Genomic DNA, 461,373 nt, shown 5'->3' on the forward strand with positions numbered 1-461,373 from the left:
CCAGGAGTCGGTCGTCGCCCGCGAGTACGCCACCGTCGACCGCGCCGGACGGCTGCAGCTGCCCCGCGACTACACCGCGGCGCTCTCCATCGAGAACCGGGTCCTGCTGGAACTGGAATCCGACCACATCGGCGTCTGGCCGGACCGGCCGACGCCGCCGGAGGAGGACTGATCCGGCGGCGTTGTGGCGTCGTTGGGTGCGGCGTTGTGGTGCGGCGTTGTGGTGCGGCGTTGTGGTGCGTCGTTGTCTGCTTTGGCACGCGTCCGAGGCGGGCCTGGCCTTGACCGTCAGGCGGGCGTGACCGTCAGGCCGGAGCCGAGGGCGGTGCGCCGTACGGCGATCGATCCGTAGGGCGTACGCAGCCGCAGCCAGGCCCCTGCCGTCAGCAGCGTGAACGGCTCGTCGCGGCCACCCCGCAGGAAACCCAGCGCCTGCGCCGCGTGCACGGCGCGCATCGGCAGCGCCGTGTCCCCGACCGGCCGGGACCAGACCTCCTCGGCGAGCGCGTCGAGCTCGGCCCGCGTCCGCCGTTCCGGCACCAGCACTTCGGTACGCGAGCGGAACTCCCCCACCAGCCGCTCCGCGGCGGCCCGTACGTCCTCGGGCGCGAACTCCGCGACCCGCTGCCAGCCACCGCGCGGCGGCAGCAGCCCGGCCCATGCGGGGCCGGTGACGGACGGCGGGACCACGACGGCGTCGCCGCTCCCGTCGGGGGCTTCCCCGGCGCCTGCCTCGATCCGTTCCTCGATGCCTTCCAGCAGCTGCCCCGCCGAGACCGTGGCATCGAGGTCGAGAACGTCGCGGAGCGAGGCCGTGCGAATGGCGAGCACGCCGCCGAAGGGCGGCTGGCCGAAGACCGCCAGCACCCCCTCCGCGGAGCGCAGCCGCACCACGGCGGCCTTGTCCCAGCGGACCAGCCGGCCCAGGAAGGCGGCGAGGCCCGCCGCCTCCCCGGCACCGGCGAGAAGCAGCCGCGTCATGCGGCGACGGCCTCTTCCGCCACGGCCTCCGCCGTCGACGGCGGTTCGTCGCGGTACGCCTCGAGGAACGACCGTTCCTCCGGGCTGATCCGCCGCGGCCGCGCTTCCGCGAGGTCGTACGGGACCACGATCGTGGAGGCCCGTACGTACACGGCCTCCTCGTCCTTGATCTCGTACGCGACGGTCATCGAGGCCGCACCGATCTTCGTCACCCACGACTCGATGGTCACCGGCGCGTGCCGGTGCACCAGCGGTCGCAGATAGTCGATCTCGTGCCGGGCCACGACGGACCCGCCCGTGAACGACGTGCTGCCCTCACCGGGCGCCAGCCGGAACATGAAGTCGATCCGCGCCTCTTCCAGGTACCGCAGGAAGACCACGTTGTTGACGTGCCCGAAGGCATCCATGTCCGACCAGCGCAGCGGGCAGCTGTAGATATGCCGGGCCATCAGCCGCGGGTCAGCTTCTTGTAGGTGGCGCGGTGCGGGCGGGCCGCGTCGGCGCCGAGCCGCTCGACCTTGTTCTTCTCGTACGACTCGAAGTTGCCCTCGAACCAGTACCACTTGGACTCACCCTCGTACGCGAGGATATGGGTCGCGACCCGGTCCAGGAACCAGCGGTCGTGGGAGATGACCACGGCCGCGCCCGGGAACTCGAGCAGGGCGTTCTCCAGCGAGGACAGGGTCTCGACGTCGAGGTCGTTGGTGGGCTCGTCGAGGAGCAGCAGGTTGCCGCCCTCCTTGAGCGTCAGCGCCAGGTTGAGGCGGTTGCGCTCACCACCGGAGAGGACGCCGGCGGGCTTCTGCTGGTCCGGCCCCTTGAAGCCGAAGGCGGAGACGTAGGCCCGCGACGGCATCTCGACCTGGCCGACGTTGATGTAGTCCAGCTCGTCCGACACGACCGCCCAGAGGGTCTTCTTGGGGTCGATGTTGGCGCGGCTCTGGTCGACGTAGCTGATCTTGACCGTGTCGCCGATCTTGACCGAGCCCGAGTCCGCGGGCTCGAGGCCCTGGATCATCTTGAACAGCGTGGTCTTGCCCGCACCGTTGGGGCCGATGATGCCGACGATGCCGTTGCGCGGCAGGGTGAAGGAGAGGTCGTCGACCAGGACCTTGTCGCCGAACGCCTTCGAGAGGTTGTTGACCTCGACGACGATGGAGCCCAGACGCGGGCCCGGCGGGATCTGGATCTCCTCGAAGTCCAGCTTCCGCACCTTGTCGGCCTCGGCCGCCATCTCCTCGTAACGGGCCAGGCGCGCCTTGGACTTGACCTGACGGCCCTTGGCGTTGGAGCGGACCCACTCCAGCTCTTCCTTGAGGCGCTTGGCGCGCTTCTCGTCCTTGCGGCCCTCGACCTTGAGGCGGGTGGCCTTCTTCTCCAGGTACGTGGAGTAGTTGCCCTCGTAGGGGATCGCGCGGCCGCGGTCGAGTTCGAGGATCCACTCGGCGACGTTGTTCAGGAAGTACCGGTCGTGAGTGACGGCGACGACGGCGCCCGCGTACTTCGAGAGGTGCTGCTCCAGCCAGTTCACCGACTCGGCGTCGAGGTGGTTGGTGGGCTCGTCGAGGAGGAGCAGGTCCGGGGCCTCGATCAGCAGCTTGCAGAGCGCGACACGGCGCTTCTCGCCACCGGAGAGGGTGGTGACCGGCCAATCGCCGGGCGGGCAGCCCAGCGCGTCCATGGCCTGCTCCAGCTGCGCGTCGAGGTCCCACGCGTTGGCGTGGTCCAGGTCCTCCTGGAGCTTGCCCATCTCGTCCAGCAGCGCGTCCGAGTAGTCGGTCGCCATGAGCTCGGCGACCTCGTTGAAGCGCTTGAGCTTCCCCATGATCTCGGCGGCGCCGTCCTGGACGTTCTCCAGGACCGTCTTGGACTCGTCGAGCTTCGGCTCCTGCATGAGGATGCCGACGGTGAAGCCGGGCGACAGGAACGCGTCACCGTTGGAGGGCTGCTCGAGACCCGCCATGATCTTCAGCACCGTGGACTTACCGGCACCGTTGGGACCCACCACACCGATCTTCGCGCCGGGCAGGAAGCTCAGCGTCACGTCGTCAAGGATCACCTTGTCGCCGTGTGCCTTGCGCGTCTTGCGCATCGTGTAGATGTACTCAGCCAAGAGAAACCGTCCGGCAATCGATGTGTGGGCAGATACACCCCATCTTGCCGCACGTCCACCCCGACGGGCGAACGGGTAGGTCAGAAACCCCGGCCTGCGCACTCTCAGCCGATCCCTGCGGAGGGCGCCACGGCCCAGGGACGGCCCGGGACCGGCCCGGGCAAGGCCTGGGACGGCCGCCGCCCGGTCGCCGCTTGGTTGCGGTGGCCGGGCGGGGACGGAGCGGGGACGGGACTCCAAGAGTCCCGCCCCCGTTGTTTCCGTTACTTCTGCCTGCGGCTACTGCCCGCTGCTACTGGCCAGCGGGAGTTGCGGCCGACTTCTTCCGGCGGAGGAAGAAGACAGCGCCGCCACCGACCGCGACGAGCGCGACGGCGATGCCCGCGATCATCGGGGTGGCGCTGCTGCCACCCGTCTGAGCGAGGTCACCGCCGGTGGTGCCGGTAGTGGAGCCGGCCGAGGCCGGGCTGGGCTGGGTGGTGGGGGTGCTCGGCGCCGGGGTGGGCGTACCGGTCGTCTTGCAGTCCAGAACACCCTTGAACGTCTTGGTGAAGCCGTTCGGGCCGGAGATCGTGATCTCGTACTTCTGGTCTTCCTTCACCGGGACGGTGATGGTCTTCGACTTGCCGGCCTCGATGGAGAACTTCTTGCCGGCGAGCTCGAAGGTGAACGCCTCGTCGCCCTTGTTGCTGGCGGTGACGTCGACGCCGTTCTTGGCGCAGTTGACCGTGGCGGAGACCGCCGGGATCGGGCCCTTCTTGGCCCAGGTGCCCGTGGCCGTGGCCGTGGCGGTGGTCGCGCTGGAGCCAGCCAGGATCTGGACCTGGCTCTTGCTGTCGACGCCAGTGAACGCGCGGCCGACCGGAACCTGGGTGACGGCCGTGGCCGTCACCGACGTGGTGCCGTCGGCGGCACCCGCCGGGATGGCGAAGAAGAGCTGGTCACCGTTGCTCGCGGAGGTGACGGCCTTGCCCGACTTGTTGACGATCTTCACGCCGGCCGGGATGTCCGAGGCGGGCACGATCTGCACGGGCGTGGTGGAGGTGGTGTGCACCGTGACCGGGCCGAGCTTGTCGCCGGACTTGCCGGAGACGGCCGGCGGGTCGAGCGTCAGGGTCGCCTTGGGCTCGGGGGTGTCCGTCGCCGTCTTGCCCAGGTACTCGGCGAGCTTCTCGGCGGCCGGGTCGTTCGCGTCGACGTTCGCCTTGTCCGAGAAGCGCCAGATAGCGACCTGGGTACCGGCCGCGGCGGTCTTCTCGGTCAGCGGACCGGAGCCGGCGGCCTTGGCCAGCGCGCTGAGGTCGGCCACCTGCGGGTAGGAGTGCTGCAGGATCCAGTTGATCTTGCCCGCGTCAGGGTTGTTGTGCAGCGAAGAGGAGTCCCACGGGACCTCCTGGTACTTCGCGTGCTTCTGCGTCGGGTTGTGGATGTCGATGCAGTACGTCTGGATGGTGCCGCCGCCGACGTCCATGGTGAACAGACCGGCGTTGACGGGCTTGTTCTTGCCACCCTCGTGGATGACGACGCCGTCCGACTTGTCGGCCTGCAGACCGCCCAGTACCGCGGTGGCACCGCCGTCCGCGAAAGCGGCTCCCGCGCCGGATATCGCGCCGGCTGCGAGCAGACCCGTGGCCAGGCCCGCGGCGGCGAGGCGGGCAACGCCGCGCCTCTGAATCTTGAACATGGAACTCCCCTTCGGGCGAAGCCGGGTCGTGAGGGTGGCCTCGCCTGCGGCTCCGAGAGCATCCGGGCCCCCGCAGTACCGAAGGAATCCTAGGAACCACAGGTATCGCGGCCACCAACAATCCCCTCCCATAACCGTTTCGAATCGCAATCGTTATGCGATTAAGGGATGGTCATGAGAATGTCGATAAGTCACCGATGTCACTCGCCCGTATAAAGCTGCACAAACGGGCCTCTCAGGACATCTCGACCGGCCCGGGCGAAATGAGTTCCGGCCGGACCACCGACACCCGCCGGAACGCCGCCGTCCCCCGGGACAAATCGTGTCCGATCGCCACCGCGTCGATGTCCGCGGCGACATACCACCGTCCGTCGTACTCCTCCTCGCGGACCCTCAACCGGCCCCGCACGACCAACGGTTCGCCGACCTGGACGGACGTCCGCACATTGGCCGCCAACGTCCGCCACGCGCGCACCATGAAGAAGCTCGTACTGCCCTCGCTCCAGGCCCGCCGCTCCGCGACCCAGCGGCGCGCCGTCGTCTCCAGCCGGAACCGGATGACCGGCACTCCTGTCTCGGTCTCCCGGAATTCGGGCTGCGTCACGACATTCCCCACCACCGTCACCGACGTCTCATTCATGCGCCCGCTCTCCCCCCGCCGCCGAATTCCCGCTCCCGAATGCCCTGAGAACATCGTGCACGAGCCGGACGGAGCGTGGAAAAAACGGACCGAATCTGTGGATTACCGGCCGGTTGTGGATATCTCCGTCACTCCTGAGGGTGAAATCCCGGCCCGGGTGCCGGGCTCGGGTACCGGCCCGCAGGGCCGAGCAGGGGCGCAGGGCGGGAGGCGGGGTGCTGGCTCGCGAGGCCGAGCAGAGGCGCCGGGCAGGGCGCAGGGTGGGGGTGCCGGCTCGCGAGGCCGAGCAGGGGCGCCGGACAGCTCAGCCCCCGGCCACCACCGCGTACTGCTCCCGCACCTCGCGATAGCGCAGCAGTTCCGCCGCGACCGGCTCCAGCACCCGCGCCCGGCCGCAGTCCGCCGCGGCGGCCCGCAGCCGGCGCTCGGCCGCCTGCCCGTACCGGTGGGCCGGACCGCGCGCGGCGATACGGCAGGCCCAGGCGAGCGCCCGGCCGCCGAGGGCGCCGACCGCGAGCAGGACCACCGGCAGCCACCACGAAGCGTCCAGCGAACCCACCGCGATCGCGACCAGGCACACCACCCCGGCCACCGCGAGGCTCATCAGCAGCCACTGGGCGGCGCCCACCGCCGACCACCAGGTGGGCCGTTCCGGCTGCCCCGGCTCCGCGCGGGCCGCCGCCGTGTCGAGCGCCGCCGGCAGTCCCTCGCCGCCGCGCCGCGCCGCGTCCCGCACCGCCTGCGCCCACGGGACGGGCAGCCCCTGGGCCGCGTCGTCCGCGAGCGCCCGCACCGCCTCGTCCACCGCGGGGCGGGACGCGGCGAGCCCGGCCGGCCCACGGGCCACCCGGTCCGCCCCGCCCTGGCGTTCGCCGGTCAGCCGCCCCCACGGAGTGCCGCAGGCAGCCTCCGCGGCACGCGCCCAGTCCCGTTCCGCCGCCTCGCCGGCGCCCGCGACACCCACCGCGTCGGCCAACCGGTCGACGAAGTCCTCACGCGCGGGATCCGTCAGGCCCACCGCGCCCTCGCCCACGTACAGCGACTGCAAGCGGCCGGCGGTACGGTCCACATCGGCCGCGAGCCGCCGGTTCGCCGACCCCCGTTCGGCCACGATCTGCCCGAGACAGGCCCGCAGATCGGGCACCCCGACCCCGTTGAGCGCCGAGACCGCGAGCACCACCGCGCCGGCGTCGCCGTGCTCGCCGACGGCGAGGCCGTCCTCGTCGAGCAGCCGCCGCAGATCGTCGAGCACCTGGTCGGCGGCGTCGCCGGGCAGCCGGTCCACCTGGTTCAACACCAGCAGCGTGACGTCCGCGTGGCCGGCCAGCGGCCGCAGATAGCGTTCGTGCAGCGCGGCGTCCGCGTACTTCTCCGGGTCCAGCACCCACACCACCACGTCCACCAGCTGCAGCAGCCGGTCCACCTGGTCGCGGTGGCCGGGCGCGGCCGAGTCGTGGTCCGGCATGTCCAGCAGCACGAGCCCGGCCAGCCGCTCGTCCGTCCCCGGAACGCGGTCGGCGCCGTCCAGCACGCTCCTTCTGGCGTAACGATCCTGCGGGGCGATGCCGAGCCGGTCCAGCAGTCCGGCCGCGCCCTCGGGGTCCCAGGAGCAGGAGACCGGCGCGGCGGTCGTCGGCCGGCGGACGCCCGTCGCCGACAGTTCCAGTCCCGCGAGCGCGTTGAACAGCGTCGACTTGCCGCTCCCGGTGGCACCGGCCAGCGCTACGACCGTGTGATCGAGCGACAGCCGCCGACGCTCTCCGAGCCGTTCCAACAGCGCTCCGGCCTCGGCGAGTTCGTCCGGGCTGACGCGCGTCCGGGACAGCCCCAGCAACTCCCCGAGCGCGTCGACCCGGGCCGCGAGCGGGTCAGGGGAACGCGAGGCCCCGTACGAGCCCCCGGAAGAACGCGCTCCGCTACCCCGAGCCGCGCGCGTTCCTCCGCCGAAACCAGATCCTCTGGCGGAGTCCGATCCTCCGCCGGCACCCGCGCCTGTGGCGGCGCGTGATCCTCCGCCCGCACCCGGTCCTCCGCCGGCACCCGTTCCTCTGGTGGCGCCCGTGCCGGTTCCTGCTGTGGAAGCCACCGCGATCACCTTTCCTTCTGCAGTAGGGACAGTGCGGAGATCAGCGAGGACTGCTGCTGCGCGGTCACATCGAGGCCGTCCACGGGCGCCAGCCGACGCTCGCACTCACCTCGCAGCAGCCCAGCGACGCCGTCCTCCAGCTGCTCCCGCGCCCGGTCGCGCATCCGCAGCGCGGCCTGCGCGCCGACGGTCTCCGCGAGCCGTTCGCCGGCGGCGCTCCCGCGCCGGCCGCCGAGCAGGACGGTGGCCAGCAGCGCCGCCGCGTCCTCCGGGTCGGCGGGGGCGCGATCCGCGGCGCGGGCGGCCCGCACCTCGGCGTACGCGAGGTCGGTGAGACCCTCGCGCCACCGCGCCACCCCGGCGTCGATCCGGTCCGCGGCGGCCGCCCGGTCCGGGCGCCCGTCCGGCTCCGCGAGCAGCGCGGCCCCCGCGCGGTCCCGCTGCCATCCGGCGGCAATACGTTCGTCGGCCGCGTCGACCTCGGAGCGCAGCAGCGTCGCGAGCCCTTCGGCGAGCGCGGACTGCAGCGCCTCCCGCCCGCAGTGCGGGTACTCCAGCCAGCGCGCCAGGGCTTCGCCGGCCAACGGCACCCCGGCCGTCACCGCGCCGTCGATCCGTTCGGCGGCCTCCGCGTACGCGTCCTCCGCGCCACGGGCCAGCCGTACCGCCGCCGCGTGCTGGACGGCCGAGGCCGAGGCCAGCGCCGGCATCCTGGCGCGCATCGAGTCCAGGACGCCGACCACGGTGCGCTGCGCCGCCTGCTGGCGGGCGGCCGGGTCCTCGGCGTTGTGCGCCAGCCACTGGCGGAGGGCGGCGACCGCGGTCTGCGGCAGCAGCCCGCCGCCGCCCGCGGATTCGGGCAGCTCCGGAACGGTGAAGCGCGGTACGTCCCCGAGCCCGGCCTTCGTCAGCAGCGCCGCGTAGTGCCGGGCGACGTCCTCGGCGATCTGGTGCGGCACCCGGTCCAGCACGGTGGCCAGCGTGACGTTGTACTCCTTGGCGGTGCGCAGCAGATGCCAGGGCAGCGCGTCGGCGTACCGCGACGCGGTGGTGACCAGGATCCAGATGTCCGCCGCGCAGATCAGCTCCGCGGCCAGCTCACGGTTGCGCGCGACCAGCGAGTCGATGTCCGGGGCGTCGAGCAGCGCGAGCCCCCTGGGCAGCGCGTCATCGATCTCCAGCCGCAGCAGTTCGCCCTCCGCGGCCCCGTCCTCGTCCTGCGTCCCGGGCCGCGCGGACCAGGCCCGTGCCAGACCCGGCAGGATCCGCGGATCGGAGAACCAGGCCCGGTCCGCGGGGTGGCACACCAGCACCGGCGTCCGCGTCGTGGGACGCAGCACCCCCGCCTCGCTGACCCGCCGCCCCACCAGCGAGTTGACCAGCGTGGACTTACCGGCCCCCGTCGATCCACCGACCACCGCCAGCAGCGGCGCTTCAGGGGTCCGCAGCCGGGGCACCAGATAGTCGTCGAGCTGCGCGATCAGCTCCTGGCGGGTACGGCGGGCCCGCGCGGCTCCAGGAAGTGGGAACGGAAAGCGCGCGACGTCGACGCGGTCGCGCAGCGCGGACAGCGCGTCTAGCAGATCGGGCCGTACGTCCAAGATCGCCACAGTGGCAGAATGCCCCATTTTGGCGCATTTTTGAAGCGTATACCGCCCAGTTCACGCCTTTTTGGCCCGCACGCACCCGATACGGCGGTAAGCGAGCCGGATGAGACCCGGGCATAACGAGTGCACAACGGCCACCGACTGAGGCGGAAAAAGCGGTGCAGCATTCGTACCCGCCTGCGATTATCGGACCGCTTCACTGAACCTCCACAACGTGTCACGGAGGTGAAGCAACCGGTAGAAGGTCCACCGCGCCCTATCCTTGACCCCGGCCAGGTCACGGAACCACCCAGGGGCGGAGACAGCCGCGGCCACTGTCCGGCCCCCATAGCTCAGTGGATAGAGCAGGTGCCTTCTAAGCACTTGGCCGCAGGTTCGAGTCCTGCTGGGGGCACCACCGCTTCACCCGTTCCGGGGAAACCTTTCCGCAGGTCGTGCCGGTACGGCGCCCTGCTCATGCACTCGGGGGCAGCGACTCACGTGAGTCGCTGCCCCCGAGTGCGTACGGCGTCGCCGGCTCGTTCCCGGCGGGCGTACCTCATCCGTGTCGACATTTCTGGCAGGAACACGGCCGGTGTCCGTTCGGCACCCGTTCGGCCCAGTGATTGGCGAGCGGCGGGCCGAAGAGACTTTCGGGGTGGGTGACCGGTTCGCCAGCCTGGTGGGCGAGCAGGGGGCGGCTCCGGATGCAGGGCGGGGCGGGCTCGCCTAGCGTCGATGCGGGGGCTTACCTGCGATGGACGGAGTTTCCGTGGCGACTGCACGCGACATCATGCACAAGGGTGTGGAGAGCATCTCCGAACACGAGACGCTGGACGTGGCGGCCAAGCGGATGCGGGATGCGGGCATCGGCGCGCTGGCCATCACCGATTCGGACGGCGGACTGCGGGGCGTGCTCACCGACCGGGACATCGTTCTGCGGTGTGTGGCCATCGGGCACGACCCGTCGGCCATACGGGCCGCAGAGCTGATGAACGGGAAGCCCCTGACGGCCAAGGCCGACGACGACACGGACAGCGTCGTCGCCGCGATGGCCGCCAAGCGCGTCCGCCGGATCCCCGTGCTGGACGGCGACTCGCTCGTCGGCATGATCAGCGAGGCCGATGTCGCCCGCAAGCTGGGTGCGGCCAAGGCCGGAGCGCTGGCGGCGGCGATCCGCGCCGACTAGGAGCCTTCCGGGGGCCGCAGGGCTCTAGCGGGCCGTGACCGTCAGCGTCACGTGCCTGCCCGGCGGGGTCGCCGGAAGCAGGATCCGCGCCTCTCCCGCGACCTGGTGGACGAGGGCACCGCGGGCGCCGGTGACGGACACCCTGGCGCCGTGCGGGAACGCCGTGGCGGGCAGCCGCAGTTCCGTCCAGGCGCGCCGCGAGACCGCGGTGGTGGTCAGGGCGAGGGTGTACGTGTGGGTCGCGGGGTCGTAGAACTCCGCACCGGGTGTCCCGGCGATCGCCGGCGCGTAGGCGGCGAACACCGGCTCCTTGCCGGGCGCGGGTCGGCCGTCGGCGTCGTAGGCGCAGTAGCCACCGCCTTCGGCGGCGTGGCAGTCGTACCACAGGGCCCAGCCGGTGGCGAAGCCGCGCATGGACGCTGTCTGGCGGCGTATCAGCTCGGCGTTGCCGCTGCCGGTGGCCTTCGCGGGCCCCCATTCGCCCACCAGGACCGGCATCCTGTGAGCGGCCGGATAGGCGCGGATGACGGCTTCGTAAGCTTCGATGAACCCGTCGGCGGGATCCCAGTCGGCGCCGTTCTCCACGGCGGTGTCGTAGTAGTGCGGGGCGTAGCCGATGCGGTCGGAGCCGTGCCGGGGGTCGTTGAAGCCGGGCAGTTGAGTGGGGACGCCCTGGCCGATGAGGACGGTGGGCTCGACGAACAGCCAGGCGTCCTGATCGGCCGTGCGGACGGCGGCGATCAGCCGCCGGTAGAGGCCGGCGAGCCGGCCCCGTTCCATCGCGGCGGAGTTCTCGATCTGGGTGGCCGGGTCGGTGGGGTCACCGGTGAACGGGCCGAACGGCTCGTTGAACAGGTCGTAGCCCAGGAGGGACCGGTGGCCGCGCAGCGTCGCGGCGACCTTGGTGTACGCGGCGGCCTGGGCGGCCCGCAGATCCGCGTCGTCGTAGAGGTGCCGGAAGGCCGCACCGACCGCGGGCTGGAAGTAGTTGGCGAACCAGTCGTCGCCGGGCAGCGGTTCGTAAGGGATGCCGTCGGTGCGGGTGGCCCAGGCGGGGATGCCGTTGAAGCCGAAGGCCGGCCCGAAGACGTCCTGGTGCCAGTCGACGAGGACCAGGACGCCGTACCGGTCCGCCCAGTCCATGACCCGGCCGAGGTAGCGCAGATAGGCGGTGTCGTAGTGGCCGCGCCGCGGTTCGACCTTCTGCCACTGGATGTTGAGCCGGACAAGGTTGAAGCCGCTCGTGGCGAGCTCGGCGATCCCCGCCTCGGTGACCGTGTCGGTCTTGCCGAGGTTGAGGCCGTGCAACTGGAGGGCGCGGCCATGGCGGTCGGCGAGATAGGTCCGGCCGTCGGGGGTGGTGACGGTGCCGGCCGCCACCGGTGCCGCCGCCCGGTGGGGGGCGGCGGCAACCGGGGCTGCCTGGTGGCTCCGGGCGGCCTGGGCCCGAGCGTTCTGGCCGGCCTGAGCGGCGGCGGGGAGGCTTCCGGCGCCCAGGAGGGCAGCGCTGACGGCGAGTGCGGTAGCGGTACGGCGCAGGCGCATGGCCCACCTCTCAGGCTCGGGCTCCGTACGGATGGCTGCCGATACTGTCCGGTAGCAATCACAGGGGCAAGTGTTCGAACCGGACTTCTTCCCGGACTTCTTCGCGGTCAGCCGATCGCCTCGGCGGGCCGGACCCGCAGCGCGAGCCGGGCCGGGAGGGCGGTGGCGAGCAGGGCGAGACCCGCCGCCAGGGCCACGATCAGCAGGTATCCGGCGGGGTCGAGCCGCGGGGCCGCCGCACCCGTCATCCCGAGGCTGAACGCGGTCAGGGTGGCCAGGGCTATCGCGGTGCCGAGCACCGCCCCGACGAGCACGACCGTCAGCGCCTCCAGCCGCAGCATCCGCAGCACCTGCCGGCGGGTGGTGCCCACGAGCCGCAGCAGCGCGAACTCCCGGGACCGGTCGGCGGTGGACATCGCGAGGGTGTTGACGACCGCGATCGCGGTGAAGGCGAGCACCAGGCCCATCGCGAGGTAGTTGACCTCGGCGTTGGACTGCTGGACCTCGGCCTGGACCGCTCCCGCCTGATCGTGGTCGAGAACGGCGACACCTGGGAAGTCCTTGACCGCCGCGCCGAGCGCCGCACGGTCCGCGCGGCCGTCGGTGGCGACGAGGACGGCCGATGCCAGCGGATTGTCGACATGTCGTGCGACCAGATCGTGGGACATCGTCAGGTCGCCGAATCCGAGACCGCGAGCGTAGACGGCCGTCACCTTGAGAGCGGCGGGAGTTCCGTCGCCGAGGGTGAGCCGTACGGTGCTGCCCGGCCGGACTCCCAGCCCGTCGGCGGCGACCTCGCTGAGCGCGATGTCACCGTCGCCGAACCCCCGGAGCGTGCCCTGGGTGACGTCGGGATCCCAGGTCGTCGTCAGTCCTGCGGGGGTCACGCCCTGCGCCGTGTACTTCGAGAGGCCGACCCGGACGCTGGTCCGTACGACCTCGGTGACCGCGGTGACGCCGGGTACCTGGCGCACCGCCGCGGCGGCTTCGCCGGGCACACCGGGCGCGGCGGCGCCGAGTACCCACTGGGCGCGGTTGCCCGCCGAGGCCTGCTGTTGAGCGGCGTGACCCATCGTCGTCTGCACGAAGATCACGGTGCAGGTCATCCCGACGAGCAGCGCGAGCGGAGTGACCGCCGCCGAGAGGCGCTTGGAGTTGGTACGGACGTTGGCGGCGGCGAGGTGGCCGCCGATGCGGGAGGCGCGGAGCGGAACGGCCAGTACCGCGGCGGCGATCCGGGCCAGCAGCGGCCCGAGCAGGGACACCGCGACGGCGAGGACCACCACGGTCAGGAAGGTGACCGGCGTGGACGCGGGTTCGGTCCGCAGACCGCTGAGCACGACGAGCAGGACGATGCCACCCGCGAGGAACAGCCCGCCGGCGAGCAGCCGCCCCCAGGGGGACGTACGGGTCTCCATGGCGGCTTCCGAGAGCGCCTCGGCAGGCCGGATCCTGGACGCCCTGCGGGCGGATATCCGGGCCGCGGACCAGCCGCCGAGCAGCGCGGCACCCACGGCCGCGAACATCGGGAAGGGGCTCCACGCGATCCGCAGCGTGTCCGGCACGGCGCCGAAACCGACGAACTCGGCGTGCAGCCAGTACGCGACCGGCAGGCCCGCGACGGAACCGAGAGCGCCCGCCGCCAGGCCTACCAGCAGCGCCTCCCTGCCGATCAGCCGGCGGATCTGCTTCGGGGTGGCGGCGATGGCGCGCAGCAGGGCTATCTCCCGGTAGCGCTGCTGGATGGTCAGAGCGAAGGTGCCGACGACCACGAGGACCGCGACGAGGAGTGAGGTGCCGCCGATCGCGCCACCCATGCTGACGAGTTTGATCCGGGCCTTGGCCGCGTCGGGGAACTCCACCGGTCCGCGGTCGGCTCCGGTGTGCACCTGGACCTTCGTGCCCTGCAGCGCGGTGGCGAGGTTCGTGGCGAGGGCGCCGGTGTCCGCGCCGGGCTCCGGCAGGACTCCTATCGCGGTGATCTGCCCGGGGTGGCCGGCCAGCCGTCCGGCCTCGGCGGTGGTGAAGAACAGCGAGGTCTGCTGCCGCAGATCACCGTCCTGGGCGGCGGCGATGCCGGTGACGCGATAGCTGCGCGGGGCCCGGGTGGACTGGACGGTGACGCTGCTGCCGGGCTTCAGGCCCATCCGCCCGGCGAGTTCGCGATCGATGACGAGATCGCCGTCCGTCTGCGGGGCGCGGCCCTCGGTGAGGGTGAAGGGCGTGAGTACGGCGGAGGCCCAGTCGTGGCCGAAGGACGGCTTTCCGCTCAGCGGGCCGCTCCGGTCCGCACCCCGGCCCACCGCATAGGCGGGGAAGGTGACTTCGGGGACGGCGGCCCGTACTCCTGGCACCTGGCGGACGGTCCGCACGGTGGTGTCCGGCAGCCAGACCCGCTCCGCGAGCGGTTTGGCCTTGTTCTTGACCTTGGTCTTGCCCTTCTTCTCCTTGACGGTGGTCTGGTGCACGTTCTGGTCGGCTCCGACGACGATCGGTGCGGCCGCGTACCGCTCGGTCGCGATCTCGCCCCGGAGACCGGTCTCCAGCAGCACCCCGCACGCGGTGACGAGCGCCGCGGCACAGAACAGGGCGAGAAAGGCTCCCGCGAAGCCGCCCTTGCGGGCCCGCAGGGTCTGCAGTGCGTAGCGCAGCATCAGGACCACGCCCCCAGGTGCGTCATGCGCTCGGCCACCCGGTCGGCGGTGGGCTCGTCGTCACGGCCCGCGATGCGGCCGTCGGCGAGGTAGAGCACGGTGTCGGCGTACGAAGCGGCGACGGGATCGTGGGTGACCATGACGACGGTCTGGCCGGTGTCGTCCACGCAGCCGCGCAGGAGGCCGAGGATCTCCTTGGCGGTGACCGTGTCCAGGGCGCCGGTCGGTTCATCGCCGAAGACCACGTCAGGGCGGGTGATCAGCGCACGGGCGATGGCCACCCTCTGCTGCTGTCCCCCGGACAGTTCCGCGGGGCGGTGGTCCGCACGGCCGGCCAGTCCGACGCGCCGCAGGATCTCCGCCAGCCTGGCCGGGTCGAGCCGTTGTTTCGCGAGTCTGAGCGGAAGCGCGATGTTCTGACGGGCGGTCAGTGCGGGGACGAGGTTGAACGCCTGGAAGACGAAGCCGACCCGGCTGCGCCGCAGTTGGGTGAGCCGGGTCTCGTTCATCCCGGTCAGCTCGGTGTCCCCGAGGTGGGACGTTCCGCTGGTGGGCGTGTCCAGCCCGGCCGCGCAGTGCAGGAAGGTCGATTTGCCGGAGCCGGACGGCCCCATCACCGCGGTGAAGGAGCCGCGCGGAATACTGGCGCTGACCTCGTCCAGGGCGCGTACCGCGCGGGGACCCCGGCCGTAGATCTTGGTGACGGCCGCCAGTCGTACGGCCGGCGCGAGCGCGATGCGGTCGGTGTCCATGGCGAACGTGTTCATGAAGGGGCCCCGTTCGTGGTGTCGTCGTACTTCGCTTCGGCCAGGTCCTCGGTCTGCTCATCGGGCAGGTTCTGGGTCTTCGCTTCGGCGGGCAGGGGATCGGTCGGCTCATCGGCGGCCGAACCTGCTGCCGACTGGACCTCCGGGGCGTCGGCCGGTGCCGGGAAGGCGAGGAATCGCGTGAGCACGTTTCGTGCGCCCTCCGGCAGTTCGTCGTCGGCGCGCTTGTACCGGTTGACCAGGGCGATGTACTCCTCGAAGAAATCGCGCAGTTCGGGGAGGGTCACCTGGATGGAGCCCCGGGAGTAGGGCTGGCTGTCCGCCCATACGCCCTCGATCTCGCGCTGGGACCGCTCGAAGAGCGCGAGGTCGGCGGCGAACGCGAGACGGTTCATCTCGTCGACGACCGGCCGCATCTCGTCGCTCTGCTCGGAGCGCTGCGGGAAGCGCAGGTCCGCCGGGGCGGCTCGCCACCAGCGCTCGCGCCCCCGTCCCGTCCCTTCGGCCTCCTCGACGAAGCCGTGCCGGTCCAGCTCCCGCAGGTGGTAGCTGGTGGCTCCGGTGTTCAGGTCCAGGGCACGGGCGAGGGTCGCCGAGGTGGCCGGCCCGTGCAGCGCCAGATGGTCGAGGATCTGCTGACGGCGTGGGTGCGCGAGCGCCTTGAGCGCCCCGAGATCGCCGATCTCCTTGATGCGTCGTTGCTTCGGCATGTGTACACAATGGTTTGTGCACACTCACTTGTGCACTGGCGGCGCCCCGCTAGTCACTACGGGGGTTAGCCCCACCCTGGTGCTGATCGTCACCTATCTGCCACGTTTGTCACTGTTACGCGGGTTCCGTGTCACAAACGATCTACAGGCCCATGCGGCTGTCAGTACATGTCGTTCACAGGACAAGGGTTACTGATCAACAGCCACCCCACTGTAGGGAGGTGCGTGACATGACCGACCGAACCCTGTGGTCGTACGCAGAGATCGCCGCACATATCCGGGTCCAGGTCGATACCGTGCGCTCGTATCGCAAGCACGGGCACCTGCCCGCTCCGGACGTCGTGGAGAGCGGCAAACCCTTCTGGTATGCCGACACCATTCGAGCTTGGAGTGCCCGGCGGCCCGGTAATCGGGGCCGCCGGGATCCCGACTGACACCCATGCCCGGGCCGCCGGGACTCTGACCGACACCCCACAACGACCGGCTCCTGACCGGCGAACAGCTACCGGACCGGCTCGGGGTCCCGCTCCTGATCACGCTGCGGGGCACGAGCCGCCTCCGGCGCCACTCCCCCGCCGCCGCCCTCGCTTATGCCGAACCGGTCATGGAACCGGCGCAGCGCGGGCGGCGCCCACCACGTGGCCTTACCGGTCAGTCGCATGACGGCCGGGACAAGCAGGGTACGGACCACCATGGCGTCCATCAGGACGGCCAGGGCGATGCCGAGGCCGAGCATCTTGGTGTTGGCCACCCGTGAGGTACCGATGGCCACCATGACGACGGCGAGGATCACTGCGGCCGCGGTGATGAGTCCGCCGGTACGCCGCACACCGAAGACGATCGCTCCCTGATGGTCACCGCTGCGGTCGTACTCCTCCTTGATACGTGACAGCAGGAAGACCCCGTAGTCCATGGACAGGCCGAAGGCCAGGCAGAACATCAGCACCGGGAGGGTGGTCTCGATGCTGCCGGTCGCCGTGAATCCCAGGAGCCCGGACAGATGTCCGTCCTGGAACACCCAGACCACCGCCCCGAACATCGCGGTCAGGCTCAGCGCGTTGAGCAGCACCGCCTGGAGCGGTATCACCACGCTGCCGGTCAACAGGAACACCAGAAGGAGAGTGACGACGGCGATCATTCCGATCGCCCAGGGCAAGCGGTCGGCGATGGCCTTCTGCGCATCGACCAGCACGGCGGCCTGGCCGGTGGCCGCGGTCCCGAACGGGGCGTCCACCGCTCGGATCTCCCCCACCAGGTCCTGGGTGGCCGCGTCCACGGCCTCGGTCCGGGGCAGCACGGTGAGGTACGCCGGGCCGCCGGAAGGAGCGGCGAACGGGCCTTCGACCGTGACGACTCCGGGCAGCGCGGCCAGCTTTCCCTTGTATCCAGCGAGCGCGTCCCGACCGGGGTTCCCCTCGGCGAGCACCGTGATTCCGCCGCCCGGATTGCCGGGGAACGCCTCGCGTATGTGCTGTTGGACGGCGTGCGACTCGGCGCCTGCCGGGAGCTGGCGATCGTCGGCCGTGCCGAACTGGATCTGCAGGAAGGGCAGTCCGAGCAGGAGCAGGCCCGCGGTGGCACCTATGGCGAAGAGCGGAGCACGCCGCATCACCAGCCGGGCGAGCGCCGCGTAGCCGGCTCCGGGCTCGCGCGGCTCCGCGGCGGGAACCCGTCGCCGCCACAGCCTGCGCAGGTCCAGGGCGTTGACCCGGTGCCCGAGCAGCACCAGGGCGGCGGGCAGCACGATCAGTGCGGCACCGGCCGCCAGCAGCACGACCGCGATACCGGCGTAGGCGAAGGAGCGCAGGAAGTACTGCGGGAAGACCAGCATCGCCGCGAGCGCGGCGGCGACCGTGAGCGCCGAGAACAGCACCGTACGGCCGGCGGTGCGCAGCGTCGCGCCCACCGCCTTCAAGGGGTCGTCCCGGTCCGCCAGTTCCTCACGGAAGCGGCGCACGATGAACAGCGCGTAGTCGATCCCCAGCCCCAACCCGAGCACGGTGGTCAGGCTCTGGGCGAAGAGGGAGACATCGGTGAAGGACGTGATGAGGCGTAGCACCGCGTTGGTCCCCAGGATCGCGATGATGCCCACGCCGAGGGGAAGCAGGGCGGCCACCGCGCTGCCGAAGACCATCACGAGCAGCACGAGCGTGACCGGCAGCGCGATCATCTCGGCGCGCAGCAGGTCCTCCTCGATGGTGCTCTGCAGCTCGTGCCGGACCGCGGCCAATCCGCCGATCCGCACGTCCACCACCCCCTGAGCGCCCCGGCAGGCGGGCGCTATGCGCTCGACGGCGGCGCCCACCGCATCGTCGCCGCCCACGATCCGGGCCGCGATCATGGCTTCGCCGCGGTCCTTCGCCCGCAACTCGGGTGCTCCGGTGGCCCAGTACGACGTGACGCCGGCGATCGACGGGTCGGCGGCGAGCCTGCGGGCCAGGTCACGTCCGGCGGCGGCCACCTGCGGGCTGTCGACGCCCGCTCCGCGACTGTCCACCAGCAGGACGAGATTGGGCTGCGAGGCGGGGAAGTGCTCCTCCAGGGCCTTGGTGGCATAGGACGACTCCGAGTCCGGGGCCTCCCACCCGCCGCCGCTCAGCCGGTCCGCCACACCGCTGCCGGCGACCACGGCGAGGGCGGTGAAGAGCAGCGCGAGCAGCAGCGTGAGCCTGGGCCGGGCGGTGACCGCCCGGGTCCAGCCCCCGACGGCGTGCTCGCGGTTGACATCGGGCATCACTGAGGTGTCCCCTCCCCGTAGAACGAGCATAGAATGAAAAACACGAGTAGCCACTCGCGTTTTCAAGAATGCGAGCGACCACTCGTATTTGTCAATCATGATTGGGGCCTACACGTGTCCGAGGTGGAGGAGAAGCCGCGCCGTCGCCAGGCGCGCGGAGAGCGCAGGGTGACGCAGCTGCTGGAAGCGGCCGCGAGCGTGTTCTGCACGTCCGGCTACCGGGCGGCGAGCACGAACGCCATCGCCCGCGAAGCCGGCGTCTCCCCGGGCACGCTCTACCAGTTCTTCCCCAACAAGGAAGCCATCGCGGTCGAACTCGGCGGCCGGCTCATCCAGCAGATGCAGCAGGCCCACGGCCTGGTCTTCACTCCGGAGAACGCCGCACTCCCGCTCTCCGAGATGATCGACCGGATCGTCGATCCGTTCATCGACTTCAACTGCGCCAATCCGGCCTTCCTCGCCCTGATCAAGGGCCCCGACACGCCGGGCAAGGTCACCGACGAGCACGATCAGCTGCACGCCTCGCTACTGGAACGCGTCGACCGGCTGATCGAGCTGCGCGCCCCGTTGCTCTCGGCCGCGGACCGCGCCCGCATCGCCGAGATCGCGTTCGCCATGTTCAAGACGGGCCTGGAGCTCGTCCTCGCCCAGGAGGGCGCGGAACAGGCCGCGTACATCAAGGAGTTGAAGGGCCTGCTGTACCGCTATCTGGCCCCGTACGTCGGCACCGAGTCCCGCCCCCCGCTCGGCCACCACTGAGCCGCAACGGGTACGGCCGCCCGCACGGTTAGAGGCCCCGCCCGGCGGACTCGCAGAAGTCCTTGTCCAGGACGCTCTCGGGCCTGACAGCCGAAGCCGGAACGAGCGCCGGGGCCGGGGCCGGGAAACCGGCCGGAAGTGCCGTGGGAACTGCCATCGGAACCTGGCGGCGTTCCCGGGTCCTGGACGCCCATTGGGCCAGTACTCCCACGGCCGCCACCAGCAGGGAGACGCCGAGGCCGAGGCCGACGGCGTACAGGGAGTTGGAGGCCGCGCGGCCGCTGAAGTAGCCGACGCCGACGGAGTACGTGGCCCACACCGCCTCGGCCACCCCCGCTCCGGCCAGGTAACGGCGTGCCGGATAGCGGACCACGCCCGCGGCGAGACCGCCGATCAGGCGTCCGCTCGGCAGGAAACGCACCGCGATGACGAAGGGCACCCCATGCCGCCGTATGCGCAGCGCGGCCCATCGCAACAGGGCTGCTTGCCGCGGCCTGCGGTGGATACGGGATACGACGCGGCCGCTCACGGCCCGTCCGGTGCGGTGGATCAGCATGTCCCCGGCCAGCGCGCTCAGCGCGACGACCACGAGCACGAGGGTGAGGTCCAGCCGGCCCTGGGCGGCCAGTACTCCGCCGGTGACGAGCAGCACCGCATTGGGCACGAGCGGCGGCAGCGTGGTCGCGGCCAGCAGCGCGTACGCCCACACAACGTTTCCACCCCGCAGGTGCTCGACGAGACCCGCGGTGAAGTCGAGTGACGACACGAAGTGTCCAACGTCCATGTGGCTGCCCCTCTTCCCTCCCGTATCCCCAAGCTGGCAGGGGCGACCGGAGCGCTGCAAGAGAGTTTCGTCCTGATAGGGGGATTCCCAGGGGATTGCCAGGAACAGGTCATCCTCAGGGACCGGTCCGGCTCCACCTGTGGTCGCAGACCCGGGGAGCAGGGGGCCCGGGGTACCGCAGGGCACCGTGCGGGCCTTGCCCACCGGCCATGCGCCCGCTACCGGCCGAGCAGCTCGCCACCGTTGCACTGCAGGATCTCGCCCGTGATGAAGCCCGCTTCGGGCGAGGCCAGGAACACCACGGCGGCCGCCACATCGGCGGCCCTGCCCACCCGGCCGACGAGGGTACGGCCGGCCCGGCGCGTCAGCTCCGCGTCATCGAGCCGGGCGCCGAAGAACTCGGTGCCGGCGACGGTGCCCGGGGCGACGATGTTGCAGGTGACGCCCTGCGGGCCCAGCTGGGCCGCCAGCGAGTGGTTCCAGGCGTGCAGGGCGGCCTTGGACGCGCCGTACGAGCCGCCGCCGCGCAACGCCGCGACCGAGGTCACGGTGATCACCCGGCCGCCGTCCGTGGTGAGCCGGTCGCGCAGCGATTCGGTCAGCAGCACCGCGGTGAGCACATTGCGCTCGAAGTCTCCGCGCCATCGGGCCCGCACCCCGTGCGGCCCCGGCCCGGTCGCCGGCTCCCGGCTGCCGGCGTTGTTCACCAGCACGTCGACCCGGTCCGGCAGCCGGGTGAGCGCCGTCTCGACCTCGTCGGGGTCGGCGAGGTCGCAGTCCACAGGGGTGACGTCGAGACCGTGTTCGCCGCGCAGCTCCTCGGCGGTGGCCCTGAGCACGTCCCGGCGGCGGCCGACGATCGTGACCCGGTCCCCCGACCCGGCGAGCCGGGTCGCGATGGCCCGGCCGATGCCCGTACCGCCACCGGTCACGACGATGTTCCGGCCCACTGCCTCGTTCTGTGCCATGCGCTCCGCCCCTCGAGAAGTGACAGCACGCTACGGGATGGACCGTTTCGGTCTGCGAGTGGGGCGGGCGTCCGTAAAGAGACGTAGATCACACCGAATGGAACGTAACCATTACCGCCACTCGTGGGTCTATGGAGGGGAACACCACGCTCCCGGGGAGCGTTGGTGGGATGAAAGAGCGGGTCGTCTTGGGGGACGGCCCAATCGCGTCGCCGGGGCGAAAGTGCCCGGAGAGCTTGAGCGGCCCTCTCGGACTTTCTCGTCCCGGCATAGCGCGTCACCCAGCACCCGGTACGGACCCGTGGGGGGATCCGATCCGGGGGACGGGAGCGCCCCGCGCCGGACCCGTGGGGGGATCTAGCGCGGGGCGCTTCTTCATGCTCCGCGGGTTGTGCGCCGCGGCGTCGGCGGCGGCGTGCACCGCCGCATGCCGCGCGGTCGGCGGCCTTCGGTCAGCGGGACTCGACCGGAAGGTAGTCCCGCAGCTCGATGCCCGTGTAGATCTGGCGCGGGCGGCCGATACGGGATCCGGGCTCCTTGATCATCTCGTGCCACTGCGCGATCCAGCCGGGAAGCCGGCCGAGCGCGAAGAGCACCGTGAACATGGTGGTCGGGAAGCCCATGGCCCGGTAGATCAGGCCCGTGTAGAAGTCCACGTTCGGGTAGAGCTTGCGCGAGACGAAGTAGTCGTCGCTGAGCGCGTGCTCCTCGAGCTTGAGCGCGATGTCCAGCAGCTCGTCGGACTTGCCGAGAGCGGAGAGGACGTCGTGCGCCGCGGCCTTGATGATCTTCGCCCGGGGGTCGAAGTTCTTGTAGACGCGGTGCCCGAAGCCCATGAGCTTCACGCCGTCTTCCTTGTTCTTCACCTTGCGGATGAAGGCGTCGACGTCGCCGCCGTCGTTCTTGATGCCCTCGAGCATCTCCAGCACCGACTGGTTGGCGCCGCCGTGCAGCGGGCCCCACAGGGCGCTGATGCCGGCCGAGATCGAGGCGAACTGGTTCGCCTGCGAGGAGCCGACCAGCCGGACCGTCGAGGTCGAACAGTTCTGCTCGTGGTCCGCGTGCAGGATCAGGAGCTTGTCGAGCGCACCCACCACGACCGGGTTGAGCTCGTACTCCTCGGCCGGAACCGAGAAGGTCATGCGCAGGAAGTTCTCGACGTAGCCGAGATCGTTGCGCGGGTAGACGACCGGCTGGCCGACCGACTTCTTGAACGCGTAGGCCGCGATGGTCGGCAGCTTGGCGAGCAGCCGGATCGTGGACAGGTGGCGCTGCTCCGGGTCGAACGGGTTGTGGCTGTCCTGGTAGAACGTCGACAGCGCGCTGACCACGGACGACAGCATCGCCATCGGGTGGGCGTCGCGCGGGAAGCCGTCGTAGAACCGTTTGACGTCCTCGTGCAGCAGCGTGTGCTGAGTAATTTCACCCTTGAAGGTGGAAAGTTCATCGACGGTCGGGAGCTCACCGTTGATCAACAGATACGCGGTCTCGATAAAGCTGCCACGTTCGGCGAGCTGTTCGATGGGGTAACCGCGGTAGCGAAGGATGCCCTCTTCACCGTCAAGGAAAGTGATCGCGGACTTGTAGGCCGCGGTGTTGCCGTATCCGCTGTCCAGGGTGACCAGACCGGTGTCGGCGCGCAGCTTGCCGATGTCGAAGCCCTTGTCGCCGACAGTGCTGTCGACCACCGGGTAGCTGTGCTCGCTGTCCCCGTACCGCAGTACTACAGAGTTGTCGCTCACGTCATTCCCTCACCGACGGTTTTGCCTCTTCTTCGAGGTGCCCTGACTAGGTCCACTGTCCCCCATTTGGCACTGGCGCGTGCACTCGGGGTCGGCCATAGGGCCGAAACATGGCACGGAGTGCCTATTTCGCGCCCTGAGCGAGCCGGTGATCGAGGGCGGTGAAGCGCCGACCGGCCGAGACGGTGCGTACCGCCTGGGCTATCGCCCTGCGCGACCCGACCAGAACCACCAGGCGTTTCGCCCTGGTAACAGCCGTATACAACAGATTCCGCTGCAACATCATCCATGCCCCCGTGGTGACCGGGATCACCACGGCCGGGTACTCGCTGCCCTGGGAGCGGTGGATCGTCACGGCGTACGCGTGGGCCAGCTCGTCCAGCTCGTCGAAGTCGTACGGAATCTCTTCGTCCTCATCCGTGAGCACGGTGAGCTTCTGTTCGACGGTGTCGAGCGCGGTGACCACCCCGACCGTGCCGTTGAAGACGCCGCTCTCCCCCTTCTCGTAGTTGTTGCGGATCTGGGTGACCTTGTCGCCGACACGGAACGTGCGGCCGCCGAACCTGCGCTCCGGGAGATCCGGCCGGGCCGGGGTGATGGCCTGCTGAAGGAGGCCGTTCAGCGCGCCGGCGCCTGCCGGGCCCCGGTGCATGGGCGCGAGCACCTGGATGTCGCGGCGCGGGTCGAGGCCGAACTTGGCAGGGATCCGCCGGGCCGCCACCTCCACCGTCAGCCGACCCGCCTCCTCGGTGTCCTCCTCGGGGAAGAGGAAGAAGTCGGGGAGCCCCTGGGTGATCGGCGGGACTCCCGAATTGATCCGGTGGGCGTTGGTCACCACGCCCGACTGCTGGGCCTGGCGGAAGATCCGGGTGAGCCGCACCGCCGGGACCGGGCTGCCCGGGGCCAGCAGATCCCGCAGCACCTCGCCCGCGCCGACGCTCGGCAGCTGGTCCACATCCCCGACGAACAACAGGTGCGCGCCCGGCGGCACCGCCTTGGCCAGCTTGTTCGCGAGCAGCAAGTCCAGCATCGAGGCCTCGTCCACGACCACCAGGTCCGCGTCCAGCGGCCGGTCCTTGTCGTAGGCCGCGTCCCCGCCCGGCTTGAGCTCCAGCAGCCGGTGCACGGTCGACGCCTCCATGCCGGTCAGCTCGGCCAGCCGTTTGGCGGCGCGGCCGGTCGGCGCGGCCAGCACCACCTTGGCCTTCTTCGCCTGCGCCAGAGTCACCACCGAACGCACCGTGAACGACTTGCCGCAGCCGGGGCCGCCGGTGAGCACCGCGACCCTTTCGGTCAGCGCCAACCGCACCGCCTGCTGCTGCTCGGGCGCCAGATCCGCTCCCGTGCGGCCGGCCAGCCAGGACAGGGCTTTGTCCCACTGGACGTCCTGGAACAGCGGCAGCCGGTCCTCCGGCCCGCGCAGCAGTCTGAGCAGTTGGCCGGCCAGCGAGATCTCCGCCCGGTGGAACGGCACCAGGTACACGGCCCGCACCGGATCGCCGCCCTCCGGATCCGGTACCGACTCCCGGACCACGCCCTCCTCGCCCACCAGCTCCGCGAGGCAGTCGATCACCAGTCCGGCGTCCACCTGCAGCAGCTTGACGGAGTCGGAGAGCAGCTGTTCCTCGGGCAGGAAGCAGTTCCCGCTGTCGGTGGCCTGCGACAGCGCGTACTGGAGCCCCGCCTTGACCCGCTCCGGGCTGTCGTGGGGTATCCCCACCGCCTGGGCGATCCGGTCGGCGGTCAGGAATCCGATGCCCCACACATCGGCGGCCAGCCGGTAAGGCTGGTTCTTCACCACGGAGATCGACGCGTCGCCGTAGTTCTTGTAGATGCGCACCGCGATGGACGTGGACACCCCCACTCCCTGGAGGAAGACCATCACCTCCTTGATCGCTTTCTGCTCCTCCCAGGCGACGGCGATCATCCTGGTCCGCTTCGGCCCGAGCCCCGGCACTTCGATCAGCCGTTTCGGCGCCCCTTCGATGACATCCAGGGTGTCGGTGCCGAAGTGCTCCACGATCCGGTCGGCGATCTTGGGCCCGATCCCCTTGATCAGCCCCGAACCGAGGTATCGGCGGATGCCCTGGATCGTCGCGGGCAGGACGGTGGTGTAGTTCTCCACGGTGAACTGCTTGCCGTACTGCGGATGGGAGCCCCAACGGCCCTCCATGCGCAGCGATTCGCCCGGCTGCGCGCCCAACAGGGCGCCGACCACGGTCAGCAGATCGCCGGCGCCGCGGCCCGTGTCGACCCGCGCGACCGTGTAGCCGTTGTCCTCGTTGGCGTAGGTGATCCGCTCCAGGACGGCTTCGAGCACGGCGAGTCGCGCGTCCCCCATGGCCCTGCCTCCCGTCCCCCAGCGGCCTCCGCGACGGTCCAGCGGCTGCCCGACTGCTGCTCGTCGGCGATCTGGTCCGAAGGTACCGCCTGCCCCCGACACTCCGGGTACGCCTGTGGACAACCGCGGCGCACCGCCGCGTACGCCGCTGGGCTGACCCCGCCACGGCACTTCTCGTCTTTTCGGCCGATGGGCTCATGGCCGTTCTCCCGAGGCCCCGAACAAAGGTGAAGAAGGGCGCGGACATCGCCGTCCGCGACCCCGCCGGGAAGAACGTGCACTACACGGTGACCGGCACCCAGACGGTGAACAAGAACACCGTCCCGACCGAAAAGGTCTACGGCCCGGACCCCGACCCCGTACTGCGGCCGGTGACCTGTGACGGCGCCCTGGACGCCGCAGTGCACCCCGTGGACAACCTCATCGTCTACGCGTCCCTGCGATAGGCCCGCGCAGCGCCCGGACCTGGCCTGACGCGTTCGGCCGACCACCACGGGCCCCGGACCGCCTTCGCGCGTAGCGTCCGGAGTATGAGCGACCAACCGCTGCAGAACGAAGTGCTGTCCGAGCTCGGCGACGACCAGATCCAGGAGATCGCCGGAGTGCTGGGCACCGATCCGGAATCGGCCCGGAAGCTCGTGGGGACCTCGGTCACCTCGCTGACCGGCGTCCTCACCGACGACGCGGTCACCCCGGGCGGCACCGCGGAACTCAGCCAGGCGCTGGAGCAGGCCGCCACGGAACCCGAGCCGCCGGCCGGGGCCGTCGGCTTCGCCGGACTCGGCGGACCGGCTTCGGTGGCGGGCGGCGGCATGCTGGTCGCCGTACTCCGCAAGGTGACGGCGCCGACCGCCCGAGCGGTAGCGAAGAAGACGGGTCTGCCGGTCACAGCCGTCGCCGGAGCGCTCGAACTCGTCATCCCCGTGGTGGCGACCGTGCTCGCCAAGCGGGCCCGCTCCAAGAGATGAGCCCTGGGGGCACCTGGGGGCGGCGACCCGTCCCGGGACAGACGAAAGGGGTCCGGCGTGAGCCGGACCCCTTTGCGTTTCCCCCCAGTACCCCCGAAGCCCCCCTCGGGCGCATATCACTACCTCAGTTCCCCGAACCCCTCCCGGGAACCTTGATGCCTATAAGACCGACCACCCCCCAGAAGGGTTGTACGCCGGACAGAAATAATTTGAAGATTCTTCAGAGGACGTGTTCGCGGTACCGGCGGGCGATCTCCGCGACCACTTCGGCGCCGTCCCGCGCCCACAGGGCGGGGTTGAAGATCTCCACCTCCACGGCGCCGGAATACCCGGCCGCATCGACCTGCTCACGGAATCCGCGCAGGTCAACGCAGCCGTCACCGAGCTGGCCCCGCCCCAGCAGCACGCCCTCGGGCAGCGGGGTGACCCAGTCCGCGAGCTGGAAGGCCGCGATCCGGCCGCCCGCGCCGGCGCGGGCGATCTGCGCCGGCACCCGGTCGTCCCACCACAGGTGGTAGGTGTCCACGACGACCCCGACCCGCTCGGCGGGAAAGCGCTCGGCGATGTCCAGTGCCTGGCCGAGCGTGGAGACGACGCAGCGGTCCGACGCGTACATCGGGTGCAGCGGCTCGATCGCCAGGCGCACCGACCGTTCGGCGGCGTACGGAGCCAGCTCGGCCAGCGCGTCGGCGACCCGCTCCCGTGCGGCCCCGATATCGCGCTCTCCTGATGGCAGTCCGCCCGAAACCAGCACCAAGGTGCCGGTTTCCAGGACGGCCGCCTCGTCGATCGCGGCCCGGTTGTCGTCCATCGCCGCGCGCCGGGCGGCCGGATCGCTCGCGGTGAAGAAGCCGCCGCGGCACAAGGACGTCACCTGGAGGCCGGTTTCCCGCATCAGACGGGCGGCCCGCTCGACGCCGTACTCCTGCACCGGCGCACGCCAGAGGCCCACACCAGGCACTCCGAGCCCGGCGCAACCCGCCGCCAGCTCGGGCAGCGACCACTGCTTGACGGTCTCCTGGTTGATACTCAGCCGCGCCAGATCGCCGGCCGTCGCGCGGACAGAGCTCATGGGGCCGGCAGCGGGCACGGGGCCGGCGGTCGTACGGTCGGGGCGTCCGCTGTCGGCGGTCTTACGGTCCGCGCTCATGCGGTCACCCCGTGGATGACGAGCAGCTGCCGCATCCGCGCCTCGGCCAGCGCCGGGTCGGGGAACAGGCCGAGACCGTCGGCCAGCTCGTAGGCACGGGCGAGATGCGGGAGGGAGCGTGCCGACTGCAGACCGCCCACCATCGTGAAGTGCGACTGGTGGCCCGCCAGCCAGGCCAGGAACACCACACCGGTCTTGTAGTAGCGCGTCGGAGCGCCGAACAGGTGCCGGGACAACTCGACGGTCGGGTCGAGAAGTGCCCGGAAGCCGGCCGCGTCCCCGGTGTCCAGGGTGCGGACGGCGGCGGCGGCGAGCGGCGCCAGCGGGTCGAAGATGCCGAGCAGCGCATGGCTGAAGCCCTGCTCGTCACCCTCGATCAGCTCGGGATAGTTGAAGTCATCGCCGGTGTAGCAGCGCACGCCCTTGGGCAGCCTGCGGCGCAGTTCCACCTCGCGCCGGGCGTCGAGCAGCGACACCTTGATCCCGTCGACCTTGTCCGGGTGGGCGGCAATGACGTCCAGGAACGTCTCCGTGGCCGCGTCGAGATCCTCGCTGCCCCAGTAGCCGGCCAGCGCGGGGTCGAACATCGGACCGAGCCAGTGCAGAACGACCGGTTCCGCGGACTGGCGCAGCAGGTGGCTGTAGACCTCGACGTAGTCGTCAGGGCTGCTGGCCAGGGCCGCCAGCGCGCGGGACGCCATGAGGACGGCCTGCGATCCGGACTCCTCCACGACCGCGAGCTGCTCCTCGTAGGCAGCGGTCACCTCGGTGAGTGTCCGGGCCGGCGCGACGAGTTGGTCCGTGCCGACGCCGCAGGCGATGCGGCCTCCGGTGGCCCGTGCCTCGGCGGAGGAGCGGCGGATCAGCTCGGCCGCGGCCGCCCAGTCCAGACCCATGCCGCGCTGGGCAGTGTCCATCGCCTCGGCGACACCCAGACCCTGTGACCACAGGTGGCGGCGGAAGGCGAGAGTGGCGTCCCAGTCGATGGCCGCCGGTTCGTCAGCGGCGCTGCGCCAGGGGTCGGCGACGACGTGCGCGGCCGAGTAGACGACCCGGCTGCGCAGTTCACCGCCCAGGGCATGGACAACGGGCTCGGTACGCGGCACATAGGAACGTAGTTCACCGGTGGCACTGGGGAGCTCGATGGCCGCCCGGCCGCTCACAGGGACAGCTCCGGGACGTCGAGGCGCCGGCCCTCGGCGGACGACTTCAGGCCCAGTTCGGCGAGCTGGACGCCGCGCGCGCCGGCCAGCAGGTCCCACTGCCAGGGCTCGTCGAGGACGACATGCCGGAGGAACAGCTCCCACTGACTCTTGAATCCGTTGGTGAACTCACCGTTGTCGGGGACCGACTGCCACTGGTCACGGAAGGGCTCGGTGACCGGGAGGTCCGGGTTCCAGACCGGCTTGGGGGTGGCGGAGCGGTGCTGCACCCGGCAGTCCCGCAGGCCCGCGACGGCCGAGCCGTGCGTGCCGTCGACCTGGAACTCCACCAGTTCGTCGCGGTTGACGCGCACCGTCCAGGAGGAGTTGATCTGGGCGATGGCGCCGCCGTCGAGCTGGAAGATGCCGTACGCGGCGTCGTCGGCGGTCGCGTCGTACGGCTTGCCGTGCTCGTCCCAGCGCCGCGGGATGTGGGTGGCGGTCAGCGCCTGGACGGTGCGGACCTGCCCGAACAGCTCGTGGAGCACGTACTCCCAGTGCGGGAACATGTCGACGACGATGCCGCCGCCGTCCTGTGAACGGTAGTTCCAGGAGGGCCGCTGGGCGCTCTGCCAGTCGCCCTCGAAGACCCAGTAGCCGAACTCGCCGCGGATGGAGAGGATCTGCCCGAAGAAGCCGCCGTCGATGAGCCGCTTGAGCTTCAGCAGGCCGGGGAGGAAGAGCTTGTCCTGGACCACGCCGTGCTTGACGCCGGCGGCGGTGGCGAGCCTGGCCAGCTCCAGGGCGCTGTCCAGGGACGTGGCGGTGGGCTTCTCGCAGTAGATGTGCTTTCCGGCGGCGATGGCCTTGCGCACCGACTCCTCGCGGGCCGAGGTGACCTGCGCGTCGAAGTAGATCTCGACCGTCGGGTCGGCCAGGACGGCGTCGAGGTCGGTGGAGATGTGCTCCAGCCCGTGCCGGTCCGCCATCGCGCGCAGCGCGTGCTCCCGACGGCCGACGAGGACCGGCTCGGGCCACAGCGTCGTGCCGTCCCCGAGGTCGAGTCCGCCCTGCTCGCGCAGGCTCAGGATCGAGCGGACGAGGTGCTGGCGGTAGCCCATGCGGCCCGTGACGCCGTTCATGGCGATCCGCACTGTCCTGCGTGTCACGTTGGGTCCTCCCCTTCGGCCGCTACCGCCGGTCAAGCGATAGCAAGCGCTTTCTTCTCTGGCACGCTAGCCGGAAGCGGGCCGATCCGACAAGGTGAGAACATGTCCGGCAACGGGCGGTGCGGTCCCGGGACGGCCAGCAGGAGGTACGGACGCAGATGGCAGTGACCCTCGCCGATGTCGCGGCGCGCGCCGGGGTGTCGTCCGCGACCGTCTCGCGCGTCCTCAATGGCAACTACCCGGTCGCGGGCAGCACGCGCGACCGCGTCCAGCGGGCCGTCGAAGACCTGGACTATGTGGTCAACGGGCAGGCCAGAGGCCTCGCGGCCGCCACCTCCGACCTGGTCGGAGTACTCGTCAACGACGTCGCGGACCCGTTCTTCGGACTGATCGCGAGCGCCGTCCAGGCCGAGATCAGCGACGCATCCGCACCCGGCGGCGGCAAGCTCGCGGTGGTCTGCAACACCGGCGGCTCCCCCGAGGCCGAACTCACCTATCTCACCTTGCTGGAACGCCAGCGTGCGGCCGGAGTGGTGATCACCGGCGGCGCGGTCGAGGGCGCGGAGCACAGTGCGGCGGTCGCCGCCCGGCTCGCCCGGCTCGCGGAGTCCGGCACGCGGATCGTGCTGTGCGGACGGCCTCCGCTGGAACAGCCGGCCACGCAGATCCCCGTCGCGACCGTCGCGTTCGACAACCGGGGCGGCGCGCGGCGGCTCACCGAGCACCTGCTCTCCCTCGGCCACCGCCGGATCGGGTACGTCGCGGGTCCCGCCGACCGCACCACCACCCGGCACCGGCTGGAGGGCCACCGGGCGGCACTGGCGGACCACGGCCTGCCGGCCACCGGTCCCGCCGTCGACCGACTCACGGTGCACGGCTCGTACGACCGCTCCTCCGGCTACGACGCGGCGCTGGAACTCCTGCGCAGGGAACCCACGCTGACCGCCGTCATCGCCGCCAACGACACCGTCGCGCTCGGCGTCTGCGCGGCCCTGCGCGACCAGGGGTTGAGCATTCCGGACGACGTCTCGGTGGCGGGCTTCGACGATCTCCCGTTCAGCGTGGACACCGCGCCGGCCCTGACAACGGTCCGCATCCCGCTGCAGGAGGCGGGCGCCCGGGCCGGCCGCCTCGTCATGGGGCGGCAGACCGCGCCGCCCGGCGGCCTCGCGACGATCCGCACCGAGCTGATGGTGCGGGCGTCCACGGCACCGCCGCGGGCCGGGTCCGCCTGAAACGAGGCCGAGGGGTTCACGGGACGCCCGGGAGGCCGTCCGGGAGGCCGTCCACCAGGGCGTCACGGGGTGTCCGCAGGGGCGCCCGGAAGTTATCCACAGGCCTTTTCACGGTGCCGTCGCGGGCTTACCTTTGACTCAGGCAAAGGAATTTCGACGGTGAATGCCGAGGTGCCCCCATGGCCGTGCAAGAGATCCGCGCGTTCAACCGCTTCTACACCAACCTCATCGGCGCGCTGGACTACAGCCGCCATCTGCATACTCCCTACACGCTGACCGAAGCGCGGGTGCTGTACGAGCTGGCGCACTCCCGGCGGACAGACGCCGCCGACCTCCGGGTGGAACTCTCGCTCGACGCCGGGCACTTGAGCCGCATGCTGTCGAAGTTCGAACAGGACCAGCTGGTCACCCGTGCGCCGTCCGAACAGGACGCCCGGCGGCAGCGCATAGAGCTGACCCCGCGGGGCCGGGAGGCGGCCACGCTGCTGGAGAAACGGGCGGAGGAGGCCGTCGGGTCGCTGCTCAGCGATGTGCCCGAGGAGGACCGCCCGCGGCTGGCCGAGGCCATGCGCACCGTCCGGGAGATACTGCGCGACGACCGCCCGCCTGCCCCGGCCCGGATCGAACTGCGCGGACCACGGCCCGGCGACCTGGGCTGGGTGATCCAGCGGAACGCGGCGGTGTACGCGGCCGAGTTCGGTTGGAACAGCGAGTACGAAGCACTGGTGGCACGGATCGTGGCGGACTTCGCCGCCGATCCGGATCCCGGGCGCGAGGCGCTGTGGATGGCGGAGCTGGACGGTGTGCCGGCCGGCTGTGTGTTCTGCGTCCGCGACGAGGTACCCGGCGTCGCGCGGCTGCGGCTGCTGCTGGTCGAGCCGGGTGCGCGCGGTCATCGCATAGGCGACCGGCTGGTGGAGCGGTGCATATCCTTCGCCCGCGGGGCCGGCTACCGCGAGCTGGTGCTGTGGACGAACGATGTGCTGGGGGCGGCCCGGAAGATCTACCAGCGGGCCGGCTTCGAGCTCGTCGCGGAGAAGCCGCATCACAGCTTCGGCAAGGACCTCGTGGGACAGGACTGGCGCCTGGTGCTTTAGGCCGGATCGCGGCGGCGCGCGCCGAGAGCGCCGTGGGAGGTTGACCATGCCCTGCGTGGTGCCTAGTGTCCGCCGGATGAAGCTCGCGTTCTCCACACTCGGCGTCCCCGCACTCCCCATCGAGCAGGTCGTCCGCCTCGCCGCTGAGCATGGTTTCCACGGTGTGGAGATCCGGGCCAACGCCGAGGAACCCGTCCACACCGGCCTGTCCGCGGCGGAACGGAGCGCGGTCGTGGCCGAGTTCGAGAAGTCGGGGGTGGAGATCCTGACGGTGGCGGCTTACGCCAAGGTCGCCGCGCCGGGTGACGACGAGCCGGTACTGACGGACCTGCGGGCAAACCTGGCCCTCGCAGCCGATCTGGGGGCTCCGTTCGTGCGGGTCTTCCCCGGCGGTGGGGAACTGCCGGCGGCGGAGGCGGACCTGTACGCCGCACGGCGCCTTGCGGCGGTCGCGCCGGACGCCGCCCGCCTCGGGGTGAAGGTGCTGCTCGAGACGCACGACTCGCACCCGACCGGAGCGGACGCGGCCCGGATCATGGGGCTGGTCGGGCACGGCAGCGTGGGTGTGATCTGGGATGTGATGCACACCTGGCGCGGTGGTGAGCAGCCGTCCGAGACCTACCCCGTACTCGCCCCGCACCTGGGGTACGTGCAGGTCAAGGACATCGCCTCGGCCGAGGACACCACCCCGCTGCCGCTCGGGGAGGGTGTGCTGCCGCTGGCCGAGACCGTGGAGGTGCTGAGCCGGGGGGACTGGGACGGCTGGCTCTGCTGGGAGTACGAGAAGCGCTGGTACCCGCAGGTCGCGGACCTGCCGGAGCTGCTGTCACCGGCCCGGCAGCATCTGTCCCGGCTGCTCGCCAACTCGGCATGACACCGGGGCCGGCCGTGCGCCGGTCGCGGGGTGGTCGTTGGGGGTCCTTGGGAAGGTCGGTCCATGCCGCGCAGAGCCCGTGCGGGACCGGTCGATGCCAGGGGCGGTCCGTGCGCTTTCGGCCAAACGGCGCATCACACACTGCCCGGTGACCTCGGCCGGCCCGACGATGGAGCCATGTTCAGCCACCGCACGGAACCGGTCGTGGAATCCGCCCGTCCAAGCCACATGCTGCTGATAAAGCTCCGTAGAGCCGTGTCGGTCGCGGTGCTGGCCGCGTCACTGACAGCCCTGTCCACCGGCTGCGGTCAGGACCGGTCCGCCACCGGTGCGCCGCCTTCCGACAGTGCCGGGGGCGACCACAGCCCCAGCACCTCGGGGACGGGGGTTCCACCGTCGACCGGTGGTTCTCCGTCGGGCAGTCCGTCGTCCGCCGGCACCGCGACCACCCCCGTCCAGTCCGGAGCCCACGGGATCGAGTCCCGGGTCGTGTACCTCTCCGCCGGGGTGCGCAGGCCGCCCGCGGTCCACTCGGTGATCAACAGCGAACTCGAGCTGTCCCGCTTCCCGAGCTGGTTCGCGGGGTCCGATCCGGCGGCGGCCCGCGAGATCGCCCAGCGCACCCAGAAGACGGACTTCTCGCGCAATGTGCTGGTGGGCTGGGTGGAGACCACCGGCTGCAGCCAGGCCACCGGGGCCGCGCTGCTCGCCAGTGGCGACCGGCTGACGCTCGGGGTCAGCCAGCCGAAGCCCAAGCCGGAGTGCCTGGTCGCCTATCAGGTCACGGTGGTCTTCGAGGTGCCGCGCGACCGTATGCCGAAGCATCCGGTGTTCGGGACCGGAGGTGCGGCGGCCACCGCGCCCAGCCCCGGTACGACGGTGGCGTTCACGTACCTCAATGGCGCGACCGCCCAGGGCCAGGGGCTCAAGGGCTCGGAAGTGACCCAGCCCGCCCAGCTGAACGCCTATCTGGCGGGTCTGCCCGCCGCCGGCGCCTCGGCCGTACGCACACAGCTGGCCGCGCATTCGCCGAAAAGCGGTGAACGGCGCTTCGGATTCAAGCTGTCCGGCTGCCGGTCCACCGGCGCCGCACTGCTCATCACTCCCGAGGGGCGGGTATCGGCGTCGCCGACCGGAGGCGAGAACATCCGCTGTATCCGGCCCGAGATCTACGCGGCGGTGCTGGCCGTCCCGGTGAATGTGCTGCCGACTCGCGTCACAGCCATTGACTGACGAAAACTTTCCGGCTATCCGTTTCAACTGAAGAAAACTTTCAGCGTGCTCATCTCCTCCAGCCGGAAGGAGTTCGACATGCACCACCAACCATCCCGCCGCACCGTTCTCGCCACCGCGGCCGCCACCGCCGTCACAGCGGGCGCCTTCGCCGCCGGCGTCCCGTCCGCCCAGGCCGCCGCCCCGGACCGCAGGCTCATCCGCGCGATCATCGCGCGGATGAGCCGTGCGGAGAAGGTCGGCCAGCTCTTCGTGATGCGGGTCTACGGCCATTCCGCCACCGCCCCCGACCCTGCGGACGTCGCCTCCAACCAGAGCGAGATGGGCGTCTCCGACGCCGCCGAACTGATCGCCAAGTACCACCTCGGCGGCATCATCTACTTCAGCTGGGCGCACAACACCCGGGACCCGCACCAGATCGCCGACCTCTCCAACGGCATCCAGCGCGCCGCGCTGGCCCATGGGACTCCGATCCCACTGCTGATCTCCACCGATCAGGAGCAGGGCGCGGTCGCCCGGATCGGCTCACCCGCCACGCTCTTCCCCGGCGGGATGGCGCTCGGCGCCGACGGTGATCCGCACGACGCCCGCGCCGCGGCCCATGTCGTGGGCACCGAGCTCGGCGCCATGGGCGTCAACCAGAACTTCTCCCCGGTCTCCGACGTGAACATCAATCCGGCCAACCCCGTGATCGGCGTACGGTCCTTCGGCGCCGATCCGCAGGCCGTCGCCGCTCTGGCGGCAGCCCAGGTCAAGGGGTACCAGGGGGCCGGGATCGCCTCCACCGCCAAGCATTTCCCCGGCCATGGCGACACCGGCACCGACAGCCATTTCGAACTGCCGGTCATCACCCACTCGCTGGACGAGTGGCGGCGGATCGACGCCCCGCCGTTCCGCGCCGCGATCGCCGCCGGGATCGACTCGATCATGACGGCCCACATCCTGGTTCCCGCGCTCGACGACTCGGGGGACCCCGCCACCCTCTCCCGCCCCATCCTCACCGGGATCCTCCGGGAGGAACTCGGCTACGACGGCGTCGTGATCACCGATTCGCTCGGCATGGCCGGTGTGCGGCAGAAGTACGGCGACGACCGGGTGCCGGTGCTCGCCCTCAAGGCCGGCGCCGACCAGCTGCTGAACCCGCCGCTCCTCGACGTCGCCTGGAAGGCGGTGCTCGACGCGCTGACGTCCGGGGAGATCACCGAGCAGCGGATCGACGAGTCCCTGGTCCGGATCCTGGAACTCAAGACCCGCAAAGGCCTGTTCCGCAATCCCTATGTCACGCATCAGGGCGTCGACCGGGCGGTCGGCATCCGTTCGCACCTCGCGACCGCCGACCGGATCACCGACCGTACCGTCACCCTGCTCTCCAACCCCTCCCGGGTCCTGCCGCTGCCGCGCCGCGCCCACCGGAATCTGCTCGTGGTCGGCGCGGATCCGGCCGCGCCGTCCGGCACGGGTGGCCCGCCGACCTCGGTTCTCGCCAAGGCGCTCACGGACCTCGGCCACCGAGCGCAGGCGCTGCCCACCGGTACCGCGCCCGGCCAGGCCGTCATCGACGAGGCCGTCGCGGCCGCCCGCGGCAAGGACGGCGTCGTCATCGGCACGTACAACGTCACGGCGGCCGCGGCCGGCCAGATCGCCCTGGTGAAGGCACTGGTGGCGACCGGCATCCCGGTCGTTCAGATCGCCCTCCGCAATCCGTACGACATCGCGTGGCTCGGCGGCGTCGCGGCCGGGCTCGCCGTGTACGGCTGGACCGATGTGTCGATGCGCGCGGTGGCCCGGGTCATCGCCGGCAGAGCGGCTCCGACGGGCCGGCTGCCGGTCGCGGTGCCCCGCGCGGACGATCCTGAAAAGGCGCTCTATCCGATCGGACACGGCCTGAAATACCGGTAGTCGGGGCTCCCGGGAAACACATCGGGTCGGGTGTCGGACCGTCCGGGAAGGTGCCGGGCCAACCCGGAGCCGGCGGGCCCTCCCCTCCGCCGGTTCCACCCCCTACCCTGACGTATGGGTGCATGTTGCCCGGGGGAAGCCTAGGGGGGCCTTCATGCGCGGGTACGGCCATTTGGGATCGTTTCTGCACGCCGCGGTGGTATCGGCCGCCGTCCTGTTCGCACTCGCCCTCCTCGCCGCGCTCGCGGCCTGCACACCGTTCCGGGGGACGGCGGGCGGCGGTTCGGGGGCGGGAACGGCCGCCCCCTCACCCACCCTGAAGCCCGCGGGCACGGATACGGCGTTCCTCGCGGAAGGCGCGTGTGCGCAGAGCGATCCGCTGGGCTCGTACCGGGAGGTGGCGTGCTCGGACCCGAACGCCATCGCCGAGGTCACGGTCCGGTTCTACGGTCTGCTGCCGGATGCGTCAGCACCGGCGTCATCGCCGGCCGCCGGACAGGCCGCCTCGACAGCCCCCACGGTGCGGGCGGGAGACCGCTGTCCGGAGACGACGGACTTCGTCCTGTCGGTGTCGTCCGGCCGGTCGCCGGGGTACGCCTGCATGCGCAAACGCGACGGCCCGCACCCCGGTGACCCGGGGGCGGGCGGTGGTCCGCGCACCATCGTCGGCGACTGCGTCTACACAGCGGGTGCCGGCCAGGTGAAGGAGACGGCCTGTGACCGTTCCAGCCGGAACAAGCCCGGGTACCGGGTGGACGCGATCGCAGCTGAGCGCGCCCAATGCCCGCCGGGAACGGCGCTGTTCGTGAACGTCGGGCCGGCGGGCGTCGGATGCGCCCGCCGGCTGTGAACCACGTCCTTGCTCGGATCACGCCCTGATCTCCGAACCCGGGACCAGGGCCGGGTCCGGCGCTACAGCGGGTGGCGGTCCATGACGTCGTTCGGTACGTCGAGCTTCGCGTCGAACGAGGGGGCGAGCGTCGTGGCCGGGGTGACGCCCGCCCACTTCAGCACCTCCGCGGTCGCCTTGGCGTTGTCCGCGGGCTTGAGCGCGGCGATGTTCGCGCCGTGGTTCGCGCCCGGCGCCCACATCACGAAGGAGTCCTTCGCGCCCTTCCCGAGACGGAACGGTTCTGCACCCCATGGGTCGTTCGTTCCGTAAACGAACAGCATCCGCTGGGCGTGGTGCTGCACCCAGTTGTCCACATCCGGCATCGCCGACGGCTTGAAGGTCATCGGGATGGACCGCGGCACGTACGAGCGCGGCTGGTAGATGCCCGGGTAGCGCAGCAGCCCCTTGAGGTGCGGGGTCGCGAAGGTGGGCGCGCCGAGCTGGGTGCCGGCCTGGTAGTAGTACGGCGTGTAGTACTCCAGGCCCTGGTCGGTGTAGAAGTCGAAGCCGGAGATGGTGTCGATGAAGGTGTACAGCTCATCGGTGGTCGCGGTCGGCTTGGGGACGGTCGGGCACTCCGACTCCAGGTGGTACTGCCAGAACGCCCACACCAGGTCCAGCACGACGTTCTCGTACGCCTTGTCGGCACTGCCCACGGTGGTGAAGGTCAGCGCGTTGTCGTCGGCGTACTTCTGGTAGCGGGCGACGATCTCGTCCCGGCGTACCAGCGCCTCGCGCTGCACGGCGTTGAGCGCGGCACGGCAGTCGGCGTTGCCGACGGTCTTGAAGAACTCCGTGTAGGCCGAGTCCTCCTTGTTGACCACGTCATTGGGCGCGACATAGGCGACCGTGCCGTCCATGTCGTTCGGGTAGAAGCGGCGGAAGTAGGTGGCGGTCATGCCGCCCTTGCTGCCGCCGGTGTCGATCCAGTTCCGGTGGTAGATCCGGTCCAGCGCCTGGAAGATCCGGTGCTGGTCGCTGGCCGCCTGCCAGATGTCGAGCTTGGACCAGTCGGCCGGCTCGGCGGGGCGGGACGGCGTGAAGAACCGGTACTCCATGGAGACCTGGTTGCCGTCGATGAGCCTGGTCGGCTCCGAGCGGCTCGCGTTGGTGGAGAGCCCGTAGCCGGAGGTGAAGAAGACCGTCGGGCGGTCGGTCGCCTTGTGGAGCACCGTCAGCCGCTGCTGGAAGGTGCCCTTCCAGGGGCGGAGGTGGTCGATCGGCTGGGTGTAATGGAGAACGAAGTAGCGGTAGCCGGTGACCGGCTTCTCCTCGATGAGGGTCATCCCGGGTATCGCCAGAATGCGGTCCTTGATATCCGCACTCGCCGAATCGACACTCGCTGAATCCGCGGCGGTGGCCGTCCCCGTCGCACCGGCCCCGACCGCACCGGTCGCGCCGACGAGCAGCATCAGTGACAGCAGCCATCTGAGCGCCTTACGCATGCACCCTCCCCTGGGTTCACGGACGTTGCCGCGAACCTAGGGGAGCAACGGTCTTACCACCAGAGGGCCTTGGGACAGTGAAATATCAGGCGGCGGCCCGTACTTCACCGACGAATGTGCGCCACAACCGGGCGTATCGCCCGTCCGCGGCAAGCAGTTCGTCATGGGTGCCGTCCTCGATGACACGGCCGTGGTCGAGCAGGACGACACGGTCGGCGCGCGAGGCCGTGGTCAGCCGGTGCGCGACGACGAGCGTGGTGCGCCGCACCGCCAGCCGGTCGGCGGCCTGGTTGACCAGCCCTTCCGTGGCCAGGTCGAGCGCGGCCGTCGCCTCGTCCAGCAGCAGGATGTCGGGATCGACGAGCTCGGCCCGGGCCAGCGCTATCAGCTGCCGCTGCCCTGCGGACAGGTTGCGGCCGCGTTCGCTGACCAGGTGCAGATAGCCGCCGTCGAGCGTCGCGATCATCTCGTGCGCGCCGACCGACCGGGCCGCGGCCTCGACCTCCGCGTCCGTCGCGTCCATCCGTCCGTACGCGATGGAGTCGCGCACCGTTCCGGCGAACAGGTAGGGCTCCTGCGGTACGACGCCCAGCCGCTGCCGGTAGGCCGTCATGTCCAGTTCGCGGATGTCGGTGCCGTCGACAAGGACACCGCCGCCGGTCGGGTCGTAGAACCGGGCGACCAGCTTGACCAGCGTGGACTTGCCCGCGCCCGTCTCGCCGACGAAGGCGACCGTCTGCCCGGCCGGGATGTGCAGGTCCACGCCGCTCAGCGCCTCGGCGCCGTCCCCGTACCGGAAGTGCACGTCCTTGAAGGTGATCTCACCGCGCAGCGACGGGACGGCCAGCGGCCGGGCCGCGGCCGGGGTGGTGCTCGGCACCCGCAGCAGTTCACGGATCCGGCCGAGCGACACCGACGCCTGCTGGTAGCCGTCGAAGACCTGCGACAGCTGCTGCACCGGCGCGAAGAACAGATCGATGTAGAGCAGGTACGCGACGAGCGCGCCCGCGGTCAGGGTGCCCGCGCCGACCCGCTGGGCGCCGACGATCAGCACCAGCGCGGCCGCGCCGCTGGACAGCAGCTGGACGAACGGGAAGTACACCGAGATCAGGAACTGTCCGCGCACCCGGGCTTCGCGGTACGCGCTGCTGCGCTCCGCGAACCGGACGGCGCCGACGCGCTCACGGCGGAACGCCTGCACGATACGCAGCCCGGCGACGTTCTCCTGCAGGTCCGCGTTGACGACGCCGACGCGTTCACGGGCCAGTTCGTACGCCCGGACGGACTTGCGCCGGAACACCCAGGTGGCCAGGACGAGCGGCGGGAGCGTCGCGAACACCAGCAGCGCCAGCTGGACGTCCAGGGCGAGCAGCGCGACCAGGATGCCGAAGAAGGTGAGCACGCTGACCAGGGCGGTGACCAGTCCGGTCTGCAGGAATGTCGACAGGGCGTCGACATCCGTGGTCATCCGCGTCATGATCCGGCCGGTCAGCTCACGCTCGTAGTAGTCGAGCCCGAGCCGGTGCAGATGCGAGAAGATCTTCACCCGCAGCGTGTAGAGGACGCGCTCGCCGGTCCTGCCGGTCAGCCGCGCCGATCCCCACTGCGCCGCCCACTGCACGACGACGATCACCAGGCCGGCGGCCGAGGCCGCCCAGACCGCGCCGAGCGCGGCCTCCCGGACACCGGAGTCGATGCCGTGCCTGATCAGCACCGGCAGCATCAGTCCGGCGATGGCGTCCGCCGCCACCAGCAGCAGGCTGAACAGCAGCGGGGTGCGGAAGCCGCGCAGCAGGCTGCGCAGCCCGAACTCCTCGTCGACGATGCGGGCCTGCGCCTCGTCCACGTCGGGTGTGTCGGTGGCGGGTGGCAGCGCTGCCACCTTCGCGAGCAGATCGGGCGAGGCCGGCATCCCGGCCATCGCGGCGGCCATGCCGGCGGGTCCACCCGCCGCCGGAACGATGGGAGCCGGGGCGGCTCCGTTCTCCCGTGCCTTCCCCGTAGCGGGCCCGTCAGCGGGGTGCGGTTCCCTGGGCCACAGCTCTGCCGTCACGCTGTCGGACACTGTGGATCCGTTGATCCTGCCCGTTCCGTTGAACCGGTCGGACCCGTTGAGCCTCTCGGACCCGTGAGCCTCTTCGGATCCGGGTGCGGTGGCGGTGCGCTCCGCAAGTCCGGTCGCGGCGCCCTCGCCCGACCAGGCGGCGGCGAGCACACCGGCCGGGTCGGCGGTGACGACGTCCGCGCCGAGCGCGTCCGGGTCGGTCAACAGCTTGCGGAAGAGCGCGGAGCGCTCCTCCAGCTCGTCATGGGTGCCGATGTCCGCCAGCCGGCCGTCCTCCAGGACGGCGATCCGGTCGGCGAGCGCCAGCGTCGAGCGGCGGTGGGCGATCAGCAGCGTCGTCCGGCCGGTCACGACCTCGCGCAGCGCGTCGAAGATCTCCGCCTCGACCTGGGCGTCGACCGCCGAGGTCGCGTCGTCCAGGAGCAGCAACCGCGGGTCGGTCAGGATCGCGCGGGCGAGGGCGACGCGCTGCCGCTGGCCGCCGGACAGGGTCAGGCCCTGTTCGCCGACCACGGTGTCGTAGCCCTCGGGGAGCGCCTCGATGAACTCGTGGGCCTGCGCCGCGCGGGTCGCGGCGAGCACCTGCTCATCGGTGGCGTCCGGGTGTCCGTAGGCGATGTTGGAGCGCACGGTGTCGGAGAACAGGAAGCTGTCCTCGGGCACCATGCCGATGGCGCCGCGCAGCGAGTCGAAGGTGAGGTCGCGGACGTCCTCGCCGCCGATCCGCACCGCGCCGCCGGTGGCGTCGTAGAAGCGCGGCAGCAGCAGCGAGACGGTGGACTTCCCGGAGCCCGAGGCACCGACGACGGCGACGGTCTCACCGGGCTCGACGCGCAGCGAGAAGTCGGCCAGCACCGGCCGCTCGGGGTCGTAGCCGAAGGTGACGTGGTCGAACTCGACGGTGGCCGCGCCCTCGGGCAGCGTCCGGGTGCCCTCCTCCAGCGTCGGCTCGGTGTCGATCAGCTCCAGGACGCGCTCGACGCCGGCCCGTGCCTGCTGTCCGACGGTCAGCATCATGGTCAGCATCCGCACCGGGCCGGTGAGCTGCGCGAGGTACGTGGAGAACGCGACGAACGTGCCGAGCGTGATCTGCCCGCGGGTCGCCATCCATCCGCCGAGCGCCAGCATGCCCACCTGGCCGATCGAGGGCACGGCCTGGAGGGCCGGGCTGTAGCGCGCGTTCAGCCGGATCGTGCGGAGCCGGCCGGCGAACAGCTTCTTGCTGACGCCCTCCAGCTTGTCCATCTCCTGCTGCTCCTGGCCGAAGCCCTTCACCACGCGGACGCCGGTGACGGACCCGTCGACGATGCCCGCGACGGCGGCGGCCTGCCCCTGGGCGTACCAGGTGGCGGGGAAGAGCCGCTTACGGCTGCGGTCGGCGATGAACCACAGGGCGGGGGCGACGGCCAGCGCGACGAGGGTGAGGAGCGGGGAGAGCGTGAGCATCACGATCAGGGACAGCACGAACAGCAGCACGTTGCCGATCATCATCGGCAGCATGAAGAGCAGGCCCTGGATGAGCTGCAGGTCGCTGGTGGCCCTGCCGACCACCTGGCCGGTGTCCAGCTCGTCCTGCCGCCGGCCGTCCAGCCGGGTCAGCGAGCGGAACATGTCGCTGCGCAGGTCGTGCTGCACATCGAGGGCGAGCCGGCCGCCGTAGAAGCGCCGCACATACGTCAGGACGTAGACGGCGACGGCCGCGACCACCAGCACGATCGCCCAGGGCAGCAGCGGACGGTCGTGCGCGAGCACCACGTCGTCGATGATCAGCTTCGGCACCAGTGGGACGAGCGCGGTGACGGCCATCCCGCCCAGTGACGCGCCCAACGCCAGCAGTACGTTGCGGCGGTACCGCCAGCAATAGCCGACCAACCGCCGCAACCAGCCCTGCTCCGGCTCAACCTTCGCCGATGTCACCCGGGTCCTCCCACTGATCCACGACTACCCGACGCTGCAACGCGCTGGCGTGCGAATTTCATCCTGCTGCAACAAACCGCAGCCAAAGAGGGGCCAAGGTCTCACTCCTCTCGGGCGATGGACCTAAGCCTTGCCGGAGCCGGGCGGCCCGCTCCCGGCGGAGCGGGCGGCCGGTCAGCTCCCTATGAGATGGGTGGGGGCGAACATCCGCAGGTGCGCCGGGAGGACGACGAGGGAGGGGCCCGGGGTAGCCAGCGCCGCCGCGAGGTCGTCGCGGAGGGTGTCGGGCGTGGTGGCGGTGGCCGGGACCCCGAAGGACTCGGCGAGGGCGACGAAGTCCGGGCGGGCCAGCTCGGTGGCGGTGGCCTGGCCGAAGGCGTCGGTCATGTACTCGCGCAGGATGCCGTAACCGCCGTCGTCCACGATGAGCCAGGTGACGGGCAGGCCGTACTGCCGCGCGGTGGCCAGCTCGGCGATGGAGTACATGGCTCCGCCGTCCCCCGAGACGGCCAGGACCGGCCGCGTGGGATCGGCGGCGGCCGCGCCGAGGGCGGCGGGAAAGCCGTAGCCGAGGCCGCCGGCACCCTGCGCCGAGTGCATGGTGTTCGGGTGCCGGGCGTCGAAGGCGGACCAGGCCCAGTAACCGAGGATCGTCATGTCCCAGCAGCTGGGCGAGGTGTCGGGCAGGGCGTCGCGGACCGCGGCCAGCAACTGCTGCTCCAGGCCCAGGTCCTGGCCGGCGATCCGGTCACCGACGAGCGCCAGGACTTCGGCGACGGCCTTGGCGGCCCCCTCGTCCGGGCGCGGCACCGTCAGGTCGCACAGGGCGGCCAGCGAGAGCCGGGCGTCGCCGTGAATGCCGAGGGCCGGGTGGTTGGACTCCAGCTTCCCGAGGTCCGCCTCGATCTGGATCACCCGGCCGCGGGGGCGGAACGTGTGGTAGTTCGAGGAGAGTTCGCCGAGGCCGGAGCCGACGACGAGCAGCACGTCGGCAGCTTCGAGGAAGTCGGTGGTGTGCCGGTCCTCGATCCAGGACTGCAGCGACAGCGGGTGCTCCCAGGGGAACGCGCCCTTGCCGCCGAACGTCGAGGCGACCGGGGCGTCGAGCTGCTCGGCCAGCGCGAGAAGCTCCCCGGCCGCGCCGGACCGTACGACGCCGCCGCCGGCCAGGATGGCCGGCCGCTGTGCCCCGGACAGCAGCCGGGCCGCCTCGGTGATCAGCTCGGCGCGCGGCTCCAGCGGGCGGGGCACCGCACGCAGCGCGGTGACGGGCGGGACGCCGGTGTCGGCGAGCAGCACGTCCTGCGGGATCTCCACCCACACCGGTCCGTACGGCGCCGTGAGCGCGGACTCCCAGGCCTCGGCGAGCGCCGAGGGGATCTGCGAGGCGGTGCGGACCGTGTGCACGGACTTGACCACGTCGCGGAACGACGCCTTCTGGTCGCGCAGTTCATGCAGGTACCCGTGGCGTCCGCCGCCGAGTCCGGCGGTCGGGACCTGGCTGCTGATGGCCAGCACGGGCGCGGAGGCGGCGGCGGACTCCTGGAGCGCGGCGAGCGTCATCAGCGCGCCGGGGCCGGTGGAGACCAGCAGCGGGGCGACGCCGCCGGTGACCCGGGCGTACGCGTCGGCGGCGAAGCCCGCGTTGTTCTCGACGCGCAGCCCCACGTAGCTGAGCGTCGAGCGGCGCAGCGCGTCGAAGGTGCCGAGGGCGTGCTGCCCGGGCAGCCCGAAGACCGTGGTCGCGCCGAGCGCGGCCAGGGATTCGACGACGAGGTCGCCGCCGTTGCGGGCCGTCACTTGGCGCTCTGGCGCGCCGCGGAGATCTGCCGGGACATGATCGTGGTCAGCTCGTACGCCGTGTGGGAGGCCGCGACGGAGGTGATCTCCGCGTGGTCGTACGCGGGGGCGACCTCGACCACGTCGGCGGAGACCAGGTGGCAGGAGGAGAGCCCGCGGATGATCTCCAGCAGCTCACGGGAGGTGAGGCCGCCGGCCTCCGGGGTGCCGGTGCCCGGGGCGTGCGCCGGGTCCAGGACGTCGATGTCGATGGAGATGTAGAGCGGCCGGTCGCCGATGCGCTCGCGCAGCTGCTGCGCGACCTCGTCGACACCGCGGCGCATGACGTCCGCCGAGGTGACGATGCCGAAGCCCATCTTCTCGTCGTCGTCCAGGTCCTTCTTGCCGTACAGCGGGCCGCGGGTGCCGACGTGGGAGAGCGCCTCGGTGTCGAGGATGCCCTCCTCGACGGCGCGGCGGAACGGGGTGCCGTGGGTGTACTCGGCGCCGAAGTACGTGTCCCACGTGTCCAGGTGCGCGTCGAAGTGGAGCAGGGCGACAGGCCCATGCTTGCGGGCGACCGAGCGCAGCAGCGGCAGCGCGATGGTGTGGTCGCCACCGAGGGTCATCAGGCGGGCGCCGGTGTCGAGCAGATCGTCGGCGGCGGCCTGGATGGTTTCGACGGCCTCGTTGATGTTGAACGGGTTGGCGGCGATGTCGCCCGCGTCCGCGACCTGGGCGAGCGCGAACGGCGAGGCGTCCTGCGCCGGGTTGTACGGGCGCAGCAGCCGGGAGGCCTCACGGATGGCGTTGCCGCCGAAGCGGGCGCCGGGACGGTACGAGACCCCGCTGTCGAACGGCACACCGACCACGGCGACGTCCGCGGTGCCGACCTCGTCCAGCCGGGGCAGCCGGGCGAACGTGGCGGGGCCGGCGTACCGCGGGATGCGGGACGAGTCGATCGGTCCACGCGGTTCGTTGCTGCTCATCGGGGTGCCTTCTTTCGCGTTACTCGTGGTGCTTCGGTGTGATTCGAGTGTCCCCCGGCTCGCTGACAAGCGGGCCGGGGCTGTGGATAACTTCGGTTCGGCCCGGTCCGGGGACCGGGACGACCCTGTGCCGGGACCGGTTCAGCCCTGTGCGGGCACCGGTTCCGCGACGGCCGGGACGGTGGCGCCGCGGCCCGCGAGCCGCTCGCGCCAGGCCGCCAGGACGGCCGCGTCGGTCGGCTTCGCGGCCAGGCTCACCACGGCGTACGTGGCGAGCGAGGCCAGCAGGCCGTAGTCGACAGCCATGGGCTCCCCTCCGTCCGAAGCGCTTCACTGAATGCGGGTGATTCCGGGGATGACCCTAGGTGGCTGAAAGATGTCGCTGAAGTGTACGTTTCCTCCATTCGACGTCACTCCAGTGGATGGACCGCACATGCCGAGTCTGGCGCCGCCCACTCCCCCAGTACCGCTCGCCGATCTGCTGGCCCGCGCGGACCTGGGACTTCGGCAGGTCGCGGGTCCGCGCGAGGACATCCCCGTCCACTGGGTGCACACCAGTGAGATGGAAGACCCGGTTCCGTATCTGCTGGGCGGCGAGCTGCTGCTGACCGCCGGGGTGCACTTCCCATCGGCGGGCGACACCACGAGGCGACGGGAAACGCGCCCGGCCGACGCCGACGGCGGCCCCACCGATGACCTCGGCGTCGACCAGGCCGGTGGCGGTGTCGACGACGCCTATCTCGACCACTACGTGGCACGCGCCGTGGAGGCAGGTGCCGCGGCGCTCGGCTTCGGGCTCGCACCCGTCTACGAGGAGACGCCCCGCGCCCTCGTGGAGGCGTGCGACCGGTACGGCCTGCCTTTGGTGGAGGTTCCGCCGCAAACCCCGTTCACCGCGGTCGCCCGGGCTGTCTGGCAGGCGATGGCCGAGGCCCGCCATCGCGAGCTGCGCCGGGTCACCGAGGCCCAGCAGTCCCTGGCCTCCGCCGCCGCCCGCCCCGAGCCGGTGCCCGCCGTGCTGCGTCAGCTCGCCCACCATCTGGGCGGCTGGGCGGCCCTCCTCGGCCCCGGCGGCGGGGAGCTGTACGGGGCGGGCACCCGCCCCGGGCCGCCGGTCCGCACGGCGCTCGGCCGGCTGGCGCAGGTGGTCAGGCCGCTGCCGGGCGACCGGGCGCAGACCGTCCAGGCTCCGTCCTCGGCCACCGACACCGTCGCCGGCGCGCATCTGGCGGCCTACGCGCTGGCCGGGAGCGCTCCCGGCGAGGGCCTGGTGCTGGCGGTCGCGGCGGGGCGGCGCGATCCGGCCGACAACGCGCTCACCGGGGTCGCCACCGTGCTGCTCTCGTTGCTCACCGGCCCTTACCAGGGCACGGCCGACACCGACCGCTCCGCCGCCCTGGTGCGGCTGCTGCTCGGCGCGCGCCCCGAGGACGTCGCGCCCCTGCTGACCGCTCCCACCCGGCCTGCCGCCGAGACCGGCGGCGAGGCGGAAGCCGTCGCGGCGACCGGGCCGCGCTGGATCGTGGTGCACGGGCACCACCGCGGCTCCGGCCCCACCCGCGGCGAGGCGGCACCGCTGGCCGCCGCCGCTCTGGCGGCCGCGCTCGGCACCGCGCTGGTCGACGCGGACGGGGTCGCCGCCGTCCGGGCCCTGCTGCCCGCCGACCGCCGGATCTCCGCGCAGCCGGGCTGGACGCTCGGGGTCAGCGCCCCGGCGTCCACGGCGGAACTCGCCGCCGCCGACGCCCAGGCGGCGGGTGCGCTGCGCCGGGCCGTCGCGAACCGCTCCGAGCTGGCCCGGCACCGCGGCGGCGGCGCGGGCATGACGGCGCTCGTGGCGCCCGAGGAGGCGCGCGCCCAGGCCCGCGCCCTGCTGGAACCGCTACTGGACTCCCCCGCCCTCGTGGAGACCCTGCGCGCCTGGCTGGCGCTGCACGGCAGCTGGGACCGCAGCGCCGTGGCACTGGAAGTGCATCGCAACACGGTCCGGCAGCGCATCGCGCGGACCGCCGCGCTGCTCGACGCGGACCTGGACGACCCCGATACCCGCATGGACCTCTGGTTCGCCCTGCGCTGGCTCTGAGCAGCGACGACGTCGGCGGCGACGCTGTCAGCGGCATCGGGCCCACGCCGGGACCGACACACGGCCGGGCCCGTGCCGAGGCTGGAACCGGTGCCCGGAGGAGCGTCGTCGACAGCCGGCGGAAAGCCGGTCCAGGATCCCTCCGAGGGTCACACATCGGTGTCGATCACCCTCGCCCCCTACGCCCGTGCGGCCAGGCGCGACAATGAGACACATGCCCCATGACACGACGCCGTCCCGCCAGTCCCTCGCCGAGCACCTCATACGCACCCGCATCGCGGGTGACGTGGCCACGAGCCGCGAGAACAACCTGGATCACTACCGTGAGCTCGCCGAGGGGAACCGCTACTACTGGTTGGGCCTGGAACTCGGCGAGCGCTGGACGGATCCGCGGGCCGTGCTGGAGCTGATGGTGGAACGCTGCGGGGTCGTCGCCAACCCGAAGCACCGCAGGGGCCAGGACACCATCGACGCGGAACTGACGATCGACGCGCTGGACCGGATGGCCGTCGAGCTGCGCAAGGCGGCGGAATCCCGGGCCCGCGTGCTGTTCGCCACCGGTCACCCGGCCGGCATGTTCGCCGTCCACCAGGCGCTCGCCGCCGCGCTGCGCGACGCGGGCTGCGAGATCCTGCTGCCCGCGGACCGGCTGTACGCCGACAACGGCGAGATCCGGCACATCGGTGGCGTGTCCGTCCTGCACCGCGGCGGAAACCTCATGCACACCCACTCCCCCGACCCCATGCGGGAGGTGCTGGACGCCATGGAGCACGAGGGCCAGGAGCCCGATCTCGTCGTCGCCGACCACGGGTGGGCGGGCTTCGCAGGCAGCCAGGGCATCGACACGGTCGGGTTCGCGGACTGCAACGATCCCGCGCTGTTCGTCGGTGAGGCCGAGGGCGACCTGACGGTGACGGTCCCCCTGGACGACAACGTGCCGCCCCACCTGTACGACCCGCTCACCGCCTACCTGCTGGCCGCCGCAGGCCTCGAAGCACGGATCTGAGCCCGGCGCGGGCACGCGGCCTACCTCCGCGCAGCGGATCCGGACTCTGCGGATCCGGAGTCTCTGGTTACGATCGCAGAGGGGCTTCAGAAGGCAGGCGCAAGTTGATCCATGTAGCGATCGTCGACGACGAGGCGCTGGTCAGGGTCGCCCTGCGGCGGATTCTGGAGACCGCGGGAGACATCGCGGTGGTCGTCGACTGCGACGGCCGGGACGCGGTGGCCACCATCGAGGCGGCCGGACCCGACCTCGTGCTGCTGGACGCCGTGATGCCGGCACCGGACGGGCTCACGGTCCTGCGGGAGCTGCGCGCCCTGCCGCGGCCGCCCGCCGTCGCGATGCTCACGGCGTTCGACACCAGCGCGTACATCAGTGCCGCGATGCGGGAGGGCGCCACCGGCTTCCTCCTCAAGGACACGGCCGTGGGCACGCTGATCGACGCCGTGCGGGTGCTCGCCTCCGGCGGGACGGTCTTCACGCCGACCGTCAGCCGTACGGTCGTGCACGGCTACCTCGGGGCAGGGGCCGGGACGGGCCTCGACAACCCCGGCGGTGCGGACGCCGTCGCCCTGGGCCTGCTCACCACCCGCGAGCGCGAAGTCCTCGTCCTCGTGGCGGCGGGTCTGCCGAACTCCGACATCGCCGCACGGCTGGGGATCACGGTCGCCACCGTCAAGGACCATGTGCGCGCGGTGCTGCGGAAGCTGGACGCGCCCAACCGGGTCGCCGCGGCCGTGCTCGCCCACCGCGCGGGACTCGCCCCGGCCGTGGAGCGGACGTGAGACTGCGGCCGGCCGTCCTCGATGCCGCCCTGATCGCCCTCTCCGCGACCGAGGTGTGGGCGACGCGGTCGATGGGCGGCTCCCTCTCGCTCGCCGTCGCGTGCACCGCGACGGCCGCTCTCCTGGTGCGCCGGCGGTTTCCGCTGCTCGCCTTCGCGGCGACACTGCCCGCGCTCTCGCTCGGGTACGTGTGGCTGGCGCCGATGGCCGCGCTCTACCAGGTCGCCTCCGGCGGGACGGGCCGCACGGCGCCGGACGCAAACGGCAGCACCAGGTCCCGCCCCCGTGTCACGCCCCGCATGTGGGTCATCGGCGGCTGCGCCGCGGCCGTGGCCGTGGTCTCCTTCGTCCCCTGGCCGTGGCTCGGCACGATCGACTGGGAGCCGGCGCCCACGATCCTGGCGCTGCTGCTCTCCGCCCTGCTGGCCACCGCCCCCACGGCCCTCGGGCTGCTCAGCTCCTCCCGGCGGGAGCTGGCGGCCCGGCTCGCCGAGCTGGCCGCGAGCCGGGAACGCGAAGCGCGGCTCGCCGCCGAGCAGGCCGTCGTCCAGGAGCGCGCCCGGCTCGCCCGCGAGATGCACGACACGGTCGCGCACCACATCAGCCTCATCGCGGTGCAGTCCGGCGCGCTGGAGGTCACCGCGCGGAGCCAGGAGGCCCGCGACGCGGCCGGAGCGGTGCGCGAGCTGAGCCGGGACGCGCTGGACGAACTGCGTCGCATGGTCGGCCTGCTGCGGCTTCCCGTGACGAACGCGTCCGGCTCGTCGGACCCGGCGGACACGGCGGGCCGGGCGGCGCCGGCCGGACCCGGACTGGCCGAGTTGCCGGCGCTGCTGGCGACGGCGGGCCCCACGGTGCGGGGCCGGGTCGACGCGGGAGGCTGCCCGGCGCCCGTCGGGCACGCCGCCTACCGGATCGTGCAGGAGTCGCTGACCAACGTGCGCAAGCACGCGACGGGCGCGGAGACGGAAGTCGACGTACGGCTGACCGGGGGGCGGCTCCTGGTCAGCGTCCGCAACGGCCCGCCGGGTGAGCGGCCCGGTCCGCTGCTGCCCTCCGGCGGCCACGGCCTCGCCGGCCTGCGCGAACGTGCCGCCCAGCTGGGCGGCACCCTCGACGCGGGCGCGCAACCCGACGGCGGCTTCCTGGTGCGGGCCGTCCTCCCCGCCGCGTAAGGCTGCAGCTAGGGCGTGTTTCGAAAGCCCCGCCTGGCACGCGCCCTCGCCGCGTTGTCGGGCTCGTCCACGTACGACCAGTACGAGGACGACCCTCCGCCTTGCGAGCGCACGCACCAGACGCCGTGGGCCACGCCCTCCGGGCGAACGCCGCTACTTTCGACACACGCCTTAGCGCGGGACGCGGACCACGCCCTCCTGGATCACGGACACCACGAGGCGCCCGTCCTGGGTGTAGATCCGGGCGGTGCCCAGTCCCCGGCCGCCGGACGCCGACGGGCTCTGCTGGTCGTACAGCAGCCATTCGTCGGCGCGGAAGGGCCGGTGGAACCACATGGCGTGGTCCAGGCTGGCGCCGACCACGTCGCCGACGGCCCAGCCGCCGCGCCCGTGGGCGAGGAGCACCGAGTCCAGCAGCGTCATGTCCGAGACGTACGTGGCCAGGCAGACGTGCAGCAGCGGGTCGTCCGCGAGCTTGCCCCGGGTGCGGAACCACACCTGGGAGCGCGGTTCGCGCGGGCCCTGCCCGGCGACCAGGAACGGCGGGTCCTCCGCGTACCGCAGGTCGACGGCGGCCCGCGCTTCCAGGAGACGGTCGATGACCTTGGGGTCGGGGAACTTGTCCGCGTGGGCGGGCAGCAGTTCCTCGGCGGTGGGCAGCGACTCGGGGTCCGGCGCCGGCGGCATGGGCTCCTGGTGCTCGAGCCCTTCCTCGTGCTCCTGGAAGGACGCCGACAGATGGAAGATCGGCTGCCCGTGCTGAACGGCCACCACCCTTCGGGTGGTGAAGGAGCGGCCGTCCCGGATCCGGTCCACCTGGTAGACGATCGGCGCGCCGGGGTCGCCCGGCCGCAGGAAGTACGCGTGCAGGGAGTGCGCGGCCCGGTCCTCGGGGACGGTGCGGCCCGCCGCGACCAGCGCCTGGGCGGCGACCTGGCCGCCGAACACCCGTGGCACGACCGCCGACCTGCTGATGCCGCGGAAGATGTCCTGCTCGATCCGCTCCAGATCGAGCAGATCGAGCAGGGACGTCAGCGCTGTGTTCACAGGGTCGCGCTCACAGGCCCATCGACTTGGCGATGATGGAGCGCATGACCTCGCTGGTGCCGCCGTAGATGCGGTTGACGCGGTTGTCCGCGTACAGGCGGGCGATGGGGTACTCCAGCATGTAGCCGTAGCCGCCGTGCAGCTGCAGGCACTTGTCGATGACGCGGGCCGCGACGTCGGTGCAGAACAGCTTGGCGGAGGCGGCGTCGGCGGCGGTCAGCTCACCGGCGTCGTGCGCGTCCAGGGCGCGGTCGACGACGGCCTGGGCCGCGTCCACCTCGGCCTTGCAGTCGGCGAGCACGAACTTGGTGTTCTGGAACGAGGCGACGGACTGGCCGAAGACGGTGCGGTCCTGGACGTACGCCTTGGCGAAGCCGATGGCCGCGGAGGCCTGCGCGTACGCGCCCACGGCGATGGCGATCCGCTCCTGCGGCAGGTTCTGGCCGAGGTAGGAGAAGCCCTTGCCCTCCTCGCCGAGCAGGTCCTCGACGGGCACCTTCACGTCGGTGAAGGACAGCTCGGCGGTGTCGGAGGTCTTGAGGCCGAGCTTCTCCAGCTTGCGGCCGACGGCGTAGCCCTCGGACTTCGTGTCGACGACCAGCAGCGATATGCCCGCGCGGCGGTCCTCGGGGGTGGCCGGGGCGGTCCTGGCGCAGACGATGACACGGTCGGCGTGCACGCCGCCGGTGATGAAGGTCTTGGCGCCGTTGAGGACGTAGTGCGTGCCGTCCTCGGAGAGCTTGGCGGTGGTCTTCATGCCGGCCAGGTCGGAACCGGTGCCCGGCTCGGTCATCGCGATGGCGGTCATCATGTCGCCGGAGACGAAGTCCGGGAGCCAGCGCTTCTTCTGCTCGTCGTTGCAGTAGGCCAGCAGGTACGGGAGGCAGAGGCCGGTGTGCACGCCACTGCCGCCGAAGCTGACGCCCGCGCGGGCGCACTCCTCGGTGATGACGGCCTGGAACTTGAAGCTGGTCTCGCCGGCGCCGCCGAATTCCTCGGGCACTTCGATACCGAAGACGCCCAGCTCACCGAGCTTGCGGTAGAAGTCGCGGGGGGCCTGGCCGGCCGCCAGCCACTCGTCGAAGACGGGAACGACCTCGGCGGCGATGAAGTCCCGGATCGTCTCGCGGAACGCTTCGTGGTCCTCGTTGAACACCGTACGACGCACTTCGCGCCTCCTCTGGGCCTGAGACATGGGATCCGGGACGGGGTCCGGAAAAATAAGCAAGCGCTCAGTAAGTTACTCGCCGGTCGTCCATGCTGTCCAGAGCCGTCAGTGCGCCCAGTGCCAGCCGGCGCAGCAGCGCCGCCGTGTCGTTCCGGTCCGGGAGCCCGCTGTGCGCGCCCAGGTGCGGGGTGGAGTTGAGCAGTCCGAAGACCGCGTGCACGGCGGCCCGCACCTGCGGCTCGGGCGCGGCAGGACGCACCTGCCGGACGACCTCCACCCACTGCTCGACGTACTGCCGCTGGAGCTGGCGCACCAGCTTGCGGTCGGAGTCGCGCAGCCGGTCCAGTTCGCGGTCGTGCAGGGTGATCAGCGGGCGGTCGTCGAGCGCGAAGTCGATATGGCCGCGGACCAGCGCGTCCAGTGCTCCGGCCGGGTCGTTGGCCTCGGCGACCCGGGCCTTCCCGGCCGTGAGCAGCCGGCCGCTGATACCGACGAGCAGCTCGGCGAGCATCGCGTCCTTGCCCGCGAAGTGCCGGTAGAGGCCGGGTCCGCTGATGCCGACCGCGGCCCCTATCTCGTCCACACCGACGCCATGGAATCCGCGTTCGGCGAAGAGCCGGGCGGCCTCCCGGAGGATCTGGTCGCGGCGGTTCTCGGTCGCCTTCGTGGGGTGCATGGAACGAGTCTAGACAATCCCGTTAGCGAGCGTTAACGTGAAGGTCACCACGTTAACGCTCGCTAACTTCCGGGGGCCCGACACATGGCAGCACCCGTCCTCTCCAGCGCCGCCGATCCGGCGTCGGAGACCTACCGCGCCAATGCGGCGGCGCACGCCGAACTGAGTGCGCGGCTGCGCGACAAGCTCGCCGCCGCCCGGCTCGGCGGCGGCGAGAAGGCCCGCGCCCGGCACACCGCGCGCGGCAAGCTCCTGCCCCGCGACCGGGTGGACGGGCTGCTCGACCCCGGCTCGCCCTTCCTGGAGCTCGCCCCGCTGGCCGCCGACGGGATGTACGAGGGCCAGGCCCCGGCCGCCGGCGTCGTCGCCGGTATCGGCAGGGTCTCCGGCCGTGAGGTCGTGGTCGTCGCCAACGACGCCACGGTCAAGGGCGGCACGTACTACCCCATGACGGTGAAGAAGCACCTGCGGGCGCAGGAGATCGCGCTCGACAACCGGCTGCCGTGCGTCTATCTGGTCGACTCCGGCGGCGCCTTCCTGCCCCGGCAGGACGAGGTCTTCCCGGACCGCGACCACTTCGGTCGGATCTTCTACAACCAGGCGACGATGTCGGCCCGCGGCATCCCGCAGATCGCCGCGGTGATGGGCTCGTGCACGGCCGGCGGCGCGTACGTCCCCGCCATGAGCGACGAAGCGGTGATCGTCCGCAACCAGGGCACGATCTTCCTGGGCGGGCCGCCGCTGGTGAAGGCCGCGACCGGCGAGGTCGTCACCGCCGAGGAGCTCGGCGGCGGCGAGGTGCACTCCAGGATCTCCGGCGTCACCGACCACCTGGCCGAGGACGACGCCCACGCGCTGCGCATCGTGCGGAACATCGTGTCCACCCTCGGCCCGCGGGTCCCCCGCCCCTGGGACCTCGACCCGGTCGAGGAACCCGCCGTCGACCCCGCAGGGCTCACCGGCGCGGTGCCCGTCGACTCCCGCACCCCGTACGACGTGCGCGAGGTCATCGCCAGGATCGTCGACGGCAGCCGTTTCGCCGAGTTCAAGGCGGAGTACGGCACGACGCTCGTCACCGGCTTCGCCCATGTGCACGGCCACCCGGTGGGCATCATCGCGAACAACGGCATCCTCTTCGCCGAATCCGCCATGAAGGGCGCGCACTTCATCGAGCTGTGCGACCAGCGCGGCATCCCGCTGCTCTTCCTGCAGAACATCTCCGGGTTCATGGTGGGCCGCCAGTACGAGGCGGGCGGCATCGCCAAGCACGGCGCCAAGATGGTCACCGCGGTGGCCTGCGCCCGGGTGCCCAAGCTGACGGTCGTCATCGGCGGCTCGTACGGCGCCGGCAACTACTCGATGTGCGGACGGGCCTATTCACCGCGCTTCCTGTGGATGTGGCCCAACGCCAAGATCTCCGTGATGGGCGGCGAACAGGCCGCGTCCGTGCTCGCCACCGTCAAGCGCGACCAGATCGAGGCGGCGGGCGGTGAGTGGGCTCCCGATGAGGAGACCGCGTTCAAGGACCCGATCAGGGCCCAGTACGACACCCAGGGCAACGCCTACTACGCGACCGCCCGGCTCTGGGACGACGGCGTGATCGACCCGCTGGAGACCCGCACGGTCCTGGGCCTCGCGCTCACCGCCTGCGCCAACGCGCCGCTGGGTGAGCCCGGCTACGGCGTCTTCCGGATGTGAGGACAGAGATGACCATGTTCGACACCGTCCTCATCGCCAACCGCGGCGAGATCGCCGTCCGGGTGATCCGCACGCTGCGGCGCCTCGGCGTGCGCTCGGCCGCCGTGTTCAGCGACGCCGACGCCGACGCCCGGCACGTCCGCGAGGCCGACACCGCGGTCCGCATCGAGAACTACCTCTCCATCGACGAGCAGTTGCGCGCGGCCGCCCGAACCGGGGCGCAGGCCGTCCACCCCGGCTACGGCTTCCTCGCGGAGAACGCCGCCTTCGCTCAGGCCTGCACCGACGCGGGGCTCGTCTTCATCGGACCGCCGGCCTCGGCGATCCAGCTGATGGGTGACAAGATCCGCGCCAAGGCGACCGTCCTGGAGGCCGGTGTCCCGGTCGTCCCGGGCTCGTCCGGCAGCGGTCTCACCGACACCCAACTCATCGGCGAGGCACAGAAGATCGGCATGCCGGTCCTGCTCAAGCCGTCCGCGGGCGGCGGCGGCAAGGGCATGCGGCTGGTGCGGGACGAGACGCTGCTCGGCGACGAGATCGCCGCCGCCCGGCGCGAGGCCCGTGGTTCCTTCGGCGACGACACCCTCCTCGTCGAGCGCTGGATCGACCGGCCGCGGCACATCGAGATCCAGGTGCTGGCCGACGCCCACGGCAATGTCGTCCACCTGGGCGAGCGGGAGTGCTCGCTGCAGCGCCGGCACCAGAAGGTGATCGAGGAGGCGCCCAGCGTGCTCCTGGACGAGGCCACCCGTGCGGCGATGGGCGAGGCCGCCGTGCAGGCCGCCCGCTCCTGCGGCTATGTCGGCGCGGGCACCGTCGAGTTCATCGTCCCGGGCGCGGACCCCTCCGCGTACTGCTTCATGGAGATGAACACCCGCCTCCAGGTCGAGCATCCCGTCACCGAACTGATCACCGGCCTGGACCTCGTCGAGTGGCAGCTGCGCGTCGCCGCCGGCGAGCACCTGCCGTTCGGGCAGGAGGGCGTCACCCTCACCGGCCACGCCGTCGAGGCCCGGATCTGTGCCGAGGACCCGGCCCGCGGCTTCCTGCCCTCCGGCGGGACCGTGCTGTCGCTCCACGAACCGCAGGGCGACGGGGTCCGCACCGACTCCGGGCTCGCCGAGGGCACCGAGATCGGCAGCCTGTACGACCCGATGCTGTCCAAGGTCATCGCGTACGGGCCCGACCGCGCCACCGCGCTGCGCAAGCTGCGCGCGGCGCTGGCCGGCACCGTCACCCTGGGTGTCTCCACCAACGCGGGCTTCCTGCGGCGGCTGCTGGCCCACCCGGAGGTGGTCTCCGGAGTCCTCGACACCGGACTGGTCGAGCGCGAGGTCGGCTCGCTGATCTCACCGGACGTCCCGCCCGAGGTCTACGCGGCCGCGGCGCTGCTGCGCCAGGCCGCCCTGCTCCCCACGTCGGACGCCACCACCTGGACCGATCCGTTCTCGGCTGCCGACGGCTGGCGGCTGGGCGGCGAGCCGGCCTGGACCACCCACCATCTGCGGGTGCCCGGACACGAACCGCTGGCCGTCCGGGTCCGCGGGAACGAGGTCCGGGTGGGCGACGCCCCGGCGGTCCCCGCGCGCCTGGTCACCGACGGCGGACGCGGCGTCCTGCACTGGGACGGCGCCACCCATTCCTTCCACCACGCGGGCGCCTGGCTGGGCCGTGACGGGGACAGCTGGCACGTCGCGGACCACGACCCCGTCGCGGCCGCCCTGAGCGGCAGCGCGGGCGCCGGTGGCACCGGCGCGCTCACCGCGCCGATGCCCGGCACCGTGACCGTCGTCAAGGTCGCGACCGGGGACGAGGTGACCGCGGGCCAGAGCCTGCTGGTCGTCGAGGCGATGAAGATGGAGCACGTCATCACCGCTCCCCACGACGGCACGGTCACCGAGATCGACGTCACCCCCGGCAGCACCGTCGCCATGGACCAGGTGCTCGCCGTCGTCGCTCCCCGGGAGGAGTCATGACCAACGGTCTGCCCATGTCCGTACCGGCGTCCGGACTGCCCGCGCGGGTCAGGATCCACGAGGTCGGCGCGCGCGACGGGCTGCAGAACGAGAAGACGACCGTCCCGACGGCGGTGAAGGCCGAGTTCATCCACCGGCTGGCCGCCGCGGGCCTCGGCACGATCGAGGCGACCAGCTTCGTGCACCCCAAGTGGGTGCCCCAACTGGCCGACGCCGCCGAGCTGATGCCGCTGCTTGCCGATGTGGACGCGCATCTGCCGGTGCTGGTCCCCAACGAACGCGGTCTGGAACGCGCCCTGGCGCTCGGCGTCTCGGAGATCGCGGTTTTCGGCAGCGCGACCGAGTCGTTCGCCAAGGCCAATCTCAACCGGACCGTCGACGAGTCCCTCGCCATGTTCGAGCCGGTCGTCGCCAAGGCCCGGGAGGCCGGGGCCACCGTGCGCGGCTATCTCTCCATGTGCTTCGGCGACCCGTGGGAGGGCCCGGTCCCGGTGGAGCAGGTGGCCGCCGTCGCCCGCCGGCTGTACGACCTGGGATGCACCGAGCTGAGCCTGGGCGACACGATCGGGGTCGCCACCCCCGGCCATGTCACCGCGCTGCTCGCCGCGCTGGTGGAGCAGGGGGTCCCGACGGACCGGCTCGCCGTGCACTTCCACGACACCTACGGCCAGGCGCTGTCCAACACCCTGGCCGCCCTCCAGCGGGGGGTGACCGTCGTCGACGCCTCCGCGGGCGGCCTCGGCGGCTGCCCGTACGCGAAGAGCGCCACCGGAAACCTCGCCACAGAAGACCTCGTCTGGATGCTGAACGGCCTCGGTATCGACACCGGGGTCGACCTCGACCGCCTCACCGCCACAAGCGTGTGGATGGCGGAGCAGCTCGGGAGGCCAAGCCCCTCCCGCACCGTCCGCGCCCTCTCCCACCAGGAGCCGTAGTCATGTCGATCGATCACCGCCTCGCCCCCGAGCACGAGGAACTGCGCCGCACCGTCGAGGCGTTCGCGCACGACGTGATCGCGCCGAAGATCGGGGAGTTCTACGAGAACCATGAGTTCCCGTACGAGATCATCCGTGAGATGGGCCGGATGGGCCTGTTCGGCCTGCCCTTCCCCGAGGAGTACGGCGGCATGGGCGGCGACTATCTCGCCCTCGGCATCGTCCTCGAGGAACTCGCGCGGGTGGACTCGTCCGTCGCCATCACCCTCGAAGCGGGCGTCTCGCTGGGCGCGATGCCGATCTTCCGCTTCGGCACCGAGGAGCAGAAGCGCGAGTGGCTGCCGCGGATGTGTTCCGGGGAGATCCTGGGCGCGTTCGGGCTGACCGAGCCCGAGTGCGGTTCCGACGCCGGCGGCACGCGCACCACCGCCCGGCTGGACGAGGCGACGAACGAATGGGTGATCAACGGCACCAAGTGCTTCATCACCAACTCCGGTACCGACATCACGGGTCTGGTCACGGTCACCGCCGTCACCGGCCGCAAGGACGACGGACGACCGCTGATCTCGTCGATCATCGTGCCCTCGGGCACGCCGGGCTTCGGTGTCGCGGCTCCGTACTCCAAGGTCGGCTGGAACGCCTCGGACACCCGTGAGCTGTCGTTCTCCGACTGCCGGGTCCCGGCCGCTAACCTGCTCGGCGAGGAGGGCCGCGGCTACGCGCAGTTCCTGCGGATCCTCGACGAGGGCCGGATCGCGATCTCGGCGCTGGCCACCGGGCTGGCCCAGGGCTGCGTCGACGAGTCCCTGGCGTACGCGAAGACCCGGGAGGCGTTCGGCCGGCCGATCGGTGCGAACCAGGCGATCCAGTTCAAGCTCGCCGACATGGAGATGCGCGCCCACATGGCCCGTGTCGGCTGGCGCGACGCGGCCTCCCGGCTGGTGCGCGGCGAGCCGTTCAAGAACGAGGCGGCGATCGCCAAGCTCTACTCCTCGACGGTCGCCGTGGACAACGCCCGTGAGGCCACCCAGATCCACGGCGGATACGGCTTCATGAACGAGTACCCGGTGGCCCGTATGTGGCGGGACTCCAAGATCCTGGAGATCGGCGAGGGCACCAGCGAGGTCCAGCGGATGCTCATCGCCCGCGAGCTGGGGCTCACGGGCTGAGGGGCTGACGAGCCGGCGGCGGGCGGTCGTGGGTGACCGTCCGCCGCCGGCCGGCCGTCAGCTGCTCGGCCAGGGCACCTGGGGCGACCGGTAGTAGCCGATGCCCAGCGCCGTCCAGCGCGGGCCCTGGGCGGCGAGCCGCACCTTGTAGGCATCCCACTGGTGGGTGGCTGCCGGGGACCAGCCGATCTCGGCGATTCCCGGCAGTCTCGGGAAGGTCATGTAGTCGGAGTCCGCGCTGGTCACGATGGTCTCCGTCCACAGCGGCGCCTCCACGCCGAGGACGGCGGAGGCGGGTGCGCCCTTGATGAAGGTGGCGGGGTCCCAGTTGTAGGAGTCCTTCACCTCGACCAGGCCGGCCCAGGCCTGGCCCAGCGGGGTGGAGGCGTTGTACTTCATGTCCAGGTAGGCGCGGTTGGCGGGCGAGAGGATCAGCCGCATTCCGGCCTTGGCCGCGTCCGCGACCTCCTTCTCACTGCCCTTCGTGCCCCAGTACTGGCCGACGGCCCCGGCGACCGGGTGCGCGCCCGCCAGCTGGTGCCAGCCGATCACGGTCTTGCCGTACTTGGTGACGATCGGCTGGACCTTGTCCATGAACGTCACGTAGTCGGCGTGGCTGGTGGAGTGCGCCTCGTCGCCGCCGATGTGCAGATACGGGCCCGGGGTGAGGGCGGCCAGCTCCCCCAGCACCTGGTCCGCGAACCGGTAGGTGACGTCCTTGGCGGCGCACAGCGAGCTGAAGCCGACGTTGGTGCCCGTGTAGAGCGGCGGGGCGATGCCGTTGCAGTTCAGCTCCGCGTAGGAGGCGAGGGCCGCGTTGGTGTGGCCGGGCATGTCGATCTCCGGCACCACCGTCAGATAGCGGCTCGCGGCGTAGCGCACGATCTCGCGGTAGTCGGCCTTCGAGTACGAGCCGCCGGGTCCCCCGCCGACCTGGGTGCTGCCACCGTAGGCGGCCAGCCGCGGCCAGGAGTCGATGGCGATCCGCCACCCCTGGTCGTCCGACAGATGCAGATGCAGCTGGTTGATCTTGTAGAGGGCGAGCTGGTCGATGTACCGCTCGACCTGCGCGACGGAGAAGAAGTGCCGCGAGACGTCGAGCATGCCACCGCGGTAGGCGTAGCGCGGCGCGTCCGTGATGGTGCCGCCCGGCACGTTCCAGGGGCCGCTCTGCACGGTGCGCTTCTCGACCGTGGCGGGGAGCAGCTGGCGCAGCGTCTGCACACCGTGGAACAGCCCGGCGGCCTGCTCGGCGCCGATGGTCACCGACTGCCCGGAGACGACGAGCCGGTACCCCTCCGCTCCGAGTGCCACGACCGTGTCGTGGGGCGCCTCGGCGCCGTCCGCCTTGGCCCCGTCCGACCTGGCGCCGGCAGCGTTGTAGCTGCCCGCACCACTGATCGTCGCTCCCAGCCTGAGCACGATGCCGTCGCTGCCTCCGTCGTCCGCGACGACGGGCAGCGGGTATCCGGTGGACGGCCGCAGCACGCCCGCGAGGTAGTCGCCGACCTTCCGCACCTCGTCGGAGTTCCCGGGCACGTGGATGCGGGTGCCGGCGCCGATGGCATAGGAGGCGCCGCCGGACTGTACGGAGGCCGGGGCGGGGACGACCCGCTCCAGGACGGCCGACGAGGCGTCGGCTCCGGAGGCGGAGGCGGCCGGCGCGGCCGGGGCGGTGGCCCAGGCAGTGGCGCTGATCAGCAGCAACGAGCACAGGATCTGGGGCAGATTGTTCCGAACGCTGGGTCGTCTCACAGGGGGATTCCCTTCAGCGGGCGGCGGAGAGTACCGATGCCACTTGGGTACCGTGCGCCCCCGGAGTGGTCAAGGTGTAGACCAATTCCCCACGCTTTTGGCTCACCCGGATCCACCTCCTGCCCGAAATCGGGCAGGATTCTTGCAAACGGGCGATGATCACACCAGTATCGACGGATGCCCGACCGCCAGACGTCCCATGAGGACCTTGTCGACCACCTGGTCCGCACCACACCGCTGCACCGCGGTGAGGCGGTCCGGGTGATCCAGGACGTGCTGGCGTACTTCGACGAGACGACAGAGCTGTTCGTCCGCCGCCGGCACCGCGAGCTCCAGGCCAAGGGCCTGGTCAACGCGGTGATCTTCGAGCGGATCACCGAGGAGCTGCCGTACCGCGCGGTGGCTCCGCCGGAGCTCTCCCTGCGGCAACTGCGCCGCATCGTCTACGGCTGACACAGGCTGACACACCGGAAACACCTGGTGCCCGCGTGCGGGTGCGGCACCACCTGCTGACGTACGACTGACTCACGACGGAGAGGGACGACCATATGTGCGGGATCGTCGGATACATCGGTAAGCGCGACGTGGCTCCACTGCTGCTGGAAGGCCTGCAGCGGCTGGAGTACCGGGGCTACGACTCGGCGGGCGTCGTCATCACCGGAAAGTCCGGGGTCCTCAAGACGGTCAAGGCCAAGGGCCGGGTCCGCGAGCTGGAGGCCCGTATCCCCAAGCGCTTCGCCGGCACCACCGGTATCGCGCACACCCGCTGGGCCACGCACGGCGCTCCGAACGACGAGAACGCGCACCCCCACCTTGACGCGGAGGGCAAAGTCGCCCTCGTCCACAACGGCATCATCGACAACGCCGACGATCTGCGCGCCAAACTGATCGCCGACGGCGTCGAGTTCACCTCCGAGACCGACTCCGAGGTCGTCGTGCACCTCATCGGCCGCTCGCAGGCCGACACCCTGGAGGCCAAGGTCCAGGAAGCGCTGCGCCGCGTCGAGGGCACCTACGGCATCGCCGTCATGCACCAGGACTTCCCCGACCGCATCGTCGTCGCCCGCAACGGCTCGCCCGTCGTGCTCGGCATCGGCGACAAGGAGATGTTCGTCGCCTCGGACGTCGCCGCGCTGGTCAGCCACACCCGCCAGGTCGTCACCCTCGACGACGGCGAGATGGCCACCCTCAAGGCCGACGACTTCCGCACGTACACCACCGAGGGTTCCAGCACCTCGGCCACGCCGACCACCGTGGAGTGGGAGGCCGAGTCGTACGACATGGGCGGCCACGACACGTACATGCACAAGGAGATCTCCGAGCAGCCCGACGCGGTCGACCGCGTGCTGCGCGGCCGTATCGACGACCGGTTCTCCACCGTGCACCTGGGCGGGCTGAACCTCGACCCGCGCGAGGCGCGGAGCGTCCGCCGGATCAAGATCCTCGGCTGCGGCACGTCGTACCACGCGGGCCAGATCGGCGCGCAGATGATCGAGGAGCTGGCCCGCATCCCCTCGGACGCCGAGCCCGCCTCCGAGTTCCGCTACCGCAACCCGGTCGTCGACCCCGACACCCTCTACATCGCGGTCTCCCAGTCCGGCGAGACCTACGACGTGCTCGCCGCCGTCCAGGAGCTCAAGCGCAAGGGCGCGCGGGTGCTGGGTGTGGTGAACGTCGTCGGCTCGGCGATCGCCCGCGAGACGGACGGCGGCGTGTACGTGCACGCCGGCCCCGAGGTCTGCGTCGTCTCCACCAAGTGCTTCACCAACACCGTCGTCGCGTTCGCGCTGCTCGCGCTGCACCTGGGCCGGATCCGCGACCTGTCGGTCGCGGACGGCAAGCGGATCATCGCGGGGCTGCGGAAGCTGCCCGCTCAGATCGCCGAGATGCTGGAGGGCGAGGCGGAGATCGAGAAGCTGGCCGCCGAGTACGCGGGCGCCAAGTCGATGATGTTCATCGGGCGCGTGCGGGGCTATCCGGTGGCGCGTGAGGCCTCGTTGAAGCTCAAGGAGATCAGCTACATCCACGCGGAGGCGTACCCGGCCTCCGAGTTGAAGCACGGTCCGCTGGCGCTGATCGAGCCGGCGCTGCCGACGGTGGCGATCGTGCCGGACGACGATCTGCTGGAGAAGAACCGGGCGGCACTGGAGGAGATCAAGGCGCGGAGCGGGCGGATTCTGGCGGTGGCGCACCAGGTGCAGGAGAAGGCGGACCACACGATCGTGGTGCCGAAGAACGAGGTCGAGCTGGATCCGATTCTGATGGGGATTCCGCTGCAGTTGTTCGCTTACCACACGGCGAAGGCGATGGGGCGTGACATCGACAAGCCGCGGAACCTGGCGAAGTCCGTGACGGTGGAGTAGGCCTGCGGGTTGGTGGTGGGTGCGGGGGCCGGGTCCTCCGGGGTGGGTTTCGAAATCGACTATTTACGGGCCTGGCGGCCCACAAATAGCTCGGCAGCATTTCGAAACCCACCCCTGCGGCCCCGGCTCCCTCGCGTCCCCTCCGACCTGCGGGAACGTGGGCCGTAAGGGATCACAGCGCACAGGGTCCGGGGCGTCGGCCTGATGCCCCGACGGTTTGCGGGATGGGTCTGCGAGCCAGGTGACGGCCGGTGGTGGGTGTGGCTGTGGTGGCGCTCCCCTGGGTGCTCTCCCGTGGGCGTTCTACGGGATGACGATGACCGGGCGTTGCGCCCGGCGCGCCAGGCGGCCTGCTACCGAGCCGAAGATGCGGCCGATGATGCCCTGGGTGCCGCCCACGACGATGGCGTCGGCCTCGTACTCGCGGCCGACCTCCTCCAGTTCGTGGCAGATGTCGCCGCCGCGTTCGACGAGGATCCAGGGGACCTCGGCGAGGTGGTCGGCGCAGGCGAGTTCCAGCCCCAGGACCTCGGTTCTGTGGTCGGGGACGTCGACGAAGACCGGTGGTTCGCAGCCCGCCCAGACCGTGGCCGGGAGGCGGTTGGCCACATGGACGATGATCAGAGCCGAGCCCAGTCGCCGGGCCATGCCGATCGAGTAGGCGAGCGCCCGCTCGCTGGAGACCGAACCGTCGAATCCCACCACGACACCGTGCCGGAAGGCCGGGTCGCAGGACGAGCGCAGCTCGGGGGCCGCTTCGGGGAGCGCCGCCGATTCGGCGAGCGGCTTGCCTTCAGCGGGCTCAGGGAGCTCATAACCGGCCATGATGCGGTTTCTCGACAAGGGCGGCGTGGGGACGCCGACCGGCGGACAACGGCGGTGCTGCAGTCGTCACAGCGAGCTTCGCTGCGTCTTCGGTAATACCCTGACGGGGGCCGCGAGGCTGACTGGTTTCGGCCAGTTCGAGGCTTCCGACCCTGGTCACTCCAGAGTACGGCGGAGACGCATCCCTGCACAGACTCGTCGAGCCTTCGCAGGCATTACGTACCCGGAGTTTCCAGGAGAATGCCGGAGCCCGGCCGTGAGCGCAACGTCGTGCCGTCATCCGGCCGGACGAATCCGCGCGGCGGGAGCGGCCGTCGCGGGCGGGCCGGCTCCAGAACGGGTCCAGGGCGGCTCCAGAACGGCTCAAGGGGTCTTCCGGAGCGGCCCGAGGGCTCCCCTGGAGACACCCCGGAGCGATGTGCGGAGCACCCCAGACCTGCGCGGGACGCCTTGCCGGGGGGGCACCGCACGAACATCGCCCCCCGCGCAAACCAAATTCTCCGCGGCACCGGCGTGAACAAGACACCGGTCCGGCGAGGGACCGGCAAATGGCCCGATAACGCCCCGATGACGCCGGCGGCCGTGAGGGGCGCACCGGGGCGGTTGGCTGGCCAGGGGGCGCACACCGGGGTGCCGTCCAGGGGCGTGCACATCGGTGCGTATGTTTTTCAGCCAACTTCTGGCCGCAGTACCCCTGTTGGTCAAAGCGCTTGCTGACACGTCTGCCACCTGCAATGAAACGGCTCCAGGGGGCGCGAGGAGCGTCGTAGGCCACCGCGGGAGCCAGAGGCGTACTTCCCAGCAGGCCCGGTGAGTGGAACGCTTCGTGATCGAATGCTTCACGCCACGTGGTCAAGTCGACTTAGCGCCAGGTGGTGAAGTATTCACAACTGCCTCATCTGACACACCAAACACAGTAGATTCGATCTTGGGAAATACGGCGGGGGAAACGTGCAGGACCGAGGGGCCGCGTCGATCGAGGGGGGCTTGAGCTCCATGATGAGCCAGGAGTCCAGGACCGGTACGGCGATGGAGAACCTGTCGCCATCAGCCGGATCCTCAGCACCGTCAGCGTCGTCCCGCGCCACTCGCAAACTGTCCGCGCGGCGGCGTGCCGAAGTTGTCGCCGTGCTGCTGTTCAGCGGCGGGCCGATCTTCGAAAGTTCCATCCCGCTCTCCGTGTTCGGCATCGACCGGCAGGACGCGGGCGTGCCCCGCTACCGGCTGCTGGTCTGCGCCGGCGAGGACGGGCCACTTCGCACCACAGGGGGCCTGGAACTCAGCGCCCCGTACGGACTCGAAGCGCTGTCACGGGCCGGCACCGTAGTGGTGCCCGCCTGGCGCTCGATCTCCCAACCACCACCTCCCGAGGCCCTCGACGCGCTGCGCCGGGCCCATGAGGAGGGCGCCCGGATCATCGGCCTGTGCACAGGGGCGTTCGTACTGGCCGCCGCGGGGCTTCTGGACGGCCGCCCCGCGACCACCCACTGGATGTACGCGCCCACCTTGGCCAAGCGCTATCCCTCCGTGCATGTGGACCCCCGGGAGCTTTTCGTGGACGACGGAGACGTACTGACCTCGGCCGGCACCGCGGCCGGAATCGACCTCTGCCTGCATGTCGTACGCACCGACCACGGCGCCGAGGCGGCGAACGCGCTCGCCCGGCGGCTCGTCGTGCCGCCGCGCCGCAGTGACTGGCCCTCCAGCCAGCGCCACCTCGACAGGTCATTACCAGAAGAGATCGGCGGTGACCCGCTGGCCGAGGTCGTCGCCTGGGCGCTGGAGCATCTGCACGAGCAGTTCGACGTGGAGGCCCTCGCGGCTCGCGCCTATATGAGCCGCAGGACCTTCGACCGGCGGTTCCGGTCGCTCACCGGCAGTGCCCCGCTGCAGTGGCTGATCACTCAGCGGGTGCTGCAGGCGCAGCGGCTGCTGGAGACGTCCGACTTCTCGGTGGACGAGGTGGCGGGCCGCTGCGGCTTCCGCTCCCCCGTCGCGCTGCGCGGGCACTTCCGCCGCCAGCTCGGGTCGTCGCCCGCCTCCTACCGGGCCGCGTACCGGGCCCGGCGCCCGCAGGACGACCCGGAGCGGCCACCCGCGCCGGCCGAGCACCTGCCGCCCCGCCGGGGCACGCCACAGCTCCTGACGGTGCCGGGCAAGCCCGACTCCGACGTGTACGCCCCTCGGGTGCCCGAGCAGAGCCGCATGGACGGCTCCGACGGCATCATCAGGGGGCGGCTGCGCGCGGACCGCATCGCACGCGGCCGCAACCCGGCTATGCCTGGTCCACGCGATCGCCCCTTAGGGTGAGACCCATGAACGACCGCATGGTGTGGATCGACTGCGAGATGACCGGGCTGTCCCTGGCCCACGACGCGCTCGTCGAGGTGGCCGCACTGGTCACCGACTCCGAGCTGAACATTCTCGGCGAGGGGGTGGAGATCGTCATCCGCCCGCCCGCCGAGTCCTTGACGACCATGCCCGACGTCGTACGCGAGATGCACACCGCCTCCGGGCTCCTGGAGGAGCTCGAGGGCGGTGTGACGCTCGAGGAGGCCGAGAAGCTGGTGCTCGACTACGTGCGCGAGCACGTGTCGGAACCGCGCAAGGCCCCGCTGTGCGGAAACTCGGTCAGCACTGACCGCGGCTTCCTCGCCCGGGACATGCCGGCCCTCGAACAGCACCTCCACTACCGGATCGTGGACGTCTCCTCCATCAAGGAGCTGTCCCGCCGGTGGTACCCCCGGGCGTACTTCAACAGCCCGGAGAAGAACGGCAACCACCGCGCCCTGGCCGACATCCGCGAGTCCATCGCGGAGCTGCGCTACTACCGCGAGGCCGTCTTCGTGCCGCAGCCCGGCCCGGACACCGACACCGCCCGGGCCATCGCGGCCAAGCACGTCCTGGCTGCCGAATAGCCTGAGGCGAGCACCCTCCCGGACCCTGTATGCTTCTTCAGGTCGGCGCCGAGAAGCGCCGGACATGGTGGGTGTAGCTCAGTTGGTAGAGCACCTGGTTGTGGTCCAGGTGGCCGCGGGTTCAAGTCCCGTCACTCACCCTGAATGACGAAGGCCCGGTCTGTGAGAACAGACCGGGCCTTCGTCATGTCCTGGGTCCCGGGGGCCCGGTGGGGGTCGGGGCGGCGCCGTTCGCCCCTGTGTCCGACGTCACACTTTCCGGTGAACGCGGACCCCGCTACGCCGAGTCCCGCCGTACCAGCTCCGTGGCGAGCACCACATGCCGCCGCACCGAGGTGCGTTCCGCGATCTCCTCCAGGAGGACGCGGGCCATGGTGCGGCCCATCTCCTCGATGGGCTGCCGGACACTCGTGAGGGCGGGGTCCGTATGGCGGGCGATGACGGAGTCGTCGAAGCCGATGAGCGCCACGTCGTCGGGGACCCGCCGGCCGGCCTCCCGCAGGACCTGGAGCGCGCCGGAGGCCATGACGTCGGAGGCCGCGAAGACGGCGTCCACGTCGGGCCGCCGGGCGAGCAGCTCGCGCATCGCGCGCCGGCCGCCCTCCTCGGTGAAGTCTCCGCGGGCGACGAGCGAGGCGTCGTCGCCCAGGCCCGCCGCGCCGACGGCCTGGCGGTAGCCGTCGAGACGGCAGCGGGCGACGTACATGTCGACGGGGCCGGTGATGGTGGCGACGGCACGGCGGCCGCGGCCGAGCAGATAGCCGACGGCGGACCGGGCGCCGCCGACGTTGTCGGAGTCCACGTAGGACACGGACTCCAGGTCGGAGCGCCGGCCGTTCAGGACGGCGGGCATGTCCAGCTGTTCCAGCAGGTCCGGCAGCGGGTCGTCCTCGTGCACGGAGACGAGCAGAACGCCGTCGACCCGGTGGGCGCTGAGGTACTGGGCGAAGCGGGAGCGTTCCTTGGGGGTGCGGATCAGCGTCAGCAGCAGCTGCATGTCGGTGTCGGCGAGCTCGGCGCCGACACCGCGGATGATGTCGGAGAAGTACGGCTCGGCGAAGAGCCGGGTCTCGGGTTCGGGGATGACGAGCGCGATGGCGTCCGTCCGGTTGCCCGCGAGGGCGCGGGCGGCGCGGTTGGGGACGTACCCCAGCTCGGCGACGGCGACCTCGACGGCGGCCTTGGCCCGGTCGCTCACCCGGGGGGAGCCGTTGATGACCCGGGAGACCGTGCCGCGGCCCACCCCGGCGCGTGCGGCGACCTCTTCGAGCGTGGGCCGTCCGCTGTGCCGACCGTTCACGGTCACTTCCGCCTCCCGACATGGCTGACGCGCCATCCTAGGCGCTCGGACGCACCGTGCGTGAGAGCGCTCCCACGATCTCTCACGATAGCGGCCGTGCGGTGCCGGTTTCGTTCAAGAAGTGATCGAAGGTCCGGTCCGGACACGTTCCGGCAACGAAAACGACTTCATGCCTTGACACTTCCCCCTCCGAGGCAGGACTGTTCCGGCAAGCCTTCGTGGGAGCGCTCCCACACCTCGTCGCACGCCCGGACGTCAGAACGAACGCCAGACCCACCCTGGACAAGGAGAGTGGAATGCGCACTTCCAGCGGCACTCGCGCCCGTCGGACCGCACTGATAGCGGTCGCGGGGCTCGCGACCTGCGCGACCCTGATCACCGGCTGCAGCAGCGACAGCAGCTCGGACTCGGGGAAGAAGGGCAGCACCGGAACCGAGAACATCACGCTGCACGTCGGCGACTTCGGCTCGTTCGGCTACGACGACAAGACGGGCGCGGCCCTGTTCGCGGAGTACCACCAGCTGCACCCGAACATCACGATCGTCGAGGACAACGTCGCCGACGGCCAGAAGTACTGGGACGCGCTGAAGCTGCACCTGTCGCAGGGCAGCGGGCTGGCCGACGTCCAGGCGATCGAGGTCGGCTTCATCGCCGAGGCGACCGCCACGCTCGGCGACCGGTTCGTCGACCTGGGCAAGGCCACCGGGGTCGACACCACCAAGTGGCTGGACTGGAAGGAGAAGCAGGCCACCACGAAGAGCGGCCAGGTGATCGGACTCGGCACCGACGTCGGCCCGATGGCGGTCTGCTACCGCAAGGACCTGTTCCAGAAGGCCGGTCTGCCGACCGACCGTGAGGCGGTCGCCGCGCTGTGGGCGGGCGACTGGGCCAAGTACATCGCTGTTGGTCAGCAGTTCAAGGCCAAGGCGCCGGCCGGGGTGTCCTTCACCGACTCCGCCAGCGGTGTCTTCAACGCGGTGGTCTCCAGTCAGGCGCAGCAGTACTCCGACGACCAGGGCAAACTGATCTACGACACCAGCCCGGGTGTGAAGAAGGCGTGGGACCTGGCGGTGGAGTCGGCGCAGCAGGGTCTGAGCGCCAAGCTGCGGCAGTTCGACGACAAGGGCACCTGGAACGCGGCGTTCAAGAACTCGACGTTCGCCACGATCGCCTGCCCCAGCTGGATGACCGGCATCATCAAGGAGCAGGCGGGTCCGGCCAATACGGCGAAGTGGGACATCGCCGCGGCGCCGGAGTCCGGCAACTGGGGCGGTGCGTTCCTGTCCGTGCCCAAGGCGGGCAAGCACACCGCTGAGGCGACCGCGCTGGCCGCCTGGCTGACCGCGCCCGAGCAGCAGGCGAAGGTGTTCGCCAAGAACGGCAACATCCCGTCCACCAAGGCCGGTCTCGACTCGCCGACCGTGACGGACGCGACGAACCCGTACTTCGGCACCGCGCCGATCGGGAAGGTCTACACGGCCATTGCCAAGGGCGTCACCCCGGCGCCGATCGGCCGCTACGACGGCCAGGTGAAGACGTACATCACCGACAACGGGCTGCTCGACATCGAGCAGCACGGCACGTCCAAGGACAAGGCGTGGTCCACCGTGCAGGCGCTGGTCAAGGACAAGATCGACCAGTAGCCGGCGGGGCCGCCCCGCAGTGCCCACTCCTGCCGGGCGGCCCGCCCCACGACGCTGATCCGGCCGTGACCGACCGTCCCGACCGAGACCGACCGACTGACCCGACCGGGAAGGACGCCACTCGTGGCCACCTCCGTCAGGGCGTCGGCCGACGGCAGTCCGCCGTAGGCCCGGCCCGTCCCCGCCCCCGCCCCCCGCACCACCGGGCACCCCGGCACGCCCGCCGGCCACTCCTGGCGCTCGCGGCTGTACCGCCTGGATCTGAAGGCGACGCCGTACGCGTACATCGCCCCGTTCTTCGTCTGCTTCGCCGCGTTCGGGCTCTTCCCGCTGATCTACACGGGTTGGCTCTCGTTCCATCAGGTGGAGTTGGGCGGTACCGCGCAGTGGCGCGGGTTCGACAACTACACCCGGTTGTGGGACAGCGAGTTCTTCTGGAACGCGCTGCGCAACACGTTCTCGCTGGGGGTGATCTCCACCGTCCCGCAGCTGCTGATGGCGCTGGGGCTGGCCCATCTCCTGAACTACAAGCTCCGGGCGCGCGGGTTCTTCCGGGTCGCGGTGCTGGCCCCGTACGCGACGTCGATCGCGGCGGCCTCGCTGGTCTTCGTCCAGCTCTTCAACCCCGACTACGGGATGGTCAACCAGCTGCTCGGCCACTTCGGGGTGCACCACATCCAGTGGGAGGCCGACAAGTGGCCGTCCCAGATCGCCATCTCCACGATCGTGACCTGGCGGTGGACGGGGTACAACGCGCTGATCTACCTGGCCGCGATGCAGGCCGTGCCGGGTGATCTGTACGAGGCGGCAGCGCTGGACGGGGCGTCGCGCTGGCGGCAGTTCCTCAGCGTGACCATCCCCTCGATCCGTCCCACGATCCTGTTCACGATCATCGTCTCGACGATCGGGGCGACCCAGCTGTTCGGCGAACCGATGTTGTTCGGCGGCGGGTTGGGCGTCAGCGGCGGATCGGCGCACCAGTACCAGACGCTCAGCCTCTACATGTACGAGAAGGGCTGGCAGAACGGGGCGCTGGGACAGGCGTCGGCCGTCGCGTGGGTGATGCTCCTGATCCTGCTGCTCGTGGGCGCCGTCCAACTGATCATCACGCGGGTCAACCGCAGGAAGCTGGGGGGCTGACCTCATGGCACACGCAGTCGCGGAACGGGCCGCGCACCGGTCAGGGCCCACTCCCGCCCCGCCCAAACGGCGGCGCTTCTCGGCCCGCGCCGGACGGCAGGACCACGCCGGGCCCGTCACGTACGTGGTCCTGGTGGTCGCGGCGCTGGTCTCGCTCTTCCCGCTGTACTGGACCGTGGTCGCGGCCTCCAGCACCGACACCCAGATCGTGCAGCCGCCGACCGAGCTGCTGCCCGGCTCCCATCTGATCGACAACCTGAAGATCGCCTGGGACCAGGTCCACATGGGCCAGGCGCTGATCAACTCCACCATCGTGGCCGGGTTCGTCTCGCTCAGCACGGTGCTGTTCGCCACGCTGGCCGGCTTCGCCTTCGCGAAGCTGCGCTTCCGGGGCCGCAACGGGCTGCTGACCCTGGTGGTGGCGACGATGACGATCCCGCCGCAGCTCAGCGTGATCCCGCTCTACCAGATCATCACCGATCTGGGCTGGGTGGGCCGGCTGCAGTCGGTGATCCTGCCGTCGCTGGTGGCGGCGTTCGGGGTGTTCTTCATGCGGCAGTTCCTGGCCGAGGCGCTGCCCATCGAGCTGATCGAGGCGGCCCGGGTGGACGGGGCGCACAGCCTGCGGATCGTGTGGCACGTGGTCTTCCCGATCGCGCGGCCGGCCATGGCGGTGCTGGGGATGCTGGTCTTCGTCCAGTCCTGGAACGACTTCTTCTGGCCGTTCATCGCACTGAACCAACAGAACCCCACCGTGCAGGTGGCGCTGGCCGGGCTCGGTTCCGGTGACCACACCATCGACCACGCGGTGGTGCTGACCGGCGCGCTGATCGCGACCGTGCCGCTGCTGCTGGTCTTCGCGCTGCTCGGCAAACACATCGTGGGCGGCATCACCGCCGGCGCCGTCAAGAGCTGACCTCCCGAAGCCCTACGCCCGCACCTGTCCCGCTCACCTTTTGGGAGTGCCCCCGTATGACCGCTGTCCGATCCGAGACCGAGACCGAGGCCGCACCGGCCGGTCTGCTCCGTTTCCCGCCCGGCTTCGTCTGGGGCGCGGCCACCGCCGCGTACCAGATCGAGGGCGCCGTGGCCGAAGACGGCCGCACCCCCTCCATCTGGGACACCTTCAGCCACACTCCGGGCCGGGTCCACAACGGCGACACCGGCGACATCGCGGCCGACCACTACCACCGGTTCCGCGACGATGTCGCCCTGATGTCCGGCCTCCACCTGGGCGCCTACCGCTTCTCCATCTCCTGGTCGCGGGTCCAGCCCACCGGCCGCGGCCCCGCCGTCCAACGCGGCCTGGACTTCTACCGCGCGCTGGCCGACGAGCTCCTCGACAAGGGCATCACCCCGGTCGCGACCCTCTACCACTGGGATCTGCCGCAGGATCTGGAGGACGTCGGCGGCTGGACGGTGCGCGACACCGCCGAACGCTTCGCCGACTACGCCGCGATCATGGCCGGCGCACTCGGCGACCGCATCCCGTACTGGACCACCCTCAACGAACCCTGGTGCTCCGCCTTCCTCGGCTACGGATCCGGCGTCCACGCCCCCGGCCGCACCGAACCGGACGCCGCGCTGAAGGCGGCCCACCATCTCAATCTCGCCCACGGCCGGGCGATCGGGGTCCTGCGCTCCACACTCCCCGCCACCGCGCGGACCTCGATCACCCTCAACCTCCACCAGGTGCGCCCGCTCGACGGCTCGACGGCGGCACTGGACGCGGCACGCCGGATCGACGCCGTCGGCAACCGGATCTTCACCGGCCCGATCCTGCACGGCGGGTACCCGGAGGACCTGCTGGACGACACCGCGCACCTCGTCGACTGGCAGACCCTGGTACGGGACGGCGACCTCGCCGAGATCTCCCGCCCCATCGACCTGCTGGGCATCAACTACTACACGCCCACCGTCGTTTCGGGCCCGCAGCCCGCCCCCGACGGGACCGAGGCCGCCCGCTTCGACGGCCACGGCGCCAGCGCGCACTCCCCCTGGCCCGGCTCCGAACAGGTCGCCTTCCACCTCCCACCCGGCGAAACCACCGCGATGAGCTGGGCCGTCGACGCCAGCGGACTGTACGACCTGCTGCGCCGCACCGCCCAGGAGAACCCCGGCCTGCCACTGATGGTCACCGAGAACGGCGCCGCCTTCGACGACTACGTCTCCCCCGAAGGCACCGTCAACGACCCACGGCGCATCGACTACCTGCGCGGACACCTCGCGGCCGTACACCGCGCGATGGCCGACGGCGCCGACGTCCGCGGCTACTTCCTGTGGTCACTCATGGACAACTTCGAATGGTCCTACGGCTACAGCAAACGATTCGGCGCCGTCTACGTCGACTACGCCACCCAAAACCGCATCCCGAAATCCAGCGCCCACTGGTACGCCCAGGTCGCGCGCACGGGTGAGATCACGGAGCCTGACGCTCCGTAAGAGACGCGGGGTGGTGCGGGGGTTCGAGGGTGCCGTCGACACCACTTCACGCGGCAGCGGCCCACCGGCGGGAACCCCCGCCGGTGGGCCGCTGCGTCCTGCGGTCGGCCGTGCGATCAGCCGAAGGAGGCGAACGCCTTGGTGAAGGCCAGATCGCCCTGGACGATCGAGCTGCAGCTCGCATCGGCGAAGTTCTTCGCACCGCCGGGGCACTGCTTGTCACGCGTCGAGGACCACATCGACAGCCAGCCCAGGCCCTTCGACTTGGCGAAGTCCACCAGCTGCGTTGCGTCGTCCACCGTGAAGATCTCGGTGTTGACGTCGTTCACACCGATCATCGGGGTGACCGCCACCGCCTTCCAGGCGGCCGCGTCCGACAGGCCGAGCACGCTCTTCACCTGAGCCTGCGTCGCCGTGGCGCCATCGATCGCGTACTGGCCCATGTCGCCGTTGAACGCGGGCCCGTAGTCCATCGCCATGATGTTGACGGCCGAGATCTTCACGCCGTTCTTCTTGGCGTCGGCCAGCAGGTTGATGCCGTCCTGCGTCAGACCGGTCGGCATCGCCGGGAGGGTGTACGAGACGTCCAGTCCGCTGTGGCTCTTCTGGAGCGCGGCGATGGCCTGCGCGCGGCGGCTGTTGGACGCGGTGTCCGGGAGCGCGCCACCCTCGATGTCGAAGTCGACCTTGGTCAGCTTGAACTGGTCGACGGCCTTGCCGTACGCGGCCGTCAGATCGCCGACCGAGGTGCAGGCCGTGCCCAGTTCGGAGCCCGAGGCCCCGCCGAACGAGACGCGGACATCGCCGCCCGCCGCCCGCAGCGCGCCTATCCGGCCGGCCACCGCGTCGGAGCCGAGGTCCGTCACACCGCCCCACTTGGGGGTGCAGCCGCCGCCGGAGGTGATGAAGGCGAGGTTGTACTGCTTGACGCCGGTGCTCTTCGCGGAGCCGACCATGTCGAAGGCCGGGTACAGCGAGGTGTCGATGTACGGCGAGAAGCCCGCGCCGGCGACCGGGGTGGTGCCGCCGGTCTTGGTGGGGGTGGGGGTCGGCGTGCTGGTCTTCGTGGGGGTCGGCGACGCGGTCTTCGTCGGGGTGGGCGAGGCGGTCGGGCTCGCGGTCACGGTCGGACGGCCGCTGGGGGTGGCGGTCGGGCCGGAGTCCACCGAACACTTGGCGTCGTTGATCAGGCAGTTGACCGGGTCCGCGGCGGTGCCGCCGGACGCCGCCACGAAGCCGACGTCGACCTTCGCGCCGGGCGCCACGGTGGCGTTCCAGCCCTCCGGCTTCACGGTGATGTGCTGGCCGTTCGCGGTGAACCTGCCGTTCCACAGCGAGCTCAGCGTGGTGCCGGCCGGCAGGTCGAACGACAGGGTCCAGCCGGACAACGCCTTGTCCGAGGAGTTCGTGATCTCGTACTGCCCGGTGTAGCCACCGGTCCAGCCGCTCGTCTTGGTGTAGGCGGCGCCGACCGGGGCGGCACTCGCTGACCCGGCCAGCGCGAAGGCGCCTCCCGCCACGACACCCGCGGCGACGAGGCCACCGATCGCTTTGGTCGTGAACCCGGGTCGACGGCGATGCGTGCTGGCCATACCGGCCTGCCTTTCGTGGGGGGCGGGGTGCGGCACGACGCTAGCGCGGGCGGAACGGACAAAAGCCCTGACCACAGCGGGGGTTGGGGTTCTTATGGCGCCCTTAAGGACGGCATCGGAGCGGGTTAAAGGTTCAGACCACTGGCGGTGGACTTCTGTCCCGGTCTGCGACGGCGGCGTGGCACACGGTGACCCCGGCCGGATGCGCCGGAGCCGGGGCGCAGCGCCAGCCAGACCCGGACCTCGGTGCCGCCGAGCACGGAGTGGCCGATGGCGATGTCGCCGCCGGTGGACTCGGCGACCCGGCGCACGATGTCCAGGCCAAGGCCCGTCGAGCCCGGCCCGCCGTCGCCCTGACCGCGGCGCAGCGCGGCCGCGGGGTCCCGGATGCCGGTACCGGCGTCGGAGACCAGCACGATCACGGCGTCCTCGCCGTTGTGCACGTCCACGGCGAAGGCGGTGCCCTCCGGGGTGTGCCGGAAGACGTTGCCGAGCATCGCGTCGAGCGCGGCGGCCAGCTCACCGCGCGCCACCGGCACCCGGACCGGCCGGTCCACGCCCGCCGTGCGCGCCTCACGCCCCTGGTCCTCCGCGAGGGCGGACCAGAACGCCATCCGTTCACGGATCACCTCGGCGGCGTCGCAGCCGGCCATGACCGGTGCGGTGATCTGCTGTTCGCGCGCGGTACGGATGATCGTGTCGACCTCGCGCTCCAGCTGCGCGACGGCCTCGCGGGTCTGCTCGGCGACGGGCCCGTTCCCGAGCGAGGCGGCGTTGAGCCGGAGCACGGTGAGCGGGGTGCGCAGCCGGTGCGAGAGGTCGGCGGCCAGTTCGCGCTCGTTGGCGAGCAGTTGGACGACCTGGTCGGCCATGGCGTTGAACGCGACCGCGACCGAGCGCAGTTCCGACGGCCCGGCCTCCGAGACCCGTACGCCGAGGTCGCCGCGGCCGAGCGCGTTCGCCGCGTTCGCCAGCCGGCCGGCGGGCCGCACCATCCGGGTGCCGAGCCGGTCGGCGATGGCCACCGAGCCGACGATCAGGCCGATGCCGACCGCCGCCAGCACGATCCACGCGGTGGCGACGCCCCGGGTGATGTCGCTGTCCGGGACGAAGACCTCGACGACCGCGACCGTGCCCGAGCTGACCGCGTTCGGCTGCAGCAGCGCGTACCCGCCGCCGACCGCGACGGTGGAGGCCCGGCCGCGGCTGGACGCGGCGTCCATCGCGGCGGCGGAGGAGCGGTGCCTGCCGATCTCCACCGGGGCGGTGCCGGCGGTGGCCGGCACATGCAGCGCCATCCGGCCGTCCGCGCCCGCCTGGGTGGAGGCGAGCGCCCGTTCCAGCTGGACGCGGTCGGTGGTGATGGCCAGCGCGGGACCGATCGCGGCGGCCTGCCGTTCGGCGTTGGAGAAGGCCCGGTCGCGGGCCAGTTCCTTGACCACCAGGCCCAGCGGTACGGCGAACGCGACGACGACCATCGCGGTCACCGCCAGGCACACCTTGACGAGCAGCCATCTCATGCCGGTGGCTCCAGCTTCACCCCGACGCCGCGCAGCGTGTGCAGATACCGCGGCCGGGCGGCCGTTTCGCCCAGTTTGCGACGGAGCCAGGACAGATGGACGTCGATGGTCTGGTCGTCGCCGTAGGACTGCTGCCACACCTCGGCGAGCAGTTCCTTGCGGGCCACGACGACACCGGGGCGCGACGCGAGAAAGGCCAGCAGGTCGAACTCGCGGCGGGTCAGGTCCAGCGTCATCCCGTCGAGCTCCGCCTGCCGCCTGCGCACATCGATCCGCAGCCCGCCGACCGCGAGCCGCGCGGTCTCGTCAGGCGCGGCCTCCCGGCCGCGCGCCCGGCGCAGCACGGCGGCCATCCGGGCGGACAGATGCTCGACCGAGAACGGCTTGACGAGATAGTCGTCGGCGCCCGCGTTGAGCAGCCTGACCACCTCCGCCTCGTCGTCACGGGCGGTGGCGATGATCACCGGGACATCGGTGATCCCGCGCAGCATCTTCAGCGCCTCCGACCCGTCCAGATCCGGGAGGCCGAGATCGAGGATCACGACGTCGAAACCGACCTGCGCCACCTCGCGCAGCGCCTCAAGAGCCGTGCCCACACTGCGTACGGTGTGGGCCGCCTCGGTGAGGTGCCGGATGAGGGCGGAGCGCACGAACTGGTCGTCCTCGACCACGAGCACACTTGCCATGGCCCGCACGGTAGCCCATCCGGGGGACCCGGTACCCCTCCGTCCGTTTACCGCCCTCCGCGCCCGGACCTGCCGCGCGTACGGCAGGATGTGCCGATGCAACGAGGATTGCTTCACGCCGGGGCCTGGACGCTCGCGACCACAGCCGCGGTGACGATGTCGTGGTTCGGAGTGCACTCCGTGCTCGCCGGTACCGCCTACGATCCACCGCGCGCGCTCCCGGTCTCCGATGCCGTCGCCGGCTCCTCGGCGCGGCCGGTGGCCTCCTCCACGCACCGGCCGAAGCCGGTGCCGTCCACGACGTCCCCCGCACCGACCGTGCCGCCCACCACCAAGCCCGCGACGAAGGCGCCGTCCCCGCCGCCGGAGAAGCCCCCGGGCACCTCGCACGACGCCTCCACCAGCAACACCACCGGCAATGTGCACGCCTACAAGGTCACCGGCGGCCGCGTCGTGCTCGACCTCGGGCCGGCCTCGGCCACCCTCGTCTCGGCCACCCCCGACGAGGGCTGGGAGATGAAGGTCTGGAAGCTGGACGAATGGATCCGGGTGGACTTCACCAGCGGAACCACCACCTCGTCGGTCTTCTGCACCTGGAACGGCCACCCGCCCGTGGTGGAGATGTACAAGAATTAGGGCCTGTCGTCCGGATCTCCGGTTCAGCGGAAGACCGACTCCGGCGGGGCCGGGGACGGGGCGGCCGTCGCGTCGGTGACCGGGGCCGCGCCGCCGGCGAAGTCGGCCAGCGGGCGGCCGTGTTCGACGCGGCCGGGGTGCGGGTCGGAGGCGACCCGCCGGGTCAGCTCGGCGAGCGGCAGCTCGACGTCGGCGGCGAGCAGGATGGCGTTGCCGAAACGGCGGCCGCGCAGCACCGCCGGGTCGGCGGACACACAGACCTCGGCGAACGCCGACCGCGCGGTGGCGATCTGGGCGCGCAGGAAGCCGAGGGCGCCGCCGTCGGCGAGGTTGGCCGCGTAGAAACCGCCGGGCAGCAGCGCGCGCCTGACCTCGTGCAGGAATTCGGCGCTGGTCAGATGCGCGGGAGTGCGGGCGCCGCCGAAGACATCGGCGATGACCAGGTCGGCCCAGCCGTCCGGGACCTTCCCCAGCCCCGCCCGGGCGTCCCCGCCCCGCACCTTGATCCGCCAGGTCCGGTCCCACGGCAGTTCACGGCGGACCAGCTCGACGAGCGGACCGTCGATCTCGACGGCCTGCTGGGTGGAGCGCGGCCGGGTCGCGGCGGTGTACCGGGCCAGGGTGAGCGCGCCGCCGCCCAGGTGCAGCACCTGCAGCGGGCGCCCCGGGGGCGCGACCAGGTCGATGATGTGGCCCAGCCTGCGCTGGTACGAGAAGTCCAGGTACGACGGGTCGTCGAGGTCGACGTGCGACTGCGGTGCGCCGTCGATGAGCAGCGTCCAGCCGTGCGGCCTTTCCCGGTCCGGGACCAGCTCGGCCTGCCCGCCGTCGACCACGGCGCCGACCGCTTCGCGGGCCTGCGCCCTTCCGCCCTGCTTCTTACCTGCCACCCGACCAGTATCGGCCAGCAAGCAGCCGGCGTCAGACGCCGCCGGCCAGCCTGATCGTGCGGGCCGCCTCACCGAGCGCCGCCCGCAGGACGGCCGGGTCGGTGGCGGTGATCCGGCCGGGCCCGCTGTCCGGCGGCACCAGCCAGCCGGAACCGGCCTCCGACGGCTCCGCGCCGATCGAGAAGCCGCGGCCGTTGCTCCGCGTACAGGAACTGCCGGGCAGGTCCCAGCCGTCCGCGGTGCCCTGCGGCACCAGGAACCCGATGCCGTCCCCCGCGTCGTCGTGCAGCACCGGCCCGACGCCGGTCCGCAGCCGCAGGATGTCGACGGCCTCCAGGCCCTGCTGGGTCGGGACGGTGACGAGATCGCACGGCGGCGTCGCCGGCGGCATCTCGCTCCGCTCCGGGCTCGGTTCGTGCCGATCGGTGTCCAACAAGGGGAACCCTCCTCGCGGGCGGACGCAGCACCGCCCTTACGAGGAGTACAACGCGCCTCCCTGTCAACAGCTACGCCCCGCTAACGCCGCAAGGGGTGGCATTTCATGGCGGATCACGGGTGAGATATCCGTTTTGTAGGCAAACCCTCGGTATCTGCCCCGTCACAGCGGGTACCGTCGTCGCGCCGTCCGCACCAGGAGTCCGCCATGGCTTCACCGTCCTCAAGCCCCGATCCAGCCCGAACCGCCACCATGGCCAACGCGGCCTTCCGGCAGTTGCGCGGAGACCGTTCCCCCAACGAGTTCGCTGCGGCGGTACGCCGTTCCGCCCGCGAGATCGGCGAGCAGGTCAGCTGCGACGCCCGGTACATCGGGCGGGTGGAGGCCGGGGAGATCCGGTGCCCCAACTACGCCTACGAGCGGGTGTTCCGCCATATGTTCCCCGGCCGCTCGCTGGGCGACCTGGGCTTCGCCCCGCGCGAAGCGGTACGGGGCAGACGCGGCGGCGCGCCACCGCTGGATACGTACGAATTCGAGTTCGAGGAGAGCGACGTGCTGCGTCGCGTGTTCATGACCGGCGGCCCCGCCGTCATCGCGACCGCCCTGGTGTCCGGCTCCGCCGTGCACCCACCCGCCGGCCGGGTCGGCGTCGGCGAGGTCCACGCCGTCGAGGAAGCCGTGCGGCACATCCGGCTGCACGACGACCGGCACGGCGCGGACGGCCTGTACGAACAGGCGGGCCAGGCCCTGCGCACCGCCTACCGGCTGCTCGACGAGGGCGCCTACAGCCAGTCCGTGGCCGACGGGTTGTACGCCGGAGCGGGTGAACTCGCCGTCTCCGTCGGATGGCTGGCCCACGACTCCGGCCGGTTCACCGACGCCCGCTCCTACTACGCCGAGGCGCTCGCCACGGCCCGCGTGTCGGGCGACGCTGCCCTGGAGGCCCACGCGTTCTGCAACACCGCCTTCCTCGCCCGCGACGCGGGCCGGCCGCACGAGGCCGTCCGGGCCGCGCAGGCCGCCCAGGCCGCCGCCCGGCGCCTCGCCTCACCGCGGCTGCTCTCCCTGCTCGCGCTGCGCGAAGCGGGCGGCCGCGCGGGACTCGGCGACCGCTCCGGATGCGAACGCGCGCTGTCCCGCGCCCAGTCACTCTTCGGGCGCGGCCCGTCCGACGCCGACCCGCAGTGGATGACGTTCTTCGGCGAGGCCGAACTCGCGGGCCTGGAGGCCCAGTCCTGGTCCGCGCTCGGCGACCACCGCCGCGCCGCGGACTCCGCCCGCCGCGCGGTCAGCCTCCAGGACCCGCACTTCACCCGCAACATCGCCCTCTACGGCGCCGAGTTGTCCGCAAACCTGGCCGCCGGCGACCGCCCCGACGAGGCCGCCGCCGCGGGCTCCCGCGTCCTCGACCTCCTCGGCCGCGTCCAGTCCTCCCGCGTACGAGCCCTCCTGGACACCACAGCCACCCGCCTCCGCCCCCACCACCGGACGACGGCGGTAGCCGACTTCCTGAACCGCCAGCGCTGACCGCCTCCGGCGGAGGTTCCAGGACCCACCTGCGGTGGGAGTGCGGGTACGTCAGTGCCTGCGGCGGGGCAGTTCCCACGTCACCCGAGGTGCCCCGTGTCGTTCCAGCGTTCCACCGCCGGGTCCCCGTACGCCCACCCCAGAATCGACAGCGACGCCGGATCCAGCCGGATGGAAGCCCCGAACGACGGGTCCAACCCCAACCACCTCGCTCCCAGCGTCCGCAAGAAGTGCCCGTGGGCGAAGACGAGCACATCCCGCTCCGCCGACCGCGCCCACGCCACCACCTCGTCCGCCCGCTCCGCGACCTCCGCGAGGGACTCGCCGCCCACCACCCCGTCCCGCCAGATGTTCCACTCGGGCCGGCCCGCCGCGCGCTCGCGCTCGGCGATCTCGTCGGGGACGAGCCCTTCGTAGGCGCCGTAGTCCCACTCCATGAGGGCGTCCCACGGCTTGGCGCGGTCGCCGAAGCCGGTGAGTTCGCCGGTCTCGCTCGCGCGGACGAGGGGGCTGGTGCGGACCTCGAGGCCGGGGAGTCCGTCCCAGGGGGCGCCGTGCAGCCGTTCGGCGAGGAGCCGGGCGGTGCGGCGGCCCTCGTCGGTGAGGGGGATGTCGGTGCGGCCGGTGTGGCGGCCGGAGAGGGACCACTCCGTCTGGCCGTGACGGACCAGAAGGATGCGCGGAGCCATGCGGAGGGACCTTTCACTACGTAATGGAGATCACTCCATCATCGCGCACTCCGGGCGCCCGGCCCGATGAGGCCGGTCAGCAGTCCGTCGAGGCCGAGCTCGTACTGGGCCATGCCCGCGTCCTGCGCGATGGCGAGCTCGGGGACGAGCTCGGTGAGCGCGGGGTAGCGGTCGGCGGGGAGGTCGGCGAGCCGGGCGCGTACCCGGTCGCGCAGACCGTCCTCGCACAGGGCGCGGTCCCGGCGGACGTTCCACAGCGCGGAGCCGACCGTGTACTGCATGAGGGCGACGTGGGCGCGCGCGGCGTCGACCCGGTCGAGGCCGGCGGCGCGCAGCAGGCCCAGCATCCGGTCGATGACGGCGATGGCCTCGTCGCCGCGCATGGGCCGGGTGGTCAGCAGCTGCAGGGCCGACGGGTGCTCCGCGAAGAGCCGGAAGACACTGCGGCATACTTCACGCAGTTGCTCGCGGGCGTCCGCGACGCCCGCGGCCTCGCCCACGGCGGGCAGCTCGACCTCGCTGAGCAGCCGCTGGGCGACGGCGTCGCTGATCTCTTCCTTGCTGCGGAAGTGCGAGTAGACGGCCATCGTGCCGACGCCGAGCTGCGCGGCGAGGGCGCGCATGGTGAACGCCTCGGCGCCGTCACGGTCGAGCAGGACGACCGCTGCGTCAAGGATTCTGTCCGGATTGAGCGTGTTGCGCGGAGCGCGGCGCCGGGGGGCGCGGGCCGACTGGGTGACGGTCATGCCATTCTCTAACTTCTCGCGGAGAGCAACCTGGGAGGGCGCCCCGGGCGTCTTCCCGCACGCATACCCGACCAAGAGATGTTGAACACGGAACGAACGCAGTGTGGCCAGGAATTTCCGGGGCGATGTGCGGGCTGTCTAGCGTACGACGTACGGTAGAGCCTACGACATGGTCCGCAACGAGCCACATCCGCAGAACGGGGAGAACGGCCGCATGACGATCACCGCCACAGCGCCTCGCGCCTCGGCCTACCGGGGCCGGCTGCGCTGGTGGACCGAGCTGCCGCTCATCGCCGTCGTGTACGCCCTCTACTCGTGCGGCCGCCTGCTGGTCCGCGGCGACGTGGACAACGCCGTCGAGAGCGGGATCGACATCCTGCATCTCGAAGAGCTGATGCGGATCGATCCGGAGCGCTGGCTCAACGGCATCTGTACGAAGTACGCCGCGATCGGCGTCCCCGCGGACTTCGCGTACGCCTCGCTGCACTATCTCGTGACGCCCGTGATCCTGGTGTGGCTGTGGCGGCGGCGGCCCACCCACTACCGCGCGGCCCGCACATGGCTGATGCTCTCCACCCTGATCGGGCTGATCGGCTTCACCCTCATGCCCACGGCGCCGCCCCGGCTGCTGGACTCCAGCCACGGCTTCATCGACACCATGGCGCAGTACGGCTCCTACGGCTGGTGGGGCCAGGACGCCAGCGCCCCGCGCGGCCTCGGCGGGCTGACCAACCAGTACGCGGCGATGCCGAGCCTGCACGTCGGCTGGTCGCTGTGGTGCGGGATCATGCTGTGGCGCTACGGGCGGACCCCACTGGTGCGCGCGCTGGGCATCCTGTACCCGCTGATCACCACGTTCGTGGTGATGGGCACCGCCAACCACTACCTGCTGGACGCGGTCGCCGGTGCGGCCGTCATGGGCATCGGCTACCTGCTGGCCCCGCGGGTCCTTCTCGCCGTCGACGCGCTGCGCGCCCGGTGGGCCGTCCGGTCCGGTGCCACCACCTCCGCGGAGGGCCACAGCCCGGTCGTGGCGGCCTCCGCGTCCGCTGCCGGCCCCGGGACGACGGCCCCGGCCTCGGCGGCTCCCAGAACGGCGCCGCACGGCGCCGTCCCCAGCGGCGTCGCGACCCCGCGGACGGGATCTCACGACGACCACCGGGACGAGCACAGATCGGATCCCTCGGGCAGGTCTTCCGTGGGTCAGGGCCGAATGTCGTAGCCGGGTGCGAGACTTCCGCGGGTGAGCACTACGCACTATCTGCGGGAGCGGCTGGCCGAGTTGCGCGGACCGGCCACATCACCACGTCCGCTCGACGCGCGGGCCCTCGCGGCCCTGGCCGCGAACCCCGGCTGCCGCCGCCGGGCCCTGCTCGACGCCGCCGGGATCGACAAGGGCGCGGTCGCGCAGGTGCTGGGCGCGCCCGCCCCGTTCGGGCAGTCCCAGTTCGCCTTCGCCCGCGGCCATGCCTTCGAGGCCCGGGTCAAGGCGGAGGAGTGCGCCGAGCTGCTGCGGCTGCTGGGCGCCCCCGAGGACAGCGGCGCGCTGCTGCCGGACCTGTCGGCCGCCGGCCCTGAGGGCCGTACCGCCAGGACCCGGCTGGCCCTGGCGGAGGCGACCTCCGCCGGCCGCTGGACGCTGCTGGACCACCCGCTGCTGGCGCTCGACGTCGCGGGCTCCGCCGCCTACCTGGAGCCGGACGCGGTGGTCGTCGCGCCGGACGGCTCCTGGACGGTCGTCGAGGTCAAGTCCTTCCCGATCCTGGACGGCAGCGCGGACCCGGTGAAGGTGGGCGCCGCCGCCCGCCAGGCCGCGGTGTACGTGCTGGCGCTGGAGCGGCTGGCCGGGCTGCTGGAGGAGACCACGGGCCCCGTGCGGGTGTCGCACGATGTGCTGCTGGTCTGCCCCAAGGACTTCTCGAACCTGCCGACGGCCCAGTTCGTCGATGTGCGCAAACAGCTGTCGGTGACCCGGCGGCAGCTGACCCGGCTGACCCGTATCGAGGAGATCGCCGCCGAACTGCCGGACGGCACCACGTTCGACCTGCGCTGGTCCGAGGACGGCCGCACCCCGACCCGGCCGGCCCCCGAGCTGGCCGCCGCCGTCGAGGCGGTCCCGGCCGCGTACTCCCCCGAGTGCCTGGCCGCCTGCGAGCTGTCCTTCCACTGCCGTGACCGCTCCCGTGCCTGCGGCTCCGTCGAGTCCCTGGGCCGCGGCCTGCGCGGCGAACTGGGCACCCTCACCACGGTCGAGGCCGTGCTGTCCGCCGCCCTCGGCACGGACGCCGCCGGCGCCGAGACGGCGGACCCCGCCGTCGCCGCGCTGCGCCGCGCCGCCGTGCTGCGCGCCGAGGCGCTCACCGCTGGGGGTGCCTCATGTCACTGATCGGGACCCTGGCGCGGGCCGAGGCCGTGGTCGCGGGCCGGGCGCAGCCGGTGGCGACGGTCCGGCACCGGTACCTGTCGCAGCATCCGCTGGTGTTCGTGCCGCTGACGACGGCGGGCGAGGTCGGCGCACCGCTGGGCGCGCTGGTGGGCCGCGACCGGGAGGCACCGAGCCTGCTGGTGGTGACGCAGCCGCGTGACCGGGACCTGCGGTTCGACTTCCTCGCGGCGCTGGCGACCACGGTCATCGCGCACATGGACCGGTACGCGGACGACGTGGAGACCGAACCGGCGACGCGGAACCGCGAGGAGTCCGAGGTCTGCGCGGACGCCCCGCAGATCATCGTGCCGAACGCGGCGGCGGCGGACTACGTCCGGCTGCTCGGCCGCTCCACCCGGTTCCGCCGCACGGCGGAGGAGAATCCTGACGAGCCCTATCCGGTGCCGTCACGGGTGCCGCTCTCCGGCCGCTGGCTGACGCACTACGGGGAGCGCGCCCGCACCCCCGGCGCCTCGCTGCTGCTGTCGATGACGGAGCTGCTGTCGCGGCACTGGGCGACCGGCCAGAGCAATCTGGAGGACCAGCACCTGGGCGCGCTGCTCGGCTGGATCGCCCCTCCGAAGGGCATGACCGGCGCGGACGCGGCCCGTCGCGCGGAGACCGGACGCGGACCGGACGGCCTGTTGCTGAGCCCGCCCGCCGGCCCGGCGACCGACCCCGCCTTCGACAACACGGTGCTGGCCCCCGCGATGTCCCGCTTCGACGCGGCCCGGGCGGCGGCGCGGGCGGCCGGCGAGGAACGGTCCGCCGCGACGTCCGTCGCCGAGGCCGAGGTGCGGGCGCTCGTCGAGAGCCAGTTGCGGCCTACCTGGGACGATGTGTGGCGCGGGCTCGATCTGCTGCGGGCGCTGCCCGAGGGCGGGCATGTCGAGGAGCGCTGGAAGCGGGACCGCTGGTCGTACACCGGCCACCGGGACCGGGTGCGGGCCGGTGAGCCGCCGCAGCCGAAGCGTGACGACGCCATCGCGGCCGCGCAGAAGCTGATGGGCCGCGAGACGGCCCAGGTGCGGCTGGAGGCGCAGGAGGCGCTGGACGATCCGCTGGTGATGGCCGGGCGGCGGCTGTCCGGCGAGGCGTTCGCGGGCGAGGTCACCGACGTGGTGATGGCGTACAGCGAGGCGAAGGTGCCGCGCCCGCGCCCGCTGGTAACCGTCGCGACCGCCGACGTACCGCATTTCGACGCCGACGCGAAGCTCTACCGCGCGCTTCCCGGGGGGAAGACCCAGGAGGCGCGCTTCGTCGAATGGCCGGCGCCCGGTGAGGTCACGGTGCGACTGCTGAACGGCATGGGCCGGGGCAAGGTCCCGGACGAGGGGTCGGTGCCCGCGGCCGGCGACCGCGTGTGCTGGACCCTGTTCGAGCACGCGCCGCGCGGCGGACCGGAGTTGCCCGACCCCGAGGACACCCCGTGGACGCACGGCGGCCCGCCGGAGACCGCCGCCGCGCCGGCCGCACCCGCACCCGATCCCGTCACCGTGGAGGACTTCCTGTGAGCCGCACGACGGAGGACTCTCCGCCCCACGGCCCGGCCCGCCCCGCCCCGCGCGACCCCGCCGCCGAGGCGGCGGCGGTCACCGAGGCGATCCTGCGCGACACGCTGCACGGCTCGTCGCGCGGTGTCGTCGTCGACTCCCCGCCGGGCGCGGGCAAGTCGACGCTCGTGGTGCGCGCCGCCCGGGAACTGGCCGCGGCGGGCGAGTCGTTGATGGTGGTCGCGCAGACGAACGCGCAGGTGGACGATCTCGCGGACCGGCTGGCGACCGCCGATCCGGGGCTCGCGATCGGCCGGCTGCACGGCAGCGAGTCACCGCCCGATCCGCTGCTCGACCGGCATCCGTCGATCGTGAAGTCCGCGAAGGTCGCCGATCTCGCCCAGCAGAAGGTGGTGATCGCGACCTCCGCGAAGTGGGCGTACGTCAAGACCACCGATCTGACGTCGCCCTGGCGGCACGCGATCGTCGACGAGGCGTACCAGATGCGCTCGGACGCGCTGCTGCAGGTCGCCGGGCTCTTCGAGCGGGCGCTCTTCGTCGGTGACCCGGGGCAGCTGGACCCGTTCAGCGTGGTGGGCGCCGACCAGTGGGCGGGGCTGAGCTACGACCCGTCGGCGAGCGCGGTGGTGACGCTGCTGGCGCACAATCCGGGCCTCCCGCAGCACCGGCTGCCGGTGTCGTGGCGGCTGCCCGCGTCGGGCGCGCCGCTGGTGTCGCGGGCGTTCTACCCGTACACGCCGTTCCGCAGCGGCACCGGGCCCGGCGTCCGGCGGCTGTCGTTCGGGGTGCCCTCGCAGGGCACCGGGCCCGACGAGGTGCTGGACGAGGCGGCCGCGTCGGGCTGGGGGCTGTTGGAGCTGCCTGCCCGGCACACTCCCCGGACGGATCCGGAGGCGGTGCACGCGGTGGCCCAGGTGGTGCGGCGGCTGCTGGACCGGGGCGGGGTGACGTTCAGCGAGCGCTCGCAGGAGCCGGCGCCGCTGACCGCGGACCGGATCGCCGTCGGCACGGCGCACCGCGACCAGGCGGCGGCGGTGCGGTCGGCACTCACCGCGCTGGGCGTGACCGGTGTCGCCGTGGACACCGCGAACCGGCTGCAGGGCCGGGAGTTCGACGTGACGGTCTTCCTGCACCCGCTGTCCGGCCGCCCGGACGCGACGGCGTTCCATCTGGAGACGGGCCGGCTCTGCGTGCTCGCCTCCCGGCACCGGCACGCCTGCATCGTGGTGTGCCGGGCGGGCGTGGCCCGGCTGCTGGACGAGCACCCGTCGACGGAACCGGTGCAGCTGGGCGTGACGGTGAAGTTCCCGGACGGTTGGGAGGCCAACCACGCGGTCCTGGCGCACCTGGACGAGCACCGGGTCCCGTACCGGACATAGCCCGGTGCGGAACGGTGCGGAACGGTGCGGAACAGGTGCGGAACGGGTGCGGAACCGCACTTCAGGCGGCACTTCGGACGGCCCGGAGGCCCACTTGCGCGGGCGCGGGACAATGGAACGCGCGAATCCCTTGGAGGTAGGTACATGTCCGAGCCGCAGTCGGCTCACGACCGGCGCGACGCTGTCCCGCCGGCTCCCGCACGGCGCCTGCGCCCGGCGGAGCTGCTCTTCGAGCCCGCCCAGGCCCTCGCCGACGAGGAGCACTTCTTCGACCTGGAGTCGCTCGACGATCCCCGGCAGCTGCTGGCGCGCTCCACGGAGCTGGCGCTGGCCTTCCGCGCCGCCGCCGACCGGGCGACGGAGTACCAGGCGATAGCCGCGGCCCAGCTGGCGGATCCCCGGCGCTTCGACCGGCTGACGTATGCCGCGATCGCGGAGCAGTCCGGCTGGACCGAGGACTACGCGAAGAAGATGGTCGAGTTCGGGACACGCCTGCAGGAGCGGTGACCGAAACCAATGCCCTGCGCGGGTGATTGTGTCAAGCGACCACGGCCCTTTGGCATATGCAGGATGCGCAAGGTACCGGACGACCGGTGTTCCTGTCCCGTATTCGTCCGATTCACATGGACGCAGCGCGAGCGGCCGGTACCTCTAGGTGTATGAGCGAATGGCAGTGGGAGACCTGGAGGCACCCGGACATCACCGTGGCCGGCGACCCGACGGACCCTGAACGGCAGTCGCACACCGCGTACGTCACCCCGGCGGGAGCCGCCTGGCTCGCCTCCGCCAGCGCCTTCCCGCGCAGCGTCCAGGCGCTGTGGAGCGCCCGCCCGACCGCGCCCAGCGTGCTGCCGTGCGGCACCGTCTTCGACGTGGTGAACCTCCCCGCGCTCTTCGGCCGCCGGGTGCTGGAGCAGTTATGGGCCGCCGGTCCCGGAAGCGGGCCGGTCGCCGTGCACCGCGGCCGGGTGCTGCTGCTGGTCGCCCCCGGATCCGCCCAGCGGCTGCCGTCGCTGCTGGGCTGGGAGGAGTGGAGCCGCTCGGTGCCGCCGCTGATGTGCCACGGCCTGGGCGACGCGGTGACCGTGCCGCCGCTGTACGGCGACGAGACCGGCCTGGACACCGAGGGCGGATCGTCGCGCTGGGTGGTGGCCCCCGACACCCGTCATCCCTGGCTCCCCGGCCCCGACGTGCTGCTGTGGGCCTGCATCCGCGCGGCCCGCGCCGCCGCCCGTACGACCGCTCCCGCGGTGGCTCCCTCGGCCTCCCCGGCCTGAACGGGATATCGATTTTCACTCCGCCGGAAGCGGATGCTAATGTCTGTCTCGCAGCACGCGCCGCTAGCTCAGTTGGTTAGAGCAGCTGACTCTTAATCAGCGGGTCCGGGGTTCGAGTCCCTGGCGGCGCACCTACGGGAAACCGTTGACCTGGGCGTTCCTCCTTCGGGAGGGGCGCCTTTCGTCATGTACGGGGCCAGTACGGAGCCAGTACCGAGCCGGCACGGGAGCAGTGCGAGAGCGGTACGGGAGCGGCCCGGCGCGGTAACAAGGCCAGGGAGAGACCGTCTCCAGGAGGCCCCGCATGCCGCTGCCGCACTACCGTCCCCCGGACGCGCCCGACGGCGCGCGCGAGGACGCGTGGCGTCCGCCGCCGCGCCGCGTCGGCCGGATGGCGGCGGGCATCCTCGCGGTCACGGTGGTGACCGGCGCCTGGCTGCTGCGCGACGGCACGCAGGAGCGGGAACCGCCGCTGCCCACCCCGGCCGAGGCGGTCTCCGCGGCCGGGCGGAACCCGGCCGCCGGCGGGCAGACGGAGGTCGCACTGCCGCCGCGCGCGGCCCCGATGACCGCCGCCGCCCCCGAACGGATCCGCGTCCCGGCCATCGGGGTCGACGCGCCCCTCATGCGGCTCGGGCTCGACACCACCGGCCATCTGCAGACCCCGCCGGAGTCCGAGCGCGGGCTGGCCGGCTGGTACGCGGGCGGGGCCGCGCCCGGCGCCGCGGGCGCCGCCGTACTGGCCGGGCATGTGGACACCCGCGAGGGCCCCGCGGTCTTCTACGAGCTGGGCGGGCTGCACAAGGGCGACCGGATCGAGATCGACCGCGCGGACCGCCGTACCGCCGTGTTCACGGTCTACGGCATCGAGGTCTACGAGAAGCAGGACTTCCCCACCGACCGGGTCTACGGCGCGACACCGGACGCCGAACTGCGCGTGATCACCTGCGGCGGAGTGTTCAGCAAGGCGGCGGGATACCTGGGCAACGTCGTGGTCTACGCCCGGCTCACCGGCTCCACCGAACCGTCCTGACGGAGTCCCGGCGGCCCCGCCGACCGGCCCAACCGGCGCACCCTCCTGACGCACCGGCACCCCGTTGCCCCCACCCCTTCCACCGGCGCGCCCACCCCCGGAACGGCCGGTTGGCCGAACCGGGGGCACACCACTGGCAGGTGAATGCAGTATGTCCTAGTTTAGGTATTTCTGATGTCATTTATGAATCTGCGCGTCACCGGGGAGGTCCCTGTGCGACAGCCGCTGGCCATGAGCGGGCCGATGGACTGGCCGCTGACCAACGGCGCCGTGCCCTGGATCGTGCTCGTGATCGGCCTGCTGTCGCTCGGCTGGCTGCTCGTGGTCCGCCAACGCTCCTGGTGGACCCTCACCGTCCCGCTGATCGCCCTCGGCACCGCCGTCGCGGTGTTCGTCGTGCAGTACCTGGAGGACAACTCCTGGCGGCTGATCGCCGACGAACTGCCGATCGGCGTCCTGGTGTGGATCGGGGTCGGGGTGTTCGGCGTCGCCCTGGCCGTGGCCCGCTGCTTCTACACCCCGCACTGGCGGATCAGGCTGGCCGCGCTGCTGGCGGGCCTGCTCGTCCTGCTCGCCGCGTGCTCCCAAGTGAACGTGTTCTACGACCAGTACCCCCGGCTCCGCACCCTGGTGACCGCGCTGACCCGGGAGAGCACCGACCTCAGGACGGCCAGCGGCGGCGGCAAGGAGAACACCACCGTCCGCACCCCGGTGGGCGGCACGCTCGAATCGGTGTGGAAACCGCCGGCGGACATGCCCGGCAAGGGATCGCTGTCGAAGGTGCGGATCCCCGGCACCGTCTCCGGCTTCGACGCGCGCGACGCCTGGGTCTATCTGCCGCCCGCCTACCGGACCAATCCGCGCGCGCTGCTCCCCGTCATCGTCCTGATGCCCGGTCAGCCCGGATCGCCGCAGGACTGGCTCGACTCCGGGCAGCTGGCCGAGACCATGGACGCGTACGCCGCCGAGCACCACGGGCTGGCGCCGGTCGCGGTCTCCGTCGACACCCTGCACTCGCCGCTGAACAACACCATCTGCGTGGACTCCGAACGCGGCAAGGTGCACACCTACCTCACCCAGGACGTACCGGCGTGGATCAGGGCCAACCTCCAGGTCGCGGCCGCACCCGGGTCCTGGGCGGCGGGCGGCTATTCGCTCGGCGGCACCTGCTCGCTGCAGCTGGCCGTCACCGCCCCGGAACTCTTCGGGTCGTTCGTCGACATCTCGGGGCAGCGCGAACCGACCCTGGGCGGCCACCAGCACACCGTCGACGAGCTGTTCGGCGGCAGCTCGGCCGCCTACGACGCCATCAGCCCGCTGAAGATCATGCGGAAGAAGTCCTTCCCCGGCACCAACGGCCTGTTCATCGTCGGCTCCTCCGACGGCACCTACCGGCCGCAGCAGCGGGACGCGTACGCGGCGGCCCGCAAGGCCGGGATGAACGTCACCTACAAGGAGCTGCCCGGCGGCCACAGCTGGGCGGTCTGGCGGCCCGCCCTCGGCGTGGGGCTGGCCTGGCTCGGCGGCGTCACCCATCTGACCTCCCCATCCAGCGGCTGACGGGACTGCACCGATGACCGAAACGCAGGCGCAGGCGCGGGAACTCCCCGACGGCCCGGAGCCGGCCGGGCCCAGTACGCCGAAGCCGCCCGGCCGGTGGCGATCCTGGGCGGCCACCATCCGGCGCGGCGCCGGGCAACTACGGCACGCACCCGTCACCGTGACCCTGATCGCCGCCCTGTGGATCACCGGCGCGGCCACCGGATCGCTGCGCAGGGGCCCGGACGACCAGCTGTTCGACGCCGTCGGCGTCGGCTGGGAGACCCTCGCCGAGGGCCACTGGTGGACCCCGCTCAGCTCCGGCCTGTGGTGCTCCAGCCTCGACATGTATCTGATCAGCACCGTGGCGCTCGCCGTGCTCGGCACCCTGGCGGAGCGCCGGATGGGCTCCGCCCGCACCGTGCTGGCACTGGTTGCCGCCCAGGTGGCCGGCACCCTGCTCGGGGTGGGCCTGGCCAAGCTCGGCGACCTGGCCGGCGACGACTGGCTCGAACTGCTCTCCCTGGAGGCGGCGGTCGGCCCCACGGTCGCCGTGGCGGGGGTGGCCTTCACGGTGAGCGGAACGATGACGGCGCTGTGGCGGCGCCGGGTGCGCCTGCTGCTGGCCGCGGTGGTGCTGGTCCTCGCGCTGTACCTGGGCACCCTGCTGGACGTCCTGCAGGTCACCGGCGGGGTGATCGGCCTGGCCGTCGGAGCGGTGTTCTGGCACCGGCTGCCGCACCGGCCGACCGGTGCTTCGCACTCCGAAACCCGGGTGCTGGTCGGGCTGTTCATCGCCGCCGCCGCGATCGGCCCGGCGCTGACGATGCTCTCGCCCGACGCGCTCGGCCCGCTGGCCACCTTCCGCGATCTGCTCGTCACCTCGCACCCCGACGCCCAGGCCGTCCAGGACGCCTGCGCCGAATCGGTGCGGGCCTGCCATCAGATCCACGCCGAGGAGCACTTCTACGACTCCCCCGCGATCCTGATGACGGTCATGCCCGCACTGCTGCTGCTCGTCCTCGCCGAAGGACTACGGCGCGGCCGGCGGCTGGCCTGGATCCTCGCCATCGTGGTCAACCTGGCGCTGATGGCGATCGTTCTCTACGAGATGGTGGACTTCCTCGGTTCGCTGGACCTCAGCACCCCGGAGGGCAGGGACGACCGGAGCTGGCTGATCCGCGCCTGCATCGAGCAGCTCCTGCTGCCCGCCGCCTCGATCGTCCTGCTGGTCGTCACCAGGAGCCGCTTCCAACTGCGATTGCCGCGCACCTCGGTCCGCAGGATCGCACTGGCCGTCGGCGGCAGCGTGCTGGCCGTCGCGGCCGTCTACGTGGGCACCGCCTACGCGATCCGCGACCAGTTCTACCCCGTCGCCACCGTCTCCTTCCTGTGCCAGGGGCTCGTCTCCGTCTTCCTGCCGCCCATCTACAGCGACCTCGCCGACCAGGGCCCCATCCCGGTCGGCTCGGGCGCCCACTGGCTGTACGAGTACTGCGGTCTGGTGCCCTGGCTGGTCGCGCTCGTCTCCCTGCTGGTGGTCTTCCGCAGCAACCGGCTGCGGGCCTCCGACGAGCAGGCCCGGCGGGCCCGTTCGATCCTCACCGAGCACGGCGGCTCGACGCTCTCGTACCTGTCCACCTGGGAGGGCAACCACTACTGGACGTCCCCCGGCGGCGACGCGGGCGTGGCCTACCGGGTGCTCTCCACCATCGCGCTGACCACCGGTGACCCCTTCGGGGAGCCGTCGGCCCGGCAGCGCGCGGTGGGCGAGTTCGCCGCGTTCTGCGACGCGCGCGGCTGGTCACCGTGCTTCTACAGCGTCAACGAGGAGTCCCGGCAGGCCGCCGAGGCGCTCGGCTGGAAGTCCCTGCAGGTCGCCGAGGACACCGTCGTACCGCTGGCCGGTCTGGAGTTCAAGGGCAAGAAGTGGCAGGACGTCCGCACCGCGCTCAACAAGGCGGGCAAGGCCGGCATCACCGCCGAGTGGTGGCGCTTCCCGGACGCGCCGCTGGCGCTCACCGAGCAGATCCGGGCCATCTCCGAGGAGTGGGTCGCCGACAAGGGCCTGCCCGAGATGGGCTTCACCCTCGGCGGCCTCGACGAACTCGACGACCCCGAGGTGCGCTGTCTGATCGCGCTGGACGCCGACCGGACCATCCACGGCATCACCAGCTGGATGCCGGTCTACCGGGACGGCGAGCCGATCGGCTGGACACTGGACTTCATGCGGCGCCGCTCCACCGGCTTCCGCGGCGTCATGGAGTTCCTGATCGCCTCCTCCGCGCTCGGACTGAAGGAGGAGGGCGCGGAGTTCATCAGCCTGTCCGGGGCGCCGATGGCCCGGGTGGACCGCGGCGAGGCCCCGGCGCCGCTCCAGCGGCTGGTCGATGTGTCGGGGCGACTACTGGAACCGGTGTACGGTTTCCGTTCATTGCTCGCGTTCAAGGCAAAATTCCAGCCCGACTACCACCCTATGTACATGTGCTACCCCGATCCGGCCGCTCTGCCGACCATCACCCGCGCCATCGGCAAGGCGTACCTTCCGCACATGACGGCGGCTCAGGGCGTACGGCTGGTCCGCCAGCTGTCCGGCTCCTGAGCCGGGGTCCGACTCCGGTTTGAGGTGACGCCATGTGGGACTGGTTGGCCGACGCCTACCGGACGCGGATCGTCGACAACGGTCGCGAACCGCTGTTCCTGCTCCTCGTCGGGTTGATCGGCTCGTTCCTCTTCATCCGCTTCAGCGTGCGGATGATCCGCCGCGGCGTGAGCTGGTGGCCGGGGAACGTCAACCCGGGCGGACTGCACATCCACCATGTCGTCTTCGGCCAGGCCATGATGCTCATCGGCGGCATCGGCTCCTTCGCGGTACGCGGCGGCGTCCTCGCGCACAACCTGCTGGCCGTGCTGTTCGGCATCGGCTGCGGGCTGGTGCTCGACGAGTTCGCCCTCGTCCTGCACCTGGAGGACGTCTACTGGAGCGAGCAGGGCCGCAAGTCCGTGGACGCGGTGATCCTCGCTGTCGCGGTGATCGGTCTGCTGCTCATCGGGGAGGCCCCGCTGGGCGGCTTCGTCGGCGGGATCAACGGCGAGCAGATCGGTGTCGCGGCGGTCCTGCTGGGCTTCGTGGTCATCTGCCTGATCAAGGGCAAGGTGTGGACGGGGCTGATCGGCGTGATGATGCCGCCGGTCGCGATCATCGGGGCGCTGCGGCTGGCCCGCCCGGCCAGCCCCTGGTCCCGCTGGCGCTACCACTCCCGGCCCCGGCGGCTGGCCCGCTCCGAGCGCCGCGAGGACCGGGTCCACCGGCGGCTGGTGGCGTTCAAGACCAGGCTGATGGACGCCGTCGCGGGCGCCCCGCACCTGAAGTCGAAGTCCGAGAGCGTCCCCGTGCCCCGCCCGACGGTCGTCGACATCCCGCCGTCCCGGATCGAGGTGTGGCTGCGGCCGCTGCAGCAGCCGGGCGCGGCGGTCGCCGTCTGGTACCTGCGGACCGCCGCCGTGGTCAACGTGCTGACCGGGCTGATCGCGCCGTTCCGCGAGCGGGTGCACCGGGCCACCAACGGGGAGTTCTTCACCGCCTTCCTGCTGAGCCCGGGCTTCACCGGCGCCGTCCTGGCCTTCCTGCTCGCGGTGACGCTGCGCCGCCGCAAGCGCGCGTCCTGGATCGTCGCCGTCACGCTGGTCTGGGGGTACCTGGCGCTGTGCCTGCTGGCGCTGGATCTGCTGCCGGAGGCCCGCGCACACCCCTTCAACTGGATCTCCCTCGGGCTCACCGTGCTGCTGGCCCTCGCGCTGGCGGTGTCCCGCCGGGCGTTCAACGTGCGGGGCGAGCGCGGCAACGTCGCCCTCGGACTGGTGTCGCTGCTGATCGGCAGCGTCGTCACGGTGGGCCTGGGCACCGTCCTGGTGCACGCCACCGACGCCCCGCCGCCCGCGAGCTGGCGCGCCTGCCTGCACTACGCCGTGCTGCGTGTGCTCACCGTCTCCAGCCTGTTCGACCTGCCCGAGATCGCCGTGCCCGCCTGGACCGACCTCGCGATCAACCTGCTGAGCGTCACGCTGATGCTGATGGTGCTGCTCGCCTTCTTCCGCTCCCCGCGCGGCCGCGCCCGGCTCCAGCCGGCGGACGAGCAGCGACTGCGCGAACTGCTCGCCGCGCACGGCGAACACGATCCGGTCGGGTACTTCGCCCTGCGCCGCGACAAGTCGGTGAGCTGGTCACCCGGCGGCCGGGCCGCCGTGCTGTACCGGGTGGTGAACGGGGTCGCGCTGGCCTCCGGCGATCCGATCGGTGACCGCGAGGAGTGGCCGGCGGCGATCGACGGCTGGCTGGCCGACGCCCGTCAGCACGCCTGGATCCCGGGGGTCACCGGGACCGGCGGGGGCGCCGCCGCGGTCTACGAACGGGCCGGGCTGAAGTCGCTGGACTTCGGCGACGAGGCGGTGGTCGACGTCGCCGCGTTCGCCGGAACGTACCTGGGCACGTCCACGACAGGACCGGACGGCCCGGACGGCCCGGACGGCGGCGAGGCGCTGCGTCCGCTGCGCGAGGCCCACGGGCTGATCCGCGACGCCGGCTACACCGCCGTCGTACGCCGCCACCGCGACATCCCCCGCGACGAGATGGCGGATCTCGCCCATCTCGCCGACGCCTGGCGACGGCACGCCAGTGAGCGCGGTTTCTCGGTGGCCCTGGGCCGGCTGGGCGACCCCGCGGACGGCGAGTGCGTGATGGTGGAGTGCCGCGACCCGCAGGGGCGCACGTCGGCGCTGCTGAGCTTCGTGCCGTGGGGCCGGCGCGGCCTCTGCCTCGACCTGATGCGCCGCGACCGCGAGTCCGGCAGCGCGCTGATCGACTACCTGATCACCGAACTGCTGCTGCTGGCCCGGGCGGACGCCGAGCCCGTGCGCGGCGTCGAGCGGGTGTCCCTCAACTTCGCGGTCTTCCGCTCGGTCTTCGAGGAGGACGGCAAGGCCGGTGCGGGCCCGCTGCTGCGGCTGTGGCGCAAGGTCCTCCGGCTGCTCTCCCGCCGCTGGCACCTGGAGGCCCGCTACCGCTCCTACGCCGCCTACCTGCCGGAGTGGCGCCCGCGCCACCTGCTGTACGAGCGGTCCGCCGAGCTGCCCCGTATCGCCGCCGCCACCGCCATGGCCGAGGGCTTCCTGACGGCGCCGCGGCTGCCCCGGCTCGGCGGGGCGCCGTACCCGGCGGCGCCCGCGACGGCACTGGCTTCGGAACCGGACGGTTCCGGGCCGGAGGACTCTCCGCCGGACCCCGCGCCGGACGATCCGGCTCCTGGCCCGCGCTGAGGCGGACCGCATGCGGGGGCGCCGGCCGGACCCGTGTCACCCGACCGGCCGTGGCGCGGTCATCCGATCCTGACGCGTCCCGACCGGCTCCCTGACCTGCGCCTGCCGCGTCGGCCCTGTTCCTCCGTTGGTCCGTTCGGCGTAGTTCTGACCGATCGTCAACAGGCACCGGGAGCGCCGTCCGGGTGTCCTCGGAGGGTGGGCAGATTCCTGTCTGCCCCGCGGAACACCGTCCGTGACCCCGCCCTGGGAGAAACCCGATGCGCTCACAGCACCTACTCACCGGCTCCGCCCTTGCCGCGGTCATCGCGCTGAGCGCGGTGGGAGCCGCGTCAGCCGCCTCGACCGAGCCCATCGCCCCCGTCGAGTCCGCGGCGCCCTCGGCGCCCGCCGAGCTCTCCTCCCCCGACGTGCCGGCGGACCTCACCTCGCCCGCGGTGCCCAGCGAACTCTCCTCGCCCGAGGTGCCCAGCGAGCTCTCCTCGCCCGCTGTGCCCCTCACGCCGGTGGGGCCCGCCAATCCCGTCATCGTCCAGCCGAACCCGGTGGCCCCCGGCGGTCAGTTCTCCGTGTTCGACGGCGGCAACTGCACCGGCACGAGCGGCGTCGCCACGTTCAGGTCCGCCTCGGGCGGCTCGTCCATCCCCGCGGTCAACCTCTCCACCCTCAGCAACCAGCTCGGCGGGGTCGGTACGGTCCCGGCGGGCACCGAGCCGGGCCAGTACGAGGTCTCGGTGTCGTGCCAGAACGGCGGCACCGGCAAACAGGGCCCGTTCACCGGCACCCTGACCGTCTCGTCCCGCACGCCCAAGGGCGGGGTACAGACCGGCCTCGGCGGCGGCATCGGCATGGACCCGGCCGAGACCGCGCTGGGCGCGGCGCTGGTGGCCGCGGCTCTCACCGGCACGATCGTCCTGGGCCGCCGACGGGCCCGCGGCAGCGACAACTGAGCGGAGCCGCCTGAGCGGTGGCATCGGCTGCTCGATGTCGGTGCCCGTCAGTCGCAGACGGTGCCCGCCGCCGGCAGCCTGCCGTCCAGCAGGAAGCCGTCGACGGCGTCCGTCACGCAGGTGCTGTGCGCGAAGTAGGCGCCGTGGCCCTGCCCGTTGAACGTCAGGACCGGGCTCCCGTTGCCCAGCGCGTCGCTCATCCGCCGGGCGTTCGCGTACGGCGTCGCCGGATCGCCCTTGGTGGAGACCAGCAGCGCCTTGGGGGCATCCACGGCCCGGACGTCGCGGGAGGTGTTGTCCCCGGCGGACGGCCAGCCGGCACAGGCCAGCATCGAATTGATGATGGCCCGGCCGAACACCGGAGACGCGGCGGCGAACGCCGCCCCGGCCGCCGCCACCTGACCGGCCGTGTACCGGTCGGAGGTGTCCCGGCAGTCCACGGCCAGCTTCGCCACCGCGTAGTTGGTCCGCCCCGGATCGCTCCCGTCGGACCGGGTCCGCCGCCGGACGTCCGAGCCCCCGTCCTGCGCGAGCAGCAGCATCAGCTCACCGTCGCCGGCCCGCAGCGCGGCCAGCGCCTCGCTCAGCGCCGGCCAGGAGTCCGCGCTGTACATGGCCGTCTGCAGCGCCTCCAGGTACTCGTCCTGGCCGAGGTCCCCGACGGCGGTCCGCACCGGGTCGTCCGCGAGCCGGTCGCCCAGGTCCGCAAGTCCGGCCATCCGGGCTCGCTGGTCCGCGCCGGCGATCGGGCACGCCTTCCCCTGCTTCGCGCAGTCCTTCACGAACGCCTCCAGCGCGCGCTGGAACGCGGCCGCCTGACCCAGCGCCACCCGCTCGCTGTCGGACGCCGGATCCTCCACCCCGTCCAGCACCAGCCGTCCGGCGCGGTCGGGGAACTGGTGCGCGTACACCGCACCCAGCTTGGTCCCGTACGAGAAGCCCAGGTAGTCGAGCTTCTCGTCACCCAGCGCCGCCCGCATGACGTCCAGATCGCGCGACACGTTCGTCGTCCCGATCCACGGCAGGATCCTGCCCGACCGCTGCCCGCACTGCCCGGCGAGCCGCCGGACCTGCTCGATCAGCTCCCCCTCCGCGGGCGGCGGGTCGCCGCAGTCCACCGGCACACTGCGGCCCACCCCGCGCGGATCGAACCCGATCAGGTCGTACCGGGTGTTGAGGACCGCCAGGTCCGTACCGGCCCGGTCGGCGAGCGTGTCGATCCCGGAGACCCCGGGGCCGCCGAAGTTCACCGACAGGGAGCCGATGCGGTCGCCGGGACCGGTGGCGGGGTAGCGCGTCAGCGCGATGTCGGCGGTGCCGCGGGAGGGTGTCGCGTAGTCCAGCGGCACCACGATGCTGCCGCACTGCATGCCGTCGGCCGCGCATTCGGCCCAGGTGATCCGCTGCGCGTAGAACCGCGTCAGATCCGGCTGCGCCGGGCCTCCGACCAGCACCAACGCCGTCGTGGACCCCACCGCCAACCACAACCCGAACCCCATCCCGCCAACCTAAACGCCCCCACGAAGCCCCGCACGCCGGGCGAAGCCAGGCACAAACCCCAACCCCCGGCCGAACCCGCCGCCTGAGACCCACCCAGCCCGGCCGACGCCCGACGCCCGTTCCCCTCCACCAGCCCGCCCGGCGATTGAGGGCACAGGGCGGGCGGGTGGGGGAAGCCCGCTGCCGGGCCGGGCTCCGGCCGGGGCGTCCCGGTTGCGGAAAGCCGGGGGGCGGACAGCATGGTCGTATGGAGGAACCCCGCTGGAAGCGCTCGGTACCGGAGTGGTTCGGGGAGTTCTTCGCCTCACTCGCCATCTTCTGCGCCGTCCTCGCCGTAGTCGGCCCCCTGCACCGTCTCCTCGAACCCGTGCGCCGCTGGGTGGAGATCCTGACGGTGCCGGCGTCCGCGAACCTCGCCTACGCGGCGTTCCTGATGCTGCTGGCCGGCGCGCTGGCGGCGCGCAAGCGGGTGGCGTACTGGATCGTCGTGGTGTTCCTCGGGCTGTCGGTCCTGGCCAACGTGGTGCTGATCGCCTTCGAATCGGAGTGGAGCGCCATCCCGGCGCTGGCCATCACCGGCACGGCGCTCGCCGTCCTGGTGGTGTCGCGCGGCGAGTTCTCCGCCCGGGTGCGCAAGGGCGCGTTCTGGCGGGCGCTGCTGGTGCTGCTGGTGGGCCTGGTGATCGGCGTCCTCGCCGGCTGGGCACTGCTGTCGGTGTTCCCCGGCACACTGGTCGGGAAGGACCGGCTGCGGTGGGCAATCAACCGGGTGGTCGGTGGCGTCAACGACCTGCCGGACGGCATCGGTCATCCGCCCTTCTGGACCAACTTCTGGCTCGGTCTGTTCGGCGCGCTCGCGCTGCTCGCCGCCGCCGCCACGCTGTTCCGCTCGCAGAAGGTCGAGGCGGCGCTGCACGGCGACGACGAGCCGCGGATCCGCGCCCTGCTGGCGAAGTACGGGGAGCAGGACTCGCTCGGCTACTTCGCCACCCGGCGGGACAAGTCGGTGGTCTTCTCGCCCAGCGGGAAGGCCGCCGTGACCTTCCGCGTCGAGGTGGGCGTCTGTCTGGCCAGTGGTGATCCGCTGGGTGACACCGAGGCGTGGGGGCCCGCCATCGAGGCGTGGCTGGAGCACGCGGCGCAGTACGGCTGGGTGCCGGCGGTGATGGGCGCGGGTGAGGAGGGCGCGAAGGCGTACTCCCGGGCCGGGCTCGGCGCGCTGGAACTGGGCGACGAGGCGGTCCTCGAGGTCGGCGGCTTCGATCTGGGGGGCCGCGAGATGCGCGGCACCCGGCAGGCCGTCAACCGGGTGCGGCGCACCGGTGCGACGAGCCGGATCCGCCGGCACCGCGAGCTGTCGCCCGAGGAGTTGAACGAGGTCGTGGCACGGGCCGACGCCTGGCGCGGCACCGATACCGAGCGCGGCTTCTCGATGGCGCTGGGCCGGCTCGGCGACCCGGAGGACGGCGACTGTCTGCTCGTCGAGGCGCTGGACGACGCGGGACAGGTCATCGCGCTGCTGTCGTTCGCGCCCTGGGGCCGGGCCGGGGTCTCGCTGGACGTGATGCGGCGCGATCCCGCCGCCCCCAACGGGATCATGGAGTTCATGGTGACGGAGCTGGCGGCGCAGTCGCCCCGGCTCGGCATCCGGCAGATCTCGTTGAACTTCGCGGTCTTCCGCTCGGTCTTCGAGGAGGGCGCCAGGATCGGCGCCGGCCCGGTGCTGCGGCTGTGGCGGCGGCTGTTGCTCTTCTTCTCCCGGTGGTGGCAGCTGGAGGCCCTGTACCGGTCGAACGTCAAGTACCAGCCCGAGTGGTATCCACGCTTCCTCTGCTACTCCGAGGCGAAGGACCTGGCCCGTATCGGCCTGGCCTCCGGTATCGCCGAGGGCTTCGTGGAGATGCCGCGGCTGCGCTTCTGGCGGGACCGGAACGTGGGGCAGGGACCGGCCGCGCTGCCCGCGTTCGTCGAGCTGGAGGAGGCCTCGGCCGCCGCCGCTGACCTGTCGGCGGCAGCGGCAGGACCGGACCGGACGGCCGGTTCCGGACGCCCGGAGCAGGTACGCGTCAGGATGCGGAAGCTGGAACGGCTGCGGGGGGCGGAGACCGACCCGTACCCGCCCGGCATCGTGCCCACCCACACCCTGGCCGCCGCGGCGGCGGCGCCCGCCGGCACCGATGTCCGGCTGTCCGGGCGGGTGTTGCGGCTGCGCGACCACGGCGGCGTGGTGTTCGTGACGCTGCGGGACTGGTCGGGCGATCTGCAGATCCTGCTGGGCCGCGACCACTTCACCGCCGAGGGGATGCGGGCGTTCGCATCCGACGTCGACCTGGGCGACCTGCTGGACTTCGAAGCGGTGATGGGCGTGAGCCGGGCCGGTGAGGTGACCGCCGACGCGAACACCTGGCGGCTGAGCGCCAAGTGCCTGCACCCGCTGCCCGACAAGCGGCGCGGCCTGACCGACCCGGAGGCACGGGTCCGGCAGCGCTATCTCGACCTGGTGGTCCGGCCCGAGGCCCGCGACGTGCTGCGGGCCCGCAGCGCCGCGGTGCACTCGGTGCGCGAGTCGCTGGTGGCCCGCGGCTTCCTGGAGGTCGAGACGCCGATGCTGCAGCCGGTGCATGGCGGCGCCAACGCCCGCCCGTTCACCACCCACATCAACGCCTACGACCTGGACCTGTATCTGCGCATCGCCCCGGAGCTGTATCTCAAACGGCTCTGTGTCGGTGGTGTCGAGAAGGTCTTCGAACTCGGCCGCACCTTCCGCAACGAGGGCGTGTCGTACAAGCACAACCCCGAGTTCACGATGCTGGAGGCGTACCAGGCCTATGCCGACTACGACTCGATGCTGGATCTGACCCGCGAACTGATCCAGCAGGCCGCGACCGCCGCCAACGGCTCGCAGACCGCCCGCCGGGACGGCGGTGAGGTCGGCCTGTCCGGGCTGTGGCCGGTGCGGACCGTCAACGACGCGATCTCGCAGGCGCTCGGCGAGGAGGTCACCGCCGACACCCCTCCCGAGGTGCTGCGGCGGCTCTGCGACCGCGCGGGCGTCCCGCACACCCCCGCCGACGGTCGCGGTGACATCGTGCTGGAGATGTACGAGCGGCTGGTCGAGGAGCGCACCACCGTCCCGACCTTCTACAAGGACTTCCCGCTGGACGTCTCCCCGCTCACCCGGCAGCACCGCGTCGACCCCCGGCTCGCGGAGCGCTGGGACCTGGTCGCGTACGGCACCGAACTGGGCACCGCCTACACGGAGCTCACCGACCCGGTCGAGCAGCGCCGCCGGCTCACCGAGCAGTCGCTGCTGGCGGCGGGCGGTGACCCCGAGGCGATGGAGCTCGACGAGGACTTCCTGACCGCCCTGGAGTACGCGATGCCGCCGACCGGCGGGCTGGGCATCGGTGTCGACCGCCTGGTGATGTTCCTTACCGGCCGGTCGATCCGCGAGACCCTGCCGTTCCCGCTGGTCCGTCGCCGCTGATCTGCGGATATACCGTCCCTAGGGGGATACCGGACGGCCGGACATTGGCCGAACGGACGAGGGCGCCTGCCGGGGGCTGCCCTTACGGTGGGAGCACGGGACGAACGAAGGGCCGGTCCGGTGTGCGGACCGGCCCCTTCAGGCCTGCGAGTGGGTCGCTCTACCGATGAGCTACGGCCCCGTGCGTGGAGCCGGCTGGACTCGAACCAACTTCTCCCCACTCTTCAAAAATCATAACAATCCCCCTATTTTCTGCAATTCGGACAAAGCGGTACGGGGGCCCGGCATCGATGGAGGTACAACCGTGGCGCTGAGCAGCGCGAAGAAGACGACCGCCACCGCTCTGGGGGTGACGCTCGCCGGAGCCGCCCTGGCGGCCTGCGGCGCCCAGCAGGGCACGCGTACGGCGCCCGTCTCCGCCCCGTCGCCTGCCCGCCCTCCGCCACGGTCCCCCATCAGACCCGGACGGGCACGCCACCCGCCACGTCCTCGCGGCCCGCCTCGCCGCCCGCCTCGTCCTCGGCGACCACCCGGTCCGACGACGCGCCCGGCGGCACCCGCGTCAGCCGGGAGATACAGCACGGGCTGGAGGACGGCGGCAAGGCCGTGGCCCTCACCTTCGACGACGGCCCCGACCCGCGCTGGACGCCGCAGATACTGGCGCTGCTCGCCCGGCACCACGCGAAGGCCACCTTCTGCGAGATCGGCCCGAACGCCCAGGCCCACCCCGCCGTCGTCCGGCAGATCACCGCGGCCGGGCACCGGCTGTGCGACCACTCGGTGCACCACGACGAGCACCAGAGCGCCAAGTCCGCCGACTACAACACGCACGAGATCCTGGACGCGCGCCAGGAGATCGCCGACGCGGCAGGGCCCGGCGCCGAAGTGCCGTACTACCGGGCGCCCGGCGGCGACTTCAAGCCATGGATACGGGAGATAGCCGCCGGCCACGGCATGCGCCCGCTGGGCTGGACCTCCGACTCCGACGACTGGAAGCGCCCCGGCACGGCCGCGATCATGCACCACATCAACGCCAACCTCCGGCCCGGCGCGATCGTGCTGATGCACGACGGCGGCGGCGACCGCACCCAGACGGTGCAGGCGCTGTCCCAACTGCTGGACCAGCTCGACGCGCAGCACTACACGTACAGCTTCCCGGGCCGCTGACCCTCCCGCTGACCTTCCCGCTGCGTTCCCGCCGACGTTCCCCGCCGGGGACCCGGTGGCGCGGTAGCGTTCGAGAGGCGTTTCCCGCTCTCTCTTGGAGGTTTGTGACCATGGCAACCACCCGCACCGCGACCACCCAGTGGAAGGGCGCCCTCCTCGACGGCTCCGGCACCGTCTCCCTCGACACCTCCGGTGTCGGCACCTACGACGTCTCCTGGGCCTCGCGCGCCGAGGTGGCCAACGGCAAGACGAGCCCCGAGGAGCTCATCGCGGCCGCGCACTCGTCCTGCTTCTCGATGGCCTTCTCGCACGCACTCGCCGGCGCCGGTACCCCGGCGGAGCTGCTCCAGACGCAGGCCGACGTCACCTTCCAGCCGGGCGAGGGCATCACCGGCGTCGTCCTGTCCGTCAAGGGCACCGTCCCCGGCATCACCGCCGAGGCGTTCGAAGCCCTTGCCCAGGAAGCGAAGGCCAACTGCCCGGTCAGCCAGGCCCTTGCCGCGGTGAAGAACATCACCCTCAAGGCCGAACTCCTCTCCTGACACCGGCTCTCCGCCCGACCGCCCCGGCGCGGTGCGCCGGCTCTCCCCCTCCCGAGAGCCGGTGCGCCGCGCCGGAGCCGGTCCCGGGGTCAGCGGCGGGTCACCCTGACCTCCCATTCACCGGCGGGGTCACGGCCCAGCACCCGGACCGTCAGGCCCGCCGCCGGGTCGTTGAAGACCTCGCCCACCCGGAAGGGGGCGTCGTTGAGGGAGTTGAACGATCCGCTGCTGAAGTCGCAGGCGCTGGTGGTCGGATGGGCGTCCCGTACGGTCACCGGGCCGGCGCCGGAGTCGATGTCGGTACGGACCTGGTAGACGAGTACGCCCTCGCGGCAGGCCTCGCTGTCGTTGCCCGACGCCTGCCGGGCCTCGATCACATAGGCGCGGGTCCGCCCGTACGGGACGACAACGGCCTTGCGGCCACCGGCCAGTGAGACGGCGCGCAGCGCGTACGTCCATTCGCCGCGCACCGGGGCGCAGGCGATCTGGGTGTCGTCCAGCCAGCCGAGCCGCCACTTGTGCCAGGCGAGCAGGTCGCCGCCCAGGCCCCAGTCCAGGGACATGCTGTCCCACTGGCCCGCGAGGGTGTCGGTGCGCTGGAAGTCGTCGGAGGCGTAGAGGTCGGGCAGGCCGAACGCGTGGCCGTTCTCGTGGCCGAGGACGCGGGATCCCGACTGGTCGTGGCCGTAGATCAGCGAGACCCGGTCGAGCCGGGCGCCGTCGTCGGTGGTGGCGGCCGAGGCGCCGGTCCAGGTGACCGACAGGACGGCCTCGTCGGCGGGCGGGCCCGCGTTCGGGGTGACGAGGATGTTGACCAGGTCGTAGCCGCGGAAGTCGATGTCCCGGTCGGCGACCGAGAGCAGGTCGCGCATCATCTCGGTGTGCGCGTCCCAGCCGTAGCCGCGGCCGATCCCGTACGCGGAGAAGGGCCGCGGCATGCGGATGTAGCGCATCACGGGCGTCGACTCGTAGTGCAGCTTTCCGTAGGAGCCGCGGTCGAACCACTGCTGGACGGCGGGGAAGAACTCCGCGTACCGCTCGGCGGCGCTGTAGGGCGCGGGCGCGTCGGAGAAGTCGATGAACAGCGTCAGGGCCCGGACCCGGCCGGTCGACGGGGCGAACTCACTGCCCACCCCGCGCGCGGCGCGGTCGGGGAAGCCCTCGGACATCGCGGTGCCCGGCGTCGCGCGCAGCGCGCACGGCCTGGAGGCCGTCGGCGGGGAGTAGGCGGCCTGCGGCCCGGTGGCGGCCGTGCTGGCCACCGCGAGCAGCGCGACCGTCCCGATGGCGGCGGCCTTCAGGCCCGCTCCGGGTATCCACGGTATTCGCCCGTCCGTCGCCACGGCGCTATCCCTCGCTGACCTTGACGGCCCAGGAACCGTCCAGGGAGCGGGAGGCGACCGTGACGTGGACCAGGCCCGCGTCGTAGGAGTAGGACTCGCCCACGCCGAGCGGCGCGTCGGCGAGCTGCGGGTAGGCGGAGCCGTCGTGGCAGGCGGAGGTGGCGGGGTGGCCGTCGAGGACGTCGACGGGGCCTTCGCCGGACTCGGTGCCGGAGCGCACCTTGTAGAGCAGCACGCCCTCCCGGCACAGCCCCACGTCGTTGCCGGCCGCGGTGCGCACCTCGATGGCGAGCGCGGTGCGCTGCCCGGTGCGGACCACGACGAGCTTGGTGCCGCCCGCGGTCTCCAGCGGTGTCAGTTCGTGCCAGGTGGTGCCCGTCCGGGACACGCACTGGACCTGGCTGTCCCGCAGCCAGCCGAACTTCCACTTGTGCCAGGCGAACGGCTCGGGGGCGAGGCCGAATTGGCTGCCCATGAGGTCCCAGTCGCCGACATGGGTGTCCCAGTCGGCGTCGCTGCCGATGGCCGGCCGGGAGTACAGGTCGGGCAGGTCGAAGACATGGCCGGTCTCGTGGGCCAGCACGTTGTGGTCCGGGGGGTGCTGCTCGAACACCGTGACCAGCCGCCGCAGATCGGTGCCGTCCGCCCGCATCGGGGTGGCGAGGTTCACGACCTTGGTGGCGTCCGCGTCGACGCCGGGGGCGTCCGGGTCCGCGACCAGGTAGACGAAGTCGAACGCGGAGAAGTCCACCGAGGGGTCGGCCACGGCGATCGCGTCCCGCAGGTACCCGGTGCGCAGGTCCGGGTCCCAGTCGCGCCGGATCCCGTAGTCGGTGGAGTTCCGCGGCATCTTGAACCAGTGGTCGACGGGGTGGGCGCGCAGCTGGAACTGCCCGTACGAGGCACGGTCGTAGAAGCGCGAGGTCTCCGGGAAGTGGTCGGCGGCGACCTCTTGGGGGGTCAGGGCCGGCGCGGCGTCGGGGAACGAGAGGAAGATCATCACGGCGTCCAGGGCCGTGGTCGGCCGGGGGTACGAGGCGTTCCACGTATCCACTCCTTCGGAGTGGTGGGCCGTGGTGCGCGGCAGGGCGCAGTCCCCGCCGGGAGCGGCGGCCGCGGCGGGCCCCGCGACGAGCGTCCAGGCGACGACGGCGGCGAAGACACTCGCCGCCGCCGCCATCGCGCGCAGGGGTCGCCGCCGCGCCCGTATGAGGATGCCTGACCGCCGCACATGGACCTCCGGGGAGGAATCGTGAGCCCGTTCGGGGCACCTTCACCACGTTGCTATGAATTGCGGCGTTATGTCCTGTTGAGTTGCTCCGCACGGGGTGATTCCGGCTTCATTACTGTGCGTAATGGCCTATCCGAATCGGTCAGTTGCTCGTCGCATTCGTGCAGAAACGATCAATCCGTCAGCTTGCGTGCCAAGAATCACCACGACGGCGCTGGATCCGCCGCTCCGCCAGCGCCTATGATCGCCACCGAGACCAGCGCGACACGGGGAGCGGGCAATGGGCGGACCCTCGGGCGGCCCCAGTGCCGAACCCGACATCACACCGGTAATCCTCACGCTGAGTAACGGTTCCCCTCCGGGACCGCTCGGCCCCACGGCCGGTGAACCGCGCGACTACCGCGCCGCCTTCACCGCGGCCCGGCTGCCCATGGCGCTGGTGGACCGCGACGGCTGGGTACTGGAGGCCAACCAGGCGCTCGGCGCGCTCCTCGGCACCAGCGCAGCCGGGCTCGCCGCGCGCGTCGCCACCGGACTGCTGGGCCTGGCCGAGGACGACCCGGTGCGCATCGCCTACCGCGAGGTGCTCGCCGGCCGCCGCGACCAACTGCGCTGCACCCGCCGCATCAAGCGCCGCGGCGGCGGCTCCCTGTGGGCCGAGGTGACGCTCGCCGGCACCGGAAGCGCCTGCGGCACCGCGCTGCTCTCCGTCGAGGACATCGGCGAACGCCACAGCCTGCGCGAGCAGTTGCGCCATCTGCAGATGCACGACTCCGTCACCCGGCTGCCCAACCGGGCGCTGTTCTTCGAGCGGCTCTCCGCCGCCCTCGACGGCGCCGGCAGCAGGACCGGCCGGATCGGGCTGTGCTACCTCGACCTCGACGGCTTCAAGGCCATCAACGACACCCTCGGGCACCGGATCGGCGACCAGCTGCTCGCCGCCGTCGCCCAGCGGCTGCTGACCTGCGCGGAGCCCGGCGGCAACCTGGTCGCCCGGCTCGGCGGCGATGAATTCGCCCTGCTCGTCCGGGACTCCACCGGCACGGGACAGGCCACCGTGCTCGCCGAGTCCGTACTCACCTCACTGCAGCGGCCGTTCGACGTGGACGGTCAGCGGCTCGCCGTGTCGGCGAGCATCGGCGTGGTCGAGCGCGAAGTCGCCGGCAGCTCCGCCACCGGTCTGATGCAGGCCGCCGACACCACGCTCTACTGGGCCAAGGCCGACGGCAAGGCCCGCTGGACGCTCTTCGACCCCGAGCGCAACGCCCACCGCATGACCCGGCAGGCGCTGTCCAGCACGCTGCGACAGGCCGTGGAACGCGGTGAGTTCATCCTGGAGTACCAGCCGCTCGTCGGGCTCGACAGCGGTGTGCTGCGCGGCGTCGAGGCTCTGGTCCGCTGGCAGCACCCGCACTTCGGGCGGCTGGCGCCGGACCGCTTCATCGGGCTCGCCGAGGAGAACGGCTCCATCGTCCAGCTCGGCCGCTGGGTGCTGGCCGAATCGTGCCGTCAGGCGCGGGTCTGGCAGAAGGACCACCCGGACGACCCGATCTTCATCAGCGTCAACGTCGCGGTCCGCCAGGTCTGGGACTCGGACCTCGTCGCCGATGTCGCCGCCATCCTGGAGGAGACCGGGCTGCCGCCGGAGCTGCTGCAGCTGGAGCTCACCGAGTCCGCCGTCATGGGCTCGGCCGGCCGGCCGCTGCAGGCCCTTCACGCGCTGAGCGAGATGGGCGTGCGGATCGCCATCGACGACTTCGGCACCGGCTACTCCAACCTCGCCTACATGAGCCGGCTGCCGGTCTCCGCGCTCAAGCTCGACGGCTCCTTCGTCCAGGGCTTCCGCTCCGCCGAACACCCCAACCCCGCCGACGAGACCATCGTCGAGGCCCTGGTGGAGCTCGCCCACCGGCTGGGTCTCACCGTCACCGCGGAGTGCGTCGAGAACGCCGAACAGGCCGAGCGGCTGCGGCGGATCGGCTGCGACACCGGCCAGGGCTGGCACTACTCCCGCCCCGTCGCCGCCGAGCGGATCTCCGAACTGCTCGCGGGCTGACGCCGGCCGGCTGCTCCCAGGCCGGAGCGGGCCCCGGACCGGCACATGCCGGAGCCCGCGTCCGTGGGGGGAAGGGACGCGGGCTCCGGATGGGGCGGTCAGGTCAGCAGGCGCCGAGGTCCTGCCACACGCCCCATTCGCCGGTGGTGCCGGGCTCCTCGCCCGTCGTCCACCACTTGGCCTTCCAGTTGTGGCCCTTCCAGGAGACCGTTCCGCTGGCGCTGGTGTAGACCGCGGAGGAGCTCCAGGCGGCCGCGGCGCAGGTGCCGGTGGGCGGCGTCGTCGGCGGGGTGGTGGGAGGTGTGGTCGGAGGCGTCGTGGGCGGAGTGGTCGGAGGAGTCGTGGGCGGGGTCGTCGGCGGCGTGGTGGTGGTGCCACAGCCGCTCGCGGAGCCGCCCACCGCGGTGTTGATCTTGTTGAGCAGCGTGGTGCCGGTGTCGAGGTCCAGCAGCGAGTACATCATCGCGCCGCCGAGTCCGCGGCAGTGCGCGTAGTCCGCGCGGGCCTGGATCGACTGGGCGTTGAGACCGGTCCAGAACTCCGTGCCGTTGTAGAAGTACGAGGACTTCGACGCGTCGTCCCAGAAGGTGGTCGCGGGGTTGTCGACGATGCCGCCGAGTTCCTTGTAGTACGCGATACCGGCCGTCGCGCTCAGGCTGCGGGCCGGGGCGGGACCGGTGGCGGGCTGCCCCAGACCGTGGTTGGCACCGGCGGGGACGCCCGTCCAGCCGCGGTAGTACAGCTCGTAGCCCAGCGTCAGCTTGTTGGCGGGAAAGCCGCCGGCGATGCCGTATGCGGCGTTGCCGTCGAGCCAGGCGTTCACCGCGTTGGTGACGTTGTACTTCTCGGTGCCCGGCGCGATCGGGTCGGTCGGGTCGCCGGCCGACGGGACGAGCGGCGACTGGTGGTAGACCGGTCCGTCGGTGTCCCAGGCGCCGTGCATGTCGTAGGTCATGATGTTCGCGTAGTCGAGGTACTGCCCGACCTTGTTGGTCTCGATGTGCGCGATCTTGTCCTGGCCGGCCGGCAGCGCGGCGGTCAGCAGCATCTTCTTGCCGCCGTTGGCGGCGCCGTACGCGTCGAGCTGCTTGCGGAACTCGGCGAGCAGCAGCGTGAAGTTCTGCTTGTCGGCCGCGTCCACGTGGTTGCCGAGGTGGCCGCCCGTCGAGCCCGGGTACTCCCAGTCGAGGTCGATGCCGTCGAACACGCCGGCCGCGGAGCCGGGGCCGCCGAAGCCGCCGTCGACGGGCAGGTTGCCCTTGATGTACTGGTCGATGCAGGACGTCACGAGCTTCTTGCGGCTCGCGTCGGTCTTCGCCGCGTCCGAGAAGTACTTGGAGTACGTCCAGCCGCCGATGGAGATGTCCACCTTCAGCTTCGGGTACTTCGCCTTGAGCTTCCGCAGCTGGTTGAACGCGCCGGTGATCGGCTGGTTCCAGGTGTCGGCCACCCCGTCGACGCTGTCGGCCGCGCCGAAGGACTTCTGGTAGTCCGCGAAGGAGTCGCCCGCGCCGTCACCGGCGCTGGGGTTGTTCTCGTCCTGCGAGGCGGCCTTGTTGGCCTCGAAACAGGTGAGGTCGGTCGGGTGGATGTTCCCGAACGAGTAGTTGATGACGTCGAGCTTGCTCGCGATCCCCCGGGTGTCGAGGTCCTTGGGGTAGAAGGCGTTGCCGTACACGCTCCACTGGTCGTAGTAGGCGATCTTCACCCCGCCGCTGCTCGCGGCCGCGGCGGCCGGCTGAGCGTCGGTACCCGCGGCGCTCGCCGGGGCGAGCCCGCCGACGAGCGCGGTGATCGCGCCGAGAGCGAGGGCCGCACTGGTGGCGGCAGCCACGAGTGATCTTTTCTGGAGCTGCACGAAAGACCTCCGGGGGGAGAGGGAGGAGCAGGGGGCTGCGCCATGAATAGCGCCCTTGAGATGCTCCGGTCAATGGTCTGAACCAGACTTAGGACTAGACCAATTGACGCCACGCCTACCCGCCGGAAACCCCCTCCGGCCAGCGAAAAGCCGCCTGTCGCAGGTGCTGACAAGCGGCTTTAGCCTGAGTTAAGGATCCGGAAGATGTCCTTCCGGGGGACGAACCACGCCCCTTCGGGAAACCCGCTTTTAACCGCCGGAGCGATCAGGAGGGCGGGCTCGGGGTCGCCCCGCCAGGTTCGTTCCGAGGCCCTACGACTCGCCGCCGGGCAGCCCGTACGCGTCCGCGATCAACGCGTAGGACCGCAGACGGGCCGCCGGCGTATGCGCGTTGGCCGTGATGATCAGCTCGTCCGCGCCGGTCCGCTTCACCAGGGCGTCGAGCCCGTCGCGGACCTCCTCCGCGCCGCCGTGCACCACGTTCACGAGCCAGGAGTCGATGAACTCCCGCTCCAGGGCGCTGAATTCGTATGCCTCGGCCTCCTCGGGCGACGGGATGAGCCCCGGCCGCCCGGTGCGCAGCCGCAGCATGCCGAGCGCGCCGGTGAGCACCTGGCGGCGCGCCTCGGCGGGGTCGTCGGCCGCGAGGGCGGAGACACCGATCGCGGCGTACGGGCGGTCCAGGACCGCGGACGGGCGGAACGATTCGCGGTAGAGCTCCAGCGCGGGAACGGTGTTGGCCGCCGAGAAGTGGTGCGCGAAGGAGAACGGCAGGCCCAGTGCGCCGGCCAGCCGGGCGCTGAAGCCGGAGGAGCCGAGCAGCCAGACCGACGGACGCGACGCGGACTGCACCCCGCCGGCGACGGAGCCCTGCACCGGTCCGGGGATCGCGTGGATGCGCGCGTAGCGGTGCCCGTCCGGGAAGTCGTCGTCCAGGAACCGGGTCAGCTCGGCGAGCTGCTGCGGGAAGTCGTCGGCGCCGTCCGGGCGGTCGGTGCGGCGCAGCGCGGCCGCGGTGGCGCCGTCGGTGCCGGGCGCGCGGCCCAGACCGAGGTCGATCCGGCCGGGGGCGAGCGCCTCCAGGGTGCCGAACTGCTCGGCGATCACCAGCGGGGCGTGATTGGGGAGCATCACTCCGCCGGAGCCGAGCCGGAGCGTGCGGGTGAACGCGGCGAGGTGGGCGAGGATCACCGCCGGGGAGGAACTGGCCACACCCGGCATCGAGTGGTGCTCGGCGACCCACATCCGGTGGAATCCGCGGGCCTCGGCGAGCTTGGCCAGTTCGACACTGGCGCGCAGGGCGTGGGTGGCGGTCAGCCCGCTTCCCACGGTCGCCAGGTCGAGCACGGACAGCGGCACGGGCGCGCTGCCACGGGCTGCTCCGCGGATGTCATCGGTGGTCTGCGGTTCGTCTCCCACGGGGGGCGCCTCCTCGGTCATGTATTCGCCTGCGGCAACTGGAACCGGAGACGTACTCCGGTTATTCCCGGCCGACCATCGCCCCGATCTTCGCGCCGCTCTTCACCCCGACCCCCCTCGACAAGGCCCATGGCATATGCCGATGCGGCGCTTTCCTGCATATACGCACGAAGCCCACCAATCGGCCGGTCAACGGCCTCTACCTTCAAGGCCGTTGCGGCTATCGTGGGGAGCGGCTCGGCTGTCGGGTCCGATCGGTACGCCCATCGGCCGTGACCAGCAGCTACAGCCGTGACGTACGGCACGCCGCACCGGACGCGAACGGCACACCTGCAGGGGGATTCCGTGGCGCTTGAGTACCGACAGATCGCGCCGGTGTACGCGGTCCAGTACGCGCTGCGCGTACTGGAGGCCGTCGACCACCACCGGCACGGCGTGACGGCCGAGCAGCTGGCCCGCGAGATCGGCGTGCCCATCGGCTACCTCTCGCAACTGCTGGCCATGCTCAAGCGCGAGCGCTATCTCTCGTTCCTGCCCGGCGGCGGTTACGTGACCGGCGAATCCCTCGTGCTGCTGGCCGCCGCCGACCGCGAGCAGGCGCTCGCCGACAAGCTCAACAGCGTCCTCAACGAGCTGCGCGACGAGGTCGGCGCCGCCGTCTATTTCGGCCGTTACGACGACGGCGAGGTGACGGTGGTCGACGTGGCGGACGGGCCGACCACCCCACGGGTCAACGAATGGGTGGACTTCCGCTCCTCCGCCCACGCCAGCGCGGTCGGCAAGTGCCTGCTCGCGCAGCTCGACCACCGCGGCCGCCGCGAACACCTGTCCCGGCACCGGACCGCGCGCCTCACCTCGCGCACCGTCGTCAACGAGAAGGCCCTGCTGTCGGAACTGGAAAGCCGGCCGGCCAGCCATCCCATGCTCGACCTGCAGGAATACGCGGTCGGCACGGTCTGCGCCGCGGTACCGGTCACCATCGGGAAGACGGTCGCGTGCCTCGCGCTGTCGATGCCCACCTCACAGGCGCACCGCCTCAAACCGGCCGTCGACACCCTGAACGAACGCGCGGCGCCGGTGCTGCTCTCCCTCAGCTTCTGACCCACCGGGACCCACCAGGGCCGGCCACCACGTGGCCGGAGGACACCGGGACCGGGACACGAAGAAGGCCCCCCGCTTCCGCGAGGGGCCTTCGACCGTCGGTGCGCCGTCAGGGACTCGAACCCCGGACCCGCTGATTAAGAGTCAGCTGCTCTAACCAACTGAGCTAACGGCGCGTGCTGACATGGAAGATCGTACCCGATCCTCCGGGGTGCTCAAAAACCGGCGGCGGATCTCCGCCAGGCGGGATCCTGCCAGGCTGTGCCGGTGCCCGGCGCGGCTCCAGGCCGATAGATCATGTGCATGACGCCGATAAGACGCCGTGCCTCCCTGCTCGCCAGCGCCACCGCGCTCGCGCTCAGTACCGGACTCCTCCTCCCCACGACCCCCGCGACCGCCGCCCCCGGCGCCACCCCGCGCAAAGCGGCACCGCAGCAGGCCACCACGTACGACATCACCCTGGTCACCGGGGACGTCGTGCACTTCGCCGACGGGGCCGGCAACCAGGACACCGTCACCGTGGACCGCCCGCACGGCGCCCCCGGCGGCGTGCACGTCCAGCAGGCGGGCGGTGAGACCTACGTCCTGCCGGACGAGGCGCTGCCGCTGCTCGCCGCCGGCAAGCTCGACCGCCGGCTGTTCGACCTCACCGCGCTGGTGAAGATGGGCTACGACGACGCCCGCTCCGGCGGCGTCCCGATGATCGCCACCTACACCGCCGCCGCCCGCGCCGCCCGTTCGCTGCCCGCCGCCCCCCGTAAGCAGCACCACCACCCGGCAGCTGCCGAGCATCGGCGGCGCCGCGCTCAAGGCGCGGAAGAAGGACACCCGCGCCTTCTGGCAGGACGTGGTGGCCGCACCGGCCGCCGCGGCGAAGGCCCGCTCGCTCGACGACGGCATCGACAAGCTGTGGCTGGACGGCCGGGTCGAGGCGAGCCTGAAGGAGTCGGTACCGCAGATCAACGCGCCGCAGGCCTGGGCGCAGGGCTACGACGGCAAGGGCCGGAAGGTCGCCATCCTGGACACCGGGATCGACGACACCCACCCGGACCTGAAGGACCAGGTCTCGGCCGAGCAGAGCTTCGTCCCCGACCAGCCGGTCACCGACCGGAACGGTCACGGCACGCACGTCGCCTCGACGATCGCGGGCACCGGAGCCGCCTCCAACGGCGACTACAAGGGCGTCGCGCCCGGCGCCAAGCTGCTGATCGGCAAGGTGCTCTCCAACGAGGGCTCGGGCGAGGACTCCTGGATCATCGCCGGCATGGAGTGGGCCAGGGCCCAGGGCGCCGACGTGGTCAGCATGAGCCTCGGCTCGCCGCTCCCCGACGACGGCACCGACCCGATGTCGCAGGCGGTCGACAACCTCTCCGCGAACGGCGGACCGCTCTTCGTCATCGCCGCCGGAAACGCATACGAAGCCGGCTCCATCGGCTCTCCCGGCTCGGCGGCCGCGGCGCTGACCGTCGCCGCCGTGGACAAGCAGGACGGCCGCGCCGACTTCTCCAGCATGGGTCCGCTGAGCGGCTCGTACGCGCTGAAGCCGGACATCTCGGCGCCCGGCGTCGACATCACCGCCGCCCGCTCGCAGGCGCTCGCCTCCGGCAGCGGCATGTACCAGACCATGTCCGGCACCTCGATGGCCACGCCGCACGTGGCCGGCGCCGCCGCGATCCTCAAGCAGCGGCACCCCGACTGGAGCGGACAGCAGCTCAAGGACGCGCTGATGAGCTCGTCCCAGCAGCTCACCGCCTTCACGCCGTACGAGATGGGCACCGGACGGCTCGATGTGCTCGCCGCCGTGGACTCCACGGTCCAGGCCACCGGCTCGGTCGACGCCGCCGTCTACAAGTGGCCGCACGCCGGCGCCACGAGCACCACGCGCACCCTCACCTACCGCAACAACGGCGCGGCGGCCGTCACGCTGAACCTCGCGCTGGACCCGGCCGCCCAGGCGGCCGGCGCCTACACGCTGTCCGCGAGGACGGTGGCCGTCCCGGCGGGCGGCACCGCCACGGTCACCCTCACCCTCGACCCCACCACCGTCCCGTCCGCGACCACCTTCTCCGGCCAGGTCACCGCGACCGACGCGGCCGCGGGCAAGGCCGTCGCGCACACCGGCTTCGCGCTCACCAAGGAGCAGGAGCTCTACGACTACACGATCAAGCTGACCGGACGCGACGGGAAGCCGGCCGCCGGCACCGTCGTCCTCGCCGAGAAGGACAACCCGTACCCGTCGCCGCTCGCCGTGGCCGGCGAGCGCACCCTGCGGCTCCCGCCGGGCACGTACATGGCGTACGCGGAGCTGGAGGTCACCGGTGACACCCCGGACTCCCGCGGCCTGGCGGTGCTCACCAGCCCCGAGACGGTGCTCACGAAGAACACCACGGTGGCGCTCGACGCGAGCACGGCGCACAAGGTCAGCGCCCGCGTCCCGCAGGAGACCGAGCAGCGGCAGCTGCACCTGGACATCGCCCGCACCTTCTCCAACGGCAATCTCATCCGCGACGCGTACATCGTGCCGCCGGCGTTCGACACCGTCTACGCCGCGCCCACCCGGAAGGTCACCGACGGCACCTTCTCCTTCGTGACCCGCTGGCGGCTCGGCGAGAAGCAGGTCGACGCCTCGTCGCACGGCCGGGACCTCGAACTGCTGCCGCAGGCCGGCGCGACCGTCCACGACGGCTCGGCCAAGCTGCGCGTCGTCACCGCGGGCAAGGGCGCAGCGGCCGACTACCAGGGCCTGGACGCCAAGGGCAAGGCGGTCGTCGTCACCCGCAGCGATGACGTCCCTCCCGCCGACCGCGCCACGAACGCCGTCAAGGCGGGCGCCGAGCTGCTGATCGTCGTCAACGACGGCACCGGCCGGCTCTCCGACTACTACGCGGACGACGCGGGCACCAAAACCTCCCTGAGTGTCGTCTCGATCATGCGCGACGCGGGCGCCCGGCTCGTCGCCGACGCCAAGGGCGGCAGACTCACCCTCGACGTCACGCAGCGCACCGACCCGCGCTACCTCTACGACCTGCTCTCGCAGCAGGACGGCACGATCCCCGACCGGTCCCTGGCCTACACCCCCGACCCCAAGCGGGACCTCGCCCGGATCGACGCGAAATACGACGGCGACCGGCAGCGCCCCGGCGGCGGCTTCCGCTACGACATCCCCGCCTGGGGGCCGGGCATCGGCTTCACCGAGAAGGAGTCCTACCCCGGCGTGCGCACCGAGTACGTCTCGCCGCAGCACGGCGCCGGCTTCTGGTACGAGGACCACGCGGTCTACCAGCCGGACTACTCGGACGAGCTGTTCGAGATGCGCGGCGGCAACGACCACTTCACCGCGGGCCGGCACTACTCCACCGAGTGGTTCGGCGGGGTCCAGCGGCCGCGTCTGGGCCAGGCGTTCTGGGGCCCGAACCGCAGCGTCTACAACGACATCCAGTTCAACATCACTCCGTGGACGGACGCGGGAGCGGGCCACTCCGGCTCGATGCCGTCGGACGAGTACAACGGCGCCACCATGTACGCCGCCTACCAGGGCGACACCCTGATCACCAAGGGCACCGGCCGGGCCGGCGGACTGTGGAGCGTCTCCCCGCAGACCCTCCCCTACCGCCTGGTGCTGGATTCCGCGCGGGACGCGAAGGAGTGGAAGAGCTCGATCCGCACGCACACCGAGTGGGGCTTCGTCTCCGGCGCGATTCCGCAGGACGGACCCTGGCAGGAGGACGTCAAGCTGCTGCAGCTCGACTACGACGTGGCCACCGACACCGCGGGTGACGTCAAGGCCGGGCAGTGGACGCGGATCGGTCTGTCGTCCGCCACGCAGCAGTGGCTGGCCGGTGTGACGAAGGCCACCAGGGCGACGCTGTCGGTCTCGTACGACGACGGCAGAACCTGGGCTCCGACCCTCCTGATCAGGACGGGAGACGGTTCCTGGACCACGCTCGTCAGGACGCCGAACAAGCCCGGCGGCTCGGTCTCGCTCAAGGCCACCGCGCAGGACGGCAAGGGCGGCACCGTCAGCCAGGAGATCATCCGGGCCTTCGGCCTGCGCTGATCCCGGTGTGGCCCGGCGTGGTCGTCCCACGCCGATCATGACGCGGGGCCGGAGGGGAGGATGGTCATCAGCACCCCCTCCGGCCCCGTATGATTGACCCGTAGGCGCCGTTAGCTCAGTTGGTTAGAGCAGCTGACTCTTAATCAGCGGGTCCGGGGTTCGAGTCCCTGACGGCGCACAGCAGAACACCAAGGGCATTCTTCCTCCAGGAAGAGCGCCCTTGGTCGTTTCCGGCCGGTCGGGACGGGCCGCCGCGCGGGATCGGGCCCGGAAGGATCAGGCCCAGAAGTCGTCCGCCACCGCCATGTCCTCCACGTACTCGTCGAGGTCGGTGATCTTCTCGCCGATGACGCGGAACACGATGCCGCCCGCCATGTCGATCTTCTTGCCGGCCCGCTCGGCGCTGATCTGGTGCACCGCCATCACATGGCCCCGGCCGTCGACGAAGACGCTCCGCAGTTCGACCCGCAGAGTGCCGTTCGTCTGCGCGGCGAGCTGGCCGTAGTAGCCGAGCACCGCCTCCAGTCCCTTGAAGTCACCGGAAAGCTGGTGACTCCCGGGGACGTGGTGCGCGCAGTCGGCCGTCATCATGCCGCCGAGTGTGTCCATGTCGCCCTGTGAGAACGCCTCGTAGCCCTTACGAATCAGCGCGGCGTTCGGATGTTCAGCCATGGCATTTCGCCACCTTCCTGGACAGGCAGGGATAGAGGCTGATGTATTCACCCTCTCACCGGGCGGGCCGCCGGACCACCCGGTGGGCAGGGGCGCGCCGCGCTCCGCCGACTACCCGGTGTTCAACCTGGTGACCCCGTGGTCCCGGCATCCGGATCGAAGGCCCCTCGCGGAAGCGGGGGGCTTCCCGGTTCCACGGAGCCGCGGGGCCGCAGACCTCAGCGCGCCGGCTCGGGCAGGATCTGGCGGGGGACGGTCCTGGGGTGGCCGGGGCGGTTCCATTCGCGGGGGTAGCCGACGGAGACCTCCTCGAAGCGCACCCCGTCGTACCAGGCGGTCCGGGGAATGTGCAGATGGCCGTAGACCACCGCGCTCACCGTGAACCGCCGGTGCCAGTCGGCCGTCCGCTCGGTGCCGCACCACTGGGCGAACTCCGGGTGGTGCAGGATCCGGGTGGGCTGGCGGACCAGCGGGAAGTGGTTGACCAGGACCAGCGGGAGGGCTGGATCGCAGTCCCGCAGCCGCCGCTCGGACTCCTTCAGCCGGGCCCGGCACCAGGCGTCGCGGCTCGGGTACGGATCGGGATGCAGCAGGAACTCGTCACTGCACACGATCCCGGACTTGTACGCCTGGGCGAGCGACTCCTCCTTGTTCGCGGCGGTGTCGGTGCGGAACGTGTAGTCGTAGAGGACGAACAGCGGCGCCACGACGGCCGGGCCGCCCGCGCCCTCCCAGACCGGGTACGGGTCCTCCGGGGTGAGCACGCCCAGCGAGCGGCACATCTCGACCAGATGGCGGTAGCGCGCCTCGCCGCGTAACTGGACCGGATCCTCGGCCGGGGTCCACAGGTCGTGGTTGCCCGGCGCCCACACCACCCGGGCGTATCTGCTGCTGAGCAGGGTCAGCGCCCACTCGATGCCGTCCGTCAGCTCGCCCACGTCACCCGCGACGATCAGCCAGTCGGTGTCCGACCCGGGGCGCAGGCCCTCGACGATCTTCCGGTTCTCCGCGAACGCCACATGCAGGTCGCTGATCCCCCAGAGTTTTCCATCCGGCATATGCAGACGGTAGGCGGATCCGGGCACGGGCGGTACCCCGCCCAATGGGTGATCCTGGCGTACGCCGGGCGCGCCGGTCCCCCGTGCCGCCCGGGCGGCGGAAGTGTTCGCCGCGTGCTCGCCCTGATCGCCGCCCACTTCGTGCTCGCCGCCTGCGCCACCCCTCTGGTGCGGTGGCTCGGCCGGCGAGCCTTCCTCGTCCTCGCGCTGGCACCGGCCGCCACGACGGTGTGGGCGTTCACCCAGTGGGCTGCCGTCGCCGACGGCGCGGTGCGCACCGAGCAGTGGCGGTGGGCGCCCGCCCTCGATCTGAGCATCGCGCTGCGGCTCGACGCCCTCGGGCTGCTGCTGACCGTGCTGGCCGGTGGCGTCGGCGCGCTCGTACTCGTCTACTGCACCGGCTACTTCGGCGACGACGAGCCGGGACTGGCGAACTTCGCGGGCACCCTGACCGCGTTCGCCGGGGCGATGCTGGGGCTCGTCCTCGCCGACGACCTGATCCTGCTGTACGTCTTCTGGGAACTGACCACCGTCTTCTCGTTCCTGCTCATCGGCCATCTGTCGGTGAAGAAGGCCAACCGGCGCTCCGCGCTGCAGGCGCTGCTCGTCACCACGGTCGGCGGCCTGGCCATGCTGGTCGGGCTGTTGATGCTCGGTCAGGCGGCGGATACGTACCGGATCTCCGTCCTCGTCGCGCATCCGCCGCCATCGGGCGGTACGGCGGTGCCGGTCGCGCTGTTGCTGGTGCTCGCGGGGGCGCTGTCGAAGTCCGCGATCTGGCCGTTCAGTCTGTGGCTGCCCGGTGCCATGGCGGCGCCGACGCCGGTCAGCGCCTATCTGCACGCGGCGGCCATGGTGAAGGGCGGCATCTATCTCGTCGCCCGGTTCTCCCCCGCCTTCGCCGCGGTCGCGCCCTGGCGGGGTGTGACGCTGACGCTCGGTGCCGCCACGATGCTGCTCGGCGGGTGGCGGGCGCTGCGCGAGACCGACCTGAAGCGGATCCTCGCCTACGGGACGGTGAGCCAACTCGGCTTCCTCACCGCGCTGGTGGGGGCCGGGTCCCGGTACACCGCGCTGGCCGGCGCCACCATGCTGCTGACGCACGCGCTGTTCAAGGCGCCGCTGTTCCTCGTGGTCGGCATCGTCGACCATGCCACCGGGAGCCGGGACATCCGCCGGCTCGCCGGTCTGGCGCGCGCGATGCCGGTGGTCTGCGGCACCGCCTGTCTCGCCGGTGCCTCCATGGCGGGCCTGCCGCCCTTCCTCGGCTTCGCCGCCAAGGAGGCCTCGTTCGCGGCGCTCTGGGCCGGCGGCACCGCCGACCGCCTCACCCTGTACGCCACCGTCGCCGGATCGGCCCTGACCACGGCGTACACCCTGCGCTTCCTGTACGGCGCGTTCGGCCCGGCCACGTCGCCCGACCTGCCGCGGGCGACCGCGCACGGCGGGCGGACGAAGGCGGCCCTGTGGGCTCCGACGGCGCTGCTGGCGCTGGCGGGCCTGGTGCTGGGCCCGGGGGTGGGCCTGCTGGCGCCGCTGATGGAGCGTTACGCGGCCGCGTTCCCGTCCCGGGGAACCGCGTACCACCTGGCTCTGTGGCACGGCACCGGCCTCCCGCTCATCCTGTCGGAGATCGCGTGGGCGGCCGGTGCGGCGCTGTTCGTCGTACGGAACCACCTGGTGCGCTGGGGCGAGCGGCTGGCGCTGCCGAGCGCCGAGGCGGCGTTCGCCCAGATCCTGTGGCAGACGGAGCGCTTCGCGCTGCAGCTGACCGGCAGCATCCAGCGCGGTTCGCTGCCGGTCTATCTCGGCACGGCGCTGCTGGTCTTCTCCGGCGCCGAGGCGGCGGCGCTGTTCACCGACCGGCCGTGGGCCTGGGGCGGCTCGCCGCACCTGTGGGACGACGCGGGGCAGATCGCGGTGGCGGCGGCCGTGGCGGCGGCGGGCGTGCTGTGCCTGCCGACCCGGCAGCGGATGAAAGCCGTGGTGCTGGCCGGCACGACCGGGTACGGCACCGGCGTGCTGTTCGTGCTGCAGGGGGCGCCGGACCTCGCGCTGACGCAGTTCACGGTGGAGACGACCAGCATCGTCGTGTTCGTCCTGGTGCTGCGCCGCCTCCCGCACCGCTTCCCGCCGACGGCGACGGCCTGGCGCCGTGCCCTGCACGCCGCGCTCGGCGTCACCACCGGGACGCTGGCGGCAGGTCTGACGTATCTGGCGGTGGCGGCCCGCCGGCATCCGGCCGCGGGCGCCGCCATGGTGGCCGAGACCGCGCACGACGGGCTGAAGAACGTGGTCGCGACGATCCTCGTCGACCTGCGGGCCTGGGACACGATGGGCGAGTCGGCGGTGCTGGCGGTCGCGGCCGTCGGCGTGACGAGCCTGGTCTATCTGCGCCGCCGGGCCGGCGCGCTGCCGCGCGCGCAGGAGGACGGCAGCACCGCGGGCGTGTGGGCGTCGGAGGTGCGCGCCGGGCCGCGCGCGGCCCCGGAACGCACCTGGCTGGCGGCGGGCGACACCCTCGACCCCGACCGGCGCTCGGTGGTCTTCGAGGTGGTCGCGCGGCTGGTCTTCCACCCCATCCTCGTGCTCTCGCTGTATCTGCTGTTCTGCGCGGAGAACCTGCCGGGCGGCGGCTTCACGGCCGGGCTGGTCGCGGGGCTGGCGCTGGTCGTGCGGTATCTGGCGGGCGGGCGCTACGAGTTGGCCGAGGCGGCCCCCGTCGACGCCGGATTCCTGCTCGGCACCGGCCTGATGATCTCCGTCGGTACGGGTCTCGGCGGGCTGGTGCTCGGCTCGGACGTCCTGGACAGCGCGGTGTTCCACACCCGGCTGCCGCTCTTCGGCGAGGTGCACGTCCCCAGCTCCGTGCTGTTCGACTTCGGTGTGTACCTCCTGGTCCTCGGGGTCGTCCTCGATGTGCTGCGGAGCCTCGGCGCGAAGATCGACCAGCAGATCGAGCGCGAAGAAGCCCGGAGGAAGGCATGAACGCCACCGTCGCCCTGATCGCCGCCGGCGGGGTGCTGTTCGCCTGCGGGACGGTGCTGCTGCTCGCCCGCCCGCTGACCCGCATCCTGCTCGGCGCCGTCCTGCTCGGCAACGGGGTGAACCTGCTGGTGCTGGCCACCTCGGGCCGTTCCGGGAAGGCGCCGCTGCTGTCCCCCGGCACCGATCCGGCGGCGGTCTCCGACCCGTTCCCGCAGGCGATGGCGCTGACCGCGATCGTGATCACCCTGGCGCTGACCGCGTTCCTGCTCGCGATGGCGTACCGCAGCTGGCAGTTGACCGGCAGCGACGACGTACAGGACGACGTCGAGGACATCCGGGTCGCGCTGCGGGCCGAACACGAGGGGACGCGCGCCGAGTTGAGGACGGTGATCCGCGCGGACCGGGCCCGGCAGGCGCGTGCCGAGGACTCCGAGGACCTCGACGACGAACTGTGGGACAACGTGCTGGGGGCCGACCGATGAACGCGACCGCACTGCTGCCGCTGCCCGTCGTCCTCCCGCTCTTCGCCGCGGGCCTCAAACTCGCCGTCGGACTGCGGCTCCCCCGGATCCAGCGGTTCATCAGCGCTGCCGTCCTCAGCGTCGTGCTGGCCGCCTCCGTCACCCTGTTGGTGGCGGCCGACCGGGACGGCCCGCAGGTGATGCACGCGGGCGGCTGGCCGGTCCCGATCGGCATCGCGCTGGTCGCCGACCGGCTGTCGGCGCTGATGCTGGTCGTCTCGTCCGCGGTGACGCTGTGCGTGCTGGTGTACTCCATCGGCCAGGGCATGGCCGACCGCGACGAGGCGACGCCGCTGTCGGTCTTCCACCCCGCGTATCTGATCCTCGTCGCCGGGGTCTCCGACACGTTCCTGTCCGGCGACCTGTTCAACCTCTACGTCGGCTTCGAGATCATACTGACCGCCAGCTATGTCCTGCTGACGCTCGGCGGCACGGCGGCCAGGATCCGGGCCGGAGCCACGTACATCGTGGTGTCGCTGCTGTCCTCGGTGCTCTTCCTGGTGGCGATCGGCATGGTCTACGCGGCCACCGGCACCATGAACCTCGCGGAGCTCTCCGTGCGGCTGGCCGATCTGCCCGCCGGGATCCGGCTGGTGCTGCAACTCGCCCTGCTCACCGTCTTCGGGATCAAGGCGGCCGTCTTCCCGCTCGCCGCCTGGCTCCCCGACTCCTACCCGACCGCGCCGGCGCCCGTCACCGCCGTCTTCGCCGGGCTGCTCACCAAGGTCGGCGTGTACTCGATACTGCGCACCCAGACGCTGCTCTTCCCCGGCAACCGGCTCGCCGAGCCGCTGATGCTGATCGCCCTGCTGTCGATGGTCGTCGGGATCCTGGGCGCGGTCGCGCAGACCGACCTCAAACGGCTGCTGTCCTTCACCCTCGTCAGCCATATCGGGTACATGGTCTTCGGCATCGCGCTGGCCTCCCGTGGCGGTGTCGCGGGCGCGGTCTTCTACGTCGCCCACCACATCACCGTGCAGACCACGCTCTTCCTGGTCACGGGGCTGGTGGAACGCCGGGGCGGCACCACCGACCTGCAGCGGCTCGGCGGGCTCGCCAGGATCTCCCCGCTGCTCGCCGCCGTCTTCTTCGTGCCCGCGATGAACCTCGCCGGGATCCCGCCGCTGTCGGGGTTCCTCGGCAAGCTCGGGCTGCTGCGCGCGGGCGTCGCCGACGGCGGCGCCTGGGCGTACGTGCTGGTCGGCGGTGGTGTCGTGACCAGCCTGCTGACGCTCTACGCGCTGATCAAGGTCTGGAACCTGGCCTTCTGGCGGGCCGCGCCGCCCGACCTGTGTGCCGACGGCACCGTGCTGGAGACGGACGACGACGCCGATCAGGACGACTCCGACGAGGAGACCCTGATGCCCGCCGGGCGCCCCGAGTCGGCGTCCCTCAGCGGCCGTTCGATCACCACCACCGCCGCACTCCCCCGCACGATGCTCGCCGCCACCATGGCCCTGGTCGCCCTCGGGCTGGCCTACACCGTGCTGGCCGGACCGCTGACGGGGCTCGCCGACCGGGCGGCCGGCGAGCTCCTGTCACGAACGCCCTACGTCCAGGCGGTTCTGGCGCACTGACGCAGGGACCGCTCGTCGGGTCAGCGGTCGTGAACCGTGTGCGTCGCCGCGATCTGCTTCCAGGACTTCGGCTCCGCCTGCGGTGCGGCCGGGGCGGCGCGGAGCGCGCCGGCCTTCGGGGCGGCCGGCGGCGCCGCGGGCTTGGCCGCGGTGAAGAGCCAGGTCTCGAAGAGCGGGCCGAGCTTCTTCCCGGAGATCTTCTCGGCGAGCTTCTGGAACTCGGCGATGGAGCCGTTGCCGTACTGGTGCTGGGCGGGCCAGGCCTTCAGCAGGGCGCAGAACGCCTTGTCGCCGATCTTGTTGCGCAGCACCTGGATGGCGACGGCGCCCCGGTCGTAGACGGCGCCGTCGAACTGGTTCGCCGCGCCGGGGTCGCCGGGCTTGACGGTCCAGAACGGGTCGTCGGCCGGGTGCTGGCTGTAGACCCAGTCGGCGAGTTCCTGCGCGGTGCCCTCGCCCTCGTGCTCGGACCACAGCCACTGGGCGTAGCTGGCGAAGCCCTCGTTGAGCCAGATGTCCGACCAGCGGGAGAGCGAGACGCTGTCGCCCCACCACTGGTGCGCCAGCTCGTGGACGACGACCGAGGGGTTCGCCCCGCCGGCGAACTGCGCGGGGCTGTAGAAGACCCGGCCCTGCGTCTCCACGGCGTAGTGGGTGGGCACGTTGGGGGCGTAGCCGCCGGCGGCGCTGAACGGGTACGGGCCGAAGTAGGTGCTCTCCCAGTCGATGATCTCGCCGGTGCGCTCGATGCTGGCGCGGGCGGCGCCGTCGTTGTCGCCCAGGTCCTTGCTGTAGGCGTTGATGACGGGCAGGCCGTTGGCGGTGGTGTTCCGCGTGATGTCGAACTTCCCGACCGCGAGGGTGGCCAGGTACGTGGCCTGCGGCTTGTTCTGCCGCCAGTTGTAGCGCGTCCAGCCGAGCTTCGAACTCTGCGAGACCAGCACACCGTTGCTGATCGCGGCCGAGCCGTCGGGGACGAGCACCGAGACGTCGTAGGTGGCCTTGTCCAGCGGGTGGTCGTTGCTGGGGAACCACCACCAGGCGGATTCCGGCTCGTTGGCGGCGACGCCGCCGTCGGGGGTGCGCTGCCAGGACGTGAAGCCGTAGCGCTTCACCTTGCCCGGGACCCCGGAGTAGCGGACGACGACGGTGGCCTGCTGGCCCTTGGCGAGCGGGGTGGCCGGGGTGATCTCCAGCTCCTGCTCACCGCTGGTGGCGAACTTCGCGACCCGGCCGTTGACCCGGACCTCGCTGACGTCCAGCGCGAAGTCGAGGTTGAAGCGGGTCAGTCCCTGGGTGGCGGTGGCCAGCAGGGTCGCGGTGCCCTCCAGCTCGTCGGTCGCGGGCTGGTACTTCAGCCGCAGGTCGTAGTGGGAGACGTCATAACCCCCGTTCCCGTACGTCGGGTAGTACGGGTCGCCGATGCCGGGCGCGCCCGGTCCGGCGTCGGCGGCGGATGCCGGGATCGCCAGCAACAGGCCGGCGGCGCTCACGGCGGAAACGATCGCTCTCTTACGCACAGGGGTCCTCCAGCGCGGGGTGAGTTCGGACACCCCGACCCTAGGAACCAGCTGTGTGTCCCAGCTACCCCTTCACCCACTGCTGTCTCAAGACCTTCACCGTGCGCAACACAACGTCTCAAAACACCGTGCGGCGCCCGCCCGCCGTGACCCCGGCTCAACCTGTCTTCAATGCCGCCTTCATCATCGCCCGCGCGATCGGCGCCGCCAGCCCGTTCCCGCTGACCTCCGAGCGGGCCGCGTCCGACTGCTCGACGACCACGGCGACCGCGACCTGGTGGCCCTTGCCGTCGTCGGCGTAGGAGACGAACCAGGCGTACGGCGTCCCGCTGTTGTTCTCGCCGTGCTGGGCGGTGCCGGTCTTGCCGCCGACCTCGACACCGCTGATCTTCGCGTTGCTGCCGGTGCCGTTGTCGACGACGTTGACCATCGCCTTGCGCAGCTTCGCCGCGGTGTCCGCGCTGACCGCGCGGGTGCTCTCGCCGTCCGGGTAGGACTGCAGCACGGTGCCGTTGCCGTCGGTGACCTGCGAGACCATGTGCGGGCTCGCCAGCTCGCCGCCGTTGGCGAGGGCCGCGACGACCATCGCCATCTGCAGCGGGGTCGCGGTGTCGTCGAACTGCCCGATGCCGGACAGGGCGGTCTGCGCCTTGTCCATGCCCTTCGGGTAGACGCTCTTGGCCGCGCGCACCGGGATGTCGAGGCTGTCGGTGTTGAAGCCGAACTTCTCGGCGGCGGCGCGCACCTTGTCCTGGCCGAGGTCGACGGCCATCTTGCCGAAGACGTTGTTGCAGCTGTACTGGAGCGCGGTGTTGATGCTCGCGTTCTCGCAGGGCGCGGACGCCGACTCGTTGACCAGCACCCGCGAGGTGCCGGGCAGCGGGTACGGGTTCGGGCTGGCGGTCTTCTCGTCGATCGACGAGTACAGCCCGTTCTCCAGGGCCGCCGCGGCGACGACGAGCTTGAACGTCGACCCCGGCGGGTACGCGGCGCGCAGCGCCCGGTTGAGCATGGGCTGGTCCTTGTCGGCCTGCAGGGCGCTCCACGCCGCGCCGTCGGCCTTCGAACCGCCCGAGATCTTCGACGGGTCGTAGCTGGGGGTGCTGACCATGCCGAGGATCCGGCCGGTCGCCGGGTCGATGGCGACGGCCGCGCCCTTCTTGTCGCCGAGCCCCTTGAAGGCGGCCTGCTGCACGGCGGGGTCGATGGTGGTGATCACATCGCCCGGCTCGGTGGCCTTGCCGGTGAGCGAGTCGGGCAGGCTCTTCAGCCGCGGGTCGGTGCCGCCCAGGATGCCGCGGTAGATGCCTTCGAGCTGGGTGGCGCCGTAGACCTGCGAGCTGTAGCCGGTGACCGCCGAGTACAGCCCGCCGCCGGTGTACGTGCGCTTGTAGCGCAGGTCGCCGCCGCTGGTGGTGGTGGAACCGGTCACCGGCTTTCCGCCCACGACGATGTCGCCGAGCGGGTTCGCGTACTGCGCGATGATGTTCCGCCGGTTGTGCTTGTCGTCCGCGAGCGCCCGGCCGTCCACCGCCTGCATCCACGTCACCCGCACCATGACCGCGAGGACGAGCAGGAGGCTGAAGACCGACGCACGCCTGATGGTCTTGTTCATCCCTTGCAAGAACGTTCCAGGGGGATTCGTTGGTTCCGGCGGGTGAGCACAGGTTCCTCACAGGTCGCGGCTCCCGCACGGAACGGCCCCGCTCTGTGAGGATCTCGACCGTGCGCACCCTGCGAGGGATCGAGTGGCCGCTGGTCGGCTGGCTCGTCGTCGTCTGGGTGCTGCTGTGGGGCAGCCTCACCGCCGCGAACGTCGTCACCGGCCTGGTCGTGGCGGTCGTGCTGTGCCTGGTCTTCCCGCTGCCGCCGCTCAACCTGGGGCTGCGGATTCACCCGGTCGGCCTAGTGCGGTTCGCCGCGCTCTTCCTCGTCGATCTGACCGTCTCGGGGCTGCGCACGGCCTGGCAGACCCTGACCCCCGCCCCGCTGCCCTGCGCGGTGCTGGCGGTCCGGCTGCGCTGCTCGGGCGACCTGATGCTGGCGGCCACCGCGATCGCCGTCTCGGCGGTGCCGGGCAGCGCCGTGCTGGAGGTCCAGCGGTCCACCGCGACGCTGTTCGTGCACGTCATGGGCTCGGACATCGAGGAGGCCAGGGACGGGGTACGCCGGCTGGAGACGCTGGTGGTGCGCGCCTTCGGCACCCGCGCGGAGATCGCGTCGCTCGATGCGGGGGGCACGTCGTGAGATGGGTCACCGCTGCCGTCCTGGGGCTGCTGATCGCGGCCGGTGTGATGGTCTTCGTCCGGCTGGTGCGCGGTCCGTCGATGCTCGACCGGGCGGTGGCGGTGGACGCGCTGCTGGCCGTGGTCGTCGCCGGCCTCGGCGCGCAGGCGGCGGCCGACCGCACCCCGTACGCGCTCCCGGTCCTGCTGGTGCTGGCCTTCCTCGGCTTCACCGGCTCGGTCGCGATCGCCCGCTTCATCGCTCTCCGGGACAAGGACTCGTCATGACCGTCCTGGACTGGGGTTCCGTGTGCGACTGGACCGCCGCGGTCTTCCTGCTGCTCGGCGCCGCGCTCTGCTTCGTGGCCGGGGTCGGACTGCTGCGGCTGCCCGACACCCTCACCCGGATGCACGCGGCGACCAAGCCGCAGGTCCTGGGTCTGCTGCTGGTGCTGGTGGGGGTGGCCCTGCGGCTGCGGTCCTGGGTGGACGTGGGCACCCTGGTGCTGATCGGGGCGTTTCAGCTGATGACCGTCCCGGTGGCGGCGCACATGGTGGGGCGGGCCGCGTACCGCACCGGTCAGGTGCGCGGCGATCAGCTGGTCCTCGACGAGCTGGACGACCATCTGACCCGACCCGGCCCCGACTGAGTCCAACCGGTAAGTTCGATATGTGACAAATGCTCGGATCGTCGGAGCACTGCGGTCCCTGGAATCCGCCGTCCTCGCCCGCCAGGGCATGGGGCTGCCCCTGCTGGCCATCGCGGTCGTCTCGGCGGCGGACCTGGCGGCCGGCCGGGACCACTACATCGGGCCCGGAATGGTGGTGGCCCCGGCGCTGGCCTCCATCACGACGACCTGGCGGCGCACCCTGCTCATCGCCGTCCTCGGCCTCGCCGCGCAGACGGCGCTCGCGCCGTACAACGGAGTCGTCCAGGGCCGCGACTGGGTGCTGCTCACCGGCCAGCTCGCCACCTATGTGGTGGTCAGCCTGTTCAGCGCCTACATCGCCTGGCGGCGCGAGACCGGCCAGCGGGCCTTCACCGCGATCACCTCGGTCGCCGAGGCCGCCCAGCGCGCCCTGCTGCGGCCCCCCGGGGACCGGGTCGGTGACGTCCGGCTCGCCGTCCGGTACGTCTCGGCGGCGGACGCGGCCCAGATCGGCGGCGACCTGTACTCCGTCCTGGACACCCCGCACGGCGTGCGCGCGCTCATCGGCGACGTCCGCGGCAAGGGTCTGGACGCCGTCCAGACCTCGGCGGTCGTGCTCGGCGCCTTCCGCGAGGCCGCCTACGACGAGGGTGGACTGACCCGCGTCGCGCAGCGCGTCGAGGCGAGCGTGCAGCGCCATGTCGTCTCCGGCGAGTTCGCCACCGCCCTCTTCGCCGAGTTCGACGGCCCCGGCTCCGTCGAGTTCCTGCACTACGGCCATGTGGCACCGCTGCGCATCTCCCCGGACGGAACGGTGACGACGCTGAACCCGCCGGACCCCTGGGTGCCGCTGGGCCTGGGCCGGCTGGTCAAAGGCGCAGCCGTGCCCTGGCGGGCACCGCTCGGCGGCGAGGACGTGCTCGTGCTCTGCACGGACGGGGTGATCGAGGCCCGCAGCCCGGTGGACGGCTCCTTCTACCCCCTCGCCGAACGGGTCGGGTCACTGGTGGCGGGTCTGGCCCAGAACCTGGAGGCGGCCGTCGAGCGCGTCTACGCCGACCTGCTGCGGCACGCGGGCGGCTCCCTCGGCGACGACGTGGTCCTCCTGCTGCTCGCGCCCGCCCGGCCCCCGACGCAGCCGCTCTGAGGCGCTACCGGGGACACCGCCGGCGCCTCCCCCTCGCGTGGCTGGAAGCATCGCACTGAGTACCCACTCCATGACGTGTCGTCAAGTGGCCCTAGCGGCAAGGCGTTCGCCTGTTCTAGGGTTACTACGTGGCCCTGGACCCCGGCCCCGCTCCAGGCGGAGCCCGGCTGGGCTCAAGTGCCTCCAACTCTGCAGGACGTGGACCGGCGTCATGGCGAAGCTTGCGGCGATCTCGCGACTCCCCCTCTCCGACCCGCGGCGATCGACCCTCGATGTCTCCTGGACGTTCTCGCTGCACCGCACCCCGGGGAGCGATGAGCTGGCCGCCAGGATGACGTGCGCCGCGCTCGACACCCTGGGGCCGTACGGGCAGGTCAGCGCGCAACTGGCCGCCGCGATCACCTTGGCGTGCGGTTATGTCGTCGACCACGGGCTCGCGCACCGGTACCGCGTGACCCTGGGCGTGGACGGGGCGCGGTGCACGGTCTCGGTGACCGATTACGGCTACGACAAACCGCTCACGGTCCCGCCCGACCCACCGCATTCGTACGCCGCGACCGCCCTGTGCCAGCAACTCGCCCACCCCACCGAGAACGGGGCGCGGATCGACGGTGTGCAGGTGCACCACGCCACCGACGGAGCGGTCCTGATCCGCTTCCGTGCCCTGCTTCCCGCCGCCGCGGCCGATGCCGCCGACGACTCCGCCCCAGGGCTCCCCCAGCCTCCCCCGGCCGCGCCGGACCACTCCCGCAGTCCAGGCGCCCGAGGGTGAGGTGCGCCCGGCCGGCGGCTCCGGGGGGAGCGGGTCGCCGGCCGGGCGCCAAAAAACGTGCGGCGGCGGTCAGTCCTGATGTGATCCGGTCAGCGCCGCGAAGACGACCACGTTCGCCGAGTACGCGCGCTTCTCCTGGTCGAACGTGCCGCCGCAGGTGATCAGCCGCAGCTCCGGCCGGGTGCCCGCCCCATAGACCCGGTCCGCGGAGAAGTGGTCCTTGTCGACGACCTCGACGCCTTCGACGGTGAACTCCGCGACGGAGCCGTCCGCCCGCTGGATCTCCACCTCCGCGCCCGGCGTCACCGTGCTCAGCCCGTAGAAGACCGCGGGCCTGGTCTCGGTGTCGACATGGCCGACGAGCAGCGCCGCGCCCGCCGCGCCCGGCGCCGGACCGCCGCGGAACCAGCCGGCGACGTCCGGGGTGCTGTACGGCGGCGGGTCCACCGCACCGTTCAGCAGGCCCCGTTCGACGATCCCGGCGTGCAGCCCGATCGACGCGATGTCCACCCGCACCGGTTTGGAGTCCGCCAGCGGGAGGTGCGGGGCGTAGACCTGCGGCGGCCGGTCGGCGGAGCCGGCCGCCGGCTGTCCGCCGGGGCCGGCCGGGTCCACCCCGTCGCCGGGGTGGCCCATCAGCCAGGCGGCGAAGAGCACCAGCCCCATCGCCACCGCGGCCCAGGTGCGGCCGCTGATGGACGTGCGTTCCTCGTCGGGCACCGCGGCCTAACCGTGGCGGCGTCGGCGGTACACCGCCACGGCCGCGAGCGATGCCGCCGCCGCGCCGCCGACCGCCAGCACCGAGTCGGTGCCGGGACCGGCCTCGGCCGGGCCGGCCGCCAGTTGCGCGGTTCCACCGCCGCCCGCCGGAACCGGGGCCGTCGGCCAGAGCGGTTCGGGCTTCACGGGGGTGACGGGCGCGACCTGGTTGATGATGACCACGGTGCCCTGGGCGGCGTGGGTGTTGCCGTCGCACTCGACGGAGACGGAGTAGGTGCCCGCCACCGCGTCGGACCGGATGGACGCGTCACTGACCAGTCCGTCCTGGCCGTCGACCGGCGGTGCCAGCGTCACCGGGCTCACGAAGACCTCGGCGCTGGCCTTGGCCTTCGCCGACCGGCAGGCGCTCTTCACGTGCAGTGTGATGACCGCGCCCGCCCAGGTCTTGCCGGGGGTGACGGTCACCGTCCCCGAGGCCGACGCCGAACTCTCGTTGTCGGCGAATGCCGGGACAGCGCCACTGAGCAGGAACAGTACGGCCGCACCGGCAGCAGCCGGTCGTCGGATATCTAGCATCGGGGGAACCTCCGCTCGGCCGGGTACGGCCAGCGGTACCCGGTGCTTCGAACATCCATCCAGGAGGGTTCCGCCGCACCCCGGACGGCGTTTGGTTACGCCATCAGGGGGTGCCGGTCACACACAGTGCGAGCGCTCAGATCTCGTCGACGAGGTCCGCGATCGAGTTCACGACCCGCGACGGCCGGAACGGGTACTTGTCGATGTCGGCCTTCGACGTCAGACCGGTCAGCACCAGGAAGGTCTCCATGCCGGACTCCAGCCCGGCGAGCACATCGGTGTCCATCCGGTCGCCGATCATCGCGCTGGTCTCGGAGTGCACACCGATCGCGTTCAGCCCGGCGCGCATCATCAGCGGGTTGGGCTTGCCGACGAAGTACGGATCCTTGCCGGTGGCCTTGGTGATCAGCGCGGCCACCGAGCCGGTGGCGGGCAGCGGGCCCTCGGCCGACGGGCCGGTCTCGTCCGGGTTGGTGCAGATGAAGCGCGCACCGCCGTTGATGAGCCGGATCGCCTTGGTGAGCGCCTCGAAGCTGTAGGTGCGGGTCTCGCCCAGCACCACGTAGTCGGGCTCGACGTCGGTGAGGATGTAGCCGACGTCGTGCAGCGCGGTGGTCAGACCGGCCTCGCCGATCGCGTACGCCGTACCGCCGGGGCGCTGGTCGTCGAGGAACTTCGCGGTGGCCAGCGCCGAGGTCCAGATGTTCTCGACCGGTACGTCGAGACCCATCCGCGACAGCCTGGCGTGCAGGTCACGGGCGGTGTAGATGGAGTTGTTCGTCAGCACCAGGAACGGCTTGCCGGACTCCCGCAGCCGCTTGATGAAGGCGTCGGCGCCGGGGATCGGCGTGCCCTCGTGGATCAGCACCCCGTCCATGTCGGTGAGCCAGGATTCGATCGGCTTGCGTGTCGACACGGGCGTGTTCTCCTGTCCTGGTGAGCGGCTCTGCGCTGCCCAGCGTAGCCGGGGCGCACCGTGTACGCCCCGGCCGTCTCATCCGCTGATCAGCTGCCGGTCGCCTTCTTCCAGGCGTCGACGTACGAGGCCAGGTCGGTGTTCACGGTGGCCCAGTCTGGCGTGAAGATCTCGACGCCGGACATGATCGCCTTCAGCTTCGCCGCGTTCGCGTCCGTCGCCGTCACATCGGTGCGGGCCGGGAAGCCGCCGCCGACCGAGGACACCTCCTGCTGCACCTCGGGGGTGAGCAGGAAGTCCAGCAGCTTCTTGCCGTTCTCCGTGTGCGGGGCGTCCTTGACCAGGCCGGCCGCGTACGGGAGCGCGAAGCTGGTGGGCTTGCCGGTGGCGTTCGCGGCGGGGAAGAAGATGCCCTGGTTCGGCATGGACTTCATGTCGGCGTAGTTCATCTGCACATCGCCGTTGGCGACGACCAGTTCACCCTTGTCGACCTTGGGCGCGAGCGCGCCCGTCGACTTCGACGGTCCGACGTTGTTGGTCTGCAGCTTCTTCAGGTACGCCATCGCCGGCTCCAGGCCACCGAAGTCGTGGATCGCCTTGATGACGACGGCCGTGCCGTCGCCGGCGACGCCCGGCGTGGAGTACTGCAGCTTGCCCTTGTACTGGGCGCCGAGCAGGTCGTCCCAGGTCTTGGGGGCCTGCTTCAGTTCCTTGGTGTTGTAGATGAAGCAGAAGTAGTTGTTGACGACCGAGGTCCACTTGCCGCCGGCGTCCTTGTCGGCGGCGGCGACCTGGTCGGAGCCAGCCGGCTTGTAGGTGTCCAGCAGTCCCTTGCTGTCGGCCTGCTGGATGAACGGCGGCAGGGTGACGACGACGTCGGCCTGGGTGTTGGACTTCTCCCGGGCCAGCCGCTGCACCATCTCGCCGGAGCCGCCCTCGACGTACTTCACCTTGATGCCGGTCTTCGCGGTGAAGTCCTTGAAGACCTTGTCGTAGAAGCCGGAGCCGTCGTCGGCCTTGAGGCCGTCGGCGCTGTAGACGGTGATCTCCTTGGCGTCGCTCGCGGCCGAGGAACCGCCGCAGGCGGTGAGCGAACCGGCGAGGACCAGGGCGCCGGCGACGGCGGCGAGCGGCTTGAGACTGTGTGCGGGCATGGCAGATCGATCTCCTTGCTGGGTAACGGAATCGCGGGGGGTGGTGCGGGACGTCAGCGGTAGGCGGCCCTGGTGCGGATCCGGCTCACGCCGAGCAGGACGACGAGCGTCGTCACCATCAGCACCACGGCGAGGGCGGCTCCGGAGAAGAGCGAGCCCCGGTCGGTGGCACCGAAGATCTTGACCGGCAGCGGCAGCCAGTCGGGTGGGTAGAGCATCATCGTGGCGCTCAACTCGCCCATGGACAGGGCGAAGCAGAGGCCGGCCGCCGCGGTCAGGGACGGCAGCAGCAACGGCAGTTTCACCCGCCACAGCACATACGCGGGGCGGGCGCCCAGGCTCGCGGCGCTCTGCTCGTAGGCCGGGTCGAGCCGGGCGACGGCCGCCGCGACGGACTGGTACGCGAAGGCCGTGACCAGCAACGTATGGGCCAGGACGACGATGCCGCGGGTGCCGTTGAGCAGCAGCGGCGGCTTCGAGAACGCCACCAGCAGGGACAGCCCGACCACCACCGACGGCACCGCCACCGGCAGCATGAACAGCGCGTCCAGCAGCCTGCGGCCGCGACCGCGCAGCGCGTCGGCGGCCAGCGCCGCCCAGCCGCCGACCACCAGGGCCAGCACGCTCGCGGCCAGCGCGGTGACCAGGCTGGTGGTGAGCGCGTCCAGCGACTCGCCGCGGGTGATGTCCTGGTAGTGGGTGAGGGTCGCGCCGGAGGGGAAGGCCCCGCTCCAGTGCGTAGCGAAGGACGCCAGCGCGATCACCGCGAACGGCAGCGCGAACAGCGGCAGGAACAGGACGAAGAAGACGGTCCACACGGCCCAGCGGCCACTGCGGCTATGCACCAGCACGACGGCCTCCGGCGGCTGTTCGGGCGACGACGGCGCGGTACAGCCCGTAGAGGGCGACCGACAGGGCGATGTTCACGACCGCGACGACACAGGCGCCGGTGTAGTCCGACTCCAGGATCGCCTTGCTGTAGACGAGCATCGGCAGCGTGGTGACGTCCTTCGCACCGGTGAAGAGCACGATGCCGAACTCGTTCAGGCACATCACCAGCACCAGGCTGCCGCCCGCCGCGAGCGACGGCAGCGCCTCCGGCACGATCACCTGCCGGACGATCCGCGGCGCCTTCGCGCCCAGCGAGGACGCGACCTCGATCTGCGCGGTGTCCACCTGCGAGAAGGCGGCGAGCAGCGGCCGCATCACGAACGGTGTGAAGTACGTGATCTCCGCGAGCAGCACGCCCCAGGGCGTGTGCAGGAAGTCGACGGGTCCGCCCGCCGCGCCCGTCGCATCCGTCCACAGGCCGTTCGCCATGCCGACCGTGCCGTAGACGAAGAGCAGCGCGAGCGTGATCAGGAAGGACGGGAAGGCGAGGAAGATGTCGATGAACCGGCTGAGCGCCTTCCCGCCGGGGAACGGTACGAAGGCGATCACGAGGGCCAGCGCGAAGCCCAGCACCAGGCAGCCCACGGTGGAGCCGACCGCGATCCAGACCGTCGTCCACAGCGCCTCGCGGAAACCCGTCGAGGCGAACACCTCGCGGTACGCGGACAGATCGTGCCCGCCGGTGTCCGGGGTGAACGACTGCTGGACGACCAGCACGAGCGGGTACAGGAACGCCAGCGCCAGCCCGGTCACGGGCGGCAGCGCCCAGACCCAGCGGGGCACCGCGCGCGGTGTCCGTGCCGGACGGGGCACGGGTGCCGCGAGGTCCGGCGTCCGCACGGTCCCGGTACTCATACCCGCTCCAGGAGCGGTCGCTCCGTGCCGACACCGGCCGGCAGGAGCACCGTGTCCTCGGGGTCGAAGGCGAGCGTCACCGTCGCCCCGACCGCCGGCGGCTGCCGCAGGTCGCCGACGTCCGCGCGGATCTCGTGGCCGCCGGCGTCGACGAGCAGCCGGTGGGTCGAACCGCGCCACTGCACGCCCGTCACCGTGCCGCGCAGCGAGTTGGCCGCGCCGCCGGCCGCGCCCGCGGCGGCCAGCCGCAGGGCGTGCGGGCGGACGCACATCGTGGCCTCGGCACCCTCGACCGCGCCCTTCGGGAGCTCGGCGGCGCGCACCACCGCGTCGCCGAAGTGCAGCGCCCCCTCCCCCGCGACCCGGACCGGCAGCAGGTTCGCGCTGCCGACGAAGGAGGCGGTGAACTCGGTGCGCGGGCGGCGGTAGAGGTCCTGCGGGGTGCCGCAGTCCTGCAGCCGCGCCTTGTCCATGACCGCGATCCGGTCGGCGAGGGTGAGCGCCTCGATCTGGTCGTGGGTGACGTACAGGATGGAGACGTCGGGCAGTTCGCGGTGCAGCCGCGCCAGCTCGGCGAGCATGCCCGAGCGCAGCTGCGCGTCGAGCGCCGACAGCGGCTCGTCGAGCAGCAGGACGCCGGGCCGGATGGCCAGTGCGCGGGCGATCGCGACGCGCTGCTGCTGACCGCCGGAGAGTTCGCGCGGATAGCGCCGGGCGTAGCCGGCCATCCCCGTCATCTCCAGCGCTTCCGCGACCCGGCCGGGTATCGCGGCGCGTGGCGTGCGCTGCGCTTTGAGGCCGAACGCGACGTTCTGGTCGACGCGCAGGTGCGGGAAGAGGGCGTACTGCTGGACGACCATCCCGATGCCGCGCCGGTGCGGCGGCAGATCGGTGACGTCCTGCCCGCCGATCAGCACCCGCCCGCCGGACGGCCGCACGAAGCCGGCGACCGCCCGCAGCGCGGTGGTCTTGCCGGAGCCGGACGGGCCGAGGAGGGCGAGGACCTCGCCCGGCTCGACGGTGAGGTCGAGCGCGTCGAGCACCGTCAGGTCCCCGTACGTGACGCTCACGTGGTCGAAACGAATGCCGCTGCGCACCGCGCGCGACGTCGGGACCGCCTCGGGCCCGCCCGGCTCCGTACTCATCGCTGCTGCCCCGCCCCGGCGGCCGCGCCGAACCCGTCGGCCGCGGCGAACCCGGTGAACCCGGTGATCGTCCGCGGGAGTTCCGCGACGGAGGCCAGGACATGGGTCGCCCCGGCGCCGCGCAGCGCAGCCTCGTCGTGCGCGCCGGTCAGCACGCCGGCGACCACCGAGGCGCCGGAGCGGCGGCCGCAGAGCATGTCGTACGAGGTGTCGCCCGCGACGGCGATCTCCCGTACGTCGTCGGCCGCCCCGGTGCGCAGCAGTGCGGCGAGCACCAGGTCGGGGAACGGGCGCCCGCGCCCGGCGTCGGCCGGGCACAGGGTGAGGTCGGCGATGTCCTGCCAGCCGAGCGCGTCCAGGATCGCGTCCTGGGTGACGCGCGAGAAGCCGGTGGTCAGCACGACCGTGCGGCCCTCGTCCCGCAGCTTCCCGATCGTCTCGGCGGCGCCGGGCAGCGGCGCGCAGCGGCCGCCGTCGACGAGTTCCGCGTAGGCGCTCTCGAACGCCGCGTTGCCGCGCTGGGCGATGTCCTCGTCGCCGAAGAGCGCGCGGAAGACGGTGATCTTCGACTCGCCCATCGTCGCGCGGACGTAGTCGAGCTTCTTCGCGTGGTCGTCGCTGCCCGGCTCCACCCCGAGCCGTTCGGCGGCGCGGGAGAAGGCCTGTTCCACAAGGCCGCCGTCGGCGACCGTGGTCCCGGCCATGTCGAGCACGACCAGTTTGATGCTGCCGTCCGTCATGGTGTCCGTCCTGTCGGTCATCGTTTCCCTCACCAGCCCAGCGCGTCGGCGGTCGTCTCACCGATCGCCGGGGAACAGGTCATGCCGCGCCCGCCGGGCCCGGTGACCAGCCACACTCCGTCCAGTACTTCCTGCCGGTGCACCACATGTGCGGTGTCCACGCACTGCGCGTACACCCCGGCCCAGCGGCGCCTGATGCGCGGCAGCGGCCGGCCGAGCAGCTGCCCGGCCCGCTCCAGCAGGTGGTCGTACGGGTCCTCGACGACGTCGAAGTTGAACGTCTCGTCGTACTCGTGGGTGTCGCCGATGGTCAGTCCGCCGTCGAGGCGCTGGACCATCAGCAGCTGCATCTTGTGCGCGGCGGCCACCGGCGGCTGCGGCTGTCCGGCGCGCAGCGCGTCGAGCGCGTCGCCCTCGTAGGCCGGGTAGTAGCGGAAGCTGTCGGCGTCGGCGACCGAGGTGGTCAGCGGCTCGCCGAGCGGATCGGTCTGCGCCATCTGCAACCGCACCCGGCGGACCGGCAGTTCGGGGGCGAGCTCGCGCACCAGCCCGGACAGCCAGGCCCCGGTGGCCAGGACGACGCTGTCGCCCCGGTGCACCTCGCCGTGGTCGTCGCGGACCGTGCCGGGCCCGACCTCGCGGACCTCGCGGCCGGGGAGGAACGTGTAGTGGCCGGTCGCCGCCAGGTACTCGCGCAGCGCGGGCAGCGCGACCCGGGACTCGACGGCGGCGTCCCGCTCGCACAGCAGCGCCCCGGTGATGTCGCCGCGCAGCGCCGGGTTGTGGTCCCGGGCGGCCGCGGCGTCCAGCCACTTGAAGCCGCGCTCGGCGGCGTCGGGGCGGGCGATGACCTCGTCCACGACGGCCTTCTCGGCCGCGGTGCGGACCACGGTGAGCGAGCCGTTGGCGCGGAAGCCGGTGCCCGGCACCCGGGCACCGATGTCCTCCCACAGCTCACGGGCCCGCAGCGCGGTCTCCAGCTCCTCGCCGGCCGACCGGCCACCGACCCACACCAGGCCGAAGTTGCGTACGGAGGCGCCGCGGGCCTCCCGCTCGCGCTCCAGGTGGACGACCTCATGGCCGCGGTGGACGGCTTGCCAGGCGTGCATCGTGCCGAGCGCACCGGCGCCGACGATCAGGACTCTCATGGGGCCCAAAGGTGCTCGGGCCTTCGGAAGCGTACGTATCTCATGCATGAACCGATGGTGAACAGCCCAGCAACGCTTGGACTAGACCCGTTACCGTTTCGTGATGGAAATCCTTCGCACAGCCTCCCGTCGGCCCGGCTACTTCTTGGACATCTGCGTGGTGAAACTGAACCGGTCGCCGCGGTAGAGCGAGCGCACCCGCTCGACCGGCACTCCCCCGCCGTCCCGGCTCGTCCGGTGCAGCAGCAGCATCGGCAGCGCGGGCGGCGTACCGATCAGCAGCGCCTCGCGCGGCGTCGCGAGCACCGTCTCGATCCGCTCGTCGGCCGACATCAGTTCCAGTCCGGCCTTGTCGCGCAGATACACGTAGAAGGACGAGTCGGGGGCGAAGTCCCGTTCCAGGTGCGGCAGTCGGGCCACCGACAGATAGGTGCTCTCCAGACCGACCCGTTCCTCGTCGGCGAGCAGCACCCGCTCCATGTGCCAGACCTCGTCACCGGCCGCGATCTGCAACTCGCGCGCCAGCACCGCGTCCGCCGCCAGCCGCTCCAGAGTGATCAGATGGCGGCTCGGGACCCGGCCCTGCCGCCGGACGCCCTCGGTGTAGCTCGCCAGCGACAGCGGCTGCTCCAGCTTCGGCCCGGCCACCACCGTGCCCCGCCCCTTGCGCCGCACCCGGCCCTGGATCAGCAGCTCGCGCAGCGCCTGCCGCACGGTCTCCCGCGCCACCTCGAACGTGGCCGCCAACTCCCGCTCGGTCGGCAGCAGTCCGCCCTCGCCGAGCTCGTCGAGCACGGCCTCCAGCCGGGTCTTCACGGCGTAGTACTTGGGCACCCGGCCGTGCTCGGGAATGCCGGACCGGATCGGGGCATGTGGATCTGTCACGGGACCGATCCTCGCAGAACAGCGGCGGTCCGCCTGCCCGTCAGCCGAGTGCGGCGCCGCCGAACACCGAGGCCAGCACGAGCAGCGCCGCGCCGTCGGCCACCACCCGCGTCCCGCCGGGGGCCACCGAGACCGGCACCGTGCGCCCCGCGGACCGGGCCGTGCGCTCGGTCAGCACCGCCGCGACCTCCTGCCGGAACAGCGTCTCGTCGGCCAGTACGGTGCGCCCGCCGAGCACCACCCGGTCGATGTCCAGCAGCGAGACGAGGTTGGCCGCACCGACGCCCAGCAGGTACGCGGCGCCCGCCGAGTCACCGCGGTCGACCGCGGCCAGGCACATCGCCTCGATGCAGCCGCGGTTGCCGCAACCGCACACCGGACCGTCCAACTGCACGACCTGGTGCCCGAATTCGCCCGCGCCGGTGCGCTCGCCGCGGAAGACGGCGCCGTCCAGCACCAGCCCGGCGCCCAGCCCGGTCCCCAGATGCAGATACGCGAACGATCCGTCCCCCGCGTCCTGCCCGAGGACCGCGAGCGCCGCCGCGTTGGTGTCCTTGTCGACGACGACCCGCAGCCCGAGCCGCCGCTCCAGCGCGTCGCGCAGCGGGAAGCCGTCCCAGTCCGGGAAGCCGGTGACACGGTGCAGGACGCCCGAGGCGTGGTCGAGCGGCCCGGGAGCCGCGACGCCGACGCCGAGGATGGCGGGGCCGGCGTCCAGCGCCCGCACCTCGCGCGCCACCGCCTCCAGCACCTCCCCGGCGGGGCGGCCGAAGTCGAGCCGGGAGGTGCGGGCCCGCACCCGCTCGCCCGACAGGTCGGCGAGGACGACGGTCAGCTCGTCACGGTCCAGATGCACCCCGGCCGCGTACCGCGCCCGGCGCACCAGCCGCAGCTCGGTCCGCGGCTTGCCGCCGGTCGACGCCTGCCGCCCCGACTCCTCGGCCAGCCCCTCGGCCCGCAGCCGCGCGGTGATCTTGCTGACCGCCTGCGGGGTGAGCCCGGTGCGCTCGGCGAGCTCCAGCCGGCTGATGCCGCCGGTCCCGTGCCGGGTGGCGGCGCGCAGCAGATCGAGCACCAGAGCGGCGTTGTGGTGCCGCAGCGCGGGCAGATTCGCCCCTGAGATTCCCCTGTTCACCCCTCCATTGTCCCCAGTGCTTGCTCTTTGGCAACACTGTTGCGAAAGTGGAGGGCATGAGTAGTCCCGCCACCCCCCTCCGCGTCGGACTGGTCGGCTACGGCCTGGCCGGCTCCGTCTTCCACGCCCCGCTCATCGCCGCCACCGACGGCCTGGTCCTCGACACGGTCGTCACCTCGAACCCCGAGCGCCGCGAGCAGGCCCGCGCCGAGCACCCCGACGTCCGGTTCGCCGCCTCCCCCGACGAACTGTGGACCGGCGACCCCGTCGACCTCGTGGTGCTCGCCTCCCCCAACCGCACCCACGTGCCGCTCGCGACCGCCGCCCTCCAGGCCGGGGTGCCCGTCGTCGTCGACAAGCCGCTCGCCGGCACCGCCGCCGAGGCCTACGAACTGGCCGCCCTCGCCAAGGACCGCGGCCTGCTGCTCTCCGTCTTCCAGAACCGCCGCTGGGACAACGACTTCCGCACCCTGCGCCACCTCGTGGACAGCGGCGAGCTCGGCACCGTGCAGCGCTTCGAGTCCCGCTTCGAGCGGTGGCGGCCGCAGCCCAAGGGCGGCTGGCGCGAGTCGGACGACCCCGCCGAGATCGGCGGGCTCCTCTACGACCTCGGCAGCCACCTCGTCGACCAGGCCCTGACGCTCTTCGGCCCGGCCGTCCGCGTCTACGCCGAGTCCGACGTCCGCCGCCCCGGCGCCGAGGTCGACGACGACACGTTCATCGCGATCACCCACGCCGGCGGCGTCCGCTCCCACCTGTGGGCCAGCGCCACCACCGCCCAGCTCGGCCCCCGCTTCCGGGCACTCGGCAGCACCGCCGGCTACGTCAAGTACGGCCTCGACCCGCAGGAGGCCGCCCTCCGCGACGGCCTGCGGCCCGGCACCGCCGACGGCGACTGGGGCGTCGAGCCGGAGTCCGACTGGGGCACCCTCGGGGCCGGCGACTCCGTTCGCCCCGTCCCGACCCTGCCGGGCGACTACCCCGCCTACTACGCGGCGGTCGCCGCGGCCCTCCGCGACGGTTCGGCCCCGCCGGTCACCGCCCTGGAGGCGGCCGCCGCCCTCGAAGTCCTGGAGGCGGCCCGGCTCTCCGCCCGCGAGGGCCGCACGGTGGAACTGGAGGCGCGCTCATGAGCACTCCCAGTGATCTCGTCGCTGAACTCGAAGCGCAGGAACGCGACCTCGTCCTTCAGGGGTTCAGCAACGACGACGCGTGGCGGCTGGGGTCGCTGCTGGTGGAGCTGGCGCGGGAGCGCAAGGCCCCCGTGACGATCGACATCCGTCGCGGTAGCCAGCAACTCTTCCACTACGCACTGGACGGCACCTCCCCGGACAACGACGCCTGGCTCGCCCGCAAGTCCCGCGTGGCGGAGCGCTACGGCGCGTCGTCGTACCTCGTCGGCGCCCGCTTCCGCGCCAAGGGCACCACCTTCGAGGAATCCTCCCGCCTGGACCCGGACCTGTACGCCGCCCACGGGGGCGCGGTGCCGCTGCGTGTGGCGGGGGTGGGGATCGTCGGGACGGCGGCGGTGTCGGGGTTGCCGCAGTCGGAGGATCATGCGCTGGTGGTGGAGGCGTTGTCGCGCATGGTGCGGGGGTAGCGGGCGGTTCGTTGTGGGTCGGTCGGGGGCCGGGCCCTCCGGGGGAGGGGTCCGAAATCGTATATTTACGATCCCCCAACCTTCGGCCGGGGGTGCCCCCAGCGGCTCACACATACACGGCAGCATTTCGGACCCCTCCCCCTGCGGCCCCGTCCCCCTCACGTCACGGACACCCGTCCACGGAAGCGCGAGTCGTGGGCAACGCCCGGCGCGGGGCGCAGCGGGTGCCAACACGCCTGCATCCGTCCCCCGCCCTCCCCCACGGGTGCCGACGCACGCACATCGGTCTCCCGTCCCCCCATACGCCCGCGGTGCCGACGCCGCGCATCCGTCCCCGACCCTCCGGCCCCGCCCCCTCACGTCCGCGGGTGCCGACGCGCGTGCATCTGTGACGGCATTGGGCGGGTGGGTGGAGAAAGCCCGCCGCGGGCGCAACGGTGGCGCGGGCGCCGACGTACCCGCACCCCCGCCGCAGGCACAAACCGGCCCGCGCGGGCCGCACCCCGTGCCGGAGGGCACAAGGGCGCGTGGGTGGGCGAAAGCCCGCCGCAGGCGCAACGGCGGGGCGGGCGCCGACGTACCCGCACCCCCGCCGGCAGGCGTTACGCGTCCGCCAGGACCTGGCGTTGGCGGCCCAAGCCGTCGATCTCCAGTTCCACCACATCCCCCGCCCTCAAATACGGCTTGGGATCCGGCTGGCCCATCGCCACCCCCGCCGGTGTCCCCGTGTTGATCACGTCGCCCGGGTACAGCGCCATGAACTGGCTCAGGTAGCGGACGACCTCTGCCACCGGGAAGATCTGGTCCGCGGTGGAACCGGCCTGCTTCGGTTCGCCGTTGACCCAGAGGCGCAGGCCCAGGGCCTGGGGGTCGGGGACTTCGTCGGCGGTGACGAACCAGGGGCCGATGGGGTTGAAGGTCTCGCAGTTCTTGCCCTTGTCCCACTGGCCGCCGCGCTCGATCTGGAACTCGCGCTCCGAGACGTCGTGGGAGAGGGCGTAGCCGGCCACCGCGGCCAGCGCTTCCTCGTGGGACGCGGCGTACCGGAGCTCGCGGCCGATGACGATGGCGAGCTCGACCTCCCAGTCGGTCTTCACGCTGCCGCGCGGCACCAGGACGGTGTCGTCGGGACCGACGACCGTGTCCGGGGCCTTCATGAAGACGATCGGCTCGGCCGGGATCGCTGCGCCGGTCTCCGCCGCGTGGTCGTGGTAGTTGAGACCGATGCAGACGATCTTGCCGATGCGGGCGAGCGGCGGGCCGACGCGCAGGGCGGCGTCCAGCCGGGGCAGGGATCCGTCCGCCGCGGCCGCGGCTATCCGCGCGAGCGCGGCATCGTCGGCGAGGAGTGCGCCGTCGATGTCGGGCACGACGCCGGACAGGTCGCGCAGGATTCCGTCGCCGTCCAGCAGGGCCGGAGCTTCCGCTCCGGCGGGTCCGACACGCAGCAGTTTCACAGACGTACTCCTGTTGGGCGAGGGTGGTCATCGGATGTCTTGGCAGATCCTCCAAGTAGTCGCGGCCGTCACGCAACCCCCTTTCACGAAGTGGACTTCGCGGCATTCAGTGCCACATGTGGGGCACGCTGCAGCCAGGCGCGTTCCGCGGCGCTCCAGGCGGTGGTGGTGGCCAGATACAGTCCGGCCGCCAGCGGGACGTAGGCGGCGGTCAGCAGGGTGCCGAAGGAGAGCAGCGGAAGGATCTTCGCCATCGCGGCGGCGCCGGGAGCGGCACCGGGTGCCGCGGGCATGGCAGCGGTCGCGGCGGCCTTCCGGGCCCGCAGATACGTCCAGCCCGCGACGGCCGCGATCACCGCGAAGAGCCCGAGGAAGACGGCGCCGTGCGGCCCGGCCACCCCGCCGTCGGCGAGTGCGTCCTTCCACCGGCCGCCGAGGGGTGCGCCGAAGAGGGTGTGGTCGAGAAGGTCGCCGCCCGAGGAGGAGAAGACTCGGTACATGAGGAAGAAGACCGGCAGCTGCACGAGCATCGGGACGAAGCCGGCGAACGGCGAGGTGCCCTCCTTCGCGTAGAGGTCGGCGAGTGCCTTCCGGAGCCGTTCCGGGTTCTTCTTGTGCTTGCGGTTCAGTTCGGCCACCCGCGGCGCCAGGGCGGCCCGCGCCTTCTCACCGCGGGCGGCGGCCCGCGCCAGCGGATGGAGGGCCAGGCGGACGGCGACGGTGATCGCGACGATGGCGGCCGCGGTCGCCGAAGCGCCCAGGAGCGGGCCGAGCAGCGAGGCGACGGACATGACGAAATGAGCGAATACGGACATGGGGTGAGCCCTCCACGGGGTCTCGTCGGGCCGGAAGAAGTCGGCGTGACGAGCCGCGCGGGGCGCAGCGGGAACCGGTGGGTACCGGTGCGGTAGCGCCTACGCGGCCGTCGGGACGAGACGGCCGGGCGCTCGGGGGCGCGGTCGGCCCGAGGCATCGGGATCGCGCTGTACGAGGAAGGCGGTACGGCGTTCGCGGTCCCGGATCGCGGTCCGGATCCGGCCGGGCACCACGGGCCCGGGCCAGGCGGCGGTGACGACGAAGGCGCGGCACAGCAGTGCGGCGGCGACCGTGGTCGCGGCGGCGGCCGCGCTGGACACCAGGCCGGTCTGGGTCAGCAGCACCCCGGACAGGGCGAGGAAGAGCGCGCCCACGAAGAGGCGGAACGCGGCGGTGTCACGTCGCACGAGCTCGCCTCCTCCAGTCGGTCCGGATTCCGATGGTAGCCCCACGGTCTAGGCGGCGGGCAGTGCCTCCTGCGCGAGGACCTCGTCGTCCGGCCGTGTGTCGGCCGGCGCGGGCAGGGCGTACGTCACGGCGAGGGCGACGGCCACGTTCAGGGCGAGCGCGAGCAGCCCCGCGTTCACGCCCCACAGGGGATCGCGGTCGGTGAAGACGAGCCAGCACACGACCGCACCCCCCGCCAGCAGCCCGCTGAGCGCGCCCGCGAGGGTCAGCCGGCGCCACAGCAGGCCGAGCAGCAGCATCGGGACGAGCTGCGCCATGCCCTCGTAGGAGATCAGCGACAGCCGCACCAGGGTGTTGGGGAGGGTGTACGTCAGCAGCAGCGCGAGCGAGCCGGCGGCCACCACGACCACCTGCGACCACAGCTTCTGCCGGCCGGCCAGCCGCGGGACCGCGCCGAGCACGCTGCGGCCCCACATGGTGCCGATGACGAGCATGAACACCGCCATGGGCACGATGGACGACAGGGCCGCGGCCACTCCGATGATCCCGACGGCCCAGGCCGGCAGCGAGTCGGTGATCAGCTGGAACAGGGCGAGGTTGGAGCCGGCGCCGGTCAGGCCCGGCACGACGAACAGCGCCGCCATGCCCAGCAGGATCGGGACGAGGAGGAGCACCTGGTAGAAGGGCAGCGCGATGGCGTTGCGGCGCAGCGCGTCCGCGTCGCGCGCGCTGAGATAGCCGGCGACCGTCGTCGGGAAGATCACCACGGTGAGCGAGTTGAGCAGGCTCGTGGTGATGAACCAGCTCTCGCCGAGACCGCCGGACGTGTGCCCGGGGAACGTCAGCCACTGCGCCTTCTCCTCGGTCAGCCGCCGGAACAGCTCGCCGTAGCCGCCGAAGTAGTGGAAGGGGACGTAGCAGGCGAGGAAGCCGAGGGTCCCGATGACGAGGACGTCCTTGAGGACCGACACCCAGGCGCTGCCGCGCAGCCCGCTGACCACGACGAATCCGGTGGTGACGGCGAAGCCGAGGAAGTACGCCCAGTAGAGGCTGATCGCCCCGTAGGAGATCGTCGAGACGACGACGCCCATGCCGGTGATCTGCAGCTGGATGTACGGCAGCAGGCAGACGGTGGCGAGGACGGCGACGAGCGCGCCGAGCCGTGGGCTGGCGTAGCGGTGGGCGATCATGTCGGTGATGCCGACCAGGTCGTGGCGGCGCGCGTAGGCCCACAGCATGGGGCCGACGACGTAGCCGACCGCGTAGCCGCACGACAGGTACGCCAGGACGTAGAGCACGGGCGCGCCGAAGTTGTAGCCCCAGCCGGCCGCGCCCAGGTAGCTGAAGCTGGTGTAGCTCTCACCGGCCATCAGCACCCAGATGAAGACCGGGCCGAGGCTGCGGCCGCCCACCGACCACTCGGTGAGGCCGCCCTGCGAGCCGCGCCCGCGGACGGCGAGCAGCCCCAGTGCGACGGTCGCCACCATGAAAACGCCGAAGACCGAGGTGGCGACCGCGGCGTTCACGTACGCCTCCGCCGGTCGCCGCGGTAGGCCAGCCACACCGCGAGCGGGGTGGCCAGCGTGGCGGCCAGCATCCAGAAGAAGAGGAAGGGAATCCCGAACACCACGGGGTGCACCCGATTCACCAGCGGCAGCGCGCCGAGGTACAGCACGTACGGCACGAGCAGCCACAGCAGATGGCGTCGGCCTCGGAACACCCTGGGAACCTTGGACACGCGGCCCGACCCTAGCGCGCCCGCGCCGACTTCAGCCGCCCCCACACCACCAGCCGGTACTTGGAGGTGTATTCGGGTGTGCAGGTGGTGAGCGTGATGTACGCGCCGGCGCCGGTCATCCGGGCGTCCGGGTGCACGGAGCTGAACGGCACCGGGGCGATCACGGACCCGTCGGAGGGATTCGTCTGCGGCACGGTCTTCTCCACGACGTAGACGAAGCGGCCGGTGGCCGTCTCGACGGTGACCGTGTCGCCGGCCCGCAGCCGGTTGATGTAGCGGAACGGCTCTCCGTGGGTGTTGCGGTGCCCGGCGACGGCGAAGTTCCCGGCCTGGCCGGGCTGGGCGGTCTGCGGGTAGTGGCCGACGTAGCCATGGTTGAGGATGGCGGACTTGCTGATGCCCTGGGCGACCGGGGCGGTCACCCCGATCGCGGGGATGCGGATCACGGCGTAGGCCAGATCGTCCCGTTCCGGTGCCGTCACCTCCCGCTGCGAGGGCCCGGCGGACGCCGTTTCATCGGATGTATCCATCGTCGGCGTATCGCCGGGAGCCTGCGCCGGGTCGGATGCGGGAGCCGGTGCGGGGGCCGCGTTCCACTGCTGTTCCAGCGCCGCGACCTCGCGCCGCGCGGACTCGTGCGCCCGCAGGTTCGTCCACCACAACTGGTGCGCCACCAGCAGCAGCACGACGACCCCGAACGTCACGGCGAGTTCGGCGGCGCCCCACAGCGTCCGCCCCAGCGGAGTGCGCCGCGCGCCGCCGCGCCGCAGCAGCCGCCCCTGGCCCTGGACGACGACCCGGACCGGCCTGGATTTCTGACGCACCGTCATGCGGGTGACGATACGGCCGTTCCCGGCCCGCCGGACAGGGGCCTGTCCGGCGGAACGTTCCTAGCCGGCGAAGAGCCGGGACGCCGAGTAGATGGCGAGCCCCGCCAGCGCTCCGACGACCGTGCCGTTGATCCGGATGAACTGCAGGTCACGCCCCACATGCGCCTCGATCTTGCGGGACGTCTGGTCGGCGTCCCAGCCCGCCACCGTCTCGGTGATCAGGGAGGTGATCTCGTCCCGGTAGGTCGTCACCACATACGTGGCGGCGTCCTCCAGCCAGCCGTCCACCTTCGCCTGCAGGGCGGGGTCGGTCGCCATCCGGGCGCCCAGCGACAGCAGCGACGCGCGGGTCCGCAGCCGCAGCTCGCTGCGCTCGTCCTCGGCGGCGGCCACGACCATGCCGCGGACCGCGGTCCAGGCCGACTCGATCAGATCCTGCACCTCGCCGCGCGCCAGCAGGTCCTTCTTCAGCCGCTCGACGCGCTCACGGGTGTCCGGGTCGGACTGCAGCTCGACGGCGAAGTCCCCGAGGAACCGGTCCACCGCCCCGCGCGCCGGGTGGTCCGGCATGTCGCGCATCTCGGCGGTGAAGCGCACCAGTTCCTTGTAGACCCGCTCGCCGACCTTGCGGTCCACGAACCGGGGCGTCCACCCCGGCGCGCCGCCCTGCACCGCGTCCATCACCGAGTCGCCGTGCTCCACCAGCCAGTCGTGCGCCCGCACACAGACCAGGTCGACCACCCGGCGGTGGCCACCGTCCGCGACGACCCGCTCCAGCATCCTGCCGACGCCCGGCGCCACCTCCTGACCCTCCGCGCGCCGGGTGATCGCCTCACCGACCACCGCCTGGACGTCGGAGTCCCGCAGCACCTTCAGCACCCCGCGCAGCGCCGCCGCGGCCTGCTCCGTCACCTTGTCGGCGTGCTCGGGGTCGGCGAGCCAGGTGCCGAGCCGTGAGCCGATGCCGACGGCCCGCAGCCGGGTCCTGACGACGTCGGCCGACAGGAAGTTCTCGCCGACGAAATCGCCCAGGCTGTGGCCGAGGGCGTCCTTCTTCGTCGGGATGATCGCGGTGTGCGGGATCGGCAGTCCCAGCGGGCGGCGGAACAGCGCCGTGACGGCGAACCAGTCCGCCATCGCACCGACCATGCCCGCCTCCGCGGCGGCCGCGACGTACCCCGCCCAGGGACCGGCGCCGGCCGAGTCCGCCCACTTCGCCAAGGCGTAGACGACCGTCGCGGCGAGCAGCAGCCCGGTCGCGATCACCTTCATCCGGCGGACCCCGCGACGCCGCCCCGCGTCGGCGGCCTCCGCCGCGCTCGGCGCCGTACCCGGACCGGCCGGTGGACCGCCGCGTGGACCGTCGTCGGGACCGCCGCCTGGATCGCTCACTACCGCTGCTTCCATCCGCTCCACCCGCGTATTGTCACCGCCACTGCCAACCTGGGAACGAACAACAGGTTCCCCGCGTCCCGGGAAGTCACGCCAGGAACGGCGGACGGCCGCGAACGCCGTCCGGGGACCCCGCACCGAGGGAGCGAGCCGCCATGACAGCGCAGGACAGGACCGGAGGGCTGCCCGGCTACGCCGGACACTTCGAGGAGCCCGAGGGGTACCTGGACTTCGCCCGCTACGGCCCGCCGTCCCGCGACGTCCTGGACGCCACCGCGCAGGCGCTGGCCGACTCCGCCCGTGCCACCCACAGCACGGTGGACGACCTGATGCGCGCCGAGCCCCGGGCCCGGGAGGCCGCCGCCCGGCTGGCCGGGACCGACCCCGGCCACATCGTGCTGCTGCCGAACACGTCCACCGGACTGTTCCACGCCGCCTTCGGCATCACCGGCGGCACCGTGCTCGTCCCGTCCGGGGAATTCCCCTCCAACCGGTACCCGTGGCAGCGTGCCGCGGAGCTCGGCAGGGCCGTACCGCGCCTGCTGGAACCCGACCAGCGGGGCCTGATCACCCCCGACACCGTCCGCGACGCCCTCACCGGACCCGGCGCCGGTGACGTGGTGGCCGTGGCGCTGAGCGCCGTGGACTTCCGCACCGGCCACCGCGCCGACCTGGCCGCGATCCGCGAGGTGATCGGCGACCGGCTGCTCGTCGTGGACGCCATCCAGGGCTTCGGCGTCGCCGACCTGCCCTGGCAGGCCGCGGACGTCGTCGTCACCGGCGGCCAGAAGTGGCTGCGGGCCGGCTGGGGCACCGGTTTCGCCGCGCTGTCCGACCGGGCGCTGGAGCGGCTGGAGCCCGTCCTCACCGGCTGGACCGGCGTCGAGGACGCGGGCCTCTTCGACGACCGCGAGCACCCGCCCGCCGCCGGCGCCCAGCGGTGGAGCATCACCAACCTGAGCCCCGTCACCGCGGCCGCCTTCGCCGCCGCCCTGGAACTCGTCGAACGGTCCGGGGTGCCCGCCATCGAGGAGCACATCACCACCCGGGTGGCCCAACTCATCGACACCGTTCTGGCCTGCGGCGGCGAGGTGCTGTCCCCCGTCGCCCCGGAGCAGCGCGCCGGCATCGTCTCCTTCCGCATCCCCGGAACCGATCCGCGGCTCGTCGCCAAGGCGCTGCACGGGTACGAGGTCACCCCGACGGTCCGCGCGGACTCCCTGCGCCTGTCGGCGCACGCCTCGACCCCGCTGGCCGCCGTCGACCGCGTGCACGCGGCCCTCGCCTCACTGCGCTGAACGTCCTCACCGCGCCGAACGTCCCGCTGCCGGGACCGCTGTCTGGGCCGGCACCGGCGACGACGAGTACATCCGCGCGATGACGTCCTCGATCGCCGGCTCCCGCACCGACAGGTCCACCAGCGGATAACGCGCCGCCAGCTCGGCGACCAGCGGAGCCGCGCTGGCCGCCGCGGGGAACGCCAGCCACTGGCGCGGCCCCTCGACCTTCACACAGCGCGCGCCCGCCACCACCACCGCCGGCAGCTCCCGTTCGAAATCGACGACGAGCGTGCGCTCGCTCTCCCCCACCGCGTGCAGCCCGCTCAGCCCGCCGTCGTACATCAGCCGCCCGTGGTCGATGACCATCACCCGCTCGCAGAGCTGCTCGATGTCCGTCAGATCGTGCGTGGTCAGCAGCACGGTCGTGCCCTGCTCGGCGTTGACCGTCCGCAGGAACTCCCGCACCTTCGCCTTGCTGACCACGTCGAGGCCGATGGTCGGCTCGTCCAGGTACAGCACCTCCGGATCGTGCAGCAGCGCCGCCGCGATGTCACCGCGCATCCGCTGCCCCAGCGACAGCTGGCGCACCGGCACGTCCAGCAGCGGGCCGAGGTCGAGGAGGTCGACGCAGCGCGCGAGGTTCTTCGCGTACCGCCCGTCCTCGATCCGGTACAGGCGCCGCACCAGCTGGTACGAGTCCTTCAGTGGCAGGTCCCACCACAGGGTGGTGCGCTGCCCGAAGACCACACCGATCCGCCGCGCCAGCTTCGTCCGGTCCCGCGACGGGTCGATCCCCGCGACCCGCACCCGCCCGCCGCTGGGCATCAGGATGCCCGTCAGCATCTTGATGGTGGTGGACTTCCCGGCCCCGTTCGGCCCGATGTACCCGACCATCTCGCCGCGCGGCACCGAGAACGAGATCCCGTCGACCGCCCGCACCTGATGCCGCTCCCGCCGCCACCGCCCGGCCTTGCGGCGGACGTCGAAGACCTTCTCCACCGCGTCGAGTTCGATGTGCGCGCCGTTGCCGTCCACTGTCCCCACCATCCGCCCCTCAGCTTCCCGTGCTCCGGTACGACCGCAGACCCGTCCGCCACGCCAGCCCCGCCACCGCGCAGCACGCCACCGCCACCAGCGGTGACGCGAAGTCCAGCCACCCCGGCAGCGCCAGCGGATCGTCGCGGCCCAGGATCCGCAGCGCGGGCAGCCAGTTGACGAAGGCCAGCGGCACGATGAAGGTGACGCCGCGCACCAGGTCCTTGGCGAAGATCGACGGCGGGTACTGCAGCAGCGTGTTCCCGCCGTACGTGAAGGAGTTCTGCACCTCCGAGGCGTCACCCGCCCAGAACTGGAAGGCCGCCCCGGCCACGAACACCGCCCCGAAGATCGCGCCTCCGCTGAGCAGCATCATCGGCATCATCAGCACCTTCAGCACCGTCCAGTCGATGTCGAGGCGGCTCAGCGACCAGCCCAGCACCAGCGAGCCCTGGGTGATCCGCCCCAGCCGCCGCAGCGCGAACCGGTCGGCGGCCACCTGCGCGAGCACCGGCACCGGGCGCAGCAGCAGTGTGTCCAGCGTGCCGTCCCGTACCCGGCGCCCGAGCCGGTCCATGCTGCCCATCGTCAGATCGGCCAGCCCGAACGCGGTGCTGGTCGTCCCGTACAGGAACGCCATCTCGGGAAGCGTGAACCCGCCCAGCGTCGTGACGTGCGAGAACATCAGCAGGATCGTGGCGAAGTCCAGTCCGGTGGTCGCGAAGTTCCCGAACGCGGTCATCAGGAACGACGCCCGGTACGCCATCGTCGACCGCACCCACATCGCGACGATCAGCCCGTACGCCCGCAGCCCGTCGACCACCCGGCGCTCGGGCGCGCTGTTGTCGACCGCTTCGAACCCGGCCGCTTCGAACCCGGCCGCTCCGAACCCGCTGTCCTCGACCGCACCGAGCCCGGCCGCACCGCCGCCGGCCACCACCCGCTCGGCCGCTCCGCCCTCAGCCACCCTGCACCACCACCTTCCTGGTCGCCACGGACTGCAGCGCCCGCCCGGCCGCGAGCAGCGCCAGCGCCCAGCCGGCCTGGAAGGCGAACACCCGCAGCAGACCGGTGCCGGTGTGCCGGCCGAGGAAGACATCGGCGGGGATCTGCTGCAGCGCCGCCCACGGCAGGGCCCGCGCCAGCTCCCCCAGCCAGCCGGGGAACAGCGTCAGCGGCAGCAGCGCGCCGGAGAAGAACATGCTGGCCAGCCCGGCGATCTGGCTCACCCCGGCACCGTCGAGCAGCCAGAACGCGCTCAGCACGACGAGATAGCGCAGCGCGAAACTGACGACGACCCCCAGCGTCACCGACACCAGGAACAACAGCCAGGTCAGCGCGCTCGCGGGCAGCGTCAGCTCGAAGGCGAGCGCGCCGATCAGCATCGGGACGACGCCCCGCCCCAGCAGATGGAAGGCCGCCCGGCCCAGGTCGGTCGCGAGCCACCACACCTGCAGGTCGGCGGGCCGGTACAGATCGATCGCCACGTCCCCGGTACGGATCCGCTCGATCAACTCGTCCTGGAAACCGCCGCCCATCATCGCCGTGGTCATCAGCAGCGCCTGGCCCACCCACACATACGTCAGCGCCTGCGACCGGTCGTAGCCGCCCAGCCCCGGACGCGCGTCCCACAGCGCGATATAGGTGTAGGCGAGGATGAAACCGAAGACCGTGTTGGTGAAGACACCGGCGGCCGTCGCCACCCGGTACGTCGCGAACCGCCGGAACCCGCTCAGCGCGACCGCCGCGTACAGCCGGATGCCCCCCACTCCCCCACGTCCCCTCCGTCAGGGCCTGGTCCCGCACCCGCCGTTCGCGCCAAAGCTGCCGAGCTTAATCGCCCATCGGGAGGACCTGCCAATGGTTTTCCACCCTTTCGAGTGCACCGGATCAGCCATTCGGCCTGTCACAGCCCTGTCACGGGTGCGCGGCGTTGATCGCACAAGCACGGATGATGCGACAGTGTTCAACGGGGCGTACGTAACGATTGACCCAAGATGTTCCGTCGCGGACCAACCCCGGCGGCGGCGGAGGAGTCCTAACAGACATGAGCGACGAGCCGGAGCAGCAGAAAAGCAGTAACGCTTCGCCAGGCTGGGAGCCCCGACCGCCGGTCCTCAACCGGAGGGGACGGCCCAAGCGGACCGGCCTCGGCCGGCTCATCCCGACCTGGCGGATGGTGACCAGCACGGTCATCATCGTCCTGCTCATCCTCGTCGGCGGGTTCTTCATCGGCTACGCCCTGGTGCCGATCCCGAACCCCAACGCCGCCGCCACCGCGCAGAGCAACGTCTATTTCTACGCCGACGGCAAGACCGAACTGGCCCGCGACGGCGAGATCAACCGCGAGAGCGTCAGCCTCGCCCAGATCGCCAGGACCGCCCAGTACGCGGCGCTCTCCGCCGAGGACCGCGGCTTCTACCACGAGTCCGCCGTCAGCCCGAAAGCGATGATCCGCGCCGCCTGGAACACCGTCACCGGCAAGGGCAAACAGTCCGGCTCCACGATCACCCAGCAGTACGTGAAGAACTATTACCTCAACCAGGAGCAGACCGCACTTCGCAAGGTCAAGGAATTCTTCATCGCGATCAAACTCGACCGCAATGAAACCAAGGACGAAATCCTTGAGGGGTATCTGAACACCAGCTACTTCGGCCGCAACTCCTACGGCATCCAGGCCGCCTCCCAGGCCTACTTCAGCAAGGACGCCGACAAACTCACCACCGCCGAAGGCGCCTACCTCGCCACCCTCCTCAACGCCCCCAGCGAGTACGACGTCGTCGCCCACCCGCAGAACCTCCCCAAGGCCCAGGCCCGGTGGAACTACGTCCTCGACGGCATGGTGAAGGAAGGCTGGCTCAACGCCGCCGAACGCGCCGTCATCAAGTTCCCCACCCCCGGCAAGCCCAAGCCCGCCGCCAGCAAGACCGGCCAGCGCGGCTACCTCATCGAGGCCGTCAACGACTACCTCGACGACAACAACATCATCGACGCGGAAACCCTGCGCGCCGGCGGCTACCGGATCGTCACCACGATCCAGAAGGACAAGGAGGACGCCTTCGTCGCCGCCACCAAGAAGAAGGTCTACGACAAGCTCGGCACCACCAAGGCCGACAGCTACGTCCGCGCCGGCGGCGCCTCCATCGACCCCGCCACCGGCAAGGTCGTCGCCATGTACGGCGGCATCGACTACACCAAGCAGTACGTCAACAACGCCACCCGGAGCGACTACCAGGTCGGCTCGACGTTCAAGCCCTACATCTTCGCCTCCGCCGTCCAGAACAACTCCCAGACGCAGGACGGCCGCACGATCACCCCGCGCACCATCTACGACGGCGACAACCGCCGCCCGGTGATCGGCCCCAACGGCCCCGTCGGCTACGCGCCGCCCAACGAGGACCAGCGGGACTACGGCGACATCACCGTCACCAAGGCCATGGACAAATCGGTCAACGCGGTCTACGCGCAGATGGCCCAGGACGTCGGTCCCGACAACGTCGTCAACACCGTGCACGCGCTGGGCCTGCCGGCCACCAAAACGCTCAACGCCTTGCCCTCGATGGCGCTCGGCACCATGGAAGCCAGCCCCCTCGCCATGGCCCAGGGCTACGCGACCCTCGCCAACCACGGCAAGTACATCCCGTACACCCTCGTCGAGAAGATCACCAAGGACGGCGGCGACCTCAGTCTCCCCAAGCGCGACGCCAAGCAGGCCGTCTCCCGTGAGGCCGCCGACACCACCACCTCCATCCTGCAGAGCGTCGTCGACGGCGGCACCGCCTCCGTCGCCCAGGAGTCCGGCCGGACCTCCGCCGCCAAGACCGGCACCATCGACGACGACAAAGCCGCCTGGTTCGCCGGCTACACCCCGAACCTCGTCACCGTCGTCGCCGTGATGGGCCAGAACTCCGACACCGGCAAACTCGAATCGCTCAATGGCGCACTCGGAGTACCCCGCGTCAACGGCGGCGGCGCGCCCGGCGAGGTCTGGGCCGCCTACACCGAGGCCGCCCTCAGCGGCACCGAGGACATCGACTTCGACCTCGAACCGCAGGACGGCGCCACCGCCCCGACCGAGGCCCCCAGCACACCGCCCACGTCAGCGACACCGTCGGAGACCCCGTCGCAGACGCCCTCCCGGACCCCGTCGCAGACACCGTCCCAGACCCCGTCCGAGACGCCGTCGGAAACCCCGACGGAAACCCCCACCGAGACCCCGCCCGAGACCAGCGGACCCCCGACCCTGCTGCCCAGCGGCGGAGCGGTCGGCGGAGGCGGCGGGAACGGCGGGGGCGGCGGCCCGGACGGGGGCTAGGCCCAGGCCGGGGTTAGTGGCCCGAAGTGGCCTTCAGGCCCACGACAGCCACCAGCAGCAGACAGATGAAGAAGATCCGGGCGGCGGTCGCCGGCTCACCCAGCACCACCATGCCCAGGACCGCCGCCCCGGCAGCACCGATGCCCACCCACACGCCGTACGCCGTACCGATCGGCAGCGTCTTCGCCGCCTGCGCCAGCAGCACCATGCTCACCACGATGCCCGCACCCGTGAACACACTCGGCCACAGCCGGGTGAACCCCTCGGTGTACTTCATACCGATCGACCAGGCGACCTCGACCAGACCCGCGACGCACAAAAGGACCCATGCCATGACGGCACCTCCATGGTTACTTGCTTCCAGGGGGTGCGTCGTCTTTGCATGGGTCCCGGTACGGCGCGTCTCGTCGGGCTCTCTCCGACCATAGCAAACTACAGATAAAGGCCCGTGGAGTCCTCCGACCCCTGCAGCCGCTCCGCCGCGACCGCGTGCAGATCCCGCTCGCGCATCAGCACGTACGCGACACCCCGCACCTCGACCTCGGCCCGGTCCTCCGGGTCGTACAGCACCCGGTCCCCGACCTCCACGGTCCGCACGTTCTGGCCCACCGCGACCACCGCGGCCCACGCCAGCCGCCGGCCCACCGCGGCCGTGGCGGGGATGAGGATGCCGCCACCCGAGCGGCGCTCCCCCTCGGAACCTTCGGCCCTGACCAGCACCCGGTCATGCAGCATCCGGATGGGCAGCTTGTCGTGCTCATTCTTGGAACTCACGGCGACGACGTTACCGGCGACGCCGGCGGACCGAGAGCCCGGCCACCACGGCGACCAGCGCCACCGCGGCCACCGCCACCGGCACCACCCGGTCCACCCGCAGCACACCGTCCTCGGACACGAAGTGCCCGCGCGCGTCACTCACCGCGCGATTCACCCCCACGAAGGCCCGGCCCGCCGTGCGGTCCACAGCGGAGAAGGCCTTCGCCTTCATGTCCCGCGCGACCGTACTCGGATGCACCCTTACCGCGATCTCGTCCAGCGTCGCGGCCAGATCCTGCCGCCTACGGGAGATCTCCGCCTCAATCTGAGCGGGAGTCCTGCCTTCCGACACCGCACTGCCTCCAACGCCTAGACCGGTACCGTGACGGACAGTCTGTCAGCCCGACGCGGACCGCGCCCCGTCGGCACCCCGTTTGCGTACCCGGGAGTACCCCGCGTGTACCGCGTAAGGAGCCACCACCCATGACCGAACGCCTCCAGCCCGGCGACACCGCCCCCGCCTTCACCCTCCCGGACGCCGACGGAAAGCCCGTCTCCCTCGCCGACCACGCGGGCCGCAAAGTCATCGTGTACTTCTACCCGGCCGCCCTCACCCCCGGCTGCACCAAGCAGGCCTGCGACTTCACCGACAACCTCGACCTGCTCGCCGCCGCCGGCTACGACGTGATCGGCGTCTCCCCCGACAAGCCCGAGAAGCTCGCCAAGTTCCGCGAAAAGGAAAACCTCAAGGTCACCCTGGTGGGCGATCCCGACAAGAAGGTCCTCGAGGCCTACGCCGCCTTCGGCGAGAAGAAGCTCTACGGCAAGACCGTCACCGGCGTCATCCGCTCCACCGTCATCGTCGGCGCCGACGGCAAGGTCGAACACGCCTTCTACAACGTCAAGGCCACCGGCCACGTCGCCAAGCTCATCAAGGACCTCAAGGTCTGAGCAGACCAGCGGCGGAGTGACCAAAGTCCGGAGAACGGGGGCTTTGGTCTACTCCCGCACCCATCGCGCAGAAGACCCCCTCGGACGAGAACCATCGAACGAGAGGACCCCCTGTGCGGACCCGCCCACCGACGCCGAAGCCGCAGAACTCTGCGCCGCCCGGTCCCCGTCCCCCCGCTTCTGACCCGCCCGGCGTGACCGTCACCCGAATGCCTCGTTAATACGTACGAGGCTGCGACACGCGGCCGCACCCAGGGCTCTGCAGCCACCACCGGTGAGCGAGGGATTCCCCCGGTCGCGGCTGCACGGAATCCCCCTCCCACCGACCCGATCCGGAGGGGGATCCCCATGTCCATCAGATACACCCGCGAACTCCTCACCGAAGCCGCCCGCGAAACGACGAACCTCGACGAGGCCGTCCGGTGGTGCGGAGGTGATCCGACCCCGGGTAGCCGAAGCTATCTCCGCACCAAGATGGCGGAAGCGGGCATCGACATCTCGCACTTCGCCACCGGGCGGGTGCGGCACACCGAACCGATCCTGCGCGAACTCGTCGCCTGCTCGCGCAGCGTCGCCGAGGTCGTCCGCCGCCTCGGGATCAACCCGGTCGGCGGCAACCAGGCCCACATCGGCCGCCGCATCACCGCGTTGGGCCTCGACACGTCGCACTTCTCGGCGCTCGGCAGGAGCCGTCCGAAACGGCCGACCGGCGACCGTCTCGTCCTGGGAACACCGGCGGACGGCAGGATTCCGGGCGAGCGCTTACGCCGCGAGCTGCTGCGCAGCGGGGTGCAGGAGACATGCGCGATGTGCGGCACCGGCACGGAATGGAATGCCAGACCCCTCCGCCTCGAGGTCGACCACATCAACGGCGACTGGTGGGACAACCGCCGGGAGAACCTGCGCCTGCTCTGCCCCAACTGCCATGCCGTGACAGACACTTATCGCGGCCGCAAGCGGAGGGCCACGGCATGAGCGGATCCGTCTCCTACCCCCGCGATCTCCTGGCCCGAACGGCAACCATCTCCACCAGCCTCGTGGACCTTCTGCGCAGGCTGGGCGCGCCGCTGGGAAGCGGTCCGTACAGGTACCTGCGTGACCGTCTGCGGCACTACGGCATCGACACGTCGCACTTCGTCGACGAGCCTCTTCCCGAGCGGGAGCGCCGGGCGTACCCGAGGGCTCTGCTCGAGGAGGCAGCTGCCTGCTCCCACAGCATCCGCGAGATGCTCGAGTTCATGGGCTACCCGCCGGACGACAGCCCGTACGGCCACATCAGAAAGAAGCTCGACCGCTTCGGCATCGACACCTCGCACTTCACCAGCGGGCGCAGATACGGCGGGAGTCCGCTACCTCTCGACCGACTGAGCGCCGCAGTTGCGGAGTCCAGGAGCCTTGCCGGAGTACTCAAGCACCTCGGCCTGGCCGACAACGGGGCAGCTCGCGCACACGTCAAGCGCAGCATCGGCGTGCACGGCCTGTCGTCCGCGCACTTCACAGGGCAGGGGCACCGCCGGGGTAGGCCGTCCCCGAACCGCCAGTCGGCGTCGGACATCCTGCGGCGTCTCGAATCCGGTTCCGCACGCGCCAAGACCGTCATGTTGCGGCGCGCACTCGACGAGATCGGGGTTCCTCACACATGCGGAGCATGCGGCGTCGGGGACACCTGGCGGGGTAAGCGGCTCGTGTTGGAGATCGACCACATCAACGGCGACCGGCTGGACAACCGGTCGGAGAACCTGCGATACCTCTGTCCGTCCTGCCACAGTCAGACGGTGACGTTCGGCAGGCGAGATCCACGCGCGATGATCAGCTTGCCAGGCTGACCACTTAGTGATATACTTAAACCGTAGGGCCTGTACCCCAGTGGCTAGAGGGCGCCGGTTTAGGTCCGGTGTGTCGTGGGTTCGAATCCCACCGGGCCCACATGAATATGGCCATTCCCTTGCACAAGGGAATGGCCATATCGCTGTTCTCAGCCAAGAAGTTCGGCCACGATCGGTGCCAGCGCCCGGAACGCTTCCCCCCGGTGGCTGATCGCGTTCTTCTCCGACGGAGTCAGTTCCGCGCAAGTGCGGGTGTCACCGAGCGGTTGGAGGATCGGGTCGTAGCCGAAGCCGCCGGTTCCCGTAGGCGTGTGGCGGAGGGTGCCGGGGAGGCGGCCTTCCACGACGCGTTCGGTGCCGTCGGGGAGGGCGAGGGCTGCCGCGCAGGCGAAGTGCGCGGCGCGGTGGGTGTCGTCGATGTCGGAGAGCTGGGCGAGCAGGAGGGCGAGGTTGGCGGCGTCGTCGCCGTGGGTGCCGGCCCAGCGGGCGGAGAAGATGCCGGGGGCGCCGCCGAGGACGTCGACGCAGAGGCCGGAGTCGTCGGCGACGGCGGGCAGGCCGGTGGCCTGGGCCAGGGCGTGGGCCTTGAGGAGGGCGTTCTCGGCGAAGGTGACGCCGGTTTCCTTGACGTCGGGGATCTCGGGGTAGGCGTCCGCGCCGACGAGGTCCACGGCGAGACCTGTGTCGGCGAGGATGGCGCGGAGTTCGGTGACTTTGTGGGCGTTTCGGGTCGCGAGGACAAGGCGCTGCATGGCGTCGATTATCTCCTGGCGGGAAGCGCGGCCCGGCCGTCAGCCCGGGGTGCAGACCTTGGTGAGTTCGCCGGCCGCGTCCGCGACCGGCGTCACGTCCGGGGTGGTTCCGTTGTTGGCGGCTGTGCGGGCGTTCTTGACCGCGGTGTTGAGGTCGTTGACGGCCTTGCTGACGTCGGCGTTGCCGGTCTTGTTGCCGACGTCCTTGAGGTCGCGGGAGATCTGGTCGAGGGCGTTGACGGCGTCCTGCGGGCTGTTGCCGGCGTTGCTGACGGCGTTCTGCAGGTTCTGGACGTCGCCCGCGACCACGGCGGCCACGTGGGCGCAGTCGAGTGCCTTGTCGATGGCGCTGCAGCCGGCGGCGGCCGGGAGCGTCAGGGCGGCGGCCGCGGCGAGGGCGGCGACGGTGATGCGGCGGCGCGTGGCCATGGGTGGGTTCCTCCCCCGGGGATCTCCGTGTGAGATCTGTATCGGTAGACACGCGCCGCGTGGCGCCCCAGTTGCCTGGTTGCGCGAAAGTGACAGGTTTCGCGATGGGTATCAGCGGTCGGTATCAGCGGTGAGTACTAGCCCAGTACGGCGAGCTGAGCTGCTGTCAGTTCGGCGCAGCCGCCGACGGCGAGGTCGAGGAGGGCGTTGAGTTCGGTGCGGTCGAAGGGGGCGCCTTCCGCGGTGCCCTGGACCTCGATGAAGCGGCCGTCGCCGGTGCAGACGACGTTCATGTCGGTCTCGGCCTTGACGTCTTCCTCGTAGGCGAGGTCGAGGAGGGGTACGCCGTCGACGATGCCGACGCTGACGGCGGCGACGGTGCCGGTGAGGGGTTTGGCGGTGGCGCGGATGAGCTTCTTCTGCTGCATCCAGGTGACGGCGTCGGCGAGGGCGACGTAGGCGCCGGTGATGGCGGCGGTGCGGGTGCCGCCGTCGGCCTGGAGGACGTCGCAGTCGAGGACGATGGTGTTCTCGCCGAGGGCCTTGTAGTCGATGACGGCGCGCAGTGAGCGGCCGATGAGGCGGGAGATCTCGTGGGTGCGGCCGCCGATCTTGCCGCGGACGGATTCGCGGTCGCCGCGGGTGTTGGTGGCGCGCGGGAGCATGGAGTATTCGGCGGTGACCCAGCCTTCGCCGCTGCCCTTGCGCCAGCGGGGTACGCCTTGGGTGGCGCTGGCGGTGCAGAGGACTTTGGTGTCGCCGAAGGAGACGAGGACCGAGCCCTCGGCGTGCTTGCTCCATCCGCGCTGGATGGTGACGGGGCGGAGCTGTTCGGGGGTGCGGCCATCGAATCGAGACATGGTTCGACCCTATCGACAAACGGCGGGGGCCCGTTCCGGTCGGAACGGGCCCCCGCGGGTGTCGGTGGTGCGCTGAGGGGTGAGCTCAGTTGTGCGCTGGGCTCAGTTGTGCGGTCGGCTCAGTTGTGCGCTGGGCTCAGTTGTCCGGTGAGCTCAGTTGTCCATCATGTCTTCGATGTCGGCGGCGATGGGGTCGGCGTCGGTGCCGATGACGACCTGGATCGCGGTGCCCATCTTGACGACGCCGTGGGCGCCGGCCTTCTTGAGGGCGGCCTCGTCGACGAGGCCGGGGTCCTTCACCTCGGTGCGGAGGCGGGTGATGCAGCCCTCGACCTCTTCGATGTTGTCGAGTCCGCCGAGTCCGGCGACGATCTGCTCAGCCTTGGTGGCCATTGCTCACTCCTGAGTGTCTCGGCCCGGCGGCCCGGCCCGGTTTCAAACGGTAACGCACGTTTGGCCCATCTTCGCGGGCAGGGTTCCGGTTTGTGACGAAAGATAACGATCACTGGTGCCGTGCCCTCGGGGGCGTAGTGCCACCCACGTCGTAAATGGTCTACACCACTTTGGGCCAGGCGACAAAACAGAGGCGACACGACAGCCGCCTGACCGGCAGCCACCAGGAGGCCACCGATGAGTTCGGACAACGCCGCCGTCGGGCAGCAGCCCCGGAAGAAGTGGACCAGTGTCCTCTTCCAGGGGCTGCAGAAGATGGGCCGCAGCCTGCAGTTGCCGATCGCGGTGCTTCCGGCGGCGGGCATCCTGAACCGGCTCGGCCAGCCGGATGTCTTCGGCGCGGACGGGCTGGGCTGGGACAAGGTCGCCAAAGTCTTCAACGGCGCCGGAGGTGCGCTGCTGGACGGCTCGTTGGGCCTGCCGATGCTGTTCGCCGTGGGTGTGGCGATTGGCATGGCCAAGAAGGCGGACGGCTCGACCGCGCTGGCCGCGGTGGTGGGCTTCCTCGTCTACTTCAACGTGCTGCGCCAGTTCCCGGTGGACTGCGGCGGCGCCGCCAAGTTCTCCACCGGGGTCTGCCTGGAGGGTACGACGGTCACCGCGGCCGCCTTCCAGAACCCGGGGGTCTTCGGCGGCATCGTGATCGGCCTGGCGACGTCCTACTTCTGGATGCGCTATCACCGGACGAAGCTGGTGGACTGGCTCGGCTTCTTCAACGGGCGCCGGCTGGTCCCGATCATCATGGCCTTCGTGGCGATCGTCTTCGCGGTGATCTGCCTGTGGGTCTGGCCGCCGATCGGCGACGCGCTCACCAGCTTCAGCAAGTGGCTGGTCGACCTGGGCTCGGTCGGGTCCGGCATCTTCGGTGTGGCCAACCGCGCGCTGCTCGTCATCGGCCTGCACCAGTTCCTGAACGTGTTCGTGTTCTTCCAGTTCGGCGACTTCACCAAGCCGGACGGCGCGGTCGTGCACGGTGACATCCCCCGCTTCCTGGCGGGCGACCCGACGGCCGGCCAGTTCACCTCGGGCTTCTTCCCGATCATGATGTTCGCCCTGCCTGCCGCGGCGCTGGCGATGGCGCACTGCGCCAAGCCGCACCGCCGCAAGGAGATCACCGGCATGATGGTGTCGATCGGTCTGACGTCGCTGGTCACCGGTATCACCGAGCCGATCGAGTACTCGTTCCTCTTCATCGCACCGGTGCTGTACGCGATCCATGCGGTACTGACCGGTGTCTCGCTGGCCGTCACCTGGGGCCTCGGCGTGCATGACGGCTTCAGTTTCTCGGCGGGTCTGATCGACTACGGCCTCAACTGGGGGCTGGCCACCAAGCCCTGGTTGATCATTCCGATCGGGCTCGCCTTCGCGGTGGTGTACTACGCCCTCTTCCGCTTCGTGATCACCAAGTTCAACCTCGCGACGCCCGGCCGGGAGCCGGAGGACGTCGAGGAGGAACTGGTGCAGGAGAACATCAAGTAGCGCGATGGCCACCCGGAGAAATCCGGGCATGAAGTCCCGCCCCGAACGGCCCCCGAGTCCTTGGACCCGGGGGCCGTTCGGCATGTGGTTTAGACCACCGGAACTGGGGATTCCTTTATCCCGCCCCGACGTGTTAAAACTGGTCTACACCACTCAGTGGTATAGACCATAGCGGCGGGCCGTCCCCCTTGAAGTGCCCGCCTCACCAGGAGGAATCTGATGAGTACGGCCACCGCTACGGCGGCCCCCGCGAAGAAGCGGGGCTCCGGTCTCTTTTCCGGTCTGCAGAAGGTCGGTCGCAGCCTCCAGCTGCCGATCGCCGTTCTGCCGGCCGCGGGCATCCTGCTCCGCCTCGGCCAGGACGATGTCTTCGGCGACAAGGGCCTCGGCTGGCACAAGGTCGCGGCGGTCTTCGCGACCGCCGGCGGCGCGGTCTTCGACAACCTGCCGATGCTGTTCTGTATCGGTGTGGCGATCGGCTTCGCCAAGAAGGCCGACGGCTCGACCGCGCTCGCCGCGCTGGTCGGCTTCCTGGTCTACAGCAACGTCCTGAAGGCGTTCCCGGTCACCGACGCCGTCATCAAGGCGGGCAAGGACGACCCGGCGGTCTACAACAACCCCGGCGTCCTCGGCGGCATCATCATGGGTCTGCTCGCCGCGGTCCTGTGGCAGCGCTACCACCGCAAGCAGCTGGTCGACTGGCTCGGCTTCTTCAACGGCCGCCGCCTGGTGCCGATCATCATGGCCTTCGTCGGCACGCTCGTCGGTGTCGTATTCGGCCTCGGCTGGGAGCCGGTCGGCAAGGTCATCAGCAACTTCGGTGAGTGGATGACCGGTCTGGGCGCCGTGGGCGCCGGTCTGTTCGGCCTCATCAACCGCGCGCTGATCCCGGTCGGCATGCACCAGTTCGTGAACTCGGTCTCCTGGTTCCAGCTCGGTGACTTCAAGAACTCCGCGGGCGAGGTCGTGCACGGCGACCTGACCCGGTTCTTCGCCGGTGACCCCACCGCTGGACAGTTCATGTCGGGCTTCTTCCCGATCATGATGTTCGGCCTGCCGGCCGCCGCCATCGCCATCGCGCACTGCGCCCGCCCCGAGCGCCGCAAGGCCGTCATGGGCATGATGATCTCGCTCGCGCTGACCTCGTTCGTCACCGGCATCACCGAGCCGATCGAGTTCTCGTTCATGTTCATCGCCCCGGTGCTCTACGTGATCCACGCGCTGCTGACCGCCGTCTCGATGGCCGTCACCTGGGCGCTGGGCGTGCACGCCGGCTTCACCTTCTCGGCCGGCTTCATCGACTACTTCCTGAACTGGAACCTCGCCACCAAGCCGTGGCTGATCATCCCGATCGGGCTCTGCTTCGCGGTGATCTACTACGTGGTCTTCCGCTTCGCGATCACCAAGTTCAACCTCATCACCCCGGGCCGCGAGCCCGAGGAGGAGATCGAGGACCTCACCAAGGCGTGAGCCGGGTGAACCCCGCTCGTTGAGAACGGCGCGAGGCCCCCGGAACCGTACGGTTCCGGGGGCCTCGCGCATGCAAAGATGCATGCAACCGGTGTAGCCTGGAGTCATGGTCGCTCTCCAGATTCGTGACGTCCCCGACGAACTGCGCAACAAACTCGCCGCCATAGCGCAGGAACGCGGGCAGTCGCTGCAGAACTACCTGCTCGACGTCGTCAATGACGAAGTCAGGCGCCGGGACAACGTGGCCGAGCTGCAGCGTTTCTCCAGGCACTCCTACGGGACCCGGCTCACCCGGGACGACGTCCTCGGCACGCTGGGCGCCGAACGGACTGAGCGTGACACGACCATGGGCCTGCCCGGTGGCACCGGATGATCGTTGTCGATGCCTCGGTCTTCGCCTTCTCCCTGCTCGACGAGGGGCCGACGGGCGACCGCTGCCGAGCGGCACTCGCCGCCGACGACCGGTGGATCGCCCCTGAACACTGGATGGTCGAGGTGCTCTCGGTGGTGAGGGGCAACCTGCTGGGAGGGAAGATCAGCGCGCGACACGCGGCCGACGCTGTTGACGCGCTGGCCCGGATCGATCCGGTCGTGCCACTCACCAGGGTGTTACTGCCCCGGATGTGGGAACTCCGGGGCAACGTCACCGCCTATGACGCGGCGTATGTGGCGGCCGCCGAGGCGTACCGGTGCACCCTGGTGACCACGGATGGCCGCCTGGCGCGCGCTTCCGGCCTGCGCTGCACCGTCGACGTCATCGACTGACGCGGCTCAGATCTCGTACACCGCGCCTGACGTGGCGAGTTCCACCGGGCCGTCGAAGACGGCGCGGGCGTCGGTGAGGTTGCGGGCGGGGTCGGTCCACGGCGGGATGTGGGTGAGGACGAGGCGCCCGGCGCCGGCGCGGTCGGCGTGTTCGCCGGCCTGGCGGCCGTTGAGGTGCAGCTCGGGGATGTCTTCCTTGCCGTGGGTGAAGGAGGCTTCGCACAGGAAGAGGTCGGTGCCGTCGGCGAGGCCGAGCAGCGCGTCGCAGGGGCCGGTGTCACCGGAGTACGTCAGGGTCCGGCCGTCGTGTTCGATGCGGAAGCCGAACGCTTCGACGGGGTGGCTGACCCGGTCGGTGGTGATGGTGAAGGGGCCGAGCGTGAAGCTGCCGGGTTCCAGGGTGCGGAAGTCGAAGACCTCGCTCATGCACTTCTCGTCGGGCATGTCGCCGTAGGCGGTGGAGAGCCGGCGCTCGGTGCCTTCGGGGCCGTAGACGGGGATGGCGTCGGCGGGGCCGCCGTCGTGGCGGTAGTAACGGGCCACGAAGTAGCCGCACATGTCGATGCAGTGATCGGCGTGCAGATGGCTGAGCAGGACCGCGTCCAGGTCGTAGAGGCCGCAGTGGCGCTGCAGTTCGCCCAGGGCTCCGTTGCCCATGTCGAGCAGCAGCCGGAAACCGTCGGCCTCGACGAGGTAGCTCGAGCAGGCCGATTCCGCGGACGGGAACGAACCCGAGCAGCCGACGACGGTGAGCTTCATGCCGTGAAACCTCCGTGGGCGCGCCACAGATCGCCCCCATACCGGTTGGAGTGGGGGGTTAGGCGGGTGCGGTCCGCCATGTGTTGACGAGAGTAAGGCGCGGGGCGGGCCGACGCGCCTCCTCAGTGCCCTGTTGTGGGCGGAATCACCAGTACGAGGGGCGGCCGGTACGGTCGGTTCCGATTGAGGATCTTCTTCGACAGATTTTCGACTGTGGGAGCCCATATGGACATGACCTGGTGGTTGGTGGCGGTCGCGGCCGTGGTCGTACTGGCTGTTTTCTCGGTGTGGACGCGGTCGGCGGCGCGGCGGCGGCCCGGTGGTCCGGTGCGGCCGCAGCGCGCGGCGGATCGTCCGGGGCCCGGGCGTGGCGGGCGGCGGGCGCCGGCCGCGGGGGAGATCTGGTGGGCGGACGTGCCGTTCGAGGACGGGTCGGGGGCGAAGGACCGGCCGTGTCTGGTGCTGTCCGTGAAGGGGGGCACGGTGCGCGTCGCGAAGATCACCAGCAAGTACCACGAGGAGCTGCCGGGGGTGATCGCCCTGCCGCCGGGAACCGTGGGCGACGCGCAGGGCCGTACGAGTTATCTGGAGACCGACGAGTTGCGGGAGGTGCGCTCCGCGGCGTTCCGCCGCCGGGCGGGTGTGCTGGACGCGGCGCTGTGGCAGCAGGTGCGGCGGATGGTGCGCTGACCGCGGCCGGCCGCCCGGGTGGGCCGGCCGGCGCCGCGTGGGTGCGCGGGGGTGGTCAGGCCCAGAGCTGGCCGTGCAGCTGTTCGACCGCGGCTTCGGTGCTGGCGGCGGTGTAGATGCCGGTGGAGAGGTACTTCCAGCCGCCGTCGGCGACGACGAAGACGATGTCGGCGCGCTCCCCCGCCTTGTGGGCCTTGGCGGCGACGCCGAGTGCGGCGTGCAGGGCCGCGCCGGTGGAGACGCCGGCGAAGATGCCCTCCTGCTGGAGGAGCTCGCGGGTGCGGCGGACGGCGTCCTCGGATCCGACGGAGAAGCGGGTGGTGAGGACGGACTCGTCGTAGAGCTCGGGGACGAAGCCCTCGTCGAGGTTGCGCAGCCCGTAGACGATGTCGTCGTAGCGGGGCTCGGCGGCGACGATGGCGACTCCGGGGACCTTCTCGCGCAGGTAGCGGCCGACGCCCATCAGGGTGCCGGTGGTGCCCAGGCCGGCGACGAAGTGGGTGATGGTGGGGAGGTCCGTGAGGATCTCCGGGCCGGTGGTCGCGTAGTGGGCGCCCGCGTTGGCGGGGTTGCCGTACTGGTAGAGCATCACCCAGTCGGGGTGTTCGGCGGAGATCTCCTTGGCCATCCGGACGGCGGTGTTGGAGCCGCCCGCGGCCGGTGAGGAGATGATCTCGGCGCCCCACATCGCGAGCAGTTCGCGCCGCTCCGACGAGGTGTTCTCGGGCATGACGCAGACGATGCGGTAGCCCTTGAGGCGCGCGGCCATGGCCAGCGAGATGCCGGTGTTGCCCGAGGTGGGTTCGAGGATGGTGCAGCCGGGGGTGAGCCGGCCGTCCGCCTCGGCCTGCTCGATCATGTGGAGCGCGGGGCGGTCCTTGATCGAGCCGGTGGGGTTGCGGTCCTCCAGTTTGGCCCAGACGCTGACGGCGTCGGACGGGGACAGGCGCGGGAGGCGGACGAGCGGGGTGTTGCCCACCGCCGCCAGCGGGCTGTCGTAGCGCATCAGACAGCGTTCGTTTCGGTCGCCGCGGAGCCGGAGCCGCCGGCGACGGCCGGCAGGATCGTGACGCTGTCACCGTCGGTGAGCTTGGTGCTGATGCCGTCGAGGAAGCGGACGTCCTCGTCGTTGAGGTAGACGTTGACGAATCGGCGCAGGCCGCCGTCGACGACGATGCGCTCGCGGATTCCGGTGTGCCGGCTCTCGAGGTCCGAGAAGAGTTCGTCGAGCGTGCTGCCCGCACCGTCGACGGCCTTGGCGCCGTCGGTGTAGGTGCGGAGGATGGTCGGAATGCGGACCTCGATGGCCATGGGTGGGCTCCGTTACATGCGGGCGTCAGACGGGGGGACGTGCGGGCGTGCTGTGCGGCGTGCCGGGGGTGGCGGCAGTGCTCAGGCGCGCGGACAGGCGGCGCTGGCGACACGGCAGAGGTCGACGTGCAGCCGCGCGACGAGCAGCATGCCCGGCGGGTTGTTCTTCACGTCGTGGGGAACCATGGGCTCATCGTATCGATTCCCGGGCGCGGTCCGAGACAGGCGTCCCACGATTCGGACCTCAGGCGCCGGAGGCCACTACCCGCACGTCTTCTTCGGTCACGACCCCGTCCACAATGCGGAACGAGCGGAACTGGAACTCCTCCGCGGTCGAGACCAGGACGTAGTGCGCGCCGGGCTCGTTCGCGTAGGTGATGTCGGTACGGGACGGGTACGCCTCGGTGGCGGTGTGCGAGTGGTAGACGATCACCGGCTCCTCGTCGCGGTCGTCCAGGTCGCGGTAGAGCTTGAGCAGGTCGGTGGAGTCGAACTCGTAGAACGTGGGTGAGCGGGCCGCGTTCAGCATGGGGATGAAGCGCTCGGGGCGGCCGCTGCCCTCAGGTCCCGCGACGATGCCGCACGCCTCGTCGGGGTGGTCGGCGCGGGCGTGGGCGACGATCGCGTCGTGGATCTCCTGCGTGATGGTGAGCATTGGGAAAAAGTAACAGCGCGCGAAGCGCCCACTGCAAGGGTGGGGGTGGGCGACGGGCGGGAAAAGTAACAGCGCGCGAAGCGCCCACTGCAAGGGTGGGGGTGGGCGACGGGCGGGAAAAGTAACAGCGCGCGAAGCGTACGAAGGCCCGCCCCAGGGGTGCGGGGGCGGGCCTTCGCGGCAGGTGGTGGCTTCGGCGCGCGGTGGTTCAGCTCGCGGCGTCGGCCAGTGCGGGTTCCGGGGCGACGTGCGGCTTGGGGGCGAACGCCTCCGGGTTCTTCCGCTTGAGCCAGGCGTACCCGATGCCGAGGATCGCGAACCACACGGGAGCGCTGTAGAGCGAAATCCGGGCGTCCTTGTCGATGCCGATCAGGACCATCACGCCGGCCAGGAAGATCAGCGCGATCCAGCTGGTGTACGGGGCGCCCGGCGCCTTGAACCAGGCTTCGGCGGCGCGGCCGGCCTTGACCGCCGCGCGGTAGCGCAGATGGGAGATGAGGATCATCGCCCAGGTCCAGACGCCGGCGACGGTGGCGAAGGCGGTGATGTAGGTGAAGGCGCCGTCCGGGTCGACGTAGTTGATCCAGACGCCGATGCCCATCAGGGCGACGGAGACGAGGATGCCGGTGGCCGGGGTCTGGCGTGAGTTGAGCTTGGCGAAGGCCCTGGGGCCCTGCCCGTTGACGGCCAGGTCGCGCAGCATGCGGCCGGTGGAGTACATGCCGGAGTTGCAGGACGACAGGGCGGCGGTGAGGACCACGAAGTTCACGATGGCCGCGCCGAACGGGATGCCGATCTTGGCGAAGGCGGCCACGAACGGGCTGACGCCCGGCTGGAACTCGGTCCAGGAGACGACGCCGAGGATCACGATGAGCGCGCCGACGTAGAAGACGCCGATCCGCCAGGGCAGCGTGTTGATGGCCTTGGGGAGCGTCTCGCGGGGGTTCTCGGCCTCACCGGCGGTGACGCCGACGAGTTCGACGGCGAGGTAGGCGAACATCACGATCTGCAGCGTCATGAGGGACTTGCCGACGCCGTTGGGGAAGACCCCGCCGTCACCCCACAGATGGCTGAGCGAGGCGGTGTCGCCGGCGGCGGAGAACCCGATGGTCAGAACGCCGATCCCGATGAGGATCATGCCGATGATCGCGGTGACCTTGATCATCGAGAACCAGAACTCGACCTCGCCGAAGACCTTCACCGAGATGAGGTTCACTCCGAAGAGCACCAGCAGGAAGATCAGGGCGGAGATCCACTGGGGGATGTCCTTCCACCAGTAGGTGATGTACACCGAGGCGGCGGTGACCTCGGCCATGCCGGTCACCACCCACATCAGCCAGTACGTCCAGCCGGTGACGAACCCCCAGAACGGGCCCAGGAACTCGCGGGCGTAGTCGGCGAAGGAGCCGGACACGGGGCGGTAGGTGAGCAGTTCGCCCAGGGCCCGCATGATGAAGAAGATGATGACGCCGGCGATGGCGTACATCATGATCAGGCTCGGTCCGGCCTGATGGATGGCCTTGCCGGCGCCCAGGAAGAGGCCGGTGCCGATGGCACCGCCGATGGCGATCATCTGGATCTGCCGGCTGCCGAGCCCTCGCTGGTAGCCCTCTTCGCTGACGGGCGCGGCGGCCGCGTCGTCGTGGTGCCCGGTGTGTTCCGTCGGCATGGTGGTAGTGCGCCTTTCTCCATATCCCCCCGGACAGTGGAGTTGCGAGCCGGCGATCGGCCGGCTCAGCGCCTGGCGGAACAGGGATGGCGTCCCGGCCAGTGGTCGGAATTAGTACCACGGGCTGAGACGCGGTCGGAAAAGGGGAATGTGACGCGGGCCACGGGAAAAACACCCCGAAGGTGAAGTGAAGCCGCATACCGGATGATCACGGTGACATGATCGTTATCCGGATTTGAGCGTCCGCTGAGCGAATGCCGGACGTCACAGCGTCTCGATCAGCGTCTCCTGCAGACCGCCGAGCCACAGGTACGCCATCACCATCGGCTTGAGCGGATCGTCGTCCGGCAGCCGGTAGAGCTCGGTGTCCTCGTCGGTGACCTCCAGCCGGGTGCCGATGGCCAGCCGCAGGTCGTTGAGGGCGCCGAGCCAGCGGCGGGCGTCCTCGGGCGTGAGCAGCAGCTCAGGGGCGCCGGCGTCGAGCGCGCGGACCACGGCCAGCGCGTCCTCGCGCTTGCGGGTGCGCAGGTCGTTCTCGGTGAAGCGGCGGAACTCCGAGGACTGGGCGGTGTCCTCGTAGGCGTCGGGGAAGAGCCGGGCCAGCGCCGGGTCGGCCGGGGGCTTCGTCGGCCCGTCGGGCGGGAACAGCGCAGCCAGCGGGTCGTCGGAGACCGGCTCCTCCCCCGGGCCGATCATCTCCAGGAGCTGCACGGCGAGGCTGCGCAGGATGGAGATCTCGACGGTGTCGAGGGTGATGACGGCGCCGCCGCCCGGGGCGGGTTCGAAGTAGCCGGCCATCAGCGGTCCTGCTGCAGGGTCGCCCACAGGCCGTAGCCGTGCATCGCCTGCACGTCGCGCTCCATCTCTTCGCGGGTGCCGCTGGAGACGGCGGCGCGGCCCTTGTGGTGGACGTCCTTCATGAGTTTGACGGCCTTGTCCTTGGAGTACCCGAAGTAGGCCTGGAAGACGTACGTCACGTAGCTCATGAGATTGACGGGGTCGTTGTGCACCAGGGTCACCCAGGGGACGTCCGGGTCGGGTACTTCGAAGGTGGCCTCGGTCGACTCGGGCCGTGCGATCTCTGCGGGAGCGACAGAACAGCGCGCGGAGCGCGTCCTTGGAAGGGCGGGGGCGGGAGACGGGTGGGCACTCATCACTCCTCCAATGCTGCCGCTATGGCGGCGCTTCGCACAAATGGACGCGGAAGCGCAGAGAAATCGTCACTCTGACGAGTAGTCGGGGTACTATCCCGTTCCATGAGCGCTGCAGATCTGGGGCTGCCGGTGGCCGTACCGTCCACCGCGCTGTTCACCGACCGGTACGAGTTGACGATGTTGCAGGCCGCGCTGCGCAGCGGGGCGGCGCACCGGCACTCGGTGTTCGAGGTCTTCACCCGCCGGCTGCCGGAGGGCCGCCGGTACGGTGTCGTCTGCGGCACCGGCCGGGTGCTGGACGCGGTGGAGAACTTCCGCTTCGACGCCGATGTGCTGGACTTCCTCGCCCGCGAGAACGTGGTGGACGGGCCGACGTTGGAGTGGCTGGCCAAGTACCGCTTCACCGGCGACATCTGGGGTTACCCCGAGGGTGAGGTGTACTTCCCCGGCTCGCCGATCCTGCGGGTGGAGGGCAGTTTCGCCGAGGCGGTGATCCTGGAGACGGTGATCCTGTCGATCCTCAACCACGACTCCGCCATCGCGGCGGCCGCGTCCCGGATGGCGGTCGCGGCCGGCGGTCGTCCGCTGATGGAGATGGGCGCCCGGCGGGCGCACGAACTGGCGGCGGTCGCCGCCTCGCGGGCCGCGTACGTCGGCGGCTTCCTGTCCTCCTCGAACCTGGCGGCCGGCTTCCGCTACGGGCTGCCGACGATCGGCACGGCCGCGCACGCCTTCACGCTGCTGCACGACACCGAGCGGGACGCCTTCGTCGCCCAGGTCGAATCGCTCGGCCGGGGCACGACGCTGCTGGTGGACACCTACGACCTGATGTCGGCGGTCCGTACCGCCGTGGAGGTCGCCGGGCCCGAGCTGGGCGCCGTCCGCATCGACTCCGGCGACCTGCTGCTCCTCGCCCACCGGGTGCGGCAGCAGCTGGACGACCTCGGCGCCAAGGACACCCGGATCGTGGTGACCTCCGACCTCGACGAGTACGCCATCGCCTCGCTGGCGGCGGCGCCGGTGGACGCGTACGGGGTCGGCACCTCGCTGGTGACCGGCAGCGGCCACCCGACCTGCTCCATGGTCTACAAGCTGGTCTCCCGGGCCTCGTCGAACGAGCCGGACGCGCCGATGGTGGCCGTCGCCAAGAAGTCGATGGGCGCCAAGAGCAGCGTCGGCGGCCGTAAGTGGGCGGCCCGGCGGCTGGACGACGACGGGGTCGCGGAGGCGGAGGTGGTCGGCACCGGGCCCGTGCCGCCGGAGCTCGAGGACCGGCAGCTGCTGGTTCCGCTGGTCCGCGGCGGGGAGATCACCGGCCGTGAGCCGCTGGAGGCGGCCCGCACCCGGCACATCGAGGCGCGCGCGGGGCTGCCGCTGTCCGCTTCGCAGCTCTCCCGCGGCGAGCCGGTGCTCCCCACGGAGCAGGTGTGACGCGGCGGCCGCCGGGGTCGGCGGGGCCGGGACTGTCGCGGATCGCGGCGCGAGTCCCTACGCTCGACGCGTGCCGCCTGTCCCCGCACGGCGGTCAGCCGACCGAAGAGGACCGCGAATGCACCGCGCACTGATCGTCGTGGACGTCCAGAACGATTTCTGCGAGGGCGGCAGCCTCGCGGTCGCCGGCGGCTCGGACGTGGCCGCCGCGATCACCGATCTCGTCGGGCAGGCCACTGCCTGCTACCGCCATGTGGTGGCCACCCGTGACCACCACGTCGACCCGGGGGACCACTTCTCGGACCGGCCGGACTTCGTGACGTCCTGGCCCGTGCACTGTGTGGCGGGCACCGAGGGCGTCGGGTTCCATCCGAACTTCGCGCCGGCGGTCGCCTCCGGCGCCGTGGACGCGGTCTTCGACAAGGGCGCGTACTCGGCCGCCTACAGCGGCTTCGAGGGCCTGGACGAGAACGGCATGGGGCTCACCGAGTGGCTGCGGGAGCGGGCCGTCACCGAGGTGGACGTGGTCGGGATCGCCACCGACCACTGCGTGCGCGCCACGGCCCTGGACGCGGCCCGGGAGGGCTTCGTCACGCAGGTGCTGCTGGACCTGACGGCGGGTGTCGCCCCGGCGACCACGGAGAGCGCGCTGGCCGAGCTGCTGGCCGCGGGCGTCCGGCTGACGGGCAAGCCGGCGGTCGGGGCCTGAGGGCGGTGCAGAGGGGCCCGGACGGCTCTGAGCGGCCCTGAGCGGGTCGGGAGGCCGGAGAAGCCGGGACCGCCCGCCCGCTCAGCCCGCGCGGCGGTGGGTGGCCCGGAAGGGCTGCCAGAGCTCTTCCGAGCCGGACGCGGAGTGCCGCCAGACGAGGCCGTCCGGGTGGTGCAGGACGGCGGTGACCTCGTCGGGCGTCGGCGGTTCGGTGTTGCCGCTGAGCCGGGCCGCCCGGAAGCCGAGATTCCGGAGCCGGGTGAGCGCCCGCTGGCGGTTCTGGGCGTGCACGATGACGCGGACGCTGTCCTCCGCGCCGCCCGGGTGGGGCAGCTTGAGAGCGACGACGACGTTGCCGTTGGGAAGCTTGGTGAATCCACCGACTGCCATGCCCACATAATCCGGTGATCGGCCCCCGCCCACCAGAGGGCGTGGGCCGAACACTGGATCAACGCAGGTCAGCGACCCGCAGGGCTGACCGCGACGATCGTGTTCTGTCCGTTCGGGGAGTCGAACAGGATCGAAATGCGGGTATTCGTGTTCGGCACCTGGACACTCGCGTACGGGTTGGTGTCGTACCAGTACGTGCCGTGACGGTCGTCGAAGACCGGGACGCCCGGCTTGGACTTGATCGTCGTGGCGACACCGTTCTTGTGCGCGGTGAGGGCGTCGGTCGGGTACCAGCCGAAGGTGGAGTCCGCGGACTGGATCTTGTTGCGGAACAGCGCGCCGTCGGACCAGGCGTCGGGCTTGGCGTGGGCGTCGATCGGCAGGATCTGGCCGTGGCCGGGGTGCTCGCCGACGTTGTTGTCCAGCTGCGAGGTGTCCCAGAGCCAGATCAGCAGGCCGTTCTGGTACGCGTAGTGCTCGACCTTCTTCGGGGCGGCGGCGCCGAACCCGAAGTTGTAAGGACCGGTCTTCAGGACCTTGTCGTAGCTGACGTACTGGCGGTTCTCCGCGATGTAGTACTGCGGGTACGACTTGGTGAAGGACGCCTCGGAGCGGCTGAAGCCGTTCGCGGTCCAGCCGTTGTCGTCACCCTCGGCACCGTCGGTGAAGACGGCGGCGCCGTCGGCGGTGATCGTCAGGTTGTCGGCCGCGAAGCCCTTCTGCGCGACGCCACCGTCGGTGCGGTAGCGGAAGCGCAGCTCGATCTGCTGGCCGGCGAAGGCGTCGAGCGGGTAGTTCATGTCCTTGTAGCCACCCGTGGTGCCGGTCATGGCCGGACGGCCGCTGCCGTTGCGGGTGATGGGCTGGCCGTCGATGGTGCCGTCGATCGGGGCCCAGTTGACGCCGCCGTTGGTGGACACCTCGGTGTAGAGGTAGTCGTAGCCGTCCTCGGCGTCGTACCAGCCCTTGAAGGACAGGGCCGCGGACGTCTTGCCGGTGAGGTCGACGTGGCGGGTCAGGGTGTTGCGCAGGTCGTTGCCGGCGCCGCTCCACCACTGCTTGGTGCCCGCGAAGGGCGTGGTGATCGCCGTGGTGACGCTCTTCGACGGCAGCGTCACGACCAGACCCTGCGGGTCCTTCGTGTTGTACTCGGCGACGCCGAGCTTGTGCGTCGAGAGCTTGGCGGCCTTGGCGGTGTCGTACTTCAGCCAGCCGAGCTGCATCTTGTCCCAGGCGTCCATGTCACCGGGCAGCGAGCCGATGTCGGTGGTGCCGTTGGAGAGCCAGGAGCCGGACGACATCAGCGACCAGAAGGCGGTGCCGTTCTCGCCGATGTACGTGGTGTCGTACAGGTCGGGCAGGCCGAGGTCGTGGCCGTACTCGTGGGCGTAGACGCCCAGGCCGCCGTTCTCCGGCTGCATCGTGTAGTCGCCGACCCAGATGCCGGTGTCGCCGATCGGGGTGCCGCCGAGCTGGTTGCCGGCCGGGCCGGTGAAGCCCTCGTCACCCTGGTAGGCGTAACCGCGGTGGGCCCACAGCGCGTCGGTGCCCTGGACGCCGCCGCCCGCGGACTCGTCCTCGCCCGCGTGCACGATCTGGAAGTGGTCGATGTAACCGTCGGGCTCGTTGAAGTTGCCGTCGTGGTCGAAGTCGTAACGGTCCCACTGGTCGTACTGGGCGAGGTCCGTCTTGATCTGCGCGGCGGTGCGGCCCTTGGCCTTCTGGTCCGCGGCCCACTGCGCGGTGCCGTCGCGGACCAGGTCCTCGACGGTGGCGCAGTTGGTGGCGCCGCACTTGTTGTTGCCGTAACGGGCCTCGTTGTAGTCGACCTTGACCCAGTCGGAGACCTCGCCGTTGACCGAGTAGCGGCCGGAGGACTGCTTCTCGTAGTACTTCGCCACCGACTCCTTCTTGGGGTCGTGGGAGAAGTAGAGGTCCTGGAAGGACTGCGCGTTGTAGTCCTTCCGCCAGGCGGTGCTGTTGTCCGTGGAACGGTCGGGTTCCGCTATCTGGTTGTGCAGCGGTCCGACGGTGCCGCCGTACTGCGGGTCGACCTTGTCGCCGAACTCGGCGAGGATCACGAAGATCTTGTCGGTCTTCTCGCGGCTCAGCTCGACGTACTTGCCCGCGCTGAGTTTGGCGACCTTGGAGCGGCCACTGTCCTGGACCGTGAGGTCCCCCGCGATCACCTTCTGCAGGGCGTCCTGCCGGCGTACCGCCTGCTCGCGCCCGAGCGGGCCGAGACGGTCGTCGTCGACCTTGGCCTTGGTGCCGGCCGGCGCCTTGCCGGTCGGCGCCTGCATCGGATCGTGGCTCGCCTGCGCCTCGTTGCCCGCCGCGGGAGCGGCTGCGGCCAAGGTCGCGGGCATCGCCATCGCACCGAGTGCGATGAGCGCCACCGCGAGGGTGGCGGGTCTGATGTTGCTGCGAAGATTCTTCAAGATGTCTTGACCTCCCCTTGGGAGATGCCATTGCATCCAAGTGCCGGAAGAAAAGACAGGTCTTGACTTGCTCATGGCAGACCAGTACGTTGACCGGCTTTTTAGGTCCGGATAACGGACATCAACCCAGGTGGACCGTCTGCCAGTTGAGACGGGTGGACCGGGTCGAGATTCCGTGCGCCCCCCTGTGCTCCCCCACCGTGGGTTAGGTCACGCTTACCAACCGTTCCCATGGGGCATGCCGATCCGTAGAGTCAGTTGCCGGCGCCCACGCATGAAGATGTCCACCGCCCCTTCCGACACTGCGACTTAACCGACGTATTCGAGGACGGATCCCGCCATGCCGCGTCCTACCCCCGCGCAACTCGCATACGGTTCCGCGACCGTTGTCCTGTCCACTCTTGCGATGCTGCTGCTGTCCGAGGCTCATTCCGGACCCAGCGTCGTCATCATCGCGGCGGCCGGGCTGCTGCTCGGCGTGCTGGTCGCGGTGACGACCACGATCCCGCTGACCGCCCGCGCCAAGGCCCGCGGCCGTACGACCTTCCGTACCGCGCCCGCGACGGTCCCCCGCCCACGGGTGCACAGTTCCGGCCAGTCCCGCGTCAGCGAGCACTCGCTGCGGCGTTGAGCGGCGGGCGGCGGCCCCGGAGCGGTTGCTCCGGGGCCGCCGTCGTGTGCTGACGGCGGGACCGGTACGACGACGGGGCCGGCCGGGTCCGCCGGGGCGGACCGTCACGCGGTGACGACGACGGTTTTCGCCGCCTTGTCGTGCAGACCCTGGCGGTACGGCTTGTCGAGCAGCAGCAGGATCCCGATGAGCACGATCCACAGGCACGGGCAGCAGAACAGTGTCGGCAGCCAGAACACACAGGCGCGGATCAGCGCGGCCGACGACGTGGGGACGGTGCCGTTGTCCAGCATGGCGATGCGCACGCCCAGCCACTTCTTGCCCAGGGTCTGGCCGGTCGCCCTGGTCATCCACCACTCGTAGCCGATGTAGAGGACCGCGGCCACACAGGACCCCAGCAGCGACCGGCCGTAGTTGATGTCGTCCGTGTCGGTCTGGAAGGTGCCGAAGGCCCAGTCGAGCAGGCCGACCGGGATGGAGATGAGGATGAAGTCGATGATCCTCGCGAGCAGCCGCTTGCCGACGTCGCCGAGCGGCGGCATGCCGGCCAGTGGGTCGGGCGTGCCACCGCCGTAGGGGTCGCCGCCGTAGGGGTCGCCGCCGTAGGGCGGCGGTGCGCCGCCGCCGGGCGGGGGACCACCGGGCGGCGGATTGCCGTACGGGTTGCCGCTGTACGGGTCGTTGCCGCCCCCGTCCTGCGGCGGCGGGTAGGAAGGCGGCTGCTGACCGTAGGGCGAGCCGCCGGGCGTACCGGGGCCACTGTCCTGGGGGGGCTTGGCGAAAGGATCGTCAGGAGATCCGGGCGACGGCTGGTCGGTACTCATGAACCGAGTGAAACCCGTAGGAAGCGGACGCGCCTTCCGGCAAGATCCGTTCGGGGTACCCCGAACGGACCGTCAGCGCCGCCCGCTACTGCCGGGCGACGAACGTACGGGCCGCCTTGTCGTGCCAGCACTGCCGCCAGGGGCGGTCGACCATGCACCACACCAGGCCGACGACGCCGACGACGAGCGCGTCGAGGACGGTGTGCGTCAGCCAGCGGCGCAGCGAGGGTCCGAAGCCGGGGGCGAGCTGCGACTCGATGTCGACCACCCGCAGCCCGAACAGCTTCTTGCCCAGCGTCCGGCCCCACTTGGCGGTGGGCAGCACCTCGTACAGCAGCCCGGCGACGAGGGCGACGCCGAGCACGATGGCCAGCTGGACGCCGGTGGTGCCGTCGATCAGCCAGACCGTGACGGTCTCACCGGTCTGCCGCGCCTCGTCCACCTTGTCCTTGAGGTGGCGGTAGGCGGCCGTGCCGAGCGGTACCGCCGCCACACCGGTGACCGCGAGGACGACGATCGTGTCGAGCAGCCGGGCGGCGAGGCGCCGGCCGAGCCCGGCCGGGCGGCCCTGCTCCTGCACCATCGACGCGAACGGGTCGTTCACCGGCGGCCGCCACGGCACCACACCCGCCGGCTCACCCTGCTGGCCCGGCACGGCGACGACGCCGCCGGCCGTGCCACCGCCCGTCCCGGCACCGGGACCCGCGCCGGGACCCGCCCCGCCGGGGCCCTGCCGGGCGAGTTCGTGCACCTGCTGCGCCCAGGGCGCGGGCGCGGCCTGGGCGAGGGGCGCGGAACCGGCGCGCCGCCCGTCCGTGCCCTCGCCCGCGGCGGGCTGCGACTGCTGCGGGGTCTGCGGCTGTTGCGACTGTCGCGGCATGTGCGGCTGCGGCTGCGGCTGCGGATGCGGATGCGGATGTTCCGGTGTCTGCGGCTGCGGCTGCGGCTGCCGCGGCGGGGTGCCCCACGGGGTCCCGGCGGCGGGGGTACCGGTGGCCGGAGTGCCGGTCGCAGGAGTGCCGGCCGACGCGCCGCGCGTGGCGGGCAGGTTGGCGTCCGGGGCAGCCCGCTCGGGACGCGGTTGCGGCTCCGCGGCGCCCCAGGTGGTGCGGGGCGGCTCGACGGCCGGCGTCGCCGACCAGACGGGGGCGGCGGCCGCGCCACGCCCGTCGGACGCCGCCGGTTCCGCGGTCCGCACCGGGTCCTCGTCGAAGAACATGACGCCCGACTCCTCGACGGCGGGCATGCCCGTACCGCCGCCGGAGGCCGGCGCGGGGGCCGGCGGGCCGGGCGTTCCCCGGCCGCCGGCGTCCTGCCCCGGCGGCGGGGCGAGCTCCTCGCCGGGCCGCGGTGCGGGACGGCTGGTGCCCGGCACCCAGGCGGCTCCGTTCCAGTACCGGATGTAGCCCGGGATCGACGGATCCGGGTAGTACCCCGGAACGGGGGAACCGGAGGAACCGGAGGAGCCAGTGGAGGGTGAGCTCATGGTTCGTGAGGTCCGTATCTATTCGGCCAGGGGAGTGCAATGACCACATCTACCAGACAGGCGGACCCGCCGGGTCCGCGGTACCGCACACCACACACCCTTACCGGGTGGGAGGGACCCGCGCGGGGCCTTCCGTAATTTTCACCGCGATTCGGAGAAGTCGCGTAATGGTTGGGGTTGTATGCGCTCTCTCCTGGTGCGGGCCCCGCGCAGCACCCGCTGCGCAACACCGCAAGGGGCCGCCCGCCAAGGAAAGGACGACGACCTGATGCAGACCGTGGTGGAACGCGAACTGGAACTGAACCTGGTGCTGTCGCCGGAGCGCAGCATTCCGGTACCGGCCCGGCTGGCCTATCGCACAGATGATCCCTTTGCTGTGCACATCACCTTCCATGTGGGCTCGGACGCCCCGGTGAACTGGACGTTCGCCCGCGAACTGCTGGTGGAAGGGGTGTTCCGGCCGTGCGGGCACGGGGACGTGCGCATCTGGCCGACGAAGGTCAACGGGCGCAGCGTGATCTGTATGGCGCTGAGCTCCCCGGACGGCAACGCGCTGCTGGAGGCGCCGTCCTCGCCGGTGGCGTCCTGGCTGGAGCGCACCCTGCGCGCCGTGCCGCCGGGGACCGAGCACGAGCAGCTCGGCATGGACGACGGGCTGAACGAGCTGCTGGCCCCGACGACCCGGGACGAGTTGTGGCTGCGCGATCCATGGACGGTGACGGACGAGTCGCCCGAGGGGTGAGGGCGCGGGGGAACGCGGGGGTTCAGAAGAGCTTGCCCGGGTTGAGCAGGCCGAGCGGGTCGAAGACCTGTCGTACGCCGCGCTGCAACTCCACGCCCACCGGGCCGAGTTCCCGGGCCAGCCAGTCCTTCTTCAGCAGGCCGACACCGTGCTCGCCGGTGATCGTCCCGCCGAGGGCCAGGCCCAGCGCCATGATCTCGTCGAAGGACTCACGGGCGCGCGCCGATTCGTCCTCGTCCGCTCCGTCGAAGCAGACGATGGGGTGGGTGTTGCCGTCGCCCGCGTGCGCGCACAGGCCGATGGTCAGCTCGTACTTCTGTGCGATGGCGGCGACGCCCTCGATCATCGGTGCGAGCTTGGTGCGCGGCACGCACACGTCGTCGATCATCGTCGCCGTGCCGACCCGTTCCAGGGCGACGAGGGCCATCCGGCGGGCCTGCAGCAGCAGCTCGGACTCGGCGGCGTCCTCCGCCGGGACGACCTGCGTGGCGCCGGCGGCCGTGCAGAGCTCACCGACCGCCGCGAGGTCCGCGGCGGGGTCGGGAGTGTCGAACGCGGCCAGCAGCAGCGCTTCGGTGGTCTCCGGCAGCCCCATGTGGGCCAGGTCGTTGACCGCCCGGATGGTGGTGGTGTCCATCAGTTCCAGCAGCGAGGGGGCGTGGCCGCGGGCCATGATCTCGCAGACCGCGGCGCACGCTGCCGCCGCGGACGGGAATTCCGCCGCGAGGACGAGCTGCCGCGGCGGGGCGGGCCGCAGCGCGAGCACCGCCCGCACGACGATGCCCAGCGTGCCCTCGGCGCCGACGAAGAGCCGGGTCAGGTCGTAGCCCGCGACGCCCTTGGCGGTGCGGCGGCCGGTGTTCAGCAGACGGCCGTCGGCGAGCACGACCTCCAGTCCCAGCACGTACTCGGCGGTGACGCCGTACTTCACACAGCACAGCCCGCCGGCTCCGGTGCCGATGTTGCCGCCGATGGTGCACTGCTCCCAGCTCGACGGATCGGGCGGGTAGTACAGGCCCTGCTCGGCGACCGCGCGCGACAGCACGGCGTTGACGACACCGGGTTCCACGACGGCGACCCGGTCGACCGGGTCGATCTCCAGGATCCGGTCCATCTTGACCAGCGACAGCACGATGCAGCCGTCCGACGCGTTCGCCGCACCCGACAGACCGGTGCGCGCGCCCTGCGGGACCACAGGCACCCGCAGCGCGGTCGCGGTGCGCATCACGTGCTGCACCTGCTCGACGGTGCGGGGCAGCACCACCACCGCCGGAGTGCCCGCCTCGGAGAAGCTCGCCATGTCATGGGCGTACGAGGCGGTGACGTCCCGGTCCGTGAGGACCGCCTCCGCCGGCAGTCCCTCGTGCAGTCGTTCGATCAGTTCGCGCATGGTTCCAGACTGGCACCCGGGCCGTGGCCGGGGAAGCTCTGCCGCCCCGGCACGGCCCGTCGGCGTACCCGTATCGCTCAGAGGTTGCCGCGCAGCTCCTGCTCGCGCTCGATCGCCTCGAAGAGGGCCTTGAAGTTGCCCTTGCCGAAGCCCATGGAGCCGTGCCGCTCGATCATCTCGAAGAAGACGGTCGGCCGGTCCTGGACCGGCTTGGTGAAGATCTGCAGCAGGTAGCCGTCCTCGTCGCGGTCGACCAGGATCTTCAGCTCACGGAGGGTCTCGACGGGGACGCGGGTCTCGCCGGCCCACTCGCCGAGGGTGTCGTAGTACGAGTCCGGGGTGTTGAGGAACTCGACGCCGGCGGCGCGCATGGCCCGCACGGTCGCGACGATGTCGTTGGTGGCGAGGGCGATGTGCTGGACGCCGGGGCCGCCGTAGAACTCCAGGTACTCGTCGATCTGGGACTTCTTCTTGGCGATGGCCGGCTCGTTGAGCGGGAACTTCACCTTGCGGGTGCCGTCGGCGACGACCTTGGACATGAGCGCGGAGTACTCGGTGGCGATGTCGTCGCCCACGAACTCCTTCATGTTGGTGAAGCCCATGACGCGGTTGTAGAACGCCACCCACTCGTTCATCTTGCCGAGCTCGACGTTGCCGACGCAGTGGTCGATCGCCTGGAAGCGGCGGGTACCCGGCTCGACGATCGGGTCGGCGGCTGCGTAGCCCGGCAGGTACGGGCCGGTGTAGCCGGAGCGGTCGACGAGGGTGTGGCGGGTCTGGCCGTACGTGGCGATCGCGGCGAGGACGACGGTGCCGTGCTCGTCCGTCAGCTCGTGCGGCTCCTCCAGCCCTGTGGCGCCGTGCTCGACTGCGTAGGCGTAGGCGGCGCGGGCGTCCGGTACCTCGATGGCGAGGTCGATGACGCCGTCGCCGTGCTCGGCGACATGCGCCTCGAGGAACTTGCCGCGCTCGCTGGCGGTCCTGACGACCGAGGTGAAGACGAAGCGGGCGCCGCCGGACTCCAGCACGTACGACGCGGTCTCGCGGCTGCCGTTCTCCGGGCCGGAGTAGGCGACGCGCTTCATCCCGAAGGCGGTCGAGTAGTAGTGCGCGGCCTGCTTGGCGTTGCCCACGGCGAAGACGACGGCGTCCATGCCCTTCACCGGGAACAGGTCCTTCTGCTGGGCTTCGGCGGTCTGCTGCGTCTCAGTCGTCTCAGTCATGTCAAAAGCGTCGCCCTGCGGACCAGAGTGCGCAATAGTTGCCGATTTCACTGGACAATGAGCACAGTGAAGCGCCGGAATCACGGGTCAATCTGTGCAGTCTGACCATCGGAGGCGGTAGTCATGGGGATCGATGTGCTGGACGGGCAGCTGATCAAGCTGCTCGCCGATGAGCCGAGAATCGGGATGCTGGAGGCGTCCAGGCGGCTGGGTGTGGCCCGCGGGACGGCGCAGGCCCGGCTGGACCGGCTGCGGGCCAATGGGGTGATCCGGGGGTTCGGGCCGCAGGTGGATCCGGCCGCGCTCGGCTATCCGGTGACGGCTTTCGCGACGCTGGAGATCAAGCAGGGCCAAGGCGTGGACGTCCGCGCCCACTTGGCGGGCGTGCCCGAGGTGCTGGAGCTGCACACCACGACCGGCCAGGGCGACATGCTCTGCCGGCTGGTGGCCCGTTCGAACGCGGATCTTCAACGGGTGATCGACCGGGTTGTGGGCTTTGATGGCATCATGCGGGCCTCCACGGCGATCGTCATGGAAAATCCGGTGCCACTCCGGATCATCCCGCTGGTCGAACAGGCAGCGGAGGACCGCCCGTGACGTGACCGCCCGTGAGGTGACGGGACGGGCGGAACCCCGCGGTACGAGCAGGAGGGAGCCGGACGGTGAGTTTCTGGAGCTACCTCGGCAACCGGCACCAGCAGTTGCTGACCGACGCGTTCCAGCACGCCAGCGCCGTCTTCCAGTGCATGGTGCTGGCCACCGTCATCGGCGTCGTGCTCGGCGTCCTGACGTACCGCAGCGAGTGGGCGGGCAATCTGGCCGTCACCGCGACCTCGACCATCCTCACCATCCCGTCGCTGGCATTGATCGGTCTGCTGATCCCGGTGCTGGGCCTCGGCGTCCCGCCGACCGTCACCGCGCTGACGCTGTACGGGCTGCTGCCGATCGTGCGCAACGCCATCGTCGGGCTGCGCGGCGTCGACCCCACACTGGTGGACGCGGCCAAGGGCATCGGGATGTCGCGCTTCGCCCGGCTGGCCAAGGTGGAACTGCCGCTGGCCTGGCCGCCGATCCTGACCGGCATCCGCGTCTCCACGCAGATGCTGATGGGCATCGCGGCGATCGCCGCGTACGCGTCCGGCCCCGGGCTCGGCAACGAGATCTTCCGCGGTATCGCGTCACTGGGCAGTGCCAACGCCCTCAACCAGGTGCTCGCCGGCACGCTCGGCATCGTCGTCCTGGCGCTGCTCTTCGACGCCGCGTACATCGTCGTGGGCCGTATGACCATCCCGAGGGGGATCCGTGTCTGAACCGTCCGATCGGTCACCGGCGTCCGGCGCCTCGGTGGCTGGTGCCACCATCCAGCTGGAGAACCTGACCAAGCGCTATCCCGGCAGCGCCGAACCGGCGGTGGACAGCGTCAGCATGGAGATCAAGGCGGGCGAGACCGTCGTGTTCGTCGGCCCGTCCGGCTGCGGCAAGTCGACCACCCTGAAGATGATCAACCGGCTGATCGAGCCGACCTCGGGGCGGATCCGGATCGGCGACGAGGACGTCACCGACATGGACCCGGTCAAACTGCGCCGCAAGATCGGCTACGCGATCCAGTCCTCCGGGCTCTTCCCGCACATGACGGTCGCCGAGAACGTGGCGCTGGTCCCCAAGATGGTGGGCTGGTCGAAGTCCCGGGTGAAGGACCGCGTCGAGGAGATGCTCGACCTGGTGGGGCTGGACCCGCGCGAGTTCCACGGCCGCTACCCGCGCCAGCTGTCCGGCGGGCAGCAGCAGCGGGTCGGGGTCGCGCGCGCCCTGGCGGCCGATCCGCCGGTGCTGCTGATGGACGAGCCGTTCGGCGCCGTCGACCCGATCACCCGCGACCATCTGCAGGACGAACTGATCCGGCTGCAGCACGACCTGCACAAGACGATCGTCTTCGTCACCCATGACTTCGACGAGGCCATCAAGCTCGGCGACCGCATCGCGGTGCTGCGCGAGCACTCGCACATCGCCCAGTTCGACACCCCCGAGGCGATCCTCACCAACCCGACGGACGACTTCGTCTCCGGCTTCGTCGGCGCGGGCGCGGCCCTCAAGCGGCTGAACCTCACCCGGGTGCGGGACGTGGGGATCGCGGAGTTCCCCACCGTGACGGTCGACGACCCGCTGCAGGCCATCTTCGACCGGCTGCGTGACGCCACCACCAACGAACTGCTGCTGCTGGACAAGCGCGGCCGCCCGTACAAGTGGCTGCGGCGCGGCGACCTGATGCGCGCCAAGGGGTCCCTGGCGCGGGCCGGCACCCTCGTGCACGACACGGTGACGCGGGACGCGACGCTGCGCGACGCGCTGGAGGCGGTGCTCACCGACAGCGGCGGCCGGGTCGCGGTGACCGGCCGGCGCGGCGAGTTCATCGGCGTCGTGGACATGGAGACGCTGATGAACTCCGTCCACGAGATGCTGGAGGCCGACCGGCTCACCGCCATCGAGCACCGGCACGAGCTGGAGGAGCTGCGCAGGCAGCAGACGCGGCTGGAGCAGGAGGGTGCGGAGGCCGCTCCCCCGGAGGGACCGAAGAGGGCGGACGCATGAGCGCGCGCCGCCCCGAACGCCCGCCGGGCGAGCACGAGGTGCGCGGGCGGGCCTTCCGTGACGACCCGGAGGCGGCCGAGGACGACGGGGTGGCCGGGGCCGTCGGGACGGGCACCGGTCCGCTGCCGCACGAGGCGCCCGAGCGCCGGCTGCGCTGGCCCAAGCTGGTGATCACCCCGCTGGTGCTGGGCGCCGCGCTGGGCGCCACCTATCTGTGGATCAGCAACGCCGACCTCGACTCGATCGCGCACAACGCGCTGGCCGGCGACACCGTCCAGCTGCGGTTCTGGCAGAGCGTCAAGCTCACCGCGTACTCCACGTTCTGGGTGCTGATCATCGCCATCCCGGTCGGCATCGCGCTGACCCGGCGGCAGTTGCGCAAGGCCACCCCGTTCGTCACCGCGCTGGCCAACATCGGCCAGGCGACCCCGGCGATCGGTCTGCTGGCGCTGCTCGTCATCTGGCTGGGCATCGGTCCGCGCACCGCGATCATCGGCATGGTGGCCTACGCCGTGCTGCCGGTGCTGTCCAACACCATGGCCGGTCTGCGGAGCATCGACCCGACGCTCGTCGAGTCGGCGCGCGGCATCGGGATGTCGGCGGTCGGCGTCCTGTCCAAGGTGGAACTGCCGCTCGCCGTACCGCTGATCCTGGCCGGAGTGCGCACCGCGCTGGTCCTCAACGTCGGCACGTCCACGCTGGCCACCTTCGGCGGTGGTGGCGGCCTCGGCGACCTGATCACCACCGGCATCCAGACCCAGCGGATGCCGGTGCTGGTGCTCGGCTCCATCCTGACGGTGCTGCTGGCGCTGGCCGTGGACTGGATCGCCTCGGTCGCCGAACAGCTGATGCGGCCGCGCGGCCTGGAGGTGGGGTCATGAGGTACGGACGCACCCTGGCGACGGCGGGCTGCGGGCTGCTCGTCGCGACGGCCGCGCTCAGCGGTTGCGGCCTCAAGAGCGGCAGCCCCCTGGTGGACGACGTGGTCCCGGGTTCCATCGGCCAGGGACTGCCCCTCAAGGGCGCCTCGCTCATCGTCACCTCGAAGAACTTCAGCGAGCAGATCATCCTCGGCTCGATGATCGGCCTGGCCTTCAAGGCTGCGGGCGCCGAGGTGCTGGACCGCACCAACATCCAGGGGTCGATCGGTGCCCGCGAGGCCATCAAGTCCGGTGAGGCGGACGCGATGTACGAGTACACCGGCACCGCCTGGATCACCTATCTCGGCCACGACAAGCCGATCACCGACCCGCTGGCGCAGTGGCGGGCGGTGCGCGACGAGGACGTCAGGAACGGCGTCACCTGGCTGCCGCCGTCCTCCCTCGACAACACGTACACGCTCGCCATCAACCAGGCGAACAACGCCAAGTACCACCTCAAGACGCTCTCCGACGTTGCCGCCCTCTCGAACTCCGACCCCTCGGCGGTGACCGTGTGCGTGGAGAACGAGTTCGCCTCGCGGGACGACGGGCTGCTCGGCATGGAGAAGGCGTACGGGATGCACATCCCGGCCTCCAACATCCAGAAGATGGACGCCGGCATCGTCTACACCCAGGTGGCCAAGGGCACCTGCCTGCTCGGTGAGGCCTTCACCACCGACGGGCGGATCAAGGCCATGGACCTGGACACGATGGCGGACAACAAGCACTTCTTCCCGAACTACAACGCGGCGCCCGAGCTCAACAGCAAGACCTTCCACAAGTACCCGGCCATCGCCGGACTGCTGGACCCCATCAGCAAGCGGCTGACGACACAGATCGCCCAGCAGCTGAACGCGCTGGTGGACGTGGACGGCCAGGACCCGCACGACGTCGCCAAGGACTGGATGATCCAGGAGGGCTTCATCAAGAAGGGCTGAGCGGCCCGACCCACGGATCCGTGGGTCAGCAGGAGGTCAGCAGCTGGGGACCCTGCCGCCGGTGTTGATCGCGGCCAGGGCCGCCAGGGCGCCTTCCAGGTCGGTGACCGGCACCAGCCGGAGCCCGGCGGGCAGTTCGGCGGCGGCGTCGGAGCACTCGCCCTTGGGGACCAGGAAGACGGTGGCGCCGTCGCGCTTGGCGGCCCGCTCCTTCAGCGGTACGCCGCCGACCGCGCCGACCTTGCCGTCGGCGGTGATGGTGCCGGTACCGGCGACGGTGCGGCCACCGGTCAGGTCACCACCGCGGCCGTTCCCGTCGATCTTGTCGATGATGCCGAGGCTGAACATCAGCCCGGCGCTCGGTCCGCCGACGTCCGCGAGGTGCAGCTCGACCTTGACCTTCGCGGGGGACAGCCCGAGGTGCCTGAGCGCCGCCCCGGTCGCCGCGTCCTGCGAGTCGGTCATCTCCTGTGCGTTGTGCTGCTCGATCTCCTGGACCGAGCCGCCGCCGGGATAGACCGCGCCGCGCGGCATCGCCGCCTGGTCGGTCGCGAACCAGGCCCTGAGCACATCGGGGAGGTGGACCGACGCGTCCGGCTGGGTCGCGGCGATCGTGGTCATCCGCAGCTGCCCGCTGGTGGTCCGGGTCGGAGTGCCGGTGACGGTGATCACCTGACGGCCCTTGTCCGCGCCGAGCACGTCCGCCGTCATCCCGGGCACCACGATCGACACCGGGAGCGGGGCGAGCGCCGCGACGGCCAGCAGCGCTGCCACCAGCATCGCGCAAAGGGCAAGGACTCGGGCACGGCGGGAGACTGCGGGCATGCAGAGAATGTAGTCCACCGCCGTGACGGGCGGGGCACCCCGGCCGGGTGCCCCGTCCGCCACGCGGCGGACCGTGGCCTAGCGCAGCGCGTCGGCGACCTCCGTGGCCGCCTCCACCACCCTGGGGCCGACCCGCTCGGGCACCGCCTCGGCGAGCATCACCACGCCCACGCTGCCCTCTATACCGGTCACCCCGATGAGCGGGGCGGCGGCGCCGCTGGCGCCGGCCTCCAGTTCGCCGTGGGTGAGGACGTAGCGGACCGGCTCGGTCCGCCCCTCCCCCGGCTCGGCGCCGTTCTGTTCCTGCCCGGGTGCGTGCGGCAGGACGCCGCGGCCGGCCAGGATGGCCCGGCCCGCCGCGCCCCGGTCCAGCGGATGCCGGAAACCGGTGCGGTAGGCGACGTGGTAGTCGGTCCAGGTCGGTTCGACCACCGCCACGGCCAGCGCCTCGCTGCCGTCGACGAGGGTCAGGTGCGCGGTGGCACCGATGTCCTCGGCGAGTGACCTCAGGGCCGGCAGTGCCGCCTCCCGCAGCAGCGGATGCACCTGGTGGGCGAGCCCCAGCACGCCGAGCCCGACGCGGGCCCGCCCGCCGAGGTCACGCCGTACCAGTGCGTGCTGCTCCAGGGTGGCCAGCAGGCGGTAGACGACGGTGCGGTTGACCCCCAGCTTGGTGGCGAGCTCGGTAACGGTGAGCCCGTGGTCGGTGTCGGCCAATAGCTTGAGGACCCGCAGTCCTCTGTCGAGCGTCTGAGATGTCTCCGCGGTCACGACGCCCCCTCCTCATATGAGTGGCGGCTCATCTCACGGCGGGACGCACTGCCGGTCCCGCGGCAGCGCGCGGAGAGGCCGCCGGTCGCGGTGGTACCGGCTGCGCTCCGCGGCTGCTCTGCCACGGCGCGTGCGTGACGGGCACGGTAGCGACCGAGTACCGCTGAGCGGAAGGGGTCGTCCACAATGCGGTCACACCGAGGAAAACTCCTGACCCGCTCTTTAAGCTCACGGGCCTATGACGAAGGCGGCGCGGTCCCGGTTCCGGGGCCGCGCCGCCTGCGGTTCTTCCGTTCCTCCGCACCCCTCCCGTCAGGTCACGGTGAAGGTGCGCTGCACGGTTCTGCCGTCGACGAGCACCTCACAGGCCTTGAGGGCGACGGTCGTCGGGTCGTGCACCGTGAAGTTGAGCGCGTAGCTGCCGTCCAGGCCGATGACGCGGAGGACGGAACCGTCGGACGTCTGCGAGCCGTCCGCCCGGCGTCCGGTCACCGCCACCGTGGCGACCGGCGCGAAGCCCTGGCCTGTGACCTGGACCACGGTGCCGAGCGGGCCGGAGTCCGGGGAGAGCGCGAAGCCGGCGGAGGGCGGCGGGATGCTGTCGTCGACGGTGAAGACGGCCATCGCGATCCGCGGATTGACCAGCACCTCCTTGACCTGGAGGGCGACCGTGGCGGCGTCCTTGACCGTGAAGGTCTGGGAGAACGCGCCGTCGAGGCCGACGACCTTGGTCCTGGGGATGTCGGAGGTCTGCGACCCGTTCGCCTTCAGCCCGGAGATCACCACCGTGCAGACCGGGGCGAAGCCCTGGCCGACGACGGTCACCTGGGTGCCCGTGGGGCCGCTGGAGGGGCTGAGGACGATGAAGTACTTCGCCACCGTCAGGGCCCCGGTCTGCGAGACCCCGCCCGCCTCGACCCTGAGCAGATAGGCGGCCGGGGCGACCGAGGACGCGACGGTGACCGTCCCGTGCAGGGTCCCGTCGGCGGCGATCGTCAGGGACTTCGCGGCGATGCGGCTCGCGGCGCAGCCGGTGCCGTCGGCGTTGCACAGCGAGGCGGTCGCGGCGGTGCCGGCCGGCCAGCCGGTTCCGGAGACGGTGACGGTCCCGCCGGGCTTGACCTTGCCGGTGCCCGTGCCGAGCGTGGCGGCGGCCGCCACGACGGTGAACGGCCGGGTGAGCGTGGTGGCGGGGTCGCCGGCCTCGTCGGTCCGTACGGCGGCCAGCGCCGGGTCACTGACGGTGAAGTCCACCGAGAAGGTGCCGTCGGCGGTGGTCTGCACGTACACCGCGGTGTCGTCCAGGGTCTGCCCGTCGGCGTCGAGGCCGACGGTGTTGATCCACTGGTCCTGCCGGTAGTTGGTGCCGGAGACGGTGATGACGCTGCCGACCGGGCCCTGGCTCCGCGAGAGCGTGAACGCCCGTGGGCCGGTGGGCACGAAGGCCTTGACCGTCAGCGGCGCGGTGGCCTCCTTGGTCCCGTCGTTGACCTTGACGAGGTAATTGCCGTCCGGCACCGAGTTGGCGTCGGAGAGCGTCGCGGAGCCCGTCAGCTGCTTGTTGGCGCCGATCGCCAGGGTGCTGGAGGCGAACTTCGCCGGGTCGCAGCCGCCGCCCGCGGTGTCGCACAGCGACGCGACGGGGGTGCCGCCGGGCGTCCACAGGTCACCGGTGAGCGCCACCGGGGTGCTGGGGCGGACGGGCGTGGCGGGCGCGTGGAGGGTGGCCGGGACGCCGGCGGTGCCCTGGGCTGTCACCGTGCCGACGCTGCCGCCGTTCGCGGTGACGTCGCAGGGGGTCTGGTAGGTACCGCCGAGCACCTTGGTCTGGGTCAGGGTGCGGACCACGCTGAACGTGATCGGTCCGGCGGCGTTGACCGGGATGAGGAAGTCGCCCTCGTAGGGCGGGATCAGAATCGGCGTGTTGGCGGGGATGTCCATGGTGATCTCGGGGCCGCGGACGGTGACGGTGCCCGTGGCACCGCCGGACATGGCGAGGTCGATGCTGGGGGTGGTCGGCACATTGCTCAACGCGATACCGCTGGTCGCCGGGCTCCCGCCGAGGGTGACCTTGGCGTGCACGCTGCCGCCGGGGTCGACGACGGAGGGGGTGAGGTCGACGGTCATGGTCTGCGGGCCGGTCGCCTCACCCTGGCCGGCCGGCAGCGAACAGTGCACCGTGGGAGTGATCGTCCCGGCGTGGGCGGCCGGTGCGAGAGCCAGTCCGGCTCCGGTCAGAGCGAGGGCGAGTGCCGCAGATCCTGACATCAATCGATGTGCCAATGGTCCTGGTCGCAAGAACACGTGACTCCCATTCTTCGAAACAAGATCGGGGGATGTCATTCCGCTAATTCACGGCACATTGAGAGGGTGCGACCTTCATAAGTCAATAGGCGCCGGAGAAGTACCTGATGAGGCGTCAGATCTTGTTTCCTGAATAGGCATCCGGCCGGTACCCGAAGCTGCGGATACCGGCCGGAAGTCCAGCGGAACGATCAATTCGGAGCTCGGTTCACAACAGCGTCAGCGTGAGCGTCGCGCTGTAGTCGCCCGGCCGGGCCGTCCCCGGGACCTGGAGCGTGAGAGCAGCGTCGGCGTCGAAGTTCCCGCCGGTGAACTGGCGGGACCCGTCGGGCGCGAGACCGCACAACGTCGCGGCCGCGCTGCCCAGCTGCGCGGGCGAGCCCGCCACGGGAGTGCCGACACTGCCCGGCTGCGCCGTGCACACCGGCACCCAGCCGACCGCGTCGGCCGGGATGGTGGCTCCGGAGCCGCTGGTGAAGGCGGTCATGGTGCCGGTCAGCGACCAGCCCGTGTTGACGCCGCGGGCGTCGTGCACCGTGACCTTGTTCAGCGCGCTGTTCAACGTGTGCGGGTCACCGTCGAGCTGGACCGACCCGAACTGGACGGTGTCGCCCGCCTGGGTCATCGACAGCAGGCCCGGCACCACCGCGGTCCGCAGTGTCTGACTGCCGGTGGTGGTGCCGCCTCCGCCGCCGGTGGTGACGGTGAACGGCTGCGTTCTGACGGTCGCCGGGTCGCCGCCCTCGTCCGCCTGGACCGCGACCAGGGTGGGGTCGCTGACGGTGAACTCGGTGGAGAACGTGCCGTCCGGAGTGCTCTGCGGATAGACGGCGGTGTCGTCCAGGGTCGCGCCGTCGGCGTTGAGGCCGACGATGTTGATCCACTGGTCCGGCCGGTAGTTCCGGCCGGTGATGGTGATGACGCTGCCGACCGGTCCGCTGCCGCTCGACAGCGTGAACTCCCGCTCGCCCGCCGCCACGGCCTTGACCGTCAGCGGCGCGGTGGCCTCCTTCGTGCCGTCGTTGACCTTGACCAGGTAGTCGCCGTCCGGGACGTCGGTGGCTGGGGCCAGGGTCGCCGTCCCGGCCAGCGCGCCGGTGGAACCGATGGTCAGCGTGTTCGCGGAGAACTTCGCCGGGTCGCAGCCGGTGCCGGCGGCGGAGCACAGCGAGGGGACGGCGGTGCCGCCCGGTGTCCAGTCGGAACCGGTCAGCGCGACCGGGGTGTTGGGCCGGACCGCCCCGGTCGGCGCGACAAGGCTGGCCGGCGTGCCGCCGGAGCCCTGCACGTCGACCGTGCCGATGCTGCCGCTGCCGCTGACCACGTCGCAGGGGGTCTCGTAGGTCCCGCCGAGCACCTTGGTCCTGGTCAGATTGCGCAGCGGGGTGAAGTCGACCGGGCCCGAGGCGTTCTGCGGGACGAAGAAGTCGCCCTCGAACGGCGGGATGACCGTGGGCTTTCCGGCCTCGACGTCCACCGGCACCTCGGGGCCGGTGACGGTGACGGTCCCGGTGGCGCCGCCGGACAGGGCCAGGTCGAGGTTGGGCGTGGTCGGCACCTGGGTGATGGAGATCGGGCTGAGGGCGGGGCCCGGCCCGAGCGTGACCTTGGCGTGCACCTTGCCGCCCGGGAGCACGGTGGACGGGCTGAGTTCGACGGTCATGTCCTGCGGCCCGGTGGCCTCACCCTGACCGAGCGGCAGCACACAGTGCACGACCGGGCCGACCGTTCCCGAGGGCGAAACGATCAGGGCCTGGGCCGCTCCCCCGCCGGTCAGCACCAGGACGAGCCCGGCCGCGCCCGCGGCCAACCGGTGCGGTACGCATCTTCGTTGTCGGGACACCTGACTCCTCGTGACGGTGGCCACCGCCCCGGCCTCACCGGAGGCGGCACGGCATGACGCCGGGAGGAGCCGGAGTGGCAGGAGTGCGATGGCTCGGTCGAATGATTCAGGACATTGAGAGGTCCAGGACCGAAGAAGTCAAGAGAAGCAAAGGAAGGGATCTCCGCCAATCTCAGGAACAAGTCGAGAAGTACTCGAAGCGATCACCGGGAAACACTGCGGAAGCCTCCGCTTTACGCCACGGAAAAATTGTCCCGCATATGTGTTGACTGTTCTGGAGATCATGGTTTCACTACGACTCAGTATGCCGGGCCCGGCACCGCACGCCCCCGTCGATGGGGCGGCGGAACAGCGACGGACGTAATGCCCTGGCGATACTTCTTTGGTTGGGAAACCTTGAATTCGGCATGCGCCCGGCGCTCCATCCACCGAAAGGAGCACCAACCACATGGCACGTTCCAGACTGGTCGGCCTGGCCGTTCTCGGCACGGTCGGGGCGGTCACGGCGACCCTCGCCCTGTCCACCTCGTCGTTCGCCGTTGCCCCGGGCACCGCGACCGCCACCTACAACTGCGGTACGTGGGGCAGCGGACTGGGCACCCTGACAGCCACCGACACCGGCGGCGTCAAGAAGATCAAACTCACTTCCACCGCGATCACGATGCCGGTCGGCTCCAGCGCCAACCCGAACAGCATCACGACGACGCTGAAGGTCAACAAGACCGCCGGCGGCGTCACCAGTGAGGTGCAGTTCTCCGCGAAGCTCAACCCGGCGATGTCCGGCGGCAACCCGATCACCCTGGGCCCGCTGTCGCTGAGTTCAGGCACCATCGCGACCGGCAACACCACCGATTCGCTGGTGCTGACCGGGACTCCGAGCGCCACCAACTGGTCACTGAAGATCGTGACCTCGTCGCCCACCGTGGCGACGGTCTACTGCACGGCGACGACGGCCCAGTCGTCGGCCTTCACCTGGTGACAGCGGCCGGGTGAGCACAACGGTCCCCGGAAGGCGCGCCTTCCGGGGACCGTTCGCGGCGGCGCTCAGCGCATCTTCGTGGCCCACTCCCGGACCTTCTTGATCCGCTCGTTCAGCTGCCCGGCCGTCGCCTCGGCGCTCGGCGGGCCACCGCACACCCGGCGCAGCTCGTTGTGGATGACGCCGTGCGGCTTGCCGCTCTGGTGGGTGTACGCCGACACCAGCGTGTTCAGCGACTTGCGCAACTCCAGCAGCTGCTTGTGCGTGACGATGGGGCGCCGCTCGGCCGGCAGCTCGATGAGGTCGGCCTGGTCCGCGGGCTTCTGCCGGCTGTGCGCGATCTGCCGGGTCTGCCGCTTCTGCAGCAGCATCTGCACCTGGTCGGGCTCCAGCAGTCCCGGGATGCCGAGGTAGTCCTGCTCCTCCTCGCTCCCCGGGTGCGCCTGCATGCCGAACTCGGCGCCGTCGTACAGCACCCGGTCGAAGACGGCGTCGGACTCCAGCGCCTCGAAGGGCAGCTGCTCCTCGGTCTCCTCGTCCTCCAGCTTCTCGGCGTCGGCCAGCAGCTGATCCTCCTCGGCGAACGGATTCTCCTCGTCGCCGGCCTTCTTGGGCTTGTCCAGGACGTGGTCCCGCTCGACCTCCATCTCGTTGGCGAAGTCGAGCAGCATCGGGATGGTCGGCACGAAGACGGACGCGGTCTCGCCACGCCTGCGGGACCGGACGAAACGGCCCACCGCCTGCGCGAAGAACAGCGGCGTCGAGATCGTCGTCGCGTAGACGCCCACCGCGAGCCGCGGCACGTCCACGCCCTCGGACACCATGCGCACCGCGACCATCCAGCGGTCCTCGGAGTGCGTGAAGGCATCGATGCGCTTGGACGCGGCCTTCTCGTCGGAGAGCACGACGGTCACCTTGTGGCCGCTGATGTCCTTGAGGATCTTCGCGTAGGCGCGCGCGGACTCCTGGTCGGTGGCGATCACCAGCCCGCCCGCGTCCGGGATGCTCCTGCGCACCTCGGTGAGCCGCTGGTCGGCCGCCTTCAGCACGGCGGGGATCCACTCGCCGGTCGGCGCCAGCGCGGTGCGCCAGGCCTGGCCGATCGCGTCCTTGGTCATCGGCTCGCCGAGCCGCGCGGCGATCTCGTCGCCGGCCTTGGTGCGCCAGCGCATGTTGCCGCTGTAGGAGAGGAATATCACCGGGCGGACGACACCGTCCGCGAGCGCGTTCCCGTAGCCGTAGGTGTAGTCGGCCGAGCTGCGGCGGATCCCGTCGTTGCCCTCCTCGTACGCCACGAACGGGATCGGGTTGGTGTCCGAGCGGAACGGCGTACCGGTCAGCGCGAGCCGCCGGGTCGCCGGGTCGAACGCCTCGGAGCACGCCTCGCCCCAGGACTTGGAGTCACCGGCGTGGTGGATCTCGTCCAGGATCACCAAGGTCTTGCGCTGCTCGCAGCGGTTGCGGTGCAGCATCGGCCGCACCCCGACGCCCGCGTAGGTCACCGCGACGCCGTGGTACTCCTTGCTGACCGGGCCCGCGCTGTAGTCCGGATCGAGCCTGATCCCTATCCGCGCCGCCGCCTCCGCCCACTGCTTCTTGAGGTGCTCGGTCGGCGCGACCACCGTGATCTGCTGCACCAGGTGGTTGTGCAGCAGGTACGAGGCGAGCGTCAGCGCGAACGTGGTCTTCCCGGCGCCGGGCGTCGCCACGGCCAGGAAGTCGCGCGGCTGCAGCCGCATGTACTCGTCGAGCGCCCCCTGCTGCCAGGCGCGCAGCTTTCCGGCGGTGCCCCAGGGGGCACGGCCCGGGAAGGCCGGTGAAAGGTGGTGGGAGGCACTGGCGGCGGTAGTAGTCACGGTCTCCGGGGCGGGGTCGGGAGCGGCGGCGGTCGACGTCAACAGCGTCAAGCGCATAAGCGTACCTGCGGCACGCCCGTCACCCCGGTTCTACGCCATCGCGCCGAGCGTCCCGCGACCGGGCTCGCCTCGCCGGGTGCCGGCTCTCATCCGGTGAAACGGGGAAGGATCTCGGCGGTCTTCGGCACGTCGAGCACCCCCTGACAGACGTTCAGCACGAAGGTCTCGGCCTCGTCCACGTCGAAGCCCGCTCGCAGCGTATGCCCGTTGATCTGCAGGAAGACCCAGGTCGCATACCAGGCGATCCGCTTGTTCCCGTCGACCAGTGCGCGGTTGCGAGCCAGTGACTCCATGAGGGCGGCAGCTTTGTGCCAGATGTCCGGATAGGCATCCTGGCCGAACACGGTCGCCCTCGGCCGGGCGAGCGCGGAATCCAGCAGCCCGTAGTCCCGCACCTCATCAGCACCGAGGCGCTTCGCCAGGTTCAGGATCTCGGGAAGCGTCAGGTAGTACGTCACGCGAGTCGCTGGTTGAGCTCTTCGCTCGCCTGGAGGACATGCGTGGCCGCCGCCTCGAAGAGGCGCGCCCGCTCACTGATCGCCCGCACCACCGCGTCATGCGCGATGACCTGCATGCTCGTCGACTCCGCCTCCGCGCGCTCGCGCAGGGCTTCCAGCTCATCGTCGGTGAAACGAACATTCAGTCCAGGCATGAGGCCATGGTACCACTCGGTACCACGACCGGATCAGACCGCCTTCGGCGTCAACCGGCCCGCCACGAGGACGCCCAGGAGGGCGACGCCCGCCATCGAGAGGAAGACGGCCACGAAGGCTCCGGAGTGGCCGGAGCCGCCGCCCAGGGCGGTGAACAGGACTCCTGAGGCGCCGACGAGGACGATGTTGCCGAGGGCGTCGGAGACCTGCAGGGAGGCGGAGTTGCTGCCGGCCTCGTCGGGGCGGGAGAGCTTGAGGAGCAGGACGCTGCCGCTGGAGATGACCAGGCCCATGCCGAAGCCGCCGACGATCCAGGAGACGGTGACGATCCAGGCGGGCACGGACGGGGCGAGCGCGAGGGCCGGTCCCGCGACGGCGGCGGCCATCAGGAGCATGCCGATCCTGATCAGCCGCTCGCGGTGCGGCTGCAGCCGCGGGCGGCTCTGCACATACGATCCCAGCGCCCAGGTCAGGCCGCCGCCGGTGAGCGAGAGCCCGGCCAGGGTGGCCGAATAGCCGCGCTCGGTGACCAGCATCAGCGGGATGAAGCTCTCCGCGCCGATGAACGATCCGGCGGCGACCCCGCGCAGCAGGATCACCGCGGGCAGTCCGCGGGCGGCCCGGAACGTCCCGCGCGGCAGCAGCTGCAGGACGCCGGGGACCAGGAGCGCGGCGCCCACGGCGGCGGGTACGCGTGCCGGGCGTCGTGGGCCAGGCGGGACTTTCGCAACACGCCCTAGGCGTGCCACCGTTCCCGGGCGGCCGCCGCGGTTCATGAACGGCGTATGGCAGTCCTGTTGCGGGCCCGCCGGGACCGTTGACCGACCCCGGGGGCGGCGCCCTATCGTCGGTGATGTCACCGACACGGCCGTATGCCCGAGTGGTTTAGGGACTCGCCTGCAAAGCGAGGCACGTGGGTTCGATTCCCGCTACGGCCTCCGTGAGGAAGACGAAGGGCCCGGCAGCGCATCGCTGCCGGGCCCTTCCGTTTGTCCGCTGTGGTGTCCGTTCTCCGGCGCCGTCCCGGTCAGGACTGCGGCTTGACGACCGCTGCCTGCGGGCGGATCGGCAGCCGGCTGACGGGGCGGCCGGTGGCGGCGCGCACGGCGGCGGCGACGGCGGCCGGCGAGACCACCACCGGGACCGCACTGACCGCCTTGGCGCCGAAGGGCGCCAGCACGTCGCGCTCCTCGACGAGTTTGACGATGCGCACGTCCGGGGCGTCGAGCGCGGTCGGCAGGGAGTAGCCGGTGAGGTTCGGCCGCTTGATGATGCCGCGGGGGGCCCGCAGGTCCTCCATGAGCGCGAGACCGACGCCCTGGGTGACGCCCGCCTCGATCCGGGCGGCGACCTGGCGCGGGTTCAGCACCCGGCCGACGTCCTGCGCGACGGCCATCTCCACGACCCGTACCGAGCCCAGTTCGATGTCCACGTCCACGACCGCGCGGACCGCGCAGAAGGCGAGGCCGACGAACGCGTCGCCCTGGCCGGTGTCGTCCAGCCGGTCGGTGGGGTGCGGGCGGCACTGCGCGGTGGCCCACAGCTCCTTGCCCTCCAGCGCCTCGCCGACGGTCGTGCTGAGCACCCCGTCGTACGAGGTGATCTTGCCGTCGGCGATGGTGAGCAGCTCGACGGACATCCCGAACTTGGCCGCGAGCGGCTGCAGCAGCTGCGTGCGCACCATCTTGGCGGCCCGTTCGACCGCGCCGCCCGACACCCAGGTGTGCCGGCCTCGGGCGGCCGCCCCGGACGGCGGCTGGTCGGTGTCGGCGGCCAGCACGCCGACGTCCTCGACGCCGAGCACGTCCTGGACGATCTGCCGGGCGAGCGTCGTGAAGCCCTGGCCGGTCTCGACGGCGGCGCAGATGACGGTGGCCCGGCCGTCGTGGATCCGTACGGTGGCGGTGGAGACCTCGTCGGTGCCCTCCGCGCCGAGCATGTGCACCATGCCGAGCGCGTAGCCGACCCCGCGCCGGACCGCGCCCGGCTCTCCGGCGCCCTCGGGGCCGCCGGGGAGCAGCCACTGCGACTCCTCCTCGTCGACGGGCAACGGCGGCAGGTCCGCGTCGCGGACCGCCTTGAGGAGCTCGCCGACGGGCGCCGGGCAGGTGACGGTCTGGCCGGTGGGCAGCAGGTCGCCGGTGGCCATGACGTTGCGCATCCGCAGCTCGGCCGGGTCCAGGCCCAGCTTCGCCGCGAGCTTGTCCATCTGGCCCTCGTACCCGGCGCAGACCTGGAGCGCGCCCTCGCCGCGGACGTGTCCCGACGGCGGGTTGTTGGTGCGGACGGCCCAGCCCTCGACGAAGACGTGCGGCACGACGTACGGGCCGGCGGCGAACGCCACGGCGGCGGCCAGCGCCTCCGACGAGTGGTCGGCGTACGCGCCCGCGTCGAGCAGCACCTGCGCCTCGACCTTGACGAGCCGGCCCTCGGCGTCGGCGTGGTGCCGGTAGCGCAGCAGGGTGGGGTGACGGTGGGAGTGGCCGAGGAAGGACTCCTCGCGGGTGGCCACGAACTTGACCGGGCAGCCGGTCTTCAGCGCGAGCAGCCCGAGCGGCAGCTGGATCCCGGAGTCCTCGCGGTCGCCCATCGCGCCGGGCACGCCGGTGACGACGACCTTGACCCGGTCGGCCTCCAGACCGAAGCAGGCGGCGGCCAGGTCCCGGTCGGTGTGCGGGTCGGTGGAGGCCACGTACAGCTCGACGCCGCCGTCCGGGCGGGGCACGGCGAGCCCGGCCTCGGCACCGATGGGCGCCGGGTCCTGCCGGCCGATCCGGTACAGGCCCTCGACGATGACGTCGCCGATGACGTCGGGGTCGCCGAAGCGCAGCGGGATGTGGCGGATCAGGTTGCCGTCGGGGTGCAGCGGCTCGGCGGCAAACGCCTTCTCCGGGTCGGTGACCGGCTCCAGCACCTCGTACTCGACGAGGATCGCCGCGGCGGCCAGCCGCGCGGTGTCGGGGTGGTCGGCGGCGACGGCGGCGATCGGCTCGCCGTGGTGCCGGACGATGTCCTTGGCGAAGACCGGCCGGTCCGCGACGCGGCGGCCGTGCATGGCGTCACCCGGCACGTCCTCGTGCGTGACGACGGCCCGGACGCCGGGCATCGAGGTGGCTTCCGACGTGTCGATGCGGACGATGCGCGCGTGCGGGTACGGGGAGCGCAGTACCGAGGCCCACAGCAGTCCCTCGGCCCACAGGTCGGCCGCGTACGGGAACGTCCCCTGCGCCTTCGCGAGGGTGTCCACGGGCCGCACGGAGACGCCCAGTCCGTGGAGCACCGGTTCGGGCGCCGCGGGCGTCCGGGTGGCCTGGGCGGGCACCGCCGTGGCCGCGTCGGATCCAGTCATGCCGCTGCCCTCTCGCTGCTGCCGGTGGGTTCGCCCGTGCCGGCCGGGCGCGTGTGCCGCGGCTCCGGCCGTCGGCCCGGGATCGTACGGCGGGTCACGCGGTGCCTCCCGGGTGGCTGCCGTGCGGCCCGCCCTGGTGCGGGATCCGCGCCCCGTCGGCAGTGTGGTCCGAGTGCTCGGCGGCGGTGGCCTCGCGGGACGCCACGACGTCCTGGACGGCGTCCAGCACACCCCGGTAGCCGGTGCACCGGCAGAGGTTGCCGCAGATGGCCTGGCGGGTCTCCAGCTCGGTGGGCTTGTGGTTGCCCTCCAGCAGGTCGTGAACGGTCATCGCGAGGCCGGGAACGCAGAAGCCGCACTGCACGGCGCCGCACTCGGCGAGCGCGCGCTGCACGTCGGACGGCTGCCCGTCGTCGGACAGCCCCTCGACGGTGCGGACCTCGCTGCCCGCCGCGGTCGCGGCCGGCACCAGGCACGAGGCGACGAGCCGGCCGTCGACCTGTACGGAACAGGCTCCGCACTCGCCCTGCTCACAGCCGTCCTTCGCGCCGGCCAGGCCGAGCCGCTCCCGCAGGACGTACAGCAGGGACTCACCGAGCCAGGCGTCGGTCACCGGCCGGTCGGCGCCGTTGACGCGCAGCACGTAGGAGGCGAGCGGGTGTTCGCTGTGCGCCTCTTCGGGCGCCGGCTCCTCGTCGTCCGCCGCCGCTTCGGTCTGCTCCGGGTGCTCCGCGTGCTCCGCGTGCTCGACGGGCCCGTCGGAGGGGCTCTCCGCCGCCTCCTGGTCGTCCTCGGTCACCACGACGGACTCGGCTCCGGGGACCGCCCCCATGGCGCCCACGGGGTACTCGCCGGACTCGTCCGCCGCGTCCTCCGCGACGAACGGCAGGCTCCAGTGCCCGGCCCCGTCGGCGGGCGGCATCGCGCCGGCGGTGGCGGACGGCGGGTGCTCGGCGAAGTACGGGTGCCGGGCCGCCGGGTCCTGTGCGTCCAGCGGCCGCGCGTCCTCGCCGGGCCCGTGGCCGGCCGGCGGGTACGGTCCGGCCGGCTCGCCGCCGTGCTCGGCGACGGCCTGCGCGCTGAGGTCGTGCCCGGCGTTACCGGCCGGCGGCCGGGCCGCGGTCGCCGCCGCGCCCTGGCCGAACTGCCCGGCGCTGAACGGCCGCGGGGCGGGCGCGTCGGGCCGGGAGTGCGTCTCGTCGGGGTGCCGGCCGGCCCACGGCGCGGTGAAGCCGTCCGTGACGGCGCCCAGGGAGTACTCGCCGGACTCCTCCACCGGGTCGGCCGCGACGAGCGGGATCGACCACTGGGTCGCCGCGTCGCCCGCGTCGGCCACCGGCGGCAGCATCGCCGCGAAGGAGACGTGCATGGTCTGGTCGGGGTCGTAGTCCCCGCCGCCCGGCACGGGCTGCCAGGTGCCCGGGGTGAGCGGGGTGCCCGGCTGCGGCTGCGGCTGGTCGGTCATGCCAGTGCCCTCCCGAGCGCTCGGCGGGCCAGCGCCGCCACGGTGCGGCGCAGTTGTACGGCGGCGGGCGGCAGCTCGACGGCCTCGGCCCCGTCCGGCCCCGGCACGGGGTCCGGGATGCACGCTCCGGCGACGTACTCGCCGAAGGCCGTGCACGCCTCGGGGGCGAGCAGCCGGCCGCCGTCCCAGTCGATCAGTCCCGCGACCCACCGCTCGGCCTCCAGCGGCCGCAGCGGTACGGGCGCCACCGCGCCCACCGCGCAGCGCACCCCGCGCCGGGCGGGGTCCAGGACGACGGCGACCGAGGCCAGCGCCCGGCCGGGGCCGGTGCGGCCGGTGGCCTTGAGGAACGTCTGCGGCGCGTGCAGCAGCGGTACGCGCACGAAAGCGAGGAGCTCGCCGGGGCGCAGCGGGTCCATCCCGGTCAGCAGATGGCTGACCGGCAGTTCCCGGTTGCCCCCGGGGCCGGCCAGGATGACGCTCGCCTCCAGCGCGGCCAGCACCGGCAGTGCGTCGCCGGTGGGCGCGGCCGTGGCGATGTTGCCGCCGAGGGTGCCCGCGTTGCGGATCTGCGGTGGTCCGGCCGCGCGGGCGGCGGCGGCGAGCGCCGGGATGAGCGCGGCGAAGTCGGGGCGGCCCATCCGGGCGTGGGTGAGGCCCGCGCCGAGCAGGGCGTGGCCGTCGGCGTACTGCCAGCCGCGGATCTCGCTGATCCGGCCCAGACCGACGAGCCCGGCCGGCCGCAGCAGCCCGGAGTTGACGGCCGCCATCAGGTCGGTGCCGCCGGCCACGGGCACGGCGCTGGGCGCGGCGGCGAGCGCCGCCACCGCCTCGTCGAGCGAGGACGGCAACGTGACGTTGCGTGCCGTCTGCTGTGCATTCGTGCTCACGCAGCTGCCCCTTCCCGGCTCTCCGCCGTGCGGTAGCCGTACCGTACGTGCTGACAGCCCGGACGTGGCAACTCTGGCACATGTTCCGCGATGGTCAACGCGAGGGTCCGCGAAGTGCGGGCCTGCCCTCCACGGGAGGGGATGCCCCGTTCTGTCGGGTATCACCCCAGTGTCGGGATTAACGCTCTTCGAGGGTGTTGCGAAGATACGCCAATCCACCGTGCCAGGCCCGCCCTTGCGGGGGACAGATGTTGCGGTATTGCTCACACGATCGGGGGTGGTCCGTCGATCGGGCGTCCGAGTACACCCGGGCGCCGCTGCCACGGCAGCGGACCACCGGGCGGGCGGTACTCCACACCGAGCGCGTCAAGTCGTGCGTAGTGGACTTCCATTCGGCGCTCGAAGTCCGGCCAGTCCCGCTCGGCGGGCGCGGGCAGCTCCGACCAGGCCACCTCGGCGACCGCCGCCAGCCGCGGGAACACCATGTAGTCGACGACCCGCGGTGAGTCCATCACCTCGGTCCAGGCGTTGGCCTGGGTCCCGATGACGTGCGCGGCCTGCTCCTCGGTGAGCTCCGCGGGCACCGGCTCGAACCGGTAGACGTCCTCCAGGGTGCGCACCCGCGCGATCGGCACCGGCTCGTCGGCCCGGTCCGACTGCCGCCAGTCCAGATAGACATGCGACTCGGGGCACATCACGACGTCGTGCCCGGCCCGCGCGGCGGCGATCCCGCCCTCGTAGCCCCGCCAGGAGGAGACGGCCGCACCAGGAGCCAGGCCGCCTTCGAGGATCTCGTCCCAGCCGATCAGCCGGCGGCCGCGCTCGGCGAGCCAGCCGTCGAAGTGCCGGATGATCCAGCTCTGCAGCTCGTCCTCACCGGCCAACCCCAGCTCCTTGATCCGCGCCTGCGCGGCCGCGGAGGCGCGCCACTGCTCCTTGGGGCACTCGTCGCCGCCGATGTGGAAGAACTCGGACGGGAACAGGTCGAGCAGCTCGGTGAAGACGCCCTCGTAGAAGCGCAGGGTGCTGTCGGCGGGGGCCAGCACATTGGGGTTGACGCCCCAACTGGTCAGCACGGAGAGCGCGCCGGTGTCGACGACGTCGGTGTTGCCCAGTTCGGGATAGGCGGCGATGGCGGCCTGCGAGTGCCCGGGGATGTCGATCTCGGGCACCACGGTGATGTGCCGCTGCGCCGCGTAGGCGACGATCTCGCGGATGTCGTCCTGGGTGTAGTAGCCGCCGTGCGGCCGCTCGTCCCACAGCTCGGACTCCCGCAGCCCCACCTTGGTGCGCTCGCGCCAGGCCCCCACCTCGGTGAGCAGCGGGTAGCGCTTGATCTCCACGCGCCAGCCCTGGTCGTCGGTGAGGTGCAGATGCAGCACGTTGAGCTTGTGCGCGGCCATCAGGTCGAGATAGCGCAGCACCGCGTCCTTGGGCATGAAGTGCCGGGCCACGTCGAGCATGAAGCCGCGCCAGCCGAAGCGCGGTGAGTCCTCGATGTGGCAGAACGGGATCCGCCACTCGCGGCCTTCGAGCGGTGCGCGCCGGAAGGCGTCCGGGCCCAGCAGCTGACGCAGCGTCTGCGCGCCCCAGAAGACGCCCGCCGGGCCGCCGCCGTAGAGATGGACACCGGTCGGCGACACCATGATCCGGTAGCCCTCGGGGCCGAGATCGTCGGTGACCATCTCGGCGACCGTGATCCTGATGGCGTCGGTCTCCGAGCCGTTGCCCGGCGCGAGGCGGTGACCGGTGGCCGCTCCGAGTTCGGAGCGCAGCCATCTCTCCGCCCGCTCCGTGCCCGGCCCGGCGGCCAGCACCGTGTCAGGTCCGAGGACGAAGAACTCGTCCCCCGAGTCGTCGGACACCTGGCGCGGGGCGGGGATCAGATCCATGACCGACATCCTGCCCCGCCGGCACCGAATTGGCATAGACCAATCAGGCGTAGACCTGCGGTCAGTTCTTGCCGCTCTTGTCCTTGTCGCCGCCACCGAGGGGCATCGTCTCGAAGATCTCTTTGCACATCGGGCAGACCGGGTACTTCTTCGGGTCCCGTCCCGGCACCCAGACCTTCCCGCACAGCGCTACCACCGGAGATCCGGAGAGCGCACTCTCCATGATCTTGTCCTTCTGGACATAGTGTGCGAAGCGCTCGTGGTCGCCATCGCCGTGCGACACCTGCGGGGTCGGCTCGACGAGGGTGCCAGTACCGGCCCCGCGTTCGGGCTCAAGAGTGCTCATAACCGTCAAGCCTAATTGAGCGACGGGTCGTCCGGGTACGTGGCCACCATCGCCAATTCATTGCGTTGCCGCCTGAGCACGGAGCGCCACAGCCGTTCCGGGTCCGGTGAGGACACATCACCCGGTTCCGACTCCACGACGTACCAGGCGCCGTCGACCAGTTCCGCCTCCAGCTGACCCGGCCCCCATCCGGAGTAGCCGGCGAAGATCCGCAGGGATCCCAGCTCCGCCGCGAGCAGTTCCGGCGGGGCCTCCAGGTCCACCAGGCCGATCGCGCCGTGCACCCGCCGCCAGCCCAGCGGGGCGTCGTCCCCGTCGTCCCAGGACTCACCGGGGACCACGGCCAGCCCCAGGGCGGAGTCCAGCGAGACGGGGCCGCCCTGGAACACCACCGGAGGTGACCCGGCGAGCACCGCCCACGGCTGGAGTACATCGCCCACCCCGACCGGGGTCGGTCGGTTCAGCACGACGCCGAGCGACCCCGCCTCGTCGTGGTCGAGAAGGAGTACCACCGCACGGTCGAAATTCGGGTCCGCCAGAGCCGGCGTCGCCACGAGCAGCCTGCCGGTGAGCGAAGTGACCTCCGTCATGGTCAACATGATCCCGCATCCCGGGCCGTCGCGGGGTGCCAACGACCGGCCCCGGCGTAATCGCGCAGCGTGCGGGCAGTCGAGCGGTGGGCCCCGCCGGCCCGGGGTGCCCTGTACCGGCTGGTAACCAGACGGGCCGGAGCGGCTGTAGCGAAGTCATGACACAGCTGGCGCCTCCTGGGCTTACAGGAGTTCCCTGTAGGCGCATTACCATTTCTTCTTGGTGCCTGCGGGGACCCCGCCCATTTTTATGACTGTCTCCAGGAACGCGAGATCCATGACCGACGCTTCCGACGTACTGCTTGTCCATGGCGGAACCCCGCTCCGGGGCGAGATCCGTGTCCGCGGCGCGAAGAACCTCGTGCCGAAGGCCATGGTCGCCGCCCTCCTCGGCAGCGAGCCGAGCCGACTGCGCAACGTGCCCGACATCCGCGATGTCCGCGTCGTGCGCGGGCTGCTCCAGCTGCACGGCGTAACGGTCCAGGCCGGTGAGGAACCGGGCGAGCTGGTGCTCGACCCCTCGCACGTCGAGAGCGCCAACGTGGCCGACATCGACGCGCACGCCGGATCCTCCCGGATCCCGATCCTGTTCTGCGGCCCGCTGCTGCACCGCCTCGGGCATGCCTTCATCCCGGGCCTGGGCGGCTGCGACATCGGCGGCCGGCCGATCGACTTCCACTTCGACGTGCTGCGGCAGTTCGGCGCGACCATCGAGAAGCGGCCCGGCGGCCAGTACCTGGAAGCCCCGCAGCGGCTGCGCGGCTGCAAGATCACGCTGCCGTACCCGTCGGTCGGCTCGACCGAGCAGGTGCTGCTGACGGCCGTGCTGGCCGAGGGCGTCACCGAACTGTCGAACGCGGCGGTCGAGCCGGAGATCGAGGACCTGATCTGCGTTCTGCAGAAAATGGGCGCGATCATCTCGATGGACACCGACCGGACGATCCGGATCACCGGCGTCGACAAGCTCGGCGGCTACAACCACCGCGCGCTCCCGGACCGCCTGGAGGCGGCCTCCTGGGCGAGCGCGGCGCTGGCCACCGAGGGCAACATCTACGTCCGCGGGGCCCAACAGCGGTCGATGATGACGTTCCTGAACACCTTCCGCCGGGTCGGCGGCGCCTTCGAGATCGACGACGAGGGCATCCGCTTCTGGCACCCGGGCGGCCCGCTCAACGCCATCGCGCTGGAGACGGACGTCCACCCCGGCTTCCAGACCGACTGGCAGCAGCCGCTCGTGGTGGCGCTGACGCAGGCGTCCGGCCTGTCGATCGTCCACGAGACGGTCTACGAGTCCCGGCTGGGCTTCACCTCGGCGCTCAACCAGATGGGTGCGCACATCCAGCTGTACCGCGAGTGCCTGGGCGGCTCCGCCTGCCGGTTCGGCCAGCGCAACTTCCTGCACTCGGCGGTCGTCTCCGGCCCCACGAAGCTGCAGGGCGCCGATCTGGTCATCCCCGACCTCCGCGGCGGCTTCTCGTACCTGATCGCCGCCCTGGCGGCCCAGGGCACCTCCCGGGTACACGGCATCGACCTCATCAACCGCGGCTACGAGAACTTCATGGCGAAGCTCGCGGAGCTGGGGGCCAACGTCGAGCTGCCGAACCCCGTGAGCGTCTAGCACTCCCCCGGACGGGCCCGCGGGCCCGTCCGGAGCCCGGACACAGCAAGGGCGGCCATCCCCCCGGGGGGATGGCCGCCCTCTGCCTTGCCAGTCGGGAACTACTTGCCCTTGGCGGCTTCCTTGAGCTTGGAGCCCGCGGAGACCTTCACGCTGTAGCCGGCCGGGATCTGGATCGGGTCGCCGGTCTGCGGGTTGCGCGCGGTGCGAGCGGCACGGTGGGTGCGCTCGAAGGTCAGGAAGCCGGGAATGGTGACCTTCTCGTCGCCCTTGGCGACGATCTCGCCGACGGTCTCGGCGAGAGCGGCCAGTACGGCGTCGGCGTCCTTACGGGTCACCTCGGCGCGCTCGGACAGAGCGGCCACCAGCTCACTGCGGTTCATATCTTTACTCCCGTGTTCTTTCTGCCAGGGGGGCGCGAGCTTGAAGCTGATGCTGCCTCACTGCCCGAGTTGCATCCTGCCCCCATATATGGGGGGAAAGCCAATCCGGCACCCGAGCGAGTCGCTGAAAAAGCGGCTCGGATGCGTTGCGATGACCCAGTGTCGTCACACAGTGGCCGTCGAGTCGGTTGCCGCGCCCATCGCCTTTGCCGCCTTCTGAACGGCTCCCGCGACGGCGCCCGCCACCTTGTCGTTGAAAACGCTGGGAATGATGTAGTTCGCGTTCAGCTCGTCCTCGCCGACGACATCGGCGAGAGCGTGCGCGGCGGCCAGCATCATCTCGGTGTTCACCGTACGGCTCTGAGCGTCCAACAGGCCGCGGAAGACACCAGGGAAGACCAGGACGTTGTTGATCTGGTTGGGGAAGTCGCTGCGGCCGGTGGCGACCACCGCGGCGGTCTGCCGGGCCACCGCCGGTTCCACCTCGGGGTCGGGGTTGGCGAGGGCGAAGACGATCGCGCCCTGGGCCATCGCGGCGACATCGTCGCCGGTCAGGACGTTGGGGGCGGAGACGCCGATGAAGACGTCGGCGCCGCGCACGGCCTCCTTGAGGGTGCCCGTGATGCCCTCAGGATTGGTGTTGTCGGCGATCCAGCGCAGCGGCGACTCGGGGTCGGCGTCGACGAGGTCGGGGCGTCCCGCGTGCACGACACCGTGGATGTCGGCGGAGACCGCGTGCTTCACGCCGGCGGCGATGAGCAGCTTGAGAATGGCCGTACCGGCCGCGCCCGCACCCGACATGACGACCCGTACGTCGCCGATGTCCTTGCCGACGACACGCAGCGCGTTGGTGAGTGCGGCAAGCACCACAATGGCGGTGCCGTGCTGGTCGTCGTGGAAGACCGGGATGTCCAGCATCTCCCGCAGCCGGGCCTCGATCTCGAAGCAGCGCGGCGCGGAGATGTCCTCCAGGTTGATGCCCGCGAAGCCCGGCGCGATGGCCTTCACGATCGCCACGATCTCGTCGGGGTCCTGGGTGTCGAGGCAGATCGGCCACGCGTCGATGCCGGCGAAGCGCTTGAAGAGCGCCGCCTTGCCCTCCATGACCGGCAGGGCGGCCATCGGGCCGATGTTGCCCAGGCCGAGCACCGCGGAGCCGTCGGTGACGACGGCGACGCTGTTGCGCTTGATGGTGAGGCGGCGGGCGTCCTCGGGGTTCTCGGCGATGGCCATGCACACGCGGGCGACGCCCGGGGTGTAGATCATCGAGAGATCGTCACGGTTGCGGATGGGGTGCTTCGACTGCATCTCGATCTTGCCGCCGAGGTGCATCAGGAACGTACGGTCGGAGACCTTGCCGAGGACGACGCCCTCGATGCCGCGCAGCTTCTCGACGATCTCGTCGCCGTGCGCGGTGGACGTGGCCGCGATGGTCACGTCGATCCGGAGCTTCTCGTGGCCGGAGGCGGTCACGTCAAGACCGGTCACCGACCCTCCCGACGACTCCACCGCGGTGGTGAGCTGGCTGACCGCGGTCCCGCTCGCCGGGACCTCCAGCCGTACCGTGATCGAGTACGAGACGCTTGGCGCCGTTGCCATCCTGACGACCTTCTTCCGCTGCCTGCTGGTTCAAACGCTCTGCCGCTCGATCGTTGCACCTACTGGCCGGTACGCGTAACCGTGACCTTGGCAACGGAAAGATACTTCCACCATGCGAGAAACAGGCTGAATTTTCAAGCCCGGACTGTGACCTTGAGCAAATTCCGGGTTGTCGGCAGATGCGGGAAGCAACCCACGGGACGGTTTGTTAGCCTGGGTACGGCACCGGCTCGATCCAAGCCCCCGGGCCCAACCTTAGGCGCTTCGAGCGCCCACTTGCCGCGAGGCGAGCATGGCGGGTCGGTGTCACCAACGTCCGACGGGCGCCCCTCTCACGAGGGGCGCCCGTCGTCGTTCCACCAGCACCGTCCGGGACCCGCTCAGGTCCCGGACGGCGGCTGCCGTCAGTCCCGCAGCAGGTCCGGGACACCGGACCCGTCCGGGCTGTCGCGCTCACCTGAGAGCACCGTGAGCCGCTGGGTGGCGCGGGTCAGCGCCACGTAGAGCACCCGCAGTCCGGCCGGCGACTCGTCGGCGATCTCCGCCGGGGAGACCACGATCGTCGCGTCGTACTCCAGGCCCTTGGCCTCCAGGCTGCCCAGCGCCACCACCCGTTCGCCGAGCCCCGCCAGCCACTTGCGGGCCTGCCCGCGGCGGCCCATGGCCACCACGACGCCGACCGTGCCGTCCACGTCGGCCAGCAGCAACTCGGCCTCCGCGCGCACCGCCGCGCCCAGATCGGCGCCGGCCACCGCGAAGCGCGGCACCAGGCCGGTGGAGCGCACCGCGCGCGGCGACTCCATGCCGGGCATCGCCAGCTGCAGCACCTTCGCCGCCAGATCGGCGATCTCCGACGGGTTGCGGTAGTTGACCGTCAGCGTGAAGCGGCGGCGCGGCCGGCTGCCGAGCGCCTCCTCGCGCGCCTGGGCGGCCTCGTCGGGATCCGTCCAGGAACTCTGCGCCGGGTCACCGACGATCGTCCAGGTCGCGGTCCTGCCGCGGCGGCCGACCATCCGCCACTGCATCGGCGTCAGGTCCTGCGCCTCGTCGACGATGACGTGCGCGTACTCGGTCCGCTCCTCGTCGAGCCGGTCCGCCCGGTTGCGGCGGCCGCCGCCCATCCGGTCGGCCGAGGTGGTGACCTCGTCGAGACCGGTCAGCATGTCCAGCGGGTCCGCGTCGCGCTTCTTCGGGCGCGGCGGCGGGCCCAGCAGCGTCTCCAACTCGTCGAGCAGCGCCACGTCGTGCACGGTCACACCGTCGCGGCGCAGCGAACGCGCCACCCGGCGCACCTCGGGCGGGGTGAGCACCCGGCGCGCCCAACGGCCGAGCCGCTTCTCGTCGGCCAGCGCCGCCAGCACCCCGCGCGGGGTGAGGATCGGCCAGTAGGCCTGCAGGAAGTCCAGGAACTCCGGCTCCGTCGAGATGTCCTCGTCGAAGCCCTGGCGCTCCTCGGCCGCCAGCTCCTGGTCGTCGAAGCGGCGTCCGGCCTTCCGCCACAGCGCGTCCAGCAGCAGCCTGCGGGCGCGCGGGCGCAGCAGGTTCACGGGGGCGGTGCCGCCCAGCACGTTGTGCCGGATCGACGACAGCTCCTGCTCGCCCAGCTCCAGCCGCCGCCCGAAGGCGACGACGCGCAGCGTGGTGCGGGAGACACGCTGCTCGGCCCCGTTCTCCTCCTCGTCGTCCTCGAAGAGCGCGGCCTGCTGCTGCGGCCTGCCCGCCTGCGGGGCCTCCAGCGCGCCGCGCGCGGCGTTGCGCAGCACCTTCAGCATCCGCAGCGAGCCCTTGATGCGGGCGACCGCGGGCTCGTCGTACGTATCGGCCTCCACGCCGTCGACGAGCGAGCCGACGGCGCGGATCGCGACCTGGCCCTCCTCGCCGAGCGACGGCAGGACGCCCTCGGTGTACGCCACGAGCAGCGGCGTCGGGCTGACCACCAGGATGCCGCCCGCGTACCGCCGGCGGTCCTGGTAGAGCAGATACGCGGCGCGGTGCAGCGCGACCGCCGTCTTGCCGGTGCCGGGGCCCCCGGTGACCTCCGTGACGGACGCGGCGGGCGCCCTGATCACCATGTCCTGCTCGGCCTGGATGCTCGCCACGATGTCGCGCATCGTGTGGCTGCGGGCCTGCCCCAGGGCGGCCATCAGCGCACCGTCACCGACCACCGGCAGCCCGGTCTCCAGCTCCGGGCGCAGCAGGTCGTCCTCCACCCCCAGCACCCTGCGGCCCTTGGACCGGATGACGCGGCGGCGCACCACCCGTCCGGGGGCGACCGGTGTCGAGCGGTAGAACGGCGCGGCCGCGGGCGCCCGCCAGTCGATCACCAGCGGCGCGTAGTCGGCGTCCAGGACGCCGATGCGGCCGATGTGCAGCACTTCCGCGATCTTCGCGGCGTCGTTGACGACGGCGTCGTCCGCGGGTTCGAGCGAGGTGAACGCGCCGTCGGCGCCACGCTTTCCGTCCTTGCCCTGCAGCAGGTCGATGCGTCCGAAGAGGAAGTCCTCGAACTCCGCGTTGAGCCGGTTGAGGTGCAACCCGGCGCGGAACACCTGCGCGTCGCGCTCCGCGAGCGCGCCGGGTGTTCCCACCTGACCGCGTTTGGCGGCGTCATCCATAAGGAACTCGGCTTCGTGGATCTTCTCCTCGAGCCGGCGGTACACCCGGTCCAGGTGCGCCTGTTCGACGGCGATCTCCACGTCCCGGACCCCCCCGGGCGCTGCGGTTTGCGCGGCCACGCAAGACCCCCTTCTCCTGTGCGTTGAGAGCGCTCCGTGCGGGTTCGGCTACACGCACGGGGCAGCCTGCAACCGTACGCGACCCGCACCCCCCTGCGCACCACTCCGCCTGCGACGGGCTTGCGATTCCCCACCCCGGCCGATGACGCGGCCGATCGTCGGCCGATCCGGACGGACCGAGGGTGGGTGGACGGTGGGTGGGCGATGGACCGTCGCGCGGTCAGGCCTGGGCGGCCACCGCGCGGCGGCGGTGGCGGGCGACGCGTTCCCGGTTGCCGCAGATCTCGCTGCTGCACCAGCGGCGCCGCCGTCCGCGCGACGCGTCGAGGTAGACCAGGGAGCAGCTCTCCCCTCGCACTGCCGCAGCTGGGCCCGTGCGGCGGGGTCCGTGAGCAGCTCGACGGCGTCGCGGGCGACGGCCGCGAGCAGGGCCCCGCAGTCGGGCTGCGCGGCCAGAGTGCGGACGAGGGTGCCGTCCGGCGCGGACCGGGCGCTGGGCGCGGGCGGTGCTGCCAGGGCGGCGGCGTTGAGCCGGGAGACGTCGGCGGCCGTGGGCGTCGTCGGCAGCGGCTCGGCGGGAACGTCCGGAGACGGCGCGTCGGCCGGCGGGGTCGCCAGCTGGGTCGCCACGACGCGCCGCAGCACGTCCCGCAGCACCAGGAAGCGGCCGAGCCATGCCGCGTCGACGGCCACCGCCGTACCGCTCGGGACGAGCCCGGTGCCGTACAGCCATTCGGTGAGGCGGCGCGGCGAGTCGAGACGGTCGACGGGCTCCTCGGAGAGGCGTCCGGTGACCGTCGCGAGGAGGTCGAGGCTCACCCGCCCGGTGTCGAATCGAAGCTCGGAGGAGGCCGTAACCGTCATGTGCCTGTCACCCTTCCAGCCGCCGCCCGTCACCCGCTGCCCCCAGAGTGCCCCGCCGGGGCCACCGGGGCTAGGTCAAGGGACGGGCCGGTGGGCAGGTGGATGGACGGGCCGGTGGACGGGGTCTACTCCTCCCCCGCGTACTTCTCGTCCGTCAGCGGGTCCAGTGCCAGCCGGTAGCCCCGCTTCACGACGGTCTGGATGAGTTTGGGCGCCCCCAGCGCCGTCCGCAGCCGGGCCATCGCGGTCTCGACGGCGTGCTCGTCGCTGCCCGCGCCCGGCAGGGCCTTCAGCAGATCCGCGCGCGGGACGACCCACCCCGGCCGCCGCGCCAGCGCGCGCAGCAGCGCCATGCCGGCGGGCGGTACGGTCCGCAGTTCGCCGTCGACGACGGCCGCCTGGCCGCGGATCTCGACGCGGCGGCCCGCGACGGGCAACGCCCGTACCCGTCCCGGCAGTTCGGCGGCGATCAGCTGGACGAGCGGGCCGAGCCGGAAGCGGTCCGGCTGGAACGTCGGGATGTCGTGGGCCTCCAGGGGGAGGGCGGTGACCGGTCCCACACAGGCCGGCAGGACGTCGTGCCGCAGCGCGTCGAGCAGCTTGTCGAGCCGGCCGAGCCGGTCGGCGCGTTCCAGCAGCGAGGCGGCCGCCGGGGCGCTCGTGAAGCTCACCGCGTCGAGCGACCGGGCGATCGCCGCGTCGATGAGCCGGTCGACCGGCCCGATGTCCTCCGGCGGCATCCACCGGTACACCGGTACGCCGACGACCTCGGCACCCGCCGCCCGCAGCGACTCGATGAAGCCGGGCAGCGGCTCACCGTGCAGCTGGACGGCGATCCGCCGGCCCACCACCCCCTGCTCCAGCAGCCGGTCGAGCACCTCGGCCATCGACTCGGAGGCGGGCGACCAGGTCTCCGTCAGCCCGGCCGCCCGGATCGCGCCCTTCACCTTGGGCCCGCGGGCCAGCACCTCCACCCCGCTCAGCCGGGCCAGCAGGGCCTCGCCGAGGCCCCAGCCGTCGGCGGCGCCGATCCAGCCGCGGAACCCGATCGCGGTGGTGGCCACCACGATGTCCGGTCCGTTGTCGAGCAGTTCCTTGGTCGCCGAGAGCAGTTCCGCGTCGTCCAGCAGCGGCACGATCCGCAGCGCGGGCGCCCGCAGCACCACCGCCCCGCGCCGCTCCAGCAGCGCGGCCAGCTCATCGGCCCGGCGGGCCGCCGTCACCCCGACCGTGAAGCCTGCCAGCGGCAGCACGGAGGCAGCCGCGGCGAGTTTCCCGGGCGCCGTGACGGGTGCCGTGGTGTCGGTGGGCTCGGCCGACGGCGCCCGGGCACCGTCCGCACCCTGTTCTGTCTTCCGCACCTGCATGGCTTGCCCCGCTCCGCTGGAGGTACACGTACCTGGTGGCCCCCGCCGCCGGTGGATGGTCACGTCCGGCCGATCCGCCGGTCGGACGCATCGTGCCAACACGGGGTGACGGGCGGGGATCGCCAGGATTTCCCGGGTGTTACGCCCGTATCCCGTATCCCGGACCCTGGCGCGGCCGGGCCCGCTCACACCTCCGCGTAGCTCAGCTGCGGCGCCGGTTCCGCCGCCGGGGAGAGCGCCGGCGGAGCGGCGGGACGGCGGAGGTATACGGCCCAGGTGAGCGCGAAACACACCGCGTAGAAGGCCAGGAAGGAGACGAAGGCCGGGGTTCCGGTGTGCGCGGTGAGGAAGGACTCGCGGAACGCCAGGTTGATGCCGAGGCCGCCGAGCGCGCCGACCGCGCCGATCAGTCCCATGGAGGCCCCGGAGAGCCGGCGCCCGTACGCCGCGGCCGCCTCACCGCTGAGGCCCTTGGCGAGCGCCTTGGCGTGGTAGATGCCGGGGATCATCTTGTACGTCGAGCCGTTGCCGAGCCCGGTGAGCACGAACAGGGCGATGAATCCCGTGGTGAAGACCGGCAGCGACTTCTGCACGGAGGCGAGCACGACGACGAGCGTCGCGGCGGCCATCCCGAGGAAGTTCCAGAGCGTGATGCGCGCTCCCCCGAACCGGTCCGCGAGGCGCCCGCCGACCGGACGGATCAGCGAGCCGAGCAGCGGCCCGATGAAGGTGATCGAGGCGGCCTGCAGCGGGGTGCGGGCGAACTGGTTCTGCAGCACGAGGCCGAAGGCGAAGCTGTAGCCGATGAACGAGCCGAAGGTGCCGATGTAGAGGAAGGACATGATCCAGGTGTGGGCGTCCCGCACCGCCTCCCGGGCCGCACCGGTGTCGTTCCTGACCGGCGCCAGGTTGTCCATCCGCAGCGCGGCCAGCGTCGCCGCGATCACGATGAGCGGGATGTACACCCCGAGCAGGATCCGCGGGTGCGCGGCGCCCGCCGTACCGATCACCAGGAGCCCGACGAGCTGGATCACCGGCACGCCGATGTTGCCGCCGCCCGCGTTGAGGCCGAGCGCCCAGCCCTTCTTCCGGAGCGGGAAGAAGGAGTTGATGTTGGTCATGGAGGAGGCGAAGTTGCCGCCGCCCACCCCGGTGAGCGCCGCCACCAGCATGAAGGTGGTGTACGAGGTGCCGGGCTTCATCACGACCGCGGCCGCGATGGTGGGGAGCAGCAGCATCAGCGCGCTGAAGACCGTCCAGTTGCGGCCGCCGAAGCGCGCCACGGCGAACGTGTACGGGACCCGGACGAGGGCGCCGACCGCGGTCGCCGTGCCCACCAGGAAGAACTTCCCGGCCGGGTCGATGCCGTACTGGGGGCCCATGAAGAGCACCAGGACCGACCACAGGGTCCAGACGGAGAAGCCGATGTGCTCGGACAGGACGGAGAAGAGCAGATTGCGGTTGGCGGTCCTGCGTCCGCCGTTCTCCCAGAACTCGGTGTCCTCCGGATCCCACTGCTCGATCCAGCGGCTCCCCTTGCGCGTTTCCGTAGCGGTGGCATGCATTACGCCTCCAGGCCCTGCCGGTGTCGGGTGTCGTCCACGACAGTAGGAACGGCCGGTTACCGCCCGATGGCCCGAGGTGACGCGGGGGGAACCATGCACTCACCCGGCGCCGGGGGGCGCTGTGAGACGCGCGTCGGGATCGGGGAGCACCGCGGGACGCGCGTCGGGATCCGGGAGCGCCGCGAGGTGCGCGTCGGGATCCGGGAGCCAGCTGCCGGCGGGCCGGTGCAGCCAGCGTCCGGCCGCCGCCAGGGCGGTCACCGCCTCGTGCAGGGCGGTCAGCCCGGGGTGGCGCAGCCCGCGGCGCCAGACCATCGAGACCAGGGCGAGCGGAACGGGGTCCACCAGCGGCCGGAGCACCGCGCCGGGCATGTCGACGAACTCGGTGGTGGCCAGTACCGGCCAGCGGTGTTTCGCCACCAGCCGGATGAACTCCGCCTCGCCCTCGATCTGCGGGAAGGGCGCGGCCACCGCGATCCCCCGGCCCGCGAAGAGCCGCTCGGCGAGATCGGTCCACTCGGCGGTGGTCGGATTCCCGGCCCCCGCGTACAGCGTCTCCCCCGCGAGCGCGTCCAGCGGGATCCGCTCCAGGCGCGCGAGCGGGTGCTCCTGCGACAGGACGACGGCCATCGGCTCGTAGCGCACCGGCCGGTGGTCGAGCCGGGACAGGGCGGCCGGGGCCAGCCCCGCGACACGGCCGAAGGAGACGTCCAGCCGGCCGGCGAGGATATCGGCGGCGGCGCCGGTGAGACCGCTGTGGAAGCGGGCGATCAGCTCGCTGCCGGGAGCCGTCGCGCGCGCCTCGTCCAGTACCCGGCGCCCGGTGCTGACGGGCGCGCTGACGTCGACGAGCAGCGGCCGGTCGGCCGCCGCGAAGGCCGCGGCGAGCTCGTCCTGTGCCGCGAGCACGCGCCGCGCGTAAGGAAGAAGCCTTTCCCCGTCGGCGGTGAGTTCGACGCGCCGGGTGGTGCGGACGAACAATTCGGCGCCCAACTCCCGCTCCAACCGCCGGATGTCACGGCTGAGGGCCTGTTGCGCCACATAGAGCGCCGCCGCGGCACGGGAGAAATGCAGTTCCTCGGCGACGGCGGTGAATGCGCGCAGCAGGCGGGGTTCCAGGTCATGAGGCACGCGGCCATTGAACACCGGCCCCTCGCCCGAAGCCATTGACAACACAAATGCGTCAATGGCCGCCGATCAGGTGTTGGACCGCGACGGGAGCCCGCCACGAAGCTGATCGCATGCACCGTCCCGCACCGCTGCTGCTCATGGCCCCCGGCGGCACCCTCATCGCCGCCGACCGCACCGTCAACCACCCCGACGCCGTCCGGCCGCTTCGGCGCCTACCGGCGGATCTTCGCCGCTCCGGGCGCCACCGCCTTCACGGTGGGCAGCCTGCTGTCCCGCGCCCCGATGGGGATGTTCGGCGTCAGCCTGATCATCATGATCGCCACGACCCGCGGCTCCTACGCCCTCGCGGGCGCCGTGGCCGCCGCCGGCATGGCCGCGACCGCCGTCCTCGCCCCGGTCGTAGCCCGGCTCACCGACCGGTACGGGCAGGCCAGGATCGCCGTGCCCGCCACCGTGTGGTCCGTGGCGGCCTGCCTCGTCCTGCTGCTCTGTGTGCGCTACGACGCCCCGTCCTGGACGCTCTTCGCCGCGTACACCGCCAGGTCCACGTCCCCGAACACCGGCGGCATGGCCCGCGCCCGCTGGGCGCACCTCTACCGGGACGACCCCGCAGCCCGCCATGTGGCCAACTCCTTCGAGCAGGTCGCCGACGAGCTGTGCTTCATGCTCGGCCCGGTACTGGCCGCGTTCCTGTGCACGGCGCTCTTCCCCGAGGCGGGCATGCTGGTCGCGAACGTCCTGCTGCTCAGCGGGGTACTGCTCTTCGCCGCCCAGCGCGGCACCGAGCCGCCCGCCCCCGGACGCTCCGCGGCCCGTAGCGGCTCCCTGCTGCGGGTACCCGGCCTGCCGGCCCTGCTGGCGGTGTTCTTCTGCACCGGGGTGATCTTCGGCTCGCTGGAGGTCACCACGATCGCCTTCGCCGACGCCCGCGGACACGCGTCGGCGGCCGGCGCCGTCCTCGCCCTGCAGGCCGCAGGCTCCGGCACCGCGGGCCTGTTCTACGGCCTGTCCAAGCCCACCGGACCCGCCACGGCCCGCTTCGCGGCCTCGGTGGCGGCGATGGCCGCCCTGATGACCCTGCCGCTGCTCGCCGGCGGGCTGCCGGCGCTCGCCTGCTGTCTCTTCCTCGCCGGCTGCGCCACCGCCCCCACCATGGTCAACGGCATGACCCTGGTGCAGAGCCTCGCCCCGCCGGCCCGCCTCAACGAGGGCATGACCCTCGCCGTCACCGGCATCCTGGCCGGCATCTCCACCGGCGCCGCCCTGGCCGGCACCGCCGCCGAACGCTTTCCCCCGGGCACCGGCTTCTGGCTCCCGGCCGCCGCGGGCGCACTGGCCGCCGCCCTGGCCCTTCGGGTGCACGGGAAGCGCACGGGAGGGACACTCCCGGAAAGCGCACATGAAAAAGGCCCCACCGCGTGAGCGGCGAGGCCTTCGTCATACATGGGGTTGGTGGAGATGGCGGGAATCGAACCCGCGTCCTGTGGTGCGGAATCAGGGCTTCTCCGAGCGCAGTCCGCTGTGCTTTTCTCAGCCCTGGCAATCACGCGGACAAGTTGCCAACGGGCTCAGTCACTGTTTGGTTTCCTTCAAGCCCCCGTGACCGGGTCATGAAGTTTAGTTCCCTTGATTATGCCAGGATCCAGGCCGGGAACAGCTCCTGGGCTGACACTCCGTAGAGCTTTCTCTCTAGCTACTTATTAGGCAGCGAGGGAGAAAGCGGAGGCATCGCGCTTGGTGTTGGCGATTATGTTTTGCGACATATGGTTAACGAGATCATTGCCGCTTCCTCGGCTCGCTTCCCCTGCTTCGACATCCCCAGTCGAAACCGATCATCCCCATGTTGATTTTTCAAAGTGTCACCGGCGCAGCCGGGCGAACCCGACAGATCCGGTGGCGCTGCACCCATCGTACGTGACCAACGCCTTGACGGGCCACTGCATTCCCGCGCGCCCGGGCCGGGCGCGGCACCTCGCGCGCGGGTGTCAGGCGCGCTGGCGCCTGCGGACCGCGGAGATCGCGCGGTTCGACTCCCGGGTGTCCTGCTTCTCACGCAGGGTCTGCCGCTTGTCGTACTCCTTCTTGCCCTTGGCCAGCGCGATCTCGACCTTCGCCCGGCCGTCCTTGAAGTACAGCTGGAGCGGGATGATCGTGTGGCCCGACTCCTGCGTCTTGTGGATCAGCTTCGCGATCTCGGTCTTGTGCAGCAGGAGTTTGCGCTTCCTGCGCGCCGCGTGGTTCGTCCACGTCCCCTGGGTGTACTCGGGGATGTGGACGTTGTGCAGCCACGCCTCACCGCCGTCCAGCTGCGCGAAGCCGTCCACCAGCGAGGCACGGCCCATGCGCAGCGACTTGACCTCGGTGCCGGTCAGCACCAGGCCCGCCTCGAAGGTGTCCAGGATGAGGTAATCGTGGCGCGCCTTCTTGTTCTGCGCGATCAGCTTGTGACCAGTCTCTTTCGCCATAGCGCGGCCATTCTCGCACTAGGAGGGGGGTCTGAGGCCACTCAATACTTGTCTGGCCTCCGCGACCGCCTTGTCGGAGGCTCCCGAGGGGGCCGATCCGCCGCTCACCGTGAGGTCGGGCTCTATGCCCCTGCCGTCCACGTTCCGCCCGTCGGGCAGGCTGTAGTGGCCGACGGTCAGCTCGGCGACCGAGCCGTCCGGCAGTTCGCTGGGCATCTGCACCGCGCCCTTGCCGAAGGTCCGCGAGCCCACCACGACCGCCCGGCCGCGGTCCTGCAGCGCGCCCGCGAGCAGCTCCGCGGCGCTCATGGTGCCGCCGTCGACCACGGCCACCAGCGGGGTCTCGGTGTCGCCGCCGTCGCTGGCGTAGAGGGCGCGCTGCCGGCCGTGCACGTCATAGGTGGCGACCAGGCCGCCGTCGAGGAAGACCGAGGAGACCGTGACGGCCTCGGTGACCAGACCGCCGGAATTGCCACGCAGATCGAGCAGCACGCCCCGGCTCCCGGCGCGCACCGCGGCACGTACCGCGGACCGCACCTGGCCGCCGACGCCCTTGGTGAACGCCTCGATCTTGATGGAGGTGACGTCCCCCTCCAGCTTCCCGACGGTGACGGCCTCGGTGGCCAGCACCGCGCGACGCAGCGTGATGTCGCGGTTACCGCCGGCGTGGTCCAGGCCGAGCCGGACGACGGACCCCGCGGCGTTGTCGCCGCGCAGCTCCGCCACGACCTCGGTGACCGGCTTGCCGTCCGCCCGCACCCCGTCGATCGACTGGAGCCGGTCGCCGACCTGCACCCGCGCGAGCGCCGCGGGGCTGCCGGCCTGCACCCGGGCCACCTGGATCCAGCCACCGCCGGTGCGCCGCACCCAGAGCCCGACGCCCACGTACCGGCCGTCCAGGGCCTGTTGCAGGCCCGCGTACTCCTGGGCGGTGTAGAACGAGGACCAGCGGTCGCCGCTGCGGCTGACCAGCTCTTCGGCGGCCTCCGGGCCGACCTTGCCCTCGTCGATCGCCTTGGCGATCGCGTCGGAGTCGACGACGTTGCGCGCCGGAATCCTGCTCTGCGCGGCCGACGCGGACCGGGCCGGAACCGCCAGGGTGCCGACTGCCGCGCCGGTGGCCAGCACGGCGCCGAGAACCATCGTCAGGGCGACCCCGCGGCGTGAGCCGCGGGGCGTCCCGAACATCAACCGGCCGGACATGGCGGGAAGTCTAGGCCAGAAACGGGCGCCATACGGAGAGTTGACCGCAGACCACCCGAAGCGGCACTCAGACCTTGAGGTATTTACGCAGCGTGACGAGGGCGGCGAGGGCGGGCATCAGCATGCTGACCACGAGGACCAGCGGCAGCACCTTGATGACATCGCCCCAGCCGAGGAAGTTCACCAGCGGGATCTTGTCCTGCAGCTTCAGCCCGTGGTCGATCAGGAAGTACCGGCCGGTCATGAGCATGCCGCAGGCCACACCGCCGCCGACCAGGCCCGCGAAGGCCGCCTCGGCGATGAACGGCATCTGGATGTAGAAGCCGGACGCGCCCACCAAGCGCATGATCCCGGTCTCGCGCCGGCGGCTGAACGCCGAGACGCGCACGGTGTTGATGATCAGCAGCATCGCCACGATCACCATGAAGAGCATGGTCCCGAAGGCCACCGCCGTCATACCGCCGAGCAGGTCGAAGAGGTTCTTCAGCAGCTTGCGCTGGTCCTGCACCTCCTGGACGCCCGGACGGCCGGCGAAGGCGCTGGAGACGACCTGCACCTTCGTCGGGTCCTTGAGCTTGACGCGGTACGACTCCTGCAACTGGTCAGGAGAGAGGGACCCGGCGACCGGCGAGTCCTTGAACTGCTCCTGGTAGTGCTTGTACGCCTCCTGCGAGGACTCGTAGAAGACGGTCTCGACGACCGGGAGCTTCTCCAGGTCGGCCTTGATCGCCTTCTTCTGCTCGTCCGTGACCGCGCCCTTGGAGCACGAGGGGGTGCTCTTCGCATCCGCCTTGTTGCAGAGGAAGATCGACACCTGGACCTTGTCGTACCAGTACCCCTTCATGGCGTCGACCTGCTGGCTGGCGAGCCAGGATCCGCCGGCGAGGGCGAGCGAGAGGGCGACGGAGATGATCACCGCGAAGGTCATGGTGAGATTGCGCCGGAGACCGACGCCGATCTCCGACAGGACGAACTGGGCGCGCATGATGTCCTTTCAGGGGTTGGTGGCTATGACTACGGAGCAGAACCCGGTTCGGTTCAGTGCTGGTAGCCGTAGACACCGCGCGACTGGTCGCGCACCAGTCGCCCCTTCTCGAGCTCGATGACGCGCTTGCGCATCTGGTCGACGATGTTCTGGTCGTGGGTGGCCATCACCACGGTGGTTCCGGTGCGGTTGATGCGGTCCAGGAGCCGCATGATGCCGACCGAGGTCTGCGGGTCGAGGTTTCCCGTCGGTTCGTCCGCGATCAGCAGCATCGGCCGGTTGACGAACGCGCGGGCGATGGCCACACGCTGCTGCTCACCACCCGACAGCTCACCCGGCATGCGGTCCTCCTTGCCGGCCAGGCCGACCAGGTCCAGCACTTCGGGAACCGTCTTGCGGATCGTCCCGCGCGGCTTCCCGATCACTTCCAGTGCGAACGCCACGTTCTCCGCGACGGTCTTGTTCGGAAGCAGCCGGAAGTCCTGGAAGACCGTACCCAACTGGCGCCGCATCTGCGGCACCTTCCAGTTGGAGAGCCTCGCCAGGTCCTTGCCCAGGACGTGCACCATGCCGGTGTCGGTGCGCTCCTCGCGCAGGATCAACCGGAGGAAGGTCGACTTTCCGGACCCCGACGAACCGACGAGGAAGACGAACTCGCCCTTCTCGATCTCCAGCGAGACATCCCGGAGTGCAGGACGGTTCTGCTTGGGGTAGGTCTTGGTGACGCTGTCGAATCGGATCACGTTCGCACCAGTGAGGTAGCCGGATATTGGGGGCGGACAACCGCAGGGGCGGCTCTCCTGGTGTGGGCGACCATACGCGAACGGCGTAGGGCCGCGCAGTCGGCGTCCTGGGTTCGTGTGTTTGCGCACAGGGCACAGGGGGACAAACCAGGCATCGGGCCATGCACGTCACCCTGTGAAATCATGCGAGGCGCGCCGATTGTGCCCGAAGCTGGCACAGTGGAGGAACGGAACGGCCTACTGGCGCGTTCACCGGGCGGAGGAGGAGATGGCATGACATCCGACCGACTGGTGTGCGCCAACTGCGCCGGCCCCGTGAGCGAGGGCCACTGCGCGGTCTGCCGCGCCAACCGCGCCCGCCTCCAACAGGAAAACCCCTGGTCCGCCCTGACCCCGGCAGCCCTGATCGCCCTCCTGGTGGCGCTGCTGGCCGTGGTCCTGGTCGTCGAACACGCCACGTAACCGTCCCGGCACTTCCCGCTGTGCACAGAGGGGTCGGAAGACCACGCCGGTGAGAGAGCACGCCTGAGAGGGGCCCGGAGCGCGCCGCCTGCGCGCTCCGGGCCCCTCTCATGAAGATGTGCTACTGGCGGCCTGTTCAGGCAGCCGTGCGCCGGTTGGTGAGGCGCGGCATCATGCGGAAGCCGATGCCACCGGCGATCATCGTCGCGGCGCCGACCAGCAGGAAGGTGGTCTCACCGGAACCGGTCTTGGCCAGCTCCTGGTTGGTGTTGCCCTGCGCCACCGGCTTGGTGTTCTGGTTGTCGGTGCCGGTGTTGTTGCAGTTGACGCTGTCACCGGTCAGGGTGCAGGTGTTGCCGCCACCGGTCGAACCGCTGGACGAGGAACCGCCCGTGGTGCCCGTGGTGGTGCCGGCGGTCGTGCTGCCCGTGGTGGTGCCGGCGGTGGTACCCGTGCTGGTGCCCGTGGAGGTACCCGTCGAGGTGCCCGTGGAGGTACCGGTCGACGTGCCCGTGCTGGTGCCGGTGCTCGTGCCGGTCGACGTACCGGTGCTGGTGCCCGTGGAGGTACCGGTCGACGTGCCCGTGCTGGTGCCGGTGCTCGTGCCGGTCGAAGTACCGGTCGACGTACCGGTGCTCGTACCCGTGGAGGTACCGGTGCTGGTGCCGGTCGAAGTACCGGTCGACGTACCGGTGCTGGTGCCCGTGGAGGTACCGGTCGACGTGCCCGTGCTGGTGCCCGTGCTGGTGCCCGTGCTCGTGCCCTCGGTGCCTTCGGTGGTGCCCTGGGTGACGCCGACGGTGGTGCCCTCGGTCGTGCCCTCGGTGACGCCGACGGTCGTGCCCTCGGTCGTACCCTCGGTGACGCCGACCGTGGTGCCCTCGGTCGTGCCCTGGGTGACGCCGACGGTCGTGCCCTCGGTGTCGCCGCCCGCGGCGTTCGTCGTGACGGTAACGGCCTGAGCCACACCCACGGCGGTCAGGGACGCGCCCGTGGCGATGACTGCGGCGGCGGCTATACGAGCCATGCGCAGCCGAGTGTTCTTCTTGCTCATCTGGTAACTACCCCCAGTAGCGGATCTTCGTATGTGGAGCAGCTATGGACAGGACGGCAACTCACGTCCCGGTCATACGCATGCCGCGCAACACCTTTCCCATAATTCCCGGCAGCGTCAAGGTCATTCCAACCGGAATGCCGGAATTAGCGTCATATGGCGGTCAGTTGTGTAGGTGGCTGTGACATAAAAAAGGCAACTGCCATCCAATGGATGGCAGTTGCCGACAGAAACCGACGCGTCAGGCCCTAGTCCTGGGAGGCCTTCTGCTGGCCCTTGCGCCAGCGGATGCCCGCCTCGATGAAGCCGTCGATGTCGCCGTCGAGGGCGCCCTGCGGGTTGCCGACCTCGTAGTCGGTGCGCAGGTCCTTGACCATCTGGTACGGGTGCAGCACGTACGAACGCATCTGGCTGCCCCAGGAGTTCCCGCCGTCGCTCTTGCCGAGGGAGTCCATCAGAGCCTGCTCCTCCTGGCGGCGGCGCTCGAGGAGCTTGGCCTGGAGGACGTTCATGGCGCTCGCCTTGTTCTGGATCTGGGAGCGCTCGTTCTGGCAGGAGACCACGATGCCGGTGGGGATGTGGGTCAACCGCACCGCGGAGTCGGTGGTGTTGACGCCCTGGCCGCCGGGGCCCGAGGCGCGGTAGACGTCGACGCGCAGCTCGGACTCGTCGATCTCGAGGTGGTCGGTCTTCTCGACGACGGGGAGCACCTCGACGCCGGCGAAGGAGGTCTGGCGGCGGCCCTGGTTGTCGAAGGGCGAGATGCGCACCAGGCGGTGGGTGCCCTGTTCGACGGAGAGGGTGCCGTACGCGTACGGGGCCTTCACCGCGAAGGTGGTCGACTTGATGCCGGCCTCTTCCGCGTAGGAGGTCTCGTAGACCTCCGTCTGGTAGCCGTGCCGCTCGGCCCAGCGCAGGTACATGCGCTGGAGCTGCTCGGCGAAGTCGGCGGCGTCCACGCCACCGGCCTCCGCGCGGATGTTGACCAGGGCCTCGCGGGCGTCGTACTCGCCGGAGAGAAGGGTGCGGATCTCCAGCTCGTCGAGCGCCTTGCGGACCGAGACCAGCTCTTCCTCGGCCTCGGCGAGGGCATCGGCGTCGGCCTCGTCCTCGGCGAGCTCGAACATCAACGACAGGTCGTCGATGCGGCCCCGGAGCTGCTCGGCCTTGCGCAGCTCGGCCTGGAGGTGCGAGAGCTTGCTCGTGATCTTCTGCGCCGCCTCCGGGTCGTCCCAGAGGGACGGCGCCGCGGCCTGCTCCTCGAGAACGACGATATCGGCCCGCATCGCGTCGAGGTCCAGGACGGCCTCGATCGACCCCATGGTCGAGGAGAGGGACTTCAGCTCTTCGGATACATCGACGACTGCCACGGGTCCAGACTACCGGCTGGTCGAACGGGACGTTCTCGCCCGGGGGCGGTCCTGTGACGGGAGACACCTCCGGGCGCCGGACCCGACCCGGCCCGAGGCATCGGCCGGACCGGCCCGGAGGCCGCACCCGCACCCGCCCGGAGGCCGCGCGTCAGACCTGCGCGGTGGCCCGGGTGAGGGCTCCGGCCGGGGTGCGGACGTACAGCTCCAGGACGCGGCCGGACGACGTGACGGCGGCCGGGGTGGTGGCCTCGGTGGCACCGGGCAGGGCGGCGACGGACCACTCCGCGCCGCCGGCGACCGGGCCCGCGGCCTGCGAGAGGCCGCCGGAGGCGGCGGGGGCGAAGGCGTAGACCCGGTCACCGGAGGCCAGCGGCTCGGGGCGGCCGGCGGCGTCCATGCCCCGCAGGAGGACCGTGGGCCGCCAGGCGCCCGCCGAGTACGGCAGGCGCAGCACGGCGCCGTCGGCCTTGCGGACGACGAACGCGTCCAGGGTGCCCTTCGAACGGGAGACGAGCCCGGGGGCCGCGGTGATGCGGCCCGGGGTGGGGACCACCGACCAGGCGTTCCAGCGGCTGCCGACGAGGGAGGCGGTGACCAGGTCGCCGCCGGACCGGCCGACGAGGTCGATCCGGCCGGGCTCGGAGGAGGCGGCGGCCGGGGCGGCGTCGAACCGGGTGCGCTCGTCGACCTGGTACCACTGGTTCCAGGTTCCGTTGGTCATGGTCCGCCGGTAGAGCAGGCCGTCCGTGCCGAGGGCGAACAGGTCGAGGCGGCCCGGCGAGGCCGAGACGACCGCCGGGTCGTCGGCGACTCCTATTCCCGTCAGGTGCTGCCAGGCGCTGTAGGCGCCCGAGGCGCCGACGCCCCGGGTGACGTACCAGACGTCGTTGTCCTCGCCCCGGGCGAAGACGTACGTGGTCCCGGCGATGGTGATGGCGCGCGGGCCGCCGACCAGCTTCACGCGGGGCGCGGGCACCGCGCTGAACGCGGACCATTGCGGCAGCTCGACCGGGGTGCCGATGGAGCCCTGCGGGGAGGCGGCGCCGGCGGTGGGTGCGGTGGGGTGCGTGGTGGGCGGAGCGGTGGTGGGGTGGTCGTTGTCGGCCGGGGCCGTCGGCCCGGAGTCGCCGCCCAGCGAGGCGATGCCCCAGCCGCCCAGCCCCGCGACGACCAGCGCGGCGGCAGCAGCCGCTCCGACGCGCACCCGGCGGCGGCGCACGACGTCGGAGACGGCGCGGTGCCGCGGGCTCGCCGGGCGCCCGGCGGACGCCCCGCTGCCGCCCTGGCCGCCACCGGAGCGGGAGCCGCGGCCGTACGCGGCCAGCTCCTCGGCGGAGGGCAGCTTCATGCTCGTGTGGGTGTCGCGGCTGGAGTCGGGGGCCGCGCCGCGCACCAGCGGCACGGCGCCGCGGTGGCTCGGCGGCTCGAACAGCCCGATGTCCGGCTCGTACGGGGTGTCGTCGTCGGCGTCCGCCGGGTGCTCGTCCGGCGCGTCCACGTCGAGCGGCGGCAGCCCGGCCAGCCGCGGCAGCTGGTCCCGGAGTCGTTCGCCCAGCTCACCGGCGGTGAGCCGGGACGCGGGGGCCTTGGCGAGACACTGCGAGAGCAGCTGCCACAGCTCATCGGGGATGTCCGGGAGCGGTGCGACGGCCTCGGTCACATGGCGGCGCAGTACGGCGCCGGGGTGGCCGCCGCCGAACGGCGTGAAACCGGCCAGCAGCTCGTAGAGGACCGTCGCCAGGGCGTAAATGTCGACACTTGCCCGGGGCGGGAGGCCTTCGATGATCTCGGGGGCGAGGTAGTCCGGGGTGCCGATGATGCGGGTGGCCCGGGTACGGCGCGGGGAGTCGACGAGGCGGGCGATGCCGAAGTCGGTCAGGAGCGCGGGGGGCGCGCCGCCGGGTCCGGTCGGGGCGGCGGAGTCGAGCAGCACGTTCTCGGGCTTGACGTCACGGTGGACGACGCCGGCCGCGTGCGCGGCGGCGAGGCCGTCCGCGACATCGGCGGCGATGGCGACGGCGGCCTCGGGGGCGAGCCGGCGCTCGCGCTCCAGCCGGGACCGCAGGTCGGTGCCCCGCACCAGGTCCATGACCAGCGCGAGGTCGGTGCCGTCCACGACGAGATCACGGATTCCGACGATCTGCGGGTGGTCCAGCGAGAGCAGCGCGGTGCGCTCCTGCACGAAGCGGCCCACGAGGTCCTGGTCGGAGGCGAGATCCTCGCGCAGCAGTTTGATGGCGACCGGACCCTCGGGGCCCTCACCCAGCCACACCGTGCCGGCGGATCCCCGCCCCAGCACCTGGTGGGCGGTGTACCGGCTGCCGATCTTCCTTGCCAAGGCCTGCTCCGACTCCTCCGACGGTCCGTCGCGCCGTATGCGGCGCTGTCGTGTTGGCGACAAAACTACGCGGCCCGGCGGCCGTTCGGGGGGCCGGTGTGCGGTGACGTGTGGTTCTGCGGGGGAAATCACCCGCCAGGTGTCGACAAGTCGGCAGCATGGCGCGCGTGATGGGGGTCGGCGGCGGGCATGACGAAGCCCGGCGGCACGCGTGACGAAGGTCGGCGTGAACGTCGGCGGTGATCGTGATGCGGGTCGGCGGTGAGCGGTGCCGGGGTCAGTTCCCCGACCCGGTCACCTCGTTGACCTTGTCCCAGGCGGTGCTGATCCAGCCCGTCGTGGTGTCCCAGAGGTTCTGGCCGCTGTCGACCCACTCCGGGAGCGGCGTGGTGTACCAGACCACCACGAAGATGACGATCAGCACCAGAATCGTCGTCAGACAGCCCTTGAGGCAGCCCAGGCCCGGAATCTTCATCGGGTTGGCGCCGCGCGGCCGCGGGTCGCGCCGGGGCTCGGGCTCCGGCGGCCGCTGCGGCTCGTAGCGCTGCGGCTGCGGCTGCTGGTAGCGCGGCTGGACCTGCTGCTGAGGCTGCTGCTGGTAGCGCGGCTGGGGCTGGGACGGCTGCTGCGGGGCGTACGGCTGCTGCCCCTGCTGCTGGTACTGGCCCTGGCCCTGCTGGTACTGATCCTGCTGGTACTGGTCCTGCCGGCCCCGGCCCTGCGGCTGGCCGCCGGGCTGCCGTCGCGGCCTGCGCCGCAGCGGGTCCTGCTCCGGGTCGAGGTACTGCAGCTCCGTCTGCTCGCCGCGCTGGCGGGCCGCGCTGAGCTGGGACTGCCAAGGGTGCGGGCCCTGCTGCTGATCCGCGTTGCCCTGCGGCGGGCCGTCGGGCACCGGCGGCAGGACGCGGGTGCCGTCGGCGCCGGCCGCGGTGGCGATCGGCAGCACACCGGTCGCGCCGTTCGGGTCGTAGCGGTGCGCGGGCAGCACCTGGGTGGGGTCGGCGCTGCCGGGGACGGTGGTCGGCGCGAGGTCGGGGCCGAGCAGCGCGGCGACGCCGAGCGCCGCCTCCGCCTCGGCGGGAGTCGCGTGCACACCGATCCCGGCGGCGGCCACGCGCAGCGCGCGGGCCAGGTTCTCGGCGCTGGGCCGCTCCTCCGGGTTCTTGCGCAGGCAGCGCTCGATGACCGTCCACAGCGGTTCCGGCACGTTGCCGGGGCGCACCGGCTCCTGGCTCAGGTGCGCGTGCAGCACCTCCAGCGCGTTGTCGCCGCGGAACGGCGCACGGCCGGTGACCAGCTCGTAGAGCAGGATGCCCGCGCCGTACAGGTCGACGGCGGACGTCTGCGGCTTGCCCTGCGCGGACTCCGGCGCGACGTAGGCCGGGGTGCCGACGAACTCGTGGGTGCGGGTGATGCCGGGCGAATCCGCCAGACGGGCGATGCCGAAGTCGGTGAGCATCGGGTGCATGCGCGGACTGCCGTCTTCGCCGTAGGTCGTGGCGAGCAGCACGTTCGCTGGTTTGAGGTCCCGGTGCACCACCCCGTCGGCGTGGCTGGCGGCGAGCGCGTCGGCGACGGCGGCGGTCAGCAGGGCGGCGCCGACCGGTGAGAACGGGCCGTTGTCGCGCAGGTACTGGTGCAGGTCGGGGCCGTCGACGAGGTCCATCACCAGGGCGAGCAGATCACCCTCGACCACCAGGTCCCTGACCCGCACGATGTGCGGGTGGCGCAGCCGTACGAGTACGGCGCGCTCGCGCAGGAACCGCATCACGATGTCGGGGTCGCTCGCGAGCTCTTCCTTGAGCACCTTGATCGCGACGACGCCGTCCTCGTCGCGCACCTGGGCGCGCCAGACGGTCCCCGTGGCCCCGCGTCCGAGTACCTCCTCGAGGAGGTACTTGCTGCCTACCGGCCGCACGTCATGCGCTCCCTGGTCTTGGTGGTGCTTCGTGGTACTTCGTGGTTCCCTGCTGCGCGCGGCCTGTGGGGCCGACCGTGCCAACTGTAGTGCGGACGGCCGCGGCGGCCCGCTGACAGCCGCATTCCCGGGCCGCAGGTGGCCGCATCCGGCCCCGGGGACGGACCGCGGAGCTGGGAGGTATGACGCGGCAGGCCACCGCTTGGTTGCTCCGCGACCGCCTTCCATTGCGACAAGCAGCACCTTTCCGGTCAACAACTGATCATTCAAGATCGCTCCTGTCAGGACCGGGGGCGGGTTGTCAGTGGCAAGTGGGAGGATGCATCCCGTACGGGTGTGACGGGGCAACAGGAGCCCGCCCGCTCGTGCTTGTACGTGTCGACGCGCCCGTGCGCGGTGGGGAGGCTTCCTGCCAGGCATCCGGGCAGAAGGGACCGCGGACGAGATGCAGATCCGGCTGACCGTCCTCGGGCCGCGCAGCGGCCGAGCGGGGCGCACCTGCGACGTGCTGGTCACCGCGCCCGCGGGGACCGCGCTGAGCGCGGTTTCCGGAGCGCTCGCGTCCGGAGCCGGCTCCGGCCAGCCCGCGCGCTCCTCCGGCTCCTCGGTCGCGCTCTATTCGGGCGCCGAGCGGCTCGACCCGGGCGCCCTGCTCGGCATGCCACCGCTCGTGGACGGCGCCGTGCTGTCCCTGCACACCCCCGCCGAGCAGCACGCGGAGCCGCCGTCGGGCGCGTCCGCCCCGGCCCGGCTGTGCGTCATCGGCGGCCCGGACTCCGGCGGCGTCCATCTGCTGCAGGGCGGCCAGGTCAGGATCGGCCGCTCCGCCGAGGCCGATGTCCCGCTGGACGACCCCGACGTCTCCCGGCTGCACTGCACCGTCACGGTCGCGGCCGACGGCCGGGTCACCGTCGCCGACCTCGGCTCGACCAACGGCACCACCGTCGACGACCGCCCCGTCGGGGAGCGGCCGGTCGCGCTCTCGCCCGGCGCGCTGCTGCGGATCGGCGAATCGACGCTCCACCTGGAACCGGGCCCGCGGGACGCGGCCGTTCCGGCGGCGCCCGACAGCGAGGGCCATCTGCGGGTCACCCTCCCCCCGGGGAACGCATCCACGACCGGACGGACCGGCGGGACGACACGGGCAGCCGGTGGCCACGGCTCGGCCACGTACCCCGGCCCCCGTCCGGAGTCCGCGCCCGCGGCCCACACGAGTCCCGAGGCGGCCGCCATGCCGCCGCGGCCGTCCGCGCCGCCCGTCCCGCCCGCCGCCGGGCCCTCGCGCCGACTGGACACCCCGCGCAGCGGTTCGCACGGCTACGCCGACCACGCCGAGGGGACGGACGACTCGGCGGCCACCTACGGCCGCGGCGAACGGCTCCGGCCGGACGACACCGTGCAGGTGCGGGTGCCGAAGCCGCCGCAGCCCGGCGCAGGGCGGGTCGCCGGGACCATAGGAGCCTGGGCACGGCGGCTGGCGGCCGGCCGGACCGGGACCGGCGGGGCGGGCCAGGGCGCGGACGGCGCCCGGCTGGCCGCCGAGGCGGCCGCGCTGCGCGAGCGCTGGCCGGACCCGGCCACCGTGCTGCTGACCGCGCTGGGCCCCGGCCGCCGGCTGTGGGAGCGCGGGCCCGACCACCCGGACGCGCTGACGCTGCGGCTGGGCACGGCCGATCTGCCGTCGGAGGACGGCGCGGGCACCCTGCGCACCGTCCCCTTCACCGTCGACCTGCGCGATCCGCACACCTTCGCGCTCGGCCTCGCCGGGCCCCGGCCGCGGCTGGCCGGGCTGGCCCGCGCGGTGCTGGCGCAGGCCTGCGCGCTGCACTCCCCCAGCACGCTGGAGCTCGTCCTGATCAGTGCGGACCGCTCGCGCGGCGCCGAGCAGCGGGCCGACGAGTGGTCCTGGCTCAACTGGCTGCCGCAGCTGCGTCCCGCGCACGGCCAGGACTGCCGGCTGCTGCTCGCCTTCGACCGCGACCAGGCCGCGGCACGCGTCACGGAGCTGGCCCGCCGGCTGGAGGAAGGGCCGCTGGGCTCCGGCTGGGCCGCCGCCGCCCCGGAGGCCGTCGCCGAGGCCGCGGCCCACCGCGAGGGCCCGTACACCCTGGTCGTCGTGGACGGCGACCCCGGTTCCGCGACGCTGCGCGACACCCTCGAACGGATAGCGGCCGCCGGTCCCTCGGTCGGGATGCATGTGCTGTGCCTGGCCGAGTCGCCGGACCGGCTCGCGACGGAGTGCGGCGCCGTCGCCCAGTTGTCGGGCGATGTGGCGACGACCCTGCGGATGGATCCGTACGGGCCGGCGCAGGTCGTCGTCGACGCGGTCTCGCCCGCGTGGGCGGAGCGTTTCGCGCGGGCGCTCGCGCCGCTGCGGGAGACGGACACGGCGGCGCCGCGCGCCCGCAACGCGCTGCCGCGCACCGTGCGCCTGCTGGACGCGCTGGATCTGGCGCTGGCCACCCCCGCGAAGATCACCGCCCGCTGGGACGGCACCCCGGACGACGCGGACGCCCAGGAGGCCGGACAGGACGGCGGGCGGCCGGCCCTCACCGGTTACGCACGGGCCGGGGGCCGCGCCCTGGCGGTGCTGGGCTCGGGCTCCGGCGGCCGGGTCGTCGTGGACCTGGCGGCCGAGGGGCCGCATCTGATGGTGGGCGGCGCCGCCGGTTCGGGGAAGACCGAGCTGCTGCGGTCGATCGCGTCCGCTCTCGCCGCCGCCGAGCGGCCGGACCGGCTGGCGCTGGTCCTGGTCGACGGCGCGGGCACCGAGCGCGGCGAAGGACTGCGCGCGGTCACGGACCTGCCGCATGTCTCGACGTATCTGGCCGCCTCCGACCCGACCCGCATGCGGGAGTTCGCCCAGGCGCTCGGCGCGGAGCTCAAGCGCCGCGAGGAACTGCTCGGCGGCCAGGGCTTCGGCGAGTGGCACGCGGACCGGATGGTGACCGTGCCACGGCAGTCGACGGCGCGCGACGGCGGGCGGGGCGACGGCCGCAAACCGTCCGAGCAGGGCGCGCTGCGCGTCCAGACCCGCAGCGACTCCGCACTCCCCCGGCTGGTGGTCGTGGTCGACGACTTCGACGCACTGGTGGCGCCGGGGCTCGGCAGTACCGGCCGCCCGGCGGCCGGTTCCGTCGTGCGGGCACTGGAGGCGGTGGCCCGCGAGGGCGAGCGGCTCGGCGTGCACCTGATCGCGTCGACGGGGCGCCCGGAGCGCACCTCGGGGACCGAGGCGGACGAACGGTCACGGCTGCGGATCGCGCTGCGCACCGAGGATCCCGCGTCGGCCGCCCTGCTGGTCCATGTCGAGGATCCGGCGGGGCTGGACGAGGAGGTGCCCGGCCGCGGCTATCTGCGCCGTCCCGGCGGCGCGGTGGCGCCGTTCCAGGCGGGCCGGGTCAGCGGACGCATCCCCCGTACGGCGACGCTGCGGCCCACGGTCGTACCGCTGGAGTGGGAGCGGATGGGCGACCCGCCGACCCGCCGGCCGCTGCGCGAGCTCGGCAACGGGCCGACGGACCTGGCGCTGCTCGCCAGCGCGCTGCAGCGGGCCGCGGAGTCCGCGGGGGCGGGCCCGGCCCAGCCGCTGGTGTGACCGAGGCGCGACCGCCGGCTCCGGCGGATCGGGCGGGGGCCCAATTCTCCGGTGATTAAACCCCTCTGACGCCGCATCACGTCAAGGTCACGATCAACCCCTATACCCCGCCCATGCCCTTGCGTCGCCGATCGGCCCGGGCGTAGGACAGACGGACCGGACCGAGGGGATGAGCAGATGCGTACATTCAGCACGCGCGCGCACAACCACCAGGCACGAACCGCGCTGGCCGTTGTGGCGGCCGCCGCACTGGCGCTCACCGCGGCCGGCTGCGGCAGTGACGACAAGAAGGACGCGGGGCCGTCATCGGGCGCTCCGTCGGCCTCGTCGTCGGGGCTCCAGTTGCCGGATCTCAAGGGCCAGAAGCTCGAAGTGGCCGCCGTGTGGACCGGCGCCGAGCAGAAGAACTTCCGAGGTGTGCTGGACGAGTTCGAGAAGCGCACCGGTGCGAAGGTGACGTTCGTCCCGACGGGCGACAGCACCTCCACCTTCCTCGGGACGAAGATCCAGGGCGGGGCGCCGCCGGATGTGGCGTTCCTGCCACAGGTCGGCGTGCTGCACCAGTTCGCGGACAAGGGCTGGCTCAAGCCGATCGGGCCCGAGGCCCAGGCGCAGCTGACCAAGAACTTCTCGAAGGGCTGGCAGGATCTCGGCGCCTACCAGGGCAAGCAGTACGGGGTCTACGCCAAGGCCGCCAACAAGTCGCTGGTCTGGTACAACACCGCGGCCTTCCAGCAGGCGGGCGTCACCGAGCCGAAGACGTGGGACGACTTCCTGAAGGCCGCGGAGACGGTCTTCGAGTCGGGCACGCCCCCGGTATCGGTCGGCGGCGCGGACGGCTGGACCCTCACCGACTGGTTCGAGAACGTCTATCTGAGCCAGGCCGGCCCCGAGAAGTACGACCAGCTCGCGCAGCACAAGATCAAGTGGACCGATCCGTCCGTGAAGGACGCGCTGACCACGCTGGCCGGGCTCTTCGGCAAGAAGGACCTGATCGCGGGCGGCCAGAGCGGCGCGCTGCAGACCGACTTCCCGAAGTCGATCAGCCAGACGTTCACCGGCACCCCGCCCGGTGCCGCGATGGTCTACGAGGGCGACTTCTCCGCCGCGGTCATCTCCTCCAGCACCAAGGCGAAGGTCGGCACCGACGCCAAGGTGTTCCCCTTCCCGGCCGTCGGCAGCGGCAAGCCGCCCGTGGTCAGTGGCGGTGACGTCGCCGTGGTGCTGAAGGACGGCAAGGGCGCGCAGGCGCTGCTGACCTTCCTCGCCTCGACGGACGCGGCGCAGGTGTGGGCGAAGCCCGGCGGCTACGTGTCGCCGAACAAGTCGCTGGACCTGGCGGCCTATCCCGACGAGGTCTCGCGCGCGATCGCCAAGGCGCTGATCTCGGCGGGCGACGACTTCCGCTTCGACATGTCCGACCAGGCTCCCGCCGCCTTCGGCGGTACCAAGGGCGAGGGCGAATGGAAGGACCTGCAGGACTTCCTGGTGAAGCCGACCGACGTGGCGGGCGCCCAGGCGAAACTCGAAGCGGACGCCGCCAAGGCGTACAAGAACTGAGGCACCGGTGGCCTCGACGGTGACCACGGGGGGCGCGGCCGCGGCCGGCCCGCCTCCCGTGAAGCGCAAGTCCCTGATGGGCACCCGCCCCTGGGTGGCACTGGTCTTCCTGCTGCCCGCGCTGGTGCTGCTCGGCTCGCTGGTGCTGTACCCGATCGGGTACACGATCCAGCGCAGCCTCTTCGACGCGGACAACTCGGCGTTCGTCGGCCTGAAGAACTTCGGCGAGGTCTTCACCGACCACAGCAATCTGACGGCCGTCAAGAACAACGCGATCTGGGTGGTCATCGCCCCGGTGGTGGCCACCGCGCTGGGCCTGATCTTCGCGGTGCTGACCGAACGGGTCTCCTGGGGCACGGCCTTCAAGCTCGTCGTCTTCATGCCGATGGCGATCTCGATGCTGGCGGCCGGCATCATCTTCCGGCTGGTCTACGAGAACGACCCGGACCGCGGCGTCGCCAACGCGGTCGTGGTCGGCATCCATGACACCTTCGCCGAGGCGTCCGCCTATCCGGGCGCCAGACCGCGTCCGAACGCCGGTCTCGCACCGTCGGCAGGCGGCTCGTTCACCACCAAGGCGCAGGCGCAGCCGGGCACGGCGGCGGCGCTGCCGCTGATCGGCGTCCCGCAGAACAAGCTGCCGGGTGACACGCAGGACGCCAAGGCCGCCGCGCCGGCGGCGGACGGCGGTGTCTCGGGCACGGTGTGGCTGGACTTCAAGCCCGGTGGCGGCGGCACGACCGGCGCGATCGACCCGGGCGAGAAGGCGCTGCCCGGCGTCAAGGTCGAGGCGGTGAAGGACGGGAAGGTCGTCGCGTCGGCGAAGTCCGGGGACGACGGCACGTTCGCGCTGCCGGCCTCGGCGGCCGGCGCCCGGCTGCGGCTGCCCTCGTCCAACTTCGCCACCCAGTACAACGGGGTGGACTGGCTCGGTCCGAGCCTGGTCACGCCGTCGATCATCGTCTCGTACATCTGGATGTGGGCGGGCTTCGCGATGGTGCTGATCGCGGCCGGCCTGGCGGGCGTGCCGCGTGAACTGCTGGAGCAGGCACGGGTGGACGGCGCGAACGAGTGGCAGGTGTTCCGGAAGATCACCGTGCCGCTGCTGGCACCGGTGCTGGTGGTGGTCCTCATCACGCTGATGATCAACGTGCTGAAGATCTTCGACCTCGTCTACATCATCGCCCCGGGTGCCTCCCAGAGCGACGCCAACGTGCTCGCCCTGCAGCTGTACCTGAAGTCCTTCGGCGGCGGCAACGACCAGGGCGTCGGCAGTGCGATCGGCGTCCTTCTGCTGCTGCTCGTCCTGCCCGTGATGATCTTCAATATCCGGCGGCTGCGCAGAGAGGCACGACGATGAGCGCGATCGCGGCGAAACTCGCCTCCTGGGTCAGCGGAGGCGCGGTACGCGTCTTCCTCATCGTGGTCGCGCTCTTCTGGCTGCTGCCGACCATCGGTCTGCTGCTGTCCTCCTTGCGCGACCCCACGGACATCGCGGCGTCCGGCTGGTGGAAGGTCCTCAGCGCCCCCTCCCAGCTCACCGTCTCCAACTACAAGTCGCTGCTCAGCAACGACACCGTCGTCAACTCGCTGGTCAACACCATCCTGATCACCGTCCCCACCACGCTGCTCGTCGTCGTCATCGGCTCGCTGGCCGGCTACGCGTTCGCGTGGATGGACTTCCGGGGCCGCGACTGGTGGTTCCTGGCCGTGGTGGGCCTGCTGGTGGTCCCCATCCAGGTGGCGCTGATCCCGGTCGCCCAGCTCTTCGGGAAGATCGGCATCTTCGGCGACATCACCGGCGTCGTGCTCTTCCACACCGCCTTCGGCCTGCCGTTCGCGATCTTCCTACTGCGGAACTTCTTCGCCGAGATCCCGCGCGAACTGCTGGAGGCTGCGCGGCTGGACGGAGCCGGCGAGCTGCGGCTCTTCACCACCGTGATCATGCCGCTGGGCGGCCCCGCCATCGCCTCATTGGGCATCTTCCAGTTCCTGTGGGTGTGGAACGACATGCTGGTGGCGCTGATCTTCGCCGACAGCGACTCGCAGCCGATCACCGTCGCGCTGCAGCAGCAGGTCAGGCAGTTCGGCAGCAACATCGACATCCTCGCGCCGGGCGCGTTCGTGTCCATGGTCATCCCGCTCGTGGTGTTCTTCGCCTTCCAGCGGCAGTTCGTCTCGGGGGTGATGGCCGGCGCCGTGAAGTAGCCCGCGCCCACCCGCGGGAAGCTCACCCCTGGACGCCGTAACCAGATCACTCTCCGCGACGTTGCGCCCCATATAACGGGCACAGGCCGCGTACGTCATTGTTCATCCGATAACCGAGCAATCCTCGTGTGTACGCGGGCGCCCGTCCACAGCGCCCGCGTCAACACCTGGATGTCCCTTGCCCCGGTTCAGCGTCATCGTTCCCGCCTACAAGGTTCAGGCCTATCTGCACGCCTGCCTGGAATCCGTAACGACCCAGTCCTTCACCGACTTCGAGCTGATCGTGGTGAACGACGGCTCCCCGGACGGCAGCGGCGAGATCATCGACGAGTTCGCCGGCCGCGACCGCCGGATCACCGCCATCCACCTCCCCGAGAACGTCGGCCCCGGCCACGCCCGCAACGCCGGGCTGATCCGCGCCACCGGCGACTACCTGCTCTTCCTCGACGCCGACGACAGCCTCGCCCCCGGCTCCCTGCTGGCGATCACGGACCGCCTCAAGGAGACCGGCGGCCCCGACATCCTCGTCTTCGACTACGAGCGCACCTACTGGAACGGCGAGGCGCGGCGCAACGGCCTGGCCGGACACCTGAGCCAGACCGGGCCGGAGACGTTCACCCTCGGTGACCGCCCGGAACTGCTCCAGCTCCTCACCGTCGTCTGGAACAAGGCCTACCGCCGGGAGTTCGCCGAGCGGGTGGACCTCACCTTCCCGCCCGGCTACTACGAGGCCACCGCGTGGACGTACCCGGCGCTGCTGGCCGCCGGCACCATCGCCGTCCTGGACCAGGTGTGCGTCCGCTACCGGCAGCGCCGCCGCGGCACCGTCCTCGGCACCACCAGCCGCCGGCACTTCGACATCTTCAAGCAGTACGACCGGGTCTTCGCCTTCCTCGACAGCCATCCCCGGCTGGAGCACTGGCGGCCGGCCCTCTTCCGCCGGATGCTCGACCACCTCACCACCGTCTACAACTCCCCCGACCGGCTGCCGCGTTCATCGCGCGCCGACTACTTCAAGCGGTGCCGCGCCTACTACCGCCGGCACCGCCCGCGGGCCTTCCGCGCCCCCACCCCGTTCGGCCAGGCGGGGCTGCGCTACCTCCTGGTGCGCCTCGGGGCCCGCCGCGCCTTCCAGGCGCTCGGCGGCGTCCACCGGACACGGCTGCGGGCGCAGGCCCGGGTCGCCGCCCGGTACGGCCGGATCCGCGAGGCGGCGCTGCGGCTGCACTACCGCCTGCAGCGGCGCCGCGCCCTCGACCAGGAACTGGCGGTCTTCTCCGCGTACGGGGACCGGGGCTACGTCTGCAACCCGGCCGCGATCGAGACCCGGCTGCGCGAGCTGGCGCCGCACATCCGCACCGCCTGGGTCACCACCCCCGAGCACGCCCACACCCTGCCGCCCGGCGTACGCCGCCTGCAGCCGGGCTCGGCCGCGTTCTGGACGGCAATGGCCCGGGCCAAGTACCTGGTCACCAACGACGACCTGCACCCCCGCTACGCCAAGCGCGCCGGCCAGCTCACCCTCCAGACGCACCACGGCACCCCGCTCAAGCACATGGGCCTGGACCTGCGGGACTTCCCGGCCGCCGCGAGGTCGACGGACTTCGCACACGTCCTCGCCCAGGCGGACCTCTGGGACTACAACCTGTCGTCCAGCCGGCACTCGAGCCTCACCTGGGAACGCGCCTACCCGTCCGGCTTCACCACCCTGGAGTACGGCCAGCCCCGCAACGACGTCTACCAGCGCGCCACCACCGACGACGTGCTGCGCATCCGCGCCGAACTGGGCATTCCGCGCGACTCCACGGCCGTGCTCTACGCACCCACCCACCGCGACTACCGCGCCGGATTCCACGCCGATCTCGACGTGGAAAGGATCGCCCGCGAACTTGGCCCCGGATTCACGGTCCTGATGCGCACACATCACCTCTACGACACCGGCGCCCAGCACGCTGCCGGACAGCCGGCCTTCCTCGATGTGTCCCGGCACCCGTCCGTCGAACAGCTGTGCCTGGCCTCGGACGTGCTGCTGACCGACTACTCGTCGCTGATGTTCGACTACGCCAATCTCGACCGGCCGATCGTCATCCATGCCGAGGACTGGGAGGTCTACCGTGCCTCGCGCGGAGCCTACTTCGACATCACCGCGCACCCGCCCGGCCTCCTCGCGCGCAGCGAGGACGAGTTGATCGACATCCTCGCGACCGACGCCTGGCGCGGGCCCCGCTCGGCCCAGCTGCGCGCCGCGTTCCGCGAACGCTTCTGCCCGTACGACGACGGATACGCCGCGGAGCGCGTCGTCCGCCGGCTGTTCCTGGAGAACCGCGGGGACACCCTCCCGTCGGTGATCCCGCTCCAGGACCGCCGCCCGGCGCCCGCCCCCGGCCATGTGCGCGCGCTGTCCAGCCGCCCGCACACCGGAACCCTCTCCGCCTCACTCGCGCCCAGCTGAACGGAACACCCATGGAAGCCCCCACCAAGCCCACCGAGCAGCTCCCCACCCCCACCGAACTGGCCGAGGTGAAGGGCTGGTTCTTCCCGGCCGACCAGCTGCTCTTCGACTGGCTCCTCAGCCGTCAGCAGGAGCGCACCGAACCGGGCGATCTGCTCGAAGTGGGCGTGTACATGGGCAAGAGCGCCATCTTCACGGGCTCCTACCGACGTGAGGGAGAGCGCTTCACCGTCTGCGACCTGTTCGACGCGCCCGCCGAGGACACCGACAACAGCGCGGAGATGGCCAGGTCGTACTCCACGCTCACCCGGCGGGCGTTCGAGGCGAACTACCTCTCCTTCCACGAGGAGCTGCCGACGGTCGTGCAGGGCCTGTCCTCGGTGGTGCCCGACCATGTCACCGCCGACAGCTGCCGGTTCGTCCACATCGACGCCTCGCACCTCTACGAGCACGTCCACGCGGACATCACCGACGCCCGGGACCTGCTGAAGGCGCACGGCGTGGTCGTCCTCGACGACTTCCGCGCCGAGCACTGCCCCGGCGTCGCCGCCGCGGCCTGGCAGGCCGTGACCACCGGCGGACTGCACGTCATCTGCATCACCGAGCGGAAGCTCTACGGCACCTGGGGCGACCCGGCGGCCGTGCGCGCCGAGCTGCTGACCTGGCTGGAGACCCGTGAGGACCTCTGGCACGAGGTGCAGAGCGTCGCCGGCGAACAGCTCATCCGCATCAACGGACGGAAGGCGGCCCTGCCGGCCCAGCCCGCCTCCCGCCACCAGGCCACCACCAAGACCCCGGCGGCCCCCGCGGTCAGCCCGGCACCGGCAACCGTGGCGCCCGCACCCGCGAAGCGCCGCCGCTCCCCGCTGCGGCGCTTCGCGGTGAACGTGCTGCCGCCGTTCATCACGAAGGCAGTGGTGAGCCGCCGCGGCTGACGAGCGGGGAGGGCAACACCACTTTCCGGGCGACTACGTTGGGCGATGGAACAGCTACGCTGTGTCGACCAGATCGCCACGCCGGGTCGAGCAGGCCCGGCGACGGGAGGGGACGGGGTCGTAGGCGCGGGGGTCCGAAATGCTGCCGTGTATGTGTGGGCCGCCAGGCCCACACATACACGATTTCGGACCCCGCGCCGGAGAGCCCGGCCCCGGCACCCGCACCCGGAAAGGCCCGAGCCGCCGTATGACGCCCCGACTGACCGTCGTCGTCCCCGTCCACAACGTCGAGCAGCACCTGGAGGAATGCCTCCGGTCGGTCGCGGAACAGACGCTGGACGCACTCGATGTGGTGATGGTCGACGTCACGGACGGGGACGCGGACCATGCCCCGGAGATCGCGCGGCGGTTCGCCGCGAACGACCGGCGCTTCCGGCTGGTACGAGCCGCGCGGCCGGACGCACGGGGCGTCGGTCACGCCCGCAACGCGGGCGCCAGGCAGGCGGATCCCCGCACCACGTACCTGGCCTTCCTCGACGGTGACGACACCCTCCCGCCCCGCACGTACGAAAAGCTGGTGACCCGGCTGGACCGCTCGGGCGCGGACCTCGCCACCACCGCCGCCGCACAAGTCACGACCACGGCGACCACCACCCACATCACCCGGGACGGCGCCCTCCTCGCGGACCGTTCGGCGACGAACAAGGTGTTCCGCCGCACCTTCTGGGACCGCCACGCCCTCACGTTCCCCGAAGACGTCCGCCACGAGGACGGCGCGGTCACGATCCCCGCGCACTTCCTCGCCGAGGCCGTCGACGTCCTGCCCGAGCGCGAGCGCGACCGGCACCAGCCCCACCCCCGCCCGGCGAACCGCCGCCGCACCGACGTCCAGGACCTGCGGGACCGCTTCGCGGCCGTCGACGGCGTCAGCCGTTTCCTCGCCGGCACGTCGACGTCCATGTCAGCGTCGACGCCAACGCACAAGCTGGAGGCGCTCAAGCGGGAGTACGACCGTTCCATCCTCTCCGGTGACCTGCTGGACTGCGCCGGGGCGCTGCCGATGGCAGGCCCCGAGTACCGCGAGGTCTTCATGGACCGCGCCCGGGACTTCCTCGCCCGCGTCGACCCCTCCCTCCACGGGGAACTCCCGGTCGGGCTGCGGATCACGTGCCACCTCATCCGCGAGGGCCGGCTCGACGACCTGCTCGCCGCGCTCGCGCACGAGGAGCGCAACCACGCCGGCTTCACCGTCGCGGGCCCCCCGCTCCGCAGGCGCGCCGAGATCCCCGACGGCGCGCGCGCCGGTGGCACGATCCGGCTGCCGTACGACGTGGCCGCGCTCTCCGCGGCCGACCTCCCCGTACGGTCCCGCCTGCTGGAAACGCGCTGGCAGGACGGCAAGCTCGTCCTCAGGGGCTATGCGTACATCCAGAACCTGGACGCCTCCGCGAAGCGCAGGTCGCTCAAGACCGCGGTCCTGACGTCGGGCCGCCGCAAACTCCTGGTCCCGCTGCGTACCGTGCCGGTCCCGGAGGCCACGGACGCCTCGCGGCAGGAGCAGCACTGCTACGACTGGTCCGGCTTCGAGATCACCGTCGACCCCAAGCGGCTGCGGCGCGGCGGCCGGTGGACCGCCGGCCGGTGGCGGCTGGGCGTCACCGTGGCGACCTCCGGCGTCGTCAGGACCACCGAGGTGCACGCCGGGGACACCGGCTCCGGCGCCTCACCGGTGCCGCATCCGCTGGGTGACGGGCTGCGCCTCGTCCCCTGCTTCGAGGACGGCCGGCTGCGGCTGTCGGTCGAACCGGTCGAGGTCCGGCTGACCGGCCACCACGCAGTGGACGACGACACCGTCGAAGTGCTCGCCGTCAACAGCGGCACGGAGCAGCCGCGGACCCTGCTCCTGACCCACCGCGCCTCCGGGGCGTTCCTCGAATACCCCGCCGTCTGCCGGCCGGCCGGCTCCGCCGGAAAGCCCGGAAGCGTCGTCACCGCCCGGTTCTCCCTCGCCGACCTGGCGACCGCCCGCGCCACCGCCACCACTCCAGCCCCCGCCGACGGGACCGGCAGCGGCACCGACGGCCCGGCGGGCGCCTCCCCCGGGGCGAGCGCGACCTGGGACGTCGCCTTCACCCTGGCCGACGGGTCGACCCGGATCGCCGTCGGCCCGTCGCTGTCGCCCGGCCGGTACGCGCTCGGCACCGACCCCCTGCTCGGCGGGCTCCACCGTGAGCTGGTCCTCGGGGTCACCGCCGCCGGCGACCTGGAGCTGCGGGACCGTACGCTCCGCGCCGTGGCCGACCAGGTGGGACTGCAGGCGGACGGTTCGCTGCTCATCGAGGGCGAACTGCCGGCCAGGACCCCCGAGGGAGCCGAACTGGTGCTGCGGCACGGCACGCACCGGGCGGAGGCCGCCTTCCCGGTCACCGCGGACGGGGACCGTTTCAGCGTGACCGTCCGGCCCGCGGAGGCCGCGCCGACCGAGGGGCACTGGTACCTCCACCTGCGCACCGGCAGCGCGGAGAACACCGACGTCACCGGCGAGACCCCCGTCCACGTGGCCCCGTGCGCGTTCCCGTCGCTTCCTCTCCCGCTCCCGGTCCCGACGCAGCTGCCGGACGCCGACCGGGCCCTCACGCTGGACCGCCGCTGCCACGACCAGCTGTTCCTGGACGCCGGTCCCACCGTGGCGCCGGAGGACCGCGGCCCGTACCGCGGCCGCCTGCTGCGCGAGCGGCACTATCCGCAGGCTCGCGCCCGTACGCTGCGCGACACCGTGCTGTACAGCAGCTTCGACGGGCGCCAGTACTCCGACTCGCCGCGCGCCGTGCACGAGGAGCTGGTGCGCCGCGGCGCCGCCCTGGACCACCTGTGGGTGGTCGGCGACGCCCGTGTGCAGCTGCCGCCCACCGTGCGCGCCGTCACCCATGGCAGCGCGGCGTGGCACGAGGCGCTCGCCCGCAGCCGTCATCTGGTCACCAACACCCACCTGCCCGCCTGGTTCGAGCGGCGCGAGGGCCAGCGGGTCGTCCAGACCTGGCACGGCACCCCCGTCAAGCGCATCGGCCAGGACCTGGCCGGCACCCTGTGCGCCGACCTCGCCCACCTGTGGCCGCAGCCCCTGCGCGGCCACCAGTGGGACGTACTGATCTCCCCGAACCCGTACAGCACCCCGCTGCTGCGCCAGGCGCTCGGTTACGACGGTGAGGTCGTCGAGACCGGGCTGCCGCGCACCGATCTGCTCTTCGCCGACGACCGGGACAAGCTCGCCGAGGAGGTCCGCACCCAGCTCGGTCTCCCGGCGGACAAGCGGGTCGTCCTGTACGCCCCCACCCAGCGCGACGACCGGGCGTACGACGACCGGCACTACCGGCTGGACCTGGCTCTGGACCTCGCCGCCGCCGAGTCGGCGCTCGCCGCCGACCACGTGCTCCTGGTGCGCGCCCATCCGCTGGTCGCGGACCGGGTGCCGGTCAACGGCGGCGGTTTCGCCCGCGATGTGTCCGGCTACCCGGATCTCGCGGAGCTGCTGCTGATCGCGGACGTGCTCGTCACCGACTACTCGTCCGTGATGGCCGACTTCGCCAACACCGGGCGCCCCATGCTGTTCCTCACGCCGGACCTGGACCACTACCGGGACACCGTCCGCGGTTTCTACCTCGATTTCGAGGCCCAGGCGCCCGGCCCGCTGCTGCGCAGCACCGACGACCTGATCGGCGCGTTGCGCGATCTGGACTCCGTCATCCGGCGCAGTGCGGAGAGCTATGCCCGTTTCCACACCGCTTTCTGCCCCCTGGACGACGGCTCGGCCGCCTCCCGGGTCGCTGACCTGCTGTTTTCCGATCAAGGGTGAGAGCCCGCCGGCCACCGTGCCGGACGGCCCTGGTATTTGCGTTCTCCGCGCTGCTAGCGTTCACGTAAACCGGGCTGGTTTCACCCCGGCTGGTGTTGATCGCGTCAGACTCGATTGTTCGCTGAGCGACCGAGCAGCGTGAGCCAGGAATCCCCCTTCTTCGGCTGGGGGAGGATTCAAGAAGAGTGCCTCCCGTCCAGGTCGGCTCAGACAGGGTCGCCCGCCGCCGGTCCCCGGGCCGGGCCCGGCCTCTCGTCACCCAGCGTTCTTCCCGTTCATCCCAGAGAAAGCTACTCCGGCTGATGTCCGACACCTCGCAGGACCGTAAGAGCACCGCCGACGCCAACTACACCGAGCGTCTGGCGACCCTGGAAAAGGCCGGCATCAAGCGGCTGCTTCCCACGCAGGCCCCGTACCGCTGGAACCTGCGCCGCCTGAAGCTGGGCCGGGTGCTCGACATCGGCTGCGGACTGGGCCGGAACCTGCAGAACTGCGGTCCGGACAGCGTGGGTGTGGACCACAACCCGACGTCGGTGGCGACCGCCCGTGAGCGCGGTCTGACCGCGTACACCCCGGAGGAGCTGGCCGAGGCCGCGGACTGCGGGCCCGGTTCGTTCGACAGCCTGCTCTGCGCGCACGTGCTGGAGCACCTGGACGAGGACGTCGCGTCCGGTCTGCTCGCCCAGTACCTGCCGTACCTCAAGCCCGGCGGCTCGGTGGTGCTCATCACCCCGCAGGAGGCCGGCTACCGCACGGACGCCACGCATGTGCGCTTCGTCGGCTTCGAGGAGCTGCGGGCCTACGCCGACGAGGCGGGTCTGACCACGAAGCGCACGTACTCCTTCCCGTTCCCCCGCGCGGCCGGGAAGATCTTCCCCTACAACGAGTTCGTCCTGGTCTCCTCGGCTCCGACGGCCTGACCGGCCGCACTCCGCGAACCAGCCGCGCCCCCGTCCACCCGGTCCGCCGGGAGGGCGGGGGCGCAGTCGTCCCCGCGGGGCGGAACACGGCCGTGGAGCATCCTTTTCCTGGCCGGATTCCCCTGCCATGCACAGGAGTTCGGACCGATAGCATCGTTCCTCGATCGCCAATCGGGGGTGCCGGACATCGCCAGCAACGACAGCGACAGCGGCGACGCGCCCGGCGCTCTCGGCGCACTGCGGCCGGACGATCCCCGCGAGATCGCCGGGTACCGGCTGCTCGCCAGGATCGGCGAGGGCGGCCTGGGCACCGTCTATCTGTCGCACACCCCGGGCGGGCAGCCCGCGGCCCTGAAGGTGATCCGCCGGGAGTACGCGCGGGACAAGGAGTTCCGCCGGCGTTTCCAGCGGGACGTGCGGGCCGCACGGGACGTCCGGGGCTACCACGTCGTCCCGATCGTCGGCCATGACTCCACCGGGGACCGGCCCTGGCTGGCCACCGCCTACGTACCCGGCCTCTCCCTCGACGACGCGCTCACCGCCTTCGGGCCGCTGCCGCTCCCCGCCGCCCTGCAGCTGACCGGCTGTGTGGCCGAGGGGCTGCGCGCGGTGCACGCCGGCGGCATCGTGCACCGCGATCTCCAGCCGGGCAACGTCCTGCTCAGCGACGACGGTCCCTGGCTGGCCGACTTCGGCATAGCCAGGGCCGCCGAATCCACCCGTCCGACGCGTGGCGGCGGCCTCATCACGACCCCGCAGTACATGTCGCCCGAGCACGCCAACGGGGACGCCCTCACGCCCGCCAGCGACATCTTCTCGCTCGGCCTGCTCGCCGCGGTGGTCGCGACCGGCCGCCATCCGTACGGCGAACTCGGTCCCGGCGGCCCCATCAGCCTCGCCACCCGGATCGCCAACACCGCCCTCCGGCCACCGGACCTGTCCGGCTACCCGGACCTGTTGCGACCGGTACTGGAGCGCTGTCTGGCCGCCGATCCCGCCGACCGGCCCGAGCCCGCCGAACTGGCCGGACTGTGCGAGCGGGCCGCCGGACGGCCGCTGCGCGATGTCACCGACTGGCTGCCCGAGCCGCTGACGGCGGAGATCGTCCGGCGCGCGGCCGCGGCCCAGCGGCCGCCCGAGCCGGAATCCATAACATTAGGCGACTCGGCACCGGACTCCGCACCGGACCCTTCCGCCGAGCCGGCTCCCGGCAACCTCTTCGGCCCGGTCGTCTCCACCTGGTCCAACTGGGGCACCGCCACACCCGACGTACCGCCGGTGGGCGGCAAGTACCGCCAGCAGACGCTGCTCGCGATCGCCGGCAGCGTCGTCGCCCTGCTCCTCGCGGTGACCCTGACCTTCGCCTTCTTGCGGAACGGCGACCACCGCCCGCCACCGGCCACCCCTTCACCGGCGCCCGGCACCTCGCGGTGCTGCGGAACACCGGTATCGCCCCAGGGGCCGGCACCGAGCGCACCCGTGCCGGGAACGGCCGGCTGACGCACCCCCGAGCGCACGAACGCCGGCCGGGCCCCGGTGTACGGGGTCCGGCCGGCGTTCACGGTCCTGCGTCGGCGTGGGCCTGTCGGCCCCCGCCTCAGCGGCGGGCGCGCAGCAGCGTACGGAACGTCCGCATCGCGACCGACAGGTTCGCGAGGTCGAACTCCTCCGAGCCCTGGATCTCGTCGAGGGTGGTCCTGGCACGGCCGATGAGCGCCGCGTTCTGCTCCTCCCACGCCTTGAAGCGCTGCTCCGGGTTGGAGGTGCCGTTCCCGGCGGACAGCACGTCGGCGGTGAGCGAGGCGTGCGCCGCGAAGAGGTCCTCGCGGATGGCCGCGCGGGCCATCGACTGCCAGCGGTCGGCCCGCGGCAGTTCGATGATGCGGTCCAGCAGCTTGGTGATCTGGAGCCGGTCGGCGAGGTCGTAGTAGATCTCGGCGACCTCGAGCGGGTCCTTGCCGGTGCGGTCCGCGACATCGACGATGTCGAGGGCCGGGAAGGCGGACGAGAAGCCCGCGACCCGGGTGGCCAGTTCCTCCGGGACACCCGCGCCGGTCAGCTCGTCATGGATGCTCTGGTACCACTCCAGGTCGGCGCCGCGCGTCAGCTTCGGCAGCTGGGACCAGACGGTGGCCACCCCGTCGCGGAAGAACTCGATCGTCCCGGCGATCTCCAGCGGCTGCGGCCGGTTGTTGAGCAGCCAGCGCGTGGCACGCTCGACGAGCCGGCGCGAGTGCAGCCGGATCCGGGTCAGCACATCGGCGTCCACGACGTTGTCGAGCGCTTCGACGTCGTCCCAGATCGCGGAGAGCCCGAAGATCGCGCGGGCCGCGGTGTGCGCCCTGACGATCTCCTCGCCGGTCGCGCCGATCTCCTCGCGGAAACGGTGCAGGAAGGTCGTGCCACCGGTGTTGACGGTGTCGTTGACCAGCATCGTCGTGACGATCTCACGGTGCAGCGCGTGGCTCTCGATCTGCGTCTCGAACCGCTCGCGCAGCGGCTTGGGGAAGTAGTCGTGCAGCAGCGTGCGCAGGTACGGATCCTCCGGGAGGTCGGTGTGGATCAGCTCCTCCGCGACAGTGATCTTCGTGTACGCCATCAGCACGGACAGCTCGGGCTGGCTCAGCCCCTGCCCGTTGGCGAGCCGCTCGCGGATCTGCCGGTCGGTGGGAAGGAACTCCAGCGCCCGGTCGAGCCGGCCGTCGCGCACCAGCTTGCGCATGAAGCGCTGGTGGGCGTGGAGCAGGCTGGACGCCTGCGCCATGCCGTTCCCGAGCGCGACGTTCTGCGCGTAGTTGTTGCGCAGCACCAGGCTGCCGACCTCGTCGGTCATCGCGGCGAGCAGCGTGTTGCGCTGCTTGACGGTCAGATCGCCGTCCGCGACCACGCTGTTGAGCAGGATCTTGATGTTGACCTCGTGGTCCGAGGCGTCCACGCCGGCGCTGTTGTCGATCGCGTCGGTGTTGATCCGGCCGCCGTTGAGCGCGAACTCGATACGGCCGAGCTGCGTCAGCCCCAGGTTGCCGCCCTCGCCGACGACCTTGACCCGCAGGTCCGCGCCGTCGACGCGGATCGCGTCGTTGGCCTTGTCGCCGACGTCGGTGTGCGATTCGGTCGAGGCCTTGACGTAGGTGCCGATGCCGCCGTTCCAGAGCAGGTCCACAGGGGCCTGCAGGATCGCCTTCATCAGCTCGGCGGGGGTCAGCTTGGCGACGTTCCCCTCGATGCCGAGCGCCTTGCGGACCTGCGCGGTGATCGGGATGGCCTTGGCGCTGCGCGGGTGGATGCCGCCGCCCGCCGAGATGAGCGAGCTGTCGTAGTCCGCCCACGAGGAGCGCGGCAGCTCGAACATCCGGCGCCGCTCGGCGTAGGACACCGCCGCGTCGGGGGTCGGGTCCAGGAAGATGTGCCGGTGGTCGAAGGCGGCGATCAGCTGGATGTGCTCGCTGAGCAGCATCCCGTTGCCGAACACGTCGCCCGACATGTCGCCGACGCCGACGACCGTGAAGTCCTCGGACTGCGTGTTGTGGCCCATCTCGCGGAAGTGCCGCTTGACGGACTCCCAGGCGCCCTTGGCCGTGATGCCCATCTTCTTGTGGTCGTAGCCGACCGAGCCGCCGGAGGCGAACGCGTCGCCCAGCCAGAAGCCGTAGCTGACGGCGACCTCGTTGGCGATGTCGGAGAAGGACGCGGTGCCCTTGTCCGCGGCGACGACCAGGTACGTGTCGTCCTCGTCGTGCCGCACCACGCCGTTCGGCGGGACGACCTCGCCGCCCACCAGGTTGTCGGTGATGTCGAGCAGGCCGGAGATGAAGGTCTTGTACGAGGCGATGCCCTCGGCCAGCCACGCGTCACGGTCCACCGCCGGGTCGGGCAGCCGCTTGCCGACGAAGCCGCCCTTGGCGCCGACCGGCACGATCACGGTGTTCTTCACCATCTGCGCCTTGACCAGGCCCAGCACCTCGGTACGGAAGTCCTCGCGCCGGTCGGACCAGCGCAGCCCGCCGCGGGCGACCTTGCCGAAGCGCAGGTGGACACCCTCGACCCGCGGTGAGTACACCCAGATCTCGAAGGCCGGGCGGGGCGCGGGCAGGTCCGGGATCTCCTGCGGGTCGAACTTCATCGACAGGTAGCTGTGCGGCTGCCCGTCGTCGCGGCGCTGGAAGTAGTTGGTGCGCAGCGTCGCCTTGATGAGGGTGAGGAAGGACCGCAGGATGCGGTCCTCGTCCAGCGAGGCGACCTGGTCGAGCGCGCCGTCGAGCTCCTCAAGGAGCCCGTCGGTCAGCTCCTTGCCGGCCCGCTGGTGGTCCGGGGACATCCGGGCCTGGAAGAGGTTCACCAGCAGCCGGGTGGTGTGGACGTTGTTCCGGAGGGTGTCCTCCATGTAGTCCTGGCTGAAGGTGGAGCCGGCCTGCCGCATGTACTTGGCGTAGGCGCGCAGCACCATGGCCTGGCGCCAGTTCAGCCCGGCGCGCAGCACCAGGGAGTTGAAGCCGTCGTTCTCCGCCTCGTCGGTCCAGGTGGCGGCGAACGTCTCCTGGAAGCGCTCACGGGCGTCGTCGCCGAGATCGCCGAGGGAGGGGTCGAGCCGCAGGCCGAAGTCGTACACCCAGGCGCGGGTGTGGTCGGTGCGGCGCAGCTCGTAGGGGCGCTCGTCCACGACCTCGACGCCGAGCTTCTGCAGCACCGGCAGAACGGCGGAGAGCGAGACGGGCGCACCGGTGCGGTAGATCTTGAAGCGGCGCTCCCCGGGAGCCGCGCCGACCGGCTCGTACAGGCTGAGGGTGAAGTCGCCCTCGGGCTTGAGCTGTTCGATGTGCTGCAGGTCCGCGACGGCCGAACGGGGGGTGAAGTCCGCCCGGTAGCCGTCGGGGAAGGCCTGGGCGTAGCTGCGGGTCAGCTCGGCGGCCCGCTCCTCGCCGCATTCGGCGGTGAGCGCCTCGGCGAAGCCGTCGGCCCAGGAGCGGGCCGCCTCGACGAGCCGGGCCTCGATCCGGTCGATCTCGGCCTCGGTGAGGTCGGTGAGGGCCGTGCCGGGCGCCACGCGGACGACGAAGTGCAGCCGGGAGAGCACCGATTCGGTGTTCCAGGCGGTGAAGTCGACGCTGTGGCCGTTCAGCTCGTCCTGGAGGATGTTGGTGAGCCGCAGCCGCACCGCCGTGGTGTAGCGGTCGCGCGGCAGGTAGACCAGCGCGGAGTAGTAGCGGCCGTACTCGTCCTGCCGCAGGAACAGCCGCAGCCGGCGGCGCTCCTGCAGGTACAGCACGCTGGTGACGATGGAGCGCAGCTCGTCGGCCGGGGTCTGGAACAGCTCGTCGCGCGGGTAGGTCTCCAGGATCTGGAGCAGGTCGCGGCCGTCGTGGCTGTCCGGGGTGAAGCCGGCGCCCTCCAGCACCTCCTCCACCTTGCGGCGGATCACCGGGACGCGGCGCACCGACTCGGTGTACGCGGCTGAGGAGAACAGGCCCAGGAAGCGCCGCTCGCCGATGACGTTGCCCTCGGCGTCGAACTTCTTCACCCCGACGTAGTCGAGGTAGGAGGGCCGGTGGACGGTGGAGCGGCTGTTGGCCTTGGTGAGGATCAGCAGCTTGTGCTCACGGGCCTTGGCCCGTGCGTCGGCCGGCAGCCGGTTGAACGACGGGGAGCCGGGGTGCGTGCCGTCGTCCCCGTGCTGGGGGTCGGAGCGCAGGATGCCCAGGCCGGTGCCGGCGATCGCCGACAGGACGTCCTCGCCGCTGCCGTCCGGGCCGGCGTCGGTGGTCAGCTCGTACTCGCGGTAGCCGAGGAAGGTGAAGTGGTCGTCGGCGAGCCACTTCATCAGCTCCCAGGCCTCGCCGACCTCCTGCTCGGGCAGCGGCGGCGGCGTCGCGGCGAGCTCCTCGGCGATCCGGAGCGTGGCCTCGCGCATCTTCGTCCAGTCCTCGACGGACTCACGGACGTCGGACAGCGCGCCGCGCAACTCCGCGGTGATCTGCTTGAGATCCTCGCGGTCGGTCTCACGGTCGATCTCGACGTGGATCCAGGACTCGGTGAGCGCGTCGTGCGGGAGGTTGTCGGGGTCGCCGCCGTTGTCGTGCAGCGAGCACCCGTTGCCGATGATCTCCAGCAGCTTGCCCGTCACGTCGCGGCGCACCACGATCTGCGGGTGGACCACCACATGGATCGCCCGGTCGGCCTGCGACAGGGCGTTGGTGACCGAGTCGACGAGGAAGGGCATGTCGTCGGTGACGACCTCGACGACGGTGTGGCTGCAGGCCCAGCCGTTCTCTTCGACCGTCGGGGTGTGGACCCGGACATTCGCGGTGCCCTGCGGGCGTACCTCTGCGAGCCGGTGGTGGGACAGTGCCGCGCCGAACACGTCGACCGGATCGCGGTCGAGCAGGTCCTCCGGTGCACTGTGCAGGTAGTAGCGCTGGAGGAACGCGGTCAGCGCCTCTGCGTCGAGGCCCTGGCCGGGGTGTCCCCCTGCCGGGCTGTTCTCAGCTACCCGGGCCGCCCGTACGAGCAGCTCGGCCTTGGCTTCGTCCAGCTTGGTCTGCATGTCCTCTGACTCCTGTCGCGCGCCGTTGCGTGACGTCGGGTGATGGCGCGGCGTCCCGGGGCGCGGGTTCACCGCTACGGGACGACGCTATGCCGGGATACAGGGGCGCCGTACCGTTGTTTACGGATCGGACCCGCCTGCATGGATCAACGCTGATCACGCAGTAAGGCTATCGCTCCGGCCCGGGGGGCTGTCAGGGGACGCCTCTGTACAAAACCTGGCCGGATTCTTGGACCAAATGGACAGCGCGCAAACAGCCGGATGTCCGATCCGGTCAGGCCCCGTCATCCCGGGGCCGGCCGACCGGCCCTGGTCATTCAGGGCCGATCATCCGGACCTGTCATCCCGCGGTGAGCCGCCGGGCGGCCTCGACCGCCTCCGCGAGCGAATCCACCACCGGCACCCCGGCGGCCGCCAGACTGACCCGGCTGTGCGACCCCCCGGTGTACAGAACGGCGTGTGCGCCCGCGTGGGCCGCCGCCAGCGCGTCGTCCACCGCATCGCCGATGACGACGACGCGGTCGGGTGAGACGCCCTCCAGGGCGGCGAGGTGGCGGACCATCTGCTCGGCCTTGCCGCCGCCGGACGGCCCGGTCGCGCCGTCCATCCGGACGAAGTGCCGCTCGATGCCGTGGGTGCGCACGATCGGTATCAGCAGATCGTGCGGGGCGAGCGAACAGAGCGACTGCGTCAGCCCCGCGTGCTGCTGGGCGGCGAGCAGCTCGGCCGCGCCCTCGGCGAGACCGCAGTTCCCCGCCCGCTCCCAGTAGTGCCGGTGGAACGCCTCGTCCATCACCACCCACTCCGCGTCCGTGGGCAGCCGGCCGATCAGCCGCTCGTAGAACTTCGGCACCGGCACGCAGTACAGCTCGCGGTAGCGGTCCAGGGTGATCGGGGACAGGCCGAGCTCGGCGAAGGAGGCGTTCGTGGCCTCCAGCACCGCGTCGATGTCGTGGAAAAGGGTCCCGTTCCAGTCCCACACCAGATGAGCGTTCACGCACCCGACGTTACCCGGCGGGTACGACAGCCCGGCGGCCTCAGCCGATCAGGTTGGGGATCTCCTGCGTCGCGAACCAGAGCAGCTCGTGGTCCTCCGCGCCGTCGACGGTGAACTGGGCGTCGTCGTCGCCCGCGTCGGCCGCACCCAGCGCCAGCGCCGCGGCGGTCACGTCCTGCTCCGCGTCGGTGGCGTCCAGGTGTACGGCGGCGGCATCGCTCATCGACACCACCGCGGCCAGCCGGACCTCGCCGAGGGCGGCGGCGTCCAGCCCGCGGTCCGGGTCGAAGGCGACGGCCGACTCCGGCACGTCCACCGCGAGCACGATGCGGCGGCGCGGGGCGTCGGGGTTCACGGCGAGCTGCCGGAGCGACGCCTGGGCGGCCCGGGTCAGCGCCGCGTACTCCAGCTCCTCGATGTCGTCGGAGACGTACCACTCGCGAAGGCTGGGGGTGACCGCGTAGGCGTCCAGCGGTGCGGGGCCCAGTTCGCCCGCCTTGTGGGCCTCGGCCAGGCCGGACAGGGTCGTGGGGATGTAGACGCGCATGGCCGTCAGCATACGTGCGTAACGGCGCGACCACGCGGATAGGTGAAACGGCCGCCCGCGTCCCGCGCCGGCGGACCGCGTTGTCCCCGCCCCCCGGTGGCGCGTACAACCGGGTTACCGAACGGTAGAAACCGGTGGCCCGGGTACGTACCCGGCCACAACCGGCCGAATCCGGCGGATCCCGCCGGCACCGCACCACGGGGGTATCAGCATGGCCGTCACCTCACCAGCGTCCGCCCGTCCCGGCCCGGCCCGCACCCGCCGGTCCGGGCCGCCCAACCGGCACGACCACCGGCGCCCGCCGGTCCGGGCGGGCCGGCCGGCCGCCGTTCCGCCACACCTGTGGTTCGCCGGCCGGCTGCTCACCGTCCTCACCGGACGGCAGCCCATCAGCTGCCTCGCCGGCCGGGTCCGCGGCCCCGCCTACGACCGGCTCTGGGAGCTGGTGACCTCCCGCGCCGACTGGCAGCGCCGGGCCCGCGGGGAAGCACCCTACGTCCACAGCTGCCAGGTCGCGCGGCAGCACGACGGCGCCCTGGAGGTGACGGCCGTCGTCTCCCTGGCCCATGACGCCTTCCGCGCCATCGCCTTCCGGCTGGAGCGCGGCCCGGCGGGCGGAACGGGCGGGGACGCCGACGGGGCGGGCGGGGGGTGTCTGGCGCTGCACCGCGGTCGAGGCCCGCTGACCCGCCGCCCCCGCGGCCTCGTGGGAACGCGGCCGGGGCCGGACCCCCGCGATGGGAGTCCGGCCCCGGCCGGTGCTTACCGCGCGACTTTTCGCGCCGTGCGCCCGCGCTACTTCTTGCGGCGCTTGCCGCCCTTGGCGGCCTTGCGGCGCTCCGCGCGCGTCTGGCCGTCCCCGTCGGAACCGGCACCCTCGCTCTCGAAGTCGCCCTCGACGACACCGCCCTCGCCGTCCACCGAAGGAGCGGAGAAGTGCAGCCGGTCCGCCCGCTTCGGGGCCTCCAGGCCCTTGGCGCGGATCTCCGGACGGGCGTCCTTGACGAGCGACGGCGCCGCGTCCTCGACCGGGACCTCCTCGACCTGCTGCTCGACCTGGACGTCCAGGTTGAACAGGTAGCCGACGGACTCCTCCTTGATGCCCTCCATCATGGCGGTGAACATGTCGAAGCCCTCGCGCTGGTACTCGACCAGCGGGTCGCGCTGCGCCATGGCGCGCAGCCCGATGCCCTCCTGGAGGTAGTCCATCTCGTAGAGGTGCTCGCGCCACTTGCGGTCCAGCACCGACAGGACCACGCGCCGCTCCAGCTCGCGCATGACGTCACCGGAGAGCTGCGCCTCGCGCTCCTCGTACTGCTCGGTGATGTCGTCCTTGACGGTCTCGGCGATGAACTCGGCGGTGATGCCGGCCCGGTCGCCGGCCGCGTCCTCCAGGTCCTCGACGGTGATCTTGATCGGGTAGAGCTGCCCGAAGGCGTTCCACAGCCGGTCCAGGTCCCAGTCCTCGGCGAAGCCGTCCTTCGTCTCGGCGTCGATGTACGCCTCGATCGTGTCGTCCATGAAGTGCCGCACCTGCTCGTGCAGGTCCTCGCCCTCCAGGACGCGGCGGCGCTCGCCGTAGATGACCTCGCGCTGGCGGTTGAGCACCTCGTCGTACTTCAGGACGTTCTTGCGGATCTCGAAGTTCTGCTGCTCGACCTGCGACTGGGCGGACGCGATCGCGCGCGTCACCATCTTGTTCTCGATCGGGACGTCGTCCGGCACATTGGCCATCGACATCACGCGCTCGACCATCTGCGCCTTGAACAGGCGCATCAGGTCGTCACCGAGGGAGAGGTAGAAGCGGGACTCGCCCGGGTCGCCCTGACGGCCGGAGCGGCCGCGCAGCTGGTTGTCGATCCGGCGGGACTCGTGGCGCTCGGTGCCCAGCACGTACAGGCCGCCGAGCTCCTTGACCTCTTCGAACTCGGCCTTGACGGCCGCCTCGGCGCGCTCCAGCGCCGCCGGCAGGTCCGCGGCCCACTCCTCGACGTGCTCGACCGGGTCCAGGCCGCGCTGGCGCAGCTCGGCCTCGGCGAGGTCCTCGGGGTTGCCGCCGAGCTTGATGTCGGTGCCACGGCCGGCCATGTTCGTGGCGACGGTGACCGCGCCCTTGCGGCCGGCCTGGGCGACGATGGACGCCTCCCGGTCGTGCTGCTTGGCGTTCAGCACCTCGTGCGGGACACCGCGCTTGGACAGCTGCGCCGACAGGTACTCGGACTTCGCGACCGAGACGGTGCCGACCAGGACCGGCTGGCCCTTCTCGTGCTTCTCTGCGATGTCCTCGACGACCGCCGCGAACTTCGCCTCCTCGGTGCGGTAGATCAGGTCCGCCCGGTCCAGCCGCGCGAGGTCGCGGTTGGTCGGGATCGGGACGACACCGAGCTTGTAGATCTGGTGGAACTCGGCGGCCTCGGTCATGGCCGTACCGGTCATGCCGGAGAGCTTGTCGTAGAGGCGGAAGAAGTTCTGCAGGGTGATCGTGGCGAGGGTCTGGTTCTCGTCCTTGATGTCCACCCCTTCCTTCGCCTCGATCGCCTGGTGCATGCCCTCGTTGTAGCGGCGGCCCGCGAGGATACGGCCGGTGTGCTCGTCGACGATCATGACTTCGCCGTCCATGACGACGTAGTCCTTGTCGTTCTTGTAGAGCTCCTTGGCCTTGATCGCGTTGTTCAGGTAACCGACGAGCGGGGTGTTCACCGACTCGTAGAGGTTGTCGATGCCGAGCCAGTCCTCGACCTTGGCGACGCCGCTCTCGTGGATGGCGACCGTGCGCTTCTTCTCGTCGACCTCGTAGTCGCCGGTCTCCTCGACGCCGATGCTGCCGGCCTCGCCCTTGTTCAGCCGCTTCACCAGGCGCGCGAAGTCGGCGTACCACTTGGTGGCCTGGTCGGCGGGGCCGGAGATGATCAGCGGGGTACGGGCCTCGTCCACGAGGATCGAGTCGACCTCGTCGACGATCGCGAAGTTGTGGCCGCGCTGCACCAGCTCGTCCTTCGACCACGCCATGTTGTCGCGCAGGTAGTCGAAGCCGAACTCGTTGTTGGTGCCGTACGTGATGTCGCAGTTGTACATCTCGCGGCGCTGCGCCGGCGACATGTTCGCCAGGATGCAGCCGACCTCGAGGCCGAGGAATTTGTGCACCCGGCCCATCCACTCCGAGTCACGCTCGGCGAGGTAGTCGTTGACGGTGATGAGGTGGACGCCCTTGCCGGAGATCGCGTTCAGGTACGCGGGCAGGGTGCCGACCAGGGTCTTGCCCTCACCGGTGCGCATTTCTGCGACATATCCGAGGTGGAGAGCTGCGCCGCCCATCATCTGGACGTCGTAGTGACGCTGGCCGAGCACGCGCTTGGCGGCCTCACGGACCGTGGCGAACGCCTCGGGAAGCAGGTCGTCGAGGGTCTCGCCGCCCTCGAACCGTTCCTTGTACTCGTCGGTGAGGGCCCGCAGCTCGGCGTCCGTCAGATTGACGAAGTCCTCTTCAATGGAATTGACCTGGTCCGCGATGCGGTGCAGCTTGCGCAGGATCTTGCCTTCGCCTGCACGCATGAGCTTGTTGAAGACGGACACGTAGGCTGGCTCCTTGCCGGTCGGGCCTGGCACGTAATCTCGCGCTGGGCACAGCGGGATGCACTCCGCCGCAACGGCCATCGTAAGCGAGGACACCTGCAGGCCGGGAGGTCCGTCAGCACACCGGTCCGCCGTCACCCCGCGTAGTGATACAAATCGCTTTTTCAACCGGCCCGGCGGTCGGCGATACTCCGCTCATGGAGCCCATCACCCTCACCACCGAACGCCTGGTTCTGCGCACGCTGGGGCCGGCCGACGCCGACGCGGTGTACCAAGCCTGCCAGGACCCGGAGATCCCCCGCTGGACCAGCGTCCCGTCGCCGTACACGCGTCAGGACGCGGCGGATTTCACCGGTCCGGTGAGCGCCCAGGGGTGGGCCGACGACATCCTCTACAACTTCGGCGCCTTTACCAGGGACGGCGGCACGCTGGTCGGCTCCGTCGGACTGGTGCGGCTCGGCAAGCTGGGCGCGCCCGACCACCAGGCCGAGCTCGGCTACTGGGCGGTCAAGGAGCAGCGCGGCCGCGGGTACACCGTGGAGGCCGGCCTCGCGGTGTGCCGGTGGGCCTTCGCCGACCTCGGCGTGCAGCGGATGGAGTGGTTCGCGGACGCGGGCAACGAGGGATCGCGCGCGGTCGCCCGCAGGATCGGCTTCGTCATGGAGGGCACCATGCGGGCCAAGATCGTCCACAACGGCACCCGGCGGGACTGCTGGACCGGTTCGCTGCTCCCCTCGGACCTGGGGCTTCCGCTGGCGACGCCGTATCTGCCCTTCCCGGGCGAGTAGGGATCCTCGGCGGGCGAGTGGGACCTCGGCAGGCGGTGCACGGGTCGCGGGCGGCCGGGTCGCCGGTGGGCCCGGGGCATTGTCAGTGGCGCGTTCTAGGCTCTCCGGCATGACACCGCTGCCCCGCCCCGTAGCCACCCTGTCCGCGGACGATGCCCGCCGGATCGCCCTGCGCGCGCAGGGCCTGCTCGGCGTCCCGGACCGGCGCGCCGGGGTCCGCGGGGTGCTGCGCCGGCTGGGAGCGGTCCAGCTCGACACGATCTCCGTCCTGGCGCGGTCGCACGAGCTCATTCCGTACGCACGGCTGGGCGCCGTGGGCCGGGACGCCATCGAGAAGGCGTACTGGACCGAGTCGCACGCCTTCGAGTACTGGTCGCACGCCGCCTGCATCCTGCCCATCGAGGAATGGCCGCACTTCGCCTTCCGGCGCCGCGCCCGGCGGGACCGCGGCCACCGCTGGCACGTGCTGGAGGACGCCGACCGCTCGTGCGGCGCCGTACTGGACCGGCTCAAGGCCGACGGGCCGCTCACGTCCACGGAACTGGGCGGCGCCAAGAACGGCGGCCCCTGGTGGGACTGGTCGGAGACGAAGATCGCGGTGGAGTGGCTGCTCGACACCGGCCAGGTGGTCTGCACCGAGCGGCGCGGCTGGAAGCGCGTCTACGACCTGGCGGAGCGCGCCATTCCGGACGCTCTGCTGCACGACGACATCGATGACGCGGAGTGCATGCGGCGGCTCGTGGCGCAGGCCGGGGCGGCGATGGGCGTGGCCACCCGCGCCGACCTCGCGGACTACCACCGGCTCAAGGGCGAGCAGGTGATGGCGGTGATCGAGGGCTCCGGACTGGTCCCGGTGGAGGTCGAGGGCTGGGGCAAGCCGGCCTGGGCGGACCCGCTGGTGCTGGACGCCGAGTCCGCCGCGAAGCGCGGCCGGCACCGTACGACCCTGCTGTCCCCGTTCGACTCCCTGGTCTGGGACCGGCCGCGCACCGAGCGGATCTTCGGTTTCACCCACCGGCTGGAGGCGTACGTCCCCAAGCCGAAGCGCATCCACGGCTATTTCGCGATGCCGCTGCTGGCGGGCGGTAATCTGGTGGGCCGGGTGGACCCGGCACGCGAGGGCAGCACCCTCGTGGCCCGGCAGGTGACGCTCGACGGCCCGAAGGCGGTGCAGCCGGCGGCCGAGGCGATCGCCGAGGCGGCGGGCTGGGTCGGCTGCGTGGAGGCGCGGGTGGAACGGGTGCTGCCGGAAGCGCTGCGGGAGCCGCTGGCGGACGCCCTGAACCGGACCCACGACCGCCGCTGACCCGGCGCCCCTTGCCCGGCGCCGGCGTCTCCTGTTGCTGGCTACCGGCCACCGGACACCGGCTACCGGCTATCTGATTTCGAGGATCTTCTCGCGCATCGCGTAGACCACGGCCTCCATCCTGGAGTGCAGCTGCAGCTTCTCCAGGATGTTGCGCACGTGGTTCTTCACGGTGTTCTCGCTGATGAACAACTGCTTGGCGATGTCACGGTTGTTCAGACCGGTCGCCACGAGCTTGAGCACTTCCAGCTCCCGGTCGGTGAGCCGCGGTGCGGGCACCAGCCGCCGCTCGTCGGTCCGCTGGATCATCGACTTGAACTCGGTGAGGAGCTTGGACGCCATCGAAGGGCTGATCTGCGACTGGCCGTCGGCGACCGCGCGGATGGCGGTGGCGACCTCGTCCGTGGAGATCTCCTTGAGCAGATATCCCGTCGCGCCGGCCTTGATCGCTTCGTAGAGGTCGGCCTCTTCATCGCTTATCGTCAACATGATGATCTTGGCGCTGGGGGCGACCTCCTTGATGGAGGTGCAGGCCTCGATACCGCCGCGCCTGGGCATCCGGACGTCCATCAGCACGATGTCCGGCAGCAGGTCGGCGGCCTTCTCCACCGCCTCCGCGCCGTCCCCCGCCTCGCCGATGACCTGGATGTCCTCCTCCTGCGCGAGGACGATCTCCAGCCCCCGCCGGAACAGGGCGTGATCGTCGACGACCAGTACCCGGATGGGCTCCTTGCGGGGCGCCTCCAGGTGGTCCCTCGCAGGGGCGTGCCCCTCGTCGCTGATGTCTGCGGGCTCGAAGCTGTCCGGCATCAGATCCTCCCCCTCAGGCCAGAGTTGGCAGCTACACCCATGCTTTCATGATTGGGGCCTGTCCGGGGCGCGGCGTCGCCCCCGGGAAAGGCCCCGGGGGCGATGCCATCCATGGTGCGTTTCAGCTGTGAATCAGCGGCGTAGCGCGCCGCCCGCGCCTGCGGGCGCCTCCTCGGCGGACGGGTCCGCCTTCAGGTGAATGACTCCGTAGTCGTAGCCGTGCCGCCGGTAGACGACACTCGGTGAGCCCGTGTCGGAGTCGATGAACAGATAAAAGTCGTGCCCGACCAGCTCCATCTCGTAGAGAGCCTGATCGAGCGCCATCGGCGCCGCGGCGTGCGTCTTCTCGCGCACCACCAACGGGCCGTCCCCCTGTACCTCGAGCGGCCCGATCCGGGTCGTCGGTACGGCGTTCTCCACGGCCGGTGCGGGCGCCGAGCCGTTCAGCTCGCCGGTCAGCGAGGCTGTGGCCTGGGCGACGCTGAGGGGCGTACGCCCTCCGCCGTGATGCACCCGGCGCTTGTCGGCCGCCTTGCGCAGCCGCGCCTCCAACTTGGCCACCGCGAGGTCGAGCGCGGCATACGGATCGGCCGCAGAGGCCTCGGCTCGCACCACGGGGCCGCGGGTGTTCAGTGTGATCTCCACCCGGTCGGAACGGTCCGACTGGCGGGGGTTGAGCTCTTTGGACACCTCGACGTCAAGGCTGATCACCTTGCCATCGAGCTTCTGGATCTTGTCCAGCTTCTCGGTCACGTGCTTACGGAACCGATCAGGCACGTCGGTCTTGCGGCCCTTGATGACGATGTCCACTCAGAACTCCGTTCCGGATCGCTCCGAACACGCGGAGCGCATCCCATTCGCTTAGGCCGGCCGGGCACCTGTCCCGTCCGGCGCTGCGTCAGCTGCTGCTTCTCCTGCCCCGGAATTCCCCGGAGCCACCGAAGCGGCCGCTTTCACCTCCTTCTCCCCCACCAGCAAGATCAACACCCCATGATGTTCACCTTGCCTCACAACCGAACATAGTCCTGAGGAGCGAAGGTCGGCATCCCCAGCATCGGTATACCTCCGTTCGGGTGAACGCCCGGCTGTACTAGCTGCAACGATGTCTTTCAGGCCAAAGTTCCGTTCCCACCGGCCCCGCGACGACCGCCGCACCGGCGATCCGGCCGCCCGCCGCCTCCACCGCCCGCGCCGCCGCGGCCAGCGACGCCCCGGTGGTCATCAGGTCGTCCACCAGCACCACAGGAGCCACCTCCAGCAGCCTGTGGCCACCGCTTGCGGCCACCACGGCACCCGACAGGTTCTCCAGCCGCTCGCGCCCGCTCAGCCGCGCCTGGTCTGCGACCGCCCGCCGCTGGCGCAGCACGGCGGCCACCCGCGCTCGCTGCCCCGACCGGCGCAGTTCCCCGGCCGCGCACCGTGCGATCCGCCGGGTCGCGTCGTGCCCCCGGGCCGCGACCGTCCGCCGCGCGGAGGGCACCGGCACCAGCAGCAACGGCCCCACTGCGCCCACCTTGAGCACCGCCCCGGCCAATGCCGCGCCCAGCGGCCGTGCCAGCCCCAGAGCGCCGCGTTCCTTGTGCGCGAGCACCACCGCCCGCACCTCGTCCGCGTAGGTCGCCGCGGCATGGACCACCGGCAGCCCGCCCGGCGCCGGATCCGGCCGCACCCGCCGCACGGCCGCCCCGTCCGTCGAGCCCAGCAGCTCTCCGCACGCACCGCACAGTGCCGTGCGCGGCCGGCCACATCCCGCGCAGTCGACCGGCAGGACCAGTCCGGTGAACTCCCGCCACCACGCCCGCATGGCCACCACTCTGCCCGCTGCGGGATCCCTTCACCAGACCCCCGCCCGGCCTGTGGATAACCCCGCGCGGGAGAACCGTGGCGGAGCCCGCACCGGATGCCCGCCAGGGCCCGGAACCCTCACCGGGCTCCGGACAAGGCCCTCACCAGGGGTGTCGTGCCGGACGTCAGCCCGGGTAGACCGGCCCGATGCCCTTCGCCGCGATCTGCTTCCAGTTCGCGTCCTGCGCCAACAGCCGGTAGATACCGCCCTTGTACGCCGCCAGCAGCGGCTTCGTCTGGTCCTCCGACGCCGCCACCGAGGCCGCGTCGCTGATGCCCGGCAGGGCGGGCGTGGACGGCAGTGAGCCGTCCGTGTTGATGTACTGGATCTGCTGCAGGCCACCCGATTCGGTCCCGACCACCAGCAGGCGGCTGCCGCCCGCCCAGGACGCGGCGGTGACGTCCTCCAGCTGCGGAGTCACGCCCTTCAGCGCCGTCACCGTGATCACGGGCACCTCCGCCGTCCCGCCCCGCTCGATCCGGCCGAGCTTCAGCGTCGTCCGGCCGCCCTTCTTCACCAGCATCGCGATCCGCGTCCCGTCCGGTGCGACGCGCAGCGACTGGATCCGCCCGTCGCCGAGATCCGGCACCGGCACCTCGTAGGGCTCGCCCGTACCGCCGCGCAGCATCAGCAGCCGGGACCGCGGGCCGTCGCGGTCGGCCACCCACAGGTTGCCGTACCCGTCCCAGCTGGGCGCGCTCAGACCGTCGTTCGCGGCGTGCGCGGCGCTGGTGAACACCACCCGTCCGGGGTCGGCGGAGCTCTTGGCGATACTCGCGACGATCAGCTCGCGGCCGCCGGTCCTGACCCCGGCCGCGAACTGCTCGTCCCGCTGCACCGCGGCCGACACGAGCTTCGCGGTGGCGCCGCCGAGCACGCCCGGCACGGTCTCCGCCAGCGAACTGCTGTCGTCGGGCAGCGCGACGAGCTGCTGGTGGTCGTCGATGAAGAACTGCCGGGGCGAGACCCCGCTCAGCGTCTCCGGCAGATACGGCTTGGCCCGTTCGTCCGACAGGGTGCACGCCGAATCGCCGTTCGCGCGCTGCACCTCCACCGAGGTGATCTTCGTCGCCGACTGGCTCTGCGCCGTGGGCAGCAGTTGCGCCGCCAGCCGCTGGCACTGCGCCGCGTCCAGGCGGTCCGCCATCGAGTTCAGCCGCACCCGCAGATGCTGCGAGTCATCGAGGGAGACGCCGTGGTCCGCGTCCTTGTTGTAGAGCGCCACGCCCTTGGGCGCCGCGGAGCGCACCACGGGACCGAGCCAGTCGGTCGGGCCGCCGAGCATCGCCGAGACCGCCGACTCCAGCGAATTTATCCGCCGCCGCAGATACACCGGGTCGGCCACCAGCGTCGGCGCCCCCGCACTGGGTGTCCCGAGGTTGGCGAAGTAGTACATGTTGACGGAGTGGTAGATCCGCTGGAAGTCCGACTCGGTGAGCACCAGCCCGTTGTCGACCGAGTCGATCCGCCACTCGTTCTTCTCCTTCACCAGCTGGAAGGAGGTGTGGAACGTCGTGCCGTCACCCGAGGTGTAGGCGTGCTTCTCGTCCACCGCCGCGACCTGCGTACCGCTCAGCCCGAACGTGTGGAGGCCCTCCTTGCGCGCGGTCCCGGCCTGCTCCTCGACCGGCGACGGGCCGCCCGACAGGACCGTGATCTTCGCGAACGGGTCCCAGTGCTGGGCCATCGACGTCGTCAGGTACTCCTTGGCCGTCGCGTACTCGGCCTCGTCACTGGTGGTCGCCTCCAGGAACCCGCGCACGATCTGGTCGGGGTACTCGCCGGGCTGCGGCTTGATCCCGAGCACCTGCACCTGCTGGTCCGAATCGGCGCTCTGCTCCCCCGCGACCTTGTGCACCTCGCCGCTGCCCGGCATCGACGCGCATCCCGCGAGCAGCACCGCGCAGACCACCGGCAGCCACAGCCGGTCCTGCCGACCGCCCCACCCGGTCCGCCGCTCCCCCATCGCCCGCATCAGCGTTCGTCCTCCCGTGCAGAGTCTCCCGGGACACCCGGCTCGTGCCCCACCACCCGCGACCCGTTCCCGGGCAGCGCCGCGGGGTTCGCGGACGGCGGCCGCGCCGGTGCCGACGGCATCGGCGGCAGCGCGGGCGACAGCGGGGAGGTGCGTGGCATCGGCGGCGCGTCCGGCCGCGGCGGCGCGCCGGAAGCGTTCAGGCCGCGATTGCGCCGGGAGTCCTCGGGCTCCAGCGCGATCGGTGAGCCGCGCAGGCTCTCGCCCGCGGTACGCGGCAGCGTCATGCGGAACTGCGAGCCGCCGCCGGGCTCGCCCCATGCCTGCAGCCACCCGCCGTGCAGCCGGGCGTCCTCCACCGCGATCGACAGGCCGAGGCCCGTTCCGCCGGTGGTACGGGCCCGCGCCGGATCGGCGCGCCAGAACCGGTTGAACACCCGGGTCGCCTCACCGGGCTTGAGTCCCACGCCGTAGTCCCGCACCGCGACCGCGACCGCCCCGTCGGCCGTCGCCAGCCGGACCACCACATCGCGGCCCTCACCGTGCTCCACGGCGTTGACCACGAGGTTGCGCAGGACGCGCTCGACCCGGCGCGGGTCGGCCTCCGCTATCACCGGCTGCTCGTCGCCCCTGATGATCACCCGGCTGCCCTTGCGTTCGGACAGCGGCTCGGCGGCGTCCACCACGCGCCGCACCACGTCGCGCAGGTCGATCGGTTCGGCGGACAGGTCCGCGGCGCCCGCGTCGAACCGGCTGATCTCCAGCAGGTCGGACAGCAGCCCCTCGAACCGGTCGAGCTGGCTGCCGAGCAGTTCCGCGGAGCGCGCGGTGACCGGGTCGAAGTCCTCACGGGCGTCATGGATGACGTCCGCGGCCATCCGGACGGTGGTGAGCGGGGTGCGCAGCTCGTGCGAGACGTCCGAGACGAAGCGGCGCTGCAGCCGGGACAACTCCTCCAGCTGCTGGATCTTGATCTGCAGGGTCTGCGCCATCTTGTTGAAGGACTCGCCGAGCCGCGCGATGTCGTCCTCGCCCGAGACCTTCATCCGCTCCTGGAGCCGGCCGGCGGCGAGCCGCTCGGAGATCCCGGCGGCCATCCTGACCGGGGTCACGACCTGGCGGGTGACCAGCCAGGCGATGGCCCCGAGCAGCACCACGACGAAGATCCCCGCGGTCGCCAGGGTGCGCTTGACCAGACCGAGGGTGGTCTCTTCCTGATCGAACGGGAAGACGTAGTAGAGCTGGTACGGCTTGCCGTTCACATCGCTGAGCCGCTTGCCGATGACCAGGGCGTTCTGCGGCTTGGAATCGTTCTCCCGCTTGATCGTCGCGTAGGTCTCGTGCGACCCGGAACGCGTCTCGACGCTGTCCCGCAGGTCCTGCGGAATACTGTCGTCCGGCAGCAGCAGGCCCGAGGTGCGCGGGCCGCGGGCATCGGCGCCGTCACCGGTCCCGGGGCTGAGCGCGACGACCGAGTAGACGCCCTTGCCGCCACTGGCGAGCTGGCCGACCAGGTTGGTCAGCCAGGTGCCGGAGTCGATCATTCCGCGGGTGGTCGCACCCCCCGCGACCGGAACGGCGTCCCGCTCCTTCTCCTTGTCGGCCTGCGCCTGCGCCACGGAGAAACCACCGCTCGCCTGGCCCCGCGACGCCTGTTCCTTCGCGTCGAGCAGACCGTTCTTCACCTGCCCGATGACGACCACACCCAGCAGCAGCACGACACCCAGCGACATCAGCAGCGTCACCGCCACCACGCGCAGCTGGATATTGCGCCGCCACAGCCGGACAGCGGGCAGCAACGGACGGCGTGCCCAGCGCACGCACGAGCGCAGCACCGGCAGCAGACCGCTCAGCGGGTCCGCATGCCGGCTCTCCAAGCGCTCACGCTCGTACGACGCCGACATGTCAGCCCGGACCGGCCTTGTAGCCGACGCCGCGGACGGTCACCACGATCTCGGGACGCTCGGGGTCCTGCTCGACCTTGGAGCGCAGCCGCTGGACGTGCACATTGACCAGCCGGGTGTCGGCCGCGTGCCGGTATCCCCACACCTGCTCCAGCAGCACCTCGCGGGTGAACACCTGCCAGGGCTTGCGGGCGAGCGCGACCAGCAGGTCGAACTCCAGCGGGGTCAGCGCGATCGGCTGGCCCTCCCGCTTGACGGAGTGCCCGGCCACATCGATGACGAGGTCACCGATCGCGAGCTGCTCGGGTGTCGGCTCCTCCGCCCGCCGCAACCGGGCCCGGACGCGTGCGACCAGCTCCTTCGGCTTGAACGGCTTGACGACGTAGTCGTCGGCGCCGGACTCCAGGCCCACCACGATGTCGACGGTGTCGCTCTTCGCGGTGAGCATGACGATAGGTACCCCGGACTCCGCACGGATCAGCCGGCATACATCGATGCCGTCCCGACCCGGGAGCATGAGGTCGAGGAGAACCAGATCAGGCTTGGTCTCCCGGAAAGCGGCAAGAGCCTTGTCACCGTCTGCTACGAACGACGGCTCAAAACCTTCACCACGCAGCACGATGCCGAGCATCTCGGACAGTGCGGTGTCGTCATCGACGACCAGGACTCGACCCTTCATTGCATCATCATCCCATTGTCGTAACCGTTTGATCGACCAGCGTGTTAATAGTCACCTCGTCCGCGGGCGTGTCTGCGCAGGTCAGCGGTCGGCCTGCGGTATCGCGCCCCGTTGAAAAATGGCGTATAGGTCACTCCGGTACTGCGCACAGACGCCAGTGCAGGATCTCGCCACTGACCGTGCAACCGTGCGCCAGAGCCCAGGGACAGGTTACGCAGCGCAAGCGGCCCACGGATCCGGCCGTCACTCCGCCCCGGGACCGCACATCACCCTGAGTGCGTCCGCCGTGACGGGTGAAACCACACCGCGCTCCGTGACGATGGCCGTGATCAGCTCCGGCGGCGTGACATCGAACGCGGGGTTGTACGCCTGGGCACCGAGCGGAGACCCCAGATCCGTCACCTCATGGCCCGGACGCTGCTCCACCTCGATCGCGGCCCCGTCCGGAGTCGCCAGGTCCACGGTCGTGCACGGTGCCACCACGATGAACGGGACGTTGTGGTAGCGGGCGAGCACCGCCAGCGGATAGCTGCCGATCTTGTTCGCCGTCGAACCGTCGGCGGCGATGCGGTCCGCGCCGATCAGCACCGCGTCGACCTCGCCCGCGGTGAAGAGCGAACCGGCCGCGTTGTCGGTGAGCACGGTGTACGGCATGCCGGTGCGGGCCGCCTCGTACGCCGTCAGCCGGGCGCCCTGGAGCAGCGGACGGGTCTCGTCGACCCACAGCCGGCGCAGCTCACCGGACCGGTGCACCGCCAGCACGACGGCGAGCGCCGTGCCCTCGCCGCCGGAGACCAGCGCCCCGGTGTTGCAGTGCGTCAGGATCCGATAGCCACCGCCCGGCGCCAGCTCCGCCAGCAGTTCGGCACCGCGGCGGGCCATGGACGCACTGGCCGCCGCGTCCTCGGCGTGCACCGCACGGGCCTCGGCGAGCACCGCCGCCGCTGCCGCGTCCAGGCCGCCGGGCAGCGCCGCCCGGTACACGTCCACCGCCCGGCGCACCCCGTACGCCAGATTGACGGCGGTCGGCCGGGCACCCGCGAGCAGGTCCGCCGCCTCGTCCACGTCATAGCCACGCGCCGCGGCGAGGGCCACTCCGTAGGCCCCGGCGATCCCCAGCAGCGGCGCACCCCGCACCGCGAGATCGCGGATCGCCCGCACCAGCGCCTGCACATCGGTGCAGACCAGCTCCACCTCCTCGGCCGGCAGCCGGGTCTGGTCGAGGAGCACCAGCACCGGTCCTTCCGGCGGCTCCTCCCAACGGAGCGCGGGAATCACATCGGCCGCCGGTATCAAGAACTGATCACCCATCCGCCCAGTCTGCCCTGCCGGGCCCCACCGGCGGCAGCCCATGGCACGATGGCCAGCACACTGAACGCAGGCGAAGGGGCAGCAGCAATGAACGACACTCCGGGCTGGGCATCGCCCGGATCCTCCGACTCCGACGAGCCGGAGCGCGGCGACAGTCCCCAGGCGCCGCCCCCACCCCCCGCTCCGCAGGACGCGGCTCCGAACTGGTCCAAGCAGCAGCCCCCGCCGGACCAGTGGTCCGCGCCGGCCGGCGGCGGCTGGGGCAGCCCGCCTCCGCCGCCCCCGCAGCCCGGCCCCGGCTGGGGCGGTGCCCCGGGCGGCTGGCAGTCGGCACCGTGGGGCCGGCCCCCGGCGGCCAAGCCCGGGGTGATCCCGCTCCGCCCGCTGGGCGTCGGTGAGATCCTCGACGGCGCGGTCTCCACCATGCGCGCCCACTGGCGGGTCGTGCTGGGCATCTCCCTGGCCGTCGCCCTGGTCACCCAGGCCGTACTCGTCGTCCTCCAGGGCCTGTTCCTGAACGAGAACTCGGACTTCAACCAGGTCCAGAAGGACCCGAACGCGACGTCCGGCGAGATCCTGCGCTCGGCCGGCGGCGCCCTCGCCGGTTCCGGCATCGCGGCCCTGATCAGCCTGCTCGCCATGATCTTCGCAACCGCGATGCTCACCATGGTCATCAGCCGCGCGGTACTGGGACGACCGGTCACCACCGGCGAGGCCTGGCGGGACTCCCGTCCCCAGCTGCTGCGCCTGCTCGGACTGACCCTGCTGCTCCCCCTGATCGCCCTGCTGATCATCGCGGCGGGCACCGTGCCGGGCATCGTGATCATCGCCCTGGGCGGCACCGGCGGCGGTATCGCCCTCGCCGTGATCGGCGGCCTCGCCGCCTCCGTCGTCGCGATCTGGCTGTCAGTCCGCTGGAGCCTCGCCTCTCCCACCCTCATGCTGGAGAAGCAGGGCGTCATCACGTCCATGAAGCGCTCCATGAAACTGGTCCGCGGCGCCTGGTGGCGGATCCTCGGCGTCCAGCTGCTCGCCTGGGTCCTGGTCACCATCGTCTCCATGATCATCCAGACTCCGTTCACCCTCATCGCCGGGGCCGTCAGCGGAGACGGCATGACCTCCTTCATGTCCGAGAACGCGAACCTCGGCTGGACCTTCCTCATCGTCACCGCCATCGGCGGCGTCATCGGCACTGCCATCACCCTCCCCATCAGCGCGGGCGTCACCGCCCTGCTCTACATGGACCAGCGCATCCGCCGCGAGGCCCTCGACATCGAACTGGCCCGCGCCGCAGGCCTCCCGGGCTACGGCGACACCCGGACCCCGGACCGCACCACTCCCGAGAGCTGACCCCAGGTGTCGGGGGACGCACCGGTCACCACCCCGCGCGACGCCGCCCGCGAAGCGGCCGAGCACGAGCTGTCCAAGGGGATCTACCACCAGCACGACCCGAGCCTGTTCCAGCGCGCCCTGGACTGGCTCTGGGAGAAGGTCGGTGACCTCCTGACCGTGGCCTCCGGCGCCACCCCTGGCGGCGGGGTGGGGCTGCTGGCCATCGTCCTCACCGTCGTCCTGCTGCTGGTCGCCCTGCGCTGGCGGCTCGGCAAGGTGCGCCAGGTCTCCACCGGCGGGCCCGGCCTGTTCGGCGACCGCACCCGCACCGCCGCGGAACACCGCACGGCCGCCGAGCAGCACGCCGCCGCCCGCAGATGGACCGAGGCGTCCCAGGAACGGATGCGCGCCCTCGTCCGCGCCCTGGAGGAACGGACCGTCCTGGACCCGCGTCCCGGCCGTACCGCCGACGAAGCCGCCGCGGACGCCGGCCGCGCGCTGCCCGGCCACGCCACCGAACTGGGCGACGCCGCCCGGCTCTTCGACGACCTCACCTACGGCGGCCGCACCGGCACCGAGCAGACGTACACGGTCCTGCGCGACCTCGACAGCCGGCTGCAACGCGCCAAACCCCAGTTCGCCGGCGCCGGGGACGCCCGCCCATGACCACTCCCCTCTCCGCGGCACCCGCCCCGCCGGCCACCTCTGCCGCCGATCCCGCCGACAACACGGGCGACACGTCGGTCTCCCCCACCGCCCGCCAGCTGTGGACCCGCTCGCGCGCCCTCCTGGCAGCCGCGCTCGCCGTCCTCATCTTCGGCATCGGCTATGCCGCGCTGCGCTCCGGCGAAAGCCATGGAGCACTGGACCCCCGCTCCGCCGACCCCGCGGGCAGCCGCGCCGTCGCCCAACTCCTCGCGGCCCAGGGCGTCACCACCACCGTCGTGACCACCACCAACGAAGCCACCGCCGCGCTCGGTACGGACACCACCCTGCTCGTGGCCGTCCCCGACCTGCTCACCCCACATCAGCAGTCCCTCCTCCACAGCGCCGCCGAACAGTCCGGCGGCCGTACCGTTCTCGTCTCCCCCGGCCCCTCCGCGGCCGAAGCGCTCGCCCCCGGCGTCCAGGCCCTCGCGCCCACCGCCACCCGGACCCTCGCCCCGCAGTGCTCGCTGCTCAGCGCCATCCGCGCGGGCGACGTCGAGCTCGGCGGCGTCGAGTACGCGACCTCCGTCCCCGGCGCCGACAGCTGCTACCTCAGCGGCGGCAACCCGACCCTGATCCGGCTGCCTGCCGCCGGAACCGGCGACACCGTCGTCCTCGGCTCCGCCGGCCTCCTCACCAACAACCGCCTCGACGAGCAGGGCAACGCCTCCCTCGCCCTCCAACTCCTCGGCGCCCACCCGAAACTGGTCTGGTACCTCCCCTCCCTCAGCGACACCTCCGCACTCGACGGCGAGCGCAAAAGCTTCTTCGACCTCATCCCCGACGGCTGGAGCTGGGGTCTCCTCCAGCTGCTGATCGCCGCCGTCATCACCGCCCTCTGGAGAGCCCGGCGGCTCGGCCCCGTCATCGCCGAACGACTCCCCGTGGCCGTGCACGCCTCCGAAACCACCGAAGGCCGCGCCCGCCTCTACCGCCGGGCCAACGCCCGGGCCAGGGCCGCCGAAGCACTGCGCCAGGCGACCCGCGACCGGCTCGCACCGATCGTCGGCATCTCCCCGGCCCCCGCCCCGGAGGCCCTTGTCGCAGCCGTCGCCGCCCTCCTCGGCAGCCCCGGCACCGGCGGCCCGGATCCCGACCCGGGCGCGCTGCTCTACGGCCCGCCCCCATCCGACGACGCGGCCCTGCTGCGTCTGGCCGACGACCTCGACGACCTCGAGCGCCGGATCACTTCCACAGAGAGGTACGCAACTCCGTGAGCGCCCCGACAGCCGACAGTGCCCGCACCTCACTCGAGGCCCTGCGCACCGAAATCGCCAAGGCCGTCGTCGGCCAGGACGCAGCAGTGACCGGCCTGGTGGTCGCACTGCTGTGCCGCGGCCATGTCCTCCTGGAAGGCGTCCCCGGAGTCGCCAAGACCCTCCTGGTCCGCGCCCTGGCAGCCTCGCTCCAACTGGAGACCAAGCGCGTCCAGTTCACGCCCGACCTCATGCCCGGCGACGTCACCGGTTCCCTCGTCTACGACGCCCGCACCGCCGAGTTCTCCTTCCAGCCCGGCCCGGTCTTCACCAACCTCCTGATCGCCGACGAAATCAACCGCACCCCGCCCAAGACCCAGGCCTCCCTCCTCGAAGCGATGGAGGAACGCCAGGTATCGGTCGACGGCACTCCGCGCCTCCTCCCCGACCCGTTCCTGGTCGCAGCCACCCAGAACCCGGTCGAGTACGAGGGCACCTATCCCCTCCCCGAAGCCCAACTCGACCGATTCCTGCTGAAGCTGATCCTTCCGCTGCCTTCGCGCGCCACCGAGATAGACGTCCTCACACGGCACGCGGAAGGCTTCAACCCCCGGGACCTCGCGGGCGCCGGACTGCGTCCCGTCGCGGGCCCCGACGACCTCGAAGCCGCCCGCGCCGCCGTCGCCAAGACGTCCGTCTCCCCCGAGATCACCGGCTACATCGTCGACCTCTGCCGGGCCACCCGAGAATCCCCCTCCTTCACCCTCGGAGTGTCACCGCGTGGTGCGACCGCCCTGCTGGCGACCTCGCGCGCCTGGGCCTGGCTCACCGGCCGGGACTACGTCACTCCCGACGACGTCAAGGCCCTCGCCCTGCCCACCCTCCGCCACCGGGTGCAACTCCGGCCCGAGGCCGAGATGGAGGGCGTGACGGCCGACTCGGTCATCACCGCGATCCTCGCCCACGTCCCCGTGCCCCGCTAGGCCGGCAGGAACAGCCCATGGCACTCACCGGACGCACCGCCCTTCTCGCCGCACTCGGCGCCCTCGCCGTCGGTGTGCTGCTCCCCGGCTGGAGCGGCATCCTCGCTGTCGAAGGCGTTCTTCTGCTCGGAATTCTGTGCGACCTCGCGCTCGCCGCGCCAGTACGAAAGCTCCATTTCACTCGAATCGGTGATACATCCGTTCGACTCGGTGAAACCGCGAACGTCACGCTGACCGTCACCAACCCCGGCCGCCGGCCGCTGCGCGCCCTGCTGCGCGACTCCTGGCCGCCCAGCAGCTGGCACCCGGGCACCGAAGTGGCCGCGTCCCGGCACCGGTTGGTGGTCCCACCGGGCGAGCGCCGCCGCGTCACGACCGTGCTGCACCCGACCCGCCGCGGCGACCGCCAAGCCGAACGTGTCATCGTGCGCTCGCACGGTCCGCTCGGCCTCGCCGCCCGCCAGGGCTCGCACAGCATCCCGTGGACCGTCCGCGTACTGCCGCCCTTCACCAGCCGCAAGCACCTGCCCTCCCGGCTGGCACGGCTCCGCGAACTCGACGGCCGCACCTCACTTCTGACCCGCGGTCAGGGCACCGAGTTCGACTCGCTGCGCGAGTACATCCCCGGCGACGACACCCGCTCGATCGACTGGCGCGCGAGTGCCCGCCGCACGACCGTCGCCGTACGCACCTGGCGGCCGGAACGCGACCGGCACATCCTCATCGTGCTCGACACCAGCCGGACCTCGGCGGGCCGGGTCGGCGACGCTCCCCGGCTCGACGCCGCCATGGATGCCGCGCTGCTGCTCGCCGTCCTCGCCGGCCGGGCCGGCGACCGCGTGGACCTCCTCGCCTACGACCGCCGCATCCGCGCCTCCGTCCAGGGCCGCAGCACCACCGACATGCTTCCGGCGCTCGTCAACGCGATGGCGCCGATCGAACCCGAACTGGTCGAGTCCGACGCCAGGGGCCTGGTCGCCGCGATCCTGCAGCGCGCCCCGCGCCGATCCCTCGTCGTCCTGCTCACGGGCCTCGACGCGGCCCCCATGGAGGAGGGCCTGCTTCCCGTCCTCCCCCAGCTCACCCACCGGCACGAAGTCCTCATCGCGTCCGTGGCCGACCCCCGCATCGAGGAAATGGCCCGGGGCCGCGGCACACTGGACGCCGTCTACGCGGCAGCAGCAGCCGAACAAGCGCGAGCCGAACGCCGCCGCACCGGCCAGCGCCTCTCCCGCCACGGCATTACCGTCGTCGACGCCCCACCCACGGACATCGCCCCCGCTCTGGCGGACGCGTACCTGGCCCTGAAGGCCGCCGGCCGCCTCTAGTGCTGGGACCGCTGAGGTTCGCCGGGGAGTACGGGTTCACCATCGCCGGCTGAGGGTGTACGGGACACTACGATCGGTTCGAGAAGGCGTCGTGGTGTGTTGATCGCGTGAGACAGGGGATCGTCATCAGAGGCGGCCGGATCGAATCCGGGGCCCGGCTCGATACTGCTGCCGGCAACACCGTTGGATCGGCACCGAGAACGCAAAGAAGCCCCCAGGCAATAGCCTGGGGGCTTCTTCTCAAAAATTGTTCGGCGGCGTCCTACTCTCCCACAGGGTCCCCCCTGCAGTACCATCGGCGCTGAAAGGCTTAGCTTCCGGGTTCGGAATGTAACCGGGCGTTTCCCTAACGCTATGACCACCGAAACACTATGAAGTTAACCAACCGGGTATTATCACGGTTCGTTACTTCAGAACTACACAGTGGACGCGAAGCAAAAATAGTTAGACAAGCCCTCGGCCTATTAGTACCAGTCAGCTCCACCCGTTACCGGGCTTCCACATCTGGCCTATCAACCCAGTCGTCTACTGGGAGCCTTAACCCCTCAAAGGGGGTGGGAATACTCATCTCGAAGCAGGCTTCCCGCTTAGATGCTTTCAGCGGTTATCCTTTCCGAACGTAGCCAACCAGCCATGCCCTTGGCAGGACAACTGGCACACCAGAGGTTCGTCCGTCCCGGTCCTCTCGTACTAGGGACAGCCCTTCTCAATATTCCTACGCGCGCAGCGGATAGGGACCGAACTGTCTCACGACGTTCTAAACCCAGCTCGCGTACCGCTTTAATGGGCGAACAGCCCAACCCTTGGGACCGACTCCAGCCCCAGGATGCGACGAGCCGACATCGAGGTGCCAAACCATCCCGTCGATATGGACTCTTGGGGAAGATCAGCCTGTTATCCCCGGGGTACCTTTTATCCGTTGAGCGACGGCGCTTCCACAAGCCACCGCCGGATCACTAGTCCCGACTTTCGTCCCTGCTCGACCCGTCAGTCTCACAGTCAAGCTCCCTTGTGCACTTACACTCAACACCTGATTGCCAACCAGGCTGAGGGAACCTTTGGGCGCCTCCGTTACTCTTTAGGAGGCAACCGCCCCAGTTAAACTACCCACCAGACACTGTCCCTGATCCGGATCACGGACCGAGGTTAGACATCCAGCACGACCAGAGTGGTATTTCAACGACGACTCCACAACAGCTGGCGCTGCCGCTTCAAAGTCTCCCACCTATCCTACACAAGCCGAACCGAACACCAATATCAAGCTATAGTAAAGGTCCCGGGGTCTTTCCGTCCTGCTGCGCGAAACGAGCATCTTTACTCGTAGTGCAATTTCACCGGGCCTATGGTTGAGACAGTCGAGAAGTCGTTACGCCATTCGTGCAGGTCGGAACTTACCCGACAAGGAATTTCGCTACCTTAGGATGGTTATAGTTACCACCGCCGTTTACTGGCGCTTAAGTTCTCAGCTTCGCCACACCGAAATGTGACTAACCGGTCCCCTTAACGTTCCAGCACCGGGCAGGCGTCAGTCCGTATACATCGCCTTACGGCTTCGCACGGACCTGTGTTTTTAGTAAACAGTCGCTTCTCGCTGGTCTCTGCGGCCACCCCCAGCTCAGGGAGCAAGTCCCCTCACCAGTTGTGGCCCCCCTTCTCCCGAAGTTACGGGGGCATTTTGCCGAGTTCCTTAACCATAGTTCACCCGAACGCCTCGGTATTCTCTACCTGACCACCTGAGTCGGTTTAGGGTACGGGCCGCCATGAAACTCGCTAGAGGCTTTTCTCGACAGCATAGGATCATCCACTTCACCACAATCGGCTCGGCATCAGGTCTCAGACTATATGTCGCGCGGATTTGCCTACGCAACGCCCTACACCCTTACCCCGGGACAACCACCGCCCGGGCTGGACTACCTTCCTGCGTCACCCCATCGCTTACCTACTACCACCTTGGACCGGCGGCTCCACCACTCCCCTTTGCCCGAAGGCTCCAGGACGGCTTCACGGCCTTAGCATCAGAGGGTTCGATACTGGGCGTTTCAAAGCGGGTACCGGAATATCAACCGGTTGTCCATCGACTACGCCTGTCGGCCTCGCCTTAGGTCCCGACTTACCCTGGGCAGATCAGCTTGACCCAGGAACCCTTAGTCAATCGGCGCACACGTTTCCCACGTGTGTATCGCTACTCATGCCTGCATTCTCACTCGTGTACCGTCCACGACTGGCTTCCGCCGCCGCTTCACCCGGCACACGACGCTCCCCTACCCATCCCCGCACCCGTTAGGGCTTCACACGGGAATGACACGACTTCGGCGGTACGCTTGAGCCCCGCTACATTGTCGGCGCGGAATCACTTGACCAGTGAGCTATTACGCACTCTTTCAAGGATGGCTGCTTCTAAGCCAACCTCCTGGTTGTCTCTGCGACTCCACATCCTTTCCCACTTAGCGTACGCTTAGGGGCCTTAGTCGATGCTCTGGGCTGTTTCCCTCTCGACCATGGAGCTTATCCCCCACAGTCTCACTGCCGCGCTCTCACTTACCGGCATTCGGAGTTTGGCTAAGGTCAGTAACCCGGTAGGGCCCATCGCCTATCCAGTGCTCTACCTCCGGCAAGAAACACGCGACGCTGCACCTAAATGCATTTCGGGGAGAACCAGCTATCACGGAGTTTGATTGGCCTTTCACCCCTAACCACAGGTCATCCCCCAGGTTTTCAACCCTGGTGGGTTCGGTCCTCCACGAAGTCTTACCTCCGCTTCAACCTGCCCATGGCTAGATCACTCCGCTTCGGGTCTTGGGCGCGCGACTCATTCGCCCTATTCGGACTCGCTTTCGCTACGGCTACCCCACACGGGTTAACCTCGCCACACACCGCAAACTCGCAGGCTCATTCTTCAAAAGGCACGCAGTCACGACTGTGCATGCAAGCATGCACAGCGACGCTCCCACGGCTTGTAGGCACACGGTTTCAGGTACTATTTCACTCCGCTCCCGCGGTACTTTTCACCATTCCCTCACGGTACTATCCGCTATCGGTCACCAGGGAATATTTAGGCTTAGCGGGTGGTCCCGCCAGATTCACACGGGATTTCTCGGGCCCCGTGCTACTTGGGTGTCGCACAAGCAAGCCGTACAGATTTCAGCTACGGGGGTCTTACCCTCTACGCCGGACCTTTCGCATGTCCTTCGCCTATCCATACGGTTTCTGACTCGCCCAACAGTCGGCAGACTGCTGAAGTGCGATCCCACAACCCCGCATACGCAACCCCTGCCGGGTATCACACGCATACGGTTTGGCCTCATCCGGTTTCGCTCGCCACTACTCCCGGAATCACGGTTGTTTTCTCTTCCTGCGGGTACTGAGATGTTTCACTTCCCCGCGTTCCCTCCACATACCCTATGTGTTCAGGTATGGGTGACAGCCCATGACGACTGCCGGGTTTCCCCATTCGGACACCCCCGGATCACAGCTCAGTTGACAGCTCCCCGGGGCCTATCGCGGCCTCTCGCGTCCTTCATCGGTTCCTGGTGCCAAGGCATCCACCGTGCGCCCTTAAAAACTTGCCTTACAGATGCTCGCGTCCACTATGTAGTTCTCAAGCAACGAACCCTCCCCCACTCCGCTTCGATCAACTCGAAGGTTCATGAGGCCGGCGTCGAGAGGGGACTTTCGTTCCCTCAGGACCCAACAGCGTGCCCGGTACGGTCAACTCGTTCTGATTTCCACGCCGAAGCAGTACTGACAGAACAAACAAACCGTGCCGAATAGTCAACGTTCCACCCATGAGCAACCACCGCCGAACAGATGCCGGCGTAATGGCCCTGGACCGCTTTCGCAGCCAGAATGCTCCTTAGAAAGGAGGTGATCCAGCCGCACCTTCCGGTACGGCTACCTTGTTACGACTTCGTCCCAATCGCCAGTCCCACCTTCGACGACTCCCTCCCTTGCGGGTTGGGCCATCGGCTTCGGGTGTTACCGACTTTCGTGACGTGACGGGCGGTGTGTACAAGGCCCGGGAACGTATTCACCGCAGCAATGCTGATCTGCGATTACTAGCAACTCCGACTTCATGGGGTCGAGTTGCAGACCCCAATCCGAACTGAGGCCGGCTTTTTGAGATTCGCTCCACCTTGCGGTATCGCAGCTCATTGTACCGACCATTGTAGCACGTGTGCAGCCCAAGACATAAGGGGCATGATGACTTGACGTCGTCCCCACCTTCCTCCGAGTTGACCCCGGCGGTCTCCTGTGAGTCCCCATCACCCCGAAGGGCATGCTGGCAACACAGAACAGGGGTTGCGCTCGTTGCGGGACTTAACCCAACATCTCACGACACGAGCTGACGACAGCCATGCACCACCTGTACACCGACCACAAGGGGGGCCGTATCTCTACGGCTTTCCGGTGTATGTCAAGCCTTGGTAAGGTTCTTCGCGTTGCGTCGAATTAAGCCACATGCTCCGCTGCTTGTGCGGGCCCCCGTCAATTCCTTTGAGTTTTAGCCTTGCGGCCGTACTCCCCAGGCGGGGAACTTAATGCGTTAGCTGCGGCACCGACGACGTGGAATGTCGCCAACACCTAGTTCCCAACGTTTACGGCGTGGACTACCAGGGTATCTAATCCTGTTCGCTCCCCACGCTTTCGCTCCTCAGCGTCAGTAATGGCCCAGAGATCCGCCTTCGCCACCGGTGTTCCTCCTGATATCTGCGCATTTCACCGCTACACCAGGAATTCCGATCTCCCCTACCACACTCTAGTCTGCCCGTATCGAATGCAGACCCGGGGTTAAGCCCCGGGCTTTCACATCCGACGTGACAGACCGCCTACGAGCTCTTTACGCCCAATAATTCCGGACAACGCTCGCACCCTACGTATTACCGCGGCTGCTGGCACGTAGTTAGCCGGTGCTTCTTCTGCAGGTACCGTCACTTGCGCTTCTTCCCTGCTGAAAGAGGTTTACAACCCGAAGGCCGTCATCCCTCACGCGGCGTCGCTGCATCAGGCTTTCGCCCATTGTGCAATATTCCCCACTGCTGCCTCCCGTAGGAGTCTGGGCCGTGTCTCAGTCCCAGTGTGGCCGGTCGCCCTCTCAGGCCGGCTACCCGTCGTCGCCTTGGTAGGCCATTACCCCACCAACAAGCTGATAGGCCGCGGGCTCATCCTTCACCGCCGGAGCTTTTAACCCACCCCCAGGAGGAGGAGAGTGTTATCCGGTATTAGACCCCGTTTCCAGGGCTTGTCCCAGAGTGAAGGGCAGATTGCCCACGTGTTACTCACCCGTTCGCCACTAATCCACCCCGAAGGGCTTCATCGTTCGACTTGCATGTGTTAAGCACGCCGCCAGCGTTCGTCCTGAGCCAGGATCAAACTCTCCGTGAATGTCTCCACGCAAGAGCGGCACCACCGGCCGGAATAAGGCCCGTGGTGCACAGCGTCCTCGCTGTGTGATTGCCTCCCACCAGTTCCCGTCCCGAAGGACCGGAGGGTAGAAGGACTTTTTCAAAGGAACCACCAAACGAAACCCGAATGGGTTCCGCCCGGGGTGTTTTAAGTCTGGCGTTGACTTTTGGCACGCTGTTGAGTTCTCAAGGAACGGACGCTTCCTTTGGTGCCGTCACCGGCGCCCTCCGGGCTTCCCTTCGTGTTTCCGACTCTATCAGACGCTTTCACGCCCGATTCCCAGTCAGCGGGAGTACTGCAGATCCTGCATTGTGTTGCTTTAGCGTTTCTGCCTTTCGGCTTTCCCGCTGCACCCGACTTTAGCAGAAGCTTTCCATCGGATTTTCCGCTCTCGTTTCGAGGACACGCGGATCCATTCGGAGAATTCACTCGGATTGGATGTGCGATGTCTTCGTCGCGAGGAACGAAGAAGCAAGGAGACTCTATCGAGCCGCCTCGAACATGTCTAGTTCGTGACAACCGTTCGAATCTACCTACCCTGGTCACCCGTGTCAACGGGTTTCTGGGGCGAAGAGGAGACTAACAGGTCAGGGACGCCGAGTGCACATCCGGGTGACCGGGGTGCTCAGGCGGCCGTCGGGAGGGTGGCGCTGCGGTCCGCGGCCTCCACGTCGCCGGTCTCACCGCCGAGGGCCGCACGCCGGCCGACGCCGTAGATGTAGGCCAGGAACAGCAGTTCAGCGACGATGCCGATGGTGATGCGGGCCCAGGTCGGAAGGCCGGACGGGGTGACGAAGCCTTCGATGGCGCCGGAGACGAAAAGGACGACGGCCAGTCCGATGGCCATGCCGATGGCAGCACGCCCCTCTTCGGCCAGCGCCGTTCTGCGCGAGCGGGGACCCGGGTCGATCACCGTCCACCCCAGCCGCAGTCCGGTGCCGGCGGCGATGAACACGGCGGTGAGCTCCAGGAGGCCGTGCGGGAGGATCAGCCCCAGGAAGGTGTCGAGACGGCCCGCGGAACCCATGAGGCCGATCCCGATGCCGAGGTTGAGCACGTTCTGCCACAGCACCCAGAGGACCGGCAGCCCGAGGAACACCCCGAAGACCAGGCACATCGCCGCGGCCTGGGCGTTGTTCGTCCAGACCTGGGCGGCGAAGGACGCCGCGGGATGGCTGGAGTAGTACGTCTCGTACTGACCGCCGGGCCGGGTCATCGAGCGCAGGGCTTCCGGGGCGCCGATGGCCGACTGCACCTCCGGGTGGGAGGCGATCCACCAGCCGACGGCCGCCGCGACCGCTGTCGACAGCAGCGCCGTCGGCACCCACCAGTGCCGTGACCGGTAGACGGCTGCCGGGAAGGCGCTGGTGAAGAAGCGGGCGACATCGCGCCAGCTCGCCGTGCGGGCGCCCGCGACCGCGCTGCGCGCACGGGCCACCAGGGTGGTCAGCCGGCCGATCAGCGCCGGGTCCGGGGCGCTGGACTGGACGAGGGACAGATGGGTCGCCGTGCGCTGGTAGAGGCCGACCAGTTCGTCGGCCTCGTCGCCGGTGAGCCGGCGACCGCGTCCCAACAGCTCTTCGAGCCGGTCCCACTCATGCCGGTGGGCGGCGGCGAAGACATCGAGGTCCATGGGCTGCTGCTCCTGGCGGAAGAGGGCCGGACAGTGGGAAGCCCAAGCTTGGCAGACCGGGCAGACTGTTCGGGCAAGGGTTCGGACGGGGTGGAGGAGGGGTTCGCGCGTGAGTGGACTGGTGACGGGCGAGGCGGTGGCGCTGGGGATGGACCCGGCCAAGCTGCCGAGCCGGGCGCTCGCGACGACGATCGACCTCGTCGTCTACTGGACGGGCTTCGTCGGGCTCATGTTCCTGCTCGCCGCCGCGACCTCGTCGCTCGACGACGCGGCGGTGGCCGCGGTGTCGATCGGCGCGATGCTGCTCATCCTGGTCGGCATACCGATAGCCGTCGAGACCCTCACCCGTGGGCGGTCGCTGGGCAAGCTGGCCTGCGGGCTGCGGGTGGTGCGGGACGACGGCGGTCCGATCCGCTTCCGGCACGCGCTGGTGCGCGGGGCCGTGGGTGTCGTCGAGATCCAGCTGTCGCTGGGCGTCATCGCGTGCATCGCGTCCCTGGTGTCGGTGCGCGGGCGGCGGCTGGGGGACGTCTTCGGCGGGACCCTGGTCGTCCGCGAGCGCGTCCCGGTGCAGCACTCGCAGCTGATGCCGCCCGCACCGCCGTGGCTCGCGGCGCAGCTCGCCGGGGTGGACCTCTCGGGTGTGCCGGAGGGGCTGTGGCTGGCTGTACGGCAGTACCTCTCACGGATGTGGCAGCTTGATCCGCAGGTCGGCTGGTCGATGGCGGAGCGGCTGGCGACGGATGTCGCCGCGTGCACGGGCGCGCGGATGCCCCAGGGGACTCCGCCGGCGGCGTTCCTGGCCGCGGTGGTGGCGGAACGGCAGTCGCGGGACGCCCGGCGGATGTTCGGCGCGGGCGGGCCTCCGGCCGGTCCCTTCGGGGGCGCACAGCCACCCGTCATGCCGTCGCCCGTCATGCCGTCACCGGTCATGCCACCGGTTCAGCCGGTCCAGGCTTTTCGGCCGGTCCAACCCGTCCAGCCCGCGCCGGCGATGCTGTCGAAGCCCGCCGCACCGGAGCCGCCGCGTACCGGGTTCGCTCCCCCGGCGTAGGCCGGACCTGGGCAGGACCGGGCAGGACCGGGCCGCGCGCACCCCTGGGGATGGGCGGCGGTGTCAGGCGAACGCCGACGGTGGTGATTCGAGCTCTTCGAGTTCGATCCCCGGGGCGGAGAGGACGACGTCGCCCGCGATGTGGATCTGCCGCTGCTCGCCGGTGTCGAGCTCGGTCACCTGGTACTCGTCCACAGGCAGCGGGCCGCTGTCGGTGTCGTGTGTTGTCCTGTCGATCAGGGCCCACGACTGGTCGAGGGTGCGGGGTGCGAGCACGGGGGGTGCGAAGGAGACGAGGCGTACGCGGGTGGCCGGGGTGCCCGGTTCGAGGCGCAGCAGTCGTGCGGTGGCGATCAGAAACGCGGGCGAGGCCCCGGTGAAGGCATGGGCGGGGACGTTGCCCTCCTGTGCCTGCTCGCCCGCGGGGTCGGTACGGACCCAGGTGACGCCGTCGATGGCCGCGCCGCGGACCTGCCAGCTGGACGCGTTCATTTCGAGGCGGATGGGGCGGCCGAGATCGTCGATGGTGAGGTCGACGGAGCCGGAGTGATCACCCGAGGGGGCGGTGAGCTGGGAGACGTAGCGCCAGCCGGAGGGGCCGGTGGCGCAGTGGAAGTGTTCGGCACCCAGGGGGGTGTGGTCATGCGTGTCGTGGAACGAGTATCGGCCTCGGGGCATGGTGGGGACCTTAAACGGCGTCGCCCCCGCCGCGGAAAACGGCGGGGGCGACGCTCGTGACGCTCAGTGGATCTACAGGTGTCGATCAACCACTGTGGATCAACCGCAGTGGATCCACAGCTGTGGATCAACCGCAGTGGACATGGATCGCCGCGATCAGCCGCGGTGATCCCGTACCGGGTGGATCAGTGGATCAGTAGCGGTAGTGGTCCGCCTTGTACGGGCCCTCGACCGGGACGCCGATGTAGGCGGCCTGCTCCGGGCGGAGCGTGGTCAGCCGGACGCCGAGGGCGTCCAGGTGCAGACGGGCGACCTTCTCGTCCAGGTGCTTGGGGAGCACGTAGACGCCGGTGGGGTACTCGCTCTGCTTGGTGAACAGCTCGATCTGGGCCAGGGTCTGGTCCGCGAAGGAGTTGGACATCACGAACGAGGGGTGACCGGTGGCGTTGCCGAGGTTCAGCAGACGGCCCTCGGACAGCACGATCAGGACCTTGCCGTCGGTGAACTTCCAGGTGTGGACCTGCGGCTTGACCTCATCCCGGACGATGCCCGGGATCTTGGCCAGGCCGGCCATGTCGATCTCGTTGTCGAAGTGGCCGATGTTGCCCACGATGGCCTGGTGCTTCATCTTGGCCATGTCGGCGGCCATGATGATGTCCTTGTTGCCGGTCGTGGTGATGAAGATGTCGGCGGTCTCGACGACGTCGTCGAGGGTGGCGACCTGGTAGCCGTCCATCGCCGCCTGCAGGGCGCAGATCGGGTCGATCTCGGTGATGACGACCCGGGCGCCCTGGCCGCGCAGCGACTCCGCACAGCCCTTGCCGACGTCGCCGTAGCCGAGGACGACGGCGACCTTGCCGCCGATGAGGACGTCGGTGGCGCGGTTGATGCCGTCGATCAGGGAGTGGCGGCAGCCGTACTTGTTGTCGAACTTCGACTTGGTGACCGCGTCATTGACGTTGATGGCCGGGAAGAGCAGCGAGCCTTCCTGCATCATCTCGTACAGGCGGTGAACACCGGTGGTGGTCTCCTCCGTGACGCCGCGGATCTCCGACGCCAGCTGGGTCCACTTCTGGGGGCTCTCGGAGAGGGTGCGGTTCAGCACGCGGAGGATGTAGCCGTACTCCTCGCTGTCCGCGGTGGACGGGTCCGGAGCCGCGCCGGCCTTCTCGAACTCGACACCCTTGTGCACCAGGAGCGTGGCGTCGCCGCCGTCGTCCAGGATCATGTTCGGGCCGCCGGTGGGGGTGTTCGGCCAGGTCAGCGCCTGCTCCGTGCACCACCAGTACTCCTCCAGGCTCTCGCCCTTCCAGGCGAAGACCGGCACACCCTGCGGGTTCTCGGGGGTGCCGTTCGGGCCGACCGCGATGGCGGCGGCCGCGTGGTCCTGGGTGGAGAAGATGTTGCACGACGCCCAGCGGACCTCGGCACCCAGCGCGACCAGCGTCTCGATGAGGACGGCGGTCTGGATCGTCATGTGCAGCGAGCCGGTGATGCGGGCGCCGGCCAGCGGCTGCGCCTCGGCGTACTCGGCACGGATCGACATCAGGCCGGGCATCTCGTGCTCGGCCAGCGTGATCTCCTTGCGGCCGTAAGCGGCCTGGGAGATGTCGGCGACCTTGAAGTCAGTTGCGGTGGTGGTCATACGGGCTGCTCCTCGCTGAATGCTTCGAGGTGGACGGGGAATTGACGCAGCCGCAGGCTGACGAGACAGCGCCCTCGAGCGGACACACCCGTCCCCTTGCAGCAGCGCATTCCGTCGGAGGCCCTCTCTCCCTCGGACGGCAACCACTTCCGCGGTGCCGCCCGACCGCCATCAGCAGCGACGTCTGGCTACAGACGAACCTACACCGGACGGCCCCGCGCTCCCCACCTCGTACCGGTTTCGGCCAGTGGGCCGGGGCAAGAAGAGCGCGGGAAGGACAGGCCGACCGGCGGGGACATAAGGGACCAATGTCACGTCCGCCCCGGTTCCGGAATGTTGCACGATTCGATCAGGGCAGCAACACTCTTGCGGACTCGCGCCCGTTTGCGCCCGAATGGCTCAAGGAGACGATCACGTGACCAGTCCGGCCGACCCCCGCGATGCAGCGGGGACCACGACACAGCGGCTGAAGCTGCTCGCGGTGACCGCATGCCCCACCGGCATCGCTCACACGTACATGGCCGCGGAGAAGCTGGCCCAGGCCGCCGAGGCGCTCGGCATCGACATGAAAGTGGAGACGCAAGGGTCCATCGGCGCTGAGAACGTCTTGTCTGACAACGATGTCATGGCTGCCGACGGGATCATCATCGCGGCCGACAAGGACGTCGATCTCAGCCGGTTCGCCGGCAAGAGGGTGCTCTCCGTCGGGGTCTCCGAGGGCATCAGCCACCCGGAGCGGCTGATCGAGCAGGTCCGCAGCGCCCCGGTGCACGGCGGGGGCGGCCGCGGCGGCGACTCGCTCGGCGGCGCCAGTGGTGGAAGCGGGGGCGGCGGCGGGGGCAAGCAGCGCAGCGTCGGCTACAAGGCGCTGATGAACGGCGTCTCGTACATGATCCCGTTCGTGGTGGTCGGCGGGCTGCTGATCGCCATCTCGCTGGCGCTGGGCGGGCACACCAACCCCGAGGGCGGCCTGGTCATCCCGGACGGCACCTTCTGGAAGCACGTCAACGACATCGGCGTCATCGGCTTCACGTTGATGGTCCCGATCCTGTCCGGGTACATCGCCTACGCGATCGGTGACCGGCCCGCGCTCGTCCCGGGCATGATCGGCGGCTGGATCGCCAACACCGGAGCGCTGTACGACTCCAAGGCCGGTGCGGGCTTCATCGGTGCCATCGTCACCGGCTTCCTGGCCGGCTACCTGGTGCTGTGGATCAAGAAGGTCCAGGTCCCGAAGTTCGTCCAGCCCATCATGCCGATCATCGTGATCCCCATCGTCGCGACGACCTCGCTCGGGCTGTTCTTCATCTACGTCATCGGGAAGCCGATCTCGTGGGTCTTCGAGCACCTCACCAACTTCCTGAGCGGAATGACCGGATCGAGCGCCATCCTGCTCGGCGCGATCCTCGGCCTGATGATCGCCTTCGACATGGGCGGTCCGGTCAACAAGACCGCGTTCCTCTTCGGCGCCGGCCTGATCGGTTCGGGCAATCTGACGGTCATGGGCATGTGCGCGGCCGCGATTCCCGTCATGCCGCTGGGCCAGGGTCTGGCGACCCTGCTGCGTCGCAAGCTCTACTCCGAGCAGGAGCGCGAGACCGGGATGGCGGCCCTGTTCATGGGCTGCTTCGGTATCTCGGAGGGCGCGATCCCGTTCGCCGCGGCACGGCCCGCGCAGGTCATCCCCGCGAACATGCTCGGTGGCGCGGTGGCCGGTGCCATCGCGGGCATGGCGTCGGTGAAGGACTCGGTGCCGCACGGCGGTCCCATCGTGGCGGTCCTCGGAGCGATCGGCGGGGTGCCGGTGTTCTTCCTGGCCATCGCGATCGGCACCGTGGTCACGGCGTTCACGACCAACGCGCTGATCGACATCAAGGAGCGGCGGGCCGGCGGCGCGGCGAAGTCCCTGCTGCCGCAGCAGGCGCTCGAACCGGCGCCGGCCGGCATCGGCGCCGTCGGTGCCCCGGCAGTCGGTGCCCCGACAGTCGTTGCCGCGGCACCCGAGCGCCAGGCACCCACCCCCGAGGTCACGGAAGTCCTCTCCGGCTATCTCACCGGGCAGACCGTCAAGGAGCAGCTCGACGCCTCCGACAAGGAGTCCGCGATCCGGGAGATGGCGGAGATGCTGGCGACCACCGGGAAGGTCGCGGATGTCGACGCCCTGGTGGCCGTGGCGCTGGCGCGGGAGGCGCAGGGTACGACCGGCCTCGGCGAGGAGATCGCCATCCCGCACGCCAAGACGGATGCGGTGACGTCCCCGCTGGTGGGCTTCGCGCGGTCGGCCGACGGCATCGACTGGGGTTCGCTGGACGGGACGAAGGCCAAGCTGGTCTTCATGATCTCCGTGCCGGAGGCGGCGGCCGGTGACGAGCATCTGCGGATCCTGGCGCAGCTGTCGCGCAAGCTGATGGACAGCGGCTTCCGGGACCGGCTGCAGAAGGCCCAGGACCGGGACGCCATTCTCCAGGTGCTGGCCGAGATCGAGTAGTCCTGACAGCGGCACCGTCAGCACATAGGAGGGGCCCCGCACCGGTCGGTGCGGGGCCCCTCCTCCGTTCTTCGCGCCCTCAGTGGGGGTGCGGGTCGCCGCCCGGTGTCTGGGTCGGGTCGGGACCGGCCGCCGCGGCGGCCTCGCTGTAGATGTCGGGTTCGAGGTAGATGACGCGGGCGATCGGCACGGCCTCGCGGATCCGGACCTCGGCGGCGTCGATCGCGCGGGCGACCTCGGCGGCGGTGTCGTCGTGCTGGACGGCGATCTTCGCGGCGACCAGCAGTTCCTCCGGGCCGAGGTGGAGGGTGCGCATGTGGATGACGCCGGTGACGGTGTTCCCGTCGACGATGGCCTCGCGGATCATGGCTACCGATTCGGCGCCCGCACCCTCGCCGAGGAGCAGCGACTTGGTCTCGGCGGCGAGTACGAGGGCGATCACGATGAGCAGGATGCCGATGCAGAGGGTGCCGATGCCGTCCCAGACGCCGTCACCGGTGGCCAGCGCGATGCCGACACCGCACAGGGCGAGGACGAGCCCGACGAGCGCGCCGAAGTCCTCCAGCAGGACGACGGGCAGTTCCGGGGCCTTGGCGCGGCGGATGAAGTCGGTCCAGGAGAGCGCGCCGCGGGTCTGGTTGGACTCGATGATCGCGGTGCGGAAGGAGAAGCTCTCCGCGATGATCGCGAAGACCAGGACGCCGATCGGCCAGTACCAGTGCTCGATCTCGTGCGGATGCTTGATCTTCTCGTAGCCCTCGTAGAGCGCGAACATGCCACCGACGCTGAACAGCACGATCGACACCAGGAAGGCGTAGATGTAGCGCTCGCGGCCGTAGCCGAACGGGTGCTCCTCGCTCGCCTCGCGCTTGGCCTTCTTGCCCCCGACGAGGAGCAGCGCCTGGTTGCCCGAGTCGGCGAGGGAGTGCACGCCTTCGGCGAGCATGGACGACGATCCGCTGAACGCGAATGCCACGAACTTCGCCACGGCGATGGCGAGGTTGGCGCTCAATGCGGCGACGATCGCCTTGGTTCCGCCTGACGCGCTCATAGGTGTTGGTTCGTCCCTTCGGTCCTTCGGTCCGGCCCCCGGCCACTGGCCGGTCATTCTTGCAGGCTGCCCTGCGGACGGCGCGTCAGGCCACCACTGTGGCGCGGAAGACGGTCCCTCCGGTGGTGCTTCCGGTCGTGCTCCCGGCCGTGCTTCCGGCGCCGCTTCCGCCGGTGCCCCCGATGCCGCCGATGCCGCCGGCGATGCTGCCCGGGCACGTCAGTTCCACCCGTTCGCCCGCCGGGACGAAGGCGGACTCGCCGCGCTCCAGCGTCAGCTCGCCGTGCGGGGAGCGCAGCAGCGCCGCCCCGTCGGTGCAGAGCAGGATCTGCGGGGTGCGGGCGTCGGGGGTGCGGGCCTCGCCGCCGGGGGCTAGGACGTAGCGCGAGAGCCGGAACTCGTCGATGGGCGTCTCGTAGACCTCTTCGCCGTTCGAGGAGACCTCGGGGCGCAGGACGCCCGGGTCGGTGGCCTCGAAGCGGACGACGCGGAGCAGCTCCGGCACGTCCACGTGCTTGGGGGTCAGACCGCAGCGCAGCACGTTGTCGGAGTTGGCCATGATCTCGACACCGAGGCCGTCGAGGTAGGCGTGCGGGACGCCGGCGCCGAGGTAGAGGGCTTCGCCGGGCTGCAGCGTCACGTGGTTGAGGAGCATGGCCGCGATGACGCCCGGGTCGCCGGGGAAGCTGTGGGCCGTGGTGGCGTAGGCGGCGAAGTCGGCCGCGTGCGGGCCGTCCTGTTCGGCGAGCCGGGCTGCGGCCTGGGCGGCCTCGTCCACCGTTTCGGCCATCGCGTCGCGGTCGGCGGTCAGTACGGCGGCGAGGACCTCGCGCAGCGCGTCGGTCTCGGGCCGGGCGCGCAGGATGTCCGCGTACGGCTTGAGCGAGTCCACGCCGAGGGCTTCGAGGAGTTCGGCGGCCTCGGCGGGGTGCCGGAAACCGCACAGCCCGTCGAAGGGGGTGAGCGCGACGATGGCCTCGGGCTTGTGGTTCGCGTCCTTGTAGTTGCGGTGCGGGGCGTCGACGGGGATGCCGCGCGCCTCCTCGTCCGCGAAGCCCGCCCGCGCCTGGGCCAGGTCGGGATGGACCTGGAGCGACAGGGGTGCGCCGGCCGCGAGGATCTTGAACAGGAACGGCAGCCGGGGGCCGAAGCGCAACACGGCCGGCTCGCCGAGCTCGGCGAGCGGATCGGCGTCGATCGCCTCGTTCAGCGGGACCGGTCCCGCGCCCCGGTCGATCCGGGAAGGTGCTCCCGGATGCGCGCCCATCCACAGTTCGGCCTGCGGCTCGCCGGTGGGGGCGGTGCCGAGCAGTTCGGGGATGGCGGTGGTGGAGCCCCAGGCGTAGGGACGCACGGTGTTGGTCAGACGGTCCATGGCGTCATGATCTCTCGGCAGAGGCGACGGCGAGGTAAACCGAGGCGAAATCTGTCAGGGCGAGCAGCTCGGCGGTGGTCTCCAGGACCCCGCCGTCGCCCGCGGCGATCTCGCTCAGCGGGGTGTCGTGGGCGTAGGCCAGCTCACGGGCGGCGGGCGCGGACGCGGCCTGCTGTCCGGCGGCCTCCCGCAGCAGGACGACGCGCAGCCGCAGGGCCTGGTGGTCCTCGACGCGGTCGCGGAAGAAGTCGTCGGGGTCCGCCCCGGGCGAGAGGGTTCCGGCGAGCAGCGCGCCGTGGGCCGCGAGCGCCTCGGGCAGTTCGGCGGCGAGCGCCGGGCGGCCGGTCCTGGTGGCGAGGACGGCGGCGAACCGGCGGGCGGCCGGGGCGGCGTTCGGTCCGGTGCTCCACAGCAGCGGCAGGGCGTCGGCCAGTTCGGTGGCCAGCGTCTTGGCGGGGTTGGTGTACGTCGCGATGGCCGGTCCGCAGCGGGCAGCGACCTCGTCGAGCCGGTCGGCCACGGCCTGCACGGCGGTCGGCGGGGCGGTGAACAGCCCGATGCGGTCGGCGAGCGTGAGCAGCGGGGTGAGCAGCGCCCACAGCGCGCCGGGGTCCTCTGCGGGGACACCGGACGGTCCGGTGGGAAGCGGCGACGCGGGCCCGGCGAACGGGATCGTCATGCCGCGCGCCTGCTCCAGCGCCTCGGCGAGGGGCGACCTTGCGGGCGCCACGGCGGCGACGGTGCAGCCGCGCCGGTAGGCCTGCTCGACGAGGCCGACGAGGCCGGCCTCCCGGCCGCTCGCGGTGGTGAGCAGCACCAGGTCGAGCGGGCCGGTCCAGCCGGGGAGCGTCCACTGCGGTTCGTACGGGGTCGGTCCGGCCGACCGCAGCGGTATGACGGGGCAGCTGCCGGCACCGAGCGCGCCGAGCACATCGGCCACGGCCACGGCTTCCGGGCCGGAGCCGGCGACCAGCACGGTGCGCGGCCGGCCGTCGGGGCGCAGGTCCTGGACGCCCGCCTCCTGCGTGAGCCGCGCGGCGGTCCGCACGCGGGCGCCGGCGGCCGCGGCGCCGAGCAGCAGCCCGCGGGTGTCGGCGCGGGCGAGGGCGTCGGGGTCGTCAAGCAGCGACTCGTCGAGCATCGGGACCTCCGGGTCCTGGTCCGTCACCCCGGGCACGTCCTGCCCGGGAGGTCACGGGTCCCCGTCCCGGGGGCCCGGTCAGGCCGTGTCGGCCGTCAGGCCCTTCAGGCGGGGCGGCGGGCCTCGTCGATGAGCAGGACGGGGATCTCGTCGCGTACCGGGTAGGCGAGGCCGCAGCTGTCGGAGGTGCACACGAGCTCGTTCGCTTCGATGTCCTCCCGGAGCGGGGCGTGGCACGCCGGGCAGGCGAGGATCTCCAGGAGGCTGGCTTCGACGAGCGACATGGTGGCGAGTCCTTCGGACGGCGTGGTTCGGACGGTGGTTTCGACAGCGGCGTTCCGGTGCCGCGGTGGCGGCGTACCGCGTGATCAGCCTAACGCCGGGGCGGTGCCGTGTGGGGCCGCGTCAGGCCCGGATGACGGCGAGGGCTTCGTCGCGGACGCGGTCGACGGTGGCCGCGTCGCGCGCCTCGACGTTGAGGCGGAGCAGCGGCTCGGTGTTGGAGGCGCGGACGTTGAACCACCAGTCGGCCGTGGTGACCGTGAGGCCGTCGAGTTCGTCGAGGGTGACGCCCGGCCGGCTCTCGTACGTGGCGCGGATCGCGGCCACCCGGCCGGCCTGGTCGGCGACGGTGCTGTTGATCTCGCCGGAGGCGGGGTAGCGGTCGTACTCGGCGACCAGCTCGGAGAGCGTCCCGTCCTGGGCGCCGAGCGCGGCCAGCACGTGCAGGGCGGCGAGCATGCCGGTGTCGGCGTTCCAGAACTCGCGGAAGTAGTAGTGCGCGGAGTGCTCGCCGCCGAAGATCGCACCGGTGCGGGCCATCTCCTGCTTGATGAAGGAGTGGCCGACGCGGGTGCGCACCGCCTTGCCGCCGTGCTCCGCGACGACCTCGGGCACGGACCAGGACGTGATCAGGTTGTGGATGATCGTGCCGCCGGGGTGCTTGGCCAGCTCACGGGCCGCGACCAGGGCGGTGATCGCCGAGGGCGACACCGGCTCGCCGCGCTCGTCGACCGCGAAGCAGCGGTCGGCGTCACCGTCGAAGGCGAGCCCCAGGTCGGCGCCGGTCTCCAGGACCTTCGCCTGCAGGTCGACCAGGTTCTTCGGGTCGAGCGGGTTCGCCTCGTGGTTGGGGAACGTGCCGTCGAGCTCGAAGTAGAGCGGCACGAGTTCCAGCGGCAGCCCGGCGAAGACGGTGGGAACGGTGTGGCCGCCCATCCCGTTGCCCGCGTCGACAACGACCTTCAGCCGGCGGATCGCACCGAGGTCGACCAGGCCCCGCAGATAGCCGGCGTAGTCGGCGAGCACGTCCCGCTGGGTGATCACTCCCGTGGTGGCGGCGGGCTCCGGCGCTCCCTGCTCGCTCCACCGCTCGGCCAGCACGCGGATGTCGGCCAGGCCGGTGTTCTGGCCCACGGGGGCCGCGCCCTTGTGGCACATCTTGATGCCGTTGTACTGCGCGGGGTTGTGGCTGGCGGTGAACATCGCGCCGGGCAGGTCCAGTTGGCCGCTGGCGAAGTACAGCTCGTCCGTCGAGCACAGGCCGATCTCGGTGACGGACGCGCCACGGGCGGCGGCGCCGCGCGCGAAGGCGCGGGACAGTCCGGGCGAGGAGGGGCGCATGTCATGGCCGACGACGATCGCGTCGGCCGCGGTGACGGTGACGAAGGCGGCGCCGAAGAGCTCGGCGAGCGGTTCGTCCCACTGGTCCGGGACCACGCCGCGAATGTCGTAGGCCTTGATGATCTGCGACAAGTCGGACACAGCACACCCCTGTTGAACAGCGCCGGACGGCGACGCGCGGAAAACTCCCGCTCAACCTACCCCGGCGGGGTGATCGGTCCGGTCAGGGCTCCGGGGAGCGCAGCACCCTCAGATGACCCCTGCGGGCGACCTCCCTGGGGTCCGCCTCCCGGCCCCGGGAGCCGTTCGCGGGGCGCTCCGGCGGGCGGGCCGCCTCGCGCACCGCGTTGGCGAGCGCTTCGAGATCGTCACCGCTGGGGAGGACGGGACCGCTGTCCACGGCGAGCCGGACGACCTCCCAGCCGCGCGGGGCGGTGAGGCGCTCGGAGTGCTCGTGGCAGAGGTCGTAGCAGTGCGGCTCGGCGTAGGTCGCGAGCGGGCCGAGTACGGCGGTCGAGTCCGCATAGACGTACGTCAGCGTCGCGACGGCGGGTCGGCCGCAAGCGGTCCGCGAACAGCGACGTACAGGGCTCACGACGTTGGACGCTACCGCACTCTTGAGCGGGCCGCGACGACTCTCCATGACCTCACCCTGTCGTGTCGTCCCGGTTCGCCGGGAACGCCTGATAACCGTGATCACGGGCTGACCTGCGGGGAGAGGCCTGCGGGAAGGTTTCCTCCCGGCGATCCGGCCCTGGCCCGGCCCTCGCTCGGCCCAGGCGCGGCCCGGATGCAGCTCCGCCTCCACTCCCCGCCCGGCCCCGGCTCGGCACCGCCTCGCCACGGTGGACACTCCCGGACCGCGTGTCATGCGGCGCCCCGTGAGAGCCGCGGCGGATGGCGCGCCACCTGGCGTCCGCGGTGTACCGGGGCCCCGGGAGGACTAGGCTCAAAGGCGATGGACAGCCCCGTACCTCCCTCTCCAGACCCCCGTCCGCGTCGTCGCGACCGCCATGGCCGCGGCATGCGCGGACCCATCGCGCCCCCGCAGGTGCCGCTCGCGCTCACGCGCGCCGACGCCTTCGACGATCTCGTACGGGACGCCGCCGACCGGCTGGAGAGGCGCTGGCCGCAGCTGGCCGACGTCGAGTTCGCCGTGCAGGAGGTGCCGCTCGTCTCCGACGAGGGGAAGCCGGCGACGCCGGACGACTCCGCCGACGGCAGTGTGCCGCTCGGCCGGCTGATCAGCGGCCGCAAGGACGCACCGAACCGCATCGTGGTCTACCGCCGCCCGGTGGAGATCCGGGCCAAGAGCCACGACGAGCGGGCGATGCTCGTGCACGAGGTCGTCGTCGAGCAGGTGGCCGAGCTGCTGGGACTCTCCCCGGAGAACGTGGACCCCAAGTACGGGCAGGAATAGGCCCGGCCGGGCACGTGCCCGGCCGGACAGCCCCTGAGCGTCAGCGTTCGACGAGCATCCGGGGATCGTCAGTCGTCGAGGATCGTCAGGTCCGGCTGGACCTTCGGGACCACGACCGTGCCCCGGTCGTCCGGCATCGGCTGGATGGTGAACATCGGGATGCCGTTGAGCGGCAGCGACAGCATGCGCGAGGCGTAGACCGGTCCGCCGGAGACCGGCTCGACGGTCACCGCGAAGGCGCCCTTGCCCGACGAGGGCGCGGGCGGCTCGATCGCCAGGGTGGTGCCGGCCTTGATGGTGACGTTCTTGCTGACCGGTGCTCCGCCGTCGGTGGCCGCCGAGGTGGTGACCTTCACGACGGCCTCCTTGTCCGGTGCGACCAGGGACAGCGTCGACGCCTTGATCCGGTTGTCGGCGACGGTGGCCCGTTCGTCGATCTTCGGGGTGGCCGGCAGGAAGGCCGTCTCCTGCTTGGCACCGGTGCCGCGGGTGACGCGCAGGGCGGCGACGATCGGCGCGGCCGCGTGCGCGTCGCTCGCGGTCAGCAGCAGGGATCCGGCCTCGCCCTTGGTGACGTCCCCGAGCTCGATCGTGGTCGTCATACCGCTCTTGACGTGCAGCGTCTCGTGTCCGGCCGGGGTGATCGAGCCGGTCGGGGCGGCGAGCCGCACTTTCAGGTCCGCGTCGTCCTGGCCGGTGGCGTACGCGACGAGCTGTACGGACGTGGCGTCGGCGGGGATGCCGGGGAAGACCAGGCTCGGGGCCGGATCCGCGGCGGCGGGCAGCCAGTCCGCGCCGGCCTTGCCGTCCACGGCCTGGACGGCCGCGCCGACCCGGCCGCTGCGGACGGTGACATGCACGGTCAGGTCCGGGACCTTCTCCGTGATGAGGGTGGAGAGCAGGATCGACGTGCTGCCCTGCGACGGGACGGAGACCCCGTCGCCGGTCGTGGCCTTCAGCGCGCCGTCCTTGCCGAACAGTTCGACGTCGACGACGGCGTCCAGGGCGTCGGGGTTCACCAGGTGCAGGAAGTCCTGGCGGTCGGCGGCGGTGCTCGCCGCCGGGAACCAGAACTCGCTGTCCGGGGCCACGCAGGACGTGCCGAGCACGGCACGGCCGGGACCCGCGCCGACCACGGTGGTCTGCTGAACGCTCCAGCCGGGCGCCAGACCGCCTTCGGCGGTGCCGATCAGCGCCGGGCTGTCGGCCTTCTCCACCTTGGCCGTGACGGGCACACCCGGCTCCGTGAGCGGAGCGAGCGGCTTGGCCTTGGCGCTCGCGTCTCCGGTGGCGGGCAGCAGCCGGGCGGTGCCCTGCTTGCCCGTCTGGGCGCCCTTGGGCGTGAACGAGGTGTACGTGGTGGACGCCAGCTCGGAGGCCGACGGCGCCGGGCAGACCAGCGCCGACCGCTGCACGGGCTGCCGGGCGGCGGAGCCCACGGGCGCGGCGGCCGGGTCGCCGGCTCCGGTGAGCACGGCCGCGCCGGTGAGGGCGGCGAGTGCTGCGGTCGCTCCCGCCAGGGAGATGATGCTGCGGTTCACTGACTTTCACCTCGCGGTGTTGCCCGGGGCCGGCCGGTCGGCCTGGTCACGGCCGGCGTGACGTGCGTGACGTACCTGGTGTGGGGGACCCGGCGGACGGGTGCTTCGGTGCCGCCGGGTCACGGTGCTCAGGGCTGCCGGCTGCCCCCGTCGCGGTGCTGGTCGCCGTCGGTGTAGTACCCGTTGCCGTCGTCGTCCTGCCGGTACGGGTCGTAGGCCGGCGGCGGCTGCTGGCCGTAGGTGTACGGATCGGCGTAGCCGCCGTTGTTCTGGTCGTAGCCGCCGTTCTGGTTCTGCTGCTGGCCGTAGCCGTTGTTCTGCTGGTCGTAGCCGCTGTTCTGGTCGTAGCCGCCGGGGTCCGCGGGGGCGGCGTACTGGTAGCCGTCCCACTGCCGGCCGTACGGATCCTGTTGCGGGACGGCGGCGTACGGGTCGCCGCCCGGGTCGACCGGTTCGGGCGCCGCGTACGGGTCGTACTGGTCCGGGATCGCCGCAGCCGGGGATTCGGCCGGGGCCGTCCCGTCCGGGTCGCTCCCGTCGTCGGGGCCCGCCACGGCGGCGGCCTCGGCGTCCGCGGCGGCCTGAAGGCGGCGGGCGCGCCGGCCCTCGCCGGACGCCTGCGCCGGGATCCCGGAGGCGGACATGTCCGCGGCGACCGCTTCCTGCTCCGGCAGGTCGTCGTCGATCTGCCGGCGGCGGCCGGGCAGCGCCAGGACGACCACCACGAGCAGGAGGAAGCCCTGCGCCCACAGCCAGCCGGTGTGGGTGACCGGGTCCTGGTACGTGACGTCGAGCCGGCCGCCGTCCGTGGGCAGTTCGAAGCCCTGCGCCCACTCGTCGACCTTGGTGGCCTTGAGCGGCCGGCCGTCGAGGGTCGCCTGCCAGCCGGCGGAGGCCGCGTCGGCGAGGCGCAGGACGCGTCCCGCGCCGCCGGCCGGGATCTTGGCGTGCGCCTCGACCCGCCAGGCCGGGACGGGCACCGGCGGTGCGTCCTTGCTGACGATGGCCATCCGGGACACGGCGGTGTCGACGCGCCACAGGGCGCTGCCGTCGGCCTGGCTGACGCGCGTCAGGCCCGGGGTGCTGTCGAGCACTCGGCCCATCTCGCGCGGGGCGCCGGGCTGTACGAGGACGTAGCGGACGGCGTAGCCGGTGAGGCGGGTCGCCTGGTCGGCGCCGGAGCCTGCCACGAGGTTGGCGACAGTGTCGTCCAGGCGGCTGTCGTGGCCCGCCTCGGCGGCGAGCTCCGCGTCGCCCAGCCGCGCGCCGGCGCCACGGACCAGGACGTACGAGACGCCCGTCGGCTTGCCGTCGAGCACCAGGGTGCGGGCCTGGTCGCTGCTGCTGCTCTCCTCCGCGACGAACGCGGGGACCTGCACCGGGTCATGGCGCTTGAGCGGTCCGTTGGCGCCGTCCGAGACCCAGGTGAAGGCGGCCAGCAGCGGAGCCGCGGCGGCGGCCAGGGCGATCAGCGCTGCGACGGGCTGCCGCCAGCCGAAGCCCTTGGCGGCGATGCGGTCCTTGGCGCCCTCGGCGCCGATCGCGGCGGCCGACAGCAGCGCGAGGCCGTAGACGAGGGTGGCGGGGCCGGCCCACGCCTCGCCGTTCTCCAGGATGGCGAAGAGCAGTCCGGTCAGCGCGACCGCCCAGGCGGTGAGGACCGCCAGCCGGCGTTCGGAGCGCATCAGGGCGGCGAGCGCGGCCAGGACGAGGCCGATGAGCAGCAGTCCGCCGGAGCCGTTCGGCCCGCCGGGGCTGATCATCAGCAGGTCGACGGCGGAGGCGGCCTTGATGCCGTAGGGCAGGCCGGCCTCATGCAGGAAGCGTCCGGGGTGCGTGAGCAGCGACAGCGACCAGGGCGCGAGGAGGACGACCGGGGTGACGATCAGCGCCGCGAAGCGCAGCAGGTGCGGAACGAGCAGCCGCTGTTGGCCGCTCACCACGCGCAGCGCGAGCACTCCCGCGCACAGCACCAGGGCGACCGGCCAGACGAGCGGGGTGAACGCGGTCGTGAAGGTGAGCATCAGGGCGAGTGCCCAGGTGGCGCGCCAGCTGGGCCGGGCGCCGCGCTCGATGGCGCCGTGGGTCAGCTGCAGTCCGGCGGTGGCGATCGCGGTGCGGGCCATCAGCGGCAGCAGGATCGCGAGGACCGCGGTGCCGATCCGGCCGCCGGCCAGCGCTCCGGTGGCGGCGGGCAGGAACGCGTAGGCGACGCTGGCCCAGGCGCGCAGCAGGCGGGACTCGACCAGCGGCCGGGACGCGAAGTACGCGGTGACGCCGGCCAGCGGGACGGAGGCGACCAGCAGCACCGTCAGGGTGAGCCCGGTGCTGCCGAACAGGATGGTCGAGAAGAGCGCCAGGACCGCGAGGTAGGGCGGGGCGGGCTGGGTGCCGCCGGTGCCCAGGGCGTGCCAGGCACCGCTGTACGAGGCCCAGAGGTCGGAGGCGCCGGGGGCGGCGGGCAGCAGTGCGCCGCCGAGCAGCGAGCCGGAGCCGAGCAGCGAGCGGCAGGCGGCCAGCGAGACGAGCAGCAGTACGGCGAAGAGCATCGGTCCCGGTTTGCGGGCGATGCGCTTGAGCCGGGCGAACTGCTCGACCTCGATGTACTCGCCGTCCTCGTCGCCGGGCCCGGACTCGATGCCGCCGCCGTGCCGGCCGGCGGCCGCGGCCGCGGCCTCGGTGCGTCCGGAGAAGTTGCTGACGACCTGGTCGACGGTGGCCCGCACGGTCGCGCCCGGCGGTGGGAAGAGCGGCCGCAGTTCGGACGGCGGGACGGCGCCCTGGCCGCGGCGGCGGCGCGCGCCGAGCACCCGGCCGGGGCGCACCAGTACGCGCAGCAGCCCGACGATCTCGTCGACGGCCTGTACCGGCACCTTGCCGACGAGGTAGGCGAGCGTGCGCAGCAGGGTGCCGAGGACGATCCGCAGCATCACGTAGGGCAGCAGCGGACCGCGGGTGTTGGCCAGCAGCGTGTAGACGGCGCCGGCCTTGTCGACACGGTGCGGGTTGACGGCGGAGCGGCCGGCGCAGTCCACCGGGCGGCGTTCGCGGGAGGCTGCCTCGGCATGCCGCATCACGGCGTCCGGGGCGACCAGGACGGTGTGGCCGGCGGCCTGGGCGCGCCAGCAGAAGTCGACGTCGTCACGCATGAGCGGCACATGGCGGTCGAAGCCGCCGAGCTCGTCCCACACGTCCCGGCGGACCAGCATGCCGGCGCTGGACACGGACAGGACCTGACGGATCTGGTCGTGCTGTCCCTGGTCCTGCTCGCGGCGTTCCAGCCCGGTCCAGCGGCGGCCGCTGCGGGCGATGCTGACCCCGACCTCCAGCAGCTGCCGGGCGTCGTACCAGCTGAGCAGCTTGGGGCCGATGACCGCCGCGGAGGGCGAGGAGTCGGCGGTGCGCAGCAGGGCGGCCAGCGCGCCGGGTTCCGGCTCGCAGTCGTCGTGCAGCAGCCAGAGCCATTCGACCGGCTCGCCGTGCGGGTGGTCGGGCTCGTCGTACGCGTCGTCGTTCCAGCTGCGGCTGACGGGGTCCCATCCGCTGGCGCGCTGGAGATAGGGCAGCTGCTCGGCGGTGAGCCGGCCGGCGGCGCGGGCCGCCTCGTCCACGGCCGCGCCGAAGCTGGTGCGGCGGGCGAGGTGGAGCACCCGCTGGGCACCGAGGGAGCCGGCGAGGAGCTGGGCGGATTCGTCGGCGCTGCCGGTGTCGGCCGCGATGACGTCCTGGACCGGACGGTCCTGGGCAAGGAGGCCCGAGAGCGCGTTGGGCAGCCACCGGGCACCGTCGTGCGCGACGAGCACGGCGGTGACGACATGGCGCGGCAACTCTGGGGCGGCCGGGAAAAAGGCCGACGCTTGGCTGTTCACGGACATCCGGTTCGGGCCCCGGTTCGCTGGACTGCGGTGGACGCTGTGACCACTGGGGTCGACGGCGCGCCTCGGACGGGCCCCCACACTAACGGCTCACGCCCCCGGCCCTTCCCGGCGCCTGTGGATAACTGCCGGTACACCGCTGCGGGACACCGCAACCGGACACAACAACGGCCCGCCTCCCGGCGGATGAGACCGGGAGGCGGGCCGTGCGAACCCTGTGCGGTGGGCGGGTCTCAGACCACGCCCTTCTTGAGACGTCGTCGTTCGCGTTCCGACAGTCCGCCCCAGATTCCGAAGCGTTCGTCGTTGGCGAGTGCGTAGTCGAGGCAGTCGGAGCGGACTTCGCAGGCGAGACAGACCTTTTTCGCCTCGCGAGTGGATCCGCCCTTTTCGGGGAAGAACGATTCGGGATCGGTCTGCGCACACAGCGCGCGCTCCTGCCACCCGAGTTCCTCGTCAGCCTCCTCGGCCAGCAGAAGCTGGAACTGCTCGGTCATGCGCGCCCCTCGTCTGTCTTTGCTTCCCCGTGATGTTGCCGTTACCAGTAGCGGCTGAACGACACGAGTGAAATTACAAGTGTGCCGATACGGGCCAGTCAAGCCGAGATCTGCTATTGGGTCCGTTATTCACTCCGCTGAACCAAGGGTTGGCAGAAAGTGTGGAAATCATCCCAAACGCCAGCATCTGTCAACCCTGCTCCAGTTGATCCACCGTGATCCACTGGCCGCACCTCGTCAGACGTCGCAGCGCCTGGCCACGTTCCGCCTCGCGGAATGAAGCGTTGTGGATCACAATCCGGCCACGGGGTCGCGGCGGCGCCGAGAAGGACGACGCTCCCATGTGCGGTTGCTGCGCCACCTATCCGCACATCTCTCCGCACAAACCTTTCACCACCCCGCTCGACCGGTTCAGGTGAAAGATTTCCGACATAACGGACAAGAGGTTGACAAGCCGTCCCAGAGACCGGTCTCCTATACCCATGCCAGCAGTGACCCATGCGCCCTTCCGGACTCGCCGTCGCGAGTCCCACCGCGCTGTGCCGGTCCGCTGTCGCCGTTCCTGTTGTTGCCGCTGAGTCCTGATTCCTGGACCACTGAGCGCTCGCTTCTGATCGCTCGGTGTCGCGTCCGCCGCCCTCCGCAGCTTCCGGCAAGGAACCTCCGCACATGTACAGCGATGTCTCGATCGCCGGCGACCCGCTCGCCCTCCCCCACCTGCTTCCCCCGGTGCCCCAGCACCCCAGCACCGTCGCCGAGTTCGCCGGCCTGGCCCGTTCCATCGCGGCCGACCGCGCCCGGTGGGCGCCGCTGGTCCGCTACGACGCCACCACGCGCTGGTACGCCCGGCTGCAGACCGGCCCCGGCTACGAGGTGTGGCTGCTCAGCTGGGTACCCGGGCAGAGCAGCGGGCTGCACGACCACGGCCGCTCCTCCGGTGTGCTCACCGTCCTGCAGGGCGAGCTGACCGAGCGCGCGCTGTCCGCCGGCTCGGGCGAGGTCCGGCGCACCCTGGTGCCGGGCGGCCAGCGCACCTTCGCGCCCGGCTACCTCCACGAGGTCGTCAACGACTCCCTGGAACCGGCCGTCAGCCTGCACGTCTACTTCCCCGGCCTCACCGAGATGACCCCCTACGCCGCCTGCACCGCGCCCTCCGCGCAGGAGCCGGCGCAGGAGTCCGTGCGGGGCTGACGGACCGGGCTGACAGACTGTCCCCCATGCGAATCGTGGTATTGGCCGGCGGCATCGGGGGGGCCCGTTTCCTGCGCGGCCTCAAAGCAGCGGCACCGGATGCGGAGATCACCGTCATCGGCAACACCGGTGACGACATCCACCTGTTCGGACTCAAGGTCTGTCCCGACCTCGACACCGTGATGTACACCCTCGGCGGCGGCATCCACGAGGAACAGGGCTGGGGCCGGTCCGACGAGACCTTCACCGTCAAGGCCGAACTCGCGGCGTACGGCGTGGGACCGGAGTGGTTCGGGCTCGGCGACCGCGACTTCGCGACCCACATCGTGCGGACCCAGATGATCGGAGCGGGATACCCGCTCAGCGCCGTCACCGAGGCGCTGTGCGAGCGCTGGCAGCCGGGCGTCCGGCTCATCCCGATGTCGGACGACCGCGTCGAGACCCATGTCCTCGTGGATGTCGACGGCGAGCGCAAGGCCGTGCACTTCCAGGAGTACTGGGTGCGGCTGCACGCCTCCGTCGAGGCGCACGCCGTGGTGCCGGTCGGCGCGGAACAGGCGAAGCCGGCCCCCGGTGTCCTGGAGGCCATCGCGGAAGCGGACGTGATCGTCTTCCCACCGTCCAACCCCGTCGTCAGCGTCGGCACCATCCTGGCCGTGCCGGGCATCCGCGAGGCCATCGCCGAGGCGGGCGTCCCGGTCGTCGGGCTGTCGCCCATCGTCGGTGACGCCCCGGTGCGCGGTATGGCGGACAAGGTCCTGGAGGCCGTCGGGGTCGAGACGACCGCCGCCGCGGTCGCCGCCCACTACGGGTCCGGGCTGCTCGACGGCTGGCTCGTCGACACCGTGGACGCGGCGGCGGTCGAGGGGATCGAGTCGGCGGGCATCCGCTGCCGGGCCGTGCCGCTGATGATGACCGACCTCGAGGCCACCACCGCCATGGCGCGCGAAGCGCTGGCGCTGGCGGAGGAGGTCCGCACGTGACGGCTCAGTCCTTCCAGGTGCTGGCCGTCTCCGGGATTCCCGAGGTGCAGCCCGGCGACGACCTCGCCAAGCTGATAGCCGCCGCGGATCCGGCGCTCGCCGACGGCGACGTACTGCTGGTGACGTCGAAGATCGTCAGCAAGGCCGAGGGCCGGATCATCCGCGCCGACGACCGCGAGGCCGCGATCGACGCCGAGATGGTGCGGCTGGTCGCGCGGCGCGGGCCCACCCGGATCGTCGAGACCCGGCACGGCTTCGTCATGGCCGCGGCCGGCGTCGACGCCTCCAACACCGCGCCCGGGACCGTACTGCTGCTCCCCGAGGACCCGGACGCGTCCGCCCGCGGGATCCGGGAGGGGCTGCGCGCGGCGCTCGGCGTCGAGGTCGCGGTCGTGGTCACCGACACCTTCGGACGGCCGTGGCGCGAGGGGCTCACCGACGTCGCCATCGGCGCCGCCGGGCTGCGCGTCCTGGAGGACCTGCGCGGCGGCACCGACTCGCACGGCAACGCGCTGAGCATGACGGTGACCGCCACCGGGGACGAACTCGCCGCCGCCGGGGACCTCGTCAAGGGCAAGGCGGCCGGACTGCCGGTCGCTGTCGTCCGCGGCCTCGGCCACCTGGTGACGGCGGACGACGGCCCGGGCGCCCGCGCCCTCGTACGGGACGCCGGCGCGGACATGTTCCGGCTCGGCACGTCGGAGGCCATCCGCGAGGCCGTCGCGGCCCGCCGCACGGTCCGGGACTTCACCGCGGAGCCGGTGGACGGCTCCGCGGTCCGCCGCGCCGTCGCCCTGGCCGTCACCGCACCCGCCCCGCACCACACGACGCCCTGGCGGTTCGTCCTCCTGGAGTCCGAGGAGTCCAGGACACGACTGCTCGACGCCATGCGGGACGCCTGGGAGGCGGACCTCCGGGCCGACGGCTTCCCCGAGGAGAACATCACCCGCCGGCTGCGACGCGGTGACGTACTGCGGCGCGCGCCCTATCTGATCGTGCCGTGCCTCGTCGCCGACGGCGCCCACGCGTACCCGGACGCGCGGCGGGCGGGCGCGGAACGCGAGATGTTCGTCGTCGCGGTCGGCGCCGCCGTCCAGAACCTGCTGGTCGCCCTGGCGGGCGAGCAGCTCGGCTCCGCGTGGGTCTCCTCGACGATGTTCTGCCGCGATGTCGTCCGGGACGTCCTCGGACTGCCGGCCGACTGGGACCCGATGGGCGCGGTAGCCGTCGGCCACGCGTCGGCTGCGCCGAAGGCGCGGCCGGAGCGGACCGCGGAGGCGTTCATCTCGGTCCGCTGACCACACGGTGGCCGGACCCCAGCAAGAAGCCCACCCGCACGGGGTGGGTGGAGCGAAGGGGGCCGGGTCCGCAGGGGTGGGGTTTCGAAATGCTGCCGAGCTATTTGTGGGCCGCCAGGCCCTAAATAGTCGATTTCGAAGCCCCACCCCGGAGGACCCGGCCCCCGACCCACCGACGGCGCGGCCCGCTCAGATCCGGCTGATGTCCTTCGGGGCATAGCGCGGCGCACGCCGCGGTGGCACCCGGCCGCTGAGCAGGATCAGCCGCGCCGCCCTGTGCCGCTGGCCCTCGTACGGGGCCAGCAGGGCACACATCGCGGCGTCGTCGGTGCGGTGCGCTCCCGTCAGGGCGAAGCCGATGATGTTCGGCAGGTGCAGGTCGCCGACCGTCAGTGCGTCCGGGTCCCCGTTGCTGCGCTGCAGCGTCTCGGCGGCGGTCCAGGGGCCGATGCCCGGGATCACCGTCAGCCGGGCGGTGGCCGCCGCCAGGTCCATCGCGGCGGCCTCCTCCATCCGGGCGGCCACCCGGACCGCGCGCAGGATCGTCGAGGACCGCTTGTTGTCGACCCCGGCGCGGTGCCATTCCCAGGACGGGATGAGGGACCACTGGCGCGGGGCGGGCATGACGTACATGCCGCCGTCGGGGCCGCCGGTGGCCGGGCCGGGGGCCGGTTCGCCGTGCCGGCGCAGGAGCAGCCGCCAGGCGCGGTACGCCTCGTCGGACGTGACCTTCTGTTCCAGGATCGCGGGGATCAGCGATTCGAGGACGAGGCCGGTCCGGGTCAGCCGCAGGCCCGGGTTCCGCCGGTGCGCCTCGTGCACGACGCGGTGGCGCGGGGTGAACGGCGTCGGGTCGTCGCCTGCGCCGAGCAGCGCGGGCAGCGCCTCCAGGAGCCAGTCCGCGCCATCGCCCCAGGCCTGCGCCTTTACGGTGCCGTCGGCCGCGGTGATCCGCAGGGTGCCGGGGCCCTGCGGGGTGCGGGCCGCCCGCCAGACGGCGCCGTCGGGCGTCATCCGGAACGCCGGATCGCCCGGGCCGCGGCCCAGCGGGTCCAGCGTCAGGCGGAGGTCGGGCCGGCCCTCGGGGGTCCAGCTGCGGATACTCGTACGCACCCGACCGAGCGTAGCCGCCCCCTCGGACAGGCCCGTCCGCCGCTACTGGTCGGACGAGAAGCGGAGCGAGGCCGCCGGGATCCGGGCGGAGCACCAGACGCGGACGCCGTGCAGCAGTTCGTTGTCCGCGCCGACGGTGGCGCCGTCGCCGATGACCGCGCCGTCCAGCACGGTGCGGGCACCGATGGTGGCGCCGGTGCCGATGAGGGAGTCGCGGATGACCGCGCCGTCCTCGACGACCGCGCCGTCCAGGACGAGGCTGCCGTCGATGCGGGCGTCGCAACCGATCCGGGCTCCGGCGCCGATGGAGGTGCCGCCGGTGAGCTTGGTGCCCTCACCGACGACCGCGCCCTCCAGGACGAGCCGCTCGCCCCGGCGGCCGGGGACGGCCGGCGACGGTGCGCGGCCGAGGACGAGGTCGGCGGAGCCGCGGACGAACGCCTGCGGGGTGCCGAGGTCGAGCCAGTACGTGGAGTCGACCATGCCCTGCAGATGCGCGCCGGCCGCCAGCAGGCCGGGGAACGTCTCCCGTTCGACCGAGACCGGCCGGCCGGCCGGGATGCTGTCGATCACCGAGCGGTTGAACACGTACGCGCCCGCGTTGATCTGGTCCGTGACGATCTCCTCGGGGGTCTGCGGCTTCTCGAGGAAGGCCGTGACGCGCCCGGAGGGGTCGGTGGGGACGAGGCCGAAAGCGCGCGGGTCCGCGACCTTGGTCAGGTGCAGCGAGACGTCGGCGCCGGTGGTGCGGTGGTTCTCGACGAGGGCGCGGATGTCGAGCCCGGTGAGGATGTCGCCGTTGAAGATGAGGACCGGCTCGCCGGGGGCGGACCGGAGCCGGGACGCGACGTTGCGGATGGCACCGCCGGTGCCGAGCGGTTCGTCCTCGGTGACGTACTCCAGGTGCAGGCCGAGCGCGGAGCCGTCGCCGAAGTGCGGTTCGAAGACCTCGGCGAGGTAGGACGTGGCGAGCACGATGTGCTCGACGCCGGCCGCGCGGGCGCGGGCGAGCTGGTGGGTCAGGAACGGCACACCGGCCGCCGGGACCATGGGCTTGGGCGTGTGCACCGTCAGCGGGCGCAGTCTCGTGCCCTTGCCGCCGACCAAGAGGATCGCTTCAGTCACCTGGGTTCGTCTCTGCTTCCTGGTGGGCGGGCCGGTGGGCGGCAATCTTAGGCAGATGAAGGGATGAGCTGACCACTCGCACCGCCGGGCACGCGGAACCCCGCGCTCCACGACCCCGGGGCGCACGAGTTCCGCGGCCCCGGGACACAGTGGTCGCCGGGGCCGCGGAAGGGAGGGGCGGACGGGGGGTCAGCGGCCCTGCAGATCGGCTGCCGTCTTACGGGCGCTGCCGAGTTGGCCGTAGAGCTTGGTGCCCGGGCACTCGGTGGCGAAGCCGTCGCGGTGCCCGGAGATGACGTTGAGCTTGACGCTGGTGCCCTTCGCGTACAGGTTGGCGCCACCGGACGTGAGGTGCGTGGTGCCGGTCGGGTTGCCTCCGTGCAGACCGAGCTTCCAGGCGGCGAGCTGGGACACCGCCTTCACGGCCGCGGCGGGGGCCGAGCTGGAGGTGAACGTGCCGAGCACCGCGACGCCCGCGCTGTCGGTGTTGAAGCCCATGGTGTGAGCGCCCATGACCGGCTTGGCGACGCCGCCCGCGCGGCCCTCGTAGATGTTTCCGCACTTGTCGACGAGGAAGTTGTAGCCGATGTCCCGCCAGCCGCTGCTCTCCACGTGGTAGCGGTAGATGCTGCGGATGAGGGCGGGCGCCCCCGAGCAGGTGTAGTCGTTGCCGGTGGCGGTGTGGTGGACGAAGACCACCTTCACCGTGTTGGTGTAGACGAAGCCCGCTTCACGCAGCTTCTCGTCGGCGCCCCAGCCGGCCCGGGTGACGATCCGGGGACGTGCGCCGACGTAGGGCGCGCCGGCCGCCGTGGCCGCGGTCTCCTCCTTGGTGAGCGCGGGGAGCTCGGTGACCGGAGCGGCGCCGGGGGCCGACTCCACACCGCGGTCGTCCAGGACCGGGGTGGTGGCGGGAGTGGTGGCGGGAGTGGTGGCCGGAGTGGTGGCCGGAGTGGTGGCCGGAGTGGTGGCCGGAGTGGTGGCCGGAGTGGTGGCCGGTGCGCTCGGATCGGTGACGGGGGCGCTCGGCGCGGTGGCCGGGGTGGCCGGGACCGCCGGAGTGGCAGGGGTGACCGGGCCGTCGTCGCCCGGGTCGACCATCTCCAGGCGCAGTCCGCCGGGCAGTGGCACCACCTTGGCGGCGGAACCGGCGCCGCGGTCACCACCGGCGGCCGGCCGCACGCGGACCTGGACACCGTCCGAGGCGCCGACCCACAGCGGGGCGGTGGCGCCGCGGCCGGTCCGGCCGTCCTGATCGGGGGCGTCGTCGTTGTGCGCCTGGACGTCCCGCCAGCCCGACCAGGTGCCGGTGCCGGCCGCCCGGGTGCGGACCTGGACGGCGGCGTCGAGATCGGCCGCCGGGTTGTCCCACGTGACGCCGAGCAGGGAGAACGGGGCGACCTGACGGGCGGACAGACCCTGCTCGGCGGGGGCGCCGGGCGCACGGTCGGTTCCATGGGTGACGGTGGGGGCGGAGAGCGGCACCAGCGGAAGGTTGCGGGTGCTGCCCGGGAGTTGGGAGGCCGTCGGGTGGGCCGGCCGCGCGGAACGCCCACTGTGTGCGGCGGCGCCCGTGGGAACGGCGAACGGAAGCGCCAGCGCGGCCGTGCACGCGACGCCGATGGTGGTGGCTAGGAATGCACGCATAGGACAGATCGTTACATAAGCCTCATATATGTCCAGTCGAGATCTGACGGACAGTCCGCCGGAACGACCCTCCGCCCTCGCCCGTCCGGGCGAGGGCCGCCGGCCCGGCGGCGGGTAGCCTGAGCCGGGTGACCGCTACCGCCAACACCCCCGCCGGCCTGCTGGATTACGCCCTCCGGACGGAGCCCGCCCGCCCGCTGGTGACCTTCTACGACGACGCCACCGGCGAACGCGTCGAACTCTCCGTGGCCACGTTCGGCAATTGGGTGGCGAAGACCGCCAACCTGATCCAGGACGACCTCGGCGCGCAGCCCGGTGACCGGCTCGCGCTGCTGCTGCCCGCGCACTGGCAGACCGCGGTCTGGCTGCTCGCCTGTTTCTCCACCGGAGTGGTCGTCGTCCCCGGCGGCGATCCGGCCGCCGCCGACCTGGTGGTCAGCGGACCTGAGACGCTCGATGCCGCCCTGGCCTGCGACGGCGAGCGGGTCGCGCTCGCGCTGCGCCCGCTCGGCGGCCGCTTCCTGCAGCCGCCGGCCGGCTTCGCCGACTACGCGGTCGAGGTGCCCAGCCAGGGCGACCGCTTCGCGCCCTACGCCCCGGTCGGCCCGGACGCACCCGCGCTCCAGCTCCCGGACGGCTCGGTACTGACAGCCGCCGAGGTGGTCGGACGGGCCCGCGAGAGCGCCGCCGGGCTGGGCCTCGGCCAGGGCTCCCGGCTGCTCTCCGGCCGGTCCTTCGACGACTGGGACGGGCTGGCCGCCGGCCTGCTGGCACCGCTGGCCGCGGACGGCTCGGTCGTCCTGTGCCGGCACCTCGACCGGCTGCCCGCCGACCAGCTGGCACAACGGGAGAAGAGCGAGCGCGTCACCCACACGGCCCAATAGCGACCCCCTCCCCCGGGCCCGCCGCGCCGTCCTGGGGGATGCTGGGTTGATCACCGACCAAGGGAAGAGCGAAGTCACGCAACCATGAACGGGAATCGGCTGTCTGAACGGGTGCCGGTCGGGCCTTTCCGCCCGAGGGGTCCGGCACCGAGTGACTCACCGAGGGATGGGCGCAGACGTGACCACGCAAGGAGGCACGCCCGCCCCGCCGCCGGAACCGGAGGACGTGTCGCCTGCCGGGGACGGCGCCGAGGGCGCTGACACCCCGCCCGCCGCACCCGCGGCGCGCAAGGGGCGTCGCTGGCTGCGTGTGCTCGGCCTCTCCACCGTCCTCCTGCTGCTCGCGGGCACCGGGACCGCCTGGTACCTGTACCAGCAGCTCGACGGCAACATCAAGACCGACTTCAGGACCGCCAACGAGCTGGAGCGCATCCAGGCGGAACGGCCCACCCCCGGTCCGACCTCGGCCGAGAACATCCTGCTCATCGGGTCGGACAACCGCGGCAACGGCAACACCGAGTACGGCAAGGACAGCGGCACCCAGCGCTCGGACACCACGATCCTGCTGCACCTGTCCGCCGACCGCAGCAGCGCCACCGCGGTCAGCATCCCGCGCGATCTGATGGCCCATGTGCCCAGTTGCACACAGGCGAACGGAACCATGACCCAGGAGAAGTACGTCCAGTTCAACTGGGCGTTCCAATTCGGTGGGGCGGCCTGCACGATCCGTACCGTCGAGCGGATGACGGGTATCCGCATCGACCACCACCTGATCGTGGACTTCAGCGGCTTCAAGAAGATGGTCGACGCGGTGGACGGAGTGGAGGTGTGCGTGCCGAAGGCGATCCGCGACCCGGAGGCGCATCTGAACCTCCCGGCCGGGAAGCAGACGCTCTACGGCGAGCAGGCGCTGGGCTATGTGCGCGCCAGGTACAGCATCGGCGACGGCAGCGACACCCAGCGGATGAACCGCCAGCAGGACTTCCTGGCCTCGCTGGTGAACAAGATCCGCAGCGACGGTGTGCTGCTCAACCCGACCAAGCTGTACCCGCTGCTCTCGGCGGCGACGTCGTCGCTGACCGCGGACCCGGGCCTGGATTCGCTGGGCGAGCTGTACGACCTCGTCCGCAGCCTGGAGAACACCCCGACCAGTGCGGTGCGCTTCCTGACGGCGCCGCGCCAGCCGTACATCAACAACAACGACCGGGACGAACTCATCCAGCCCGAGGCGGATCAGCTCTTCGCCACGCTCCGCGCGGACAAGCCGGTCGGGGTCTCGGGGACGACGGACGGGACGCCGAAGCCGACGGCGCCGGCGACCACCGCACCCGCGACCGCCGGACCCACGGCGGTCGCCGAACCCACGGCCACCGGCAGCGGGGAGGACGGCAAGTCGCGGGGTACGAAACCGACTCCGGTGCCGAGTGGGGGCGAACCGACGTTTCCGGGCACGACGGCCGACCAAGACATCTGTGGTAAAGCGCAATAAAAGGTATGACCAACAGGCCGGTTGGATTGGATGGTTTGTCCAGTTGTAGGGGAGTGGAATTTGTCACGCACGTGACTAGACGCTGAAGTGTGGGGCTAGTGTGAGCGATCCGGCCGGACCCGGAGGATGGTCAACCGGCCCGCATTCACACGGAAGACCAGAAGATCGAGCGCCCAGGGGGCAGGCGCCGCGTGGCACCGACGGAGGACCCGAGCAACCGTGGACACGCAAGGCCACAGGAACATCGACCCGGCAGACCAGTGGGTCCTTGATCCGGAGACGGGCAGCTACGTGCTGCGGATAGACCCCGAACAGCCTCCGTCACCGAGCGTGTCCGCACAGGGCGGCAGGCGTGAGCGCCGCGAGCAGCAGGGCACCCGCAGCACCCCGTCGAACCCCTCGGACGCACCGAACCGGGCGAGCCGTCGCAAGGGCAAGCCCCGGAAGTCCCGCAAGAAGAAGGCCCTCGTCTGGACCGCGGCCACGGTCGGCTTCGTGCTGGTCGCCGGCTCCATCGGCGGCTATCTGGTCTACCAGCACTTCAACAACAACATCACCACCGTCGACGTCGGCGACGCGGGCAACAAGAACGTCACCGCCGACGGTCCGGTGAACATCCTCGTGATCGGCACCGACAGCCGTGAGGGGCTCGGCAAGGAGTACGGCGACGCGGGCAGCGTCGGCCATGCCGACACCACGATCCTGTTCCATGTCTCCAAGGACCGCACCAACGCGACCGCGTTGAGCATTCCGCGCGACCTGATCACGGACATTCCGGACTGCCCGACGAAGCAGAAGGACGGCTCGACGAAGGTCGTCGCCGGGGAGCAGAAGGTCCGGTTCAACACCAGTCTCGGCCAGGAGGGCCGCGACCCGGGGTGCACCATGCGCGCCGTGAAGGCGCTGACCGGGGTGAGCGTCGACCACTTCATGATGGCCAACTTCACCGCGGTCAAGGACCTGTCGACCGCGGTCGGCGGCGTCGACATCTGCCTGGCCAAGCCGATCAAGGACCCCAAGTCCCACCTCGACCTCGGCAAGGGCCACCACAAGGTGTCGGGCGACGACGCGCTCGCGTTCGTCCGGACCCGGCACGCGGTCGGCTTCGGCGGCGACCTGGACCGCATCAAGCTCCAGCAGCAGTTCCTGGGCTCGATGATCCGTCAGATGAAGTCCGGTGACACCCTCACCAGCCCCAGCAAGCTGTGGAAGCTGGCGAACGCGGCCACCAAGGCGCTCACCGTCGACAGTGCCATCGGCAGCATCTCGAAACTGTCCGACCTCGCGAAGGACCTCAGCGCGGTCGACACCAAGAACATCACCTTCGCCACCGTCCCGGTCATCGACAACCCGGCGGACGGCAAGGTCCACAAGACGGTCATCCTCGACCCGACCAAGGCCCAGCAGGTCTTCTCGATGGTGAAGAGCGACATCTCGCTGACCGCGGTGGCCAAGAAGCCGGGCACCCCGGACGCCTCCAAGGCCCCGGACAAACTGTCCGGCTCCAAGGCCCCCGCGTCACAGGTTCGCGTCAAGGTGTTCAACGGCAGTGGCGTGACCGGGGCCGCACAGGACACCATCAACTGGCTGCAGAACAACAAGGCCGTCAACCGCTCCACCAACGGCGGCAACGCCCCGGCCGGAACGGCTGCGACGACCACGCTCGTCTACGCGCCGAACCAGGCCGACCAGGCGCGCGCCCTGGCCGCGATGATGGGGCTGCCGGCGTCCGCGCTGCAGCCGGGGACGGTCGACGCGGCGGCCAAGGCCAACATGACGCTCACCCTTGGCAAGGACTTCAAGGGCGCGGGAACACCGATAGCCGCGCCGACTTCGGCGCCGGAGGGAATTCAGAAGGTCGTGGCGGACGACAAGAGCGTCTGCGCGAAATGACGTATCCAGGGGGGGCCATGCGGGACAGCGGTGTACGGGGCGGTGGGGCGCGAGACGCCCAGGGACCGGGAGATCCCGGTTGGGACGAGAGCTTGTACCAGGACCAGGACCAGGACCAGGACCGGGACCAGGGCGGGGGCCAGGGCTGGGACGGATCCGGTGACGGCACCGCCTCGCGTACGGGCTCCCATCCGAGCCCCGGCGCGGGCACCGTCACGGGCGCCGTCACCGACCCGTCGCTGGTCGGCGCCGGCACGGCCTCGGTACCCGGGCAGCGGAACGGCGGTACCGGCGGGGGCGGCGGCCACCGCCGCGCCGGGGGCCGGCGGCAGCCGCGCAGCCGGAAGAGCCGGATATTCCGCTGGGTGGCGGGCACGCTCTCGCTGCTCATCCTCGCCGGCGCCGGCGCGGGATACGCGTACTACGAATACCTCGCCGGGAAGATCCGCACCGGTGACCTGAACAACGGCAAGAGCGATGTGGCGCCGTCCAAGGCGAACGCCGACGGCGACACACCGCTGAACGTCCTGGTGCTCGGCTCCGACGCCCGCGACTCCGAGGCCAACAAGGATCTGGGCGGCGCGCGCGACACGGCGGGCGAACCGCCCCGCGCCGACGTCATCATGCTGCTCCACATATCCGCCGACCGCAGCAACATGTCGGTGGTCAGCATTCCCCGCGACACCCGGATGCCCATCCCCGAGTGCACGGACACCGCCACCGGCAAGGTGTTCAAGGCGACCGAGAACGACATCATCAACGAGTCGCTGGGCCGCGGTGGCGCGGGCTGCACGCGCGCGGCGATCCAGAACCTGACCGGCGTCTACATCGACCACTGGATGACCGTCGACTTCGCCGGTGTGGTGAAGATGGCCGACGCCGTCGGCGATGTCGAGGTCTGCGTCAAGCAGAACATCTGGGACCATCCGACCCCGGCCCAGAAGGGCGGCTCCGGTCTGAAGATGAAGGCCGGCACCTGGCCGGTCAAGGGCCAGCAGGCGCTGCAGTGGCTGCGCACCCGGCACGCCTTCGGTGACGACGCGGGCCGCGCCAAGGCGCAGCACATGTACCTCAACTCGATGATGCGCAATCTGCAGAGCCAGAGCCTGTTCACCAACCCGGCGCGCCTCAACAACCTGGCGACGAAGGCGATGGAGGCGTTCCGGGTCTCGAAGGAGATCGGCACGCCGAAGAAGCTCTACGACCTCGGTATGGAGCTCAAGAGCGTGCCGGCGAACCGGATGACGATGCTGACGATGCCGCACCTCGCCGACCCGCTGAACCCCGACGCCCACTACATCCCGGCCAAGGCGGACGCGGCGAAGATCTGGACGCTGCTGCGCAACGACGTCGCCATGGACGCCAACGGCACCGCCGCGAACACCCCGAAGCCGGCTCCGACCAAGTCGGGCCCCGCCGCCGCGGCCCCGGCCACCATCGCGGTCAGCGTCGTGAACGGCACCGCGGGCGACAAGAACGGCTCGGCCGTCGAGAACCGCGCGTCCAACGTCTCCAAGGCGCTGGTCACGGGCGGCTTCACGAAGGCGAAGGCCAGTCAGTCCGCGAAGCCCAGCAAGGGTACGGTCGTCAACTACCCGACGAGCGCCGGTGAGCAGGGCAGGGCAGACGCCCTGGCCGTCGCCACCGCCCTGAAGATCCCGGCCGCCGCGGTGAAGGCCTCGGCCGATGTGACGGCCGTCACCGTGATCATCGGTGCGGACTGGACCTCGGGCACCGACTACGGCAAGACGGCTCCGGGCGCCGGCTCCGTCCCGACCAACGCGGACGCGCTGAACGGCACCGACAAGGGCTGCATGGACGTCTACAAGCCCTACCAGTGGAAGTAGAGGACGTGGAGCACCGGCGAACCAGAGGCACGGCGACGCGGAACGGCGTTCCCGCGCAGAACAGCCCCTCCGAACTGGGCTGGGACGACAGTCTGTACGGGTCCGACGCCGGCGGGGCCGGCGCGGATCCGTACGCGGACGCACCGTCGCGGACTCCTGGCTCGCCGTCCGCAGAAACGTCTCGGCAGGCAGCGGGCAGCGGCCACCGCCGGGGTGGCTCCCGGTCCCGCAAGGCGCCGCGGAGCCGCCGGCGCCGGGCCCTGCGCTGGATCGGGATCGGCACCGCCGTGGCGGTCCTCGGCACGGCCGGCGCGGGCTGGGCGTACTACGAGCACCTCAACGCGAACATCAAGAAGGACGAGCTCAACCTCAGCGACGCGAAGCTCTCCAAGCCGCAGGCCAACGCCGAGGGCCAGACGCCGCTCAACATCCTGCTGATGGGCTCCGACAGCCGGAACTCCGACGAGAACGTCAAGCTCGGCGGCGCCGCGGACACCCGGGGCGAGAAGCCCCGTGCCGACGTCCAGATGCTGCTGCACCTGTCGGCCGACCGCAGCAACATGACGGTCATCAGCATCCCGCGCGACACCCGGGTGGCCATCCCCAAGTGCACCGACCCGCACGACGGCACGGTCTACAAGAAGTCCGAGGACATCATCAACGCCAGCCTCACGCACGGCGGTCCGGGCTGCACGGTCGCCACGTGGGAGGAGATGACCGGCATCTCCATCGACCACTTCATGATGGTCGACTTCGCCGGAGTGGTGAAGATGGCCGACGCCATCGGCGGGGTCCCGGTCTGCGTCGACAAGAACATCTACGACAAGCAGTCCGGGCTGAAGCTCAAGGCCGGCACCACGACCATCAAGGACGAGCAGGCCCTGCAGTGGCTGCGCACCCGGCACGGCTTCGAGGACGGCACCGACCTCGGCCGTACGCACGCGCAGCACATGTACATGAACTCGATGATCCGCGAGCTCAAGAAGGGCGCGAAGCTCACCGACCCCGGTCAGCTCACCGGCCTCGCCGAGGCGGCGACCAAGTCGGTCACCGTCGACACCGGCCTCGGCACCGTCAAGAAGCTGTACGACCTGGGCAACGAGCTGAAGAAGGTGCCCGCCGACCGGATCACCATGACCACGATGCCGTGGGACTGGGACCCGAAGAACAAGGCGCACGTCATCCCGAAGCCGGGTGACGCCGACAAGCTCTTCGCACTGGTGCGCGCGGACAACCCGGTCGACGGCAAGGCCAAGGCGCCGACGCCCGGGGCGGCCGCCACCGTGACCGCGTCGCCCGCCGACCCGGCGGCGCCCAAGGGCGAGATCGACGTCACCGTGCGGAACGGCACCGCCACCGCGTCCCAGGCGGCGGTGAGCGGTCGCGCCAAGACCATCGTGGGCCGGCTCAGCACCCTCGGCTTCACCCGGGCCGCCTCCGACACCACTCCGCAGCCGCAGACCGACACCACGCTCAGCTACCCGAGCGCCGCCCTGAAGGGCGACGCCCAGGCGGTGGCCAAGGCACTGGGGCTGCCGGACAGCGCGGTACGGAGCTCCAAGAGCGTGACCAAGGTGACGGTGGTCGTCGGCTCCGACTGGCGTACGGGCACCACGTACCCGAAGACGGCGGGCGGTTCGGGCTCCGGAGCGCCGGACAAGGCGCCGTCCACCTCGTCCGCGCTCAACGGCGCCGACACCTCGGCGTGCATGAAGGTGAACACGTACCCGGGCGCCCACTACGTCTGGTAGCCGGCACCCGGACATGGCGCCGGCCCGGACCGACAGCGGTCCGGGCCGGCGCGGTGGGTTCAGACGCCGGCCGTCGTCACACTGGGACGCCGGCTGGCGATGACCTTGTTCGCCAGGGAACGCGGGCTGGTGAGGAAGCCCCAGCCCCAGCACATGTGCATGGTCGCGAGCGCGACCGGGATCCGCACCCGGGCCCCGAACGACAGGCCCTTGCCCGCCGGGACCGAGCCGAGCCCGATGGCGGCGAGGTACCCGGCCGGGACCACGAAACCCCACGGGGTGACGGCCGCGCCCACCACGATGCCCGCCGCGATGCCGAGCACGGCCGCCGGGGGCGCGAGGTAGCGCACGTTGACCGAGCCGCGGTGGTAGCGGGCGACGACATGACGCCAGCGGCCGTAGTTCTTGTACTGCTTCGCCAGCTCGCGCACGTTCGGCCGGGGCCGGTAGGAGACGCGCAGCTCGGGCGAGAACCAGATGAGGTGGCCGGCCTCACGGATCCGGTAGTTCAGCTCCCAGTCCTGGGCGCGGATGAACTCCTCGTTGTAGCCGCCCTGCTGCTCCAGCACCTCACGGCGGAAGACACCGAGGTAGACGGTGTCGGCCGGGGCCGCGACACCACCGGTGTGGAAGGCCGCGTTGCCGACGCCGACCTTGGACGTCATGGCGGCGGCCACCGCGTCCTCCCAGGCGTTCTCGCCCTCGGCGTGCATGATGCCGCCGACGTTGGCCGCGCCGGTCTCGGCCAGCAGCCGCACGGCGGTGGCGATGTAGTCCGGCGAGAGCATCCCGTGCCCGTCGACACGGACCACGACCGGGTGCCGGGACGCCTTGATCGCGGCGTTCAGCGCGGCCGGGGTGCGGCCGGTGGGGTTGGGCACGGTGTGGACCCGCGGGTCCTCCGCGACCAGCTCGGCGGCGATCTCGTCCGTACGGTCCCCGGAGGGACCGAGCGCGATGACGACCTCGAGCTCACCTGGGTAGTCCTGCTCCAGGGTGTGCCGGACGGAGTCGCGCAGGTGACGTTCCTCGTTGAGCACCGGCATGATCACGGAGACAGCGGGGGCGGCGGGGTCGTTGGCAGCGTTCATCGCGGGAAACGTTACCGCGAATGGGGGACCCCAGCGTGTGGGGGGCTTTGAATACTGTCCGTTTTGTCTAGCCTGACCGGGTCCCCTGTCTCCCGCGGAGGTGCGCCCCGATGACGGTTCCACCCGCTCGCCCGCCCGCCACCCCGCCCCGCAGGCCCCGTCCACCGGTCAATTCCGCCCGGCGGCCGGGACCGCGGCAGGCCCCGCGGTCCGGCAGACAGCCCGGCGGACGGTCCGGCAGACGGCCGGTGCGCTGGAGCACCCGGATCGCCGGCGGGCTGGCTCTGGCGATCATCACGACCAGCGGCGTCGGCCACGCCGTGGTCAGCGGAGTGGGCGACAGCATCGACCGGGTGGACGCGTTCGGCGGGATGCGGGACCGCCCCGGCAGCACCAAGGGCATCAACTTCCTGCTGGTCGGCACCGACGGGCGGGACGGGCTGAAACCGGCCGACAAGGAGCGCTACCACCTCGGCGGAGCGCCCTGCCACTGCACCGACACGATCATGCTGGTGCATCTGTCGGAGGACCGCTCCCGGGTGAGCGTCGTCAGCATCCCGCGCGACAGCTACGTCATGCTGCCGCCGCACGACGACGCGGTGAGCGGCGCCAAACACGTCAGCCACGCCGCGAAGATCAACGCGGCCTACGCGGACGGCGGCCCCCGGCTCACCGTCGCCACCGTCGAGAAGATGACGGGGGTGCACATCGACCACTACCTGGAGATCGACTTCATCAGCTTCATGAAGACGGTGGACGTCCTCGGCGGTGTCCAGGTCTGCACGGTCCGCCCGCTGAAGGACTCGTACACCGGCCTCGACCTGCCGGTCGGCACCTCCCAGCTGAACGGCGGCGCGGCCCTGCAGTACGTCCGCTCCCGCCACCTCGACGGCGCCTCCGACCTGGGCCGGATGCAGCGCCAGCAGCGCTTCCTCGCCCAGATCATCCACCGGATCACCAGCGGCGGACTGCTCACCGACCCGGTCAAGCTCAGCCGGATCGCCTCGACGGTGCTCGGGTCGGTCCGCGCCGACCAGGACCTCAAGCCGAAGGACCTGATCTCGCTGGCCCAGGGCCTGCGCGGGTTCACCCCGGGCTCCTCGGAGTTCACCTCGGTGCCGATCGGCAACGTGGGCTACCAGGTCAAGGGCATCGGCTCGACGGTGAAGTGGGACGACGCCAAGGCCGGCAAGCTCTGGGCGGCGATCCGCGCGGACCAGCCGCTGGCCGTCCGCCTCCCGGCCGACGCCAAGCGCCGGCAATCGTCGAAGGTCCAGGTGGACGTCGATCCGCACTCGATCCGGGTCCACGTCGACAACGGGACGGCCGTCACCGGCCTCGGCGACCGGGCGGACAAGGCGCTGCGCGCCACCGGCTTCGCCACCACGGGCTCCCCCGGCAACGCGACCGTGCACAACGTGCCGCGCACCGTCATCCGCTTCGACCCCCGCTGGGACCGTTCGGCGAGGTCCCTGGCGGCCGCGCTGCCGGGCGCGGAGCTGGTGCCGGCCGTCGGGCAGGGACCGCTGATGAAGGTGACCATCGGCGCCGGGTACAAGGGCGTCACGGCGATCCGGGCGCAGGATCCGGCACCGGCCACGGGCGGCGCGGCGGGTGCGGTGACCGGCGACCAGGTGGTGTGCGCCTGAGCCGCCGGGCCATGGGAGGCCTTTAGGGCGTGTTGCGAAAGTCCCGCCTGGCCCACGACGCCTGGCACGCGCCCTAGTCGTCGAATCCTTCGGCGGCGCGCTTCTCGCGGAGCTCCTTGATGGCCTCGCGGCGGGCGAGCCGGTGCATCCGGCGGATCTGCGCCTCCTGGTACCGCCGCTTGTCCGTCTCGGTCTCCGGGATCACCGGCGGGACCGGCCGGGTCCTGCCGTTCTCGTCGACCGCGGCGAACACGAGGTAGGCGCTGCCGACCTGGGTCGCGGGGGTGGACTCGTTCCACCGCTCGGCCATGACGCGCACACCGATCTCCATGGAGGAGCGCCCGGTCCAGTTGCACTGGGCGCGCACATGGACGAGGTCACCCACCCGGACCGGCTCCAGGAAGACCATCTCGTCCATCGACGCGGTGACCGCCGGGCCGCCCGAGTGCCGGCCGGCGACGGCGCCCGCCGCGTCGTCGACGAGTTTCATGATCACGCCACCATGGACGGTGCCGAGCAGATTGGTGTCGTGCGCCGTCATGATGTGCGACAGCGTCGTGCGGGCTGCCGCGGTCGGCTTGCCCGGAAGCCCGGCTTCCGGGGTACTGCCGGCGAGATCGGTGGTCATGCGTCCACCATAAGCCGGGCCCCGGACGCGCTCCTCCCGGGCACACCCCTCCCCCGCGCTACCCCGGGAGCCGCACCGGGAGCTCGCGCAGACTGTTGACCAGGATCGACGGGTTGTTGGCGAGCTGGTCCTCGGGCACGGCCAGTGCGAGGCCGGGGAAACGGTCGAAGAGCGCGGGCAGCGCGACCAGGGCCTCCAGCCTGCCGAGGGGGGCGCCGGGGCAGACGTGCGGGCCGTAGCCGAACGAGAGGTGCCGGGCGGCGTCGCGGGTGATGTCGAACTCCTCGGCGGTCGGCCCGTGCTGCACCTCGTCCCGGCCGATCGCGCCGTAGGAGATCATCACCGCGTCGCCCTCCTTGATGACCACTCCGCCGACCGGGATGTCCTCGGTGGCGTAGCGGAACAGGAAGTTGGTGGTCGGCGGCGACCAGCGCAGCGTCTCCTCGACGACCGCCGTCCAGGGGACGGTTCCCGAGCGCACGAGCGCCAGCTGGTCGGGGTGGGTGAGCAGCCCGCGGACGGCGCTGACCATCAGGTTGATGGTGGTCTCGTGGCCTGCGGCGATCATGACCAGGAGGGTGCCGACCAGCTCCTCGTCGGACAGCCGGTCGCCGCCCTCGGTGGCGGCGAGCAGTGCGCTGGTGAGGTCGTCGCCCGGCCGCCGCTTCTTCTCCGCCACGACGCTCGCGAAGAACGCGAACAGCTCGGCCATCGCCGCCCGCACCTCGTCGGCGGGGGTGACGCTGCTGAAGAAGGTGTCGTACAGCTCGCGCAGCCGGGTGTGCTCGGTGGCCTCGACGCCCATCAGCTCGCTGATGACGCGCATCGGCAGCTTGAACGCGAACACGGCCTTGAAGTCGACGACGGCGCCGCCCGCGCCGGCCGCCTCGAACTCGTCGAGGATCGTGCGGGTGATCTCCTCGATCCGCGGTCGCAGCCGCTCCATCCGGCGCGGGGTGAGCGCCTGGGCGGTGAGCAGCCGCTGCCGCTTGTGGTCGTCGCCGTCGGCGGTGACCATGCTCGTGCCGGGGGCGACCAGACCGATCAGCGGCCACGTCGTGGGGATCTCCCCACGGGTCCAGGCACCCCAGCGGTTGATGTCCTTCACCAGGCGCGCGTCGGTGAGCAGTCGGCGGGCTTCGGCGTGGCGCGTGACGGCCCAGCACTCGACTCCGCCCGGCACCTCGATCGCGACCACGGGCCCGGCCTGCCGTAGCCGGGCACCCTCCCCGACAAGATCACGTACGAGCGGGTCGAGGGCGATGCGACTGTGGTCGACGGGGCAGGTCATGGTTGCCTCCAAGGGGATGGCAGAAGCTGACCGTTCCGGCGGCCCCATTGTCAATAACCGTTCAGCGAACGGCATTTGGTGCCATCGACCGCTGGCACTCCAGGCCCCCCGGAAGCCGGGCCTCCAGGCCCGGATCAGGGCCTCGCGGCGCGGTCGGAACGCCCGTGTAGCTTCGCTGTAGCCTCACCGCGCCAACGAACTTTCACAGCCGGTCATTTGACGGCGCTACAGTGCGGCATCCGAAAGCCGAGGACGGGGAGGGGGACCGCATGCCGGGGAACCGCGCGGTGACCGACGGGGAGCAGCCCTTGGGCCACCCGTTGAGCTGTATACGCGCGGAGCGCGGCTGGACGTACCAGGACGTGGTCGACATCGTGGCCCGCCGGGTCGGCAACATGTCCGCGCGCCGGGAGAAGGCGTGGCGCTGGGAGCACCGCGGCGTCGTCCCCGACCTGGAGACCCAGCAGGCCCTCGCCAGCGAACTCGGCGTTCCGCACACCCTGTTGTCCTCCTCCCCGTGGCCGGCCTGGCTGCCAGTGGGCGACCGTCCTGCGGCGCGCGTCGCCTGGACGCCGCAGGACTGCGTGGCCGCGCTCGACGCGACGGCCGGCACCGCGCTGCACGACCGGCGCGGGTTCGTGGTCGCGGGCGCGGGCAGCGCCGCGGCGGCGGCCCAGCGGTGGCTCGCGCTCGCGCCCCTGTCGTGGCCCCGGCCCGCAACCGTGCCGGCAGCGGCGACCGTGGCCGCGCCCGCGCCGTTGCTCGTCCCCGTATCAGGACCCGCCCCGGTTCTGGTCCCCGCTCCGGTGCCGGCCTCCGTCCCGGTGCCGGCCTCCGTGCCGTCGCAGCGCACGGGTCCGGCCGCCGTGCCCGACGCTCCCGCCGCCCCCGTTCCGCCCGCGCTGCTCGCCGCGCTCGCCGCGCTGGAGGAGCGGGTCCCGGCGCTGCGCCGGATGGAGGCCGCGCTCGGCGGCGGGCCGGTCCGCGCGGTGGCCGACGCCGAGCTGCGCCTCGTCACCGATCTGCTGGCCAAGGGGCCCGCCGCACGGCCGGGACCGGCCGCCGCGGAGCTCCCGGCGCGGCGGCTGTTCGCGCTCGCGGGCGAGCTGGCGTGCCTCGCCGGCCGCGCCTGTTTCGACACCGGTCACGAGGCCGCGGCCGAGCGGTACTTCAGCGCCGCGCTCTCGGCCGCGCACGCGGCAGCCGACCGGCCGCTCGGAGCACGGGTCCTCGCCGCCATGAGCCTGCAGTGCCTGAGCGCCGGGCGCCCGCAGGAGGCGCTGGCCGTGGCGCGGGCCGCCCGTGCGGGCCTCGCCAGGGAAGCGGCGGGCGACGGCCGCGCCGCCGCCCCGGCCGTGACCACCGCCACAGTCACCGAAGAGCCCGCCGGCTCCGTACGTCACTCCTCGGCGCTGCTCATGGCCCGGCAGGCCCGGGCCCACGCCGTACTGGGACAGGCCGACGTGTGCCAGCGGCTGCTCGCCGCGGCGGGCGCCATCCTGACCCCGGACGCCCGGAGCAGCGCCGACCACCGTGCCGACTACTGCGCGGAGGCCGCGGCCTGCGAGCTGGCGCTGGGCCGCCCCGCCGCCGCCGACCACTGGCTCCGGCGGACCCTCGCCGCGCTGCCCGAGGGCCGGGCCCGCGACCGGGCCGGCACCCTCGTCCTGCGGGCCGTGGCCGCGCTCGACCAGGGGGCCGCGGACCGGGCGCGGGGGCTGGCCGGCGACGCCGGACGGGCGGTCGAGGGCATCGACTCCCCCCGGGTGCACCGGGCCCTGGTGGCGCTGTGGGAGCGGCTGCACGGCCGTCCCGAGCGGCACGGCGGTGGCCGGGAGACCCCTGGCCGGGACTTCGCGATGACCGCCCTGTGACAACCCGGGGGAAATGCATCGGGTCTGCCACAGAACCGCCTGTGATTGCCGGAGTGCGGCCTCCAGCGGGCACACTTTGGCTATGAGCGGATGGACCAACGAAGCAGAGCAGCGCCGGCGCACCGAGCCGCCACTGCCCCCCGAGCTGTCGCCGCGCCGTGGCGCGGCCGCTTCCCGGGCGGGCGCGGGCGCCGTGGGCGGGGTTCCCCCGCAGCCTTCGTACGGCGGCGGATCCGGCGGCGACGGCTACGGGCCGCCCAGCACCGGCGGCGGACGCGGCCGGGGTTCCGGCCGCCGGCCCGGCAGCCGGGGCCGCATCGTGAAGTTCACGTTGCTGGGTCTGGTCGTGGCACTGCTGGTGGTGTCCGTGAGCACCTACTTCTGGGCCGACGGCAAGGTGCGCCGCGAGGTGGACCTCAGCAAGGTCGAGGACCGGCCGACCGGCGGCAAGGGCACGAACTACCTCATCGTCGGCTCCGACAGCCGCGAGGGGCTCTCCAAGGAGCAGGAGCAGGATCTGCACACCGGCGCCGCCGAGGGCAAGCGCACCGACTCGATGATGGTGCTGCACGTCGGTGACAACGGGAACACGATGCTCAGCCTGCCGCGTGACTCGTACGTCACCATCCCGGCCTTCACCGGCCAGCAGTCCCACAAGCGCTACCCCGCGGCCACCCACAAGCTGAACCGGGCCTACGCGGACGGCGGCCCCGAGCTGCTCACCCGGACCGTCGAGTTCAACACCGGTCTGCACATCGACCACTACGCCGAGATCGGCTTCTCCGGCTTCGTGAACCTGGTGGACGCGCTCGGCGGGGTCGACATGTGCCTCGACAAGCCGCTCAAGGACAAGGCGTCGGGCGCGGACTTCCCGGCCGGCTGCCAGACGCTGGACGGCAAGCAGGGTCTCGCCTTCGTCCGGCAGCGGCACCAGGAGGCCGACCAGGACCTGGGCCGGATGCGCAACCAGCAGAAGTTCCTGTCGTCGCTCGCCCACCAGGCGGCTTCGCCGGCCACCGTGCTGGACCCGTTCACGCTCTACCCGGTGATCAGCTCCGGCCTCGACACCCTCATCGTCGACAAGGACATGAGCCTGTGGAACATCACCTCGATGTTCTGGGCGATGAAGGGCGTGACCGGCGGCGACGGCAAGTCGATGACCGTTCCGATCTCCACCGCGAATCTGCCGACGCGCAACGACGGTGTCGCGGTGAAGTGGGACTCGGCGAAGTCGAAGCAGCTGTTCGCTCAGCTGAAGAACGACGAGACGGTCACGGTCTCCGGAAAGCAATAGCAGACATTCCGCCCGATTTGGTCGCTTCATCACCTAGGTGGCCCACAGAGCCCTCACAGCATTCCTATATGCTCAGCCGTTCGAACCGGCGGCTCTATAGGGGTGAGGCATGAAGACGGATGTTCCCGTCATAGTTCCCGTACTGGACAGACCGAGGTCCGGGAACGACGCCTCCGCGGCGCCGACGGGAAAACAGCCCGCCGACCGTACCGTCACTCCCATAAGAGTGGACTCGGTAACAGCGCTTCGCTGGTTCGCGGCCGCCGGTGTCTTCTCTTTCCACACCAAGGGCTATTTCAACGAAATACCCTCGCTGACCTCGCTCATGCAAATCGGATACGAAGGAGTGCCTTTCTTCTTCGTACTCTCCGGATTCGTCATGGCGTGGTCGGCGAAGCCCGGCGGGACCGCGCGCCAGTTCTACTGGCGGCGGTTCGCGCGCATCTGGCCGCTGCTGGCGGTGACCGCGGTCGTGGCGGGCCTCCTGGAGAAGCAGTGGTACGGCACGCCCTTCTCGTTCACCGGCCTGCTGTACACCCTGAGCTTCACCCAGGCGTGGACCACCGACCACTTCTTCACCGTCAACATCGTCACCTGGACGCTCTCGGTGGAAGCCTTCTTCTACCTGGCGTTCCCCCTGCTGTACAAGCTGCTCGACCGGTGTGCCTCCTGGTGCCTGGGCCTGATCGCGGTCCTCATGACGGCGGCCACGGCCGGCACCCGGCTGTGGCCCGTGTGGCACCACTACCCGGCCGCGACCGAGCGTCTGATCTTCGCCTCGCCGCTCGCGCTGACCCCGATGTTCGTCCTCGGGATCTGCGCCGCGGTGGCCGCCCGGCGCGGCTGGCGGCCGCCGGTAGGCGCCCGGGTCTCCATCGCCCTGCTGGCCGGAATGATCGCCCTCTGCTGGGCGTGGACCAGGCATCCGCACTGGGTTTCCCACGTCGTGCCGGCACCCGGAATGTTCGACGCGCTGTTCATGCCGATCTTCGCCCTGACCATAACGACGGTGGCATTGCGCGACGTACGGAGCGGTGCCTCCCTGCTGCGCCGCAAAGCCCTCGTGAAACTCGGGGAATGGTCGTTCGCCTTCTACATGTGTCATGCGATCGTGCTCCGGGCTTTCAGCCACTACGGCTCGGGAGCGAGTCCGGGAGTGCGGCACGACGCCCTCGTGGTCGCCATCATGCTTGTGAGTTCCGTCACCGCTGCGGCATTTCTCCATGAATGTGTGGAGAAGCCCGCCGAGCGCCGGCTGAAACGCCTGTGGACCCCCGGCAGAAAAGCCGCTGCCGTTCCCGCCTGAATGATCATCCCTGAATGATCGTTCAGGGATGATCACGCAAAAAGCCGGAGGCACTCAGCTGAGTGCCTCCGGCTTTTGTGTTCCGTACGGGGTTACTTCGGCAGGTTGCGCGCCATCACGATGCGCTGGACCTGGTTCGTGCCCTCGTAGATCTGGGTGATCTTGGCGTCGCGCATCATGCGCTCGACCGGGTAGTCGCGCGTGTAGCCGTAGCCGCCGAGCAGCTGGATGGCGTCGATGGTGACCTCCATCGCGACATCCGAGGCGTAGCACTTGGCGGCGGCACCGAAGAACGTCAGGTCCTCGTCCTTGGCACCACCGGAGGTGCGCTCGGACTTGGCGGCGGCCGCGTACGTCAGCTGGCGGGCGGCCTCCAGCTTCATGGCCATGTCGGCGAGCATGAACTGCACACCCTGGAACTCGGCGATGGCCTTGCCGAACTGCTTGCGCTCGTGGACGTACCCCTTGGCGTAGTCCAGGGCGCCCTGCGCGATACCGATCGCCTGGGCGGCGATGGTGACGCGGGTGTGGTCGAGGGTCTTCATCGCGGTGGCGAATCCGGTGCCCTCGGCGCCGATCATGCGGTCGGCGGGGATGCGCACGTTGTCGAGGTAGACCTCGCGGGTCGGCGAGCCCTTGATACCGAGCTTCTTCTCCGGGGCGCCGAAGGAGACGCCCTCGTCGGACTTCTCGACGACGAAGGCGCTGATGCCCTTGGAGCGCTTCTCGGGGTCGGTGACGGCCATCACCGTGTAGTACTCGCTGACGCCCGCGTTGGTGATCCAGCGCTTCACGCCGTTGAGGACGTAGAAGTCGCCGTCACGCACCGCGCGGGTCTTCATGCCGGCCGCGTCCGAGCCCGCCTCGGGCTCGGACAGGGCGTACGAGAACATCGCGTCGCCCTTGGCCAGCGGGCCGAGGTACTTCGCCTTGAGCTCCTCGGAGCCGGACAGGATCACCGGGAGCGAGCCGAGCTTGTTCACGGCCGGGATGAGGGAGGACGACGCGCAGACGCGGGCCACCTCCTCGATCACGATCACGGTGGCCAGGGCGTCCGCGCCCGCGCCGCCGTACTCCTCCGGGACGTGCACGGCGTGCAGGTCGGCCGCGATGAGCGCGTCGAGGGCCTCCTGCGGGAAGCGGCCCTCCTCGTCGACCTCGGTCGCGAAAGGTGCGATCTTCGCCTCGGCGAGCGAACGGACCGAGTCGCGGAGCATGTCGTGCTCCTCGGACGTCCGGTAGAGGTCGAAATCGGAAGAACCGGCCAAGGCTGTCTCACTCCCCGAGTGCTAACTACCGTTAAGTAACCCTACGATCGTAGGCCGGATCGAGCCGATCGGCCCGTCCGGCCCACGTGAGCTTCACGACACCTTGTTGCCCAGCCTGTCGAGGGTGTTCGACGCGACGTAGTCCGCCATCGTGTCGTTCCGCATCGCCTCCCACAGGGCCGACGTGCCGTTGCCGTCGAGCAGGACCACCGACTGGCCCTTGATCATGTCGAAGCCTGCGACGGGCGCGTTCATGAACGCCATGTCCGAGGACCTGACGTCCTTCATGCCCCAGATCAGGTCACGCAACTCGCCGTTCGAGAGCGAATCGTCGACGCTCACCGAGTTCGTCACCTCGTCCAGCATCCGCTTCGCCTTGAGCGGGTTGCTGAGGGTGTCCCCCGACAGCACCTTGTTCAGCACCGCGCGCAGGAAGTTCTGCTGCCGGTGGGTGCGGTCCAGGTCGCCGCGCGGCAGCCCGTACCGCTCCCGTACGTAGTCGAGTGCCTCGTCGCCGTCCATGTGGTGGGTGCCCGCGTCCCACATCCCGGCGCCGTTGCGCCGCGAGACGGTCTTGTCGACGGTGATGTCCACCCCGCCGACGGCGTCGGTCAGCTTCCGGAAGCCGCTCCAGTCGACGACCGCGAGATGGTCGATCTTCACCTTGGAGAGCCGCTGCACCGTGTCGATCAGCAGCGGCGGGCCGCCCCAGGAGAAGGCCGCGTTCAGCTTGGCGCTGCCGTGACCCGGGACCGCCACCCAGGAGTCACGGGGCAGCGAGACCACATACGCGTGCTTCCCGTCCTCCGGCAGGTGCACCAGCATCATCGTGTCGCTGCGCTGCGCACCCGGCTGCCACTCCGGCGCCTTCGCGCCCTTGCCGGTGGTCGGCAGGTCCGAGCGCGCGTCTATACCCACCAGGAGAAACGTTTGTCCTCCCTTGCTGGGCGCGGGTATCGCCGCGGCCGGCACATTCGTCGGGAACGCGTTCGGGATCCGGTCGACGCGGCCGGTGTAGTGCTCGTACGCGTACCAGCCCGTGCCGACGATCAGCAGCGCTCCGGTGCACAGCAGCACCACGGCGCTGAGCAGCACCCGACGGGTCCTGCGCCGCCGCCGGGCCCTGCGGACCGCTGTCTCCTGCGGGTCCTCCGCCACGCCGGGGACCAGGCCCCCGGTCTCCTCGGGTCCGTCCCCCTCGGGCTCGGCCGGACCGCCCGGCTCCGCCAGCCCATCCGCCTGATCGGCCCGCTCGGCCGCCCCCTCGTCCCGCTGACCCGCTTCGGGTCCCGCTGCCTTGGAGAGACCCACTCCGGGTCTCGGTACCGCATCCCCCTGGCCGGCTCGATCCACGGCCACCACCCCCTCGCACTGTCTACGCATTCTGTCCTTCCCGTGTGGACTCTGGCCATGGCCTCACCCTGGATTTCGCACACCAGGACGCGACTATGCTCTTCGCATGCCTCTGAAGCTCACCGTCATCGGCACCGGTTACCTCGGCGCCACCCACGCTGCCGCCATGGCCGAGCTCGGCTTCGAGGTACTGGGCCTGGACATCGACCCCCGCAAGATCGAGCTGCTGTCGGCCGGCAAGGTCCCGATGTACGAGCCGGGCCTCGAGGACCTGCTCGCCCGGCACGTGGCCGGCATCGCGGGATCCACCGGCCGGTTGAGCTTCACCACTTCGTGGGAAGAGATCGCCGAGTTCGGCGATGTCCACTTCGTCTGCGTCAACACCCCGCAGAAGCACGGCGAGTACGCCTGCGACATGTCCTACGTGGACAGCGCCTTCGAGCTGCTCGCCCCGCATCTGCGGCGGCCCGCCCTCGTCGTCGGCAAGTCCACCGTGCCGGTGGGCAGCGCCGCCCGGCTCGCCGCCCGGCTCGCCGAACTGGCCCCGGCCGGCGCCGACGCCGAGGTGGCCTGGAACCCCGAGTTCCTGCGCGAGGGCTTCGCCGTCCAGGACACCCTGCACCCCGACCGCGTCGTCGTGGGCGTCGCGAGCGCGCACGCCGAGAAGCTCCTGCGCGAGGTCTACGCGACGCCCGTGGCGGAAGGCACCCCGTTCGTCGTCGCCGACTACCCCACCGCCGAACTGGTCAAGACGGCCGCCAACGCGTTCCTCGCAACGAAGATCTCCTTCATCAACGCCATGGCCGAGGTCTGCGAGGCGGGCGACGGCGACGTCGTGAAGCTCGCCGAGGCCATCGGCCACGACGACCGGATCGGCCACAAGTTCCTGCGGGCCGGCATCGGCTTCGGCGGCGGCTGCCTCCCCAAGGACATCCGCGCGTTCATGGCCCGCGCCGGTGAACTCGGCGCCGACCAGGCCCTGACGTTCCTGCGCGAGGTCGACTCGATCAACATGCGGCGGCGCGGCCACATGGTCGAGCTCGCCCGCGAGGCGGTCGGCGGCGACAGCTTCCTCGGGAAGCGGATCGCGGTACTGGGCGCGGCCTTCAAGCCGGACTCCGACGACGTACGGGACTCGCCTGCGCTCAACGTGGCGGGCCAGATCCACCTCCAGGGCGGCCAGGTCACCGTCTACGACCCCAAGGGCATGGACAACGCCCGGCTGCTCTTCCCCACCCTCGGCTACGCGGCGACGGCGCTCGACGCGGTGCGCGGCGCGGACGTCGTTCTGCACCTCACCGAATGGCGCGAGTTCCAGGAACTCGACCCGGCGGCGCTGGGCGAGGTGGCGGCGACGCGGCACATCATCGACGGCCGCAACGCGCTGTCGCCTGCGGCGTGGCGTGCGGCGGGCTGGAAGTTCCGGGCGATGGGCCGGCCGTCCGCCTAGCCGTTGCCACTTGCCTGCCGGCGGCTTCCTGCCGCGCCTGGCCGCTTCGTGGTGGGTGCGGGGACCGGGCCCTCCGGGGCGGGGCTTCGAAATCGACTATTTACGGGCGTGGCCGCCCACAAATAGCTCGGCAGCATTTCGAAACCCCACCCCTGCGGACCCGTCCCCCTCACGTCCAAACCGTGAGCGGCTCGGGTTGGCGGACCCCCGACCGCAGGTTGCGGGTGGGTTCCCCGGGCGTCGCCTGCCACCTGCGAGTTGAGGACGCCCCCAGCGCAAGGCAGAGAGGCGATCTGCCGCTTGTGGGGGACTCGGACCCCGCAGCGTGGCGGTGTACGAGCGCGACCGCACCAGGACCAGCGGTCTGCACGGCTACCGGGTCGGCATCGACCCGGACGGCAGCCGGGCGCTCAAGCGGGGGCTAGGTAGTTGTACGACTCCGATAGGCGCGCATTTTGGCTCGGCTGCCGCAGATGGCCATCGTGCACCAGCGGCTGCGGCCTGCCGGACTCCGGTCGTAGTAGACCCAGCGGCAGCTGTGGGATGCGCATGCCTTGAGGCGTGGCCAGGTGCCGTCGGCGACGGCGGTGGCTATGCCCGCCGCGATGTGGGCGGTGAGGGCGGCGGCGCCGGTGAGACCGTCGGCGGGGCGTACGCCGGCCCCGCCCTCCGCGTCGATCGCGAGCAGCAGCGGCGCGGCGCGCAGTAGTCGTTCCAGTTCCGCTGCCGCGGGATCCGGTAGCCGTGTTCCCGTGTGGGCCTGGCAGGCATCACGCAGCGCTTCGCGGAGTGCGAGCACGTCATCGAGGTCGGCCGGGCCGAAGCTCAGGTCGGGCAGATCGTGGTGCCGCGCCCAGGCGTCGAGGTCGGCGGGAACGCGCAGTTGGTCCTCGGCCGACTCCAGGTCGACGGTGTTCGCCAGATCCTGGACCAGAAGGAGGAGTCCAGGAGCGGGGGCGCGTTCTCCGGGCTGCTCCACCCTTGCCACGTTACCTCCACTGGGCCATCATGAAGTAACGGTTACCGGTTGAACGCTCATAGCGGTAACGACATCGAGAGAGGTGTACTCCATGATCGGCAAGCTGGGTTCCGTGGTGCTGGACTGTCCCGACCCCAAGGCACTCGCCGCCTTCTACGCAGCCGTGCTGGGCGGTGATGTGGAGGAGGCCGACGACGACTGGGTGGTGCTGCGCGCCACCGACGGCGTCAAACTCTCGTTCCAGCGCGCCCCGCACCTGGTGGAGCCGCAGTGGCCCGACCCTCAGCGGCCGCAGCAGTTCCACATCGACGTGGCCGTGGAGAACATGGACGCGGCACAGGAAGCCGTACTCGCCCTCGGCGCAAAGCTCCTCGAGGACGACCACGACGGCAAGCGCAACTGGCGCGTCTTCTCCGACCCCGCCGGCCACCCCTTCTGCCTCTGCGTCTGCTGACGATCCCCACCACCTGCTCACGGAGGGAGCAGGAAGAGTGTGGGACCGGCTGATGTGAGGGGCGCCATCACCCGCTCCCCGCAGACGGCAGCGCACGTGAGGGGGCCGGGGCCGCAGGGATGGGTTTCGAAATGCTGCCGAGCTATTTGTGGGCCGCCAGGCCCGTAAATAGTCGATTTCGAAACCCACCCCGGAGGGCCCGGCCCCCGACCCACCGCACGCCGGTGCAAACCTGCAACCCGGCGCTAGCCGTCCAGCTCAGCAAGCGTCGCCAGCGACGGACCCCTCTTCGCCTGCGCCACGACGGCAACCGCTTCCGCGTCCCGCAACACCCGCACCGCGTTCCGCCACGTCAGCTTCGCCAGGTCCTCGTCCGACCAGCCCCTGCCCAGGAGTTCGGCGATGAGGTTCGGGTAGCCGGCGACGTCGTCCAGGCCCGACGGGGTGAAGGCCGTGCCGTCGAAGTCGCCGCCGAGGCCGAGGTGGTCGACGCCGGCCACCTCGCGCATGTGGTCGAGGTGGTCCGCGACCGTGGACGGTGTGGCGACGGGGCGCGGGTTCGCCGCCTCGTAGGCGCGCTGGACGGCCATGCCCGCGGGCGTGGTGTCGAGGTGGTGCAGACCGTTGGCCCGCATGTTCTCGTCGGCGGCCTGGGTCCAGGCGACCGCGTCCGTGAGGATGAACTTCGGGACGAAGGTGGCCATGGCGACGCCACCGTTGGCGGGCAGCAGGGCCAGGACGTCGTCCGGGATGTTGCGCACGTGGTCGCAGACGGCGCGCGCGGACGAGTGCGAGAAGATCACCGGCGCTTCGCTGACGCGCAGTGCGTCCCGCATGGTGTCGGCGGAGACGTGGGACAGGTCGACGAGCATGCCGCAGCGGTTCATCTCCCGGACGACCTCCTCACCGAAGGCGGTGAGGCCGCCCGCGCGACGCTCGTCGGTCGCCGAGTCCGCCCACGGGAGATTGTCGTTGTGGGTGAGCGTCATGTAGCGGACGCCGAGCTGGTGCAGGGCGCGCAGGGTGGCGAGCGAGCAGTTGATGCTGTGGCCGCCCTCGGCGCCCATGAGGGAGGCGATCCGGCCCTCGGCGCGCGCCGTCTCCATGTCGTCGGCGGTGAGCGCGAGCCGCAGGTCGTCGGTGTAGCGCTCGGTCATCCGGCGCACCACGTCGATCTGTTCGAGGGTCGCGGAGACCGCGTCGTCGCCGGCCAGGTCGCTGCGCACGTAGACCGACCAGAACTGCGCGCCGACGCCGCCGGCGCGCAGACGGGGGATGTCGGTGTGCAGCGAGGCGCTCTGGTCGGTGCCGATGTCGAGCCGGTCGAGGTCGTAGCGGACCTGCTCGCGCAGCGCCCACGGGAGGTCGTTGTGCCCGTCCACGACGGGGTGGGCGGCGAGCAGTTCCGTGGCGCGGGCGATCAGGTCCATCGGGTCTCCTTGGTTACTTGCCGAACCCGAAGCCTGCCGCACCCTGGACCTTGGCGCGCAGCCGCTTGCCCTTGTCGGTGGCCTGTTCGTTCAGCTCTTCCTGGAAGTGCCGCATCCTGCCGAGGAGTTCGGGGTCGTGGGCGGCGAGGATGCGGACGGCGAGGAGGCCCGCGTTACGCGCGCCCGCGACGGACACCGTGGCGACCGGGACGCCGGCCGGCATCTGGACGATGGACAGCAGCGAGTCCATGCCGTCGAGGTACTTCAGCGGTACGGGCACGCCGATGACCGGCAGCGGGGTGACGGAGGCGAGCATGCCCGGGAGGTGCGCGGCGCCGCCCGCGCCCGCGATGATCGCCTTGAGGCCGCGGCCGTCGGCCTGCTCGCCGTACGCGATCATCTCGCGCGGCATCCGGTGTGCCGAGACGACGTCGACCTCGTACGGGATCTCGAACTCGTCCAGCGCCTGGGCGGCGGCTTCCATGACGGGCCAGTCGGAGTCGGAGCCCATGACGATGCCGATGACAGGAGAGGTGCGCGCGTCAGCGCTCCCATAGGAGTGGGGGCCGGGCGACGGGTGGGCGGTCATTCGGTGATCGTTCCTCGCAGGTAGTCGGCCGCGTGCCGGGCGCGCTCGCGCACATCCGCCAGGTCGTCGCCGTAGGTGTTGACGTGGCCGACCTTGCGGCCCGGCTTCACGTCCTTGCCGTACATGTGGATCTTGAGCTGCGGGTCACGGGCCATGCAGTGCAGGTACGCGGAGTACATATCGGGGAAGTCGCCGCCGAGGACGTTGGCCATGACCGTCCACTTCGCGCGCGGGCGCGGGTCGCCGAGCGGCAGGTCCAGGACCGCGCGCACATGGTTGGCGAACTGGGAGGTCATCGCGCCGTCCTGGGTCCAGTGGCCGCTGTTGTGCGGGCGCATCGCCAGTTCGTTGACCAGGATCCGGCCGTCCCGGGTCTCGAACAGCTCGACCGCGAGGTGTCCGACGACGCCCAGCTCGGCGGCAATGGTCAGCGCGAGCTGCTGGGCCTGCGCGGACAGCTCGGCGCTGAGGTCGGGCGCCGGGGCGATGACGGTGTCGCACACCCCGTTGACCTGCACGGATTCCACGACCGGGTACGAGACGGCCTGGCCGTGCGGCGAGCGCACGACGTTGGCCGCCAGTTCCCGTACGAAGTCGACCTTCTCCTCCGCGAGCACCGGGACGCCGGCCAGGAACGGGTCCGCGGCCCCGTCCTCGTCACGCACGACCCACACGCCCTTGCCGTCGTACCCGCCGACCACGGTCTTGAGGACGACCGGGAAGCCGTCACCCTCCGCGGCGAACCGCGCGACGTCCGCCGGGTCCGTGACGATCCGGTGCCGCGGGCACGGCACCCCGATCTCGCTGAGCTTCGCCCGCATCACGCCCTTGTCGTGGGCGTGCTGCAGGGCGTCGGGTCCCGGGCGGACGGCGATGCCGTCCGCCTCCAGGACGCGCAGATGCTCGGTGGGGACGTGTTCGTGATCGAACGTGATCACGTCGCAGCCCTGCGCGAAGGCGCGGAGGGTCTCCAGATCGCGGTAGTCGCCGATGACGACATCGCTCACCACCTGCGCCGCCGAGTCCTGCGGGGTGTCGCTGAGGAGTTTGAACCTGATACCGAGCGGGATGCCCGCTTCGTGGGTCATACGGGCGAGCTGGCCGCCGCCGATCATGCCGACTACCGGGAATGTCACGTTCCCCAGGATATCGGGCGGGCGGACCCCCGAATGACGCCACCCACGGGCAGGCCCTCGGCCCGTGCGGTTAGCATGAAGAGCCAGTACGACTGGACCACGAGACCAGACCACGGGCCCCGGGCGGGTCACACCGACAGACAGGGCCGAGCGGATCATCATGAGCGGACGCCAGACCGTGCAGTCCCGTTTGGGGTCCCTGTACCGCGAGGTCGCCAAGTTCGGTGCGGTCGGTGGCGCGGGCGTCCTGGTGAACCTCGGGGTCTTCAACCTGGTCCGGCACACCACTGGTCTGCAGACGGTACGGGCGGGCATCATCGCCACCGCCGTATCGATTCTCTTCAACTACATCGGCTTCCGGTACTTCACCTACCGTGACCGCGACCGGAGCAGCCGCTCGAAGGAGCTGGGCCTCTTCCTGGGCTTCAGCGCCGTCGGCCTGGTCATCGAGAACGGCGTGCTCTACGTGGCGACGTACGGGTTCGGCTGGGACAGCTCGCTGCAGAGCAACATCTTCAAGTTCGCCGGCATCGGCGTGGCCACCCTCTTCCGCTTCTGGTCCTACCGGACCTGGGTCTTCAAGGCGCTGCCGGCCCGCGAGGTGGCGGAGCAGGCGGAGTCGATCCTCGCCTCGGCGGAGGCGGACACCGATTCCGCGCCGCACAGCCGCACCACGCAGTAGGTCCCCCGGCCTACGCGGGTGACGAGCCGGCGTCCCCTCGGGGCTTCCGCGGCTGCCCCGACGGATCCTCCTGGGCCAGGAAGAGCGCGAAGACCGGCGGCCGCTGCTGGAGCAGCTCCAGCCGCCCGCCGTCCGCCTCGGCCAGGTCACGGGCCACGGCCAGCCCCAGTCCGGTGGAGTTGCGGCCGCTGACCGTCCGCTCGAAGACCCGGGCGCCCAGGTCCGGCGGTACGCCCGGCCCGTCGTCCGTGACCTCCACGACGGCCTGGTTGCCGGTCACCCGGGTGTGCAGGCCGACCGTGCCGGCGCCGTGCATGAGCGAGTTCTCGATCAGGGTGGCCAGCACCTGGGAGACCGCCCCGGGGGTGCCGACGGCCCGCAGGCCCTGGGTGCCGGAGCGGATGATGGTGCGCCCCTCGCTCTGCGAGGCCGGGCGCCACTCCTCCATCTGCTGCTTGATCACGTCGTCGAGGTCGAAGTCGACCGCCGAGCCGGACCGCGGGTCGCGGGCGTTGGTCAGCAGCCGCTGCACCACATCGGTGAGCCGCTCGACCTGGCCCAGCGCGATCGTCGCCTCCTCCTTGACGGCGTCCTCGTCGTCCGCGGTGGCCACGATCTCCTCCAGCCGCATCGAGAGCGCCGTCAGGGGCGTCCGCAGCTGGTGCGAGGCGTCGGCGGCGAGCCGCCGCTCGGCGGTCAGCATCCGGCCGATCCGCTCCGCGCTCGCGTCCAGGACGTCGGCGATCCGGTCCAGCTCCGGCACCCCGTAGCGGCGGTGCCGCGGCCGCGGGTCGCCGGAGCCGAGCCGCTCGGCGGTCTCGGCGAGGTCGGTCAGCGGGCTGCCGAGCCGGCGGGCCTGCCGCACCGCGAGGATCACGGCCGCCAGCACCGCGAGCAGCGCCACGGCCAGGATGACCAGCAGGGTCCTGCCGATCTCCTGGCTGATCTTGGAACGGGACTCCTCGACGACCACGCTCGCGCCGTCGTCGCCGGTCTGGGTCGAGGTGATCACCCGGCCCGAGGGCCGGGTCCCGATCTCGATGGGCGCGCTGCCCGGGATCCGGACCACCGCGAACCGGTCGGCGGCCACCTGCTGCGCCAGCGAGCCGGTGTCGACCTTCTCCCCGCTGGCCCGGCGGCTGTCGACGCTGCCCGCCAGCCGGACCGCCTCGGAGTCGACGCTCTCCTGCGCGCTGCTCTCGATCGTGCGGGTCTCGACGATGACGAGCGAGAGCCCGAAGACCGCGATGACGACGAGGACGACAGCGAGCGTGGAGGAGATCAGTCGGCGGCGCATGGGTGAAGGGTGTCAGCCTTCGGCTAGTTCTTCTCGAACCGGAACCCCACACCGCGCACGGTGGAGATGTACCGGGGCGCGGTCGCGTCGTCGCCGAGCTTCTTGCGCAGCCAGGAGATGTGCATGTCGAGCGTCTTGGTCGACGACCACCATGTGGTGTCCCACACCTCGCGCATCAGCTGCTCGCGGGTGACGACCCGGCCCGCGTCGCGCACCAGGACCCGCAGGAGGTCGAACTCCTTCGCGGTGAGCTGCAGCTCGTCGTCGCCCATCCAGGCGCGGTGCGACTCGACGTCGATCCGCACTCCGTGGGTGGAGGGCTGCGGCGCGTCGGTGGTGCCGCGGCGCAGCAGCGCCCGGACCCGCGCCAGCAGTTCGGCGAGCCGGAACGGCTTGGTGACGTAGTCGTCGGCACCGGCGTCCAGGCCGACCACCGTGTCGACCTCGTCGGCACGGGCGGTGAGCACCAGCACCGGGAAGGTGTGTCCCTCGGTACGGATCCTGCGGCATACGTCGAGGCCGTCCATACCGGGCAGCCCCAGGTCGAGCACCACCAGATCGACGGCGCCCAACAGGGCGGCTTCGAGCGCGGTGGGCCCGTCCTCACGCACTTCGACCTCGTAGCCCTCGCGGCGCAGGGCGCGCGCGAGCGGTTCCGAGATGGATGCGTCGTCCTCGGCAAGAAGTACGCGGGTCATGGGCTTGATGGTAGTCCGCGTGGGCAGGGGCCGAGGTAGCGGTGCCAAGAGCCCTGTGAGGTAGGTCTCAAGACGCCCTATACCACGTGTTGGGCTGCCATAAAGTAATGAATCGCCCGTAGCAGCACCCAGGGTCCTTCCGCGCACAACCTGCGCCGAAGGCCTCTTCTGTGACGGGGCTGGTACAAACCAGCAGTGAGTGATTGACCTGACGGCCGGGTCCGCAGCGCGCACCGCGCGGCGGGCGTGGATCCCGGCGCGCCCCCATAGCGCGTCGGTGCCGGCCACCCCCACCGGGCGCGCGGTCTGTTCCGTCGCGCGTCCCGAGCGAACAAGGATCGACCATGGCGTCCAGCCTGACGAAGGACGCCGCCCCGCAGGGGACCCCTGCTCCGGGCGGCAAGACCTTCTTCGGCCACCCCCGCGGCCTGGCCACTCTCTTCATGACCGAGATGTGGGAGCGGTTCAGCTTCTACGGCATGAAGGCCCTCCTCCCGCTCTATCTGATCGCCGGCGGCCCCGGCGCCGAGAAGGGCTCCCAGGGCGGCGGCCTCGCGATGACGGCGGCCACGGCCGTGGCCATCTACTCCATCTACATGGCGATGGTGTACCTGCTCGCCATGCCCGGCGGCTGGTTCGGCGACCGGGTCTGGGGGCCGCGCAAGACGGTCGCCATCGCGGCGGGCATCATCATGGCCGGCCACCTGACGCTCGCCGTCCCCGGCCAGGCGATGTTCTTCGTCGGCCTGGCACTGGTCGCGCTCGGTTCCGGCCTGCTCAAGGCGAACATCTCGACGATGGTCGGCCACCTCTACGACGGGCCGAACGACCCGCGTCGTGACGGCGGCTTCACCGTCTTCTACATGGGCATCAACATCGGTGCCTTCGCCGCCCCGCTCATCATCGGCACCGTCGGCCAGAACTACAGCTGGCACCTGGGCTTCGCCCTCGCCGCCGTCGGTATGGCCCTCGGCCTGGTCCAGTTCCTGCTCGGCACCCGCCACCTGAGCGAGCGCAGCAGCGTCGTCCCGAAGCCGCTGTCGGTCGAGGAGCGCAACACCACCCTGCGCAAGGGCCTGCTGTGGCTGATCGCCGCCTCGGTCTTCTACGGTGTGGTCGTTCTCACCGGGCACTACACGCTCAACTGGGCGCTGGTGCCGATCACGGTGATCGGCCTGGTCATCCCGGTCGGCGTCCTGGTCCGGATAAAGAAGGACAAGGAGCTGTCGGCCGCCGAGCAGTCCAAGATGAGCGGCTACATCTGGTTCTTCGTCGCCGCCGCCGTGTTCTGGATGATCTACGACCAGGGCGGATCGACGATGTCGATCTTCGGCGAGACGAAGACGCAGGGCTCGATGTTCGGGATCGACTTCCCGTCCTCGTGGTTCCAGTCCGTGAACCCGCTGTTCGTGATGGCGCTGGCCCCGGTCATCGCCTGGGGCTGGATCTGGCTGTCGAAGAAGAACCGCGAACCGAGCACCACGGTGAAGTTCGCCATGGGCCTGTTCCTGATCGGGGCCTCGTTCGTCGTCTTCGTCGTCCCGATGGGCCTGGCCTCGGACGGTACGAAGGTCAGCCCGATGTGGCTCGTCACGATCTACATGATCCAGACCATCGGTGAGCTCTGTCTCTCGCCGGTCGGCCTCTCGGTCACCACGAAGATGGCCCCCGCCAAGTACGGCAGCCAGATGATGGGTGTCTGGTTCCTCGCGGTCACCGCGGGCGACTGCACCACCAGCCTGCTGTCCATCGCGGGTGTGGATCTGAACGGCACCGGCATGGTGGGCCTCGAAGCGGCCCTCGCCATCCTCGCCGGCTTCGCCGTGTGGATGTACCGCAAGAAGGTCGTCGCGTTGATGGGTGACGTCCGCTGACGTCCCTTCCCGTGCACGCGTGACGAAGCCCCGGTGACCGTACGGTCGCCGGGGCTTCGTCATGGGGTCAGGTGGTGCGGTCAGTGGCGCAGCCTGCGCCACGGGGTGAACGTGAAGACGGCGCCGCCGAGGAGCAGGACGGTGCCCGCGACGAGTCCGAGGGCGCGCAGCGAGCCGTTGTTGTCGGCGCCGGTCTGGGCGAGACCGCCGCTGGTGGTGGTCGCGCTGTTGGCGGCGCTGCCGTTGGTACCGCCGGTGCCGCTGCCCTTCTCCTTGATGTCGAGGGTCAGCGAGGCGTCGACGGCCTTCGTCGGCGTGCAGGTCGCGACGGGAGTGCCGCCCTGCGCGAGCTGGACGGCCAGGGCGCCCGGGTGCAGCGTGACCTGCCCGGTCCTGCCCGGCGAGTAGACGCCGGTGAGGGGATCGAGGGTGACCGGGTCGTTCTGGGCGAACGCCTTGGTGTTGGGCGGCGCCTTGACCTGGACCGTGCCGCTGTCCGCGCCCGCCACCTTGACGGCCATGGTCGCGGTGATGAAGCCCTTGGGGAGCGGCGCGGGGGTCTTCATGACCGAACCGATGAACCGCACGGAGAGGTTGTAACCCGCGCTGCTCTTGGTGGCGTCGATGGCCACCTGGCCGGTCGGCTTGCCGAACGACCCGCAGTCGAAGGTCACGGAGACCGGTGTGCCCTTGTGCACGGTGCCGTTGGGCTCACCACCGCCTTCCGGCGGACCACCGGACGTCGTACCGCCGGCGGTCGTACCACCGGTGGTGGTGCCTCCAGTGGTGCCGCCCGAGGTGGTGCCTCCAGTGGTGCCGCCGGACGTGGTCGTGCTACCCGTGGTGCCCGAAGTGGTCGTGCCACCGGATGTCGTGCCGCCCGACGTCGTACCGCCGGACGTCGTCGTGCCGCCGCCCGTCACCTTGATCGTGACCGCGACCGGAACGGTGCCGGTCGGCGCGCAGGCGGTGTCGGTCGACATGATGTAGTTCGCGTTGATGTTGTACGCGCCGGGCGAGAGCGTGACGTCACCGGCGGCGGTCAGCTTCAGCTTGCCCTTCATGTCGGACAGCACCATGGGGCTGTTCTTCGGGATCGCCGGATTGGTCCGGGTCCCTGCGACGTCCAGCGACCCGGTCTGCGCGCCGCCGATCGTGACCTTGCCGGTGGGCAGCACCGAGTTGGCGGGCAGATCCGCGACACCCGGGTTCTGCGACGCGGCCTGCACCGTCTTCCACGTCACGTCGATCGTGTCGCCGACCTTGGCGGTCGCCGGCGCGGTGATGTCCGCCTTGGTCGTCCCGTTGATGTCGGGCAGGTTGGCGATCTTCGGCGGTATGCACTTGGTCGCGAAAGAGGACTCGGCGGCCTGCGCGGGTGCCGCGATCAGCAGCACCGAGCCGCCGCCGAGCATGAGCGCGACACCGACCGCGGTGGCGGCCCTGCTCCTCCGCGGTCGCGATAGTCGATTCGTCACGTGCTTCCCTTCGAAGATGGACGTTCGGTACTCGGTGCGGAAGTCGGTGGGGGCTGCCGCCCGTCGGCCGGGGGCGGCGCCGGCAGGGTGCCCTGGCTGAACCAGGGCAGCGTGCCCGTGTCGTCCGGGGCCTGGGAGCCCGGCGGGCGCACGCCGTTGGGCGCCGGCTTGGCCGGCTGGGACGGCGCGGAACGGCGGGGCGGCGGCAGGTGGAGCAGCGCGGCGGGCCGCCAAGGGGCCTTACGGCGGCGGCCGGAGGCGTAGATCGTGCCGGGCAGCCGCGGCCGTGCCTTGTCCACGACGGCCATCCCGATCCGGAAGACCGCGGCCGGCACGACGACGCAGAGCAGGATCCAGAAGAGCGTGACGCCCCAGGGCCGGCCGACGTCCCACGGCTCGGTGACGAGCACCTTGTCGCCGTACTTGAGCTGTACCCGGTAGTCGCCGTGCGCCCCCGAGGTCAGCTCGACGGGCAGCTTGATCTGCTGTTTCATCCCCGGCGCCACGCTGCCGCTCCACTGCTGCTCCTCCCACTGCGGGGCGAAGACACCGTGCGAGACCCCGACCTGGAACACCGGGTTCTTCACCGGTCCCGAGCCGAGATTGCCGACGGTGAAGACCAGTTGGCGCTGCGGCGGGGAGCCGAACCAGGTGAGCAGTCCGCCGCCGCCCTGCAGCCTGGCGGTGAGCACCGCGAGCCGCCCGGCACCGGACGTCTGCGGCAGCTCGGCGACCGGATGCCCGGTGACGACGAACGGCGCGTCGACGGTGACGGAGTCGCCCATCACCGTCGCGACGTGCACGACGCAGGGGCAGGGCTTGGGCGGTGCGGCGGCTGGCAGCTTCTGGGTGAAGCCGCCCTTGGCGTCGGTGGTGACCGCGCGGCCGGACTCGTTGGAGCAGGAGTTGGTGCCGCCGATCGCGTTCTGCCCGCAGACCAGGAGGGTGAGCAGCGTGGTCGGCTTCCAGCCCCGGCCGGTGACGGTGATCTCCGTACCGGGCTTGGCCTGCTGCGGCGAGAGCGCCACCGCGGGTTTCTCGTCGGCGGCGGGCGCCTGGACCGCCGCCGGGTTGCGGACCGCCAATGGGGCCGCCGCGTCCGACGGCTGCGCGGTGAGTGCGGACAGCACGAGCAGCGCCGCGGCGAGCACGGCGGCCGCCGTCGCCCGGAGTAGTTCCCTGTGCATCGTGCTCACGCCTGTCCGCCCCTGCTTCCCACGCTCGTCACGCCGACCGCTGTCCCTGCCGTCCCCGCATCGGGATCGGGGTCCTCCTCCACCGGCCGCGGCGGACGGTTCCTGCGGCGCCTGACGACGAACCAGGCGGCCAGCAGCGCCAGTCCGGCGAGCAGTACCCCGGCGGCGAGCCAGGGGACGGCGAAGAACGAGACGCCGGCCGTCTCGTTGAGTTCGCCCCGGTCGGTGGTGACGGTGAGTTTCACGCTCACCCGGTCGAACTGCGGCGACCCGGCCCACTTCTCGGCCAGTTCGACCTGCTGTCCCGGCAGGAGTTCCAGCGGCAGCCCCTTGGCCCGCCGGTCCAGCAGGGTGTTGCCGAACAGCCCGGTGGCCTTGACCCGCAGGCGCGGCAGCAGCGAGACGTTGCCCCGGTTGACCAGGGTGTAGTGGATGGTGGCGTTGCTCCTGCCGGTGCCGGGCAGCCAGGGCTGGCCGTGGTCGACCCGGACGTTCTCCACGGAGAGCGCGGGGAGGCTGGGGCCGCTCACCCGGAGGTAGATCCGGGCGCCGACGGCCCGCCGGACGCCGACCGCGACGCTCCCCTTGCTCTTGTCGGTCTCGGTGTTGAGGGCGACGATCGCGCCGGGGTGGTCGCCGGGGGTGGCGGTGTCGGGGATGGTGAGGGTGAACGGGATGTCGGCGCGGGTCCTGGGCGGGACGGTGAGGCTGCCCTGGGCGAGCTTCACCCAGGTGCCGATGTCCTTGTTGGTCTCCTCGGGGCCGCGCACGGCGAAGCCGCCGTCGCGCGGGGTGTTGTACGCGTCGGCGCCGTAGATCCTGAACTGCATCGGCGCGTCGGAGAGGTTGGAGACCGAGACCTTGTCCTTGACGGTGGTCCCCGGTCCCGCCTCCAGGGTGAAGAACTGTCGTTCCTGGCTGGTACTCGTCTTGTCCTTGGCCCCGCCCGCCGGGGCGGGGAAGACCGACCAGCGCCCGTTGTCCGCGGCGCCGGCCGGTCCTGCCGCGGGACCGAGACCGATGCCGAGCAACGCGGCGACCGTCAGCAGCACTGCGCACGCCTTGGCCCTCGACATGTCTGGCATCTCCCTCGGTCCGAGTTAACTGACTGTGCGTCAGGTCAGGGTCAGGGTCAAGACTCCGGAATAGGTTCCTGGGCCGGAGTAGGCCGGGACGTTCAGCGACAGGCCCGCGTCGGCGGTGAACTCACCACCGGTCACGGTGCCGTTGGACGTGGTGGCCAGCGTGGCGCCGGCCGTGCCCACGGCGCCGGGCGAACCCGCCGCGCAGACACTGAGGCTGCCCGCCTTCGCGGTGCAGGACGGGGTCCAGCTGAGCTTGTCGGCACCGATGACGGCGCCTCCCGGGCCCTTGAAGTCGGTGACCGCACCGGTCAGGGACCAGCCCGCGGCGCCGCCGCGGAAGTCCTTGACGGTGACCGTCTGCAGTGCGCCGGTCGAAGCGCCGCCGTCGCCGAAGTTCACCGGGGTCATCTCCACGGTGTCGCCGGCCTGGGTCATGGAGAGCGTCCCGGCGGTGACCGAGGCGTTCAGCTTCTGGCTCCCCGGCGGGATCGGCGTGTTGTCGTTGACCTTGTACGCGACCGGGCCCGCGGCGGTCGCCGGGTCGTAGCTCGCGCCCTCGAAGGCCACGATGCCGGTGGTCGCGAGGTCGTTGACGACGAGCGAGGCGGTGAAGCCGCCCTGCGCGTCGGCGGTCGCGGAGGCCATGTCCGCGGTCGGGTTGGACCCGGCGATGGCCAGGACCGTGACGGTCGCGCCCGCGGTGAAGTGGCCGCCGGTGACGGCGACCGCGGTGCCCGGGTCGCCCTGGGACGAGCCCAGCGCCAGGGTGCGCGGGTTGGGGGTGGTCGCCGGGCTCGCGGTGACGGTCTCGGAGACCGGCGCGGGGCCGTTGGTGACCGTGCAGACGGTGTCCAGCTCCAGGATGTAGCTGGTGTGGATGGTGTAGTCACCGGGCGACAGGGTGATGGCGCCGGGAGCGGTGACCACGAAGGTGCCGGTCATGACCAGCGGCGGGAAGGAGCCCTTGCCCGGGATCGGCGGGTTGCTCTTGGGGCCGGTCACGGCGACGGCGCCGGTCTGGACACCGCCGAGCACGACGCTGGCGCGGGGCGTGACGACATCGGCGGGCAGCGCGATGTCGGTCGGGTTGCTCGCGGCCGCCTTGGTGAGGGTGTAGGTGACGGTGACCGTGTCACCGACCTTCGGGTTCGCGGGCGCGACCGACACGGTCGCGTTGGACACGCCGTCGATGGGCGGCAGCCCGGCCACGGCGGGCGGAATGCAGTGCGTCTGGAAGTCCACGGCCGTCGCCGCCTGGGCGGGCGCCGCGAGCACCGCGCCGCCCCCCACCATGAGTGCGGCGGCCCCGAGCACGGCGGCCAGTCTCCGTCCGCGCATGACGGATCTTCGCGCGTGAGCGATCATCTTGTCCCCTTGATCACGGTCCGGGCGCAGCGTCCCTTTTCCTCTGCGCCGACGCTGGACATTGAGACGGGACGGCCGAAAGAAGTCAATGGAGCCGGACGACCAGATTTGACTGCCCGTCAGATACAACGTCCTTACTGGTCAGGGCAGTTGCGACAGCGGACATGCCGGGCCGCGGCACCGACGCCCGAGTCGGTGCCACGGGCCCGGATCAGCGGGTGCCGGCAGCCCGGCGGGTGAGCCAGAGCACGCCGGCGACCCCGGCGAGCAGTACCGTGCCGCCGAAGGTGCCCAGTGCCACGGCGCTGTCGGCAGGACCGGTCTGCGGCAGCGTGGTGTCCGGCGGGGCCGTGGCACCGCTGTCGCCGCCACCACCCGCCGCCTTGACGTCCAGCGACAGCGAGGGCTTGGGGCTGTTGGTGGCGTTGCAGGTCGTGACCGTGCCGAGGGCCTTGATGGTGAGCACGCCGGCCGTGAAGGTGACCTTGCCCGACTTCTTGGGCGTGTAGGTGCCCGTCAGGTCATTGATCTTGATGGGGGTGTTGGCGGGGATCGCCGCGTCGTTCGCGGCGCCGACCACCGACACCGAACCGGGGTCCGCACCGCCGACCTTGATCGTCGCGCTCGGGTTCATCGCCCCCTTGCCGAGTTCGATCGGGCTGGAGGAGACACCCTTCTTGAAGCTCATCGTGAGTTTGTAGCCGGAGCCGGACGGGACGCTCGTGATGTCGATGGGCGACACCGCGTCCTTCTTCCCGATCGGCGACTGACAGCTGTAGGCGACGTCCACGGTTTCGGCGTGTGCGGCCGGGGCGACCAACAGCGCCGCACCCGCCGCGGTCGCCGTCGCGAGGGCCAGCACTCCACCGCGGGCGGCCGCTCTGCTGAGGACGCTGTTCATGACGTGTTTCATCGGCTCTTCTCCCTTCCGCCACAAGTTACTGACGGCACATCAGATTCGGCGGCCGACAGTACGCCCGTGATCTTGGAGAGGGAAGGGAGGTGCAGAGGGGGAAATCAGGCGGGAGCTGCGAGTTCGGCCCAGACCGTTTTGCCCGGCTGCCCGGCATGCCGGGCGACGCCCCAGTCCGTGCAGAGCCGCTGCACGATGAACATGCCGTGCCCGCCGGGCCGGCCCGCCCGGTGCGGAACGCGCGGCACCGGCTCACCGGCCCCGCTGTCGGCGACCTCGAGTCGCAGCACCTTGGGACTGTGGATCAGCCGCAGCTCATCGGGGCCGTCCGCGTGCAGACACGCGTTGGTGACCAGTTCCGAGACGACGAGGAGCACATCCTCGGCCGCGGCCCGGCGCTCCGGGGAGGAGGCGGGCAGCCAGCCCCAGGCCTGCAGCGCCTCGCGAGTGAAGTCGCGGGCGCGCGGGACGATGGCACTCTCACCCAGGAGCCGCAGAACCCGCGCGGATCCGGCCTCGGGCACGACAATGTCGCCCGGGTCCGAACCGCGGTCGTCCGCCGCGTGGGGCCGAGTGGTGCTCATCAGCGCCTCACCTCACCGATGTCCGACAGTTTCAGGAGTCTCCTGCCCGACGAATTCCCGGGGACACCTCGGGAGCTCTACCAAACAGGGTGGAGTGGGAGATCGCCACCGGCGATGCTTCCGTCACTCCTGCAATGCCTCGTCCAGGGTTGCGTGGACGGTGAACACGGCTTCGGCACCCGTGATCTCGAACACACGAGCGACCACCGGCAGCATACCCGCCAGATGGACCTTCCCACCGGCCGCCTCCGCCTTCAGCCGGGCGCCCAGCAGGACGTTCAATCCGGTGGAATCACAGAAATCCAGCTGGGAGCAGTCCACCACGAGCTTGGTGCAGCCCGCGGCGACACACGCTTCGAGCGGCTCGCTGAGCAGCTCCGCCGTGTGGTGGTCGAGCTCGCCCGCAGGCGTGACAACGGCGTACGTGCCGTGCTGTCGCACGTCCACGTGCAACCGGTCCCGGCCGGCCGTACCGACCATCCCGCGGTCCATGTGCGCTCCTCTGGAATCTTGGGTCATGCGCACTCCGAACCCTACGCGCATCCCGAATCACGTGGAAGCTACCCCTCAGCTGCCGGTGGACGCCCCTCGGATGCCTCCCGCCTGCCCCCTCCGCGGCCCGCTAATCGCCCGTGAGGACAGTCGGCCGGAAGTTGCGCCACCAGCGTGAAACGGGGTAGGGCTTGAACAACACCTATCGAAACCCGGCCGCCTCGGAGGCGCAGCACACCGTATTAGCGGCATGGCACCGGCAGCCTGATGCCGTAACCGAGGGAGGAGAGCATGACACCCCGGCCTGACGCGATCACCGCGACGACGACCAGCCCGTCCGTTGGCTCTGAGCAGGAAGACCTGGAAGAGCCGGAGGGGCTGGAGGGCCTCCCCGAGATACCCCCGTTCGAGACGGTGGGTCCGGTCGACGCACGCGCCCTGTCCAAGACACTGTTCCTGCGCCTCGAGACGCTGGACGAGGGCACGTACGCATACTCCTACGTGCGCAACACGCTCGTGGAACTCAATCTCGCCCTGGTGAAGTTCGCGGCTTCCCGGTTCCGCACCCGCAGCGAGCCGATGGAGGACATCATCCAGGTCGGCATGATCGGCCTGATCAAGGCGATCGACCGCTTCGAGCTCAGCCGCGGTGTGGAGTTCCCCACCTTCGCGATGCCGACGATCATCGGCGAGATCAAGCGCTTCTTCCGTGACACCAGCTGGTCGGTACGGGTCCCCCGCCGGCTGCAGGAGCTACGGCTCGACCTGGCCAAGGCCGGCGACGAGCTGGCCCAGCAGCTGGACCGCTCGCCGAACGTGGCCGAGCTGGCCGCCCGGCTGCGGATCACCGCGGAAGAGGTCATCGAGGGCATGGCCGCGAGCAACGCGTACACCGCGAGCTCGCTCGACGCCCAGCCCGACGAGGACGACTCCGAGGGCGCGCTGACCGACCGCATCGGCTACGAGGACCACGACCTCGAAGGCATCGAGTACATCGAGTCCCTGAAGCCGCTGATCGCCGAGCTCCCGGCGCGTGACCGCAAGATCCTCTCGCTGCGCTTCACCGGCAACCTCACCCAGTCGGAGATCGGCGAGGAGCTCGGCATCTCACAGATGCACGTCTCGCGCCTGCTCTCCCGGACACTGGCGCGCCTGCGGCGCGGGCTGCTCGTCGAGGAGTGACGGTGAGCGCCGCCCGGCCACGGGTCAGGCGGCGCGGACCCCGCCCTGCCACACCCGGCTGACCAGCGGCACACCGGGCCGGTAGGCCAGATGTACATGGCTGGGGGCGTCGAGCAGCATCAGATCAGCTCGCGCCCCCGCCGTGATCCTTCCGACGTCGTCCCTGCGCAGCGCCCGCGCGCCACCGAGCGTCGCGGCCGCGACCGCCTCGTCGGGCGTCATCCGCATGTCCCGTACGGCGACGGCGATGCAGAACGGCATCGAGCTGGTGAAGCTCGACCCCGGATTGCAGTCCGTGGACAGCGCCACCACCGCGCCCGCGTCGATCAGCCGGCGGGCGTCGGGGTAGGTGGCGCGGGTGGAGAACTCGGCGCCGGGCAGCAGCGTCGCGACGGTCACACCACCGCTGGACGCGAGCGCGTCGACGTCCGCGTCCGTCAGATGCGTGCAGTGGTCGGCGGACGCCGCCCCCAGCTCGACCGCCAGCTGCACGCCGGGCCCGTAGGTCAGCTGGTTCGCGTGCACCCGCGGGATCAGTCCGGCCCGGGCGCCCGCGGTGAGGACCGCCCGCGCCTGGTCGCCGTCGAACGCCCCCTTCTCGCAGAACACGTCCACCCAGCGGGCGTGCGGCGCGCAGGCCTCCAGCATCGGCCCGGTGACCAGGTCGACGTAGCCGGCCGGGTCGTCCGCGTACTCCGGCGCGACGATGTGCGCGCCCAGGTAGGTGGTCTCCGGGGTGTGCGCGGCGGCGATGCGCAGACTGCGGGCCTCGTCCTCCGGGGTCAGCCCGTAGCCGGACTTCGTCTCGATGGTCGTGGTGCCCTGCCGCCGCGCCTCGGCCACATAGCGGGCCACGTTGGCGTCCAGCTCGGCGTCACTGGCGGCGCGGGTCGCGGCGACCGTGGTCCTGATGCCGCCGGCGGTGTACGGCGTGCCGGACATCCGGGCGTTGAACTCCTGGGTGCGGTCACCGCCGAACACCAGATGCGAGTGCGAGTCGACGAATCCGGGCAGCGCCGCCCGGCCCCCCGCGTCGTACACCTCGTCGGCGCCGGGCGCCCGCTCCGCCGGGCCGACCCAGGCGATCAGGCCGTCGGCCATGACCACCGCCGCGTCCGCGACCAGCCCGAGCGGCCCGGTGCCGAGGGACGGGTCGTTGGTGACCAGGCTGCCGATGTTGGTGATGAGGGTCGTGGGCATCGCGCGATCTCCGTGGGTCTGGGGGCACCTCCCAGCGGTAGCTGGGGGAGAAATCAGGAACGGCGCAGACGGGCGACGGCCGCGCCCATCGCGGCCGGCACGTCCGGCACCAGCTGGTGGACACCGTCCCGGACGATGTGCCGCCCGCCCACCACGGTGTGCCGTACGTCCGTGGCCGTCGCGGCGTAAACGGCCGTCTCCGCGGCGAGGCGCGGCAGCGTGCCGGCGGTGCGGACCGAGTCCAGGGCGACGGTGGTGAAGTCGGCGAGCGCGCCCGTCTCCAGCTGACCGGCGTCCGCCCAGCCGAGCGAGGCATGGCCGTCCGCGGTGGCGGCCCGCAGCAGTTGGGCCGCGGTCCAGTGCCCGCGGGTGCGGGTGCGCAGCCGCTCGTCGAGTTCCATGGCGCGGGCTTCTTCGAGCAGGTCGATGACGGCGTGACTGTCGCTGCCGAGCGACAGCGGGCTGCCGGCGAGCTGGACCTCGCGCGCCGGGCCGATGCCGTCGGCGAGGTCGCGTTCGGTGGTGGGGCACATGCAGACGACCGTGCCGCTGTCGCCGAGCAGCCGGATGTCCGCACCGGTGAGGTGCGTGGCGTGCACGGCGGAGGTCCGGGGGCCCAGCGCCCCGTGGTCCGCGAGCAGCCGTGTCGGTGTGCGGCCGTGGGCCTTCAGACAGGCCTCGTTCTCGGCCGGCTGCTCCGACAGATGGACGTGCAGCGGGGCCTGCCGCGCCGCCGCCCACTCCGCCGCCCTGGCGATCCCGGCCGGCGGCACGGCGCGCACCGAGTGGATCGCCGCGCCGATCCGGACGTGGTCGCGGTCCTTGAGGGCGTCGGCGCGCTCCGCCCAGGCGTCGGGGCCCGCGTCGGCGAACCGCACCTGGTGCCGGTCGGGGGGCGCGCCGAATCCGGACGAGAAGTAAGCGGTGTCCAGCAGCGTGATCCGGATGCCCGCCTCGCCCGCGGCGGCGATCAGGGCCTCGCCCATGGCGTTGGGGTCGTCGTACGGTGTGCCGCCGGGACCGTGGTGCAGATAGTGGAACTCACCGACGCAGGTGATGCCGGCCAGCGCCATCTCCGCGTACACCGCCCGCGCGAGCGCGTAGTAGGTGTCGGGGTCGAGCTCCGCCGCGATCGAGTACATGATCTCGCGCCAGGTCCAGAAGGTGCCGGACCCGACCTGGACGGTGCCGCGCAGCGCCCGGTGGAAGGCGTGCGAGTGCGCGTTGGCCAGTCCCGGCAGGGTGAATCCGCGCAGCGCGACGGCACCGGGAGGTGGCGTGTCGACCCCGGTCCTGACGCCGGTGATGCGGCCACCGGCCGTGTCGATCGCCACGCCCGGCTCGACGACCCCGTTGAGCCAGGCGTGTTCCGTCCAGTACGTCAGCTGCACGCGAGACCTTCCAGTACGTCGGCGAGCGCGGTCACCCCGGCGAGGCAGTCGTCCTCGGCGGCGGTCTCGGCGGGTGAGTGCGAGACGCCGGTGGGGTTGCGTACGAACAGCATGGCGGTCGGGGCACTCGCCGACAGGATCCCGGCGTCGTGTCCCGCGCCGGTCGGCAGCACCGGGACGACGCCGCCGAGCAGCTTCGCGACCTCGTCGCGCAGCGCGTGCTCGAACTCGACGACCGAGGTGAACGACTCACGGGTGACGCGGACGTCGATGCCGTCGCGGGCCCCCCGCTCGGCCGCGGCGGCCTCGATCCCGGCCACCACCCGGTCCAGCGTCTCCTGGTCGGCGGCCCGGGAGTCGAGCCAACCGCGCACCAGCGAGGCGATGGCGTTGACGCCGTTGGGCTCGACGCTCACCTTGCCGAAGGTGGCCAGCGCCCCGGCGGCCTGGGCCTCCCGGCGGGCGGCCAGCACCGTGTCGGCGTAGTTGAGCATCGGGTCGCGGCGGTCCTCCAGGCGGGTGGTGCCCGCGTGGTTGGCCTCGCCGTGGAAGTCGAACCGCCAGCGGCCGTGCGGCCAGATCGCGGACGCGATGCCGACGGCGTCACCGCTCAGGTCCAGCGCCCGGCCCTGCTCGACGTGGAGTTCCACGAACGCGCCGATGCGGGCGAGCCGCTCCGGGTCCGGGCCGATGCCGGCCGGGTCGTAACCGGCCTGCTCCATGGCCTGCGGCAGGCTGACGCCGTCCGCGTCGCGCAGTGCGTACGCCTTGTCCTTGGTGAGCTGCCCGGCGGCCAGCCGCGATCCGACGCAGGCGAGCCCGAACCGGGCGCCCTCCTCGTCACCGAAGTTGACGATGGCCAGCGGCTTGCCGAACGCCGCACCGCGCTCGCGCAGTTCGTCGAGCGCCGCGAAGGACGAGACGACGCCCAGCGGCCCGTCGAAGGCGCCGCCGTCCGGTACGGAGTCCAGGTGCGAGCCGGTGACGACGGCGTCACCGGCGGCCGGGTCGCCCAGCCAGGCCCACTGGTTGCCGTTGCGGTCGACCTCGTACGTCAGGCCGCGGCCTTCCGCCTGCGCCCGGAACCACGCCCGGCAGTCCAGGTCGGCGCCGCTCCAGGCGTAGCGGCGGTATCCCCCGGAGACGGAGCTGCGGCCGATCGGCAGCAGCTCCGTCCACATGCTGTGGAAACTCACTCGGAGTCGCCCTCGCGCATCGGGATCCGCACACCGCGCTCGTCGGCGATCTCGTCGGCGCGGTCGTAGCCCGCGTCGACGTGCCGGATGACGCCCATGCCCGGGTCGTTCGTCAGCACCCGGCGGATCTTCTCGCCCGCGAGCTCGGTGCCGTCCGCGACCGTGACCTGTCCCGCGTGCAGGGAACGGCCCATGCCGACGCCGCCACCGTGGTGGATGGAGACCCAGGAGGCGCCGGAGGCGACGTTGACCATGGCGTTGAGGAGCGGCCAGTCGGCGATGGCGTCGGAGCCGTCGAGCATCGCCTCGGTCTCGCGGTACGGCGAGGCCACCGAGCCGCAGTCCAGGTGGTCGCGGCCGATGACGACAGGCGCGGCCAGCTCACCGCTGGCGACCATGTCGTTGAAGCGCTCGCCCGCCTTGTCGCGCTCGCCGTAGCCGAGCCAGCAGATCCGGGCGGGCAGGCCCTGGAAGTGGACCTTGTCCTGCGCCAGCTTGATCCAGCGGTGCAGCGACTCGTTCTCGGGGAACAGCTCGAGGATCGCCTTGTCCGTCTTGTGGATGTCGGACGCCTCGCCGGACAGTGCCGCCCAGCGGAACGGGCCCTTGCCCTCGCAGAACAGCGGCCGGATGTAGGCGGGCACGAACCCGGGGAAGTCGAACGCCCGGTCGTACCCGGCGAGCTGTGCCTCACCGCGGATCGAGTTGCCGTAGTCGAAGACCTCGGCGCCGGCGTCCATGAAGCCGACCATCGCCTCGACGTGCCGGGCCATCGACTCACGGGCCCGCAGCGTGAAGTCGGCGGGCTTCTCGGCCGCGTACGTGGCCATCTCGTCGAACGCGATGCCGACCGGCAGATAGGCCAGCGGGTCGTGCGCGGAGGTCTGGTCGGTGACGATGTCGATGGGCGCGCCCTCGGCGAGCATCTGCGGCAGCAGCTCGGCGGCGTTGCCCAGCAGCCCGATCGACAGCGGCTCGCGCTTGTCGCGGGCCTCGGTGGCGAGCTGCATCGCGTGCGCCAGGGAGTCGGCCCTGACGTCCAGGTAGCGGTGCTCGATACGGCGCGAGATCGCGCGCGGGTCCACGTCGATACAGATCACGACGCCACCGTTCATGGTGACGGCCAGCGGCTGCGCGCCGCCCATGCCGCCGAGCCCGGCGGTCAGCGTGATGGTCCCGGCCAGCGTGCCGCCGAACTTCTTGGCGGCGACCGCGGCGAACGTCTCGTAGGTGCCCTGCAGGATGCCCTGGGTACCGATGTAGATCCACGAGCCGGCCGTCATCTGGCCGTACATGGTCAGGCCCAGCGCCTCCAGGCGGCGGAACTCCTCCCAGTTGGCCCAGTCGCCGACCAGGTTGGAGTTGGCGATGAGCACCCGCGGCGCCCACTCGTGCGTCTGCATCACGCCGACGGGACGGCCGGACTGGACGAGCATCGTCTCGTCCTGCTTCAGCGTCTGCAGGGTGCGGATCATGGCGTCGAACGACCGCCAGTCGCGCGCGGCCTTCCCGGTGCCTCCGTAGACGACCAGCTTCTCGGGGTGCTCGGCGACCTCCGGGTCGAGGTTGTTCTGGAGCATCCGCAGCGCGGCTTCCTGCTGCCAACCCTGAGTGCTCAGTTCCGTACCGCGCGGCGCCCGCACGATCCTCGGTCCCGACATCGGCCCGGCCTCCCTCTGTACATCGATGGATCTATCCATTCACATCCTGTCCTGCTGAATACATCTAGTCAACAGGGTGGGGTGGCATTGCCCCATACCGGGTGATGGGATGGCCGGCATGACGCCGAACGCGACAGCACGACGGGGCCACGCGCTGCGCGCGGCAGTGGATCAGAATCTACTCACTCCGGACAACCCGGTCATCGGGCTCCTCGACGTCACCGGTATCCACGAAGCCGCGGCCGCCCTCCAGGAGGCCTTCGCCACCCCGGGCGTGACCGTCACCCACACCTTCGCCGTCAAGGCCGCCGCGCTCGTCCCGGTCCTGCGGCTGCTCAACGGCCTCGGCCTCGGCGCCGAGGTCGCCAGCCCCGGCGAACTCGCCATCGCCCGCGCCGCGGGCCTCCCGGCCGACCGCATCGTCCTGGACTCCCCCGCCAAGACCGTCGCCGAACTCCGCGAAGCACTCGCCCTCGGCATCGCCGTCAACGCCGACAACCCGCAGGAACTCGGCCGCCTCGACACGCTGGTCACCGCGGCCCCCACCACGTCCCCCATCGGCCTGCGGGTCAATCCGCAGATCGGCGGCGGCAGCATCGGCGCCATGAGCACCGCGACCGCCACCTCGAAGTTCGGCGTCGCGCTGCGCGACACCGGCACCGAGGAGTGGATCCTGCGCGCCTACGCCGACCGCCCCTGGCTCAACCGGCTGCACACCCACACCGGCTCCCAGGGCGTACCGCTCGACCTCATGGCGGCGGGCGTCCGGGCCGCCCACGACCTGGCCGAGCGCATCAACACGGCCGCCGGCCGCCGGCAGATCACCACCCTCGACATCGGCGGCGGCCTCCCCGTCAACTTCACCTCCGACGAGGTCACGCCCACCTTCCACGACTACGCGCGGCTGCTGCGCACCACCGTCCCCGGCCTCTTCGACGGCCGCTACACGATCGTCACCGAGTTCGGGCGCTCACTGCTCGCCAAGGCCGGCACGGTGCTGGCCCGCGTCGAATACGCCAAGTCGGCCGGCGGCCGGCCCATCGCGATCACCCACGCGGGCGCACAGCTCGCCACCCGTACGGTCTTCGTCCCCGACGCGTGGCCGCTGCGCGTCGAGGCCCTCGACGCCAAGGGCCGCCCCAAGGGCGGCGACCCCGTCGTCCAGGACGTGGCCGGCCCCTGCTGCTTCGCCGGCGACCTCCTCGCCCAGGCCCGCCCCCTCCCCCTCCTCGAAGCAGGCGACCTCGTCGCCCTCCTCGACACCGGCGCCTACTACTTCTCCAACCACTTCGCCTACAACTCCCTCCCCCGCCCGGCCATCCACGGCTACCACGCGTCCGCGGACGGCTCAGTGACGTTCGCGCGGGTGCGCGCGGCCCAGACCGTGGAGAGCCTCCTCACGGAGAGCGGCTCGAACGAGAGCGAGGCCCTGACCGGCCTCAGCAGGCCCTGAGCCCACGGGGCACCCCCGGCGCTGTTCCGCCACGCGCCTCCGGCAGGGGTACGGGTACACCAGCGCCGGCGGCACTGTTGCGCCTGCGGCGGGCTTTTCCCCACCCGCCCTTCCCGCCCACCGGCGGGACCCGATCCCACGGGAAGGTGGGCGACGGGGCCCGCGGGGCGGGGACCGAGACGCTGCCGCGATCGGCCGTCAGGTGTTCGGGGGCCGCGGGGGCGGGGGCTCAGGCTGCCACTGCCCGGCGCACTACGGCGCGTAGAAGGGTGGGACGGGGTCCGCAGGGCAGGGGCCCGAGCTGGCGCCGAACCCGCACGGGGCCACGCTCGGAGGGTCGGGTGGGGTTGGGGGGGTCGGGGCCGGAGGGGTGGGGTTGCGAAATGCTGCCGAGCTATGTGTGAGCCTCTGGGGGCACCCCCGGCCGAAGGCTGGGGGACCGTAAACAGTCGATTCCGAAGCCCCGCACCGCAGGACCCGGCCCCCGACCCGGCCCGTGAACTACCGCCCCGCCAAGAACCCCGTCGTCTCGTACGCCGCCGCCGACGACTCCGGCCGCACCCAATACCGCACGTCCCGCGACCGCTCCAGCCGCTCGAACCACAGCGACTTCACCCAGAGTCCCGCCCCGGCCCCCGCCAGCAGCATTCCCCCCGCGGAAGAAGCGACCAGCGTGGACGCCGCGGCAAGAGCGAACGCCGCGAGCAGCCACCACCGGTGGCCGCGGACCCAGATCCGCGCCGTCACCCGGCGGTCCTGCAGGAAGACGGACTTGCCGGCGCGCGTGGCGTCCGCGCCCAGCGCGACGTAGCGCCCGCGCCGTACCGCGAAAGCGAGGACCGCCGCGACGATGAAGAGGGCGGCGCCGCCGAGTATCCCGATCCGGCGGCCGGTCAGGCCGGGGACGAACACGCCTCCCACGGCGGCCAGCGCACCCAGCCAAAACAGCCAGCGCGCAGCGGCCCGCACCAGCACCCCCACCCGAGCCAGCGTGTAAGCCCCGCGTGCCACGACCGTCCTCCTCCGATGCACCGTGTCCAGTTGCACGGGAGGGTAGTCAGCGATCCTCAGAATTTCATGAGGAATGCGGTCGGAGGAACAACGGGACGGTTCGGTCCCGGTTCAGTCGGTGAACAGCCCCCGCGCCGCCGCCCGCGCGTCGAACTCCTCCAGGCTCGCCTGGGCGTCCGGCAGGTGGTCGCACATCGACTCCAGCAGGACGCGTCCGAGCAGCATCGGGGCGCACGCCGTGTCGAAGGCGAGCCCGGTACCCACCGCGGCAGGCAGCAGCAGGTCGGAGCAGGCGGCGACCGGGGCGAAGGCGCTGTCGGCGACCGTGACGACCGTCAGACCGGCGTGGCGCGCGTACGTCAGGGCCTCGACGACCTCGCGGGGATGCCGTGGCAGCGCGAAGCAGAGCAGCGCGCTCGCGCCCGCCCGTACCGCGCCGTCGACGCGGTCGGCGAACATCGTGCCGCCCTCGTCGAGCAGCCGGACGTCGGGGTGGACCTTCGCGGCGAAGTACGCGAAGCCGCGCGCCTGCGCGCCCGCCGCGCGCAGGCCGAGGACGGGCAGCGGCCGGGACGCGGCGAGCACCGCGCCGGCGCGGGCGACGGGCGCGGGGTCGGCGAGGAGGGCGGCGAGGTGCCGGAGGTTCTCGATCTCGGCGTGCACGGCCTGCTGGTACTCGTTGTACGGGGCGGCCTCGGGGCCGGGCCGTACCGGCGCGACCTCGCGCAGGTGGCGGCGGAGCGCCGGGTAGCCGTCGAAGCCGAGCGCGACGGCGAAGCGGGTGACGGACGGCTGGCTGACGCCGGCGAGCTCGGCGACCTCGACGCTGGACAGGAACGGCGCGTCGGCCGACCGGCGCACCAGGCAGTGGGCGATCCGGCGCTGCGTCGGGGTCAGCCGGTGCGACTCGAACAGCTTCAGCAGCCGCGCCGAAGCGCCCTCGGCCGCACCCTCACCGGCACCTGCTCCCAGGCCCGCACCCGGAACCGCGCCCAGGCCCGCACCGACGCCGGCGCCCGCCTCCTCGGCGTCGCCCCCGTCCTCCGTCGTACCCATCAACGTCCTCCTGGCCTATTCAGTCGTCGTTGACTCTGCATGAATCCATGCAGCATTGGCAAGGAGTGTCCACCGGACGCACCGGAACCGGCCGCCTGCGCGGCCACGCATGGCGCCTACACCGGAGGCAGCCGCCCCTTCTGCGGCTTGCCCATCGCGTTCCGCGGCAGCTCGTCCAGGAACCGGACCTTGCGCGGCCGCTTGTGCACCGACAGATGCCCGGCGACGAAGTCCATCAGTTCGGCCTCGGTCACCCCGTCCGCGACGACGAAGGCGACGATCTCCTGGCCCAGGTCCTCGTGCGGTGCGCCCACCACCGCCGCCTCCCGGACCGCGGGGTGGTCGAGCAGCGCGTTCTCCACCTCGCCCGCGCCGATGCGGTAGCCGCCGGACTTGATGAGGTCGGTCGAGGCGCGGCCGACGATCCGGTGCATGCCGTCCGGCTCCGCCATCGCCATGTCACCGGTGCGGAACCAGCCGTCGGCGGTGTACGAGGCGGCGGTGGCCTCCGTACGGCCGAGGTAGCCGTCGAAGAGCGTGCCGGAACGGATCTGCAGCTCGCCGACCGTGGACCCGTCGTACGGGACGGGCCCGCCGTCCTCGTCCACCAGCCGGGTCTCCACTCCCGGCAGCGGCAGCCCGACCGAGCCGGGGCGGCGTTCACCGGCCGCCCGCGTGCTGATCGTGATCAGCGTCTCCGTCATCCCGTACCGCTCCACGGGACGCTGCCCGGTGAGCGTCTCCAGGTCCCGGAAGACGGGCGCGGGGAGCGGGGCGCTGCCCGAGACGAGCAGCCGGGCGCCGGTCAGCGCCCGCGCGGCGGCGGGGTCGCGCACCACCCGCGACCAGACCGTCGGCACGCCGAAGTAGAGGCTGCCGCCGGCCGCCGCGTAGGCCTGCGGTGTCGGCCGTCCGGTGTGCACCAGCCGGCTGCCGGTGCGCAGCGCGCCGAGCACGCCCAGCACCAGGCCGTGCACATGGAACAGCGGCAGGCCGTGCACCAGGGTGTCCCCGGCGGTCCACTCCCAGGCCCCGGCGAGCGCGTCGAGGTCGGTGGCGATCGCGCCGCGCGAGACCACGACGCCCTTCGGCGAGCCCGTCGTTCCCGAGGTGTAGAGGATGAGCGCGGCTTCCTTCGGCCCCGGCTCCGGGCCGCTCCAGCCAGCGCGCTCGTCGAAGTCGACGGGGAGCAGCGCCGCGCCCGAATCCCCCAGGATGTGGTTCTGTTCGGACGGCCCGGAGTCCGGCGGCACCGGGACCACGGGCACTCCGGCCAGCAGCCCGCCCACCACGGCGGCCACCGTCTCCAGCGACGCCGTCGCCCGCACCGCGAACGCCGGCGCCCCCGTCACCCGCGCCGCGACCGCGCCCGCCGCGCCGAGCAGCTCCTCGTACGAGCAGGACCGCCCCGCGACGGTCACGGCATCGGGCCGGTCCGCGCCGTCGGACGCGGTGAGGGCCGTCAGCAAGGAGGGGACGGGTGACAGCGGCACGGGTGTGCTCCTCTGAATGTCTCTATCCGAGAGCCGAGAGCCGAGCCCGGCGGGCTCGACCGGGCTCGTCCGGGCTGGACCGGGCTCGACGGCGCTCGCAGCGCAGTAGCACCGCGACTCTACGCATCGCCCGCTGGGAGGGGGCACCCCCGAAAAGAATCGGGGGTTTCCCCCAGTGCCTGACGCCGCCGGGCTCCGTACGGTGGCGTCATGGACGCCCGCGACCCGGAACTCAAAAAAGAACTCGCCGCCACCCTTCAGGCCCGCAAGGACCTCGGTGCGGAGTACGAGTCGGAACTGGTCGACTCGTTCATGGAGAAAGTGGACCAGCGCCTCGACAGCCATGTCGAGCAGCGGGTCCGCCGCCAACTGGCCGAGCAGCAGACCTCCTTCGCCCGGGCCGGCCGCAGCCCCGGCACGCCGGAGCCCAACGCGCGCTTCGCCCGTTACGGCTTCGCCGGCTTCACGATGATCGCCGCGATCCCGCTCTCCGCGATCGGTGTGGTCAACGCGGGGACCGCCGGACTGTTCATCACCTGGGCCGGCATCGTGGGCGTGAACGTCGCCCAGTCCCTCGGCCACATCTTCACGGGCGAACGCGGCGAGCGCCGCCGGAAGTCCGACGGCGACTGGGAGTAATCGCCGGCCCGCGCCGGAAAGCCGGGCGGCAGGGCAGACGCGCAAACGGGAAGCCGGGCGGACGGCGCAGGGAACCCGGGAACCCGCGGAAGAAATGGGAGCGGGGACCGCCGCACCCCCGGTCACCCGGGGGGCGGGACGACGGCGGTCCCCGCATCGGACGTGGGCCGGGTCAGGACCAGACATCACGTCCAGGGAGGGTCACCTCAGAGGTCCGGGAGCCGCTCCGGAGTTCCTGGGTGCCACATCCTGTGTCGCCGGGCTTCTCTTCCCGGCGAACACCAATGTGCCCGACCCGTGTTAAGCGCGTGCTGCGGCCGCGTGACGCCGGTGTAGCACTTTCGAATCCCTGGATGAACAGCCGGAACGGCCCCCCTGCCCGGTCCGGGCAGGGGGGCCGCATCATGCCGGGCCGGACGGGCGCCGGGGCTCCGTCGGTTACTTGGCCAGGAAGGCGAGCAGGTCCTGGCGGCTCACGACGCCGGTCGGCTTACCCTCGACGAGGACGATCGCCGCGTCGGACTTGGTGCCCAGGACCTTCATCAGGTCGGAGACCGGCTCGCCGGAGCCGACCTGCGGCAGCGGGCCGCTCATGTGCTTCTCCAGCGGGTCGCCCAGCGTGGCGCGCTTGGCGAACAGCGCGTCCAGGAGGTCGCGTTCCATGACGGAGCCGATGACCTCGGCCGCCATCACGTCCGGGTGACCGGCGCCCGGCTTCACGATCGGCATCTGGGAGACGCCGTACTCGCGGAGCACGTCGATCGCCTCGCCGACGGTCTCCTCCGGGTGCATGTGCAGGAGCTGCGGGATGCCGCCGCCCTTGTGCTCCAGCACGTCGGCGACGCTGGCCTGGCCGGTGCCCTCGTCGAGGAAGCCGTGCGAGGCCATCCACTCGTCGCTGAAGATCTTCGACATGTAGCCGCGGCCGGAGTCCGGCAGCAGGACGACGACGACGTCGTCCGGGCCGAGCTTCTCCGCGACGCGCAGCGCCGCGACGACCGCCATGCCGCAGGAGCCGCCGACGAGCAGCCCCTCCTCCTTGGCGAGGCGGCGGGTCATCTGGAAGGAGTCCTTGTCGGACACGGCGACGATGCCGTCCGCGACCTCACGGTCGTAGGCGGTCGGCCAGAAGTCCTCACCGACGCCCTCGACCAGGTACGGACGCCCGGAGCCGCCGGAGTACACCGAACCCTCGGGGTCGGCGCCGATGACCTGGACGCGGCCCTCGCTGGCGTCCTTGAGGTAGCGGCCGGTGCCGGAGATGGTGCCGCCGGTGCCGACGCCCGCGACGAAGTGCGTGATCCGCCCCTCCGTCTGCTCCCACAGCTCGGGGCCGGTGGAGTGGTAGTGCGACAGCGGGTTGTTCGGGTTGCTGTACTGGTCCGGCTTCCACGCGTTGGGGGTCTCGCGCACCAGCCGGTCGGAGACGTTGTAGTACGACTCCGGGTGGTCGGGGTCGACGGCGGTCGGACAGACCACGACCTCCGCGCCGTACGCCCGCAGTACGTTGATCTTGTCGAGCGACACCTTGTCCGGGCAGACGAAGATGCAGTGGTAGCCCTTCTGCTGGGCGACGATCGCGAGGCCGACACCGGTGTTGCCGGAGGTCGGCTCGACGATCGTGCCGCCGGGCTTCAGCTCACCGCTCTGCTCCGCGGCCTCGATCATCCGGACCGCGATGCGGTCCTTGACCGAGCCTCCGGGGTTGAAGTACTCGACCTTGGCCAGGACGGTCGCCTGGATGCCCTCGGTCACGTTGTTGAGCCGCACCAGCGGGGTGTTGCCGACGAGGCTGATCATCGAGTCGTGGAACTGCACCATTGTCTCCGGGTTCTCCGTGAATGTGCGGCAAGCCTATGGCCTAACGCGCCGACTCTCAGCTCGTCCGTGCCTCGATCGCTTCTCCCCTCCTCCCCCCTAATGTCGATCGATCACCACTACGGCACGTTGCAGTGGGCGTGTCACGGGGCAACAAGGTGTTGTACGCACAAAAGCACGGGAGGTGAGCGGGCTCGATGTCGAGGGCGAGGGTGGCACGGCGGATCGCGACCGCGGCCGCATACGGCGGCGGCGGGATCAGTCTGCTCGGCGGGGCGGCCGTGGGGGTACTGCTGGCCGAGGTGAGCCTGGCCAAACGGACGGTCGGCGGCTCCGACGACGTACCGCCGCGCGCCGACGGAAGATACGGGTCGGCTTTTTCGCACCGTACGGGTGAAGTTCCGCTCCGGCTCGGCTTCCTCGGCGACTCGACGGCGGCGGGGCAGGGCGTGCACCGGGCGCGCGAGACCCCGGGCGCGCTGCTCGCCTCCGGGCTCGCGGCGGTCGCGGAGCGGCCCGTCACCCTGGTCAACGTGGCGAATCCCGGGGCGCAGTCCAGCGACCTGGCGCGCCAGGTCGCGCTGCTGCTCGACGTGGGCGCACCGCCCCCGGACGTCTGCGTGATCATGATCGGCGCGAACGACGTGACGCACCGGATGCCGCCCGCCAAGTCCGTCCGGCTGCTGTCGGACGCGGTCCGCCGGCTGCGCGAGGCGGGCAGCGAGGTGATCGTCGGTACCTGTCCCGACCTGGGCTCCGTGGAGCCGGTGTACCAGCCGCTGCGCTGGCTGGCGCGCCGGATGAGCCGCCAGCTGGCCGCCGCGCAGACCATAGGGGTGGTCGGGCTCGGCGGCCGTTCGGTCTCGCTGGGCGATCTGCTCGGACCGGAGTTCGAGGCCCATCCCCGGGAGATGTTCGGCCCGGACAACTACCACCCCTCCGCGGAGGGGTACGCGACGGCGGCCATGGCGATGCTCCCGACGCTGTGTGCCTCCCTGGGCGTGTGGCCCGAGGCGGACGAGCATCCGGACGCGCAGCGCGGCGAGAGCTTCCTGCCGGTGGCGCAGGCCGCCGTGGAGGCCGCGTCCGAGGGCGGCACCGAGGTCGTCGCGGCGATGCACACCGTGGCCGGGCCCCGCGGCCGCTGGGCGCTGCTCAAGCACCGCCGCCGCCAGCGGCTGCCGCACACGGCCGAACCGGCGTCCAGCCAGCCGTCGTCGGCCTGACGGAGCTGACGGAGCCGCTCCGGCCGGCGCCCACGCACCGGCCGGAGCGAGTACGGAGGGGGCTGGGCTAAGCGCGCGCTCAGAAAGAGTCCCGTGTCACAGCCCACAGCCCGTGACTCCTCGCGATACGTGCAGGTAACTTCCCAGAGAGTCCTGCCGCCTCGACGAGGAGTGTGTGTCGCGATGCCCGAAGCCGTGATCGTCTCAGCCGCCCGATCCCCCATCGGACGCGCCTTCAAGGGATCCCTCAAGGATCTGCGCCCGGACGACCTGACCGCCACGATCATCCAGGCCGCGCTCGCGAAGGTCCCGGAGCTGGACCCGCGGCAGATCGACGACCTGATGCTCGGCTGCGGTCTGCCCGGCGGCGAGCAGGGCTACAACCTCGGCCGCATCGTGGCCGTGCAGATGGGCATGGACCACCTGCCGGGCTGCACGGTCACCCGTTACTGTTCGTCGTCGCTCCAGACGACCCGGATGGCGATGCACGCCATCAAGGCCGGCGAGGGCGACATCTTCGTCTCGGCCGGTGTCGAGATGGTCTCGCGCAGCATCAAAGGCAGCTCCGACGGCCTGCCGGACACCAAGAACCCGCTCTTCGCCGACGCCGAGCTGCGCACGCTGGGCCGCGCCGAGAAGGGCGGCGGCGAGTGGCACGACCCGCGCGAGGACGGGCTGATCCCGGACGCGTACATCTCGATGGGCCAGACCGCCGAGAACCTCGCCGCGATCAAGGGTGTCACCCGCGCCGACCAGGACGAGTTCGGCGTACGGTCCCAGAACCTCGCCGAGGCCGCCATCAAGAACGGCTTCTGGGAGCGCGAGATCACCCCGGTCACGCTGCCGGACGGCACGGTCGTCTCCCAGGACGACGGCCCGCGCGCGGGCGTCACGCTGGAGGGCGTCCAGGGCCTCAAGCCGGTCTTCCGCCCCGACGGCACGGTCACCGCGGGCAACTGCTGCCCGCTCAACGACGGCGCCGCGGCCCTCGTGGTCATGTCCGACGTGAAGGCCCGCGAGCTGGGCATCACCCCGCTCGCCCGCGTCGTCTCCACCGGTGTCTCCGGCCTCTCCCCCGAGATCATGGGCTACGGCCCGGTCGAGGCGTCGAAGCAGGCGCTCAAGCGGGCCGGCCTGGGCATCGGCGACATCGACCTGGTCGAGATCAACGAGGCGTTCGCCGCGCAGGTCATCCCGTCCTACCGCGACCTCGGCGTGGACCTTGACCGGCTGAACATCAACGGCGGCGCGATCGCCGTGGGCCACCCGTTCGGCATGACCGGCGCCCGCATCACCGGCACGCTGATCAACTCGCTGCAGTTCCACGACAAGCAGTTCGGCCTGGAGACGATGTGCGTCGGCGGCGGCCAGGGCATGGCGATGGTCATCGAGCGCCTGAGCTGATCCACTCGTAACTCTTTCGCCGTCACGGCGTGTGATCTAAGTCGCAATCGAACCGCCCCCGGGTTGTTATACGAGCCCGGGGGCGGCTCGTTTTCGCAGGTCAGGGCGGCATCACCCGGATGGCCCAGGACCTCAGACCCGTCCATTTCGTGACGTTCCGCACTGCGAAGGGGAGAGGTTTACAGGCACAGTGATGTGTGGGGGATGTTTCGTCCACTCTCCAGTGGGCATCGCTCGGGATCACGTCAGTCGGGAGTACGTCTGTGAGCGCCCTGTTCTCCATCCTGCTGGTGGTCGCGGTCATCGCCGTGGCCCTAGGTTCCGCCGCCCTGCTGTCCGCCCGCGGCCTGCGCCGTGAGCTCGCCGCCCTGCGCGGGGATCTCGCGCTCGCCGGCACCGCCGCCGTACCGGCTGCCCGGCCGGTTCCCGCCGACGAGATACGCGCCGCCGTCGCGGACGCGCTCGCCGACGAGCGGGAGCGTGAGCTCGCCGAGGCGCGGGCCTTCTGGGCCGAGCAGGAAGCCCGCGAGTCCGCGGACACCTCGTTCTTCCGTGGCGGCATGCCCGCCGCGGGCACCGACTACGCCGAGTACGAGATCCCGACGGTGCTGCCGTTCCTGCCCCGGCAGTCCGATCTGGCCGGGCTGGAGTCCGAGCTCGCCCTCCCGGCGCCGGGCTTCTTCCCGCACCCCTCGGCGGCGCAGGACCACGCCGACTACCCGGACTTCCCGGATCTGCACAGCGCCCCCAGCCCCTCCGTCGTCGCCAACCCGGACCAGACCGCCGAGCGCCTCACCGACCTCGCCGAGGGCCGCATACCGCTCTCCGACGTCCGCCCGGGCCCGCTCGGCACGCTGGACGTGTACGTCTTCGCGGACGGCACCACGCTCTGCATGACCCCGGGCCACCGTGAGACCGCCCTCCAGCTCTCCGAGGCCCTGGAGCGCGGTGAGGTCCCCGTCCTCCTCGGCGGCTCCGCCGTGGGCGGCGCGTACGCCCTGACGTTCACCTACGGCGACGAGAGCATCTTCATCCTGGCCGACCGGGTCGTCGCCTCCCTCTGAGCGCACCCGCCCCGTCCGACCCCTCCGACCCGTCAGACCTGTCGGATCCGTCAGACCCCCGAACGCCGAGCGGCCCCGTCGATACGGACGAGGGCCGCTTCGAGCACCTCGCCGCGCTCCGGGCGCTGTTCGAGCGCCAGTGCCAGGTCGTTCCCGGCCACCGCGATCTGGTCGCCCACGGTGAAGGCACCGTCGTCCGGGATCAAGGCCGGTTCCCGGCCGGGGAATTCAAGCCGCTGTGCTTCCGCGGCCAGCCATCGTGCCAGCTCAAGGCCGGTTTCGGCGGCCCCGCCGCGCAGCCGGCTCTGGGGCAGGGCGCGAAATCGGCTCGCCAATCGGTCAACGGCGGAGCGCAAAGGAGTGCAGTCGAGCATGTCGGCGAGCGTACCGGGGGCGTGTGTTCCGGCCACGCACTCACATCCGCCTGCCATGGATGGTTGCCAACGCCCCAACAGTCAGGCACGGTGAGATGACCGGACACCGTATACCGGAGGCGCCGATGTCCCAGATCTTCTCCGAGGAAACCCACCGGAACCTGCTCTCCCGCATCCCCCATTGCACCGGCCGAGAGGTACGCGACTGGCTCCGCGCAGTCGATGACGGCCCAGCCTTCCTCCGCTTCGACGAGAAAGTCAGCTGGCTCCGCAGCGAACACGACCTGTCCTACGGACATGCCAAGGCGATCGTCCACGAATACGACTTGAGGCGGGCAGCCCGCAATCTCCGGTAGCCCCGGGCGTACGACGACGGGCCCCCAGGAGGCACTGCCTCCTGGGGGCCCGTCAGGTACGAGGTGCTCGTACGGAGTCCTACCGCCGGATCAATCCCTGAGGATCGAGATCAGCCGCAGCATCTCCAGGTAGATCCACACCAGCGAGAGCGTCAGGCCGAACGCGGCCAGCCACGACTCGTTCTGCGGTGCGCCGTAGCGGACGCCGTCCTCGATCTGCTTGAAGTCGAGCGACAGGAAGAACGCGCCCAGGCCGATGCCGATGATGCCGACGATGATGCCCAGCGGGCCGCTGCTGCGCAGACCGCCCTCGGGAGCGGCGCCGAACGCGACGAACAGCAGGTTCACCAGCATCAGCAGCACGAAGCCGATGGCGACCGCCATGCCGATGCGCTGGTACCGCGCGGTGACGCGGATCAGCCGGGTCTTGTAGGCGATGAGCATGCCGACGAAGACCGCCATGGTGCCCAGCACCGCCTGGACCGGAGCCCCGGACCAGTACTGGTTGTACATCTTGCTGATCACGCCGAGGAAGACGCCCTCGAAGATCGCGTAGCCGATGATCAGCGCGGGGACCGGCGTCCGCTTGAACGCCTGGACCATGGCGAGCACGAACGCCACGATCGCCGCGCCGAACGCCAGGCCGTAGCTGGTGGTACTCACCGGCAGCACGGACCAGGCGACGATCGCACCGACGATCACGGTGCCCAGCGTCATACCCGTGCGCATGACGACGTCGTCCATCGTCATGCGCCCGGTCTGCGCGGGTCCGGCCGGCGGGGCCTGGTACATCTGCTGGAGCTGCTCGGGGGTGAGTTGCTGCTGGTCCGCCGTGGCGTAAGGATTGCCGCCCTGCGCGTACGGGTTACCACCCTGCGGCGCGTTCGGGTTTCCCTGCTGCGCGTACGGATTTCCCGACCCCTGCGGGGCCGCGCCCTGCTGCTGCGTGCCGAAGCCCGCGTATCCGTCCCCGCGGCTGAAGCCTCGCCGCGAGAAGACCGGGTTGCTGCTCCTCATCTCACTCCTCCATGGCCGCGCGTTACGGCGTTGCCTCAAGGGTAATGGGTTAGCAAAAGAGACGGAGTACCGCCGGAGGAGGATCTTCTGACGGGCGCCCCACGGGAGTTTTTGAGGTGCCCGGAGCCGGACTCGAACCGGCACGGCCATGAGGCCAGCGAGGTTTAAGCTCGCCGTGTCTGCGTTCCACCATCCGGGCGGGGGCGGGGTCTCGACGCAGGACGAGCGTATCGGGGTTACTGGGCCGAACAGGGCACGATCCGCGTCATGTTGTCTGATTTTAGGGGTACCTGACGCAGCCTCAAGTGGGCCTTGAGGGGGTGGATCGCGAGCCCCCGGGCCTTCACATGGCGCACACACGTCATTCGCATATGACGCGAAATCGATCACGCCCGACAGCCTCCCGGACACCACCCGGAGTCCCGCCGCGCCGTCACCGGGACCACGCTGACGGCGGATGACACCGGGCCTCAGGGCCCGGTGTCATCCGCAAGTAGTACAGCGGACCCCCCGGGTCCCTCCCAGGACTGCCCTCGGAACAGCAGTCTGGGCTGATCCCCGGAGCGGATCCGGCCGTCACGATGGAGTAGTCGTCGTTCACCCCACTTCAGGAGCCGCCCCGTGACCCCCACCGGAACCACTTCCCGCACCTCGATGGTGGCGGCCCGTGCCACGGACCTCAGCAAGGTCTACGGCGAGGGAGAGACCCGGGTCGTCGCTCTGGACGGTGTCTCGGTCGAGTTCCGGCGCGCGGAGTACACGGCGATCATGGGTCCGTCGGGCTCCGGCAAGTCCACGCTGATGCACTGCATGGCGGGGCTCGACTCGGTCTCCGCCGGGTCGGCGCGGATCGGTGAGACGGAACTGGCGTCGCTCAAGGACAAGCAGCTCACCCAGTTGCGCCGGGACAAGATCGGCTTCATCTTCCAGGCGTTCAACCTGCTGCCGACGCTCACCGCCGCCGAGAACATCACCCTTCCGATGGACATCGCCGGTCGCAAGGCCGACCAGCAGTGGCTCGCCCAGGTGATCGCCACGGTGGGGCTGGCCGACCGGCTGTCGCACCGGCCGAACCAGCTGTCCGGCGGCCAGCAGCAGCGTGTGGCGGTCGCCCGCGCCCTGGCGAGCAAGCCGGAGATCATCTTCGCCGACGAGCCGACCGGCAACCTGGACTCGCGCTCCGGCGCCGAGATCCTCGGCTTCCTGCGGAACTCGGTGCGTGAGCTGGGCCAGACGATCGTGATGGTCACGCACGACCCGGTCGCCGCGTCCTACGCGGACCGGGTGATCTTCCTCGCCGACGGCCGCGTCGTCGACGAACTGCACGACCCGACCTCGGACGGCGTCCTGGAGCGCATGAAGCGTTTCGACGCCAAGGGCCGCACCAGCTGAGCCGGGCGCACCCCGCCGCCCCCTCCGCACCCCAACACGCCCCCGACTCCGGCCTCCGGTTCCCCCAGCCCCTCAGTGGCCGCCCGCGCCGCAGCCCTGCCGTGGTGCCGCTCCGCCGTGCCTCCGCGCTGCCGTCGTGCCCCTCACGCACGCCCGCCGCACCGCCGCCCGACCGAACGAACCAGGACTGATCCCCATGTTCCGCACCGCCTTGCGCAACGTCCTCGCGCACAAGGCCAGGCTGCTGATGACCGTGCTCGCCGTCATGCTCGGCGTCGCCTTCGTCTCCGGCACCCTGGTCTTCACCGACACCATCGGCGACGCCTTCAAGAAGAGCTCCGCCAAGAGCTACGAGAACGTCTCCATCGCCGTGAAGCCCGGCTTCGCGGCCCGGTCCACGGGCACGGCCGGCCAGGACGAGCGGCCGCAGCTGACCCAGCGTCAGCTGGACACCGTGCGGGCACTGCCCGGCGCGGCCTCGGCCACCGGCAGCGTCTCCGGGTTCACCGCCGTCGCCGACAAGGACGGCAAGCTGATCGGCAACGGCTGGTCCACGCGGGGCGGGAACTACTCGGCCGGCAAGGACGGCACCGACTCCCGTTACGCGCTGACGGACGGCCGCGCCCCGCAGAAGCCGGAAGAGGTCGCGGTCGACAGCAAGACCGCCGACCGCGCGGACCTCCAGGTCGGCGACACCGTACGGATGTCCGTCAACGGGCCGGTCATGCACCAGACCGTCACCGGCGTCTTCGACACCGACGACGGCAACGTCGCGGCGGGCGGCAGCCTCGTCCTCTTCGACACCGCCACCGCGCAGAAGCTCTTCGCCAAGCCCGGCCAGTACGACGAGATCGACGTCCGGGCGGCGCCCGGCACCAGCCAGGCCGTGCTCAAGGCCGAGGCCGAGAAGGCACTGCCCGAGGGCACCGAGATCGTCACCGGACAGAAGCTGGCGGACGAGGAGGCCGCGCAGATCTCCCAGGCGATGAGCGGTCTGAACACCGGGCTGCTGGTCTTCGCCGGTATCGCGCTGTTCGTCGGCATCTTCATCATCGCCAACACCTTCACCATGCTGGTCGCCCAGCGCACCAAGGAGCTGGCGCTGATGCGGGCGGTCGGCGCGAGCCGCCGCCAGGTGACGCGCTCGGTGCTGATCGAGGCGTTCGTGGTCGGCCTGACCGCCGCCGTCGTCGGCCTCGTGACGGGCATAGGGATCGCGGTCGGCATGCGGTCACTGCTCGGCACGACCGGCGCGACGATGCCGGACGGACCGCTGGTCGTCGCTCCCGGCACGATCATGGCGTCGCTGGTCGTCGGTGTCGCCGTCACCATGCTCGCCGCCTGGCTGCCCGCCCGCCGGGCGTCCAGGATCGCGCCGGTCGCCGCGATGAGCAGCGTGCACGCCCCGGCCACCACCAGGAGCCTGGTGCTGCGCAACACCCTCGGCGCACTGCTGACCGGTGCGGGCATCGCCCTGGTGCTGGCCGGCGTGGGCATGGGCATGGACAGCGGCAAGCTGCCGCTGGGCGCCGGCGGCGGGCTGCTGCTGATCGGGGTGTTCGTGCTGACGCCGCTGCTGTCGCGTCCGGTCATCGCCGCGGCGGGACCGCTGCTGCGCCCGTTCGGCGTCACCGGCAAGCTCGCCCGGCAGAACTCGGTGCGCAACCCGCGGCGTACCGCCGCCACCGCGTCGGCGCTGATGATCGGCCTGACGCTGATCACCGGTCTCACGGTGATCGCGACCTCGGTCCAGAAGGGCATCGACAGGATCGCCGCGGACTCCATCAAGGCCGACTACACGATCAGCATGGTCAACCGCGTCAACGGCCTCTCCCCCGAGGTGGCGAAGACGCTGAGCGGGCTCGGCGACGTGACCGCGTCCAGCCCGATGCGGGAGGCCTGGATCGAGCTCGGCGGCGGCGACCACCCGGTGACCGGCGTCAACACCCGCTCCATCGCACAGCTCGTCAACCTCGACTTCACCAGCGGCTCGATCGGCGGGCTCGGCGGCACGACCGTCGTCGTGGACGACAAGACCGCGAAGGACGGCGGCTGGAAGGTCGGCGACGCCCTGCCGACCGTCTATGACGACAAGGCCAGGGGCACGCTGACGGTCGGCGGCATCTACCAGGGCAACAACATCCTCAACGGCGTCCTCGTCGACACCGCGACCCTCGACCCGCACCTGTCGAAGATCTCCGACACGCAGGTCATGGTGAAGACCGCCGACGGCGCGAGCGCCGCCACCAAGGACGCCATCGAGAAGGCGCTGGGCGACAACCCGGCGATCAAGGTGCAGGACAAGGCCGATATCTCCAACGAGGCCGGCGGCATGATCAGCATGATGCTGAACATGCTCTACGGGCTGCTCGCGATGGCCGTGATCGTCGCGGTCCTCGGTGTCATCAACACCCTGGCCATGTCGGTCTTCGAACGCTCCCACGAGATCGGCATGCTGCGGGCGATCGGCCTCGACCGCCGGGACGTCAAGCGGATGGTCCGGTTCGAGTCGCTGCTGATCTCGCTGTTCGGCGCGGTGCTCGGGATCGGGCTCGGGGTCTTCCTCGGCTGGGCCGCGGGCCGGCTGATCGCCGGCGGCATGGACACCTACACGATGGTCCTGCCGTGGGACCGGATCGCGATCTTCCTCGGCGGCGCCGCCGTGGTCGGGGTGCTGGCCGCGCTGTGGCCGGCCCGGCGCGCGGCCCGGCTCAACATGCTCAGCGCCATCAAGGCGGAGTAGCGGGCTCCGTGCATCGCCGCCGTGGGCTCTCCCGGATCCGTCCGGGAGAGCCCACGGCGCTGTTCAGGCCTTCGGCTGGCTGCTGGGAATGTCGTCCAATGAGCGTCGTCCGCCCGGAGGGCGGGGCCGGCGGGGCTTGGTGCGTGCGATCGCAAGGCGGAGGAGGGAGTCCATGCGGTGGGGGCACCTCCCAGCGGTAGCTGGGGGGAGGGAATTTGACGACACGACCTAGGGCCACGGCCGGGCCGGCGGCATGCCCGCCGCCCCGGAGGGCCTGGTCCTGACGGCCAGGACCTGGTTGACGCCGATACGGTTCTGCTCGAAGGACAGCGCGCTGGCGGCCATGTACAGCCGCCACACCCGCGCCCGTCCGGCACCGGTGAGCCGCACCGCCTCCTGCCAGTGGTCCTCCAGATTGCGCACCCAGGCCCGCAGCGTCAGCGCGTAGTGCTCCCGCAGCGCCTCGACGTCCCGCACCTCGAATCCGGCCTCCTCCAGCCGGGAGACGGTCGAGCCGACCGGCGCGAGCTCGCCGTCCGGGAAGACGTACCGGTCGATGAACTCGTCGACGTGGTACGCCTCCTCGTCCGCCCAGGGGCGGCGGGCGATCTGGTGGTTGAGCAGCCGGCCGCCCGGCCGCAGCAGGCCGTAGAGGTGGGCGGCGTACTCGCGGTACAGGTCGCGGCCGACGTGCTCCGCCATGCCGATCGACGAGATCGCGTCGTACGGGCCGTCCGCGACCGCCCGGTAGTCCTGGACACGGATGTCGATGCGATCGGTGAGCCCGGCCTCCGCGACGCGCTTGCGGGCGTACGCGGCCTGCTCGGTGGAGAGCGTGATGCCGACGGCGCGCACCCCGTAGTGCTCGGCGGCATGCAGCACCATCGAGCCCCAGCCGCAGCCGACGTCCAGCAGCGTCTGGTCGGGCCGGAGCGCCAACTTGCGGCAGACCAGGTCGAGTTTGGCGTACTGGGCCTCTTCGAGGGTGGTCTCGGGGTGCTCCCAGTAGGCGCAGGAGTAGACCATCGACGGGCCGAGGACACGCTCGTAGAAGTCGTTGCCGACGTCGTAGTGGTGACTGATGGCCTGCTTGTCGCGGCCCGGGCTGTGCAGCGGGCCGAACCGGCGGCGGGCCTCCTCGGGCGGCGGCGACGGTGGCAGCCCCGGCCCGGCGAGCACGAGGGCCTCGCGGGCCAACCGATAGGTGTGCGGGTTGCGCAACAGGTCCACCGCGCGGCGGAAACCGCCGGGGTGCGGTGCGCCGTCCTCGTCGGTGTCCCAGACGATGCCGGCGATCAGGTCCAGCGCCTCGTACAGATCGCCTTCGATGTCCAGGTCGCCGGCGACCCAGGCGCGGGCCAGTCCCAGCTCACCGGGCTTCCACAGCAGCCGGCGCAGCGCCCGGCGCCGCCGCATGACGAGCATGGGGGCGTCCGGGGGTCCGGCCTCGCTTCCGTCCCAGGCGCGGATGCGCAGCGGGAACGGTTCTCGTAGGGCTTTTTCAGCAAGGTCGCGCATGCGACGGGCCGCATCTGCCATGCGTACGAGCGTACGACGGACGGCCGTCGACGCGAGTGATTTTCCGGCCCAACCACCCGGGCGTCCCCGGGGGGTACGCCGAAGGGGCGCCCGCACCACGGATGGCGGACGCCCCTTCGGCCTTACGTTCGTGCGACCGGACCTGCCGGACCGGTGTGACTCGTCGTCAGGAAGCCTTGGCCTTCTCGGCTGCCTCGGCGGTGGCCGCGTTCGCCGGGACGGCCGCCTTCGCGGGGGCCGGGGCCGGACGGGCCGCCTCGTAGAACTCCTCGCGGGGGTTCTCCATGGCGCCGAGCGAGACGACCTCGCGCTTGAGGAACATCGCGAGCGTCCAGTCGGCGAAGACCCGGATCTTGCGGTTCCAGGTCGGGACGGCCATGCCGTGGTAGCCACGGTGCATGTACCAGGCCAGCCGGCCCTTGAGCTTGATCTTGGTCTTGCCGACCACGATCATCGCCACGCCCTTGTGCAGACCGAGACCGGCGACCGCGCCCTTGTTGGCGTGGGCGTAGGTCTGCTGCGGGAAGCCGCGCATCCCCGAGACCACGTTGTCGCCGAGGACCTTGGCCTGGCGCAGCGCGTGCTGGGCGTTCGGCGGGCACCAGGCGTTCTCGACGCCGGCCTTGCGGGCGGCGATGTCCGGGACCTGGGCGTTGTCGCCCGCGGCCCAGATGTAGTCGGTGCCCTGCACCTGGAGCTTCTCCGAGGTGTCCACGTGGCCGCGCGGGCCGAGCGGGAGACCGAAGCGGGCGAGCGCCGGGTTCGGCTTGACGCCCGCGGTCCACACGATCGTGGAGGCGTCGACCTCCAGACCGTTGGCGAGCACCACGTGCTTGTCGACACAGGACTTCATCGACGTGCTGAGGTAGACCTCGATACCGCGCTCGCGCAGGTGCTCAAGGCCCCACTCGCCGAGCTGCGGGCCGACCTCGGGGAGGATCTTGTCGGCGGCGTCGACGAGGATGAAGCGCATGTCCTCGCGCTTGACGTTCGGGTAGTACTTGGCGGCGTCGCGGGCCATGTCCTCGACCTCGCCTATGGTCTCCGCGCCGGCGAAGCCACCGCCGACGAAGACGAAGGTCAGCGCCTTGCGGCGGACGTCCTCGTCCGTCGTGGAGTCGGCCTTGTCGAGCTGCTCGAGGACGTGGTTGCGCAGGCCGATGGCCTCCTCGACGCCCTTCATACCGATGCCGTTCTCGGCCAGGCCGGGGATCGGGAAGGTACGGGAGACCGCGCCGAGCGCGATGATCAGGTAGTCGAAGGGCAGCTCGTAGGTCTCACCCACGAGCGGCTGGATCGACGCGACCTTGCGGTCCTGATCGATGTTCATCACGCGGCCGGTGAGCACCTCCGCACCGGGCAGCACGCGTCGGAGCGGGACGACGACATGGCGCGGGGAGATGCTGCCGGCGGCAGCTTCGGGAAGGAAGGGCTGGTACGTCATGTACGAGCGCGGGTCAACGACAGTGACCGTCGCCTCGCCGTACCGCATCTTCTTCATGATGCGGCGCGCCGCGTACAGGCCGACGTATCCGCCGCCTACTACGAGGATCCGTGGACGCTCCGAAGTGCTCATGGTTCGAGTATCCAGCACCTGATGGGGGGGTGCTCGTGAGCCCCTTCACAAGGTCCTGGACACCCTCTGCTACACTGCCCGGCCGCGTGACCAGGCCCACAGCCCCTAGAGGGAACCTGAGACCCGGACGGGCCGTTGAGCGCACCATCTGATCAGCGAAGATCGGCGCCCTTTGGGCATGTGTCCAAGGGGCTGTAACACCGCGGAAACACCGCGCCACAAGGGTTCCGAGGGGTCCCGGGCCCCCCGGCCTTGGAAAACTGGGCCGTAGGACCGGAACTTCATGTGAAGAGTTTCACAAACTTCGTGCTACGCGATGCTCCAGGCGATGCCGTCGAGGATGTCGTGCTCGCTCACGACGACCTCCTGGGCCCCGATCCGCTCCATGATCTGGAGCAGCACGAGCGCTCCCGCGCCGATCACGTCGACCCGTCCCGGGTGCATCACGGGGATGGCCGCGCGCTCCGCGTGGGTGGCCGCGAGGAGCTGTCCGGTGATCTCCCTGACCTGCTCCAGGGAGATCCGTGAATGGTGGATCGCGGACGAGTCGTACTCCGTCAGACCCAGCGCGACGGCCGCGACCGTGGTGACGGAGCCGGCCAGTCCGACGAGGGTGCGGGCCTGCTCCAGCGGGACGGAGGCGGCCGCCTCGTCGAGCGCGGCGTTGATGTCGGCCTTGATGGCGGTGATCCGGCCGAGCGTCGGCGGGTCGATGATCGTGCCGTCGTCGGCGGTCAGGTGCCGTTCGGTCATCCGCACACAGCCGATGTCGACCGAGCGGGCCGCGAGCACGCTGTCGTCGCCGACCACGAACTCGGTCGAGCCGCCGCCGATGTCGACCACGAGGTAGGGCTTCGCGTGGCCGTCGTGACCCGTCAGCTCCTTGGTGGCGCCGGTGAAGGAGAACTCGGCCTCCTGGTCACCGCTGATCACCTCGGGCTCGACGCCCAGGATGTCCACCACACCGCGGACGAAGTCCGCGCGGTTCTCGGCGTCGCGCGAGGCGGACGTCGCCACGAAGCGCAGCCGCTCCGCCCCGAGTTCCTTGATGACGGCGGCGTACTCACGGCAGGCCGCGAAGGTCCGCTCCAGCGCCTCGGGCGCCAGCCGTCCGGTGCGGTCCACGCCCTGCCCGAGCCGGACGATCGTCATCCGCCGGTCGAGGTCCTCGATCTCACCCGTGACCGGGTCGGCGTCGGCGACGAGCAGCCGGATGGAGTTGGTACCGCAGTCGATGGCCGCAACGCGTGTCACTTCTGCACCTCGTCGGTGGTCGCGGTGGCGCAGCCGCCGCTGACACAGGGGCCCTTGCGCCACCAGTCGGGCAGCATCGCGATGGCCTCGTCGCCCAGCGGGTTGACCCCGGGGCCGGCGGCGAGCGAGTGACCGACCAGGACGTGCAGGCACTTCACCCGGTCGGGCATGCCGCCCGCGCTCGGGAAGCCCTCCAGCACCTCGATGGCGTCCCGGCGGGTGATGTAGTCGTCGTGCGCGGCCCGGTACGCGGCGGCCAGCTCCGGGTCCTCGGCGAGCCGGGCCGTCATCTCCTTCATGACGCCGTCGGCCTCCAGGGTCCCGATGGCGGACGCGGCGCGCGGGCACGTCAGGTAGTACAGCGTCGGGAACGGCGTACCGTCCTCCAGCCGCGGCTGGGTCTCGACCACGTCCGGCTGTCCGCACGGGCAGCGGTGGGCGATGGCCCGCAGGCCGCGCGGCGGGCGGCCCAGCTGCTCCTTGAACGCGGCGATGTCGGCCTCGGTCGGCGTGGTGCGGGGGGTGGGCGCGGGGTGATCTGTCATGAGCCGTTCTCGATCGTGGAAGGTCAGCGGCGGGCGGTGCCCGGCTACCGCCGGGGGGTCCCGGCGGCGTCGGCGTGGTCGACGCTGTCCCAGAAATTGTCGTACCAGGGGCGGTGCGCGGCGGCCTCGTCCGAGGACCGGCGGCCGGCGGGGTCGCTGTCGGGGGCGCCGCTCGGGGTCGGGCTCACCACCGTATAGCCGGTCTCACCGGGCAGCATGAAGTGCAGCCGCTTGCGGGCCTGGGTCTTCACGTACTCGTTGTCCTGCCAGCGGGCCTTCTCCTCGCGCAGCTGCTCGACGCGCTGCTTGGCCTGCTGGGCCTCCTTGCGCTGGTCGGCGATGTCCGAGCGCTGGGCGATGTACTGCCGCATCGGATAGGCGAGAGCGACGATCAGCGCACAGAGCACGAGCGCCAGCAGCGCGGCCCGCCCGGTGAGCTTGCTGCGCCGGGGGGCGGGGCGCCTGGTCGCCGCGCGGTAGACGCGGGCCTGCGCCTCCTGGCCGATCGCCTTCAGCCGCGCCGCGGTGGAGAACCGATCCGCCCCCACGCCGTCTCCCCTCGTCCGCACGTACCTACGTCCCCGGCCACGGTACGGGACCGGGCGCGGGGACGTAGGTCAGACGTGCGGGCGGTGCCGCCGATCAGCCGTCGGACCGGCCGGGTCAGCCCTTGAAGCGGGGGAACGCGGAACGGCCGGCGTAGACCGCCGCGTCGTCCAGGATCTCCTCGATGCGCAGGAGCTGGTTGTACTTGGCGACGCGCTCGGAGCGGGCCGGGGCGCCGGTCTTGATCTGACCGCAGTTGGTGGCGACGGCGAGGTCGGCGATGGTGACGTCCTCGGTCTCACCGGAGCGGTGCGACATCATGCACTTGAAGCCGTTGCGCTGGGCCAGCTCGACCGCGTCGAGGGTCTCGGTGAGCGACCCGATCTGGTTGACCTTGACGAGCAGCGCGTTGGCCGAGCCCTCGTCGATACCGCGCTGCAGGCGCTCCGGGTTGGTGACGAAGAGGTCGTCGCCGACGATCTGGACCTTGTCGCCGAGCTTGGCGGTGAGAGCCTTCCAGCCCTCCCAGTCCTCCTCGTTCAGCGGGTCCTCGATGGAGACCAGCGGGTACGCGGCGACCAGCTCGGCGTAGTAGTCCGAGAGCTCGCCGGCGGAGATCTTCTTGCCCTCGAAGTCGTACGAACCGTCCTCGTTGTGGAACTCGGAGGCGGCGACGTCGAGCGCGAGCGCGATGTCCTGGCCCGGCTGGTAGCCGGCCTTCTTGATGGCCTCGACGATGAGGTCGAGCGCCTCGCGGTTGGAGTCGAGGTTCGGCGCGAAGCCGCCCTCGTCGCCCAGGCCGGTGGACAGCCCGCGCTCCTTCAGCACGCCCTTCAGCGTGTGGTAGACCTCGGCGCCCCAGCGCAGGGCCTCGGAGAAGGACTCGGCACCGATCGGCGCGATCATGAACTCCTGGATGTCCACGTTCGAGTCGGCGTGCGACCCGCCGTTCAGGATGTTCATCATCGGGACCGGCAGCACGTGCGCGTTCGGGCCGCCGAGGTAGCGGAAGAGCGGCAGGTCGGACGCCTCGGAGGCGGCGTGCGCGACGGCGAGCGAGACGCCGAGGATGGCGTTGGCGCCGAGCGAGGACTTGTCCGGGGTGGCGTCCAGGTCGAACATCGCCTGGTCGATCAGCCGCTGCTCGGTGGCGTCGTAGCCGACCAGCTCCGGGCCGATCTGCTCGATGACGGCGAGAACGGCCTTCTCGACGCCCTTGCCCATGTAGCGGCTCTTGTCACCGTCGCGAAGCTCCAGGGCCTCGAAGGCTCCGGTCGAGGCACCGGACGGCACGGCCGCACGGCCGGTGCTGCCGTCGTCGAGGCCGACCTCGACCTCGACGGTGGGGTTGCCTCGTGAGTCGAGGATTTCCCGGGCTACGACGACGTCGATGGACGGCACGAGTGTCTCCTTCAGGCTGTGTACAGCTGATGCGTGTCTCTCTGCTCTTGCGGCACGAGCCTAACCGCCCGGGGAGGGTAGACCAGTCGATCGGCCGACTCATGAGACGAAAAAGGGCCCAAAGGCTGACAACAGGTGACCAACGGCGCCTTACGCCGTGGTGGCCGACGCCAAAACCCCGGCCCGGCACGCTCGGGGGGAGTGCGTGCCTGGCCGGGGAGTCTTGGGGTAGGGCTATCGGTCTCAGCTGAGGTGCAGCTGCTGGCCCGGGTAGATCAGGTCGGCGTCGCTGACGATGCTCTTGTTCAGCTCGAACAGCTTCTCCCAGCCGCCGGCGACGTGGTGCGCCTGGGCGATCCCGGAAAGGCTGTCGCCGGTGACGACCTTGTACTCGCCGTTGCCCTGCTGGACCGGGGCGGCCTTCTTGGTCTCGGCCGGCTTGGCGGCGGGCTTGGTCTTCTTGACCGGGGCGCGGTTCTCGGACTTGCCGCGGCTGGCGGTGTCCGAGGTGTCGCGCGAGGTGGTGCTCTTCGACGGGGTGCTCTTCGTCGAGGAACCGGTGTTCACGTCGGCGGCCGGGCCACCGGCGGTCAGGTTGCCGGCGCCGGCGCAGGCCCAGGCACCCGGGCCCTGCAGGGCGAGCAGCTTCTCGGCTACCGCGATCTGCTGGTCCTTGGTGGCGAGGTCGGCACGGGCGGCGTACGCGGTGCCGCCGGCGGCTTCCCAGCTGGACTGCGAGAACTGCAGGCCGCCGTAGTAGCCGTTACCGGTGTTGATCGACCAGTTGCCGCCGGACTCGCACTGGGCGACAGCGTCCCAGGTGGCGACCGAAGCGGCGGAGGCGCCGGTGGCACCCAGCAGCGGAACGGCGATCGCGGCGGTGGTGACACCGGCAATCGCGGCAATTCGGGTGAACTTGGACGGGCGACGGTGCTTAGCCATGGTTGTTCATCCTCACCGACGCCTACGAGGTCAGCTGTCGGGTTCGGGCGTGAGTTGCCCGGCTGCGCGGCTCTCGCCGTGCTGCTTCACCCCAAGCCGGTCCGTCCCCCACGAGTTCGGGGCCGGGCCGGCGGAAGACCTTGGGTCCCCCGCTCCTGCCTACGGCGCTTTCGCGTCGACTGTTCCCGTCGGTCGGCGGCAGGACTCGGCGATCCTGACCGGCGGGGCCCGCTGTGGCGAGCAGTACGACGTTAAACACACGATCCCGGCGAGGACAAACATCCCGGGGTCGTACAGCAACTCCCCCATCCGGCTGAGCGGACCCACAGAACCGCAGGTCGGAAGGGAGAAAAGCGGCGCAGTGCGAGCGAGCCGTCACAGCCGCCACGGAGACCCTTGTCACAAGGTCCGGGGTGCCGGGATCGTGTTGAGCGGTCTCAGAAGCTCAAGTCCAGGTGCTGCCCAGGGAGAATCAGGTCGGGATTGTCCCCAACAATCTGGTCATTTGCCCCATAAAGCGCCTTCCATCCACCCTGCAGATGATGGTCGGCGGCGATGTCGCAGAGGTTGTCGCCCGGCACGACGACGTAGTCGCCGTTGGCCGCCACGTCGCCCTGACCGGTGTTCTGATCACCGTTCAGACCGTCGGCGGTACCCGCGGACCGGTCGGCGTCGCGCGAGGCGCGGTCGGTGCTCTGCCCGTCGGAGGAGTCCGGCGATCCGGGCTTCGCGTGCTTGCCCGGGCTCTTGCCCGCGGCTCCCGGCGTGGTGTCCGCCAGGTCCGAGGAGGGGCTCGGGGCGGTCGGCGTGGTGGCCGGCGTGGTGCCGTCCGAAGGATCGGCCGTCGGGTCGGTCGTCGGAGTGCCGGTCGGCGTCGACGGAGTCGTCGGCGTGGTGGACGCCGGAGGAGTCGTCGGCGTCGTGGGCGCCGCGGGTGTCGTCGGCGTCGTGGTGGGCGCCGTCGGCTTCGTGGTGACCAGCGGGGGCAGGATCGAGCCCGGGTCGATCTTCGGCGGCGCTCCGCCGGTCACGAGTCCCGCGGGTCCCGAGCAACCGGGCCAGGCGTCCGGCCCGAGTTCCTTGAGCAGCGTCTCGGCCACGGCTATCTGCTGCGAGCGGCTCGCCAGGTCGGGGCGCTCGGCGTAGACCGTGCCGCCGTACTGCTCCCAGGTGTCCTCGGTGATGGACAGACCACCGTAGAAGCCGTTGCCGGGGTTGGCACTCCACATGCCGCCGCTCTCACATACCGCCACCTTGTCCCAGACCGTGGCATCGGCCGCCTGCGCGGCGCCTGCACCGAGCAACGGGAGTGCGATCCCCGCTCCGGTCGCCGCGACCACCACGATGGCGGTCGGGGCCTGGCGCGGTCGGCGGTGTCTGCCGTTCCCGGACTTCAGCATGCGGTCACCCTTCTCCAAAAAACATCGACTACGGTCCTGCGTCATCTTCGAGAAGCCTGCGATGACCGCAGAACGTAGCGGTGTTGACCATCGCATCACAAGTCGGTGTAGCGGGCATCACGTTGAGGTCACGGTCGATTTCAGCCCTTACCTCTTGTACGGGACATTTTTGACGTCCCGTCAGGGATTAACGGTGTGAAAGGCTGGACTCAGGACGTCGATTCGAGGATTCCGGTTTCGGGGGTGAAACCCACCGGCAGCGTCCGCAGCCCGCGCATGATGAGGCCGCCGCGCCACCGCAGATCGTCCGGCTCGGCCGCCAGCCGCAGGTCCGGGAGCCGGGTCAGCAGCGTCGCGAGCGCGGACTGCGCCTCCAGGCGGGCCAGCGGGGCGCCCAGGCAGTAGTGGATGCCGTGCCCGTAGCCGACGTGCTGGTTGTCGCGGCGCGCCAGGTCCAACGTGTCGGGTCCGTCGAACCGGTCGGGGTCGCGGTCGGCCGCCGCCAGCACCACCAGCACCGGCTCGCCCTCCCCGATCCGCTGCCCGCCGATCGTCAGCGACTGCGTCGCGAACCGCCACGTCGCCAGCTCGACCGGCCCGTCGTACCGCAGCAGTTCCTCCACCGCGGTCTCCAGGAGGTCCGTCTCACCACGGGCGATGGACGCCTGGAGCTGGGCGCGTTGCTCGGGATGGCGCAGCAGCGTGTAGACGCCGTTGCCGATGAGGTTGACGGTGGTCTCGAAACCGGCGAAGAGCAGGATGAAGGCCATCGCGGCGGCCTCGTTCTCCGACAGGTGCTCACCGTGGTCGCTCGCCTTGATGAGCCCGGAGATCAGATCGTCGCCGGGGTCCGCGCGCTTGCGGTGGATCAGCTCCAGCAGATACGCCCGCATCTTCTTCACCGACCGGGCGACGCCGCCGCGCGGGCCGCCGCCGTGGCGGATCATCATGCCCGCCCAGTCCCGGAAGTCGTCCTGGTCCTCGGGCGGGACGCCCAGCAGATCGCAGATCGTGTAGATGGGGAGCGGGAACGCGAACTCGTGGATGAGGTCCGCCTCCGACTTCACCGCGCCCGCCTCGTCCACCTGCAGACCGTCGATGAGCCGGTCGGTCAGCTCCTGCACCCGCGGTGCGAACTCCGCGATCCGGCGCGGGGTGAACGCCTTGGAGACGAGCCGCCGCAGCCGGGTGTGGTCCGGCGGATCGATGTTCAGCAGGTGCGTCATCAGATCCGCGCCGCGCTCGCCGGGGATGCCCACCTTGTTCTTGGCGTTGGCGCCCTCGCTGTGATGACCCCGGTTCTTGCTGAGCCGCGCGTCCGCCAGCGCCTGCCGCGCGTCCGCGTACCGCGTCACCAGCCAGGCGTCCACGCCGCTGGGGAGCGTGGTCCTGTGCACCGGCGAGTGCTCGCGCAGCCAGGCGTACGCCGGGTACGGATCGGCGGCGAACTCCCAGGTGAAGAGGGTGGGGGCGGGAGGGGCGGCGGGGGTGGGCGCGGGGGTTGCGGCAGTCTCGTCAGGCACCCCCTGACGCTAGCGCGTCCCGGCAGAGCCGATCGGCGAGCCGGGTCGTCTGCGGCAGCCGGTACTCCGGCGCCAGCGCGAGGACGTGCCGGCACGCGGTGTCCAGGTCGATGCGGTGCCCTGTCGACACATAGACCGGTTTGACGCCCCGCTGGGTGCGCAGCACGCGGCCCACGGTCTCCCCGTCGTCGACGAGCGGTACGAACGCCCCGCGTTCCGGGCCCAGCGCGGCCGGGTCGTGGCGTCCGGTGAACGGTGTCTTCGCGACCCCGGCGGTCGGAATGCCGGTGATCACCCCGAGGTGGCAGGCGAGGCCGAACCGCCGGGGGTGCGCCAGCCCGTGACCGTCGCAGACCAGCAGATCCGGGACGGTGCTCAGCTTGCGCAGCGCCTCGACCAGGGCGGGCAGCTCGCGGAACGCGAACAGCCCCGGGACATAAGGGAACGAGGTCTCGGCGACGGCTGTCGCCTGCTCCACCGGCGCGAGCGTCCGCGCGTCCAGTACGACGACGGCCGCGGCCACCCGGTCGCCCGTGCCGTTCCCGTCGCCCGCGTACGCGACGTCCAGCCCGGCGACGAAGCGCGGCTCGCGCGGGCCTGGCCCGCGATGGTCCGCCCGCGCCCGCAGCCGGTCCTGGATCTCCAGCGCCTGCGCCTCACCGGCGGGCCACTCGTGCGGCACATCAATCTGCATGGCAGAACGCTACGTTGCGGCCCGGAGCCCGGTCGCCCCGGATTCCGCGCCGGACATCCCCTGCCTGCTCCGTCGGTCTATTCGGCTGCGCGCAGGGTGTCGCGGTAGCGGCGGGCGGCGGCCCGCAGCGCGGATTCCGGGTCGAGCCCGGCGGCGGTGGCCGCGGAGGCCAGTGCCAGCAGCAGGTCGCCGAGCGCCGTCTGGTCCGACGGCACCTCGACGCCGGCGGCGTCCGGCACCGGCAGCCCGGCCCTGCGCGCCCGGCCGCTGAGCTGCGCGGCCAGCGCGAGCGCCGGCTGCCCGACGGGCACCCCGTCCGTCACCGAGTCGCGCTGCTTCTCCACGGCCTTGAGCCGGACCCAGTTCGCCTGGACGGCCTCGGGGGTCTCGGCGACCTCGTCCCCGAAGATGTGCGGGTGCCGGTGGATCAGCTTGTCGACGATCGTGCCGGCGACGTCGTCGACCGAGAACGGCTCCTCCGCGTCCTCCTCGGCGATCCGGGAGTGGAAGACGACCTGCAGCAGTACGTCCCCGAGCTCCTCGCGCAGCGACTCCCGGTCGCCCTCCTCGATCGCCTCGACCAGTTCGTACATCTCCTCGATGCCGTACTTGGCGAGGTCCGTGTGGGTCTGCTCACGGGTCCACGGGCACTCCGCGCGGATCCGGTCCATGACCTGCACGAGATCGAGCAGCCGCGCGCCCGGCAGGTCGTACGAGCCGGGCAGCAGTTCCAGGTCCGGCATCGCGACCCGCCCCGACCCGCCGAGGCGGGCCAGTTCGTCGGTGACCGCGGGGTCGTTGTCAGCGGCCGGCAGATAGACGACGGTCCGCTCACCGGCGGTGGCGTCCACCAGTTCCCGCCCGGTCGGCGCCGCGTGCACGACGCGTACGCCCGCCTCCCGCAGATACGGAAGCTGCGGATGCCCGGGGTCGGCGCAGATGACCTGGTCGGCACCGCGCAGCAGTTCCCACGCGGGCCACGACAGCAGACCGGGTGCCACACGGTGGCTGGTGGTGAGCAGTACGAGGCGGCCTGGCGCGGGGGTCATCAAGTCATCCACCGCTCGAACCTACCCCGCCCCGCGCCCCTGCTCCGCCCCGTCCCGGGAGCGGACCCCCGGGGTCCGGCCCCGGGCGGCCGGGGTGGGCCGGCCGCCCGGTCGGGGTCAGGCGCCCTGGACGGGGGCGGTCGCCACGGGGACGAGCCACGGTTCGTGGGTGGCGCCCAGGCGGGCGTTCTGGACGTCCCAGGTGCCGTAGCGGGGGTTCACGTCGATCTTCATGTCCTTGCCGGTCTTGGCGAGCAGCTGGTTCAGGGCCGCGCTTCCGCCGTCGCTGCCGGGCTCGACGCCGAGACTGGAGATGATCTTGCCCGCCTCGACCTGCAGCCGGCAGAAGGCGTCGATGTCGGAGGGCGCGACGTTGTACTTCTCCAGCAGCGCGGGCGCCAGCGCGTCCGGCCCGCCGGACTGGGCCTCCAGTGCCGTCCGCATCTGCCCGACGTCGGAGCGGGTGACCGTGACCCCCGCGTCCTTGGCGACGCGGTCCAGCAGCCGGGTCACCACCATCGTGCCGAGCGTCTGGCTGGTCAGGTCGCTGCTGCCCTCGATGAGGGCCGCCGCCTGGGGCGACTTCTCCTGCGCGGTGCGGACCGCGTTGACCTTCGACTGGAGGTCCGAGACGGAGATCGTCTCGTTCTCCACCACTGCGGCGGCCCCCGCGTGCGGGGTGCCGCACGCGCTGATCACAGGGGTCATCGCCACGAGTGCGGCGGCGGCGAGCGAGACGGCGGTGCGTCGGCGGACCATGGTGCCTCCCGGCATGGGATCGAGCGGCGGTGCTTCGACCTTGCGAAGATCGAGGATATGGAGCGGACCGCTTCGATATCCAGCACTCCGCCGAACTGGGCCGTGTCCGGCCGAACCCGAACGGCTCAGCTGGTGGGCAGCTTCTCGTTCGGGCAGGTGTTCAGCTGCTTGCGCATCGCGTCCTTCTCGGCGGCGGTGACCCACACCCCGTACTTCTTCTTCACCGCGACCTGCCGCGCCACGTACGCGCACCGGTAGCCCTTGTTCGGCGGCAGCCATGTCGCGGTGTCGCCGTCGCCCTTGGAGCGGTTGGCGGACGCGTCGGCGGCGATGAGGTTCATCGGGTCGTTGGCGAACTGCACCCGCTTGTCGGTCGTCCACTGCCCGGCGCCCTTCTGCCAGGCGTCGGAGAGCGCGACCGCGTGGTCGATGTCGATCGTGCTCTTGCCCCGGGTGTAGGTGAGCTGCTGCCCGGTGTACGGGTCGTCCAGCTTCCCCGAGGTGACGACGCAGTCGCCGCCCTTCTCCGCGCGGAACGTTTCCGCGGTGAGGTCGCGCTTCAGTATGTCGTCGCGCGTCCCGCAGCCGTTGTGGTCGGTGTCGACCCAGGACTTGCCGAACTTCTCCCGCGTGTAACCGGTCTTCGGCGCCCGCCCCTTGACGGTCAGGGAGTCGACGGCGGCCAGCGCGCTGCCGCCGGGAGCCGACTTCCCCGGTCCGTTGCCGTTGCCGTTCCCGGCACCGCCCGCGGTGTCGGCCTTGCAGCCCGCCGCGCCGAGCAGTCCGGCGACCGCCAGCCCGCAGAGGAGTATGTGTGGTGCCCGTGCCCCGCGTTTGACCATGCTCGCACCTTATGGCGTTGACAGCCCGGCGTCCGGAGCGGCCCGGTCGGACCACCCATCTGCTCGCCTCATGCCCGAACTTGGCCCAGCCATGCCAGGGTGCGGCGCAACTCGACGCAGAACGGATGGTGCGGTCCGTGCACGCGGTCGGCGTCGTAGAGGAGCCGTGCGAGCACCTCCCGGGCGGTGGCGCGGTCGCCGACGGAGAGCAGGAGGTTGCCGATCCGGCGGCGGATCTCCAGCGGGACGACCGGGTCGGTGGCCGCGTACCGCTCGAAGTACGGCAGCAGGGTGCGGTATTCGCCGAGGGCGGCGCCGGCCTCGCCGAGCTGTTCGAGGCACTGCGCCGCCTCGTAGCGGAACTGCAGGACCTGCCGGTCGGCCGGACCGCTCTGGGTGGCGAACTCGTCCGCCAGCCGCCGCAGTTCGGGGAACGCGCGGCGGAACTGGCCGTCCTCCATGAGCGTGGCGGCGTACTGCTTGCGCAGCATGCGCACGATCGGTGAGTGCTCGCCGTGCTTCGCGGCGGCGGCGGGCAGCACGCCCCCGAGGATGTCGACGGCCTGCGTGATGCGGCCCGCGTCGAGCAGCCGTCTGACCTCGTCGACCGCGGCGGCGATGTCCGGCCCCGCCGGCGGCGTCGGCGTGGTGGAAGGCGGCGTCGACGGCATGGCCGGCACCTGGACACCTTCCTGGCCGGTACCGGGCCGGTCCGGCCAGGGGGCGTGCGGGCGCAGGAACGGGCGGGTGGGGTCCATCGGCCCGGGCGGGCGCTGCGCGTGCGCGGTCCCGGCGGACGGGAGCATTGACGCGAGTTCACCGTAGACGCGCTGGGCGTCGGCGGGCCGGTGCTGCGGGTCCTTGGCGAGCAGCCGCAGGACGAGGGACTCCAGCGGCGCGGGCACCTCGGGCCGCAGCTGGCGCAGCGCGACCGGGGCCTCGTAGAGATGGCGGTGCAGGACGCCGAGCGCGGTGGAGCCGTGGAACGGGACGTTGCCGCTGAGTAGTTCGTGCAGGACCACCCCGAGCGCGTACAGGTCGGTGCGCGGTCCGACGGCGCCGCCCATCGCCTGTTCCGGCGCCATGTACGCGGGGCTGCCGATCGGGGTGCCGGTGTGGGTGAGGCGGGTGGTGTCGGTGTCCATGACGGACGCGACGCCGAGGTCGAGCACGACGACGGTGCCGTCGGGGCGCACCATCACATTGCTCGGCTTCAGGTCGCGGTGCACGATCGGCACCGCGTGGACGGCGGAGAGCGCCGCGCACAACTGGGCGGCGACCGCCACCGCCCAGGGCCACGGGTAGGGGTCGTGCTCGGCGAGGTGGTCCGCCAGGTCCTGGCCCTCGACGTGCTGCATGACGAGGTACAGCTCGTCGCCGTCGGTGCCCGCGTCATGGACGGTGACCAGGCCGGGGTGGTCGACCTGGGCGGTGACCCGGCACTCGCGGTCGAACCGCTGGCGCAGCTCGGCGACGTTCTCGCCGCCAGCGACCTTGTCGGGGCGCAGCAGCTTCACCGCGACCCGGCGGTCCAGTCGGCGGTCGTACGCCGTCCAGACCTGGCCCATGCCGCCCTGGCCGAGAACGGTGGCCAGCTCGTACCGCCCCGCGACGAGCCGGCCGTTCACCGGCCTTCTTCCTTGCGGAGGTAGTCACTCAGCTCGTCCAGCTCGGCGCGGACCTGGTCGATGCGCGGCGCGGGCGTGCCGGCCGGTCCCGGGGTCGGCGTCGCGGCCGGGTCCGGGGCCACCGGAGCGGTGGGAGCCGGGGTGGAGGTGGGGGTGTCCCGGTACGGGTTGTAGTCGGCGCGCGGGGTCGGCAGCTGCGTCTGGTGCACCTGCTGGCGCGGCGGCTGCGGGGCGGCGTAGGGGAACTGCTGCTGCCCGTACGCCCTGGACGCGTTCTGCGCGTCCACCTCCCGGAAGTGCCGGATGTCGGAGACCAGGTAGTACACCGCCACCGCGATGGCCTGGATCACCAGGATGGAGACCACCGCGTTGTCCCGCGGGCTGTTCCTGTTGCCGCTCTCGCCGCTGTCGCCGCCGTTGCCGAGGAGCGCCACCAGTACGACGGTCAGGACGAAGCTGGCGCCGCAGAGCACCCAGTCCACGGCGTTGCGCCGGCGCAGCAGGGCGACGCGCAGCAGCGGTGTCCAGGCGAGCATTCCGCACGACAGCACCGCGAGCAGCACGAACAGGACTCGCAGCCCGGAACGTGTGCCGTCACTCGGCTGGGGCGGCACGATGCCTGGGCCGTTCATGGCTGCTCCTGAACAAAAGTCTCGGCTGGAAGAGCGAGCGTATCGGCAGGGGCGGACGAGCGGTCTGGCGATGCCACAACAATTCGGACCGGACCACACCCCGCACGAACACCGTGCACCCCCGCCACCGTCCGGCCGACGGTCCGGCCGCTGTCACCAAGAGCGACGCAGACTGCGATACGGGTGGTTGCGGTGACCGGAGAACGGCCGGCCGAACCACATACCCGCGCCACTCACGTATCTTTTCGTGGCGGGCGTGCACCGGCCGAGGGTGCCGCGCGTCTTCCCGTGCGAAAGGAACGCAGCATGGACATGGCTACCGCGGCCATCCCCGCCCAGCACGGGAACAGCTCCTCTCCCGGCAGCCGCTTGCAGCGGCTCTTCCGCCCCCGGCTCGACCCGTACTGGCTGGCCGGCGCGCTCTTCGTCGCGTACGCCACCCTGTCGGTGTGCCGGTTCCGGCGGATGGCGACGATGTCCTGGGACCTCGGGATCTTCGAGCAGGCAATCAAGTCCTATGCGCACTTCCAGGCGCCGGTCGCCGATCTCAAGGGCCCCGGGACCAATATCCTCGGCGATCACTTCAGCCCCATCACGGCCCTCGTCGCCCCCTTCTACCGGGTCTTTCCCACCCCGGTCACCCTCCTCGTGGTGCAGGCCGTCCTCTTCGCGCTCTCCGTCGTCCCGGTCACCCGGGTCGCTGCGCACTTCCTCGGCCGCGGCCGGGGGCTGGCCGTCGGTGTCGCCTACGGCCTGTCGTGGGGGGTGCAGCGGGCGATCGAGTTCGACTTCCACGAGATCGCCTTCGCCATGCCGATGCTCGCCTTCTCCCTGGAGGCCGTGCTGCGCAAGCGGTGGAAGACCGCCATGTGGTGGGCGCTGCCGCTGATCCTCGTCAAGGAGGACATGGGCGCGACCGTCGCCGCCATCGGTGTCGTCGTGCTGCTGCGGACCCGGCGCGAGGATCCGCGGACCGCGTCGTACGCGATCTGGCTCATCGGTTTCGGTATCGCCTTCGCCGCCATCGCCTTCGGCGTCCTCATCCCCGCCTTCAACAACAGCGGCGGCTACGACTACTGGAACAAGCTCGGCGGCAGCGGCGCGCCCGTCGCCGGCACCATTGCGCCGGACACCGCGCTGCGCACCCTGTTGTGGATCCTGCTGCCGACCAGCGGGCTGCTCGCGCTGCGCTCCCCGCTGCTGATCGCCGCGCTGCCCACCATCGGCTGGCGCTTCATCTCCCACGACGACCACTACTGGGGCCTGGACTGGCACTACAGCGCCGTGCTGATGCCCGTCGTCCTCCTCGCCCTCGTCGACGCCGTCAACGAGTCGCGCAACAGCCCGCGGGGCTGGCTGCGCTCCTACGCCTCGCAGGTGCCGGCCGCCGTGGCGGCCGCGGCCCTGGCGCTGAGCACCACCCTCCCGCTGGCGGATCTCACGCACACCGCCACGTACCAGCCCGGGGAACACGTCAAGGCCGTCGAGAAGCTGCTGCGGCAGATCCCGGACGGTGCGAGCGTCGAGGCCAACGTCGGGCCGATCAGCAGGCTCGTCAACCGCTGCACCGTCTACTGGGTCGGCGGGGCCAAGAACGTCGTCCCCGACTACATCGCGATCGACAACGGGGACGGCTGGGTCCCCGACCCGGTCGAGTACGCCCACCAGCTCCATCCGTCGGCGGCCTACACCCAGATCGCCAACAGCGAGGGCTACGTCATCCTGCGTCGCGCGTAGCCGGGGTGAGGGCGGGCTCCTGGGCGGGGGCCGGCTGCTCGCGGGTCAGCAGGATCCGCCGGGAGAGCAGGAACGTCACGGGGATCGCGGCGGCCGCCGCGATCAGCGGGGCGGGCTTCTCCCCCACCCCGCACCACTCCACCAGGACGTACATGCCGACCGAGGTGACGGTGAAGTTCGTCAGGTTGGTCAGCGGGAAGAACAGGAACTTCCGCCAGGTCGGCCGGGTCCGGTAGGTGAAGTACGTGTTGAGGAAGAACGAGCCGATCATGCTCAGCACGAACGCCACGACATACGCCGGGTAGTAGGGCATCCAGCGGTGCAGGAGCAGGTAGCAGCCGTAGAAGGTGCCGGTGTTCACCACACCCACCAGGCCGAAGCGCACCACCTGGAGGAGACGTACGGGCATCAGCGCCGGCCCTCCGACGCGGGCGCCGGGCGCTCCGCCAGCAGCGCCGCACCGCTGGCGGGGGCGCTGTCCGGGCCGCCGAAGGTGGCGGGCGGCACGTTGGTCTCCTTCACGAGGAAGTGCGGCCGCCGCTTGGACTCGTAGTAGATACGGCCGATGTACTCGCCCATCAGCCCCAGCATCATCATCTGCAGCCCGCCGAGCCCGACGATGGCGACGATCAGTGTCACATAACCGGGCGCGGTCACCCCGCCGACCACCGCGGCGACCGTGACCCAGGCGGCGTACAGCCCGGCCAGGCCCGCCAGCGCGAGGCCGAGGTGGATCCCCATCCGCAGCGGGCGGTTGTTGAAGGAGATCAGCCCGTCGATCCCGTAGTTGAGCAGCGCCCCGAACCGCCACTTGGTCTCCCCCGCGGCGCGGGCGGCGTTGCGGTAGTCGAAGGTGACGGTGTCGAAGCCGATCCAGGAGAACAGCCCCTTGGAGAAGCGGTTGTACTCCGGCATCGACAGCAGCGCGTCGACCGCGCGGCGGGAGAGCAGCCGGAAGTCACCGACCCCGTCGGTCAGTTCGACGTCGACCCACTTGTTGACCATCCGGTAGTACAGCCGGCTCACGGTGCTGCGGACGAACTTGTCGCCCTCCCTGGTGCGGCGCGCTATCACCTGGTCGTGGCCGCGGCTGAACAGCTCCAGCATCCGCACGATCAGCTCCGGCGGATGCTGCAGATCGGCGTCCATCAGCACGACGGCGTCGCCGGTGGCCTCGCGGAGCCCCGCGAGCATGCCGGCCTCCTTGCCGAAGTTCCGGCTGAACGAGACGTACCGGGTGCTGCCCACATGCTGCTCGGCCAGGCCCCGCAGGCGTTCCAGCGTCGCGTCCGAGCTGCCGTCGTCCACATAGCAGAGCTCGTACTCGACGGGGAGGAGGTCCAGGGTCTCCCGGATCTTCGCGTCGAAAAGCTCTACACCGGATTCCTCGTTGTAACAGGGAACGACAACGGACAGGCGCATGGATTCACTTTCCGTGGGATACACGGAAATGCTGCCCGCGGTACACGACCCCCGCGCGGCCGCCGCGCAAGGGCCACATGACGGCGATCTGAACGCCACGTGACTCACGGCGCGGCGGCGCCGGTTGTGTATCGGTTACCCCTCGGAAACCCGTCGGTCGGGTCTCAGTTGTCGAGAATCGTGGTCAGGAACTCCGACGTCCAGAGCAGGAGTTCCCGTCCGATGACCGGTGTGCCGCCGATCTTGGCGGTGGTCGGGCGCGGTACGAGGACCTGACGGGCCGCGTTCTTCAGGACCGTGCGCGGGTAGAGCCGGTTGAGCCGCAGTTCCTGCGACTCGCGCAGCTCGACCGGGCCGAACCGGACGTTGCTGCCCGCCAGGGTGATGTCGCTGACCCCGACCTTGCGGGCGAGCAGCCGCAGCCCGGCCACCAGCAGCAGGTTCTCCACCGGCTCCGGCAGCTTGCCGTACCGGTCGGTCAGCTCCTCGCGGACCGCGGTGATGTCCTCGTGGCTGTTGGCGGCGGCGATGGCGCGGTACGCCTGCAGGCGCAGCCGCTCCCCCGGTGCGTAGTCGTGCGGGACATGCGCGTCCACCGGCAGTTCGATCTTGACGTCGAGCAGTGTCTCGTCGGGCTCGCCGCCGTCCTCCAGGGCCGAGCGGTAGTCCGCGACCGCCTCGCCGACCATCCGGATGTAGAGGTCGAAGCCGACGCCCGCGATGTGCCCGGACTGCTCGCCGCCGAGCAGGTTGCCCGCCCCGCGGATCTCCAGGTCCTTCATCGCCACGTACATGCCCGCGCCCATCTCGGTGTGCTGCGCGATGGTCGCCAGCCGCTCGTGCGCGGTCTCGGTGAGCGGCTTCTCCGGCGGGTACAGGAAGTAGGCGTAGCCGCGCTCGCGTGACCGGCCGACGCGGCCGCGCAGCTGGTGCAGCTGCGAGAGACCGAAGTTGTCGCCGCGCTCCACGATGAGGGTGTTCGCGTTGGAGATGTCGATGCCGGACTCCACGATCGTCGTGGAGACCAGCACGTCGAAGCGTTTCTCCCAGAAGTCGACGACGACCTGCTCCAGCGCGCTCTCGCCCATCTGCCCGTGCGCGGTGGCGATCCGCGCCTCCGGCACGATCTCGCGCAGCCGCGCCGCCGCCCGGTCGATCGACTCGACCCGGTTGTGGATGTAGAAGACCTGGCCCTCGCGCAGCAGTTCACGCCGGACCGCGGCGCCGATCTGCTTCTCCTCGTACGGTCCGACGAAGGTCAGCACCGGGTGCCGCTCCTCCGGCGGGGTGGTGATCGTCGACATCTCGCGGATGCCGGTGACCGCCATCTCCAGCGTGCGGGGAATGGGGGTGGCGGACATCGTCAGCACGTCCACGTTGGCCCGCAGCTTCTTCAGCTGCTCCTTGTGCTCGACGCCGAACCGCTGCTCCTCGTCGACGATGACCAGGCCCAGGTCCTTGAACTTCGTCTCGGACGAGAACAGCCGGTGGGTGCCGATGACGACGTCGACCGTGCCGTCGCGCAGCCCCTCCAGGACGGCCTTGGCCTCGCTGTCGGACTGGAAGCGCGACAGCGCCTTCACCGTCACGGGGAACTGGGCGTAGCGCTCGGAGAAGGTCGTGAAGTGCTGCTGCACCAGCAGCGTGGTCGGGACCAGCACCGCGACCTGCTTGCTGTCCTGGACCGCCTTGAAGGCGGCGCGGACCGCGATCTCGGTCTTGCCGTAGCCGACGTCGCCGCAGATCAGCCGGTCCATCGGGACCGACTTCTCCATGTCCTCCTTGACCTCGGCGATGGTGGTCAGCTGGTCGGGCGTCTCCACGTACGGGAAGGCGTCCTCCAGCTCGCGCTGCCACGGGGTGTCGGGCCCGAAGGTGTAGCCGGGGGCCGCCATCCGCGCCGAGTAGAGCTTGATGAGGTCGGCGGCGATCTCCTTGACCGCCTTCTTGGCGCGCGCCTTGGTCTTCGTCCAGTCGGCGCCGCCGAGCCGGTGCAGCGTCGGGGCCTCGCCGCCGACGTACTTGGTGATCTGCTCCAGCTGGTCGGTCGGCACGAAGAGCCGGTCGCCGGGCTGTCCCTTCTTCGCCGGCGCGTACTCGACGAGCAGGTACTCGCGGGTGGCGCCCTGGACGGTGCGCTGCACCATCTCGACGTAGCGGCCCACGCCGTGCTGCTCGTGCACGATGTAGTCGCCGGGCTGCAGGGTCAGCGGGTCGATGGTCTTGCGGCGCCGCGACGGCATCCGCCCCATGTCCTTGGTGGAGGACTTCTGCCCGGTGAGGTCGGACTCCGTCAGCACGGCCAGCTTGAGCCCCGCGTCGATGAAGCCGTGCTCGATCGAACCGGTCGAGACATGGACGACGGACGGCTCCAGATCGGCCAGGTCCATGTCCAGACGGGCCGCGATGCCCTCGCCGCCCAGCACCTCCACGATGCGGGCGGCCGGGCCGTGGCCCTCGGTGACATAGACCGTGCGCCAGCCGTCGGCCAGCCAGCCCTTGGTGTCGGCGAGCGCGCGGGCGGTGTCCCCCCGGTACAGCTCGGGCGCGCGCATGCCCAGCTGCAGGGTGTCCTCGTCCAGCTCGGCATCCGCGGCGAACTGGCTGATCGACCACCAGGGCGTGCCCAGCTGCCGGGCGTGGTCACGCACATCGGCGATCGACCACAGCGAGGCCGCGCCCAGGTCCACCGGCGCCACCCCGCCACCGGCGGAGGCCGCCCAGGACGCCTCAAGGAACTCCTGCGACGTGGCGACCAGGTCGGAGGCGCGTGTCCTGACCCGCTCCGGGTCGCAGACGACCGTCATGCTCCCGGACGGCAGCACGTCCAGCAGCAGCTCCATATCGTCCACCAGGACCGGAGCCAGCGATTCCATGCCCTCGACGGCGATTCCCTCGGCGATCTTGTCGAGCAGTTCGTTCAGCTCGGGGTGCCGGATCGCCAGCTCGGCCGCGCGCGCCCGCACCTCGTCGGTGAGCAGCAGCTCCCGGCACGGCGGTGCCCACAGGCCGTGCTCGGCGATCTCCAGCGAGCGCTGGTCGGCGACCTTGAAGTACCGGATCTCCTCGACGTCGTCGCCCCAGAACTCCACCCGCAGCGGGTGTTCCTCGGTCGGCGGGAAGACATCGAGGATCCCGCCGCGCACCGCGAACTCGCCACGCTTCTCGACCAGCTCCACCCGGGCGTACGCGGCGGCCGCCAGGCCGTCCACGACCTCGCCGAGATCCGCGCTCTGCCCGCTGCGCAGGGACACCGGCTCCAGCTCGCCCAGCCCCTTGACCTGCGGCTGCAACACGGAACGGATCGGCGCGACGACGATCTTCACGGGCCCGGCCGTCGGGTCGTCCGCCCGCGGGTGTGCGAGCCTGCGCAGCACGGCGAGCCGGCGGCCGACCGTGTCGGAGCGCGGCGACAGCCGCTCGTGCGGCAGCGTCTCCCACGCCGGGTACTCCACGACGGAGTCCGGCGGCAGCAGCGAGCGCAGCGCCGCGACCAGGTCCTCGCTCTCCCGGCCGGTGGCCGTCACGGCCAGGACCGTACGGCCGGTGCGGGCGGCGAGGGCCGCCAGCACGAGCGGCCGGGCGGCGGCCGGCCCCACCAGGTCGACGTACGGGCGATTGCCGTCGGTACCGGCCTTGACCGCTTCGGCGAGGGCCGGATCGTTCACGACGACGTCGAGCAGACCGTTCAGACTCATGAAGGGGTTTCCGTCCCAGGGCTGGACAACGCGAACGCCCGACACGTCAAACGGGCCGGGGTTCTTCCAGCGTACGACGCCCCACCGACAGTCGCTGCCGCTCGATCACATGTGACGCACCGAGCGGCGACAAACGGCGGCCCCGGAACGCGGGGGGTTGCGTTCCGGGGCCGCCTGGTAGGCAGTGGGGAGACTGCCTAGTCGGAGGCGATGGCGTTGAGCACGTTCATCCGGCCCGCCCGGAAGGCGGGGACCAGCGCGGCCACCAGGCCGACGAGGGCCGATCCGAAGAAGACGATGATGATCGTCCCCCACGGGATCTCCAGGACTCCGAAGCCCACGGTGGCCATCAGCCGCTGCGCCGAGATGCCCCAGCCCATGCCCAGGCCGAGGCCGACCAGGGCGCCGAAGAGGGCGATGACCACGGACTCCAGCCGGACCATCCGCCGCAGCTGGCGTCGCGACATTCCGATCGCCCGCATCAGGCCGATCTCACGGGTCCGCTCGACGACCGACAGGGCCAGCGTGTTCACGACGCCGAGGATGGCGACGACGATCGCGAGGCCGAGCAGCCCGTAGATCATGTAGAGCAGCTGGTTGACCTGGCTCTTGATGAGGTCCTTGTAGTCGGTCTGGTCCCGGACGGTGAGCTGCGGGTAGTCCTTGACCGCTTCCTTGAGGGACGCGGCCGCCTCCTTCGCCTGGCCGTCGACGGCCTTGGCGAACATGATCTGGTTGGGCGGGAACTTGTCGGCCGGCAGGAACCGCTTCGCCGTGGCGATGTTCGTGTACATCGCGCCCTTGTCGAACGTGGTGTCGTCCGACGTGATCGCGGCGACCTTCAGCTTCGCGGTCTCGCCGCCGACGAAGGCGACGGTCAGCTCGCTGCCGATCTTGATGCCGTGATCCGTGGCGAAGCCTTCGTTGACCGACATCGAGTTGTCGCCGTAGGCGTCGGACAGCTTGCCCTGGACTGCCTCGACGCGCAGGTCCCGCGCGTAGGTGGGGCTGGCGGCCGTCAGCTGCTTGGTGGAGACCTTGCCGTCCGGGGTGGTCAGCTTGGCGTTGGTGCCCGTGTAGTCGGTGACGTGCTCCAGGTGACCGGCCGAGTGGATGGCCTTGGCCAGCGAGGGGCTCAGCGGCTGCTGGTTGTCGGTCTGCAGGATGAAGTCCGCGCCGACCGACTTGTCGAGCTGGTCGGTGGCCGAGGCCACCATCGAGGTGCCGACCACGGACAGTCCGGCGACCAGCGCGAGGCCGATCATCAGCGCCGAGGCGGTGGCGCCGGTACGCCGCGGGTTGCGCAGCGCGTTGCGCTCCGCGAGGCGGCCGACCGGTCCGAAGAACCGCAGCGAGACGGTGCTGAGGGCGCGGACGAGCACTCCGGCCAGCAGCGGGCCGACGATCACGAAGCCGATCAGCGTGAGGAGCACGCCGAAGCCGAGGAACGAGGAGCCCTGGGACGCCTTGTCCGCCTTGCCCGCCGCGACCAGGGCGGCGCCGCCGGCCAGGGCCACCAGCACACCGATGGTGGCGCGGACCTTGCCGGCCTTGCCGTCCGCCGGAGTTCCGGCGTCCCGCATGGCGGCCATCGGCGAGATCTTGCCTGCCCGCCGGGCGGGCAGCATGGCGGCCACCACCGTGACGATGACACCGATCGCGAGGCCGATCACCGGGGTGGTGGCCTTGATGGTCAGCTCGGAGGTGTCCAGGTGCATGCCGAGCTTGCCCATGAGCTTCATCAGCAGGATGGCGAGTCCGATGCCGCCGCCGATGCCGAGCACCGAGCCGAGGACGCCGAGCATCAGCGCCTCGAAGAGCACGGACCGGTTGATCTGCTTGCGGCTGGAGCCGATGGCCCGCATCAGGCCGATCTCGCGGGTCCGCTGGGCGACCAGCATCGAGAAGGTGTTGATGATGAGGAAGATGCCGACGATCACCGAGATGAAGGCGAAGCCGAGCATGACGTACTTCATCGGGTTCAGGAACGAACCGATGTCGTCCTTGGCCTCGGCGTTGGCCTCGGCGGCCGTCTGGATCTTGTAGTCGGTGCCGACCGCGGCCGTGACGTCCTTCTTCAGCTGCGCGTCGCTGACGCCGCTCTTGGCGGTCAGGCCGAAGTTCGTGTACGCGTCCGTGGTGCCGAGCAGCTTGCTCTGCGCGGTCGGGGTGTCGAGGTAGATGAGCGCGGCACCGGGGTTGGTGGTCTTGAAGGTCGCGATGCCGACGATCCGGGTGCTGAAGTCACCGGGGGTGGCGATGACCCGGAGCGAGTCGCCGATCTTCAGGTCCTTCTTGGCGGCGGTGTCGGCGTCGATCAGCGATTCGGTCGGACCGCGCGGCGCGTGGCCGGAGGTGAGCTCCACCGACTTCTTGCTGTCGCGCTCGTCCCAGTTGATGGCGATGGTGGGCGCACCGGTCTTGGAGCCGACGTTCTCGTTCTTGCTGTTGACGACGGTGATCTTGTCGCTGACCACCTGCGTCTCGACCTGCTGCACCCCGGCGGTCTGCTGCAGCTTCGCCAGCAGCGAGGCCGGAACGGTCTCCGGCTTGCCGGTCTCCTGGGCGTCGTCGACCTTCTTGGCGCTGACCGAGACGTCCGACGCCGTGGAGGCGAAGAGCTTGTCGAAGGTCGCGGTCATGGTGTCGGTGAAGACGAGGGTGCCGCAGACGAACGCCACCGAAAGGAGCACGGCGACGGCGCTGAGCACCATCCGGCCCTTGTGCGCGACAAAGTTGCGCATCGATGTCTTGAAGACGGTCACGACACCCTCCCACGGGCGTCGAAGGACTTCATGCGCTCGAGAACGGAGTCGGCCGTCGGGTTCGCCATGTCGTCGACGATGCGGCCGTCGGCCAGGTAGATGACGCGGTCCGCGTAGGAGGCGGCGACCGGGTCGTGGGTCACGATGACGATGGTCTGGCCGAGCTCGTCGACCGAGCGGCGCAGGAAGCCCAACACCTCGGCGCCGGCGCGCGAGTCCAGGTTTCCGGTCGGCTCGTCACCGAAGATGATCTCGGGGCGGGCGGCGAGGGCGCGGGCGACCGCGACACGCTGCTGCTGGCCACCGGAGAGCTGGTTCGGGCGGTGCTTGAGACGCCCGGCCAGGCCGACGGTCTCGATGACGCGGTCCAGCCACTCGCGGTCGGGCTTGCGGCCCGCGATGTCCATCGGCAGCGTGATGTTCTCCAGCGCGTTGAGCGTCGGGAGCAGGTTGAACGCCTGGAAGATGAAGCCGATCTGGTCCCGGCGGAGCTGGGTGAGCTTCTTGTCCTTCAGCTTGGTGATCTCCGTGTCACCGACCCAGATCTGTCCGCTGGTGACCGAGTCCAGGCCCGCCAGGCAGTGCATCAGGGTCGACTTGCCGGAACCGGACGGGCCCATGATGGCGGTGAAACCGCTACGGGCGATGTCCACGTCCACCGCGTCCAGCGCGACCACGCGCGTGTCCTCGGTGGTGCCGTACGACTTGGTGACCTGACGTGCACGGGCGGCAACAGCCGAACGCTCTCCGCTGCCCCCGGACTTGGGAATCGTTACAGCCGTTGTCACTGCTATCTCCTGAAATCTCGTGTGTTTCGTCGGGCTCCTGCGGAACCTGGTGGACCCTGTCGCGCGTTATCAGAGTGCTGGTAAGCCTGGGGTCGCGGCGATGGGGCAGGTCTCCGTCTTGCTGGTGGGGTTAGCCCCACCACGTCCCACTGATGACCCTAAGGAGCACCAGGCCTCCCGAACGTCCTCCGCCAGTACGAACATCGAGTAGGCGGAAGTGAGTACTTTCCCCTAAGGGTCGCCGACATCCAACCGTCCGCGACCTCGGGGTCGATGATCTGCCCTCACGCCACGTGAGGTGCAAGAACCTTGTTCCACCTGCGACGATGCCGCCGATACCGGCTGTCGCGACCCCGGTCCCGCATGGAATGGTGCGGTGTACACACACTGCTGTGCACGCCAGGGGAGGGAGCCGCCGTGAGCGGTCCTGTGGAACGTACGGCCCGGTCATCGGCCGCGGCGGAGCCCGCGCGCCCACCCCGGCGCGGCCGGATCGTGGCCGCGCTGATGCTCGCCATGGCGCTCGCCGCGATGGACTCCACGATCATCTCGACGGCCGTCCCGCAGATCGTCGGCGACCTCGGCGGCCTCTCGGTGTTCTCCTGGCTCTTCTCCGGCTATCTGCTGGCCGTGACGGTGACGCTGCCGGTGTACGGCAAGCTCGCCGACACCTTCGGCCGCAAACCGGTGCTGCTGGCCGGCATCGCGCTCTTCCTGCTCGGCTCGCTGCTGTGCGCGGGCGCCTGGAACATGGCGAGCCTGATCGCCTTCCGGATCGTCCAGGGGCTGGGCGGCGGCGCGATCCAGGGCACTGTGCAGACCGTGGCCGCCGATCTGTACGGGCTGAAGGAACGCGGCCGCATACAGGCGGCGCTCTCCACCGTGTGGGCGGTCTCCGCCATCGCGGGACCGCTGGCCGGCGGCTTCCTCGCCGGATACGGCGACTGGCGCTGGATCTTCCTGATCAACCTGCCGGTCGGCGCGGCCGCCCTCGTCCTCATCCTCCGCCACCTGCACGAGAACATCACCCGCACCCGCCACCGCATCGACTGGCCCGGCGCGGTCGCACTCTTCCTCGCCGGCGGGCTGCTGCTCCTCGCCCTCGTCCAGGGCGGCATCGCGTGGTCCTGGCTGTCCTGGCAGTCCCTCACCCTGTTCGCCGCCAGCGCCGTCTGCACCGCCGGCACGGTGGTGATCGAACGGCGCGCCGCCGAGCCGATCATCCCGGGCTGGGTGTGGCGGCGGCGGGTCATCGTCTCCGTGAACCTGGCGCTCGGCGCGCTCGGGCTGCTCATGATCGCGCCGACGGTCTTCCTGCCGACCTACGCCCAGACGGTCCTGGGGCTCGGGCCGGTCGCCGCCGGGTTCGTGCTGTCCGTCATGACGCTGAGCTGGCCGCTGTCGGCGGCCCTGAGCAGCCGCGTCTATCTGCGGATCGGCTTCCGCAACAGCGCCGTCATCGGCATGAGCTGCGCCACCGCGATCCTCGCCGCGTTCCCGCTGCTGCCCTACGGCGGGCCGGCCTGGCAGCCCGCGTTGCTGATGCTGCTGCTCGGCGGCGCGCTGGGGCTCTTCCAACTGCCGCTGATCGTCGGTGTGCAGTCCACTGTCGGGTGGGCGGAGCGGGCGACGACGACCTCGTCGGTGCTCTTCTGCCGCCAGGTCGGGCAGAGCGTGGGCGCGGCGGTCTTCGGCGCCGTCGCCAACCACACGCTGGTGGCCCGGCTGGGCGCGGCGCCGGCTTCGCTGACGCCGCCGGGCGGGGCGGCCGAGCCGGTGCGCCGGGCGGTGGCGGCCGCGGTCGACCACGTCTACGTGGGCGCCGCGGCGGCGGCCGGGGCGGCCGTGCTGGTGCTGCTGTTCGTCGCCCCGCGCCGCTTCCCCGTCCTGACGGACGGGGACTGACGGACGGGGACCGACGGACGGGGACCGACGGCCGCCCGTTCCGCTACTCCGGGGCCGGGCCAGGTTCCGGGACCGAGGGATCGTCGTCGGGCAGCGGGCGGCCGGTGAGGGCCGCGAGGCTGCTGCGGACGTGGGCGAGGTGGGCGCGGATCTCCTCGCGGCGCTCCTCGTGCTCGCGCAGTTCCCGCTCGCTCTCGCGCCGGATGCGCTCCTCCCGCATGCGGGCCTCCGCGAGCAGGGCGGCCGCCCGGGCTTCGGCGTCCTCCTGCCCGTGCCGCGCGAACTCCTCGGCCTCGGCGCGCGCCGTCCTGGCGTCCTCGAAGCGGCGCTCCGCGTAGCCGGTCAGCTCGCCGATCCGGCTGTCGACGCCGGCCTCGCGCTCGGCCATCTCGTGCTCGAAGGCGTCCAGCCGCTCGCGCTGTTCCTTGTCGAGATCGGTGAGGGTGCGCGTGGTGTCCTGCCGGGTGGCCTCCAGGGCCTGCTCGGCCTCGCCGCGTACCAGGCCGGCCTCGGTCTGCGCTTCCGTGAGGATCTCGCCGGCGCGGCCGCGTGCCACGTCGAGCACCCGTCCTGCCTGGTCCTCCGCAACCGCGCGCCGCTCGGCGGCGGCGGCCCTGGCCTCGTCCTGGAGGGCGCGGCGGGCGGTCTCCGCGGCGTCGTGGGCGTACTGGATCTCGTTCTCGGCGCGCTCCCTGACCGCCGCGGCCTCTTCCTGCACGAGGCGCAGCAGTTCCTGCGCGCTCGCGCTCAGCGTCTCGTAACTCGCCGGGCCGAGCGCGTCGACGGATTCCCGCAGCGCCTTGGCCTCGGTGTCCATCTCGTTCGCGAGAACAGTGAGCCGGGCGGCCCGCTCCCAGGCCGCGTCGCGGTCCTCGGACAGTTCCTCGAGGAAGCGTTCGACCTGTTCCACCCGGTAGCCGCGCCCGCGAACGGTGTCGAAGCCGTGAGGTGTTGCCGTGCTGCTCATGCGCTGCCCCTCGCCGTCCTTCCGAACCGTACTCTGTAATCCATTTTTGCCGATATGTCTGAATTGTGTATACCGCGACACTCCGACCTACCCCTACCCAACCCATCGCCCGTACATAGCGCGGCGGCCCGGGTCCGGATAATCCGGACCGGGGCCGCCCGGGGATCAGGACACAGCGGGGAGCGTCAGAGCAGGCCGTCCCACATCTGCTCGATCAGTACGGCCCACCAGTTGTCCGGCGAGGCGATCGCGGCCGGGTCCTGCGCCGCGAGCTGCGCCTGGAAGTCGACCGTCCAGCGGCCGGCCTGGTCGGGCGTGAGCCCGATCCGCAGCCGCCACATCCGCCCGAGCAGGGCGAGGCAGCGGGCGAACTCCGGCAGGCTGGAGTTCACGAACTGCGGCGGCACCGGCTGCCCGCCCGGGCCCGCTTCGAGCGGCACCGCGACGATGTGCGCGGTGCCGTACTGCACACACAGCTGGCGCCCGAAGTCATTGCCCATGACCAGGTACGAGCCCGCGTCCGAGGCCGGCTGCACCCCGCGCTCCTGCGCCAGTTCGGCGAGCGTCGGCACCGGGCGGCCCGGCTGGGCCTGCGCCCAGAAGAACGGCCCGAAGTCCACCGGCAGCCCGGCCCACATCAGGGTCTGCGCGACGATGTCCGGCACCCCCTGGCGGGAGACCGCACGCTGGTCGAACCGGAACAGGCCCTGCGGCCCGAACGCCTGCGCCAGCTCGTGGCCGATCCCCTCGAGCGGGATCGGCGGTACCCGCTGGACCTGGTTCGGGTCCGGCATCGGCACCCGCTGCGGCTGCGGCCGCGCCGGCGCCGACGCGACCTGGTGCAACTCGCCCTGGTGCGTCAGCAGATGCTGGACACCCTGCTGGCGCGAGGCGTGCTCGCGGCCGTACGGGGCCGTGTGGCTGATCCGCACCTGGGGCCAGGTCTCGCGGATCATCCGGGCGCAGTAGCCGCCCGGCAGATCGCACGCCTCCAGCTCCGTGTGCAGCTCCAGCACCTGCTGCGGCGGCACGTTGAGCGCGCGCAGCTCGTGCAGGATCTGCCACTCCGGGTGCGGAGTGCCCGGCGCCGAGCGGCGGATCAGCTGCTGCTGCGAACCGTCGTGCGCGCGGTAGCTCAGGACGGCCATGTAGCCGGGGCCGACCGTCGGCACACCGGCCGGCGGCTGCGGGTATCCGTAACCGCCGGGGGGCGGCGGGGCCGCGGCTCCGGGCGGCGGCGGTGGCGGCATGCCGGGACCGCCTGGACCACCAGGGCCACCGGGGTTCGGGCCGGCCAGCATCGTCGCTGCGTACGGGGCACCGGCACCGGGCCCGCCGGGGCCCGGCGGGGTCGGCGGGCGCCGCGGCCACCGCCGGGGACACCGGGCGGGGCGGCGGACCACCCGGGCCCGAACCACCGATCACACCGGGAGGAGGCGGCGGACCACCAGGACCACCGGGAGCACCCGGACCACCGACACCGGGACCCGCGAGCATCGTCGCCGCGTAGTTCACACCGCCGGAGGAGCCCTGGGCGGGCGGAGCGCCACGGCCACCACCGATGACACCGGGCGGGGGCGGCGGACCACCCGGGCCCGAACCACCGATCACACCGGGAGGAGGCGGCGGACCACCAGGACCACCGGGAGCACCCGGACCACCGACGCCAGGACCCGCGAGCATCGTCGCCGCGTAGTTCACACCGCCGGACGACGGCGGGCTGCCCGGGGTGCCGGGGGCACCGGGAGCGGCCGGACCGGGGTCGTTCCGACCGCGCGCCGGCACCAGCTGCGTCGGCAGGTATCCCCCGCCGGCCGGAGCGCCGGGAGCACCCGGGGCTCCGGGCGCGTGGGGCCCGCTGGGCGGCGGCGGGGCGTCCGGGCTGCGCCGTCCGGGACCCGCGGACGGCACGCTGCCGCGCACCGCCTTCGCGGTCTCCGCGTCGGCGATGTCCGCTGCTGCGCTCCCCGAAGTGCCGGGGCCACCGGGTCCGCCCGGGGTCGCGAGACCCGCGGGCGGCGGCAGCGCCACGCCGGGACCTGACGGCGGCGGCAGGCCGGGACGGGCGTAACCGGGGCCCGGCGGCCGGCCGGGACCGCCGGCGCCGGGCGTCGCGGGCGCGATCGGGAAGCCGGCGCCCTCCGGCGGGGCGATGATCGTCGCGGGCAGCGAGCTGCCCTGCGGCATCAGTTCGGTCTTGGCCTCGGCGCCGGCCATCGGCGGCGGGGTGTGCGCCTCGTCGGAGTCGGAGATCGGCGGGGCGAAGACCGTGGCGGGGATGGGGACGGAGACGGAGTCGTCCGGGGCACTGGTGGTGCGGCCGGACCAGGCCCCGGAGTCGATCTCGACGGACGCCTGGGACGGCACCGGCGCGGGGGCCGGCACGACCGGTGCGTCGGGGGCCGCGGCCGGAGCCGCGCCGGGGCGGCGGTCCGGGATGCCCATCTTGTCCGCCGCGTCCTGCAGCCACTGCGGTGGACTGATCAGGAAGGACGTCGCCTCCAGATCGAGCCGTTGGGGCGGCGTCGGCGGGGTGTCGTTCGGCACCGCGCCGTACTCCTCCTCGTAGCGGCGGATGACCTCGCCGACCGGCAGACCCGGCCACAGCGTGGCCTCTCCGCTGTCCCGCGCGATGACCAGCCGCACCTGTCCGTCATCGCTCGACGGACCGTCCTCGCGGGGCTCGGACCAGGCGACGAAGCCCAGGTCGAACTCCCGCACCCGCACCTCGCGGGCCTGGTACGCCGGGACGTCACCGTTGATCCACCGCTCGGCGCGCTCCTGCGCCTGCGCGAAAGTGACCATTCCCTGCTTCACCCCTCCACCGGGACGGCACTGGCGAAGCCACCGTCCACCATCAGGTTCGCCACTGTCTCCAACTCCGGCGGATTTCCCGCCAGCCGCAGCAGGAACGCGTCGAGCGAGTCACCGCACGGCAGCAGCAGCTCCGCGACCCGCTCCTGCGGGGACGACCAGTGGTCGCCGTCCCGCGCGTCGTCGTAGGCGCAGAACCAGACCGAGCCGGTGCTGTCGCCCTTGACCTTCACCGCGAGCACTCCGCCCTGGACGTAGCCGATGGCCAGGTAGTCCTTGGTGAAGTGGTCGCGCAGACATTTGTTGACGTACACGAGGTCGTTGACGGCGGCCTCGTCACGCACCGTGAAGAACGGCTGGTCCAGCAGCAGTCCCAGGTCCGGGTCGAGCGCGACCCCGGCCGGGGCGCAGCCGCCGGCCGCCTTCAGGAAGGTGCGGTAGGCGCCGGGGAGCCGGTAGCCCAGCTCCTCCTCGACGTCCAGGACCTGCTGCTCGGTGACCGCCACACCGCTCTGGTGGGGCGTCGCCTTGGGCAGCCCGAAGTGCACGGGGCGGGTCTCCTGGAGCGGGCGGGTGCCGCGCTTGGAGTGGTCGGCGGTCGAGACGGCGAGGCCGCCGTGGTGCCGCAGCAGGGCCTTGACCTCGACGGGGATCAGCTCCAGCCGCCGGGTGCCCGCGACGTGGTGCCAGGTCCAGCCGTGCGGGGTCGCGACGGGCGGCAGGCTGCCCCACAACTCGTGTCCCGCGGCGTGCATCGCGGCGTTGGCCGACACGCAATCGGTCAGCCGGAGCTCGTCCACGCCGAAGCCCTCGGGCGGTTCCGCGATCTCCGCCGCCGCTCTCGCGAACGCCGAGAAATCCGGGTAGCCGTCGTCGTCGACCCAGACACCCTGGGGGTGCCGGGCGGCGCGCACCGGGTCCGGGAAGTGCACGACCTGACCGGCGTAGGCCGCGTTCGGTGGCACGGTCCGTCCCCCGGTCCGGGGGCTGGGAGGTGCCCCCAGCCCTGGCCGACCTGTCGTCATGGCGGTTGCCCCCTGCTGCGTCTGGCTGATGAACACAGCCTATGGGGTGTGGCAAGGTCGGCTTCCGCCCCCGTCCGGCTCAGCCGGCGGCCTCCGCGGCCTTCAGGTTCGTGTCCTGCTTGCGGGCGACGACGAGGGGCGGGTCGCCCGCCTGGCCGGTCCCCTTCACCGACAGATACGTGACGCTGGCGTCGCCGGTGCGCACGACGGTGACCAGTGCCGTGCCGCCCTCCTTGTCGCCGGTGTCCGCCATGACGTACGAGACGGCCTCGTCGCCCACGGTGACCGCGGGGCCCTTCCGGATCGCGAACGGGATCTTCTTGCCGGTGCCGTCGGTGGCCGTGAACGCGGTGCACTTGTCCAGCGCCTGCCGGATGTCGGCGACCATCTTCCCGGCCTCACCGGGGGCGTGGCTGGCGAGCAGCATCTGGGTCAGCTCGACGCCGGCCGGCAGATTGGCCGGGTCGATCTTGCCGACCGAGGCGCCGACGAACGCCTTGCGCGCGTACTTCGGCCGGGTGCTGGGCGGATCGGCGAGCGGCTGGCACTCGGGCTTGTCCGTCGTCATCACGTCGTCGGGGCTCATCGCCTCGTTCTTCGACGCCTCGATCTTGTAGCCGGGCACCTCGGTGCCCTTGACCAGCGCCGACCTCAACTGCGCTGCGGTCAGCGGCGCCTTGGCGGCCCCCGTCGAGGACCCGGCCGCGGACGTCGCGGGAGCCGTCGTCGCGCCGTCCTTGCCCTTCCCGTCGCCGCTCCCGCCGTCATCGCCGGAACAGGCGGCGGCCAGTGCCAGAACGGGCAGCACGGCGGCGGCCGTGACGGCTTGGCGGATACGGACATTGGTGCGAGTGGTGGTGCGGGACCGAGCGCGCATGCCGGCAACTCTCCCTCGTGGACGGAACGTTCCGCCCGCGAATGCGAGCTGCGGCCCATCCTTCCGGCCCATCTGCTGCCCCGTCCAAGCCGTTTCCACTCCGCCGACGATCCGTCACACCACGGTGACATGGGACACACAGGATGTTCCGCACACCGCACCCGACTTCCCCACCTCCTGACACCTTTGGCACTCTGAGTCTTGTAAACGGGGGATCGCCCGCTCCGGCGGGCGGACAGGAGGACGCACCACCATGCAGACAACGGACGCCGCGGATCCGCGGCTCACCTGGAGTGCCATGGGCGCCGACACCGCGGGGCCACCCGTTCTGCGGCACCGGCGGGACGGCATCCTGCCGGCCGTCGCCGCCGCGCTGTCCATCCGCGACGAGGTGCTGACCTGCACCGGGAGCAAGGCCGAGCAGGCACCGGCGCTGCATCCGATCGTCCAGGACTTCCTCGACACCCTGCCGGTCGCCCAGCGCGAGCGCTTCACCGGACGCTGTCCGGAGCCCGTGCTGCTCTCCCGGTTCCTCTCCGCCGTGGACGCCTCGCGCAGCAAGCGCGCGGCCCGCAAGCCGCTCACGCAGAGTGAGGCCCGTAAGGCATTGCGTGGCGCGCGGCTCACCGCCCGCCGTATACGTGAGGACGGTGACCCCGAGCACGGCTCGTACGCGCCGCCCTGCCGCTCCTGCGGGCCGCTGCTGGCGCATTTCGGCGTGCGGCCGGTCGACCCGTCGGCGGAGGCGGCGTGAGCGACCCGAACGCCCTGCGGGACCCGAACAGCGTGAACGGTGTGAACCACGCCGCCGGTATGCCGAGCTCCCCGAGCACCCGGTTCCCGGTCGGTGTGGACGCCGCCCTGCGGTCGGCCGGCTGGCAGCCCGGCCGCTGGGACATCAAGCAGGCCGAGGTGTGGGCGGACGCACTGCGGGCGCACTCCTCCCCCGCCGGGCACACGCACGCCGTCTCCCCGGCGGCCGTGGAGGCCTGGGCGGAGTTCGGCGGCCTCGCCATACCCGCCACCACCGGCCCCGGCCGGCAGATCGCCCCGACGCCGGTCCTGGTCAACCCGCTGCGCGGACTCCATCTCGCCAGGACCCTCGCCGACCTCGGCCGTGCGCTGGAGACCGAGGTGTCCCCGCTCGGCGAGGAGATGGGCTCGGGCTCGCTGCTCGCGATCGACGCGAACGGCCATGTCTACGCCATCGACCACACCGGGGACTGGTATCTCGGCGCCGACATCGACAGCGCCCTGACCACCCTGGTCAGCGGCGGCCGGCCGAACCGGCTGACCACCGCCTGACGGCTGCCCGGCACGCCCGCCCGGCCGTCCGCTCAGCCGGCGGCCGGCGGTCCGGTGGGCACCGCGACGACGGGCAGCGCCGGGATCATGGCGGAGACCCGGAAGCCGCCGGCCTCGGTGTGCCCCGCGACGAAGCCGCCGCCGAGCGCGGTGACGCGCTCCTTCATCCCGACGAGGCCGTGGCCGCCGCTGGGCAGTGCCGCGGCAGGTGAGCCGTCGGACGGGCCGTTCTCGACGCGGACGGCGACCTCGGCCTCCCGGTAGGCGAGCCGCACCTCGGTACCGGCGCCCGGGGCGTGCTTGTGAACGTTGGTGAGGGCCTCCTGGACGACGCGGTACGCGGTCCGCTCGACCTGGTCCTCGCACGCCCGGACCTCGCCCTCGACGGTCAGCTCGACGCGCATCCCCACCGCGCGGGACTCCTCGACGAGCGCCTCCAGTTCGGCGAGGCACGGGCCGTCCGGCTGCCGGGCGCCGGCCTGCGGCCCGCTGCCCGCCCCGTCGGAAGGCCCGGCGGTCAGCGCCGCCCCGGAAGCGTTGCCGCTGCCCAGCTCCGTGAAGGCCAGGGTGCTCCCGGTGCCCGCGCCGTTCACCACCTGCGCCGTCCGCAGGACGCCGAGCATCTGGCGCAGCTCGTTGAGCGCCTGCCGCCCCATGTCCCCCAGCAGCTCCGCGCTCGCGGACGCCTTCTCCGGGTCCTTCAGGGCGACGGCCTTGAGCGCCGCCGCGTGCACCACCATCAGGCTCACCCGGTGCGCGACCACGTCGTGCATCTCCCGGGCGATCCGGGTCCGCTCGTCGGAACGGGCCCGTTCCGCCCGCTCGGTCGCCTTCTCGGCGAGCAGCGTCAGTTCCCGCTCCAGACCGTCGGCACGCTCCCGCAGGCTCTCCACCAGCCGGCGCCGGGCCCGGACGTACAGCCCGAGCAGCACCGGCGGCGCGGTCAGCCCGAGGGCCATCAGGACCGAGGTGATCACGATGACCGGCATCGGGGTGTTGCTGTCCTGCCGCAGGCTGTCGCGCATCTGGATGAACGCGACGATCATCGTGCCGACCCCGCTCATCCCGGCCAGGGTGGCGGTGATGCGGCGCGGGACCTCGGAGGCCGCCAGCGTGTAGAGGCCGACGATGCCGAGCAGGAACCCGAGCTGCGCGGGGGTCACCGCGATGGCGATCAGGACGATCGCGATCGGCCAGCGGCGGCGCAGCAGCAGCGACGCGCCGACGAGCAGCCCGAAGACGGCGCCGATGCCGGGCTCGATCCCGGCCTTCTCCGCGAAGGACGCCCCTTCGACAAAGCATTCGAGCGCCGACACAGCGGCCAGCGTCGCGTCGAGCACGAGGCTGCGCCGCCTCGGCCACCACCACGGGCCGGGCCGGGCCCGGCCCCCACCCCTGTCATCCGGTACGTGCGCCCCCGTCGTACTCATACGGTCCAGCCTAGGCCGTGTACCGCGCGGGCAGGGGTCCGGTGTCCTGGGGCGGCCAGGGGGGCGGCCGTCGGCGCATAGGGGTGTCCGCCAGATGGGCGGGGGCCGTGCCCGGCGGTGACCCGACCTATCCTGGTCGGGTCGGACAGCGCGGTCCGCCCCACTCCGCCCATCCACCGGCGGGGAGATCAGCCGTCGCCCATCCCCCTGCACTAGGAGCCGCACCTGTGAGCAGCGCCGACAACGCAACGGACAGCCCAGCCCTGCGCGCCGACATCCGCCGGCTGGGCGAACTCCTCGGCGGAACGCTCGTCCGCCAGGAGGGCCAGGAGCTACTCGACCTCGTCGAGAAGGTGCGGGCCCTGACCCGCTCCGACGGCGAGGCCGCCGCCGCCCTCCTCGGGAAGACGGACCTGCAGACCGCCGCGAAGCTGGTGCGGGCCTTCTCCACCTATTTCAACCTGGCGAACGTCACCGAGCAGGTGCACCGCGGCCGTGAGCTGCGCGCCCGCCGCGCCTCCGAGGGCGGTCTGCTCAGCCAGACGGCGGACCTGATGAAGGACGCCGACCCGGACCACGTCCGCGAGACCGTCAAGCACCTCAATGTGCGGCCGGTGTTCACCGCGCACCCGACCGAGGCGGCCCGCCGCAGCGTGCTGAACAAGCTGCGCCGCATCGCCGAGCTGCTCGACGCGCACCAGGACGGGACCGGCGACCGCCGCCGCGCCGACCTGCGGCTGGCCGAGAACATCGACCTGCTGTGGCAGACCGACGAGCTGCGCGTGGTGCGCCCGGAGCCCGCCGACGAGGCGCGCAACGCGATCTACTACCTCGACGAGCTGCACGCCGGGGCCGTCGGTGACGTCCTCGAGGACCTGTCGGCCGAGCTGGAGCGGGTCGGTGTGCCGCTGCCGCCCGAGACCCGCCCGCTGACCTTCGGCACCTGGATCGGCGGCGACCGCGACGGCAACCCGAACGTGACCCCCGAGGTCACCTGGGACGTCCTGATCCTGCAGCACGAGCACGGCATCACCGACGCCCTGGAACTGGTCGACTTCCTGCGCGGCGCGCTCTCCAACTCGATCCGCAACTGCGGCGCGACCCCGGAGCTGCTCACCTCGCTCGACGCCGACCTGGCGGCGCTTCCGGAGATCAGCCCGCGCTACAAGCGGCTGAACGCTGAGGAGCCGTACCGCCTCAAGGCCACGTGCGTCCGGCAGAAGCTCGTCAACACCCGCGAGCGGCTCGCCGCCGGCAGCGCGCACGTCGCGGGCCGCGACTACCTGGGCAGCGCGGAGCTGCTGCAGGACCTCGCGCTCATCCAGACCTCGCTGCGTGCCAACCGCGGTGAGCTGATGGCGGACGGCCGGATGGAACGCACCATCCGCACGCTCGCCGCCTTCGGGCTGCAGCTCGCCACGATGGACGTCCGCGAGCACGCGGACGCCCATCACCACGCGCTCGGCCAGCTCTTCGACCGGCTCGGCGAGGAGTCCTGGCGGTACGCGGACATGCCGCGCGACTACCGGCGCAAGCTGCTCGCGAAGGAGCTGCGCTCCCGCCGTCCGCTGGCCGGGACCCCGGCCCCGCTGGACGCGGCCGGCGCGAAGACCCTCGGTGTCTTCCACACCATCCGCGAGGCGTTCGGGCGCTTCGGCCCCGAGGTCGTCGAGTCGTACATCATCTCGATGTGCCAGGGCGCGGACGATGTCTTCGCCGCGGCGGTGCTGGCCCGTGAGGCCGGTCTGATCGACCTGCACGGCGGCGTCGCCCAGATCGGCATCGTCCCGCTGCTGGAGACGACGGACGAGCTGAAGGAGGCGGACCGGATCCTCGACGAGATGCTCGCCGACCCGTCGTACCGCCGGCTGGTCTCGCTGCGCGGCGATGTGCAGGAGGTCATGCTCGGGTACTCCGACTCCTCCAAGTTCGGCGGTATCACCACCTCGCAGTGGGAGATCCACCGCGCCCAGCGCCGGCTGCGCGATGTCGCGCACCGCTACGGCGTACGGCTGCGGCTCTTCCACGGCCGCGGCGGCACCGTCGGCCGTGGCGGCGGCCCCTCGCACACCGCGATCCTCGCGCAGCCGTGGGGCACGCTGGAGGGCGAGATCAAGGTGACCGAGCAGGGCGAGGTCATCTCCGACAAGTACCTGATCCCGTCGCTGGCCCGCGAGAACCTCGAACTGACCGTCGCGGCGACGCTGCAGGCCTCCGCGCTGCACACCTCGCCGCGCCAGTCCGACGAGGCGCTGGCCCGCTGGGACGCGGCGATGGACACCATCTCGGACGCGGCGCACAACGCGTACCGGCGCCTCGTCGAGGACCCGGACCTGCCGTCGTACTTCTTCGCCTCCACCCCGGTGGACCAGCTCGCCGAGCTGCACCTGGGCTCCCGTCCCTCCCGCCGTCCGGACTCCGGCGCGGGCCTGGACGGGCTGCGGGCCATCCCGTGGGTGTTCGGCTGGACGCAGTCCCGGCAGATCGTCCCGGGCTGGTTCGGCGTCGGCTCCGGGCTCAAGGCCGCGCGGGACGCCGGCCTCGGCTCCGTCATCGACGAGGCGCACGCCAACTGGCACTTCTTCCGCAACTTCCTGTCCAACGTCGAGATGACGCTGGCCAAGACGGATCTGCGGATCGCCCGGCACTACGTGGACACCCTGGTGCCCGACGAGCTGAAGCACGTCTTCGACACCATCGAGGCCGAGCACGCGCTCACCGTCCAGGAAGTGCTGCGGATCACCGGTGAGAAGGAGCTGCTGGCCGGCGACCCGGCGCTGGCGCAGACGTTCCACATCCGCGACCAGTACCTCGACCCGATCTCGTACCTCCAGGTCGCCCTGCTCTCGCGCCAGCGCGAGGCGGCCGCCCGGGGCGAGGAGGCGGACCCGCTGCTGTCACGTGCCCTGCTGCTGACCGTCAACGGTGTGGCGGCGGGTCTGCGCAACACCGGCTGACCCGGCACCGGGCACGGCACAGGACAGGTGAAAGCCCCCGGACGCGACGTCCGGGGGCTTTCGCCTGCTCAGCTCTTGCGGTGCCCGATCAGGCGCGGCTTGGGCTCGATGCCCGACAGCCCGTTCCAGGACAGGTTCACCAGGTGGGCGGCGACCTCGGCCTTCTCGGGCCGCTGCGGCGCGTCGAGCCACCACTGGCCGGTCAGGGCCACCATCCCGACGAGCGCCTGGGCGTACATCGGCGCGAGCTTGGGTTCGAAGCCGCGGTTCTTGAACTCCATGCCGAGGATGTCCTCGACCTGGGTGGCGATATCGCTGATCAGGGACGCGAAGGTGCCGGTGGACTGCGCGACCGGCGAGTCCCGGACGAGGATCCGGAACCCGTCGGTGTACTGCTCGATGTAGTCGAGCAGCGCGAACGCCGCCTGTTCCAGAAGTTCCCTCGGATGGCCGCCGGTGAGAGCACTGGTGACCATGTCCAGGAGCCGGCGCATCTCGCGGTCGACCACGACGGCGTAGAGCCCTTCCTTGCCGCCGAAGTGCTCGTAGACCACCGGTTTGGACACCCCGGCCTTATGGGCGATCTCCTCGACCGAGGTGCCTTCGAAGCCGCGTTCGGCGAAGAGCGTGCGGCCGATGTCGAGCAGTTGCTCGCGGCGCTCCTTGCCCGTCATCCGTACCCGGCGCACGCGCCGAGCGTTCGTACCCGTCGTTCCGTCCGGGCCCTCGCCGCTCGTACTGCTGCCGTCGCTCACGCGTCAATCATGCCGCTTCACTGACGCTCTCCTTACGCCGGGCGGCGATCCGCTCCTTGCTGGGCCACCGGACGTCACTCGCCCAGCCGAGCTGTTCGCACCAGCGGATGATGCGGGCGCTGGAGTCGAGCTGGCCGCGCAGCACGCCGTGCCGGGCCGAGGTGGGCTCGGCGTGGTGCAGGTTGTGCCAGGACTCGCCGCAGGACAGCACGGCCAGCCACCACACGTTGCCGGACCGGTCACGGGACTTGAACGGGCGGTCGCCGACGGCGTGGCAGATCGAGTTGATCGACCAGGTGACGTGGTGGAGCAGGCCCACCCGGATGAGCGATCCCCAGAAGAACGCGGTGAACGCGCCGGTCCAGGTCATCGTCAGCAGTCCGCCGACGAGCGGCGGGATCGCGAGCGAGACGAGGGTGAAGAGCAGGAACTGCCGGGAGATCATCCTGATCGCCGGGTCCTTCATCAGGTCCGGCGCGTACTTCTCCTGCGGGGTCCGCTCGGTGTCGAACATCCAGCCGATGTGGGCCCACCACAGGCCCTTCATGAGGGCCGGCACGGTCTCGCCGTAGCGCCACGGCGAGTGCGGGTCGCCGTCCGCGTCGGAGTACTTGTGGTGCTTGCGGTGGTCCGCGACCCAGCGCACGACCGGGCCCTCGACGGCCAGCGAACCGGCGACCGCGAGCGCGATCCGCAGCGGGCGCTTGGCCTTGAAGGCGCCGTGCGTGAAGTACCGGTGGAATCCGATGGTGATGCCGTGGCAGCCGATGTAGTACATGCCGACCATCAGACCGAGGTCCAGCCAGCTCATCCCCCAGCCCCAGGCCAGCGGGATCGCGGCGACGAGCGCCACGAAGGGGACACCGATGAAGGCGCCGAGGGTGATGCGCTCGGTCATCCCCTTGTTGTCGCCACCAAGGGTGGCGAGGGTTACGAATTGGCCGGGCCCGGGGTCTCGGGGCTCGGTGATCACGTCGGCCTGTGCGGTCATGAGGGTCCCTCACCGGGGGTGTATGGGGGGATTTACTACGGAACCGTAACCTACGGCGACGTAAGTATGTCAGCGTCGCGTCAACAGGCAATAGGCCCGGAGGGCTGACGCCCTGTAGCTCGTGTACCCCGGAACCTCGTCGCGTTCACGTGGTCGCTTGCGGCATAGTAGGGACGCGCAGGCGCGCTCAGGCGTGTCGGTCCGCCGTGGTGTAATTGGCAGCACCGGGGCTTTTGGTGCCCTTTGTCCGGGTTCGAGTCCTGGCGGCGGAGCTTGTGGTAGCGGGTCCCGGTCTTCACGGCCGGGACCCGCCCGTGTTTCCCCGCCCATACCCCCCGGTATCCTGCGGGTGTCCGTCACCCAAAGCCGAGGAGCCCCTTCCGTGAGCCCCAACCGCCCGGCTGCTGTCGTCGTCCTCGCCGCGGGTGAGGGCACCCGCATGAAGTCGGCCCTCCCCAAGGTCCTGCACGCCATCTGCGGGCGCACCCTGGTCGGCCATGTCGTGGCCGCCTCGCGCGCGCTCGACCCGGAACACCTCGTCGTGGTCGTCGGCCACGCCCGCGAGCAGGTGGGCGCCCACCTCGCCGAGATCGACCCCGCCGCCCGCACCGCCGTGCAGGACCAGCAGCTCGGCACCGGGCACGCGGTCCGGATGGCGCTGGAGGCGCTGTCGGGCCAGGGCGTCGTCCTCGCCGGCACGGTCGTGATCACCTGCGGCGACACCCCGCTGCTGACCGCCGGAACGCTGCGCTCCCTGGTCGCGACGCACGAGGGCGACGGCAACGCCGTCACCGTGCTGTCCGCCGCGGTGCCGGACCCGGCCGGCTACGGCCGGATCGTGCGGGCCGCCGACGGCTCGGTGTCCGGGATCGTCGAGACCAAGGACGCCAACGAGGCCCAACTGGCCATCGCCGAGATCAACTCCGGGGTCTTCGCCTTCGACGCGCAGCTGCTCGCCGACGCGCTCGGCAAGGTCACGACGGACAACGCGCAGGGCGAGGAGTACCTCACGGACACCCTCGGCATCCTGCGCGAGGCCGGCCACCGGGTGGGCGCCGCGGTCGCCGCGGACCACCGCGAGATCGCCGGGATCAACAACCGGGTGCAGCTCGCCGAGGCCCGCCGCACGCTCAACGACCGGCTGCTCAACGAGGCGATGCTGGCCGGCGCCACCATCGTCGACCCGGCCTCGACCTGGGTCGACGTGGCCGTCGAGTTCGCGCCCGACACCTTGGTGCTGCCCAACACCCAGCTGTACGGGGCCACCAGCCTGGCCACGGGCGCCGAGGTCGGCCCGAACTGCACGCTGACCGACACCACCGTGGGCGCGGGCGCCCAGGTGAGCAACACGGTCGCGCAGAGCGCCGAGATCGGCGAGCACGCCACCGTCGGCCCGTTCGCCTTCCTGCGCCCCGGCACCCGGCTCGGCGCGAAGGCGAAGGCCGGCACGTACGTCGAGATGAAGAACGCGACGATCGGCGAGGGCACCAAGGTGCCGCACCTGTCGTACGTGGGCGACGCGACGATCGGCGAGTACACGAACATCGGCGCCGCGAGCGTCTTCGTGAACTACGACGGCGAGGTCAAGCACCACACCACGATCGGCAGCTACTGCAAGACCGGCTCCGACAACATGTTCGTGGCGCCGGTCACAGTCGGGGACGGCGCCTACACCGCCGCGGGCTCCGTGATCACCAAGGACGTACCGGCCGGTTCGCTGGCCGTAGCCCGTGGCCAGCAACGGAACATCGAGGGCTGGGTCGCCCGCAAGCGCCCCGGAAGCGCCGCCGCGGAGGCCGCCGAACGAGCCGGTCAGGGTGAGTAACGGCACTCCCGCCGGGTCACGACCCGCCCCGGCGGGGCGTACCGTAAGAGATGCACAGAATGCCGCAGGTTGACGTCCACAGGACGAACCCGCGAACTGAGTCTTAACTGAGTCTTCACGGGGGTTGCCCCCGAAACCCCCGTAGACCCGTACAACCAAGGAGACGGTGTGACCGGGCTCAAGACGACCGGTGAGAAGAAGCTGATGCTCTTCTCCGGACGCGCTCATCCGGAACTCGCGGAGGAGGTGGCCCACCAGCTCGGTGTCGACCTCGTCCCGACCAAGGCGTTCGACTTCGCCAACGGCGAGATCTACGTCCGCTTCGAGGAGTCCGCGCGCGGCAGCGACGCGTTCGTGATCCAGAGCCACACCGCTCCGATCAACAAGTGGATCATGGAACAGCTGATCATGATCGATGCGCTGAAGCGGGCCTCCGCCAAGCGCATCACCGTGATCCTGCCGTTCTACGGCTACGCCCGCCAGGACAAGAAGCACCGCGGCCGCGAGCCGATCTCGGCCCGGCTGATGGCCGACCTGTTCAAGACCGCGGGTGCCGACCGGCTGCTCGCCGTGGACCTGCACGCCTCGCAGATCCAGGGCTTCTTCGACGGCCCGGTGGACCACCTCATCGCCCTGCCGCTGCTGGCGGACTACGTGGGTGCCAAGGTTGACCGCTCCAAGCTCACCATCGTCTCCCCGGACGCCGGCCGCGTCCGCGTGGCCGACAACTGGTGCGACCGGCTCGGCGCCCCGCTGGCGATCGTCCACAAGCGCCGCGACCCCAACATCGCGAACCAGGTGACGGTCCACGAGGTCGTCGGTGACGTCAAGGGCCGCATCTGCGTGCTCGTCGACGACATGATCGACACCGGTGGCACCATCTGCGCTGCCGCGGACGCCCTGTTCGCGAACGGCGCCGAGGACGTCATCGTGGCGTCGACGCACGGTGTGCTCTCCGGCCCGGCCGCCGACCGGCTGAAGAACTCGCAGGTGAGCGAGTTCATCTTCACCAACTCGCTGCCGACCCCGGGCGAGCTGGAGCTGGACAAGATCACGGTGCTGTCGATCGCCCCGACGCTCGCCTCCGCGATCCGCGAGGTCTTCGAGGACGGCTCGGTCACCAGCCTCTTCGACGGCGCCTCGCACTGAACCACTGATCGACCGCGTCCGGTCCTGACCGGACGTTGATCGATTTCGTCAAGGCCTCCCCGCCGGGTAGACTCCTGGAGTTTGCTCGGCGAGGGAGGCTTTTTCGTCTCCGTTATCGGCGCGCTCCTCGTAAGTGGATCGGCCCCCGTCGTGGGCCGGGCGACATGTGTCCCAGCCAGTCGTCTCTTTACGAGGAGTGATTCTCATGTCCGCATCCGAGGTCAAGCTCAGCGCCGAGGTCCGCACCGAATTCGGCAAGGGTGCCGCCCGTCGTGCGCGCCGCGCCAACCTGGTCCCCGGTGTCGTCTACGGCCACGGCGCCACCCCGGTGCACGTGAACCTTCCGGGTCACGCGCTGCTGCTCGCGCTCCGCACCAAGAACGTCCTGATCAGCCTCGAGGTCGAGGGTGAGACCACCTTCGTGCTCCCCAAGGCCGTCCAGCGTGACGCCATCAAGGGCTTCCTCAAGCACGTCGACCTGCTCACCGTGAAGCGCGGCGAGAAGGTCAACGTCGAGGTGGCCGTGCACACCGAGGGCGAGCTCGCCCCGGGCGGCGGCCTGCTGGAGCACGTCCTCAACGCCCTCCCGGTCGAGGCCGAGGCCACCCACATCCCGACCTCCGTCTCCGTCTCCATCGAGGGCCTGGAGGCCGGCGCCGCCATCCTCGCGAAGGACATCACGCTGCCGGAAGGCACCGTGCTGACGATCGACGGCGACACCGTCGTCATCCAGATCGTCGCCCCGCAGGCCGAGGAGCCGGCGGACGAGTCCGCCACCCCGGCCGGCGAGACCACCGAGGCCTGATCCTCCTGGCCTCCGCTGTCCCGTACCGCCGTCCCGCTCCCACCGGAGCGGGGCGGCGGTTCGGGTTGCGACGTCAGTGGACTTGAATGGACGGCATGAGCATGAGCAGTTCACCCGCCCCCGAGGGGCCCTGGCTGGTGGCCGGGCTCGGCAACCCCGGCCCCGAGTACGCCGGCAACCGGCACAACATCGGCTTCATGGTGGCCGATCTGCTCGCGGAGCGGATCCGCAGCAGGTTCAAGACCCACAAGAGCCGCGCCCAGGTGGTCGAGGGCCGGATCGGCGGACAGCGGGTCGTGCTGGCGAAGCCGATGACGTTCATGAACCTCTCCGGCGGGCCCGTCACGGCACTGCGCGACTTCTACAAGGTGCCCACCGCGCAGATCATCGCCGTCCATGACGAACTGGACATCGACTACCCGACACTGCGGCTGAAACTGGGCGGTGGCGACAACGGCCACAACGGCCTGAAGTCGATCACCAAGTCGCTGGGTCCCGACTATCTGCGGGTGCGCTGCGGCATCGGACGGCCGCCGGGCCGGATGGATGTGGCGGCCTTCGTGCTCAAGGACTTCTCCTCGGCCGAGCGCAAGGAGCTGGACTGGTTCGTCGACCGCTCCGCCGACGCGGTCGAGGCATTGATCTCGGACGGCCTGGAGCGGGCCCAGAGTACGTACAACAGCTGACTCCGGCCGCCGTCGGCCGCGGCGGTTGACTCCATGGCGTGTCATGGCCAAAGATCGCCCGCATGGTCAAACGGAGCCGGTCCCGCCGGATGGCGGAGAGTGCCTGGGGCGTGCTGCTCGTCGGCAAGGCCGTGATCCTGTCGGCGGCGGTCGCCCTGCTGCTCGCCTCGGGTGTGTGGGTGTCCTGGGGGACGGCCCAGCACGTGATGCTCTCCAAGGGCCGCGAGCGCGGCACCATGACGGTGGCGGCCTGCGGCGACAAGACCTGCACCGGCCCCTTCGCCCCCGCCGGGGCCGCCACGGCGCGGCCCCGGGTCACCATCACCCGGTCCGTCACCCACCGCACCGGCGAGAAGCTCAAGGTCGCCGTGGAACCCGGCACCGACGACGTCGTACGCACCGGCTGGGCCGGCGTGCTGTACGCCTGGGTCCCGCTCGGCGGCGCCCTCCTGCTGGCCGCCCTGGTGCTCGCGGGGGGCCTGCGGATGCCCCGCAGCGCCTGGACGGCCGGCCTGGCGGGCGCGGCCCTGATGGTCGCCGCCTTCGCCCTGCTGTAGCGGGCGCCTGCGCAGCGCGCCGCTCAGGAGGGGTCGGGCTCCAGGAACTCCAGGCGGTTGCCGAACGGGTCGTCGGAGTAGAAGCGCCGGTGCCCCGGGAGGTTGTCGTCCCACACGACGGTCGCGCCGCGCTCCTCCAGCCGCCGGGCGTACGCGGTGATGCCGTCGACCCTGATGCCCGGATGCGCCTTCCTGGCCGGGCGGAAGCCCTCCTCGACCCCGATGTGGATCTGGGCCGCGCCGGAGCCGAACCAGCAGCCGCCCCGGGCGGCGAGCACCGGCGGCTTGGGGAGTTCGGTCATGCCGAGGACGTCCCCGTAGAAGGCGCGCAGCGCGTCCTCGCCGCCGGGCGGTGCCGCGAGCTGTACGTGGTCGAGAGCGCTGATCACGCGGCCACCCCTGCCTTGCGCGCGACGACGAAGATCCGCCGGAACGGGAAGACGGTGCCGTGCGGACCGGCCGGATACGCCGTGCGCAGCAGCTCGCCGTACTCGGCGAGGAACTCCTCGCGGGCGGCGGCGTCGTTCCCGAGCGCGGTCAGCACGGGGCGCAGCGCGGTGCCCTTGGTCCATTCGAGCACCGGGTCGGGGCCCTGCAGATGGTGCAGGTACGTGGTCTCCCAGACGTCGGTCTCGCAGCCCAGGCAGCTCAGGCGCTGGAAGTACTCCTCGGGTTCGAGGGTGAGCACGCGGCGGTCGGCGCGGCCGCCCAGCCGGGCCTGCCACCTCGGGGACGCGCACAGCTCGGCGAGCAGCACATGGCTGGGAGCGTCGTAGTTGCCGGGGACCTGGAACGCGAGGGTGCCGCCGGGGGCCAGGTGGTCGAGCCAGTCGGGGAAGCGCTCCGCATGGCCCTCGACCCACTGCAGGGCGGCGTTGGCGATGATCAGGTCGTAGGTCTCGTCGGGAGCCCAGTGCGCGGCGTCGGCGGGCCGGAAGTCCAGCTGTCCGCCGCCGGGGGTCGGGCCGGCGTAGGCGCGGGCCGCGTCCAGCATCTCGGGCGAGTTGTCGAAGCCGGTGACGCGGGCGGCCGGCCAGCGGCCGCTCAGCAGCGTGGTGACATTGCCGGGACCACAGCCGATGTCCGCGATGCGCGGCGCCTGCCCCGGGAGGGCGGGCACCCGGGCGAGCAGTTCGTGGAAGGGGCGGGTGCGGTGGTCGGTGTGGTGCAGGTACTGCTGGGGGTCCCAGGCGGGTGCTGCTGCCGGCACGTTTCTGCCTCCCTGACGGATCCGGTGGATCTGCTGACGTCCTCTACGGTGCCTCAATTTTTATCTTGACGTCAAGAGACTTCATATCGACAGAACCACTACACTGATCGTCATGGAGGACGAGGTCGACCGGCTGGTCGCTGCATGGCGCCGAGAGCGCCCCGACCTCGACGTGGAACCACTCGAGGTGCTCAGCCGCGTCAGCAGGCTGGCCCGGCACCTGGACCGGGCCCGGCGGCTCGCCTTCTCCGAGCACAGCCTGGAGCCGTGGGAGTTCGACGTGCTCACGTCGCTGCGCCGCACCGGCGACCCGTACCAGCTCTCCCCCGGGCAGCTGCTCACGCAGACGCTGGTCACCTCCGGCACGATGACCAACCGGATCGACAGACTCGCCAAGAAGGGCCTGGTGGAACGGCTGCCGGACCCCTCGGACCGGCGCGGGGTGCTCGTCCGGCTCACCCCCGAGGGGCGCGAGCGCGCCGACCAGGCGCTGGCCGGGCTGCTCGCCCAGGAGCGGTCCATCCTCGGTGAACTGACGGACCGCCAGCGCGGCGACCTCGCGGCGCTGCTACGACAGCTGACCGCTCCGTTCGACAACATCCCCGGCTGACGGGACCAGTTCCACCGGTCCGACGCCGGCCCGGCGCGCCAGCGCGACCGCCGCCAGCGTCGAGTGCACGCCCAGCTTCCCCAGCACGTTCTGCATATGGGTGCGGACGGTGTGCGGGGACAGGAACAGCCGCTCGGCGACCGCCTTGCGGCCGAGCCCCGCCACCATGCAGCGCAGCACCTCCTGCTCGCGCGGCGTCAGCGACTCCACCAGCCGTTCGCTCTCGGTGCGGTGCCGGCGAGCCGCGGTCAGCTCCCGCAGCACGCCCGTGAGCAGCGCGGGCGGCAGATGCGTCTCGTCGCGCAGCACCCCGCGCATCACGGCCAGCAGCCGTGACAGGGAACAGTCCTTGGCGACCCAGCCGGAGGCCCCCGCCTGCAGCGCGCGGGCCGCGCGCCGGGCGTCGTCCCGCTCGGCCAGCACCACGGTGCGCGTCGAGGGATGCTCGGCGCGGACCCGTTCCACCAGGCCGATCCCGTCGATCAGATGGTCCGGGATCGCGGGGGCGGCCGGGCCGCCCGGGTGGTCCGCCTGACGGGGCTCCGGCACGATCCGCGGCACCGCGGTCAGCGTTGCCGCGCCCACCGCGCCTCCCGGCGGGCGGAACACCGCACCGAGGTCGGCGTCCACCAACAGCACGTCGTACCTTCGGTTGTCGGCCACCGCGCGCTCCAGACAGCGCTGCGCGGCAGGGCCGCTGCCGGCTGCCGACACATCGACGTCCGGCTCCGCCGCGAGTGCGGCCGCCAGTGATTCGGCGAAGATCCGGTGGTCGTCGACGACGAGAACACGAATGCGTCCCACGGGCCCCACTCCCGGCATGTTGCTCTCCCCCACGGTTGGGGTTGCGATCGCATGGGATCCGGCGCCCGGAAACAGGATCTTCCACCGCAGTACCGCACGACCGCCGTCGTGCCCCGCCTGCGGTACCCGTTCCGGGTGCCGAATCCTTGCGTCTCGCCCCCTGATGGCGCCGGCCCCCACCGGCGCTGTGTCAGAAGCGTAGGGGCCGGGGACGCCAATAGCGCCCGATTGGCAGAAGTCGGCCGGTAGCAGCGGATGCATTCGGCCAACACGCGGGGCGCGCGGGAACGTTGGTGCTTCGGGTCCCCCGCTCTTTCCGGCCGGCCGGGGTTTGGGACGCCGGAACGCCCGGACAGCCGGCCGGTGGCCCGGCCGGCCGGACGACACGTGGCGGGCTACCGGCGGCGGGCGCCCGCCGACGGGACCGCCGTGAAGACCCGCGGCTCCCGGTAGCCGGCGGCGGCGAACGCCGAGACGACCGCCTCGGTGATCTTCTCCGCGGCGTCGCTCTCCGCGAAGACGATGGCCGAGCCGCCGAATCCGCCGCCCGTCATCCGCGCGCCCAGCGCACCGGAGGCGTTCGCGCTGTCCACGACGAGGTCCAACTCGGCGCAGGAGATACGGAAGTCGTCGCGCAGCGAGACGTGGCCCGCCGTCAGAACCGCCCCGATGTCCCGGGTACGGCCGGCGTCCAGCAGCTCGATGACCTGCTCGACCCGGTGGTTCTCGGTGACGATGTGGCGGACGAGACCGAGGATCGTGTCGTCCTGACCGCCCGCGCGCAGCCGGTCGAGGGCCGCGGCCAGGCCGTCGTAGGGGATGTCGCGCAGCGCGGGGACCCCGAGGGCGGCGGCGCCGGCCTCGCACCCGGCACGGCGCTCGGCGTACGAGCCGTCGCTGTGCGCGTGCTTGACGCGGGTGTCCACGACGAGCAGCCGCATCCCCTCCGCGGCGAGGTCGAACGGCACCTGGCGCTGCGAGCCGTCGCGGGTGTCCACGAACAGGGCGTGGCCCGCGGTGCAGCAGGCGGACGCCGTCTGGTCCATGATGCCGGTGGGCGCTCCGACGTAGACGTTCTCGGCGCGCTGGCACAGCAGGGCCATCGCGGGCCGTTCCAGGCCGAGTTCGTGCAGGTCGTCGAGGGCGAGAGCGGTGACGACCTCCAGCGCGGCCGACGAGGACAGGCCGGCGCCGGTGGGGACCGTGCTCTCGTAGTGGATGTCGGCGCCGGTGAGCCGGTGGCCCGCCTCGCGCAGCGCCCACACCACACCCGCCGGATACGAGGCCCAGCCGTCGTCCCTGCCGGGTGTCAGCTCGTCGAGCCGCAGTTCGACGATGCCGCCGGGCATGTCGGCGGAGTGCAGCCGCAGCAGGCCGTCATCGCGGCGGGCGACGGTGGCCACGGTGGTGTGCGGCAGCGCGAACGGCATCACGAAGCCGTCGTTGTAGTCGGTGTGCTCACCGATCAGGTTCACCCGGCCGGGGGCGGCCCACACGCCCTCCGGAGCGGTGCCGAACACCTTCTCGAACACGGTCACTTGGCGGTCTCCTGGTTCTCCCCGCGCTGGGCGAACGCCCAGGCGTCCCGGACGATTTCGGCGAGATCCGGCCGGGACGGACGCCAGCCGAGGACCCGGCGGGCCCGGTCGGCGGAGGCGACGAGTACGGCCGGATCGCCGCCGCGGCGCGGGACGGTGACCTCGGGGACCGGGTGACCGGTGACCTGCCGGACGGTCTCGACGACCTGGCGGACGGAGAAGCCCTCGCCGTTGCCCAGGTTGCAGATCAGGTGCTCGCCCTCGGCGCCGGCGGCCAGCGCCAGCAGATGCGCCTGCGCGAGGTCGGCCACGTGGATGTAGTCGCGGACGCAGGTCCCGTCGGGCGTCGGATAGTCGTCGCCGTAGACGGAGATCGCCTCGCGGCGGCCCTGCGCGACCTGGAGGACCAGCGGGATGAGGTGCGACTCGGGGTCGTGCCGCTCGCCGATCATCTCGCCGGAGAGCGAGCGGTACGCCCCGGCCACGTTGAAGTACCGCAGCGAGACGGCGGACAGCCCGTGCGCGGCGGTCTCGCCGGTGATCATGTGATCGACGGCGAGCTTGGTGGCGCCGTACGGATTGGTCGGCGCGGTCGCGTCGTCCTCGGTGATCGGGACGGACGCCGGCTCCCCGTAGGTCGCGGCCGTGGAGGAGAAGACCAGCCGGCGGACCCCGCACTCGCGCATCGCGGCGAGCAGCTCCATGGTGCCCGCCACGTTGTTGCGCCAGTACTTGCCGGGGTCAGCGACCGACTCGCCGACCTGCGAGGAGGCGGCGAAGTGCAGCACGGCGTCGTAGGAGGAGTCGAGCACCTTGCCCGCGTCCTGGATCCGCCCCTCGACGAAGTCCGCGCCCGCCGGCACGCCCTCCCGGAAGCCCGTCGACAGGTCGTCCAGGACGGTGACCCGGTGGCCGGCTTCCAGCAGGTGTGCGGTGACGACGCTGCCGATGTAACCGGCGCCGCCGGTCACCAGGACCTTCAGGGGGGTGCTCACTGGCTCGCTACCTCTCGCAGTCGCTGTGCCGCGGTTTCCGGGGGCACGTCGTTGATGAACACACTCATGCCGGATTCGGAACCCGCGAGAAACTTCAGCTTGCCGGAAGTGCGGCGGACGGTGAAAAGCTCAAGGTGCAACGCGAAGTCACACCGGTCGGCCGCCCCGAAGGGTGCCTGGTGCCAGCCCGCGATGTACGGCGTGCGCGGTTCGCCCTCCCCGAAGATCCGGTCGAAGCGCTTCAAGAGTTCCAGATAGACATGTGGGAACTCTGTGCGGGCGTCCTCGTCGAGCTGCAGCAGGTCCGGCACCCGGCGGTTCGGGTAGAGGTGCACCTCGTAGGGCCAGTGCGCCGCGTACGGGACGAACGCCGTCCAGTGCTCGCCCTCCAGCACGACACGGCGGCCGTCGGCACGCTCATCCGCGAGTACGTCGTCGAAGAGGTTGCCGCCGGTGCGTTCCCGGTGCTCGGCCAGCGAGCGCAGCATCAGCTCGGTGCGCGGGGTGATGAACGGGTACGCGTAGATCTGTCCGTGCGGGTGGCCGAGGGTGACGCCGATCTCCTTGCCGCGGTTCTCGAAGCAGAAGACCTGTTCGACGCCGGGGAGTTGGGACAGCTCGGCGGTGCGGTCGGTCCAGGCGTCGAGCACCAGTCCGGCCTGCTCGGGGGTGAGGTCGGCGAACGAGGCGTCGTGGTCGGAGGTGAAGCAGACGACCTCGCAGCGGCCGGCGTCGCCCGCGAGGGAGGGGAAGCGGTTCTCGAAGACGGCGACGTCGTAGTCGGCGGCCGGGATCTCGCTGAGCCGGCCGTCGCGCGACGGGCACAGCGGGCACTCGTCGGCCGGCGGGTGGTAGATGCGGCCCTGCCGGTGGGAGGCGACGGCGACGGTGTCGCCCAGCAGCGGATCGCGGCGCAGCTCGGCCGAGGTGGCGACGGCGTCCAGCAGGCGCCGGTCCACGGCGTCGCGCACCACGTCGTCACGGGAGTCGTAGTAGAGCAGCTCACGGCCGTCCGCCAGGCGGGTCGTCGTCTTCTTCACTCCGGAGACCCCTCATCAAACCTACTCAACATAACCGCGCACAATGAACCACAAAACAACAGTGACGTCAATGCACCAGCCAGGACCTGGCCAGATCGGTGAGTGAGGGCACGACGACATGCCGCTGCCCCCACACAGGGCGCGGGGGCAGCGGTGCGTGGAGCATCGGCCTGTGGAGCGTCGACGGGTGGAGCATCGGCGGGTGGAGCATCGGACCGCGGGCAGGGGGCTCGGGCCCCGGGCTACGGCGGCCCGGTCAGCCTCCGGAGGGGAAGCTCCCGGCCGCGACCCGGTCCAGCAGCCCGGTACGGGCCGCGAGCGCGGCGGCCTCCAGCCGGGAGCCGACGCCGAGTTTCATGAGCACCCGCTGCACATGGGTGCGCGCGGTGCTGGGGGCGATGCTCATCCCGGCGGCGATCAGCCGGGTGTCCTCACCCTCGGCGACCCTCATCAGGACCTCTATCTCGCGCGGTGTGAGCATCTGCAGCAGCCGGCTGCCCTCGTCGTCGGGCTCCTCCACCGGATTCAACAGCTCCGCGAACGCGCTCTGCAGCAGCTGCGGAGAGACCGCGACCTCACCGGCCCTGGCCTTCACCATGGCCCGCTCGACGCCCTCGATGCGCTCGTCCTGCCGCACATAGCCCGAGGCACCGGCCGCGAACGCCGCCGCGATACCGCGCGGGCTCGGCACCGGCCCGAGAACGACCACGGCCACCGCCGGCCGCTCGCGCTTGACCCGCGAGACGGTCTCGAACACCCCCGGATCGGCCGGGGACGACGTGCCGATCAGACACACCTCCGGCGACCTGCTCAGTACGAGATCCGCCGCCCCCGCCGCCGGCGAGGCTGCGGCGAGCACCCGGTGCCCGCGCAGTTTCAGTGCCGAGGCGAGCGCCTCCGCCAGCAGCCGGTGGTCGTCGATGACGACAAGACGTACGCCCATGTCGCGTTCCCCTATCCCCCTGAGGACCGATCGGGACCGGTCCCGGCGGCTCCACGTCCTGCCCCCACTTGTACGTAGCGCACGGCCCGCCCGTTGTCCCGGCGGTTGACCCACGGCGGGCCCGGGTCCAGGGCCTGTCCGGCCGATCACGAACGGCCCCTCCGCCGCCTGGCACGGCCCCTCGCGGCGTTGCCGAAACACCCATATACAACCGGTATGCGGGTGCTCCGGCGCCTTGCGAGGCACCGCACCAGACGACGTCTGGACCGCCCATGATCGGCCGGACAGGCCCTAGCCCCGGAAGCTACACGTTTGTTCGACGCGGCGCGCCCCTTACCGGTAAGAAGCACCCCTCAATTCCGAAATACCCGTCATTGATGGCCGGTTCACACCCGGGCGTCTCATCGTGCACAGGACGGGCCCACAACGGGACAGGTGTCTCGTTATGGGCCCGTCAGTGCGGTACTGGGGTTTTACCCCGGCCGGTGGCTCAGCTGAAGTCCGCGATCACCAGCGCCGACAGCGAGTCCCGGGCGGAGACGGTGACGCCGGTGAGGAAGAAGTGCCCGTTGTGCAGCCACGTGTAGCGGTACGTGTCCAGGAACTCGTTCTCGGTCTTCTTCGTGTCGGCGCTGAACACCATGTACGGCGTGTTCTTCTGCGTCGTCGGGTCCATCGCGTAGAGCCCGCCGGGCTTGTCGTACCCCGACTCCTGGTACGCGATGACCTTGCCGTTCTCGATGCCGACCACGGTCGACTCGCCGGAGACGGCCGGCTTGACGGTCCACAGGGGCTTGCCGGTCTTCAGGTCCACGGCCGCGATCTCGTTGGTCTGGCCGTAGGCGCCACCGTCCGCCTTGTGCGACTTCGTCGGGGTGTAGAGCGTCGTGCCCTGAATGGCGAAGTTGAAGCAGGGGCCCTCACCGGCGATCCGGCAGTGGATCCCGTAGTTGCCCTGGTAGCCGCCGTTGCCCAGTGAGGTGTGGCCGACGAGCTTGCCGCCCTCCAGGTACATGAGGTCGGACATCAGGCTGTTGGTGGCGCCGATACCGATGACCACCGGGTCGGTGGACACGATGCTGGAGAGCTCGGTGCCCGCCGAGACCTGCCAGGACCAGCTGGTCTTGTAGGTCGTGGTGTCGATGCCCCGGACGAAGACGTCCTTGCCGCACTCGACCGAGACGACGAGCTGCTTGCCGCCCGCGTAGCTCTTGTCCTGGCAGCTGGACGCCGGGTTGGGCGCCCAGATCTGCGCATGGGTGCTGAGCTTGTACCCGGCGTAGCCGTGCAGCCAGGAGATCGCCGCGACATCGCCGCTGACCGCGACCGTCGAGTAGAGGAACGTGGAGCTGCTCGAACCCGGCGCGATGGACAGCGGCACCTCCCAGAGCTTCGTGCCCTTGGAGATGTCGACGGCCATCAGCATTTCGCAGTTGGCGCCGAACTGGATCGCGACCCGGTTGTCGGAGACGTCGTCCGACGCCGGGCAGGACTTGCCGGTGATCGGGATCGACCACTTCTCCGCGCCGCCGCTGAGCGCGTACCCCTTCACGGAGTCCGGCAGCGTCTTGACGACGGTGTCGCCACTGAACCAGGTGTTGGGCACCCGGGCGGTGATCTCGTCCACGGGCGGCCGCGTGGCGGTCTTGCTCCAGCCCACCTTGGCGTTGATGACGCCCGTCGGCTTGCCGTCGTTGCCGCCGCTGGCGCCGCCGTTGGCACCGGCCGAGGTCTTGTCCGCGATCGGCTTCTTGTCGCCGTCGTCGCCCTTGGTCAGGAAGTACACGCCACCACCGATGACCAGCACCGCGGCGACCACCGCGGCGACGATCATGACGATCTTGCTGTTGCCGCCGCCCTGACCGCCACCCTGCGGCGGGTACCCGCCGGGCTGGGTGTAGCCACCGGGCTGCGTGTAGACGGTCTGCGGAGGCTGGCCGGGCGGCTGCCCCTGCGACGGGTAGCCGTACTGCGGCTGCGGCTGTTCGGGCTGCTGCGGCGCCGGCTGCGCGTACGGGTTCTGCCCCGGCGGGACCGGCTGCGCGTACGGGTTGTCCGGCACCTGGCCCGCGGGCGGGGCCGGCGGATACCCGTACGACTGCTGCGCGGGCGGCGGCCCCTGCTGCGGGTAGCCGTACTGCGGCGCCTGCGGCGGCGGACCCTGCGGGGGAGGCGGAGGCGGCACAGCGCCCTCGGGCTTCCCGAAGTTGGGCGGGTTGCCGGGCGGCGGGGGCGGCTGCGTCATCAGCAGGTCCTCATTCAGGCAATACCAGTAAGGGTCAGGTAAGCGGGAGTTCTCTTTCTATCACTGCGTCCCTGCCGCCCCACCTGCCGGTCCACGACCGTTACGCGCCCGCTACAAGCCCCACACGCCGGGGCGCGCACGCCCCGGCGTCGACAGCTCCGGCCGCCCTACTCGTCGTCCGCCAGCTCCAGCCAGCGCATTTCCAGCTCGTCGCGCTCGTCGCGCAGCGCGCGCAGTTGGGTGTCCAACTTGGCGACGAGGTCGAAGTCCGTCGAGTTGTCCGCGATCTGCGTGTGCACCTTGGCCTCTTCCTGGCCGATGCGGTCGAGCCGGCGCTCGACCTTCTGCAGCTCCTTCTTCGCCGCCCGCTCGTCCCGGGACCCGGCGGCTCCCGCCGCCTTGCCCTTCGACACGACCGGCGCGGGCGCCGAGTCCGCCGCGATACGGCGGCGGCGCTCCAGGTACTCGTCGACCCCGCGCGGCAGCATCCGCAGCGTCGAGTCGCCGAGCAGCGCCCAGACGTTGTCGGTCGTGCGCTCCAGGAAGAACCGGTCGTGGCTGATGACCACCATCGAACCGGGCCATCCGTCGAGCACGTCCTCCAGCTGCGTCAGCGTCTCGATGTCGAGATCGTTGGTGGGCTCGTCGAGGAACAGCACGTTCGGCTCGTCCATCAGCAGCCGCAGGATCTGCAGCCGGCGCCGCTCACCACCCGACAGGTCACCGACCGGCGTCCACTGCTTCTCCTTCGAGAAGCCGAACTGCTCGCACAGCTGGCCCGCCGTCATCTCCTTGCCCTTGCCGAGGTCCACGCGCTGCCGCACGCTCTCCACGGCCTGCAGCACCCGCCACGTCGGGTCGACCTCGCTGACCTCCTGCGACAGGTACGCGAGCTTCACCGTCTTGCCGACGACGATCTTCCCGGCCGGCGGCTGGTCGTCGCCGTGCGAGTACGCGGCCTGCGCCAGCGCCCGCAGCAGCGACGTCTTGCCCGCGCCGTTCACCCCGACCAGGCCGATCCGGTCGCCCGGACCCAGCTGCCACGTCAGGTGCTTGAGCAGCACCTTGTCGCCGCCCTGGATCGTCACGTCCTCCAGCTCGAAGACGGTCTTGCCGAGCCGGGAGTTGGCGAACTTCATCAGCTCGGCACTGTCGCGCGGCGGCGGCACGTCCGCGATCAGCTCGTTCGCGGCCTCGATGCGGTAGCGCGGCTTGCTGGTCCGCGCCGGGGCGCCGCGGCGCAGCCACGCCAGCTCCTTGCGCATGAGGTTCTGCCGCTTGCCTTCTTCGGTGGCCGCCCGCCGGTCGCGCTCGGCCCGCGCGAAGACGTAGTCGCTGTAGCCGCCCTCGTACTCGTGCACGTCACCGCGCTGCACGTCCCACATCCGGGTGCAGACCTGGTCCAGGAACCACCGGTCGTGAGTGACGCAGACCAGCGCGGAGCGCCGGGTCTGCAGGTGGCCGGCCAGCCAGGCGATGCCCTCGACGTCGAGATGGTTGGTCGGCTCGTCGAGCACGACCAGGTCCTGCTCGTCGATCAGCAGCTTCGCCAGCGCGATCCGGCGCCGCTCACCACCGGACAGCGGCCCGATCACCGTGTCCAGCCCCTGCGGGAACCCCGGCAGGTCCAGCCCGCCGAACAGCCCGGTCAGCACATCGCGGATCTTCGCGTCCCCGAGCCACTCGTGGTCCGCCTTGTCCCCGACCACCTCGTGCCGGACGGTCGCCTTCGGGTCCAGGCTGTCGTGCTGCGTCAGCACCCCGAGCCGCAGCCCGCCCACATGCGTGACCCGCCCGGTGTCCGGCTCCTCCAGCTGCGCGAGCATCCGGATCAGGGTCGTCTTCCCGTCACCATTACGGCCGACGACCCCGATACGGTCGCCCTCCGAAACGCCGAGGGAAACACCGTCGAGCAGCGCCCGGGTGCCGTAGACCTTTCCTACGGCCTCGACGTTGACGAGGTTGACGGCCACTTTTACTCCATGCTGGTGCGGAACGATCGATCTCCCAGGGTAGTCGCCACCACCGACCACCCCCTCCGCCCGCATCCATTGCCGGTAGCACCACACAGCGTGCCTTTTCGGTCACCCGGTGTGCCACTCGCAGGCAGGAGCGGTCCGCCGCTCGCCGCCGCCGCGCGAAACTGCCGCCGCGCGAAGTTGATCGAGCAAGTTCGCGCAAGTTGCTGTCGCGCGCCGGTGGGCGCGGTGCAAGCTCGTTGGCAGCGATCCCATCCGGCTCGCCAGCGGAGGACACCATGGCGTTACACCTGCTCGGCAAGGACCCGGAGAGCAAGTCCGGCGGCTCTCCCACCGTGTATCTCGATGACGAGACCCGACGACCGGCGATCTTGGGCCTCCATCGACTACGTACCCGGCGAAACGTCGTTCGAGGTGGATCAGTACGGCCCACGCCGCCTCTGGGACGAGGTCGGGACCGCCTACTCCTGGTGGTTGGAGAACGGCCGGCCGGAGCGCGACGAATTCGGCCTCACCGTGACGAAGACCGGCGGCCAGCAGGTCTGGCTACGCACGCCGGGAACGCCGGTCCCCACCGTCCGCTGACTGCACCCCAGGAATGCCGCAGGCGGGGCTACTCACCCCGGGGTGAGTAGCCCCGCTCATGCCGCCCGCCCGGTTGCGCCCTAGCGTCATCGGCATGACCATCCCCGTGAGCACACCGGCCGCCCGAACCCCGCTCCCACTGGTCCGCGGGCTGCTCGCAGTGCTGCTCGTCGTCGCCGGCCTGTTCACCTACCTGCTCGCGCCCATCTTCGTCATGGCGAGCGACTCGTGCTTCCCGGACTCCCACGAGGGCATCTGCGACCCCGCCCGCCAGAACCTCATCGTCCTGCTCCCCCAGATCGCCGCCCCACTGATCGTGACGGCCGGCCTGTTCGGCACCCTCCGCCGCAACGGCACGGCGGTGGCCGCCACGTTGGGTTTGGTCCTGCTCCTGGTGGTCTGGATCATCAACGCGACACTGGCCTCGTCCTAGGACCGGTCCGCCCCGGCCTTCAGGGCCTGGAGGAACGCGCGGAGCGCGGCGGGGGTGGTGCGGAGGATCACGTCGGGGTCGTCGCTCTCACGGAGGCGGATCGTTCCGTCGGAGGTGCGGGCTATGTAGAGGCAGTTCGCCCCCTGATTGCTGTACGAGGACTTCTGCCAGTCCATCGTGGGCATGCGCGCTCCTCAGCTCTCCTGTGCGATGCGGCGAATCAAGTCGCGCGACCTGTCGGGCTTGAGCGCGGACCCCTCCATCCGGTCCAGAACGGACCGGTACCACTGTAGAAGCGCCTCCGCGTCGAGAAACTCGCAGCTGTGATCGGTGTCGAGTTCCACGGTGTCCAGCTGCGGCACGGAACCGTAGGCGTAGGTGATCGGCTGGCCGGATGGTGTGAAGGACGCACTACCGAACGGGATCACCACGAGGGAGATGTGGTCGTGCTCGCTCATCTCGATGAGGTGAGCGAGCTGCGCTCGTACCGTGTCGGGCCCGCCCAGCCCCATCCGCAGCGCCGCCTCGTGGATGACCACGGAGTACGAGACCGGTTCGTCGCGGAACAGGATCGCCTGCCGCTTGATCCGGAACGAGACCCGGTGCTCCACCTCATGCGGCCGAAGCGCGGGGACACTCTGGCAAATCGTCGCGCGGGCGTGATCAACGGTCTGGAGCAGACCCGGCATGTGGATCGCCACGGCGACCCGGATCGCTGTTGAGTGGTGCTCCATCTCCGCCAGATCGAGCAACCCGACGGGGAAGGTCTCCCGGTACTCCTCCCACCAGCCGCGCGGGCGCTTCCCGGTCATCGCAACAAGCGCCTCGATCAGGTCCTCACCGAAACAGTTGTAGCCACGGGCCATCGCGTGAACCCGGTCGGCACTCACTGGGTGCCGGCCCGACTCGATGTTGCTGATGCGCGACTGGTTGACGCCGAACAGGGCTGCGGCGGCCGTCGCGGACAACCCCGCGCGCTCACGCAGTTTGCGCAGCTCAGCGCCGAGACGCTGCTGTCGCAACGTCGGAGTACTGCTGGGTGGCATCGCTGCGCCCTCCTCGATCCGTGCACAGTGCGGCGGGTCACCCACACGAGCGCATCCTGAATATATTCAAGTGAATCGCCGAATACTTCACAGTTAACGTCCTACAGTGTGACGCATGCCACTCGATGGCGCCGGAAGAGCACCGCCCCGCCAGGGGCGACACCGCCACCGGGCCACCCGACCGGAGGCGGTCCCCCATGCACAACGACAACAACGTAGCGGCGAACACGCCGCACCCCGACGACTTCTGGACGTACACCCTCCAACTCCCGCACGACGGCAGAGCCGTCCGCATCGCGCGGGCGACGGTGCGAGCCGTGCTGCTGACGTACGGGATCCCGCAGGTCACCGACGTGGCCGAGCTACTGGCGAGCGAGTTGGTGACCAACTCGCTGCTGTACTCCGACGGGCCGTCGTGGATCCGGCTGAGCAATCCGCGCACCACGCACGTACGGGTGGGTGTGTGGGACACCAACCCGACGATTCCGCCGCCGTTTCGCGGCGCACTGCACCCGCCCGGGCCGCCCGAGTGCGCCGAGCGGGGGCGGGGGCTGCTGCTCGTGCGGGAGTGCGCGGACCGGTGGGGCGGGTACGCGCTCGGCGAGGAAGTGTTCGGGGTGTGCGGGAAGTTGCTGTGGTTCGAGTTGGCCGCCTGATGGCGGAACCCGGCGATCCGCTCGTCGAGGCGGCCCTGCGGGTGACCGTCAGCGGGCTGGATCTCGCCGCGGCGGATCGGTTCGACCGCGAACTGAGCGCCGCGCGGCAGGAGGCGGAACGGACGGGCAGTGCCGCCGCGCTGGAATCCTTCCTGCACCGGTGGCGGGTGTTCATCGCGCTGCGGCGGCGCCCCGACGATCCGGGTGAGACCTGACACCCGTTCGAACTCGTGGCGTGACGTCAGGGCGAACCGCTACCGTGCCGCACGTGACGCACAGAGAGATCGTCGAGCAGGGTGTCCGGGTACTGGGTGTGGCGGTCGTCTGTCTGTGCTCCCTCGTCGGGCTGACCGCCGTGTCGCTGATGGGCCTGTCCGCCGGGAACGAATGCGATCCGGGCGACCACGCCCTCTGCAACGGCTGGGGCAGGGACGTTCTGTCCCTCGGGCCGATGGTTGTCGCCCTGGCGGCAGCAGCCGTGGGCAGCTACGGCGCGATGTCCCGCCGCCCGTGGCGACCGGTCCTGTGGGTGATCGCGATGGCAGCGCAGTTCACGGTGTGGGCACTGGTGATGGAGCTTTACGGCTGAGGCTCCATCAGCTCGCTTCGCACCCTGGCCGGTTGGCCATCCCAGGGGAGGAGCGGGTGACGGCGATGGCGGGGGTCACGCCCGTCAGCCGCAGGATGGTGAGCATCCTGGTGTCGGTGCAGAGCAGGGTGAGGTCGCCGCCGCGGTCCACGGCTCGGCGCCAGGCCCGGCAGATGGGGCCGAGCCCGGCACTGTCGATGAAGGTCACCCCGCGCAGGTCGACAAGCACCGACGGAGCGCTGCGGGCGGTTGCCGCGTCCAGGTGCTGGTCGCTCTCGCCGGTGGTTGCGATGTCGATCTCGCCGTGGAACTCGACGACGGTCGTGCCCCGCGCGTCCTGGCCGATGGTGCGGACCGCGGGACGCCGGAGGTGTCCGGGCGCCGCGCCATGGCCCGGATCGGATCCTGTTCGCATGGTGGCTGTGATGGCTGTGATCCTCTGCGGCTTCTCAGGTGCGGGGGATGCGGGCGCGGCCCCTTGTTCGGTGCGCGCCCCCTCCGGACCCGGTACGACCGGGTCCGGACGGGGCGGGACAGTCTCTAGCCCACGCCGATGCTGCTCTGGGAGGCGGGGAAGCAGCTGGGCTCGCCCGGGGACAGCATGACCTCCATGGAGTACATCTTGTCCGGGTGCAGGACACCCTTGAGGGAGGGCTGCACCAGCACCAGGGAGTCCCCGTGCGGGATGGCGCTGGGCCGGATCACCATCACGCGTCCGTTCTTCGGATCCTGCGAGGAGACCGTCTCGAGGTTGGCGTTGTCGGTGCGGACCTTGGCGTGGCAGGACTCCGAGGCCCGCAGGACCACGGCCGGCACACCCAGGCTGCGCAGCGCCGCCTGGAGCCCGGACACCTCAGCGCCCGTCACCTGGATGCTGACGGTCCCGTCCTTGCGCGGAACCACCGTGTAGGCGGCGTTGCTCAGGACCGGCGCACCGCCCGGGACCTGGGCGGTGCTCTGGCCCGTTCCGGCTTGCGGGGTGTCGGTGGTACCGGCCGAGTGCGGGATCAGCATCACTGCGGTGGCGGCTGCGGCCAGTCCCAGCGCGGTGACCGCGATCCGCCGGGTGTGGCGCGGCCGCACCGGCACCGCTGCCACGGGCGGCAGGGCCGCGGCGCGGGCGGTGAGCTCCTCGGCGAGCTGCTGCTGGAAGTGCACGGGGGTGGTCATGAGTGGGCCTCCGAGACAGCGTGCAGGGATGAGGTGGTCTTGGTGTCGACGCGCTGCAGGGCCATGCGGGCGCGGTGCAGGCGCACCCGGGCGGCGGCCGAGCTGATGCCCAGGGCCTGTGCGGCCTCGCGGGTGGTCAGTCCGTCCAGGGCCACCAGGTCCAGCACCGCGCGCAGCGGCTCGGACAGGGCGGCGTGCCGCGCGGCCAGCTGCCGGGCGTCGCGGGCGGCGTCGATACGGCCCTCGATCGCGCTGACGTCCTCGTCGTCCAGCAGCCGCCGGCCGGCGAGCTGGGCGGTGGCCTGCCGCTCGCGGGCACTGCCCCGGAAGTGGGCAGCCAGGACGTTGCGGGAGATGCCGTAGAGCCAGGCGACCGGTGCGCCGCGGCGGGCGTCGTAGGTGTGCGCTTGTTCGAGCGCCGTCAGGAAGATGTCGGCGGTCAGGTCCGCGGCCAGGTGCGGGCTGTCGGTGCGCCGGGTGACAAAACCGAGCACAGTGTCGAACTGCTGCTGGTAGAACACGGCGAACCCGACCGGATCACGCACGGGTGGCGCTGCTGAATGCTCCGCTTTCACGGACGACTCCTTGAACGGACGAGCAATGCCTTACATCTCTACTTGGCTCGGCCGCCCGAAAGCGTTACATGCCCCCTCCAGCACCGGCTGTTCCACACCCGGCAGCGTCAGGCGGGCAGGATCGTCGCCCCCGGGGCCGGGGACGTCGTGACCCGGGTCGTACGGCAGGTGCCGGAGGCCAGGACGGCCTCGGCGATCTTCTCGGCTTCTTCGGGGGTGGCGGCCAGGAAGGCGCACGTCGGGCCCGAGCCGGAGACCAGGGCGGCCAGGGCGCCGGCCCCGGTGCCCGCGCGGAGGGTGTCGGCGAGGGCGGGGCGCAGGGAGAGGGCGGCGGGCTGGAGGTCGTTGCCCAGGGCGGCGGCCAGTGCGGCGGGGTCGCCGGAGGCGAGGGCTTCGAGCAGGGCCGGGGCCGGTTCGGGGTCCGCGATGTCGGCCGTGGTGGCGCCGGTGCCGGACGCTTCGCGCAGCCGGTCGCACTCGCGGTAGACGGCCGGAGTCGACAGACCGCCGTCCGCGACGGCGAAGACCCAGTGGAACGGTCCCCGCACGTCGAGCGGGGTGAGGATCTCGCCCCGGCCGCGTCCGAGCGCGGCGCCGCCGATCAGGTTGAACGGCACGTCGCTGCCCAGCTCGGCGCAGATGTCCAGGAGTTCGGCCTGCGGGGTGTGCAGTCCCCACAGGGCGTCGCAGGCGAGCAGTGCGCCCGCCCCGTCCGCGCTGCCGCCCGCCATGCCGCCCGCGACGGGGATGTCCTTGGCGATGTGGATGTGGACGGCGGGCTCGATGCCGTGCCGCGCGGCGAGCGCGACGGCGGCCCGGGCGGCCAGGTTCGTGCCGTCCAGGGGGATCTCCGCGGCGTCCGGGCCGGACGCCGTGATCCGCAGGCTGTCGGCGGGGGTGACGGTGACCTCGTCGTACAGGCCCACGGCGAGGAACACGTTCGCCAGGTCGTGGAAACCGTCGGGCCGCAGACCGCCGACGGCCAGCTGCGCGTTGACCTTGGCGGGGATCCGGACGGTGACGGAGGCGGACGCGGCGGCGGGCACGCTCACTGCTCGTCCTCCACCACGACGTCCGCGGCCGGCTTGTCCTCCGCCACGACGGCCGCGACCGGCTTGTGCTCGGCGATGGCCGCGAACTCCTCGACCGTCAGTGCCTCACCGCGCGCCTGCGGCGAGATGCCCGCCGCGACGAGCGCGGCCTCGGCGGCGGGAGCCGAGCCGGCCCAGCCGGCGAGCGCGGCCCGCAGGGTCTTGCGGCGCTGGGCGAAGGCCGCGTCGACGACGGCGAAGACCTCGCGCCGGGTGGCCGTGGTCGGCGGCGGCTCGTGGCGCACCAGCGCGACCAGACCGGAGTCGACGTTCGGCGCGGGCCAGAAGACGTTGCGGCCGATGGATCCGGCGCGCTTCACGTCCGCGTACCAGTTCGCCTTCACCGAGGGCACGCCGTAGACCTTGTTGCCGGGCTTGGCGGCCAGCCGGTCCGCGACCTCGGCCTGGACCATGACGAGGGTGCGTTCGATCGTCGGGAACGTCGCGAGCATGTGCAGCAGCACCGGCACCGCCACGTTGTACGGCAGATTCGCGACCAGCGCGGTCGGCGGCGGCCCCGGCAACTCCGTGACCTGCATCGCGTCGTTGTGCACCAGCGCGAACCGGTCGGCCCGGGAAGGCATCCGTGCCACGATGGTGGGGGTGAGCGCGCCCGCGAGCACGTCGTCGATCTCGATCGCCGTGACGCGGTCGGCCGCTTCCAGCAACGCCAGCGTCAGCGATCCGAGGCCGGGTCCGACCTCGAGGACGGTGTCGTCCGGCAGGACGCCGGCCGTCCGCACGATGCGCCGCACCGTGTTCGCGTCGATGACGAAGTTCTGGCCCCGCTGCTTGGTGGGGCGTACGCCCAGCGCGGCGGCCAGTTCGCGGATGTCGGCGGGACCGAGGAGTGCGTCGGGCTCAGTGGTGCTCACGTACTCAGCGTACGGGCCCGGCAGCCGCCCTCGAGCCGTGCCCCGGCCGCGCGGACCAGCGGCCGGGCCACCGCTCAGCCGCCGAGCTTGCGCCCGCAGACCGGCCACGGGCTGGAGCCGCGCTGGATGTAGAGCCGTTTGGCGCGGAAGGTCTGTTCGCCCGCGGGGGCGTCCTGGGGGCGGCCGCTGCCGCCGAGGCTGTGCCAGGTCCGGGTGTCGAACTGGTAGAGGCCGCCGTAGGTGCCGGACGGGTCGACCGCGTGCGGGCGGCCGCCGGCCTCGCAGTGCGCGAGGCCCTGCCAGTTCAGGCCGTCGGCCCCGGCGACCGAGGTCGGCAGCGGTTTGGTGCCGATCCGGACGACCTGGGTGACGGGCTCCCTGACGATCTCGGAGCGGATGATCCTGGGCCGCTGCTTCACCCCGTTGATCGTCCGGAAGGCGTACGTGACGCGGCGGACACCCGCCTTGCCCGGAGTGTCGACGGCCTCGGTGCCGTGGAACAGCTTGGCGTCCTTGTGCTTCTCCGTGCGGAACCGCACCGGCTCCTCGCGCACCTCCTCGGTGCCGGAGATGCGCAGCACCGAGATGGTCTGGCCCTCGCGGGGGAAGCTCTCGGGGTCGACGGAGGTCGTGTCCTGGTTCTGCAGGGTGATCCCGGACTGGGCGACGACCTCGCGGACGGTGGCGGCGTTGGTGCGTACCGTCCGCTCACGGCCGTCGGCGAGCAGCGTGACGGTCCGCTCGGTGCGTACGTCCAGGTCGAGGCCGTGCCGTCCGATGGACGAGCCGCGCGACGCGGACAGATGCGCGCCCTCGGCGCGGACGCCGAGCTCCCGCAGGGCCTCGTCGACGGTGTCCGCCGTGGTCCACAGCAGGCGGCGGTGGCCGTCGAGGGTGAGCGTGACGGGACGGCCGAAACGGACTTCGACCTGGTCGCCGTCGTGCAGCTCGGCCTGCGGGCCGGGCGCGACGAGGTCGTGCTCGCCCACGGTCACGCCTTGCTGCGCCAGCACCTCCCCGACATCGTCGGCGAAGGTGTGGAGGGTGCGCGGTTCGCCGTCGACGGTGAGCTGCACGTCCTTGTCACCGGCGAGGAACGCGACGGTCCCGCCCGCCAGGAACGCGACGACGAGCGCCTGCGGCAGCAGCTTGCGCAGGGAGTCGGGCCGGAAGTCGGGGCGGGAATCGCGCCGGGAACCTCCCGCGGGAGAGGCCGCGGACGCCGGTTCCGGCCGTCTGCCGTTCCTGGCGGCGCGGCGCGCGGCGGTCCTGGCGCCGACCGGCGCTGCCGCGGGCGCCGGTTCCTGCTCCGGGATCAGCGGAAGGCAGCCGGTCGCCGCCGCCTCGTCGGCCCACGACGAGTTCGGTACGGCGTCCCAGTCGGACTGGTGCGGCAGCCGGGTGCCCGCGGCCTCCGGTACGACCCCCGGCACGGGGGTCGCCGCACCGCGTGCTGCTCGGTGGGTGCCCTGCGCATTGCTCACGACGACTCCACAGGTCCGACGGTCCCCGATCCGGACCGGGACCCTAGCCCACGTTTCGTCACTCTCCAAAACCATCCGGGCACGCTGTGTCGTGATCACGCGTTTCGGGACGGGTGTCGGCCGGAGGGCCGACGGGGGGGCGACGGGGAGGCCTGCGGGGCCGACGGGGATGGCGGCGGCCGTCAGTAGCCGAAGGCCCGCGCCGTGTTCGCCCCGATGGCGGACGCCAGCTCGTCCTCGGGGAGCTGCCTGGCCGCGGCCATCGCCCGCAGAGTGACCGGAATGAGGTACGGCGCGTTAGGCCGACCGCGGTACGGCACCGGAGTGAGGAAGGGCGCGTCCGTCTCGACCAGCAGGAGGTCGCGCGGGGCCACGGCGACGGCGTCCCGCAGGTCCTGGGCGGACTTGTAGGTGACGTTGCCGGCGAAGGACATGTAGTAGCCCTTGTCGGCGCAGATCCGGGCCATGGCGGCGTCGCCCGAGTAGCAGTGGAAGACGACGGTGTCGGGCGCGCCCTCCTCGTCGAGGATGCGCAGCACGTCGGCGTGCGCCTCGCGGTCGTGGATGACGAGCGCCTTGCCGACGCCCTTCGCGATGTCGATGTGCCGGCGGAAGGAGTACTGCTGGGCCTCGACGCCTTCGGGGCCGGTGCGGAAGTAGTCGAGGCCGGTCTCGCCGACGCCGCGGACCTGGGGAAGCGCGGCGAGCGCGGCGATCCGGTCGAGGGCGTCCCGCAGGGCCTTGTCGCCGCCGGGGGTGCGGGCGCCCTGGCGGGACCAGCCGTCCGGATCGCCGTGGACGATCCGGGGCGCTTCGTTGGGGTGCAGGGCGACGGTGGCCCACACGTTCGGGTGCTGGGCGGCGGTGTCGGCCGCCCATTGCGAGCCCTTCAGGTCGCAGCCGACCTGGATGAGGGTGGTGACCCCGACGGAGGCGGCCTTGGCCAGCGATTCCTCGACCGTTCCTTCCTGCATGTCGAGGTGGGTGTGCGAGTCGGCGACCGGGACCCGCAGCGGCTCGGGCACCGGCGGGGCCGCGGACTTCTCGTTCTTCGGGGACATGCCCCGATCCTATGGAGACCCGGGGAGCGGGCGGGACGGGAGGCCGGGCGGACAGGGGGTCGGCGCTTACGGCCCGGGGTCAGGCCGGCCGGGGATTCAGACGGGCCCGGCGTCAGACCGCCGTCAGGCCGTGTCGGCTTCTCCGTGCTTGCGGTGCAGCCGGTGCAGGAGGGACCAGTGGTGCGTGCGGTGCACGGCACGCTCGCCCGTGGGGGTGTTCCACAGCGACATCACATCGGAGACCTGACCCGACCGCATGATCCGCACCTTGTGCCCTCCGCAGTTCAGGCAGGTCGGGCGGGTGAGCGGGGACGGCACCTTCTCGCCGGCGGTCGTGTAGGTGACGAAGGGCTGACCCTTCGCGTCGACATGGTGCTCGATGTCGTACGACTGCTCCCAGCCGTGGCCGCAATTGAGGCACGCGAAGGCGTACGCCTCGGAGACGGTGGTGTCGGATCCGACGATCTCGCTCATGGCAGCTCCTGTTGCCCTCCGGACGAGGCGTCCGGAGCGGGTCTTCCCACTACCAGCGAACGCCTTTCCGGCCGATACCGCAGCAGGGGTATACGACTCTTGGGGCAGTTTTGGGCCGTAAGTGGGTAGTGCGCTACTTTGCTTTGCCCTCGTCCGAGTTTAGGCACGTGACGTACGTCACGACACTTAATAATGCTGTGCATTAGCATGTTCCCATGGCGAGAACATCCGGACCCGAGACCCGCCGCAAACTGCTCCGCGCGGCCGGGGAACTCTTCGCCCTCAAGGGCGTCGACGGCGCGCTGACCCGCGACATCACCCGTCTCGCGGGCCAGTCCAACCCCTCCGCCGTGCAGTACCACTTCGGATCGCGGCAGGGCCTGCTCGACGCCGTCATGGCCGGCCGCCAGGACCGGACGGAAGCGGCGCTCGCACCACGGCTCGCCGAGTTGCTCGCGGACGCGGCCCCGGGGCCGGACCCGCGGGAGGCCCCCGGGCCGGACCTGCGTGCGCTGGTCGCCGCGCTCGTCGACGCCGAGGCGACCGAGCTCGCCACCGACGGCGGACGGCACTGCCTGCTGATCTCCGCACAGCTCAGCCACGAGAGCGGGGTACGCACCCGCACCCCGCATCCGACGCTGGCCGGCACCGGCTACTGGCGGCTCATCTGCCTCATCGAGGACCGCCTCGACGGGCTGCCGGAACCCGTACGCCTGGAACGCCTCGACCTCGCGCTCACCCTGATCGGCGCGGCCCTGGGCGACCGGGCCCGCCAGTACCTCGACGGCACGCGGACCCTCACCGACGAGCCGCTGTTCCTCGCCGACCTCGTCGGCATGACCACCGCCATGCTGCGCGCGCCCGCGCCCGAGACCGTCCCCGAGACCGCGCCCGCGCCCGTCCCCGAGACCGCGTCCGCACCCCGGACCGACCCCGAGACCGACGCCACTCCTCCAACGACGACCCCGACTCCACAGGGAGCTTGAAAATGAACGACCTGACCGGCAAGACCGTCATCATCACCGGCGCGGCCCGCGGCCTGGGGGCCGAGACCGCCCGTCAGGCGGTCGCGGCAGGCGCCAACGTCGTCCTGACCGACGTCCTGGAGGAGGACGGCAGGGCCACCGCCGCCGCGCTCGGCGACCGGGCCCGCTTCCTGCACCACGACGTCACGTCGGAGGAGGGCTGGGCGGCGGTCGCGGACTTCGCGGTCACCGAGTTCGGCGGCGTCGACGGCCTCGTCAACAACGCCGGGATAGCCGAGGGGAAGTTCATCGAGGACGCCTCCGTCGAATACTTCCGCAACGTCCTCGACATCAACCTCACCGGCGTCTTCATCGGTATGAAGACCGTGATCCCCGCCATGAAGGAGCGCGGCGCGGGCTCGATCGTCAACATCTCGTCCGCCGCCGGGCTCATGGGCATCGCCCTCACCGCGGGTTACGGCGCGTCCAAGTGGGGCGTGCGCGGCCTCACCAAGATCGGCGCGGTGGAGCTGGGCACCTCCCGCATCCGCGTCAACTCCGTCCACCCCGGTATGACGTACACGGCCATGACGGCGTCCGTCGGCATCCAGCGGGGCGAGGGCAACTTCCCGAACACCCCGATGGGCCGGGTCGGCGAGGCAGACGAGATCGCGGGCGCCGTGATCTTCCTGCTCTCGGACTCCGCCTCGTACGTGACGGGCGCCGAGCTCGCCGTGGACGGCGGCTGGACGGCCGGTCCGACGGTCAAGTACGTCATGGGTCAGTAGGACGGGGAGGCGCGCGGGGGTCCGGTTCTCAGGCCCCCGCAGGCGCTCCAGGCCCCTTCTCCGCCGCCTTGGCCGCGTTCTTCGCCGCCACCACCGCGTCGAAGACATCGCGCTTCGGCAGGCCGAGCTCCGCCGCCACGGCCACGATCGCCTCCTTGCGGCGCTCCCCGGCCTCCTCGCGCACCATCACCCGCCGCACCAGTTCGGCCGGGCCGAGGTCCGACGGCCCCCGCTCCGGGGCGCCCTCCACGACGACGGTGATCTCGCCGCGCACGCCCTCCGCCGCCCAGGCGGCCAGTTCCTTCAGCGGGCCGCGCTTGATCTCCTCGTACGTCTTCGTCAGCTCACGGCACACCGCCGCGCGCCGGTCGGGACCGAACGCCTCCGCCATCGCCGCCAGTGTGTCGTCGATCCGGTGCGGCGCCTCGAAATACACCAGGGTGCGACGGTCGTCGGCCACCTCGCGCAACCGCGCCAGCCGCTCCCCCGCCTTGCGCGGCAGGAAGCCCTCGAAGCAGAACCGGTCGACGGGCAGCCCGGAGAGCGCCAGCGCCGTCAGCACCGCCGACGGGCCCGGCACCGCCGTGACCCTGATGCCCTTCTCCACGGCCGCCGCCACCAGCCGGTAGCCGGGGTCGGAGACCGACGGCATGCCCGCGTCGGTGACGAGCAGGACGCGGGCGCCGTTCTCCAGCGCCTCGACCAGCTCGGGGGTGCGGGCGCTCTCGTTGCCCTCGAAGTACGAGACGACCCGGCCGGTCGTGTGCACGCCGAGGCCCTGCGTCAGCCGGCGCAGCCGCCGGGTGTCCTCCGCGGCGATCACTTCCGCCGCGAGCAGTTCGGCGGCGAGGCGCGGTGGCGCGTCCTGGATGTCGCCGATGGGGGTCCCCGCCAGAACCAGTACGCCTACGCCTGCCGCTGAGCTAGTCACGGGTCCAGCTTCCCACCCGCCCGCCCTTTGCCCTCAATCGGCGGGCGGCCTGGGGGTGGGGGTGGAGTGGCCTCGAACGCCGGCCGGGCTGAAAAAACGGGGTGGGACGCAGGCAGCCCTGACCGTGGCCGCCAAACGCCGGCCGGGCCGAACGGTCGCCTCGAACTCCCCCAGCCACCCTTGGGAGGTGCCCCCAGGGGCTGAACCGCTGACAGGAAACGCACAGGAAAGGGGAAAAGGGCGGCTTCCTGTCATCGGAGGGTGGGTTCGAGGGTGGAATCCGCATGCCCGGGACCCGAACCGGCATGCGACATCCCTACGATGGCCCGGTGACCAGTGACACCGCGACTCAGGCCGAGCGGGACGAGGGCCTCCTCCACCCGGAGCCGCAGCCCAGCGCATGGCAGCGACGGCTGCGCCGCTTCGGCTATACGGACCGGCCGCACGTGGACGTCCGCGACCGCCTCGTGGTGCCGTTCCCGGAGCCCGGGACCCGGCTCTGGGGTTCGCTGGGCCTGGGCCAGGCGGCGGCGTCGAGGGTGGCGCGGCTGACCGGATGGGGCGGTCCGCTGCTCGTGGCGCTGATGGCGGGCCTCATCCGCTTCTGGCACCTGGGCACCCCGCACGCGGTGATATTCGACGAGACGTACTACGCGAAGGACGCGTGGTCGCTGCTCAAGTTCGGCTACGAGGGCACCTGGACCGACGGCAAGATCTCCAATGCGCAGATCCTGGCCGATCCCCAGATCATCCCGCTGTCGCGCGATCCGGGCTATGTGGTGCACCCGCCGGTCGGCAAGTGGGTCATCGCGGTCGGTGAGCAGCTGTTCGGCCTGAACCCGTTCGGCTGGCGGTTCATGGTCGCGCTGCTCGGCACCCTGTCGGTGCTGATGGTGTGCCGGATCGGCCGCCGGCTGTTCCGTTCCACCGCGCTGGGCTGCCTGGCCGGCCTCCTGCTGTCGGTGGACGGTCTGCACTACGTGATGAGCCGTACGGCCCTGCTCGACCTGGTCATCATGTTCTTCGCGCTGGCCGCGTTCGGCTGTCTGGTCGTGGACCGCGACTGGTCGCGGGCCCGGCTGGCGGCGGCGCTGCCGGTCGGCGAGGACGGTGTGGCGCGCCCGGACCGCCGGGTCGGGGACCGCGGCAGCATGGGCTGGCGGCCGTGGCGGCTCGCGGCCGGGCTGTTCCTGGGCCTGGCGTGCGCGAGCAAGTGGAACGGTCTGTACTTCCTGGCGGCGTTCGGGCTGATGACCATCCTGTGGGACGCCGGCTCGCGCCGGGTCGCCGGCGCCAGGCGCCCGTACGTGGCGGTGCTGCGCAAGGACACCGGCTGGGCGTTCCTGTCCGTCGTGGTCGTCGCCATCGGCACGTACCTGGTCTCCTGGACCGGCTGGTTCGTGACCAAGGGCGGCTACGGCCGGGACTGGGCGGCACACCGCAAGGGCCTGTCCCCCGACCACATCAAACTGCCGCTGATCGGCCGGATCGACCTGCACCAGTTCGACATGACGTGGATGCCGGACGCGCTGCGCAGCCTGTGGCACTACGAGTTCCAGGTCTACCAGTTCAACATCGGCCTCTCCACGCCGCACATGTACCAGTCGAACCCGTGGAGCTGGATGGTCCTGGGCCGGCCCGTCTCCTACTTCTACGAGTCGCCGAAGAACGGCGAGGCCGGCTGCACCGCGGCCAAGGGCTGCGCCCGCGAGATCCTCGCCATCGGCACCCCCCTGCTGTGGTGGTCGGCCTGCTTCGCGCTGCTGTACCTGCTCTACCGCTGGGGCTTCCGCCGCGACTGGCGGGCGGGCGCGATCCTGTGCGCCGCGTTCGCCGGCTGGCTGCCCTGGATGATGTACCAGGACCGCACGATCTTCCTCTTCTACGCGGTCGCCTTCGTCCCCTACCTCTGCCTCGCCGTCGCGATGATGATCGGCGCGATCCTCGGCCCCCCGGGCTCCGACGAACGCCGCCGGATGTGGGGCGCGGTCGGCGCGGGCACACTCGTCCTGCTGATTGTCTGGAACTTTATTTACTTCTTCCCCATCTACACGGGGATGCCGATCTCGATGGACGCCTGGCGTGCCCGGATGTGGTTCGACTCCTGGATCTGACGCCGGAGGCCCCCTCGGGGCGGGTTGATCGGAGTGGCTGGTCCTGGGCGCTCGGTCCGCACCTGATATCGACGCGTGCCCGGAATGAGACCCCCTGCGTCACTGCGGTCACGTAAAGTGCGGTGAAGAGCGCTTTCTTTGAACGCGTTCAGTTCGCGAGGGGGGACGGGAAATGCAGCGGGGTGCCAAGCTCGGCATACTCGGTGGAGTGGTCGCCGGGATGCTCGGGGTCGCCGGGTACGGGGTCTACAACGTGCTGGACGCGCTCAACAGCGACAGCACGTCGTCGACGGGCAACGCCGGTTCGGCGAAGAGCACGCAGCCGCCGGACGCCAAGGAGATCACCGGGACCGCGGCCGACTTCCTGGCTGCCTGGGCCTCCGGGGACACCGCGAAGGCCGCGGGCCTCACGGACTCCGTGCGGACCGCCACCACCGCGCTGAGCGGGTACAAGGACAAGGCGCACGTCTCGGCCGTCAAGCTCACCCCGGGTACTCCCGTCGGCGCCAAGGTGCCGTTCAACGTGGCCGCCACCCTGTCGTTCCAGGGCAAGACCTCGCCGTGGGCGTACGACTCCGCCCTCACCGTCATCCGTGGCACGAGCGGCAAGCCCGTCGTGCAGTGGAAGGCCGCCGTCGTGCACCCGAAGCTCGCGGAGGGCGCGAGCCTGGAGACCGGTACCGCCAAGCAGCCGACGCTGGACTTCACCGACCGGCACGACAAGGTCCTCGATCCGGCCAAGTACCCGTCCCTGGGACGGTCCTTCACCCAGCTGCGGACCACCTACGCGTCCAAGGCGACCGGCGGCACCCCCGGTGTCGAGACCTGGATCGACGGCGCGGACGGCGCCGTGACCGAGACGCTGCACGTCATCACCAAGGGCACCGGCAGCAAGTTCCCGACCACGCTGGACGCGGACATCCAGGCGGCCGCCGAGAAGGCCGTCCTGAAGCGGTCGGGGTCGGCCGTGACCGCGCTGGACGTGAACACCGGCGGGATCCTCGCCGTCGCCAACAACCCGGCGACCGGCACCAACCTGGCCTTCGGCCCGAATGCCGCACCCGGATCGACCTTCAAGGTCGTGACGGCGACGGCGCTGCTGAAGGCCGGGCTCACACCCAGCTCCAAGGTGCCGTGCAAGGCGCACGACAACATCGACAATGGCAAGATGTACAAGAACGTGGAGAAGGAGGGCAATGAGCAGGCCGACTTCGCCTGGGACTTCGCCAACTCCTGCAACACCGCCTTCATCTCGCAGGCCCACCGGGTCCCCGGCACCACCCTCCAGAGCACCGCGCACGACGTCTTCGGTCTCAACCAGAACTGGGAGATCGGCGTCAAGTCCGTCAACAGCAGCGTCCCCGGCGGCACGGGCGACGAGCTGACGTCGGAGATGATCGGCCAGGGCAAGATCACCGCGAGCCCGCTGGACATGGCGTCCGTCGCGGCCACCGCCAAGAACGGCAGCTTCCACCAGCCGCGGATCGTGGCCGCCGACCTCATCGCCGGCCGGCCCTCGATCAGCACCACTCCGCTCTCCCCGGGCGTCAAGCGCTCGCTGCAGCGGATGATGCAGCAGACCGCGCAGAGCGGCACCGCCGCCACCGCGATGAGCGGCGTCGGCGGCAACGTGGGCGCGAAGACCGGTTCCGCCGAGGACGGGGAGGGGCAGCCCAACGGCTGGTTCCTCGCCTATCGCGACGATGTCGCCGCGAGCGCCATCGTGCAGAACGGCGGCCACGGCGGCGACTCCGCCGGACCCATCGTCGCGGCCGTCCTCAAGGCCTCGTAAGCCACGTGCGACCGGCGGCCCCCACTAGGGCGGGTTGCGAAAGTCCCGCCTGGCCCACGACGCCTGACACGCGCCCTAGCGCAGCGCCGCCAGGCACTCCCGTACCGCCCGCAGCAGGGCCTGGGCGCGGGGGTCGGACGTGACGTTCTTCTGCATGCCGTTGGTGATGTAGCCGAAGCCGATACCGGCGTCCGGGTCCGCGAAGGCCAGCGGGCCGCCGCGGCCGGGGTGGCCGAACGAGGCGGGGCCGAGGAACGGGGAGGTCGGGCCGTGCAGCATGTAGCCGAGGCCGAACCGGGTGTTGACGACGAGCACCTGGTCCGGCCCGTCGGACTCGACGGTGCGGGCGCCGGTGACGGTGGCCGGGGCGAAGAGCATCCTGCTCTCGGCGTCGCTCTCCCGGTACCCGTCCACGTTGCCTATCAGGGCCGCGTAGAAGCGGGCCAGTGAGCGGGCGGTGGCGATGCCGTTGGAGGCCGCCAGTTCGCCGGCCCGGTAGGCCGGGTCGTTCTCGTCCGGGAGCGGGGTGATCGCGGCGAAGGCCCGGCGGGTGAGCGAGTCCGGGTTCGCGTAGGCGTCGTGGACCGACTGCTTGGGGCGGGCGCGCAGCCCGCTCGCGGCGGGCGCGGGCGGCGGCGGGACGTCGGCGATCCGCCCGACGCGGTGGGTCTCGCCGGGCGGCAGGCCCACCCACAGGTCCAGGCCGAGCGGCCGGGTGATCTCCTCGGCGATGTACCGGCCGAGGCTGCGCCCGGACGCCCGCTGGACGATCTCGCCGAGCAGCCAGCTGTAGGTCTGGGCGTGGTAGCCGTGGGTGGTGCCCGGCGCGAAGAGCGGGGCCTGCGCGGCGACGGCGCGGGGGCCGGACACCCCGTCGAGGGCCTGTTCCGGGGTGAGGGGCACATCGAGTGCGGGAACGCCTGCCCGGTGCGCGAGGACGTCCCGTACGGTCACCCGGTCCTTGCCCGCGGCCTTGAAGGCCGGCCAGTACGTACCGACGGGCGCGTCCAGGTCGAGTTGGCCGCGCTGGTGGAGGAGGAGCAGGCAGGCCGCCGCCGGGCCCTTGGTGGCGGACCGGACGATCTGCGCGGTGTCCTCCTGCCAGGGCTCGTCACCGTCGGGGCCTGCCGTGCCCGCCCACAGGTCGACGACCTTGCGGCCGTCGCGGTACAGGGCGAAGGCCGCGCCGCGGTCACCGCGCAGCTCGAAGTTGCGTGCGAACGCCTCGCGGACCGGCTCGAAGCCGTCCGTCACCGTCCCATGGACGTCCACCACCGTTGTCGCTCCCGCTCCGCGCCCGACATGAATCCGCACCCCCATGGTGCACGGCGCACCCCCACATCCCAACCCCGGCCTTCCCCGATACCTTCCGGGACCTTCCAGGACCTTCCGGGAACTTGTTGGGAGCGGGCATGAGCCGCGCCCCGCTCGCGGAATCCGAGCGGGGCGCGGCCGGGACCGAACGCAGGACCCGATGGCGGGGACCGGGAGCAGGCCCGGTCCTGGAGCGGTTACAGCGCCGGGTAGGCGTTCTTCATGAGCTCCTGGAACTGGGCGGAGAACCACTTGCCCGCCAGCGGCGAGTCCGGCAGCGCACCGCTCATGCTGTTGCCGTTGCGACCGTTGCCGGTGTAGGTCGGGTCACACATCCGGTCGAATCCCTTGCCCTCGTCGTTCGGGATCGCCGAGCTGGCACCGTCGGACTCACCCGGCGGCTTCACCCACACATAGGCGTCGATCCCGGCTGCGGGAGCCGCGGTCGGCCGTGCGCCGATACCGGCACCGGACTGGTTGCACCAGTTGCCGAGGTGGATACGGCGGTCGAGTCGGCCGCCGTTGACGTATGTGTCCACGGAGGTCGTCGCACCCGGTCCGGTGGGCCGGGCCGCGCCGCCCCAGCCGTTGCGGGAGGTGTCGATCAGCATGCCGAGACCGGAGTTGAAGCCGGTCGTCACCAGGAGGCTGCGCAGCGCCTGGGCGTAGCTCTGCTCGTCGACGTACTGGTTCCAGTCCACCCACTTCGACTGGCGCACGGAGGTGCCGTTCACGCTGTCGGTGATCTTGAAGAACGGCTCGGTCGTCGCGCCGTAGTTGGCGGTGTTGACGATGAAGCCCGCCACGTCGTTGACGGTGGCGCCGCCCGTTGTCGCGGCCTTCAGGAACTCCTGGGCGGCCGGGCCCAGGTTGGTGTCCCAGCCCAGCCAGCCGTGGTGCCCGGCGTCGATGTAGTTGTAGACGTTCGAGTACGCGCCGAGCCTGTGCAGCGCGTAGCCGACGCCGGCCTCGTAGTTGCCGTTGGCCTTCATCGTCGCGCACGCCTCGGTCGAGCCGGCGGTGCCACCCGCGTTGGTGACCAGGTTGGGCAGCGAGTCCGGCTCGACGATCGTGACGATGCGCAGCGCGGCGTAGGCCGGGTCGGCGATGATCGCGGCGATCGGGTCGATGTACTCGGCCTTGTAGCGGGCGAGCTCGGTCGCGCCGAGTTCACCGTTGGAGGCGAGCGCCGCGCAGTCACGGCCCGGCAGGTCGTAGATGACCAGCTCGATGGTGAGCGGCTGTCCCGCGGCCTGGGTGACCGCCTTGTTCAGGTGGGCGCGCAGGCCCATGCCGCCGTTCACGCCGTTGATCGCGGCGATCCGGTCGAGCCATACGGCGGTCGACGTGTTGGCGATACGGCTGCCGCCGGCCTCGGCCGCGGCCTTCGCGGACCACTCGGGGTTGACGTAGCCCTTGGCGCCGGCGTACGGGTTGTCGACCCGGGTGCCGGGCGGCGGGGTCGTCGGAGGCGTGGTCGGAGGCGTGGTGGGCGGAGTGGTCGGTGGCGTCGTGGGGGGCGTGGTCGGCGTGCCGCCGTTGCAGGCGACGCCGTTGAGCGTGAAGGCGGTGGGGCTCGCGTTCGTGCCGCTGTAGGAGCCGTTGAAGCCGAAGTTCGTGGAGCCGCCGGTCGCCAGGGTCCCGTTGTAGGAGAGGTTCTTGGCGGTGACGGCGGCGGCGCTCTGCGCGATGTCCGCGTTCCAGCCCTGGGTGACCTTCTGGTTGCCGGCGAACGACCAGCCCAGCGTCCAAGAAGTGACCGCGGGACCGGTGTTGGTGAGGGTCACCTGGGTGGTGAAGCCGGTGTCCCACTGGTTCTGCACCGTATACGCGACCGTGCATCCGGCCGCCGCGTCCGTGGCGGCCGAGGCGTTGGTGGCGGTGAACGCGGCCGCGGTCCCGCCCGCGGTGGCGATGAGGAGACCTGCGGCCAGCACGGCCGTACGGCGGTGTCGTGGCGGTGGTAGCTGGCGTGGCTGTTGCGCTGCGGCTCTCATGTGCGGACTACCTCCGGAGTGGGGGTGAGCTTTCAAGTCGTCGAGGGAGGTGGTGCGTTGATGCCTGTTGCGGTTACACGCTCTTAACGTGGGAGCGCTCCCATAGTTGAGCGTTGACCAAGTCCTGTCAACGCTTCGAACAGAACCGCCGTCAGCCGGAACCCCGGCCCGCCGCTACGCGGTCGCCGCTGCCGCCGCCCGGCCCGCCGTGCGCCCGGAGAAGATGCAGCCGCCGAGGAACGTCCCCTCCAGCGAGCGGTAGCCGTGCATGCCCCCGCCGCCGAACCCGGCCGCCTCGCCCGCCGCGTACAGCCCGCCGAACGGTTCCCCGCCCGCCCGCAGCACCCGTCCGTCGAGGTCGGTCTCCAGTCCGCCGAGCGACTTGCGCGTCAGGATGTTCAGCCGGACGGCGATCAGCGGGCCCGCCTTCGGGTCCAGGATCCGGTGCGGCGACGCCGTGCGGATCAGCTTGTCGCCGAGGTAGTTGCGCGCTCCGCGCAGCGCCATGACCTGGAGGTCCTTGGTGAACGTGTTGGCGATCTCCCGGTCCCGCGCCTCGATCTCGCGGCGCAGCGCGGTCTCGTCGATCAGCGCGTCCTTGGTGATCGCGTTCATCCCGCGGACCAGCGCCGGCAGATCGTTCTCGACCACGAAGTCGGGACCGTGCTTCTTGAAGGCCTCGACGGGTCCGGTCGCGCCCGGCAGCGCGCGCTTGAGGACCTCGCGCACGCTCTTGCCCGTCAGGTCCGGGTTCTGCTCGGATCCCGAGAGCGCGAACTCCTTCTCGATGATCTTCTGGGTGAGGACGAACCACGTGTAGTCGTAGCCCGTCGTCATGATGTGCTCCAGCGTCCCCAAAGTGTCGAACCCGGGGAACAGCGGCACCGGCAGCCGCTCGCCGCGCGCGTTCAGCCACAGCGACGACGGGCCCGGCAGGATCCGGATGCCGTGCCGCGCCCAGATCGGGTCCCAGTTCTCGATGCCCTCGGTGTAGTGCCACATCCGGTCGCCGTTGATCAGGTTGGCGCCTGCGGCACCGGCCGTGCCGAGCATCAGGCCGTCCACGTGCGCCGGGACGCCGGACAGCAGCTTCTCGGGGGGCGTGCCGAGCCGGGCGGGCCAGCTCTTCCGGACGAGGTCGTGGTTGCCGCCGATGCCTCCGGAGGTGACGATGACGGCCTGCGCCGTCAGGGTGAACGCCTCGAGCACCTCGCGCGAACTGGCCTCACCGCGCTGGGCGCCGTCGGCGACCAGGATCTCGCCGGTCACACCGTCCACCGTGCCGTCGGTCGTGTTCAGCCCGGTCACCCGGTGCCGGAACCGCAGTTCGACGCGGCCCCGCGCGACCGCTTCGCGCACCTGGCGGACGAACGGCTCGATGATGCCGGGGCCGGTGCCCCAGGTGATGTGGAAGCGCGGCACCGAGTTGCCGGGGCCGGTCGCCAGGAAGCCGCCGCGTTCGGCCCAGCCCACCACCGGGAAGAACCGCACGCCGCGCTCGTGCAGCCAGGCGCGCTTCTCACCCGCGGCGAAGTCCACGTACGCCTCGGCCCACTTGCGCGGCCAGTGGTCCTCCGGGCGGTCGAAGCCCGCCGTGCCCATCCAGTCCTGGAGGGCCAGCTCCGGGCTGTCCTTGATGCGCATCCGGCGCTGCTCCGGCGAGTCGACCAGGAACAGCCCGCCGAACGACCAGAACGCCTGGCCGCCGAGCGACGCCTCGGGTTCCTGGTCCACCAGGATCACCTTGCGGCCGGCGGCGGCCAGCTCCGCTGTCGCCACCAGCCCGGAGAGCCCTGCTCCTACGACGATGACGTCCGCGTCCATTGCCATGGCGGTGCCCTCCGGGTTCGACGGTTGGGGGCACGTTACCTCGCGGTAGGGGCCGTCACCGAGCGGGGGTTGAAGCCGAAGGGGAGTTCGAGCCGGTGCGCCCGCATCAGGTCCTCGTCGCAGAGGAGTTCCTGGGTACGGCCGTCGGCGGTGATGACGCCGTCGCTGAGGACGACCGCGCGGGGGCAGAGCTCCAGGGCGTACGGAAGGTCGTGGGTGACCATCAGGACGGTGACGTCCAGCGAGCGGAGGATGTCGGCCAGCTCGCGGCGGGACGCGGGGTCGAGATTGGACGAGGGCTCGTCCAGGACCAGGATCTCCGGCCGCATCGCGAGCACCGTGGCCACGGCGACCCGGCGGCGCTGTCCGAAGGACAGGTGGTGCGGCGGGCGGGCCGCGAAGTCGGCCATCCCGACCTGGTCGAGGGCGGTCATGACGCGCGCTTCCAGCTCCGGGCCGCGCAGCCCCCCGGCGGCGGGCCCGAAGGCGACGTCCTCGCGGACGGTCGGCATGAAGAGCTGGTCGTCGGGGTCCTGGAAGACGATGCCGACCCGGCGGCGGATCTCGGCGAGGTGCTTCTTGCCGACGGGCAGCCCGCCGACGGTGACCGTGCCGGCGCCGCCGGTGAGGATCCCGTTGAGGTGTAGGACCAGGGTGGTCTTGCCCGCGCCGTTGGGCCCGAGCAGCGCCACCCGCTCACCGCGGGCGACGCTCAGGTCGACGCCGAAGAGGGCCTGGTGACCGTCGGGATAGGCGAAGGCGAGGCCGCGGACGTCCAGCGAGGGCGGCATCGGGCCCGCGGCCGGGTCACGGGTCGGTTCGGTGGTCATCTCAGCGTCCATCCTGTCAGGCAGACGGCCAGGGCCAGTACGGGGAGTACGGCGGCGTGCGACCACTGGGCGCGGGTGGCGGTGACGTCGTCGATGACGGGCATCGTGCCGGTGTAGCCGCGGCTGACCATCGCCAGGTGGACGCGTTCACCGCGTTCGTAGGAGCGGATGAACAGCGCGCCCGCGGACTTCGCGAGGACCGGCCAGTGCCGGACGCCGCGGGCCTGGAAGCCGCGCGACTCCCGGGCGATCCGCATCCGCCGCATCTCGTCGGTGATGACATCGCCGTAGCGGATCATGAAGGAAGCGATCTGGACGAGGAGCGGCGGCATCCGCAGCCGCTGGAGGCCGAGCAGCAGCTCGCGCAGCTCGGTGGTGGCGGCGAGCAGCACGGACGCGGCGACGCCGAGGGTGCCCTTGGCCAGTACGTTCCAGGCGCCCCACAGGCCGTTCTCGCTCAGCGACATCCCGAGGACGTGGACCTGCGGGCCGGTCGCGACGAACGGCAGCAGGACGGCGAAGGCCACGAACGGCACCTCGATGACGAGCCTGCGGAGCAGGAACGCGATCGGGACGCGGGCACGGAACGCGACGGCCACGAGCAGCACCGCGTACAGGCCGAAGGCCCACATCGCCTCGCGCGGGGTGGAGACCACGACGAGGACGAAGCCGAAGACGGCCGCGATCTTGCAGTGCGGGGGCATCCCGTGCACGGGCGAGTGCCCGTGCCGGTAGAGCCGGTGCGCGTGTCCCGCGCCCATCGTCAGGCCCCCTGGCCCTGGATCGGGTGGACGGTGTGCCTGCGGCGGCGCCGTACGACGATGAAGACGCCGGAGCCGACGGTCAGGGTCGCGCCGACGCCGATGACCCCGGCGAGGCCGCCCGACAGCCGGGCGTCGCCGACGTCCTTGACGCTGTAGCCCGCGAGCGGGGAGTCGTCGTTCGCGTGCGGCTTGGCCTTCTCGTCGATGCCCTTGTCGTGGGCGACCTTCTCCAGGCCGTCGGGGCTGGCGGAGGCGTAGTAGCTGACGCCGCCCGCGAGGGCGAGTGCCGCGATCAGGCCCGCGATCCAGACCGGCCGGTTGGAGCGGCCGGCGGGGGCCGGGGAGGTCACGACGGCCGCGGGCGCCGGGGTGGCCACGGTCACGGCCGCCGGACGGGCCTCGCCCGGCACCAGCGGGGCGCCGGTCGGCGTGGTGCGCAGCTCCAGCGGCTTGCTCAGCCCCCGGGCCCCGTAGACCAGGTCGGGGCGGACGGCGACGACCGCGCCGACGGTGGCGGCGGTGATCGCGGCCTCGCCGATGCCGATCAGCACATGGACGCCGACCATCGCGGTGGCGACCTTGCCGATCGGCACGTCGGTGGTGCCGCCGAGCCAGTAGATCGTGGTGAACGCGACGGCGGCGGCCGGCACCGAGACGACCGCGGCGGCGAACGAGGCGACGGTGATGGAGGCCCGGCTGCGCGGCAGCACCTTCACCAGTCCGCGGAAGATCGCGTAGGCGACGACGGTCGTCACGATCGCCATGTCGGTGATGTTGGTGCCGAGCGCGGTGAGCCCGCCGTCCGCGAACAGGACGCCCTGCATCAGCAGGACCACGGACACGCACAGGACCCCCGTGAAGGGGCCGACGAGTATCGCCGCGAGCGCGCCGCCCAGCAGATGGCCGCTGGTGCCGGCGGCCACCGGGAAGTTCAGCATCTGCACGGCGAAGATGAAGGCGGCCACCAGGCCGGCGAGCGGCGCGGTGCGCTCGTCCAGCTCGCGGCGGGCGCCCCGCAGGCTGATCGCGACGGCCGCGACGGCCACGACACCGGTCGCCGCCGACACCGGGGTGTCGATGAATCCGTCGGGTACGTGCATGGGGGTCCCCTCGAGTACTGCCTGGTCAACCGTTCGATGATAGTGGCTACCTGCAATCGATGTGCAAGAGCGCTTCTGGTGCATCGGGAGCGCGTACGAGTTGCCCGCGCCCCCCATGCCCAGAACCATGGGGTAGGTGAGCGATGGCGCGTATCTCCGGTATCCGCATATTCATGGCGAACTGCTGTGCTTCGTCGCCGAGGACGATGTCTGGGTCGCACCGCTGGGGCGGCCGGGTGGCGTTCCCGGCCGGGCCTGGCGGGTCACGGCCGACCGCACGAGGGTCGGCTCGCCACGCTTCTCGCCGGACGGCTCCGCCATCGCCTTCACCTCGTGGCGCAGTCTGGACCCGGAGATCCACCTCGCCCCGGTGGACGGCGGCCCGGCCCGCCGGCTGACGTACTGGGGCAGCTTCGACACCCGGGTGTGCTCCTGGACGCCCGACGGGCAGGTCCTCGCGGTCTCCTCGCACGGCCAGCCGTTCTCGTACTTCTCCTGGGCCCACAGCGTGCCGACCGACGGCGGTCCCGGCGGCCGGCTGCCGTGGGGCCCGGTCTCGGACATCGCGGTGAGCGACGTCGCCGGGGAGCGCCACACCCTGCTGCTGAGCGGCACCCCGCCGCACGAGCCGCACGCCTGGAAGCGGTACCGGGGCGGGGCGACGGGGCGGCTGTGGCTGCACGGCGAGCGGCTGGTGCCGACGATCGACGGGCATCTGAACTCGCCGATGTTCGTGGGCGACCGTATTTGCTTCCTCTCCGACCACGAAGGCGTCGGCAATCTCTACTCGTGCGCTCCGGACGGTACGGACCTGCGCCGCCATACCGACCACGCGGACTTCTACGCCCGCAGCGCCTCGACCGACGGGGAGCGGGTCGTCTACCAGTGCGCGGGCGAGCTGTGGATCGTCGACGACCTCTCCCCCGGCGCCCGGCCCCGCAAACTGGACGTCCGGCTGGGCGGCCCGCGCGCCGGCCGGCGGCCCTACCAGGTGCCGGCCGCGTCCAACCTGGACGGCCTGGCCTGCGACCGGACCGGTCGCGCCAGCGCGGTCTGCGTCCGCGGCAGCCTGTACTGGCTGACCCACCGCGACGGCCCGGCCCGCACCATCGCCGACGAGCCGGGCGCGCGCGTCCGGCTGCCCGAGATGCTCGGGGACACCGGCCGGATCGCCTTCGTCACGGACGCGGAGGGCGAGGACGGCATCGAGATCGCCCATCTGCCGGGCCGGGCCAGCCGTCCGGCGGTCCGCGCGGCGCTGGAGGGCCTCGACGAGGACGACGACGGCGACGCCCTGGACGAGGACGACGAGGCCGGGGAGACCGCCACTCCCCTGGACACCCCCGCGGTCTCCACCGGCACCGCCGGCCGCGCCGCCGTGACCGGCACCGGGCCCCGGCTCGGCGTCGGCGAGCTGGGCCGCGTACTGGAGCTGGTCTCGTCCCCGGACGGCCGCACCCTCGCCGTCGCCGCGAACGACGGGCGGCTGCTGCTCGTCGCCACCGGCGAAGGGGGCGATGCGGGCGGAAACGGCGACGAGGACGACGGAGACGGAGACGGCTTCGCGACCGACCCCGACCACGCGAGCAGCTCGTCCGGGACCGTGGCCGAGCTGATCAGGTCCACGAACGGCCCCGTGCGCGACCTCGCGTTCTCCCCCGACTCGGCCTGGCTGACCTGGTCGCACCCCGGGATCGGCCGGTCGCTGCGCTCGGTGAAGATCGCCAGACTCGCGGACCGCACGATCATCGACGTGACGAACGGCCGCTTCGAGGACGAGCAGCCGGTCTTCACCCTCGACGGCCGCTATCTGGCGTTCCTGTCGTGGCGCGGCTTCGACCCGGTCTACGACGTGCACACCGGCGATCTGTCGTTCCCGCTCGGCTGCCGCCCCTACCTCGTACCGCTGAACTCCGCGACGCCGTCACCGTTCGCGCTGCCCGTCGACGGCCGGCCGATCGGCGGCGGCCTGGACCCGGCGGAGAGCGGCGGGGACGGTCCGGTGGTGGTCGAGACGGAGGGGCTGGCGAGCCGTGTCACGCCGTTCCCGGTCCCGGCGTCCAAGTACTCGGCGCTGGAGCCGGTGCACGACGGCCTGGTGTGGCTGCGCTGGCCGATCTCCGGCGCGCTCGGCGAGACGTTCACCAACCCGACGGACCCGTCCGCGCGTCCGACCCTGGAGTACTTCAACCTGGGCAAGTCCAAGCGGACCGAGCTGGTCCACCACATGGACTGGTACGCGGTCAGCGGGGACGGCAAGCGGCTGGCGGTCTTCGACGAGGGCGATCTGGCCGTCCTGCCGGCCACCGAGCGCGGCGACGACGACTCGACGGTCTACGTCGACATGCGGCGGATCCTGCACGAGGTCGACCCGCCCTCGGAATGGCAGCAGTCCTACGCCGAGGCCGGCCGGCTCATCCGGGACTACTTCTGGGCCCCCGACATGTGCGGCATCGACTGGCCCGCGATCCTGGACCAGTACCGTCCGCTGGTCGAACGGGTCGCCACCCCCGACGAGTTCGCCGATCTGCTGCGCGAGGTCCTCGGCGAACTGGGCACCTCGCACGCGTACGTCAGCCCCGCCCGCCGCAACGAGGGCCCGGCGCACTACCAGCGGCCGATCGGGCTGCTCGGCGCCAACTTCCAGCACAACAAGGACGGTACGTGGACGGTGGTGCGGATCCTGCCCGGTGAGTCCTCGGACTCCAAGGCCCGCTCCCCGCTGGCCGGCACCGGAATCCGCGAGGGCGCGGTGCTCACCCATATCGACGGGCGCCCCGTCGACCCGTGCGCGGGACCGTATCCGCTGCTCGCGGGCGCGGGCGGCACGACCGTGGAGCTGACGTTCACCCCGCCCGGCGAGGGGCATCCGCGCCGGGTCGCCGTCGTCCCGCTGATCGACGAACGGCCGCTGCGCTACCAGGACTGGGTCGCCAAACGGCGGGCCGTCGTACGGAATCTGAGCGGCGGCCGGTGCGGCTATCTGCACATCCCCGACATGGGCGGCTCCGGCTGGGCGCAGTTCAACCGCGATCTGCGGATGGAGGTCGCCTACGAGGCGCTCATCGTGGACGTACGGGGCAACGCGGGCGGGCACATCAGCGAACTCGTCGTCGAGAAGCTCACGCGCACCATCCTCGGCTGGGACCTGACCCGCAACGCGCAGCCCGTCTCGTACGCGAGCCAAGCGCCGCGCGGTCCGGTCGTCGCGCTCGCCGACGAAGCGACCTCATCCGACGGCGACATGATCACCGCCGCGTTCAAACTGCTGGGCCTCGGCCCGGTGGTGGGGCTGCGGACGTGGGGCGGCGTGGTCGGGATGACCGGCCGGCACAAGCTGGGGGACGGCACGGTGATCACGGTGCCGATGAACGCGGGCTGGTTCGACGCGTACGGGTGGGGCGTCGAGAACTACGGCGTCGACCCCGATGTCGAGTCCCTGCGCACCCCGTTGGACTGGGCGGAGGGGCGGCACGCCCAACTGGACGTGGCCGTCGACACGGCCCTCGCGCTGCTGGCCGAACACCCCGCCGTCACCCCGCCGGACCTCTCCGAGCGCCCGGACCGCCGCCGCCCGCCGCTGCCACCGCGCTGATCCGGACGCCGCTGCGGCAGCGGTCAGAAGGAGTCGGCACAGCATGAAGGGGCGCACCCTCGACGGGTGCGCCCCTTCACCGTTCGCGCCGCGCAGGCGGACTAACTCCAGTTGTCCTGGGCGTCCTCGGCCGCGTCCCGGGCCTTGTCCTGGCCCATTTCGCGCATGTCGGCAGCCTTGTCGCGGGTCTCGTCCTCCATCTCGGCGGACTTGTCCTGCTGCTCGCCCATGGCCTCCTTGGCCTGGTTCGAGAGGTTGCCGGCCTTGTCCTTGAACTGGTCGAAAGCGCCCATGATCACTCCTCCTGGAGTTTGTGGGGATGGGGCCTCGACCAGACTGACACGGGTGGACATGCCTCGCATGTCGGGAGGAAATACCCAGGTCAGCTACCCTTTTGTCACCCTACGGAGCGTGATGACTGCGCTGCCTCGTCCGCCTCTCCGCCCCGTCCGACGAGCCCCCGCCGGGTGCCCGCCGTGGCGGCGAACCGCGGCTCGGCCCTGCGCATCTCCCGCTGCCCGAGCGCACCGCCGATGACCGACGGCAGATAGCCGCGCACCGACTGCATGCCACGCAGCCACCACTGCGCGTACACATGCGGCGAGCGCCGCTCGATCCCGGCCACGATCCGCTCGACGGCCGGCTCCAGCGGATACGTACGGTTCGCCGGCCAGGGCAGCTTGGCGCGCATGTGGCGCATGAGCTCGTCCTCGTCGGCGCCGCGCACCATGTCGGTGTCGGTCCAGCTCAGATACCCGACGCCGACCTTGACGCCCTTGTGGCCGACCTCGGCGCGCAGGCTGTGCGCGAACGACTCGACGCCCGCCTTGCTCGCGCAGTACGCGGTCATCATCGGGGCCGGGGTGATCGCCGCCAGCGACGCGATCTGCAGCAGATAGCCGCGCGAGGTGAGGAGCGCGGGCAGGAAGGCGCGGGCGGTGGTGACACTGCCCAGCAGGTTGACGTTGATGACCCGTTCGAACGCGACGGGGTCGGAGTCCAGGAACGGACCACCGGTCGCCACACCCGCGTTGGCGACCACGACGTCGATCCGCCCGAAGTGCTCCAGGATCTCGGCGGCGGCCCGCCGCATCGCCTCGAGGTCGGTGACATCGGCGACCCAGTGCGCCGCGCCGCCGCCGAGGCCCTCCGCCACCAGCTTGAGCTGGTCCGGCTCCAGGCCGACCAGCGCCAGCTTGGCACCGCGGCGGGCGAGCTTGCGCGCGAGCATCTCGCCCACCCCGCGGGCGGCGCCCGTGACCACCACGACCTGTCCGTTCAACGACTGGCTCATACCGTCTGCTCCTTCACGGAAAGGTTCTCCTGGACCGGCAGGTGGTCCCTGACCAGACCGCGGACGACGCCCGCGACCGCGGCCGTGCCTTCGATGGGTGTCATGTGGCCGAGGCCTTCGAGTTCGGTCAGCCCGACGCAGTGGGGCAGCGCGGCGGCCATGCCGCGCGCGTGCACCGGCGGGGTCAGCTTGTCAGCCGTGCCGACCAGGACAGCGGTCGGCGCGGTGATCCCGCGGAGCGCCGCGTCCAGGTCGAGTCCCGCCAGCACCCGTCCCCACGCGGAGCGCGGCCGGGTCCCGCAGGCATGCACGATACGGGCGGTCGCGGCGACCTGTTCCGGGGTCGAACCCGCCGCCATCACGCCGTACTTGAGCGCAGCGCGCGACATCCCGCTGACCGGCCCGAGCGGGGCGCGCGAGCCGAGCAGCAGCCGGTGGAAGCGGTCCCGGACCTTCTGGGAGCGGATCCGCTGCGGCAGCACCTGGGTCTCGGCGAGCAGCCGTCCGCTGCCGGTGCTGGCCAGCAGGGTGGCGGCCGTGCGGGAGCGGACGGCGGCGCGGCCGGAGGCGGCCATCAGCGTCATCCCGCCCATGGAGTGGCCGACCAGCACCGCCCGTTCCCCCTCGGGAACGACGGCCTGCAGCACCGCCGACAGATCGTCGGCCAGTACCCGTGTGCTGTAGCCGGTGCGGTGCGGTGTGCCGCTGCGGCCGTGTCCGCGCTGGTCGTAGGCGACCACCCGGAAGTCGGCCGCGAGGTCCCGGATCAGCGGCGCCCAGAAGATCGTGGAACAGGTCCAGCCGTGGATCAGGACGACGGTCGGCCGGTCGGCGGGCCCGTACTCCTCGACGTGGATCCGGGTGCCGTCCGCCGAGTTCACGGCGACCTCCCGGCGGGGAGCGGGGAGGGTGAACGGGCTGTCCGCCGCCGCTGCGCTCTTTGCGGTGATCCTGCTCATGACGCGGGCACCTCCACGGGCTCCACCGGCTCCGCCGTGCGCACGGGCGCCGGCACCAGGTCGTACTCTGCAAGCTTCAGTTCGCGGGTGGCCCGCCGGAATTCGGCCGTCGTGCCGGGCCAGGCCGTCGTGTTGCGGCCCTCGGCGTCCAGGTACCAGCTCTTGCAGCCGCCGGTGTTCCACACCGTCCGCGCGGTGCGCCGCTGCATCTCGGCGTTCCACGCCCTGACCGCCGTCGGCTTGGCGTCCAGCGCGGCCGCCCCGGTCCGTTCCAGGGTGCGCAGGTAATCGGCGACGTAGTTGATGGACGACTCGATCATCAGGATCATCGAGCTGTTCCCGAGGCCGGTGTTGGGGCCGATGATCAGCAGCAGGTTCGGGAAGCCGTCGATCGTGGTGCCGCGCAGCGCCGCCATCCCGTCCTTCCAGTGCTCGGCCAGCGATCGGCCGCCGACGCCGGTGATCCGGTCGCCGATCGGCATGTCCGTCACATGGAAGCCGGTGCCGAAGACGATCGCGTCGACCTCGCGCTCGGTGCCGTCCGACGTGACGATCGTCGAGCCGCGCACCTCCTTGAGCGCCGAGGTGACCACCTCGGTGTTGGGCTGGGCGAGCGCCGGATAGTAGTCGTTGGAGAGCAGGATCCGCTTGCAGCCGATGGTGTAGTCCGGCGTCAGCTTCGCCCGCATCACCGGGTCCTTGATCGCGCGGCGCATGTGGTTCTTCGCGATCTGCTCGGTCGCCTTCATCAGCTGCGGGCGCTTGACGAACGCGCCGACCTGGAACTCCCTGATCAGCCAGAGCAGTCCGCGCCGCGCCTTCGCGGTGCCCGGCACCGTACCGTGCAGCCACCGCTCGGCCTTGTTGATGCCGCGGTCCATCCGCGGCATCACCCACGGCGGGGTGCGCTGCAGCACGGTCAGCGACTTCACCTGCGGCTGGATGGACGGCACGATCTGGATCGCGGAGGCGCCGGTGCCGACCATCGCGATGCGCTTGTCCTTGATGTCGAAGTCGTGGTCCCAGCGCGAGGAGTGGAAGACCGCGCCGGGGAACGTGTCGAGGCCCGGGATGTCCGGCAGCTTGGGGTCGGACAGCGGGCCGGTGGCGGAGACGACGACATCGGCCGTCAGGTCGCCCTGCGTGGTCCGTATGTGCCAGTGCTTGGCCTCGTCGTCCCAGCTCGCCTGGAGCACCTCGGAGTCGAACCGCAGATGCGGCCGCAGGCCGAAGGTGTCGGTGACCCGCTCCAGATAGGCGCGGATGTGCGGCTGTCCGGAGAACGTACGGGGCCAGTCCGCGTTCGGCGCGAAGGAGAACGAGTACAGGTGGGAGGGAACGTCGCAGGCGCATCCCGGGTAGCTGTTGTCCCGCCAGGTCCCGCCGACCGAGCCGGCGCGTTCGAGGATCACGAAGTCCGTGATGCCCTCCCGCCGCAGCCGGACGGCCGCGCCGAGCCCGCCGAACCCTGATCCGATCACCGCCACCCGCACGTGCTCAGCCATGGCGCCGCCTCCCTGCCTCAATCACGCCAGCAATCACTGGCACGATCCGTACGGTAGACCACTGCGGTTACCGGCGGTAGGGGTCAGGCCCACCCAAGACGAAACGGACCACGGGCGGGGTGTGCGCACCCGCCCGGCACCCGCGCACCGGCCCCGGCGCGCTCCGAGGAGCGCATAGGCTGACGAGGTGGCCGAGGACGTGCAGGAGACCAGGGAGCAGCCCGAGGAGCGGAAGCCGGGGCAGGAATACCGGATGGAGGCACTGGCCGAGGCGGCCGGTATCCCCGTGCGCACCGTTCGCTTCTACCGCGAGCGCAAGCTCATCCCGCCACCGCGCCGCGAGGGCCGTATCGCCTGGTACAACGAAGCCCATCTCGCCCGGCTGCACACGATCGCCGCCCTCCTGGAGCGGGGCCACACCCTCGGCGGCATCGCCGAGCTGATCGGCGCGTGGGAGAACGGCCGGACCCTCGACGGCGTCGCCGAACTCCTGGGCCTGGAAGGCGCGTTGATCACGCCCTGGTCGGAGGAGACCCCGGTCAGGCTCACCCCCGAGGCCCTCGCCGACTACTTCGGCGAGGACGTCACCCCGGAGAACCTGACGACGGCCCTCGACATCGGCTACATCGCCGTCGACGGCGAGAACGTCGTCCACACCAGCCGCCGGCTGCTCGACGCGTCGGCCGCCCTGGTCCGCGAGGGCGTCCCGCTGGCCGCCGTGCTGGAGACGGGCCGCGCCGTACGCGTCCATGTGGACGCGCTCGCCGATCTGTTCACGGTGCTCATCCGCAAGCACGTGGTGGACGCCGCCGCCGTCGACCACCTGCCCCCGGGCGAGGTGACCCGGCTCGCCGAGGCGCTGGAACGGCTGCATCCGCTGGCCAAGAACGTGGTCGACGCGGAGCTGTCGCTGGCCATGGACCGGCGCGTCAGGACCGAGCTGGAGAGCTGGCTGCAGGACCACGCGGCGCCCGGGGCCGCACCCGGCCCGACCCCGCCGGAGGACCCGCCGGCCACCCCCGCTCCATGAGCCGCACTTTCGGCCGCCCCGCTCCGACCGAAGAGCGGACCCGGCGGCCGTACCAGCGGTGGCGGAACCCGGCACCGCGTCCAATCCTGAGGGGGACCCGCCCCCTGCGCAGGAGGTACCGGCCCGATGACCACGCTCGCCGAGGCCGGACCCGCGACGGGACCGCCCACGGGCCCGTCCTCGCTCAGCCGCCGCCAGACCAACGTCGTCTTCGTGACGATCGTCCTCGGCATGCTGCTGGCGGCACTCGACCAGACCATCGTCTCCACCGCCCTGCCGACCATCGTCGCGGACCTCGGCGGCGCCGGTCACATGGCCTGGGTGGTGACCGCGTACCTCCTCGCCGAAACCGTCTCCACCGTCCTCGTCGGCAAGTTCGGTGACCTGTTCGGCCGAAAGATCGTCTTCCAGCTCAGCGCGGTCGTCTTCGTCGGCGGATCCGTCCTCGCGGGCGCCGCCAACGGCATGGGCATGCTGATCCTCGCCCGCGCGATCCAGGGCATCGGCGGCGGCGGTCTGATGGTGACCGCGATGGCCCTGATCGCCGACGTCATCCCGCTGCGCGAACGCGGCAAGTACCAGGGCGCGCTCGGTGCGGTCTTCGGCGTCACCACCGTGGTCGGCCCGACGCTCGGCGGGCTCTTCACCGACCACGCCTCCTGGCGCTGGTGCTTCTACGTCAACGTGCCCGTCGCCGTCGTCATGCTCGTGATGGCCGCGCGGACGATCCCCTCGGTCAAGGCCGCCACCCGCCCCACCATCGACTACCTGGGCATCGTGCTGGTGGCGCTCGGCGCCTCCGGTCTCGTGCTGGCCCTGGAGTGGGGCGGCAACGAGTACGCGTGGGGCTCGGCGACCATCATCGGCCTCTTCGTCGGCTCCGTCGTGGCGCTCACCGCGTTCGTCTTCGTGGAACTGCACGCCAAGGAACCGATGCTCCCCATGCATCTGTTCCGCAGCCCCGTCTTCACGATCTGCTCGGTGCTGAGCTTCATCGTCGGCTTCGCGATGCTGGGCGCTCTGACCTACCTGCCGACGTATCTGCAGTACGTGGACGGGGTCTCCGCGACGATGTCGGGCGTCCGCACGCTCCCCATGGTCGTCGGGCTGCTCGGCACCTCGATGCTCTCCGGCATCGTCGTCAGCCGCACCGGCCGGTACCGGATCTTCCCGATCGTCGGCACCGGCGTCATGGCCATCGGCCTGTACCTGATGTCCACCATGGGCCCGTCCACCGGCGTCTGGCTGGAATCCCTCTACATGCTCGTGCTCGGCCTCGGTATCGGGCTGGCCATGCAGGTGCTCACCATCGCCGTGCAGAACACCGTGCCCTACCACGAGCTGGGCTCCGCGACCTCGGGCGTCACGTTCTTCCGGACCCTGGGCAGCGCCTTCGGCACCGCCATCTTCGGCACGCTCTACAGCAACCAGCTCGGGCCCAACCTCGAAAAGGCCTTCGCCCAGTCGCCCGGCATCAGCCCCGCCGCCGTACAGAGCCCGGCCGCCCTGCACGCGCTGCCCGCCGACCGCATCACCCATATCGTCGACGCCTACGCCGACACCGTGAACTACGTCTTCCAGTGGGTCGTACCGGTCGCCCTCGTCGGCTTCGTCGTCGCCTGGTTCCTCAAGGAGGTGCCGCTGCGCGACAGCGCCAGGGCCGGCGCCTCCGACATGGGTGACGCCTTCGCCGCCCCCAACTCCGCGGACGCCGACCGGCAGCTGGAGCGCTCCATCGCCCGCGTGATGCGCCGGGCCAAGGCCGAGGAGCCGGTCTCGCTGCGGATCCTCGCCGACTCGGGCAGCCACCTCACCCCCGGTCAGGCCTGGGCCCTCGGGCAGATCCACTGGCGCGGCAAACTCCAGGGCGGAGCCCGGCTCAGCACCGTCGCCAAGGCCCACCGGATGCCCGGAGAGGTCCTCGAACCGGCCTTCTCCAGGATCGCCCAGGCCGGCTACGCCGATTTCGACGGCGAGCAGCTCGCCATCACCGACTCCGGCCGGGCGCAGATCGACCTCCTCGCCGGAGCGTGGCGCCGCTGGCTCGACGAGCGCCTGGACGACTGGGACGTCGCGGATCCGGCCGACCGGGCGCGCCTCGACCGGGCCGTCGACGGCATCGCACGCCGCCTCCTGGACGAGGAGGAGGCGCATCTCGAGCGCACCGCGCTGTGAACTGCGAAGGTGGAGAAAGAGCCGCAGGCACGGCAGCACCGCACCGCCTGATGACCGCACCGCCCGATCACCGCATCGCCGCATTGAGGAGGCACCCCATGGACCAGCCCGACGACACCAAGGCAGAACAGGCGATCCTCTCCAGGATCAAGGCCATGGTCGCGGACGAGAAGGCCCTGCGTGAGCAGCTGACCGACGGCAGTATCGACGTGGCCACCGAACAGGCCAGGCTCGGCGCCCTGGAACGCGAGCTCGACCAGTGCTGGGACCTGCTGCGCCAGCGCCGCGCCAAGGGCGAGGCCGGCGAGGACCCGGGCCAGGCCACCGTCCGGTCGGAAATCACCGTGGAGGGCTACACCTCATGACGGGAAGCGCCGAAGTGCCGATTCCCGAGGGGGCGAAGGCCTATCCGGGGGACGGCATCACGGTCACCTTCGAGGCCGGCCGCTGTCTGCACTCCGGTGAGTGCGTGCGCGGCCTCCCCGAGGTCTTCGACACCGCCAAGCGCCCGTGGATCCGGCCCGACCGCGCTCCCGCCGATCTCGTCGCGCAGGTCATCCGGCGCTGCCCCTCGGGCGCGCTGCAGTACCGGCTCGACGGCGGGCACCCCGAGGAGCCGACCCACCCGACCGAGATCAGCCGCTCCTCCTCCGGCGGCATCACCATCCGCGGCGACCTCGTCATCCATACGGACGGCGAGGCCAGGACCGAGACCCGCGCCGTCCTGTGCGGCTGCGGCGCCACGGGCCACGCGCCGTACTGCGACCGCACCGGCCCGTGCGGAACGGCGACCGGCTGACGGGCTGTTCCGCACGGGCCGTTCCGCACGGGCCGTTCCGTACGGGCCGTTCCGTACGGGCCCGAGGGCCTGTCCGGCCAGGATTCAGGACGTGAACAACGCCTGCATCTCGCCGTATCCGGGCCCCTCCACCACCGGGGTGCAGGTGCCGTCCGTCAGGAACTCACGTGCCTCCTGCCGCACCACGCCGTACGCGGCCTCGGCCATCCGGCCGCCGATGCTGACGCGCGCCGCTCCGGCGCCGCCGAGTTCGGCGACGGACGGGCCGCCCGGTCCTGTGAGGATGTTGAGCGGGGCGGCGATGCCCTTCGCCAGTTCGGCGACGACCGCGAGATCGGTCACCCCGGGGACGAAGATCCCGTCCGCGCCCGCCTCGATGAAGGCGGCGGCACGGTCGAGCGCCACCCCGAGCCGCGACTCCGGCGCGCCGACGGCACCGAGGTAGACATCGGTGCGCGCGTTGATGAAGAGCGGGACGCCCGCCTCGTCCGCGGCCTTGCGGGCGGCGGCGATCCGTTCCACCTGCTCCGCGAGGGTGCGCAGCGGCTCGGGCCCGTTCACGAGCGCGTCCTCGATGTTGATGCCGGCCGCCCCGGCGGCGAGCACCCCGCGCACGGTCTCAGCGACACCGGCCGCGTCGTCCGCGAAACCGCTCTCGATATCGGCGGACACCGGCACGCCGACCCCTGCCGCGACCCGGCCGATGAGCGCGAGCGCCAGCTCGCGGGGCAGCCGGTCGCCGTCGGCGTAGCCGAGGCTCCAGGCGACGCCGCAGCTGGTGGTGGCGACGGCGGCCGCCCCCGCCTCCTCGATGATCCGCGCGCTGGCGACGTCCCAGGCGTTGGCGAGGGCGAGCGGCCGGTCGGCGGTGTGCAGGGAGTGGAGGAGCTGGGCCTTGTCACGGAGGTTCGACGTAGTCATGGGGGACAGTCCATCACCGCCCTGTGACATCGTCCGGCAGTTCTGCGACATCGACGTCGACATCCACGTCGCGGTGCGGGGGCCGGGATACCCGCGAGCTACATGTCGGATTCTCGCTAGACCGGCGCCGTGACCCGGGGCGATGCTTGAGCCATGCACACCGACTTCGAGCGCTGCGTACGAGCCGTGCAGTCGAAGGACGCCCGGTTCGACGGATGGTTCTTCACCGCGGTGCTGACGACCAGGATCTACTGCCGGCCCAGCTGCCCCGTGGTGCCGCCCAAGGTCAGGAACATGAGCTTCTACCCGAGCGCGGCGGCCGCGCAACAGGCCGGCTTCCGGGCCTGCAAGCGCTGCCGGCCGGACGCGAGCCCGGGTTCGCCGCAGTGGAACGAGCGGGCGGACCTCGTGGCCCGGGCCATGCGGCTGATCGCGGACGGCGTCGTCGACCGGGACGGCGTCCCGGGGCTCGCCGCCCGGCTCGGCTACAGCACCCGGCAGGTGGAGCGGCAGCTGCTCGCCGAACTCGGCGCGGGGCCACTGGCGTTGGCGCGGGCACAGCGCGCGCAGACCGCCCGGCTGCTGATAGAGACGACGACGCTGCCGATGGGGGAATCCGCCTTCGCGGCGGGCTTCTCCAGCATCCGCACCTTCAACGACACCGTTCGCGAGGTCTTCGCCCTCTCCCCCACCGAACTGCGCGCCCGCGT

General features: G+C 71.3%; 377 protein-coding genes, 9 tRNA genes, 3 rRNA genes, 1 other RNA gene, 4 pseudogenes and 2 riboswitches (2 of these 396 running past the window's edge). Of the genes and pseudogenes, 157 read left to right on the forward strand and 237 right to left on the reverse strand.

Annotation, left to right across the window (positions count from 1 at the left end; translation table 11 throughout):
• A protein-coding gene (locus C8250_RS17570) for an ABC transporter ATP-binding protein (RefSeq protein WP_138355093.1) crosses the window boundary here: on the forward strand, window positions 1–172 show its 3' end. 824 nt of this gene lie to the left of the window's left edge; the window shows 172 of its 996 coding nt (coding positions 825–996); its start codon lies off the left edge, out of view; it ends in the stop codon at window positions 170–172.
• Between the two features lie 116 nt (window positions 173–288).
• Here C8250_RS17570 and C8250_RS17575 read toward each other — a convergent pair whose 3' ends face one another.
• From C8250_RS17575 to C8250_RS17605, 7 genes are all read right to left on the reverse strand, one after another.
• Window positions 289–981 carry a hypothetical protein gene (locus C8250_RS17575; protein ID WP_138355092.1) on the reverse strand — a complete coding sequence of 231 codons (693 nt, stop codon included), beginning with the start codon at window positions 979–981 and terminating at the stop codon, window positions 289–291.
• Complete coding sequence (locus tag C8250_RS17580) at window positions 978–1,430, reverse strand: thioesterase family protein (protein WP_138355091.1); 453 nt, start codon at window positions 1,428–1,430, stop codon at window positions 978–980. Before C8250_RS17580 ends, C8250_RS17575 begins: the two co-directional genes overlap by 4 nt.
• Window positions 1,430–3,094, reverse strand: coding sequence for an energy-dependent translational throttle protein EttA (gene ettA / locus C8250_RS17585; protein ID WP_138355090.1), 1,665 nt, complete (start codon window positions 3,092–3,094; stop codon window positions 1,430–1,432). The genes C8250_RS17580 and ettA overlap by 1 nt, the downstream gene beginning before the upstream one ends.
• A gap of 292 nt (window positions 3,095–3,386) precedes the next feature.
• Window positions 3,387–4,778 carry an LAETG motif-containing sortase-dependent surface protein gene (locus tag C8250_RS17590; protein ID WP_138355089.1) on the reverse strand — a complete coding sequence of 464 codons (1,392 nt, stop codon included), beginning with the start codon at window positions 4,776–4,778 and terminating at the stop codon, window positions 3,387–3,389.
• 235 nt (window positions 4,779–5,013) lie between these two features.
• Window positions 5,014–5,418 (reverse strand): single-stranded DNA-binding protein, encoded by a 405-nt coding sequence (locus tag C8250_RS17595; RefSeq protein WP_138355088.1) that lies wholly within the window; start codon window positions 5,416–5,418, stop codon window positions 5,014–5,016.
• 304 nt (window positions 5,419–5,722) lie between these two features.
• The gene (locus tag C8250_RS17600) at window positions 5,723–7,504 is read right to left on the reverse strand and encodes a GTPase (RefSeq protein ID WP_187144885.1); all 1,782 of its coding nucleotides are present in this window, start codon (window positions 7,502–7,504) and stop codon (window positions 5,723–5,725) included.
• A gap of 5 nt (window positions 7,505–7,509) precedes the next feature.
• Window positions 7,510–9,132 (reverse strand): dynamin family protein, encoded by a 1,623-nt coding sequence (locus tag C8250_RS17605; protein WP_187144886.1) that lies wholly within the window; start codon window positions 9,130–9,132, stop codon window positions 7,510–7,512.
• Between the two features lie 300 nt (window positions 9,133–9,432).
• On the opposite strand from C8250_RS17605, the gene C8250_RS17610 reads away from it, so the two are divergent.
• Both C8250_RS17610 and C8250_RS17615 read left to right on the forward strand, forming a co-directional pair.
• Window positions 9,433–9,508 (forward strand) — tRNA-Arg (locus C8250_RS17610).
• A 354-nt stretch (window positions 9,509–9,862) separates the two neighbouring features.
• A complete protein-coding gene (locus C8250_RS17615) occupies window positions 9,863–10,279 on the forward strand; it encodes a CBS domain-containing protein (RefSeq protein WP_138355085.1) in 417 nt (138 codons plus the stop codon).
• A gap of 24 nt (window positions 10,280–10,303) precedes the next feature.
• Here C8250_RS17615 and C8250_RS17620 read toward each other — a convergent pair whose 3' ends face one another.
• The 4 genes from C8250_RS17620 to C8250_RS17635 all read right to left on the reverse strand — a co-directional run bounded on the left by C8250_RS17620 (window position 10,304) and on the right by C8250_RS17635 (window position 15,955).
• On the reverse strand, window positions 10,304–11,824 hold the full coding sequence (locus tag C8250_RS17620) for a cellulase family glycosylhydrolase (protein WP_138355084.1): 1,521 nt from the start codon (window positions 11,822–11,824) through the stop codon (window positions 10,304–10,306).
• Window positions 11,825–11,931: 107 nt separating this feature from the next.
• A complete protein-coding gene (locus tag C8250_RS17625) occupies window positions 11,932–14,478 on the reverse strand; it encodes an FtsX-like permease family protein (RefSeq protein ID WP_187144887.1) in 2,547 nt (848 codons plus the stop codon).
• Window positions 14,478–15,245, reverse strand: a complete 768-nt coding sequence (locus C8250_RS17630; protein WP_138355082.1) for an ABC transporter ATP-binding protein — start codon at window positions 15,243–15,245, stop codon at window positions 14,478–14,480. Before C8250_RS17630 ends, C8250_RS17625 begins: the two co-directional genes overlap by 1 nt.
• The gene (locus C8250_RS17635; protein WP_138355081.1) at window positions 15,242–15,955 is read right to left on the reverse strand and encodes a helix-turn-helix domain-containing protein; all 714 of its coding nucleotides are present in this window, start codon (window positions 15,953–15,955) and stop codon (window positions 15,242–15,244) included. Before C8250_RS17635 ends, C8250_RS17630 begins: the two co-directional genes overlap by 4 nt.
• A 230-nt stretch (window positions 15,956–16,185) precedes the next feature.
• Here C8250_RS17635 and C8250_RS17640 point away from each other — a divergent pair, with 230 nt between their 5' ends.
• Window positions 16,186–16,389, forward strand: a complete 204-nt coding sequence (locus C8250_RS17640; RefSeq protein WP_138355080.1) for a MarR family transcriptional regulator — start codon at window positions 16,186–16,188, stop codon at window positions 16,387–16,389.
• 68 nt (window positions 16,390–16,457) lie between these two features.
• On the opposite strand, the gene C8250_RS17645 is transcribed toward C8250_RS17640, so the two are convergent.
• Window positions 16,458–18,689, reverse strand: a complete 2,232-nt coding sequence (locus C8250_RS17645) for an MMPL family transporter (RefSeq protein WP_138355079.1) — start codon at window positions 18,687–18,689, stop codon at window positions 16,458–16,460.
• A gap of 171 nt (window positions 18,690–18,860) precedes the next feature.
• Here C8250_RS17645 and C8250_RS17650 point away from each other — a divergent pair, with 171 nt between their 5' ends.
• Window positions 18,861–19,451 (forward strand): TetR/AcrR family transcriptional regulator, encoded by a 591-nt coding sequence (locus tag C8250_RS17650; RefSeq protein ID WP_244809178.1) that lies wholly within the window; start codon window positions 18,861–18,863, stop codon window positions 19,449–19,451.
• 28 nt (window positions 19,452–19,479) lie between these two features.
• Here C8250_RS17650 and C8250_RS17655 read toward each other — a convergent pair whose 3' ends face one another.
• The 4 genes from C8250_RS17655 to C8250_RS17670 form a co-directional block, all read right to left on the reverse strand.
• The gene (locus C8250_RS17655) at window positions 19,480–20,235 is read right to left on the reverse strand and encodes a VTT domain-containing protein (RefSeq protein ID WP_138355077.1); all 756 of its coding nucleotides are present in this window, start codon (window positions 20,233–20,235) and stop codon (window positions 19,480–19,482) included.
• 218 nt (window positions 20,236–20,453) lie between these two features.
• Entirely contained in the window at window positions 20,454–21,203 is a 750-nt protein-coding gene (locus tag C8250_RS17660) for an SDR family oxidoreductase (protein WP_138355076.1), read from the reverse strand.
• 452 nt (window positions 21,204–21,655) lie between these two features.
• Window positions 21,656–22,945 carry a citrate synthase gene (locus C8250_RS17665; protein ID WP_138355075.1) on the reverse strand — a complete coding sequence of 430 codons (1,290 nt, stop codon included), beginning with the start codon at window positions 22,943–22,945 and terminating at the stop codon, window positions 21,656–21,658.
• A gap of 124 nt (window positions 22,946–23,069) precedes the next feature.
• Window positions 23,070–25,286 carry an ATP-dependent RecD-like DNA helicase gene (locus C8250_RS17670; RefSeq protein ID WP_138355074.1) on the reverse strand — a complete coding sequence of 739 codons (2,217 nt, stop codon included), beginning with the start codon at window positions 25,284–25,286 and terminating at the stop codon, window positions 23,070–23,072.
• 197 nt (window positions 25,287–25,483) lie between these two features.
• Here C8250_RS17670 and C8250_RS17675 point away from each other — a divergent pair, with 197 nt between their 5' ends.
• Together C8250_RS17675 and C8250_RS17680 are read left to right on the forward strand one after the other, a co-directional pair.
• On the forward strand, window positions 25,484–25,732 hold the full coding sequence (locus tag C8250_RS17675) for a class F sortase (RefSeq protein WP_138355073.1): 249 nt from the start codon (window positions 25,484–25,486) through the stop codon (window positions 25,730–25,732).
• Between the two features lie 84 nt (window positions 25,733–25,816).
• Window positions 25,817–26,254, forward strand: coding sequence for a DUF937 domain-containing protein (locus tag C8250_RS17680; protein ID WP_138355072.1), 438 nt, complete (start codon window positions 25,817–25,819; stop codon window positions 26,252–26,254).
• A 220-nt stretch (window positions 26,255–26,474) separates the two neighbouring features.
• Here C8250_RS17680 and C8250_RS17685 read toward each other — a convergent pair whose 3' ends face one another.
• The 3 genes from C8250_RS17685 to C8250_RS17695 all read right to left on the reverse strand — a co-directional run bounded on the left by C8250_RS17685 (window position 26,475) and on the right by C8250_RS17695 (window position 29,715).
• Complete coding sequence (locus C8250_RS17685) at window positions 26,475–27,326, reverse strand: sugar phosphate isomerase/epimerase family protein (RefSeq protein ID WP_138355119.1); 852 nt, start codon at window positions 27,324–27,326, stop codon at window positions 26,475–26,477.
• A 74-nt stretch (window positions 27,327–27,400) separates the two neighbouring features.
• Window positions 27,401–28,567, reverse strand: a complete 1,167-nt coding sequence (locus C8250_RS17690) for a dihydrodipicolinate synthase family protein (protein ID WP_244809179.1) — start codon at window positions 28,565–28,567, stop codon at window positions 27,401–27,403.
• Window positions 28,564–29,715, reverse strand: coding sequence for a Gfo/Idh/MocA family oxidoreductase (locus tag C8250_RS17695; protein WP_138355071.1), 1,152 nt, complete (start codon window positions 29,713–29,715; stop codon window positions 28,564–28,566). Before C8250_RS17695 ends, C8250_RS17690 begins: the two co-directional genes overlap by 4 nt.
• Window positions 29,716–29,873: 158 nt before the next feature.
• On the opposite strand from C8250_RS17695, the gene C8250_RS17700 reads away from it, so the two are divergent.
• From C8250_RS17700 to C8250_RS17725, 6 genes are all read left to right on the forward strand, one after another.
• Window positions 29,874–30,950: a LacI family DNA-binding transcriptional regulator gene (locus tag C8250_RS17700; protein WP_138355070.1), complete on the forward strand. Its 1,077-nt coding sequence runs from the start codon at window positions 29,874–29,876 to the stop codon at window positions 30,948–30,950.
• A gap of 179 nt (window positions 30,951–31,129) precedes the next feature.
• Window positions 31,130–32,047: a helix-turn-helix domain-containing GNAT family N-acetyltransferase gene (locus tag C8250_RS17705; RefSeq protein WP_138355069.1), complete on the forward strand. Its 918-nt coding sequence runs from the start codon at window positions 31,130–31,132 to the stop codon at window positions 32,045–32,047.
• Between the two features lie 76 nt (window positions 32,048–32,123).
• Window positions 32,124–32,921 carry a sugar phosphate isomerase/epimerase family protein gene (locus C8250_RS17710; RefSeq protein ID WP_138355068.1) on the forward strand — a complete coding sequence of 266 codons (798 nt, stop codon included), beginning with the start codon at window positions 32,124–32,126 and terminating at the stop codon, window positions 32,919–32,921.
• Window positions 32,922–33,098: 177 nt separating this feature from the next.
• Window positions 33,099–34,154 (forward strand): hypothetical protein, encoded by a 1,056-nt coding sequence (locus tag C8250_RS17715; protein WP_138355067.1) that lies wholly within the window; start codon window positions 33,099–33,101, stop codon window positions 34,152–34,154.
• Between the two features lie 78 nt (window positions 34,155–34,232).
• Entirely contained in the window at window positions 34,233–36,053 is a 1,821-nt protein-coding gene (locus C8250_RS17720) for a glycoside hydrolase family 3 protein (RefSeq protein ID WP_138355066.1), read from the forward strand.
• 154 nt (window positions 36,054–36,207) lie between these two features.
• Window positions 36,208–36,903: a hypothetical protein gene (locus tag C8250_RS17725; protein ID WP_138355065.1), complete on the forward strand. Its 696-nt coding sequence runs from the start codon at window positions 36,208–36,210 to the stop codon at window positions 36,901–36,903.
• A 62-nt stretch (window positions 36,904–36,965) separates the two neighbouring features.
• On the opposite strand, the gene C8250_RS17730 is transcribed toward C8250_RS17725, so the two are convergent.
• From C8250_RS17730 to C8250_RS17750, 5 genes are all read right to left on the reverse strand, one after another.
• Window positions 36,966–38,390 carry a S28 family serine protease gene (locus C8250_RS17730; RefSeq protein ID WP_138355064.1) on the reverse strand — a complete coding sequence of 475 codons (1,425 nt, stop codon included), beginning with the start codon at window positions 38,388–38,390 and terminating at the stop codon, window positions 36,966–36,968.
• Window positions 38,391–38,475: 85 nt separating this feature from the next.
• Complete coding sequence (locus C8250_RS17735; RefSeq protein WP_138355063.1) at window positions 38,476–42,372, reverse strand: ABC transporter ATP-binding protein; 3,897 nt, start codon at window positions 42,370–42,372, stop codon at window positions 38,476–38,478.
• A 174-nt stretch (window positions 42,373–42,546) separates the two neighbouring features.
• Window positions 42,547–44,172, reverse strand: coding sequence for a thiamine pyrophosphate-binding protein (locus tag C8250_RS17740; RefSeq protein ID WP_138355062.1), 1,626 nt, complete (start codon window positions 44,170–44,172; stop codon window positions 42,547–42,549).
• Window positions 44,169–45,140, reverse strand: a complete 972-nt coding sequence (gene speB, locus C8250_RS17745) for an agmatinase (RefSeq protein WP_138355061.1) — start codon at window positions 45,138–45,140, stop codon at window positions 44,169–44,171. Before speB ends, C8250_RS17740 begins: the two co-directional genes overlap by 4 nt.
• A gap of 141 nt (window positions 45,141–45,281) precedes the next feature.
• The gene (locus tag C8250_RS17750) at window positions 45,282–45,446 is read right to left on the reverse strand and encodes a hypothetical protein (protein WP_187144888.1); all 165 of its coding nucleotides are present in this window, start codon (window positions 45,444–45,446) and stop codon (window positions 45,282–45,284) included.
• 127 nt (window positions 45,447–45,573) lie between these two features.
• Between C8250_RS17750 and C8250_RS17755 the strand changes: the two genes are divergently transcribed.
• The 4 genes from C8250_RS17755 to C8250_RS17770 all read left to right on the forward strand — a co-directional run bounded on the left by C8250_RS17755 (window position 45,574) and on the right by C8250_RS17770 (window position 50,186).
• Window positions 45,574–47,223 (forward strand): PucR family transcriptional regulator, encoded by a 1,650-nt coding sequence (locus C8250_RS17755; RefSeq protein WP_138355060.1) that lies wholly within the window; start codon window positions 45,574–45,576, stop codon window positions 47,221–47,223.
• A gap of 214 nt (window positions 47,224–47,437) precedes the next feature.
• Complete coding sequence (locus tag C8250_RS17760; RefSeq protein WP_138355059.1) at window positions 47,438–48,229, forward strand: phosphatase; 792 nt, start codon at window positions 47,438–47,440, stop codon at window positions 48,227–48,229.
• A gap of 104 nt (window positions 48,230–48,333) precedes the next feature.
• Complete coding sequence (locus C8250_RS17765; protein WP_138355058.1) at window positions 48,334–49,011, forward strand: response regulator transcription factor; 678 nt, start codon at window positions 48,334–48,336, stop codon at window positions 49,009–49,011.
• Window positions 49,008–50,186, forward strand: coding sequence for a histidine kinase (locus tag C8250_RS17770; RefSeq protein ID WP_138355057.1), 1,179 nt, complete (start codon window positions 49,008–49,010; stop codon window positions 50,184–50,186). Before C8250_RS17765 ends, C8250_RS17770 begins: the two co-directional genes overlap by 4 nt.
• A gap of 171 nt (window positions 50,187–50,357) precedes the next feature.
• Here the strand turns inward: C8250_RS17770 and tesB are convergent, their stop codons facing one another.
• The 3 genes from tesB to C8250_RS17785 all read right to left on the reverse strand — a co-directional run bounded on the left by tesB (window position 50,358) and on the right by C8250_RS17785 (window position 53,077).
• Entirely contained in the window at window positions 50,358–51,233 is an 876-nt protein-coding gene (tesB, locus tag C8250_RS17775; RefSeq protein WP_138355056.1) for an acyl-CoA thioesterase II, read from the reverse strand.
• Between the two features lie 10 nt (window positions 51,234–51,243).
• On the reverse strand, window positions 51,244–52,401 hold the full coding sequence (locus C8250_RS17780; protein WP_138355055.1) for an acyl-CoA dehydrogenase family protein: 1,158 nt from the start codon (window positions 52,399–52,401) through the stop codon (window positions 51,244–51,246).
• 64 nt (window positions 52,402–52,465) lie between these two features.
• Window positions 52,466–53,077 carry a TetR/AcrR family transcriptional regulator gene (locus C8250_RS17785; protein WP_138355054.1) on the reverse strand — a complete coding sequence of 204 codons (612 nt, stop codon included), beginning with the start codon at window positions 53,075–53,077 and terminating at the stop codon, window positions 52,466–52,468.
• A gap of 84 nt (window positions 53,078–53,161) precedes the next feature.
• On the opposite strand from C8250_RS17785, the gene C8250_RS17790 reads away from it, so the two are divergent.
• Genes C8250_RS17790 through C8250_RS17805 form a run of 4 tightly spaced genes read left to right on the forward strand, consistent with a single transcriptional unit; the run spans window position 53,162 to window position 58,855 of the window.
• Window positions 53,162–54,775: a carboxyl transferase domain-containing protein gene (locus C8250_RS17790; RefSeq protein WP_138355053.1), complete on the forward strand. Its 1,614-nt coding sequence runs from the start codon at window positions 53,162–53,164 to the stop codon at window positions 54,773–54,775.
• A gap of 14 nt (window positions 54,776–54,789) precedes the next feature.
• Entirely contained in the window at window positions 54,790–56,751 is a 1,962-nt protein-coding gene (locus C8250_RS17795) for a biotin carboxylase N-terminal domain-containing protein (RefSeq protein WP_138355117.1), read from the forward strand.
• A complete protein-coding gene (locus tag C8250_RS17800; RefSeq protein ID WP_138355052.1) occupies window positions 56,748–57,686 on the forward strand; it encodes a hydroxymethylglutaryl-CoA lyase in 939 nt (312 codons plus the stop codon). The genes C8250_RS17795 and C8250_RS17800 overlap by 4 nt, the downstream gene beginning before the upstream one ends.
• Window positions 57,687–57,688: 2 nt before the next feature.
• Window positions 57,689–58,855 carry an acyl-CoA dehydrogenase family protein gene (locus C8250_RS17805; protein WP_164295410.1) on the forward strand — a complete coding sequence of 389 codons (1,167 nt, stop codon included), beginning with the start codon at window positions 57,689–57,691 and terminating at the stop codon, window positions 58,853–58,855.
• 57 nt (window positions 58,856–58,912) lie between these two features.
• Here the strand turns inward: C8250_RS17805 and C8250_RS17810 are convergent, their stop codons facing one another.
• Window positions 58,913–60,610 carry a beta-N-acetylhexosaminidase gene (locus tag C8250_RS17810; protein WP_138355051.1) on the reverse strand — a complete coding sequence of 566 codons (1,698 nt, stop codon included), beginning with the start codon at window positions 60,608–60,610 and terminating at the stop codon, window positions 58,913–58,915.
• Between the two features lie 177 nt (window positions 60,611–60,787).
• Here C8250_RS17810 and C8250_RS17815 point away from each other — a divergent pair, with 177 nt between their 5' ends.
• Entirely contained in the window at window positions 60,788–61,063 is a 276-nt protein-coding gene (locus C8250_RS17815; protein ID WP_138355050.1) for a hypothetical protein, read from the forward strand.
• 95 nt (window positions 61,064–61,158) lie between these two features.
• A complete protein-coding gene (gene glmS / locus C8250_RS17820) occupies window positions 61,159–62,973 on the forward strand; it encodes a glutamine--fructose-6-phosphate transaminase (isomerizing) (protein ID WP_138355049.1) in 1,815 nt (604 codons plus the stop codon).
• A 303-nt stretch (window positions 62,974–63,276) separates the two neighbouring features.
• On the opposite strand, the gene C8250_RS17825 is transcribed toward glmS, so the two are convergent.
• Entirely contained in the window at window positions 63,277–63,798 is a 522-nt protein-coding gene (locus C8250_RS17825; protein WP_138355048.1) for a universal stress protein, read from the reverse strand.
• Between the two features lie 1,029 nt (window positions 63,799–64,827).
• On the opposite strand from C8250_RS17825, the gene C8250_RS17830 reads away from it, so the two are divergent.
• From C8250_RS17830 to C8250_RS17840, 3 genes are all read left to right on the forward strand, one after another.
• Entirely contained in the window at window positions 64,828–66,108 is a 1,281-nt protein-coding gene (locus tag C8250_RS17830; RefSeq protein WP_138355115.1) for a helix-turn-helix domain-containing protein, read from the forward strand.
• Window positions 66,109–66,113: 5 nt separating this feature from the next.
• On the forward strand, window positions 66,114–66,716 hold the full coding sequence (gene orn, locus C8250_RS17835) for an oligoribonuclease (RefSeq protein ID WP_138355047.1): 603 nt from the start codon (window positions 66,114–66,116) through the stop codon (window positions 66,714–66,716).
• 67 nt (window positions 66,717–66,783) lie between these two features.
• Window positions 66,784–66,856, forward strand: a tRNA-His gene (locus C8250_RS17840).
• A 137-nt stretch (window positions 66,857–66,993) separates the two neighbouring features.
• Here C8250_RS17840 and C8250_RS17845 read toward each other — a convergent pair.
• Window positions 66,994–68,052 carry a LacI family DNA-binding transcriptional regulator gene (locus tag C8250_RS17845; protein ID WP_138355046.1) on the reverse strand — a complete coding sequence of 353 codons (1,059 nt, stop codon included), beginning with the start codon at window positions 68,050–68,052 and terminating at the stop codon, window positions 66,994–66,996.
• A gap of 260 nt (window positions 68,053–68,312) precedes the next feature.
• Between C8250_RS17845 and C8250_RS17850 the strand changes: the two genes are divergently transcribed.
• The 4 genes from C8250_RS17850 (at window position 68,313) to C8250_RS17865 (ending at window position 73,241) form a co-directional block, all read left to right on the forward strand.
• On the forward strand, window positions 68,313–69,659 hold the full coding sequence (locus C8250_RS17850) for an ABC transporter substrate-binding protein (RefSeq protein ID WP_138355045.1): 1,347 nt from the start codon (window positions 68,313–68,315) through the stop codon (window positions 69,657–69,659).
• Between the two features lie 246 nt (window positions 69,660–69,905).
• On the forward strand, window positions 69,906–70,799 hold the full coding sequence (locus C8250_RS17855; protein WP_138358026.1) for a sugar ABC transporter permease: 894 nt from the start codon (window positions 69,906–69,908) through the stop codon (window positions 70,797–70,799).
• Window positions 70,800–70,803: 4 nt separating this feature from the next.
• A complete protein-coding gene (locus C8250_RS17860; RefSeq protein WP_138357984.1) occupies window positions 70,804–71,715 on the forward strand; it encodes a carbohydrate ABC transporter permease in 912 nt (303 codons plus the stop codon).
• Window positions 71,716–71,771: 56 nt separating this feature from the next.
• Window positions 71,772–73,241 (forward strand): beta-glucosidase, encoded by a 1,470-nt coding sequence (locus C8250_RS17865; protein ID WP_138357986.1) that lies wholly within the window; start codon window positions 71,772–71,774, stop codon window positions 73,239–73,241.
• Between the two features lie 116 nt (window positions 73,242–73,357).
• On the opposite strand, the gene C8250_RS17870 is transcribed toward C8250_RS17865, so the two are convergent.
• From C8250_RS17870 to C8250_RS17880, 3 genes are all read right to left on the reverse strand, one after another.
• Complete coding sequence (locus tag C8250_RS17870; RefSeq protein WP_138357988.1) at window positions 73,358–74,833, reverse strand: cellulose binding domain-containing protein; 1,476 nt, start codon at window positions 74,831–74,833, stop codon at window positions 73,358–73,360.
• Between the two features lie 125 nt (window positions 74,834–74,958).
• Window positions 74,959–76,353 (reverse strand): HAMP domain-containing sensor histidine kinase, encoded by a 1,395-nt coding sequence (locus C8250_RS17875; protein WP_138357990.1) that lies wholly within the window; start codon window positions 76,351–76,353, stop codon window positions 74,959–74,961.
• Window positions 76,350–77,039: a response regulator transcription factor gene (locus C8250_RS17880; RefSeq protein ID WP_187144889.1), complete on the reverse strand. Its 690-nt coding sequence runs from the start codon at window positions 77,037–77,039 to the stop codon at window positions 76,350–76,352. The genes C8250_RS17875 and C8250_RS17880 overlap by 4 nt, the downstream gene beginning before the upstream one ends.
• Window positions 77,040–77,135: 96 nt before the next feature.
• On the opposite strand from C8250_RS17880, the gene C8250_RS17885 reads away from it, so the two are divergent.
• A complete protein-coding gene (locus tag C8250_RS17885; protein WP_138357994.1) occupies window positions 77,136–77,675 on the forward strand; it encodes a hypothetical protein in 540 nt (179 codons plus the stop codon).
• Between the two features lie 23 nt (window positions 77,676–77,698).
• On the opposite strand, the gene C8250_RS17890 is transcribed toward C8250_RS17885, so the two are convergent.
• Entirely contained in the window at window positions 77,699–78,565 is an 867-nt protein-coding gene (locus C8250_RS17890) for a fused MFS/spermidine synthase (protein WP_138357996.1), read from the reverse strand.
• Between the two features lie 31 nt (window positions 78,566–78,596).
• Complete coding sequence (locus C8250_RS17895; protein WP_138358028.1) at window positions 78,597–78,956, reverse strand: hypothetical protein; 360 nt, start codon at window positions 78,954–78,956, stop codon at window positions 78,597–78,599.
• 252 nt (window positions 78,957–79,208) lie between these two features.
• Here C8250_RS17895 and C8250_RS17900 point away from each other — a divergent pair, with 252 nt between their 5' ends.
• A complete protein-coding gene (locus tag C8250_RS17900) occupies window positions 79,209–80,528 on the forward strand; it encodes a tetratricopeptide repeat protein (RefSeq protein WP_138357998.1) in 1,320 nt (439 codons plus the stop codon).
• A gap of 80 nt (window positions 80,529–80,608) precedes the next feature.
• Here the strand turns inward: C8250_RS17900 and C8250_RS17905 are convergent, their stop codons facing one another.
• Both C8250_RS17905 and C8250_RS17910 read right to left on the reverse strand, forming a co-directional pair.
• Entirely contained in the window at window positions 80,609–81,217 is a 609-nt protein-coding gene (locus C8250_RS17905) for a histidine phosphatase family protein (protein WP_138358000.1), read from the reverse strand.
• Between the two features lie 38 nt (window positions 81,218–81,255).
• Window positions 81,256–81,963 carry a TetR/AcrR family transcriptional regulator gene (locus tag C8250_RS17910; protein WP_138358002.1) on the reverse strand — a complete coding sequence of 236 codons (708 nt, stop codon included), beginning with the start codon at window positions 81,961–81,963 and terminating at the stop codon, window positions 81,256–81,258.
• A 214-nt stretch (window positions 81,964–82,177) separates the two neighbouring features.
• On the opposite strand from C8250_RS17910, the gene C8250_RS17915 reads away from it, so the two are divergent.
• From C8250_RS17915 to C8250_RS17970, 12 genes are all read left to right on the forward strand, one after another.
• Window positions 82,178–83,185, forward strand: coding sequence for a phosphatase PAP2 family protein (locus tag C8250_RS17915; protein ID WP_138358004.1), 1,008 nt, complete (start codon window positions 82,178–82,180; stop codon window positions 83,183–83,185).
• A 21-nt stretch (window positions 83,186–83,206) separates the two neighbouring features.
• Entirely contained in the window at window positions 83,207–84,349 is a 1,143-nt protein-coding gene (locus C8250_RS17920) for a PD-(D/E)XK nuclease family protein (protein WP_244809180.1), read from the forward strand.
• Complete coding sequence (locus C8250_RS17925; RefSeq protein WP_138358006.1) at window positions 84,340–85,902, forward strand: hypothetical protein; 1,563 nt, start codon at window positions 84,340–84,342, stop codon at window positions 85,900–85,902. Before C8250_RS17920 ends, C8250_RS17925 begins: the two co-directional genes overlap by 10 nt.
• On the forward strand, window positions 85,899–87,281 hold the full coding sequence (locus C8250_RS17930) for an AAA family ATPase (protein ID WP_138358008.1): 1,383 nt from the start codon (window positions 85,899–85,901) through the stop codon (window positions 87,279–87,281). The genes C8250_RS17925 and C8250_RS17930 overlap by 4 nt, the downstream gene beginning before the upstream one ends.
• Window positions 87,282–87,425: 144 nt before the next feature.
• Complete coding sequence (locus tag C8250_RS17935) at window positions 87,426–87,788, forward strand: hypothetical protein (protein WP_138358010.1); 363 nt, start codon at window positions 87,426–87,428, stop codon at window positions 87,786–87,788.
• 152 nt (window positions 87,789–87,940) lie between these two features.
• Window positions 87,941–88,558: a bifunctional DNA primase/polymerase gene (locus C8250_RS17940; RefSeq protein ID WP_138358012.1), complete on the forward strand. Its 618-nt coding sequence runs from the start codon at window positions 87,941–87,943 to the stop codon at window positions 88,556–88,558.
• 57 nt (window positions 88,559–88,615) lie between these two features.
• Window positions 88,616–88,689 (forward strand) — tRNA-Lys (locus tag C8250_RS17945).
• 173 nt (window positions 88,690–88,862) lie between these two features.
• A complete protein-coding gene (locus C8250_RS17950; protein ID WP_306664958.1) occupies window positions 88,863–89,591 on the forward strand; it encodes a class F sortase in 729 nt (242 codons plus the stop codon).
• Between the two features lie 213 nt (window positions 89,592–89,804).
• On the forward strand, window positions 89,805–91,151 hold the full coding sequence (locus tag C8250_RS17955) for an alpha/beta hydrolase-fold protein (protein WP_187144890.1): 1,347 nt from the start codon (window positions 89,805–89,807) through the stop codon (window positions 91,149–91,151).
• Window positions 91,152–91,164: 13 nt separating this feature from the next.
• Window positions 91,165–93,732 carry a DUF2156 domain-containing protein gene (locus tag C8250_RS17960; RefSeq protein WP_138358016.1) on the forward strand — a complete coding sequence of 856 codons (2,568 nt, stop codon included), beginning with the start codon at window positions 91,165–91,167 and terminating at the stop codon, window positions 93,730–93,732.
• 32 nt (window positions 93,733–93,764) lie between these two features.
• Window positions 93,765–96,446 carry a phosphatidylglycerol lysyltransferase domain-containing protein gene (locus tag C8250_RS17965; RefSeq protein ID WP_138358018.1) on the forward strand — a complete coding sequence of 894 codons (2,682 nt, stop codon included), beginning with the start codon at window positions 93,765–93,767 and terminating at the stop codon, window positions 96,444–96,446.
• Between the two features lie 260 nt (window positions 96,447–96,706).
• Window positions 96,707–97,396, forward strand: coding sequence for a hypothetical protein (locus C8250_RS17970; RefSeq protein WP_138358020.1), 690 nt, complete (start codon window positions 96,707–96,709; stop codon window positions 97,394–97,396).
• Window positions 97,397–97,443: 47 nt separating this feature from the next.
• Here the strand turns inward: C8250_RS17970 and C8250_RS17975 are convergent, their stop codons facing one another.
• Window positions 97,444–98,895 (reverse strand): alpha/beta hydrolase, encoded by a 1,452-nt coding sequence (locus C8250_RS17975; protein ID WP_138358022.1) that lies wholly within the window; start codon window positions 98,893–98,895, stop codon window positions 97,444–97,446.
• A gap of 248 nt (window positions 98,896–99,143) precedes the next feature.
• Between C8250_RS17975 and lysX the strand changes: the two genes are divergently transcribed.
• A complete protein-coding gene (lysX, locus tag C8250_RS17980) occupies window positions 99,144–102,383 on the forward strand; it encodes a bifunctional lysylphosphatidylglycerol synthetase/lysine--tRNA ligase LysX (RefSeq protein ID WP_138358024.1) in 3,240 nt (1,079 codons plus the stop codon).
• A 455-nt stretch (window positions 102,384–102,838) separates the two neighbouring features.
• Here the strand turns inward: lysX and C8250_RS43555 are convergent, their stop codons facing one another.
• Window positions 102,839–102,985 (reverse strand): hypothetical protein, encoded by a 147-nt coding sequence (locus C8250_RS43555; protein ID WP_244809181.1) that lies wholly within the window; start codon window positions 102,983–102,985, stop codon window positions 102,839–102,841.
• Window positions 102,986–102,989: 4 nt separating this feature from the next.
• Here C8250_RS43555 and C8250_RS43560 point away from each other — a divergent pair, with 4 nt between their 5' ends.
• Together C8250_RS43560 and C8250_RS17990 are read left to right on the forward strand one after the other, a co-directional pair.
• Entirely contained in the window at window positions 102,990–103,550 is a 561-nt protein-coding gene (locus C8250_RS43560) for a polysaccharide deacetylase family protein (protein ID WP_244809183.1), read from the forward strand.
• Between the two features lie 110 nt (window positions 103,551–103,660).
• On the forward strand, window positions 103,661–104,092 hold the full coding sequence (locus C8250_RS17990) for an OsmC family peroxiredoxin (RefSeq protein ID WP_138359237.1): 432 nt from the start codon (window positions 103,661–103,663) through the stop codon (window positions 104,090–104,092).
• 89 nt (window positions 104,093–104,181) lie between these two features.
• Here the strand turns inward: C8250_RS17990 and C8250_RS17995 are convergent, their stop codons facing one another.
• Complete coding sequence (locus C8250_RS17995; protein ID WP_244809185.1) at window positions 104,182–105,435, reverse strand: M6 family metalloprotease domain-containing protein; 1,254 nt, start codon at window positions 105,433–105,435, stop codon at window positions 104,182–104,184.
• Window positions 105,436–105,439: 4 nt separating this feature from the next.
• The gene (locus C8250_RS18000) at window positions 105,440–106,615 is read right to left on the reverse strand and encodes a M6 family metalloprotease domain-containing protein (protein WP_138359251.1); all 1,176 of its coding nucleotides are present in this window, start codon (window positions 106,613–106,615) and stop codon (window positions 105,440–105,442) included.
• A 331-nt stretch (window positions 106,616–106,946) separates the two neighbouring features.
• Here C8250_RS18000 and C8250_RS18005 point away from each other — a divergent pair, with 331 nt between their 5' ends.
• The gene (locus C8250_RS18005; protein ID WP_138359239.1) at window positions 106,947–108,722 is read left to right on the forward strand and encodes an EAL domain-containing protein; all 1,776 of its coding nucleotides are present in this window, start codon (window positions 106,947–106,949) and stop codon (window positions 108,720–108,722) included.
• A 103-nt stretch (window positions 108,723–108,825) separates the two neighbouring features.
• Here C8250_RS18005 and C8250_RS18010 read toward each other — a convergent pair whose 3' ends face one another.
• Both C8250_RS18010 and C8250_RS18015 read right to left on the reverse strand, forming a co-directional pair.
• Window positions 108,826–110,556 carry a glycosyl hydrolase family 18 protein gene (locus C8250_RS18010; RefSeq protein WP_244809187.1) on the reverse strand — a complete coding sequence of 577 codons (1,731 nt, stop codon included), beginning with the start codon at window positions 110,554–110,556 and terminating at the stop codon, window positions 108,826–108,828.
• A 336-nt stretch (window positions 110,557–110,892) separates the two neighbouring features.
• Window positions 110,893–111,999 (reverse strand): LLM class flavin-dependent oxidoreductase, encoded by a 1,107-nt coding sequence (locus C8250_RS18015; protein WP_244809189.1) that lies wholly within the window; start codon window positions 111,997–111,999, stop codon window positions 110,893–110,895.
• A 345-nt stretch (window positions 112,000–112,344) separates the two neighbouring features.
• Here C8250_RS18015 and C8250_RS18020 point away from each other — a divergent pair, with 345 nt between their 5' ends.
• Window positions 112,345–113,100 carry an IclR family transcriptional regulator C-terminal domain-containing protein gene (locus C8250_RS18020; RefSeq protein ID WP_138359245.1) on the forward strand — a complete coding sequence of 252 codons (756 nt, stop codon included), beginning with the start codon at window positions 112,345–112,347 and terminating at the stop codon, window positions 113,098–113,100.
• Between the two features lie 102 nt (window positions 113,101–113,202).
• Here the strand turns inward: C8250_RS18020 and C8250_RS18025 are convergent.
• A tRNA-Lys gene (locus C8250_RS18025) sits at window positions 113,203–113,276 on the reverse strand.
• A gap of 127 nt (window positions 113,277–113,403) precedes the next feature.
• On the opposite strand from C8250_RS18025, the pseudogene C8250_RS18030 reads away from it, so the two are divergent.
• Window positions 113,404–117,157: pseudogene (locus C8250_RS18030) on the forward strand (S8 family serine peptidase).
• A 104-nt stretch (window positions 117,158–117,261) separates the two neighbouring features.
• Window positions 117,262–117,335, forward strand: a tRNA-Lys gene (locus C8250_RS18035).
• Window positions 117,336–117,433: 98 nt separating this feature from the next.
• On the opposite strand, the gene C8250_RS18040 is transcribed toward C8250_RS18035, so the two are convergent.
• Together C8250_RS18040 and C8250_RS18045 are read right to left on the reverse strand one after the other, a co-directional pair.
• On the reverse strand, window positions 117,434–117,829 hold the full coding sequence (locus tag C8250_RS18040) for a nuclear transport factor 2 family protein (RefSeq protein WP_138358385.1): 396 nt from the start codon (window positions 117,827–117,829) through the stop codon (window positions 117,434–117,436).
• A 218-nt stretch (window positions 117,830–118,047) separates the two neighbouring features.
• Window positions 118,048–118,887 (reverse strand): metallophosphoesterase, encoded by an 840-nt coding sequence (locus tag C8250_RS18045; protein ID WP_138358383.1) that lies wholly within the window; start codon window positions 118,885–118,887, stop codon window positions 118,048–118,050.
• 114 nt (window positions 118,888–119,001) lie between these two features.
• Between C8250_RS18045 and C8250_RS18050 the strand changes: the two genes are divergently transcribed.
• From C8250_RS18050 to C8250_RS18055, 3 genes are read left to right on the forward strand one after another with little or no spacing between them, the layout of a single operon-like run.
• The gene (locus tag C8250_RS18050; protein ID WP_138358381.1) at window positions 119,002–121,875 is read left to right on the forward strand and encodes a Na+/H+ antiporter subunit A; all 2,874 of its coding nucleotides are present in this window, start codon (window positions 119,002–119,004) and stop codon (window positions 121,873–121,875) included.
• Window positions 121,872–122,357, forward strand: a complete 486-nt coding sequence (locus C8250_RS42970; RefSeq protein ID WP_138358379.1) for a Na(+)/H(+) antiporter subunit C — start codon at window positions 121,872–121,874, stop codon at window positions 122,355–122,357. Before C8250_RS18050 ends, C8250_RS42970 begins: the two co-directional genes overlap by 4 nt.
• Entirely contained in the window at window positions 122,354–123,973 is a 1,620-nt protein-coding gene (locus tag C8250_RS18055) for a Na+/H+ antiporter subunit D (RefSeq protein WP_138358377.1), read from the forward strand. The genes C8250_RS42970 and C8250_RS18055 overlap by 4 nt, the downstream gene beginning before the upstream one ends.
• A gap of 20 nt (window positions 123,974–123,993) precedes the next feature.
• Here the strand turns inward: C8250_RS18055 and C8250_RS18060 are convergent, their stop codons facing one another.
• Window positions 123,994–125,493, reverse strand: a complete 1,500-nt coding sequence (locus C8250_RS18060; RefSeq protein ID WP_138358375.1) for a M1 family metallopeptidase — start codon at window positions 125,491–125,493, stop codon at window positions 123,994–123,996.
• Window positions 125,494–125,650: 157 nt separating this feature from the next.
• A complete protein-coding gene (locus C8250_RS18065; RefSeq protein ID WP_138358373.1) occupies window positions 125,651–127,108 on the reverse strand; it encodes a penicillin-binding transpeptidase domain-containing protein in 1,458 nt (485 codons plus the stop codon).
• Window positions 127,109–127,218: 110 nt separating this feature from the next.
• Between C8250_RS18065 and C8250_RS18070 the strand changes: the two genes are divergently transcribed.
• The 5 genes from C8250_RS18070 to C8250_RS18090 all read left to right on the forward strand — a co-directional run bounded on the left by C8250_RS18070 (window position 127,219) and on the right by C8250_RS18090 (window position 130,287).
• Window positions 127,219–127,740: a Na+/H+ antiporter subunit E gene (locus C8250_RS18070; protein WP_244809190.1), complete on the forward strand. Its 522-nt coding sequence runs from the start codon at window positions 127,219–127,221 to the stop codon at window positions 127,738–127,740.
• On the forward strand, window positions 127,737–128,006 hold the full coding sequence (locus C8250_RS18075) for a monovalent cation/H+ antiporter complex subunit F (RefSeq protein WP_244809191.1): 270 nt from the start codon (window positions 127,737–127,739) through the stop codon (window positions 128,004–128,006). Before C8250_RS18070 ends, C8250_RS18075 begins: the two co-directional genes overlap by 4 nt.
• Window positions 128,003–128,368, forward strand: coding sequence for a monovalent cation/H(+) antiporter subunit G (mnhG, locus tag C8250_RS18080; protein WP_138358369.1), 366 nt, complete (start codon window positions 128,003–128,005; stop codon window positions 128,366–128,368). Before C8250_RS18075 ends, mnhG begins: the two co-directional genes overlap by 4 nt.
• Window positions 128,369–128,390: 22 nt before the next feature.
• Complete coding sequence (locus tag C8250_RS18085) at window positions 128,391–129,515, forward strand: PP2C family protein-serine/threonine phosphatase (RefSeq protein WP_138358367.1); 1,125 nt, start codon at window positions 128,391–128,393, stop codon at window positions 129,513–129,515.
• Between the two features lie 211 nt (window positions 129,516–129,726).
• Window positions 129,727–130,287, forward strand: a complete 561-nt coding sequence (locus C8250_RS18090) for a hypothetical protein (protein ID WP_138358365.1) — start codon at window positions 129,727–129,729, stop codon at window positions 130,285–130,287.
• Window positions 130,288–130,356: 69 nt separating this feature from the next.
• On the opposite strand, the gene C8250_RS18095 is transcribed toward C8250_RS18090, so the two are convergent.
• The 11 genes from C8250_RS18095 to C8250_RS18145 all read right to left on the reverse strand — a co-directional run bounded on the left by C8250_RS18095 (window position 130,357) and on the right by C8250_RS18145 (window position 140,452).
• Complete coding sequence (locus C8250_RS18095) at window positions 130,357–131,007, reverse strand: class F sortase (RefSeq protein WP_244809192.1); 651 nt, start codon at window positions 131,005–131,007, stop codon at window positions 130,357–130,359.
• 6 nt (window positions 131,008–131,013) lie between these two features.
• Complete coding sequence (locus C8250_RS18100) at window positions 131,014–131,583, reverse strand: hypothetical protein (RefSeq protein ID WP_138358363.1); 570 nt, start codon at window positions 131,581–131,583, stop codon at window positions 131,014–131,016.
• A gap of 136 nt (window positions 131,584–131,719) precedes the next feature.
• Window positions 131,720–132,499 (reverse strand): HAD-IIA family hydrolase, encoded by a 780-nt coding sequence (locus tag C8250_RS18105; RefSeq protein WP_138358361.1) that lies wholly within the window; start codon window positions 132,497–132,499, stop codon window positions 131,720–131,722.
• A gap of 89 nt (window positions 132,500–132,588) precedes the next feature.
• Window positions 132,589–133,653, reverse strand: coding sequence for a 2-aminoethylphosphonate ABC transporter substrate-binding protein (locus tag C8250_RS18110; protein WP_138358359.1), 1,065 nt, complete (start codon window positions 133,651–133,653; stop codon window positions 132,589–132,591).
• 53 nt (window positions 133,654–133,706) lie between these two features.
• Window positions 133,707–134,504, reverse strand: coding sequence for an ABC transporter permease subunit (locus C8250_RS18115; RefSeq protein WP_138358357.1), 798 nt, complete (start codon window positions 134,502–134,504; stop codon window positions 133,707–133,709).
• Window positions 134,491–135,399 carry a 2-aminoethylphosphonate ABC transporter permease subunit gene (locus C8250_RS18120; RefSeq protein WP_138358355.1) on the reverse strand — a complete coding sequence of 303 codons (909 nt, stop codon included), beginning with the start codon at window positions 135,397–135,399 and terminating at the stop codon, window positions 134,491–134,493. The genes C8250_RS18115 and C8250_RS18120 overlap by 14 nt, the downstream gene beginning before the upstream one ends.
• On the reverse strand, window positions 135,396–136,544 hold the full coding sequence (locus C8250_RS18125; RefSeq protein WP_138358353.1) for an ABC transporter ATP-binding protein: 1,149 nt from the start codon (window positions 136,542–136,544) through the stop codon (window positions 135,396–135,398). Before C8250_RS18125 ends, C8250_RS18120 begins: the two co-directional genes overlap by 4 nt.
• The gene (locus C8250_RS18130) at window positions 136,541–137,305 is read right to left on the reverse strand and encodes a phosphonatase-like hydrolase (protein WP_244809193.1); all 765 of its coding nucleotides are present in this window, start codon (window positions 137,303–137,305) and stop codon (window positions 136,541–136,543) included. Before C8250_RS18130 ends, C8250_RS18125 begins: the two co-directional genes overlap by 4 nt.
• An 8-nt stretch (window positions 137,306–137,313) precedes the next feature.
• The gene (locus C8250_RS18135; protein ID WP_138358351.1) at window positions 137,314–138,432 is read right to left on the reverse strand and encodes a TIGR03364 family FAD-dependent oxidoreductase; all 1,119 of its coding nucleotides are present in this window, start codon (window positions 138,430–138,432) and stop codon (window positions 137,314–137,316) included.
• Window positions 138,433–138,570: 138 nt separating this feature from the next.
• Complete coding sequence (locus C8250_RS18140; RefSeq protein WP_244809194.1) at window positions 138,571–139,317, reverse strand: GntR family transcriptional regulator; 747 nt, start codon at window positions 139,315–139,317, stop codon at window positions 138,571–138,573.
• A 40-nt stretch (window positions 139,318–139,357) separates the two neighbouring features.
• On the reverse strand, window positions 139,358–140,452 hold the full coding sequence (locus C8250_RS18145; protein WP_138358347.1) for an ROK family transcriptional regulator: 1,095 nt from the start codon (window positions 140,450–140,452) through the stop codon (window positions 139,358–139,360).
• Window positions 140,453–140,508: 56 nt separating this feature from the next.
• On the opposite strand from C8250_RS18145, the gene C8250_RS18150 reads away from it, so the two are divergent.
• Both C8250_RS18150 and C8250_RS18155 read left to right on the forward strand, forming a co-directional pair.
• Entirely contained in the window at window positions 140,509–141,585 is a 1,077-nt protein-coding gene (locus C8250_RS18150) for a Gfo/Idh/MocA family oxidoreductase (protein ID WP_138358345.1), read from the forward strand.
• The gene (locus C8250_RS18155; protein WP_138358343.1) at window positions 141,582–142,052 is read left to right on the forward strand and encodes a heme-degrading domain-containing protein; all 471 of its coding nucleotides are present in this window, start codon (window positions 141,582–141,584) and stop codon (window positions 142,050–142,052) included. Before C8250_RS18150 ends, C8250_RS18155 begins: the two co-directional genes overlap by 4 nt.
• Before the next feature lie 602 nt (window positions 142,053–142,654).
• Here C8250_RS18155 and C8250_RS18160 read toward each other — a convergent pair.
• From C8250_RS18160 to C8250_RS18190, 7 genes are all read right to left on the reverse strand, one after another.
• Window positions 142,655–143,509 carry a fumarylacetoacetate hydrolase family protein gene (locus tag C8250_RS18160; protein WP_138356624.1) on the reverse strand — a complete coding sequence of 285 codons (855 nt, stop codon included), beginning with the start codon at window positions 143,507–143,509 and terminating at the stop codon, window positions 142,655–142,657.
• 83 nt (window positions 143,510–143,592) lie between these two features.
• On the reverse strand, window positions 143,593–144,324 hold the full coding sequence (gene yidC, locus C8250_RS18165) for a membrane protein insertase YidC (RefSeq protein WP_138356623.1): 732 nt from the start codon (window positions 144,322–144,324) through the stop codon (window positions 143,593–143,595).
• A 99-nt stretch (window positions 144,325–144,423) separates the two neighbouring features.
• Window positions 144,424–144,732, reverse strand: coding sequence for a DUF6412 domain-containing protein (locus C8250_RS18170; RefSeq protein ID WP_138356622.1), 309 nt, complete (start codon window positions 144,730–144,732; stop codon window positions 144,424–144,426).
• A gap of 48 nt (window positions 144,733–144,780) precedes the next feature.
• Window positions 144,781–146,259, reverse strand: a complete 1,479-nt coding sequence (locus C8250_RS18175; RefSeq protein ID WP_138356621.1) for a sodium:solute symporter family protein — start codon at window positions 146,257–146,259, stop codon at window positions 144,781–144,783.
• Window positions 146,256–146,453: a DUF3311 domain-containing protein gene (locus tag C8250_RS18180; RefSeq protein ID WP_244809195.1), complete on the reverse strand. Its 198-nt coding sequence runs from the start codon at window positions 146,451–146,453 to the stop codon at window positions 146,256–146,258. Before C8250_RS18180 ends, C8250_RS18175 begins: the two co-directional genes overlap by 4 nt.
• Window positions 146,454–146,482: 29 nt before the next feature.
• Complete coding sequence (locus C8250_RS18185) at window positions 146,483–147,301, reverse strand: class E sortase (protein ID WP_138356620.1); 819 nt, start codon at window positions 147,299–147,301, stop codon at window positions 146,483–146,485.
• 60 nt (window positions 147,302–147,361) lie between these two features.
• The gene (locus C8250_RS18190; RefSeq protein ID WP_232484980.1) at window positions 147,362–148,573 is read right to left on the reverse strand and encodes a DUF445 domain-containing protein; all 1,212 of its coding nucleotides are present in this window, start codon (window positions 148,571–148,573) and stop codon (window positions 147,362–147,364) included.
• Window positions 148,574–148,848: 275 nt separating this feature from the next.
• Between C8250_RS18190 and C8250_RS18195 the strand changes: the two genes are divergently transcribed.
• Complete coding sequence (locus tag C8250_RS18195; protein ID WP_138356618.1) at window positions 148,849–149,991, forward strand: aminotransferase class V-fold PLP-dependent enzyme; 1,143 nt, start codon at window positions 148,849–148,851, stop codon at window positions 149,989–149,991.
• 6 nt (window positions 149,992–149,997) lie between these two features.
• Here the strand turns inward: C8250_RS18195 and C8250_RS18200 are convergent, their stop codons facing one another.
• From C8250_RS18200 to C8250_RS18210, 3 genes are all read right to left on the reverse strand, one after another.
• Window positions 149,998–151,020, reverse strand: coding sequence for an ATP-binding cassette domain-containing protein (locus C8250_RS18200; protein ID WP_138356617.1), 1,023 nt, complete (start codon window positions 151,018–151,020; stop codon window positions 149,998–150,000).
• 7 nt (window positions 151,021–151,027) lie between these two features.
• Window positions 151,028–151,792 (reverse strand): ABC transporter permease, encoded by a 765-nt coding sequence (locus C8250_RS18205; protein WP_138356630.1) that lies wholly within the window; start codon window positions 151,790–151,792, stop codon window positions 151,028–151,030.
• Between the two features lie 175 nt (window positions 151,793–151,967).
• The gene (locus tag C8250_RS18210; protein ID WP_138356629.1) at window positions 151,968–152,768 is read right to left on the reverse strand and encodes an ABC-2 family transporter protein; all 801 of its coding nucleotides are present in this window, start codon (window positions 152,766–152,768) and stop codon (window positions 151,968–151,970) included.
• A gap of 287 nt (window positions 152,769–153,055) precedes the next feature.
• Here C8250_RS18210 and C8250_RS18215 point away from each other — a divergent pair, with 287 nt between their 5' ends.
• Window positions 153,056–155,323, forward strand: a complete 2,268-nt coding sequence (locus C8250_RS18215; protein ID WP_138356616.1) for a transglycosylase domain-containing protein — start codon at window positions 153,056–153,058, stop codon at window positions 155,321–155,323.
• 13 nt (window positions 155,324–155,336) lie between these two features.
• Here the strand turns inward: C8250_RS18215 and C8250_RS18220 are convergent, their stop codons facing one another.
• The 3 genes from C8250_RS18220 to C8250_RS18230 all read right to left on the reverse strand — a co-directional run bounded on the left by C8250_RS18220 (window position 155,337) and on the right by C8250_RS18230 (window position 156,431).
• On the reverse strand, window positions 155,337–155,657 hold the full coding sequence (locus C8250_RS18220; RefSeq protein ID WP_138356615.1) for a multidrug efflux SMR transporter: 321 nt from the start codon (window positions 155,655–155,657) through the stop codon (window positions 155,337–155,339).
• Window positions 155,658–155,689: 32 nt separating this feature from the next.
• Window positions 155,690–155,759: riboswitch (guanidine-III (ykkC-III) riboswitch) on the reverse strand.
• Entirely contained in the window at window positions 155,756–156,058 is a 303-nt protein-coding gene (locus C8250_RS18225; RefSeq protein WP_138356628.1) for a co-chaperone GroES, read from the reverse strand. Its footprint overlaps the riboswitch before it by 4 nt.
• A 49-nt stretch (window positions 156,059–156,107) precedes the next feature.
• Entirely contained in the window at window positions 156,108–156,431 is a 324-nt protein-coding gene (locus tag C8250_RS18230) for a DUF3618 domain-containing protein (protein WP_138356614.1), read from the reverse strand.
• A gap of 131 nt (window positions 156,432–156,562) precedes the next feature.
• Between C8250_RS18230 and bcp the strand changes: the two genes are divergently transcribed.
• From bcp to C8250_RS18250, 4 genes are all read left to right on the forward strand, one after another.
• Window positions 156,563–157,030 carry a thioredoxin-dependent thiol peroxidase gene (gene bcp, locus C8250_RS18235; protein ID WP_138356613.1) on the forward strand — a complete coding sequence of 156 codons (468 nt, stop codon included), beginning with the start codon at window positions 156,563–156,565 and terminating at the stop codon, window positions 157,028–157,030.
• A gap of 348 nt (window positions 157,031–157,378) precedes the next feature.
• Window positions 157,379–158,005 (forward strand): HNH endonuclease, encoded by a 627-nt coding sequence (locus C8250_RS18240; protein ID WP_138356612.1) that lies wholly within the window; start codon window positions 157,379–157,381, stop codon window positions 158,003–158,005.
• Window positions 158,002–158,856, forward strand: coding sequence for an HNH endonuclease signature motif containing protein (locus C8250_RS18245; RefSeq protein WP_138356611.1), 855 nt, complete (start codon window positions 158,002–158,004; stop codon window positions 158,854–158,856). The genes C8250_RS18240 and C8250_RS18245 overlap by 4 nt, the downstream gene beginning before the upstream one ends.
• Window positions 158,857–158,882: 26 nt before the next feature.
• A tRNA-Leu gene (locus C8250_RS18250) sits at window positions 158,883–158,956 on the forward strand.
• Window positions 158,957–159,005: 49 nt separating this feature from the next.
• Here C8250_RS18250 and rdgB read toward each other — a convergent pair.
• From rdgB to C8250_RS18270, 4 genes are all read right to left on the reverse strand, one after another.
• Window positions 159,006–159,608 (reverse strand): RdgB/HAM1 family non-canonical purine NTP pyrophosphatase, encoded by a 603-nt coding sequence (gene rdgB, locus C8250_RS18255; protein ID WP_138356610.1) that lies wholly within the window; start codon window positions 159,606–159,608, stop codon window positions 159,006–159,008.
• Window positions 159,609–159,647: 39 nt separating this feature from the next.
• Complete coding sequence (locus C8250_RS18260) at window positions 159,648–160,037, reverse strand: hypothetical protein (RefSeq protein WP_138356609.1); 390 nt, start codon at window positions 160,035–160,037, stop codon at window positions 159,648–159,650.
• A 137-nt stretch (window positions 160,038–160,174) separates the two neighbouring features.
• Window positions 160,175–160,897 (reverse strand): ribonuclease PH, encoded by a 723-nt coding sequence (gene rph, locus C8250_RS18265; RefSeq protein WP_138356608.1) that lies wholly within the window; start codon window positions 160,895–160,897, stop codon window positions 160,175–160,177.
• A 153-nt stretch (window positions 160,898–161,050) separates the two neighbouring features.
• On the reverse strand, window positions 161,051–161,290 hold the full coding sequence (locus C8250_RS18270; protein ID WP_138356607.1) for a PTS glucose/sucrose transporter subunit IIB: 240 nt from the start codon (window positions 161,288–161,290) through the stop codon (window positions 161,051–161,053).
• 237 nt (window positions 161,291–161,527) lie between these two features.
• Between C8250_RS18270 and C8250_RS18275 the strand changes: the two genes are divergently transcribed.
• From C8250_RS18275 to C8250_RS18290, 4 genes are all read left to right on the forward strand, one after another.
• The gene (locus C8250_RS18275; protein WP_138356606.1) at window positions 161,528–162,829 is read left to right on the forward strand and encodes a PTS transporter subunit EIIC; all 1,302 of its coding nucleotides are present in this window, start codon (window positions 161,528–161,530) and stop codon (window positions 162,827–162,829) included.
• Between the two features lie 219 nt (window positions 162,830–163,048).
• Window positions 163,049–164,299 carry a PTS transporter subunit EIIC gene (locus C8250_RS18280; protein WP_138356605.1) on the forward strand — a complete coding sequence of 417 codons (1,251 nt, stop codon included), beginning with the start codon at window positions 163,049–163,051 and terminating at the stop codon, window positions 164,297–164,299.
• 106 nt (window positions 164,300–164,405) lie between these two features.
• Window positions 164,406–164,672, forward strand: coding sequence for a hypothetical protein (locus C8250_RS18285; protein WP_138356604.1), 267 nt, complete (start codon window positions 164,406–164,408; stop codon window positions 164,670–164,672).
• Window positions 164,669–165,064 (forward strand): type II toxin-antitoxin system VapC family toxin, encoded by a 396-nt coding sequence (locus C8250_RS18290; protein WP_138356603.1) that lies wholly within the window; start codon window positions 164,669–164,671, stop codon window positions 165,062–165,064. The genes C8250_RS18285 and C8250_RS18290 overlap by 4 nt, the downstream gene beginning before the upstream one ends.
• A gap of 6 nt (window positions 165,065–165,070) precedes the next feature.
• Here C8250_RS18290 and C8250_RS18295 read toward each other — a convergent pair whose 3' ends face one another.
• Window positions 165,071–165,823: an MBL fold metallo-hydrolase gene (locus C8250_RS18295; protein ID WP_138356602.1), complete on the reverse strand. Its 753-nt coding sequence runs from the start codon at window positions 165,821–165,823 to the stop codon at window positions 165,071–165,073.
• Between the two features lie 225 nt (window positions 165,824–166,048).
• Here C8250_RS18295 and C8250_RS18300 point away from each other — a divergent pair, with 225 nt between their 5' ends.
• Entirely contained in the window at window positions 166,049–166,513 is a 465-nt protein-coding gene (locus C8250_RS18300; protein ID WP_138356601.1) for a type II toxin-antitoxin system PemK/MazF family toxin, read from the forward strand.
• A 55-nt stretch (window positions 166,514–166,568) separates the two neighbouring features.
• Here C8250_RS18300 and C8250_RS18305 read toward each other — a convergent pair whose 3' ends face one another.
• From C8250_RS18305 to clpS, 7 genes are all read right to left on the reverse strand, one after another.
• Window positions 166,569–167,519 carry a cysteine synthase gene (locus C8250_RS18305; protein ID WP_138356600.1) on the reverse strand — a complete coding sequence of 317 codons (951 nt, stop codon included), beginning with the start codon at window positions 167,517–167,519 and terminating at the stop codon, window positions 166,569–166,571.
• Window positions 167,519–167,824 carry a MoaD/ThiS family protein gene (locus C8250_RS18310; protein ID WP_138356599.1) on the reverse strand — a complete coding sequence of 102 codons (306 nt, stop codon included), beginning with the start codon at window positions 167,822–167,824 and terminating at the stop codon, window positions 167,519–167,521. The genes C8250_RS18305 and C8250_RS18310 overlap by 1 nt, the downstream gene beginning before the upstream one ends.
• Before the next feature lie 81 nt (window positions 167,825–167,905).
• On the reverse strand, window positions 167,906–168,010 hold the full coding sequence (locus C8250_RS44850) for a putative leader peptide (protein ID WP_331284098.1): 105 nt from the start codon (window positions 168,008–168,010) through the stop codon (window positions 167,906–167,908).
• Window positions 168,011–168,068: 58 nt separating this feature from the next.
• Window positions 168,069–168,479: a M67 family metallopeptidase gene (locus C8250_RS18315; RefSeq protein WP_138356598.1), complete on the reverse strand. Its 411-nt coding sequence runs from the start codon at window positions 168,477–168,479 to the stop codon at window positions 168,069–168,071.
• A 208-nt stretch (window positions 168,480–168,687) separates the two neighbouring features.
• On the reverse strand, window positions 168,688–170,148 hold the full coding sequence (locus tag C8250_RS18320; protein WP_138356597.1) for an amino acid permease: 1,461 nt from the start codon (window positions 170,146–170,148) through the stop codon (window positions 168,688–168,690).
• A 264-nt stretch (window positions 170,149–170,412) separates the two neighbouring features.
• Complete coding sequence (locus C8250_RS18325; RefSeq protein WP_138356596.1) at window positions 170,413–170,946, reverse strand: DUF2017 domain-containing protein; 534 nt, start codon at window positions 170,944–170,946, stop codon at window positions 170,413–170,415.
• Window positions 170,946–171,302: an ATP-dependent Clp protease adapter ClpS gene (gene clpS, locus C8250_RS18330; RefSeq protein ID WP_138356595.1), complete on the reverse strand. Its 357-nt coding sequence runs from the start codon at window positions 171,300–171,302 to the stop codon at window positions 170,946–170,948. Before clpS ends, C8250_RS18325 begins: the two co-directional genes overlap by 1 nt.
• A gap of 102 nt (window positions 171,303–171,404) precedes the next feature.
• Between clpS and C8250_RS18335 the strand changes: the two genes are divergently transcribed.
• Together C8250_RS18335 and C8250_RS18340 are read left to right on the forward strand one after the other, a co-directional pair.
• Window positions 171,405–172,733, forward strand: a complete 1,329-nt coding sequence (locus C8250_RS18335) for a nicotinate phosphoribosyltransferase (protein WP_138356594.1) — start codon at window positions 171,405–171,407, stop codon at window positions 172,731–172,733.
• 118 nt (window positions 172,734–172,851) lie between these two features.
• Window positions 172,852–173,442 carry an isochorismatase family protein gene (locus C8250_RS18340; protein WP_138356593.1) on the forward strand — a complete coding sequence of 197 codons (591 nt, stop codon included), beginning with the start codon at window positions 172,852–172,854 and terminating at the stop codon, window positions 173,440–173,442.
• Between the two features lie 81 nt (window positions 173,443–173,523).
• Here C8250_RS18340 and C8250_RS18345 read toward each other — a convergent pair whose 3' ends face one another.
• Entirely contained in the window at window positions 173,524–173,832 is a 309-nt protein-coding gene (locus C8250_RS18345; RefSeq protein WP_138356592.1) for a hypothetical protein, read from the reverse strand.
• A 68-nt stretch (window positions 173,833–173,900) separates the two neighbouring features.
• Window positions 173,901–176,207, reverse strand: a complete 2,307-nt coding sequence (locus C8250_RS18350) for an immune inhibitor A domain-containing protein (RefSeq protein WP_138356627.1) — start codon at window positions 176,205–176,207, stop codon at window positions 173,901–173,903.
• 406 nt (window positions 176,208–176,613) lie between these two features.
• On the opposite strand from C8250_RS18350, the gene C8250_RS18355 reads away from it, so the two are divergent.
• The gene (locus C8250_RS18355) at window positions 176,614–176,904 is read left to right on the forward strand and encodes a hypothetical protein (protein WP_138356591.1); all 291 of its coding nucleotides are present in this window, start codon (window positions 176,614–176,616) and stop codon (window positions 176,902–176,904) included.
• 104 nt (window positions 176,905–177,008) lie between these two features.
• Here C8250_RS18355 and C8250_RS18360 read toward each other — a convergent pair whose 3' ends face one another.
• Window positions 177,009–177,728, reverse strand: a complete 720-nt coding sequence (locus tag C8250_RS18360; RefSeq protein WP_138356590.1) for an RDD family protein — start codon at window positions 177,726–177,728, stop codon at window positions 177,009–177,011.
• Window positions 177,729–177,813: 85 nt separating this feature from the next.
• Window positions 177,814–179,214 carry an RDD family protein gene (locus tag C8250_RS18365; protein ID WP_138356589.1) on the reverse strand — a complete coding sequence of 467 codons (1,401 nt, stop codon included), beginning with the start codon at window positions 179,212–179,214 and terminating at the stop codon, window positions 177,814–177,816.
• Between the two features lie 268 nt (window positions 179,215–179,482).
• Between C8250_RS18365 and C8250_RS18370 the strand changes: the two genes are divergently transcribed.
• Window positions 179,483–179,956: an SsgA family sporulation/cell division regulator gene (locus tag C8250_RS18370; RefSeq protein ID WP_187145292.1), complete on the forward strand. Its 474-nt coding sequence runs from the start codon at window positions 179,483–179,485 to the stop codon at window positions 179,954–179,956.
• A gap of 22 nt (window positions 179,957–179,978) precedes the next feature.
• On the opposite strand, the gene C8250_RS18375 is transcribed toward C8250_RS18370, so the two are convergent.
• Window positions 179,979–181,346 carry an FAD-linked oxidase C-terminal domain-containing protein gene (locus tag C8250_RS18375; protein ID WP_138356588.1) on the reverse strand — a complete coding sequence of 456 codons (1,368 nt, stop codon included), beginning with the start codon at window positions 181,344–181,346 and terminating at the stop codon, window positions 179,979–179,981.
• Between the two features lie 77 nt (window positions 181,347–181,423).
• Window positions 181,424–182,569 (reverse strand): 4-hydroxyphenylpyruvate dioxygenase, encoded by a 1,146-nt coding sequence (gene hppD / locus C8250_RS18380; protein WP_138356587.1) that lies wholly within the window; start codon window positions 182,567–182,569, stop codon window positions 181,424–181,426.
• A 123-nt stretch (window positions 182,570–182,692) separates the two neighbouring features.
• Between hppD and C8250_RS18385 the strand changes: the two genes are divergently transcribed.
• From C8250_RS18385 to C8250_RS18405, 5 genes are all read left to right on the forward strand, one after another.
• A complete protein-coding gene (locus tag C8250_RS18385; RefSeq protein ID WP_138356586.1) occupies window positions 182,693–183,166 on the forward strand; it encodes an Lrp/AsnC family transcriptional regulator in 474 nt (157 codons plus the stop codon).
• Window positions 183,167–183,231: 65 nt separating this feature from the next.
• Complete coding sequence (locus tag C8250_RS18390; RefSeq protein ID WP_138356585.1) at window positions 183,232–183,879, forward strand: ABC transporter permease; 648 nt, start codon at window positions 183,232–183,234, stop codon at window positions 183,877–183,879.
• Window positions 183,872–185,158 (forward strand): betaine/proline/choline family ABC transporter ATP-binding protein, encoded by a 1,287-nt coding sequence (locus tag C8250_RS18395; protein ID WP_138356584.1) that lies wholly within the window; start codon window positions 183,872–183,874, stop codon window positions 185,156–185,158. The genes C8250_RS18390 and C8250_RS18395 overlap by 8 nt, the downstream gene beginning before the upstream one ends.
• Window positions 185,155–186,039 carry an ABC transporter permease subunit gene (locus C8250_RS18400; protein ID WP_138356583.1) on the forward strand — a complete coding sequence of 295 codons (885 nt, stop codon included), beginning with the start codon at window positions 185,155–185,157 and terminating at the stop codon, window positions 186,037–186,039. Before C8250_RS18395 ends, C8250_RS18400 begins: the two co-directional genes overlap by 4 nt.
• Window positions 186,036–187,016 carry a glycine betaine ABC transporter substrate-binding protein gene (locus C8250_RS18405; protein WP_138356582.1) on the forward strand — a complete coding sequence of 327 codons (981 nt, stop codon included), beginning with the start codon at window positions 186,036–186,038 and terminating at the stop codon, window positions 187,014–187,016. Before C8250_RS18400 ends, C8250_RS18405 begins: the two co-directional genes overlap by 4 nt.
• 36 nt (window positions 187,017–187,052) lie before the next feature.
• Here C8250_RS18405 and C8250_RS18410 read toward each other — a convergent pair whose 3' ends face one another.
• The 4 genes from C8250_RS18410 to C8250_RS18425 all read right to left on the reverse strand — a co-directional run bounded on the left by C8250_RS18410 (window position 187,053) and on the right by C8250_RS18425 (window position 192,759).
• Window positions 187,053–187,841 carry a S16 family serine protease gene (locus C8250_RS18410; protein WP_138356581.1) on the reverse strand — a complete coding sequence of 263 codons (789 nt, stop codon included), beginning with the start codon at window positions 187,839–187,841 and terminating at the stop codon, window positions 187,053–187,055.
• Window positions 187,842–187,919: 78 nt separating this feature from the next.
• Window positions 187,920–188,612: a helix-turn-helix domain-containing protein gene (locus tag C8250_RS18415; RefSeq protein WP_138356580.1), complete on the reverse strand. Its 693-nt coding sequence runs from the start codon at window positions 188,610–188,612 to the stop codon at window positions 187,920–187,922.
• 312 nt (window positions 188,613–188,924) lie between these two features.
• On the reverse strand, window positions 188,925–190,880 hold the full coding sequence (locus C8250_RS18420; RefSeq protein WP_138356579.1) for a hypothetical protein: 1,956 nt from the start codon (window positions 190,878–190,880) through the stop codon (window positions 188,925–188,927).
• 244 nt (window positions 190,881–191,124) lie between these two features.
• On the reverse strand, window positions 191,125–192,759 hold the full coding sequence (locus C8250_RS18425) for a hypothetical protein (RefSeq protein ID WP_138356578.1): 1,635 nt from the start codon (window positions 192,757–192,759) through the stop codon (window positions 191,125–191,127).
• 448 nt (window positions 192,760–193,207) lie between these two features.
• Between C8250_RS18425 and C8250_RS18430 the strand changes: the two genes are divergently transcribed.
• Window positions 193,208–193,738, forward strand: a complete 531-nt coding sequence (locus C8250_RS18430; protein WP_138356577.1) for a hypothetical protein — start codon at window positions 193,208–193,210, stop codon at window positions 193,736–193,738.
• A gap of 65 nt (window positions 193,739–193,803) precedes the next feature.
• On the opposite strand, the gene C8250_RS18435 is transcribed toward C8250_RS18430, so the two are convergent.
• From C8250_RS18435 to C8250_RS18450, 4 genes and pseudogenes are all read right to left on the reverse strand, one after another.
• Window positions 193,804–195,594: a DEAD/DEAH box helicase gene (locus tag C8250_RS18435; protein ID WP_138356625.1), complete on the reverse strand. Its 1,791-nt coding sequence runs from the start codon at window positions 195,592–195,594 to the stop codon at window positions 193,804–193,806.
• A 146-nt stretch (window positions 195,595–195,740) separates the two neighbouring features.
• Window positions 195,741–196,112, reverse strand: a complete 372-nt coding sequence (locus C8250_RS18440; RefSeq protein ID WP_138356576.1) for a Fic family protein — start codon at window positions 196,110–196,112, stop codon at window positions 195,741–195,743.
• Complete coding sequence (locus C8250_RS18445) at window positions 196,109–196,306, reverse strand: hypothetical protein (RefSeq protein WP_138356575.1); 198 nt, start codon at window positions 196,304–196,306, stop codon at window positions 196,109–196,111. Before C8250_RS18445 ends, C8250_RS18440 begins: the two co-directional genes overlap by 4 nt.
• A gap of 33 nt (window positions 196,307–196,339) precedes the next feature.
• Window positions 196,340–196,999: pseudogene (locus tag C8250_RS18450) on the reverse strand (MFS transporter); the annotation flags it as partial.
• Between the two features lie 174 nt (window positions 197,000–197,173).
• Here C8250_RS18450 and C8250_RS18455 point away from each other — a divergent pair.
• Window positions 197,174–197,245, forward strand: a tRNA-Cys gene (locus C8250_RS18455).
• Window positions 197,246–197,334: 89 nt separating this feature from the next.
• Here the strand turns inward: C8250_RS18455 and C8250_RS18460 are convergent.
• From C8250_RS18460 to C8250_RS18485, 6 genes are all read right to left on the reverse strand, one after another.
• On the reverse strand, window positions 197,335–199,656 hold the full coding sequence (locus C8250_RS18460; RefSeq protein WP_138356574.1) for a xanthine dehydrogenase family protein molybdopterin-binding subunit: 2,322 nt from the start codon (window positions 199,654–199,656) through the stop codon (window positions 197,335–197,337).
• 94 nt (window positions 199,657–199,750) lie between these two features.
• Window positions 199,751–201,121, reverse strand: a complete 1,371-nt coding sequence (locus C8250_RS18465; protein WP_138356573.1) for a (2Fe-2S)-binding protein — start codon at window positions 201,119–201,121, stop codon at window positions 199,751–199,753.
• Window positions 201,118–202,011 (reverse strand): FAD binding domain-containing protein, encoded by an 894-nt coding sequence (locus C8250_RS18470; protein ID WP_138356572.1) that lies wholly within the window; start codon window positions 202,009–202,011, stop codon window positions 201,118–201,120. The genes C8250_RS18465 and C8250_RS18470 overlap by 4 nt, the downstream gene beginning before the upstream one ends.
• 263 nt (window positions 202,012–202,274) lie before the next feature.
• Window positions 202,275–203,903 (reverse strand): beta-N-acetylhexosaminidase, encoded by a 1,629-nt coding sequence (locus C8250_RS18475; RefSeq protein WP_138356571.1) that lies wholly within the window; start codon window positions 203,901–203,903, stop codon window positions 202,275–202,277.
• Between the two features lie 61 nt (window positions 203,904–203,964).
• A complete protein-coding gene (locus tag C8250_RS18480) occupies window positions 203,965–204,249 on the reverse strand; it encodes a DUF3039 domain-containing protein (RefSeq protein WP_138356570.1) in 285 nt (94 codons plus the stop codon).
• 11 nt (window positions 204,250–204,260) lie between these two features.
• Complete coding sequence (locus tag C8250_RS18485; protein ID WP_138356569.1) at window positions 204,261–204,839, reverse strand: YqgE/AlgH family protein; 579 nt, start codon at window positions 204,837–204,839, stop codon at window positions 204,261–204,263.
• A 277-nt stretch (window positions 204,840–205,116) separates the two neighbouring features.
• On the opposite strand from C8250_RS18485, the gene murA reads away from it, so the two are divergent.
• Window positions 205,117–206,457 carry a UDP-N-acetylglucosamine 1-carboxyvinyltransferase gene (gene murA, locus C8250_RS18490; RefSeq protein ID WP_138356568.1) on the forward strand — a complete coding sequence of 447 codons (1,341 nt, stop codon included), beginning with the start codon at window positions 205,117–205,119 and terminating at the stop codon, window positions 206,455–206,457.
• Between the two features lie 101 nt (window positions 206,458–206,558).
• On the opposite strand, the gene C8250_RS18495 is transcribed toward murA, so the two are convergent.
• The 7 genes and pseudogenes from C8250_RS18495 to C8250_RS18525 form a co-directional block, all read right to left on the reverse strand.
• Window positions 206,559–206,840: an HU family DNA-binding protein gene (locus tag C8250_RS18495; RefSeq protein WP_007264399.1), complete on the reverse strand. Its 282-nt coding sequence runs from the start codon at window positions 206,838–206,840 to the stop codon at window positions 206,559–206,561.
• 165 nt (window positions 206,841–207,005) lie between these two features.
• Entirely contained in the window at window positions 207,006–208,439 is a 1,434-nt protein-coding gene (locus tag C8250_RS18500) for an NAD-dependent malic enzyme (protein WP_138356567.1), read from the reverse strand.
• Window positions 208,440–208,843: 404 nt separating this feature from the next.
• On the reverse strand, window positions 208,844–211,174 hold the full coding sequence (locus tag C8250_RS18505) for a UvrD-helicase domain-containing protein (RefSeq protein WP_138356566.1): 2,331 nt from the start codon (window positions 211,172–211,174) through the stop codon (window positions 208,844–208,846).
• A 220-nt stretch (window positions 211,175–211,394) separates the two neighbouring features.
• Window positions 211,395–212,038: pseudogene (locus C8250_RS18510) on the reverse strand (ABATE domain-containing protein).
• A 125-nt stretch (window positions 212,039–212,163) separates the two neighbouring features.
• Window positions 212,164–213,291, reverse strand: coding sequence for a uroporphyrinogen-III synthase (locus tag C8250_RS18515; protein ID WP_244809827.1), 1,128 nt, complete (start codon window positions 213,289–213,291; stop codon window positions 212,164–212,166).
• A gap of 299 nt (window positions 213,292–213,590) precedes the next feature.
• Window positions 213,591–214,970 carry a nitrate/nitrite transporter gene (locus tag C8250_RS18520; protein ID WP_138357580.1) on the reverse strand — a complete coding sequence of 460 codons (1,380 nt, stop codon included), beginning with the start codon at window positions 214,968–214,970 and terminating at the stop codon, window positions 213,591–213,593.
• A 99-nt stretch (window positions 214,971–215,069) separates the two neighbouring features.
• The gene (locus C8250_RS18525; RefSeq protein WP_138357581.1) at window positions 215,070–216,101 is read right to left on the reverse strand and encodes a LysR family transcriptional regulator; all 1,032 of its coding nucleotides are present in this window, start codon (window positions 216,099–216,101) and stop codon (window positions 215,070–215,072) included.
• 222 nt (window positions 216,102–216,323) lie between these two features.
• Here C8250_RS18525 and C8250_RS18530 point away from each other — a divergent pair, with 222 nt between their 5' ends.
• Window positions 216,324–217,523, forward strand: a complete 1,200-nt coding sequence (locus tag C8250_RS18530; protein ID WP_244809829.1) for an MFS transporter — start codon at window positions 216,324–216,326, stop codon at window positions 217,521–217,523.
• A gap of 28 nt (window positions 217,524–217,551) precedes the next feature.
• On the opposite strand, the gene ssrA is transcribed toward C8250_RS18530, so the two are convergent.
• The 5 genes from ssrA to ftsE form a co-directional block, all read right to left on the reverse strand.
• Window positions 217,552–217,941, reverse strand: a transfer-messenger RNA (tmRNA) gene (gene ssrA / locus C8250_RS18535).
• A gap of 145 nt (window positions 217,942–218,086) precedes the next feature.
• Window positions 218,087–218,566, reverse strand: a complete 480-nt coding sequence (gene smpB, locus C8250_RS18540; RefSeq protein ID WP_138357582.1) for an SsrA-binding protein SmpB — start codon at window positions 218,564–218,566, stop codon at window positions 218,087–218,089.
• An 18-nt stretch (window positions 218,567–218,584) separates the two neighbouring features.
• On the reverse strand, window positions 218,585–219,769 hold the full coding sequence (locus tag C8250_RS18545) for a S41 family peptidase (protein WP_138357583.1): 1,185 nt from the start codon (window positions 219,767–219,769) through the stop codon (window positions 218,585–218,587).
• Between the two features lie 67 nt (window positions 219,770–219,836).
• The gene (gene ftsX, locus C8250_RS18550; protein ID WP_138357584.1) at window positions 219,837–220,754 is read right to left on the reverse strand and encodes a permease-like cell division protein FtsX; all 918 of its coding nucleotides are present in this window, start codon (window positions 220,752–220,754) and stop codon (window positions 219,837–219,839) included.
• 53 nt (window positions 220,755–220,807) lie between these two features.
• Complete coding sequence (gene ftsE / locus C8250_RS18555) at window positions 220,808–221,497, reverse strand: cell division ATP-binding protein FtsE (protein WP_138357585.1); 690 nt, start codon at window positions 221,495–221,497, stop codon at window positions 220,808–220,810.
• A gap of 273 nt (window positions 221,498–221,770) precedes the next feature.
• Here ftsE and C8250_RS18560 point away from each other — a divergent pair, with 273 nt between their 5' ends.
• Window positions 221,771–221,959, forward strand: a complete 189-nt coding sequence (locus C8250_RS18560; protein ID WP_138357586.1) for a hypothetical protein — start codon at window positions 221,771–221,773, stop codon at window positions 221,957–221,959.
• Between the two features lie 136 nt (window positions 221,960–222,095).
• Here the strand turns inward: C8250_RS18560 and C8250_RS18565 are convergent, their stop codons facing one another.
• The 4 genes from C8250_RS18565 to C8250_RS18580 form a co-directional block, all read right to left on the reverse strand.
• The gene (locus tag C8250_RS18565) at window positions 222,096–223,013 is read right to left on the reverse strand and encodes a hypothetical protein (protein WP_138357587.1); all 918 of its coding nucleotides are present in this window, start codon (window positions 223,011–223,013) and stop codon (window positions 222,096–222,098) included.
• A 248-nt stretch (window positions 223,014–223,261) separates the two neighbouring features.
• Complete coding sequence (gene prfB / locus C8250_RS18570; RefSeq protein WP_138357588.1) at window positions 223,262–224,383, reverse strand: peptide chain release factor 2; 1,122 nt, start codon at window positions 224,381–224,383, stop codon at window positions 223,262–223,264.
• A gap of 151 nt (window positions 224,384–224,534) precedes the next feature.
• Window positions 224,535–226,724, reverse strand: coding sequence for a protein kinase (locus C8250_RS18575; protein WP_138357589.1), 2,190 nt, complete (start codon window positions 226,722–226,724; stop codon window positions 224,535–224,537).
• 277 nt (window positions 226,725–227,001) lie between these two features.
• Window positions 227,002–228,642: a serine/threonine-protein kinase gene (locus C8250_RS18580; protein ID WP_138357590.1), complete on the reverse strand. Its 1,641-nt coding sequence runs from the start codon at window positions 228,640–228,642 to the stop codon at window positions 227,002–227,004.
• A gap of 445 nt (window positions 228,643–229,087) precedes the next feature.
• Here C8250_RS18580 and C8250_RS18585 point away from each other — a divergent pair, with 445 nt between their 5' ends.
• The 9 genes from C8250_RS18585 (at window position 229,088) to C8250_RS18625 (ending at window position 245,668) form a co-directional block, all read left to right on the forward strand.
• Window positions 229,088–232,240 carry an FtsK/SpoIIIE domain-containing protein gene (locus tag C8250_RS18585; RefSeq protein ID WP_138357591.1) on the forward strand — a complete coding sequence of 1,051 codons (3,153 nt, stop codon included), beginning with the start codon at window positions 229,088–229,090 and terminating at the stop codon, window positions 232,238–232,240.
• 177 nt (window positions 232,241–232,417) lie between these two features.
• Window positions 232,418–233,800 carry an extracellular solute-binding protein gene (locus C8250_RS18590; protein WP_138357592.1) on the forward strand — a complete coding sequence of 461 codons (1,383 nt, stop codon included), beginning with the start codon at window positions 232,418–232,420 and terminating at the stop codon, window positions 233,798–233,800.
• A gap of 76 nt (window positions 233,801–233,876) precedes the next feature.
• Window positions 233,877–235,160, forward strand: a complete 1,284-nt coding sequence (locus tag C8250_RS18595) for a sugar ABC transporter permease (protein WP_138357603.1) — start codon at window positions 233,877–233,879, stop codon at window positions 235,158–235,160.
• On the forward strand, window positions 235,157–236,008 hold the full coding sequence (locus tag C8250_RS18600) for a carbohydrate ABC transporter permease (RefSeq protein ID WP_138357593.1): 852 nt from the start codon (window positions 235,157–235,159) through the stop codon (window positions 236,006–236,008). The genes C8250_RS18595 and C8250_RS18600 overlap by 4 nt, the downstream gene beginning before the upstream one ends.
• Window positions 236,009–236,186: 178 nt before the next feature.
• Entirely contained in the window at window positions 236,187–238,460 is a 2,274-nt protein-coding gene (locus tag C8250_RS18605; RefSeq protein WP_138357594.1) for a bifunctional glycosyltransferase/CDP-glycerol:glycerophosphate glycerophosphotransferase, read from the forward strand.
• 11 nt (window positions 238,461–238,471) lie between these two features.
• Complete coding sequence (locus C8250_RS18610) at window positions 238,472–239,395, forward strand: class I SAM-dependent methyltransferase (RefSeq protein ID WP_138357595.1); 924 nt, start codon at window positions 238,472–238,474, stop codon at window positions 239,393–239,395.
• Window positions 239,396–239,642: 247 nt separating this feature from the next.
• Complete coding sequence (locus C8250_RS18615; RefSeq protein WP_138357596.1) at window positions 239,643–243,248, forward strand: CDP-glycerol:glycerophosphate glycerophosphotransferase; 3,606 nt, start codon at window positions 239,643–239,645, stop codon at window positions 243,246–243,248.
• 302 nt (window positions 243,249–243,550) lie between these two features.
• A complete protein-coding gene (locus C8250_RS18620; protein WP_138357597.1) occupies window positions 243,551–244,168 on the forward strand; it encodes a class I SAM-dependent methyltransferase in 618 nt (205 codons plus the stop codon).
• Window positions 244,169–244,345: 177 nt separating this feature from the next.
• Window positions 244,346–245,668 (forward strand): serine/threonine-protein kinase, encoded by a 1,323-nt coding sequence (locus tag C8250_RS18625; protein ID WP_244809197.1) that lies wholly within the window; start codon window positions 244,346–244,348, stop codon window positions 245,666–245,668.
• Window positions 245,669–245,765: 97 nt separating this feature from the next.
• On the opposite strand, the gene C8250_RS18630 is transcribed toward C8250_RS18625, so the two are convergent.
• The 5 genes from C8250_RS18630 to secA all read right to left on the reverse strand — a co-directional run bounded on the left by C8250_RS18630 (window position 245,766) and on the right by secA (window position 255,826).
• A complete protein-coding gene (locus C8250_RS18630) occupies window positions 245,766–250,709 on the reverse strand; it encodes an NAD-glutamate dehydrogenase (protein WP_138357598.1) in 4,944 nt (1,647 codons plus the stop codon).
• Window positions 250,710–251,049: 340 nt separating this feature from the next.
• The gene (locus C8250_RS18635; protein WP_138357599.1) at window positions 251,050–251,706 is read right to left on the reverse strand and encodes an HAD family hydrolase; all 657 of its coding nucleotides are present in this window, start codon (window positions 251,704–251,706) and stop codon (window positions 251,050–251,052) included.
• A 40-nt stretch (window positions 251,707–251,746) separates the two neighbouring features.
• Complete coding sequence (locus tag C8250_RS18640) at window positions 251,747–252,253, reverse strand: hypothetical protein (protein ID WP_138357600.1); 507 nt, start codon at window positions 252,251–252,253, stop codon at window positions 251,747–251,749.
• Window positions 252,254–252,476: 223 nt separating this feature from the next.
• On the reverse strand, window positions 252,477–252,821 hold the full coding sequence (locus C8250_RS18645; RefSeq protein WP_187144893.1) for a hypothetical protein: 345 nt from the start codon (window positions 252,819–252,821) through the stop codon (window positions 252,477–252,479).
• Window positions 252,822–253,048: 227 nt separating this feature from the next.
• Window positions 253,049–255,826: a preprotein translocase subunit SecA gene (gene secA, locus C8250_RS18650; protein ID WP_138358872.1), complete on the reverse strand. Its 2,778-nt coding sequence runs from the start codon at window positions 255,824–255,826 to the stop codon at window positions 253,049–253,051.
• 197 nt (window positions 255,827–256,023) lie between these two features.
• Here secA and C8250_RS18655 point away from each other — a divergent pair, with 197 nt between their 5' ends.
• Together C8250_RS18655 and C8250_RS18660 are read left to right on the forward strand one after the other, a co-directional pair.
• Complete coding sequence (locus C8250_RS18655; RefSeq protein WP_138358874.1) at window positions 256,024–256,614, forward strand: GNAT family N-acetyltransferase; 591 nt, start codon at window positions 256,024–256,026, stop codon at window positions 256,612–256,614.
• Between the two features lie 109 nt (window positions 256,615–256,723).
• Window positions 256,724–257,920: a crosslink repair DNA glycosylase YcaQ family protein gene (locus C8250_RS18660; RefSeq protein WP_187144894.1), complete on the forward strand. Its 1,197-nt coding sequence runs from the start codon at window positions 256,724–256,726 to the stop codon at window positions 257,918–257,920.
• Between the two features lie 69 nt (window positions 257,921–257,989).
• Here C8250_RS18660 and C8250_RS18665 read toward each other — a convergent pair whose 3' ends face one another.
• From C8250_RS18665 to mtnA, 7 genes are all read right to left on the reverse strand, one after another.
• Window positions 257,990–258,703: a response regulator transcription factor gene (locus C8250_RS18665; protein ID WP_307811558.1), complete on the reverse strand. Its 714-nt coding sequence runs from the start codon at window positions 258,701–258,703 to the stop codon at window positions 257,990–257,992.
• Window positions 258,704–258,862: 159 nt separating this feature from the next.
• The gene (raiA, locus tag C8250_RS18670; protein ID WP_138358880.1) at window positions 258,863–259,540 is read right to left on the reverse strand and encodes a ribosome-associated translation inhibitor RaiA; all 678 of its coding nucleotides are present in this window, start codon (window positions 259,538–259,540) and stop codon (window positions 258,863–258,865) included.
• A gap of 280 nt (window positions 259,541–259,820) precedes the next feature.
• Window positions 259,821–260,534 (reverse strand): phosphoribosyltransferase family protein, encoded by a 714-nt coding sequence (locus C8250_RS18675; protein ID WP_138358882.1) that lies wholly within the window; start codon window positions 260,532–260,534, stop codon window positions 259,821–259,823.
• A 166-nt stretch (window positions 260,535–260,700) separates the two neighbouring features.
• Window positions 260,701–262,551 (reverse strand): LpqB family beta-propeller domain-containing protein, encoded by a 1,851-nt coding sequence (locus C8250_RS18680; RefSeq protein WP_232485805.1) that lies wholly within the window; start codon window positions 262,549–262,551, stop codon window positions 260,701–260,703.
• Window positions 262,551–264,455: an MtrAB system histidine kinase MtrB gene (gene mtrB, locus C8250_RS18685; protein ID WP_138358884.1), complete on the reverse strand. Its 1,905-nt coding sequence runs from the start codon at window positions 264,453–264,455 to the stop codon at window positions 262,551–262,553. Before mtrB ends, C8250_RS18680 begins: the two co-directional genes overlap by 1 nt.
• A gap of 1 nt (window position 264,456) precedes the next feature.
• A complete protein-coding gene (gene mtrA / locus C8250_RS18690; RefSeq protein ID WP_138358886.1) occupies window positions 264,457–265,134 on the reverse strand; it encodes a two-component system response regulator MtrA in 678 nt (225 codons plus the stop codon).
• 243 nt (window positions 265,135–265,377) lie between these two features.
• The gene (mtnA, locus tag C8250_RS18695) at window positions 265,378–266,445 is read right to left on the reverse strand and encodes an S-methyl-5-thioribose-1-phosphate isomerase (protein ID WP_138358888.1); all 1,068 of its coding nucleotides are present in this window, start codon (window positions 266,443–266,445) and stop codon (window positions 265,378–265,380) included.
• 87 nt (window positions 266,446–266,532) lie between these two features.
• Here mtnA and C8250_RS18700 point away from each other — a divergent pair, with 87 nt between their 5' ends.
• The 5 genes from C8250_RS18700 to C8250_RS18720 are packed head-to-tail and all read left to right on the forward strand — an operon-like array spanning window position 266,533 to window position 271,992.
• Complete coding sequence (locus tag C8250_RS18700; RefSeq protein WP_138358890.1) at window positions 266,533–267,795, forward strand: glycerophosphoryl diester phosphodiesterase membrane domain-containing protein; 1,263 nt, start codon at window positions 266,533–266,535, stop codon at window positions 267,793–267,795.
• Window positions 267,796–267,801: 6 nt separating this feature from the next.
• Complete coding sequence (locus C8250_RS18705) at window positions 267,802–268,443, forward strand: DUF4129 domain-containing protein (protein WP_138358892.1); 642 nt, start codon at window positions 267,802–267,804, stop codon at window positions 268,441–268,443.
• Window positions 268,440–269,702, forward strand: a complete 1,263-nt coding sequence (locus tag C8250_RS18710) for a DUF4350 domain-containing protein (protein ID WP_138358894.1) — start codon at window positions 268,440–268,442, stop codon at window positions 269,700–269,702. Before C8250_RS18705 ends, C8250_RS18710 begins: the two co-directional genes overlap by 4 nt.
• Window positions 269,699–270,664 carry a MoxR family ATPase gene (locus tag C8250_RS18715; RefSeq protein ID WP_138358896.1) on the forward strand — a complete coding sequence of 322 codons (966 nt, stop codon included), beginning with the start codon at window positions 269,699–269,701 and terminating at the stop codon, window positions 270,662–270,664. Before C8250_RS18710 ends, C8250_RS18715 begins: the two co-directional genes overlap by 4 nt.
• A gap of 17 nt (window positions 270,665–270,681) precedes the next feature.
• Complete coding sequence (locus tag C8250_RS18720) at window positions 270,682–271,992, forward strand: DUF58 domain-containing protein (protein WP_138358898.1); 1,311 nt, start codon at window positions 270,682–270,684, stop codon at window positions 271,990–271,992.
• Window positions 271,993–272,241: 249 nt separating this feature from the next.
• Here C8250_RS18720 and rrf read toward each other — a convergent pair.
• The 4 genes from rrf to C8250_RS18740 form a co-directional block, all read right to left on the reverse strand.
• Window positions 272,242–272,358: ribosomal RNA gene (gene rrf, locus C8250_RS18725) — 5S ribosomal RNA — on the reverse strand.
• Window positions 272,359–272,436: 78 nt separating this feature from the next.
• Window positions 272,437–275,561 (reverse strand): 23S ribosomal RNA (locus tag C8250_RS18730).
• Between the two features lie 288 nt (window positions 275,562–275,849).
• Window positions 275,850–277,374: ribosomal RNA gene (locus C8250_RS18735) — 16S ribosomal RNA — on the reverse strand.
• The 16S, 23S and 5S rRNA genes sit together here, the layout of an rRNA operon.
• 646 nt (window positions 277,375–278,020) lie before the next feature.
• The gene (locus tag C8250_RS18740) at window positions 278,021–279,028 is read right to left on the reverse strand and encodes a stage II sporulation protein M (RefSeq protein ID WP_138357894.1); all 1,008 of its coding nucleotides are present in this window, start codon (window positions 279,026–279,028) and stop codon (window positions 278,021–278,023) included.
• A gap of 109 nt (window positions 279,029–279,137) precedes the next feature.
• Between C8250_RS18740 and C8250_RS18745 the strand changes: the two genes are divergently transcribed.
• Window positions 279,138–280,082 (forward strand): RDD family protein, encoded by a 945-nt coding sequence (locus C8250_RS18745; protein WP_138357892.1) that lies wholly within the window; start codon window positions 279,138–279,140, stop codon window positions 280,080–280,082.
• A 63-nt stretch (window positions 280,083–280,145) separates the two neighbouring features.
• Here the strand turns inward: C8250_RS18745 and C8250_RS18750 are convergent, their stop codons facing one another.
• Window positions 280,146–280,760: a hypothetical protein gene (locus tag C8250_RS18750; protein ID WP_138357890.1), complete on the reverse strand. Its 615-nt coding sequence runs from the start codon at window positions 280,758–280,760 to the stop codon at window positions 280,146–280,148.
• A gap of 193 nt (window positions 280,761–280,953) precedes the next feature.
• Window positions 280,954–282,405: an adenosylhomocysteinase gene (ahcY, locus tag C8250_RS18755; RefSeq protein ID WP_138357888.1), complete on the reverse strand. Its 1,452-nt coding sequence runs from the start codon at window positions 282,403–282,405 to the stop codon at window positions 280,954–280,956.
• Between the two features lie 415 nt (window positions 282,406–282,820).
• Between ahcY and C8250_RS18760 the strand changes: the two genes are divergently transcribed.
• Window positions 282,821–284,893, forward strand: a complete 2,073-nt coding sequence (locus tag C8250_RS18760; RefSeq protein WP_138357886.1) for a fructose-specific PTS transporter subunit EIIC — start codon at window positions 282,821–282,823, stop codon at window positions 284,891–284,893.
• 79 nt (window positions 284,894–284,972) lie between these two features.
• Here C8250_RS18760 and C8250_RS18765 read toward each other — a convergent pair whose 3' ends face one another.
• From C8250_RS18765 to C8250_RS18790, 6 genes are all read right to left on the reverse strand, one after another.
• Complete coding sequence (locus C8250_RS18765) at window positions 284,973–285,944, reverse strand: cation diffusion facilitator family transporter (RefSeq protein ID WP_138357884.1); 972 nt, start codon at window positions 285,942–285,944, stop codon at window positions 284,973–284,975.
• Between the two features lie 85 nt (window positions 285,945–286,029).
• Entirely contained in the window at window positions 286,030–287,319 is a 1,290-nt protein-coding gene (gene manA, locus C8250_RS18770; RefSeq protein WP_138357882.1) for a mannose-6-phosphate isomerase, class I, read from the reverse strand.
• A gap of 4 nt (window positions 287,320–287,323) precedes the next feature.
• Window positions 287,324–288,460, reverse strand: a complete 1,137-nt coding sequence (locus C8250_RS18775; RefSeq protein ID WP_138357898.1) for an SIS domain-containing protein — start codon at window positions 288,458–288,460, stop codon at window positions 287,324–287,326.
• 104 nt (window positions 288,461–288,564) lie between these two features.
• Window positions 288,565–288,744 (reverse strand): Trm112 family protein, encoded by a 180-nt coding sequence (locus C8250_RS18780; RefSeq protein WP_138357880.1) that lies wholly within the window; start codon window positions 288,742–288,744, stop codon window positions 288,565–288,567.
• Between the two features lie 121 nt (window positions 288,745–288,865).
• Entirely contained in the window at window positions 288,866–290,224 is a 1,359-nt protein-coding gene (locus C8250_RS18785) for a phosphomannomutase/phosphoglucomutase (protein WP_138357878.1), read from the reverse strand.
• A gap of 82 nt (window positions 290,225–290,306) precedes the next feature.
• Window positions 290,307–290,726 carry a DUF3499 domain-containing protein gene (locus C8250_RS18790; protein WP_138357876.1) on the reverse strand — a complete coding sequence of 140 codons (420 nt, stop codon included), beginning with the start codon at window positions 290,724–290,726 and terminating at the stop codon, window positions 290,307–290,309.
• A gap of 315 nt (window positions 290,727–291,041) precedes the next feature.
• On the opposite strand from C8250_RS18790, the gene C8250_RS18795 reads away from it, so the two are divergent.
• Window positions 291,042–291,503: a metallopeptidase family protein gene (locus C8250_RS18795; RefSeq protein WP_138357874.1), complete on the forward strand. Its 462-nt coding sequence runs from the start codon at window positions 291,042–291,044 to the stop codon at window positions 291,501–291,503.
• Window positions 291,504–291,571: 68 nt separating this feature from the next.
• Here C8250_RS18795 and C8250_RS18800 read toward each other — a convergent pair whose 3' ends face one another.
• The 3 genes from C8250_RS18800 to C8250_RS18810 all read right to left on the reverse strand — a co-directional run bounded on the left by C8250_RS18800 (window position 291,572) and on the right by C8250_RS18810 (window position 297,416).
• A complete protein-coding gene (locus C8250_RS18800) occupies window positions 291,572–293,044 on the reverse strand; it encodes a DUF5719 family protein (RefSeq protein WP_138357872.1) in 1,473 nt (490 codons plus the stop codon).
• Window positions 293,045–293,172: 128 nt separating this feature from the next.
• On the reverse strand, window positions 293,173–296,919 hold the full coding sequence (locus tag C8250_RS18805) for a glycosyltransferase family 2 protein (RefSeq protein ID WP_138357870.1): 3,747 nt from the start codon (window positions 296,917–296,919) through the stop codon (window positions 293,173–293,175).
• A gap of 233 nt (window positions 296,920–297,152) precedes the next feature.
• Complete coding sequence (locus C8250_RS18810; protein ID WP_093737255.1) at window positions 297,153–297,416, reverse strand: WhiB family transcriptional regulator; 264 nt, start codon at window positions 297,414–297,416, stop codon at window positions 297,153–297,155.
• Between the two features lie 669 nt (window positions 297,417–298,085).
• Here C8250_RS18810 and C8250_RS18815 point away from each other — a divergent pair.
• From C8250_RS18815 to C8250_RS18825, 3 genes are read left to right on the forward strand one after another with little or no spacing between them, the layout of a single operon-like run.
• On the forward strand, window positions 298,086–298,607 hold the full coding sequence (locus tag C8250_RS18815; protein WP_138357868.1) for a cysteine dioxygenase family protein: 522 nt from the start codon (window positions 298,086–298,088) through the stop codon (window positions 298,605–298,607).
• A 26-nt stretch (window positions 298,608–298,633) separates the two neighbouring features.
• The gene (cofD, locus tag C8250_RS18820; RefSeq protein WP_138357867.1) at window positions 298,634–299,590 is read left to right on the forward strand and encodes a 2-phospho-L-lactate transferase; all 957 of its coding nucleotides are present in this window, start codon (window positions 298,634–298,636) and stop codon (window positions 299,588–299,590) included.
• A complete protein-coding gene (locus C8250_RS18825; RefSeq protein WP_138357866.1) occupies window positions 299,587–300,888 on the forward strand; it encodes a coenzyme F420-0:L-glutamate ligase in 1,302 nt (433 codons plus the stop codon). Before cofD ends, C8250_RS18825 begins: the two co-directional genes overlap by 4 nt.
• A gap of 189 nt (window positions 300,889–301,077) precedes the next feature.
• On the opposite strand, the gene C8250_RS18830 is transcribed toward C8250_RS18825, so the two are convergent.
• The 3 genes from C8250_RS18830 to C8250_RS18840 form a co-directional block, all read right to left on the reverse strand.
• Window positions 301,078–302,001 carry a DNA-3-methyladenine glycosylase 2 family protein gene (locus tag C8250_RS18830; RefSeq protein WP_187144895.1) on the reverse strand — a complete coding sequence of 308 codons (924 nt, stop codon included), beginning with the start codon at window positions 301,999–302,001 and terminating at the stop codon, window positions 301,078–301,080.
• A gap of 42 nt (window positions 302,002–302,043) precedes the next feature.
• Window positions 302,044–303,126, reverse strand: coding sequence for an NDP-sugar synthase (locus tag C8250_RS18835; RefSeq protein ID WP_138357865.1), 1,083 nt, complete (start codon window positions 303,124–303,126; stop codon window positions 302,044–302,046).
• 189 nt (window positions 303,127–303,315) lie between these two features.
• The gene (locus C8250_RS18840) at window positions 303,316–304,773 is read right to left on the reverse strand and encodes a peptidoglycan recognition protein (protein WP_138357864.1); all 1,458 of its coding nucleotides are present in this window, start codon (window positions 304,771–304,773) and stop codon (window positions 303,316–303,318) included.
• A gap of 128 nt (window positions 304,774–304,901) precedes the next feature.
• On the opposite strand from C8250_RS18840, the gene C8250_RS18845 reads away from it, so the two are divergent.
• The 5 genes from C8250_RS18845 (at window position 304,902) to C8250_RS18865 (ending at window position 312,637) form a co-directional block, all read left to right on the forward strand.
• The gene (locus C8250_RS18845; RefSeq protein ID WP_138357863.1) at window positions 304,902–305,657 is read left to right on the forward strand and encodes a TIGR03089 family protein; all 756 of its coding nucleotides are present in this window, start codon (window positions 304,902–304,904) and stop codon (window positions 305,655–305,657) included.
• A 304-nt stretch (window positions 305,658–305,961) separates the two neighbouring features.
• Entirely contained in the window at window positions 305,962–307,146 is a 1,185-nt protein-coding gene (locus tag C8250_RS18850) for an LCP family protein (RefSeq protein ID WP_232485706.1), read from the forward strand.
• A 219-nt stretch (window positions 307,147–307,365) separates the two neighbouring features.
• Complete coding sequence (locus C8250_RS18855) at window positions 307,366–309,039, forward strand: LCP family protein (RefSeq protein ID WP_244809199.1); 1,674 nt, start codon at window positions 307,366–307,368, stop codon at window positions 309,037–309,039.
• Window positions 309,040–309,131: 92 nt separating this feature from the next.
• The gene (locus tag C8250_RS18860; protein WP_232485696.1) at window positions 309,132–310,886 is read left to right on the forward strand and encodes an LCP family protein; all 1,755 of its coding nucleotides are present in this window, start codon (window positions 309,132–309,134) and stop codon (window positions 310,884–310,886) included.
• Between the two features lie 5 nt (window positions 310,887–310,891).
• Entirely contained in the window at window positions 310,892–312,637 is a 1,746-nt protein-coding gene (locus C8250_RS18865; RefSeq protein ID WP_138357859.1) for an LCP family protein, read from the forward strand.
• Window positions 312,638–312,696: 59 nt separating this feature from the next.
• Here the strand turns inward: C8250_RS18865 and C8250_RS18870 are convergent, their stop codons facing one another.
• Entirely contained in the window at window positions 312,697–313,728 is a 1,032-nt protein-coding gene (locus C8250_RS18870) for a glycosyltransferase family 2 protein (RefSeq protein WP_138357858.1), read from the reverse strand.
• 248 nt (window positions 313,729–313,976) lie between these two features.
• Between C8250_RS18870 and C8250_RS18875 the strand changes: the two genes are divergently transcribed.
• Window positions 313,977–315,377 carry an LCP family protein gene (locus C8250_RS18875; RefSeq protein WP_307811551.1) on the forward strand — a complete coding sequence of 467 codons (1,401 nt, stop codon included), beginning with the start codon at window positions 313,977–313,979 and terminating at the stop codon, window positions 315,375–315,377.
• A 73-nt stretch (window positions 315,378–315,450) separates the two neighbouring features.
• Here C8250_RS18875 and C8250_RS18880 read toward each other — a convergent pair whose 3' ends face one another.
• The gene (locus tag C8250_RS18880; protein WP_138356135.1) at window positions 315,451–316,005 is read right to left on the reverse strand and encodes an acyl-CoA thioesterase; all 555 of its coding nucleotides are present in this window, start codon (window positions 316,003–316,005) and stop codon (window positions 315,451–315,453) included.
• A gap of 58 nt (window positions 316,006–316,063) precedes the next feature.
• A complete protein-coding gene (locus C8250_RS18885; RefSeq protein ID WP_138356134.1) occupies window positions 316,064–317,296 on the reverse strand; it encodes a cytochrome P450 in 1,233 nt (410 codons plus the stop codon).
• Window positions 317,297–317,565: 269 nt separating this feature from the next.
• Here C8250_RS18885 and C8250_RS42975 point away from each other — a divergent pair, with 269 nt between their 5' ends.
• The 3 genes from C8250_RS42975 to C8250_RS18900 all read left to right on the forward strand — a co-directional run bounded on the left by C8250_RS42975 (window position 317,566) and on the right by C8250_RS18900 (window position 321,770).
• Entirely contained in the window at window positions 317,566–319,170 is a 1,605-nt protein-coding gene (locus C8250_RS42975; RefSeq protein WP_198358425.1) for a hypothetical protein, read from the forward strand.
• A gap of 82 nt (window positions 319,171–319,252) precedes the next feature.
• Window positions 319,253–320,464 (forward strand): LCP family protein, encoded by a 1,212-nt coding sequence (locus C8250_RS18895; RefSeq protein ID WP_138356133.1) that lies wholly within the window; start codon window positions 319,253–319,255, stop codon window positions 320,462–320,464.
• Window positions 320,465–320,690: 226 nt separating this feature from the next.
• A complete protein-coding gene (locus C8250_RS18900) occupies window positions 320,691–321,770 on the forward strand; it encodes an acyltransferase (RefSeq protein WP_187144897.1) in 1,080 nt (359 codons plus the stop codon).
• 92 nt (window positions 321,771–321,862) lie between these two features.
• Here the strand turns inward: C8250_RS18900 and C8250_RS18905 are convergent, their stop codons facing one another.
• A complete protein-coding gene (locus tag C8250_RS18905; RefSeq protein ID WP_138356131.1) occupies window positions 321,863–323,038 on the reverse strand; it encodes an acyl-CoA dehydrogenase family protein in 1,176 nt (391 codons plus the stop codon).
• 93 nt (window positions 323,039–323,131) lie between these two features.
• Window positions 323,132–324,349, reverse strand: a complete 1,218-nt coding sequence (locus C8250_RS18910; RefSeq protein WP_244809201.1) for an LCP family protein — start codon at window positions 324,347–324,349, stop codon at window positions 323,132–323,134.
• 148 nt (window positions 324,350–324,497) lie between these two features.
• Here C8250_RS18910 and C8250_RS18915 point away from each other — a divergent pair, with 148 nt between their 5' ends.
• Window positions 324,498–325,841 (forward strand): UDP-glucose/GDP-mannose dehydrogenase family protein, encoded by a 1,344-nt coding sequence (locus tag C8250_RS18915; protein WP_138356129.1) that lies wholly within the window; start codon window positions 324,498–324,500, stop codon window positions 325,839–325,841.
• A gap of 421 nt (window positions 325,842–326,262) precedes the next feature.
• On the opposite strand, the gene C8250_RS18920 is transcribed toward C8250_RS18915, so the two are convergent.
• Window positions 326,263–326,820 (reverse strand): CGNR zinc finger domain-containing protein, encoded by a 558-nt coding sequence (locus C8250_RS18920; RefSeq protein ID WP_138356128.1) that lies wholly within the window; start codon window positions 326,818–326,820, stop codon window positions 326,263–326,265.
• Between the two features lie 91 nt (window positions 326,821–326,911).
• Here C8250_RS18920 and C8250_RS18925 point away from each other — a divergent pair, with 91 nt between their 5' ends.
• The gene (locus C8250_RS18925; protein ID WP_138356127.1) at window positions 326,912–327,274 is read left to right on the forward strand and encodes a VOC family protein; all 363 of its coding nucleotides are present in this window, start codon (window positions 326,912–326,914) and stop codon (window positions 327,272–327,274) included.
• A 245-nt stretch (window positions 327,275–327,519) separates the two neighbouring features.
• Here C8250_RS18925 and C8250_RS18930 read toward each other — a convergent pair whose 3' ends face one another.
• The 3 genes from C8250_RS18930 to C8250_RS18940 are packed head-to-tail and all read right to left on the reverse strand — an operon-like array spanning window position 327,520 to window position 330,429.
• Window positions 327,520–328,704, reverse strand: a complete 1,185-nt coding sequence (locus C8250_RS18930; protein WP_138356126.1) for a dipeptidase — start codon at window positions 328,702–328,704, stop codon at window positions 327,520–327,522.
• Window positions 328,705–328,717: 13 nt separating this feature from the next.
• The gene (gene purE, locus C8250_RS18935) at window positions 328,718–329,293 is read right to left on the reverse strand and encodes a 5-(carboxyamino)imidazole ribonucleotide mutase (RefSeq protein WP_138356125.1); all 576 of its coding nucleotides are present in this window, start codon (window positions 329,291–329,293) and stop codon (window positions 328,718–328,720) included.
• Window positions 329,290–330,429 carry a 5-(carboxyamino)imidazole ribonucleotide synthase gene (locus C8250_RS18940; protein ID WP_138356124.1) on the reverse strand — a complete coding sequence of 380 codons (1,140 nt, stop codon included), beginning with the start codon at window positions 330,427–330,429 and terminating at the stop codon, window positions 329,290–329,292. Before C8250_RS18940 ends, purE begins: the two co-directional genes overlap by 4 nt.
• A gap of 160 nt (window positions 330,430–330,589) precedes the next feature.
• On the opposite strand from C8250_RS18940, the gene C8250_RS18945 reads away from it, so the two are divergent.
• On the forward strand, window positions 330,590–331,111 hold the full coding sequence (locus C8250_RS18945) for a GtrA family protein (protein ID WP_138356123.1): 522 nt from the start codon (window positions 330,590–330,592) through the stop codon (window positions 331,109–331,111).
• Window positions 331,112–331,121: 10 nt separating this feature from the next.
• On the opposite strand, the gene C8250_RS18950 is transcribed toward C8250_RS18945, so the two are convergent.
• Window positions 331,122–332,408, reverse strand: coding sequence for an ATP-binding protein (locus C8250_RS18950; protein ID WP_138356122.1), 1,287 nt, complete (start codon window positions 332,406–332,408; stop codon window positions 331,122–331,124).
• Between the two features lie 23 nt (window positions 332,409–332,431).
• The gene (locus C8250_RS18955) at window positions 332,432–333,106 is read right to left on the reverse strand and encodes a response regulator transcription factor (RefSeq protein ID WP_138356121.1); all 675 of its coding nucleotides are present in this window, start codon (window positions 333,104–333,106) and stop codon (window positions 332,432–332,434) included.
• A 344-nt stretch (window positions 333,107–333,450) separates the two neighbouring features.
• Between C8250_RS18955 and C8250_RS18960 the strand changes: the two genes are divergently transcribed.
• Window positions 333,451–334,980 carry an oligopeptide:H+ symporter gene (locus C8250_RS18960; protein WP_138356120.1) on the forward strand — a complete coding sequence of 510 codons (1,530 nt, stop codon included), beginning with the start codon at window positions 333,451–333,453 and terminating at the stop codon, window positions 334,978–334,980.
• 80 nt (window positions 334,981–335,060) lie between these two features.
• Here C8250_RS18960 and C8250_RS18965 read toward each other — a convergent pair whose 3' ends face one another.
• From C8250_RS18965 to C8250_RS18995, 7 genes are all read right to left on the reverse strand, one after another.
• The gene (locus tag C8250_RS18965; protein WP_138356119.1) at window positions 335,061–336,458 is read right to left on the reverse strand and encodes a hypothetical protein; all 1,398 of its coding nucleotides are present in this window, start codon (window positions 336,456–336,458) and stop codon (window positions 335,061–335,063) included.
• Window positions 336,455–337,645, reverse strand: a complete 1,191-nt coding sequence (locus tag C8250_RS18970; protein WP_232485710.1) for a hypothetical protein — start codon at window positions 337,643–337,645, stop codon at window positions 336,455–336,457. The genes C8250_RS18965 and C8250_RS18970 overlap by 4 nt, the downstream gene beginning before the upstream one ends.
• A 5-nt stretch (window positions 337,646–337,650) precedes the next feature.
• Window positions 337,651–338,730, reverse strand: coding sequence for a DUF916 domain-containing protein (locus tag C8250_RS18975; RefSeq protein ID WP_187144898.1), 1,080 nt, complete (start codon window positions 338,728–338,730; stop codon window positions 337,651–337,653).
• Between the two features lie 39 nt (window positions 338,731–338,769).
• On the reverse strand, window positions 338,770–340,077 hold the full coding sequence (locus tag C8250_RS18980; protein ID WP_232485697.1) for a beta-xylosidase: 1,308 nt from the start codon (window positions 340,075–340,077) through the stop codon (window positions 338,770–338,772).
• A gap of 238 nt (window positions 340,078–340,315) precedes the next feature.
• Window positions 340,316–341,017, reverse strand: coding sequence for an LPXTG cell wall anchor domain-containing protein (locus C8250_RS18985; protein ID WP_232485698.1), 702 nt, complete (start codon window positions 341,015–341,017; stop codon window positions 340,316–340,318).
• Between the two features lie 104 nt (window positions 341,018–341,121).
• Window positions 341,122–341,601 carry an ATP-binding protein gene (locus tag C8250_RS18990; protein WP_138356117.1) on the reverse strand — a complete coding sequence of 160 codons (480 nt, stop codon included), beginning with the start codon at window positions 341,599–341,601 and terminating at the stop codon, window positions 341,122–341,124.
• Between the two features lie 123 nt (window positions 341,602–341,724).
• Window positions 341,725–342,093 carry an STAS domain-containing protein gene (locus tag C8250_RS18995; RefSeq protein WP_138356116.1) on the reverse strand — a complete coding sequence of 123 codons (369 nt, stop codon included), beginning with the start codon at window positions 342,091–342,093 and terminating at the stop codon, window positions 341,725–341,727.
• 291 nt (window positions 342,094–342,384) lie between these two features.
• On the opposite strand from C8250_RS18995, the gene C8250_RS19000 reads away from it, so the two are divergent.
• Window positions 342,385–343,275 (forward strand): RNA polymerase sigma factor SigF, encoded by an 891-nt coding sequence (locus C8250_RS19000; RefSeq protein WP_138356115.1) that lies wholly within the window; start codon window positions 342,385–342,387, stop codon window positions 343,273–343,275.
• A gap of 24 nt (window positions 343,276–343,299) precedes the next feature.
• Here the strand turns inward: C8250_RS19000 and hutI are convergent, their stop codons facing one another.
• From hutI to hutU, 4 genes are read right to left on the reverse strand one after another with little or no spacing between them, the layout of a single operon-like run.
• Window positions 343,300–344,475, reverse strand: a complete 1,176-nt coding sequence (gene hutI / locus C8250_RS19005; RefSeq protein WP_138356114.1) for an imidazolonepropionase — start codon at window positions 344,473–344,475, stop codon at window positions 343,300–343,302.
• Between the two features lie 53 nt (window positions 344,476–344,528).
• Window positions 344,529–345,866 (reverse strand): formimidoylglutamate deiminase, encoded by a 1,338-nt coding sequence (locus tag C8250_RS19010; protein ID WP_138356113.1) that lies wholly within the window; start codon window positions 345,864–345,866, stop codon window positions 344,529–344,531.
• The gene (locus C8250_RS19015) at window positions 345,857–347,047 is read right to left on the reverse strand and encodes an allantoate amidohydrolase (protein WP_138356142.1); all 1,191 of its coding nucleotides are present in this window, start codon (window positions 347,045–347,047) and stop codon (window positions 345,857–345,859) included. Before C8250_RS19015 ends, C8250_RS19010 begins: the two co-directional genes overlap by 10 nt.
• A gap of 11 nt (window positions 347,048–347,058) precedes the next feature.
• On the reverse strand, window positions 347,059–348,723 hold the full coding sequence (gene hutU / locus C8250_RS19020; protein WP_138356112.1) for a urocanate hydratase: 1,665 nt from the start codon (window positions 348,721–348,723) through the stop codon (window positions 347,059–347,061).
• A 118-nt stretch (window positions 348,724–348,841) separates the two neighbouring features.
• Between hutU and C8250_RS19025 the strand changes: the two genes are divergently transcribed.
• Window positions 348,842–350,176 carry a diaminopimelate decarboxylase gene (locus tag C8250_RS19025; RefSeq protein WP_232485699.1) on the forward strand — a complete coding sequence of 445 codons (1,335 nt, stop codon included), beginning with the start codon at window positions 348,842–348,844 and terminating at the stop codon, window positions 350,174–350,176.
• 501 nt (window positions 350,177–350,677) lie between these two features.
• Here the strand turns inward: C8250_RS19025 and C8250_RS19030 are convergent.
• From C8250_RS19030 to C8250_RS19040, 3 genes are all read right to left on the reverse strand, one after another.
• Complete coding sequence (locus C8250_RS19030) at window positions 350,678–351,187, reverse strand: hypothetical protein (protein ID WP_138356110.1); 510 nt, start codon at window positions 351,185–351,187, stop codon at window positions 350,678–350,680.
• 111 nt (window positions 351,188–351,298) lie between these two features.
• Complete coding sequence (locus C8250_RS19035; protein WP_138356109.1) at window positions 351,299–352,243, reverse strand: MurR/RpiR family transcriptional regulator; 945 nt, start codon at window positions 352,241–352,243, stop codon at window positions 351,299–351,301.
• A 116-nt stretch (window positions 352,244–352,359) separates the two neighbouring features.
• A complete protein-coding gene (locus tag C8250_RS19040; protein WP_244809203.1) occupies window positions 352,360–353,736 on the reverse strand; it encodes an acyl-CoA synthetase in 1,377 nt (458 codons plus the stop codon).
• A gap of 210 nt (window positions 353,737–353,946) precedes the next feature.
• On the opposite strand from C8250_RS19040, the gene C8250_RS19045 reads away from it, so the two are divergent.
• A complete protein-coding gene (locus C8250_RS19045; protein WP_138356108.1) occupies window positions 353,947–354,375 on the forward strand; it encodes a hypothetical protein in 429 nt (142 codons plus the stop codon).
• A 438-nt stretch (window positions 354,376–354,813) separates the two neighbouring features.
• Here C8250_RS19045 and C8250_RS19050 read toward each other — a convergent pair whose 3' ends face one another.
• On the reverse strand, window positions 354,814–356,193 hold the full coding sequence (locus C8250_RS19050; protein WP_138356140.1) for a cystathionine beta-synthase: 1,380 nt from the start codon (window positions 356,191–356,193) through the stop codon (window positions 354,814–354,816).
• A 197-nt stretch (window positions 356,194–356,390) separates the two neighbouring features.
• Here C8250_RS19050 and C8250_RS19055 point away from each other — a divergent pair, with 197 nt between their 5' ends.
• The 3 genes from C8250_RS19055 (at window position 356,391) to C8250_RS19065 (ending at window position 359,887) form a co-directional block, all read left to right on the forward strand.
• Window positions 356,391–357,419: an SGNH/GDSL hydrolase family protein gene (locus C8250_RS19055; protein WP_138356107.1), complete on the forward strand. Its 1,029-nt coding sequence runs from the start codon at window positions 356,391–356,393 to the stop codon at window positions 357,417–357,419.
• Between the two features lie 183 nt (window positions 357,420–357,602).
• The gene (locus C8250_RS19060) at window positions 357,603–358,823 is read left to right on the forward strand and encodes an acetyl-CoA C-acetyltransferase (protein WP_138356106.1); all 1,221 of its coding nucleotides are present in this window, start codon (window positions 357,603–357,605) and stop codon (window positions 358,821–358,823) included.
• Window positions 358,824–359,086: 263 nt separating this feature from the next.
• Window positions 359,087–359,887 (forward strand): hypothetical protein, encoded by an 801-nt coding sequence (locus C8250_RS19065; protein ID WP_138356105.1) that lies wholly within the window; start codon window positions 359,087–359,089, stop codon window positions 359,885–359,887.
• A 50-nt stretch (window positions 359,888–359,937) separates the two neighbouring features.
• Here C8250_RS19065 and C8250_RS19070 read toward each other — a convergent pair whose 3' ends face one another.
• Complete coding sequence (locus C8250_RS19070; RefSeq protein ID WP_138356139.1) at window positions 359,938–360,261, reverse strand: hypothetical protein; 324 nt, start codon at window positions 360,259–360,261, stop codon at window positions 359,938–359,940.
• A gap of 125 nt (window positions 360,262–360,386) precedes the next feature.
• On the opposite strand from C8250_RS19070, the gene C8250_RS19075 reads away from it, so the two are divergent.
• On the forward strand, window positions 360,387–360,617 hold the full coding sequence (locus C8250_RS19075) for a DUF4287 domain-containing protein (protein ID WP_138356104.1): 231 nt from the start codon (window positions 360,387–360,389) through the stop codon (window positions 360,615–360,617).
• A 90-nt stretch (window positions 360,618–360,707) separates the two neighbouring features.
• Here C8250_RS19075 and C8250_RS19080 read toward each other — a convergent pair whose 3' ends face one another.
• Window positions 360,708–361,634, reverse strand: a complete 927-nt coding sequence (locus C8250_RS19080; RefSeq protein ID WP_138356103.1) for a Bax inhibitor-1/YccA family protein — start codon at window positions 361,632–361,634, stop codon at window positions 360,708–360,710.
• 117 nt (window positions 361,635–361,751) lie between these two features.
• Window positions 361,752–361,833, reverse strand: a tRNA-Leu gene (locus C8250_RS19085).
• 455 nt (window positions 361,834–362,288) lie between these two features.
• On the opposite strand from C8250_RS19085, the gene C8250_RS19090 reads away from it, so the two are divergent.
• Entirely contained in the window at window positions 362,289–363,026 is a 738-nt protein-coding gene (locus C8250_RS19090) for an ABC transporter ATP-binding protein (protein ID WP_138356138.1), read from the forward strand.
• 196 nt (window positions 363,027–363,222) lie between these two features.
• Window positions 363,223–365,769: an FtsX-like permease family protein gene (locus C8250_RS19095; RefSeq protein ID WP_138356102.1), complete on the forward strand. Its 2,547-nt coding sequence runs from the start codon at window positions 363,223–363,225 to the stop codon at window positions 365,767–365,769.
• 228 nt (window positions 365,770–365,997) lie between these two features.
• Here the strand turns inward: C8250_RS19095 and C8250_RS19100 are convergent, their stop codons facing one another.
• From C8250_RS19100 to C8250_RS19170, 15 genes are all read right to left on the reverse strand, one after another.
• Window positions 365,998–367,308 (reverse strand): cyclopropane-fatty-acyl-phospholipid synthase family protein, encoded by a 1,311-nt coding sequence (locus tag C8250_RS19100; protein WP_138356101.1) that lies wholly within the window; start codon window positions 367,306–367,308, stop codon window positions 365,998–366,000.
• A gap of 166 nt (window positions 367,309–367,474) precedes the next feature.
• Complete coding sequence (locus tag C8250_RS19105; protein ID WP_138356100.1) at window positions 367,475–368,884, reverse strand: NAD(P)/FAD-dependent oxidoreductase; 1,410 nt, start codon at window positions 368,882–368,884, stop codon at window positions 367,475–367,477.
• A gap of 309 nt (window positions 368,885–369,193) precedes the next feature.
• Entirely contained in the window at window positions 369,194–370,138 is a 945-nt protein-coding gene (locus tag C8250_RS19110; RefSeq protein ID WP_138356099.1) for a Ppx/GppA phosphatase family protein, read from the reverse strand.
• A complete protein-coding gene (locus C8250_RS19115) occupies window positions 370,135–370,683 on the reverse strand; it encodes a DUF501 domain-containing protein (protein ID WP_138356098.1) in 549 nt (182 codons plus the stop codon). The genes C8250_RS19110 and C8250_RS19115 overlap by 4 nt, the downstream gene beginning before the upstream one ends.
• A 44-nt stretch (window positions 370,684–370,727) precedes the next feature.
• Window positions 370,728–371,231, reverse strand: coding sequence for a septum formation initiator family protein (locus C8250_RS19120; RefSeq protein ID WP_138356097.1), 504 nt, complete (start codon window positions 371,229–371,231; stop codon window positions 370,728–370,730).
• Window positions 371,232–371,346: 115 nt separating this feature from the next.
• Window positions 371,347–372,630 (reverse strand): phosphopyruvate hydratase, encoded by a 1,284-nt coding sequence (gene eno, locus C8250_RS19125; protein WP_138356096.1) that lies wholly within the window; start codon window positions 372,628–372,630, stop codon window positions 371,347–371,349.
• A 243-nt stretch (window positions 372,631–372,873) separates the two neighbouring features.
• Window positions 372,874–373,572: a transglycosylase family protein gene (locus tag C8250_RS19130; RefSeq protein WP_138356095.1), complete on the reverse strand. Its 699-nt coding sequence runs from the start codon at window positions 373,570–373,572 to the stop codon at window positions 372,874–372,876.
• 4 nt (window positions 373,573–373,576) lie between these two features.
• A riboswitch (cyclic di-AMP (ydaO/yuaA leader) is annotated at window positions 373,577–373,749 on the reverse strand.
• A 260-nt stretch (window positions 373,750–374,009) separates the two neighbouring features.
• Entirely contained in the window at window positions 374,010–374,972 is a 963-nt protein-coding gene (locus C8250_RS19135; RefSeq protein WP_187144899.1) for a transglycosylase family protein, read from the reverse strand.
• 209 nt (window positions 374,973–375,181) lie between these two features.
• Window positions 375,182–376,495, reverse strand: coding sequence for a cytochrome P450 (locus C8250_RS19140; protein ID WP_138356094.1), 1,314 nt, complete (start codon window positions 376,493–376,495; stop codon window positions 375,182–375,184).
• Window positions 376,488–377,189, reverse strand: a complete 702-nt coding sequence (locus tag C8250_RS19145; protein WP_138356093.1) for an endonuclease V — start codon at window positions 377,187–377,189, stop codon at window positions 376,488–376,490. The genes C8250_RS19140 and C8250_RS19145 overlap by 8 nt, the downstream gene beginning before the upstream one ends.
• 77 nt (window positions 377,190–377,266) lie before the next feature.
• Complete coding sequence (locus tag C8250_RS19150) at window positions 377,267–378,238, reverse strand: nucleoside triphosphate pyrophosphohydrolase (protein ID WP_138356092.1); 972 nt, start codon at window positions 378,236–378,238, stop codon at window positions 377,267–377,269.
• 117 nt (window positions 378,239–378,355) lie between these two features.
• Window positions 378,356–378,997: a SurA N-terminal domain-containing protein gene (locus C8250_RS19155; RefSeq protein ID WP_187144900.1), complete on the reverse strand. Its 642-nt coding sequence runs from the start codon at window positions 378,995–378,997 to the stop codon at window positions 378,356–378,358.
• Window positions 378,998–379,122: 125 nt separating this feature from the next.
• The gene (locus tag C8250_RS19160) at window positions 379,123–379,839 is read right to left on the reverse strand and encodes an HNH endonuclease family protein (RefSeq protein WP_138356090.1); all 717 of its coding nucleotides are present in this window, start codon (window positions 379,837–379,839) and stop codon (window positions 379,123–379,125) included.
• A 68-nt stretch (window positions 379,840–379,907) separates the two neighbouring features.
• On the reverse strand, window positions 379,908–381,467 hold the full coding sequence (locus C8250_RS19165) for a serine/threonine-protein kinase (RefSeq protein ID WP_138356089.1): 1,560 nt from the start codon (window positions 381,465–381,467) through the stop codon (window positions 379,908–379,910).
• The gene (locus C8250_RS19170; RefSeq protein ID WP_138356088.1) at window positions 381,464–382,099 is read right to left on the reverse strand and encodes a hypothetical protein; all 636 of its coding nucleotides are present in this window, start codon (window positions 382,097–382,099) and stop codon (window positions 381,464–381,466) included. The genes C8250_RS19165 and C8250_RS19170 overlap by 4 nt, the downstream gene beginning before the upstream one ends.
• Before the next feature lie 306 nt (window positions 382,100–382,405).
• Here C8250_RS19170 and C8250_RS19175 point away from each other — a divergent pair, with 306 nt between their 5' ends.
• Window positions 382,406–383,836, forward strand: a complete 1,431-nt coding sequence (locus tag C8250_RS19175; protein ID WP_138356087.1) for a DUF2079 domain-containing protein — start codon at window positions 382,406–382,408, stop codon at window positions 383,834–383,836.
• Here the strand turns inward: C8250_RS19175 and C8250_RS19180 are convergent.
• The 5 genes from C8250_RS19180 to C8250_RS19200 form a co-directional block, all read right to left on the reverse strand.
• Window positions 383,817–384,245, reverse strand: a complete 429-nt coding sequence (locus tag C8250_RS19180) for a GtrA family protein (RefSeq protein WP_164296803.1) — start codon at window positions 384,243–384,245, stop codon at window positions 383,817–383,819. The genes C8250_RS19175 and C8250_RS19180 overlap by 20 nt on opposite strands.
• Entirely contained in the window at window positions 384,245–385,258 is a 1,014-nt protein-coding gene (locus C8250_RS19185) for a glycosyltransferase family 2 protein (RefSeq protein ID WP_138356086.1), read from the reverse strand. Before C8250_RS19185 ends, C8250_RS19180 begins: the two co-directional genes overlap by 1 nt.
• Before the next feature lie 164 nt (window positions 385,259–385,422).
• Window positions 385,423–388,956, reverse strand: a complete 3,534-nt coding sequence (mfd, locus tag C8250_RS19190) for a transcription-repair coupling factor (RefSeq protein ID WP_138356085.1) — start codon at window positions 388,954–388,956, stop codon at window positions 385,423–385,425.
• Window positions 388,957–389,153: 197 nt separating this feature from the next.
• Entirely contained in the window at window positions 389,154–391,721 is a 2,568-nt protein-coding gene (locus tag C8250_RS19195) for an ABC transporter permease (protein ID WP_138356084.1), read from the reverse strand.
• Window positions 391,718–392,509 carry an ABC transporter ATP-binding protein gene (locus C8250_RS19200; protein WP_138356083.1) on the reverse strand — a complete coding sequence of 264 codons (792 nt, stop codon included), beginning with the start codon at window positions 392,507–392,509 and terminating at the stop codon, window positions 391,718–391,720. Before C8250_RS19200 ends, C8250_RS19195 begins: the two co-directional genes overlap by 4 nt.
• Before the next feature lie 429 nt (window positions 392,510–392,938).
• Between C8250_RS19200 and C8250_RS19205 the strand changes: the two genes are divergently transcribed.
• Complete coding sequence (locus C8250_RS19205) at window positions 392,939–394,414, forward strand: MFS transporter (protein ID WP_244809832.1); 1,476 nt, start codon at window positions 392,939–392,941, stop codon at window positions 394,412–394,414.
• Between the two features lie 43 nt (window positions 394,415–394,457).
• Here C8250_RS19205 and C8250_RS19210 read toward each other — a convergent pair whose 3' ends face one another.
• The 4 genes and pseudogenes from C8250_RS19210 to C8250_RS19225 form a co-directional block, all read right to left on the reverse strand.
• Complete coding sequence (locus C8250_RS19210; RefSeq protein ID WP_138356081.1) at window positions 394,458–395,381, reverse strand: cellulose-binding protein; 924 nt, start codon at window positions 395,379–395,381, stop codon at window positions 394,458–394,460.
• 185 nt (window positions 395,382–395,566) lie between these two features.
• Window positions 395,567–398,186: pseudogene (locus C8250_RS19215) on the reverse strand (SUKH-4 family immunity protein).
• A gap of 8 nt (window positions 398,187–398,194) precedes the next feature.
• Window positions 398,195–399,220 (reverse strand): SMI1/KNR4 family protein, encoded by a 1,026-nt coding sequence (locus C8250_RS19220; RefSeq protein WP_138354674.1) that lies wholly within the window; start codon window positions 399,218–399,220, stop codon window positions 398,195–398,197.
• A 79-nt stretch (window positions 399,221–399,299) separates the two neighbouring features.
• Entirely contained in the window at window positions 399,300–400,097 is a 798-nt protein-coding gene (locus tag C8250_RS19225; protein WP_138354675.1) for a sensor domain-containing protein, read from the reverse strand.
• Between the two features lie 253 nt (window positions 400,098–400,350).
• Here C8250_RS19225 and C8250_RS19230 point away from each other — a divergent pair, with 253 nt between their 5' ends.
• On the forward strand, window positions 400,351–400,851 hold the full coding sequence (locus C8250_RS19230) for a YwqJ-related putative deaminase (protein ID WP_138354676.1): 501 nt from the start codon (window positions 400,351–400,353) through the stop codon (window positions 400,849–400,851).
• 59 nt (window positions 400,852–400,910) lie between these two features.
• Complete coding sequence (locus tag C8250_RS19235; RefSeq protein ID WP_138354765.1) at window positions 400,911–401,402, forward strand: SUKH-3 domain-containing protein; 492 nt, start codon at window positions 400,911–400,913, stop codon at window positions 401,400–401,402.
• Window positions 401,403–401,434: 32 nt separating this feature from the next.
• On the opposite strand, the gene C8250_RS19240 is transcribed toward C8250_RS19235, so the two are convergent.
• Window positions 401,435–402,832, reverse strand: a complete 1,398-nt coding sequence (locus tag C8250_RS19240) for a histidine kinase (protein WP_138354677.1) — start codon at window positions 402,830–402,832, stop codon at window positions 401,435–401,437.
• A 227-nt stretch (window positions 402,833–403,059) separates the two neighbouring features.
• Between C8250_RS19240 and ppc the strand changes: the two genes are divergently transcribed.
• Window positions 403,060–405,789 carry a phosphoenolpyruvate carboxylase gene (ppc, locus tag C8250_RS19245; protein WP_138354678.1) on the forward strand — a complete coding sequence of 910 codons (2,730 nt, stop codon included), beginning with the start codon at window positions 403,060–403,062 and terminating at the stop codon, window positions 405,787–405,789.
• Between the two features lie 68 nt (window positions 405,790–405,857).
• Here the strand turns inward: ppc and C8250_RS19250 are convergent, their stop codons facing one another.
• Window positions 405,858–406,463, reverse strand: a complete 606-nt coding sequence (locus C8250_RS19250) for a TetR/AcrR family transcriptional regulator (protein ID WP_138354766.1) — start codon at window positions 406,461–406,463, stop codon at window positions 405,858–405,860.
• An 88-nt stretch (window positions 406,464–406,551) separates the two neighbouring features.
• Window positions 406,552–407,535 carry a fatty acid desaturase gene (locus C8250_RS19255; protein ID WP_138354679.1) on the reverse strand — a complete coding sequence of 328 codons (984 nt, stop codon included), beginning with the start codon at window positions 407,533–407,535 and terminating at the stop codon, window positions 406,552–406,554.
• Between the two features lie 200 nt (window positions 407,536–407,735).
• Between C8250_RS19255 and C8250_RS19260 the strand changes: the two genes are divergently transcribed.
• From C8250_RS19260 to C8250_RS19285, 6 genes are all read left to right on the forward strand, one after another.
• Window positions 407,736–407,807 (forward strand) — tRNA-Gln (locus C8250_RS19260).
• 110 nt (window positions 407,808–407,917) lie between these two features.
• Window positions 407,918–409,360, forward strand: coding sequence for a bifunctional UDP-N-acetylglucosamine diphosphorylase/glucosamine-1-phosphate N-acetyltransferase GlmU (gene glmU, locus C8250_RS19265; protein WP_138354680.1), 1,443 nt, complete (start codon window positions 407,918–407,920; stop codon window positions 409,358–409,360).
• A 168-nt stretch (window positions 409,361–409,528) separates the two neighbouring features.
• Window positions 409,529–410,509, forward strand: coding sequence for a ribose-phosphate diphosphokinase (locus C8250_RS19270; protein WP_138354681.1), 981 nt, complete (start codon window positions 409,529–409,531; stop codon window positions 410,507–410,509).
• Between the two features lie 205 nt (window positions 410,510–410,714).
• Window positions 410,715–411,314 (forward strand): 50S ribosomal protein L25/general stress protein Ctc, encoded by a 600-nt coding sequence (locus C8250_RS19275; RefSeq protein WP_138354682.1) that lies wholly within the window; start codon window positions 410,715–410,717, stop codon window positions 411,312–411,314.
• Between the two features lie 101 nt (window positions 411,315–411,415).
• On the forward strand, window positions 411,416–412,000 hold the full coding sequence (gene pth, locus C8250_RS19280; RefSeq protein ID WP_138354683.1) for an aminoacyl-tRNA hydrolase: 585 nt from the start codon (window positions 411,416–411,418) through the stop codon (window positions 411,998–412,000).
• Window positions 412,001–412,062: 62 nt separating this feature from the next.
• Window positions 412,063–412,557: a hypothetical protein gene (locus C8250_RS19285; protein ID WP_138354684.1), complete on the forward strand. Its 495-nt coding sequence runs from the start codon at window positions 412,063–412,065 to the stop codon at window positions 412,555–412,557.
• 23 nt (window positions 412,558–412,580) lie between these two features.
• Here the strand turns inward: C8250_RS19285 and C8250_RS19290 are convergent, their stop codons facing one another.
• Window positions 412,581–412,946: a VOC family protein gene (locus tag C8250_RS19290; RefSeq protein ID WP_138354685.1), complete on the reverse strand. Its 366-nt coding sequence runs from the start codon at window positions 412,944–412,946 to the stop codon at window positions 412,581–412,583.
• Window positions 412,943–413,767 carry a trans-aconitate 2-methyltransferase gene (locus C8250_RS19295; RefSeq protein WP_138354686.1) on the reverse strand — a complete coding sequence of 275 codons (825 nt, stop codon included), beginning with the start codon at window positions 413,765–413,767 and terminating at the stop codon, window positions 412,943–412,945. The genes C8250_RS19290 and C8250_RS19295 overlap by 4 nt, the downstream gene beginning before the upstream one ends.
• 112 nt (window positions 413,768–413,879) lie before the next feature.
• On the opposite strand from C8250_RS19295, the gene C8250_RS19300 reads away from it, so the two are divergent.
• Window positions 413,880–414,377: a MarR family transcriptional regulator gene (locus C8250_RS19300; protein WP_138354687.1), complete on the forward strand. Its 498-nt coding sequence runs from the start codon at window positions 413,880–413,882 to the stop codon at window positions 414,375–414,377.
• Here the strand turns inward: C8250_RS19300 and C8250_RS19305 are convergent.
• From C8250_RS19305 to C8250_RS19335, 7 genes are all read right to left on the reverse strand, one after another.
• Window positions 414,336–415,181, reverse strand: coding sequence for a response regulator transcription factor (locus tag C8250_RS19305; protein ID WP_244809204.1), 846 nt, complete (start codon window positions 415,179–415,181; stop codon window positions 414,336–414,338). The genes C8250_RS19300 and C8250_RS19305 overlap by 42 nt on opposite strands.
• Window positions 415,182–415,576: 395 nt before the next feature.
• Complete coding sequence (galK, locus tag C8250_RS19310) at window positions 415,577–416,719, reverse strand: galactokinase (protein WP_138354689.1); 1,143 nt, start codon at window positions 416,717–416,719, stop codon at window positions 415,577–415,579.
• The gene (gene galE / locus C8250_RS19315; RefSeq protein ID WP_138354690.1) at window positions 416,716–417,714 is read right to left on the reverse strand and encodes a UDP-glucose 4-epimerase GalE; all 999 of its coding nucleotides are present in this window, start codon (window positions 417,712–417,714) and stop codon (window positions 416,716–416,718) included. The genes galK and galE overlap by 4 nt, the downstream gene beginning before the upstream one ends.
• On the reverse strand, window positions 417,711–418,754 hold the full coding sequence (gene galT / locus C8250_RS19320) for a galactose-1-phosphate uridylyltransferase (protein WP_138354691.1): 1,044 nt from the start codon (window positions 418,752–418,754) through the stop codon (window positions 417,711–417,713). Before galT ends, galE begins: the two co-directional genes overlap by 4 nt.
• A 256-nt stretch (window positions 418,755–419,010) precedes the next feature.
• Window positions 419,011–419,697 carry a LuxR C-terminal-related transcriptional regulator gene (locus tag C8250_RS19325; RefSeq protein ID WP_138354692.1) on the reverse strand — a complete coding sequence of 229 codons (687 nt, stop codon included), beginning with the start codon at window positions 419,695–419,697 and terminating at the stop codon, window positions 419,011–419,013.
• A gap of 490 nt (window positions 419,698–420,187) precedes the next feature.
• A complete protein-coding gene (locus tag C8250_RS19330; protein WP_138354694.1) occupies window positions 420,188–421,942 on the reverse strand; it encodes a hypothetical protein in 1,755 nt (584 codons plus the stop codon).
• Window positions 421,943–422,109: 167 nt separating this feature from the next.
• Window positions 422,110–423,915 carry an ABC-F family ATP-binding cassette domain-containing protein gene (locus C8250_RS19335; RefSeq protein ID WP_138354695.1) on the reverse strand — a complete coding sequence of 602 codons (1,806 nt, stop codon included), beginning with the start codon at window positions 423,913–423,915 and terminating at the stop codon, window positions 422,110–422,112.
• A 351-nt stretch (window positions 423,916–424,266) separates the two neighbouring features.
• Between C8250_RS19335 and C8250_RS19340 the strand changes: the two genes are divergently transcribed.
• Entirely contained in the window at window positions 424,267–424,506 is a 240-nt protein-coding gene (locus C8250_RS19340; protein ID WP_187144903.1) for a hypothetical protein, read from the forward strand.
• A 94-nt stretch (window positions 424,507–424,600) separates the two neighbouring features.
• Entirely contained in the window at window positions 424,601–424,939 is a 339-nt protein-coding gene (locus tag C8250_RS19345; RefSeq protein WP_138354697.1) for a hypothetical protein, read from the forward strand.
• On the opposite strand, the gene C8250_RS19350 is transcribed toward C8250_RS19345, so the two are convergent.
• Both C8250_RS19350 and C8250_RS19355 read right to left on the reverse strand, forming a co-directional pair.
• The gene (locus C8250_RS19350; RefSeq protein ID WP_138354698.1) at window positions 424,936–425,124 is read right to left on the reverse strand and encodes a DUF397 domain-containing protein; all 189 of its coding nucleotides are present in this window, start codon (window positions 425,122–425,124) and stop codon (window positions 424,936–424,938) included. The two genes, C8250_RS19345 and C8250_RS19350, sit on opposite strands and share 4 nt — an antisense overlap.
• A 9-nt stretch (window positions 425,125–425,133) precedes the next feature.
• On the reverse strand, window positions 425,134–425,985 hold the full coding sequence (locus tag C8250_RS19355) for a helix-turn-helix transcriptional regulator (RefSeq protein ID WP_138354699.1): 852 nt from the start codon (window positions 425,983–425,985) through the stop codon (window positions 425,134–425,136).
• A 197-nt stretch (window positions 425,986–426,182) separates the two neighbouring features.
• Between C8250_RS19355 and C8250_RS19360 the strand changes: the two genes are divergently transcribed.
• Genes C8250_RS19360 through C8250_RS19370 form a run of 3 tightly spaced genes read left to right on the forward strand, consistent with a single transcriptional unit; the run spans window position 426,183 to window position 427,230 of the window.
• Window positions 426,183–426,641: an ATP-binding protein gene (locus C8250_RS19360; protein ID WP_138354700.1), complete on the forward strand. Its 459-nt coding sequence runs from the start codon at window positions 426,183–426,185 to the stop codon at window positions 426,639–426,641.
• On the forward strand, window positions 426,641–426,856 hold the full coding sequence (locus C8250_RS19365) for a hypothetical protein (protein ID WP_138354701.1): 216 nt from the start codon (window positions 426,641–426,643) through the stop codon (window positions 426,854–426,856). Before C8250_RS19360 ends, C8250_RS19365 begins: the two co-directional genes overlap by 1 nt.
• Before the next feature lie 53 nt (window positions 426,857–426,909).
• Entirely contained in the window at window positions 426,910–427,230 is a 321-nt protein-coding gene (locus tag C8250_RS19370; RefSeq protein WP_164294414.1) for a hypothetical protein, read from the forward strand.
• Between the two features lie 7 nt (window positions 427,231–427,237).
• On the opposite strand, the gene C8250_RS19375 is transcribed toward C8250_RS19370, so the two are convergent.
• The 8 genes from C8250_RS19375 to C8250_RS19410 all read right to left on the reverse strand — a co-directional run bounded on the left by C8250_RS19375 (window position 427,238) and on the right by C8250_RS19410 (window position 433,960).
• The gene (locus C8250_RS19375; RefSeq protein ID WP_138354702.1) at window positions 427,238–427,645 is read right to left on the reverse strand and encodes an STAS domain-containing protein; all 408 of its coding nucleotides are present in this window, start codon (window positions 427,643–427,645) and stop codon (window positions 427,238–427,240) included.
• Between the two features lie 125 nt (window positions 427,646–427,770).
• Window positions 427,771–428,400, reverse strand: a complete 630-nt coding sequence (locus C8250_RS19380) for a hypothetical protein (RefSeq protein WP_138354703.1) — start codon at window positions 428,398–428,400, stop codon at window positions 427,771–427,773.
• Window positions 428,397–428,975, reverse strand: a complete 579-nt coding sequence (locus C8250_RS19385; RefSeq protein WP_244809205.1) for an RNA polymerase sigma factor — start codon at window positions 428,973–428,975, stop codon at window positions 428,397–428,399. Before C8250_RS19385 ends, C8250_RS19380 begins: the two co-directional genes overlap by 4 nt.
• Before the next feature lie 107 nt (window positions 428,976–429,082).
• Window positions 429,083–430,027: a 4-(cytidine 5'-diphospho)-2-C-methyl-D-erythritol kinase gene (locus C8250_RS19390; RefSeq protein ID WP_138354704.1), complete on the reverse strand. Its 945-nt coding sequence runs from the start codon at window positions 430,025–430,027 to the stop codon at window positions 429,083–429,085.
• Window positions 430,024–430,941 carry a 16S rRNA (adenine(1518)-N(6)/adenine(1519)-N(6))-dimethyltransferase RsmA gene (rsmA, locus tag C8250_RS19395; RefSeq protein ID WP_138354705.1) on the reverse strand — a complete coding sequence of 306 codons (918 nt, stop codon included), beginning with the start codon at window positions 430,939–430,941 and terminating at the stop codon, window positions 430,024–430,026. Before rsmA ends, C8250_RS19390 begins: the two co-directional genes overlap by 4 nt.
• Before the next feature lie 74 nt (window positions 430,942–431,015).
• Window positions 431,016–432,425, reverse strand: a complete 1,410-nt coding sequence (locus C8250_RS19400) for a resuscitation-promoting factor (protein WP_244809206.1) — start codon at window positions 432,423–432,425, stop codon at window positions 431,016–431,018.
• A gap of 182 nt (window positions 432,426–432,607) precedes the next feature.
• Entirely contained in the window at window positions 432,608–433,486 is an 879-nt protein-coding gene (locus C8250_RS19405; RefSeq protein WP_138354707.1) for a TatD family hydrolase, read from the reverse strand.
• Between the two features lie 123 nt (window positions 433,487–433,609).
• A complete protein-coding gene (locus C8250_RS19410) occupies window positions 433,610–433,960 on the reverse strand; it encodes a hypothetical protein (protein WP_138354708.1) in 351 nt (116 codons plus the stop codon).
• Window positions 433,961–434,175: 215 nt separating this feature from the next.
• On the opposite strand from C8250_RS19410, the gene C8250_RS19415 reads away from it, so the two are divergent.
• The gene (locus tag C8250_RS19415; protein WP_138354709.1) at window positions 434,176–434,946 is read left to right on the forward strand and encodes a TetR/AcrR family transcriptional regulator; all 771 of its coding nucleotides are present in this window, start codon (window positions 434,176–434,178) and stop codon (window positions 434,944–434,946) included.
• 2 nt (window positions 434,947–434,948) lie between these two features.
• Window positions 434,949–435,713: a glucose 1-dehydrogenase gene (locus tag C8250_RS19420; RefSeq protein WP_138354710.1), complete on the forward strand. Its 765-nt coding sequence runs from the start codon at window positions 434,949–434,951 to the stop codon at window positions 435,711–435,713.
• 28 nt (window positions 435,714–435,741) lie between these two features.
• On the opposite strand, the gene rsmI is transcribed toward C8250_RS19420, so the two are convergent.
• Window positions 435,742–436,644, reverse strand: a complete 903-nt coding sequence (gene rsmI, locus C8250_RS19425; RefSeq protein WP_138354711.1) for a 16S rRNA (cytidine(1402)-2'-O)-methyltransferase — start codon at window positions 436,642–436,644, stop codon at window positions 435,742–435,744.
• Between the two features lie 329 nt (window positions 436,645–436,973).
• On the opposite strand from rsmI, the gene C8250_RS19430 reads away from it, so the two are divergent.
• Together C8250_RS19430 and C8250_RS19435 are read left to right on the forward strand one after the other, a co-directional pair.
• A complete protein-coding gene (locus C8250_RS19430) occupies window positions 436,974–438,758 on the forward strand; it encodes a phospholipid carrier-dependent glycosyltransferase (protein ID WP_244809207.1) in 1,785 nt (594 codons plus the stop codon).
• A gap of 172 nt (window positions 438,759–438,930) precedes the next feature.
• Window positions 438,931–440,550 carry a penicillin-binding transpeptidase domain-containing protein gene (locus tag C8250_RS19435; protein ID WP_138354712.1) on the forward strand — a complete coding sequence of 540 codons (1,620 nt, stop codon included), beginning with the start codon at window positions 438,931–438,933 and terminating at the stop codon, window positions 440,548–440,550.
• A gap of 75 nt (window positions 440,551–440,625) precedes the next feature.
• Here the strand turns inward: C8250_RS19435 and C8250_RS19440 are convergent, their stop codons facing one another.
• The 6 genes from C8250_RS19440 to C8250_RS19465 all read right to left on the reverse strand — a co-directional run bounded on the left by C8250_RS19440 (window position 440,626) and on the right by C8250_RS19465 (window position 448,385).
• On the reverse strand, window positions 440,626–441,825 hold the full coding sequence (locus tag C8250_RS19440; protein WP_138354713.1) for a serine hydrolase domain-containing protein: 1,200 nt from the start codon (window positions 441,823–441,825) through the stop codon (window positions 440,626–440,628).
• Window positions 441,826–442,061: 236 nt separating this feature from the next.
• Window positions 442,062–443,861, reverse strand: a complete 1,800-nt coding sequence (locus C8250_RS19445; RefSeq protein WP_138354714.1) for a glycoside hydrolase family 6 protein — start codon at window positions 443,859–443,861, stop codon at window positions 442,062–442,064.
• A 174-nt stretch (window positions 443,862–444,035) separates the two neighbouring features.
• Window positions 444,036–445,691, reverse strand: a complete 1,656-nt coding sequence (locus C8250_RS19450) for an FAD-binding dehydrogenase (protein ID WP_138354715.1) — start codon at window positions 445,689–445,691, stop codon at window positions 444,036–444,038.
• A 35-nt stretch (window positions 445,692–445,726) separates the two neighbouring features.
• Complete coding sequence (locus tag C8250_RS19455; RefSeq protein WP_187144905.1) at window positions 445,727–446,521, reverse strand: ABC transporter ATP-binding protein; 795 nt, start codon at window positions 446,519–446,521, stop codon at window positions 445,727–445,729.
• A complete protein-coding gene (cbiQ, locus tag C8250_RS19460) occupies window positions 446,518–447,282 on the reverse strand; it encodes a cobalt ECF transporter T component CbiQ (protein WP_138354716.1) in 765 nt (254 codons plus the stop codon). The genes C8250_RS19455 and cbiQ overlap by 4 nt, the downstream gene beginning before the upstream one ends.
• Before the next feature lie 2 nt (window positions 447,283–447,284).
• Window positions 447,285–448,385 (reverse strand): energy-coupling factor ABC transporter permease, encoded by a 1,101-nt coding sequence (locus C8250_RS19465; RefSeq protein WP_138354717.1) that lies wholly within the window; start codon window positions 448,383–448,385, stop codon window positions 447,285–447,287.
• Between the two features lie 136 nt (window positions 448,386–448,521).
• Between C8250_RS19465 and C8250_RS19470 the strand changes: the two genes are divergently transcribed.
• Window positions 448,522–451,980 (forward strand): S41 family peptidase, encoded by a 3,459-nt coding sequence (locus tag C8250_RS19470; protein WP_138354718.1) that lies wholly within the window; start codon window positions 448,522–448,524, stop codon window positions 451,978–451,980.
• A 101-nt stretch (window positions 451,981–452,081) separates the two neighbouring features.
• Here the strand turns inward: C8250_RS19470 and C8250_RS19475 are convergent, their stop codons facing one another.
• The 4 genes from C8250_RS19475 to C8250_RS19490 all read right to left on the reverse strand — a co-directional run bounded on the left by C8250_RS19475 (window position 452,082) and on the right by C8250_RS19490 (window position 455,738).
• Window positions 452,082–452,273: a hypothetical protein gene (locus C8250_RS19475; RefSeq protein WP_138354719.1), complete on the reverse strand. Its 192-nt coding sequence runs from the start codon at window positions 452,271–452,273 to the stop codon at window positions 452,082–452,084.
• Between the two features lie 104 nt (window positions 452,274–452,377).
• Window positions 452,378–453,274 (reverse strand): SDR family oxidoreductase, encoded by an 897-nt coding sequence (locus tag C8250_RS19480; RefSeq protein WP_138354720.1) that lies wholly within the window; start codon window positions 453,272–453,274, stop codon window positions 452,378–452,380.
• The gene (locus C8250_RS19485; protein ID WP_138354721.1) at window positions 453,271–454,233 is read right to left on the reverse strand and encodes an alpha/beta hydrolase; all 963 of its coding nucleotides are present in this window, start codon (window positions 454,231–454,233) and stop codon (window positions 453,271–453,273) included. Before C8250_RS19485 ends, C8250_RS19480 begins: the two co-directional genes overlap by 4 nt.
• Entirely contained in the window at window positions 454,230–455,738 is a 1,509-nt protein-coding gene (locus C8250_RS19490; protein ID WP_138354722.1) for an NAD(P)/FAD-dependent oxidoreductase, read from the reverse strand. Before C8250_RS19490 ends, C8250_RS19485 begins: the two co-directional genes overlap by 4 nt.
• Window positions 455,739–455,991: 253 nt before the next feature.
• Here C8250_RS19490 and C8250_RS19495 point away from each other — a divergent pair, with 253 nt between their 5' ends.
• The 4 genes from C8250_RS19495 (at window position 455,992) to C8250_RS19510 (ending at window position 459,742) form a co-directional block, all read left to right on the forward strand.
• Complete coding sequence (locus C8250_RS19495) at window positions 455,992–456,768, forward strand: MerR family transcriptional regulator (RefSeq protein WP_138354770.1); 777 nt, start codon at window positions 455,992–455,994, stop codon at window positions 456,766–456,768.
• Window positions 456,769–456,894: 126 nt separating this feature from the next.
• On the forward strand, window positions 456,895–458,943 hold the full coding sequence (locus C8250_RS19500; protein ID WP_138354723.1) for an MDR family MFS transporter: 2,049 nt from the start codon (window positions 456,895–456,897) through the stop codon (window positions 458,941–458,943).
• Window positions 458,944–459,041: 98 nt separating this feature from the next.
• Window positions 459,042–459,308, forward strand: a complete 267-nt coding sequence (locus C8250_RS19505; RefSeq protein ID WP_138354724.1) for a DUF2630 family protein — start codon at window positions 459,042–459,044, stop codon at window positions 459,306–459,308.
• Window positions 459,305–459,742 carry a (4Fe-4S)-binding protein gene (locus C8250_RS19510; RefSeq protein ID WP_138354725.1) on the forward strand — a complete coding sequence of 146 codons (438 nt, stop codon included), beginning with the start codon at window positions 459,305–459,307 and terminating at the stop codon, window positions 459,740–459,742. Before C8250_RS19505 ends, C8250_RS19510 begins: the two co-directional genes overlap by 4 nt.
• A gap of 84 nt (window positions 459,743–459,826) precedes the next feature.
• Here the strand turns inward: C8250_RS19510 and C8250_RS19515 are convergent, their stop codons facing one another.
• Window positions 459,827–460,663: an isocitrate lyase/phosphoenolpyruvate mutase family protein gene (locus C8250_RS19515; protein ID WP_138354726.1), complete on the reverse strand. Its 837-nt coding sequence runs from the start codon at window positions 460,661–460,663 to the stop codon at window positions 459,827–459,829.
• A 153-nt stretch (window positions 460,664–460,816) separates the two neighbouring features.
• Between C8250_RS19515 and C8250_RS19520 the strand changes: the two genes are divergently transcribed.
• On the forward strand, window positions 460,817–461,373 hold the 5' end (the start) of the coding sequence (locus C8250_RS19520) for an AlkA N-terminal domain-containing protein (RefSeq protein ID WP_138354727.1). 925 nt of this gene lie beyond the right edge of the window; 557 of the gene's 1,482 nt are visible here — the first part of the coding sequence; its start codon is at window positions 460,817–460,819; its stop codon lies beyond the right edge, outside the window.

The sequence above is a fragment of the Streptomyces sp. So13.3 genome, assembly GCF_005860785.2.
Lineage (GTDB): Bacteria > Actinomycetota > Actinomycetes > Streptomycetales > Streptomycetaceae > Actinacidiphila > Actinacidiphila fildesensis.

Excerpts from the sequence above, each read along its gene's own strand:
- C8250_RS18100 (WP_138358363.1), bottom strand. The coding sequence starts at position 131,583 with ATGCTAGATATCCGACGACCGGCTGCTGCCGGTGCGGCCGTACTGTTC.
- C8250_RS18995 (WP_138356116.1), bottom strand. The coding sequence starts at position 342,093 with ATGGACCGCGGGATGGTCGGTACGGCCGGCCGGGACCGGTTGCACGTG.
- C8250_RS19185 (WP_138356086.1), bottom strand. The coding sequence starts at position 385,258 with ATGCGCCTGTCCGTTGTCGTTCCCTGTTACAACGAGGAATCCGGTGTA.
- C8250_RS19155 (WP_187144900.1), bottom strand. The coding sequence starts at position 378,997 with ATGGTCCGCCGACGCACCGCCGTCTCGCTCGCCGCCGCCGCACTCGTG.
- C8250_RS19465 (WP_138354717.1), bottom strand. The coding sequence starts at position 448,385 with ATGCACGTACCCGACGGATTCATCGACACCCCGGTGTCGGCGGCGACC.
- C8250_RS19035 (WP_138356109.1), bottom strand. The coding sequence starts at position 352,243 with ATGGGTACGACGGAGGACGGGGGCGACGCCGAGGAGGCGGGCGCCGGC.
- C8250_RS18600 (WP_138357593.1), top strand. The coding sequence starts at position 235,157 with ATGAGCGCGATCGCGGCGAAACTCGCCTCCTGGGTCAGCGGAGGCGCG.
- C8250_RS18155 (WP_138358343.1), top strand. The coding sequence starts at position 141,582 with ATGAGCACTCCCAGTGATCTCGTCGCTGAACTCGAAGCGCAGGAACGC.
- C8250_RS18460 (WP_138356574.1), bottom strand. The coding sequence starts at position 199,656 with ATGACTGGATCCGACGCGGCCACGGCGGTGCCCGCCCAGGCCACCCGG.
- C8250_RS19490 (WP_138354722.1), bottom strand. The coding sequence starts at position 455,738 with ATGGCTGAGCACGTGCGGGTGGCGGTGATCGGATCAGGGTTCGGCGGG.
- C8250_RS19130 (WP_138356095.1), bottom strand. The coding sequence starts at position 373,572 with ATGGCTAAGCACCGTCGCCCGTCCAAGTTCACCCGAATTGCCGCGATT.
- C8250_RS18445 (WP_138356575.1), bottom strand. The coding sequence starts at position 196,306 with ATGCCTGGACTGAATGTTCGTTTCACCGACGATGAGCTGGAAGCCCTG.
- C8250_RS18750 (WP_138357890.1), bottom strand. The coding sequence starts at position 280,760 with ATGCCCCGAGGCCGATACTCGTTCCACGACACGCATGACCACACCCCC.
- C8250_RS18595 (WP_138357603.1), top strand. The coding sequence starts at position 233,877 with ATGGGCACCCGCCCCTGGGTGGCACTGGTCTTCCTGCTGCCCGCGCTG.
- C8250_RS19495 (WP_138354770.1), top strand. The coding sequence starts at position 455,992 with ATGGAGGCACTGGCCGAGGCGGCCGGTATCCCCGTGCGCACCGTTCGC.
- C8250_RS17815 (WP_138355050.1), top strand. The coding sequence starts at position 60,788 with ATGCCCGACCGCCAGACGTCCCATGAGGACCTTGTCGACCACCTGGTC.
- C8250_RS18640 (WP_138357600.1), bottom strand. The coding sequence starts at position 252,253 with ATGCGCGTCTACATCCCCACGACCCTGTCCGGCCTGGCCGAGGCCCAC.
- murA (WP_138356568.1), top strand. The coding sequence starts at position 205,117 with ATGACCGACGCTTCCGACGTACTGCTTGTCCATGGCGGAACCCCGCTC.
- C8250_RS18045 (WP_138358383.1), bottom strand. The coding sequence starts at position 118,887 with ATGCCGGATGGAAAACTCTGGGGGATCAGCGACCTGCATGTGGCGTTC.
- C8250_RS19000 (WP_138356115.1), top strand. The coding sequence starts at position 342,385 with ATGACACCCCGGCCTGACGCGATCACCGCGACGACGACCAGCCCGTCC.
- C8250_RS17905 (WP_138358000.1), bottom strand. The coding sequence starts at position 81,217 with ATGGCTCCGCGCATCCTTCTGGTCCGTCACGGCCAGACGGAGTGGTCC.
- C8250_RS19375 (WP_138354702.1), bottom strand. The coding sequence starts at position 427,645 with ATGCGAACAGGATCCGATCCGGGCCATGGCGCGGCGCCCGGACACCTC.
- C8250_RS18495 (WP_007264399.1), bottom strand. The coding sequence starts at position 206,840 with ATGAACCGCAGTGAGCTGGTGGCCGCTCTGTCCGAGCGCGCCGAGGTG.
- C8250_RS17845 (WP_138355046.1), bottom strand. The coding sequence starts at position 68,052 with ATGGCGCGTCAGCCATGTCGGGAGGCGGAAGTGACCGTGAACGGTCGG.
- ftsX (WP_138357584.1), bottom strand. The coding sequence starts at position 220,754 with ATGCGCGCCCAGTTCGTCCTGTCGGAGATCGGCGTCGGTCTCCGGCGC.
- C8250_RS17970 (WP_138358020.1), top strand. The coding sequence starts at position 96,707 with ATGCGCTCACAGCACCTACTCACCGGCTCCGCCCTTGCCGCGGTCATC.
- C8250_RS17950 (WP_306664958.1), top strand. The coding sequence starts at position 88,863 with ATGCCGCTGCCGCACTACCGTCCCCCGGACGCGCCCGACGGCGCGCGC.
- C8250_RS19105 (WP_138356100.1), bottom strand. The coding sequence starts at position 368,884 with ATGAGCACTTCGGAGCGTCCACGGATCCTCGTAGTAGGCGGCGGATAC.
- C8250_RS19455 (WP_187144905.1), bottom strand. The coding sequence starts at position 446,521 with ATGACCACCGAACCGACCCGTGACCCGGCCGCGGGCCCGATGCCGCCC.
- C8250_RS17725 (WP_138355065.1), top strand. The coding sequence starts at position 36,208 with ATGCGCGGGTACGGCCATTTGGGATCGTTTCTGCACGCCGCGGTGGTA.
- C8250_RS19115 (WP_138356098.1), bottom strand. The coding sequence starts at position 370,683 with ATGACAGATCACCCCGCGCCCACCCCCCGCACCACGCCGACCGAGGCC.
- manA (WP_138357882.1), bottom strand. The coding sequence starts at position 287,319 with ATGGACCGTCTGACCAACACCGTGCGTCCCTACGCCTGGGGCTCCACC.
- C8250_RS18365 (WP_138356589.1), bottom strand. The coding sequence starts at position 179,214 with ATGAGCTCACCCTCCACTGGCTCCTCCGGTTCCTCCGGTTCCCCCGTT.
- C8250_RS19340 (WP_187144903.1), top strand. The coding sequence starts at position 424,267 with ATGACGAGACCCGACGACCGGCGATCTTGGGCCTCCATCGACTACGTA.
- C8250_RS19450 (WP_138354715.1), bottom strand. The coding sequence starts at position 445,691 with ATGGCAATGGACGCGGACGTCATCGTCGTAGGAGCAGGGCTCTCCGGG.
- C8250_RS18205 (WP_138356630.1), bottom strand. The coding sequence starts at position 151,792 with ATGTGGGTGCGGTCGACGATGGCGTACCGGGCGTCGTTCCTGATGACC.
- C8250_RS18110 (WP_138358359.1), bottom strand. The coding sequence starts at position 133,653 with ATGCCCGCACACAGTCTCAAGCCGCTCGCCGCCGTCGCCGGCGCCCTG.
- C8250_RS17895 (WP_138358028.1), bottom strand. The coding sequence starts at position 78,956 with ATGCCGCCGGCGACGCCGCCGTGCGATCTCGTCACCGTCCCGACCCAG.
- C8250_RS19210 (WP_138356081.1), bottom strand. The coding sequence starts at position 395,381 with ATGAGCAGCACGGCAACACCTCACGGCTTCGACACCGTTCGCGGGCGC.
- C8250_RS17710 (WP_138355068.1), top strand. The coding sequence starts at position 32,124 with ATGAAGCTCGCGTTCTCCACACTCGGCGTCCCCGCACTCCCCATCGAG.
- C8250_RS18375 (WP_138356588.1), bottom strand. The coding sequence starts at position 181,346 with ATGCGCGAACTGATCGAACGACTGCACGAGGGACTGCCGGCGGAGGCG.
- C8250_RS19090 (WP_138356138.1), top strand. The coding sequence starts at position 362,289 with ATGGTGGCGGCCCGTGCCACGGACCTCAGCAAGGTCTACGGCGAGGGA.
- C8250_RS19225 (WP_138354675.1), bottom strand. The coding sequence starts at position 400,097 with ATGCGCGCTCGGTCCCGCACCACCACTCGCACCAATGTCCGTATCCGC.
- C8250_RS44850 (WP_331284098.1), bottom strand. The coding sequence starts at position 168,010 with ATGGTTCCCCACGACGTGAAGAACAACCCGCCGGGCATGCTGCTCGTC.
- C8250_RS19405 (WP_138354707.1), bottom strand. The coding sequence starts at position 433,486 with ATGTCCCCGAAGAACGAGAAGTCCGCGGCCCCGCCGGTGCCCGAGCCG.
- C8250_RS17790 (WP_138355053.1), top strand. The coding sequence starts at position 53,162 with ATGGCAGCACCCGTCCTCTCCAGCGCCGCCGATCCGGCGTCGGAGACC.
- C8250_RS17595 (WP_138355088.1), bottom strand. The coding sequence starts at position 5,418 with ATGAATGAGACGTCGGTGACGGTGGTGGGGAATGTCGTGACGCAGCCC.
- C8250_RS17860 (WP_138357984.1), top strand. The coding sequence starts at position 70,804 with ATGGCACACGCAGTCGCGGAACGGGCCGCGCACCGGTCAGGGCCCACT.
- C8250_RS17575 (WP_138355092.1), bottom strand. The coding sequence starts at position 981 with ATGACGCGGCTGCTTCTCGCCGGTGCCGGGGAGGCGGCGGGCCTCGCC.
- C8250_RS18805 (WP_138357870.1), bottom strand. The coding sequence starts at position 296,919 with ATGTCCGTGAACAGCCAAGCGTCGGCCTTTTTCCCGGCCGCCCCAGAG.
- C8250_RS19510 (WP_138354725.1), top strand. The coding sequence starts at position 459,305 with ATGACGGGAAGCGCCGAAGTGCCGATTCCCGAGGGGGCGAAGGCCTAT.
- C8250_RS18645 (WP_187144893.1), bottom strand. The coding sequence starts at position 252,821 with ATGGGCCAGGGAGACGACGGCCGTCACCTCCAGGGCGCCGTCGTGCTG.
- bcp (WP_138356613.1), top strand. The coding sequence starts at position 156,563 with ATGACCGAACGCCTCCAGCCCGGCGACACCGCCCCCGCCTTCACCCTC.
- C8250_RS18675 (WP_138358882.1), bottom strand. The coding sequence starts at position 260,534 with ATGCGGGCGTGGTGGCGGGAGTTCACCGGACTGGTCCTGCCGGTCGAC.
- C8250_RS18970 (WP_232485710.1), bottom strand. The coding sequence starts at position 337,645 with ATGCACAGGGAACTACTCCGGGCGACGGCGGCCGCCGTGCTCGCCGCG.
- cbiQ (WP_138354716.1), bottom strand. The coding sequence starts at position 447,282 with ATGGGCGCGGGACACGCGCACCGGCTCTACCGGCACGGGCACTCGCCC.
- C8250_RS19380 (WP_138354703.1), bottom strand. The coding sequence starts at position 428,400 with ATGACCACCCCCGTGCACTTCCAGCAGCAGCTCGCCGAGGAGCTCACC.
- C8250_RS19175 (WP_138356087.1), top strand. The coding sequence starts at position 382,406 with ATGGACATGGCTACCGCGGCCATCCCCGCCCAGCACGGGAACAGCTCC.
- C8250_RS17590 (WP_138355089.1), bottom strand. The coding sequence starts at position 4,778 with ATGTTCAAGATTCAGAGGCGCGGCGTTGCCCGCCTCGCCGCCGCGGGC.
- C8250_RS19095 (WP_138356102.1), top strand. The coding sequence starts at position 363,223 with ATGTTCCGCACCGCCTTGCGCAACGTCCTCGCGCACAAGGCCAGGCTG.
- C8250_RS18305 (WP_138356600.1), bottom strand. The coding sequence starts at position 167,519 with ATGCGCTACGACAGCCCGCTGGCGGCGGTGGGCAACACCCCGCTCGTC.
- C8250_RS18955 (WP_138356121.1), bottom strand. The coding sequence starts at position 333,106 with ATGACCCGCGTACTTCTTGCCGAGGACGACGCATCCATCTCGGAACCG.
- C8250_RS18320 (WP_138356597.1), bottom strand. The coding sequence starts at position 170,148 with ATGCCGACGGAACACACCGGGCACCACGACGACGCGGCCGCCGCGCCC.
- C8250_RS17645 (WP_138355079.1), bottom strand. The coding sequence starts at position 18,689 with ATGCCCGATGTCAACCGCGAGCACGCCGTCGGGGGCTGGACCCGGGCG.
- mtrB (WP_138358884.1), bottom strand. The coding sequence starts at position 264,455 with ATGTCGGCGTCGTACGAGCGTGAGCGCTTGGAGAGCCGGCATGCGGAC.
- C8250_RS19275 (WP_138354682.1), top strand. The coding sequence starts at position 410,715 with ATGTCCGCATCCGAGGTCAAGCTCAGCGCCGAGGTCCGCACCGAATTC.
- mnhG (WP_138358369.1), top strand. The coding sequence starts at position 128,003 with ATGACCGTCCTGGACTGGGGTTCCGTGTGCGACTGGACCGCCGCGGTC.
- C8250_RS17635 (WP_138355081.1), bottom strand. The coding sequence starts at position 15,955 with ATGCCGAAGCAACGACGCATCAAGGAGATCGGCGATCTCGGGGCGCTC.
- C8250_RS18240 (WP_138356612.1), top strand. The coding sequence starts at position 157,379 with ATGTCCATCAGATACACCCGCGAACTCCTCACCGAAGCCGCCCGCGAA.
- C8250_RS17825 (WP_138355048.1), bottom strand. The coding sequence starts at position 63,798 with ATGGCCGGTTATGAGCTCCCTGAGCCCGCTGAAGGCAAGCCGCTCGCC.
- hppD (WP_138356587.1), bottom strand. The coding sequence starts at position 182,569 with ATGACTGAGACGACTGAGACGCAGCAGACCGCCGAAGCCCAGCAGAAG.
- C8250_RS17900 (WP_138357998.1), top strand. The coding sequence starts at position 79,209 with ATGGCTTCACCGTCCTCAAGCCCCGATCCAGCCCGAACCGCCACCATG.
- C8250_RS18560 (WP_138357586.1), top strand. The coding sequence starts at position 221,771 with ATGACATCCGACCGACTGGTGTGCGCCAACTGCGCCGGCCCCGTGAGC.
- C8250_RS18260 (WP_138356609.1), bottom strand. The coding sequence starts at position 160,037 with ATGGCCACGCGCCGCCGCATCACCGTCGCCGCCCTCGCCGCGGCCGCC.
- C8250_RS18620 (WP_138357597.1), top strand. The coding sequence starts at position 243,551 with ATGTCCGACACCTCGCAGGACCGTAAGAGCACCGCCGACGCCAACTAC.
- C8250_RS17640 (WP_138355080.1), top strand. The coding sequence starts at position 16,186 with ATGACCGACCGAACCCTGTGGTCGTACGCAGAGATCGCCGCACATATC.
- C8250_RS18340 (WP_138356593.1), top strand. The coding sequence starts at position 172,852 with ATGCACCGCGCACTGATCGTCGTGGACGTCCAGAACGATTTCTGCGAG.
- C8250_RS17675 (WP_138355073.1), top strand. The coding sequence starts at position 25,484 with ATGGCCGTTCTCCCGAGGCCCCGAACAAAGGTGAAGAAGGGCGCGGAC.
- C8250_RS18190 (WP_232484980.1), bottom strand. The coding sequence starts at position 148,573 with ATGAAGGTGATCGCGACCGGGCTGCTGCTCGCCGCGACGGTCGTCTAC.
- C8250_RS18335 (WP_138356594.1), top strand. The coding sequence starts at position 171,405 with ATGAGCGCTGCAGATCTGGGGCTGCCGGTGGCCGTACCGTCCACCGCG.
- C8250_RS18370 (WP_187145292.1), top strand. The coding sequence starts at position 179,483 with ATGCAGACCGTGGTGGAACGCGAACTGGAACTGAACCTGGTGCTGTCG.
- C8250_RS18125 (WP_138358353.1), bottom strand. The coding sequence starts at position 136,544 with ATGAGTACGGAGCCGGGCGGGCCCGAGGCGGTCCCGACGTCGCGCGCG.
- C8250_RS18930 (WP_138356126.1), bottom strand. The coding sequence starts at position 328,704 with ATGGACCTGATCGCCCGCGCCACGGAACTGCTCGCCGCCCACCCCGTC.
- C8250_RS18840 (WP_138357864.1), bottom strand. The coding sequence starts at position 304,773 with ATGCGTGCATTCCTAGCCACCACCATCGGCGTCGCGTGCACGGCCGCG.
- C8250_RS18700 (WP_138358890.1), top strand. The coding sequence starts at position 266,533 with ATGAACGACACTCCGGGCTGGGCATCGCCCGGATCCTCCGACTCCGAC.
- C8250_RS17925 (WP_138358006.1), top strand. The coding sequence starts at position 84,340 with ATGTCACTGATCGGGACCCTGGCGCGGGCCGAGGCCGTGGTCGCGGGC.
- C8250_RS17870 (WP_138357988.1), bottom strand. The coding sequence starts at position 74,833 with ATGGCCAGCACGCATCGCCGTCGACCCGGGTTCACGACCAAAGCGATC.
- C8250_RS17620 (WP_138355084.1), bottom strand. The coding sequence starts at position 11,824 with ATGCGCCTGCGCCGTACCGCTACCGCACTCGCCGTCAGCGCTGCCCTC.
- C8250_RS19220 (WP_138354674.1), bottom strand. The coding sequence starts at position 399,220 with ATGACGACAGGTCGGCCAGGGCTGGGGGCACCTCCCAGCCCCCGGACC.
- C8250_RS42970 (WP_138358379.1), top strand. The coding sequence starts at position 121,872 with ATGAACGCCACCGTCGCCCTGATCGCCGCCGGCGGGGTGCTGTTCGCC.
- C8250_RS19435 (WP_138354712.1), top strand. The coding sequence starts at position 438,931 with ATGCAGCGGGGTGCCAAGCTCGGCATACTCGGTGGAGTGGTCGCCGGG.
- C8250_RS18345 (WP_138356592.1), bottom strand. The coding sequence starts at position 173,832 with ATGGCAGTCGGTGGATTCACCAAGCTTCCCAACGGCAACGTCGTCGTC.
- orn (WP_138355047.1), top strand. The coding sequence starts at position 66,114 with ATGAACGACCGCATGGTGTGGATCGACTGCGAGATGACCGGGCTGTCC.
- C8250_RS19480 (WP_138354720.1), bottom strand. The coding sequence starts at position 453,274 with ATGAGCCAGTCGTTGAACGGACAGGTCGTGGTGGTCACGGGCGCCGCC.
- C8250_RS17680 (WP_138355072.1), top strand. The coding sequence starts at position 25,817 with ATGAGCGACCAACCGCTGCAGAACGAAGTGCTGTCCGAGCTCGGCGAC.
- C8250_RS19160 (WP_138356090.1), bottom strand. The coding sequence starts at position 379,839 with ATGGTCAAACGCGGGGCACGGGCACCACACATACTCCTCTGCGGGCTG.
- C8250_RS18420 (WP_138356579.1), bottom strand. The coding sequence starts at position 190,880 with ATGTCAGGATCTGCGGCACTCGCCCTCGCTCTGACCGGAGCCGGACTG.
- C8250_RS18185 (WP_138356620.1), bottom strand. The coding sequence starts at position 147,301 with ATGACGGTGCGTCAGAAATCCAGGCCGGTCCGGGTCGTCGTCCAGGGC.
- C8250_RS18300 (WP_138356601.1), top strand. The coding sequence starts at position 166,049 with ATGGACATGACCTGGTGGTTGGTGGCGGTCGCGGCCGTGGTCGTACTG.
- C8250_RS18295 (WP_138356602.1), bottom strand. The coding sequence starts at position 165,823 with ATGAAGCTCACCGTCGTCGGCTGCTCGGGTTCGTTCCCGTCCGCGGAA.
- C8250_RS17850 (WP_138355045.1), top strand. The coding sequence starts at position 68,313 with ATGCGCACTTCCAGCGGCACTCGCGCCCGTCGGACCGCACTGATAGCG.
- C8250_RS17715 (WP_138355067.1), top strand. The coding sequence starts at position 33,099 with ATGTTCAGCCACCGCACGGAACCGGTCGTGGAATCCGCCCGTCCAAGC.
- C8250_RS18355 (WP_138356591.1), top strand. The coding sequence starts at position 176,614 with ATGCCGCGTCCTACCCCCGCGCAACTCGCATACGGTTCCGCGACCGTT.
- C8250_RS19330 (WP_138354694.1), bottom strand. The coding sequence starts at position 421,942 with ATGACGCAGCCGCCCCCGCCGCCCGGCAACCCGCCCAACTTCGGGAAG.
- C8250_RS18480 (WP_138356570.1), bottom strand. The coding sequence starts at position 204,249 with ATGAGCACTCTTGAGCCCGAACGCGGGGCCGGTACTGGCACCCTCGTC.
- C8250_RS19350 (WP_138354698.1), bottom strand. The coding sequence starts at position 425,124 with ATGCCCACGATGGACTGGCAGAAGTCCTCGTACAGCAATCAGGGGGCG.
- C8250_RS17915 (WP_138358004.1), top strand. The coding sequence starts at position 82,178 with ATGACGATCACCGCCACAGCGCCTCGCGCCTCGGCCTACCGGGGCCGG.
- hutI (WP_138356114.1), bottom strand. The coding sequence starts at position 344,475 with ATGCCCACGACCCTCATCACCAACATCGGCAGCCTGGTCACCAACGAC.
- purE (WP_138356125.1), bottom strand. The coding sequence starts at position 329,293 with ATGACCGCCCACCCGTCGCCCGGCCCCCACTCCTATGGGAGCGCTGAC.
- C8250_RS19415 (WP_138354709.1), top strand. The coding sequence starts at position 434,176 with ATGGCGAGAACATCCGGACCCGAGACCCGCCGCAAACTGCTCCGCGCG.
- C8250_RS18545 (WP_138357583.1), bottom strand. The coding sequence starts at position 219,769 with ATGTCCGGCCGGTTGATGTTCGGGACGCCCCGCGGCTCACGCCGCGGG.
- C8250_RS18790 (WP_138357876.1), bottom strand. The coding sequence starts at position 290,726 with ATGGAGAGTCGTCGCGGCCCGCTCAAGAGTGCGGTAGCGTCCAACGTC.
- C8250_RS18630 (WP_138357598.1), bottom strand. The coding sequence starts at position 250,709 with ATGCAGACCAAGCTGGACGAAGCCAAGGCCGAGCTGCTCGTACGGGCG.
- C8250_RS18925 (WP_138356127.1), top strand. The coding sequence starts at position 326,912 with ATGATCGGCAAGCTGGGTTCCGTGGTGCTGGACTGTCCCGACCCCAAG.
- C8250_RS18985 (WP_232485698.1), bottom strand. The coding sequence starts at position 341,017 with ATGAAACACGTCATGAACAGCGTCCTCAGCAGAGCGGCCGCCCGCGGT.
- lysX (WP_138358024.1), top strand. The coding sequence starts at position 99,144 with ATGGAGGAACCCCGCTGGAAGCGCTCGGTACCGGAGTGGTTCGGGGAG.
- C8250_RS18485 (WP_138356569.1), bottom strand. The coding sequence starts at position 204,839 with ATGACGGAGGTCACTTCGCTCACCGGCAGGCTGCTCGTGGCGACGCCG.
- C8250_RS18430 (WP_138356577.1), top strand. The coding sequence starts at position 193,208 with ATGGCACGTTCCAGACTGGTCGGCCTGGCCGTTCTCGGCACGGTCGGG.
- C8250_RS19240 (WP_138354677.1), bottom strand. The coding sequence starts at position 402,832 with ATGAGTACGACGGGGGCGCACGTACCGGATGACAGGGGTGGGGGCCGG.
- C8250_RS19080 (WP_138356103.1), bottom strand. The coding sequence starts at position 361,634 with ATGAGGAGCAGCAACCCGGTCTTCTCGCGGCGAGGCTTCAGCCGCGGG.
- C8250_RS18150 (WP_138358345.1), top strand. The coding sequence starts at position 140,509 with ATGAGTAGTCCCGCCACCCCCCTCCGCGTCGGACTGGTCGGCTACGGC.
- C8250_RS18055 (WP_138358377.1), top strand. The coding sequence starts at position 122,354 with ATGAACGCGACCGCACTGCTGCCGCTGCCCGTCGTCCTCCCGCTCTTC.
- C8250_RS18615 (WP_138357596.1), top strand. The coding sequence starts at position 239,643 with ATGACGCCCCGACTGACCGTCGTCGTCCCCGTCCACAACGTCGAGCAG.
- C8250_RS18960 (WP_138356120.1), top strand. The coding sequence starts at position 333,451 with ATGGCGTCCAGCCTGACGAAGGACGCCGCCCCGCAGGGGACCCCTGCT.
- C8250_RS17940 (WP_138358012.1), top strand. The coding sequence starts at position 87,941 with ATGAGCGAATGGCAGTGGGAGACCTGGAGGCACCCGGACATCACCGTG.
- C8250_RS17975 (WP_138358022.1), bottom strand. The coding sequence starts at position 98,895 with ATGGGGTTCGGGTTGTGGTTGGCGGTGGGGTCCACGACGGCGTTGGTG.
- C8250_RS19060 (WP_138356106.1), top strand. The coding sequence starts at position 357,603 with ATGCCCGAAGCCGTGATCGTCTCAGCCGCCCGATCCCCCATCGGACGC.
- yidC (WP_138356623.1), bottom strand. The coding sequence starts at position 144,324 with ATGTCCGTATTCGCTCATTTCGTCATGTCCGTCGCCTCGCTGCTCGGC.
- C8250_RS18810 (WP_093737255.1), bottom strand. The coding sequence starts at position 297,416 with ATGACCGAGCAGTTCCAGCTTCTGCTGGCCGAGGAGGCTGACGAGGAA.
- C8250_RS17865 (WP_138357986.1), top strand. The coding sequence starts at position 71,772 with ATGACCGCTGTCCGATCCGAGACCGAGACCGAGGCCGCACCGGCCGGT.
- C8250_RS18680 (WP_232485805.1), bottom strand. The coding sequence starts at position 262,551 with ATGCGGGCGATGGGGGAGCGGCGGACCGGGTGGGGCGGTCGGCAGGAC.
- C8250_RS18130 (WP_244809193.1), bottom strand. The coding sequence starts at position 137,305 with ATGACCGACAGGACGGACACCATGACGGACGGCAGCATCAAACTGGTC.
- rph (WP_138356608.1), bottom strand. The coding sequence starts at position 160,897 with ATGTCTCGATTCGATGGCCGCACCCCCGAACAGCTCCGCCCCGTCACC.
- C8250_RS18980 (WP_232485697.1), bottom strand. The coding sequence starts at position 340,077 with ATGCGCGGACGGAGACTGGCCGCCGTGCTCGGGGCCGCCGCACTCATG.
- C8250_RS17750 (WP_187144888.1), bottom strand. The coding sequence starts at position 45,446 with ATGGCTGTCGACTACGGCCTGCTGGCCTCGCTCGCCACGTACGCCGTG.
- C8250_RS18325 (WP_138356596.1), bottom strand. The coding sequence starts at position 170,946 with ATGGCCGGCTACTTCGAACCCGCCCCGGGCGGCGGCGCCGTCATCACC.
- C8250_RS18000 (WP_138359251.1), bottom strand. The coding sequence starts at position 106,615 with ATGGCGGCGGCGGCGAGTGTCTTCGCCGCCGTCGTCGCCTGGACGCTC.
- C8250_RS19250 (WP_138354766.1), bottom strand. The coding sequence starts at position 406,463 with ATGACGGGCAAGGAGCGCCGCGAGCAACTGCTCGACATCGGCCGCACG.
- C8250_RS18200 (WP_138356617.1), bottom strand. The coding sequence starts at position 151,020 with ATGGTGGGGACAGTGGACGGCAACGGCGCGCACATCGAACTCGACGCG.
- C8250_RS18710 (WP_138358894.1), top strand. The coding sequence starts at position 268,440 with ATGACCACTCCCCTCTCCGCGGCACCCGCCCCGCCGGCCACCTCTGCC.
- C8250_RS18950 (WP_138356122.1), bottom strand. The coding sequence starts at position 332,408 with ATGCGCCGCCGACTGATCTCCTCCACGCTCGCTGTCGTCCTCGTCGTC.
- C8250_RS18895 (WP_138356133.1), top strand. The coding sequence starts at position 319,253 with ATGAGCGGATGGACCAACGAAGCAGAGCAGCGCCGGCGCACCGAGCCG.
- C8250_RS17910 (WP_138358002.1), bottom strand. The coding sequence starts at position 81,963 with ATGACCGTCACCCAGTCGGCCCGCGCCCCCCGGCGCCGCGCTCCGCGC.
- C8250_RS18915 (WP_138356129.1), top strand. The coding sequence starts at position 324,498 with ATGCCTCTGAAGCTCACCGTCATCGGCACCGGTTACCTCGGCGCCACC.
- C8250_RS17730 (WP_138355064.1), bottom strand. The coding sequence starts at position 38,390 with ATGCGTAAGGCGCTCAGATGGCTGCTGTCACTGATGCTGCTCGTCGGC.
- C8250_RS18090 (WP_138358365.1), top strand. The coding sequence starts at position 129,727 with ATGGCGAAGCTTGCGGCGATCTCGCGACTCCCCCTCTCCGACCCGCGG.
- C8250_RS18880 (WP_138356135.1), bottom strand. The coding sequence starts at position 316,005 with ATGACCACCGATCTCGCCGGCAGTACCCCGGAAGCCGGGCTTCCGGGC.
- C8250_RS17760 (WP_138355059.1), top strand. The coding sequence starts at position 47,438 with ATGCCCCATGACACGACGCCGTCCCGCCAGTCCCTCGCCGAGCACCTC.
- C8250_RS17755 (WP_138355060.1), top strand. The coding sequence starts at position 45,574 with ATGCCGAGTCTGGCGCCGCCCACTCCCCCAGTACCGCTCGCCGATCTG.
- C8250_RS18740 (WP_138357894.1), bottom strand. The coding sequence starts at position 279,028 with ATGGACCTCGATGTCTTCGCCGCCGCCCACCGGCATGAGTGGGACCGG.
- C8250_RS19445 (WP_138354714.1), bottom strand. The coding sequence starts at position 443,861 with ATGAGAGCCGCAGCGCAACAGCCACGCCAGCTACCACCGCCACGACAC.
- mtrA (WP_138358886.1), bottom strand. The coding sequence starts at position 265,134 with ATGAAGGGTCGAGTCCTGGTCGTCGATGACGACACCGCACTGTCCGAG.
- cofD (WP_138357867.1), top strand. The coding sequence starts at position 298,634 with ATGCGAATCGTGGTATTGGCCGGCGGCATCGGGGGGGCCCGTTTCCTG.
- C8250_RS18780 (WP_138357880.1), bottom strand. The coding sequence starts at position 288,744 with ATGTCGCTCGTCGAAGCCAGCCTCCTGGAGATCCTCGCCTGCCCGGCG.
- mtnA (WP_138358888.1), bottom strand. The coding sequence starts at position 266,445 with ATGGGTGATCAGTTCTTGATACCGGCGGCCGATGTGATTCCCGCGCTC.
- C8250_RS17805 (WP_164295410.1), top strand. The coding sequence starts at position 57,689 with ATGTCGATCGATCACCGCCTCGCCCCCGAGCACGAGGAACTGCGCCGC.
- C8250_RS17935 (WP_138358010.1), top strand. The coding sequence starts at position 87,426 with ATGTCCGAGCCGCAGTCGGCTCACGACCGGCGCGACGCTGTCCCGCCG.
- C8250_RS19025 (WP_232485699.1), top strand. The coding sequence starts at position 348,842 with ATGACGCCGAACGCGACAGCACGACGGGGCCACGCGCTGCGCGCGGCA.
- C8250_RS18135 (WP_138358351.1), bottom strand. The coding sequence starts at position 138,432 with ATGAGAGTCCTGATCGTCGGCGCCGGTGCGCTCGGCACGATGCACGCC.
- C8250_RS18500 (WP_138356567.1), bottom strand. The coding sequence starts at position 208,439 with ATGGCAACGGCGCCAAGCGTCTCGTACTCGATCACGGTACGGCTGGAG.
- C8250_RS17685 (WP_138355119.1), bottom strand. The coding sequence starts at position 27,326 with ATGAGCTCTGTCCGCGCGACGGCCGGCGATCTGGCGCGGCTGAGTATC.
- C8250_RS19075 (WP_138356104.1), top strand. The coding sequence starts at position 360,387 with ATGTCCCAGATCTTCTCCGAGGAAACCCACCGGAACCTGCTCTCCCGC.
- C8250_RS18245 (WP_138356611.1), top strand. The coding sequence starts at position 158,002 with ATGAGCGGATCCGTCTCCTACCCCCGCGATCTCCTGGCCCGAACGGCA.
- C8250_RS17965 (WP_138358018.1), top strand. The coding sequence starts at position 93,765 with ATGTGGGACTGGTTGGCCGACGCCTACCGGACGCGGATCGTCGACAAC.
- C8250_RS18385 (WP_138356586.1), top strand. The coding sequence starts at position 182,693 with ATGGGGATCGATGTGCTGGACGGGCAGCTGATCAAGCTGCTCGCCGAT.
- C8250_RS19325 (WP_138354692.1), bottom strand. The coding sequence starts at position 419,697 with ATGGGCGTACGTCTTGTCGTCATCGACGACCACCGGCTGCTGGCGGAG.
- C8250_RS19230 (WP_138354676.1), top strand. The coding sequence starts at position 400,351 with ATGCAGACAACGGACGCCGCGGATCCGCGGCTCACCTGGAGTGCCATG.
- C8250_RS17795 (WP_138355117.1), top strand. The coding sequence starts at position 54,790 with ATGTTCGACACCGTCCTCATCGCCAACCGCGGCGAGATCGCCGTCCGG.
- hutU (WP_138356112.1), bottom strand. The coding sequence starts at position 348,723 with ATGTCGGGACCGAGGATCGTGCGGGCGCCGCGCGGTACGGAACTGAGC.
- C8250_RS18040 (WP_138358385.1), bottom strand. The coding sequence starts at position 117,829 with ATGGCTGAACATCCGAACGCCGCGCTGATTCGTAAGGGCTACGAGGCG.
- C8250_RS19300 (WP_138354687.1), top strand. The coding sequence starts at position 413,880 with ATGGAGGACGAGGTCGACCGGCTGGTCGCTGCATGGCGCCGAGAGCGC.
- C8250_RS18990 (WP_138356117.1), bottom strand. The coding sequence starts at position 341,601 with ATGAGCACCACTCGGCCCCACGCGGCGGACGACCGCGGTTCGGACCCG.
- C8250_RS18815 (WP_138357868.1), top strand. The coding sequence starts at position 298,086 with ATGTACAGCGATGTCTCGATCGCCGGCGACCCGCTCGCCCTCCCCCAC.
- glmS (WP_138355049.1), top strand. The coding sequence starts at position 61,159 with ATGTGCGGGATCGTCGGATACATCGGTAAGCGCGACGTGGCTCCACTG.
- C8250_RS18975 (WP_187144898.1), bottom strand. The coding sequence starts at position 338,730 with ATGTCGAGGGCCAAGGCGTGCGCAGTGCTGCTGACGGTCGCCGCGTTG.
- C8250_RS19410 (WP_138354708.1), bottom strand. The coding sequence starts at position 433,960 with ATGAGCGAGATCGTCGGATCCGACACCACCGTCTCCGAGGCGTACGCC.
- C8250_RS19420 (WP_138354710.1), top strand. The coding sequence starts at position 434,949 with ATGAACGACCTGACCGGCAAGACCGTCATCATCACCGGCGCGGCCCGC.
- C8250_RS19485 (WP_138354721.1), bottom strand. The coding sequence starts at position 454,233 with ATGAGCAGGATCACCGCAAAGAGCGCAGCGGCGGCGGACAGCCCGTTC.
- C8250_RS17655 (WP_138355077.1), bottom strand. The coding sequence starts at position 20,235 with ATGGACGTTGGACACTTCGTGTCGTCACTCGACTTCACCGCGGGTCTC.
- C8250_RS19180 (WP_164296803.1), bottom strand. The coding sequence starts at position 384,245 with ATGCCCGTACGTCTCCTCCAGGTGGTGCGCTTCGGCCTGGTGGGTGTG.
- C8250_RS19255 (WP_138354679.1), bottom strand. The coding sequence starts at position 407,535 with ATGACCGCACAGGCCGACGTGATCACCGAGCCCCGAGACCCCGGGCCC.
- C8250_RS18275 (WP_138356606.1), top strand. The coding sequence starts at position 161,528 with ATGAGTTCGGACAACGCCGCCGTCGGGCAGCAGCCCCGGAAGAAGTGG.
- C8250_RS17580 (WP_138355091.1), bottom strand. The coding sequence starts at position 1,430 with ATGGCCCGGCATATCTACAGCTGCCCGCTGCGCTGGTCGGACATGGAT.
- pth (WP_138354683.1), top strand. The coding sequence starts at position 411,416 with ATGAGCAGTTCACCCGCCCCCGAGGGGCCCTGGCTGGTGGCCGGGCTC.
- C8250_RS19505 (WP_138354724.1), top strand. The coding sequence starts at position 459,042 with ATGGACCAGCCCGACGACACCAAGGCAGAACAGGCGATCCTCTCCAGG.
- C8250_RS19355 (WP_138354699.1), bottom strand. The coding sequence starts at position 425,985 with ATGCCACCCAGCAGTACTCCGACGTTGCGACAGCAGCGTCTCGGCGCT.
- C8250_RS17660 (WP_138355076.1), bottom strand. The coding sequence starts at position 21,203 with ATGGCACAGAACGAGGCAGTGGGCCGGAACATCGTCGTGACCGGTGGC.
- C8250_RS18225 (WP_138356628.1), bottom strand. The coding sequence starts at position 156,058 with ATGCTGCATGACCGGGTGCTGGTCAGGGCCGAAGGTTCCGAGGGGGAG.
- C8250_RS18220 (WP_138356615.1), bottom strand. The coding sequence starts at position 155,657 with ATGGCATGGGTCCTTTTGTGCGTCGCGGGTCTGGTCGAGGTCGCCTGG.
- C8250_RS19515 (WP_138354726.1), bottom strand. The coding sequence starts at position 460,663 with ATGACTACGTCGAACCTCCGTGACAAGGCCCAGCTCCTCCACTCCCTG.
- C8250_RS19055 (WP_138356107.1), top strand. The coding sequence starts at position 356,391 with ATGTCGAGGGCGAGGGTGGCACGGCGGATCGCGACCGCGGCCGCATAC.
- C8250_RS17720 (WP_138355066.1), top strand. The coding sequence starts at position 34,233 with ATGCACCACCAACCATCCCGCCGCACCGTTCTCGCCACCGCGGCCGCC.
- C8250_RS18660 (WP_187144894.1), top strand. The coding sequence starts at position 256,724 with ATGACACCGCTGCCCCGCCCCGTAGCCACCCTGTCCGCGGACGATGCC.
- C8250_RS19150 (WP_138356092.1), bottom strand. The coding sequence starts at position 378,238 with ATGACCCCCGCGCCAGGCCGCCTCGTACTGCTCACCACCAGCCACCGT.
- C8250_RS18120 (WP_138358355.1), bottom strand. The coding sequence starts at position 135,399 with ATGAGTACCGGGACCGTGCGGACGCCGGACCTCGCGGCACCCGTGCCC.
- C8250_RS18885 (WP_138356134.1), bottom strand. The coding sequence starts at position 317,296 with ATGACCTGCCCCGTCGACCACAGTCGCATCGCCCTCGACCCGCTCGTA.
- clpS (WP_138356595.1), bottom strand. The coding sequence starts at position 171,302 with ATGAGTGCCCACCCGTCTCCCGCCCCCGCCCTTCCAAGGACGCGCTCC.
- ahcY (WP_138357888.1), bottom strand. The coding sequence starts at position 282,405 with ATGACCACCACCGCAACTGACTTCAAGGTCGCCGACATCTCCCAGGCC.
- C8250_RS17625 (WP_187144887.1), bottom strand. The coding sequence starts at position 14,478 with ATGCTGCGCTACGCACTGCAGACCCTGCGGGCCCGCAAGGGCGGCTTC.
- C8250_RS18520 (WP_138357580.1), bottom strand. The coding sequence starts at position 214,970 with ATGCATGCCACCGCTACGGAAACGCGCAAGGGGAGCCGCTGGATCGAG.
- C8250_RS19500 (WP_138354723.1), top strand. The coding sequence starts at position 456,895 with ATGACCACGCTCGCCGAGGCCGGACCCGCGACGGGACCGCCCACGGGC.
- C8250_RS18590 (WP_138357592.1), top strand. The coding sequence starts at position 232,418 with ATGCGTACATTCAGCACGCGCGCGCACAACCACCAGGCACGAACCGCG.
- C8250_RS18765 (WP_138357884.1), bottom strand. The coding sequence starts at position 285,944 with ATGAGCGCGTCAGGCGGAACCAAGGCGATCGTCGCCGCATTGAGCGCC.
- C8250_RS17630 (WP_138355082.1), bottom strand. The coding sequence starts at position 15,245 with ATGAACACGTTCGCCATGGACACCGACCGCATCGCGCTCGCGCCGGCC.
- C8250_RS18945 (WP_138356123.1), top strand. The coding sequence starts at position 330,590 with ATGAGCGGACGCCAGACCGTGCAGTCCCGTTTGGGGTCCCTGTACCGC.
- C8250_RS18870 (WP_138357858.1), bottom strand. The coding sequence starts at position 313,728 with ATGAACGCTGCCAACGACCCCGCCGCCCCCGCTGTCTCCGTGATCATG.
- C8250_RS19345 (WP_138354697.1), top strand. The coding sequence starts at position 424,601 with ATGACCATCCCCGTGAGCACACCGGCCGCCCGAACCCCGCTCCCACTG.
- C8250_RS19100 (WP_138356101.1), bottom strand. The coding sequence starts at position 367,308 with ATGGCAGATGCGGCCCGTCGCATGCGCGACCTTGCTGAAAAAGCCCTA.
- C8250_RS17875 (WP_138357990.1), bottom strand. The coding sequence starts at position 76,353 with ATGAGATGGCTGCTCGTCAAGGTGTGCCTGGCGGTGACCGCGATGGTC.
- C8250_RS18410 (WP_138356581.1), bottom strand. The coding sequence starts at position 187,841 with ATGCCCGCAGTCTCCCGCCGTGCCCGAGTCCTTGCCCTTTGCGCGATG.
- C8250_RS18285 (WP_138356604.1), top strand. The coding sequence starts at position 164,406 with ATGGTCGCTCTCCAGATTCGTGACGTCCCCGACGAACTGCGCAACAAA.
- C8250_RS18795 (WP_138357874.1), top strand. The coding sequence starts at position 291,042 with ATGGACAGCCCCGTACCTCCCTCTCCAGACCCCCGTCCGCGTCGTCGC.
- C8250_RS18270 (WP_138356607.1), bottom strand. The coding sequence starts at position 161,290 with ATGGCCACCAAGGCTGAGCAGATCGTCGCCGGACTCGGCGGACTCGAC.
- C8250_RS19170 (WP_138356088.1), bottom strand. The coding sequence starts at position 382,099 with ATGAACGGCCCAGGCATCGTGCCGCCCCAGCCGAGTGACGGCACACGT.
- C8250_RS18315 (WP_138356598.1), bottom strand. The coding sequence starts at position 168,479 with ATGCTCACCATCACGCAGGAGATCCACGACGCGATCGTCGCCCACGCC.
- C8250_RS19285 (WP_138354684.1), top strand. The coding sequence starts at position 412,063 with ATGGTCAAACGGAGCCGGTCCCGCCGGATGGCGGAGAGTGCCTGGGGC.
- C8250_RS18405 (WP_138356582.1), top strand. The coding sequence starts at position 186,036 with ATGAGGTACGGACGCACCCTGGCGACGGCGGGCTGCGGGCTGCTCGTC.
- C8250_RS42975 (WP_198358425.1), top strand. The coding sequence starts at position 317,566 with ATGCCGGGGAACCGCGCGGTGACCGACGGGGAGCAGCCCTTGGGCCAC.
- C8250_RS19475 (WP_138354719.1), bottom strand. The coding sequence starts at position 452,273 with ATGGGCGCTTTCGACCAGTTCAAGGACAAGGCCGGCAACCTCTCGAAC.
- smpB (WP_138357582.1), bottom strand. The coding sequence starts at position 218,566 with ATGGCGAAAGAGACTGGTCACAAGCTGATCGCGCAGAACAAGAAGGCG.
- speB (WP_138355061.1), bottom strand. The coding sequence starts at position 45,140 with ATGAGCAGCAACGAACCGCGTGGACCGATCGACTCGTCCCGCATCCCG.
- C8250_RS18360 (WP_138356590.1), bottom strand. The coding sequence starts at position 177,728 with ATGAGTACCGACCAGCCGTCGCCCGGATCTCCTGACGATCCTTTCGCC.
- mfd (WP_138356085.1), bottom strand. The coding sequence starts at position 388,956 with ATGAGTCTGAACGGTCTGCTCGACGTCGTCGTGAACGATCCGGCCCTC.
- C8250_RS18005 (WP_138359239.1), top strand. The coding sequence starts at position 106,947 with ATGGGCGGACCCTCGGGCGGCCCCAGTGCCGAACCCGACATCACACCG.
- C8250_RS18215 (WP_138356616.1), top strand. The coding sequence starts at position 153,056 with ATGAGCGACGAGCCGGAGCAGCAGAAAAGCAGTAACGCTTCGCCAGGC.
- C8250_RS17670 (WP_138355074.1), bottom strand. The coding sequence starts at position 25,286 with ATGGGGGACGCGCGACTCGCCGTGCTCGAAGCCGTCCTGGAGCGGATC.
- C8250_RS17960 (WP_138358016.1), top strand. The coding sequence starts at position 91,165 with ATGACCGAAACGCAGGCGCAGGCGCGGGAACTCCCCGACGGCCCGGAG.
- C8250_RS18350 (WP_138356627.1), bottom strand. The coding sequence starts at position 176,207 with ATGGCGATGCCCGCGACCTTGGCCGCAGCCGCTCCCGCGGCGGGCAAC.
- C8250_RS19045 (WP_138356108.1), top strand. The coding sequence starts at position 353,947 with ATGGACGCCCGCGACCCGGAACTCAAAAAAGAACTCGCCGCCACCCTT.
- C8250_RS17830 (WP_138355115.1), top strand. The coding sequence starts at position 64,828 with ATGGAGAACCTGTCGCCATCAGCCGGATCCTCAGCACCGTCAGCGTCG.
- C8250_RS17705 (WP_138355069.1), top strand. The coding sequence starts at position 31,130 with ATGGCCGTGCAAGAGATCCGCGCGTTCAACCGCTTCTACACCAACCTC.
- C8250_RS18195 (WP_138356618.1), top strand. The coding sequence starts at position 148,849 with ATGACAGCGCAGGACAGGACCGGAGGGCTGCCCGGCTACGCCGGACAC.
- C8250_RS19070 (WP_138356139.1), bottom strand. The coding sequence starts at position 360,261 with ATGCTCGACTGCACTCCTTTGCGCTCCGCCGTTGACCGATTGGCGAGC.
- C8250_RS19360 (WP_138354700.1), top strand. The coding sequence starts at position 426,183 with ATGCACAACGACAACAACGTAGCGGCGAACACGCCGCACCCCGACGAC.
- C8250_RS18775 (WP_138357898.1), bottom strand. The coding sequence starts at position 288,460 with ATGCTCGACGAGTCGCTGCTTGACGACCCCGACGCCCTCGCCCGCGCC.
- C8250_RS18400 (WP_138356583.1), top strand. The coding sequence starts at position 185,155 with ATGAGCGCGCGCCGCCCCGAACGCCCGCCGGGCGAGCACGAGGTGCGC.
- C8250_RS18720 (WP_138358898.1), top strand. The coding sequence starts at position 270,682 with ATGGCACTCACCGGACGCACCGCCCTTCTCGCCGCACTCGGCGCCCTC.
- C8250_RS17885 (WP_138357994.1), top strand. The coding sequence starts at position 77,136 with ATGCAACGAGGATTGCTTCACGCCGGGGCCTGGACGCTCGCGACCACA.
- C8250_RS17700 (WP_138355070.1), top strand. The coding sequence starts at position 29,874 with ATGGCAGTGACCCTCGCCGATGTCGCGGCGCGCGCCGGGGTGTCGTCC.
- C8250_RS18610 (WP_138357595.1), top strand. The coding sequence starts at position 238,472 with ATGGAAGCCCCCACCAAGCCCACCGAGCAGCTCCCCACCCCCACCGAA.
- C8250_RS17990 (WP_138359237.1), top strand. The coding sequence starts at position 103,661 with ATGGCAACCACCCGCACCGCGACCACCCAGTGGAAGGGCGCCCTCCTC.
- C8250_RS17880 (WP_187144889.1), bottom strand. The coding sequence starts at position 77,039 with ATGGCAAGTGTGCTCGTGGTCGAGGACGACCAGTTCGTGCGCTCCGCC.
- C8250_RS18565 (WP_138357587.1), bottom strand. The coding sequence starts at position 223,013 with ATGAGCAAGAAGAACACTCGGCTGCGCATGGCTCGTATAGCCGCCGCC.
- C8250_RS18290 (WP_138356603.1), top strand. The coding sequence starts at position 164,669 with ATGATCGTTGTCGATGCCTCGGTCTTCGCCTTCTCCCTGCTCGACGAG.
- C8250_RS18655 (WP_138358874.1), top strand. The coding sequence starts at position 256,024 with ATGGAGCCCATCACCCTCACCACCGAACGCCTGGTTCTGCGCACGCTG.
- rdgB (WP_138356610.1), bottom strand. The coding sequence starts at position 159,608 with ATGCAGCGCCTTGTCCTCGCGACCCGAAACGCCCACAAAGTCACCGAA.
- C8250_RS18280 (WP_138356605.1), top strand. The coding sequence starts at position 163,049 with ATGAGTACGGCCACCGCTACGGCGGCCCCCGCGAAGAAGCGGGGCTCC.
- C8250_RS18065 (WP_138358373.1), bottom strand. The coding sequence starts at position 127,108 with ATGAACAAGACCATCAGGCGTGCGTCGGTCTTCAGCCTCCTGCTCGTC.
- C8250_RS18310 (WP_138356599.1), bottom strand. The coding sequence starts at position 167,824 with ATGGCCATCGAGGTCCGCATTCCGACCATCCTCCGCACCTACACCGAC.
- C8250_RS19135 (WP_187144899.1), bottom strand. The coding sequence starts at position 374,972 with ATGCTGAAGTCCGGGAACGGCAGACACCGCCGACCGCGCCAGGCCCCG.
- C8250_RS19235 (WP_138354765.1), top strand. The coding sequence starts at position 400,911 with ATGCCGAGCTCCCCGAGCACCCGGTTCCCGGTCGGTGTGGACGCCGCC.
- C8250_RS18475 (WP_138356571.1), bottom strand. The coding sequence starts at position 203,903 with ATGGATCTGATCCCCGCCCCGCGCCAGGTGTCCGACGACTCGGGGGAC.
- C8250_RS18585 (WP_138357591.1), top strand. The coding sequence starts at position 229,088 with ATGCAGATCCGGCTGACCGTCCTCGGGCCGCGCAGCGGCCGAGCGGGG.
- C8250_RS17605 (WP_187144886.1), bottom strand. The coding sequence starts at position 9,132 with ATGGGGCATTCTGCCACTGTGGCGATCTTGGACGTACGGCCCGATCTG.
- C8250_RS19015 (WP_138356142.1), bottom strand. The coding sequence starts at position 347,047 with ATGTGGACGGAGCTGCTGCCGATCGGCCGCAGCTCCGTCTCCGGGGGA.
- C8250_RS19145 (WP_138356093.1), bottom strand. The coding sequence starts at position 377,189 with ATGCAGATTGATGTGCCGCACGAGTGGCCCGCCGGTGAGGCGCAGGCG.
- C8250_RS17800 (WP_138355052.1), top strand. The coding sequence starts at position 56,748 with ATGACCAACGGTCTGCCCATGTCCGTACCGGCGTCCGGACTGCCCGCG.
- C8250_RS19365 (WP_138354701.1), top strand. The coding sequence starts at position 426,641 with ATGGCGGAACCCGGCGATCCGCTCGTCGAGGCGGCCCTGCGGGTGACC.
- C8250_RS17785 (WP_138355054.1), bottom strand. The coding sequence starts at position 53,077 with ATGCACCCCACGAAGGCGACCGAGAACCGCCGCGACCAGATCCTCCGG.
- C8250_RS18465 (WP_138356573.1), bottom strand. The coding sequence starts at position 201,121 with ATGACCGACCAGCCGCAGCCGCAGCCGGGCACCCCGCTCACCCCGGGC.